General features: G+C 59.7%; 396 protein-coding genes and 7 tRNA genes (1 of these 403 running past the window's edge). 216 read left to right on the top strand and 187 right to left on the bottom strand.

Annotated elements, in window-relative coordinates; all coding sequences use genetic code 11:
• Window positions 1-38: 38 nt before the first annotated feature.
• From DMP17_RS14315 to DMP17_RS14240, 16 genes are all read right to left on the bottom strand, one after another.
• Window positions 39-485 carry a phosphate ABC transporter ATP-binding protein gene (locus DMP17_RS14315; RefSeq protein ID WP_337829742.1) on the bottom strand — a complete coding sequence of 149 codons (447 nt, stop codon included), beginning with the start codon at window positions 483-485 and terminating at the stop codon, window positions 39-41.
• A gap of 12 nt (window positions 486-497) precedes the next feature.
• The gene (gene pstA, locus DMP17_RS14310; RefSeq protein ID WP_337829741.1) at window positions 498-1,775 is read right to left on the bottom strand and encodes a phosphate ABC transporter permease PstA; all 1,278 of its coding nucleotides are present in this window, start codon (window positions 1,773-1,775) and stop codon (window positions 498-500) included.
• 54 nt (window positions 1,776-1,829) lie between these two features.
• On the bottom strand, window positions 1,830-2,354 hold the full coding sequence (locus tag DMP17_RS14305) for a PstC family ABC transporter permease (RefSeq protein WP_337829740.1): 525 nt from the start codon (window positions 2,352-2,354) through the stop codon (window positions 1,830-1,832).
• Window positions 2,347-3,150 carry a phosphate ABC transporter permease family protein gene (locus DMP17_RS14300; protein ID WP_337829739.1) on the bottom strand — a complete coding sequence of 268 codons (804 nt, stop codon included), beginning with the start codon at window positions 3,148-3,150 and terminating at the stop codon, window positions 2,347-2,349. The genes DMP17_RS14305 and DMP17_RS14300 overlap by 8 nt, the downstream gene beginning before the upstream one ends.
• Before the next feature lie 46 nt (window positions 3,151-3,196).
• On the bottom strand, window positions 3,197-3,985 hold the full coding sequence (locus tag DMP17_RS14295) for a substrate-binding domain-containing protein (RefSeq protein ID WP_337829738.1): 789 nt from the start codon (window positions 3,983-3,985) through the stop codon (window positions 3,197-3,199).
• On the bottom strand, window positions 3,945-4,250 hold the full coding sequence (locus DMP17_RS14290) for a substrate-binding domain-containing protein (RefSeq protein ID WP_337829737.1): 306 nt from the start codon (window positions 4,248-4,250) through the stop codon (window positions 3,945-3,947). The genes DMP17_RS14295 and DMP17_RS14290 overlap by 41 nt, the downstream gene beginning before the upstream one ends.
• A 77-nt stretch (window positions 4,251-4,327) precedes the next feature.
• The gene (locus DMP17_RS14285; RefSeq protein WP_337827048.1) at window positions 4,328-5,512 is read right to left on the bottom strand and encodes a sensor histidine kinase; all 1,185 of its coding nucleotides are present in this window, start codon (window positions 5,510-5,512) and stop codon (window positions 4,328-4,330) included.
• Window positions 5,513-5,659: 147 nt separating this feature from the next.
• Window positions 5,660-6,049, bottom strand: coding sequence for a hypothetical protein (locus DMP17_RS14280; protein ID WP_337827047.1), 390 nt, complete (start codon window positions 6,047-6,049; stop codon window positions 5,660-5,662).
• Between the two features lie 25 nt (window positions 6,050-6,074).
• Entirely contained in the window at window positions 6,075-6,626 is a 552-nt protein-coding gene (locus DMP17_RS14275; RefSeq protein WP_337827046.1) for a hypothetical protein, read from the bottom strand.
• Window positions 6,627-6,631: 5 nt separating this feature from the next.
• The gene (locus tag DMP17_RS14270) at window positions 6,632-7,237 is read right to left on the bottom strand and encodes a hypothetical protein (RefSeq protein WP_337827045.1); all 606 of its coding nucleotides are present in this window, start codon (window positions 7,235-7,237) and stop codon (window positions 6,632-6,634) included.
• Between the two features lie 129 nt (window positions 7,238-7,366).
• Window positions 7,367-8,278 (bottom strand): hypothetical protein, encoded by a 912-nt coding sequence (locus tag DMP17_RS14265; protein ID WP_337827044.1) that lies wholly within the window; start codon window positions 8,276-8,278, stop codon window positions 7,367-7,369.
• Window positions 8,279-8,441: 163 nt separating this feature from the next.
• Window positions 8,442-9,359: a hypothetical protein gene (locus tag DMP17_RS14260; RefSeq protein WP_337827043.1), complete on the bottom strand. Its 918-nt coding sequence runs from the start codon at window positions 9,357-9,359 to the stop codon at window positions 8,442-8,444.
• Between the two features lie 524 nt (window positions 9,360-9,883).
• A complete protein-coding gene (locus tag DMP17_RS14255) occupies window positions 9,884-11,245 on the bottom strand; it encodes a CsgG/HfaB family protein (RefSeq protein WP_337829736.1) in 1,362 nt (453 codons plus the stop codon).
• Window positions 11,246-11,275: 30 nt separating this feature from the next.
• A complete protein-coding gene (locus DMP17_RS14250; RefSeq protein ID WP_337829735.1) occupies window positions 11,276-11,704 on the bottom strand; it encodes a curli assembly protein CsgF in 429 nt (142 codons plus the stop codon).
• Window positions 11,705-12,189: 485 nt separating this feature from the next.
• Window positions 12,190-12,265, bottom strand: a tRNA-Val gene (locus DMP17_RS14245).
• Between the two features lie 152 nt (window positions 12,266-12,417).
• The gene (locus DMP17_RS14240; protein WP_337829734.1) at window positions 12,418-13,497 is read right to left on the bottom strand and encodes a hypothetical protein; all 1,080 of its coding nucleotides are present in this window, start codon (window positions 13,495-13,497) and stop codon (window positions 12,418-12,420) included.
• Between the two features lie 296 nt (window positions 13,498-13,793).
• Between DMP17_RS14240 and DMP17_RS14235 the strand changes: the two genes are divergently transcribed.
• Window positions 13,794-14,405, top strand: a complete 612-nt coding sequence (locus DMP17_RS14235) for a thermonuclease family protein (protein ID WP_337829733.1) — start codon at window positions 13,794-13,796, stop codon at window positions 14,403-14,405.
• 26 nt (window positions 14,406-14,431) lie between these two features.
• On the opposite strand, the gene DMP17_RS14230 is transcribed toward DMP17_RS14235, so the two are convergent.
• The 9 genes from DMP17_RS14230 to DMP17_RS14190 all read right to left on the bottom strand — a co-directional run bounded on the left by DMP17_RS14230 (window position 14,432) and on the right by DMP17_RS14190 (window position 21,724).
• On the bottom strand, window positions 14,432-15,526 hold the full coding sequence (locus DMP17_RS14230; RefSeq protein WP_337829732.1) for an MBL fold metallo-hydrolase: 1,095 nt from the start codon (window positions 15,524-15,526) through the stop codon (window positions 14,432-14,434).
• Between the two features lie 9 nt (window positions 15,527-15,535).
• Window positions 15,536-16,204 carry a DUF1013 domain-containing protein gene (locus tag DMP17_RS14225; RefSeq protein ID WP_337827037.1) on the bottom strand — a complete coding sequence of 223 codons (669 nt, stop codon included), beginning with the start codon at window positions 16,202-16,204 and terminating at the stop codon, window positions 15,536-15,538.
• Window positions 16,205-16,290: 86 nt separating this feature from the next.
• The gene (locus DMP17_RS14220; protein ID WP_337829731.1) at window positions 16,291-17,445 is read right to left on the bottom strand and encodes a glycosyltransferase family 4 protein; all 1,155 of its coding nucleotides are present in this window, start codon (window positions 17,443-17,445) and stop codon (window positions 16,291-16,293) included.
• 485 nt (window positions 17,446-17,930) lie between these two features.
• The gene (locus tag DMP17_RS14215; RefSeq protein WP_337827034.1) at window positions 17,931-18,866 is read right to left on the bottom strand and encodes a UDP-2,3-diacylglucosamine diphosphatase; all 936 of its coding nucleotides are present in this window, start codon (window positions 18,864-18,866) and stop codon (window positions 17,931-17,933) included.
• Between the two features lie 109 nt (window positions 18,867-18,975).
• On the bottom strand, window positions 18,976-19,338 hold the full coding sequence (locus DMP17_RS14210; RefSeq protein WP_337827033.1) for a hypothetical protein: 363 nt from the start codon (window positions 19,336-19,338) through the stop codon (window positions 18,976-18,978).
• Between the two features lie 62 nt (window positions 19,339-19,400).
• Window positions 19,401-19,796, bottom strand: a complete 396-nt coding sequence (locus DMP17_RS14205; protein ID WP_337827032.1) for a hypothetical protein — start codon at window positions 19,794-19,796, stop codon at window positions 19,401-19,403.
• Between the two features lie 421 nt (window positions 19,797-20,217).
• Window positions 20,218-20,697, bottom strand: coding sequence for a DUF421 domain-containing protein (locus DMP17_RS14200; protein ID WP_337829730.1), 480 nt, complete (start codon window positions 20,695-20,697; stop codon window positions 20,218-20,220).
• Window positions 20,697-21,215, bottom strand: coding sequence for a hypothetical protein (locus DMP17_RS14195; protein ID WP_337829729.1), 519 nt, complete (start codon window positions 21,213-21,215; stop codon window positions 20,697-20,699). Before DMP17_RS14195 ends, DMP17_RS14200 begins: the two co-directional genes overlap by 1 nt.
• Window positions 21,215-21,724, bottom strand: coding sequence for a CinA family protein (locus tag DMP17_RS14190; protein WP_337829728.1), 510 nt, complete (start codon window positions 21,722-21,724; stop codon window positions 21,215-21,217). Before DMP17_RS14190 ends, DMP17_RS14195 begins: the two co-directional genes overlap by 1 nt.
• A 183-nt stretch (window positions 21,725-21,907) precedes the next feature.
• Here DMP17_RS14190 and DMP17_RS14185 point away from each other — a divergent pair, with 183 nt between their 5' ends.
• Both DMP17_RS14185 and DMP17_RS14180 read left to right on the top strand, forming a co-directional pair.
• A complete protein-coding gene (locus DMP17_RS14185; protein WP_337829727.1) occupies window positions 21,908-23,812 on the top strand; it encodes an ABC-F family ATP-binding cassette domain-containing protein in 1,905 nt (634 codons plus the stop codon).
• Window positions 23,813-24,055: 243 nt separating this feature from the next.
• Window positions 24,056-24,949: a TorF family putative porin gene (locus DMP17_RS14180; protein WP_337829726.1), complete on the top strand. Its 894-nt coding sequence runs from the start codon at window positions 24,056-24,058 to the stop codon at window positions 24,947-24,949.
• Window positions 24,950-25,172: 223 nt separating this feature from the next.
• Here the strand turns inward: DMP17_RS14180 and DMP17_RS14175 are convergent, their stop codons facing one another.
• Window positions 25,173-25,445, bottom strand: a complete 273-nt coding sequence (locus DMP17_RS14175; protein ID WP_337829725.1) for a hypothetical protein — start codon at window positions 25,443-25,445, stop codon at window positions 25,173-25,175.
• The gene (locus DMP17_RS14170; protein WP_337829724.1) at window positions 25,435-26,463 is read right to left on the bottom strand and encodes an NAD(P)H-quinone oxidoreductase; all 1,029 of its coding nucleotides are present in this window, start codon (window positions 26,461-26,463) and stop codon (window positions 25,435-25,437) included. The genes DMP17_RS14175 and DMP17_RS14170 overlap by 11 nt, the downstream gene beginning before the upstream one ends.
• A 123-nt stretch (window positions 26,464-26,586) precedes the next feature.
• On the opposite strand from DMP17_RS14170, the gene DMP17_RS14165 reads away from it, so the two are divergent.
• Together DMP17_RS14165 and clpA are read left to right on the top strand one after the other, a co-directional pair.
• Window positions 26,587-26,790, top strand: a complete 204-nt coding sequence (locus tag DMP17_RS14165; RefSeq protein WP_337829723.1) for a DUF1192 domain-containing protein — start codon at window positions 26,587-26,589, stop codon at window positions 26,788-26,790.
• A gap of 131 nt (window positions 26,791-26,921) precedes the next feature.
• Window positions 26,922-29,285 carry an ATP-dependent Clp protease ATP-binding subunit ClpA gene (gene clpA / locus DMP17_RS14160; protein WP_337829722.1) on the top strand — a complete coding sequence of 788 codons (2,364 nt, stop codon included), beginning with the start codon at window positions 26,922-26,924 and terminating at the stop codon, window positions 29,283-29,285.
• A gap of 252 nt (window positions 29,286-29,537) precedes the next feature.
• Here the strand turns inward: clpA and DMP17_RS14155 are convergent, their stop codons facing one another.
• Window positions 29,538-29,990 (bottom strand): copper resistance protein NlpE N-terminal domain-containing protein, encoded by a 453-nt coding sequence (locus DMP17_RS14155; RefSeq protein ID WP_337829721.1) that lies wholly within the window; start codon window positions 29,988-29,990, stop codon window positions 29,538-29,540.
• 295 nt (window positions 29,991-30,285) lie between these two features.
• On the opposite strand from DMP17_RS14155, the gene DMP17_RS14150 reads away from it, so the two are divergent.
• The gene (locus tag DMP17_RS14150; protein ID WP_337829720.1) at window positions 30,286-31,029 is read left to right on the top strand and encodes a GGDEF domain-containing protein; all 744 of its coding nucleotides are present in this window, start codon (window positions 30,286-30,288) and stop codon (window positions 31,027-31,029) included.
• Window positions 31,030-31,051: 22 nt separating this feature from the next.
• Here the strand turns inward: DMP17_RS14150 and DMP17_RS14145 are convergent, their stop codons facing one another.
• The 5 genes from DMP17_RS14145 to DMP17_RS14125 form a co-directional block, all read right to left on the bottom strand.
• On the bottom strand, window positions 31,052-31,501 hold the full coding sequence (locus tag DMP17_RS14145; protein WP_337829719.1) for a glycine zipper 2TM domain-containing protein: 450 nt from the start codon (window positions 31,499-31,501) through the stop codon (window positions 31,052-31,054).
• Between the two features lie 170 nt (window positions 31,502-31,671).
• Window positions 31,672-32,772, bottom strand: a complete 1,101-nt coding sequence (locus tag DMP17_RS14140; protein WP_337829718.1) for a hypothetical protein — start codon at window positions 32,770-32,772, stop codon at window positions 31,672-31,674.
• Window positions 32,773-32,837: 65 nt separating this feature from the next.
• Window positions 32,838-34,037, bottom strand: a complete 1,200-nt coding sequence (gene metK, locus DMP17_RS14135) for a methionine adenosyltransferase (RefSeq protein WP_337829717.1) — start codon at window positions 34,035-34,037, stop codon at window positions 32,838-32,840.
• A gap of 76 nt (window positions 34,038-34,113) precedes the next feature.
• Window positions 34,114-35,691 (bottom strand): apolipoprotein N-acyltransferase, encoded by a 1,578-nt coding sequence (lnt, locus tag DMP17_RS14130; RefSeq protein WP_337829716.1) that lies wholly within the window; start codon window positions 35,689-35,691, stop codon window positions 34,114-34,116.
• 28 nt (window positions 35,692-35,719) lie between these two features.
• Complete coding sequence (locus DMP17_RS14125) at window positions 35,720-36,196, bottom strand: MarR family winged helix-turn-helix transcriptional regulator (RefSeq protein ID WP_337829715.1); 477 nt, start codon at window positions 36,194-36,196, stop codon at window positions 35,720-35,722.
• A 108-nt stretch (window positions 36,197-36,304) separates the two neighbouring features.
• Here DMP17_RS14125 and DMP17_RS14120 point away from each other — a divergent pair, with 108 nt between their 5' ends.
• The 5 genes from DMP17_RS14120 to DMP17_RS14100 all read left to right on the top strand — a co-directional run bounded on the left by DMP17_RS14120 (window position 36,305) and on the right by DMP17_RS14100 (window position 38,929).
• Complete coding sequence (locus DMP17_RS14120) at window positions 36,305-37,414, top strand: branched-chain amino acid aminotransferase (RefSeq protein WP_443217883.1); 1,110 nt, start codon at window positions 36,305-36,307, stop codon at window positions 37,412-37,414.
• Window positions 37,415-37,541: 127 nt separating this feature from the next.
• Window positions 37,542-37,616: transfer RNA gene (locus DMP17_RS14115), tRNA-Gln, on the top strand.
• A 276-nt stretch (window positions 37,617-37,892) separates the two neighbouring features.
• Window positions 37,893-38,252, top strand: coding sequence for a DUF962 domain-containing protein (locus DMP17_RS14110; protein ID WP_337829713.1), 360 nt, complete (start codon window positions 37,893-37,895; stop codon window positions 38,250-38,252).
• 53 nt (window positions 38,253-38,305) lie between these two features.
• On the top strand, window positions 38,306-38,647 hold the full coding sequence (locus tag DMP17_RS14105; RefSeq protein WP_337829712.1) for a polyhydroxyalkanoic acid system family protein: 342 nt from the start codon (window positions 38,306-38,308) through the stop codon (window positions 38,645-38,647).
• Window positions 38,648-38,710: 63 nt separating this feature from the next.
• Window positions 38,711-38,929: a hypothetical protein gene (locus DMP17_RS14100; RefSeq protein WP_337829711.1), complete on the top strand. Its 219-nt coding sequence runs from the start codon at window positions 38,711-38,713 to the stop codon at window positions 38,927-38,929.
• A 157-nt stretch (window positions 38,930-39,086) separates the two neighbouring features.
• Here DMP17_RS14100 and DMP17_RS14095 read toward each other — a convergent pair whose 3' ends face one another.
• Entirely contained in the window at window positions 39,087-40,238 is a 1,152-nt protein-coding gene (locus tag DMP17_RS14095; RefSeq protein WP_337829710.1) for a beta-ketoacyl-ACP synthase III, read from the bottom strand.
• Window positions 40,239-40,477: 239 nt separating this feature from the next.
• Here DMP17_RS14095 and DMP17_RS14090 point away from each other — a divergent pair, with 239 nt between their 5' ends.
• On the top strand, window positions 40,478-41,029 hold the full coding sequence (locus DMP17_RS14090) for a hypothetical protein (protein ID WP_337829709.1): 552 nt from the start codon (window positions 40,478-40,480) through the stop codon (window positions 41,027-41,029).
• Window positions 41,030-41,048: 19 nt separating this feature from the next.
• Here DMP17_RS14090 and DMP17_RS14085 read toward each other — a convergent pair whose 3' ends face one another.
• Window positions 41,049-41,318, bottom strand: a complete 270-nt coding sequence (locus tag DMP17_RS14085) for a GNAT family N-acetyltransferase (protein ID WP_337829708.1) — start codon at window positions 41,316-41,318, stop codon at window positions 41,049-41,051.
• 106 nt (window positions 41,319-41,424) lie between these two features.
• Window positions 41,425-42,648 (bottom strand): alpha/beta fold hydrolase, encoded by a 1,224-nt coding sequence (locus DMP17_RS14080; protein ID WP_337829707.1) that lies wholly within the window; start codon window positions 42,646-42,648, stop codon window positions 41,425-41,427.
• 511 nt (window positions 42,649-43,159) lie between these two features.
• Here DMP17_RS14080 and DMP17_RS14075 point away from each other — a divergent pair.
• From DMP17_RS14075 to DMP17_RS14050, 6 genes are all read left to right on the top strand, one after another.
• The gene (locus DMP17_RS14075; protein ID WP_337829706.1) at window positions 43,160-44,341 is read left to right on the top strand and encodes an efflux RND transporter periplasmic adaptor subunit; all 1,182 of its coding nucleotides are present in this window, start codon (window positions 43,160-43,162) and stop codon (window positions 44,339-44,341) included.
• A gap of 4 nt (window positions 44,342-44,345) precedes the next feature.
• The gene (locus DMP17_RS14070) at window positions 44,346-47,552 is read left to right on the top strand and encodes an efflux RND transporter permease subunit (RefSeq protein WP_337829705.1); all 3,207 of its coding nucleotides are present in this window, start codon (window positions 44,346-44,348) and stop codon (window positions 47,550-47,552) included.
• Window positions 47,549-48,958, top strand: coding sequence for an efflux transporter outer membrane subunit (locus DMP17_RS14065; RefSeq protein ID WP_337829704.1), 1,410 nt, complete (start codon window positions 47,549-47,551; stop codon window positions 48,956-48,958). The genes DMP17_RS14070 and DMP17_RS14065 overlap by 4 nt, the downstream gene beginning before the upstream one ends.
• Before the next feature lie 500 nt (window positions 48,959-49,458).
• Window positions 49,459-54,534, top strand: coding sequence for a beta strand repeat-containing protein (locus DMP17_RS14060; RefSeq protein ID WP_337829703.1), 5,076 nt, complete (start codon window positions 49,459-49,461; stop codon window positions 54,532-54,534).
• A gap of 26 nt (window positions 54,535-54,560) precedes the next feature.
• A complete protein-coding gene (bamE, locus tag DMP17_RS14055) occupies window positions 54,561-55,004 on the top strand; it encodes an outer membrane protein assembly factor BamE domain-containing protein (RefSeq protein WP_337829702.1) in 444 nt (147 codons plus the stop codon).
• Between the two features lie 24 nt (window positions 55,005-55,028).
• Complete coding sequence (locus tag DMP17_RS14050; protein WP_337829701.1) at window positions 55,029-55,577, top strand: OmpH family outer membrane protein; 549 nt, start codon at window positions 55,029-55,031, stop codon at window positions 55,575-55,577.
• A 44-nt stretch (window positions 55,578-55,621) separates the two neighbouring features.
• On the opposite strand, the gene DMP17_RS14045 is transcribed toward DMP17_RS14050, so the two are convergent.
• Window positions 55,622-55,697 (bottom strand) — tRNA-Ala (locus DMP17_RS14045).
• 283 nt (window positions 55,698-55,980) lie between these two features.
• Here DMP17_RS14045 and DMP17_RS14040 point away from each other — a divergent pair.
• The 4 genes from DMP17_RS14040 (at window position 55,981) to DMP17_RS14025 (ending at window position 63,367) form a co-directional block, all read left to right on the top strand.
• On the top strand, window positions 55,981-59,187 hold the full coding sequence (locus DMP17_RS14040; protein ID WP_337829700.1) for an autotransporter outer membrane beta-barrel domain-containing protein: 3,207 nt from the start codon (window positions 55,981-55,983) through the stop codon (window positions 59,185-59,187).
• Between the two features lie 272 nt (window positions 59,188-59,459).
• Entirely contained in the window at window positions 59,460-59,984 is a 525-nt protein-coding gene (locus tag DMP17_RS14035; protein WP_337829699.1) for an RNA polymerase sigma factor, read from the top strand.
• Window positions 59,977-60,918, top strand: a complete 942-nt coding sequence (locus DMP17_RS14030; RefSeq protein WP_337829698.1) for a FecR family protein — start codon at window positions 59,977-59,979, stop codon at window positions 60,916-60,918. The genes DMP17_RS14035 and DMP17_RS14030 overlap by 8 nt, the downstream gene beginning before the upstream one ends.
• Before the next feature lie 28 nt (window positions 60,919-60,946).
• On the top strand, window positions 60,947-63,367 hold the full coding sequence (locus DMP17_RS14025; protein WP_337829697.1) for a TonB-dependent receptor: 2,421 nt from the start codon (window positions 60,947-60,949) through the stop codon (window positions 63,365-63,367).
• 19 nt (window positions 63,368-63,386) lie between these two features.
• On the opposite strand, the gene DMP17_RS14020 is transcribed toward DMP17_RS14025, so the two are convergent.
• Window positions 63,387-64,430, bottom strand: coding sequence for a helix-turn-helix transcriptional regulator (locus DMP17_RS14020; protein ID WP_443217867.1), 1,044 nt, complete (start codon window positions 64,428-64,430; stop codon window positions 63,387-63,389).
• A gap of 86 nt (window positions 64,431-64,516) precedes the next feature.
• On the opposite strand from DMP17_RS14020, the gene cysD reads away from it, so the two are divergent.
• Genes cysD through DMP17_RS14005 form a run of 3 tightly spaced genes read left to right on the top strand, consistent with a single transcriptional unit; the run spans window position 64,517 to window position 68,266 of the window.
• A complete protein-coding gene (cysD, locus tag DMP17_RS14015) occupies window positions 64,517-65,458 on the top strand; it encodes a sulfate adenylyltransferase subunit CysD (protein ID WP_337829696.1) in 942 nt (313 codons plus the stop codon).
• Window positions 65,458-67,524: a sulfate adenylyltransferase subunit CysN gene (gene cysN / locus DMP17_RS14010; RefSeq protein WP_337829695.1), complete on the top strand. Its 2,067-nt coding sequence runs from the start codon at window positions 65,458-65,460 to the stop codon at window positions 67,522-67,524. Before cysD ends, cysN begins: the two co-directional genes overlap by 1 nt.
• Window positions 67,525-67,528: 4 nt before the next feature.
• A complete protein-coding gene (locus DMP17_RS14005; protein WP_337829694.1) occupies window positions 67,529-68,266 on the top strand; it encodes a 3'(2'),5'-bisphosphate nucleotidase CysQ in 738 nt (245 codons plus the stop codon).
• A gap of 219 nt (window positions 68,267-68,485) precedes the next feature.
• Here DMP17_RS14005 and DMP17_RS14000 read toward each other — a convergent pair whose 3' ends face one another.
• Window positions 68,486-68,812, bottom strand: coding sequence for a TIGR02300 family protein (locus tag DMP17_RS14000; RefSeq protein ID WP_337829693.1), 327 nt, complete (start codon window positions 68,810-68,812; stop codon window positions 68,486-68,488).
• Window position 68,813: 1 nt separating this feature from the next.
• On the opposite strand from DMP17_RS14000, the gene aroA reads away from it, so the two are divergent.
• The 12 genes from aroA to DMP17_RS13940 all read left to right on the top strand — a co-directional run bounded on the left by aroA (window position 68,814) and on the right by DMP17_RS13940 (window position 80,176).
• Window positions 68,814-70,313: a 3-phosphoshikimate 1-carboxyvinyltransferase gene (aroA, locus tag DMP17_RS13995; protein WP_337829692.1), complete on the top strand. Its 1,500-nt coding sequence runs from the start codon at window positions 68,814-68,816 to the stop codon at window positions 70,311-70,313.
• A complete protein-coding gene (gene cmk, locus DMP17_RS13990; protein WP_337829691.1) occupies window positions 70,310-70,939 on the top strand; it encodes a (d)CMP kinase in 630 nt (209 codons plus the stop codon). The genes aroA and cmk overlap by 4 nt, the downstream gene beginning before the upstream one ends.
• Before the next feature lie 179 nt (window positions 70,940-71,118).
• Window positions 71,119-72,825: a 30S ribosomal protein S1 gene (gene rpsA / locus DMP17_RS13985; protein WP_337829690.1), complete on the top strand. Its 1,707-nt coding sequence runs from the start codon at window positions 71,119-71,121 to the stop codon at window positions 72,823-72,825.
• Between the two features lie 298 nt (window positions 72,826-73,123).
• Window positions 73,124-73,405, top strand: coding sequence for an integration host factor subunit beta (locus DMP17_RS13980; protein WP_337829689.1), 282 nt, complete (start codon window positions 73,124-73,126; stop codon window positions 73,403-73,405).
• A gap of 332 nt (window positions 73,406-73,737) precedes the next feature.
• Window positions 73,738-75,081: a hypothetical protein gene (locus tag DMP17_RS13975; protein ID WP_337829688.1), complete on the top strand. Its 1,344-nt coding sequence runs from the start codon at window positions 73,738-73,740 to the stop codon at window positions 75,079-75,081.
• Window positions 75,082-75,380: 299 nt separating this feature from the next.
• Window positions 75,381-75,462: transfer RNA gene (locus tag DMP17_RS13970), tRNA-Ser, on the top strand.
• A gap of 267 nt (window positions 75,463-75,729) precedes the next feature.
• Entirely contained in the window at window positions 75,730-76,833 is a 1,104-nt protein-coding gene (locus DMP17_RS13965; protein ID WP_337829687.1) for a Fic family protein, read from the top strand.
• Between the two features lie 207 nt (window positions 76,834-77,040).
• Complete coding sequence (locus DMP17_RS13960; RefSeq protein WP_337829686.1) at window positions 77,041-77,334, top strand: hypothetical protein; 294 nt, start codon at window positions 77,041-77,043, stop codon at window positions 77,332-77,334.
• A complete protein-coding gene (locus DMP17_RS13955; protein ID WP_337829685.1) occupies window positions 77,331-77,705 on the top strand; it encodes a helix-turn-helix domain-containing protein in 375 nt (124 codons plus the stop codon). The genes DMP17_RS13960 and DMP17_RS13955 overlap by 4 nt, the downstream gene beginning before the upstream one ends.
• A 108-nt stretch (window positions 77,706-77,813) precedes the next feature.
• Entirely contained in the window at window positions 77,814-78,719 is a 906-nt protein-coding gene (locus DMP17_RS13950) for an ImmA/IrrE family metallo-endopeptidase (RefSeq protein WP_337829684.1), read from the top strand.
• 7 nt (window positions 78,720-78,726) lie between these two features.
• Window positions 78,727-79,407 carry a C1 family peptidase gene (locus DMP17_RS13945; protein WP_337829683.1) on the top strand — a complete coding sequence of 227 codons (681 nt, stop codon included), beginning with the start codon at window positions 78,727-78,729 and terminating at the stop codon, window positions 79,405-79,407.
• Window positions 79,379-80,176, top strand: coding sequence for a hypothetical protein (locus tag DMP17_RS13940; RefSeq protein WP_337829682.1), 798 nt, complete (start codon window positions 79,379-79,381; stop codon window positions 80,174-80,176). Before DMP17_RS13945 ends, DMP17_RS13940 begins: the two co-directional genes overlap by 29 nt.
• Here DMP17_RS13940 and DMP17_RS13935 read toward each other — a convergent pair.
• From DMP17_RS13935 to DMP17_RS13925, 3 genes are read right to left on the bottom strand one after another with little or no spacing between them, the layout of a single operon-like run.
• A complete protein-coding gene (locus tag DMP17_RS13935; RefSeq protein ID WP_337829681.1) occupies window positions 80,143-80,850 on the bottom strand; it encodes a uracil-DNA glycosylase in 708 nt (235 codons plus the stop codon). The two genes, DMP17_RS13940 and DMP17_RS13935, sit on opposite strands and share 34 nt — an antisense overlap.
• On the bottom strand, window positions 80,847-82,019 hold the full coding sequence (locus tag DMP17_RS13930) for a nucleoside triphosphate pyrophosphohydrolase family protein (RefSeq protein ID WP_337829680.1): 1,173 nt from the start codon (window positions 82,017-82,019) through the stop codon (window positions 80,847-80,849). Before DMP17_RS13930 ends, DMP17_RS13935 begins: the two co-directional genes overlap by 4 nt.
• On the bottom strand, window positions 82,019-82,213 hold the full coding sequence (locus tag DMP17_RS13925; protein ID WP_337829679.1) for a hypothetical protein: 195 nt from the start codon (window positions 82,211-82,213) through the stop codon (window positions 82,019-82,021). The genes DMP17_RS13930 and DMP17_RS13925 overlap by 1 nt, the downstream gene beginning before the upstream one ends.
• Window positions 82,214-82,852: 639 nt before the next feature.
• Between DMP17_RS13925 and DMP17_RS13920 the strand changes: the two genes are divergently transcribed.
• The 4 genes from DMP17_RS13920 (at window position 82,853) to DMP17_RS13905 (ending at window position 86,369) form a co-directional block, all read left to right on the top strand.
• Window positions 82,853-83,827, top strand: a complete 975-nt coding sequence (locus tag DMP17_RS13920) for an ArdC family protein (RefSeq protein WP_337829678.1) — start codon at window positions 82,853-82,855, stop codon at window positions 83,825-83,827.
• The gene (locus tag DMP17_RS13915; RefSeq protein ID WP_337829677.1) at window positions 83,824-84,021 is read left to right on the top strand and encodes a hypothetical protein; all 198 of its coding nucleotides are present in this window, start codon (window positions 83,824-83,826) and stop codon (window positions 84,019-84,021) included. Before DMP17_RS13920 ends, DMP17_RS13915 begins: the two co-directional genes overlap by 4 nt.
• 13 nt (window positions 84,022-84,034) lie before the next feature.
• Window positions 84,035-84,427, top strand: coding sequence for a DUF2958 domain-containing protein (locus tag DMP17_RS13910; RefSeq protein WP_337829676.1), 393 nt, complete (start codon window positions 84,035-84,037; stop codon window positions 84,425-84,427).
• Between the two features lie 115 nt (window positions 84,428-84,542).
• Window positions 84,543-86,369: a ParB/RepB/Spo0J family partition protein gene (locus tag DMP17_RS13905; RefSeq protein WP_337829675.1), complete on the top strand. Its 1,827-nt coding sequence runs from the start codon at window positions 84,543-84,545 to the stop codon at window positions 86,367-86,369.
• A 110-nt stretch (window positions 86,370-86,479) separates the two neighbouring features.
• On the opposite strand, the gene DMP17_RS13900 is transcribed toward DMP17_RS13905, so the two are convergent.
• On the bottom strand, window positions 86,480-86,662 hold the full coding sequence (locus DMP17_RS13900; protein WP_337829674.1) for a hypothetical protein: 183 nt from the start codon (window positions 86,660-86,662) through the stop codon (window positions 86,480-86,482).
• A gap of 410 nt (window positions 86,663-87,072) precedes the next feature.
• Between DMP17_RS13900 and DMP17_RS13895 the strand changes: the two genes are divergently transcribed.
• From DMP17_RS13895 to DMP17_RS13865, 8 genes are all read left to right on the top strand, one after another.
• Window positions 87,073-87,399: a DUF736 domain-containing protein gene (locus DMP17_RS13895; protein WP_337829673.1), complete on the top strand. Its 327-nt coding sequence runs from the start codon at window positions 87,073-87,075 to the stop codon at window positions 87,397-87,399.
• Between the two features lie 135 nt (window positions 87,400-87,534).
• Window positions 87,535-87,900 (top strand): ArsR/SmtB family transcription factor, encoded by a 366-nt coding sequence (locus DMP17_RS13890; protein WP_337829672.1) that lies wholly within the window; start codon window positions 87,535-87,537, stop codon window positions 87,898-87,900.
• Complete coding sequence (gene arsC, locus DMP17_RS13885) at window positions 87,897-88,304, top strand: arsenate reductase (glutaredoxin) (RefSeq protein ID WP_337829671.1); 408 nt, start codon at window positions 87,897-87,899, stop codon at window positions 88,302-88,304. The genes DMP17_RS13890 and arsC overlap by 4 nt, the downstream gene beginning before the upstream one ends.
• Window positions 88,301-89,026 carry an arsenical resistance protein ArsH gene (gene arsH, locus DMP17_RS13880; RefSeq protein ID WP_337829670.1) on the top strand — a complete coding sequence of 242 codons (726 nt, stop codon included), beginning with the start codon at window positions 88,301-88,303 and terminating at the stop codon, window positions 89,024-89,026. The genes arsC and arsH overlap by 4 nt, the downstream gene beginning before the upstream one ends.
• Window positions 89,023-89,718, top strand: a complete 696-nt coding sequence (locus DMP17_RS13875) for an MIP/aquaporin family protein (protein ID WP_337829669.1) — start codon at window positions 89,023-89,025, stop codon at window positions 89,716-89,718. The genes arsH and DMP17_RS13875 overlap by 4 nt, the downstream gene beginning before the upstream one ends.
• Window positions 89,715-89,903 (top strand): DUF1289 domain-containing protein, encoded by a 189-nt coding sequence (locus DMP17_RS46405; RefSeq protein ID WP_443217866.1) that lies wholly within the window; start codon window positions 89,715-89,717, stop codon window positions 89,901-89,903. Before DMP17_RS13875 ends, DMP17_RS46405 begins: the two co-directional genes overlap by 4 nt.
• A gap of 173 nt (window positions 89,904-90,076) precedes the next feature.
• On the top strand, window positions 90,077-90,631 hold the full coding sequence (locus DMP17_RS13870) for a hypothetical protein (protein WP_337829668.1): 555 nt from the start codon (window positions 90,077-90,079) through the stop codon (window positions 90,629-90,631).
• 5 nt (window positions 90,632-90,636) lie between these two features.
• Entirely contained in the window at window positions 90,637-91,674 is a 1,038-nt protein-coding gene (locus DMP17_RS13865; protein WP_337829667.1) for a relaxase/mobilization nuclease domain-containing protein, read from the top strand.
• A gap of 11 nt (window positions 91,675-91,685) precedes the next feature.
• Here DMP17_RS13865 and DMP17_RS13860 read toward each other — a convergent pair whose 3' ends face one another.
• Genes DMP17_RS13860 through DMP17_RS13805 form a run of 12 tightly spaced genes read right to left on the bottom strand, consistent with a single transcriptional unit; the run spans window position 91,686 to window position 103,264 of the window.
• Window positions 91,686-92,036: a DUF3147 family protein gene (locus DMP17_RS13860; protein WP_337829666.1), complete on the bottom strand. Its 351-nt coding sequence runs from the start codon at window positions 92,034-92,036 to the stop codon at window positions 91,686-91,688.
• 28 nt (window positions 92,037-92,064) lie between these two features.
• Window positions 92,065-92,520, bottom strand: coding sequence for a CopM family metallochaperone (gene copM, locus DMP17_RS13855; RefSeq protein WP_337829665.1), 456 nt, complete (start codon window positions 92,518-92,520; stop codon window positions 92,065-92,067).
• Window positions 92,517-93,443, bottom strand: a complete 927-nt coding sequence (locus DMP17_RS13850; protein WP_337829664.1) for a cation diffusion facilitator family transporter — start codon at window positions 93,441-93,443, stop codon at window positions 92,517-92,519. The genes copM and DMP17_RS13850 overlap by 4 nt, the downstream gene beginning before the upstream one ends.
• 1 nt (window position 93,444) lies before the next feature.
• On the bottom strand, window positions 93,445-95,376 hold the full coding sequence (locus DMP17_RS13845) for a heavy metal translocating P-type ATPase (protein WP_337829663.1): 1,932 nt from the start codon (window positions 95,374-95,376) through the stop codon (window positions 93,445-93,447).
• Between the two features lie 31 nt (window positions 95,377-95,407).
• Window positions 95,408-95,677 carry a TFIIB-type zinc ribbon-containing protein gene (locus DMP17_RS13840; RefSeq protein WP_337829792.1) on the bottom strand — a complete coding sequence of 90 codons (270 nt, stop codon included), beginning with the start codon at window positions 95,675-95,677 and terminating at the stop codon, window positions 95,408-95,410.
• Window positions 95,678-95,715: 38 nt separating this feature from the next.
• Window positions 95,716-98,961: an efflux RND transporter permease subunit gene (locus DMP17_RS13835; protein ID WP_337829662.1), complete on the bottom strand. Its 3,246-nt coding sequence runs from the start codon at window positions 98,959-98,961 to the stop codon at window positions 95,716-95,718.
• A gap of 1 nt (window position 98,962) precedes the next feature.
• On the bottom strand, window positions 98,963-100,141 hold the full coding sequence (locus DMP17_RS13830) for an efflux RND transporter periplasmic adaptor subunit (RefSeq protein ID WP_337829661.1): 1,179 nt from the start codon (window positions 100,139-100,141) through the stop codon (window positions 98,963-98,965).
• 11 nt (window positions 100,142-100,152) lie between these two features.
• Window positions 100,153-101,361, bottom strand: a complete 1,209-nt coding sequence (locus DMP17_RS13825) for a TolC family protein (protein ID WP_337829660.1) — start codon at window positions 101,359-101,361, stop codon at window positions 100,153-100,155.
• 60 nt (window positions 101,362-101,421) lie between these two features.
• Window positions 101,422-101,796 carry a hypothetical protein gene (locus tag DMP17_RS13820; protein ID WP_337829659.1) on the bottom strand — a complete coding sequence of 125 codons (375 nt, stop codon included), beginning with the start codon at window positions 101,794-101,796 and terminating at the stop codon, window positions 101,422-101,424.
• A complete protein-coding gene (locus DMP17_RS13815) occupies window positions 101,797-102,153 on the bottom strand; it encodes a DUF3703 domain-containing protein (RefSeq protein WP_337829658.1) in 357 nt (118 codons plus the stop codon). It lies immediately after the preceding gene.
• Window positions 102,150-102,623 (bottom strand): hypothetical protein, encoded by a 474-nt coding sequence (locus DMP17_RS13810; protein ID WP_337829657.1) that lies wholly within the window; start codon window positions 102,621-102,623, stop codon window positions 102,150-102,152. The genes DMP17_RS13815 and DMP17_RS13810 overlap by 4 nt, the downstream gene beginning before the upstream one ends.
• On the bottom strand, window positions 102,620-103,264 hold the full coding sequence (locus tag DMP17_RS13805) for a cation transporter (protein ID WP_337829656.1): 645 nt from the start codon (window positions 103,262-103,264) through the stop codon (window positions 102,620-102,622). Before DMP17_RS13805 ends, DMP17_RS13810 begins: the two co-directional genes overlap by 4 nt.
• Window positions 103,265-103,333: 69 nt before the next feature.
• On the opposite strand from DMP17_RS13805, the gene DMP17_RS13800 reads away from it, so the two are divergent.
• Window positions 103,334-103,744: a MerR family transcriptional regulator gene (locus DMP17_RS13800; RefSeq protein ID WP_337829655.1), complete on the top strand. Its 411-nt coding sequence runs from the start codon at window positions 103,334-103,336 to the stop codon at window positions 103,742-103,744.
• 41 nt (window positions 103,745-103,785) lie between these two features.
• On the opposite strand, the gene DMP17_RS13795 is transcribed toward DMP17_RS13800, so the two are convergent.
• The 13 genes from DMP17_RS13795 to DMP17_RS13735 all read right to left on the bottom strand — a co-directional run bounded on the left by DMP17_RS13795 (window position 103,786) and on the right by DMP17_RS13735 (window position 116,253).
• Window positions 103,786-104,571 (bottom strand): LPD7 domain-containing protein, encoded by a 786-nt coding sequence (locus tag DMP17_RS13795; RefSeq protein ID WP_337829654.1) that lies wholly within the window; start codon window positions 104,569-104,571, stop codon window positions 103,786-103,788.
• On the bottom strand, window positions 104,564-106,399 hold the full coding sequence (locus DMP17_RS13790) for a type IV secretory system conjugative DNA transfer family protein (RefSeq protein WP_337829653.1): 1,836 nt from the start codon (window positions 106,397-106,399) through the stop codon (window positions 104,564-104,566). The genes DMP17_RS13795 and DMP17_RS13790 overlap by 8 nt, the downstream gene beginning before the upstream one ends.
• Window positions 106,371-107,381 (bottom strand): P-type DNA transfer ATPase VirB11, encoded by a 1,011-nt coding sequence (gene virB11 / locus DMP17_RS13785; protein ID WP_337829652.1) that lies wholly within the window; start codon window positions 107,379-107,381, stop codon window positions 106,371-106,373. The genes DMP17_RS13790 and virB11 overlap by 29 nt, the downstream gene beginning before the upstream one ends.
• Window positions 107,381-108,571, bottom strand: a complete 1,191-nt coding sequence (gene virB10 / locus DMP17_RS13780) for a type IV secretion system protein VirB10 (protein WP_337829791.1) — start codon at window positions 108,569-108,571, stop codon at window positions 107,381-107,383. Before virB10 ends, virB11 begins: the two co-directional genes overlap by 1 nt.
• Entirely contained in the window at window positions 108,571-109,440 is an 870-nt protein-coding gene (gene virB9 / locus DMP17_RS13775; RefSeq protein ID WP_337829651.1) for a P-type conjugative transfer protein VirB9, read from the bottom strand. Before virB9 ends, virB10 begins: the two co-directional genes overlap by 1 nt.
• Window positions 109,437-110,123 (bottom strand): virB8 family protein, encoded by a 687-nt coding sequence (locus DMP17_RS13770; RefSeq protein WP_337829650.1) that lies wholly within the window; start codon window positions 110,121-110,123, stop codon window positions 109,437-109,439. Before DMP17_RS13770 ends, virB9 begins: the two co-directional genes overlap by 4 nt.
• A gap of 5 nt (window positions 110,124-110,128) precedes the next feature.
• Window positions 110,129-110,470 (bottom strand): hypothetical protein, encoded by a 342-nt coding sequence (locus DMP17_RS13765; protein ID WP_337829649.1) that lies wholly within the window; start codon window positions 110,468-110,470, stop codon window positions 110,129-110,131.
• 12 nt (window positions 110,471-110,482) lie between these two features.
• On the bottom strand, window positions 110,483-111,490 hold the full coding sequence (locus DMP17_RS13760) for a type IV secretion system protein (RefSeq protein ID WP_337829648.1): 1,008 nt from the start codon (window positions 111,488-111,490) through the stop codon (window positions 110,483-110,485).
• 264 nt (window positions 111,491-111,754) lie between these two features.
• Complete coding sequence (locus DMP17_RS13755) at window positions 111,755-112,459, bottom strand: type IV secretion system protein (RefSeq protein ID WP_337829647.1); 705 nt, start codon at window positions 112,457-112,459, stop codon at window positions 111,755-111,757.
• 22 nt (window positions 112,460-112,481) lie between these two features.
• Entirely contained in the window at window positions 112,482-114,875 is a 2,394-nt protein-coding gene (locus DMP17_RS13750; protein WP_337829646.1) for a VirB4 family type IV secretion/conjugal transfer ATPase, read from the bottom strand.
• Window positions 114,868-115,212 (bottom strand): type IV secretion system protein VirB3, encoded by a 345-nt coding sequence (locus DMP17_RS13745; protein ID WP_337829645.1) that lies wholly within the window; start codon window positions 115,210-115,212, stop codon window positions 114,868-114,870. The genes DMP17_RS13750 and DMP17_RS13745 overlap by 8 nt, the downstream gene beginning before the upstream one ends.
• Before the next feature lie 4 nt (window positions 115,213-115,216).
• Window positions 115,217-115,582 (bottom strand): TrbC/VirB2 family protein, encoded by a 366-nt coding sequence (locus DMP17_RS13740; RefSeq protein ID WP_337829644.1) that lies wholly within the window; start codon window positions 115,580-115,582, stop codon window positions 115,217-115,219.
• Window positions 115,579-116,253, bottom strand: a complete 675-nt coding sequence (locus tag DMP17_RS13735) for a lytic transglycosylase domain-containing protein (protein ID WP_337829643.1) — start codon at window positions 116,251-116,253, stop codon at window positions 115,579-115,581. The genes DMP17_RS13740 and DMP17_RS13735 overlap by 4 nt, the downstream gene beginning before the upstream one ends.
• Window positions 116,254-116,617: 364 nt before the next feature.
• Between DMP17_RS13735 and DMP17_RS13730 the strand changes: the two genes are divergently transcribed.
• Entirely contained in the window at window positions 116,618-117,079 is a 462-nt protein-coding gene (locus tag DMP17_RS13730; RefSeq protein WP_337829642.1) for an Lrp/AsnC family transcriptional regulator, read from the top strand.
• Window positions 117,080-117,112: 33 nt separating this feature from the next.
• On the opposite strand, the gene DMP17_RS13725 is transcribed toward DMP17_RS13730, so the two are convergent.
• From DMP17_RS13725 to copC, 3 genes are read right to left on the bottom strand one after another with little or no spacing between them, the layout of a single operon-like run.
• Window positions 117,113-119,443 carry a heavy metal translocating P-type ATPase gene (locus tag DMP17_RS13725; RefSeq protein WP_337829641.1) on the bottom strand — a complete coding sequence of 777 codons (2,331 nt, stop codon included), beginning with the start codon at window positions 119,441-119,443 and terminating at the stop codon, window positions 117,113-117,115.
• Window positions 119,440-120,369 (bottom strand): copper homeostasis membrane protein CopD, encoded by a 930-nt coding sequence (copD, locus tag DMP17_RS13720; protein WP_337829640.1) that lies wholly within the window; start codon window positions 120,367-120,369, stop codon window positions 119,440-119,442. Before copD ends, DMP17_RS13725 begins: the two co-directional genes overlap by 4 nt.
• 4 nt (window positions 120,370-120,373) lie before the next feature.
• Window positions 120,374-120,751 (bottom strand): copper homeostasis periplasmic binding protein CopC, encoded by a 378-nt coding sequence (gene copC, locus DMP17_RS13715; protein WP_337829639.1) that lies wholly within the window; start codon window positions 120,749-120,751, stop codon window positions 120,374-120,376.
• 129 nt (window positions 120,752-120,880) lie between these two features.
• On the opposite strand from copC, the gene DMP17_RS13710 reads away from it, so the two are divergent.
• The 9 genes from DMP17_RS13710 to DMP17_RS13670 all read left to right on the top strand — a co-directional run bounded on the left by DMP17_RS13710 (window position 120,881) and on the right by DMP17_RS13670 (window position 127,094).
• A complete protein-coding gene (locus DMP17_RS13710) occupies window positions 120,881-121,144 on the top strand; it encodes a hypothetical protein (RefSeq protein WP_337829638.1) in 264 nt (87 codons plus the stop codon).
• Entirely contained in the window at window positions 121,144-121,599 is a 456-nt protein-coding gene (locus DMP17_RS13705; protein ID WP_337829637.1) for a periplasmic heavy metal sensor, read from the top strand. The genes DMP17_RS13710 and DMP17_RS13705 overlap by 1 nt, the downstream gene beginning before the upstream one ends.
• The gene (locus tag DMP17_RS13700; RefSeq protein ID WP_337829636.1) at window positions 121,596-122,165 is read left to right on the top strand and encodes an RNA polymerase sigma factor; all 570 of its coding nucleotides are present in this window, start codon (window positions 121,596-121,598) and stop codon (window positions 122,163-122,165) included. Before DMP17_RS13705 ends, DMP17_RS13700 begins: the two co-directional genes overlap by 4 nt.
• Before the next feature lie 65 nt (window positions 122,166-122,230).
• A complete protein-coding gene (locus DMP17_RS13695) occupies window positions 122,231-123,988 on the top strand; it encodes a copper resistance system multicopper oxidase (RefSeq protein ID WP_337829635.1) in 1,758 nt (585 codons plus the stop codon).
• Window positions 123,985-124,989, top strand: a complete 1,005-nt coding sequence (locus DMP17_RS13690; RefSeq protein WP_337829634.1) for a copper resistance protein B — start codon at window positions 123,985-123,987, stop codon at window positions 124,987-124,989. Before DMP17_RS13695 ends, DMP17_RS13690 begins: the two co-directional genes overlap by 4 nt.
• A gap of 28 nt (window positions 124,990-125,017) precedes the next feature.
• Window positions 125,018-125,497, top strand: coding sequence for a DUF305 domain-containing protein (locus DMP17_RS13685; RefSeq protein ID WP_337829633.1), 480 nt, complete (start codon window positions 125,018-125,020; stop codon window positions 125,495-125,497).
• A 54-nt stretch (window positions 125,498-125,551) separates the two neighbouring features.
• Window positions 125,552-126,271, top strand: a complete 720-nt coding sequence (locus tag DMP17_RS13680; protein ID WP_337829632.1) for a PepSY domain-containing protein — start codon at window positions 125,552-125,554, stop codon at window positions 126,269-126,271.
• Window positions 126,272-126,621: 350 nt separating this feature from the next.
• Window positions 126,622-126,831: a hypothetical protein gene (locus DMP17_RS13675; protein ID WP_337829631.1), complete on the top strand. Its 210-nt coding sequence runs from the start codon at window positions 126,622-126,624 to the stop codon at window positions 126,829-126,831.
• Window positions 126,832-126,851: 20 nt separating this feature from the next.
• Window positions 126,852-127,094 (top strand): hypothetical protein, encoded by a 243-nt coding sequence (locus DMP17_RS13670; protein ID WP_337829630.1) that lies wholly within the window; start codon window positions 126,852-126,854, stop codon window positions 127,092-127,094.
• Between the two features lie 139 nt (window positions 127,095-127,233).
• Here DMP17_RS13670 and DMP17_RS13665 read toward each other — a convergent pair whose 3' ends face one another.
• A complete protein-coding gene (locus DMP17_RS13665; protein ID WP_337829629.1) occupies window positions 127,234-128,256 on the bottom strand; it encodes a L,D-transpeptidase in 1,023 nt (340 codons plus the stop codon).
• A gap of 135 nt (window positions 128,257-128,391) precedes the next feature.
• On the opposite strand from DMP17_RS13665, the gene DMP17_RS13660 reads away from it, so the two are divergent.
• From DMP17_RS13660 to DMP17_RS13635, 6 genes are all read left to right on the top strand, one after another.
• Window positions 128,392-129,876, top strand: a complete 1,485-nt coding sequence (locus DMP17_RS13660; RefSeq protein WP_337829628.1) for an ABC transporter substrate-binding protein — start codon at window positions 128,392-128,394, stop codon at window positions 129,874-129,876.
• A gap of 42 nt (window positions 129,877-129,918) precedes the next feature.
• Window positions 129,919-130,410, top strand: coding sequence for a DUF4112 domain-containing protein (locus DMP17_RS13655; RefSeq protein WP_337829627.1), 492 nt, complete (start codon window positions 129,919-129,921; stop codon window positions 130,408-130,410).
• Window positions 130,411-130,519: 109 nt separating this feature from the next.
• A complete protein-coding gene (gene serS / locus DMP17_RS13650; protein WP_337829626.1) occupies window positions 130,520-131,797 on the top strand; it encodes a serine--tRNA ligase in 1,278 nt (425 codons plus the stop codon).
• Between the two features lie 35 nt (window positions 131,798-131,832).
• Entirely contained in the window at window positions 131,833-132,606 is a 774-nt protein-coding gene (gene surE / locus DMP17_RS13645; RefSeq protein WP_337829625.1) for a 5'/3'-nucleotidase SurE, read from the top strand.
• 131 nt (window positions 132,607-132,737) lie between these two features.
• Window positions 132,738-133,808, top strand: a complete 1,071-nt coding sequence (locus tag DMP17_RS13640) for an AI-2E family transporter (RefSeq protein WP_337829624.1) — start codon at window positions 132,738-132,740, stop codon at window positions 133,806-133,808.
• 19 nt (window positions 133,809-133,827) lie between these two features.
• Window positions 133,828-134,901, top strand: coding sequence for a potassium channel family protein (locus tag DMP17_RS13635; protein ID WP_337829623.1), 1,074 nt, complete (start codon window positions 133,828-133,830; stop codon window positions 134,899-134,901).
• A gap of 439 nt (window positions 134,902-135,340) precedes the next feature.
• On the opposite strand, the gene DMP17_RS13630 is transcribed toward DMP17_RS13635, so the two are convergent.
• Window positions 135,341-136,159 (bottom strand): MipA/OmpV family protein, encoded by an 819-nt coding sequence (locus tag DMP17_RS13630; protein WP_337829622.1) that lies wholly within the window; start codon window positions 136,157-136,159, stop codon window positions 135,341-135,343.
• Between the two features lie 73 nt (window positions 136,160-136,232).
• Entirely contained in the window at window positions 136,233-137,285 is a 1,053-nt protein-coding gene (locus DMP17_RS13625) for a hypothetical protein (RefSeq protein WP_337829621.1), read from the bottom strand.
• Window positions 137,286-137,359: 74 nt separating this feature from the next.
• Here DMP17_RS13625 and DMP17_RS13620 point away from each other — a divergent pair, with 74 nt between their 5' ends.
• Both DMP17_RS13620 and rimO read left to right on the top strand, forming a co-directional pair.
• Entirely contained in the window at window positions 137,360-138,676 is a 1,317-nt protein-coding gene (locus DMP17_RS13620) for an SLC13 family permease (protein ID WP_337829620.1), read from the top strand.
• A gap of 276 nt (window positions 138,677-138,952) precedes the next feature.
• A complete protein-coding gene (gene rimO / locus DMP17_RS13615; RefSeq protein WP_337829619.1) occupies window positions 138,953-140,353 on the top strand; it encodes a 30S ribosomal protein S12 methylthiotransferase RimO in 1,401 nt (466 codons plus the stop codon).
• Window positions 140,354-140,521: 168 nt separating this feature from the next.
• Here rimO and DMP17_RS13610 read toward each other — a convergent pair whose 3' ends face one another.
• Complete coding sequence (locus DMP17_RS13610; protein WP_337829618.1) at window positions 140,522-141,109, bottom strand: hypothetical protein; 588 nt, start codon at window positions 141,107-141,109, stop codon at window positions 140,522-140,524.
• Window positions 141,110-141,266: 157 nt separating this feature from the next.
• Between DMP17_RS13610 and DMP17_RS13605 the strand changes: the two genes are divergently transcribed.
• The 4 genes from DMP17_RS13605 (at window position 141,267) to argC (ending at window position 146,200) form a co-directional block, all read left to right on the top strand.
• Window positions 141,267-142,769 (top strand): flavin-containing monooxygenase, encoded by a 1,503-nt coding sequence (locus DMP17_RS13605; RefSeq protein WP_337829617.1) that lies wholly within the window; start codon window positions 141,267-141,269, stop codon window positions 142,767-142,769.
• A gap of 40 nt (window positions 142,770-142,809) precedes the next feature.
• Window positions 142,810-144,204, top strand: coding sequence for a leucyl aminopeptidase family protein (locus DMP17_RS13600; RefSeq protein ID WP_337829616.1), 1,395 nt, complete (start codon window positions 142,810-142,812; stop codon window positions 144,202-144,204).
• Window positions 144,205-144,378: 174 nt separating this feature from the next.
• On the top strand, window positions 144,379-145,242 hold the full coding sequence (locus DMP17_RS13595; RefSeq protein WP_337829615.1) for a C40 family peptidase: 864 nt from the start codon (window positions 144,379-144,381) through the stop codon (window positions 145,240-145,242).
• The gene (gene argC / locus DMP17_RS13590) at window positions 145,232-146,200 is read left to right on the top strand and encodes an N-acetyl-gamma-glutamyl-phosphate reductase (RefSeq protein ID WP_337829614.1); all 969 of its coding nucleotides are present in this window, start codon (window positions 145,232-145,234) and stop codon (window positions 146,198-146,200) included. Before DMP17_RS13595 ends, argC begins: the two co-directional genes overlap by 11 nt.
• Before the next feature lie 19 nt (window positions 146,201-146,219).
• Here the strand turns inward: argC and DMP17_RS13585 are convergent, their stop codons facing one another.
• Window positions 146,220-146,429 (bottom strand): hypothetical protein, encoded by a 210-nt coding sequence (locus DMP17_RS13585; protein ID WP_337829613.1) that lies wholly within the window; start codon window positions 146,427-146,429, stop codon window positions 146,220-146,222.
• 229 nt (window positions 146,430-146,658) lie between these two features.
• On the opposite strand from DMP17_RS13585, the gene DMP17_RS13580 reads away from it, so the two are divergent.
• From DMP17_RS13580 to DMP17_RS13570, 3 genes are read left to right on the top strand one after another with little or no spacing between them, the layout of a single operon-like run.
• The gene (locus DMP17_RS13580) at window positions 146,659-146,856 is read left to right on the top strand and encodes a hypothetical protein (RefSeq protein WP_337829612.1); all 198 of its coding nucleotides are present in this window, start codon (window positions 146,659-146,661) and stop codon (window positions 146,854-146,856) included.
• A gap of 1 nt (window position 146,857) precedes the next feature.
• Window positions 146,858-148,273, top strand: coding sequence for a PQQ-dependent sugar dehydrogenase (locus tag DMP17_RS13575; RefSeq protein ID WP_337829611.1), 1,416 nt, complete (start codon window positions 146,858-146,860; stop codon window positions 148,271-148,273).
• Entirely contained in the window at window positions 148,270-148,965 is a 696-nt protein-coding gene (locus DMP17_RS13570; protein WP_337829610.1) for an alpha/beta fold hydrolase, read from the top strand. The genes DMP17_RS13575 and DMP17_RS13570 overlap by 4 nt, the downstream gene beginning before the upstream one ends.
• Before the next feature lie 162 nt (window positions 148,966-149,127).
• On the opposite strand, the gene dnaN is transcribed toward DMP17_RS13570, so the two are convergent.
• Entirely contained in the window at window positions 149,128-150,243 is a 1,116-nt protein-coding gene (gene dnaN, locus DMP17_RS13565; RefSeq protein ID WP_337829609.1) for a DNA polymerase III subunit beta, read from the bottom strand.
• Window positions 150,244-150,498: 255 nt separating this feature from the next.
• Here dnaN and DMP17_RS13560 point away from each other — a divergent pair, with 255 nt between their 5' ends.
• On the top strand, window positions 150,499-151,839 hold the full coding sequence (locus tag DMP17_RS13560; RefSeq protein WP_337829608.1) for a hypothetical protein: 1,341 nt from the start codon (window positions 150,499-150,501) through the stop codon (window positions 151,837-151,839).
• Between the two features lie 37 nt (window positions 151,840-151,876).
• Here the strand turns inward: DMP17_RS13560 and DMP17_RS13555 are convergent, their stop codons facing one another.
• The 3 genes from DMP17_RS13555 to DMP17_RS13545 are packed head-to-tail and all read right to left on the bottom strand — an operon-like array spanning window position 151,877 to window position 153,827.
• Window positions 151,877-152,509, bottom strand: a complete 633-nt coding sequence (locus DMP17_RS13555) for a hypothetical protein (RefSeq protein WP_337829607.1) — start codon at window positions 152,507-152,509, stop codon at window positions 151,877-151,879.
• Entirely contained in the window at window positions 152,506-153,069 is a 564-nt protein-coding gene (locus DMP17_RS13550; RefSeq protein ID WP_337829606.1) for a hypothetical protein, read from the bottom strand. Before DMP17_RS13550 ends, DMP17_RS13555 begins: the two co-directional genes overlap by 4 nt.
• 38 nt (window positions 153,070-153,107) lie before the next feature.
• The gene (locus DMP17_RS13545; protein WP_337829605.1) at window positions 153,108-153,827 is read right to left on the bottom strand and encodes a hypothetical protein; all 720 of its coding nucleotides are present in this window, start codon (window positions 153,825-153,827) and stop codon (window positions 153,108-153,110) included.
• Window positions 153,828-153,978: 151 nt separating this feature from the next.
• Between DMP17_RS13545 and DMP17_RS13540 the strand changes: the two genes are divergently transcribed.
• Window positions 153,979-154,506, top strand: a complete 528-nt coding sequence (locus DMP17_RS13540) for an invasion associated locus B family protein (protein ID WP_337829604.1) — start codon at window positions 153,979-153,981, stop codon at window positions 154,504-154,506.
• Window positions 154,507-154,594: 88 nt separating this feature from the next.
• Here the strand turns inward: DMP17_RS13540 and DMP17_RS13535 are convergent, their stop codons facing one another.
• Window positions 154,595-155,209 carry an outer membrane protein gene (locus DMP17_RS13535; protein WP_337829603.1) on the bottom strand — a complete coding sequence of 205 codons (615 nt, stop codon included), beginning with the start codon at window positions 155,207-155,209 and terminating at the stop codon, window positions 154,595-154,597.
• Window positions 155,210-155,468: 259 nt separating this feature from the next.
• Between DMP17_RS13535 and rlmN the strand changes: the two genes are divergently transcribed.
• Complete coding sequence (rlmN, locus tag DMP17_RS13530) at window positions 155,469-156,734, top strand: 23S rRNA (adenine(2503)-C(2))-methyltransferase RlmN (protein ID WP_337829602.1); 1,266 nt, start codon at window positions 155,469-155,471, stop codon at window positions 156,732-156,734.
• 3 nt (window positions 156,735-156,737) lie between these two features.
• Here the strand turns inward: rlmN and DMP17_RS13525 are convergent, their stop codons facing one another.
• The gene (locus DMP17_RS13525; protein ID WP_337829601.1) at window positions 156,738-158,390 is read right to left on the bottom strand and encodes a hypothetical protein; all 1,653 of its coding nucleotides are present in this window, start codon (window positions 158,388-158,390) and stop codon (window positions 156,738-156,740) included.
• Between the two features lie 176 nt (window positions 158,391-158,566).
• Window positions 158,567-160,777: a TonB-dependent receptor plug domain-containing protein gene (locus tag DMP17_RS13520; protein WP_337829600.1), complete on the bottom strand. Its 2,211-nt coding sequence runs from the start codon at window positions 160,775-160,777 to the stop codon at window positions 158,567-158,569.
• 395 nt (window positions 160,778-161,172) lie between these two features.
• Here DMP17_RS13520 and DMP17_RS13515 point away from each other — a divergent pair, with 395 nt between their 5' ends.
• A complete protein-coding gene (locus DMP17_RS13515) occupies window positions 161,173-162,237 on the top strand; it encodes a phytase (protein WP_337829599.1) in 1,065 nt (354 codons plus the stop codon).
• Between the two features lie 47 nt (window positions 162,238-162,284).
• Here DMP17_RS13515 and DMP17_RS13510 read toward each other — a convergent pair whose 3' ends face one another.
• Window positions 162,285-163,202: a LysR family transcriptional regulator gene (locus tag DMP17_RS13510; RefSeq protein WP_337829598.1), complete on the bottom strand. Its 918-nt coding sequence runs from the start codon at window positions 163,200-163,202 to the stop codon at window positions 162,285-162,287.
• A 103-nt stretch (window positions 163,203-163,305) separates the two neighbouring features.
• On the opposite strand from DMP17_RS13510, the gene DMP17_RS13505 reads away from it, so the two are divergent.
• The 10 genes from DMP17_RS13505 (at window position 163,306) to DMP17_RS13460 (ending at window position 172,754) form a co-directional block, all read left to right on the top strand.
• Window positions 163,306-163,830, top strand: a complete 525-nt coding sequence (locus DMP17_RS13505) for a hypothetical protein (protein WP_337829597.1) — start codon at window positions 163,306-163,308, stop codon at window positions 163,828-163,830.
• Entirely contained in the window at window positions 163,827-164,990 is a 1,164-nt protein-coding gene (locus DMP17_RS13500; RefSeq protein WP_337829596.1) for a nitrilase-related carbon-nitrogen hydrolase, read from the top strand. Before DMP17_RS13505 ends, DMP17_RS13500 begins: the two co-directional genes overlap by 4 nt.
• Window positions 164,987-165,715, top strand: coding sequence for a hypothetical protein (locus tag DMP17_RS13495; RefSeq protein ID WP_337829595.1), 729 nt, complete (start codon window positions 164,987-164,989; stop codon window positions 165,713-165,715). Before DMP17_RS13500 ends, DMP17_RS13495 begins: the two co-directional genes overlap by 4 nt.
• Entirely contained in the window at window positions 165,715-166,377 is a 663-nt protein-coding gene (locus DMP17_RS13490; protein ID WP_337829594.1) for a hypothetical protein, read from the top strand. The genes DMP17_RS13495 and DMP17_RS13490 overlap by 1 nt, the downstream gene beginning before the upstream one ends.
• Window positions 166,374-167,972, top strand: a complete 1,599-nt coding sequence (locus tag DMP17_RS13485; RefSeq protein ID WP_337829593.1) for an FAD-binding oxidoreductase — start codon at window positions 166,374-166,376, stop codon at window positions 167,970-167,972. Before DMP17_RS13490 ends, DMP17_RS13485 begins: the two co-directional genes overlap by 4 nt.
• Complete coding sequence (locus DMP17_RS13480; RefSeq protein WP_337829592.1) at window positions 167,969-168,346, top strand: c-type cytochrome; 378 nt, start codon at window positions 167,969-167,971, stop codon at window positions 168,344-168,346. Before DMP17_RS13485 ends, DMP17_RS13480 begins: the two co-directional genes overlap by 4 nt.
• 237 nt (window positions 168,347-168,583) lie before the next feature.
• Window positions 168,584-171,028, top strand: coding sequence for a TonB-dependent receptor (locus tag DMP17_RS13475; protein ID WP_337829591.1), 2,445 nt, complete (start codon window positions 168,584-168,586; stop codon window positions 171,026-171,028).
• A gap of 40 nt (window positions 171,029-171,068) precedes the next feature.
• Complete coding sequence (locus DMP17_RS13470) at window positions 171,069-171,428, top strand: DUF1330 domain-containing protein (RefSeq protein WP_337829590.1); 360 nt, start codon at window positions 171,069-171,071, stop codon at window positions 171,426-171,428.
• Between the two features lie 34 nt (window positions 171,429-171,462).
• A complete protein-coding gene (locus tag DMP17_RS13465) occupies window positions 171,463-171,768 on the top strand; it encodes a YciI family protein (protein WP_337829589.1) in 306 nt (101 codons plus the stop codon).
• 11 nt (window positions 171,769-171,779) lie between these two features.
• Window positions 171,780-172,754, top strand: a complete 975-nt coding sequence (locus tag DMP17_RS13460) for a quinone oxidoreductase family protein (RefSeq protein WP_337829588.1) — start codon at window positions 171,780-171,782, stop codon at window positions 172,752-172,754.
• Between the two features lie 356 nt (window positions 172,755-173,110).
• Here the strand turns inward: DMP17_RS13460 and DMP17_RS13455 are convergent, their stop codons facing one another.
• From DMP17_RS13455 to DMP17_RS13415, 9 genes are all read right to left on the bottom strand, one after another.
• Window positions 173,111-174,031, bottom strand: coding sequence for a VOC family protein (locus DMP17_RS13455; protein ID WP_337829587.1), 921 nt, complete (start codon window positions 174,029-174,031; stop codon window positions 173,111-173,113).
• Window positions 174,028-174,792 (bottom strand): enoyl-CoA hydratase/isomerase family protein, encoded by a 765-nt coding sequence (locus DMP17_RS13450; protein WP_337829586.1) that lies wholly within the window; start codon window positions 174,790-174,792, stop codon window positions 174,028-174,030. The genes DMP17_RS13455 and DMP17_RS13450 overlap by 4 nt, the downstream gene beginning before the upstream one ends.
• Window positions 174,789-175,655, bottom strand: a complete 867-nt coding sequence (locus tag DMP17_RS13445) for a polysaccharide deacetylase family protein (RefSeq protein ID WP_337829585.1) — start codon at window positions 175,653-175,655, stop codon at window positions 174,789-174,791. The genes DMP17_RS13450 and DMP17_RS13445 overlap by 4 nt, the downstream gene beginning before the upstream one ends.
• A 150-nt stretch (window positions 175,656-175,805) precedes the next feature.
• Window positions 175,806-176,642 (bottom strand): SDR family NAD(P)-dependent oxidoreductase, encoded by an 837-nt coding sequence (locus DMP17_RS13440; RefSeq protein ID WP_337829584.1) that lies wholly within the window; start codon window positions 176,640-176,642, stop codon window positions 175,806-175,808.
• Window positions 176,642-176,947, bottom strand: a complete 306-nt coding sequence (locus tag DMP17_RS13435; protein ID WP_337829583.1) for a hypothetical protein — start codon at window positions 176,945-176,947, stop codon at window positions 176,642-176,644. Before DMP17_RS13435 ends, DMP17_RS13440 begins: the two co-directional genes overlap by 1 nt.
• Window positions 176,948-176,972: 25 nt before the next feature.
• Window positions 176,973-178,289, bottom strand: coding sequence for an amidase (locus tag DMP17_RS13430; protein ID WP_337829582.1), 1,317 nt, complete (start codon window positions 178,287-178,289; stop codon window positions 176,973-176,975).
• Between the two features lie 167 nt (window positions 178,290-178,456).
• Window positions 178,457-179,827 (bottom strand): phenylacetate--CoA ligase family protein, encoded by a 1,371-nt coding sequence (locus DMP17_RS13425; RefSeq protein WP_337829581.1) that lies wholly within the window; start codon window positions 179,825-179,827, stop codon window positions 178,457-178,459.
• Window positions 179,824-181,143 (bottom strand): MmgE/PrpD family protein, encoded by a 1,320-nt coding sequence (locus tag DMP17_RS13420; RefSeq protein ID WP_337829580.1) that lies wholly within the window; start codon window positions 181,141-181,143, stop codon window positions 179,824-179,826. The genes DMP17_RS13425 and DMP17_RS13420 overlap by 4 nt, the downstream gene beginning before the upstream one ends.
• Window positions 181,140-182,381, bottom strand: a complete 1,242-nt coding sequence (locus DMP17_RS13415) for an MmgE/PrpD family protein (protein WP_337829579.1) — start codon at window positions 182,379-182,381, stop codon at window positions 181,140-181,142. Before DMP17_RS13415 ends, DMP17_RS13420 begins: the two co-directional genes overlap by 4 nt.
• A 44-nt stretch (window positions 182,382-182,425) precedes the next feature.
• Here DMP17_RS13415 and DMP17_RS13410 point away from each other — a divergent pair, with 44 nt between their 5' ends.
• A complete protein-coding gene (locus DMP17_RS13410) occupies window positions 182,426-183,178 on the top strand; it encodes a GntR family transcriptional regulator (RefSeq protein WP_337829578.1) in 753 nt (250 codons plus the stop codon).
• A gap of 40 nt (window positions 183,179-183,218) precedes the next feature.
• Here the strand turns inward: DMP17_RS13410 and DMP17_RS13405 are convergent, their stop codons facing one another.
• From DMP17_RS13405 to DMP17_RS13380, 6 genes are all read right to left on the bottom strand, one after another.
• On the bottom strand, window positions 183,219-184,307 hold the full coding sequence (locus DMP17_RS13405) for a CaiB/BaiF CoA transferase family protein (RefSeq protein ID WP_337829577.1): 1,089 nt from the start codon (window positions 184,305-184,307) through the stop codon (window positions 183,219-183,221).
• 3 nt (window positions 184,308-184,310) lie between these two features.
• The gene (locus tag DMP17_RS13400; RefSeq protein WP_337829576.1) at window positions 184,311-185,507 is read right to left on the bottom strand and encodes a CaiB/BaiF CoA transferase family protein; all 1,197 of its coding nucleotides are present in this window, start codon (window positions 185,505-185,507) and stop codon (window positions 184,311-184,313) included.
• On the bottom strand, window positions 185,504-186,667 hold the full coding sequence (locus tag DMP17_RS13395; protein WP_337829575.1) for an acyl-CoA dehydrogenase family protein: 1,164 nt from the start codon (window positions 186,665-186,667) through the stop codon (window positions 185,504-185,506). The genes DMP17_RS13400 and DMP17_RS13395 overlap by 4 nt, the downstream gene beginning before the upstream one ends.
• A gap of 16 nt (window positions 186,668-186,683) precedes the next feature.
• The gene (locus DMP17_RS13390) at window positions 186,684-187,193 is read right to left on the bottom strand and encodes a MaoC family dehydratase (protein ID WP_337829574.1); all 510 of its coding nucleotides are present in this window, start codon (window positions 187,191-187,193) and stop codon (window positions 186,684-186,686) included.
• Window positions 187,186-188,031, bottom strand: coding sequence for an HpcH/HpaI aldolase/citrate lyase family protein (locus tag DMP17_RS13385; RefSeq protein WP_337829573.1), 846 nt, complete (start codon window positions 188,029-188,031; stop codon window positions 187,186-187,188). The genes DMP17_RS13390 and DMP17_RS13385 overlap by 8 nt, the downstream gene beginning before the upstream one ends.
• 90 nt (window positions 188,032-188,121) lie before the next feature.
• Entirely contained in the window at window positions 188,122-188,883 is a 762-nt protein-coding gene (locus DMP17_RS13380) for a hypothetical protein (RefSeq protein WP_337829572.1), read from the bottom strand.
• Between the two features lie 42 nt (window positions 188,884-188,925).
• On the opposite strand from DMP17_RS13380, the gene DMP17_RS13375 reads away from it, so the two are divergent.
• The 7 genes from DMP17_RS13375 (at window position 188,926) to DMP17_RS13345 (ending at window position 198,008) form a co-directional block, all read left to right on the top strand.
• Complete coding sequence (locus DMP17_RS13375; RefSeq protein ID WP_337829571.1) at window positions 188,926-191,451, top strand: TonB-dependent receptor; 2,526 nt, start codon at window positions 188,926-188,928, stop codon at window positions 191,449-191,451.
• Between the two features lie 110 nt (window positions 191,452-191,561).
• On the top strand, window positions 191,562-192,818 hold the full coding sequence (locus DMP17_RS13370; protein ID WP_337829570.1) for an MFS transporter: 1,257 nt from the start codon (window positions 191,562-191,564) through the stop codon (window positions 192,816-192,818).
• A gap of 1 nt (window position 192,819) precedes the next feature.
• Window positions 192,820-194,379 carry an FAD-binding oxidoreductase gene (locus DMP17_RS13365; RefSeq protein ID WP_337829569.1) on the top strand — a complete coding sequence of 520 codons (1,560 nt, stop codon included), beginning with the start codon at window positions 192,820-192,822 and terminating at the stop codon, window positions 194,377-194,379.
• Window positions 194,380-194,383: 4 nt separating this feature from the next.
• Window positions 194,384-195,439, top strand: coding sequence for a nitrilase-related carbon-nitrogen hydrolase (locus DMP17_RS13360; protein WP_337829568.1), 1,056 nt, complete (start codon window positions 194,384-194,386; stop codon window positions 195,437-195,439).
• Window positions 195,436-196,635 carry a class I SAM-dependent methyltransferase gene (locus tag DMP17_RS13355; protein ID WP_337829567.1) on the top strand — a complete coding sequence of 400 codons (1,200 nt, stop codon included), beginning with the start codon at window positions 195,436-195,438 and terminating at the stop codon, window positions 196,633-196,635. The genes DMP17_RS13360 and DMP17_RS13355 overlap by 4 nt, the downstream gene beginning before the upstream one ends.
• Before the next feature lie 123 nt (window positions 196,636-196,758).
• Entirely contained in the window at window positions 196,759-197,124 is a 366-nt protein-coding gene (locus DMP17_RS13350; RefSeq protein WP_337829566.1) for a hypothetical protein, read from the top strand.
• Between the two features lie 140 nt (window positions 197,125-197,264).
• Window positions 197,265-198,008, top strand: a complete 744-nt coding sequence (locus DMP17_RS13345; protein ID WP_337829565.1) for a hypothetical protein — start codon at window positions 197,265-197,267, stop codon at window positions 198,006-198,008.
• Here DMP17_RS13345 and DMP17_RS13340 read toward each other — a convergent pair.
• Genes DMP17_RS13340 through DMP17_RS13330 form a run of 3 tightly spaced genes read right to left on the bottom strand, consistent with a single transcriptional unit; the run spans window position 198,005 to window position 199,643 of the window.
• The gene (locus DMP17_RS13340; protein ID WP_337829564.1) at window positions 198,005-198,784 is read right to left on the bottom strand and encodes a sulfite exporter TauE/SafE family protein; all 780 of its coding nucleotides are present in this window, start codon (window positions 198,782-198,784) and stop codon (window positions 198,005-198,007) included. The two genes, DMP17_RS13345 and DMP17_RS13340, sit on opposite strands and share 4 nt — an antisense overlap.
• A gap of 25 nt (window positions 198,785-198,809) precedes the next feature.
• Window positions 198,810-199,325: a rhodanese family protein gene (locus tag DMP17_RS13335; protein ID WP_337829563.1), complete on the bottom strand. Its 516-nt coding sequence runs from the start codon at window positions 199,323-199,325 to the stop codon at window positions 198,810-198,812.
• Between the two features lie 3 nt (window positions 199,326-199,328).
• Entirely contained in the window at window positions 199,329-199,643 is a 315-nt protein-coding gene (locus DMP17_RS13330; protein WP_337829562.1) for an ArsR/SmtB family transcription factor, read from the bottom strand.
• A 79-nt stretch (window positions 199,644-199,722) separates the two neighbouring features.
• Between DMP17_RS13330 and DMP17_RS13325 the strand changes: the two genes are divergently transcribed.
• Window positions 199,723-200,616: an MBL fold metallo-hydrolase gene (locus DMP17_RS13325; protein WP_337829561.1), complete on the top strand. Its 894-nt coding sequence runs from the start codon at window positions 199,723-199,725 to the stop codon at window positions 200,614-200,616.
• On the opposite strand, the gene DMP17_RS13320 is transcribed toward DMP17_RS13325, so the two are convergent.
• Genes DMP17_RS13320 through DMP17_RS13305 form a run of 4 tightly spaced genes read right to left on the bottom strand, consistent with a single transcriptional unit; the run spans window position 200,589 to window position 204,517 of the window.
• The gene (locus DMP17_RS13320; protein ID WP_337829560.1) at window positions 200,589-202,034 is read right to left on the bottom strand and encodes an aldehyde dehydrogenase family protein; all 1,446 of its coding nucleotides are present in this window, start codon (window positions 202,032-202,034) and stop codon (window positions 200,589-200,591) included. The two genes, DMP17_RS13325 and DMP17_RS13320, sit on opposite strands and share 28 nt — an antisense overlap.
• On the bottom strand, window positions 202,031-202,945 hold the full coding sequence (locus tag DMP17_RS13315) for a polysaccharide deacetylase family protein (protein WP_337829559.1): 915 nt from the start codon (window positions 202,943-202,945) through the stop codon (window positions 202,031-202,033). The genes DMP17_RS13320 and DMP17_RS13315 overlap by 4 nt, the downstream gene beginning before the upstream one ends.
• Window positions 202,935-203,837 (bottom strand): polysaccharide deacetylase family protein, encoded by a 903-nt coding sequence (locus DMP17_RS13310; RefSeq protein WP_337829558.1) that lies wholly within the window; start codon window positions 203,835-203,837, stop codon window positions 202,935-202,937. Before DMP17_RS13310 ends, DMP17_RS13315 begins: the two co-directional genes overlap by 11 nt.
• The gene (locus DMP17_RS13305) at window positions 203,837-204,517 is read right to left on the bottom strand and encodes an isochorismatase family protein (RefSeq protein ID WP_337829557.1); all 681 of its coding nucleotides are present in this window, start codon (window positions 204,515-204,517) and stop codon (window positions 203,837-203,839) included. The genes DMP17_RS13310 and DMP17_RS13305 overlap by 1 nt, the downstream gene beginning before the upstream one ends.
• 85 nt (window positions 204,518-204,602) lie before the next feature.
• Between DMP17_RS13305 and DMP17_RS13300 the strand changes: the two genes are divergently transcribed.
• The 6 genes from DMP17_RS13300 (at window position 204,603) to DMP17_RS13275 (ending at window position 210,864) form a co-directional block, all read left to right on the top strand.
• Entirely contained in the window at window positions 204,603-206,156 is a 1,554-nt protein-coding gene (locus DMP17_RS13300; protein ID WP_337829556.1) for an alpha/beta fold hydrolase, read from the top strand.
• Window positions 206,157-206,185: 29 nt separating this feature from the next.
• On the top strand, window positions 206,186-206,686 hold the full coding sequence (locus tag DMP17_RS13295; protein WP_337829555.1) for a hypothetical protein: 501 nt from the start codon (window positions 206,186-206,188) through the stop codon (window positions 206,684-206,686).
• Window positions 206,640-208,070: a 3-isopropylmalate dehydratase large subunit gene (locus DMP17_RS13290; RefSeq protein WP_337829554.1), complete on the top strand. Its 1,431-nt coding sequence runs from the start codon at window positions 206,640-206,642 to the stop codon at window positions 208,068-208,070. The genes DMP17_RS13295 and DMP17_RS13290 overlap by 47 nt, the downstream gene beginning before the upstream one ends.
• 141 nt (window positions 208,071-208,211) lie before the next feature.
• Window positions 208,212-208,832: a 3-isopropylmalate dehydratase small subunit gene (leuD, locus tag DMP17_RS13285; RefSeq protein WP_337829553.1), complete on the top strand. Its 621-nt coding sequence runs from the start codon at window positions 208,212-208,214 to the stop codon at window positions 208,830-208,832.
• Window positions 208,829-209,761 (top strand): hydroxymethylglutaryl-CoA lyase, encoded by a 933-nt coding sequence (locus tag DMP17_RS13280; RefSeq protein ID WP_337829552.1) that lies wholly within the window; start codon window positions 208,829-208,831, stop codon window positions 209,759-209,761. Before leuD ends, DMP17_RS13280 begins: the two co-directional genes overlap by 4 nt.
• A complete protein-coding gene (locus tag DMP17_RS13275) occupies window positions 209,758-210,864 on the top strand; it encodes a CaiB/BaiF CoA transferase family protein (RefSeq protein WP_337829551.1) in 1,107 nt (368 codons plus the stop codon). Before DMP17_RS13280 ends, DMP17_RS13275 begins: the two co-directional genes overlap by 4 nt.
• 185 nt (window positions 210,865-211,049) lie before the next feature.
• On the opposite strand, the gene DMP17_RS13270 is transcribed toward DMP17_RS13275, so the two are convergent.
• Window positions 211,050-211,679 (bottom strand): LolA family protein, encoded by a 630-nt coding sequence (locus DMP17_RS13270; RefSeq protein WP_337829550.1) that lies wholly within the window; start codon window positions 211,677-211,679, stop codon window positions 211,050-211,052.
• A 145-nt stretch (window positions 211,680-211,824) separates the two neighbouring features.
• The gene (locus DMP17_RS13265; protein WP_337829549.1) at window positions 211,825-214,155 is read right to left on the bottom strand and encodes an FtsK/SpoIIIE family DNA translocase; all 2,331 of its coding nucleotides are present in this window, start codon (window positions 214,153-214,155) and stop codon (window positions 211,825-211,827) included.
• A 200-nt stretch (window positions 214,156-214,355) separates the two neighbouring features.
• Between DMP17_RS13265 and DMP17_RS13260 the strand changes: the two genes are divergently transcribed.
• Together DMP17_RS13260 and DMP17_RS13255 are read left to right on the top strand one after the other, a co-directional pair.
• Window positions 214,356-215,582 (top strand): FAD-dependent monooxygenase, encoded by a 1,227-nt coding sequence (locus tag DMP17_RS13260; protein WP_337829548.1) that lies wholly within the window; start codon window positions 214,356-214,358, stop codon window positions 215,580-215,582.
• A 239-nt stretch (window positions 215,583-215,821) separates the two neighbouring features.
• Window positions 215,822-219,148 carry an amidohydrolase family protein gene (locus DMP17_RS13255; RefSeq protein WP_337829547.1) on the top strand — a complete coding sequence of 1,109 codons (3,327 nt, stop codon included), beginning with the start codon at window positions 215,822-215,824 and terminating at the stop codon, window positions 219,146-219,148.
• A gap of 208 nt (window positions 219,149-219,356) precedes the next feature.
• Here the strand turns inward: DMP17_RS13255 and DMP17_RS13250 are convergent, their stop codons facing one another.
• Both DMP17_RS13250 and DMP17_RS13245 read right to left on the bottom strand, forming a co-directional pair.
• Window positions 219,357-220,010, bottom strand: a complete 654-nt coding sequence (locus DMP17_RS13250) for an LON peptidase substrate-binding domain-containing protein (RefSeq protein ID WP_337829546.1) — start codon at window positions 220,008-220,010, stop codon at window positions 219,357-219,359.
• The gene (locus tag DMP17_RS13245; protein ID WP_337829545.1) at window positions 220,010-220,933 is read right to left on the bottom strand and encodes a tetratricopeptide repeat protein; all 924 of its coding nucleotides are present in this window, start codon (window positions 220,931-220,933) and stop codon (window positions 220,010-220,012) included. Before DMP17_RS13245 ends, DMP17_RS13250 begins: the two co-directional genes overlap by 1 nt.
• Before the next feature lie 305 nt (window positions 220,934-221,238).
• Here DMP17_RS13245 and DMP17_RS13240 point away from each other — a divergent pair.
• The 4 genes from DMP17_RS13240 (at window position 221,239) to DMP17_RS13225 (ending at window position 225,170) form a co-directional block, all read left to right on the top strand.
• Window positions 221,239-221,313 (top strand) — tRNA-Gly (locus DMP17_RS13240).
• A 439-nt stretch (window positions 221,314-221,752) separates the two neighbouring features.
• Window positions 221,753-222,352: a hypothetical protein gene (locus tag DMP17_RS13235; protein ID WP_337829544.1), complete on the top strand. Its 600-nt coding sequence runs from the start codon at window positions 221,753-221,755 to the stop codon at window positions 222,350-222,352.
• Window positions 222,353-222,378: 26 nt separating this feature from the next.
• Entirely contained in the window at window positions 222,379-223,479 is a 1,101-nt protein-coding gene (locus tag DMP17_RS13230) for a helix-turn-helix domain-containing protein (protein WP_337829543.1), read from the top strand.
• Between the two features lie 95 nt (window positions 223,480-223,574).
• On the top strand, window positions 223,575-225,170 hold the full coding sequence (locus tag DMP17_RS13225; RefSeq protein WP_337829542.1) for a hypothetical protein: 1,596 nt from the start codon (window positions 223,575-223,577) through the stop codon (window positions 225,168-225,170).
• Window positions 225,171-225,195: 25 nt separating this feature from the next.
• Here DMP17_RS13225 and DMP17_RS13220 read toward each other — a convergent pair whose 3' ends face one another.
• The 6 genes from DMP17_RS13220 to DMP17_RS13195 form a co-directional block, all read right to left on the bottom strand.
• Complete coding sequence (locus DMP17_RS13220) at window positions 225,196-226,998, bottom strand: ATP-dependent helicase (RefSeq protein WP_337829541.1); 1,803 nt, start codon at window positions 226,996-226,998, stop codon at window positions 225,196-225,198.
• On the bottom strand, window positions 226,991-228,814 hold the full coding sequence (locus DMP17_RS13215; RefSeq protein ID WP_337829540.1) for an ATP-dependent nuclease: 1,824 nt from the start codon (window positions 228,812-228,814) through the stop codon (window positions 226,991-226,993). The genes DMP17_RS13220 and DMP17_RS13215 overlap by 8 nt, the downstream gene beginning before the upstream one ends.
• Window positions 228,815-228,919: 105 nt before the next feature.
• Window positions 228,920-230,116: a GIY-YIG nuclease family protein gene (locus DMP17_RS13210; protein WP_337829539.1), complete on the bottom strand. Its 1,197-nt coding sequence runs from the start codon at window positions 230,114-230,116 to the stop codon at window positions 228,920-228,922.
• Window positions 230,109-232,190 carry a DEAD/DEAH box helicase gene (locus DMP17_RS13205; protein ID WP_337829538.1) on the bottom strand — a complete coding sequence of 694 codons (2,082 nt, stop codon included), beginning with the start codon at window positions 232,188-232,190 and terminating at the stop codon, window positions 230,109-230,111. Before DMP17_RS13205 ends, DMP17_RS13210 begins: the two co-directional genes overlap by 8 nt.
• 3 nt (window positions 232,191-232,193) lie before the next feature.
• Window positions 232,194-232,448, bottom strand: coding sequence for a type II toxin-antitoxin system RelB/DinJ family antitoxin (locus DMP17_RS13200; RefSeq protein ID WP_337829537.1), 255 nt, complete (start codon window positions 232,446-232,448; stop codon window positions 232,194-232,196).
• A gap of 139 nt (window positions 232,449-232,587) precedes the next feature.
• A complete protein-coding gene (locus DMP17_RS13195; protein ID WP_337829536.1) occupies window positions 232,588-235,341 on the bottom strand; it encodes a class I SAM-dependent DNA methyltransferase in 2,754 nt (917 codons plus the stop codon).
• Between the two features lie 205 nt (window positions 235,342-235,546).
• Here DMP17_RS13195 and DMP17_RS13190 point away from each other — a divergent pair, with 205 nt between their 5' ends.
• The 8 genes from DMP17_RS13190 (at window position 235,547) to DMP17_RS13155 (ending at window position 247,171) form a co-directional block, all read left to right on the top strand.
• Entirely contained in the window at window positions 235,547-236,740 is a 1,194-nt protein-coding gene (locus DMP17_RS13190; protein ID WP_337829535.1) for a hypothetical protein, read from the top strand.
• 129 nt (window positions 236,741-236,869) lie between these two features.
• Entirely contained in the window at window positions 236,870-239,011 is a 2,142-nt protein-coding gene (locus DMP17_RS13185) for a ParB/RepB/Spo0J family partition protein (protein ID WP_337829534.1), read from the top strand.
• Window positions 239,012-239,070: 59 nt separating this feature from the next.
• Window positions 239,071-239,289 (top strand): hypothetical protein, encoded by a 219-nt coding sequence (locus DMP17_RS13180; RefSeq protein WP_337829533.1) that lies wholly within the window; start codon window positions 239,071-239,073, stop codon window positions 239,287-239,289.
• Window positions 239,290-239,382: 93 nt separating this feature from the next.
• Window positions 239,383-239,799 (top strand): hypothetical protein, encoded by a 417-nt coding sequence (locus DMP17_RS13175; protein WP_337829532.1) that lies wholly within the window; start codon window positions 239,383-239,385, stop codon window positions 239,797-239,799.
• On the top strand, window positions 239,792-240,436 hold the full coding sequence (locus DMP17_RS13170) for a hypothetical protein (RefSeq protein WP_337829531.1): 645 nt from the start codon (window positions 239,792-239,794) through the stop codon (window positions 240,434-240,436). The genes DMP17_RS13175 and DMP17_RS13170 overlap by 8 nt, the downstream gene beginning before the upstream one ends.
• Before the next feature lie 158 nt (window positions 240,437-240,594).
• Complete coding sequence (locus DMP17_RS13165; protein WP_337829530.1) at window positions 240,595-244,905, top strand: bifunctional class I SAM-dependent methyltransferase/DEAD/DEAH box helicase; 4,311 nt, start codon at window positions 240,595-240,597, stop codon at window positions 244,903-244,905.
• Entirely contained in the window at window positions 244,905-245,939 is a 1,035-nt protein-coding gene (locus DMP17_RS13160) for a DUF7146 domain-containing protein (RefSeq protein WP_337829529.1), read from the top strand. Before DMP17_RS13165 ends, DMP17_RS13160 begins: the two co-directional genes overlap by 1 nt.
• Before the next feature lie 305 nt (window positions 245,940-246,244).
• A complete protein-coding gene (locus DMP17_RS13155) occupies window positions 246,245-247,171 on the top strand; it encodes a DUF2493 domain-containing protein (RefSeq protein WP_337829528.1) in 927 nt (308 codons plus the stop codon).
• 15 nt (window positions 247,172-247,186) lie between these two features.
• On the opposite strand, the gene DMP17_RS13150 is transcribed toward DMP17_RS13155, so the two are convergent.
• Window positions 247,187-247,804, bottom strand: a complete 618-nt coding sequence (locus tag DMP17_RS13150) for a plasmid pRiA4b ORF-3 family protein (RefSeq protein ID WP_337829527.1) — start codon at window positions 247,802-247,804, stop codon at window positions 247,187-247,189.
• 305 nt (window positions 247,805-248,109) lie between these two features.
• Here DMP17_RS13150 and DMP17_RS13145 point away from each other — a divergent pair, with 305 nt between their 5' ends.
• The 17 genes from DMP17_RS13145 (at window position 248,110) to DMP17_RS13070 (ending at window position 261,768) form a co-directional block, all read left to right on the top strand.
• Window positions 248,110-248,274 (top strand): hypothetical protein, encoded by a 165-nt coding sequence (locus DMP17_RS13145; protein WP_164975567.1) that lies wholly within the window; start codon window positions 248,110-248,112, stop codon window positions 248,272-248,274.
• Window positions 248,275-248,415: 141 nt separating this feature from the next.
• Window positions 248,416-248,856, top strand: coding sequence for a hypothetical protein (locus tag DMP17_RS13140; RefSeq protein ID WP_337829526.1), 441 nt, complete (start codon window positions 248,416-248,418; stop codon window positions 248,854-248,856).
• Window positions 248,857-249,429: 573 nt separating this feature from the next.
• On the top strand, window positions 249,430-249,756 hold the full coding sequence (locus DMP17_RS13135) for a DUF736 domain-containing protein (RefSeq protein ID WP_067733898.1): 327 nt from the start codon (window positions 249,430-249,432) through the stop codon (window positions 249,754-249,756).
• Window positions 249,757-249,952: 196 nt separating this feature from the next.
• Window positions 249,953-250,207, top strand: coding sequence for a helix-turn-helix domain-containing protein (locus tag DMP17_RS13130; protein WP_337829525.1), 255 nt, complete (start codon window positions 249,953-249,955; stop codon window positions 250,205-250,207).
• 114 nt (window positions 250,208-250,321) lie between these two features.
• Window positions 250,322-250,594: a DNA -binding domain-containing protein gene (locus tag DMP17_RS13125; RefSeq protein ID WP_337829790.1), complete on the top strand. Its 273-nt coding sequence runs from the start codon at window positions 250,322-250,324 to the stop codon at window positions 250,592-250,594.
• 111 nt (window positions 250,595-250,705) lie between these two features.
• Window positions 250,706-250,996: a transcriptional regulator domain-containing protein gene (locus DMP17_RS46400; RefSeq protein ID WP_443217882.1), complete on the top strand. Its 291-nt coding sequence runs from the start codon at window positions 250,706-250,708 to the stop codon at window positions 250,994-250,996.
• Window positions 250,947-251,462 carry a DUF2285 domain-containing protein gene (locus tag DMP17_RS13120; protein WP_337829524.1) on the top strand — a complete coding sequence of 172 codons (516 nt, stop codon included), beginning with the start codon at window positions 250,947-250,949 and terminating at the stop codon, window positions 251,460-251,462. Before DMP17_RS46400 ends, DMP17_RS13120 begins: the two co-directional genes overlap by 50 nt.
• A 138-nt stretch (window positions 251,463-251,600) precedes the next feature.
• Window positions 251,601-251,882: a helix-turn-helix transcriptional regulator gene (locus tag DMP17_RS13115; RefSeq protein ID WP_337829523.1), complete on the top strand. Its 282-nt coding sequence runs from the start codon at window positions 251,601-251,603 to the stop codon at window positions 251,880-251,882.
• Window positions 251,883-251,900: 18 nt separating this feature from the next.
• The gene (locus DMP17_RS13110) at window positions 251,901-252,968 is read left to right on the top strand and encodes a replication initiator protein A (protein WP_337829522.1); all 1,068 of its coding nucleotides are present in this window, start codon (window positions 251,901-251,903) and stop codon (window positions 252,966-252,968) included.
• A complete protein-coding gene (locus tag DMP17_RS13105; RefSeq protein ID WP_337829521.1) occupies window positions 252,949-253,542 on the top strand; it encodes a DUF2840 domain-containing protein in 594 nt (197 codons plus the stop codon). Before DMP17_RS13110 ends, DMP17_RS13105 begins: the two co-directional genes overlap by 20 nt.
• Window positions 253,539-254,096 carry a S26 family signal peptidase gene (locus DMP17_RS13100; protein ID WP_337829520.1) on the top strand — a complete coding sequence of 186 codons (558 nt, stop codon included), beginning with the start codon at window positions 253,539-253,541 and terminating at the stop codon, window positions 254,094-254,096. The genes DMP17_RS13105 and DMP17_RS13100 overlap by 4 nt, the downstream gene beginning before the upstream one ends.
• 68 nt (window positions 254,097-254,164) lie before the next feature.
• Window positions 254,165-254,512 carry a DUF736 domain-containing protein gene (locus DMP17_RS13095; protein WP_337829519.1) on the top strand — a complete coding sequence of 116 codons (348 nt, stop codon included), beginning with the start codon at window positions 254,165-254,167 and terminating at the stop codon, window positions 254,510-254,512.
• 4 nt (window positions 254,513-254,516) lie between these two features.
• On the top strand, window positions 254,517-255,221 hold the full coding sequence (locus tag DMP17_RS13090; protein WP_337829518.1) for a lytic transglycosylase domain-containing protein: 705 nt from the start codon (window positions 254,517-254,519) through the stop codon (window positions 255,219-255,221).
• A 231-nt stretch (window positions 255,222-255,452) separates the two neighbouring features.
• Window positions 255,453-257,192 (top strand): relaxase/mobilization nuclease domain-containing protein, encoded by a 1,740-nt coding sequence (locus DMP17_RS13085; RefSeq protein ID WP_337829517.1) that lies wholly within the window; start codon window positions 255,453-255,455, stop codon window positions 257,190-257,192.
• 24 nt (window positions 257,193-257,216) lie between these two features.
• A complete protein-coding gene (locus tag DMP17_RS13080) occupies window positions 257,217-259,208 on the top strand; it encodes a conjugal transfer protein TraG (protein WP_337829516.1) in 1,992 nt (663 codons plus the stop codon).
• Window positions 259,209-259,213: 5 nt separating this feature from the next.
• On the top strand, window positions 259,214-259,657 hold the full coding sequence (locus DMP17_RS13075) for a hypothetical protein (protein WP_337829515.1): 444 nt from the start codon (window positions 259,214-259,216) through the stop codon (window positions 259,655-259,657).
• A gap of 164 nt (window positions 259,658-259,821) precedes the next feature.
• Window positions 259,822-261,768, top strand: a complete 1,947-nt coding sequence (locus tag DMP17_RS13070; RefSeq protein WP_337829514.1) for an ATP-binding protein — start codon at window positions 259,822-259,824, stop codon at window positions 261,766-261,768.
• A 63-nt stretch (window positions 261,769-261,831) separates the two neighbouring features.
• On the opposite strand, the gene DMP17_RS13065 is transcribed toward DMP17_RS13070, so the two are convergent.
• A complete protein-coding gene (locus tag DMP17_RS13065; protein ID WP_337829513.1) occupies window positions 261,832-263,232 on the bottom strand; it encodes a type II toxin-antitoxin system HipA family toxin in 1,401 nt (466 codons plus the stop codon).
• Window positions 263,222-263,557 carry a helix-turn-helix transcriptional regulator gene (locus tag DMP17_RS13060; protein WP_337829512.1) on the bottom strand — a complete coding sequence of 112 codons (336 nt, stop codon included), beginning with the start codon at window positions 263,555-263,557 and terminating at the stop codon, window positions 263,222-263,224. Before DMP17_RS13060 ends, DMP17_RS13065 begins: the two co-directional genes overlap by 11 nt.
• Before the next feature lie 437 nt (window positions 263,558-263,994).
• On the opposite strand from DMP17_RS13060, the gene trbB reads away from it, so the two are divergent.
• The 11 genes from trbB to DMP17_RS13005 are packed head-to-tail and all read left to right on the top strand — an operon-like array spanning window position 263,995 to window position 273,659.
• Window positions 263,995-264,933 (top strand): P-type conjugative transfer ATPase TrbB, encoded by a 939-nt coding sequence (gene trbB / locus DMP17_RS13055; protein WP_337829511.1) that lies wholly within the window; start codon window positions 263,995-263,997, stop codon window positions 264,931-264,933.
• Window positions 264,930-265,262: a TrbC/VirB2 family protein gene (locus tag DMP17_RS13050; protein WP_337829510.1), complete on the top strand. Its 333-nt coding sequence runs from the start codon at window positions 264,930-264,932 to the stop codon at window positions 265,260-265,262. The genes trbB and DMP17_RS13050 overlap by 4 nt, the downstream gene beginning before the upstream one ends.
• A complete protein-coding gene (locus tag DMP17_RS13045; protein WP_337829509.1) occupies window positions 265,262-265,543 on the top strand; it encodes a VirB3 family type IV secretion system protein in 282 nt (93 codons plus the stop codon). The genes DMP17_RS13050 and DMP17_RS13045 overlap by 1 nt, the downstream gene beginning before the upstream one ends.
• 10 nt (window positions 265,544-265,553) lie before the next feature.
• Window positions 265,554-267,992, top strand: a complete 2,439-nt coding sequence (gene trbE / locus DMP17_RS13040) for a conjugal transfer protein TrbE (protein WP_337829508.1) — start codon at window positions 265,554-265,556, stop codon at window positions 267,990-267,992.
• The gene (gene trbJ / locus DMP17_RS13035) at window positions 267,989-268,762 is read left to right on the top strand and encodes a P-type conjugative transfer protein TrbJ (RefSeq protein ID WP_337829507.1); all 774 of its coding nucleotides are present in this window, start codon (window positions 267,989-267,991) and stop codon (window positions 268,760-268,762) included. The genes trbE and trbJ overlap by 4 nt, the downstream gene beginning before the upstream one ends.
• A 9-nt stretch (window positions 268,763-268,771) precedes the next feature.
• Complete coding sequence (gene trbK-alt / locus DMP17_RS13030; RefSeq protein WP_337829506.1) at window positions 268,772-269,068, top strand: putative entry exclusion protein TrbK-alt; 297 nt, start codon at window positions 268,772-268,774, stop codon at window positions 269,066-269,068.
• A gap of 2 nt (window positions 269,069-269,070) precedes the next feature.
• Entirely contained in the window at window positions 269,071-270,411 is a 1,341-nt protein-coding gene (gene trbL / locus DMP17_RS13025) for a P-type conjugative transfer protein TrbL (protein WP_337829505.1), read from the top strand.
• Window positions 270,412-270,414: 3 nt separating this feature from the next.
• The gene (gene trbF / locus DMP17_RS13020) at window positions 270,415-271,104 is read left to right on the top strand and encodes a conjugal transfer protein TrbF (protein ID WP_337829504.1); all 690 of its coding nucleotides are present in this window, start codon (window positions 270,415-270,417) and stop codon (window positions 271,102-271,104) included.
• The gene (gene trbG / locus DMP17_RS13015; protein WP_337829503.1) at window positions 271,101-272,165 is read left to right on the top strand and encodes a P-type conjugative transfer protein TrbG; all 1,065 of its coding nucleotides are present in this window, start codon (window positions 271,101-271,103) and stop codon (window positions 272,163-272,165) included. The genes trbF and trbG overlap by 4 nt, the downstream gene beginning before the upstream one ends.
• Window positions 272,162-273,421 (top strand): TrbI/VirB10 family protein, encoded by a 1,260-nt coding sequence (locus DMP17_RS13010; protein ID WP_337829502.1) that lies wholly within the window; start codon window positions 272,162-272,164, stop codon window positions 273,419-273,421. The genes trbG and DMP17_RS13010 overlap by 4 nt, the downstream gene beginning before the upstream one ends.
• 1 nt (window position 273,422) lies before the next feature.
• Window positions 273,423-273,659, top strand: coding sequence for a DUF2274 domain-containing protein (locus DMP17_RS13005; RefSeq protein WP_337829501.1), 237 nt, complete (start codon window positions 273,423-273,425; stop codon window positions 273,657-273,659).
• A gap of 93 nt (window positions 273,660-273,752) precedes the next feature.
• Here DMP17_RS13005 and DMP17_RS13000 read toward each other — a convergent pair whose 3' ends face one another.
• The 5 genes from DMP17_RS13000 to DMP17_RS12980 are packed head-to-tail and all read right to left on the bottom strand — an operon-like array spanning window position 273,753 to window position 280,489.
• Window positions 273,753-274,793 (bottom strand): LysR family transcriptional regulator, encoded by a 1,041-nt coding sequence (locus tag DMP17_RS13000; RefSeq protein ID WP_337829500.1) that lies wholly within the window; start codon window positions 274,791-274,793, stop codon window positions 273,753-273,755.
• Window positions 274,747-276,480, bottom strand: a complete 1,734-nt coding sequence (locus DMP17_RS12995) for a CocE/NonD family hydrolase (RefSeq protein WP_337829499.1) — start codon at window positions 276,478-276,480, stop codon at window positions 274,747-274,749. The genes DMP17_RS13000 and DMP17_RS12995 overlap by 47 nt, the downstream gene beginning before the upstream one ends.
• A gap of 24 nt (window positions 276,481-276,504) precedes the next feature.
• Window positions 276,505-278,733 (bottom strand): TonB-dependent receptor, encoded by a 2,229-nt coding sequence (locus DMP17_RS12990; RefSeq protein WP_337829498.1) that lies wholly within the window; start codon window positions 278,731-278,733, stop codon window positions 276,505-276,507.
• 41 nt (window positions 278,734-278,774) lie between these two features.
• The gene (locus tag DMP17_RS12985) at window positions 278,775-279,707 is read right to left on the bottom strand and encodes a 3-keto-5-aminohexanoate cleavage protein (RefSeq protein WP_337829497.1); all 933 of its coding nucleotides are present in this window, start codon (window positions 279,705-279,707) and stop codon (window positions 278,775-278,777) included.
• Window positions 279,704-280,489: a cyclase family protein gene (locus DMP17_RS12980; protein ID WP_337829496.1), complete on the bottom strand. Its 786-nt coding sequence runs from the start codon at window positions 280,487-280,489 to the stop codon at window positions 279,704-279,706. The genes DMP17_RS12985 and DMP17_RS12980 overlap by 4 nt, the downstream gene beginning before the upstream one ends.
• A 138-nt stretch (window positions 280,490-280,627) precedes the next feature.
• Here DMP17_RS12980 and DMP17_RS12975 point away from each other — a divergent pair, with 138 nt between their 5' ends.
• Window positions 280,628-281,254 carry a TetR/AcrR family transcriptional regulator gene (locus DMP17_RS12975; RefSeq protein ID WP_337829495.1) on the top strand — a complete coding sequence of 209 codons (627 nt, stop codon included), beginning with the start codon at window positions 280,628-280,630 and terminating at the stop codon, window positions 281,252-281,254.
• Between the two features lie 251 nt (window positions 281,255-281,505).
• On the opposite strand, the gene DMP17_RS12970 is transcribed toward DMP17_RS12975, so the two are convergent.
• Window positions 281,506-282,753 carry a site-specific integrase gene (locus DMP17_RS12970; protein ID WP_337829494.1) on the bottom strand — a complete coding sequence of 416 codons (1,248 nt, stop codon included), beginning with the start codon at window positions 282,751-282,753 and terminating at the stop codon, window positions 281,506-281,508.
• A 356-nt stretch (window positions 282,754-283,109) separates the two neighbouring features.
• Here DMP17_RS12970 and DMP17_RS12965 point away from each other — a divergent pair, with 356 nt between their 5' ends.
• Window positions 283,110-284,636, top strand: a complete 1,527-nt coding sequence (locus DMP17_RS12965) for a tetratricopeptide repeat protein (RefSeq protein WP_337829493.1) — start codon at window positions 283,110-283,112, stop codon at window positions 284,634-284,636.
• 105 nt (window positions 284,637-284,741) lie between these two features.
• On the opposite strand, the gene DMP17_RS12960 is transcribed toward DMP17_RS12965, so the two are convergent.
• Window positions 284,742-285,458: a cistern family PEP-CTERM protein gene (locus DMP17_RS12960; RefSeq protein WP_337829492.1), complete on the bottom strand. Its 717-nt coding sequence runs from the start codon at window positions 285,456-285,458 to the stop codon at window positions 284,742-284,744.
• A gap of 170 nt (window positions 285,459-285,628) precedes the next feature.
• Window positions 285,629-287,227: a phytoene desaturase family protein gene (locus tag DMP17_RS12955; RefSeq protein WP_337829491.1), complete on the bottom strand. Its 1,599-nt coding sequence runs from the start codon at window positions 287,225-287,227 to the stop codon at window positions 285,629-285,631.
• 164 nt (window positions 287,228-287,391) lie between these two features.
• Between DMP17_RS12955 and DMP17_RS12950 the strand changes: the two genes are divergently transcribed.
• From DMP17_RS12950 to DMP17_RS46395, 3 genes are read left to right on the top strand one after another with little or no spacing between them, the layout of a single operon-like run.
• Complete coding sequence (locus DMP17_RS12950; protein ID WP_337829490.1) at window positions 287,392-288,807, top strand: cytochrome ubiquinol oxidase subunit I; 1,416 nt, start codon at window positions 287,392-287,394, stop codon at window positions 288,805-288,807.
• Entirely contained in the window at window positions 288,797-289,798 is a 1,002-nt protein-coding gene (gene cydB, locus DMP17_RS12945) for a cytochrome d ubiquinol oxidase subunit II (protein WP_337829489.1), read from the top strand. Before DMP17_RS12950 ends, cydB begins: the two co-directional genes overlap by 11 nt.
• Window positions 289,798-289,944: a DUF2474 domain-containing protein gene (locus DMP17_RS46395; RefSeq protein WP_443217864.1), complete on the top strand. Its 147-nt coding sequence runs from the start codon at window positions 289,798-289,800 to the stop codon at window positions 289,942-289,944. Before cydB ends, DMP17_RS46395 begins: the two co-directional genes overlap by 1 nt.
• 134 nt (window positions 289,945-290,078) lie before the next feature.
• Here DMP17_RS46395 and DMP17_RS12940 read toward each other — a convergent pair whose 3' ends face one another.
• Window positions 290,079-291,827 carry an acyl-CoA dehydrogenase gene (locus tag DMP17_RS12940; RefSeq protein WP_337829488.1) on the bottom strand — a complete coding sequence of 583 codons (1,749 nt, stop codon included), beginning with the start codon at window positions 291,825-291,827 and terminating at the stop codon, window positions 290,079-290,081.
• Window positions 291,828-291,932: 105 nt separating this feature from the next.
• Between DMP17_RS12940 and DMP17_RS12935 the strand changes: the two genes are divergently transcribed.
• Window positions 291,933-292,838, top strand: coding sequence for an L-threonylcarbamoyladenylate synthase (locus DMP17_RS12935; RefSeq protein WP_337829487.1), 906 nt, complete (start codon window positions 291,933-291,935; stop codon window positions 292,836-292,838).
• Between the two features lie 40 nt (window positions 292,839-292,878).
• On the opposite strand, the gene DMP17_RS12930 is transcribed toward DMP17_RS12935, so the two are convergent.
• Window positions 292,879-293,178, bottom strand: a complete 300-nt coding sequence (locus tag DMP17_RS12930) for a hypothetical protein (RefSeq protein WP_337829486.1) — start codon at window positions 293,176-293,178, stop codon at window positions 292,879-292,881.
• Window positions 293,179-293,427: 249 nt separating this feature from the next.
• On the opposite strand from DMP17_RS12930, the gene aqpZ reads away from it, so the two are divergent.
• Complete coding sequence (gene aqpZ / locus DMP17_RS12925; RefSeq protein ID WP_337829485.1) at window positions 293,428-294,141, top strand: aquaporin Z; 714 nt, start codon at window positions 293,428-293,430, stop codon at window positions 294,139-294,141.
• Between the two features lie 99 nt (window positions 294,142-294,240).
• Here aqpZ and galU read toward each other — a convergent pair whose 3' ends face one another.
• Window positions 294,241-295,116, bottom strand: a complete 876-nt coding sequence (galU, locus tag DMP17_RS12920) for a UTP--glucose-1-phosphate uridylyltransferase GalU (protein ID WP_337829484.1) — start codon at window positions 295,114-295,116, stop codon at window positions 294,241-294,243.
• 454 nt (window positions 295,117-295,570) lie between these two features.
• Between galU and DMP17_RS12915 the strand changes: the two genes are divergently transcribed.
• Window positions 295,571-296,380, top strand: coding sequence for a DUF2059 domain-containing protein (locus tag DMP17_RS12915; protein WP_337829483.1), 810 nt, complete (start codon window positions 295,571-295,573; stop codon window positions 296,378-296,380).
• 9 nt (window positions 296,381-296,389) lie between these two features.
• On the opposite strand, the gene msrA is transcribed toward DMP17_RS12915, so the two are convergent.
• The 3 genes from msrA to DMP17_RS12900 form a co-directional block, all read right to left on the bottom strand.
• A complete protein-coding gene (msrA, locus tag DMP17_RS12910; RefSeq protein WP_337829482.1) occupies window positions 296,390-296,923 on the bottom strand; it encodes a peptide-methionine (S)-S-oxide reductase MsrA in 534 nt (177 codons plus the stop codon).
• Complete coding sequence (locus DMP17_RS12905) at window positions 296,920-298,116, bottom strand: M48 family metallopeptidase (protein WP_337829481.1); 1,197 nt, start codon at window positions 298,114-298,116, stop codon at window positions 296,920-296,922. The genes msrA and DMP17_RS12905 overlap by 4 nt, the downstream gene beginning before the upstream one ends.
• Before the next feature lie 113 nt (window positions 298,117-298,229).
• Window positions 298,230-300,074 carry a long-chain-fatty-acid--CoA ligase gene (locus tag DMP17_RS12900; RefSeq protein ID WP_337829480.1) on the bottom strand — a complete coding sequence of 615 codons (1,845 nt, stop codon included), beginning with the start codon at window positions 300,072-300,074 and terminating at the stop codon, window positions 298,230-298,232.
• 77 nt (window positions 300,075-300,151) lie between these two features.
• Between DMP17_RS12900 and pabB the strand changes: the two genes are divergently transcribed.
• From pabB to DMP17_RS12880, 4 genes are all read left to right on the top strand, one after another.
• On the top strand, window positions 300,152-301,930 hold the full coding sequence (pabB, locus tag DMP17_RS12895; RefSeq protein ID WP_337829479.1) for an aminodeoxychorismate synthase component I: 1,779 nt from the start codon (window positions 300,152-300,154) through the stop codon (window positions 301,928-301,930).
• Window positions 301,931-302,080: 150 nt separating this feature from the next.
• Entirely contained in the window at window positions 302,081-303,295 is a 1,215-nt protein-coding gene (locus DMP17_RS12890; RefSeq protein ID WP_337829478.1) for a pyridoxal phosphate-dependent aminotransferase, read from the top strand.
• A 350-nt stretch (window positions 303,296-303,645) separates the two neighbouring features.
• Entirely contained in the window at window positions 303,646-305,766 is a 2,121-nt protein-coding gene (locus tag DMP17_RS12885) for an amidohydrolase family protein (protein ID WP_337829477.1), read from the top strand.
• A gap of 106 nt (window positions 305,767-305,872) precedes the next feature.
• Complete coding sequence (locus DMP17_RS12880) at window positions 305,873-306,946, top strand: J domain-containing protein (protein WP_337829476.1); 1,074 nt, start codon at window positions 305,873-305,875, stop codon at window positions 306,944-306,946.
• A gap of 46 nt (window positions 306,947-306,992) precedes the next feature.
• On the opposite strand, the gene DMP17_RS12875 is transcribed toward DMP17_RS12880, so the two are convergent.
• From DMP17_RS12875 to DMP17_RS12865, 3 genes are all read right to left on the bottom strand, one after another.
• On the bottom strand, window positions 306,993-308,402 hold the full coding sequence (locus tag DMP17_RS12875) for an alkaline phosphatase PhoX (protein WP_337829475.1): 1,410 nt from the start codon (window positions 308,400-308,402) through the stop codon (window positions 306,993-306,995).
• Between the two features lie 382 nt (window positions 308,403-308,784).
• Window positions 308,785-309,750, bottom strand: a complete 966-nt coding sequence (locus DMP17_RS12870) for an IS5 family transposase (RefSeq protein WP_337827811.1) — start codon at window positions 309,748-309,750, stop codon at window positions 308,785-308,787.
• 96 nt (window positions 309,751-309,846) lie between these two features.
• Complete coding sequence (locus DMP17_RS12865) at window positions 309,847-311,643, bottom strand: M14 family metallopeptidase (protein WP_337829474.1); 1,797 nt, start codon at window positions 311,641-311,643, stop codon at window positions 309,847-309,849.
• A gap of 331 nt (window positions 311,644-311,974) precedes the next feature.
• On the opposite strand from DMP17_RS12865, the gene DMP17_RS12860 reads away from it, so the two are divergent.
• From DMP17_RS12860 to ribA, 3 genes are all read left to right on the top strand, one after another.
• The gene (locus DMP17_RS12860) at window positions 311,975-312,118 is read left to right on the top strand and encodes a hypothetical protein (protein WP_337829473.1); all 144 of its coding nucleotides are present in this window, start codon (window positions 311,975-311,977) and stop codon (window positions 312,116-312,118) included.
• 425 nt (window positions 312,119-312,543) lie between these two features.
• Window positions 312,544-313,383 (top strand): exodeoxyribonuclease III, encoded by an 840-nt coding sequence (locus DMP17_RS12855; RefSeq protein WP_337829472.1) that lies wholly within the window; start codon window positions 312,544-312,546, stop codon window positions 313,381-313,383.
• Entirely contained in the window at window positions 313,380-314,456 is a 1,077-nt protein-coding gene (gene ribA, locus DMP17_RS12850; RefSeq protein WP_337829471.1) for a GTP cyclohydrolase II, read from the top strand. Before DMP17_RS12855 ends, ribA begins: the two co-directional genes overlap by 4 nt.
• A gap of 94 nt (window positions 314,457-314,550) precedes the next feature.
• On the opposite strand, the gene DMP17_RS12845 is transcribed toward ribA, so the two are convergent.
• Genes DMP17_RS12845 through DMP17_RS12835 form a run of 3 tightly spaced genes read right to left on the bottom strand, consistent with a single transcriptional unit; the run spans window position 314,551 to window position 316,995 of the window.
• Window positions 314,551-315,456, bottom strand: a complete 906-nt coding sequence (locus tag DMP17_RS12845; RefSeq protein WP_337829470.1) for a hypothetical protein — start codon at window positions 315,454-315,456, stop codon at window positions 314,551-314,553.
• 23 nt (window positions 315,457-315,479) lie between these two features.
• Window positions 315,480-316,463 carry a diacylglycerol/lipid kinase family protein gene (locus DMP17_RS12840; protein ID WP_337829469.1) on the bottom strand — a complete coding sequence of 328 codons (984 nt, stop codon included), beginning with the start codon at window positions 316,461-316,463 and terminating at the stop codon, window positions 315,480-315,482.
• 40 nt (window positions 316,464-316,503) lie between these two features.
• Window positions 316,504-316,995 carry a DUF2141 domain-containing protein gene (locus DMP17_RS12835; protein WP_337829468.1) on the bottom strand — a complete coding sequence of 164 codons (492 nt, stop codon included), beginning with the start codon at window positions 316,993-316,995 and terminating at the stop codon, window positions 316,504-316,506.
• Between the two features lie 164 nt (window positions 316,996-317,159).
• Here DMP17_RS12835 and lptF point away from each other — a divergent pair, with 164 nt between their 5' ends.
• A complete protein-coding gene (gene lptF / locus DMP17_RS12830) occupies window positions 317,160-318,404 on the top strand; it encodes an LPS export ABC transporter permease LptF (protein WP_337829467.1) in 1,245 nt (414 codons plus the stop codon).
• On the top strand, window positions 318,404-319,498 hold the full coding sequence (gene lptG / locus DMP17_RS12825) for an LPS export ABC transporter permease LptG (RefSeq protein WP_337829466.1): 1,095 nt from the start codon (window positions 318,404-318,406) through the stop codon (window positions 319,496-319,498). The genes lptF and lptG overlap by 1 nt, the downstream gene beginning before the upstream one ends.
• A 93-nt stretch (window positions 319,499-319,591) precedes the next feature.
• Here the strand turns inward: lptG and ppa are convergent, their stop codons facing one another.
• From ppa to DMP17_RS12810, 3 genes are all read right to left on the bottom strand, one after another.
• On the bottom strand, window positions 319,592-320,149 hold the full coding sequence (gene ppa, locus DMP17_RS12820; RefSeq protein ID WP_337829465.1) for an inorganic diphosphatase: 558 nt from the start codon (window positions 320,147-320,149) through the stop codon (window positions 319,592-319,594).
• Between the two features lie 62 nt (window positions 320,150-320,211).
• Window positions 320,212-322,128: a M61 family metallopeptidase gene (locus tag DMP17_RS12815; protein WP_337829464.1), complete on the bottom strand. Its 1,917-nt coding sequence runs from the start codon at window positions 322,126-322,128 to the stop codon at window positions 320,212-320,214.
• Between the two features lie 22 nt (window positions 322,129-322,150).
• Window positions 322,151-322,813: a DUF1345 domain-containing protein gene (locus DMP17_RS12810; RefSeq protein ID WP_337829463.1), complete on the bottom strand. Its 663-nt coding sequence runs from the start codon at window positions 322,811-322,813 to the stop codon at window positions 322,151-322,153.
• Between the two features lie 53 nt (window positions 322,814-322,866).
• Between DMP17_RS12810 and hisS the strand changes: the two genes are divergently transcribed.
• The 5 genes from hisS to tgt all read left to right on the top strand — a co-directional run bounded on the left by hisS (window position 322,867) and on the right by tgt (window position 328,767).
• Entirely contained in the window at window positions 322,867-324,201 is a 1,335-nt protein-coding gene (gene hisS, locus DMP17_RS12805) for a histidine--tRNA ligase (RefSeq protein WP_337829462.1), read from the top strand.
• A gap of 289 nt (window positions 324,202-324,490) precedes the next feature.
• Window positions 324,491-325,567, top strand: coding sequence for a peptide chain release factor 1 (gene prfA, locus DMP17_RS12800; RefSeq protein ID WP_337829461.1), 1,077 nt, complete (start codon window positions 324,491-324,493; stop codon window positions 325,565-325,567).
• Window positions 325,564-326,406, top strand: a complete 843-nt coding sequence (gene prmC / locus DMP17_RS12795) for a peptide chain release factor N(5)-glutamine methyltransferase (protein WP_337829460.1) — start codon at window positions 325,564-325,566, stop codon at window positions 326,404-326,406. Before prfA ends, prmC begins: the two co-directional genes overlap by 4 nt.
• A 332-nt stretch (window positions 326,407-326,738) precedes the next feature.
• A complete protein-coding gene (locus DMP17_RS46390; protein ID WP_443217862.1) occupies window positions 326,739-327,569 on the top strand; it encodes a DUF4167 domain-containing protein in 831 nt (276 codons plus the stop codon).
• Window positions 327,570-327,588: 19 nt separating this feature from the next.
• Complete coding sequence (gene tgt, locus DMP17_RS12785) at window positions 327,589-328,767, top strand: tRNA guanosine(34) transglycosylase Tgt (protein WP_337829458.1); 1,179 nt, start codon at window positions 327,589-327,591, stop codon at window positions 328,765-328,767.
• A 9-nt stretch (window positions 328,768-328,776) separates the two neighbouring features.
• On the opposite strand, the gene DMP17_RS12780 is transcribed toward tgt, so the two are convergent.
• On the bottom strand, window positions 328,777-330,594 hold the full coding sequence (locus tag DMP17_RS12780; protein WP_337829457.1) for a sensor histidine kinase: 1,818 nt from the start codon (window positions 330,592-330,594) through the stop codon (window positions 328,777-328,779).
• A gap of 151 nt (window positions 330,595-330,745) precedes the next feature.
• A complete protein-coding gene (locus DMP17_RS12775; RefSeq protein WP_337829456.1) occupies window positions 330,746-331,048 on the bottom strand; it encodes a NepR family anti-sigma factor in 303 nt (100 codons plus the stop codon).
• A gap of 315 nt (window positions 331,049-331,363) precedes the next feature.
• Here DMP17_RS12775 and DMP17_RS12770 point away from each other — a divergent pair, with 315 nt between their 5' ends.
• Both DMP17_RS12770 and DMP17_RS12765 read left to right on the top strand, forming a co-directional pair.
• The gene (locus tag DMP17_RS12770) at window positions 331,364-332,158 is read left to right on the top strand and encodes a response regulator (protein WP_337829455.1); all 795 of its coding nucleotides are present in this window, start codon (window positions 331,364-331,366) and stop codon (window positions 332,156-332,158) included.
• Window positions 332,159-332,319: 161 nt separating this feature from the next.
• Window positions 332,320-333,045 (top strand): sigma-70 family RNA polymerase sigma factor, encoded by a 726-nt coding sequence (locus tag DMP17_RS12765; RefSeq protein WP_337829454.1) that lies wholly within the window; start codon window positions 332,320-332,322, stop codon window positions 333,043-333,045.
• Window positions 333,046-333,104: 59 nt separating this feature from the next.
• On the opposite strand, the gene DMP17_RS12760 is transcribed toward DMP17_RS12765, so the two are convergent.
• Window positions 333,105-333,341: a hypothetical protein gene (locus tag DMP17_RS12760; RefSeq protein WP_337829453.1), complete on the bottom strand. Its 237-nt coding sequence runs from the start codon at window positions 333,339-333,341 to the stop codon at window positions 333,105-333,107.
• A gap of 157 nt (window positions 333,342-333,498) precedes the next feature.
• Between DMP17_RS12760 and DMP17_RS12755 the strand changes: the two genes are divergently transcribed.
• The 7 genes from DMP17_RS12755 (at window position 333,499) to DMP17_RS12725 (ending at window position 340,674) form a co-directional block, all read left to right on the top strand.
• A complete protein-coding gene (locus tag DMP17_RS12755) occupies window positions 333,499-336,207 on the top strand; it encodes a bifunctional [glutamine synthetase] adenylyltransferase/[glutamine synthetase]-adenylyl-L-tyrosine phosphorylase (RefSeq protein WP_337829452.1) in 2,709 nt (902 codons plus the stop codon).
• Between the two features lie 143 nt (window positions 336,208-336,350).
• The gene (gene bcp / locus DMP17_RS12750) at window positions 336,351-336,806 is read left to right on the top strand and encodes a thioredoxin-dependent thiol peroxidase (RefSeq protein ID WP_337829451.1); all 456 of its coding nucleotides are present in this window, start codon (window positions 336,351-336,353) and stop codon (window positions 336,804-336,806) included.
• Between the two features lie 5 nt (window positions 336,807-336,811).
• Window positions 336,812-337,612, top strand: a complete 801-nt coding sequence (locus DMP17_RS12745) for a ferritin-like domain-containing protein (protein WP_337829450.1) — start codon at window positions 336,812-336,814, stop codon at window positions 337,610-337,612.
• Window positions 337,613-337,751: 139 nt separating this feature from the next.
• Window positions 337,752-338,486, top strand: coding sequence for a M23 family metallopeptidase (locus DMP17_RS12740; RefSeq protein ID WP_337829449.1), 735 nt, complete (start codon window positions 337,752-337,754; stop codon window positions 338,484-338,486).
• 157 nt (window positions 338,487-338,643) lie between these two features.
• Complete coding sequence (erpA, locus tag DMP17_RS12735; protein WP_337829448.1) at window positions 338,644-338,979, top strand: iron-sulfur cluster insertion protein ErpA; 336 nt, start codon at window positions 338,644-338,646, stop codon at window positions 338,977-338,979.
• 287 nt (window positions 338,980-339,266) lie between these two features.
• Complete coding sequence (gene xth, locus DMP17_RS12730; protein WP_337829447.1) at window positions 339,267-340,040, top strand: exodeoxyribonuclease III; 774 nt, start codon at window positions 339,267-339,269, stop codon at window positions 340,038-340,040.
• Window positions 340,041-340,113: 73 nt separating this feature from the next.
• Complete coding sequence (locus DMP17_RS12725; protein ID WP_337829446.1) at window positions 340,114-340,674, top strand: DUF2239 family protein; 561 nt, start codon at window positions 340,114-340,116, stop codon at window positions 340,672-340,674.
• 49 nt (window positions 340,675-340,723) lie between these two features.
• Here DMP17_RS12725 and DMP17_RS12720 read toward each other — a convergent pair whose 3' ends face one another.
• A complete protein-coding gene (locus tag DMP17_RS12720) occupies window positions 340,724-341,887 on the bottom strand; it encodes a hypothetical protein (RefSeq protein ID WP_337829445.1) in 1,164 nt (387 codons plus the stop codon).
• 114 nt (window positions 341,888-342,001) lie between these two features.
• On the opposite strand from DMP17_RS12720, the gene DMP17_RS12715 reads away from it, so the two are divergent.
• Window positions 342,002-343,111: a fatty acid desaturase family protein gene (locus DMP17_RS12715; protein WP_337829444.1), complete on the top strand. Its 1,110-nt coding sequence runs from the start codon at window positions 342,002-342,004 to the stop codon at window positions 343,109-343,111.
• Window positions 343,112-343,135: 24 nt separating this feature from the next.
• Here the strand turns inward: DMP17_RS12715 and metC are convergent, their stop codons facing one another.
• Window positions 343,136-344,338, bottom strand: coding sequence for a cystathionine beta-lyase (gene metC, locus DMP17_RS12710; RefSeq protein WP_337829443.1), 1,203 nt, complete (start codon window positions 344,336-344,338; stop codon window positions 343,136-343,138).
• Complete coding sequence (sseA, locus tag DMP17_RS12705; protein WP_337829442.1) at window positions 344,338-345,252, bottom strand: 3-mercaptopyruvate sulfurtransferase; 915 nt, start codon at window positions 345,250-345,252, stop codon at window positions 344,338-344,340. Before sseA ends, metC begins: the two co-directional genes overlap by 1 nt.
• Window positions 345,253-345,386: 134 nt before the next feature.
• On the opposite strand from sseA, the gene queF reads away from it, so the two are divergent.
• The 4 genes from queF (at window position 345,387) to DMP17_RS12685 (ending at window position 349,531) form a co-directional block, all read left to right on the top strand.
• Window positions 345,387-345,845 (top strand): preQ(1) synthase, encoded by a 459-nt coding sequence (gene queF / locus DMP17_RS12700; RefSeq protein WP_337829441.1) that lies wholly within the window; start codon window positions 345,387-345,389, stop codon window positions 345,843-345,845.
• Between the two features lie 19 nt (window positions 345,846-345,864).
• Window positions 345,865-345,990, top strand: a complete 126-nt coding sequence (locus DMP17_RS12695) for a hypothetical protein (RefSeq protein WP_337829440.1) — start codon at window positions 345,865-345,867, stop codon at window positions 345,988-345,990.
• Window positions 345,987-346,406 carry an acyl-CoA thioesterase gene (locus tag DMP17_RS12690; protein WP_337829439.1) on the top strand — a complete coding sequence of 140 codons (420 nt, stop codon included), beginning with the start codon at window positions 345,987-345,989 and terminating at the stop codon, window positions 346,404-346,406. Before DMP17_RS12695 ends, DMP17_RS12690 begins: the two co-directional genes overlap by 4 nt.
• A 569-nt stretch (window positions 346,407-346,975) precedes the next feature.
• Entirely contained in the window at window positions 346,976-349,531 is a 2,556-nt protein-coding gene (locus tag DMP17_RS12685) for a M1 family metallopeptidase (RefSeq protein ID WP_337829438.1), read from the top strand.
• A 158-nt stretch (window positions 349,532-349,689) separates the two neighbouring features.
• Here DMP17_RS12685 and DMP17_RS12680 read toward each other — a convergent pair whose 3' ends face one another.
• The 5 genes from DMP17_RS12680 to hflK all read right to left on the bottom strand — a co-directional run bounded on the left by DMP17_RS12680 (window position 349,690) and on the right by hflK (window position 357,247).
• On the bottom strand, window positions 349,690-351,702 hold the full coding sequence (locus tag DMP17_RS12680; RefSeq protein WP_337829437.1) for an OPT family oligopeptide transporter: 2,013 nt from the start codon (window positions 351,700-351,702) through the stop codon (window positions 349,690-349,692).
• A gap of 36 nt (window positions 351,703-351,738) precedes the next feature.
• Window positions 351,739-353,310 (bottom strand): helicase HerA-like domain-containing protein, encoded by a 1,572-nt coding sequence (locus DMP17_RS12675; protein ID WP_337829436.1) that lies wholly within the window; start codon window positions 353,308-353,310, stop codon window positions 351,739-351,741.
• Window positions 353,311-353,486: 176 nt separating this feature from the next.
• Window positions 353,487-354,992 carry a trypsin-like peptidase domain-containing protein gene (locus DMP17_RS12670; protein ID WP_337829435.1) on the bottom strand — a complete coding sequence of 502 codons (1,506 nt, stop codon included), beginning with the start codon at window positions 354,990-354,992 and terminating at the stop codon, window positions 353,487-353,489.
• Window positions 354,993-355,130: 138 nt separating this feature from the next.
• A complete protein-coding gene (hflC, locus tag DMP17_RS12665; protein ID WP_337829434.1) occupies window positions 355,131-355,967 on the bottom strand; it encodes a protease modulator HflC in 837 nt (278 codons plus the stop codon).
• Complete coding sequence (hflK, locus tag DMP17_RS12660; RefSeq protein ID WP_337829433.1) at window positions 355,967-357,247, bottom strand: FtsH protease activity modulator HflK; 1,281 nt, start codon at window positions 357,245-357,247, stop codon at window positions 355,967-355,969. Before hflK ends, hflC begins: the two co-directional genes overlap by 1 nt.
• 270 nt (window positions 357,248-357,517) lie before the next feature.
• On the opposite strand from hflK, the gene DMP17_RS12655 reads away from it, so the two are divergent.
• The 5 genes from DMP17_RS12655 to phbB all read left to right on the top strand — a co-directional run bounded on the left by DMP17_RS12655 (window position 357,518) and on the right by phbB (window position 363,325).
• Window positions 357,518-358,291 (top strand): Mrp/NBP35 family ATP-binding protein, encoded by a 774-nt coding sequence (locus DMP17_RS12655; protein ID WP_337829789.1) that lies wholly within the window; start codon window positions 357,518-357,520, stop codon window positions 358,289-358,291.
• 59 nt (window positions 358,292-358,350) lie between these two features.
• Window positions 358,351-358,776 carry a CoA-binding protein gene (locus tag DMP17_RS12650; protein WP_337829432.1) on the top strand — a complete coding sequence of 142 codons (426 nt, stop codon included), beginning with the start codon at window positions 358,351-358,353 and terminating at the stop codon, window positions 358,774-358,776.
• 413 nt (window positions 358,777-359,189) lie between these two features.
• Window positions 359,190-361,517 carry a xanthine dehydrogenase family protein molybdopterin-binding subunit gene (locus DMP17_RS12645; protein ID WP_337829431.1) on the top strand — a complete coding sequence of 776 codons (2,328 nt, stop codon included), beginning with the start codon at window positions 359,190-359,192 and terminating at the stop codon, window positions 361,515-361,517.
• Window positions 361,514-362,509 (top strand): ferrochelatase, encoded by a 996-nt coding sequence (gene hemH / locus DMP17_RS12640; protein ID WP_337829430.1) that lies wholly within the window; start codon window positions 361,514-361,516, stop codon window positions 362,507-362,509. Before DMP17_RS12645 ends, hemH begins: the two co-directional genes overlap by 4 nt.
• A gap of 93 nt (window positions 362,510-362,602) precedes the next feature.
• Window positions 362,603-363,325 carry an acetoacetyl-CoA reductase gene (gene phbB / locus DMP17_RS12635; protein WP_337829429.1) on the top strand — a complete coding sequence of 241 codons (723 nt, stop codon included), beginning with the start codon at window positions 362,603-362,605 and terminating at the stop codon, window positions 363,323-363,325.
• Window positions 363,326-363,352: 27 nt separating this feature from the next.
• Here the strand turns inward: phbB and DMP17_RS12630 are convergent, their stop codons facing one another.
• A complete protein-coding gene (locus tag DMP17_RS12630) occupies window positions 363,353-364,420 on the bottom strand; it encodes a YeiH family protein (protein ID WP_337829428.1) in 1,068 nt (355 codons plus the stop codon).
• 138 nt (window positions 364,421-364,558) lie between these two features.
• Here DMP17_RS12630 and DMP17_RS12625 point away from each other — a divergent pair, with 138 nt between their 5' ends.
• The 3 genes from DMP17_RS12625 to DMP17_RS12615 all read left to right on the top strand — a co-directional run bounded on the left by DMP17_RS12625 (window position 364,559) and on the right by DMP17_RS12615 (window position 366,757).
• Window positions 364,559-365,437, top strand: a complete 879-nt coding sequence (locus DMP17_RS12625) for a LysR family transcriptional regulator (protein ID WP_337829427.1) — start codon at window positions 364,559-364,561, stop codon at window positions 365,435-365,437.
• A gap of 67 nt (window positions 365,438-365,504) precedes the next feature.
• Entirely contained in the window at window positions 365,505-365,744 is a 240-nt protein-coding gene (locus DMP17_RS12620; RefSeq protein ID WP_337829426.1) for a ribbon-helix-helix domain-containing protein, read from the top strand.
• A 281-nt stretch (window positions 365,745-366,025) separates the two neighbouring features.
• Window positions 366,026-366,757: a hypothetical protein gene (locus DMP17_RS12615; protein ID WP_337829425.1), complete on the top strand. Its 732-nt coding sequence runs from the start codon at window positions 366,026-366,028 to the stop codon at window positions 366,755-366,757.
• A gap of 44 nt (window positions 366,758-366,801) precedes the next feature.
• On the opposite strand, the gene DMP17_RS12610 is transcribed toward DMP17_RS12615, so the two are convergent.
• Both DMP17_RS12610 and DMP17_RS12605 read right to left on the bottom strand, forming a co-directional pair.
• Window positions 366,802-366,878 (bottom strand) — tRNA-Arg (locus tag DMP17_RS12610).
• Window positions 366,879-366,998: 120 nt separating this feature from the next.
• Window positions 366,999-367,352: a hypothetical protein gene (locus DMP17_RS12605; RefSeq protein WP_337829424.1), complete on the bottom strand. Its 354-nt coding sequence runs from the start codon at window positions 367,350-367,352 to the stop codon at window positions 366,999-367,001.
• Window positions 367,353-367,473: 121 nt separating this feature from the next.
• Between DMP17_RS12605 and DMP17_RS12600 the strand changes: the two genes are divergently transcribed.
• Window positions 367,474-368,298: a queuosine precursor transporter gene (locus tag DMP17_RS12600; protein WP_337829423.1), complete on the top strand. Its 825-nt coding sequence runs from the start codon at window positions 367,474-367,476 to the stop codon at window positions 368,296-368,298.
• A gap of 209 nt (window positions 368,299-368,507) precedes the next feature.
• On the opposite strand, the gene purQ is transcribed toward DMP17_RS12600, so the two are convergent.
• From purQ to purC, 3 genes are all read right to left on the bottom strand, one after another.
• On the bottom strand, window positions 368,508-369,173 hold the full coding sequence (gene purQ, locus DMP17_RS12595) for a phosphoribosylformylglycinamidine synthase subunit PurQ (protein WP_337829422.1): 666 nt from the start codon (window positions 369,171-369,173) through the stop codon (window positions 368,508-368,510).
• 31 nt (window positions 369,174-369,204) lie between these two features.
• Window positions 369,205-369,441, bottom strand: coding sequence for a phosphoribosylformylglycinamidine synthase subunit PurS (gene purS, locus DMP17_RS12590; protein ID WP_337829421.1), 237 nt, complete (start codon window positions 369,439-369,441; stop codon window positions 369,205-369,207).
• Between the two features lie 93 nt (window positions 369,442-369,534).
• Complete coding sequence (gene purC, locus DMP17_RS12585; RefSeq protein ID WP_337829420.1) at window positions 369,535-370,317, bottom strand: phosphoribosylaminoimidazolesuccinocarboxamide synthase; 783 nt, start codon at window positions 370,315-370,317, stop codon at window positions 369,535-369,537.
• 291 nt (window positions 370,318-370,608) lie between these two features.
• Between purC and ybaL the strand changes: the two genes are divergently transcribed.
• A complete protein-coding gene (gene ybaL, locus DMP17_RS12580) occupies window positions 370,609-372,309 on the top strand; it encodes a YbaL family putative K(+) efflux transporter (RefSeq protein ID WP_337829419.1) in 1,701 nt (566 codons plus the stop codon).
• Between the two features lie 145 nt (window positions 372,310-372,454).
• Here the strand turns inward: ybaL and DMP17_RS12575 are convergent, their stop codons facing one another.
• Together DMP17_RS12575 and DMP17_RS12570 are read right to left on the bottom strand one after the other, a co-directional pair.
• Entirely contained in the window at window positions 372,455-372,772 is a 318-nt protein-coding gene (locus tag DMP17_RS12575) for a TraR/DksA family transcriptional regulator (protein WP_337829418.1), read from the bottom strand.
• Between the two features lie 103 nt (window positions 372,773-372,875).
• On the bottom strand, window positions 372,876-373,793 hold the full coding sequence (locus DMP17_RS12570) for a LysR substrate-binding domain-containing protein (RefSeq protein WP_337829417.1): 918 nt from the start codon (window positions 373,791-373,793) through the stop codon (window positions 372,876-372,878).
• Between the two features lie 146 nt (window positions 373,794-373,939).
• Between DMP17_RS12570 and DMP17_RS12565 the strand changes: the two genes are divergently transcribed.
• Complete coding sequence (locus DMP17_RS12565) at window positions 373,940-374,119, top strand: hypothetical protein (protein WP_337829416.1); 180 nt, start codon at window positions 373,940-373,942, stop codon at window positions 374,117-374,119.
• A gap of 130 nt (window positions 374,120-374,249) precedes the next feature.
• Here DMP17_RS12565 and DMP17_RS12560 read toward each other — a convergent pair whose 3' ends face one another.
• The 6 genes from DMP17_RS12560 to DMP17_RS12535 all read right to left on the bottom strand — a co-directional run bounded on the left by DMP17_RS12560 (window position 374,250) and on the right by DMP17_RS12535 (window position 382,098).
• Window positions 374,250-374,987, bottom strand: a complete 738-nt coding sequence (locus tag DMP17_RS12560; RefSeq protein ID WP_337829415.1) for a class I SAM-dependent methyltransferase — start codon at window positions 374,985-374,987, stop codon at window positions 374,250-374,252.
• A 65-nt stretch (window positions 374,988-375,052) separates the two neighbouring features.
• Complete coding sequence (gene prfB, locus DMP17_RS12555) at window positions 375,053-376,180, bottom strand: peptide chain release factor 2 (RefSeq protein ID WP_337829414.1); 1,128 nt, start codon at window positions 376,178-376,180, stop codon at window positions 375,053-375,055.
• A gap of 94 nt (window positions 376,181-376,274) precedes the next feature.
• The gene (locus tag DMP17_RS12550; protein ID WP_337829413.1) at window positions 376,275-378,848 is read right to left on the bottom strand and encodes a penicillin-binding protein 1A; all 2,574 of its coding nucleotides are present in this window, start codon (window positions 378,846-378,848) and stop codon (window positions 376,275-376,277) included.
• 141 nt (window positions 378,849-378,989) lie between these two features.
• On the bottom strand, window positions 378,990-379,901 hold the full coding sequence (locus tag DMP17_RS12545; protein ID WP_337829412.1) for an N-acetylmuramoyl-L-alanine amidase family protein: 912 nt from the start codon (window positions 379,899-379,901) through the stop codon (window positions 378,990-378,992).
• 123 nt (window positions 379,902-380,024) lie between these two features.
• Window positions 380,025-380,702: a hypothetical protein gene (locus DMP17_RS12540; protein ID WP_337829411.1), complete on the bottom strand. Its 678-nt coding sequence runs from the start codon at window positions 380,700-380,702 to the stop codon at window positions 380,025-380,027.
• Between the two features lie 61 nt (window positions 380,703-380,763).
• Complete coding sequence (locus DMP17_RS12535) at window positions 380,764-382,098, bottom strand: hypothetical protein (protein WP_337829410.1); 1,335 nt, start codon at window positions 382,096-382,098, stop codon at window positions 380,764-380,766.
• Between the two features lie 585 nt (window positions 382,099-382,683).
• Between DMP17_RS12535 and DMP17_RS12530 the strand changes: the two genes are divergently transcribed.
• From DMP17_RS12530 to DMP17_RS12515, 4 genes are all read left to right on the top strand, one after another.
• Entirely contained in the window at window positions 382,684-385,620 is a 2,937-nt protein-coding gene (locus DMP17_RS12530) for an Rne/Rng family ribonuclease (RefSeq protein WP_337829409.1), read from the top strand.
• Window positions 385,621-385,763: 143 nt separating this feature from the next.
• Window positions 385,764-387,170, top strand: coding sequence for a M48 family metalloprotease (locus DMP17_RS12525; protein WP_337829408.1), 1,407 nt, complete (start codon window positions 385,764-385,766; stop codon window positions 387,168-387,170).
• 66 nt (window positions 387,171-387,236) lie between these two features.
• Complete coding sequence (locus tag DMP17_RS12520; RefSeq protein WP_337829407.1) at window positions 387,237-389,297, top strand: DsbA family protein; 2,061 nt, start codon at window positions 387,237-387,239, stop codon at window positions 389,295-389,297.
• Window positions 389,298-389,334: 37 nt separating this feature from the next.
• Window positions 389,335-390,156 (top strand): VanW family protein, encoded by an 822-nt coding sequence (locus tag DMP17_RS12515; protein WP_337829406.1) that lies wholly within the window; start codon window positions 389,335-389,337, stop codon window positions 390,154-390,156.
• 9 nt (window positions 390,157-390,165) lie between these two features.
• On the opposite strand, the gene DMP17_RS12510 is transcribed toward DMP17_RS12515, so the two are convergent.
• The 3 genes from DMP17_RS12510 to DMP17_RS12500 all read right to left on the bottom strand — a co-directional run bounded on the left by DMP17_RS12510 (window position 390,166) and on the right by DMP17_RS12500 (window position 392,587).
• A complete protein-coding gene (locus tag DMP17_RS12510; RefSeq protein ID WP_337829405.1) occupies window positions 390,166-390,888 on the bottom strand; it encodes an RlmE family RNA methyltransferase in 723 nt (240 codons plus the stop codon).
• On the bottom strand, window positions 390,885-392,027 hold the full coding sequence (locus tag DMP17_RS12505; RefSeq protein ID WP_337829404.1) for a Ppx/GppA phosphatase family protein: 1,143 nt from the start codon (window positions 392,025-392,027) through the stop codon (window positions 390,885-390,887). The genes DMP17_RS12510 and DMP17_RS12505 overlap by 4 nt, the downstream gene beginning before the upstream one ends.
• A 200-nt stretch (window positions 392,028-392,227) precedes the next feature.
• Window positions 392,228-392,587 (bottom strand): glycine zipper 2TM domain-containing protein, encoded by a 360-nt coding sequence (locus tag DMP17_RS12500; protein WP_337829403.1) that lies wholly within the window; start codon window positions 392,585-392,587, stop codon window positions 392,228-392,230.
• A 148-nt stretch (window positions 392,588-392,735) separates the two neighbouring features.
• Here DMP17_RS12500 and DMP17_RS12495 point away from each other — a divergent pair, with 148 nt between their 5' ends.
• Window positions 392,736-393,728, top strand: coding sequence for an esterase-like activity of phytase family protein (locus DMP17_RS12495; protein ID WP_337829402.1), 993 nt, complete (start codon window positions 392,736-392,738; stop codon window positions 393,726-393,728).
• Between the two features lie 76 nt (window positions 393,729-393,804).
• Here DMP17_RS12495 and rpmB read toward each other — a convergent pair whose 3' ends face one another.
• A complete protein-coding gene (gene rpmB, locus DMP17_RS12490; RefSeq protein WP_443217860.1) occupies window positions 393,805-394,098 on the bottom strand; it encodes a 50S ribosomal protein L28 in 294 nt (97 codons plus the stop codon).
• A 198-nt stretch (window positions 394,099-394,296) separates the two neighbouring features.
• On the opposite strand from rpmB, the gene DMP17_RS12485 reads away from it, so the two are divergent.
• From DMP17_RS12485 to tadA, 3 genes are all read left to right on the top strand, one after another.
• Window positions 394,297-395,649 carry a Gfo/Idh/MocA family protein gene (locus DMP17_RS12485; protein WP_337829401.1) on the top strand — a complete coding sequence of 451 codons (1,353 nt, stop codon included), beginning with the start codon at window positions 394,297-394,299 and terminating at the stop codon, window positions 395,647-395,649.
• A gap of 44 nt (window positions 395,650-395,693) precedes the next feature.
• A complete protein-coding gene (locus DMP17_RS12480; protein ID WP_337829400.1) occupies window positions 395,694-396,332 on the top strand; it encodes a DedA family protein in 639 nt (212 codons plus the stop codon).
• Window positions 396,333-396,397: 65 nt separating this feature from the next.
• Entirely contained in the window at window positions 396,398-396,826 is a 429-nt protein-coding gene (gene tadA, locus DMP17_RS12475) for a tRNA adenosine(34) deaminase TadA (protein WP_337829399.1), read from the top strand.
• Window positions 396,827-396,850: 24 nt separating this feature from the next.
• On the opposite strand, the gene DMP17_RS12470 is transcribed toward tadA, so the two are convergent.
• The 4 genes from DMP17_RS12470 to hemB form a co-directional block, all read right to left on the bottom strand.
• On the bottom strand, window positions 396,851-397,417 hold the full coding sequence (locus DMP17_RS12470) for a gamma carbonic anhydrase family protein (RefSeq protein ID WP_337829398.1): 567 nt from the start codon (window positions 397,415-397,417) through the stop codon (window positions 396,851-396,853).
• Window positions 397,414-399,654 carry a spermidine synthase gene (locus tag DMP17_RS12465; RefSeq protein WP_337829397.1) on the bottom strand — a complete coding sequence of 747 codons (2,241 nt, stop codon included), beginning with the start codon at window positions 399,652-399,654 and terminating at the stop codon, window positions 397,414-397,416. The genes DMP17_RS12470 and DMP17_RS12465 overlap by 4 nt, the downstream gene beginning before the upstream one ends.
• Before the next feature lie 68 nt (window positions 399,655-399,722).
• Window positions 399,723-400,289: a GNAT family N-acetyltransferase gene (locus DMP17_RS12460; protein WP_337829396.1), complete on the bottom strand. Its 567-nt coding sequence runs from the start codon at window positions 400,287-400,289 to the stop codon at window positions 399,723-399,725.
• Window positions 400,282-401,298, bottom strand: a complete 1,017-nt coding sequence (hemB, locus tag DMP17_RS12455) for a porphobilinogen synthase (RefSeq protein WP_337829395.1) — start codon at window positions 401,296-401,298, stop codon at window positions 400,282-400,284. The genes DMP17_RS12460 and hemB overlap by 8 nt, the downstream gene beginning before the upstream one ends.
• Before the next feature lie 247 nt (window positions 401,299-401,545).
• Between hemB and DMP17_RS12450 the strand changes: the two genes are divergently transcribed.
• Window positions 401,546-402,748: a PepSY-associated TM helix domain-containing protein gene (locus DMP17_RS12450; protein ID WP_337829394.1), complete on the top strand. Its 1,203-nt coding sequence runs from the start codon at window positions 401,546-401,548 to the stop codon at window positions 402,746-402,748.
• Between the two features lie 98 nt (window positions 402,749-402,846).
• Here the strand turns inward: DMP17_RS12450 and DMP17_RS12445 are convergent, their stop codons facing one another.
• The 3 genes from DMP17_RS12445 to DMP17_RS12435 all read right to left on the bottom strand — a co-directional run bounded on the left by DMP17_RS12445 (window position 402,847) and on the right by DMP17_RS12435 (window position 410,298).
• Window positions 402,847-403,719 (bottom strand): ATP-grasp domain-containing protein, encoded by an 873-nt coding sequence (locus tag DMP17_RS12445; protein ID WP_337829393.1) that lies wholly within the window; start codon window positions 403,717-403,719, stop codon window positions 402,847-402,849.
• Between the two features lie 35 nt (window positions 403,720-403,754).
• The gene (locus DMP17_RS12440; protein WP_337829392.1) at window positions 403,755-408,554 is read right to left on the bottom strand and encodes an NAD-glutamate dehydrogenase; all 4,800 of its coding nucleotides are present in this window, start codon (window positions 408,552-408,554) and stop codon (window positions 403,755-403,757) included.
• Between the two features lie 262 nt (window positions 408,555-408,816).
• Window positions 408,817-410,298 (bottom strand): PAS domain-containing protein, encoded by a 1,482-nt coding sequence (locus tag DMP17_RS12435; RefSeq protein WP_337829391.1) that lies wholly within the window; start codon window positions 410,296-410,298, stop codon window positions 408,817-408,819.
• Window positions 410,299-410,462: 164 nt separating this feature from the next.
• On the opposite strand from DMP17_RS12435, the gene DMP17_RS12430 reads away from it, so the two are divergent.
• Window positions 410,463-410,538, top strand: a tRNA-Thr gene (locus DMP17_RS12430).
• Window positions 410,539-410,687: 149 nt separating this feature from the next.
• Here DMP17_RS12430 and DMP17_RS46385 read toward each other — a convergent pair.
• Window positions 410,688-410,897 (bottom strand): helix-turn-helix domain-containing protein, encoded by a 210-nt coding sequence (locus DMP17_RS46385; RefSeq protein WP_443217859.1) that lies wholly within the window; start codon window positions 410,895-410,897, stop codon window positions 410,688-410,690.
• Between the two features lie 118 nt (window positions 410,898-411,015).
• On the opposite strand from DMP17_RS46385, the gene DMP17_RS12425 reads away from it, so the two are divergent.
• From DMP17_RS12425 to pal, 10 genes are all read left to right on the top strand, one after another.
• On the top strand, window positions 411,016-411,252 hold the full coding sequence (locus tag DMP17_RS12425) for a hypothetical protein (RefSeq protein WP_337829390.1): 237 nt from the start codon (window positions 411,016-411,018) through the stop codon (window positions 411,250-411,252).
• 128 nt (window positions 411,253-411,380) lie between these two features.
• Window positions 411,381-415,466 carry an RHS repeat domain-containing protein gene (locus DMP17_RS12420; RefSeq protein WP_337829389.1) on the top strand — a complete coding sequence of 1,362 codons (4,086 nt, stop codon included), beginning with the start codon at window positions 411,381-411,383 and terminating at the stop codon, window positions 415,464-415,466.
• Window positions 415,456-415,923, top strand: coding sequence for a hypothetical protein (locus tag DMP17_RS12415; RefSeq protein WP_337829388.1), 468 nt, complete (start codon window positions 415,456-415,458; stop codon window positions 415,921-415,923). Before DMP17_RS12420 ends, DMP17_RS12415 begins: the two co-directional genes overlap by 11 nt.
• Window positions 415,924-416,038: 115 nt before the next feature.
• On the top strand, window positions 416,039-416,812 hold the full coding sequence (locus DMP17_RS12410) for an RHS repeat-associated core domain-containing protein (RefSeq protein ID WP_337829387.1): 774 nt from the start codon (window positions 416,039-416,041) through the stop codon (window positions 416,810-416,812).
• 1,214 nt (window positions 416,813-418,026) lie between these two features.
• Complete coding sequence (locus DMP17_RS12405) at window positions 418,027-418,530, top strand: YbgC/FadM family acyl-CoA thioesterase (RefSeq protein WP_337829386.1); 504 nt, start codon at window positions 418,027-418,029, stop codon at window positions 418,528-418,530.
• Entirely contained in the window at window positions 418,527-419,255 is a 729-nt protein-coding gene (gene tolQ, locus DMP17_RS12400) for a protein TolQ (RefSeq protein WP_337829385.1), read from the top strand. The genes DMP17_RS12405 and tolQ overlap by 4 nt, the downstream gene beginning before the upstream one ends.
• Window positions 419,255-419,707: a protein TolR gene (gene tolR / locus DMP17_RS12395; protein WP_337829384.1), complete on the top strand. Its 453-nt coding sequence runs from the start codon at window positions 419,255-419,257 to the stop codon at window positions 419,705-419,707. The genes tolQ and tolR overlap by 1 nt, the downstream gene beginning before the upstream one ends.
• A 10-nt stretch (window positions 419,708-419,717) precedes the next feature.
• Window positions 419,718-420,713, top strand: coding sequence for a hypothetical protein (locus DMP17_RS12390; RefSeq protein ID WP_337829383.1), 996 nt, complete (start codon window positions 419,718-419,720; stop codon window positions 420,711-420,713).
• A 7-nt stretch (window positions 420,714-420,720) separates the two neighbouring features.
• Window positions 420,721-422,094, top strand: a complete 1,374-nt coding sequence (tolB, locus tag DMP17_RS12385) for a Tol-Pal system beta propeller repeat protein TolB (protein WP_337829382.1) — start codon at window positions 420,721-420,723, stop codon at window positions 422,092-422,094.
• A complete protein-coding gene (gene pal, locus DMP17_RS12380; protein WP_337829381.1) occupies window positions 422,091-422,645 on the top strand; it encodes a peptidoglycan-associated lipoprotein Pal in 555 nt (184 codons plus the stop codon). Before tolB ends, pal begins: the two co-directional genes overlap by 4 nt.
• Before the next feature lie 204 nt (window positions 422,646-422,849).
• On the opposite strand, the gene DMP17_RS12375 is transcribed toward pal, so the two are convergent.
• Both DMP17_RS12375 and DMP17_RS12370 read right to left on the bottom strand, forming a co-directional pair.
• Window positions 422,850-423,152, bottom strand: a complete 303-nt coding sequence (locus DMP17_RS12375; protein ID WP_337829380.1) for a hypothetical protein — start codon at window positions 423,150-423,152, stop codon at window positions 422,850-422,852.
• A 54-nt stretch (window positions 423,153-423,206) separates the two neighbouring features.
• Window positions 423,207-426,089, bottom strand: coding sequence for a M16 family metallopeptidase (locus DMP17_RS12370; RefSeq protein WP_337829379.1), 2,883 nt, complete (start codon window positions 426,087-426,089; stop codon window positions 423,207-423,209).
• Window positions 426,090-426,349: 260 nt separating this feature from the next.
• Here DMP17_RS12370 and DMP17_RS12365 point away from each other — a divergent pair, with 260 nt between their 5' ends.
• Window positions 426,350-426,562, top strand: a complete 213-nt coding sequence (locus tag DMP17_RS12365; RefSeq protein ID WP_337829378.1) for a hypothetical protein — start codon at window positions 426,350-426,352, stop codon at window positions 426,560-426,562.
• Between the two features lie 50 nt (window positions 426,563-426,612).
• On the opposite strand, the gene DMP17_RS12360 is transcribed toward DMP17_RS12365, so the two are convergent.
• The 3 genes from DMP17_RS12360 to DMP17_RS12350 are packed head-to-tail and all read right to left on the bottom strand — an operon-like array spanning window position 426,613 to window position 432,303.
• Window positions 426,613-428,010, bottom strand: coding sequence for an efflux transporter outer membrane subunit (locus tag DMP17_RS12360; protein WP_337829377.1), 1,398 nt, complete (start codon window positions 428,008-428,010; stop codon window positions 426,613-426,615).
• A complete protein-coding gene (locus DMP17_RS12355; protein ID WP_337829376.1) occupies window positions 428,003-431,191 on the bottom strand; it encodes an efflux RND transporter permease subunit in 3,189 nt (1,062 codons plus the stop codon). The genes DMP17_RS12360 and DMP17_RS12355 overlap by 8 nt, the downstream gene beginning before the upstream one ends.
• A 14-nt stretch (window positions 431,192-431,205) precedes the next feature.
• Window positions 431,206-432,303, bottom strand: a complete 1,098-nt coding sequence (locus DMP17_RS12350; RefSeq protein ID WP_337829375.1) for an efflux RND transporter periplasmic adaptor subunit — start codon at window positions 432,301-432,303, stop codon at window positions 431,206-431,208.
• Between the two features lie 201 nt (window positions 432,304-432,504).
• Here DMP17_RS12350 and DMP17_RS12345 point away from each other — a divergent pair, with 201 nt between their 5' ends.
• Complete coding sequence (locus DMP17_RS12345; RefSeq protein WP_337829374.1) at window positions 432,505-433,149, top strand: TetR/AcrR family transcriptional regulator; 645 nt, start codon at window positions 432,505-432,507, stop codon at window positions 433,147-433,149.
• A gap of 206 nt (window positions 433,150-433,355) precedes the next feature.
• Window positions 433,356-435,947: an ATP-dependent chaperone ClpB gene (clpB, locus tag DMP17_RS12340; protein ID WP_337829373.1), complete on the top strand. Its 2,592-nt coding sequence runs from the start codon at window positions 433,356-433,358 to the stop codon at window positions 435,945-435,947.
• A 107-nt stretch (window positions 435,948-436,054) separates the two neighbouring features.
• On the opposite strand, the gene DMP17_RS12335 is transcribed toward clpB, so the two are convergent.
• The 3 genes from DMP17_RS12335 to DMP17_RS12325 all read right to left on the bottom strand — a co-directional run.
• Window positions 436,055-436,318 carry a hypothetical protein gene (locus tag DMP17_RS12335; protein ID WP_337829372.1) on the bottom strand — a complete coding sequence of 88 codons (264 nt, stop codon included), beginning with the start codon at window positions 436,316-436,318 and terminating at the stop codon, window positions 436,055-436,057.
• 93 nt (window positions 436,319-436,411) lie between these two features.
• Complete coding sequence (locus tag DMP17_RS12330; protein WP_337829371.1) at window positions 436,412-439,513, bottom strand: TonB-dependent receptor plug domain-containing protein; 3,102 nt, start codon at window positions 439,511-439,513, stop codon at window positions 436,412-436,414.
• A gap of 121 nt (window positions 439,514-439,634) precedes the next feature.
• Window positions 439,635-440,262: the 3' portion of a M23 family metallopeptidase gene (locus DMP17_RS12325; protein WP_337829370.1), read on the bottom strand. 290 nt of this gene lie beyond the right edge of the window; only the last 628 of its 918 coding nucleotides appear in the window; the start codon falls outside the window, past its right edge; its stop codon occupies window positions 439,635-439,637.

Here is a 440,262-nt window from a genome sequence, read left to right as displayed (position 1 = left end):
CGCCTGACAAAGCGGTGCCGCTGTCATTCAGACGGTCTTTAACCTCGTCCCACAGGCCGGCCTTGACCAGCGCCGCTTCGACCATGCCCCTCCAGCTCGCTCTTGCTATCGGTAAGGCCGTGGATGCGCGGGCCATAAGCGATATTTTCAAAGATGGTTTTGGGGAACGGGTTGGGCTTTTGGAACACCATGCCGACCCGCGCGCGCAATTGCACAACGTCCATGCCGCTTTTGTAAATATCTTCGCCATCCAGTTCGATCTGCCCTTCGACGCGACAGGACGGGATGGTGTCATTCATGCGGTTCAACGACCGCAGGAAGGTCGATTTACCACAGCCCGACGGACCAATGAAAGCGGTCACAAATTCGTTCGGGATGTCAATCGACACCTTATCGATGGCCTGTTTGGGGCCATAGAAGATCGACACGTCACGCGCCGTCATCTTGGGGGCATTGTTGGTCGGGAGAGGGGAAACAGAAGCCATAATGGACGCGCCTTACCAGCGTTGCTCAAATTTGTTGCGGAGATAGATTGCGAGGCCGTTCATGACGAGCAGGAACAGCAGCAACACGATGATGGCCGCCGAGGTGCGCTCGACAAAACCGCGGCTCACTTCATCGGACCAAAGGAAAATCTGCACCGGCAATACGCTCGACGGCGCGGTCAGACTATCGGGCGGCGTCGCGACAAAGGCGCGCATCCCGATCATCAGGAGCGGAGCGGTTTCACCCAGCGCGCGTGCCATGCCGATAATCGTGCCGGTCAAAATACCGGGCAGCGCAAGCGGCAGAACGTGCTGGAACACCACCTGCACCGGACTTGCGCCCATAGCCAGCGCCGCATCGCGGATCGACGGCGGCACCGCCTTGATGGCATTGCGGCCACTGATAACGATGACCGGCATGGTCATCAGCGCAAGCGTCATACCGCCAACGAGCGGCGCTGAACGCGGCAGTCCCATGAAGGTCAGGAATACTGCCAAACCCAACAGACCGAAGATAATCGACGGCACCGCCGCCAGATTGTTGATCGACACTTCAATCAAGTCGGTCCAGCGGTTCTTGGCCGCATATTCTTCCAGATAAACGGCCGCCAGCACCCCCACCGGAAAGGCGAGCAGCAAGGTGACGAGCATCGTCAGGATCGAGCCTTTAAGCGCGCCCCAAATGCCCACTTGCCCCGGATCTGTCGCGTCGGAGCGCGTCAGAAAACCGAGGTCGAAATTGGAGCTGAGCGCGCCTTTCTGTTCAAGCTGCCCGGCCAGAGCGCGCATTTCCTGCGTGCCTTCACCGCGCGTTGCAGCGGCCAGATCGTCGGACACCGACAGGTCAAAGCTGGTTTTTTCGTGAAGCAGCGACGGCTTGGCAATCACCCGCATCGCGCACTTCGGTCCAGGCCGATTGCGACAAATGCGCCCGCCTTCGGGGCCAACCGCCTGCATCGCGGAAATATTGACCGCTTCCTCAAGTCCGGCCGCTGCCAAGGCCTGTGCGGCATCGGGCGAGCGGATCTGGTCTTCCGAAATCGTGAGGCCCAAGGCTTTGAAGTCCATCGGCACAACCATTTCGCTGCGCTGGAAACCGCCAATGCCGTTCGAGGTCATGGTGACAAGCAGGAAGGCAAGGAACAAGGCCGACACAAGGATCGCGCCCAAGCCGAACAGCCGGAACCGGCGCTCTGCCGCATGGCGTTTGCGCCGCCGCGCCGTCATAGCAGGACCGGCCCAATCGGTGGGGATACGCGTATCGTTCACAGGAAGAGCAACCTCATTCATAAGCTTCGCGGAACCTTTTTACGACACGCAGCGCGATGATGTTCAGGATCAGCGTCACGATGAACAGCACCATGCCGAGCGCGAAGGCGGAGAGCGTTGCGGGATGGTCGAAACTCCCTCGCCCGTCAGCATCGCGACGATCTGGAATGTCACCGTGGTCATGCTGTCAAACGGATTGGCCGATAGATTGGCCGCAGCCCCTGCCGCCATCACGACAATCATGGTTTCGCCGATTGCGCGGCTTATGGCGAGCATCACGCCCGCAACAATGCCGGGGAGCGCGGCGGGAACCAACACTTTGCGGATGGTTTCCGATGTGGTCGCGCCCATTGCGAGCGAGCCGTCGCGCATGGCTTGCGGGACCGCCGCAATACTGTCATCGGCCATCGACGACACGAACGGGATAATCATGATGCCCATCACCAGACCCGCCGCCAAGGCGCTTTCGGTCGAAGGGTTGGACATCCCCATCATCACCGCAAAGTCGCGGATTTTGGGCGCGGACGGTAAGCGCGGCGAAATAGCCGTAAACCACGGTCGGAAATACCAGCGAGAATTTCGAGCAGCGGCTTCACCCATTTACCGCACTTGGGGGCGATGCATATTGGGTGAGATAAATGGCGCTCATCAGCCCCAGCGGGATAGCGACAATCATCGCGATAATCGCGCCGATGAAGATGGTGCCCCAAAAGAGCGGGAGCGCACCGAAATCCTTGCCTGCATCCGCCGTCGGCGCGGCCATCGGGTTGGGCGCCCAGTGGGTGCCGAACAGGAAATCTATCGGCGAAACCATCGTAAAGAAGCGACCGGTTTCAAACAGAAGCGAGGCGATGATGCCCACCGTCGTCAGGATCGCGACAAGCGATGCCAACAACAGTGTCATCATCACGACTTTTTCAACCTGCGTGCGCGCCTTGAAATCCGGACGCAGGCGCAAATAGCCGAACGCACCGCCCGCAAAGCCGATAATCAAGGTCACAACCGCGCCGATAATGCCGTAAAAGCGCATCGCTTCGCGGAAAGGCGCGGCAAGCTGGTTGGCGAGCGGATTAAACGCGCCCGCCCCGGTCATCGCGACGCTGCGCGCTTCGGCGAGGATGGCGTTGCGCTCCATATCCATTGCGGGCAGTTGCGCCGCTGCCGGATCGGCTAGCACCGCCTGGAACACCAAGGATTGCGACAGGTTCATCCACACAATCGCAAACACCGCCGCAGGGATGACCGCCCACAATGCCGCATACCAGCCATGATAGGCCGGAAGCGAGTGGACGGCCCCGCGTGCGCCTTTCCGGAACAACCGGGCACGCGAGCGCCCGGCGATCCAGGCCACCAGCCCCAGACCGGCAACCAGCAGGAAAAATATGGCAGGCGACACGCGTTTACCCCTCTAACCGGAATGACATCATCATCGGTTTTGCAGCTTATTTCAGAGCCGAGCCATCCATCGGTTTCATCGACGCAACAATCTCCGCATTGGCTTTGCGCACATCTTCCGGCGAAATCACCATGCCCTGTTTCTTGAGATAGCCGTCCGGTCCCCAAGCCTTGGCATATTCCGCAGCAAATTCCTTAAGGCCCTTGATCGCATTAAGGTGCGCCGCCTTCACATAAATGTAGAGCGGACGCGCGCCGGGATAGGTGAAGTCCGAAATCGTTTCATAGGTCGGCTGCACGCCGTCCATCGGAATCCCTTTGAGCTTGTCCGGATTTTCTTCGAGGAAGGAATAGCCGAAAATGCCGATGGCTTTGGGGTTGGCGACGATCTTCTGGACGATCAAATTGTCATTTTCACCCGATTCTACATAAGCGCCATCGGTGCGCACATCGGTGCAGATTGCTGCGTGCTTATCCTTGTCGCTTTCCTTTAGCGCCTTGGTTGCGGCGTCGGTGTCGCAGCCTTTGGTGAGGATGAGTTCCGCCAGAGCATCGCGCGTGCCGCTGGTTGCGGGCGGGCCATAAACGAGGATCGGAAGGTTCGGCAGCGCCGGGTTCACATCATTCCAATTTTTGGCGGTGTTGGGCTTGCCGAACGGATTGGCCGCAAGCGCCTTATACACATCAACCAGCGTCAGCTTCATCGACGGGCCGCTGCTTGCTTCGGCGAGTGCGATACCGTCCAGACCGACCTGAATTTCCACCACATCCTTGACGCCATTTTTGACGCAATCTTCAAATTCCGATTTTTTGATCTGGCGTGATGCGTTGACCACATCGGGATGGGCGACACCAACGCCTGCGCAGAAAAAGCTTCATACCCGCGCCCGTACCGGTCGATTCAATAATCGCCGATTTGATGGTCGGGTCGGTCTTGGTCAGCGCCTCAGCAACGGCTTTGGAAAAAGGAAATACGGTCGACGATCCCACAGCGCGGATCTGGTCACGCGATGCGCCAGCCCCGCCGCTACCGCCGCTGCCACAAGCAGCAAGCGAAACAGAGGCAACCAGTGCGGCAACGATAGTTTTGGAACGAATCATGAGAAGCTCCTGTTGGGCTTGTTTCCAGTAGTGACGCGCCATTGCCGCACTTGTGTGACACTTCCGTGACAAAGCTGTCATAAAGCTTCGTGAAGCGCAGGAAACCGCACAGAAACGCAAGTCCCCTCGTTCACCACACTGGTGATATCCAATGTGCCGCGATGGCGTTCGACAATATGTTTGACGATGGCGAGGCCGAGTCCCGTACCGCCTGCGGCCTGACTGCGGCCCGGATCGGTGCGATAGAAACGACGGGTGAGGTGCGGCAGATGGTCGGGCTCGATGCCCGCGCCCTTGTCCTGCACAATCAGCATGACCGAATCCCCCACCGGCTGCACCGAAACCGTGACCGCCTCGTCCGGCGCTCCATATTTGAGGCCATTATCGACAAGGTTTCGGATAAGCTGGTCAATCTGCGCATGGTCGCCAAGCACAAAGCTGTGCGGAGTTTCAATGTTGAAGCGGATGCGATGGTCGCCATGCACCGCCGCCACATCCTTGGCGATGGCTTGCGCGGTCGAGGACAGGTCGATTTTGTCGGCGGGCACCTGATGCTTTTCCGCTTCGATGCGCGACAGTGACATTAAATCTTCGACCAGCGAGCGCATCCGCTGGGCTTCGCGCAGCACCGTGTCAAGGAAGCGGTTGCGCTTCGCCACGTCCACCCGCCCGTCATCATCGCGCAGGGTTTCGACATAGCCGATAATCGAGGCAAGCGGCGTGCGCAGCTCATGGCTCGCATTGGCGACAAAATCGGTGTGCGCGCGCGAAATATCGGCCTCGCGCGAGCGGTCGGTAAGCTGGATCAGGCGGTAGCGCGCATCAATCGAGCGCACCCGCATTTCAAACAGGCTGCGCGAACTGGTCAGCCCTTGGATGAGCGTTGCCTGCACGCCATTGTCGCGCCCCTGAGGCTCGGCATTGAGCAAGGCGACCGCTGCCGGATGGCGCAGCGCCACGCGCACATCCTGCCCCACTACATGCGCGCCCAGTTCCAGACGCGCGGTTTCATTGGCGGAGACGATGCGGTTCGCGTCCACCAGCAATAAAGGCGCGTCCACTGGCTCCAGAAACGCGGCAGCAATGTCGGTCACATCATGCGTCGGGACATAGGCATCCTGTTCGGTTTCGCCCGACGTGCCGATAAGCCACAGGCTGCCGAACCACAGCAAAAGAATCGCGGCGACCAACCAAAGTTCTGCGCCCGCGACCGCCATGCCGACCGCCGATATTATCGCTATGAAAAAGGGGCCTTTTGGCATCCGTACATCCCTATTCGCCGCTAATACCAATATGTAACGGACATCCGGTTAGCTGTCACCGTAATGTGACAATCCCGTGACACAGGGAAAATAGTGGTGAAAGAGTGCGAAAACAGGGCGTTGACCTACGCCGTCCGGTGCCATTATTCAAAGGCGCAAAGTTTCGGTGCGCCCCGCATCGTCGGTAATTGTGACAGTTCCATGCCATGCGCGCCCGGCGGAAAAGGCATAGCGGCACAAGGTCGCCCCGATTCGGGCGGAAGGTCCGACACGGCCTGCATTGCGGACATTGGATGTGCCGGAAATGACCAGGTCGTAGCGGTAATTCCGCGAGAGCGGACGCGCGACGGTCAGGGTTAATTCGACCATAGAGCCGTGCTGTGTTTTATGCACCGCAAAGGGGCCGATTTCCTTGGCCTCCATGCTTTTTCCGGTCGTATCAGCAGCGGACATTTCGGGAGGGCTGCCTGTGGAATAATCCGCATTTCCGGTTGCCAAGGCGAGTATTAACCCCAAGGGAAATGAAGAGAGGGGCATCATCCTTTCCTTTCCGTCCGCGCACTTAATTGTCCCGCCCCGGCACAATGTCCGGCGGCAGATCGGGCGGCGTTGGCGCAGCGGGTGGTTCCTGCGCGGTAATCATCGCAACGCCATTGGGATATTGGTTCAAAAAGGCGGTGAGCGCGTCCGGCCCGATTTCGCGCGCGATAAGTTCGGGCGTCGGCTGTTGCCCGCGATTGCGGATGACGTGCCAAGCCCGCACCACATCGCCGAACAGGTTGGGCGCGACGGTATCGGGCGAGGTCAGCCCGGTTTCCTGATCCGGATCATCCGACACCGATGCAAGGTCGGGCGGGAGCTGCAAGGTGGTGGCCGCTTCCTTGGACGCGACGGGCCGATGCGGCACCGCTTCCACCTTGGTCGGGGGATGCCGCCCCGGCGGCTGGATTTGTTCGATCATAACGGCTTGGCGGTTGGAGGCGGGCGGCGCTATTTGCGCAACTTGCCCGCCCGGCGCTTGCGCCAGCGCAGCGGGCGATGCCGCCGCTATGACAAACAGCAATGCGCCGATGCGCGCGCACGCGCCACATTCAAATCCATTCCAAGCCGTCATAGCCTTCATCCGCCTCCGCCGCCCGGACCGGTTTGCGTAACGGTCGTGGACGCGCCGCCATTCTGGATGATGCCAAGGATCAAGCCAACCCCGTCTTGCGTCAGGTTGGCCGTGTTGGCATCGCCATTTTGGGTCAAATCCATCTGGTTATCGCCGCCATTTTGCGACAACGCCGCAACATTATCATTGCCATTTTGCGCAAGCGACAGGTAATTTTGCCCGACCGCTGCCTGCTGGGAAATCAGCGCGCGATTGCCTATGCCATTTTGCGATAGCAACGCGACGTTCGAGCCGCCCGCTTCGGCAAATTGGTCGGCGCTCACCATGTTAAAACCGCCCGCTACATCAACCTCGATCCGGTTGAGACCGGAACCGGCCTGCACGGCTTCAACGCTTTGTTCTTCGCCTTGCATCCGCACTGTTGCCTTATGCGCGCCGTCGCGCTGGACGATATTTGCGCGCATCGCATCGCCAATCTGTTCGACCAAAATGGTCGCGCCAGCCGCTTGCGACTGGTCGGTTGCGAGGGTTGATCCGTTGCCGATCTGGCTGATAGTCGCATTGGACGATTGCGCCGCCACCGGGGCCGCAAGCAAAAGCGGTGCGCTCACCAGCAAAGCCTGTATCAGGGATGGAATTCCGGGAGGCCGTTTCATGACAAAGCCCTTTTCGTAAAACGAGAAAATAAAAGAGGAAGGAGCGGATCTGCGGGGAGACAGGCCCGCTCCTTTCCAGCGATATTATTGTGCTACAGTTGCACCGTTAAAGTTGCCCGACTGCGCCACAACCGACAGGTTGTTGTTCGACAATTGGGTAACGAAGGCGGTGTTCACGAGACCGGTCTGATAGACGCCCGACGCATTGCCATTGCCCGATTGGGTAATATCGGCAAAATTGTCGAAGTTGGACTGGAGCAGTTCGGAATAGTTATTGTCGCCCGACTGGTTGACAAAAGCATCCTGGAACACACCGCTTTGCTCGGCATAGCTGTAGTTATTGTCACCCGACTGGCTGACATCCAGCTCCTGCTGATAGCCGCTCTGATAGGCTTCCGAGCCATTGCCATCGCCGCCCTGAAGGATCCAGGCGCGGTGGTCATAATCGGCCTGCATGATGATGCTGTCGTTCAACGCACCGGTTTGTTCGACATAGGCATCGTGCGAGCCGCTATCCATCTGTTCGATATAGCTGCTGTTCCAGAAGGTCGTGTCACCGCTTCCGGCAAGACCTTGCGAAACAACCGCACGGTTATCGTCCGACGACTGGATTATGGTCGACCATTGGCCGTCATCGCGCTGCGTCACGTCCGCATAGTTATCATCCCCCGTCTGTTCGACATAGGACAGGTTGGAAAAGATCGGGAAGGTTTCGCTGTCCTGATCGACATAGGCTTCGTTGCTGTTGCCCGACTGCAAAATGGTCGATTCATTGATCGGTGCGCTGCCCGCACCGTCATCGGCCTGTTTCACATTGGCGATATTGTCATCGCCAGACTGGTCAATGAGCGAATCCCCGCCCGTATTAGCCCCGGTCTGGTCGACTTGCGCCGCGTTGACATTACCCGACTGGTTGACCGTGCTCGTGCTGTTATTGGCAGCAGCAGGGGCTGCAATCGCTATGGCGGCGATGGACGCCAACAGACATTTTTTCATGACATTTCTCCTGTTATGTGCGGCAAAATCCGGCCGCATTTTTGCCCCGCATCCTGTGGTAGAAAGCATCCGGACGATGCGGAAAAATTTCCGGCGCTTTCAGGTTCAGTTCGTGACGAAAGGAGGAGCGGATGGACGGCAAAGCCACCCGCTCCGCCCGTTCTTATTGCGCTACGCTTGCGGTATTGCTGTTCCCGCTCTGCGTAATCGAGGACATATTGTTGTTGGACATCTGGGTGACGGTTGCGGAGTTATCCGCACCCGACTGGTAAACGCCCGAAAAGTTGTTGTTGCCCGACTGGGTGATGTCCGCCCAGTTGTTCCAGTTCGACTGGAACAGCTCGGAATAGTTATTGTCACCCGACTGGTTGATGATCGCATCCTGGAAATCGCCGCTCTGGTCGACATAGGATTCATTGTCATCGCCCGACTGGTTGACATCAACTTCCTGCTGGTAGCCGCTCTGGTACACGGTCGAGATGTTGCGGTTGCCCGATTGCAGCACCCATGCGCGATGGTCTTCGCCCGACTGGCTGATATAGCTGTCATTCAAGCGGCCCGACTGGTCCACATAAGCATCATGCGAACCCATATCGAGCTGTTCGATATAGCTGCTATTTTCGTAGGTCGTGTCACCGCTGCCGGCCACGCCCTGCGACACAACCGCACGGTTATTGTCCGACGGTTGCCAGATGGTGGACGTCTGCCCATCATCGCGCTGCGTCACATCCGCATAGTTGTTGTTACCCGACTGGTCGATCATCGAGCTGTTCATGGTGAAGAAGGGCGATTCACTGCCCTGATCCACATAGGCTTCATTATTGTCACCCGATTGCAGGATGGTGGAATCATTGACAGGCGCGCTGCCCCACACGCCCGCATCATCGACCTGTTTGACATTGGCGATATTATTGTCGCCCGACTGGTCGATGAGCGAATCCCCGCCCATTGTAGCACCGGTCTGGTCGACCTGCGCCGCATTGACATTGCCCGATTGGGTAACAGTGCTGTTGCTGTTATTGGCAGCAGCAGGGGCGGCGATGGCGATAGCTGCGATCGACGCTAACAGATATTTCTTCATGATATTCTCCTGTTTCATAACTTGAGGTGGAAAAGCCCACCGCTCTTCATCATCCGCATCTCGGTTATGAAAGGCCGGCCGATGCGTATTAATCCGGCGCCTTCTGCGACATATTGGACTCCCCGCGATCCCCTTCCGGCCGACGGTACGGAAGTGACCGGAAGGGGCGGCGGCTGATGGTCTAAAAAGACCCGTCAGCCAGCGGGGGTCTGTTGGCCGGTTGGCGCGGGAGGATTTTGAAACCGTCACAGGACGGCAAAAATTCCCCCGATACTGCCCGGCATATTGATGGTCAGGAGAGCGCAGTCATGGTGCGGAACGGTGCAGTGCGGCTTGGCCTTGTCCCTGCGTATCTGGCTTGATTGCCAAGGGCGGAACGCCATGCTATTTTGCCGCTTGCGGATATTTTATCCGTGCCGGTTATGATGTCACAATCCTGATCGGTCCGGCTCACCAACATTTTCTGATGCCAATCACGCGAATGTTGGTGAGCCCTCTTAATCCTTTCCCTTTTTCTATTGCCCTCACTGATTGGCGAGCGGCGTTGCGCCCGTGTTTTCAGGTTCGATCGGTTTGTCCTTACCCGCAGATTGCGCCGCAGGGCGCGCGCCATCGGACGAAGGCGGAACAGCCACCGGCGTTACCGGTGCCGAAGCTTTCCCCGGCGCGAGCGGCGGGACGAGCGGCGCGACCGGCTTCGGCTGGGAGGCTGCTGGCTGAACCAGTATCGGCTGGGGCTTGGCCACGACCGTCACTTGGGCAGGGCTGGATGCCACAGGTTTTTTCTCGACCGGTATATCAGCTTGCGGTGCGGGTTTCGTAACCGGACCGTTCAATACCACCGCCCGGGGTGTGGCAGCGGGGGCGGAGTGCGCAGGCGCTGCAATCGGTTGCAGCGCCGCAGCAATGGCCACAGGCGCCTGTGTCGGCGGCACCGGCAAGGGTGCAGCTTGCGCCCGCGCGACATTTTTCTGGCACGACGGGCTCCACGGAGCTGTTGGCATAACCACCTTCTCGCCTTTCACGCTGTCGCGTTCGGCAAGATAGGTGCGGATCATGCCTTGGGCATATTCATCGGTGGTATTGAAGCACCACAGATTTTGCACCGCGCCTTCCATGATGAGCGAATGGACCGCTTTTTCAATCGCGTGCTGGAGCGCCAATTCGTCCGGCTCATTATAGGCAAAGCCTGCTTCGGCTTCGAGCAGGTCCTTGAAGGCGACATAGCGGAACGCATCTGCGCCCGCCGAAACCGACGCAATCGTCTTGCGCACGCTCACATTGGCCAGCACCTCGCCGGTCTTGACGCTGACCGCGCGCAGGAACAGGGTGATAGTATCTTCGCGATATTGGGTATGCGCCCCAATCCCCAGAAAACGCGCGCCCACGCCGCCCGATTTGGTATTGCTGTCATAACCGATAATCCCGCCTTCCAGCAGGATGCCTGCAAACAGCAAGGGCGGGAGCGCGTTAGGGTTGACCTTTTTTTCGCCCAGATAATTGGCGCGCATTTCGCGGATCACCGCCCGTTCGCGCAGCACATTGTCGAGCCGTTCGCGCTCGATCACCTGAAACCAGCTCCGTTGCCCCGAATCCTGCAAAGCCTTGATGAGGATCGAGGTCGCCCCTTGCGTCACCGCGCGGGAAAGGGATTGCGTATTTTCGGAACTTTTGAACTGACCGGTCTGGTCGGTAAAGCCATAGACCGCTACCGGAACCCGCTGTCCCGGCGAAGGGAGCGAGGTTAATTGCTCCAGCGCGGGGGAAGGTTTCAACATCTTGGGCGGTTCCCATACCGCCTGATTATGGGCGGCGCATCCCGCCAAGCTCATCGACGCTGCTCCAAGCAATGCCGTCGCGCATTTCAACATCTGTGGACTATTCATGCCCCCAACTCCCTTTCAGCGCGACCGTGATTATCCGCCGGTGCTGGCTTGCAGCAGCGGAACGACGATTTCTGTAGTGGTGCCATCCGCCAGATTGGTGATGATGAGCGTCACGGAATCGAGGCTCCGGACAAATTCGATCATCTGATCGCCAAAACGGATGGTGCCGGATTCCTGAGCATTGGGGCCGAAGATCAGGTCCGTAATCTGGGTCGCAAGCGATGACAGCAGCCGACTTTGCAACGTGCGCAAAAATTGTTGCGCCGGGTCCTGGCTGTTGACCGCATTGGGATCTTTATATTTGTTGATGCTGTTCGCAATGCCCAAAAGATGGGCCGAATTAAACGGGTTACCACCAAAGGACGGATTGTTGGGCGTATAAACCATATCGGACGCCGCAACGGGCGCAGAGGTCATGACGCATAGCAGGGATAGCAAAATCGCAGGTCGCTTAAACATGTTGATGCCCTCATCAGCAAAGTAACGGGGCGACCCAAAGTTAATTTCTTATTTGCTAGGCTTGTAAAATACGCTTGGGCCTATCGCCTTGTCAACATTGTCGTGTTTACAACTATATAGGATATTGAATTTAATAGTTTATTTCGATAATTTGGGCTGCGTCACAAACATGTTTCGGTTGTAAAAACCGGACAGAAATTTACATTTGAGCACTGTTGAAAATGGCGAGTCGCCCGACGGGATAAGCGCATGATTTTGCACCAAGTAGATATCCTTACCCTTGAGCGGACTACCGTAGCCTATTCTCATACTCACCCAAAAAAATGCGTTCAGCGGCTATAGGCTCTGACCAGATTTTGCGTGCTTGGGGAGAGGCAGGCAGATCAATTGGAGTCTGATCATTTTCTGACCATCACACCACATCAGCACAAGGTCCGCGAGTGTCGGAAAAAGTAAAAGATCAAGGATTTTCGTAAAGGGGGAAATGGTGGGCGATGACAGGCTCGAACTGCCGACCCTCTCGGTGTAAACGAGATGCTCTACCAACTGAGCTAATCGCCCATTTCCGTGGAAGCCGCGCAATAGCTAGCATTTTGAAGGGTTGTCAATAGGCTTTTCACCTAAACGAAAAGAACCAATGAGAAACGTTCGTAACTGAGAGTCCCGCAGAATTCCCGAACTTTGTTCACGGAAGGTTCTTACCCCGGCAGCCCTTAATCCGAAAAACTGGTCCGCCCTTTGATGGCAATAAAATAGCGCATCATGCCCGCTGCGGCCTCGTCGGAAAGGCCGATATATACGCGCCGCCCGTCATCGGGATCGGCATGGCGGACGAACAGCCCTGCATCGGTCATCGTGCGAATCCAGCGCAGCGCGGTGGTTGCAGGGACTGCCGATGCGATACACAGGCTCGACACCGAAACATTGGCGCCCGAAAGCCGCGCGGCCATGAGGTCGAGCAGCATATCCCAAGCCGGACCGGCAAAGATTTCGGGCGGGAAAAACTGGTCGCGCATCCGGCGGATCCGGATAACCTGCCGCACATCGTCAGCCGTGACACCGGGTGCAGGCGCCGCACTTGCGCCAAAGCCATTGCCCGACAAAGGCGGTTCGGCAACATAGCTGGTTGCCGGGGAGCGCAATTTATTGTCGGGATTGTCCTGCGCGTCGGGAAGCCCGTTCGCATCCGCTCCCCCACGCCGTTCCGCCATTTGCGCGAGTGTTTTCGCAATGCGATTCACTTCTTCGGTGAGCTTATGGATTTGCGCGGCTTCCGACTCATTCTTGCTGTCATGCAGCGCAAATTTATGGCGCGACCCCATAATGGCAGCGGTTACGGTACGTTCCCTATCGTCTGGTCTGGAAAGTAATGTGACATGGTCGTCATCAAAAGCGGCATAACCTTGATCAAGCGCCGCGCCATGCGCGACCCACACCAGCCGGATGCTCCCGCGCGCAGTCATCAGTTGCAACCGCGCCACCAAGGCATCGGGTGCCGGATTATCTTCAAGCTCGACCCATACCAGATCGAGCCCGCTGATCCGGTCGAGAACCGCAGCGGCTTTATCGGGATCAACAATGTTGAGTAGATAGAAGGTTTGCGGCGGCCACAAACGTTCCCAACGACTGGCCTCTGTATCGCCCCTTGTAATGATCACAGTGCGCTCGGCACCGCTATACGCATAATCCAGCGCCGCGCGGTCATCCTCGACCGGAATTTGTCCCTCTTCCCGCATGATCCGTACCTTGGTCCAATAGGTTGCGCGCGAGCGCCCGGCATCTTCATGCGTCATTTTGCTCTCACCCTCAATCTATCTACTATGGTTCGCGCGATTTATTGACCAAAGCGGAGGAAACCGGAAAGAGGGCTTGGTCCGATATGGAGGGAATGACTAGGCGACGACATAGGGCAAACATAGGAAGTCTCTTAATTCCATCCACAAATAACTGACATTCATGTCAAATATTGAGCGCAAAAATCCTGTCCGATTTCCATCCATAATGGATAAGAATAAAGCTTTTTACATTTAGCCTAGCGTTTCCCGTCCAGCTCTTGGCAGCCCGCGCGCGCCGCCTTAAACGGTCGCTGATGGAAGCCTATGTCCTCAAATATAAAGTCCGGCGTTTCGTGGCGCGCTTATGGTATTGGACGCGGCAAATCCTGCTGGTGGGCCTGTTGCTCGCCCTGCTCCTTCTGGTCTGGCGCTGGCAGGACCGCACGGCAGAGCATATCCGCTCCCGTCAAGGCGACAGCATCACCGTGGTCGACGGCGACAGCATAGTTTTGCGCCAAGGGTCGGTGCGGCAAACCATCCGCATTTCCGGCATTGATGCCCCAGAATATCGCCAATCCTGCACCGATGAAAAAGGCGCAGCATGGGCGTGCGGCAAGGAAGCGCGCACGGCGTTGGAGACAATCATCGCCAATCATGCTTTGCAATGTGTGGTCGCCGCGCGCGATGCCTATCAGCGCGCGGTTGCATCCTGTTCGGTCGAGGGGGTTGCCGACATAGGCCGCGAAATGGTCCGGCGCGGTATGGCGGTATCGGGCGCGGAAACCACTGACAGCCGCTATAATGACGGCGGCCCCTATCTACGCGAAGAGGCCGAAGCGGCGCGGGCCGAGCGCGGAATATGGCGCGGGCCATTCGAACGGCCTGCGGATTGGCGTGTGCGGCATCCGCGCACCGCTGAAAATTAAGCGGTCGAAAATTAAGCAGCCGAAAATTAAGCGACTTGCCACCATGTTACGCCGTCCCGCATGGCGCTGGTGACACGGCCCGCCACTTCCAGATAGCGCAAATGCGCCAGAGCTTCACCGGTTGCAAGCCCGCGATGGCTGTCGCCAATCACGCGGTTGAACAGGATGGGGAAGCAATCCACCGCCGTGCGCGGCGCTTCGGCGCAATGGACAACAAGCGCATCCAGCCGCTCAAGATGCTCGGTTTTAAGCGCCTTCAACCGCTCATGCGCGCCGCGAAACGGTTCGCCATGCGCAGGCAGCACCAGCACATCTTCGGGCAAAACGCCCAGCAGCTTGTCTATTGACGCCAGCCAATCGCCAAGCGGATTGGCCATCGGCTCACTCGCTCCCAAGGACACGTTCGAGCTGATCTTGGGCAAAATCTGGTCGCCGGAAATGAGGATATTGGCAGCTTCATTATAAAGGCAGGCATGTTCGGGGCTATGGCCCGACCCGACCACCACGCGCCAAGACTGCCCGTCACCCAGCGGCAAAATCTCGCCCTCTTCCATCCGTACATAGCCATGCGGCATATGGTGGATGACGTGGCGCAGTCGGCCCCAGCCTTCTTTAGCGCTTTCGGCAACCTGTTCTTCGGTCCAGCCCGCCGCGCGGCGGAAATCTAGGACCGCCGCAGGCACCGCTTCCTGCACGTCGGCAATCACGAATTTGGCGGTGAGCCATTCCTGCCGCGTCATATGCAGCGGCGCACCGTCGCGTTCGGCAAGCCACCCCATTAATCCGATATGGTCGGGATGCATATGGGTGGCGATCAACCGCGTAACCTTGCGGCCTTCCAGCGGCCCTGCAAACAAAGCCTCCCACGCTGCGCGGCAATCGGGCAGACGGATGCCGCTATCGACGATGGTGAGCGCACCGCTTGGCGCGTCGTCAATCACCCAGCAGTTGATATGACCGAGCGATCCCGGCATCGGGATGCGGACCCAGCCGATCCCGTCTGCAATCGCAATAAGCTCGCCCACCTCTGGCGTGCGGGCACCCCAAGGATAGGTTAGCCCCCGATCTTCGGTTTCCAGAAAACCGTCATCGCCGGTGAGCGAAGCGTCGGGGGAGCGCATGGCAGGCGATTAAACGTCGTGGCCGGGTGCCCGGAACGGGTCGGCTTCGGCAGCAAGTGCCTCGTCTGCCGCCTTGGCCGCCGCTTCACGCTCGGCGCGCAATTCTTCGATGAGCGCTTCGCGGTCCCCGGCAAGACGCGCATCGGTCGGCGCTTCAAGCCCCGCCTTTTTCGCGGCCTTCGCAACCACAGCGTCCAGTTCGCGCTGCGAGGTCAGGCCCAGCGTTACCGGATCTTTCGGCACGATGTTGGCGATGTTCCAGTGGCTGCGCTCGCGGATCGCGGTGATCGTGTTGCGGGTCGTGCCGATAAGCTTGCCGATCGCGCCATCCGAAATTTCGGGATGGTTGCGGATCAGCCAGGCAATGCCGTCGGGCTTATCCTGACGCTTGGAAACCGGCGTATAGCGCGGGCCTTTGGTGCGACGGACCTGCTCCGGTCCCTTCGACATTTTGAGACGATAATCGGAGTCCGCCTGACCCTTTTCGATTTCTTCCATCGTCAGTTCTTGCGCGCGCACAGGGTCGCGGCCGGTATGTTTGGTGCCCGCGGTTTCGTCCGCAATCGCCTGCACTTCAAGGATATGAAGGCCGCAGAATTCGGCGATTTGTTCAAAAGAAAGCGCAGTATTGTCAACCAGCCAGGTGGCGGTCGCATGGGGCATGAGCGGTTGAGACATGGTCTCTTCTCCGTAAGAATAAAATAAAAGGGCCGCCCCACGCGGGAGCGGCCTGTAGAGCGCAGTTCGTAGCGCCTTTAAAGGGGTTACGCAAGCGAAAGGCTGGGGATGGGGGCTAGCGCTTCCAGAAATTGTTCGGCGCTGGCCCTCCAGCTAAAGTTGCGGGCATGGGCGATGCACGCCGCGGGATCGATCAAAAGCGCGAATTCCAGCGATTTTTCGAGGTCGTTGTGCAACGCTTTTGTGAGGGGGCCGAGGACGTCGGTGGGGCCGGTGACGGGGTAGGCCGCAACGGGGACACCGCTCGCCAAAGCTTCGACCATGACAAGCCCGAATGTGTCTGTTAAACTTGGAAATACAAAGACTTGTGCGCTGCGGTAGGCGGCGGCAAGTTCTTCTCCGGACAATGCGCCAAGGAACAACACATCGGGGTAGCGGGCTTCGAGAGCGGCGCGCGCGGGGCCGTCGCCTACTACCAATTTAATACCAATTTTCGGGAGCTTCAAAAAAGCCTCGATATTTTTCTCCACCGCGACGCGCCCGACATAGAGCTGCACGGGGTAAGCGGCGGTTTCGGGGGGCGACGCGGGGGTCAATTGCGGGGCCAATTCTTCGCCTACCTGCTCGCCCTCCCCGGCCCGTGCCGCAATCGCCGCCAGTACCGCCGGATGCTTGGGACCATCGGGGCGGAACAGCGTCATATCGACGCCGCGACCCCAATGGGCGAGATGGGTAATGCCTTGCGCGCGCAATTCTTCGCGGATCTGCGGGGTCGAAGCGAGGACCGCCTGCGCAGGCCCATGAAACCAGCGGATATAGGGCCAGATTGCGCGCGCGGGCAAACCGGTGCGCTTGGCGACATAGTCGGGAAATTGGGTGTGATAGGCGGTGGTGAACGGCACGCGGTTCACCAGACACCAGCGCCGCGCGGCAAGGCATAACGGCCCTTCGGTCGACAAATGGATGGCGTCAGGCTGGAACGCCTTGATCCGCTCCCCGACCGTCTTGGGCCGCGTCATGGCGAGCCGGATTTCCGGATAAGTCGGGCACGGCATCGAGCGATACTGGTCGGGCGTAATCATGCCGACCGTGTGCCCCATCGCCACCAGCTCCGCGCGCACCGCCTGAAGCGTGCGCACCACGCCATTCACCTGCGGCTCCCATGCGTCGGAGACGATGAGGATGCGCATTGGCCGGTCGTGGGGGGAAATTGTGGATGAAGCTTTATTGAGCAAAGTCATGAGGACGTCCTTCGACTTTCAGTGCGATAAACCCACCCTCCGTCATTGCGAGGAGGCAAAGCCGACGAAGCAATCCAGTGTTGCGCGCCTTGGCTCTGGATTGCCGCGCCGCTCCGCGGCTCGCAATGACGAGGGGGGATGTGTGGAGGTGAGACGCATGGAGACGTGGGATATAAATGCCCCTTCCCCTCTCCCCTTGTGGGCGTGTTTGGGGATGAGGGCCGAAATTGCCCCCGGCAATTTCTAAACCATGCGGGGCGTGGTTTACCCTTAGCGCCAAACACGGGATGCGCAGACTTAACGAACGAAGTGAGTTTAGTTGGAGCTGGGTGAGGGGTAAGCGAGCCGCAGGCTCGCGCGATTGCAATGGCAATCGCCCACCCCTCTTCCAAGTCCGGCTAGGCGCATTCGCGCCAAGCCTCCCTATCCTTCTCCCACAAGGGGAGACGGGGGTGCCTGCGATGCGCTGGCTTATAATCGCCGCCTCACGCCGCCGTTGCGACCGAAACATCTTGTCCGGCCTGCTCGGCGGCGCGCGTTTCTTCGGCTTTGCGTTTCGCCATTTCTTCGGGCCAGTGGAGGATTTCCATGCGGCCATCTTCATGTTCGACCAAGGCGGTGCAGCCTTCGACCCAATCGCCGTCATTATAATAAGCAACGCCCGATATATCGCGCATTTCGGCGGTGTGGATATGCCCGCACACCACGCCATCGACGCCGCGTTGGCCCGCCGCTTTGGCGACCAATTCTTCGAACTGGCCGATAAATTCGACCGCGTTTTTGACCTTATGCTTGGCGATTTTGGAGAGCGACCAATAAGGCAAATTCATCCAGCGCCGCACACGGTTGATGACGACATTAAGCCGCATCAGCGCGGTGTAGGCCGCGTCGCCGACAAAGGCGAGCCAGCGGTGCGCGAGCATCACCGCGTCAAATTCATCGCCATGCAGCACCAGCAAGCGCCGCCCGTCGGCGGTATCATGCACCGCATGATGGCGGATTTCGACGCCGCCAAAATCCATCCCGCAAAAGGGCCGCAACATCTCGTCATGATTGCCGGGAATATAGACGACCCGCTCGCCGCGCTTGGCCCGTTTCAGCACGCGCCACACCACATCATTATGGCTAGCGGGCCAATAATGTCTCTTTTTGAGCCGCCAGCCGTCAATAATGTCGCCGACCAGATAGAGCGTTTCGCAATCGACATGGTCGAGGAAGTCGATCAGCAGTTCGGCATTGCAACCGCGCGTGCCGAGATGGATATCCGAAATGAAGATGGTGCGGTATCGGAGCCGCTTTTCCGGAATAACCTCCGGAATCCGGAAAGGCGGAAAGCCCGCGCCATCCGCGTCCCAACCCTTCACCGCCGCGCCCTTATCGAACGCCAACCGCATCAAACCGTCCATACTCACCCCGCTCATGCCCATGCTTCAGCGTATGCGGCGGCCTATGGCAGGCTATTGTTACAGTTTGGGGTGGGGGCGCGCCAACGCAGACTTTCGCTGCCACCGGTCTGCAACAAGGATTTTTTCAATCCTCCACTCTGGAAACAGCAAAATATTTGCCCGCACATTGGGCATCCCGTCCGTTTTGACGCTCAACATCTTGAGAGGATATTACGCCGCCACTTAACCGGACTGTTTGACCAACCACAGCAACCCCGCGATTGTTCGGCATAATGATACGAACAGCAACAGGGTCTTGAGCAATAGTCGAGCCAACCGGCCACACAGGCGCAATCATTCCGCCATTATGACTGAGGAATATACATCCGTCTTGTACGATCAATGTCCCTTGCACCCCAGCAGTCAGCAACACATCAGGCCTGTTTTTAGGTGTGTCAAAAGGGTTGGTAAGTAGATTAATCGACGCCTTTGAGCCCTGCACGGGCATTGTGGTGCAACCCGACACCAAGACGCACAAACTGAAAAAGGCTGTCGTCAGTATATGTCTCATTATGCAGTGCCTTCCCCGCTGATGATTGCTGCTTTTGACGGGCAAGAGGAAGAAATTATGCTTGCGGTGTCATAATCCCCCTCCCCGCCTTTAACCGTTACTTCTGTACCCAATACCCACCTTGTTCCGTCAGGAAGGGCAAGTGTATCAGGCCCCACAAAGCGCGTAGCGCGCGGCATCACTGCACGGAAAACACCCTCATATGTTTCAAACACCAAGCAATCACCCTGCACCTGAAACCGCCCTTTTATAATGGTATCAGGAGCCGGATAATTTGGTTCGGTAACACGCTGGATAAATATTTGGGATTTTCGTGTATCTGAGCGTTCCGGCATGAACTGACAGGATGCCAGCATAAGCGGTATCATTAATATCAGGCCGGCATTGAACTGCATTATATTCCGGCCTCCCTAGCCATTAGATTACGATTGTGAGCCGGTCGGGTTCCTGTGCCGTGTAACTGTGTCGCGCGCAGGGCGCGCAGATCAACGTTGTCCGCATCCTGAACGGCGCATAATTTCTGACAATATATGGGAATAAGCGACGTTTGAACCGCTACATTATGTGGCGTTTTGCGCCAACCATCCTAAGGGCGCGCGCAACCCTTGCCTTATATGACGAAACGCATCCGAAATACGCTTATGCTCAATATCAGCCATCACTGTGCGCCTTGGTGGGAGGGCCATTTTGGATAAGGCGTCGGCTGTCTAACGGTGGTAATAATAGAGTTTGGCGGCGGAGTCATTTTTGGGTGAGCGCGTCGGTGTGCCTCATTCTCGTCAATTTTCTATTTTTCTAGGCGGCATCTACACCTTCTCACGTCACGGTGGGATCATGACCGGCATTTAGTTCATCCCCATCCTTGCGGATGAAGCTGATCGGGCCTTGGGGTTCGATGATGGCATAGGCGATCTGGTCGATGCGGCTGATGCCTGCGAGGCGCATCTGGGATTCGACCTCAGCCACGGTGACGCGGTCGCGTTTCAGATTTTCTTTCAATAATTGCCCGTTACGGACGATGACTTGCGGGGTGCCGTCGAGCAATTTTTCGGCGCGGCGGGATTTGAATGTGATCCAGCTCAGCGCACTCGCCAGAAATGCGAAGGTCGCAATTGCGAGCAGGCCGCCGGTGAGGCTGGTGTCGCTATGGGTGACCGCCTGTTGTGCGAGATCGCCCAACACCATCAGCGTAACCAGTTCAAAGGGCGTCAATTGCGCCAGCTCTCTTTTGCCCATCAAGCGGATGACGCAATAAAGGATGGCAAACATCACGCCCGCGCGCAGGACAATATCCATCAGGGCAATATCCGGACTGAAAGAGGCAGGGCGACAAGGTGCGCGTCGCCATCATAAAGGCTGATGCGTCCTTCATTCGTGCCGACAAGCGGCGGGTTATTCTGTCCGTCAATATGAAGCGTTACGCTTTGCCCCGCTTCAAGGGGCGCGAGCGTAAATGCCCATCCTTCCGGCTCTACCGTCTCTTCGGACGGGGCGGGAATGAAGGAATTGATTGTCGTGTCTTGCCACAAAGTTTCGGAAATTTTGACCACTGGCCGCGCGATACCGTGATGGGCGGTGATGCGGATTCGGGTTTCAAACAAAGTGCCGTTGCGCAAGATATGCGGCGTTTTCACGGCAAGCTTGGCGGCGGCGCTGTCGATTGTAATTTCGGGTGACGGAGCGCCGCCCAAAAGTCCGCTCGCGCCGGTCGCTACAATCGCGCCCAAAATGAGGATGCCGCTCCATGTCGGCAAGCGACGCTCATTATGCGTCTCCAGCCCGTCAGGGACGTCAGCAGCGAGCGTTTCTGCCACTATGCGTCCTCCATTTCCTTGAGCATCATTCGGAACGCATCTTCAAGACAGCGCGCGCGGGTCGCCTCGCGGCCAATATCGCCATAGTGGCGCGCGACATGGGTGACGGGGCCGTCGGCCGTCATGACGGCAAAATGCACGAGCCCCGCTTCGTCATCCGGGCCTGCATCACCCGCATAACCGGTGATGGAGAGCAGCAGATCGCTGCCGGATTTTTCGCGGATATGGGCGACCATCGCTTTGGCGACAGCTGCGCTTACCGCGCCTTCGCTCGCGATGAGGTCGGGCGAGAGGCCGAGCAACTTCACTTTGGCCGCGTCGGAATAACAAATCACCGCGCCATCCACCATGTGCGAGCAGCCTTCGATTTCGGTGAGATAGGCAGCGATCAGGCCGCCGGTGCAGCTTTCGGCGGTCGATATGCGCAATTTGGCCGCACTCGCCCGTTGTAACACATCGCGCGCCAACTGTTTCAATGCGTCATTGGTGACAGGTGCCGCCGCGGCCATACTTGCCTCCTTCCACCCAGAAGATTACGGTTTCGCGTGGGAGAAGTTCCTGCGGGCGGTATGTGCAGCGCGCCGCGTGCATTGGACCCGGATATCGGAACCAGTGGCATTTTTCGGGGAGCGTGCTAAGGGCGCACCCCGACCCACCCCTTCCTTCAACCGGTTTCACAAAGTCCGCGTCCCATGCTCAATATCAATGCCATCACTGTGCGCCTTGGCGGGCGGACCATATTGGATAAGGCGACGGCCGCCTTGCCGCCTAAATCGCGCGTCGGACTGATCGGGCGCAATGGCGCGGGCAAGTCCACTTTGATGAAGGTGATGATCGGGCTTTTGGAAGCCGATGATGGCGCGCTCGAAATGCCGCGCAAGACGCGCATCGGCTATATTGCGCAGGAAGCCCCCGCGGGCACCGCGACGCCGTTTGAAACCGTGCTCGCCGCCGATACCGAGCGCGCTTCGCTCATGGCCGACGCCGACATTTGCACCGACCCTGACCAGCTTGGCGATATTCACGAGCGGTTGATTGCGATTGACGCTTATACTGCCCCGGCCCGTGCGGCGCGGATTTTGGTGGGGTTGGGCTTTGACGAAGAAATGCAGCAGCGCCCGCTCGACAGTTTTTCGGGCGGGTGGAAAATGCGCGTGGCACTAGCCGCATTGCTTTTTTCCGAACCCGATTTGCTACTGCTCGACGAGCCTTCCAACCATCTGGATCTGGAAGCGACCTTGTGGCTGGAAAATTTCCTCAAAAATTACCCAGCGATGATGGTGGTCATCAGCCATGAGCGCGACTTGCTCAACAATGTGGTTGACCATATCCTCCATCTGGAGGGCGGCAAGGTCACGCTTTATGCGGGCGGCTATGATGCGTTTGAACGGCAACGCGCCGAACGCGCCGCGCAGCTTGCGGCGGCCAAGGCTGCCCAAGACGCCCAGCGCGCCAAGTTGCAGGACTATATTGCGCGCAATAGCGCCCGCGCTTCAACCGCCAAGCAAGCCCAATCGCGCGCCAAGGCGCTCGCCAAGATGCAGCCGATTGTGGCGATGGTCGAAGACCCCAGCCTGTCATTCGACTTTCCCGATCCCAGCGAATTGCGCCCGCCGCTGATCACGCTCGATCTGGCGAGTGTCGGTTATTCGGAGACGCCGATCCTCAAGCGATTGAACCTGCGCGTTGACCCCGATGACCGCATCGCACTGTTGGGGCGCAACGGTAACGGCAAGACCACGCTCGCGCGGTTGCTCGCCGCGCAATTGACGCCGATGGAAGGCGCGATGGCCTCTTCAGGCAAGATGAAGGTCGGCTATTTCACCCAATATCAGGTCGAAGAACTGGACGGGAGCGATACCCCGCTCGAACATATGACCCGCCAGATGAAGGGCGCGACGCCGGGCGCAGTGCGCGCGCAGCTTGGCCGCTTCGGCTTTTCGGGCGACAAGGCGACGACGTTGGTGGGCAAGCTGTCGGGCGGCGAACGCGCGCGGCTGGCGCTGGCGCTCATCACCCGCGATGCGCCGCATTTGCTCATTCTCGACGAGCCGACCAACCACCTTGATGTCGATGCGCGCGAGGCGTTGGTCCAAGCGCTCAATGCCTATGACGGCGCGGTGGTGATTGTCAGCCATGACCGCCATATGATCGAACTGGTCGCCGACCGGCTTGTGCTGGTCGATGGCGGCACCGCGCAGGAATTTGGCGGCAGTCTCGATGACTATACCGACCTTATCCTGGGTAAAAATCCCCCCAAAGCTGTAATCACGGATGAGCCGCGCGAAGAGGCTCCAGCTGCACATAAGGCGACCAACAAGAAAGAGGACCGCAAGGCCGCTGCCGAAGCCCGCGCCAAGCAGGCTGATTTGCGCAAGGCGGTGAAGCAGGCCGAGGATGAACTCGCCAAACTCACCAAGGAGCGCAGCGCGGTGGATTTGGCGATGTTCGACCCCAAAGCGGCAACGCCCGCGCTAGCAAAGCTGACCATGTCGGACCTCGCGCGCAAACATGGCGAACTCACCAAAGCGATGGAAGAGACCGAAGCGCGCTGGATGGAAGCTGCGGAGAAGTTGGAAATGGCGGGGGCTGCATAAAAAGCCCTCCCGCTTGCGAGAGGGGTTGCACTATTAGCCCCTCCCCTTCAGGGGAGGGGTTGGGGTGGGGGCTGTCCGTATAGCACAGAGCTAACCGCTAGCCCCCACCCCACTGCGACTAAGAATTTTCGCTGTCGCTTCAAATTCCTAAGTCTCCGTTGCCCCTCCCCTAAAGAGGAGGGGCATATACATCGAGACCGCTCCCCCAGAACTAACGCCCCCTCACCCCAAATTTTCCCTATTGTGCAGCGCAACAAAATCGGGCAGCTTGGGTCATGTCAGGTACAGGGCTGTGCGGTATTGCGATATTCCGACGATGAAAGGCCCGGCCGTGACGCGCAGGCGGAACCGGATACCAACCCGAACCTAAAGGGGATATTTATGCGTTCCATCTTGCCCGGCCTGTTGGCCGCCTCCGCTTTATTTACCGCCGCGCCTGCCTTTGCGCAGGATACCGACCCGCCCGCCGCCGTCAGCGTGTCGGGCAGCGCGACTGTTACGTCCGACTATCGTTTCCGCGGCGTGTCGCAAACCGACAAGGATTTCGCGGTGCAGGGCGGGATCACCGTCACCCACCAGTCCGGCCTTTATGGCGGTATATGGGGTTCGACCATCGACGATTATGTCGCGGGCGGCGCGGATCAGGAGATTGACCTCACGCTCGGCTATAAAAAGGATTTGGGCGGCACCACGCTCGATGTCGGCGCGATCTATTATGTCTATCCCGGCGCGGAGAAAATCACCCCCGGCCTCAATACCGATTTCATCGAAACCTATGCCGCGCTGTCGCATACGCTAGGGCCGGTCAATGCCAAAGCGAGCATCGCTTATGCCCCCAAACAAAACGCGCTGTCGGTCGGGCATGGCAAGGAAGATAATCTCTACCTCGCCGCCGACCTGTCTGCGGGTATTCCCACTACACCGGTCACGGTCAACGCGCATGTCGGGCATAGCATCGGCCCGTCCTATTTGACGATCGGCAACAGCTATACCGACTGGAGCATCGGCGCGACCTATGTGTGGAAAAGCCTGAGTTTTGGCGTGACTTATGTCGATACCGATAAGGCGCTCTATAGCCCGTCAGGCAAGAATGTCGCCAAGGCCGGTGTGTTCGGCACGGTGGGGATTTCGTTTTAAGGCATGAGGGGAAAAGGAGGCAGGCGGCAATAATCCTGTCCTTTTCCTTCTCCCGTCATTCCCGCGAAAGCGGGAATCCATCTGATTCCTTATCCGCACAACGCAACGGACCTTGCAATTTCAAAGTCCGGAGATGGATTCCCGCTTTCGCGGGAATGACGAGGGGTGGGATTGCCGGGATTACGGGCGGGACCGAGGGTGGGTTTCCAAGATCGTTATCCCCCTATCCCAACCCGCTGCCATTCAATGTCGCGCTAAACCGGCTGAACGCGAAGAGTTGCAGCATCGCGAAGCCCACCAGCAGCAAATAGCGGTTCTGCCGCACCGCGAGCCACAGGACGATGAGGCCCAGCACCAGACTGGCGCCCTTATATAAATTGGCGTTCATCGCCGTCTGGCCGTCAGGCGGGGCGATGACGGGGGTGAAGGTTACGAGCAGATTGACGACCGCAAAAATCACAATCGCCCCATATTTGACGAGCGTGTCACGCGGCACTGTCAGGCTCCCCTTGGCCCGGCTCCACCTGAAGGACAATCTTGCCGACATGGGCGCTTGATTCCATGCGCGCATGGGCTTCATTGGCGCGATCGAGCGGGTAGATGCTGTCGATAACGGGGCGCAAATGGCCTGCTTCGACATGGGGCCACACGGTCGAGTGGATTTCATCCGCGACCATGCCCTTGAACGCGACCGAACGGGCGCGTAGCGTCGATCCGGTCAGGGTCAAACGCCGCCGCATAATATCGACCAGGCTGACCTCTGCCTTCAGCCCCTTTTGCACCGCAATCGTCACATGGCGGCCATCTTCGGCAAGGCATTGCATATTGCGCGGCACATAATCGCCGCCGATCATGTCCAGCACCGCCTGACAGCCCTTGCCGTCGGTGAGGCGCAGCACTTCTTCGACAAAATCTTGTGTGTTGTAATTGATCGCATGGGCCGCCCCCAATTCGAGCGCGCGCGCACATTTTTCGTCCGACCCGCAGGTAACGATCACAGTGAGGTCAAACAGCTTGCCAAGCGCAATCGCCATTGTGCCGATCCCGCTGGTGCCGCCATGAACGAGCAGCACATCGCCTTCAACCGCATAAGCGCGCTCGAACACATTGGTCCACACGGTGAACAGGGTTTCGGGGAGCGCGGCGGCTTCGACCATCGAAAGCGCGGCTGGCACGGGGAGGCATTGCACCACCGGCGCAACGCAATATTCGGCATAGCCCCCGCCCGTCACCAGCGCGCATACCGGCTGACCGAGCAGATGGTCGGGCACCGCGCGACCGAGCGCCACCACGGTTCCGGAAATCTCCAGCCCCGGTATAGGCGACGCGCCTTCGGGGGCCGGATAAAGCCCGCGCCGCTGCATCACATCGGGGCGATTGACGCCCGCTGCACCCACTTTGATGAGGACTTCGCCCTCGCCGGGCTCAGGAATGGCGCATGTTGCCAGCGCCAACACATCCGGGCCGCCCGGTTCACAGATAGTTATCGCACGCATTGCGTCAGGCAAATTCATTCAACCCCCCATATAGTTCCGATATTTTTCAGGCACTTCCATATTCCCGTCGCCTGAAAATCTTTCGCGTTAACCTTAATTGCCCTTATTGACAGTGTGGCTCAACGGGTCAACAACCCTGATATGGATTTTGACGAGAATTTGCCACGGCGCAAAAGCGACACGCTGGGGGAACTGGAGCGGGAAAATCTGGACCCGCTATCGGTCGATGAGCTGCACGCGCGCATCCTGGTGCTGAAAGCCGAAATCGCGCGCACCGAAGCGCGCATCGCTTTTGCCGCCAACCATAAGGCAAGCGCTGACGCTTTGTTCAAAAAGGGAGGCTGACCGGCATGGCGCTTTCGCAAGCGCCGCCATTTGCCCCCTTGATGAACCGCAATGGCGACACGACATAGTATCAACGCCGGGGTGGCTTCCTTATCCATGAGCGCCGCCCGGTAGATGGAGAAAATATCTATATGCCGTCCTTTTCGGAAAGCCTCGACAAAACCTTGCACAATGCGCTCCAGTTCGCGTCCGACCGTCGCCATGAATATGCGACGCTCGAACATTTGCTGCTCGCGCTGATAGACGATGAAGACGCCGCCGAAGTCATGCAGGCTTGCGGTGTGGAACTGGGCGAGCTGCGCGATACTGTCACCCATTATGTCGATACCGAGCTGGATTCGATGCGCGTATCGGGCGGCGAGGATCCGATGCCGGGCATGGGATTGCAGCGCGTGGTGCAACGCGCGATCCTCCATGTCCAATCGTCGGGCAAGGATGAGGTGACGGGCGCGAATGTGCTGGTCGCCTTGTTCAGCGAGAAAGAAAGCCACGCCGTCTATTTCCTGCAACAACAGGATATGAGCCGCCTCGATGCGGTCAGCTATTTGTCGCATGGCGTCGGTAAGGGCAGCATGGGCCAGCCGCAACCGGAAGAAGAACAATCGGGCGACGCTGCCGACGCAAAGGGCGAAGGCAAGGCCAAGAAGGAAAGCGCGCTCGACCTTTATACGGTGAACCTCAACGAAAAGGCCGAAAACGGCAAGGTCGACCCGCTGATCGGGCGCTCGGCGGAAGTGGACCGCACGGTGCAGATCCTGTGCCGCCGTTCCAAGAATAACCCGCTTTATGTGGGTGAACCGGGCGTCGGTAAAACCGCAATTGCCGAAGGCTTGGCGCGCAAGATTATCGAAGGCGATGTGCCGGATGTGCTGAAACCCGCCGTCATCTACTCGCTCGATATGGGCGCATTGCTTGCGGGCACGCGCTATCGCGGCGATTTTGAAGAACGGTTGAAGGCGGTCGTCAACGAGCTTGAAAAAATGCCCGATGCGATCCTGTTCATCGACGAAATCCATACGGTTATCGGCGCGGGCGCGACCAGCGGCGGGGCGATGGATGCGTCCAATTTGCTGAAACCCGCTTTGTCGGGCGGCACGATCCGTTGCATCGGTTCGACCACCTATAAAGAGTTTCGCAATCATTTTGAAAAGGACCGCGCATTGCTGCGCCGCTTCCAGAAAATTGACGTGATCGAGCCGAATATCGAGGATAGCATCCGCATCATCCAAGGGCTTCGTTCGGCGTTCGAAAACCATCATAAGGTCAAATATACCGCCGATGCGATCAAGGCGGCGGTCGAGCTTTCCTCGCGCTACATCAATGACCGCAAATTGCCTGACAAGGCGATTGATGTGATTGACGAAGTCGGCGCGATGCAGATGCTCGTGCCGCCCTCGCGCCGCAAGAAAACCATCACGCCCAAGGAAATCGAACAGGTGATCGCGACGATGGCGCGCATCCCGCCCAAAACCGTGTCGAGCGACGACAAGGCGGTGCTGGAGCATCTGGAGCGCGATTTGAAGCGCGTGGTGTTCGGGCAGAATGTGGCGATTGAAAAGCTTGCGAGCGCGATCAAATTGTCGCGTGCGGGGCTTCGCGATCCCGACAAACCGATCGGCAATTATCTCTTCTCCGGTCCCACCGGCGTCGGCAAGACGGAGGTTGCCAAGCAGCTTGCGTCAATCCTCGGCATCCCGATGCAGCGGTTCGATATGTCCGAATATATGGAGCGCCATTCGGTGAGCCGCCTCATCGGCGCGCCCCCGGGCTATGTCGGCTATGATCAGGGCGGTTTGCTCACCGACGCGGTTGACCAGAACCCGCATTGCGTGTTGCTGCTTGATGAAGTGGAAAAGGCGCATCCTGACCTGTTCAACATTTTGTTGCAGGTGATGGATAATGGCAAGCTGACCGACCATCACGGCAAGACTGTTGATTTCCGCAACGTCATCCTCATCATGACCACCAATGCGGGCGCGTCCGACATGGCGCGCGAAAGCATCGGCTTTGGCACCATGACGCGCGAAGATGTTCAGGAAGATGCTGTCAAAAAGCTGTTCACGCCGGAATTCCGCAACCGCTTGGATGCGATTGTGCCGTTCGCTTATCTCCCGACCGAAGTGGTTGCACGGGTGGTCGATAAGTTCATCCTGCAACTGGAATTGCAGCTTGCCGACCGCAATGTGCATATCCGTCTGGACGATGCCGCACGCGGCTGGCTCACCGAGAAAGGCTATGACAAACTCTATGGCGCGCGTCCGATGGGCCGCCTCATCCAAGAGAAGATCAAACAGCCGCTCGCGGAGGAATTGCTGTTCGGCAAGCTGGTGAATGGCGGCGAAGTGCTGGTCCATCTGAAAGATGGCGAGCATGGCAAGGAACTGGCCTTCGAACTCACCCCCGCCCCGCCCAAAGCCGTCGGCAAAAAAGCCGCGGCGAAAAAAGGTAAGGCGGGTGGTGATGCCAAGCCGAAGAGCGAACCTGCGGCAGAGTGAGGAGGAATATCCCCTCCGTTTACGGGAGGGGCAACGGAGACTTAGGAATTGGAGCGAAGCGACAATTCTTAGTCGGAGTCGGGGAGGGCTTTGGTTTAAGCCAACCTTCGCTGGCTAATGCTGACAGCCCCTCCCCCAACCCCTCCCTAAAGGGAGGGGAGATTGGTGGCGCAGCATCTCCCCCCCCAAAAAAAGCGGCGCTTCCTCATTCGGAAACGCCGCTCTTTTTTTTCCGCCTTTCAGCGGCTAATCTTAACGCTTGCGCAGAACGAAATTCTTTGCATCTTCACCCGCATAGGGCTTACCGGTAGCGTCGAGGACGTTCATGCCGCCGTCCACGATGGTCGCCTGCAAGTTGCCGCCAGCGGCATCCAGCACCACGGTCTTGCCGTCAGCGGCCCAACCGATCTTGCCCGAAACCTTGTTGGCGGGCTGGCCTGCAGCGGCGGTGCTGAGGTCATAGCTGCCGTCATCCTTCAACACGAGCGTTGCGTCGCCCGCCGGGGTCTTGCCGACATAACGGCCCGCCCAGTTGGTGACGGTCGGCGTGCCGGTTGCAGCAGGCGCTGCCGGTGCCACTGTGCCGGTTGCATTTTCATTGGCCGCAGGAACGGTAGCAGCGGTCGGGTCTGCCGGGGTTTCGGCCTTTTTGCCGCAAGCGGTGAGCGCCAATGCGGCAACAACCGGAAGAATGAGCATACGCATAGAAGAAAACTCCTCAAAATTCGATGATCCCCGCCCCCTTCGCCGGTCCGGACGATAAAGGCGGTTGCCCGTCTATACCGTGCAAGCCCGACGCGGCATAGCGGAAACAAATGCTTGCACTGCATTTTACATGGGTAAGCCTTAGGGCTGTCCATATGCGAGTCCCGCCGGGGATAGCCGACATAGGCTCCGCGCTTGCTTGTTGACTTTCCTCACCTTTTGAGATGCCCCCCGCATCTCTCGTCACCGCATGGTTAACATTTTGGTAAGTATCTTGCGCTTAACTGGCTAGGTCATGGAAGAGAGCAAGCGCAAACTCAAAATCCGGTTGATTCTTATCGGCTTACTAGTGGTCTTTGCCTCGGTCGCCGCCTCGCTTGCGGCCACGCATATGAGCTTTGTCGTGCAATCCGAAGCCGATTATAGCGACGCAATGATCGCCGCGACGGTCATCCCCTTATGCGTTGCGCCTGCGGCTTATGGCTATTGCGCTTGGCTCAATATGAAGCTGGTCCGCGCCAATGAAAGCCTGCGCCATATTGCGCGGCAGGACGGCCTTACCGGCCTGCTCAACCGCCGCGCTTTCATGGAATTTGCCGATACCGAGCCAATCCATGCCTTTTCGCATATGCTGGTGATGGTCGACATAGACTATTTTAAGGCGATCAACGACACGATGGGCCATGCGGCGGGCGATGTCGCACTCCAGCATATTGCGCGGATTTTAGTGCAGGAAGCCCCGTCCGGCACCTTAGTCGCGCGGTTGGGCGGCGAAGAATTTGCGCTGCTCATCCCTGCAACCGGCGCATGGGATGCGCAGCATTGGCGCAAAATCGAAGCGGAAATCGAAGCAATGCGTGCGCGCCTTGCCGCGCTTCCGGTCATCACCCCCGCAGGCGTTGCGCGCATTACCGCAAGCTTCGGCCTTGCCATCGCGCGCGAACGCGACAGTCTTTACAGCCTGCTCACCCGCGCGGATATGGCACTTTATGCCGCCAAAAATGCGGGCCGCAACCGCCTCATCCGCGCGGCAAGCTAGGGTCGGACGCTAGGCCCGGCGCTTACCGGCAGCGCACATCATCGCTGCTGCCGCGATCAATTTCGCGGCCTGCGACCGCACCGCCAATCGCGCCGATAATCGTGCCGAGCGTCTTGGAATCGCCCGGCGCGATCACATTGCCCAGCGCACCACCCGCTATGCCGCCCACAATAAGCCCGGTCGATCCGTCCGACCGGCGGCAATAATATTGGCCGTTACGTCCGCGATAGATGCGGTCGTCGCTCCGCAAACGCCGCTCGCGATAACGGCGGTCGTTGCGATAATATTTATCGGCATAATAGCGCCCGTCGCGCGGGTCGGGATTATTATAATCATAACGGCCATAACGGTCATAATAGCCCCGGTCATAATAGCCGTATCCGCCATCATCATAGCCGTCGTTATAGCCATAAAGGCCGGTCGAGGCACAGCCTGTAACCAGCGCGGTGGCGGCCACCAGCGGCAGGATCATCAATCGACGCGAGGGCCTAAACGGGAATAAGGGCATGGCGAAACTCCTCTACGCTCTGTTTTTTGCCCCTGACCAGTGTTGCCGCAAACATGTGCGGAGATCTACCGGCCTGCTCCTGTTCAATAAGACAGCCGAAGAGACGTAAAGTTCCGTTTTTTCAGTGTAAAACCTTAAAGTGCGTTCGAATTGACCTGGATAGTTTTGGATTTACCCCATGTCGGCATCGTCACGGTAGAACGATCGCCGTTGATAAGTTTGACCACATGCTCATAGGAGGGCATGCGGTCCTGTGAAACATAATAGATGGTCTTGTCTGCCAAAATCATGGAGACAGAATAAGGCGGCGGAGGTGCCGGAGATTTTTCCTTTTGCACGAAAATTCCGTTCGCATCGTCCGGGGCAACCCATACCGCATTGCCATTATCTCCCAGCGCCACCAGATAACGGTCGGTCGCATCACTGGGCCGATACATGGTCTGATTCTGCTCGAATTCGCGCTCGCGGCACCAGCTTTGCACCGGAGGCAGATTGTCAGATTTGTCCGTTTTTTCCGCTTTGAGGCCGCGCAGGATCATACCGCTCATCGGCGCCAGAAAAATATTCGCATGTTCCTTCGGGACATCCTTGACCGTCGCATCAAATGTCAGCGGTGTCGCGCATGGAATAACCGGCGTTGCAACAGGTGCATTGGCGATTTTCGACGGCCACGAAATTTCTGCCAGCGCACGGTCGAGCATGGCCGACACCTCTTGCGCATTTTTGCCTTTCGAGGAGAGCCGCAGTTTCACATACCAGTCGCCGACCGGAAGCAAGGCGATGCCGGTGCTTTTAATCCCACGCGATTCGTCGAGCGCATAAACGGCCTTGAGCCCGCTGGCATTGGTCTGTCGCGGAGGCACAAAGGCTTGGGGCGTGGTGGGCGAAACTCTACCGTATACATCACGATGCTCAATCGCCCATTGCGCCTGCGCGAACCAGACCGGTACGCCGCCATTGGTATTGCGGTAAATATAGACGCTGAGAAAATCGCTAGTGCCTTCCGGCTCATAGCTCATGCTGACATCAAGCTGGTCATTGGCATAGCTTTTTGCGCTGCTACTGGCGATGCCTGCCAATGTGGCCGGAAGCGTGATGCCGCTATGGCCATGCCGCCAGCTTTTGCCGGGTTTGACGTTGAGGGCCTGTTGTGCGGCTGCGGGTGCGGTGACACCACCAGATGCCATCAGCAGCGCCGTAAGCGCCGCGCCCGCTTTCACTCCGAATCCAGCCATAAACCCCTCCCCTGAATTTCAGGGGAGAGGCTATGAAGCTAGGCGTCTGATTGCAAGCTGTGCTTTTACGCGAACGCTGCTTTCAGCTTATCGGTAAGGTCAGTCTTTTCCCACGGGAACAGATCGCCTTCGGGCTGGCGTCCGAAATGGCCGTAAGCCGCGGTCTTTTTATAGATGGGCTTGTTGAGGCCCAGATGCGTGCGGATGCCCTTGGGCGTGAGTTTCACCAAGGTCGGCAACACATCTTCCAGCTTACGTTCCGAAACCGTGCCAGTGTCGTGCGTATCGACATAGAGCGAAAGCGGTTCGGCAACGCCGATGGCATAGCTCAACTGGATGGTGCAGCGGCGCGCAAGGCCGGCAGCAACGATATTCTTGGCAAGATAGCGGCTCACATACGCCGCCGAACGGTCCACCTTGGTCGGGTCTTTCCCCGAAAAGGCACCGCCGCCATGCGGGGCTGCGCCGCCATAAGTGTCGACGATAATCTTGCGGCCGGTCAGGCCCGCATCGCCATCGGGGCCACCGATTTCAAAGCAGCCCGTGGGGTTCACATAAAGTTCGGTCTTGTCGTCGAACCAGCCGTCGGGAAGCACATCCTCGACAACGCCTTTCACATAATCGGTGATCTTGGCTTGGCCGTCCGCGTCCGAAAAATCCGCGCCATGCTGGGTGGAGACCACTACGGCTTTCGCGCGCACCGGCTTTTCGTCCACATATTCAAGCGTCACCTGGCTCTTGGCGTCCGGTTCCAGAAACGGCGCTGCGCCCGAATGGCGGTCGGCGGCAAGACGTTCGAGGATTTTGTGGCTGTAATGCAAGGTTGCAGGCATGAGGTCGGGGGTTTCGTCCGACGCATAGCCGAACATGATGCCCTGATCGCCCGCGCCTTCATCCTTGTTGCCGCTTTCGTCAACGCCTTGCGCGATATGTTCCGACTGGGCGTGGAGATGGTTGGAAAACTCCAGATTTTCCCAGTGGAAACCGCTTTGTTCATAGCCGATTTCCTTGACCGTATCGCGTACGGCCTTTTCGATTTCGGCAAGTGCACCATCGACCCACGCGCCATTTTCAAACACGCCCTTACAGCGGATTTCCCCGGCCAGAACGACGCGGTTGGTGGTGGTCAAGGTTTCGCACGCCACGCGCGCTTCGGGGTCTTTCGACAGGAAAAGATCGACAATCGCGTCGCTGATCTGGTCGGCGACCTTGTCGGGATGGCCTTCGGAAACGGATTCGGAGGTAAACAGAAAATGTTCGCGCATGGTTGGTCCAGTCTTTGCTGTATCTGCGGGTTTAAGGAAAAGCGTATAAAGAAATCTTTATATCTTGGGAGGCCCTTTAGCCGGAACGGGGCCTGCGGGCAAGGGCCAAGCCCACAAGAATAAGTATCAGGCCCAATGCCACGGATATGGCATTGCCGTAACGGGCGAAGAAGGTCGGGGCTTTGGCGGCCGGTATAGCCGCGTCAATGCGTCCGGCCTCGCCTTGCGGGATGGAGGCCACCACCTTTCCGTCAGCGTCGATGATGCTGCTGATGCCCGTGGGCGTCACGCGGACGAAAGGCAGCCCCTCCTCGATCGCGCGCAGGCGGGCTTGGGCATGATGTTGCGGCGGCCCCCACGCGCCGAACCATGCGTCATTGGAGGGCGAAAAGATAAAGGCGGGGCGATTGGCTTTATCGACCACTTGGCCGGAAAAAATCAGCTCATAGCAGATGACGAGGCCGACCTTGCCAAAGCGTCCGGTGTCGATGGTGGCAGGCCCGGCGCCCGGCTGGAAATCCAGATCGCCCGGCGCAAGCCGCGACAGGCCGAGCGGCGTCAGGAGCGAACGCAGCGGCAGATATTCACCAAAGGGCAGCAAATGGCTTTTGTCATACCGGTTATGAAGCTCTGCATTTGCGTCCATCATGAAGATGCTGTTGCGCGCGCCCACCGGCGCTCCGGCGGTGTTGAAATCAATTTTGAGCGCACCGAGCAAGATGATGTCTTGCGGGTTCATCAACGCAGTAATCTTCCTCCGCGTCTCGTCAGGAGACTGGCGGTAATAATCCGCCGGATAGCCGGTTTCGAGATAGTCGGGGATAGACGCTTCGGTCCACAAAATGAGGCGCGGCGTGCTATCCTTGGGCAAGGTCTGGTTAGCGAGTTTGGCGAAATTGGCATCGGTCTCATTGCCCTCCCACTTATCCTCCTGCCCCACATTGGGCTGGACCAGCGTGACCTTGGGACCGCTGGGCGGCGCATCGGGCGACGGGAGCGCTGCCCAGCCCCCCACCAGCACCAAGGCCGGATAAGCAAGCAACACCAACCCCGCGATCCAGCGCCGCGACAGGAGCAGCCAAAGCGCGCCCGCGACCAGCACCACAATCGCGCTCAGTCCATAGGTGCCGAACGATGCCGCCGCGCCCGCAATGCCCATCGGCAGCGCCACTTCGGACAGCGGATTCCACGCAAAACCGGTGAACAATGTCGCGCGCAACCATTCGAACAAGGTCCAGCTTCCCGCGAGCGCAACCACCAGCGCGACCGGCTTTTTATGCCCGATGCGCCATGCGAGCAGGCTCGCAAAACCGATATAACAGGCCATGAAGAGCGACAGCAAAACCACCGCTATCCAGCCGAGCCAGGCGGGCATCGCAGCCTGATAGGTAAAGCTTTTGGCAATCCAGTTAAGGCCCACAGCAAAATGCCCGACACCGAACAGCCAGCCATAGAGAAAAGCACTACGTCCCGTGCGGATACTTTCCAGATATAGGAGCAACAGGACAAGGCCGATAAGCGTCAGCGGCCACCAGAATAGAGGGGCCATGCCAAGCGCCGACAATCCGCCCGCGACCAGCAGGATGAGCTTGACCGCCCAGGATGGCGGCATTGCCGTCAGATATTGGTCCAGGGTGCCCGCCTTAGTCTCCACCGGCCTGCCTCGCGCTTTCATAAGCCCCTCACCCGCTTTGCAAATCGGCGATGCGGCGGCGCTCTGCGGGCGGCACCAGCCCTTCGCATACGCGCCAGAAGCCCGTCACCGCATCCTGCCCTGCATCGCCATAAGCCGCCGCCATACGCGCGCGCATTTCGGCAAAGAGCCGCGCTTCAAGCGCCGTGCCTTCCTCGGTCAGCCGCACTTCCTTTTGCCGCCGGTCATTGCGTCCGGTGCGCATGGTGATGAGGCCTTTGGCTTCCAACTCCTTGATGACCCGCGACAGCGATTGCTTGGTAATGCCAAGCAATGCCAGCAAATCGGAAATCACAAGGCCGGGCTTGCGCGCGACAAAATAGAGCGCGCGCTGGTGGGCGCGGCCCAACCCTTCTTTGGCAAGCATATCATCGAGCGCGCGGACAAGGTGGCTATGGCCGAAATAGAGCAGCTCGATCCCGCGCCGGACTTCGGCTTCGCGCAGGAAAAGCGCCGAGGCGGTCATGCTATGCGCGGGATTATTCGGGTCAGCCATGCTGTAGCGTCTCTTGCGCGGACGCGGTTGCTTTGGCAAGGGGTTCTTCTACCCCTCCCCTGCCGCAAAGGTATAGTCATGACATCCGCGCCCGAATTTATCGTTGAACCCCATCCCCATCCGGTCGATGCGGTCACGCGCGCGGCGATGATCGAAAATCCGGGCTTTGGTTCGGTCTTTACCGACCATATGGTGACGATCCGCTATACCGAAGGCCATGACGGCCCGTGGGGCGGCTGGCACAGCCCGACTATCGGCCCGCGCAAGGCGATCCCGCTCGATCCGGCCACCGCGGTCCTCCATTATGCACAGGAAATTTTTGAAGGGATGAAGGCCTATCGCCACGCCGATGGCCAAATCGCCCTGTTCCGCCCCGAACAAAATGCGCTGCGGTTCAACCGTTCGGCAGCGCGGCTGGCCATGCCCGCGCTACCGGAAGAATTATTCCTCGCTTCGATTGACGAAATCGTCCGCACCGACAAGGATTGGATGCCGTCGGTCGAAGGCGGCTCGCTTTATCTGCGCCCCTTCATGTTCGCGAGCGAAGCGTTTCTAGGTGTGCGCCCTGCCAAGGAATATCTCTACATCGTCATCGTCTCGCCCGCCGGTGCCTATTTCAAAAGCGGTGCGCCTGCGGTCAAAATCTGGGTAAGCGAAGATTATTCGCGCGCGGGGCCGGGCGGCACGGGTGCTGCCAAATGCGGCGGCAATTATGCGGCAAGCCTGTTGCCGCAATCCGAAGCCATCGCCCAAGGATGCGATCAGGTCGTGTTCCTTGATGCCAAGGAGCATCGCTGGATTGACGAACTGGGCGGCATGAACCTGTTCTTCCTGTTCGATGATGGCCGGATGATTACCCCGCCTTTGGGCACCATCCTCCCCGGCATTACGCGCGATTCGATCATGCAGCTTGCGCGCGATGAAGGCATTTCCGTGTCGGAAGAAGCCTATGCCATCGACCAATGGGAGGCTGATGCCAAGAGCGGCAAGCTGGTCGAAGCCTTTGCCTGCGGGACGGCGGCGGTGGTAACGCCGGTTGGCGAAGTGCGTGGGAAACACCATAATTTCACCATCGGGGCCGGTGGTCCGGGGCAGCTCACCGTCAAGCTGCGCGAAAAGCTCACCGGCATCCAGCGCGGCACTTTGCCCGACCCTTATGGCTGGGTCCGCACTGTCGCAGGGGTTTAAGGCCAAGCGGGTGAGGCATAAGGGGGATAAGCCAAAATTTCTGGTTTTCCCCCTTCCCATATTCAAAGCACGGCCTTATAGGGCGCGCTTCACCGGCTTTGGGTCATAAATTCCAAAGCCTGCGCGTTGGGGCGTAGCCAAGCGGTAAGGCACCGGTTTTTGGTACCGGCATGCGGAGGTTCGAATCCTCCCGCCCCAGCCATTTCTCGAAAATTTAAGCAAGGATTGTCTGGCAACACTGCCGAACCTCCGCGCCCTCTGCGCCTCCGCGTGAACCCTTCATCCTTCCCGCCCTTCCCCGACACCGACGGTAAAGCGGAAAAATTTGTAGCAAATCAGGCGCAACCGCCGTTACGGCAATAGGGGCAGGCGCTCCCCCATCGCAACGCGCCCGCTTTTTCCGCCGATTCTCCGCTTGCCCCGCCCCCTTGTCGCTTATATCCTGCGGGAAAGCCGCCATAGCGGAGAGGATCAAATCATGGCCGAGCGCCCGATCAAGAGTTTTGCCGAATTCTGGCCCTATTATCTGACCGAGCATCGCAAGCCCGCGACGCGCATGCTCCATTATATCGGCACGTCGCTGGTGGTCGCACTCGCACTTTATTCTATTGTGACGCGCCAGTTTAGCTGGCTGTGGGCGGTTCCCGTGGCGGGCTATTTCTTTGCATGGGTCGGCCATTTCGGGGTGGAAAAGAACCGCCCCGCAACCTTCACCTATCCGCTCTGGTCCTTGGCGGCGGATTTCAAAATGTGGTTTTACTGGCTGACCGGACGGTTGGGGGGCGAACTGGTCAAAGCAGGCGTCGAACCTGCCCCGGCCCTTCCGCCCCAAGCCTGAACCATATCCACCACCACAGGCATCACTACAAGCATCACAGGATAAACGATATTATGCGGACCGTTACTGTTCCCGTTGCCCATAATCTGCCCAAAGAAGAAGTGCGGCAGCGGATGCAAGAGCGCATTGGCGGTCTTGGCAAGCATCTGCCCGCGGGCGCGACCGTCGAGCCTAGCTGGCCGAGCGAGGACCGCATGGCGCTCGCAATCAATGCGATGGGCCAGAATGTCAACGCGACGCTGGATGTCGAGGACCGTGCGGTGCTGATTACCGTGCAGCTCCCCGGTATGCTCGGCATGATGGGCGGGATGATCGAAGGCATGATCCAGAAGCAAGGCCCGAAACTGATCGGCATGAACAAGGATCGCGACGCGGACGGTAATCCGCAAGGCTAATGCCCTTTCCCGCCACGGAACCCGCTTGATGCCTGCCCGTTGGAGACGGGAAGGAGACATAATATGCCAAGCGATGGCATCATCAAGGAAACGCCCGAAACCACCAAGGAACAAGCGCGGCCCGATACGGCTGCTGCCAAGGCGCAGGAACGGGCGGAGAAGGTTGGCGGGGGCGCGAAGAGTGGTCGGATAAGCGAGGATGACAAGGCCACTCTCCCCTCCCGCTTGCGGGAGGGGTCGGGGGTGGGACTGTTAAACCGGGATGCCTCGCCGAAAGTGTAGCGTAAACCAAGCCCTCCCCGACTTCGCCTAAGAATTTTCGCTCCGCTTCAAATTCCTAAGGCTCCGTTGCCCAGCGAACGCGAAACTGCCCCCAGCAGTTTCGGTTGATGCCGGGGGGCATTAACCAGTTCGCTCGTTTACGGGATGGGTTAAGGCATCACCCCACCTTGCGCACGAAAACCGTGCCAGCCGAATAGCCTGCACCGAACGAGCAAATCACGCCGGTGTCGCCGCTTGCCAAGTCCGCATTATGGAGGTGGAAAGCGATGATTGAACCGGCCGACGAGGTATTCGCATAAGTGTCCAGCACCGTCGGGCTTTCGTCGGCGCTTGCTTCATGACCCAACACGCGCTGGGCGATTAGGCGGTTCATGCCGGTATTGGCCTGATGCAGCCATAAGCGGCGCATATCGTCGGGCTGCAATTCCAGCCGCTCCATCTGGTCCACGATCATTTGCGCGACCATCGGCACCACTTCCTTGAACACTTTACGGCCCTCCTGCACGAACAGGCGGTCATCCTTGGTGCCATTATCCGATGCGTCTGGCGCGCCTTCATAAGCGCGGTTCAGAAAGCCGAAATTGTTGCGGATATTATTGGAAAATTGCGTTTTGAGCTTTGTGCCCAAAATGTCCCAATGTTGAGGCGGCGCGATCGCTTTATCTTCAACCAAAATGGCGGTTGCCACATCGCCGAAGATGAAATGGCTGTCGCGGTCGCGCCAATTGAGGTGCCCCGAACAAATTTCCGGATTGATGACCAGCACCGATTTGGCATTGCCCGCACGGACATAATCGGCGGCGGTCTGGATGCCGAAGGTCGCGGACGAGCAAGCGACATTCATGTCGAAGCCGAAGCCCTCCTCGATACCGAGTGCAGCCTGTATTTCGACCGCAATCGCCGGATAGGGCCGCTCCATATTCGAGCAAGCGACGATCACCGCATCAACGTCCGCCGCGTCGCGTCCCGCCTTGGCAAGCGCATCGCGTGCCGCCGCCACGCCGATTTCCGCGAGGATGCTCAGTTCGTCATTGCTGCGCGCGCGGATGCGCGGACACATGATGGCGGGGTCCAAAATCGGCGCCTTGCTCATCACATAGCGCGATTGGATGCCGCTCGCCTTTTCAATAAATTCGACCGAGCTGGGCTGGAGCGCCTCTATTGTACCCGCAGCAATCGCGTCGGCATTGGCGCTATTATGGGCGTCCACAAAGCGGTTGAAGCTTTCGACCAATTCTTCGTTCGAAATGCTCTCGGGCGGTGTAAACAGGCCGGTTGCGGAAATAACGGGGGTGGCGGGGGAGGTCATTATTTGCTTTCCATTTGCCAAATTGCGCCAAAATCGCAGAAAACTGTTGCTCCCTAGACACAGGGTAAAGCCCTTGCAAGCCGCAACTGGTGAACAGGAGTTGCATCACCCGATAACGACTTGTTAACCATGGGCCACGCATAACAGGACTGTGGGCGGGGGCTTATGGACCTAAAGCGGCGATATTGTTCGCACCATAGATAGCCCCGAGCGTCGCCCGCAGGATTGGAGGCCACGCGATGACTATCGGTTCCAAACCCGCCAACGGAGATTTCGCCCTCGCCGAAATGCGCGAATTTGCGAGTTTTCCGCCCGCCACCCAACGCTATATCCGCCGCTCGCTTGATGTCGGGCTGGAGCGCGATGATGCGCTGGCCCTGTGGTCGCGCGACGAGGTGGAGGCGACCAATATCCGCGTGCAGGCGAAAATCTACCGCCGCCTCAACGATTTGCGCGACATCATTCCCGAAGATAGCGGACTGGCCGCGATCGAACCCTTTATGGCTCCGCTCATTACCTTGTCGGCTTTTGATCTGGGGCAGAACCGGTTGGGCAGTTTCGGGGCGTATCGCTTCCTTTACGAACGGCTGCTCGGAGCCGCAGCACGGCCTTGGCTCCCCGCCGCTTTTTGTGCCGCAGCGGCGCTGCCACACCTCCACCCCGAAAAACGGCGCGAACTGCTCCAGTCGATCAGCGAGGCGGCGGCGACCGCGCCCGGCTGGTCCTATCGCGAACCGGCTTTCTACCCGCATTGGGTCGAAAAAGTGGATGAGGCCAAGCCCGCGCATTGAGGCCGCCTCCCGCTAACCGTCAGGCTATCTCTGCCGCGTCGGGATGTTTTTCGACATAGCCGGCGACAAAGGAACAGGTCGGGATAATTTTGCCGCCTTGCGCCTTCACATCGGCGAGCGCGCCCGCGACCAGTTTCGAGCCGATGCCGCGCCCGCCCAATTCGGGCGGCACCACCGTATGGTTGAAATCCCACACGTCGCCTTGACGCACATAAGCGGCAAAAGCGGTGTGGCCATCAACTTCCATTTCATAGCGGCTTTTGGCTTCATTATTGGTCACATCCATCATCAAAACTCCTGAATAATTTCCTTTTCAACCGCTTGGGCGGGCAAGGGTTCCGACAGGCTGGTTCCGACAGGCTGGTTCCGACAGGCTGGCTCAGATGCAATGCCCGTCAGGTGAAATGGAGACGGCGATATTTGCCCCGGAAATAGAGCAAAGGGTCGCGGCGCGGTTCAAACTGCGCTTTCAGAACCTGCCCCACCAAAATCACATGGTCGCCGCCATCGTGCATTTCGTGGCGCTTACATTCAAAGCTGGTGAGCGAGCCGGTGAGGACGGGCGAACCGAACTCGCCATGCGTCCAAGGGGTTTCACCAAACCGGTCCTCGCCGCGCCGCGCAAAGCGGTCGGAGGCGGGCTGCTGGCCGATTTGCAGCACATTGACCGCGAAATATTCATTGTCGCGCAGCGCAGGCAGGCTCGATGCTCCATTGGCGATGCATACCAACAGCAATGGCGGGTCGAGCGATACCGAGGTGAAGCTGTTCGCGGTCAGCCCCACCGGATTGCCGTCGCCATCATAGGTCGTGACAATCGTCACGCCGGTCGCAAAACAGCCGAGCGCATCACGCAAGGTGCGCGCGTCCGACCCTGTGCGGAATTCGGGGGTGACGCGCGGCACGCGGCGCTCCAGAAAATCGAGCAGCGCGCCGTTAAATTCTTCGGGCCGGTCGGCGGCGACCATATGCCCCGCCCCTTCTATTTCGACAAATTCATTGTCGGGGAGAAGATCGACAAATTTTTCCGCCGCCCCGTGGGTGGTGAATTTGGACTCGGCCCCCCTGATGAACAGCAAAGGCAATTTGAGCGTCGGCGCGGCGCGCATCACATGGGCGCGGACAAGGTCCAGATCCATATCCTTGAGGAACGCCGGATCCCAGTCGAGCCGGTCCGCCGCCTGCCCCGATTGCGCTTCAATCCGCGCGGTAAGTGTTGCAATGCTCGCATCATCGAGCGGCAGCGCGTCGACCACGACAAGACCGGTCGCAAGATTGGCTCCATCCTCTTCGAGCGCGGCCAAGGCGACCCAGCCTGACACCGACGCGGCCACAATTACGGGGCGCGAGGCCATCGCCCCTAGCACCATGCGCAGATCGGCGACATAGGCGTCAAAATCATAGCGGCCATCGGCAGGCCGTTCGCTTTCGCCATGCCCGCGCTGGTCGAGATTGATGACGCGGCGGCCTGCGCGGGCCAATTCTTCGGCCACATCGGTCCACATAGCGCGCGTATGGGTGCCGGCATGGAGCAGCAACACCGCAGGCGCATCTTCATCGCCAAAACTGTCGGCGGCAAGGGTGATGCCGCCAAATCCGGTGAATTTCAAATCACTCATGCCCGAAAATTCCGCTCGTCATTTCCCTGATGTGGCCTGTCGGGACGATAAAGTCACCCCCGCTTGATAGATGATTTCGCGGCGGGCCGACCGAGAATGGCCCCTTGCGACACAAGATATTGTGATGCGAAGGGCGCCATCATTAAAATCCCGCATTTCAGCCAAAAATACCCTCTTAGCTTCGCAAAGTTCGGGCAAATCGGCAATTTTTTTCCGCCCTTCCAGCTACCATATATAGATATGCGCCTCCTTTTTTGCGCGCCCGTTTTACCATATGACACACTCCTTTCGCCGCAGATTATCCCGCGACATATTGTTGTTCCGCCTCCGAAGAGTGGGACGGCGGTGCGGCGTAGGACAGAATTTTATGGAACATGCAGGAGCGGTAGAAGCGTCGCCCACAGGTTGCATTTGTAAACAAGTGATTTATAGCGTCGGACGGGGAGAATTCACGTTGGCCGGACGCGAGCTATTGCCCGCGGACGTTTGAACAGTTGCGAGTTTTTCCTTTATGCTGCATAAACGTATGCAACCATTTTTCCTTATTATTCCAATGGTTGCCGTTTCACTCAGCGCCTGTTCGGCTCAAGGCGACGCGAACCAGAAACAAGGTGGCCCCGCGCAGGTCGGCTATATCATCGTCGCCGAACAAGCGGTGCCGATCACCACCACTTTGGGCGGCCGCACGGTCGCGTTCGAAACCAGCGAAGTGCGTCCGCAGGTCAATGGCCTCATCCGCAAGCGGCTGTTCACCCAAGGCAGCTATGTGCGCGCGGGCCAGCCTTTATATGAAATCGACGCCAGCCTCTATCGCGCAGCCGCCGAGCAAGCCAACGCCAATCTGGCGAGCGCCAATGCGAGCGCGCAGGCCGCAGACGAAAAGGCGCAACGGCTGAAACCGCTCGCCGAAATGCAGGCAGTCGCCGAACAGGATTATACCGATGCGCGCGCACAGGCCCGCGTGGCCCGCGCGGCGGTCGCGCAAAATGCCGCCGCGCTCAAAACCGCGCAGATCAACTTGCGCTACACTACCATATCCGCGCCGATCAGCGGGCGCATCGGCCGCTCGCTCGCCACCCCCGGCGCGCTGGTCAGCGCCAATCAGGCCAATGCGCTCGCGGTCATCGAGCGCACCGACCCCATCTATGTCGATATGCAGCAATCAAGCGCGGAACTGACGCGGCTGCGCCAATCGCTCGCGAGCGGCGGGGTCGGCCAAGGCAGCACTGCCGTGCGGCTCAAACTGGATGATGGCAGCGATTACGGCTTTACCGGCACGGTCGAATTTTCGGAAATGACGGTCAATGAACAGACCGGCACAGTGACCCTGCGCGCGCGTTTCCCCAATCCCAAGGGGATGTTGCTGCCCGGCATGTTCGTGACCGCCTTGTTCGATCAGGCGATTAATCCCGCCGCTATCCTTGTGCCGCAATCGGCGGTGCTGCGCGATTTTGACGGGTCGGCCTTTGTCTATCTGGCGGGCAGCGACAATAAGGCGGTGCGGCGCAAAATTAATGCCGAGCGCACGGTCGGGACCAATTGGGTGGTAACCGACGGGCTTAAACCGGGCGAGCGCGTGATTACGCAGGGGCTCGGCACTTTGAAACAGGGGGCGAATATCAAGGCGGTTCCGGCAAGCAGCCCGCAACGGGTCGGCGCACCGGCAAACACTGCCAAAGCATCGGATAAATAAGCCCATGTCCCGCATCTTCATCGAGCGTCCGATTTTTGCATGGGTGCTGGCGATTATCGTCATGCTGGGCGGGCTGGGCGCGTTGCGCGCGCTCCCCATCGAACAATATCCCGACATTGCGCCGACGCAGATTAATATCCGCGCTTCCTATCCCGGCGCGTCTGCCGAAACGATCGAAAATAGCGTGACGCAGATTTTGGAGCAGCAGCTTTCGGGCATTGACGGCCTGCTCTATTTCAGCTCGCAATCCTCCTCGCGCGGGTCGGCGGGGATTACCGCGATTTTCGCCAAAGGCACCGACCCCGACATTGCGCAGGTGCAGGTGCAAAACGCGATCCAGTCGGCGGTGTCGCGGATGCCGCAACAGGTGCAAAGCCAAGGCGTGCGCGTGACCAAGTCGAATTCGGACTCACTCTTGCTGGTCGCGGTTTATGACACGACCGACACGCGCTCCAATCAGGATGTGTCTGATTTTCTGACCTCCAATGTGCAAGACCCGCTCTCGCGCGTTGATGGCGTGGGCGATGTCAATGTGTTCGGCGCACCGCACGCGATGCGCATCTGGCTCAATCCGCAAAAGCTCGCCGCTGTCTCGCTCATGCCGGGCGATGTGGTGTCTGCCATCAGCGCGCAGAATAGCGAAGTCGCGGCGGGCGAAGTCGGCGGCACCCCTGCCCCCGAAGGCCAGCTTTTGAACGCCACCGTCACCGCGCAATCGCGGATGCAGACGGTCGAACAGTTTGAAAATATCATTTTAAAAACCCTGTCCGATGGCTCGTCGGTGCGGATTAAAGATATTGCGCGCGTCGAAATTGGCGCGGAAAATTACAGCAATATCAGCCGCGTCAACGGGCATCCCGGCGCGGGGATGCTGATTTCGCTGTCGCCGGGCGCCGATGCGCTCAAGACCGCCGATCTGGTCAAGGCGCGGCTGGAGGGGCTGGCCGCCGATTTCCCCGATGGGCTCAGCTACACCTATGCCAATGATTCGACCGCCTTCATCAAATTGTCGGTGAGCGAGGTGCAAAAGGCGCTGTTTGAAGCGATTTTGCTCGTGATTGTGGTGATGTTCGTGTTCCTGCAAAGCTGGCGCGCGACGCTCATCCCGACCATTGCGGTGCCGGTCGTGCTGCTCGGCACCTTTGCGATATTTTATATAGCCGGGTTCAGCATCAATACGCTGACCCTGTTCGGGCTGGTGCTGGCCATCGGCCTCCTCGTCGATGACGCGATTGTTGTCGTCGAAAATGTCGAGCGGTTGATGGAGGAAAATCCCGGCATGTCGCCGCGCGAGGCAACCATCCAGTCGATGAAGGAATTGCAGGTCGCGCTGATCGCGATTGCGCTGGTCTTGTCGGCGGTATTCCTGCCCATGGCCTTTTTCGGCGGATCGACCGGCGTGATTTACCGGCAATTTTCGATCACCATCGTGTCGGCGATGGCGCTGTCGGTGCTGGTCGCGCTGATTTTAAGCCCCGCGCTCACTTCGACCTTGCTCAAATCCAATCATGGGACGCAAGGCAAAAGCCGCTTCCCGCGCGTCAAGCAATGGGGGGAGCGCGCGAAAATCTGGTTCAACACCCGCTTTGACCGCACGGTCAACCGCTATGCCGACAATGTCGCGTATGTGGTCGACCGCAAATGGATCTTCCTTGCCATTTATGCGGTGCTGCTTGGCCTGCTCGCCTTCCTCTTTCTGCGGCTCCCCACCGGCTTTTTGCCCAATGAGGATCAGGGCCGCGTATCGGTCCAGTTCCGCCTCCCCACCGGCGCAACACAGGCGCGCACTTTGGAAGTGCGCAACGAAATCGAAAAATTTCTGCTAACCCATGAAAAGGCCAATATCGGTGCGCTGTTCCTTATGGCCGGTGGCGGCGGCGGCAATGCGTCGGGGCAGAATACCGGCCAAGGCTTCCTCAATCTGGTCGATTGGGACGAGCGGCCCGGCAAGGAAAATACCGCCGACGCGATTGCCGAACGTATCCGCGAGGCCACGCGCGGGCTGCGCGATGCCCAAGTGTTCGCGCTGGTGCCGGGCGCAGTGCGCGGCCTTGGCGATTCTTCGGGCTTCACGATGGAATTGCAGAACCGCAGCGGGATGAGCCGCGAAGATTTTGTCGCCGCGCGCGACAAGTTGGTCGACATGGCCAATGCCAATCCGCGGCTTTCCAACGTGCGGTTAAGCGATTTGCCGGACTTGGCCTCGCTCAAAATCGACATCGATACACAGCGGCTTTCGGCTTATGGCCTCAGTGATAGTGATGTGAATTCCACGCTCTCGACCGCATGGGGCGGGCGGTATGTGAATGATTTCCTCGACAAGGGCCGCGTCAAGCGCGTCTATGTCCAAGGCGATGCGCCGTTCCGCTCAAAGCCCGAAGATCTGGGCCAATGGTATGTGCGCTCGTCCGATGGCGGCATGTCGCCCTTTTCCGCCTTTTCCAGCATTAGTTGGGCCACGACGCCCAGCACCACCTCGCGCTTCCAGGGCGTCCCCGCCTTTGAAATTTCCGGCCAACCCGCGCCGGGCGTGAGTTCGGGTGATGCGATGGACGAAATGGAAGCGATGGCAGCCCAAATCCCCGGCACCAGCGTCGCTTGGGCGGGCTCCTCCTACCAGCAACGCCTGTCATCGGGCCAAGCGCCCTTGCTCTATGGCCTGTCGCTGCTCGTCGTATTTCTCTGTCTAGCAGCGCTTTATGAAAGCTGGTCGATCCCCTTTGCGGTGATGCTGGTCATTCCGTTGGGGCTGGTCGGCGCGGTGTTTGCGGTCAATCTGCGCGGGCTGGAAAATGACGTCTATCTCCAGATCGGCCTGCTCACCACGATGGGACTGGCGGCGAAAAACGCGATCCTGATGATCGAATTTGCAGAACAAGAGGAAAAGAAAGGCAAGCGGGTTATCGAAGCCGCGATTTCTGCCGCGCGTATCCGCTTGCGCCCGATTTTGATGACCAGCTTTGCGTTCATCTTTGGCGTGCTGCCCTTGGCGCTGGCGAGCGGGGCGGGCGCGAACAGCCGCGTTGCCATCGGCACATCGGTGATTGGCGGGATGCTGACCGCGACCCTGCTCGCGATTTTCTTCATCCCGCTTTTCTTCGTGCTGGTGCGGCGCGGAGTGCGCGACGGAGTGGCGGCGCTGCGTCAACGGTTCGGCAAGAAGCGGGGCGATAGCGCCGACACTGGCGAGACTGGAGAGGCCATAGCATGACCGTGAAGCCGCTTTTGCTGCTTGCCCCTGCCCTAATGCTCGCAGGCTGTTCGATGGCGCCCAAAACGGTGCTGCCTGCCCCGCCGGTGCCGGAAAGCTGGCCGGTCGGCGATGCCTATCTGAAACAGAGCGAGGCCGCGCTCCCGATATTATCCTATAAGAGCGTGTTCACCGACCCGCGCTTGCAAAATCTGGTCGAACAGGCGCTCGCCAATAATCGCGACCTCAAAGTCGCTTATGCCAATGTCGCTGCCGCAAAGGCACAAGCGCGCATCAGCCGCGCGGCGCAATTTCCCGACCTTGGCGTGACAGGCGGCGCAGGGATTTCCGGCACCGGATCGGATAGCAGCGGCGATTTTTCCGTACGCGGCGGTGTTTCCGCTTTTGAGCTGGACCTCTTCGGCAAGCTTGCCAACGCCAATGCCGCCGACCGCGACCGCGCGCTTTCGACCGAAGCCGCCGCGCGCACCGTGCGCCTCGCGATGATTGCCGATCTTGCCGCCGCTTGGGCGACCTATGGCGCGGACCGCGACCTTTTGGCCATTGCCGAAGATACCGCGAAAAATGCGCGCGAAAGCGTCACTCTCACCCGCGCGCGATTGCAAGGCGGCATTGCCCCGCGCTCGGACCTGCGCCAAGCAGAACAGATATTGGCGACCGCAGAGGATGCGATTGCCCAGCAACGCACTGCGTTGGCGCAGGATGAAAATCTCGTCCGGCTGCTGGTCGGGTCCGATTTTGACCGCGCCTTGCTCCCCGCCAGCCTTGCTGAAGTGACGCCCGCCATTGTCGCGCTTCCCGCAGGCACCAGTTCGGACATATTGCTGCGCCGCCCCGATATTATCGAGGCCGAATATCAATTGCGCGCCGCCAATGCCGATATTGGCGTTGCGCGCGCGCGGATGTTCCCCTCCATATCGCTCACCGGCCTGTTGGGACTGGCAAGCGATGCGCTGGGCGGCTTGTTCAAAAGCGGCGCGTTCAACTATTCGGCGGGCGCAAATGTGAGCGCGTCCATCTTCGATTTTGGCGGCAGGCGTGCAGGCGTTGCGGTGAGCGAAGCGCAGCGCGATGCCGCGCTTGCCGGTTATGAACGCGCAATCCAGACTGCGTTTCGCGACATTGCCGATACGCTGGCTGTCCAAGGCACCATCGCCGAGCGTGTACGCGCCGCCGCCGCCAATACCGATGCGGCGCAAGATTCAGCCAATCTCGCCGCCGCGCGCTACCGGGGCGGCATTGAAAGCTTTCTCGACAATCTCGACGCCCAGCGCAGCCTCTATAGCGCACGCCGCAGCGAAATCGGCACCCGCCTCCTGCTCGCCCAATCGCGCATCGCTCTGTTCCGCGCGTTGGGCGGCGATAGTGCCACAGCGGCCCCTGCTACCCCCACGCCGGAGCAGTAAGCCCCGCCGCCTATTTGTCGCGATACGCGGCCTGCATCTTGCCGCGCCTCCCCGCACATCTCCCCTTATAAAATGCAAGCTGGTGACGGGCCATAAGCGCAGCCGTGTTACACGCTTGATAGGTGCTGTTCTTGGAAGCCATGCGCTTATCCAAGCCCGCTTTACATCTATTCTTATTATGGGTGCATGGTTAAATCATTGAATTAAATTATAATAATCATAAAATAACATTTTATATAATTTCAAAATTTTATATAATAAATCTCTATTTTTCCAACAGTTACACATTTTACTACAAATATAGTGTAAGCTTTAGTAAAGTTTACACCAATTTTCTCAAAGTTACCTTTGCCCTAATTTCAAGATATTCTCCAGTAATGTAACGGCAACTTATATATTTACAAAATGAATATTTAAGTGATTCTCGCTTTTCTGGAGAGGTTATTATGGTTACTCGACATAGTTCGCCTACGCATCGTGCAACGCGCCGCGATTTGAAAATGGTTTCCAAGCTGGGCGGGGCCAGCCTCATTGTCATTGCGGCCCTTGCCATGAGCGCCAACCCTGCACAGGCGCAGACCGAAGATGTTGTATGCGCCGACGCTGCAACCGGTGCGCCTATCGCGTCACAACAGGCTGCCGCCGCGCTTGCATCGGGTGTGCAGGTCATCTGCGGTGCCGGGGCGCAGGCGACCGGGGACGGCGCGATTGCGGTCGGTAAAAATGCGAAAGCAACCGGACAAAGCGACAGCATCGCCATCGGCACCGACAGCGAGGCCACGGGCGTCAGCGCGGTTGCGGTGGGCGATACGGCAAAAGCCCTTGGCGCGCGCACCGTCGCCATCGGTAATAATGCCCGCGCAGGCAGAGGCCCCAATGACGGGGCGGGCGCGGTCGCCGTCGGCAATGGCGCACAGGCTCTCACCAACGGGACTGTTTCTGTCGGCCAGAATGCAGGCGGCGGGGCGACCAATGCGGGCACTTCGCGCGTCGCTATCGGCGATAATGCAGGCACCAATGTCGACGGCAACACCAACACGGCCGTTGGTGCCCAATCCGGCCAAACCATCAAAGGGGTCAATAATACCGCTTTGGGATATCAGGCGGGGCGCAATGTTCACGGCATTATAAGCCTTGTAAACGGGATGAATAATACCGCCATCGGCACACGATCGGGCAATGTCGTTTCCGGCAGCCGCAATACCACCGTCGGGTGGGAAGCGGGCAGCAATGTCACGGGCTTTGACAATATCTCCTTTGGCGGCCAATCGGGCATCAACGTCCAGGGTCGGCAGAATACCGCCAACGGCTATTATGCCGGGAGCGGCATCCAAGGCAGCTATAATGTCGCAAGCGGCACGGCTGCGGGCGCCAATGTGACCGGCTCATATAATATCGCGCTTGGCGACCATGCAGGCACATTAACGCGCGTAACCGTCGCGTCCGATGGTCAACCGGACTTCTCCTCCAGCGCAAGGCTCACTGTATCGGACAGCATCGCACTCGGTCGCGAAACGCAGGTGGGCGGCGACAATGCGATGGCAATTGGCAGCCTTGCCAATGCAACGCTTGCCAACAGCGTCGCTTTAGGCGCGAACGCTCTCGCTGATACGGTGATCGGCACCGCCAGCGGCACGATTGCAGGCACCACCTATAATTATGCGGGCAGCGTCCCGCTTTCGACCGTCAGCATCGGCAAAGCCGGGGAAGAGCGCACGATCACCAACCTTGCTGCGGGCCGGGTCGATGCGACCTCGACCGATGCGGTGAACGGGTCACAGCTTGCCGCCACCAATGCGGCGCTCGATGAAGCGGCGGCCGCCGCCGACAATTCGGTGCAATATGACGATCCGGACAAGACCAGCGTAACACTGGGCGGTGTGGCATCGACCGATGGCGGCGTCACCAACGGCACCAAAATCACCAATGTCGCACAAGGCAATGTCGCGGACGGTTCGACCGATGCGGTCAACGGCACCCAGCTTTATCAGGTGCAGCAACAAATGCTCGCCGGACAAACCCATTATGTCAGCATCAATGACGGCGGTGTGCAGGGCGCAAACTATAATAATGATGGCGCTTTGGGCCGCGACAGCATCGCTATCGGCGTCAACACATCGACGGCAGCGGGCGCACAGGAGGCGATTGCGATAGGCGCCAGAGCTACCGCGAATAGCTCGGTCGGTGTCGCCATCAGCAGCGATGCCGTAAGTAATCAAGGCGGGATCGCTATCGGCGCTCTTTCTCTTGCCAATGGTGACGGCGTATCGGTGGGCCTTGGTGCGGGGATGCAATCTTCGGGTTTATTCAATACCTATGTCGGATCCAATTCAGGAATATCCAGCGTCGGCGACCTTAATTCCGCCTTTGGTATTGGTTCAGGCCGTGGCGTTACCGGTAACGCAAATTTGGCATTAGGCGGGTCTGCTGGCCAAGCGGTGATCGGCGACTATAATTTGTCTGTGGGGCAAGCAGCTGGCGCGAACACAAACGGATCAAACAATGCGTCGGTCGGCGTATTGGCGGGTTCCAGCTTATCGGGTAATATGAACGCCGGTTTGGGTTATGCTGCAAACATCGACGTAACCGGTGATCGCAACGCAGCACTCGGTTATTCTGCCGGGGCCGTTACAAACGGAAACGATAATAGTGCTATCGGGTTTCAGGCCGGTATCGGCACCAATGGCAATCAGAATGTTGCGATGGGTTATATGGCTGGCGCGGCCAACGCTGGCAATAACAACATCCTTGTCGGCACCCAAGCCGGGGTCCAAATAGACCCCAATGACCCGAACTCAGCCGAAACAACGACGGCAAATGATGTCATTGCGCTGGGACAAAACAGCCTCGCCAATCAGGATACAGCGGTGGCTATCGGCAAAGATGCTACCGCCAAGGCAAGCGTTGGCGATGTGGCGCTTGGTGCCGGGTCGGTGACGGATTTGGCGGTTGGTACGGCCTCTGGCACGATTGCGGGCATCACTTATAATTATGCAGGCACCAACCCGCTTTCGACCGTGAGCGTCGGCGCGGTGGGCGCCGAGCGCACCGTCACCAATGTGGCGGCAGGGCGCGTGTCGGCAAGCTCGACCGATGCGATTAACGGGTCACAGCTTGCCGCGACCAATGATGCGGTGGAAGATGCCATCCTTCAGGCGCAAGGCAATACAGCCGCGCTTGGCGGCGGGGCAGCTTATGATCCGGCAACCAATCTCTATACCGCGCCTTCTTATGTCACCTCGACCGGCACCTATAATAATGTCGGTGACGCGCTGATTGCGAGCAATAACCAGATTAACCTGCTGGGTAATAGCGTGGCGTCCGGCCTTGGCGGCACGTCGAGCTATGATCAGACGACGGGCCAGCTCACCACCGCGCTTACCGTGGGCGGGGTCAATTATAGCGATGTGAACTCGGCGCTGAATGCCGTCGGCGCACAGGCTGGCGCGGGATGGACGGTGACCACCGATGCGAGCGGCACGGGTGAGTCGGTAGCGACGCTTGGCGACTACACCGTGGAGCCGGGCGAAAATCTGGGCATCACAGCGGGTAATAATATGATTATTACCCAAGACGGCACGGATCTGGAATTTGCGGTCAATCCGAACCTTAAAATCACCAGCGTGACCACGGGTAACACGGTGATGAATAATGATGGTGTTACTGTAAATGGCGGAGCCAATGGCCCGGTGTCGCTGACCAATAATGGCCTGAACAATGGCGGCAATGTTATCACCAATGTCGCAGCCGGTGTGAACGATACAGACGCGGTCAATGTCAGCCAGCTTGCCGCGGCTACAACCGCGGGCACCAATGCCGATGAACGCGCGGTCAAATATGACTGGACCGATCTGGACGGCGACGGCGTGGTTGATCCGGGCGAGGTCGATTATAGCAAGGCAACGCTTGCGGGCGTTGACGGCACCACCATCGACAATCTCGCCCCCGGCACCATCGATGCAACGTCGATGCAGGCGGTCAATGGCTCGCAAATCCATGCCAACCAGCAAAGCCTTGCCAATGCGCTGGGCGGCGGTTCGGTGGTCAATGCGGACGGCACGCTCGGCGCGCCTTCCTATGTGACCTCGACCGGCACCTATAATAATGTCGGCGATGCGCTGATTGCTGGCAACAACCAGACCAATGCGCTGGGCAATAGCGTCGCGTCGGGCCTTGGCGGCACGTCGAGCTATGATCCGGTAACGGGTCAGGTGACGACTGGCCTCAGCGTGGGCGGCACTAATTATAGCGATGTGAACTCGGCCCTCAACGCTGTCAGCACACAGGCTTCGGCAGGCTGGAATGTCACCACCGGCGCGGTCGGTAGCGGCATAGTCCACGGCAGCAGCCTTGCCAATGTTGCCCCCGGCGCCACCCACACCATCACGGCAGGCGACAATATTGTCGCGACGCAAAATGGCACCGAAGTGCAGCTTGCGGTCAATCCCGACCTCAACGTCACCAGCGTCACCACCGGCAATACGGTGATGGACAATGATGGCGTCACGGTAAGCGGCGGCGCCAATGGTCCAGTATCGCTGACCGGTAACGGGCTCGACAATGGCGGCAATACAATCACCAATGTCGCGGCTGGAGTGAATGACACCGATGCGGTCAATGTGGCGCAGCTTAACCAGACCAACCAGCAGGTCACCGACCTGTCGAACCGCACCGATACGCTGGGCGAAAGCGTGGCGTCGGGGCTGGGCGGCAATAGCAGCTATGACCCTGTAACGGGTCAGGTGACGACCGACCTCAATGTCGGTGGCACCAGCTATACGGACGTCAACAGCGCGATCAACGCGATCAACGCGACCGCCAATGCGGGCTGGAATATCCAGGCCAATGGCGGTGCAGCGAGCAATATCGCCACCAACGGCACGCTCAATGTGACGCAAGGGTCGAACACGCAAGTGACCTTGCAGGGCAATGAGTTGCAGGTTGCGGTGGTCGATAATCCGACCTTCTCCGGCATGGTCACGGCCAATGGCGGCTTGACGGTGGGCGCGGGCCAGACGGTCGATATGGGCGGCAATGTCGTCACCAATGTCGGCGCAGGGGCGGTCAACGCCACCTCGACCGATGCGGTCAACGGATCGCAGCTTTATGCCGCCAGCATGGCAGCGCAAAATTCGGTGCAATATGACGAAGGCCACACATCCGTGACCTTCAACCCCGGCGGCGATGCCATCCAGTTGCATAATGTCGCAGCCGGAACCGCGCCGACCGATGCGGTCAATGTTGCCCAGCTTAATGCCGGGATGAACGATGCTGTGGCCCGCGCCAACAGCTATACCGACAGCCGGATCATGATGCTGGAATATGACCTTGGCAGCGCCCGCCGCGATGCCAATGCGGGGACGGCCGGGGCGCTCGCCGCTGCCGGACTGCCGCAAGCCTATGAGCCGGGCAAGGGCATGATTGCGGGCGGGGTCGGCTATTATGACGGCCAGACCGCCTTTGCCATCGGCGGGTCGCGCGTGTCGGATGATGGCCGCATCATCGTCAAGGCAGGCGCAACCTACAACACCCGCGGACGGGCCGGGGCCAATGTCGGCGTCGGTTACCAGTTCTGACGGGCGGCGAAGGAAAGGATGATTTTATGAAAATGACTATGATTGTATCGGCCCTTCTGGCCAGCGCCCTTTCGACAGGGGTGCTGGCAAGCGGGGCGCTGGCGGAAAGTGCCGACAGCATGACTGTGCTTCCGACCTATCAAGCCCAGGTCAATCCTGCGCTGTTCGAAGAAACGGAGCGCACGATGAAGAAACGCGGCGTGACCGTTAACCCCGCCGATGTGCGAATGATTGTGCCGGGCGTCGATAAGGATAGCATCTATACGCTCATCGGTCCGCCGCATTTTGACGCAGGCATTTCGCGCAAGTGGAATTATGTGCTGTTCTTTCCGACCGGTAACGGGACCGAGCGGCAACGCTGCCGCGTCGAAATCCGTTTTCACCGCCCCGATAAGGCGCGCACTGTCGAAGTGCAGCAGTTGGTTTGGCAGGATCAGGCCTGCGCAGACCGCGTAGCCGGAGCGCAATAATCCATGACATTCTCCCGTGCGGCGATGAAGTCCGGCAGCATGGCCTGTATCGGTCTTGCAGCACTTTTCATCGCCGCTAGCGCCGCGTCCCATGTCGCGGCACAAACTTCGGGGAGCAGCGGGCCTGCTTTCGGGCCTGCGCTCCCCGGTATTTGTTTGCTCGCCAAAAAAGAGGCGCTGACCGCGTCCGCCGCCAGCCGTGCCATCGAAGCGCGCATTGCCGCTGCCGAACGGGCGCTGGCAACGGCCGCAGCGCAGCAGGAGGCAGGCTTTACGACCCGGCGCGGGCAACTCGCCATGCTTCAGGGCAAATTGGCCCCGGCCGATTATGCGCAGCGCATGGCCGATATAGATACAGACCAGCGCACAGCGGTAGCGACCCGCACCCGCCAGACCGCGCTCATCGCAAGCGAAGCCGCCAAAGCGCGCGCAAGCCGCGAACAAAGGCTCGCGCAGGCGCTAACATCGGTGGTGACGGCGAAGAAATGCAGCCTCATCGTCGAACGCGACGCCACTTATGGCTGGAACAATGCGATGGACATCACCCCCGACGTCATGCGCGCCATGCAGTAAGGCACCACAAAGCGCGTCGTAATTATCTATAACAGAAGGAAAAATGGTGGAGCCTAGGGGAGTCGAACCCCTGACCTCTACACTGCCAGTGTAGCGCTCTACCAGCTGAGCTAAGGCCCCTTATAGGGAGCGCCGCTGGTCTCGACGCTCCGCAGGAAGCGCAGCCTTTAGGTCAGGGACGCGCCGGTATCAAGAGAAAATATTACGCATCGTCATAAAGTCGCGTGCGCCTTTGCGCTCCCGCAATATCACCGCTTTTGCCCGCGCCGTGTCCGCCCGCCCCGCCTTCTCTAAACACTTTGTCAAAAAAATGACTTTCGCGCCAAGGCCATCGCCGCACGGCTCCGTCTTGTGATTATCCAGGGACCATTTTGTCCGCCCAAAAAATCATATGAGGAATTTGATGCGTACGACTTTGCTTGCTTCGACCTGCTTGATTGCGGTCATAGCCACCCCCGCTTTTGCCGAAACCACGATCAGCACCGCCGTCACCGCGCCGGTCAAAACATCGACCGCCAATAATGGTGCAGCCGATGATGTGAAGATCAGTTCGACCGGCTCGGTCAAACCGGCATCGGGGACGGCGGTGACAGTCGACAGCAATCACAAGATTGTCAACGAAGGCACAATCGAATTCGGCAATGTCGATGGCGCGACCGGCATCCATGCCAATGCGGGCGTGACCGGCGGCATCACCAATGCCGCGAGCGGCAAGATTATCGTCAATGAAAGCTATGAGCCGACCGACGCCGACAAGGATGGCGACCTTGATGGTCCCTTTGCGGTCGGGTCAAACCGCGTCGGCATTTCAACCGGCGGCGCGTTTACCGGCAATATCACCAATAGCGGCTCGATTGTGGTCGAAGGCAATAATTCGGCGGGCATCCTGTTGGGCGGCCCGCTCACCGGCAAATTCGTCAATGACGGCACGGTGAGCGTGCTTGGCGACCGCGCGCTAGGCGTGGGCCTTAAGGATGTGACCGGCAATGTCCGGCTGGCCGGCACGATTACCGCGCAAGGCCTTGATGCAACGGCAGCGCGGCTGGAAGGCAATATTAACGGTGCGCTGGAAATCCAGGGCAATCTGACCTCGACCGGCTATCGTTACACGACCGTCCCGACCGATCCGTCCAAGCTTGACGCCGATGACCTTCTTCAAGGCGGCCCCGCTTTGTCGGTCGAAGGCAATGTGACCGGCGGCATCATCTTTGCGGTCCCGCCCAAAAATACCAGCGAGACCGATAAGGATGCCGATAAGGACGGTATCGAGGACGCCAAGGAAGGGTCGGCACTGGTCCGCTCCTTTGGCGAAGCGCCTGCGGTGCGCATCGGGTCGGCCGACCAAGACATCACCATCGGCGCGGTGGCAGGCACTGGCACCGGCTTTGGCGTCGTGATTGACGGCGGCATCCAAGGTGCAGGTCTTTATACGGGGGTCAATGGCAACGGGCTTCAGGTTGGCGGGCTTGGCGGCGCGGTCACGATTGATGGCGGTATCGGCATCGGTGCCGCCGGTTCGGTGCGCGCATCGTCCAAGGATGCGTCGGCCACCGCCATCCGCATCGGCGCGAACGCCACCACACCGGAAATCCGCAACGCTGGTACGGTAGAAGCGACCGGCGGCGGCACGGCGGGCGCCATCAGCACCGCTATCCTTGTCGAAGCGGGCGGATCGGTCGATACGTTGCGCAACAGCGGCACGATCAACGCCAAGGCGGCGGACAAGGATGGCACAGCTATCGCCATTCTCGACAAGTCGGGAACGGTTGACCTTGTCGAAAATAGCGGCGCGATTACCGCAAGCGGCGCGCTTGCAACGTCCGACCGCAATGTCGCGATTGATTTGAGCGCCAATGCCAATGGCGCAACCGTCAAGCAAACCGCGGTCGCATCGGGCGTCACCGCTCCCAAAATTGTCGGCGATGTGCGCTTTGGCGCGGGCAATGACGTGTTCGACATTGCCGATGGCACGATGGACGGCACCAGCAGCTTTGGCGCAGGCGACAACCGGCTCAACCTGTCGGGTGATGCGATCTACACCGGCAAGGCCAATTTCGGGTCGGGCAATGACACGATGGCATTGAGCGGCACCTCCGCCTTCAAAGGCTCCGTCGATTTTGGCGGCGGCACAGATGTGATGACGATTGGTGGCAGTTCGGTCTTTTCGGGCAGCCTCGCCAATGCACAAGGTCTGGCGGTTACCGCATCGGGCGGCGTTTTCGATGTGGTCGGCCCGGCCAAAATCGCCTCGCTCACGGTCAATAATAAAGGCATTATCGGCGTCACCGTCGGCGGCACCAATATGACCGGCATTGAAGTCAGCGGCGCAGCGAGCTTTGACACTGATTCCAAGCTTGCGATCCAACTGTCCAATATTGCCAACGCCGAAGGCAAGCATGTGGTTATCACCGCAGGATCGCTGACGGGCGCGAACAACCTCACCGCCTCGACCACGCTTCTCCCCTTCCTTTATAAAGGCACCCTGAGTTCCAACGCCAACCAGATCATCGTCGACGTTGCGCGTAAAGACACGACCGAACTGGGTCTCAACCGTTCGGAATCTTCGGCGTTTAACGCGGCTTACGCGGCCTTTTCGAAAGACAAGATGGTCGAGGATGTGTTCCTTGCCATCAATGATGGCGACCAATTCCGCAACCAACTCCAGCAAATGCTGCCCGAACATGAAGGCGGCGTGTTTGAAACCGTCACCTCCGGGTCGCGCACGCTCGCCCGCTTCCTTGGCGACCCCAAGGGGCCGTTCAAGGATGAAGGCAATTGGGGCTATTGGGTGGCCCAAGCCGCTTGGGGCACGTCCAAGAGCCTTGGCGATACCGCAAGCTATGATGTGAGCGGCTGGGGCGTGACGATGGGCGGCGAACGCAAGACCGGCATCGGTAATTTCGGTGTGTCTATCGGCTATATGAACGGCAAGGACGGCAATGGCAGCAATGCCAATGAAGTGCGCTCCAACCATTGGGAACTGGCCGGTTACTGGCGTTTGCGCAGCGACAATTGGCTCGCTTATGCGCGCGTTTCGGGCGCAAAGATCGGCTTTGACGGCACGCGCTATTTCTCCGGCGAAATCAACAAGACCAAGGTTGAAAAGACCATGACCGCCGATTGGGACGGCACCTTATGGTCAGCGTCAGGCGCGGTCAGCCACGATTTTATGTCGGGTAATTTGTCGGTCCGTCCGGTGCTTGCGGTCGATTATTACAAGCTCAAGGAAGACGGCTATACCGAAACCGGTGGCGGCGATGCGCTCGATCTCACCGTATCGGGCCGCGACAGCGACGAGCTGGCCGTATCCGGCACCGTCGCAGTCGGTCTCGATTTTGGCGGCATCGACCAATATGACGGCTGGTATCGTTTTGAACTGGAAGGCGGTCGCCGCCAGATAGTCGGCGGAGCGCTTGGCGCGACCACGGCTGTATTCAAGGACGGCACCCCCTTCACCCTGACACCGGCAGAACGCACGAGCGGCTGGGTCGGCAAATTGCGCGCGGTTGCGGGCAATTCCGGCTTCCAGATCGGCGGCGAATTGTCGGCAGAAGAACAGCAAAGCCATATCGCACTGGCTTTACGTGCAAGCTTGCGGATCGGGCTATAACGCATCAGCCCGATTTTGCTGGCAAGGAGGAAGGTATCTCCCCCCTCATCCCCCACCTTCCTCCTTGCCCTTTTTGTTAATAAGAACTGGAACAGATTATTCGTGTCGCCCGCGCCTTTACCCGGCCTCCAAGCCCGACCTTGCCAATCACGCCAATGTTGCGTGTTGGCTATGGTCCGCTATATATCGTCGCCGCCGGGGGGCCACAGGATGCGCGAGTCACGACGCGCTGCATCCGGACTGGATTAGATACAGGCCGAAGCGAACGATATATGAGCATCGAGGATAGACGGCCTGCCGTTGCGCAAGGCGGCATGGCAGCATTGCTGCTTGCCCACCGCGACCAGCTCATCCGCTTTCTGGAAGCGCGCGGCGCGGGTGACATGGCCGAAGATTTGTTCCAGGAATTATGGTTGCGGCTCTCTTCCACCGCTACAGGGCCGGTGAGCCAGCCGCTCCCCTATCTCTATCGCGCGGCCAATAATCTGATGCTCGACCGTTACCGTTCGGTGCAAGCAGCGGCCAAGCGCGAACAGGCTTGGGGTGAAGCGGTCGCGCCCTATAGCCAACCGTCCAGCGAACAGCGCCTGATTTCACGCGAGGAATTGGCCGCAACCGATGCAGCGATTGACGCGACCGGCCCGCGCGCTGCCAGCATTTTTCGCCAGTTTCGCCTTGAAGGACGCACGCAACGCGATATTGCGGCTCTTATGGGTGTCAGTTTGAGCACAGTCGAAGCCGATTTGCGCAAAGTTTATGCGGCCTTGGCTACCTTGCGGGAGCAGGGCGATGCGTGAGCCGATGCCCCTTCCCGCCGCTGAAACCCAGGCGATTGACTGGGTCATCCGCCAGCGCGACCCCGCCTTTGATGCGTGGGAGGCGTTTACCGACTGGCTGGAAGCAGATGCCGCCCATGCCGACGCTTATGACCGCATGGCGATGATGGATGCAGAGTTTGAAACACTTCCCGTCCCTATGCCGCACGTAGCTGCTGATGAAGCGCCCTACGAGACACCACCCGCAACCCGCTTCGTCAGCCGCCGTGCATGGATTGGCGGCGCGATGGCGGCGGCGCTGGTGGGCGTAATCGGCCTGTCGATGTTCGGCAATGATGTGACGCGCATCGAAACGCGCGCGGGCGAACATCAAAGCATCACGCTCGCCGACGGGTCGCGCATCGACATTAATGGCGGGTCGGTAGTTGAACTCGACAAGGACCGCCCGCGCTATGCGAAACTCGAAAGCGGCGAGGCGATGTTCCATGTCATCCACCGCGACGGCGATCCGTTCACGGTCGATACGGCGGGCGCAAAACTGGTCGATATGGGCACCGCCTTTAACGTCATCCAGCGCAAGGACGGCCTTAATGTCGCGGTGTCGGAAGGGATTGTCCTTTATAATCCCGCCAGCGAAAATGTCCGGCTTGATGCCGGGCGCGCTTTGAGGGTCAAGGTCAATGGCAAGCCTATTGTCTCCGATATTGACATAAGCGGCGTCGGCGGATGGCGCACGGGCCAGCTTTTCTACAGCGGCGCGCCTTTATCCGAAGTCGCGGCCGATTTGACGCGCACGGCGGGCATCAAGGTCAGCATCGCGCCTGCGGTTGCCGCCCGCCCGTTCCACGGCGCGCTACTGGTGGGCGCCAATAAAGCGCAAGCGGTGGATGATTTGGCCGCGCTTGCCGGCCTGCGCGCCGACAAGCAAGCCGATGGATGGGTGCTGGCACAATAAGATGACGCGGCGCTTACCCATTTTGCTGATGCTGTTCTTATGGGCGTTTCCCGGCATGGCCCATGCCGAGCCGCGCAGCATCAATGTGCCGCGCGGCACATTGATCCAGAGCTTGCCGCTCCTCGGACGACAGGCAGGCGTCAGCATCAGCGTTGCGGATGCACGGCTATGGCAAATCCGCGTCAAACCGGTGCGCGGCACGATGGAGGCAGAACAAGCCTTGGCGCGGATGCTCGCAGGCACCGATGCGCGCGCGGTGCGGGTCAGCGCCACAAGCTGGCGCATCGAACGGCGGCCGCCCAAAGCGCCTGCTGTCCGCCCGCAAGCAAGGCCTCCGCAAAGCTCTGCGCCGCCGCCAGCGCAAGCGCCGCCTGCACCAATCCCCGAATTGCCGCCCGCACCCGACATTGTCGTGACGGCGAGCAAGATCCAGACGCCCTATGCAAAATATGCCGGAGTCGCCACCCTGTTGGATGGCGGCGATTTGGCGTTTGGTGGCGAGCGCGGTACCGAAAGCATCCTGTCGCGGATGGCGACCGTATCGTCAACGCATCTGGGATCGGGGCGCAACAAGCTGTTCATCCGCGGCATTGCCGATTCCAGCTTCACCGGTCCCACCCAGGCGACCGTTGGCCAATATCTGGGCGATATCCGCATGAGCTATAATGCGCCCGACCCCGATTTGCGCCTCTATGATATGGAGCGGGTCGAAGTTCTCGAAGGGCCGCAAGGCACGCTTTATGGCGCAGGCTCGATGGGCGGCATCATCCGTATGATGCCCAATGCACCCAACCCGCGCGCCGTCAGCCTGACCGCCTCTGCGGGCGTATCGCTCACCCAGCATGGCGACCCCGGCGGCGATATAGCGATGACCGCCAATATCCCCTTGGGCGATGACGGCCATGCGCTCCGCCTTGTCGGCTATTCGATTAGCGAGGGCGGCTATATCGACAATCCGCTCTTGGGCCAGAGCGACGTCAACCGCACCACTATCCGGGGCGGGCGCGGCACATTGCGGCTTGATGCGGGGGAAAATTGGACGGTTGACCTTGGCGGCATCTACCAGCGTATCAAGGCCGACGATGCGCAATATACCGACCGCAACGCGCCGCCCCTCACCCGCCGCAGTCTGGTCGAACAGGGCGCAAGCGCACGCTATGGCGCGGCCACTTTGGTCGTGTCGAAAGACTGGGACGAGCTGCATTTTCAATCGTCCAACGCCTTTGTCGACCACCATTTGTCCGAACGGTTCGATGCGAGCATGAGCGAGGATATGCCGCGCGCGTTCGACCAGCATAATGATACGCGCATGATTGCAAGCGAAAACCGGCTGTCGCGCCCCTATCGCGACGGACTGGGCTGGGTCATCGGGGCGAGCTTTATCGACAATGATACACGCCAGACCCGCGCTTATGGTTATGAAGTTGAACGCTATGCGATCACCGGCGTCACCAACCGGATTACCGAAATCACCGGCTATGGCGAAGTGACGGTCGAGCTGTTGCGCAACCTCGTCGCGACCGCCGGGCTGCGCTATACCCATGCGCGGCTGGGCGGCAAGGGCGAGGATGTGACGCCGCTGGCTGCAACCACAGGCCGCGCGATTACCGCCAAGCGCACCGAGGAGGATTTCCTTCCTTCCGTTTCCTTACTTGCCAATCTGACCGAAAATGTGACGCTTTATACGCGCTATCAGGAGGGCTTCCGCCCCGGCGGGCTGTCGATCAACGGCAATTTTGTCCAGCATTTCCGCAACGATCATGTGAAGACGCTGGAAGCCGGCGTGCGTTTCGGGCGCAAGGGCGAAACGCCCTTTGATGCGGTGCTGTCGGTATCGCACAGCCGCTGGCGCGATATTCAGGCGGATTTTGTCGATGCCAACGGCTTTCCGACCACCGCCAATATCGGCGATGGCAAGATTACGAGCATTTCCGGCGCGCTGGCGCTACGCCCGCTCAAGGGCCTCTCGCTCGAACTGGGCGCGGTGTATAATAAAAGCCGCGTGACCCATATTTCACCGACGCTCGATATGTCGGCGGTGCGCTTTGGCGGCTATATTATGAATGACAGCCCGTCCGTCACCATCTCGCCCATCGCGCGTTTGGGGCGGATCCCCAATGTTGCAAGCCATGCGGTGCGCGGGTCGGTGAGCTATGCAACCTTCCTTGGCGATGAAGATTTCCGCGTCCGCGGCTGGGCCAATTATATCGGGCCGTCGCGGCTCGGCATCGGGCCGGTGCTGGGCGAAGGCCAAGGCGATTATATCGACACCGGTCTTGCCGCGCGGCTGGGCAATGAACGGCGCGGCCTGTCGCTCACTGTCACCAATTTGTTCGATTCGCGCGGCAACCGCTTTGCGCTTGGCACGCCCTTTGTGCCGGGGAGCGCGGGCTATCTGACGCCGCTACGCCCGCGTTCGGTGCGGCTTGGCGTTGATGTGAGTTTTTAAAAAGCGCACTTCGCGTAAATCAGGCTAACGGCGCGAGGCTGTTCAGCACCATCCGCACCAGATCGGCCTGACCGCGCGCGCCGGTTTTGGCGTAAATCCGCTTGCTATAATTGCGCGCGGTTTCGGGCGTGAGGCGCAGCGATGCCCCCGCTTCGATGATCGACAAGCCGCGACATATCGCCTCTGTCAGCGCAGCTTCGCGCGGCGACAGGCCGAACAAGGCGGCAATCGCTTTGGCGCTGTTTTGCGGGTTTTTCGGGGCGTCGGTGCGCAGGCTCAGCGTTGCGGCAGCGGGCGAGGACAGCAGCGGAGCGAGTGGCGGCGCGGGACGAAGCATGGCGGGCTGTTGCTGCGCATCGGCGCTTAGAAGGATGCGGCGTTCTTCAGCGGACGCACCGGACAGCGCGGCGGCGGCTTTGGCCCATTCTTCGCCCGGACGCGCGGGGACGGCGGCGGCAAAAAGCAGATCGCCGTCGCGGGTTAGCGCGATCTGGCGGATACCGAGCAAGCCGAGCGCCTCTTCAGCAATGGCGGCCCGCAAATCGAGCATTTCGCGCGCATGGATTGCATCGAGCGCGACCGCGATGTGCGGCGCGAGGGCGGAAAGCAGCGCGCTGTCCGCGCCGGAAAAATCGCGATCATCATGCACAGCGATCACCCACAAAGTCTGCGACTTTCCCGCAATCCGGACGAAGCGGGCGAAGGTAAAGCCTTGTTCTTTCAACAGTTTTTTCTGTTGTTTATCAATATCTTGATTATTGCGCACCAGCATTTCTTCGAGCGCATAGACGCGTGCTGGGCGCAAGGAGGCGTAAGGGATGAGGCCCGCCGCGCTCAGCGCTTCTATATCGAGCGGGCCGCTATTCGCCGCGCCCCATGCGGCGCTGATATGCTGGCGCGGCGGCCCCGCCACATCGCTCGCCTGACTGAGCAACGCCAGTCGCTCGCCCCCCAACCGCGCGCGCAATTTACCCGCAAATTCAGGCCAAAGCGCAGCGTCGGTAATGCTCCCGTAGAGCGGCACGAGCAGATCGCGTTCGTCGGTGGAGGTCAGCGCCATCACGCTTTGCTCCCATATGGGAGTAGTTTGGTCAAGGCCTGCTGGGCATCACACGGGTCACCGCACGCGCGGAAATAGAAAGTCCACTCATGTCCTCAACCGCCGCCGCTTCGGCTACGTCCCTCCCCGCTGACCGCCTCACCCATCTCGAACGGCTCGAAGCCGAAGCCATCCACATCATGCGCGAAGTGGTGGCCGAAGCGGAACGCCCCGTGATGCTCTATTCGGTCGGCAAGGACAGCGCGGTGATGCTGCATCTGGCGCGCAAGGCTTTCTACCCCTCGCCCCCGCCCTTCCCTTTGCTCCATGTCGATACGACGTGGAAATTTCAGGAAATGTATCGCTTGCGCGATCGTATGGCGCAGGAAAGCGGGATGGAATTGCTCGTCTATCAAAATCCCGACGCGCTCGCCCAAGGCATTAACCCGTTCGATCATGGCGCGCTCCACACCGATATGTGGAAAACCGAAGGGCTGAAACAGGCGCTCGACCATTATGGTTTTGACGCAGCCTTTGGCGGCGCGCGGCGCGATGAGGAAAAGAGCCGCGCCAAGGAGCGCATCTTTTCCTTCCGCACCGCCAGTCATGGCTGGGATCCCAAACATCAGCGCCCCGAATTGTGGAATCTTTACAATGCCCGCAAAAATAAGGGCGAAAGCATCCGCGTCTTTCCGATCAGCAATTGGACCGAATTGGATGTGTGGCAATATATCCACCTCAACACTATCCCGATTGTCCCGCTCTATTTCGCCGAAGAACGCCCCACGGTCGAGCGTGACGGAATGCTGCTGATGGTCGATGACGAACGCTTCCCGTTGAAGGATGGCGAAATGCCGGTGATACGCTCGATCCGGTTCCGCACATTGGGCTGTTATCCGCTGACGGGCGCGGTCGAAAGCCGGGCTAAGACTTTGCCCGATGTAATCCAGGAAACCTTGCTCACCACCACATCCGAACGGCAGGGCCGTGCGATTGATAAGGATGCAGGCGGTTCCGGCATGGAGAAGAAGAAGCAGGAAGGGTATTTCTGATGGGTCGTGAAGCAAAAATGCCCGATGCGGTGACCTCTCCCCTCCCGCTTGCAGGAGGGGTCGGGGGAGGGCCTGTTATAAAAAACGGGGCGCTCCAATCTGACAGGCCCTCCCCTAGCCCCTCCCGCAAGCGGGAGGGGGACGCGTTGCGCCAATCCGCAAGCGAGGGGAATTACATCACCGACGCCCTCATCGCCGAGGATATCGACGCCTATCTCGACCAGCATCAAAACAAAACCATGCTGCGCTTCATCACCTGTGGCTCCGTTGATGATGGCAAATCCACGCTGATCGGACGATTACTTTATGATTCAAAGATGATCTTTGAAGACCAGCTTGCTGCGCTCGAATCCGATAGTAAACGGGTCGGCACACAGGGGCAGGATATCGACTTTGCGCTGCTGGTTGACGGCCTCGCCGCCGAGCGCGAGCAGGGCATTACGATTGACGTCGCGTACCGTTTCTTCGCGACCGAAAAGCGTAAATTCATCGTCGCCGATACGCCGGGGCATGAGCAATATACACGCAATATGATAACGGGCGCGTCGACCGCCGATTTGGCCGTCATCCTTGTCGATGCACGCAAGGGAATTCTCACCCAAACGCGGCGGCATAGCTATCTCGCGCACCTCATCGGCATCCGCAATCTGGTGCTGGCGGTCAACAAGATGGACTTGGTTGGCTATAGTCAGGAGATATTCGATACGATTGTGTCCGAATATGCCGATTTCGCCAAATCCATCGGTATCACCAGCTTCACCGCACTTCCGATTTCCGGCTTCAAGGGCGATAATATTACCGCGCTGTCGGCCAATACCCCTTGGTATGACGGGCCGAGCCTGATCGGCCATCTGGAGACAGTCGAGGTCAATAGCGCGGTCGATGCCGCCAAACCGTTCCGGATGCCGGTGCAATGGGTCAACCGGCCCAATCTTGATTTCCGGGGTTTTTCGGGCCTCATCGCAAGCGGCTCGATCCGCAAGGGCGATGCGGTGCGCGCCCTCCCTTCGGGCAAAACCAGCCATATCAGCCGCATCGTTACCTTGGACGGCGATTTGGAGGTCGCGCGCGCGGGACAATCGGTGACGCTCTGCCTAACCGATGAAATTGACTGTTCGCGCGGCGATGTGCTGGCCGCTGCCGATACACCGCCACAGGTTGCCGACCAGTTTGAAGCGACGATTGTGTGGATGAACGACGCCCCGCTCCATGTCGGGCGCGGCTATTGGCTCAAGATCGGCACGCAAATGGTGTCGGCCACAGTGCAGACGCCCAAATATAGCATCAACGTTAATTCGATGGAGCATCTGGCAGCAAAAACGCTCGATTTGAACGCGATTGGCGTTGCCGAAATCACCACCGACAAGAAAATTGTGTTTGAAGCCTATGCGGATAACCGCACGCTCGGCGGCTTCATCCTCATCGACAAGATGACCAATGCGACCGTGGCGGCGGGGATGCTGCATTTCTCGCTCCGGCGCGCACAAAATGTCCATTGGCAAGCGGTCGATATTGGCCGCGAAGCCCATGCGGCGCTTAAAAACCAAAAGCCTGCGGTGCTGTGGTTCACGGGTCTATCGGGGTCGGGCAAATCGACCATCGCCAATCTCGTTGAAAAGAAATTGCACCGGATGAACCGCCATACATTTCTGCTCGACGGCGATAATGTGCGGCATGGCCTCACCAAGGATTTGGGCTTTACCGAAGCGGACCGGATTGAAAATATCCGCCGCGTGGGCGAAGTTGCGAAGCTGATGGCCGATGCGGGGCTGATCGTGATTACCGCCTTTATCTCGCCCTTCCGCGCAGAACGCGAAATGGTGCGTGCGCTTCTTCCCGAAGGCGAATTTCTGGAGGTGTTTATCGACACACCGCTTGCGGTTGCCGAGGCACGCGATGTGAAAGGGCTTTATAAAAAGGCGCGTGCTGGCGAGCTTAAGAACTTTACCGGCATCGACAGCCCGTATGAAGCACCGACCCAAGCGGAAATCCATGTAGACACATCGCGCATCACGCCCGATGAAGCCGCGGACATGATCGTCAACCGCTTGCTGGGGGATAATTAAAGCCATGACCGACGCTGAACTGGCCGCGCATCTGGCGGAAACGGCGGGCAAGATCTTGCTCGATCTGCGCGCGTCGGGCAGTTTGGCGGGCAAGGCTTTGGGTGATGCCGGGGATGCGACCGCGAACCAATTTCTCGTCCATGCGCTTCAAGAACACCGCCCCGATGACGGGCTGCTTTCGGAGGAATGTAAGGACACCGACGCGCGGCTTACCAAAAACCGTGTGTGGATTCTCGACCCCGTTGACGGCACGCGCGAATATGGCGAAGGGCGCAGCGACTGGGCGGTGCATATCGGGCTAGCAATAGACGGCGTTGCGCGTGTTGGCGCAGTCGGATTGCCGGGATTGGGCCTCGTGCTGCGTTCGGACCAACCGCACCCGCTCCCCCCTGCGCCCAAACCGCTGCGGATGGTCGTGAGCCGCTCGCGCCCTGCCAAAGAGGCGACCGCGATTGCTGCGCAAATTGGCGCAGAGCTGGTGCCTATGGGGTCGGCTGGTGCCAAGGCGATGGCGATTATCCGCGGCGAAGCTGATATTTATCTCCACTCCGGCGGGCAATATGAATGGGATAATTGTGCGCCGGTTGCGGTGGCGCAGGCGTTCGGGTTGCATACCTCACGGCTGGACGGTGGGCCGTTGGTGTATAACGAGAAGGATGTGTATCTCCCCGATCTGCTGATTTGCCGGAAGGAACAAGCGGCGGATTTGCTCGCGCGGATAGCGGGGTTGGGTGGGGGATAATGGATAAGCCCCTCCCCTTTAGGGGAGGGGTTGGGGTGGGGTCTGTCCGTCTGGCGCAGGGCTAACCGATAGACCCCACCCCAACCCCTCCCCTGAAGGAGGAGGGGCTTGATGTTGCGTTTTCCACAACAACACAAAAAAGCCCGCCACCGACCACCGGCAACGGGCTTTTCTTTATCCGGCAATGTGAAGCGGCAAGTTTACCGCCCTGCCCTTACCTTAATTTTCGTCGTCTTCGTCGCCGCCAGCGTCGACGCCCAAATCATCGTCGCCGCCAAGATCCACGTCATTGTCGGGCGAGATTTCACCGTCATCGACGTCGGCGTCAATGTCCAGATCCGTATCCAGATCGGCATCATCCTGCTTTTCGGGGGCCTGTTTCTGCACTTCTTCGAACGGCAAAGGCTGTTTCGATTTCAGCACGGCTTCGGGCACCCATTGATTGTTGCAGTTGATGCAGACAACCGGGTCATCCTTGCCAAGGTCGTAAAAGCGCGTTGCGCATTTCGGGCAGGTCCGCTTTGTGCCCCATTCTGGCTTCACCATAGTGCGCCTCTATTCCTTCATAAATTCTGCAAAAATATGTGGCGCGGAGACTCCGTACCGACATAATCGGCGTGCGCCTTGCCAGAACATCGTGCCGCTGTCAAAAGCCGCGGCACAGATTCTGTCATATTTAACTGAAAAGTCTATTGCACCCATGTCCGATGCCCCTGCCCGCCCCGCCCGCTTCCACAAAGCCAGCCCGTTAAAAGGCCAGGTGCGGGTGCCGGGCGACAAGTCGATTTCGCACCGCGCGCTGATGTTGGCGGCGCTCGCGGTGGGGACGAGCCGGGTCGAAGGCTTGCTGGAAGGCGAAGATGTGTTGGCGACGGCCGATGCGATGCGCGCGATGGGCGCGACTATCAAGCGGCATGGAGAAGGAAGCTGGACCATCGACGGCGTGGGCGTTGGCGGGCTGCTCCAACCCGAAACCGCGCTGGATATGGGCAATAGCGGCACCTCGACGCGGCTCCTTATGGGGCTGGTCGCAAGCCACCCGATTACGGTCACCTTCACCGGAGACGCCAGCCTGTCCAAACGTCCGATGGGCCGTGTGATGACGCCGCTGGCCGATATGGGCGCGGATATAAGCGCGTCGCCCGGTGGGACGTTGCCGTTGATGGTGCGCGGGCTGTGTCCTGCCGTCCCTTTAAGCTACCGCCTGCCGGTCGCATCGGCGCAGGTGAAATCGGCGGTTTTGCTCGCCGGATTGAACACGCCCGGCATCACCACCGTCATCGAACCCGTCCCGACGCGCGACCATAGCGAGCGGATGCTGCGCGGGTTCGGTGCGGAATTATGGGTCGAAGAGGTCGATGGCGCGCGCCATATCCATGTGCGCGGCGAAGCGGAGTTAAAGCCGCAACAGATTATCGTGCCGGGCGATCCTTCGTCCGCCGCTTTTCCGGTGGTCGCGGCGTTGCTGGTGCCGGGGTCGGACGTCATAATCGAAAATGTCGGCATCAACCCGACCCGCGACGGCCTGTTCGGCGTTTTACAGGCGATGGGCGGCGACATTGTCTATAGCAATGAACGCGAGGTGGGCGGGGAGCCGGTCGCCGACCTCCATGTGCGCGCGAGCCAGCTTAAAGGCATAGAGGTTCTCGCCGATATCGCCCCGTCGATGATTGACGAATTCCCCGCTTTGTTCATCGCCGCAGCCCTTGCAGAAGGGCGCACCGTGACGCGAGGGTTGGAGGAGTTGCGCGTCAAAGAATCGGACCGCCTCACCACCATGGCCGAAGGCTTGCGCGCCATCGGGGCGACGGTCGAGGAAACAGAAGACGGCCTCATCATCGACGGCACCGGCGGCAAGCCTCTCATCGGCGGCGGGCCGATTGCGGCCAGATTGGACCACCGCATTGCGATGAGCTTTGCCATTGCCGGACTGGTCAGCGAAAATGGCGTTGCGATTGATGATATGGCCCCGGTGCAGACCAGCTTCCCGACATTCACCGATCTACTCGCCAGCCTTGGCGCGCCCGAACCGGAGATGCCCGTATGATTATCGCCGTTGATGGCCCCGCCGCATCAGGCAAAGGCACAATCGCCAAGGCATTGGCAGACCATTATGGCCTGCCCTTGCTCGACACCGGCCTCCTTTATCGCGCTGTCGGCGTTCAAGTGCTGCGCCATCATGGCGATCCGGCCAATGCGGCGGATGCGCTTGCGGCCTGTGTGTTTGAGGATGACCTATTGGCCGATTCTATGCTGCGCACCGCCGAAGCGGGTGATGCGGCGTCGAAGGCGTCGGTCCATCCGGCGGTGCGTGCGGCCCTGCTTGAGCGCCAACGCAGCTTTGCCAACCAGCCGGGCGGTGCGATCCTTGACGGGCGCGACATCGGCACGGTCATTGCGCCCCAAGCCGATGCCAAGCTTTATGTAACTGCGTCCGCCCGCGTGCGCGCGGAACGGCGTATCAAGGAATTTCTTGCCAATCCGGACGAGGCCGCCATCCTCGCTTACCAGAAAGAATTGGAAGCGCGCGACGAACGCGATATGAACCGCGCCGACGCACCCTTGCGCCCCGCCGACGATGCGCTCTTGCTAGATACGAGCGATTTAACTATAGACGCGGCCGTCCAGCAGGCCATCCGGCTTGTCGAGACTAGGATAAGCCGTCAGCAATAAAGCTGTCAGGCGCGAAGGACTTTGCTCCGTCGCGCCCTTTTGCTTTTTCCTAAGGTCTTGGCGAATCGAGCGGTCGCGCGGGATGCTGTACGGGCATGAGGCCTGTATGGCAGTCTGGCCAAATAAGACCAGCGGACCCAACCGCTTGGCCGGAAAAACAGTGTAAGGAAACTCTAACCATGGCCACTACGGCAACTCCGAGCCGCGACGATTTCGCGGCAATGCTCAATGAATCTCTCGGTGGCGAAGATGGCGGCTTTGAAGGCCGCGTCGTAAAAGGCACCGTTACCGCAATCGAAAATGACCATGCGGTCATCGACGTAGGCCTGAAGTCGGAAGGCCGCGTGGCGCTTCGCGAATTCGCAGCGCCCGGCCAGAAAGCCGATCTCAATGTCGGTGACGAAGTCGAAGTCTATGTCGACCGCGTTGAAAATGCCAATGGCGAAGCGATGCTGTCGCGCGACCGCGCGCGCCGCGAAGCCGCTTGGGACAAGCTCGAATCAGAATTCACCGAAAATGCGCGCGTTGACGGCGTTATCTTCGGTCGCGTCAAGGGCGGCTTCACCGTTGACCTTGGCGGCGCTGTGGCGTTCCTTCCCGGCAGCCAGGTCGACATCCGCCCCGTGCGCGACGTGACCCCGCTCATGGACATTGCCCAGCCGTTCCAGATTTTGAAGATGGACCGTCGCCGCGGCAACATCGTAGTATCGCGTCGTGCGATCCTCGAAGAAACCCGCGCAGAACAGCGTTCGGGCCTCATCCAGAACCTCGCTGAAGGCCAGATCATCGAAGGCGTTGTCAAGAATATCACCGATTATGGTGCGTTCGTTGACCTTGGCGGCATTGACGGCCTCCTCCACGTCACCGATCTGAGCTACAAGCGCATCAACCACCCGTCGGAAATGATCAACATTGGCGACACGGTGAAGGTGCAGATCATCCGCATCAACAAGGACACCCAGCGCATCAGCCTTGGCATGAAGCAGTTGGAATCGGATCCGTGGGAAGGTCTGGAAGCCAAATATCCGGTGGGCGCGAAGCTTTCGGGCCGCATCACCAACATCACCGAATATGGCGCATTCGTCGAACTGGAACCGGGCATCGAAGGCCTTGTCCACGTTTCGGAAATGTCCTGGACCAAAAAGAATGTCCACCCCGGCAAGATCGTGTCGACCAGCCAGGAAGTCGATGTTGTGGTCCTCGAAGTCGATGCCGAAAAGCGTCGTATCTCGCTTGGCCTCAAGCAAGCGCAGAACAATCCGTGGGAAGCGTTCGCCGCTGCTCACCCGATCGGTTCGGAAGTCGAAGGCGAAGTCAAGAATGCGACCGAATTCGGTCTGTTCATCGGCCTTGACAACGATGTCGACGGCATGGTCCATATGTCGGACATCGCTTGGGGTATTTCGGGCGAAGACGCACTCAACCTGCACCGCAAGGGCGAGGTTGTGAAGGCAATCGTTCTCGACATCGACCCCGACAAGGAGCGCATCTCGCTCGGCATGAAGCAGCTTGAAAAGGGTGCGCCGGCTGCTGGTGGTGTTTCGGCTTCGTCGAACCTCAGCAAGAACCAAGTCGTCACCGTGACCGTGCTTGAAGTCCGCGATGGCGGCCTTGAAGTTCAGGCGGGCGACGATGGCGCGACCGGCTTCATCAAGCGCGCCGACCTTGGCCGCGACCGTGACGAGCAGCGTCCCGACCGCTTCCAGGTTGGTCAGAAGCTCGACGCAATGGTCATCGGTTTCGACCGTTCGAAGAAGCCCAACTTCTCCGTCAAGGCCATGCAGATCGCCGAAGAAAAGCAGGCGGTCGCCCAATATGGTTCGTCGGATTCGGGCGCTTCGCTCGGCGACATTCTTGGCGAAGCGTTGAAGGCCAAGAAGGACTAATTGTAAAAAAACGTCAAATCACTAGACTTGACCTCCCTCAATTCAGGGTAGAAAAGGCCCGTCCGGGATCATCCGGGCGGGCCTTTTTTTATTGCCCTCAAACACTTCGCTAAAGCGCCCCGGGAAAATCGCACGGACGCTTGTAAAATTTGATTTCTGTCAAGAAATGCGGCACAAAACCTTGCGATAACAGACGCTCGCCAGAAATATAAATACTGGCGTGGGGCTTAAAACATAACAATCGTTTGAACTTGCTGACTTTTGTCCGGCAGGGGACGACGGCAAGAGGGCGATTCTAATGATTCGATCTGAATTGGTTCAAAAACTGGCTGACGCAAACCCGGGCCTCAAGCTCGCGGAAGTAGAACATATTGTCGATATTTTCTTTGAAGAAATGGTGGAGCAACTCGCCGCAGGTGGCCGGGTTGAACTTCGGGGTTTCGGGGCCTTTTCCACCCGTGCGCGCGGCGCACGTGTCGGGCGCAACCCGCGCACCGGCGAAGCGGTTAACGTCGCGGCCAAGCGCGTGCCTTATTTCAAACCGGGTAAGGAAATGCGCGAACGCCTTAATGTTCATTAATCACATGTACCCATAAACTTTCGTAAGACTCTTTTTTAAAAACAAGTTCAGAAAAATCCGGCGGTAGGGCCTTCGCAACATTGCGTAGCGCCCTACCGCCGGATTTTTATATGGCGCCGCACATAAAGACCGGCAGCGCCTTTCACGCCCCTTCCCCCTCCCTTGGACAGCCGAAAATCCTTGCTTGCCCATAACAAGCCTTGACCTTGCCCGATGATTGGGCTTTGGCGGGCATTCTTACACGTGCGGACGTGGCGAAATGGTAGACGCAGCAGACTTAAAATCGCCTTTTACCTATTTTTCTAAGCCAAAAACTCAATAAAACCAATGGTTTGAGCAAGGACGAGACTCCAAAAAAGACTTACACATGTCTTACACAGTTTGGAGTTTTCAAAGTGCCAACCGAGAGTCATGTTTTGATGGATGGCGCTCTTCACGTTTACAAGCGTGAGAACAGTCGATTCTGGCAGTGCGCGACCTACCTCGGCAGCCGCAATCACCGGCAGACCACGAAGGAAGAGAGCCTCGCCGCCGCGAAAGACTTCGCTCGCGACTGGTATATGGAACGGTGCGTCGAGGATCGCCAGCGCCGTCGCGGTGGCGCTTCATTAGTGAACGACCCCGCTCAGCCTCCCCTTGCCGAACCCGGCCTAGCCTTCGATGGACGCCGTCGGCGCGCAGCGAGCGGTCCAAGTTTTGCTGACGCTGCCAAAGCGTTCACCGATGAGTTCGAGGTCATCACGCTTGGCGAGCGCAATGCAGACTACGTCGAGTCGAAGTCAGAAATAATCCGCCTTCACCTGGCACCGTTCTTTAGCGACACCCCGATTCAAGAAATTACGGCCGGTAAGGTGCAAGAATATCGAGTCCACCGCCAAACGTCGCGGCTTGATCCCAAAACCGGCAAGCCCAAGAAGCCCGCTCGCTCCACGTTGCACCACGAGATCGTCACGCTGCGGCAGATTTTGAAAACTGCCAACCGCAAAGGCTGGATTACAGCGATCCCCGATATGTCAGCGCCTTACAAGACGTCGGGAAAGCTCGAACATCGCGCATGGTTTTCGCCCGAAGAATATAAGATGCTTTATGAGGCAACGCGCGAGCGGACGAAAAACCCGCCCAAGCCGCGCTGGCGTGAGGTGTGCGAGAATTTTCACGACTATGTTCTGTTCATGGGCAACACCGGGCTTCGCCCCGATGAGTCCGCACGACTTGAATTGCGTGACGTCAAGATCGTGAACGACGAGTCGACTGGCGAACGCATCCTTGAGATCGAGGTGCGCGGCAAGCGCGGGGTCGGCTTTTGCAAGTCGATGCCCGGCGCGATCCTACCTTTCGAGCGCATTTCCAAGCGCAAAGGACTCAAGCCAACCGATAAGATTTTCGGAAAGACGCCTCGCGACTTAATGAATACGCTGCTCGACGAACTCAACCTGAAGTTCGACCGCGATGGTCATGTCCGCACCTGCTACAGTCTGCGGCATACTTACATCTGCCTTCGTTTGCTCGAAGGAGCCGACATCTATCAGGTTGCCAAGAATTGCCGCACCAGTGTCGAGATGATCGAGAAACATTACGCCCGCCATTTGACGAACACTATTGACGCTTCAGCCGTAAATGTTCGCAAGGCACGGCCAAAGTCATTGAAAAAATCAACATCGCGCGACGATGCCTGACCATTATCTAGCTTGGCTAAGATTCATTGCCCCTCTATAGGCAGCCTTGGAAATGCGGACGTGGCGAAATCGGTAGACGCAACGGACTTAGACAAATCTTGAGTGCTCGCGGGGAAACCCGCGATGCAGAACTGCTCAAATTCGGGGAAACCTTTGAACTGGCAATCCCGAGCCAAGCCGCAGAGCGAAAGCCTTGCGGAAGGTGTAGAGACTAGACGGGCAGCACCTAACCCACGGCTTGCCGTGGCACGGTGAAGGGATAGTCCAGACTCCAAACGCGCGCTCCTGATTCGAGGGTGGCGGGCGGCGGTGAAAACCGTAGCGGGTAAGAAAATCCGTCGGGCATTGCCCTTGGGGGTTCAAGTCCCCCCGTCCGCACCAGCCCCCTTCGGCATGACCAGTTTGCGCCGCCGAACGGTGGCAGGGTCATGCACCAGCGGGGTGTCGTGGCCCGGACGGGCCGCACCCCGCTTCCGCGAAATGACAATCGAACGGCATTGTCATGGTGGCCGCAGGAATTCCGGACGGGATTCGGCCATCGCCGCAAACAGCACCGTGAAGCGTCATCCCCCTGATGATTGATTGGCTATCGCTTAATCAATCATAATCATGCTATATCGTGATTGATAGAAAGGCATCTTATCCATCATGCGCTGGAATTGGCAGCTTCCCGATTGGCCTGACTTTCGCTTCGACGCGGAACGCATTCGCGCGTCCGAAGAGCAATTCCTGAGAGGTTCGGGCGTCGTTATCGGTTCGCTGCACCACCTCGACGTCGATGCCCGCGATGGCTTGACCATCGAACTGATTTCACAAGAAGTTGTCGATAGCTCCGCCATCGAGGGAGAAATCCTCGACCGCGCCAGCGTCCAGTCGTCGCTCGCGCGACATCTGGGCTTTGCCACCGACCAGCGCCGCGCCAGTGCGGCAGAAGCTGGGGCCGCTGAATTGATGGCCGATGTATATCGCAACCATGCTGCGCCGCTTGACGACCAGACCCTGTTCGCGTGGCACGCGATGTTGATGAACGGGCGGCGCGATATTGTCGATGTCGGGCGCTACCGTAGCCATGAAGATGCGATGCAGATCGTATCCGGCGCGCTTCACGCACCGCGTGTGCATTTCGAGGCACCGCCGTCGGAGTCCGTTCCTGCGGAAATGGCCCGCTTCATCGCGTGGTGCAACGATAGCGCGCCGTCATCACCGAATCCGCTTCCGGCGATCACCCGTGCGGCCATCTCGCACCTGTGGTTCGAGAGCATCCATCCCTTCGAGGATGGCAATGGCCGTATCGGGCGCGCGATTGCTGAAAAAGCTTTGGCGCAAAACCTCGCGGCCCCGACGCTGACGGCGCTCGCGGAAACGATCCATCATCACCGCAAAGCCTATTATGCCGCGCTCCAGCTTGGTAGCCAGAGCAACGACATCGACGCCTGGCTGACATGGTTTGCCGATATTGTCATCGAGGCGCAGGCGCGGACGATCACCCGCATCCGCTTCCTGATCGACAAGACGCGGTTGCTTGATCGCTTGCGGGGGCAAATCAATGAGCGGCAGGAAAAGGCGCTGCTTCGCTTGTTCCGCGAAGGGCCGGATGGCTTTACAGGCGGATTGAGCGCCGGGAATTACCGGACGATCACAGATGCCAGCCTAGCCACCGCGACCCGTGATTTGGCCGATCTTGTCGAGAAGGGTGTCCTGATCCGCACTGGTGAACGGCGCTACGCCCGTTACCATTTGGCGCTTCTATGAAGTTGGTCAGGCAAGGCTGAATCGGCGGTGGACGTCGCTAGGCAAATGGAAACATTAGTTGCAAACTTTGGAGATACTACTTTCTGGATCTGCGAAAGTTGTTGCATGTCGGATATTCCGACATTAAACATGAATCATGTAGTCGAATCATGCGGAGATCATATGGCCACTCTTGCACCTCCAGCGCCCATCGTAAAATCCTTTCCCATGAAGGAAGTGTTAGACGCATTGACGCATGAGCTAATGGACGTTGCGCAGTCTGAAGCGCAGGTTCGCGGTATAACTTTGCCATCGGCTCCGGCAGATGCCGTTAAAGCCGCTGTTCCGATGGATTCGCTAACGATTGTTGACGCACTTTGTGTTCTGGATGCGATCGTTGGTTTTCAGCTTAAGGAAAGCATTGTCCAGATGGGGGGCTACAATTCTGTTGAAGCGGCCCTGAAGAATATGATCCCCAAGATCGAAAAGGCATGGCTTCGCAAACAAGGAGCAAAGAAATGAGCAATTTGGCAACCCGTCCTGATAGTGATGATATGGAACGCAAGCTGCTTGGCGACCGGCTGCGAGAAGCGCGGAAATATCTTGGTCTCAAACAGGACGAAGTGGCGTCTTATCTTAAAATCCCGCGCACAGCGCTTACGGATATAGAGAATGGGCAGCGCCGTGTCGAAGCAATCGAGTTGACCCACCTTGCAAGATTATACCGCCAGTCAGTGGGCTATTTCACTGGTGAGGATGAGGCATCTGCATCGCTACCGGCTGACGTCGCGCATCTCGCGCGCCGTGTAGCGGACTTGTCCGCTCCCGATCGTAAAGAATTGAGCCGGTTTGCCGAATATCTTCGAACCCGAACAACAACGGGGCAAAGCTGACCAATGGCAACCGACTATGCAGGCGCCGTTAGGACCGGGGCGATGGCGGCGGGGCGACTCCACCGAACATTAGGAACCCGTGCACTCATCGAAAGTCGCGCTGGGGCGGTGGATGTCTTCGGCGCAATCGCTTCTCTCGATCTACCTTTGTTGCTTCGTCCGCTCCACGGATTGCTGGGTGCGTTTCTCAACGAACCCATTCCGGGAATATTGGTAACTACAGAGCGCTCAATGAGCATACAACGCTTTACAGCGGCGCACGAACTTGGTCACTTTTCACTCGATCACCAACCAAGCTTGGACGATGATTCCATACTACGCCGAATGCCGACCTCTCCCGAACCTACCGGCCATTTTGAGGAAGCAGAAGCAGATGCTTTTGCGGTTGCTTTCATGATGCCAAAATGGCTCATTCTTGCACATTGCTCTAGGCAAGGGTGGCAAATTGCAGACCTACGTCGTCCTGAAATTGTCTATCAGCTTTCCCTCCGGATGGGGGCGAGCTATGAAGCGACGTGTCGGACGCTCGTTCGATATGAGCTTATTGCATTCGCAGATATGCAGAGCTTGCGCCAAACAGCGCCCCGCCTGCTCAAAAGCACTCTTCTTATGGATTTTAGCCCGTCGGACTATCACCGGGATGTATGGCTTTTAACCGAGCGGGACGAAGGAACGCGGATCGACGGCAGCCGCAATGATTTGTTCGTCCTTCGACTGACTGAACACAGCAACGGAGGATATATTTGGAATTTCGACCAACTTGTGGCCAGCGGCTTTGCGATCGTTAGAGACGTAAGGCAAGAAATCGACGCGAAAGAGATCGGCAGCCCTGTCGTGCGACAAGTTACGGCTGCCCCCGAGATTGCCGCGCGTGGGCATTTATTGATCGAAGAATTTCGTCCTTGGCAACCCTCGCCAGCCCTATCCCAGCTCGCGCTTGATTTTGACCTGACCGGTCCCGAAGAAGAGGGCTTTTCGCGCGCCGAACGCCGTCGATTGCTAGAAGCCGCATAAGACAGTCATGTTTTCAATCGAGACCGACCTTCGGCCATTGTTCGGGCCTGCGCGTGACCAAGGCGAGCGTCCTACTTGTCTGGCGTTCGCGGCCAGCGATGCGCACGCCGGGCTTCGTGCCGATTGGGTGCCGCTATCATGCGAATTTGCCTTCTATCACGCGCAACGGCGATCAAATAGCTCGCCTCTGCAAGGCGCGACATTAGGATCAATCCTTGAAGCACTCAGGCACGACGGCCAACCAGCTGAGGAAGGCTGGCCGTATTTGACCGATCTGCCATCTAACCATGACGACTGGGTTCCACCGACGGGCATAGCGCCAATTTTTAGGCGCGGCGGATCAGCTGGTGCTGACGCACTGACGGATATAATCGCCAAGCTCGATCAGAATGAACCGGTTATCTTGCTGACGACTCTCTCTCCGTCGTTTTATGCCCCCACGATCAACGGCATTGTCGATCCTGCACATGGGGAGATCCCCGATCCAGCGCTCCGTCATGCTATAATTGCCGTAGGGCATGGCAAATTCAACGGATCAACAATAGTTTTGGTTCGCAACAGCTGGGGTCAGGCTTGGGGTATCAATGGTTATGCTTGGCTGACCGAGAGGTTCCTGACACCTCGCTTGTTCGCCACTGCCAGTCTTCTGGAGGATGTCGATGTATTTACCGATCCCGTCACAACCTGATTGTGTTTCCGCCTGGCGTGAAGCCGTGCGTCATGTCGATATGCAATCTGGACATCACGCTTATAATGTCATCATTGACGTTACCGATCCCACTGCGCGGGCAAGTCTGGCCGACCCTGTTGTCGCGGCTCATGACAAGTTTCTATTAGCTTGGGATCAGAAGCCGATAGAGACCGTCTCCAACACGATTTTTCCAGCCAGCCTCTATACTCGCTTTGGAGTACCTGATTTTTTTAATCGGTTCCGCGATAACATTATGCCGCGGCTGCCCCGACGATCCGACAACTGGTCTGGTTACTATTTTGAACGCATGATGCAGATGCCTCAAAAAGATGGTACTGATTTCAACCAGCTTTGGAACATTGTCGAACGCATTCGCGACCCGAATGTGCGCGCGCTGAACAAATTCGAGATCAGTATCTTTGATCCCACCCGCGATGTGGATAAATCGCCTTATGGTGGTCAATGTCTTAGTTTTGCGAGTCTTAAAGTCATTGGAAAGGGCACCCAGCGCCAGATCGGGATGACAGCCTTCTATCGCAACCACTTCTACATCGAAAAATTGCTTGGTAATCTTATCGGTCTCGGTAGGCTGATGAGTTTTATCGGTAAGGAAAGCGGTATCGCTGTCGGGCCGCTAACCGTTGTTTCAACACACGCACAGATCGATCAACCGCGAAACGGAGGCGCAAATGCTACTCGCGCTGACATTGCCGGTCTGTTGCAACAATGCGATCAAGCAAACGCGAAAGTGCTGGCCGTATCGTGAAATGTTTCCAATGGGAGGGCGAGTTCGTCCTTCCGTGGTTTGTCTTCGATGCCGTACAGCGCATACATCGTGGCCATAAATTCAGTTTGGCCGCCGTAGCTTGGGTGTCTTGCAGCGCTCGTCGGAATACCAAGCTCGCCGAGCGCCATTTGCGCATCCCTGCCGATCGCCACAATCTGGCGCGGACGAAGCATCTGTATGAGCGATTGGAGTAGCGACCAGGTTGCAATACGTTCAGACCGAGTATGACAGCGATTGGAAAGCGGGTCGTGCGCCTCGTGTGGATGGAACGGAAATACATTCCAAAGCATCACCGGTTGATCAATCTGAGTCAGTACGCGCCATATCACCGCCGCCGTCCTCTCTGCTACGACCGGGCCTTGCGTAGCGCGTTCAAATGAAAGGCCGCCCATCAGCGCGCCTGCATGATCCAAATGGATTTCATCTGTTAAGGGGACGCCCGTCCGCCGTCCGCCGCGATAACCAAGGTCCCGCGCGATCCAAATGGTTTCTGCCTTAGATTCGAGAACAGCTTCGAGCATGTGTGTCAGATTGTTCCGGCGCTTTGCCGCTGCATCCGGGCGGTCATGAACGCTGCATCGTTCTCCCCAAGGGTTGAACACCGATGGCGCGCTAAACTCCGCAAGCTGAGCAACAAAATGCTTGGGCGTCATAATGGCAATTCCTTAATGCGGAGCCGTCGATTAGGAAAATCGATAAAGACCCGACCACGACGATGCTTCTGGAGAAATCGGAACGCCGCATAGCCTTGAAGGATGGCATCCTCCCAGAGCCACAGTGGGCAGCGTTCTGATTCGTAACCGGTGACGAACTGGCGAATATGCTTCAGCATGTCCAGCGGAACTCCGCCTCGTTTTACTCCCTCAAAGAAATTGAGCTGCTGTGCTTGGCCGAATATCCATGACGTGACGCCTTCCTCAATGAGGATGGCACGCGCGCCGTCCTCAGCGTCGTCCAGCTTCGGAACGCTCTTTCGTTTCAACCGTAGCAGCGCGCGTACCACCGGTGACCAACCCAAAACTGCGACATGCGCATAATGAAAGACATCATGAAACCGGTAATCGTCGGGTTCAACGGCGTTATCGGTCAATCTGTCGCCAACAAAGACGCCGCTCGATTTCTGGAACACGTAAACCTGTTTGCGAACTGAGCGCTCAAACACGTCAATGGTCATGCGTCGAGGCAGTTGCTCCTCGGTATCCATTGAAGCATCGAACGGCTCTGGAAATGTTCGGTCGCGGGGCCAGCGATCAAAAATTTTGTGCTGGTTCTTGATGGCTGCTGCTTCAAGTGTCGCACCCGAGTCATTTGCTGCCTGAATTAATTGACGCATCACGAGCGTCAGGCACGCCAGCATTTTGGCCTGCCCTTTGAGAGCGCCAGATTGATATTCGTTGACTAACAATCCGATCTGGCCGGCGAGCGCCAAAAGTCTATGCTCGAACTGCGCCGACGGCTCGGTCGTCATGGGTATGTGAGCGGGCTGCATCGCATGAAACGTCAAGCTATCATCTGCTGCATTGCTTAGACGTGTTGCATCCATAGCATTAGCAGCGATCGTACTGAGGGGAATGCCGCTGCGGCGTGCGATAGATGCCAGATACCACAGTACGTCGCCTAGCTCTTCCGATACAGCTTCAGCGTAGCCCAAATAAGAAGCCTTATCACGCTGCTTCTTTTTGACCTCGCTAAGCAGGCTTCCTGCTTCGCCAAAAACACCCAGCATCGAAAAGCTTAGCGCGTGTTTCCCCTTTCGCTGATCTGTCAGCGCAGCCTGACGCGCATATTCATCAATAGTGAGCGGTATAAAGCTGTCGGCCATCAATGCCTCTTTCTGCGGTCGCAAATAGCGTCGATTGGGACGTCCACCCCATAAGCTTGAAGCGCCTTAAGCACCACCATCCTGATTGATTCCCGGCCATTGAGCGCCTTCAGACGCAGGTCGTATTTTGTCTCGCTCGGCACCTGAATTTGGAGGTGTTCTTCGCTATCAGGACTTTTGGAATCAATTTTCATGAAATCATTTAATCATAGTTTCATGAAATAAGCCAGCGGATTTGCACCGCGACGGATATTGGGCAAGATTTCAGAGTTCGAAGTAGAATGATGATTGGTCCGATGGGGAAAGCCTTCCCCTGCCGCCAAACCCGCTGCGCGGTTTCGCCGGACCCCTTCTGCGGGGACACCCCGCAACGCCCCGCGGAAAATGAGCGGGATTTTCTAAGGTCGCACTCTTTCCCGCGCTGCGCGCTCCTTGAGGGTGCGGAGTCTTTGTGCTGACCCACAGGCGCTCTTGCCTCTCTCCTGGCCGGACGCCCGCTGGCCCACAGGCCCGCGCGCAGGACGTCCGGCTGGCGTCGTTTTGTGCAAGGGTGCCGTTTCTGTTCGGCCGCTGCGCGGCGATATTCTTTCAATGATATTCGACTGATTTTTTGGACGGCGCGGGTGCGCCGGCGTTTTTGTGGCCGTCCCCGAAGAGGGGGATGGGCGGCGCTTCCGGCTAGGCCCGCCGCGCTCAGGCGCAACCCGCAAGCCGGGTCTTTCACTCTGTTACAGCCTTACAGGTGCGCCTGATCGCGCCGGGCCTCTTGGTCGCTCTTTGCCGCCCACCCCCCTCTCCGGGGTCGGTGTGGTTTTTGAGGCGAGGAGGCTGTGATGGCGGTTGGCAATCGGAAACGTGGTTTTGGCGGCAAGGGTAAGGCGGCGCTGCGCGCCGAGCGCGGGAGCGATAGCCCGCGCGTTTCGCTTTATGACGAGGTGACGGCGAAGATCATCGCCCAGCTTGAGGCGGGTTGTTTTCCTTGGGCGCAGCCTTGGAGTTCGGCGGCGGCAGTGCCGGGACTCCCGCGCAACGCGGTTTCGGGGCGTCCCTATTCGGGCGTTAATGTTCTCATTCTGTGGGGCGCGGTCATTGAGGGCTGCTACCATTCGCAGGATTGGTTGACCTTTCGTCAGGCGCTGGCCGCTGGCGGATGCGTTCGCAAGGGAGAGCGCGGGCATACGATATTCTACGCCGACCGCTTCACCCCCGAGGATGGCCGCGAGGGCGGCGATACGCCAGAAGGCGAACCCCGCTCGATTCCGTTCCTCAAACGCTTTGTTGTGTTCAATGCCGCGCAGTGTGACGGCTTGCCGGAACGACTGACTGCCGACCCGACGCCATTGCCCGAGCGTGAGCAGAACGAGAGCGCCGAGGTGCTTATCGCGGCGACGGGTGCGGATTTTCGCATTGGTGGCGCAAGGGCGTTCTATAGTGTCGGCGACGATTATGTGCAGATGCCGCCGCAACCGGCCTTTGCCCACCAGATCGACTTTTACCGGACGGCCTTGCACGAACTTGGCCACTGGACGGGAAGCAAGGAGCGGCTGGCGCGTGACCAGTCGGGCCGGTTCGGTTCCGCGCTCTATGCCCGCGAGGAATTGTGCGCCGAACTGGCATCGGCCTATCTCTGCGCGGCGCTTGGTATAGTCCCCACCGTCCGCCATGCCGATTATCTCGGCTCTTGGCTTACTGTCCTGCGCGCCGACAATCGCGCCATTTTCAAGGCGGCATCGCAAGCCAGCAAGGCAGCGGATTTTCTGATGGCCTTCGTTCGGGAAAGCGAATCCACCTTGGCGCGCGCGGCATGAGCGCCGCGCCGCATCTTGCGTCCGAGCAGACCCCAATCGGTGAGCAGACGCTTGTTTACGGCGTTGCGCCGATCACGCCCCGCGACCGTCTCGCCATGCGCGCCAATGCGCCGCTGGAGCCGCGCAAAGCGCAGCGTCCCGCCGATCATGGCCTGTTCGACACCAACGCCCGCAACCAGATCGAGATGTTTTGACGGAGGAATCCCCATGCTTTTGCTTACCCAAGGCCAGCGCGCCCGCCTGATTGCCAACGGCCAGAGCCGTGGCGATCATGTGCCAGTCGTCAAATTTTTCTCGCCAGTTGGCGCGGGCACTTGGCTGTTTTCCGAACTGGACGAGGACGGCGACATATTATTTGGGCTTTGCGACCTTGGTTTCGGTTGCCCCGAAATGGGTTCGGCCAGCCTGTCGGAAATTGCGGCGGTGTCGCTGCCATTGGGCCTCACCATCGAGCGCGACCTTTGTTTTGAAGGGCGCTTCCCGCTGACCGTTTACGCAGACGCCGCCCGTTTGTGCGGCAGCATCACCGAGGACGAGGCGCGGCTGGAAGCCGCAGCCGTCGCCCGCGCCAGCGAACTTTCAGAGCTTCCGCCACCTTGACCCCAAGGTTGCGGCAGAACCCGCACGTTCACCCCCGAACGTGCGGACAACCGGCCCCATCCTCACCGCCCCCCAAGATGCCCCGAGGATGGGGCCACCCATCGGAGTAAGTGACATGAAACTTGACCATATCGCCCTTGACCGGCTTTCAATCTCTCCCGCGAATATGCGGAGCGGCAAGAAGCCGCCCGACATTAGCGGTATTCTGCCATCCATTCGCGCACGGGGCATTATCATGCCGCTGTTGGTGCGGCCCAATGGCAGCGACACCACATTCGAGATTGTGGCAGGAAGCCGCCGCTTCCTCGCCGCGCAGACCGTGGCGACCGAAATCGGCGTTGCCGAGCCACTGCCCTGCGCCATCATGGAGGCGGGCGACGATGCCGCCGCCCTTGAAGCCTCGTTGATCGAAAACCTTGCGCGGCTTGCGCCCGACGAGGTGACGCAGTGGGAGTCGTTCACGCGGTTGGTCAAGGAAGGCCGGACGCCCGACGAAATCTCCATGACGTTCGGGATGCCCGAACTGACCGTCAAGCGCATCTTGGCGCTTGGCAATTTGCTTCCGCGCATCCGCCAGCTTTACCGCGCCGAGGAGATCGACGCGACAAGCGTTCGCCATCTGACGCTGGCGACCAAGGCGCAGCAGAAAACATGGCTGGCGCTCTATGACGACCCACAATCGTCCATCCCCAAAGGCCACCAGTTGAAAGCGTGGCTGTTCGGCGGGGCGTCCATATCAACCAGTGTCGCGCTGTTCGACCTTGAAACCTATCAGGGCCGTATCGTCAAAGACCTGTTCGAGAAGGAAGGTTATTTTGGAGATTTGCGCGAGTTCGAGGACGCGCAGCGCGCGGCCATTGAGGAACGCAAGGCTGCCTATATCGCCGATGGCTGGAGCGATGTTATCGTTTTGCCCGATGGGCAATACTTCCATCGCTACGAGTTCGCGGCCACGCCGAAGCGCAAAGGCGGGCGGGTCTATGTGACCATTGCCCACAATGGTGAGGTGGCGTTTCACGAAGGCTATCTGACCGAGCGCGAAGCAAAGCGCATCGCCAAAGGCGAAGCGCCCGATGCGACAACCAAGGCCAGCCGCCCCGAAATCACCGCAGCCATGAACAGCTATGTTGACTTGCACCGCCATGCGGCGGTGCGGTCGGCGCTTGCCGCCAATACCGGCACGGCGCTGCGCGTCATGGTTGCCCACGCCATTTGCGGTTCGCCGCTGTGGCGGGTGGACGTCCAAAGCCAGCGGTCGCGCAACGAAGCGATTACCGAAAGCATCGAAACCAGCGTTGCCGAAGCCCGCTTCGACGAGCGCCGCCGCGCAGTGCTTGGCGTGTTGGGTTTTGACCCCGATGAGCCAAGCGTCACTTTGGACCATGAACCGAGGAACGGCGTGAGCGGACTGTTCCTGCGCTTGCTGGAATTGCCCGACGCGGTTGTCATGGAGGTTCTGGGCGTCGTTATGGCCGAGACGCTGGCCAGCGGAACCGGCCTTATCGAAACCATCGGCCTTCACCTTGGCGTCAAGATGGCCGACTATTGGGTGGCGGATGATGCCTTTTATGGCCTTGTCCGCGACCGCGAGGTTTTGACCGAAGTGTTGCGCGATGTTGGCGGCGATACGGTGGCCGACGCCCATGCCACGGAAAAGGGCAAGACGATCAAGTCTGTCATCAATGACTATCTGACCGGCAGCAACGACCGCATTAAGGTCGAGCAATGGGTGCCGCGCTGGATGGCGTTCCCGCCATCGGCTTATACGCAGCGCGGCGGCGTAGCGACGGTTGCCGCCGCCAGCCGTGCGGCATGGCTGGCGGAACCGGAAGTCCCGCTTGACCCTGACCCCGCCGCCGTTGCGGCGGAGGCGGTCGAGGGCGGCGATGCCGACGAAGCCGAAGCGATTGAGGACATGGATGAGCAGCGGCTTGCCGCGTGACGGGTGAGCGGGCGGCTTTACGCCGCCCGCTCCTGTTTTCGTTCCGAGCGCCACAAAGCCCCGACCGGCAATGCCGGACGGGGTTGGCTGCGTTGTCAGCCGCAGTCCGGTTAGGCGACAACCAGAGCAGATGAGGTGATACCAGTCGCCGCCAGCGAACAATCTGGCAGATCGGCGCATGGCCGGTCGTCATTATGGCCGGATGGTTCGCGGCCTGTGCTGCGGTGGTAGGCCAGCTTTCCGATTGGCATCAGCCACGAGCTTCGCTGCGATGGTGCATCCTCGTCGATCACCGGCAGACTGTGCGTTCAGGTTCGGCAAGCCCATGCTGGCAGTTTGGCGGATTGCGTCAATCGCCCCGACATTGAACGAGCGCATCCACATTTGCCAAATATCCTTGCGACCGATTGCCAGAACCGCGCTCACCCACGGCCTCGTCAATGGCTTTGGTTGGCAGCGGACGGCTGCGCCTCTTGCCCTTTGCTGCAACGGCTGGCCCGAAGTTTCTTCCCCTGGGCTACGCCCATTCCTCGCGGAAGCAAGAAACCCCGGTCTGCACCGTCCTCCACTGCGTTACGGCCCACCACCCATTCGGCTTGCCGAATGGGACCCTGAGTGCGTGCAGCAGGGCAAGCCCCTGCCTTTAACCAGCCATCGAGGCCGCGAATGAGCGCGGGGTTCGACCAACACAAGGAACTGAATCATGGCAAATATCGGCACATTCAAAAAGTCCGGCGACACCAACTACACCGGCGAAATCGTCACGATGAGCTTGCAGAAGAAGAACGTCACCATCGTCGCCGAGGAAGCAAGCGAAAATGAAAATGCTCCGTCGCATCGGGTGTTCGTGGCGAAGGCCGAAATCGGTGCAGCTTGGACCAAGACCAGCAAGGAAGGCCGCGACTATCTCTCGATCAAGCTCGACGATCCCAGCTTTAACGCACCGATCTTCGCCAGCCTTTTCACCGACGAAGATGGCAAAACCTTCAACCTGATCTGGTCACGCGCCCGCACCTCAAACGGCAACTGACCAACGCGCCTACGCCCCGCCCGGCATCTGCCGGGCGGGGCTTTGTTGTGCATCAATTCGACAATACTGGAAATATCGTTGACCGAAATTTCTCCCGACTCTAATTCGATAAATCTCGAAATATGAGTCGGGCTTATGACAGATGAAATTGAAGCAGACAGAGCGGTATTAGCCCTTGGCGCTTTGGCGCACGAAAACCGGTTGGCGGTATTTCGTTTGCTTGTGCAGGCCGGATCAGATGGCATCGCGGCAGGAGCGATTGCTGAAACCGTGAACTTGCCCAACAGCTCGCTTTCATTTCACTTGGCCCATCTGACTCGTGCGGGGCTGATCCAGCAGGAGCGACGAAGCCGCTCGCTGATCTACACCGCCGACTATGCCGCGATGACCGCTCTTGTTGGCTACCTCACGGAAAATTGCTGCGGCGGCGCGCCCTGTATGGCCGACACCATTTGCGGTCTCGAAATTTCAACCCAGCGAACTAATAGGAATGCCCCATGAGCAGCGATATTGTAATCTATCACAATCCAGCGTGCGGGACGTCGCGCAATACTCTAGCCATGATCCGGGCGACGGGTGCCGAACCGATTGTTGTGGAATATCTGAATACGCCGCCCGACCGGGCAAAACTGACACAGTTGATCGCGGCTGCCGGGATTTCGCCGCGCGCGCTGTTGCGCGAGAAAGGGACGCCGTTTCAGGAACTCGGCCTTGGCGATACCACTCTCAGCGATGACGCACTGATCGACGCGATGATGACCCATCCGATATTGATCAATCGCCCACTCGTCGAAACGCCGTTTGGTGTTCGTTTATGCCGCCCGTCAGAATTGGTGCTTGAGATTTTGCCTGTGGGATTGGGCAGCGATTTCACCAAAGAAGACGGTGAGGTCATTCACGCATGAACGACCTGCCCAATGTTGTAGGCGCGTTTTTCGACACCCCGACAGCATCTGCCCTCGGCATAACGCAGGTCGCATCGCACCCGCCACGTATCTTGCTGCTCTACGGGTCGCTCCGCGAGCGATCCTTCAGTAAGCTCCTTACGCTCGAAGCCGAACGGCTTTTACGCGCGATGGGCTGCGAAACGCAGGTTTATGATCCTGCCGGTTTGCCGCTGCCTGACAGCGTAGCGAGCGATCATCCCAAGGTCGCCGAATTGCGCGCCTTGTCTCTCTGGTCAGAGGGCCAGGTCTGGTGTTCGCCCGAACGCCACGGCGCGATCACCGGGATCATAAAATCCCAGATCGACTGGCTGCCTCTGGAAGAAGGCGGCGTGCGCCCGACCCAAGGTCGCACCCTAGCCGTGATGCAGGTATCGGGCGGGAGCCAATCGTTCAACGCGGTCAATACGCTGCGCTTGCTCGGGCGGTGGATGCGGATGATTACCATCCCCAACCAATCGAGCGTCCCCAAAGCCTATACCGAGTTTGACGAAGACGGACGGATGAAACCGGGACCGCTCTATGAACGCGTGGTCGATGTGATGGAGGAACTGGTCAAGTTCACCCTGCTGACACGCGACCGGAGTGACTATCTCACCGACCGATACTCCGAACGGAAGTCGGAAGGCCGCCCGCCTGCTGGGGCCGCGCATCTTGCAGCGATAGCGGCCAGCGGCCAGTGACAGCACCGCTATCGAGTCGCCTGCTTGCCGAAGCTCTTGGTTCAGCGATGCTGTTCGCAGCCGTTATCGGTTCGGGCATCATGGCGGAGAAACTGGCGGGCGGGAATGTCGCAGTCGCCTTGCTGGGCAACACGATGGCGACTGCCGCCATGCTGCTCGTCCTGATTACGATGCTGGGGCCAATTTCGGGCGCGCACTTCAATCCGGCGGTTAGCCTTGTCATGGCGGTGCGGCGCGAACTGGGTTGGCGCGACGTACTGCCCTACGTCCTTGTCCAGATCGGCTTCGGCATTCTCGGTGCATGGGCCACACACGTCATGTTCGATCTGCCCGTCCTGCAAACATCGATGAAGGCGCGGACCGGTATTGGCCAATGGACGGGAGAGGCCATCGCCACGTTTGGCCTAATCCTCACCATCATCGGAACGGCGCGTCATCGTCCGCAATGGACACCGGCCAGCGTCGCGCTCTACATCGCCGCTGCCTACTGGTTCACCTCATCGACCAGCTTTGCCAACCCGGCGATCACGATTGCGCGGAGCATGACAAACAGTTTTTCCGGGATCGCGCCAGCCGACGCGCCGATGTTCATCGTCTCGCAATTGCTTGGCGCGTTGCTTGCGGCGAGCATCGGTGGTCAGCTCTTTGCCCAGCCAGTTTCAGAACCGTCGCCACAGTCGCCGGGCAATTGACAAGACATCCGCCTTCTCCATGCAAAGAAATTTGCGCGCTGGATCGTAGCGCCAGCGTCTGCACCGGCTGCGGTCGCACACTTGGCGAGATCGCCGAATGGGGGAGCGCGACCGCCAGCCGTCAACAAGAAATCGTCCGGCGATCTTCGGTCCGCATGGGAAGCGGGGCTTCACATCCAGCCTGAAACCTCAAACCCCCAAGCGCACCCAAAGCTCCTTATTGTCAGAAGTAGAAAGCCGCTTTGGGTGCGCTTGTCTTAGGGGGTTTGTCTGATTTGTCTTTAATGCAGGATATGCCTAGCGGCGCGTGTTGTCTTACATTGCCCCTGTTTCACTGACGTTTCACCGGGCATGATTGATGGCGACAAATCCACTATCGAACAGCGCGACGCTCACCATTCGGCTTGACGCCGATGCGCTCGCGGCGTTCGACAGCTTCGCAGTCGGTCGTGGCGGACGAAGTGCAATGTTGCGGCAGATGATCGAACAGACGGTGCGGGAGATCGCAGATCGTCCCTTCATTGACCGCCCCGATGGAGTCGCGCGCAATCGTGTTTCGCTGCGATTTACCGATGTCGAGATCGCCGTGATCGAGGTTCGGGCGGCGCAGCGTTCGACTGATCGCGCGGGTTGGATCAAGGCCTTGGTGCGCCGCCACCTCGCGCTGAAATCGCGGGTTGATGACGGGCTGTTGGCTGAACTTGCGCCGATCAGAATGCAGTTGCTGCGCATCGGCCGCAATCTCAATCAGGCGATGAAAGCCGCCAATGCGTCGATGCTGGAAACCGGCGACAAACAGATCGAACCCGAGCTGCGGCGCATCGCCGACATGCGGATGGAAATCTCCGAGCAGGTGACAGCCGTTGGCGAAGCCATGCGCGGCGATGCGAGCTATTGGACCGTAGCGGATTGATGGGCTTGGAATCAGCCTTGTGGGAAGCAACCCGCCCGGCGTTTCGGGTGCGCTATATCCATGACCCTGCCAGCACGCCGCGCGTCCCGCTCTATGCCAGTTACGGTGTTGCCAATGGCCCGACGGCACGGGCCAAGCTGGCGCGGATCGTTCGCAAAGCGCCCGAGGTGGTGGTGAAGGTCACGGGTCGCCAGCGGGGCGGGGTCCACGTCAAAGCCCATCTTGAGTATATCGGGCGCAAGGGCGAAGTGGACATAGAAACCCGCGACGGCGAAATCCTGACAACCAAGGAAGACGTTGCCGAGCGCGCGGCGGAGTGGAGCGACACGCTCCAATGGCGGTCGCGGCCTACGGTGTCGTCGGTGTCACTGATCTTCTCGATGCCCGAAGGCACCGACCCTGACAAAGTGTTGGGAGCCGTCCGCGCGCTGGCTCATGCCGAGCTGAGCGATAATCACGATTATGTTCTGGCGCTCCATACCGATACGCCGCGCCCCCATGTCCATCTAACAGTGCAGGCCGAGGGGCTGGATCGCACAAGGTTCAATCCGCGCCCGGTTCAGCTCAATCGCTTCCGCGAGCGCTTTGCCCGTGAGCTGCGCTCGCGGGGGGTGGCTGCCGAAGCAACGCCGAGACGTGCGCGCGGACAAGGGATTGCTGGGTCGAGCATGGCGTTGGTCAAACTTCGCGCCCGCTTGGCAGGCGGGGCAAGCCACGTAATGACCGACTCAGACCGCCGCACCAGCGAACAGGCACTTACCTTCGCACGTGGCGGGGCCGAGTTTCCGGCCTTTATCGGCAAAGGCAAGACTCGCTGGCAGGAGATACGTGAGGCTTACGGCAAGGCGGCGACGGCGTTGGATGCGACGGGGCAAGCCGAAGACAAGGCGCTTGCCAGCGACGTTCGGGCATTTCTCGCCAAGCATCCTGACATGATCTCCACTCCAGAGATATTCGCTGCGCGCTACTCCGAGACTATCGCGGCGGCGAAGCAGCAATCAGAACAGCGCGCGCCGCCGATAGAACACACGCGCAAGAGGTAGCTTCGTTACATTCACAGACGCACACCGAACCGAGAGAGCATTGCGACCATCATCAGATAGAGAAGGATCGTCACGATACAGCCGATACCCAACGCGGGCCAGAATCCCAAGCCGCGCTTCAAGAGCAACGGGATCACCAGAAACATGGGCAGGCTGGGCAAGACAAACCAAAAGGTCGCCAGTGCATGATCAGCCATACGCACGGGATCACCTGTGTCACGCCACAGCCAGATCATGCCCAGCACCGAGATGAGCGGTAGCGACGCAATCAGCGCGCCAAACCCTGCACTGCGGCGTGCAATTTCCGACACCGCTACAATTATGATGGCAGACAACACCGCTTTGATGAGCAGATAAGTCACTGCCCCGATTTCAAGGAAGGATCATGGCTCATTTTGCATTCTCCGTCCGATCAAGCCAAGCCTGCATCTGTTTAATTTCGGCTTCCTGAGTGGCAATCACATCTTCGGCCAACTTGCGGACTTCGGGGTCTTTGCCATGCTTCAGTGCAATCCGGGCCATCTCGATGGCACCATCATGATGCGGAATCATTCCCGCCATGAAATCGCGATCAGCATCGTTTGTATAGGCGATCGCCATCCGCTTGTGCATCTTGTCCATTGCCGCCGAATAGGCCTTCGTTGCGTCGGAAGCCTCGGCGGGCAGTTCAGCACCGGCCTTCATCGTGTGGCCGTCATGCGGATTCGCTGCATTGACGCCTTTTTGCCCGCCACCGGCTTCGTTCGGGCTTTTCTCACCTGATTGACAGGCTGACAGAGCCAGTGTCGCGGCGAGTGCGATGAACGCAGGTTTGAACTTTCGGTCCATTTCAAATTCTCCTTTCATGCGTGCAGCGCCTCTTCATCGCCGCACGGCTCGGTTTCGGTTTGAAGCGTTGAGTGATGTATTTTGAATTGTGCTTCGAGCAGTTCGGCCACTGCCGTGCGAACCGCTGTTTGATCATGCCCGGATGCAATGGCGATATGCGCGGTCAGGCTGGCATCATCCCCTGCAATCGACCAGACGTGGAGATCGTGGACGCCCGCCACGCCTGGCACGGCACCAATGGCAGCGCGGATCGCATCCAGATCCATTCCGCGCGGGACGCCTTGCAGCAGGATGTGGGTCGTGTCGCGCAACAGAGTCCAGGTCCGGGGAAGCACCCAAAGGCCGATAGCGATGGCGACGATAGGGTCGATCCAGGTTTTACCAGTCAGCCAGATGGCGATCGCCGCTCCAATGACGCCCAAAGAACCGAGCATGTCAGCCCAGACTTCGAGATAGGCTCCTTTCATATTTAGGCTGGTTTCTTTGCCGCCCGCCAAGACCCGCATGGCGATGAGGTTTACAACAAGTCCGAGGCTGGCAACCGCCAGCATACCGATGGATTCCACCGGTTGCGGGTCGAAGAAACGAGAGATACCCTCATACAGCACATAGCCCGCGACTACGAACAGCAGCACCGCGTTGAATGCTGCGGCTAATATTTCGAAGCGGCGATAGCCATAGGTACGCTGTGCATCTGCGGACCGCTGTCCAATCCGCACAGCGACGAGCGCAATGGCGAGTGCGGCGGCATCAGTGAACATGTGAGCGGCATCGGACAGCAACGCGAGGCTGTTGAACCAATATGCGCCAACAAGTTCTGCGACAAGAAAGCTGCCGGTAAGGCTAAGCGCAATCGCCAAGCTGCGCGTGTTGGCTCCGTCGGTATGACTGTGGCCAACAGATCCATGCCCTTGATCGGCGTGATTATGTCCTGCACCCATTTCAGACCTCCGTGGCCGATGCAGAAGTGCTTTCGTCTTCTGCAGGTTTGAACGTCCAGAACAATAGGAGCGCATTGATAGTTACAAGAATTGTGGCACCGGTATCGGCAATGATTGCTGTCCACAAATTGGTGATGCCGAATACTGCCAAGACTAAAAAGACCAATTTCAGTCCAACCGCGATGACGATATTGGTCAGAATCGTGCTGCGGGTCTTGCGAGCCAGCCGGATCGCATCGGGCACGCCCCAGAGGCGATCCTTCAATAGCCCGATATCAGCCGTTTCAATGGCGACATCGGTGCCGCCGCCCATGGCAAGGCCCAGCGAAGCGGTGGCGAGCGCGGGGGCATCATTCACGCCGTCACCTACCATCAAAACGGGTGCTTCGGCCTTGAGCGCTTCGATGCGCTTGAGCTTGTCAGCGGGCATCAACTCGCCCTCGGCGTCCATCCCCAGCCCCTGCGCCACCGCGCTTGCCGTGCGTTGGTTATCGCCGCTGAGCATCAGCGAACGAATGCCCAGCGCATTCAGCGCGGCGACCGCAGGCCGCGCGTCATCGCGCGCTTCGTCACGCACCGCGATGTGCCCCTGATATTTTCCGTCCACGAGGAGCACTGCAATCGTCTTACCGGCTCGTTCCAGAGCGTCGATACTGGCGGCAACGTCCTTGTCGAGTTCGCCCGCCGCGCGCGGACTGAACAGCGCCACTTGTTTGCCGTCCACCCAACCAATCGCGCCCTCGCCCTGGCGGATCGTAACATCGCTGGCCTTCGGCAGGGCTATTTTTAGTCGTTCCGCTTCCGTCACGATCGCTTTGGCGACGGGATGGGTCAATCCCGTTTCGATGGCGGCTGCCAGTTCAAGCGTGCGTTCGCCCGCAACATCGGTGACAACCGGATGCCCGCGCGTCAAGGTTCCGGTCTTGTCAAAGGCGGCGATGCCGATTTTCGCCACCATTTCCAGGGCCTCGCCGCTCTTGATCAAGATCCCGCTGCGGGCCGCCGTCGCGATGCCCGTCGCGATGGCGGCGGGCGTGGACAAAACCAGCGCGCAAGGACATGCGATCAGCAAGACGGTCAGCGCACGATAGGTCCAGGTCGCCCATTCCCCACCAAACGCCAGCGGTGGAACCAACGCAATCAACGTCGCCAGAATGATCGCAGCGGGCGTGTACCAGCTGCTGAAATTGTCGATGAAGCGCGCAGTTGGCGCGGTGCTGGCCTGCGCCTGTGCGACGAGTTCACCGATCCGCGCGACGACACTGTTGGACGCGTCTTTGGTGACTTCGACCTTCAATGTGCCATCGCCGTTGATCGATCCGGCGAAGACATCGGCGGCAACGGTCTTTTCAACCGGGCGCGATTCGCCGGTGATCGCGGCTTCGTTGATTTCGGAGCGACCGTCTATGATCCGACCGTCTGCGGCAATGCGGTCTCCTGCGGACACCAGCATGATCGAGCCAATTGCAAGCGTGGTGACATCGACGGTGCGCCGTTCGCCATCAACCTCAATCACGGCCTTAGACGGAAGCAACTTTGCGAGCGCGCTCAGGCCCGAACGCGCGCGAGCGGCAGCAAAGCCTTCCAGCAGTTCGCCCAGCGAAAAGAGCGCGACAACAACAACGGCCTCCGCCCCGGCATCGATTGGGATTGCTCCCAGAACCGCAATGGTCACCAGCGTTTCAATGCTGAACGGACGGCCTTTCAGCGCCTTTGTAAAGGCCGTCTTGGCAAAGGGCGCGACCGAAATCGCTGCGCCCACTCCGTAGGCCCAGCGGGACCATTCTGGCCAGAACCAAGACACAGTATAGGCGATCGCCGCGACGGCGCAGGCAAACAGGAAGATGCGCAGGCCGGTGCTCTCTCCCACTCCGTGTGCATGGCCGTCGTTTTCCTCATGCCCTTGTTCGGCCTCACCGTGTCCTGACACCATGCACACTCTCCTTCAGTTAATCGTGAGCCGATCAGTCGAACAATTCGGCTAAGAAGCTCTTGCGACGCTTTCCACCGTGATGCCCCGACCGGCGAACCTCGTCATAACCGCGCTCGCCGCTATCGGACCGAAGCGCCACAGCGGGCTTTGGAACCGATGCGTCGGCGCGTTCGGATCGCTCGATGATCTTGTCGAGTTCTCCTCGATCGAGCCAGACACCGCGACACTGCGGGCAAAAATCGATCTCCACGCCCTGTCGCTCCGCCATCGAAAGCGGGACACGGCAGGTTGGGCAAAGCATCGCTTGTTGGGCTGTTGACTGCGTCATTGTCCGTCTCCCTATTTATCCAAGATCGGCTCGCCAAGCGTCGATACGTCGCTGTAATCGCCCGGGACGTGCTTCTTGTGCCGTCCGCGCAGCAGCAGGTGACTGATCGCAGGCAACACGAACAACGTCAGAATCGTCGAGGTAATCAGCCCGCCGATAACCACGATGGCCAACGGCTTCTGCACCTCGGCACCTTGCCCGGACGCAAGTGCCATCGGCACAAACCCGAGCGATGCAACTGTGGCGGTCATCAAAACCGGTCGGAAACGCAACAACGCGCCCTGCTTGATCGCGTCGGGTAACGCTAAGCCCTTCTCGATGAGTTCGTTGATCGTGGTCATCATGACAAGCCCGTTGAGCACCGCCACGCCCGAAACCGCCATCATGCCAACAGCGGCGGACACCGAGAAATTCTGCCCTGTCAGGAACAAGGCAATAATGCCGCCTGCTAGCGCAAGCGGAACGGCTGCGTAGATCGCCGCCGCAGGGCGCCAGCCCTTCAATCCGACGAACAGGATGCCGAAAATTAGCGCAAGGATCAAAGGCACGATGATCGAAAGACGCTGCGATGCGGCTTGCAGATTTTCGAACTGCCCGCCCCATTCGATCGAACTGCCCGGTGGCAGTTGAACTTGTGTGCCGACCTTGCTTTGCGCCTCGGCAATGAAGCTGCCGAGATCGTTGCCGCGCACATTGGCCTGAACGACGACGCGGCGTTGTCCGTTTTCGCGGCTGATCTGATTGAGGCCTTCGGAAAAGCTGAGGCTCGCGACGGCATTTAGAGGAACCGATGTGCCTTCCTGTGGCAACATTACAGGCAATGCCCCCACTGCGGCCAGATCGTTCCGGCCTGTGTTGGGCAAGCGAACAACAATATCAAAGCGCCGGTCACCCTCAAACACGATCCCCGCAGCGCGCCCACCAAGGGCGGCGGCTACGGTGTCGGTCACGTCCTGCAAGGTCAGGCCATAGCGTGCGATGGCGTCACGGTCGAATTTGATGTCGAGCTGCGGGAAACCCTCGGTTTGTTCGACCTTGACGTCTGCCGCCCCTTTTACTGTATTCAGAACAGCAGCAACTTTGCCGCCCACTGCGTTCATCACATCAAGGTCATCACCGTAGAGTTTGATTGCTACATCACCGCGCACCCCGGCGATCAGCTCGTTAAACCTGAGCTCGATGGGCTGACTGATCTCGAATGCGCTGCCAACCATAGGTTTGAGCTTGGCTTCGAGCCTTTCAACCACCTGCTGTTTAGTAGTAACCCCTGCGGGCCATTCGTCCTTGGGCTTCAGGATGATGAATGAGTCCGAAATATTGGGCGGCATCGGGTCGGTACCGACTTCCGCCGTCCCGGTTTTCGAAAACATATAAGCGACTTCAGGCAGCGAAACGGCGACCTTCTCAATTTGCCGCTGCAAGGTGAGCGATTGTTGGAGCGAGGTCGAAGGAATGCGGATGCCTTGCAGCGCTATGTCGCCTTCGTCGAGTTGCGGGATGAACTCGCGCCCCAGCATCGTGAATGCCAATGCCGCCAGCACCAATGTCCCGACACCAGCGCCGATCCAGGGCCAAGGCCGTGAGATTGCCTTACCTAGAATAGGCGCGTAGCGATCCTTGACAAAGGCAACCGCCTTTACTTCCTTTTCAGACACTTCGCCGCGAATGAGCAGTGCGACCATGGCCGGGACGAAGGTCAGCGAGAGGATGAATGCACCAGCCAGCGCCAGCATGACGGTGATTGCCATCGGCGAGAACATCTTGCCTTCGACGCCGGTGAACGTGAGCAGCGGCGCGAAGACGAGGAAGATGATCGCCTGCCCGTAGATGGTGGGCTTGACCATCTCGCGCGAGGCTACGAATACCTCGTGCAACCGCTCGTTCAAATCCAGAACGCGCCCTTCGAGATGCTGTCGCTCGGCTAGGCGCCGCAAACAGTTCTCGATGATGATAATAGAGCCATCGACGATCAGGCCGAAATCCAGCGCACCCAGGCTCATCAGATTGCCCGATGTGCCGGTGGCATTCATTCCCATTGCCATCATTAGAAAGGAAAATGGAATTACCAGCGTAGCAATGATCGCAGCGCGGATGTTACCCAGCAACCAAAACAGAACCGCTATAACCAACAATGCACCTTCGAGCAGGTTCTTTTCGACCGTCCAGATCGTCGCATTGACCAGTTTTGAGCGGTCGAGCACCGTTTTTATTTTGATCCCTTGCGGCATCGATTTGGCGACCTCACTCAGCCGTTCGCCTACCGCTTCGGCAACAATCCGGCTGTTCCCGCCGGCAATCATTAGCGCAGTGCCGACGACGACCTCTTTGCCATTCTCGGACGCAGCTCCAGTGCGCAAATCGCCACCGACGCGAACCTTGGCAACGTCGCGCACTGCCACGGCGACGCCTCCGCGTGTGGCAACAGTCGCCCGGCCAATCTCGTCTAATGTGCGGATACGTCCATCGGCCTTGACCAGAAAGGCCTCGCCACCACGCTCAACAAAATTCGCGCCGACCGAGATATTGGCTTTCTCCAGCGCATTGGCGAGTTCGGAGAATGAAATGCTATAAGTTGCAAGCTTTGCTGGATCGGGTTCGACCACGAACTGTTTTTCATACCCGCCGATACCGTCGATGCCCGCGACGCCTTGTACCGTCCTGAGTTGGGGCCGGATTACCCAGTCCTGTACCGTGCGCAAATAGGCGAGCTTTGACACCTCATCGGTCAATAACTCGCCGTCAGGCGTCAGGTACGAGCCATCAGGCTGAAAGCCCTCTTTGCCCGCAATCTTTGGGTTGGCCTTGGTTCCGGCTGGTTCATACTCAACAACATACATCAACACTTCACCAAGACCGGTGGTCACCGGCCCCATCTGCGGCTCCACACCTTCGGGAAGATTTTCCGAAGCCTGCGTCAGTCGCTCGGCTACCTGCTGGCGCGCGAAATACAGATCGGCACCTTCGTCAAATACAACAGTGACCTGACTGAATCCGTTGCGCGAAATCGAGCGCGAGCTTTCCAGTCCCGGAATCCCCGCCATTGCGGTTTCGACCGGGAAGGTCACGAGCCGCTCCATATCGAGCGGCCCCAGCGCGGGCGCTACGGTATTGATTTGAACTTGTTTGTTGGTGATATCAGGAACAGCATCGATCGGCAGCTTCAATAGTTGCATAATACCAAAGGCCGCAACGATCAGTGTAGCGACGACAACGCCCCAGCGAAAGCGGATCGACGCATCAAGGAGTTTCTCGATCATATCAATGCTCCGCCTCGCCCTTGCCAAGTTCGGCTTTGAGCAGGAAAGCGCCCTTGGTGACGACGACGGCACCGGCTGCCAAGCCTTCGACTATCTCGATGCGACCACCGCCGCGCGTGCCAGTGACAACGGTAGTCGCTTGAAAACCCTTGGCGGTTTTGACGAACACGACTTCCTTGCCTTCAACGGTCTGTACCGCCTCATCGGGCAGCGCGATCCGCGCTGTATCGCCACCCCCGCGCGGCGTGATGCGCACGCGCAGGCCTTGGCCCGGTGTTAGCCCGCCGATGCCTTGCGGCGTCAGCACGATGGTTGCGGTCTTGCTATCGGGATCGAGACTTGGCGTTGCCGACCGAACTGTTGCGGTGACGGTTTCGCCGCCGAGCAATTCGATAATCGCCGTGTCACCGGGTTTTACGCGGCGGGCATCGGCGGCCAGCACCGATGCGTTAATCTGAATGCGATTGGGATCAGACACGCGGAAAAGTTCGGTCCCTGCCAGCACATAGGAACCGAGTTTCGCGTCGGCCTTTGTCACGCGGCCCGAAATCAGACTGACCACGCCCAATGTGCGGCCATCACCGGAGACTTTTGCCGCCGACGCCGCCGACTGCGAGCGCCGGGCTTCGGCTTCGGCTTGCGCTAATGCGGCTGCGGCACCTTCCAAATCCTGACGTGCTGTGACCTTGGCATCGAAAAGTTTCTTCTCGCGCGCATAGGTCGAACGCGCCAGCGCCAGATTGGCCGATGCCGAACTGCGTTCTGACGCAATCGAGGCGGCATCTCGGCTTTCCATAACGGCGATTGCTTCACCGGCGCGGACGAAATCGCCCAATTGGCGGTTAATGCGAACAACGGCCCCATCGGCACGGGCTGTCAAAACCGCCTCGCCATCGGGTGTGGAAGCAACGACGCCCTGTGCCAATATTTCGGCACCCAAGCCCCCCGCTTGCAAAGCTTCGGTGACAATGCCAGCAGCCTTGGCGCGGGATTCATCCATCAGGATTTGGCCCTCGACATGACCTTCTTCCTCTTTTTCTTCGGCATGTTCGGCTTCGGCAACGGCAGTGGTTGAGGGCGCGAATAATGTGCGTCCAAGCATCACGCCGCCGCCGCCAAGGACGAGGGCTGCGATGGCCGCGCCTGCGATAAGTTTGTTGCGATTGGTTTCGGTTTCCATGAAGTTGTTCCTTATTGCGCGTTGGCGCGGATCAGCGCTGCAAGCGCCCGCGCACGATCAAGCCGCGCTTCGATGAGGTTGAGTTTGGCCTGGGTCAGAGTGGTTTGCGCATCGAGCAGTTCGAGTAGCGAAAACTTGCCCGCGTTGTAGCCAAGCCGTGCGAGCCGCAGCGCTTCTTCGGCCTGGGCGATGCCCGGACCGGCGAGCGCCTCATACCGCATTTCGGCCGCCCCGAGCAGCATCCGCGCTTCATAGCGCGCCCGGTTTGCATCGAGACGAGCGAGCGCCAATCCCGATTCTGCCGCAAGACTGTCCGACTGTGCCGCGTCGATATTGCCGCGATTGCGATCACGCACGGGGAGCGGGATCGAGATGCCAGCGACGAACGCGGTTTCGCGGCCTTCGCCAAAGCGCCGAACTCCGGCGCTTCCGGTAATGTCAGGCACCGCATCGGCGCGGGCGAGCCGCACACGGGCCAGTGCTGCGCCGCGTTCTGCAAAGGCCAGTTGGACATCGAGCGTTTCCGTATCGGGCGGCAAAGTCGGCGGCGCATCTTCGCTCATAATGGTTGCCGTCGGTTCGCTATCCGCGCTTCCGATCAGCGTTGCCAGATGCTGCCGTGCCACGAGAAGCTCGCCAAAGGTGCGCGCCTGTTCGGCTTTCGCCTCCGCCAATTGTGCCTGTGCGCGCAATTCGCGGAGCGGCGGATCTCGGCCCACTTCGACCAGCACTTTCGCTGTGCGCAGCAGCTCGTCCGATGCAGTGACATTGTTTCGCGCCAGCACTGCGCGATCTTCGGCGGACCGCAAATTGGCATGGGCATAACGAATATCGCGTTCGAGATCGGCCAGCGCCGACTTGTAAGACAAGAACGCAAAATCACGCTCGGCCCGCGCGACTTCAACACGGGCGCTGCGTTTGCCGCCAAGCTCTATCCGCTGGCTGAGAGCAAGCGTCGTCTCGGTGCTACGTAGCCCCTGAAACGCACCGCTACCGGCGAAATTCTCTACCTCAAGACTGAGTTCGGGATTCGGCGAGACCCCAGCCTGCCGTGCGCGCGCCTCGGCGGCATCGGCTTTTGCCTTTGCCTGACTGACGCGCGGCGAGGCTTCCAGCCCTTGCCGCAAGGCATCGGGGAGCGTGATCGGTTCGGCCCAGAGCGGACCGGATGAAAATAGCAGCGTCCCTGCCAGCAGCAGGCGACGGATTCGTAATGACATGAATAAACTCCTGACCGACATTGCGGACACGCAGGGGCAAAGCCCCGCGCGCGGCGGATGTCAGGCAGAAGGAGGCTGGATCGGGGGAGCAGCCTTATGCGAAATCATTCCGCGAATGGCCGGCAGGGCAAACTGGTTGCCTGTGTAAATAATGGTTGCAGCAACGTCGTTCACAGATTGAGGAACCGCGACCGAACAGTGGTGATGGTCAACATGGCCCGCAGGGGCCTTTGAAGAGTTCTCGTCTTGACTAGCATCGCTTTTTTCTTCGGCGTGACAGTCGAGATCGACAATCTCGACAGCATGACCGGCGCTTCCGGCATCGGCGAGCGCAGGAACGCCGACGCTGCCGAACAGCAGCATCGAAATCATCAAAAAGGCGATTACGGCTTTAACCATTACCGCGCGGTTAACACGACACACATAAACGAACAATCAATTTTCGGCTCCTGCATCTTTTATTTGCCGTTGCAATTCTTCGGGAATTTCCATTGGCATGAACGCGCTGACATGCGCGCGACCCGTGTTGCCAATGGGAAGCCGTCCAGTGAGATTGCCCAGCGGCGCAAGTGCGAGCCGTCCGAGTTGGCCGAATATTTCCCGCCCGTCCCTGAGCGCAACCGCAAAACCGAGCATTTGGAGATGGGAATGGATATGCAGGCCAAACCGCGACTGCCCGAGGATATGCGCTCGTTCGAGATGGTGCCAAGCGCGTTGCTTCTCGTTCGCGGTGCGCGCGTCACGATAGGCCGCGATCTCGTTGGCGTAGGCAATTTCCAAGGTTACGGTCATGGCTGTGAACATCCCGAAGTGCGCTCGGCCAAGGCACGCCAGTGGCGCTGGCGATGGCGATAGAAAACTTGCGCAAAGAGCCAGACGAAGGGTGTCAGCAGTCCGGCTTTAACCTCCACTTCGTCGCGGTATCGCGTTCCGCGTTCGCCTTCGGGCTCAACGGTGATCCAATGATCCCACGTCGTTATCAAGGCGCTGTAGCCGTTATCGCGTAACTTCTTTGGCCATATTGCGGCATCATCCATATGCACTGTCGGCACGATCCACTGCTTTCCGAAAGGCAGAACGCCAAAAAGCGTCAGGTCAACCAAGAACCGCTCTTGCTCGCCAAAATTCGAGGCATGGGCCGGATTGACCATGTGAAAGCGCACGAGCGGTGCGGCGATGTGCATGAGCAGTTCAGGGGTCTGCACGCGCCGCCATACTTCATCGGGTGGCAGGTCGATATTGGTGGATAAAGCGACCTTCATCCCGCTGCCTCCAAAACTACATTATCATTCGCCAGTTCCAACCGCGCCTGCCGGATGATTTGCCAACCGCCGCTGATCCCGAGGATCGCCATCACCAACGCCACGATCAAGTCAGGCAAGCCGCTGCCCGTCCACAGCACCGCGGCTCCCGCGCCGATAACCAGACAATTGTTGATCGCGTCGTTGCGCGAGCAAATCCAAACCGAGCGCATGTTCGCGTCCCCGGTGCGGTATCGGTAGAGCATCAACGCGACGCCGAAATTGACAACCAGTGCCAGCGTGCCGACCGCGCTCATTGCGTAGGGCGCAGGGTTGCTGCCGTGAAACAAGCCCCAGATCGCCCACACCAGCACCCCGAGGCCGAATGACAGTATGGTGATGCCTTTGACCATCGCGGTCTTTGCCCGCCATGCCAGTGCCATTCCGGCAACGCTTAGACTGATTGCATAGTTCGCGGCATCACCCAAAAAGTCGAGCGCGTCGGCTTGCAGGGCGCGTGAGCCTGCGAAATAGCCCGCGACGCCTTCGACGATGAACATCGCGGCGTTAAGGCCAAGCGCGATCCACAACACGCGCCGCCAACGGGCGTCGTTGAGGGTAGTTTCGCTACCGCAAGCACTTGCACAGCATTGATCGGCCATATGCCGAACTCCTTGGTTTCTTCGAGTCGTTCTCCTATATGCACCCTGTAGCAACTACAGGGTCAAGACATGAAAATCGGCGAGCTATCGAAAGCGACCGGCACCAACATCGAAACCGTCCGCTATTATGAGCGAATCGGGCTGTTGCCCGCGCCGGATCGAACCGCCGCAAACTATCGGAGTTACGGCGAGCCACACCGCGCGCGCCTCGCCTTTGTCCGGCATTCCCGCGAGCTGGGTTTCACCATCCAAGAGATCCGCTCCCTGCTCGACCTATCGGATCATCCTGACCGCGACTGCATGGAGGCCGACCGCATTGCAACGAGCCATCTTGTGCAGGTGGAAGCGAAGATAGCGCAGCTTGAAGCCTTGCGCGACGAACTTGCACGCATTGTCGGACGCTGCCGGGGCGGGGTTGCGGCGGATTGTCGCGTGATCGAGGCTTTGGGCAACCATGCGATGTGCGATACCAGGCACTGACCACAGCACCCGCAGCCGGTTTTCAGATTACTACAGCAGCTTTAACGGTTCCGCCCCTCACGGCTCAACGCCTGATCCTGGGTGATTTCCCGGACGCGCTGCGCCTGCTGATTACGCAATTGGATGGCTGCAATCTTGTCCCCGCTTGCAATACGGAGCGCGACCTCTTGGCGTTTGCCCTCGACTTCCTTTGACGCCTTGAGCGGATCATCAGGATATTTCGCGCGTGTGATTGAGATGGTTTGAGCGACAAGACTCTGGGCGCGACGCAAATCGGGATCGCGGGCGTTTTGCTCATGGGTCTGATTGAGGAACCGTTCCGATAGAGCTTTGAGCGTTACTGCTGCGTCAGGCGGTTGGCGTGATTTGCTCGTAGCGTTTTTGGCTTCGCGGCGTTTCTCGCGTTCTGCAACCCGCGCTTGCAAGCGGTCAGCCTCGGCTTGAGCGACTTTTGACGGCGTGTAATTCTCGACCGTCAGCCCTTGTGCGGCAGCAGCGAGAAAGGCTGCTTTTTTGAATGTATCGCCGCCATTGACCCTCACGGACGTCCAACCATTGGCCTTGGCTATCCGCAATATATCGGGAAGCGCGTCGATGTTGCTGGTCTTGAGCCGGTCTGGTTCGAGCCGGACAATCGGCTTTGTATCGTCCGAGGTCCGGTAGAGCTTGTTGCCGACGCGGAGGAATTTGCCGGTGAGATCATCGGTGAGCGTTGGTGTCTCGGCTTTGCGCTTTGGCTTGGCTGGTGTCGGCTTTGGCGTGACCGGCTTAGGTTTTGCATCACGGCTTCTCCCCCAAGGGCCACTGCCTTCTTGTTCTTCAGGCATATTCGTCTCCTTCGTCGAGTATTCCGGTCACTTCGCCGTTGTGGTTTATGGTCACCAGATCGGCCATCTGACTTGGGCAATCTTTGGTGAAAACATCCTCTTGATTCATAGGTCGAGTGAATTTTCCGGCGGCCTCGTCGTCTGTCATGTCGCGGAACGCTGGCGCTGAACCGGCATAGATGGACGGTTTTGGGATTGCCGGTACGGGAGGTGGCGGAAACGCGCGGGCCTTGAAGAAACGATTCCTGAAATAGGCGATCTTGCGTCCTACGATCGGCGGGATGCCACCGCGCAACAGGATCAATTTGTTGGGTGGAAACTGCATAAGTTCCTGCGGCAGCATCAACGCGCGGCGTTGCTCTGATATGGATTTTGAGCGGTTGGCGAGCAGCCCGTTGATCGTCAGCGATTTCGTGACACTTTCCTGTCCGACATAGCCGATACGCTCCGACAGGTCGTTGGCCACGCGCAGCTCCTTGGGCGTGAACGCAACTTCGACCCCGCAATTGGCAACAATTTCATCGGCGACATGCTCGCCATAAACACCGCGCAACTGTGAGCGTGACTGGATGACCGGCAGGAGCCTGATCCCGTAGCCCGCAACATAGGAAAAGGCGCTGGCGATAACCGATGCCCGCCCGAGCCGGGCAAATTCATCAAGAATGACCAGAACAGGCACGGCCGAGTTTTCATCTGGCAACGCGCGCACATTGAGGTCGATGAGTTGCTGGAACAGCAGATTGTAGAGCGGCGCAATCCGGTCGAGTTCATCGGGTGACACGCCGAGATAGACCGACATCGGGCGGGAACGAAGTTGGCGAAGGTCGAAGTCGCTTGTTGCCGTCGCCGCATCGACCAACGGATTGAGCCAAAGACCCAGCACGTTGGTGATCGTCTTCTTGATGTCGGCAAAGCTGTTGTCCGAGCCGCCTGCAAAGTCGGAAAGCGCAGTCCGGCAACTGGTCGACAGGTTTAATCGCGGATTGGCCAGTTCTGTCTTGAAGAAGGCCCGGGCGTCGCCTTCGGTCAAATGGCGGTAGATCGCGCCCATTGTGAGCGGCTCGTCACTCGTTTCTGCAAGCCAGGCCCCGACACCTGCAAATCCTGTGCGCGCACCATTAGCCCAAAAGGCTTCGCCGTGTTCGGGTGCGACGAACAGCATCGTGGCGATTTTTTGCAGTTCGATAATGATATCGTCGGGGTCGGTGCGGTCGATATAGGCAAGGGGGTTGTAGCGGGCGGTGCGGCCCTCGCGGTCGGTCGGGTTGAACAGGAAAACTTGCTGCCCGTAATGCGCGCGAAATCCCGCGCTCGCGTCATAATTCTCGCGCTTCACATCGAGAACGACGACCGAGCCTTGCCAGGTCAACAAGTTCGGAATGACGATGCCGGTGCCTTTACCCGAGCGCGTGGGGGCTTCGACAATGACATGCTCGCTACCGCCGAAGGTCAGGAACCGCCCGCGCTTGCGGCCAAGAACGATTCCAACGGCGGCGCGAAAGCCGTGGCGCTTGATCTCGCGCTCGTTGGCAAAGCGGGCGGCCCCGTGGAGCGGCGCTCCTCGCGCCCACAAGGCATAGATGAGGCCGGCAAGCAACGTGACGCCACCTGCCAATCCGCCCGCCATTGCGCGTACCACTTGGGGATCGCCGCGATAATACCAAACGAACGCGGGCATCTTGATCGGGTCATAGGCAGCAACCGGCAGACCAAGGATCAGCCATCCGATCATGCTTGCGATGGCAAGAGCAAGCAATGTCCCCAGCGGGATTCCGATCAACAATCGTACCGCCCCGCCGTCAGACGGCGTGCCTGCCCTCTGGGTCATAATAGATCTCCGTCACCCGAAATTCGCCGCCCTCTTTTTTTGTTTGCACCACGACATCGACCAGCATTTTGAGCAGCGCGCGGATGTCGTCGCGTGCCAGATCGGAGCCGCCTTCGCTTTCCTTGACCAGCAAAGTCAGTTGCTCGAACGCCAGTTCGGCGGAATCGGCATGAATTGTGGTGATCGAACCGGGATGACCCGAGTTCACATTGCGCAGATAGAAGAACGCCGTTCCGTCGCGCAGTTCTTGGAGCAAGATACGGTCGGGACGCATCCTGAGCGCGCTTTCGAGCAAATGCTTGGCTGTAACATTGGCGGTGCCTTGGCCGTCTTTGGCATAGAGCATGTGGACGACATTCTTTTGACTGACGACCAGTTCGCGCGTGTCCTCGATTGTCAGCAGCCGTTCTTGGGACGGTATAAGCTGGATCAAGCCCTTCGACAGCGTGGTCTTGCCCGATCCCGTTGCCCCTGAAATCAGGATATTCAGCCGTGCCTTGACCGCGCGGTCGAAGAATTCGACATGACGACCGGCGCGCAGCAACGCGAGCAATTCCAGCTCTTGCGGGCTGACCTTTTTTTCGGCGATCCGTGTGTCCCTAAACAAGCCCGCAGCCTCGAAATCGGCTAGTGTCATTGTCACGCTTGATGGTTTTCGCACAGTTATCGACACGGTTTCGTCGGGAACGACAGGCGGCACGACGATCTGCACCCGTTCGCCGGTCGGAAAGACGGTCGAGACGATTGGGTTTTCGCGAGTGACGTCCTGCGAAGTGAACGCGGCAGCGGCAGTAGCCAGCGCCATCAGATTCTTGAAATCGAGCGATGGCTCGTTCTCCCAAGTCCAGCAGCCGTGCCGTTCGATGCCAACTTCTTGCGGTAAGTTGATGACCAGTTCGGTGACGCTCGCGTCATCGAGATATTTGCGCAAAGGTGCCGTCACGCTATCGAGAACCGCCGTGTTTTTCCCCGGCGCGGCCATTATTTGAGCGCAAGGCCGTAAACGGTCGAAAAGTCGAAGTCCTGCGCCACGGTGATTCCGACATCCTCGCCCTGATTTTTGCGCAGCACCGGTTTGATCTGTGAGTTCTGTTGCAGAATCGTTGAGGCAGCATCGGACGGAACGCGGGTGGTATTGGATGCGCTGTTTCCTATCGCTTCCGAGCCGACCGTCGCCGCATCGTCGACCAGGCTGAACAGCAGCGCGGTGCCGAACCGCTGCCAGAAGAAATTGTCCACGCGCCCATCCATGCCGCCGCGTCCCAGCGCATCGGTTGCAGGCGATCCGACATCAATCGCAATACCGCGCGGCGTGACCGCGCGGGTCCACAGCACGAACAGCCGGTATTGTCCGCGATTGAGGCCGCCCTGATACTCACCGACGATCTTTGTGCCTTTTTCCATCAGCACGACGCGGCCATTGTCCGAATAGACATTGCGCGGGATGATACAGCTCACATAGCCGGGCTGGCTGGAATCCATCGCAGATTGCAGCACGCACGGGATAAAGCTCCCCGCTGTAATCAAAAAATTGCGGTCAGGAAGCGGGCGGGCCTGCGTCTGTCCAATTACCGAAGCGCGCCGGAGAGTGTCGAGACTGGTCGGCTCCCGCGCGGCAGCGCCTCCCGCATTGAATGGACCTCGCGCATCGCCATAAATCGGGCTTGGCATTCCGTTCCCCCTCTCGCCGCCATAAGCAATCAACGATGACCGGCGTGCTGCTTCGCGCAGCACCTCAGCTTGTGATGGTTGACGGGACTGGGGTGCGCCGGATGACGGCATCGGTGACGCCGTGGCTTGCGCACCAATGGCGGGGACGATTGGCCCGCCCAAAGGTATCGGCGCATTGGGATCGGTCGCTGCCCCGGCCAGCGTCGGGGCGATGACGGTATTTGGATCATATTGTGCCGGTTCGAGTGCGGGCTTGGGTTTTACGGGCGGTAACTCCGCATTGCCGGTCAGGCCCGTTCCAAGCGCCAGCACCGTGAACATGATGGCGCCTGCGGCGGCGGCAAAGCCGATCATCTTTTTCGGGTCCATCGTCGTGCCGGGCATTGAGAGCATCTTGCTCGCGCGTTCGGTCGCGGGAGCGCGGTCGATTTCGTCGGGATCGGGCGTCTGATCGACAGCGGTCCTTCCTTGGACTGGGTTGGCTGTTGTGGTATCCGCCATCACTTTGTCTCCCCGTCATCTGTGCCTGACGTGCGTTCGACGATGCTGGACGCCGTGCCGGTCTTGGGATCGCGTCCATAGAAATCCTTCGCTTCGTTGAAGACGCACAGCACTTCCTTGCCGCGCCGCAAGCGGAGCTGGGCGAACACCCCGTGAATCACGACAAATTCGTCGCGGACATCGAACGGGACGATGCTCTCGCTGCCATCGGGATTGACCGCGAAGAAAGCGGGAAGTTCGCGCTGGTTCGGGAAGCGCAGCGCCGTGAACTGCCCGTTGTCGGTGATTTCAGAAGGCTGGATCGCCGATGATCCCTGCACGCTATATTGGAGGTTTCGCTTGCCTTCGAGAACGGCCAGATCAAGCGCGGAGCGGATTGCCCCCGATTGCAGCGCGATGGCCTGAGTGTAAGCCGCCTGCGTTGCCGCCGCTTGTGCAGCGGCAGCTTCTTCACGCGGATAGCGGAACACGACTTTGAAGAAGGTATCGACCGCGCGGGGACCAATGCCTCCTCGCCGCGCCGACAGCTCGAACGTGTAAGTCCGGCTTCCTGTATTCGAGCGGGTGATGACAATCAGATTGGTCGCACCCGCCAATTCACGCGGTTTGATGAACAGCGAATTTTCAGCAGGGGCCACTTCCCACGATACGGTGTCGCCAAGCGCGACATGCTCGACGCGCTCACCCAGCGAAAACACAATCTGGGTTGCAGAGCGGAAAACACCGACTACGCGGTAAACTTGGGCATCGCTGTAAACCACTTCACGGATACGGCTGTCTTGCGCGGTCGGACGCGGTGTTTCGCTGGCGAGTGCCGGGTTGGCCGCGAACAACGTCGCGATCGCTGCTATATGGTATCTTGCATTCATTGCGTCACCTCCAGATCGGCGCGGTAGCTTTGCACTTCCAGCCCAAGCGGGTTTTTGAACCGCTGCTGTTCGGTCGTCGGGGTGTCGGTGGTGTCATAGGTTATGGTGGCAATGGCCGGTGTGTCGGTCGCAGAGGCGCCCCGCTGGAGCGTCTTGGTGAAGCGCACCTGCGCGACGTTCTTTGAAACAAAGGTCACCGACTTGATCGCAACGAACACCGTGTCGAGATCGGTGAATACCGATTGCGGCGATTTGGGATTGTCCTTGCTGTAGAACGCCGTCCACCGCGCCTGTTCGTCGCGCGATGACATCGCCAGCACACCGTCGAAAAATTCCTGGCGTGCCTGCGGAATCCAACCCTCTCGGTTGCGGACATAATCGGCGAGAAAATATTTGGCGACGGCCTCGTTGTAGGTGATTTGCTTATCGCCCGTCATTGACGAGGTAATCTCACTCGCGCCGGTCGCCTTATCGACCATGATGACATAAGGCGCGACGGTCTTGAGCGGGGTCAGCATTGCGACAGCAGCAACGCCGGTTATCGCAAGGCCGCTGGCTATGGCTGCAATTGTCCACGCCAACCTTTTCGAGCGATTGGCCGCGATCAGCCGGTCATGATCCCAGCTTGCGGCTTCGGCAAAATAAGCTTTGAGGTCTTGCCCGTTGGTTACGCCACTCGCCATGATGCTCAGCAGCTCCGATAGGAGGTTGGAGGACTTGCACTGCTGATTGGCGGGACTTGCGTGGCAGGCTTGGCCTCTGGTTTCACGGGATTGGAGGTTGTGGGCGCTTTCTCCGGGAATACATCGACGCCATTGCGTTCGCGTCCCTGGCTCTGTTGCTGATTGGATGGCGTCGATGTTCCCGTCGCAGGATCGACCGTCGGCAGGATGGAGCCATAGGGGTTAGCCGGGCGGCGCTGCTTGCCGTTGCACTTGGCTAGCTTCGGCGATTTTGGTTCCGCTAAGAGAATGTCGGTTGGCGTAACGAGCGCCATTCCGACCAATATGCTCACAAATGTCTTACGCATGACTCTATCCCCTTATGTTATCCCACGGCTAACCGAACCGGACGTGCGCATCCGGGCAATTCCGCGCGCGAATCCGCGTTCAATGGCGCGGCTGGTCGCCTGTGCGCCCGTGGCACCGCGTCCGGCGACGAAACCGCCTGCCGCTGCGATGGCCGACGCAAATTGGTTGGCGAGCGCAGGCCCGCCACCACCCAGCGAGGCGGCCAGCATCGGAATTTGCAGGAAAAAGAAGAAGCCGAGTGCATAAAAGGCCAGTGCCTTGATCGCTGCCATGCCGATCTCGTCATTTTCCGAGATAGTGGCAATAATCGCGTCGCCGGTCTGGGTGAGGAACAACGTCAGCACGAGCGCGAACACGATCAGCATCAGATAATTGATGCACGCCCCCAGCCAAGCGAAGAAATAGCCTCGCGTCGACTCGAAGAGCAGAGCCGCCACGAAAAGCGGACCGACCACGGATAACAACGCCAGCGCGAACAGACCGAACGCGCTGATAACGAAGCCGATGGCAGCGCAGAGCAACGTGGCTATAATGACGAGCACCACGAGGAAGCCTGCGAAGACCGCATAGCCAATGTCGGGCAGCGTGCCTTGGGTTTCCTGATAATCAGCAGCTATCTTGCGCATGGTGTTGGCGGTTTCAAAGCCGGTGCCAGCGAGCTTGTCGTAAAACCCGCCGAGACCGCCAGCGTCGGCCCCGCCGAGCGCACTGGCAAACTGGCTAGGGAGACCACCCAGCGCAAACATGCCAATCTGGGTTCCGTAGAGCGAGGTGACGGCAAAATAGAGGAAAGCGAGCTGGCAGCCGCGATAGGCATATTCGCGGAACGGATATTGCACCGCGCCGCGCATGATGGCGTAGCCCAGCAGCGAAATATAGATCACGATGCCGATACGCAGCGCAGGCGACACAATACCGATCACCGCTGCATATTTGCCAACGATCGCCGCAAGCGCGTTGCTGAGCGCCTCAAACATCGTGGTAAAAACATGATCGCTGAAATCCATATCGGCCTTCAATTCCCTTTTGTTGCGTTCACTTTGTCAGTTGGAGCTGCGATTTAGCGAAAGCAGCCGCGCGGCAATTGGTTGTCACCACAGCAGGTTGCGATGCGGCCGGCGCGTTTGATCCCGACCATGAGCGGCAAATTTTCTGCATCGGCTCTATCTCGGCCGGGTGCGCAACATAATATTCCCAACTTCGCGCTGGCATTGCCGATTGGGGGGCGGACTGGTCGCACCCCGCAACCAGCATTGCGGTCAGAAGGGCGGCGACGCGCATGACTATTGGCCCTTGTAATAAAGGCTTGCGGCGTCGAGCTTTTGGGCAAGAGCTGCCTTTCCCTCTGCGGCGCGCGCACGTTCCTGAGCCTGCTGCTGCAAGGCTATCGCCTGCAACCGGAGCTGATCGTTCTGCATGGCGGCAGATTCGAGTTGCAGCCGCGCAGTCAGGTCGCCGACTTCCTTCGCGGTCGTAGCAGTGGTTAGCCGGGTGCGGAGTTGGTCGAGGCCTTCCGTTCGCGATGTGACAGCGGCGCCAATGTTCTCGGCAAGCCCTGCCTGAATGCCGATATTGCGGGCGTTGAGATCGAAGGCGGCGCGCGATGTTTCCGAACCGGATAGGCCCAATTGTTTGAGCAAATCACGATACACCGTGTCAGCCTTGGCACGCCCCGCGCCAACGACATCGAGATTGCCGTTACCAAAGCCTTCAAGTGAGCCGCCCGATATGTCGAGTTCGCGCAAGGCATCGGATTTGAGTTGCTGCGCTAACTGAGGAATATCCGTCAGCTTATTCAAATCCTGATAAAGTTTTTGCGCTTCCGCAATTTGCTCTTTGCCCTGTGCGACAATCTGGAGTGCCTGCCGCACGGCGTTGATTTGCTGAACGAGATTGGCACTGTCATGGACAGGCATCCCCTGAGCATATACGGGCAACGGGGTCGCCAATACCAATGTCGCACAAAACATTTTGATACTTAATTTCATAGTCGTACCTTTCTCTCTTAAGTCAACTTGGACACCTCCGTTTATGGAAGATCGAAAGCCAGATAGCGGGATCATTTCCCACTTCGGCAATGACTTCGTCGGCTACGGCGGTGGTTTCCGCTCGGCCCGATAGGACCGCCAGTTCGTCATCGAGCCCCGCAAGATCGAGTTCGACCACCACGCTGTCATGGCCTTGCTTGACCAGAAATTTGTGGCTTTCGGGCGCAAGCTCTTCGCGCACCAATTTGTATTCGGCTTCGGACAGCGCGAACCCTTCGACATAATCGCGCCGCGCTCCGAACGGATTGGGCAGCATGATCTTGGTGGCGACTTGTTCAAGGATCGAATGGCTTATGTCGCTCTTGAGCGCATCGGCAGGCGACTGCGTGGCGAACACCAGCACGGCGTTGCGCTTGCGGTAGGTTTTGAGACCGTCCTGGGCGAAGCGGCGGAATGCCTCGTCGCCGAGTGCTTTCCAGAATTCGTCGATGCAGATCACCATCCGCTCGCCAGTGAGGAGTTGGTCGATCCGGTGAAACAGATACAGCATGACCGGCGTGCGAATGTCGGCATTGTCGAGAAAGTCGGTCATGTCGAAGCCGATAAACCGGGCATTGAGCGTCATAGAGTCTGCCGGATTGTCGAACACCCAGCCAAGCGATCCCTCGGACGTCCATTTTTCGAGCCGCGCACCGACGCCGCTGGAATCCTTCATGCCAAGCATCGAGCGGAGTGCACTCAGCGAACGATCGGCCACGTCAAGCTTCATCACGGCGTTGATGCCGTCCTCAATCAGTCGTTCTTCCTGGACCGATATTGGCTTGCCGTCTGCGCGGACAAGCTGGCGGATGAATAGCGACAGGAAACTCTTGTCCTCTACGCGATTGGCGAGCGCCTTGAGCGGAGAGAAACCGGTCGGGACGCCGTTATGGAGCGCGAGATAAGTGCCGCCGCTTGCCTGCACAAAGATTTGCGCGCCGCGATCCTTGTCGATGAATATCTGCCGCGCGCCGGTCTTCTCGGTCTGCGCCATCAGGAAGTTGAGCAGCACGGTCTTACCGCCACCAGAAGGCCCGATGATGAGCGTATGGCCAAGATCGCCCTTGTGGAAATTGAAGAAATAGGGGCTGCGAGCGTTGGTCTTCAGCAAGGCGATTGCATCTCCCCAATGATTGCCGCTGGCACTGCCTGCCGGGAACGTATGGAAAGGTGAGAAAGCTGCGAAGTTGAGCGAGGTGATCGGTGCGGGCCGGGCGCGCCATGCGAAATTGCCGACGAGCTGTGACCAATAGGCCGCTTCAAGCGCCGCACCTTCGCGCGCTGCCACCATGCCGGTATCGGCAAGCGCCGCGCGTGCGACCGACATATGATCGCGCAAGCGCTTCATGCTGTCGGCATAGACCGCGAGCGTGAAATGATGATCGCCCAGTACGAAGCGGTTCGACATCAGATCATCGCCCGCATCAATAAGCGCATCGGCCTGGCTCACGGCCCTGTCGCCCGCATTTTCCATCTGCGTCATGCGCAGCCGGAACTTTTCGGTCGCAGCGGCCCGCCCGAGGAATGTGAAACTCTGCGTCAGCACGAACCCGAAATCGACCGACAACAGCGCCTCGAACTGGCGCGGTGTGGTTTGAGCGGGATATTCTCGGATGCCGAAGATCCCGCCAAATGCGGAAGCATCGGCGTCGCGGACTTCGATAGTTTCCGCGCCAAAGATGGTTCGCGAGCGGTAGAGCGCACCGCCGAGATGGCCACGCACGATCGGAACGCGGTGGTGGCGACCTGTCATCACCATGTCGGCCACTTCCATCGTCTCTGAAAACATCAGGCCGCGATACTCGTATATCGCGCAGCGCCGAGGTTCACAGCGCGCCATCAACTTCTCGAAATCGCGGGCCTTGTCGTCGAGCAGCTCGACAAGGGACTCGTCGAGCATTGGGCCTTGTTTGGGCTGGCCTGAGACCTTTTGCTTGAAAAGCTGGATGATCTTGTCGCCGCCAGTGGCAGCAGGCCGGATCACCAGCGTCGCAAAGAAGCGGTTGATGAACATTCGTTCCCGATTGATCCGGGCAAAATAGGCGCGGTCGAGATCGGCAGCAAAGCCCGATTTGAATGCTCCGCCAGGATATTGATCCACCCGAATCCTGATTAGATGCGTCCAGATCGACAACCGTTCGTCGTGTAGATTGCGTAGCATCCCGTTTAGCTTGGTATGCCAATCGTTGAGGTCGCGGACATCGGCGGTCTCAAAGGCGCGGCCTTGCAGCTCGAAGGTCAGCATGATGTCGCCGGAATCGAGCACCACCATCTCGTCGTTGACGTGGCGGGCATAGGGCAGGAATTTTTCGGGCGTCGCCTCTCGCTGCGCAACCCTTAGTGGCACTGCGTTGCTGGAGGAAAGCAGCCTAGACATGACGCCCGAAGCCTTTGCGGCGCAAGCCCCCAAGCGGCAGCGGCGAATAGCTGCTTCCCCCCCAGAATGCCCGGTTGCGGTTGCCAGCTTTGGTGCGGCCCCACAGGAACAGCAGTCGGAAAGCATTGACGTCGTGGCGGACAATCAGCCGCGAGATTGAGTAGCCAAACGCCACGACCAACGCGGCATAGACGGGGCTATTGCTCCAAATTAGCACCGACGCGCTTGAGATGAGGAGCAACACCGCCGCCTCAATCGGAATGCCCGCCCATAGTGCCGGGCGCGTTACTGCGAGGAACAGCGTGTTTTTGGTCAGTATTTCGGTGTCGTCGGTCATTGTGCTATCCCGCAATCGCGCCGACGATGGCATCCGCCGAAAACACGATGGCAATGCCGATAATGACGGTGACCAGCACTGCCGTTGAGGCACGTCCGGTAAACCACAGCAGGCCGGTGACGATGACGGCAATGACCGCCAACGTGCGCAGCAGGGTCGATGAAAGCAGACCGCGCACTTTGCTTGCGAAGCTCTCCAGATTTTGCGCGTAGGCAGGATCAGGATTTGCGAGCGTGACCGCCATCGCCGCCAATAGCGCCACGCTCCAGATGATTGCACTTTGCCTTGTCTTGGGAAGGCTGTTGAACCGCGCGGCACAGGATTCGCGCCACACCACAATGCTGCGCCCGGCTTTCAGGATGATATTCATATGCTGGGCCTTTCGTTCTCGGCAAGGAATCGGGTTTCGCGGTCGTAGGCGGCTCGTTCAAAGACGTTCCAACTTGGTGGCGGTGCGGTGCGCACTTGAACTGGCAACGGTTCCGTCACCGCGTTTGCTGCCGCCAGAAACGTGCGTTGATCAAAGGGGGCGGATGCAGCGACTGTGGCGGTCAGCGGCACGCTGGGAGCGGCCATTTGATAAACGCCCGCGTTGCGCTCGACCTTGGCAACATAGCCATTCCGAAATCCGCGCGTCTGGCTTCCCGTGTTATACATCGAGAGTGCGACCCGAAGGGCGGATTGCGGATCGCGTCCTGTCTTCACTGCATTGTAGTTGGTGGTGAGGACACGGGCCAAGGCGGCAACATTGGTGCAGGGGTCGAAAACCGTTTCCCATGTCAGACCGAGCCAGCGCATGTTGCGCGAGTTGATTTGACCGAGTCCGAGATCGACCGAATATCCGGCTGCGACATATCGCCGGGCGGTTGCGGCGGCATCGACGGCGTTGCTTTGCCTTGCCGGTTGCCGCCCACCGTTGACGTTGAGTGCGAAAGGTTCGCCGCTGCTTTCGGTCTGTATTATGGCCAGCACCGTTTCGGGTGCGACGCTTGGCGCACACTGCGACGCCAGAGCAAGCAAGGCTGTCGCAGAATAGGCCATCAGAGACTATTCCTGACACGTCTGGCGACTGTTCTTGGCTGTGACTTGCCTTTCATCCTTCAACTCTCCTGAATTGTCGTTTTCAGGAGTGAATCCCCTGTTCGACTATCAACCTATTTATAGCTAATGGACAAATGGATCAGCTATGGATTCAGAAAGGCGTTGTGGACGTTTCGACCTGTCGATCTAAGCCGCTAACGACCTTTGACCTTCAATCTTGATCCTGCGGACTGGGTTCATCGCGTCGCTGGGTGGGTTCGCTGACAGTCGATTCTTGAGGCAAGTTCACAGAAATAAGGCGAAATCGGACATTCGCCTTCGCAATCACAAGGCCCCGCTGGTGTCATCCAGCTAGGGGCTAACCATGAACCGAAGCCGATATGTAACCCGGCGCCTCGATACCATTGATCGAGAGATTATTACGGCGTTGACCAAAGACGGCCGAATGACCATCCGCGACCTTGCCGACAAGATCGGAATGTCCAGCCCCAGCGTGACCGAGCGGATACACAAGCTCGAAGACGCGGGCGCAATCCGGGGATTTACTGTGCAGGTCGATCCCAAAGTCTTTGGTCTTGGCATCGCCGCCTATGTGCGAATGCACGCCAGACCCGGTGAAGTAAAACGAGTGGCGCAGATGCTTATCGACACACCTGAGGTTGTCGAAGCGGATCACATTACAGGCGAAGACTGTTTTCTGGCGAAACTGGTGGTTTGCGATGTGCAAACCCTTGAAGCTGTCGTTGATCGCTTCCTACCGTTCGCGGCAACCGATACGGCCATCATCCAATCGGCAACGGTCGTCAGGCGGCTTCCCAAATTATAGCTTTAGCTGCCCGGACGGTCGCAAAGTTGATTGTCAAAGCACTACTGTCCTCAGTCGCAGCGAATTGCCGATCACGCTGACCGACGACAGCGCCATCGCCGCTGCCGCGATAATCGGCGAGAGCATCAGCCCGAACAGCGGATAGAGCGCACCCGCCGCCACCGGAATCCCGGCGACATTATAGGCGAAAGCGAAGAACAGGTTTTGCCGGATGTTTGCCATTGTCGCATGGCTGAGGTACCGGGCGCGGGCGATTCCGGTCAAATCACCCTTGAGCAGCGTGATACCTGCGCTTTCTATCGCCACGTCTGTCCCAGTGCCCATCGCGATGCCGACATCTGCGGCCGCAAGCGCGGGCGCGTCGTTCACTCCGTCGCCCGCCATCGCCACGATCCGCCCTTCGTCGCGCAGGCGCTTGACGATCGCGCTCTTCTGATCGGGCAGCACATCGGCTTCGACATCGGCAATTCCGAGCCGCCGGGCGATGGCTTCCGCCGTAACCCTGTTGTCGCCCGTCAGCATGATAACATGGATGCCCGCCTCGCCGAGCGCCAGAAGCGCATCGGGCGTTGTCGCCTTGACCGGATCGGCGATGCCGATTGCACCGGCAACCTTCCCGTCGATACCAAGGAAAATTGCGGTTGCGCCTTCGCTACGCAGTCGGTCGGCACGTTCTGCAAGTTCGTCGGTCGCGATGCCTTGCTCGCTCAAGAACCTCGCGTTGCCAGCCACGAGCAGGCGACCATCGACAATGCCCGTGATACCCTTGCCTACGGGTTGATCCACATCGCTCGGTTCGCTGATAGACAAGCCCCTTGCTTCGGCTTCCCGGACCACTGCCTGAGCCAGCGGGTGTTCGCTGCTGCGTTCGAGGCTCGCGGCCAAGCGAAGAACCTCCTGGCCGTCGAACCCTTCGGCAGTTTCGATAGCCACCACCGCAGGCTTGCCTTCGGTGAGTGTGCCGGTCTTATCAACCACCAGCGTATCGACCTTCTCCATGCGTTCGAGGCTTTCCGCATTCTTGATCAAAATTCCGGCCTGTGCGCCACGTCCGACCCCAACCATGATCGACATCGGGGTCGCCAGACCCAGGGCGCAGGGGCAGGCAATTATCAGCACGGCAACCGCAGCGATCAGACCATAGCCCATCGCCGGAGACGGCCCGACAAGCGACCAGACGACGAAAGCAATCACTGCAACAGCAATCACCGCAGGCACGAACCAGCCCGACACTGTATCGGCGAGCCGCTGGATCGGCGCGCGGCTGCGCTGGGCATCGGCGACCATCTGGACGATGCGCGCCAGCATCGTATCGCGCCCGATCTTTTCCGCACGCATCACCAGCCCGCCGGTCTGGTTGATCGTCCCGCCGATCAGCTTCGACGCTGCCTCCTTGGTCACGGGCATGGACTCGCCTGTCACCATCGACTCATCGACCGTGCCGCGACCTTCCAGCACCACGCCATCGACCGGCACCTTTTCGCCGGGACGGACCCGCAGCGTATCGCCGACCAGCACAGAATCGAGCGTGATTTCCTCGTCACTGCCATCGGCACGGACGCGGCGCGCAAGTTTGGGCGATAGATCGAGCAAAGCGCGGATCGCCCCACTCGTCGTCTCGCGGGCACGCAGTTCGAGCAGTTGCCCCAACAGGACGAGGACGGTGATAACCGCGGCCGCCTCGAAATAGACCGCGACCGAACCGTCGTTCGCACGGAAGGCAGCGGGAAAGATGCCGGGTGCGAGCGTCGCCGCCACGCTATAGGCCCAGGCGACCCCGGTTCCCATTGCGATCAACGTGAACATATTGAGGTGGCGGCTCTTCACCGACGCCCAGCCGCGCTCGAAGAACGGCCAGCCCGCCCACAGGACAACGGGTGTCGCCAGTGCCATCTGGACGAGATTGGCTATTCCGCCGTCAAGCATGTGGCGCAGCCCGGTCAGATGTCCGCCCATTTCGAGCGCCACGACCGGCAAGGCGAGAATGAGGCCGATGACGAAGCGCCGCTTCATGTCGGCATATTCGGGCGACGGCCCATCGCTGAGCGTCGGCGTCATCGGCTCCAGCGCCATGCCGCAGATCGGGCAACTTCCCGGCCCCGATTGTTGCACTTCGGGGTGCATTGGGCAGGTCCAGATCGCGCCTTCCGGCACCGGCTCGGTGCGTTTCGGTGCATCGCCCATATAGCGGTCGGGGTCGGCGCTGAACTTGGCGAGGCAACCCGCGCTGCAAAAGTAGTGATGGACCCCGGCGTGGGTTGCCACATGGGGCGTGGTCGCCGGATCGACCTTCATGCCGCAAACCGGGTCGGTTGCCGTTCCCGTAGCCGCCCGTCCGGCATGGTCGTGATGCGACCCGTTCATACCGTCACGCCCAAAGGTTCCAATGTTCCGAGCCAGGCAACGAGGGCGAGGATCGTAAGCGCCGCGCTGCCTTCCGCGATCAGGCTTCGCCGGAGGCCAGCCACTGCCAAGCTGGGGTCGTCGTTATCGACCCCTATGCCCAACGCCGGTGTCAGCCGCCAGCGGTTAAGCGCGGCGAGCGCCAGCATTGCGGCGAACAGCAGCAGCTTGAAGATCAGCAGTTTGCCGTAATCGGTGAGCGGCAGCCGCGTGAAATGCGGGAAACCGACAATGGCGAGGCAATTGATGATGCCAGTAAAGATGATCGCCGCAACCGCTATGGTGCCGACCTGCGAAAACCGATCAAGCGCGCGATGGGCAACGGCCAAGTTTGCGCCGGACTGTGCCGTTACAGGCCGTAACAGCAGCCACCCAAAGGCAGCGATACCGCCGATCCAGACTGCCGATGCCAGCATATGAACCATATCGCTCAGCCGGTGTGCGGTTCCGGCCCATCCTTCGGTTGCGCCCGCATGACCAGTCCATACCAGCGTCGCGATTGCCAAAGAAGTCGATGCGAGGAGAATATAGCGTGCCGCTGAACTGCGGTTGATCGCCAATGCGGCGGCCGCTGCAATCGCCGTCGCTGCCATTCGCACCAGCCACGCTGTTCCAATCGCACTTTCGCCCGCGATCTCGCGCAGGACTTCAAGATCGACCGTCCGAACGCTCGAACCCGTCATTTCGGCGACAAGCACCAGCATACCGAAGCCGGACAACACGAAGCCCAGCGCCGCGAGGATGGAGGCAGGCCATTTCAGAGGGAGGATGTCCGATGTTCGCTCTTTGCCCGAAAGCGCGTAGAGCGAAAATGCGGTCATGCCCGCCAGCACCATCAGATCGGCATAGAGCGCGAAGCGGATGAGGATGACGGGCAGATTGTCCATTGTCTCACCGCACGGTGAAGCTGAAATTGCTACCCATCCGGTGCGTATCCGCACCCGCCGCCGACCAGGTGACGCGGTAGGTGCCGCGCGCCAGTGCGCGCTTGGGCGTCAAGGTCATCGACTTGCCATCGCGCGCCATCTGCGAAGTGTGCGTGATCGGCATCGGGGCATGGTCGGCCATGCCGGGCATTCCGGTCATCACGACTTCGGTTTTCACCGTGGACCCGATCAGGCGCTCGTTGAAGCGCAGCACGATCCGAGCGGGAGCGGCCACCGTCGAATTGGCGGTGGGTGTCGAGTTGGTCATCAAGGCATGAGCAAAGGCCACGCCTGGAACAGCGACCAGAGCGGCGAGAATGAGAGGCATGAAAGTGCGGCGCATCGGAAATCTCCATGAAGTTGCGTTCGATGGTGATACGCACGGCCGCCTCACACCCCTCAAAAATTGTGAGGGGGATTGTGCCGCCTTGCGTATAGAATCCCGACAACATCGAATGAATCGGAAATGACTATGGACGACATGCTCAAACGGCTGGGCGAAGCAGCGCCCCCGGCGGCATTGAGCCAGATCGATGACGCGATCTTGGCAGCCTGGTCTGCCGAGCAGCGTGAGCGCGCGGCCAATTCGCGTATCCTGTCAGCAGCGGCGCTTGTCGCGCTGGGTCTTGGCTTTGCTGGGGGCAGTCTTTCGAGTGCGCCGGCGCAAGCCTCGCCTTCGCTGTCGCCCTTCGCCACAACGGCGCTGGCACCGTCCGACTTGCTGGACCCGCGCTAATGGGATCGACCAAACGCCTTCTTCTAATCGCGCTCATTGCTTTTGCCGCAGCCGCCATCGGAGTCTTTGCGGCCCGCACATTCATGGATGCGCCGCGCAAGAGCGAAAGCGAAGTCCATGCCTTGCTCCATGACCGGCTCAAACTCGATGCCGCACAGGCAGCGAAGATCGAAGCATTGGAAGCCCGCCACGCAACCCGCAAGCAGGCACTCGAACTCGAAATGCGGGCAGCCAATGCGCGGCTTGCCGAGGCGATCGAGGCCGAGCGTGGCTATGGCCCCAAAGTCACCGAGGCGGTCGATCACGTCCATCATGTCATGGGCGAAATGCAGAAGGAGGTGCTTGAACACCTCTTCGCGATGCGGGCCGTTCTCAACCCTCAGCAGGCGAGCATCTTCGACAGAACCGTGGTCAAGGCGCTGACCGACGCAGCCCATCCTTCTCCGGGAAAGTGAGCCTCGACCTTACTCTTTGCAGCGATGGCGAGCTGGCGGCGCTTGCGCTTGGTGGGCGGCAGGCGGCGTTCCGCGAATTCCTGCGTCGCTATAAGGAGCCGGTCTATCGGCTGATCCGCAGCAGCATCGGTGAAGCCGATGAGGCGCTAGATCTGACGCAAGAAACCTTCGTTTCCGCCTTCGCCGCGCTCAAACGCTACGATCCTGAACGTCCGTTCCGGCTTTGGGTATCGCGCATCGCGCTTAACAAATGCCGCGACTGGGCGCGGCGGCAGGCGGTTCGCGCCTTTTTTCGCAAGGCACGGCCCATCGAGGACGCTTTCGACGTCGCAAGCGAGACCCCGACCCCGGAAGCCGAGGCAGGCGACCGGGAGGAACTGGCAAGAGTCGCGAAAGCCATGTCGAGCCTGCCCCAGAATTTGCGGCAAGTCCTGGTGCTGCGCGCGGTCGAGGGGCTTTCGCAAACCGAGGCCGCCGATGCCTTGGGCGTGACCGAAAAGACCGTCGAAACCCGTCTCTATCGTGCGCGAAAACAGCTTGCCGAACGGCTTGACGCAAAAGTTTGAGGGGCGCGCGACTGCGCTGCGTATCACTGGATAGAAACAATCCAAACGAGTGATCCGTCCAAGCCATGACTATCCTAGATCGCCGCGCATTTCTTGGCACTTCCGCTTCCCTTGGTGCCGGTGCCGCACTGGCACCGCTATTCCCGGCTTGGGCGCGTTCCGGCACACCGGGACTTCGCGCGCCGACGGCGGTGCTTTCGGGCGAGTATATCGCTCTCAGCATCGGCCACGCCATGTTCAATACAGGCGGCAGAAGCGGTCATGCGGTGACGGTCAACGGCACGCTTCCTGGCCCGGTGATCAGGTTGAAAGAAGGCCAGACGGTAAAACTGGCCGTCACCAATACTCTCAACGAAGATAGCTCGATCCACTGGCACGGCATCCTCCTGCCCTTCCAGATGGACGGTGTGCCGGGTATCAGCTTTCCCGGCATCAAGCCGGGGCAGACCTTCACCTATGAGTTCCCGGTCAGGCAGGCCGGAACCTATTGGTATCATAGCCATTCCGGGATGCAGGAGCCGATGGGCATGTTTGGTGCGATCGTGATTGATCCCGCTGGGGTCGATCCGGTCACATATGACCGCGAGCATGTGATTGTGCTTTCCGATTGGAGCTTCACGCACCCGCATACGATCTACCGCAAGCTCAAGTCACAGGGCGGGTATTACAACCGCCAGAAACAGACGCTCGGCGGCTTGCTTCAAGGTAAGGATCAGCCGCTTAAGGAGCGGGTGATGTGGGGCGGGATGCTCATGGACCCCTCCGACATCTCCGATGTTACCGGCTCGACCTATCAATATCTGATCAACGGGCATGGCACGGGCGAGAACTGGACCGGCCTGTTCACCCCCGGCGAGCGGGTGCGGCTGCGGATCATCAATGCCTCGGCGATGACCAATTTCAACGTCCGGCTGCCGGGCCTGCCAATGACAGTCGTGGCGGCGGATGGGCTGGACGTGCAGCCCGTAGAAACCGACGAGTTCCAGATCGGCATCGCCGAAACCTACGATGTCATCGTGCAACCACGCGAAGCCCAAGCCTACGGACTGATTGCCGAGGCCATCGACCGCTCGGGGCTTTGCCGCGCAACGCTTGCTCCGCAACTCGGCATGGCTGCCGCTATTCCGCCCTTACGCGAACGCCCGCTCCTGACCATGAAGGACATGGGCATGGGCGATATGGGCGCAATGGACATGTCCGGGGGCGACATGGCTGGCATGGATCACTCCGCGACGGGCGGAGACATGGCGGGGATGGATCACAGCTCTATGAAGATGCGCGACCCGTCGGTTGCGCCGCAGGTCAAAATGGGGCCGGGTGTGGCGACGCTATCGCCAATGCCCGTCGACCGCACCGGCGAACGTCCGACCGGCCTCGAAAACGTCGATCATCGCGTGCTGACCTACCGCGATCTCAAATCGCTCGCGCCCAACCCGGATAAGCGAACACCCTCGCGCGAAATCGACGTGCATCTCACCGCCAACATGGAACGCTATATGTGGTCGTTCGACGGAGTGAAGTTCAGCGATAAGGCTGAGCCGCTGGCCTTCCGCCACAACGAGCGGGTGCGGGTCAACCTGATCAACGACACGATGATGCCACATCCAATCCACCTGCATGGGCATTTCTTCGAGGTCGTGACCGGCAATCCCGGCCACCACCCGATGAAGCATACGGTCAATGTCCTGCCCGGCGGCAAGGTGTCGTTCGATCTGACCGCCGATGGCCTCGGCGACTGGGCGTTCCACTGCCATATGTTGCTGCACATGCACGCGGGCATGTTCCGCGTCGTAACTGTCCGGCACGAGGAGGAAGGGGCATGAAGCGTTTTCTTCTCGCGACCACCGCGCTGCTGATTTCATCGCCCGCCCTGGCTCAGCACGAAGGGCATAGGGCGCCGCCCGTCGCTGCACCGGCACCAGCTCCCACGCCGGAGCCAAAGCCCGACGATCCCCATGCCGGACACGATATGTCGGCAATGGAAGAACCGGCGACAACAGACACACCCCAACAAGCCCCGGCACCCAGCGACCCGCACGCCGGTCACGACATGAGCGCCATGCCGGAAGTTGCTGGCACCGAAATCGGCAACGCCCCAGCTCCCGCTCCGCCCGAGGACCACGCCGCCGATGCCTTATTCGATCCTGCCGAAATGGCGCGGTCGCGTGACACCTTGCGGCGCGAGCATGGCGCATTCAGCGGCTCGATGATCCTGTTCGACCTTGCCGAGTATCAGGCGCGCAAAGGTGGCGACGGCTACCGCTGGGAAGGCGAAGCCTGGTTTGGCGGCGACATCGACAAGTTTCTGGTCAAGAGCGAGGGCGAAGGCACATTCGGCCAACCGCTCGAAGATGCCGAAGTGCAGGCGCTATACTCCCGCGCCATCGCACCCTACTGGAATGCCCATGTTGGCGTCCGGCACGATTTCCGGCCCGATCCCTCACGGACATATGCAGTCGTCGGCATTGAGGGCGTTGCGCCCTACTGGTTTCACCTCACAGGCCAGCTTTTCCTCTCCGACAAGGGCGATGTTCGCGCACGCGCCGAGGGCAGCTACGACCAGCGCATCACGCAAAGCCTGATCCTGACGCCGCGCGCCGAGTTCAACCTGTCGGCGCAGGACATGCCCGCGATCGGCGTCTGTTCGGGACTGACCGACATGGAATTGGGGCTGCGGCTGCGTTACGAGGTGCGAAAGGAGTTTGCGCCTTACATCGGGGTCGAATGGTCGAGAAAGGTCGGGGACACCGCGCGCTACGCCCGTGCCGCAGGGGAGGATGCGAGCGTGACCAATTTTGTCGCCGGTATCCGGTTATGGTTTTAGGACGAGGGCAAACCGAAGGGAACAAATCATGGATCAGCAGAACCACGCCAAGGCCACCCAGGCGATGAACAGTGGCTACCGGAGCCTCGCGCTGCAGACAGCGATCGGTGGCCTGATCATGTATCTCGTGATGTTCGTGATGATCGATCGGACTTCCAGTTTCTACAATAATCTGAATATGTTCTACATGACGCTCATGATGGTCGCGCCGATGGTGTTTCTGATGATCGTTTCGATGCGTCACATGTTTCCGTCGAGAGCAGTTAACGGTGCGCTGATTGCAGTCTCTTTAATCGTCTTTTTTGGTAGTTTTATACTCATCCGCACGCAGACCACTATCGGCGACACGCAGTTTTTGCGGTCGATGATCCCGCATCATTCAGGCGCGGTGCTGATGTGTGAGCAAGCGAAGCTGACCGATCCTGAGATCACGTCGCTGTGCACGAACATCATTCGTTCACAGCGCGAAGAGATTGCGCAGATGGAAGCGATCCTCGGACGTAGGTAGTAGACTGGAGGGGGCGGTGAACAGAAACGACAGCAACGACAAAAGCATCTGCGCATGAAGCGACGCATGCGCGTTCACCTCGCCGCGAGCCGCGTTCACAAATGGCTGGCGCTGGTGATCGGCGCGCAGCTCCTTATCTGGTTCGCCAGCGGCGTCATCATGAGCTTCCTGCCGATCGACAAGGTGCGCGGCGAACATCTGGTGGATCGTGAGGCGATTGCAACCGTTCCGCCGAACACACCGATGGTTGCCCCAGCGATGCTGGTCACTCAGGCCGGTGCGCCGGTCGAAGCCGTAACCTTGCGTATGCTTGACGGGCGAGCGATTGCCGAAATCACGACCGCGAAGGGCGTCCGCCTGTTCGACGCCCGCACGGGCGCTGCTTTGCCGTCCGTCGATGCCGTCCAGGCGAGCCGCATTGCGCGCGCTGCGTGGAAGGGCGCAGACAAGCCCAAATCACAGCCGAGCCGTGTTACCACCGAAAGCCCCGAATATCGCGGTGCGCTTCCAGCCTGGCGCATCGCCTTCGCCGACACCGACCGCACCAGTGTCTTCGTTGCGGCGGAGAGCGGCAGAATCAACGCCGTTCGCACCGGCACCTGGCGGCTCTACGACTTCTTCTGGAGCCTGCACATCATGGACTGGAAGAACCACGAGGACTTCAACACCTGGTGGCTGCTGGCCGTCGCCATCGGCGGGCTGATCTTGGGCCTCGCTGGCACGATCCTGCTGATCATGCGCTGGCCCGTTCGACGTAAGCGATCTGTGCGATGAGAGTGTTTGCTCTGTCCTTACTGGTGTTTGCGCTTGTTTTCCGTGCAGCCCCTTTGTGCGCGGAACCCGTTGCGGCATCATCGGTCGCCGCCATTTCCGATTGTATTGGTATGAGCGGTGAGGACGAAGGTAAACACCAGCGGCGATCACAAGATGCGTTGCTTGCCTGCCACAACTGTATTGCGTCACCTGCTCAGTCGGTTGCGTTCGATGTTTCGGCATATTGGCTCGTCCAAGTGCCAGATATTCCGCCTGCCGCTCGCTTGGCAGGCTCAATGATCGAACCTCCTACCCCTCCGCCGCGCATCGAGCGCGTCGCTCTCATTTCAACATTTCAAAGGATTTAAATTATGAAAACCAAGTATCTCCTGGGCTTGCTTGCCCTCACCATGTCCAGTGCCGCTTTCGCGGCCGATCCGGCTCCGGCACCGGCCCCTGAAAAGGAATGCTGCTGCTGCAAGAAGGACGAGCATGGCAAAATGGCCTGCTGCAAGGATCAGGCCGGGCAAACCGGCGCTGACCATGCCGGTCACGGCGAGGGTGGATCGGGCCGCCATTAAGCAACGTGCGCGGGGGGCAGATGCTGTCCCTCGCGCATTGCCCCAGCGAGAATCTCTCCCATGTGGACGCGATTGCGCGACATGGCACCGTTGATGATGGTCACGCCCATCCCGGATCAAGCCTGCTTGATGATCTCGCGTATTCGAAGGCAAACATCCCTGCTCAACGGGGAGCCGGACGAAGGGGAATTATTGCTTCGCCGCAGCCAAAAATTCCATTGATTGAGGTTGAAAACTTACACAAAACCTTACACAGTTCTTGACCATTGGAAATTAATGCTACATTATTCAAATACTTACGGTAGTCTCGTCCCACTTAAAATCTGTCGAAGGAATTCTTCATGCGGGTTCAAGTCCCGCCGTCCGCACCACTATCATCATGAGACAGGGGATAGCGGCCCCCTAATTGCTAGGCGGCGCTGCTTCTTCGTCTTCCATCAGCACGCGATTGTCATCAAGCGTACCGGCATCGAGCGAATCCGCTGCGATAATGACACTCGTCCCCGGTTTCAGCACGCTTTCGACCTTGGCACGCAACGCATCGTCAAGGCGGATGCCGCCACGGAAAAGATCGAGTGGCGCATCGCTCGCAATTGCACCGGGTAAGGCGACCTGCACCCATTTATGTGTCCCTGCATTTGCCCCTGCTTTTGTCCCGTCCCGCAACACAAATAGCGTCGTGCCGCGTAAGGCTGCGTCCATCTTATCTTCCAGCACCACCGGCCCTGCGCCGATCACCACACCATTGCGCAGCACCATCATCTGCCGGTCGCGCGTGCTGATGACGATGGAGACAGGGCCGTCGGGTGCTTTTTCGGGCGACCAGTGCGGCGTGAACGCCATTGTATTGGTCGCTTCGGGCAGCGCGCCGCCTTTAAGCTTCATCTTTGCGTCGGGCGCAATATGGGGAACGGCGGCGTCGCGGGTCACAATCACCGTCATGCCGAGCGCGGTCACGCCATAGAGGAGCTGCGCAAACTTCCGGGGCAAACGGATACAGCCATGCGAGGCGGGATAGCCCGGCAAGGCCCCGCCATGCAGTGCAACCCCGCTCCATGTGAGCCGCTGCATATAAGGCATGGGCGCATTATTATAGAGGTTGGACCGATGGTCGATGCGGCGCTGCAGGATGGTGAACACGCCAGTCGGGGTTTCATGCCCGTCCTTGCCGCTCGATATGGTCGAAATCGCAATCGGGATGCCATTGCGGTAAAGGGTCGCGCGCTGGCTGGCGAGGCTGACAATGAGAAGGACCGGCCCGTCCGGGGCAATATCGGGCGCCCAGATATATTGACCGGGCTGCAACGCCTTGGCCGCCTCCAGCACCGTCGCCGCGCGCGGAGAGGCGGGCGCTGCCCATGCCGAAAGCGGCGCGGCCAAAGCCAGACAGGCTATCCCCGCAAAAACCCGCCTAATCGTCCGCATAATGCCCCCTTCAACGCCGCGCGCATGGTTTGCCCGCGCAAATCCCTTCGCATAAGGCGCCGGACAAGGATTTGACGCATATCAAAACACATTAACGGGTTGGCGCGTCCGGCAAGCCCCGCTACATCAAGCCTTATGTCCCGTCGCCCGCGTCTCCTGCCGCTCGCTTTCGCCCTTGCCGCGACGGGCATGGTCGGCGGATGCGGCCTGTTTAGCGATGACGGCCCTTTGCGTGTCGTGGTCATCGGCACCAATCTCAAGATGAGCAACCCCGATCAAGGCCGCCCTTCGCCGGTTGCGCAAGCTTTGCTGTCGGCAACCGCGCAAGGGCTGGTATCGTTTGACGGCGACGGGCAGATCGAGCCGGGCCTTGCCGAACGCTGGGTCGTTACCGATGATGGCCTTAGCTATATTTTCCGGCTGCGCGATGCGGATTGGTCCGATGGCACGCAAGTGACGACCAGACAGGTCGCCGCCATGCTGCGCACCCAATTCGGCCCGCGCAGCAAGAACCGCTATGCGCGCGAGATTAGCGGGGTGGAATCCATCCGCGCAATGACCGCGCAGGTGATCGAGATACGCTTGCGCCAGCCCTTGCCGCACCTCCTCGAAATTCTCGCCCAGCCGGATATGGCCTTGCTGCGCAACGGGCGCGGATGGGGACCGATGCGCGCAACGCCTGAAAAAGGCGCGCTGCTGCTCGCCGTCCCCAAAGCGGAGGATGCGGAAGAAGCGCCGCAAGCCGCAGGCGATGCGATCCGCCCCGTGGATCTTCACGCCCGCAGCGCCGCACAGGCGCTCGCCCGCTACAGGAATAAGGAAGCCGATGTCATCCTCGGCGGCCGCTTTGCCGATTATCCGTTGCTGAGCGCGAGCGGCATCGACAATAACCGCATCATCGTTGACCCCGCCGAAGGGATGTTCGGCCTGTTCATCACCCATGATGACGGCATTTTGGGAAGCGCCGAGGTGCGCCGCGCTTTGTCGATGGCGATCCGCCGCACCGCTTTAACGCAAGCGATGGGCGAGCCAAGCTGGACGCCGCTGGTGACATTGCGCCCGCCTCTCGACAAGCAGGAGCCGGCCTATGCGCCGCTCGTTCCCGCCTTTGCCGCGCTCGACGAAGCGGCCCGCATCGCCAATGCCCGCGCAATTATTGCCGCAGCAACGGATGATCTGGAACGCAAGCCGGTGCTGCGCATCGCGCTCCCCGATGGCCCCGGCGCGGACCTTTTGTTCGCCAGCCTGCGCGCGGATTTGCGGGTGGTGGGACTGGATGCGATAAAGGTCAAGTTCGCCTCCGCCGCCGACTTGCGGCTCATCGACGAGGTTGCCCCGTCGCGCGATCCTTTCTGGTATGTGCGCAAACTTGCCTGCGCGCGCGGCAATCTGTGCAACAGCATCGCCGACGCCAAGATCGAAGAAGCGATGCGCGCGCCAGATGCCGCGACCAAAGCCGCTTTGCTGCGCGAGGCGGAGACTATATTGATGGAAACCGGCGGCTATATTCCGCTTGCCGAACCGCTGCGCTGGTCGGTCACATCGCCGCGCAGTAATGCGTTGAAACCCAATCCGCGCGCGCGCCATCCATTGAATCGCCTGACCACCATACCTAGCTAAACAAAAGCGTCATAAACGCGCTGTGCTGGGAGTGAGAATTTCATGGCGGTTACCCCTGATAAAAATGCCGAGAAATATGATCGCATGGCAGAAGCTTTTCAGCTTCAGGCCAAGGATCCGGCGTCGATCCGCCGCCGCGTCGAGGCGTTAGAAATGCTGTTGGAACGCAGCATCACCATTCCCGGCACCAAACAGAGCATCGGGCTGGACGCGATTGTCGGCCTCATTCCGGTCATTGGCGATTTCATTACCGCCGCGATGGGCGCTTATATTGTGTGGGAAGCCAAAAATCTGGGGATGCCCAAATGGCAACGCTGGCGCATGATGGGGCATATCGCGATTGATACCGCCTTGGGCGCGGTTCCGGCGGTGGGTGATGCGTTCGACTTTTTCTACAAGTCGAACAGCAAGAATGTGAAGATTATCAAAAAATATCTCGACAAGCATCACCCGCACACACGCATCATCGACCAAGCGCCCAACGCGCCGGCCACGGTCGAGCCGATCAATCGCAGGATCGACCACCGGCTCTGATCCTGGCAAACGCCTCTCTCAATTATGTAAGGGGGCCGCCTCTATTGGCCATGCATTTTGCTGGTTGCGCTTGCGTCCACCGCGCCCCAGCGGCATAGCGCATTCCATTATGCATGATATAAAATCCATTCGCGAAAATCCCGACGCTTTTGACGCAGGCCTTGCGCGGCGCGGAGTGGAGCCGCAGGCGGCCAAACTGGTCGCGCTCGATGCCGACTATCGCGCGGTCCTCACCGAAAACCAGCAGGCGCAGGCGCGGCGCAACGAAGCATCCAAAGCCATCGGCGCGGCTATGGCAGCGAAAGATGCGGAAAAAGCGGACGCGCTCAAAGCCGAAGTCGCAACCTTGAAAACCCGCCTTGCCGAACTGGACGACAAGGAGCGCGTGCTGGGCGAGGCGTTGAACGACCTTCTTGCGGCCCTCCCCAACATCCCCGCCGCCGATGTGCCGCAAGGCGCGGACGAGGCGGACAATGTCGAACTCGCGCGATGGGGGACGCCACGTAGTTTTGATTTCACGCCCAAAGAACATGCCGATCTCGGCCCCGCACTCGGCCTTGATTTTGAAGCGGGAGCCAAGCTGTCGGGCGCACGTTTCACCGTGCTGCGGGGGCAAATGGCGCGACTCCAGCGCGCGCTCGCCCAATTCATGCTCGATACGCAAACCCAAGAGGCGGGCTATAGCGAAACCGCCGTCCCCTTGCTGGTGCGCGATGAAGCGGTGTTCGGCACGGGCCAGCTTCCCAAATTTGCCGAAGATTTGTTTCAGACCACCGATGGCCGCTGGCTCATCCCGACAGCAGAAGTCTCGCTCACCAATATTGTGCGCGACAGCATCATGGATGCGACCACCCTCCCCGACCGCATGACCGCGCTCACGCCCTGTTTCCGCTCGGAAGCGGGGGCGGCGGGGCGCGACACGCGCGGCTATATCCGCCAGCACCAGTTTGAAAAGGTCGAGCTGGTGTCGATCACCACCCCCGACCAGTCGGACGCCGAACATGAACGCATGACCGCCGCAGCCGAAGCGATCCTCCAGAAGCTGGACCTGCCCTACCGCAAAATGCTGCTCTGTTCGGGCGATATGGGTTTTACTGCGCGCAAAACCTATGATATTGAAGTGTGGTTGCCGGGGCAGGACGCCTATCGCGAAATTTCTTCCTGCTCCAATTGCGGAGATTTCCAAGCGCGCCGGATGAACGCGCGCTTCCGCCCCGAAGGCGAAAAAGCGACGCAATTTGTCCACACGCTCAACGGATCCGGCCTTGCGGTCGGGCGCACCTTGGTGGCGATCCTTGAAAATTACCAGCAAGCCGATGGCAGCGTCACCGTGCCGTCCGCACTTTTGTCTTATATGGGCGGTATCGACACACTGACCCCCGCCTGACGCCATATTTTTCCCGAATAGAAAGCCCAAGCCCCATGCGTATTTTGCTCACCAATGATGATGGCATCCATGCACCGGGCTTGCGCGTGCTGGAAGAGATTGCGCGCAGCCTGTCCGACGACATTTGGGTGGTCGCGCCTGCCGAAGAACAATCGGGCGCGGGCCATTCGCTGACCCTGTCGCGCCCCGTGCGCGTGCGCAAGCATGGCGAGATGGGCGAGCGGCATTATTCGGTGTCCGGCACGCCGACCGATGCGGTCATGCTCGGCATCGGCAAGGTGATGGAGGCAAAGCCCGACCTCATCCTGTCCGGCGTCAATCGCGGCGCTAATCTGGGCGATGATGTGACCTATTCGGGCACCGTGTCGGCGGCGCTGGAAGGCTCGCTTGCGGGCATCCGTTCGATTGCGCTGAGCCAGGTCTATTCGCGCGAAGGCCAGGGCGACAATGTTCCCTTTGCCGCCGCACGGAGCTGGGGCGAAAAAGTGCTGCGCCCGCTGCTCGATATGCCCTTTGCCCCTCGCACGCTGGTCAATATCAATTTCCCCGCCATCGATCCCGATGCGGTCAAAGGCATCAAGGTCGCGCGGCAGGGCTTCCATGATTATGGCCGCGGTTCGATTGTCGAAGGGACCGACCCGCGCGGTTACCGCTATTATTGGTTCGGCCTTCACGGGGTCGAACATACGCCCGCGCATGACAGCGATCTGGAAGCGATTGCCGATGGGTATATTTCCGTAACCCCACTCCATCTCGACCTCACCCATGAAGGCTCGCTCGCGGCCTTGCGCGATGTGTTCGGGCGATAAGCCAAATTTCGTCCGCGCACCCCCCTTATAAAGGCCGTGCGTAAAAATAGCGGTCGATAAGCCTGCAGGAAACCGCTAAGCCATTCGCGCGTAGAGTTGCGAAACTCCACAAGAAAATAAAGAGGCAGGCGATGGAATTGAAAGAACGCGACCGCTGGGCGATGATCCTGCTTCTGGCGGTGGTCAGCATCGCGTTCATCTGGATTAGCTGGCCCTTCTATCCTGCTATTTTATGGGCGGTGATTGTCGCCATTGTCGCGATGCCGTCCTATCGCAAGCTCGTCTATGACAAGCCGCGGCGGCGCACACTTTATGCGCTGCTTTTCACCATCGGTATCCTTGCCATCATCATTTTGCCCGCCATCGGCATTATGGGGATATTGGTCGATCACGCGGTCGATATTGTCACCTCGGTGCAGCGCGGCGAAATCGACATTCAGGCCATTGGCAACAGCATCAATGATGCAATGCCCGGCTGGTTCAAGGGCATTTTGCAACGCAATGGCATGGGCACCATCGAAGAAAGCCTGCAATCGGCGTCCACGATGATTGCAGGGAGTTTCCAGACACTCGCCGGACGGCTGGTGTCCTTTGGATCGAACGCGCTCGGCATGTTCCTGCAAATCAGTGTGATGCTCTATCTGGTATTTTTCTTCCTGCGCGACGGCGACAGGTTGATGGCGCAATTGCGCCGCGCGGTGCCGCTCGCCGACAAGCATAAATCGCAGATTAGCGACAAATTTATGGGCATGGCGCGCGCCACCATCAAAGGCAGCCTGATCGTCGCAATCGTGCAAGGCGTGTTGGGCGGTGTTATCTTCTGGGCGCTGGGGATACAGGCAGCCTTGTTATGGGGCGTGTTGATGGGCGTGTTCTCGCTCATCCCGGCGGTCGGCACCGGCATTATCTGGCTACCCGTCTCCATCTATCTGCTCGCGACCGGCTCTTATACCGAAGGGATTATCCTGTTGGTCGCGGGCTTCGGGGTTATCAGCATGGTCGACAATGTGCTGCGCCCGATGCTGGTCGGCAAGGATACCGGGCTTCCCGACTGGTTGCTTTTGGTCACGACCTTGGGCGGTATCAGCCTGTTCGGCTTTAACGGCGTGCTCATCGGTCCGCTGGTAGCCGCCGTCTTTGTTGCGGCATGGAATATCACCACGCGCGATGACGTGCTTGACGAACAGCATGGGCCACAATGACGGGCGTTACGGGGGGACTATGATGCCGGGACGCGCACCCGATAATGACGGCATAAGCGAAGACAGCCCCGCGCGCGCGTTCCACGCCTTGTCGCAAAAGTCGATGACGCCGGTATGGGTCCAGCTTGCCTGGCGCGTGCTGGCGGTGCTGGTGCTGGTCAGCATTGCGGTGCTGGTCCATTGGCTCGACCGCGACGGCTTGCGCGACAGCTATGACGGCGAAACCAGCTTCATAGATGTCATCTATTTCACCATGATCTCGATTACCACGACGGGATATGGCGATATTGCCCCGGTGACGCCGCGCGCGCGCTTGTTCGACGCGCTCATCGTGACGCCGATCCGGGTGTTTGTCGTGCTGATCTTTTTGGGGTCGGCTTATAATTTCGTTATCAAGCGGACATGGGAAAAATGGCGCATGGGTAAGATCCAGAAAACATTACAGGACCATATTGTCGTATGCGGGTTCGGCGAAACCGGCAGCGAAGCGGTCCATGAACTGATCGAACGCGGCGTCAATCCGCGCAGCATCGTCATCATCGACCGCGATGAAGACGCGCTCCAGCGTGCGCACCATCTGGGCTGCACGGTGATGAGCGGCGATGTCACGCGCGATGAATATCTGGAAGATGTCCGCATCGCCAATGCACGCAGCGTGATTGCCGCAAGCGGGCGCGATGATACGTCGATCCTTGTGGTGCTGACCGTGCGCCATTTGGCGCCGACCGTGCCGATCAGCGTCGTCATCCGCGCGCGCGACAATGAATTGCTCGCACGACAGGCGGGTGCAACCAATGTCATCAATCCGGTCAATTTTGCCGGATTGCTCCTCGCCGGATCGGTCGAAGGCGAACATATTACCGACTATATGGCCGATCTGGGTTCGGTCACAGGACGCGTCAAACTGCATGAACGCGTGGTCGATGCATCAGAAGTCGGCAAGCCGATGAGCGCAATAAAAAGCGGATTGGGCGTGCGCGTCTATCGCGGCGGCAACCCTTACGGTTTCTGGGAAGCCGAGGCACAGGCGCTCCAAGCCGGGGACAAGATTGTCGAAATCGTGCCGGGACAGGATCCGGAATTGCGGGTGTGATGGTGTGGGGGGTGAGGCGTGAGGTTGGGTTTGAAATATAGGAACCTACCACCTCTTTACCCGCTAGTCCTGAGCCTGTTTCGATAAATAATCACCCCACAAAAAACCGTTAGCCCTGAGCTTGTCGAAGGGCGGGGGTAAGACTCACACCAACCAACCCTGATAATCGTCCTTCGACAAGCTCAGGACTAACGGATTTGGGGAAGGGGCAGTTGGTGTAACCGGGATAATGGCCATAGCGAGGGGAGCAAAACGATCAACCCATCAAAAACCGTTAGCCCTGAGCTTGTCGAAGGGCGCTTTTCAGTATCACACCACCCTATCCTGATAGCCGTCCTTCGACAGGCTCAGGACTAACGGATTTGGGGACGGGGCAGATGGTGATAACCGCGATAACAGCAACAACTCGGGAACGGAGCGACCAGCCCCCTCTCTCCCCCTACCGCTTCACTTTGAACCGGTAGGTCACTGCAATCCCTGCCGAATATTGGTCGCGGCTGCCGATATGGGTGACGATCGGGCTTTTGGCGGCATCGCCGGTCAGCCGGTCATAGCCTGCAAAGCCGAACATTCCCCAGCTCGGGTTGAAATTATAATATGCACCTGCCATCGCGCCATAGGCATAAACCCCGCCGCGCGGGCGGTAATAGGGGAGGCCGGTGGCAGCCGCATCGGCGGTATCGACGCCGAAGAAAGCACGGTTATATTTGCCGCTCGCCCAACGCATCCGCGGGCCGATGGTGGCGGTGACCTTGTCGTCGCTTGTGCGGACCACAAAGTCGGCGGCGACATCGCCGGTGAGCGCCTTATGCGCGCCGATGCCTTGGCGTAATTCGCCGCGCAGGCGGAACATCGGGGCCAGATAGGTTTCGGCAAAAGCGCCCGCCTCCATACCGAATTTCACATCGGACAAGCCTTGGATAGCATCCTTGCCTTTGCGCTGGGTGGCAAAGCCCAAGGTGGGGCCGAACGAGGTCTGGCCGCGCTTGCCGATCACCGCAAGGCCGAAATTTTCATCTGGGGTCGAAACGGGAAACCGCTCGCTATCGCGCCACACATTGACCACCGGCAGCGGGATAATCTTGTTTTCATCCGCGCCCGGGTAGGAAGGCTTGGTCTTGGGACCAATGCCGATCATCACATTATAGTCCGATTTTTTGCGCGGCGCGGTGTCGCTTTGACTGCTATCCTGCGCCCAAGCAGGCGTGGCGACAAGGCCGATAGCGGTGCAGGCGAGCAGGCGGCTGGTGATGGTCATAAATTGGTCCCCGATCTGTCATATTATCCCGTTTGCAACGGTTCGGGGAACAATTGGTTGCGTGATAGTTACATCAGCCGCCGCCCCATTGGGCGTAAATAACGGAACCGTCTGCATTTTCAAAGCTCACCCTGTCAAAAGTGGCTGAAATAATACAGCGCGGATGCCGGTCCGGATCGGGGATGGCGCATTGGATGACCTTGCCCGAAGGTCCGGTCCCCAAGCGCCCGCGCATGACGAGCCGCAGCGAGGCCGGATCAAATTGTTCGCCTTCGGTCATGCGCCGCGTGATCGTATAAGCCTGCCCCCCACGCCGACCGGTGCGCGGCTCGCGCGCGGTGTAGAAATGCGCAATGCCAAAGGCGGGGACGGGTGCAGTCGCCACCGCGACGGGCTCGGTTTCGGGGACTGCGCTCTTGTCCTTACCCTTGTTTTTGTCCGCGCTCTTATCATCGGCGGCCATTTCTTCCGGCACAGCGGCAGGCCTTTCCGTCACCACCGGACAGCTATCGACCAGCATCCAGGGGCGCGGCACCCAGAAGCCATCGACCGCCTCGACCTCCAAAGCGGAGGCGGAAAGTCGCCGTTCCGCCGCCGTCTTATCCTTGTCCGCAACTTTATCGGAGGCTTTCGGCGTATCAGCCGCTTTGGTGGTCTCCCCAGCCGAAGCGGGCGCTCCCGCCTTGTCCGCCGCATCCGGCTTGGGCAACAGCCCGATGGCCTGCATCCCGGCCAAGTCGATATCGGGCTTGGCGGTAAGGAACAGCCGCTGGCTCGCGGCATCATAAGTCCAGCCAGTCGCTTCTTTGCTTTGCGGGCCACACCCGATCGGCATTTTAAGGATGAACTGCCGTCCTTCCAGCGCCGCCTGCGCGCTGCTGTCATCGGTGCCACTCGCTGCCGCGCTGGCCGCATCGGCCATAGCGCGCAGCAAACGGGCACGGTCGACCGCCAGATCCTGCACCGTCGGCGTCATGGCGGGGCGGTAATCCTTGTCCGGCGTTTTGGCAGGCTCGTTTAACGGCACGGGTTTACACCCTGCTAACAAGAGCATCGCTGCCCCGCCGCACAAACCGAACCGGTATGCGTTACCGACCTTTACGCGAATCGCTATGAAATTGGCCATGACACAGGCATAGCATGATTTTGCATCATCGCACGCCACGCGCTAAACAAGAAAGCTATGGGTCCAGAATCGTCATGACTTTCGAGCAGATAACCACGTTGGTCGTCCTCGTTGCGGTGATTGCCGCATTGATTCATGACAAGATTCGCGCCGATGTGGTGGCGCTGTGCGGTGCTGCGGTCCTGCTGATGACCGGCGTTGTGCGCCCCGTCGAATTACAGGCCGCCTTTGCCAGCCCCGCCATTGTCGCGCTCGCCGCGCTGTTCGTTATCGCCTATGCGATGGAATTGTCGGGCCTTTTGGACGCCGCCATCCGCAAGGGTGTGGAGCTATGCAAAAAAGTCGGTGCGCTCGGCATCTGGATCATGATGGGCGCGTGCGCGAGTGCGGGCAGTTTCCTCAATAATACGCCGATTGTCGTGCTGGCCGCGCCCGTGGTGCGTGACGTTGCGCTGGCGCTCAACCTGTCGCCCAAGCGGTTCCTCATGCCCTTATCCTATATGGTCGTGCTGTTCGGCTGCACCACCTTGCTCGGCACCTCGACCAACCTGCTCGTCAACGACATGGCGGTGGTCGCAGGGCAGCCGCGCTTCGGCATTTTCGAAATTACGCCGGTGGGCCTCATCGTCGCGCTGGCCGGCTCGCTCTATGTGTTCCTCTTTTCGGGCAAGCTCATCCGCATCCGCGAAGATGAGCCAGAACCGCAAAGCTATAGCGAAGCCATCAGCCACCTCCATGACCATGAGCGCACCGCGCAGCTTGGTTCGCCCGAACTATTCGCAACGCCGCGACCTTTGGTATTGTGGAAGGCACTCACCTCGATTGGCATTTTTGCCGCCGTTGTGTTGCTGGCGACCTTTAACGTCGCGCCGATTGCGGCCTGTGCGTTTGCAGGCGCGGTGCTGCTTATCATCCTCAAGGTCATCAGCGCCGATGAGGCCTATGGCGGCCTGCGCCCCGACATATTAATCCTGATTGCGGGCATGGTCGTGCTGGGCATTGCGCTCGAAGAATCGGGACTCGCCAAAAGCGCGACCATGACGCTAATCGGCGCGCTCGATGGCCTCCACCCGTTAATGGCGCTCATCATCCTTTATGGCGCGGTCTTGTTCCTCACAGAATTGCTGTCCAACGCCACGGTCGCGGTGCTGGTCACGCCGGTTGCGGTCGCGCTCGCCGAAGCGTTAGGCGTCAGCCCCCGCCCCTTCCTCATCGCCGTCATGATGGCCGCCAGCGCCGCCTTTGCGACACCCTTCGGATACCAGACCAATGTGCTGGTGTTCCAGATGGGCGGCTATAATTATATGGATTTCGTGCGCGTGGGCTTGCCGCTGAACTTCATTACCTGGGCGGTGGCGGTCGCGGTTATCCCGATTTTCTTCCCGTTTTAAAAGCTCCTCCCCTTCAGGGGAGGGGTTGGGGTGGGGGTTGTCCGCTTGCCACTGCGTAAACCTCAAGCCCCCACCCCACTACGACTAAGAATTTTCGCTCCGCTTCAAATTCGTAAGCCTCCGTTGCCCAGTGAGCTTGAAACTGCCCCCGGCAGTTTCAGATTATGCCGGGGGCATAATCTCGCTCACTCCTGAAGGAGGAGGGGCTATTCCATCCACCCCCCAAATCTCCCCGCGTGACTCTTACCTAAAATGCGCGTATAGGCCCGCGCCATCATGGCTTCCGAAACATTGAAGAAACTCCCGCTCCCGCCCAAGGTGGGCATGGTCTCGCTGGGCTGTCCCAAGGCATTGGTCGACAGCGAGCGCATCCTTACCAAGCTGCGCGCCGACGGCTATCAAATGTCCCCCGATTATGCGGGCGCGGACGTGGTGCTGGTCAATACCTGCGGGTTTCTGGACAGCGCCAAGGAAGAAAGCCTTGAAGCGATTGGCGAGGCGATTGCCGAAAATGGCCGCGTGATCGTCACCGGTTGCATGGGCAAGGAAGCCGATGTCATCAAGGCACGCTTCCCCGATGTCCTCGCGATTACGGGCGCGCAAAGCTATGAAGCGACCGTTGCTGCCGTTCACGAAGCCTCGCCGCCCGTGCCCGACGCTTTTGTCGATCTGGTGCCCGAAGGCGGTTTGAAGCTGACCCCGCGCCATTATAGCTATTTGAAGATTTCGGAAGGTTGCAACCATCGTTGCTCTTTCTGCATCATCCCGTCGATCCGCGGCGATCTGGTGAGCCGCCGCATCGACGCGGTGTTGCGCGAAGGCGAAAAACTCGTCGCGGCAGGCACCAAGGAATTGCTTGTCATTTCGCAGGATACATCGGCCTATGGCGTCGATGTGCGCCACGAAACGCGCAACTGGAAGGGTGAGGAGATCCGCACCCATATGACCGACCTTGCCCGCGCGCTTGGCCAATTGCGCACCCCCGAAGGCGATCAACCTTGGGTGCGGCTCCATTATGTTTACCCCTACCCCCATGTCGATCAGGTCATCCCGCTGATGGCCGAAGGGCATTTGACGCCTTATCTCGACATTCCCTTCCAGCACGCAGCGCCCTCGGTGTTAAAGCGCATGAAACGCCCGGCCAATGAAGCCAAGGTGTTGGAGCGTGTCAAAAACTGGCGGCAGATTTGCCCTGATTTGACCATCCGCTCGACCTTTGTGGTCGGCTTTCCGGGCGAAACCGAAGAGGATTTCCAATATCTGCTCGACTGGCTCGACGAAGCGCAATTGGATCGTGTTGGCGCATTCCGCTTTGAACCCGTCGAAGGGGCCGCCGCCAATATGCTCGACGGCGCGGTGCCGGAAGCGGTCAAGGAAGAACGCTATGCGCGCATCATGGAAAAAACCGCCGCGATCAGCGCGGCAAAGCTGGAAGCCAAAATCGGCCGGCGCTTGAAAGTCCTTATCGACGAAGTGGGCGAACCCGACGCAGATGGCGAATATGGCGCGACCGGTCGCTCCGAAGCCGATGCGCCGGAAATTGACGGCCATGTGTTCCTGCGCGATGTGCAGCAAGCGGGCGCCGCCAAGGGCCGCCCCGTGCAACAAGGCGATTTCGTCACCGTCACCATCGAAGATGCCGACGAGCATGACCTATACGGGGTGATTGCGGGGTAAACGAGGAGCAGCACCTACCCTTCATCCTCCCCTGACAAGGGGAGGTGGCATTTGCGCCAGCAAATGACGGAGGGGTGTCGCACTATCGAGAGGGGTTCACCCCTCCGTCACGCGCTATCGCGCGCGCCACCTCCCCTTGCAGGGGAGGAGTTTGTTGGGGCATCGCCCCTAACCGCCCGCGTTCCGCTTGCCGTCATGCCGCCGGATCAGCCACCATACACCCGCAACCAACAACAGCAACGACATCACCAGAGCGATGCGTAAATAAGGAACCATCGCGTCCCATTGATCGGCCTGCACTAGATCTGCGGGCTTTTCTGGCGTGGAATTCATTGTCAAATTATGGAGCAGAAGCGGTCCGCCATTGGCCGACATGCGCTGCATCACCGTGCGGCTCCAGCGTCCCGGACTTTGGGTCATGACCACCAATTGCTGCGTCTTGGCCGTCGCCCCGTTGACCATTTGCGTGTTGAACTGGAACCCGACCAACTTCGCCTCGCCGGGGCCGGTCGGACAGAATGGTTTCAATTTCTCGCTATTTTTGCGATATTCTTCCATCAATTGAGGGGCGATCTGGCGCTGATAGCGTTCCAGCGTGCCGTCACAGGTGGCTTTGGCAACGCCGAGCGCAAAAGCCTTGTCCTCGGCGCTGACCAGCTTGTCTACCGCTCCGGAAATAGAACATCCGCCCGCCGTCATCCCGACCAAGGCCGTTGCCAGCAAAATCGCCGCCCGCTGTTTCTTGTCCTTGTGCATTTTTCCCTCTTCCCTCTGCGCGCCAATCTGCCGCAATGTCCCATGCTGCGCAAGACGGAGGACGCAAGCCAAAGTCCGGACTTGCCGCCCGGACTCGTAAAATCATTTGCAATTGACAAATGTGTAAGTAGTATCGGGAAAACAGGAGATGATGTTCATGGCCGATGCGATGCCCGCGACCCCGGAATTGCGTCATTCCGCACAGGCCGCTGTGCGCGATGATAGTGATGTTTTTGATGTGCTGATTATCGGCGCCGGTCTGTCCGGCATCGGCGCTGCGGTGCATCTCACCAAAGAAAGCCCGCAGAAAAGCTATGCGATCCTTGAAGGGCGCGATGCGATCGGGGGGACATGGGATCTGTTCCGCTATCCCGGCATCCGGTCAGACAGCGACATGTTCACACTGGGCTATAATTTCAAACCCTGGACCGACCGCAAGGCGATTGCCGATGGCCCTGCAATCCTTGCCTATGTCAACGAAACCGCCGACGAATATGGCGTGCGCGACCATATCCGGTTCGGCCACAAAATGGTCCGCGCCGACTGGTCGAGCGCCGACAAGATGTGGACCGTGACCGTCGCCACCGCCGGGGGCGAGCGCCAGTTGCGCTGCAACTTCCTTTTCATGTGTTCGGGCTATTATAGCTATAATGAAGGGCTTGAGGCCGAATTTGCGGGCCGCGAGGATTTTGCAGGCACCATCATCCACCCGCAATTCTGGCCCGATAATTTCGATTATACGGGCAAGAAAGTAGTGGTGATCGGCTCCGGCGCAACCGCCGTCACGGTCGTCCCGGAAATGGCCAAGAGCGCGGGCCATGTCACCATGCTCCAGCGTTCGCCCACCTATATGGTGTCGCGCCCGTCAGAGGACGGCATGGCGATTAGCTTGCGCAAATGGCTCCCCGCCCAGACCGCCTATAATCTCACCCGCTGGAAAAATGTGCTGATGGGCATGACCTTTTTCCGCCTCGCGCGCCGCTATCCCGAAGGCATGAAGAAACGCTTCATCGGCATGGTCGAAAAAGAATTGCCGGGCCATGATTTGAGCCATTTCACGCCCAGCTATAATCCGTGGGACCAGCGCGTCTGTGCGGTGCCCGATTCGGATATGTTCGCCGCGATCCGCGACGGCAAAGTCGATATTGTCACCGACCATATCGAGCGGTTTGACGCGAGCGGCATCCAGCTCAAATCGGGCAAGCATATCGACGCCGATGTGATTGTCACCGCAACCGGCCTCAAGCTGGAAGTCGCAGGGGGCGCGGCCATCTACACCGATGGCGAGCGCGTCGATTTCGCGCATCGTTATAATTATAAGGGCGTGATGTTTTCGGGCGTGCCCAACTTTGCGATCACTTTCGGCTATACCAATGCAAGCTGGACGCTGAAGGCGGATTTGACCTCCGAATATATTTGCCGCGTGCTGAACGCGATGGATGCCAAGGGTGTCAAAAGCGCGACCCCCACCATCAAAGCGGGCGAAGATATTGGCGAGGAGCCGATGCTCGATTTTTCGTCCGGCTATGTCACCAAGGCGCTCGCTTATTTGCCCAAACAGGGCGCGAAAAAGCCGTGGAAGCTCAACCAGAATTATATCAAGGACCGCTATATTTTGCGCCACCAGCCGGTCGATGACGGGGTGATGGTCTTTTCGTGAGGGGCTTTTTCGCCCCCCGCGACAATGCTAGCATGGTAAGATGACCGATTTTTCCAAACTTGTCGTCGCCGATACCGGCCAGCCCGCCCGCACCATCCATCTGGTGGATAAAGCGGGTTATGAGGACTGGTTCAAGGCCCAGTCCACCCGCACCCGCGCCCAGTTGGAGGCACAGAAATTCCAAGCGGGCGGATTTGAAAAAGCGATTATTCCGGGCGATGGCGATGAAGATTGGGCGGTGGTGTCTGCGGTCGCCGATGTCGGGCAGCTTTCCAGCTGGTGTCTTGCGCGGCTTGGCGAGACCCTGCCCGCCGGAACCTATCGCCTCGAAGGGCGTGAGCCGGGCGCGGCGATCCTTGGCTGGATGCTCGGCCAATATCGCTACACCCGCTATAAAAAGGATGAAAAGCCCACCGGCGCGCGGATTTTGCTGACGGGCGAGGTCGCGCGGATTGCCGAAGCGGTGGCCGCCGCCGAAGCGACTGCGCTGGTGCGTGACCTTGTCAACACACCCGCGTCCGACATGGGGCCTGCGGAACTCGCCCATGCCGCCGAAAAGCTCGCCAAAAGCCATGACGCCAAGGTCAACATCACCAAGGGCGAGGCGCTCGCCCAAGGCTTCCCGATGGTCCATGCGGTCGGCAAGGCCGCAGATAAAGCCCGCGCGCCCCGCCTTGTCGAGCTGGAATGGGGTAATCTCAAACATCCGCGCATTGCGCTGGTCGGCAAGGGCGTCTGTTTCGACAGCGGCGGGCTGGACATTAAACCGGCGGCGGGGATGCTGCTGATGAAAAAGGATATGGGCGGCGCGGCCCATGTCATCGGTCTTGCACATATCATCATGGCGATGAAGCTGCCGGTGCGGCTCCATGTTGTCATCGGCGCGGTCGAAAATGCGATTTCGGGCGACGCGATGCGCCCCGGCGATGTGCTGGCCAGCCGCAAGGGGCTGACCGTCGAGGTCAATAATACCGATGCCGAAGGCCGCCTTGTGCTGGGCGATGCGCTGACCCGCGCGTGCGAGGAAAAACCCGAACTGGTGGTCGATTTTGCAACGCTGACCGGCGCGGCCCGTGTCGCGCTCGGCCCCGATTTACCGCCGGTCTTTGCCAATACAGAAGGTATGGGCGAAGCCTTGGTCAGCGTAGGGCATAAGGTCGATGATCCGGTGTGGCATATGCCGCTCTGGGCCGGATATGAAGATATGCTCAAAACCGACATGGCGGACATCGACAATTCGCCCGCTGGCGGATTTGCCGGCGCGATTACCGCCGCATTGTTCCTCAAACGCTTTGTCGAAGACGGCACCCGATGGCTGCACTTTGACACTTTCGCCTGGCGTCCCGCTGCCAAACCCGGACGGCCCAAAGGCGGCGATGCGTTGGGGATGCGGGCGATGTGGACGTATCTGAAAGGAGAATATGCCAAAGGCTGATAGCCCTCCCCGCTAATACCGGACGCACTGCCTCCGATACGCCCCTATGCTCTATACTCTTGCTCAAAAGGGACAGTTCAGGCTAAGGCGCATCGCTTATATCGGGGTCATGGCAGCGAACGGACATAAAATTTGAGCGAAGCATCTCAACCAGCCAAGGGCGGCAGCGTGCGCATGGGGAAACCCTCGCGCCACGGTGAAGGCGCTGCCACGGAAAGATTCCGGCTGGAAGGCCGCTCGCAAAGCTTTGATCCGCGCGTCGATGCGATCCGCCCCGACCTTGCCGACGTCGCACTGGCAAGCCGCCATTTTGCACCGCATTATGCCAAAGCTGTAGCACGCAGTTGTGTGGTCGCGCGCACGCCCGTCCGCGCCAAAGCCGATGCCGACTCCGAAATGGTCAGCGAATTGCTGTTCGGTGAAGGCTTTGCCCTGCTTGACATTACCGGTGGCTGGGCGTGGGGCTATTGTCTCCATGATCATTATGTCGGCTATGTCCCGCAAGACACGCTCGGCGCTTATGTCGAACCGGCCTTCCGCCTGATTGCGCCAGCGAGCGTGACAGGGGCGAATGGCCAACCGCTCGCGCTGCCCGTGGGTGCATTACTGGGCGACGCGGGCAGCGTTCCCGCCGATGCGATCGCCGCGCTCGACACCAAAGCCGATGATGCGGTCGCCACCGCCGAAGCGATGTTCGACACGCCCTATCTATGGGGCGGGCGCAGCAATGAAGGCATTGATTGTTCGGGCCTTATCCAGACCATGCTCGCGCGCGCAGGGATTGCGGCCCCGCGCGACAGCGACCAGCAGCTTGGCGGCCTTAACGGCGACATCGACCTTGCAGCGCCCTATCAACGCGGTGACATCCTCTATTTTCCCGACCATGTCGGCGTGATGATCGACGATAAAATCCTGCTCCACGCGACCCAACATTATGGCAAGGTCGTGAAAGAAGCGCTTGCCGATGTGGTTGCGCGCATCGAAAGCGAGGGCCATAGCCCCGCCATCATCGGACGCAAGCGGCTGCTTGCCGGTTAAAAAGCCCCATGAGGGACTCGGGAATAATATCATGACTGCGCAGATTTTCATTGATGGGGCCGCTGGCACGACCGGCATTGAAATTGCCGAGCGGCTGGGCGGGCGCACCGATGTTGCGCTCATCACGCTGGCCGATGCGGACCGCAAGGATGATGCCAAGCGCCGCGAAGCCTTGAACGCCGCCGATCTCGTCATATTGTGCCTCCCCGATGAAGCCGCCATCGAAGCGGTTGCGATGATCGACAATCCCCAGACGCGCGTGATTGATGCGTCGTCTGCGCACCGTGTTGCGCCGGGCTGGACCTATGGCTTTGCGGAGTTCCGTAAAGGCCAGCGCGAGGCCATCGGCAATGCGCGTTTTGTCAGCAATCCGGGCTGTTACCCTAGCGGCTTTCTCGCACTGGTCGCGCCTTTGGTCGCGGCAGGCTTATTGCCCGCCAACGGGCGCTACAGCGTCAATGCGGTGTCCGGCTATTCGGGCGGCGGCAAAGGGCTTATCCAGCGTTTCCATAATGAAAGCGACATTGCATTCCGCACCTATGGCTTGGGCCTTGCGCACAAGCATTTGCCCGAAATGCAGGTTCATGCAGGCCTCGCCCACGCGCCCTTATTCGCGCCGTCCGTCATCCCCGCCTTTCGCGGTATGTTAATCGAAGTGCCGGTGATGGGCGCTAAGGTCGACGCCGCCGCTATGCGCGCTGCTCTCGCCGCCCATTATGCGGACGAAAGCCTTGTGGTGGTCGATAGCGCAGCTGCGCCCGATGAATTGCTGATCCGCGATGGCGCAACCCCCGATGATGGCCTCTCCCTCCATATTTTCGGCGACCCGCACGGCGAGCAGGCGCGGCTGATTGCGATTCTCGATAATCTCGGCAAAGGCGCATCGGGCGCGTGTGTCCAGAATATGAACCTGATGCTCGGCCTGCCCGAATATGAAGGCCTGCGTTTGCAGGGTTAAGCTTAGCCTTTAAACCCTGCTAGTGAACCGTGCCGATCCATTCGTCGATCGACATCAGCACGATCAGCCGTTCTATCTGCCGCCAGCGGCAAAAATTAAGATGGTTGCCCAGATCCCGGTAGCGGTCGGCGCGCGCGGCGGCTTCAAAGCTCGCATGTTCGCCAAATTCGGCGATGAGCGCGGTTGCATCGTGGAAACTGTCGCGGTCGGACAGATAGGGCATCGTCATGGATGGTCCTTCATTCGCTCAAATCACCCACCCTTGCTCCCGCCGCACCCACCGGCTTTGGTACGGCGCACAGGAAAGGCCCGCTCCTGCTAGCGGCGATTCGCCTAATAATTCGCGCTAGAAAGAAGGTGAACACGAAATTAGGGATAGCAAACGCGCGCAGCCCGCTTGCACATATTTGCCGATTTAATCCTTTCCGCGGCCTATAAAAACTGGCATCGCTTGGCCCATGCACAATGACCATCGCCCGACCTCCACCACGCCGTCTATGGCTGGCGGATTTTTCATCGCCATGCTGACCATAGCAGGGACCGTGATTGGCGGCCTTCAGGGGCAACCGACCATTGGCCTCCTTGCAGGTTTGGCCATCGGCATTGTCGTTGCGCTTGCATTATGGCTCTTTGACCGCGCCAAGGGACGTTCCTGATATGTGGAAACATATTCGTAATTTTACGCTGATCCTGTTGTTGCTGGCGATCGGAGCCGGTTGGTATCTGACGCGGCCCGACAAGGCGCAGCTTCCCGAAGCCAAGGTCACGGGCACACGCCCCGAACTTGGCAGCCCGCGCCCCGAAGGCATACCGACGGTCGGCATCGCCAAGCCGACCGGCTGGCCCGCAGGCGCAAAGCCGACGGTTGCCGCCGGTCTTAATGTCGACCGCTTTGCCGAAGGGCTGGACCATCCGCGCGGGATTCTCGTGCTGCCCAATGGCGATGTTCTTGTCGCCGAAGCGCGTGGCCCCGCCAATAAGGGCGGCGGCATCAAGGGCTGGATTGCGGCCAAGCTGATGGGGCAAGCGGGCGCGACCGGCCCATCCGCCAACCGCATCATGCTGCTGCGCGATACCGATGGCGATGGCAAAGCCGACATCAAAAAGCCGTTCATCACCAATGGCCTGAACTCGCCTTATGGCATGGCGCTCATCGGCGACCGGCTCTATGTCGCCAATACCGATGCGCTGATTTTCTATCCCTATAAGGAAGGCGACGAGGCGATCACCGCCGCGCCCAAGAAAATCATCAACCTTCCCGCGACCGCGCCCAATATGCACTGGACGCGCAACCTCATGCCCTCACCCGATGGCAAATTGCTTTATGTGTCGGTCGGCTCGAACAGCAATATCGGCGAAAATGGCATGGACACGGAAAATTACCGCGCCGCCGTGCTGGAGGTGAACCTTGCCGACAATAGCTATCGTATCCAGACCATCGGGATGCGTAATCCGGTGGGCATGGCGTTCCATCCGGTGAGCGGCGAATTATGGGCGGTGGTCAATGAACGCGATATGCTGGGCTCCGATCTCGTCCCCGATTATCTCGCGCGCGCCGAATTCGGCACTGCTTATGGCTGGCCCTATTATTATTGGGGCGGTTATGAAGACCCGCGCGTCGTTGATGAAGCGCCCGAAGATTTGCGCCAATATATGCGCCGCCCCGACTATGCGCTTGGTCCCCATGTCGCGCCCTTGGGCCTTGTCTTTGCCAACCAGTCGAGCCTTGGCAGCACGTGGAATAATGGCGCGATTGTCGCGCTCCACGGATCGTGGAACCGCTCGCCGTTGTCGGGCTATAAGGTGGTTTATGTGAAGTTTGACGAACAGGGCCGCCCGCTCAATGCGCCGCCGGTGGACCTGCTCACCGGTTTCCTCGGCGCGGACAGCAAGACCACGCGCGGGCGCCCGACCGATGTGAAGCTTGCCAAGGATGGCGCGCTGCTCGTCACGGACGACACGGCGGGCATTGTGTGGCGGGTGAGCGGCAGCGGCGCGGCGTCAGGCACCGCCTCCCCCGCTACGCCCACAGCCACGCCTGCTGCCACGCCCGCACCGGCGGCAAAAAAATGAGCCTCGCGCCCACCGTATTTCTGCCCGGCCTCATCTGTGATGCCGAATTATGGCGCGGGGTGACGGAAGGGTTGCGCGCGATTGCTGCGCCGATGGTCGCCGATCTCACGCTTGACGACAACGTCAAGTCAATGGCCGCGCGCACGCTTGCCGCCGCCCCCGAACGCTTCAACCTTGTCGGGCTGTCGATGGGCGGATATGTCGCGTTCGAAATTATGCGCCAAGCCCCGGAGCGCGTTGAAAGGCTCGCGCTGATGGCCACCAGCGCGCTGGCCGACAGCCCCGAAGCCGTCGCAAACCGCCGCGCAGGCATGGCGCAAATCGGCGAAGGCAAATTTCTGGGTGTTGCAGGGAGCCTGCTCCCCAAACTCGTCCATCCCGACCGTGTTGACGGGCCGGTCGGCAATGTTGTGAAGGCGATGGCCGAGCGGGTCGGTGGCGAAGCCTATCTGCGCCAGCAAGAAGCCATTATCAGCCGCCCCGACAGTCGCGCCACGCTCGCCACCATCGGCGTCCCCACGGTAATGCTGGTCGGCGAGGATGATATTCTGACCCCCATCGAACAGGCGCAGATCATCCATCAAGGCATCAAGGGATCGACCCTTCACCAGATCGACCATTGCGGCCACCTCCCCCCATTGGAACAGCCAGAAGTAGTGATCGGGTATCTGAGAGAATGGCTGAATCAGTAAAGAGACGGGCGCAAAATAACGCGCAGCCATAAGCCTTTCGGGCAAAAAGCCGCCATAGGTTACGGTTTCTACCCGTGTCAGCGCAAACTTATAGCCGTCCTTCGACAAGCTCAGGACTAACGGTTTCTTTGTCAGCACTGCCCTCGCAGGGAGGGCAAGCGGTTACACCCGCATCGGCATCAGCACATAGAGCGCCGAGCTTTTGTCGCTTTCCTTGATGAGCGTCGGGGCGGCGGCGTCGGCGAGGTGCAGTTCCACGGTATCGCCTTCAATTTGGCCCAATATGTCGAGCAGATAGCGCGCATTGAAACCGATTTCGATGCCGTCCGATCCATAATCGGCGGCCAATTCTTCGGCGGCAGTGCCATTTTCGGGGCTGGTGACAGAGAGCGTCACGCGGTCCTTGTCGAGGCCCATTTTGACCGCGCGGGTCTTTTCGCTGGCGATCGTCGCGACGCGATCCACGCCTTCCATAAAGCTTTTGGGATCAACCTTGAGCAGCTTGTCATTGCCGGTCGGAATGACGCGGTTATAGTCGGGGAAGGTCCCGTCGATGAGCTTCGAGGTGAGGATCGCGCTCCCCAATGTGAAGCGGATTTTCGACGGCGACAGCGCAATTTCGACATTGCCTTCGGTTTCGTCGAGCAGCTTGCGCAATTCACCGACACATTTGCGCGGAATAATCACGTCCGGCATCCCTTCGGCACCATCGGGGCGCGGGAAGGTCACGCGCGCAAGGCGGTGGCCGTCGGTCGCAGCGGCCTTCAGCACCGGTCCGGCAGCATCATCGGCGACATGCAGGAAAATGCCGTTCAGATAATAGCGGGTTTCTTCGGTCGAAATCGCAAAGCGGGTGCGGTCGATAATTTCAACCAGCGTTTGCACGGGCAGTTCGAAATTGGTCGGCAATTCGCCTTCGGCAATCACCGGAAAATCGTCGCGCGGGAGCGTCGGCAGGTTGAAGTTGGAGCGGCCCGACTGGACCAGCATCTTGCCGTCCGCCGCCGATAACAGCACTTCGGAGCCATCCTTCAACTTGCGCGCAATTTCGAACAATAAATGCGCCGATACCGTGGTCGTCCCTGCCGTTTCCACTTTCGCGGCCACCGTTTCGACAATCTGGATGTCAAGGTCGGTCGCCATCAATTTGATGGTGCCTTCGCTATTGGTTTCGATCAGGACGTTGGACAGGATGGGAATGGTGTTGCGCCGCTCCACCACCGATTGAACGTGGCTGAGGCTCTTCAACAAAGTTGCGCGTTCTATAGTCGCTTTCATTTACACTTTCCCGCTCTGGATATGCTGGCCCCTGTCCGGGCGATTCTTACATTTATGGGTTTGGCCCGATTTCTCCATAACCGGATTCCACAAGGTCGCAAGCCATTTGGCGGACGCAGCCACTATCGGGCAAGGATTTACAGCCGGTTTGGGCCAGCATCGCGCAACGCTTCACCCCGAAAGCCTATGCAAAGCATTGACAGGCGCGCGCCGTCATGCACTTTCTTTGCCTAACTATCAGAAGGATTTGCCGATTTGACGCCCGCACAATCCGAAACACAGGCCGAAACACGGGCTGAAACACTGGCCGAAACACAGGCCAAAACGCAGGACGCCCCCTCCTCGATACCCGCCTTGCTTGGCGAAGGACTGCGCGATTGCGGGGCGATTATCGTGCAAGCCGGGCGCTTATTATTGCGCCATTGGCCGCAACTGGTGGCGCTTTACCTCGCGGGTGCGGCGGCGCGGATGGGGTTTTTATGGCTCGCGTTGCTGGCCTCCAAAGCCAGCCCGCTTGCTGGGATGCTGATCCTGCCGCTCGCGCCGATTTCGACCCTGCTCGCGCTTGTATTCATGATTCGGGTGATCGGCCAATCGCTGCCCGCGTTCGGCAACAGCTTTGCCGACCAGAGCTGGACGCAGCGAATCAAGAGCAATGTGACGCTGGCGGCGCGTTGTCTCATTCCGTTCATCATCGTTTATGCCGCGCTCGGTTTCCTCAAGGAGGATATTCGCCTTTATATTTACGGCAGCACGTTGGACGAGGCGATTAACGACCCGCTGACCGCCAATTATGGCCGCGCGCTGGTTGCAACGCCGGTGCTGGTCGGCATAGTTCTGGTCGCTTTGGTCGCGCGCAAATTGATAGCGGCGGGCGGTTTTGCCGAACGCTCGCTGCGCTGGAGCCTGATCGGCGGCTATATCGAAACCTTGTGGATTGCTTCGCTCGGCACCGCTTTTGTGGCCCAGCTTGGCACGATCCGCGACTGGGCGATGTCGAGGGTGATTTTTGCACAGGTGACGGGAGCGAATGGCCTTGCAGGCGATGCGACAGGCGGCGCGTCTGGCGGCGCTGGCGGCCTCCCGCCTTTTCTCGGCGACACCTTGGCTTGGGCGGGGAGCGCAATCGGGCATCTTGCAGACCTATTGGTCGTTCCGGTCGCCTGGCTTGCGATTGCAGCGATGATTTACGGCAGCAAACTCGTCACGCGCAATCCTTTGTCGCATGAGGCGATGACGCGGCGTTTCGCCCATATTCCCGATCCGCTGCGCCGTGCGGTGGCGCAGCTTTTCGAACCCGTCACCACACCCGTCAAGGACAGCCTCAACGCCATCGGCGAAATCGCCGAAGCGGGGCTGGTGTCGATGATCTTCTTTTGCATCCTCTTTTCGCTCGCCGACGATCTGGTCAAAGCGGGGATGGCATGGACCGCGCGCACGTTGCTTGGCCCCCAACCGGGTCTATGGCAATTGGCGACCGACCCTTATGTCGCGTTAGTCGAGCGCGGGCTGTTATTCCTGATTTTCTCGGCGCTGACCGCCGCTGCGGTCAATCAAGTGCTGGCCGCCGAAACGGTTGCGAAGGAGCGGGCGTAACGCTCCCCCCCTCTACCCTAGCGCCTAAACATCACGGTCAGGGAAGCGGCAACAAGGCCGCATTGGGCTTAGCCCAGGATATGCGCACATAGGCAGGTTTGCGCCCCTCGGGCATCGCAAAATGCGCGGTGACGGGCCAGCTTGCGGGTCGAGCCGCTCCCTGTGCGGGTTTCAAATCGCCTACAAAATCAAACTGCGGCCCCGGCGCGCCTGCGGGCACACAGCTTATCGGCCGGTCGGTAATATCAGGGGTAAAATCAGCCTGTAACAGCCCATATTCACGCCCTTGAGCGTCCAGCAAAGCCAGCGAACAACCTTCCAACGGCACATCCGATTTGGCAGAAAACAGGATTTCGACCTCCCACAAGGTCGCGCCCTTCGCGCCCGCTTGTTTCGGCGGCATAGCGCGTGATGTTGACGATGTTACGCGCAGCGTCACCGCGCGCTGGTAAGCCTTGCGATTGCTCCTGAAATCCTCGCGATACGCAAGTGTCGGCCCGCTTGTTTTCTCGACCCGCGTAAATTCATTGGGCTTGTAAAGCGTCACATATTGGTAAGAGGATGCGGCCACTGCGAGCGCGCCCAACGGCACCAGCGCGGCAAGTGCCCAGCGGTTGCGCGCCCACCATCCGGACGCCGGGCGGCGCTCTTGCATCATCGGCGCGGTCATAGCGGCCCTCCCCAACTTGGTGCGCTCGTCACGATGCGGATGGATTGTGTGTTGCGCGCGAGCGTCGCTGCTTTTGCCGCATCAATCCCCAAGTCGACCTGCGCCATATCATCGCCGCGCGCCGTAGAAGCGGGAATATTGAGCCGCGCGCCTTCGAGCGCCTCCTTGTCCATCTCGAATATCAATTGGCAGCGCACCGGCAAGCCCGGTGGTGCATTGCCGCACGCATTGGTGCCGATCGCTTGCGCGCCGCCAAAGGTCCGGCCTTTGCGGTCCTCGATGCTCAAATCCGCAAAGGCGGCAGGCGCATCCCGTCCTTCAATATCAAGCGTCACGACCAGAAAAATCCCGTGCTGGCTGATGCCTACATTCGCGCCCGTGAAAGCCGTTTCCTTGGGCACAAAAATGCGGTTGCTCGCGTCAATCTGCACAAGTTTGACAAGACCGGTGCGCAACGCGACCGGCTCGCCGATCTTCGCCGGATGCACAAACATCGCGTCGCGAATATCGGCGGGATCGGGGATATGCGCCGCAACATAAGCGCCCGCCGCCAGCGCCACCGCACCGATAAGCCCCGATTTGACAAGTTTTGCATCGATCAGCCCGGCACCTTCATTTCCGAAAGCGGCAAACGCAGATGATAGATTGGTTGCCTGTCAAAATAGCCCATCGACCCGTCAAGCGAGGATTTGCGATAGCTTTGCTTGAACAGGTTCAAATCCAGATTTTGCGGAAGCGGCACTGTGGCATCCTGCACCCAGATAACCCCCAGCCGCACGGTCAGGCCGGGCTGTAACGTCTGTTCGGCAAAACCATCGCTGCCGCGCACGATATATGGCGCAGCCTTGCCGGACGGCACCGCTTTAAGCTCTGCGCGGTCGATCAACTGCAACCCTTCCAGCCGGAGCGCATCCTGCAGCTTTTGCACCGACACATAATGGTCGCTGATATTGGTCACATCCATCGGCACAACGAGCGCGCGCTGCCCCGGTTTCAGCGCATACATCTGCGGGAAATGGGTAAACCACATCGCCTTGCGCACTTGGATACGGAACGGATTGGCCTCCAAATCCGTGCCCGCTTCGGCCATCGGCAAAGCGCGCTTGCTTTCTGACAGGTTGTTCCAGCCGCCAAAAAGCCCGGTCAGGAGAATGAGGATAACCAGCGCGAGTAGGAAGATATTGGCGGGCGTGACCAGATCCTTGAACGCTCCAGCAACTTTGGCACGATCCAGCCGCGCATCATCCCGAGCTGGCGGGCTGTCATCGTCGGGGCCGCTATCAGGTTTCGGATCAGGCAATAACAAAGCTCCCGTCATCCGGACCCGTTCTGCGGGACCAAGGGGCAACACACTAAAATGACAGGCAATTGTCAACCTCGGCACCGCTCGGTTCGTCGCAGATAAATGCGGTGCACGGGGCAATATTTGCGCTTTGCGTGCATCGCGCCGAGCGATTAGGGTAGCCGTGATGACCGCCTTCAATCCAACCTTGTTCCCCCGCATGAAAGCTACTGCCGCTTTGCCGTTGCTCTGCCTGTTGGCGGGCCTGCCGGTAGCCGCCGACGCAAAAGTCTCGCTGGGCATTTATGACGGCTGGGGCGCATTTCGCACCGAAGAGGGTACAGCCCGCTGCTATGCGATTGCAGAACCTTCCGCGCGCACGGGCGGCAGCGATTGGCAAGCTTATGCAAGTGTCGGCTATTGGCCAACGCGCGCCGTCAGGGGCCAGCTTTATTTTCGCCTGTCCAAAGAGAAACGCGAAGGCGCATCCGTCACCTTGTCGGTTGGCGAGCGGAAATTCGCGCTTGTGTCGGGCGGACCCAATGCGTGGGCTGCCGATGCCAAAATGGATGCCGCGATCATTTCGGCCCTACGTTCCGCGACCAGCATGACGGTGAGCGTGCCTGCCAAAAAGGGCGGCCTGGTCGCCGATACCTATCGCTTGCGCGGTGCTGCAAGCGCGATTGATGCCGCCGCCTTGGGTTGCGCGCGCTAGGGTCAAGTTTCACGCACCGCGCAAAAAGAAAGACCGGATGTTTGCATCCGGCCTTCCCTTTGCTTATTCGCTAAGCGGTGAGCATCGCTTAGAAGCGGATGCCGACGCCGCCCAGAACCTGGTGACGGCTCACGCCATCGCCATAATCCGAATAGCGATATTCGCCCTTGAGCAGCAGATTGTTGCTGGTCTTGGTTTCAACACCGGCACCCACGCGCCAGCCGCCGTCATTGTCGCTAAAGCGGTCAATCGTGGTCGTGTCACCGTCGGTTTCGGTGATCGTCACCTTCGAACGGGCGTCGGTGTAACCACCCTTAGCGTAAAGCAGGGTGTTCTTCGACGCACCTACCGTAGTGCCAAGACGGCCACCAACATAAAGGTCACGGCCAGCCTTGGCGCATACTTCGGTGAGCGAGGCTGAACCCACGCACTTCTTGGCGGTCGAATCCATGATTTCGCCTTCAATACCGACGACAAGGCCGCCCGTATCAAAGTCGTAACCTGCGCCCAAACCATAAGCGAATCCATTAGCTTTCGGGTCGCGATAGTCGTTGCCGAACGGGTCTTCGCCCGCGTCAACGCGGCTTTGATCCCAGCCGCCAAGCGCTTCAATATGTGCGCCGGTGAAACCGGTGTTCTGAGCCATAGCCGGCGTCGCAACGGTTGCGGTTGCGAGAAGGGCGCCAATAAGAATCTTTTTCACTGTAATTCCCCATTTCTGGTTTAACTACACCGCCTTGGAACCGAGGGGCGCAGCAGAGTTTGCACCCGTTCGACCCTTGCGGTGTCCCCCGCCCAATCGTGCTGACCCGTTTAACCGATTGTGAATTTTCGGTTTATCTGGCGTTCATCTTGTAAAATGGCCTGTAACGCGACCCCACGGATTTCTGCGGCCCTCCGCCAAGAAGTGGCAACAATGTCACAGCTAGCGGATTCCTCCATTTTGCGGTAAACCGCTCGTCATGCAGACAAATGAATCATTTTCGATGCCGATTCCCGGCCCTGTTGATCCTGTGCCCGTGCCGCGTGCGATTACGCCGCGCGCCGATGGCCGCACGGACTTGCTCGGCCTTTCTCGCGCCCAGATCGGTGAACTGCTTGCCGGAGCGGGGCTCGATGCAAAGCAGGCGAAATTGCGCTCGAAACAATTATTCCACTGGATCTACCATCGCGGTGTGACCGATTTCGATGCGATGACCGATATTGCCAAGGCGCAGCGGCCGTTCCTTGCCGAACGCTTCATCGTCGGGCGGCCCGATGTGGTCGAAGCGCAAATCTCTTCGGACGGCACACGCAAATGGTTGCTGCGGTCGGATGATGGGCAGGATTACGAGATGGTGTTCATCCCGGACGCCGACCGTGGGACGCTGTGCGTATCAAGTCAGGTCGGCTGCACCCTGAATTGCCGTTTCTGCCATACCGGCACGATGCGGCTGGTGCGCAATCTGACCCCGGGCGAAATTGTCGGACAGGTCATGCTTGCGCGCGATGCGCTGGGTGAATGGCCCAAGGGCAGCATGGCCTCTAGCGCGGACGAGGATGATGCCGACGATAATGCCGGCCATTATACCGCCGATGGCCGCCTCCTCACCAATATCGTGATGATGGGCATGGGCGAGCCGCTCTATAATTTCGACAATGTGCGCGATGCGTTAAAGGTCGTGATGGATGGCGAAGGCCTGTCATTGTCGAAACGCCGCATCACCTTGTCGACCAGCGGGGTCGTGCCGATGATGGCGCGGGCAGCGGAAGAAATCGGTGTGAACCTTGCGGTATCGCTCCATGCGGTGACCAAGGAAATCCGCGACGAGATTGTCCCGCTCAACCGCAAATATGGCATCGAGGAATTGCTGCAAGCCTGCGCCGATTATCCGCGCGCCAATAATGCGCGGCGCATCACCTTTGAATATGTGATGCTCAAGGACAAGAATGACAGCGATGAACATGCGCATGAACTGGTGCGGCTTATCAAACAATATAAGATACCGGCCAAGGTCAACCTCATCCCGTTCAACCCTTGGCCCGGCGCGCCTTATGATACATCCACGCCGGAACGGGTGCGGAGCTTTTCGAATATCATTTTCGAAGCGGGTATTTCGGCCCCTGTGCGCACACCGCGCGGACGGGATATTGATGCCGCTTGCGGGCAACTCAAAACCACGGCGGAGAAAAAGAGCCGGGCGGAACTGGACCGTTTGGCCGAAGAAAAGCTCGCGGCGCTCGGATAGCCTTCACATTCCGAACAGTTTCATACCGGCATCGAGCATCCCCTCGATGCCGCGCTTGATCTCGCCCTTGCGCGAAGTGAGCGGCGCTTCTTCGACAATCAGCACGCCATGATCGCCTTCGACCCTGTCCTTGAGTAAAGGCTCGCGGCCCAGAAAATAAGGCCAGAAAGTGCCGGTGCGCACAACTGCGTAAGGAATGTCGGCGGAAAAGCCGATAAGCTGGCTTTGTGCAAAAATCCGTCCCCGTTCGACCGGCTCGACGCGCACACCGCGCCCGCCTTTAAGCACCAGACGCGCAGGCCCATGAAACACATAATAGCGCCACTGGCCGGTGAGCCATGCGTGGAGCGAGAAAAGCCGCCAATGCGCGGCGATATGCAGCGGACGGCCGACCGGCTCGACCACCGCTGCAATCGCGCGCGGATGGAGGACGCAGGCCGCGCCTTCGGGTAGGTTCAGCACCGCAACTTCGGCAAAGGGATCATGGATCGCCGACACGGTAATCGCCTGCCCGCTTCCGCCGATGCGGGTGAGGAAGGACAGGCCGGTCGCAAGGCTCATGATCGGGTGGCTGCTATCGAGAAACCATTGGGTGCGCTCGGCGCTCGCGCGACTGGCCGACTGGAAATAGCCTTGGCGGACCAACATTTCTTCACCCTCCTCCAGCCGGATACTGACTGATGTGCGCGAAGCGGTGGCATCGGGCACCGGTGGCACTTGCGTTGCGGGCGCGATAATCCGGATGGCCGGACGGCGCTCGGCCAAGGGCGCGAGAATATGATAGCAAAAGAGCCGGATAAGGAACGGGCTGATGATGATGAAAAGCAGCGCAATCGCTGCCGCCTTGAGCGCGCCATTGACATTATTGCTCTTGGCCCAGGCCGACACTTTCTTGAGCGCATTATCGCTCAGCGTTTTTTCCTGCCCTTCGACCAGTCCGCGATATTCCGCATTATAACGGTCCACCGCATTTGCGGCGGCTTGGCGCGCGCGATCAAGCGCACCGTTCGTCGCGACAAGAATGGCGACATTGCGCTTGGCCCCGTCCACCACCGCTTTTTGTTCGCGCACGATCGTCGTTTGGCGCTGTATTTCGGGGGCCTGCAAAAGGTCGGGCACATAATCGCCCGCCAGCGCATCCAGCCTTGTTCCCGCCTGTGCGAGCTTGTCCGACGCGGCATTAAGCTCTGCGGCATGGCGGGTGAGCGCATCGGCGACCGTCTCACCCGCGCGGCGCGCATCAAGGCTATCGTGCAACGCGGTTAAACTCGCAATTTCGCGGGTGAGGAGCGCGCTTCTGAAACAGGCTTTGCGGTTTTCGATGACCCCGCCGACGCCTTGGACGAGCAGCGGCCCCAAATCACTACCGCATTTTTTGGCAAGCGCCGCCTGTTCGCCCTTGGCCGATATGATGCGGGCGGACAATTCTTCTTTCCCGTAATTCTGGAAGCCAGCGACACTGGCATCGCTGCTCGCCTGCGCGCCTGTGGCATAGCGGTTCAATTCTTCGCCCGCGCTGCGTAATGCGGTCGCTTTGCGTTCCAAATCACCGAAGCTTTGATAAGAGGAATGGAGCCACCAACCGCCCAATATTGCGACGAAAAGCAGCACAAACAAAAGCGCGTGGCGCGCAATCCATGCGAGCGTCTGCTTCACGGTTTGGGTTCAGCCTCGATGGTCGCCAGATGCATGGGACTATGCACATCGGCGAAATCGGGTGCCAACGCAATGCCGATTTGGCCCGCGCGCATTTCCGCCTTGCATCAGCCAGCACAAAAAATGGGCGGTGAAGCCATGCCTCGCCGCCCATTTCTTTTCAGCGAAACGCCCGATTAAAAGGCGAAACGTGCCATCACCTGAAATACCGGCCCCGCCTTTTCCGCTTCAAGTTCATATTCGTCAAAGTCGCGCTCATTCTGTTCTTCGAACGTGTTGAACTTGTTGAATGTCTCGCGCTTTTTGCCGTTCAACAGGTTGGAACCGACCGCACGGATGGTGAAATTCTTGCCGAACCGCTTTTCAACAAAAACTTCAAGGTCCGCGCCATAAGTGGTCGTAACTTCCTCGCCGACAGTGCGGTCAATGGCCGCGCCCTGCTTGCGATAAGTCGCACCGAATGCCGCGCCAAAGCTCGGAATGTCCTGAATGAAGCCGAAATTATAGACATATTTCGACTGGCCATTGAAACGGCGCTTGCCAAAAACATCGGAAATATCGCTGTCGAGCCAAGAGACATTGCCGAAGATCCCGGTATCAGGCAGACCTATAAATCCGAGGTCAGTCGAAAGATCGAATTCCACGCCATAAACTTTGCCATCGCCCGTATTGCGCGGTTGGAGAACAAAGGTTCCCGGCCCTTCGCTGCCTTCTTCTCCTGTGTTGTGGAGTTCGATCAAATTTTTCACATCGCGATAGAAGAAGTTGATACCGGCGACCCCGGTGCGGCCAAGGCGATGTTCATAGCCGATATCAACCCCCCATGCCGATTCCGGATCAAGTTGCGGATTACCGATCAAATCATTGTCGCCCATTTCTGCTTCAAGCAGTGAAGGCGTTAGATAGTTGAAATCCGGACGACGATTGGTGCGCGCAACTGACGCGGTGATGCGGTCTTTACCTGTCAGGTCGAATTTGATCGACGCCGAAGGCAGCAACATACCATATTTATTTTGCTGATAACCGGGGCGCAGGTCCGCAGTATTATCGTGAATGTCATAGCTGGTATGTTCATAGCGCAGGCCCGCTTCCCACGAGAACGCCCCGCCCTTGCCTTCGAACATCGCAAACACATCGCGGCGTTTTTCCTTAAGACGGTTGTCGTTGCCGCTATCGGTTTCCGCTCCGGGCTCGCCAAATTCGGTATTGAGATCGGTCGGATTCTGCGAAAATTGGTCCCATATGCGGGCACTGGCAACATTGAAGCGGTTGCGCGTCGTGCGGATCAACGTATCGCGGGTCTTGTTCTGGAAGAAGCCGCCCACCACGAAATCAACCGAATCCGTTACCGGAAATTCATGGTCAAGCTTGATCGAAAACTCTTTGTCCTTGATGCGTGTCGGCGTCAAATCGGCCGTCAGACGCGGGGTCTTACGGTCAAATTCCAGCTCATATTCGGTTTCGACGCTATCCTGGTCAAAATCGGCATAGCCGACCTTGAGCGTGGTTTTGCCGAGCGACCATTTATGCGCGAGTTTGCCGGAAATACTATATGTCTGCTGGTCAATCTCGTTCACATTGGCGTTATCAATAAGCAAACCGGGATTTTCGTCATCTTCACCAGCGACGGGGCCATAATTGCCGGTCGCAACATTATATTCATGGCTGCGCTCATCTTCGGTGCGGTCGGTGCGGACATAGAAACCGTTCAATTCGAAATCGGTATTGTCCCCTTCAATTTTGTAGGTCGCATTAGCCGAATAGTCGGTGCCGTTGCGCGTGTCGCGTTGGTCTTCGCGATTATCTACCTTATCGAGATCCATTTGGGGATCATTTTCAGGCGAATCGCCGTAACGATAGCTCACCTTCTTCTTCGGATTATAGCGCCCCTGCACATTCGCGCCGAGCAGCAAACGACCGGGACCGACTTCGCCGCCCCATACCGCACCAAAGCTCGGTTTCCATTTGCCATCGTCAAAATGGAGCGCGCCCGCGCGGACATAGCCGCCATCAAGCTGATAACCGTCGCGCAACACGATGTTGAGCGTCCCCGCCATCGCATCCCCGCTGCGACGCGCCGAGGAGGAGCGGACGATTTCCACGCGGCTGATAAGTTCCGCCGGAATACGGTCCATAAAGAAGCTGCGATCGGCATTGGACCCCGGCACCTTTTCGCCATTGATAAGGATTTGCGTATAGCCCGGCGCAAGACCGCGCAGGCGCGCGCCATCGCTTTCGATTACGTCCGACAGGAATGTGACCGACGGCACGCGCTTTAACGCATCGCCTGCGGTCAGCGGTTCGAAACGCTGGAAATATTCCTGATCATAAACGAGGACCGGTTCGGTGCTTTCGCTGCGGTTGCGATAATTAATCTTGCCAAGCACCACAATGTCCGACGCCGAAGTCGGATCTTCCTCAGCCGCCGCCGCAACTTCATCCGCCGGAGCCGCAGCAACGGCCGCGCTGTGGCAACGGTGTCATCAGCAAATGCCGGTGTAGCGAGAAAAATGGTGAGCGCCATCGCGCTGGCTGCATTACGAACGATAGTCATTGAGTCGACCCCCGAGCTTGGTTGATTTTGCTTTGAAGTTGGCGGGCCACTAGCAACGCTTTTTGACAATCGCGGGACAGATAGGTTTCACTTTGGTGACAGAGCGGTTCCATTTTCGCGTCAGATTTGTCACGCGCCTGTCATGAAAACGCGGCAATGCCCGTCGCCAATGGTGCCGCATGCACCGGATTTGACGGACAAACTTAAAAAAACAGAGGGTCACATTTCATGACAAATGCTTTTGGATACGGGCTCGCAGGGGCCGCCGCTTTATTATTGGCCGGATGCGCCACCACATCGGAACCGCAATTCAAAGGCTTGCCGCCGGTAAGCGTCCATGCGACCGGCGAAACAGTTCCGGTTGGCACCAATAATGCCGATGCGGCGGACGATCCGGCGATTTGGCGCAATGCCGCCAATCCTGCCGCAAGCCTGATTGTTGCGACCGACAAGAAAGCGGGGCTTTATGTTTATGGCCTTGATGGCAAGATCAAAAGTTTTTTGAATGCGGGCCGCGTCAATAATGTCGATCTGGTCGAAAAGGGCGGCACCGTTTATGCGGTGGCCAGCGACCGCAATGATCCGCGCAATGCGAAACTCGCGCTGTTCACGCTCGACACCACAAGCGGCAAGCTGACCCCAATCGGCAAGGTCGCAGGTGGCACGGGCGAAGGCTATGGGGTGTGCATCTTGCCGGGCAATGATGCGCAGGCGTTCAATGTGTTTTCGGTGCTTAAGGAAGGCGTGATTGCCGATGTGCGCGTGACACCGGGCGCGGGAGCGGGCGCGGCCCCGACCGGCACTATCGTGCGGACGTTGAAGCTCCAGACCCAGACCGAAGGCTGCGCGCTCGATGCCCAATCGAACAGCCTTTATGTCGGCGAGGAAGATGTCGGCATCTGGCGCTTTGACGCAACCGGCGCTGCGACCGAGGGCGTTAAGGTGGCGTCGGTCGATAACCAGCAACTTGTCGCCGATGTCGAAGGGCTTGCTGTCGCGACCGCAGCCGATGGCACGCGCTATCTGGTCGCGTCGAGCCAGGGCGACAATGCCTATGCCGTCTATCGCATCAGCGATGCCAAGGGCGCGCTCGGCTATGTCGGGCGCTTTGCGGTTACCGATGGCACACTTGGCGGCGCAGAGGAAACCGACGGGCTGGAACTGATTATCGGCGATTTCGGTCCGGCCTATCCGGGCGGGCTTTTTGTGGCGCAGGACGGGCATAACGGCACCAAAGCGCAAAATTTCAAGCTGGTAAGCTGGGATGCAATCAAGGCCGCATTAGGCCTTTGATTTCATAATGAAATGAGGAGCCCACCGCATCTGTCAGCCCTTCGGGGTCAGACGGATGCCGGGGCTCCTATTTCCCTACAGGCCAGCAGCAATTCTTCGGTAAATATCTGGACCAAGGGGATATTTGCGCCCCTCACCCGTGTGGCCAGAATGAGCGGGCGTGTCCATGCGCTGGTACCGACATCAAGCAACACCAGCCGCCCTTCGGCGCAATCACGCTGCACCAGCAATTCGGGTAAAATCGCGAGATGCGCGCCGCTGTCGAGCAGCGACAAGGTGAACAGGATCGACGTGGTTTCAATGTCGATGCGGCGGCGCGCCATGCCGGCCGCGCGGAAGCTTGCCTCGATCTGCTGTTCGACCTCGCCGATATTTGCGCCGCTAATCCAGATTTCGTCTTTGAGGTCGGTGAGCGAAAGCTCCTTGCGCCCCGCAAAAGGATGGCCTGCCCCCGCGACCACCGCATAACGCACATCGCCCAGATGTTCTTCGCGCACCATTTTATTGTCGCGCGTCACCTGCCGCAGCGCCACCACCATATCGAGCGCGCCGAGCATCAAATCCTGGATAAGGCTTTCATATAGCCCGGCAAGCGCGCTCATTTTGACGCCGCGTTGCTTGGCCCCCAGACTTTTGGAGGCGCTCGCGACCACAGAGGCCGCCGCGCTCGGCCCGATGCCGACGCGCAACCGCCCGCGCCTGCCGCCCAGCATATCGTCCAAATCCGCCCGGAAACGCGCAGCCTCTGCGGCGATGGTGCGGGCGTGCGGCACGAACATATCGGCATAGCGGGTCGGGCGCACCCGCCGCGCGTCGCGTTCGAATAATTGCACCCCCAATTGCAGCTCCAACCGCTGGATGGATTTGCTGATCGCTTGCTGGGACAACCCAAGCTGATCTGCGGCCGCAACAAAGGTGCCGAGATCGTAAGCCGCAAGAAAATGACGGATTTGGCGCGATTCCATTGTCCGGACAATATACAACTATCGGTTGTGGATAAAGATAATTTATTGTTGGTTATTGCGGGCGATTGGCGCGACACTTGGCCCAACGCACAGAGAGGATTTTATGAAAATCATCACCGAAAAGCAGCCGATCGTTGCCGATCAAGCCGGTGTCTGGGAGGGGGAATATGTTCACCTCGACGCCGATCATAATATCATCGACCGCCACAAATCGCGCCTTGTCTGCCGCTTGACGGACGGCCCCGACGGCGAAGCGAAACTGAGCCAGACCAACATCTACACATGGGATGACGGCACGCAGGAAATCCGCTATTTTGACGGCACGTTCGAAGGCGACCGCATCTGGATCAAGAATGATCTGATCGACGGTTTTGTCGGCGCGCTCGATTATGACGAAACCAACCGCACCATCATGGTCGGCTGGACCCGCACCCACGAGCCAGATTTCCGCTACTATGAAATGATTACGGTCGCCGAAGATGGTGAAGCCAAGAACCGCACCTGGCACTGGTATCGCAAGGGCCGCCTGTTCCAGCGCACCGTCATCAACGAAAAACGGGTGTCGCGCGATTGGGAAGCGTATGACGACCCAAGCTACTACAGCTTCCGCGAAAGGGCGCCACTATGAGCGAAAAATCCCTTTCCAGAAGGACATTATTGGGAGCGGCGGGGGGCGTAGGCCTCACCGCCGCGCTCGGCGTTTCAACCCCCGCCCTTGCGCAGGCCTCTGCCAGTGGCAAAGTCCCCGCACACCCCAAGGCGAACGTCACCATCAACCCGGACGGCACCTATCCGGTCGTCCCGCTTGCCAAGCAAAGCTGGACCTTGGGCGTCGCGCAATCGCGCTCTTTGCCGGTTGACCTCAAACGGGTCACCGCCAGCCGCCGCGACAATCTCAATCATATGATTGACCTTATCGACGCAGCCTTTGCCTTTGGCGGCGGCCCTGATCTGCTCTTCTTCCACGAATTTCCGATTACCGGATTTGGCGCTGGCTGGAGCCGCGCCGATGTCCTTAAAATCGCGATCGAGATTCCGGGCGAAGAAACCGAAGCCCTCGCCAAAAAAGCGCGCCAATATGGCATTTATCTGGTGTTCGGCTCCTATGCCAAGGATCCCGCCTGGCCCGGCCATGTCCTGTCGATCACGACTATCATGGGCCCCGATGGCAAGATCCTCGCGCGCGATTGGAAGGCGCGCAACATCAAGGGCGTATTCGGCGGCGAAATCGAACTATTCACCACCACCATCTATGATGTGCTGGACCGGTTCGTCGAAATGTATGGCCGCGATGCGATTTTGCCCGTGGTCAAAACCCCTATCGGCAATCTTGCGACCAGCTCGGTCCAGCGCGAACCCGAACTGTTCCGCGCGCTCGCGATGAAAGGCGCAGAGGTCATCCTGCGCACCGCGACCGGCGGTTTTGTGCCGTCCGATATTGCGGTCACCTCGCTCTATAACAGCGTCTATACCGCCGTGTGCAACAATGCGGTGTCGCCGGGGTCGCCTTTCTTTGAAGATAGCAATGCCGGAGGCTCTGCCATTTACGGCCCCGATGGCGAAGCGATGGCGATGGCCAAATCGCCCAATGAAACTTTGGTATCGGCGCGCATCCCCATCGGCACGTTCCGCGCGCGCCATCGCCAGCCGACCATCCATCCGCAGCTTTATGATGATGTGATGAACCAATATAATCCGCGCTTTGCCCCCAATTTGTTCAGCGATTATCTGCCCACCGATTTGAAGGATGCGGGGCGTTATCTGCGTGACAAAGGCCGGTGGAAATGAGCGCCATCGTCCGGAGCATTAGCGGCACGCTCCATTATACCAGCACCAAGCCGGAGCGCATGGGGCAGGAACGTGGCCGCGAGCAGTTCCGCATCGACATCCATGCCGATGGCGCGCGCGTGATTTCCGCGCATGGCGAAATTGACGATGCTCCCGCGGTAGTGCGCGACGTCAATCTGCGCTTTGATGCGAACGGCCGCCCGCAGGAAAGCTTTGTCCGCATCGCGGTGGGCGGCGCATTTCGCGGCTCCGGCTGGTTCCGCTTTTCGGACACAGAAGCCGAGTGCGAAGCGTATACCAGCGTCGAAGGCCGCATATCGCAACGCATCGCCTTGGCCGAACCGCTCATAGCGTTCGGCAGTCATGCGATGGTCAATGACGGCTTCCACCTCAATCTTTACGATTTGAGCCAAGGGCCGGGCGTACAGATTTTCGAAAATCTGATGCTTTCCTCCCCCGACCATCGCGGGGCAACCGGGCCGATGCTATTCGCGATTGATCTGGCCATCGAATATGTCGGCAGGGAAGAAATAACGGTCGGCGCGGGCCGCTTTGATGCGCTCCATTTCCGCTTTACCGATATTCCGGGCCTGCTGCTCGAACATCCGCCCTATGATTTATGGTGCACAAGTGACGGCGATTATGTCCTCCTGAAGGCCGAAGTCGGTGGCTATATGCAAACCGCTTATGAATTGACCGCCTATGCGCAAACAGGGGCTGCCTGATGCTGACCGCATGGATTTTGGCGGCGCATATTGCGGTGCTGGGCTATTGGCTCGGCTCCGAATTCGTCATCAATTCAACCTATCGCTATGTGTCCTACAGCGACCAAATGCCGTTTGAAGAACGGTCACGGTTGATGGAACATGTCATGCATGTCGACCAGCACGTCCGCTATGCGCTAGTGCTGCAAGCGACGTTGGGCCCAATATTGGCCGTCCTATATGGCTATATTCCGGGCGGCAATGCGGCGGCAATCGGCATCGCGATATTCGGCGCGCTGTGGTTCGTCTTTGTCGAACTGGTCCATCGCCTGCGCCATAGCAGCATCGGCAAAACGCTGGGCGCGATAGATCGCGGGTCGCGCTATGTGCTGATGGCGGTGTTGGTTGCGACCGCGCTTGGACTCATTGGCGGGGCATGGCCGATGCCTTTATGGCTACGCTGGAAGCTCGCCCTATTTGCGGGCGTGATGATGTGCGGCGTCGGTATCCGCATCGCGCTCATCGCGCATTTCCGCACTTGGGCGGTCATGGCGCGCGAGGGGCCGAATGACACGACCAATACAATCATCAAGCGCACCTATGTGCGCGCAACATCGGTATTGCTATTGCTGTGGGTGTTCATCGCCGCCATTACCGTCATCAGCGTGATGAAACCGGCATGAGCGCGCATGACGCCTTGATTGCCGCGCTGGTGGCGGAGGTCGGCGACCGTGCGGTGCATCGGGACGAGGCCTCGCTTCTGGAAGCCACGCATGATGTCCATGTGTCGGGCGCATGTCCGGCGGTGTTGATGACACCGGCCTCCGCGGAACAGGTTGCGGCCATCGTCAAAGTGGCAGCGGCGCATGATTATGCCCTTATCCCGCGCGGCGGCGGACTAAGCTATACTGGCGGCTATGCTGCGCCGACGACCAAGTCCATCGCGCTCGATATGCGGCAGATGAGCCGTATCCTCGACATAGCGCCCGACGATATGACGATCACCGTCGAAGCGGGCGTGACCTGGCGGCAGATTGATGTGGCATTGAAGCCTTTGGGGCTGCGCCTTCCATTCATCGGCACCTTTTCCGGCGCGGGCGCGACCGTCGGCGGCGGGCTCAGTCAGGGCGCGCTTTTCTTCGGCTCGGCGCGGTACGGGTCGGCGGCAGAGATTGTGCTGGGCATGGATGTGGTGCTGGCCGATGGGAGCTTGCTGCGCACCGGCCAAGGCGCGCTTGCGGTGTCGTCCAAGCCGATCATGCGCAACTATGGTCCCGATGTGACCGGGCTTTTCACCCATGATGGTGGCATGTTCGGCATCAAGACGGCGGCAAGCTTCCGCCTCATCCGCCGCCCGTCCGATTATGGCTATGCAAGCTTTGCCTTTGCCCGCATCGAAGAGGCCGCCGATGCGTTGAGCGAAATTGCGCGCGCCGATCTCGCCGAAGAAGTCTATATTCTCGATCCTAGCGCGGTCGCCTCTGTCAATGCCGACACCAAGGCCAAGGCGAAAACCGCCGCCGCTGTCGCCCGCAATGCAGGCGGCGCGTTGAAAGCGGTGAAGGCGCTTGCGGGGCTTGCCAAAGGCGGCACCGATTTCATTCCCGAAGGGCATTTTTCGCTCCATCTGACGGCTGCCGGACGGTCTGCCGCCGCGGTTGAAGCGGACATATCCGAAGCTACCCGCATCGCCTTGGGCGCTGGCGGGATGCTTGTTTCTCCCACTGTTCCGCGTGTCGCCCGCGCGGAACTTTTTTCTAACCTGAACGGCGTGCTGGGGCCGGGCGGAGGCCGTTGGGCCGCCCTCAACGCCAAAGTCGCGCATAGCGAGGCGCGCCGACTCCTTACCGCGTTCAACACGATGATAGCCCCCTATGCCGACGCGATGGCGCAGCATGGCGTGACCTATACAAGGCTTGTGTCCGCGCTCGGCAATCATAGTTTCAGCTTTGAACCGGTATTCCACTGGTCCGATAGCTGGCACCCGCTGCACAAATCCGCGCCCGATGCAGGCTATCTCGCGAAATTTGCCGAGCCTGCGCCGAACCCGGAAGGCCGCGCGCTCGTCAATATGTTGCGCTCCGAAACGTGCGAGCTTTTCCGGGCGCTTGGCGCAGCGTCAAACCAGATCGGGCGCACCTATCCGTTTCGCGCGGCCTTGTCGCCTGCGCCCGATAAGCTATTAGCATCGCTGAAACATTTGCTCGACCCTGCCGGACGGATGAACCCCGGCGTTTTGGGTTATGCGCCCCCACTTCACGAGGAACCGCACGCATGAAAACCGCTCCCCTCTCCGCCCTTGTCGTAGCAAGCTTAACGCTCACCGCTTGCGGGAGTGGTGGCGGTGGTGGAGCGCCGGGTAATGCGCTCGCGCGCTGTTCGACCTGCCATGCGGTGAAGGCAGGCGAGCCCAAACGCTCCGGCCCCAGCCTTATCGGCATAATCGGCAAAAAAGCGGGGAGCGAACAAGGCTATGCCTATTCCGCCGCGATGAAAAATAGCGGCATAATCTGGACTGCAGAAACGCTTGATGCGTTCATGGCCGAACCCAACAAGGTCGTTCCCGGCAACCGTATGGGCTTTGCCGGAGAGCCGGATGCCGCCAGCCGCAAAGCGATTATCGACGCGATCGGGAAAAGCGCCCAGCCTTAAGCTCACGCCTTTTCTGTGAGCGCATTAGCCGCGTAGCCAGCATTTCGCGGCTGTGATTTTTTGGCAACAATCCCCTCGTGATTCGTGTGCCAACTGTAAAATTGGTTGCAGTCGAAACACCCTATAATTTCCGTTTTTTGCTATGCCAATGGCTTCATTCAAGCCCTTCAGAACCTTGCCATAATATGAACGGACAAATTTCAAATATTTGTCTGGACAACTTTTGTAACAATTGTCATGCTGACTCCCGAAGCAGCCAATGTGCGCCCATATTTCGGAGAGGATTTTTCGCTCATGACTGATGCTATTTTACGGGGGCGCAAGGTTGCGCTCCTGCTTTCGGGCGCAGCTATCGCCCTGACCGCCGCGCCCGCTTGGGCGCAGGATACAGCCCCTATTGCGGCGGCAGAAGAAGCGGATAGCGGCGATTCCATCGTCGTTACCGCGCGCAAACGCGAAGAAACTTTGCTTGACGTGCCGATTGCGGTCAATGCGTTCAACGCCGCGTCAATCCAGGACAAAATGGCGCAGGACGTTGCCGATCTCGCCGATTTCACGCCGGGTCTCCAGATGCAGGAAGCGTTCGGGCGCGGCAATGACCGTCCGATCATCCGTGGCGGATCGAACATCCTGTTTGGCGACGGCAAGGTCGGCGTATTTATCGACGGCATCCCCTATTTTGGCGACTTTTCCTCGCTCGACCTCACCAATGTCGAGCGTGTCGAAGTGATTAAAGGCCCGCAATCGGCGGTATTCGGACGCGGCACATTGACGGGCGCAATCAACGTGGTGATGCAGCGCCCCGGCGCCCGCCTCAAAGGCAATGTATCGGCGACCTATGGCAATTTCGGCCGCCGCGAAGCCAGCGCCTCCATCTCCGGCCCGATCACCGAAGGCATCGGCTTCCAAGCGGGCATCAAATATTTCGATATTGACGGCCAATATATCAACCATGCGGTTCCCGGCGAACGGCTGGGCGACCAGAATACCAAACAATATACCGCTGGCCTATTCTTCGACCCCACCCCCGACCTCAAAGCATCGGTGCGCTGGTTCCATCAGGAAGATGATGACGGCCATTTCGCCATCGGAATGCAAACATCGGCTGCGAATAATTGCTACATGACGACGCGCCCTTATTATTGCGGCGTAGTCAAGCCGATGGACCGGTTCGGCATCAACACCAACAAGATGTTGCGCCCCGGCACTTATCGCAATGCAGACCGTTTCCTCGGCGATATTTCCTATGATATTGGCGGGTCGGGTTATGAATTTTCGCTGCAGGCGGGCTATAGCGACCTGTTTGAAGTGGTCGGTGTCGACCAGACCTATGACGCACGCTCCTTCTTCTTCCTGCCGCCGTCGGTGTGCCGTTTTGCCGGTATCCCCAATCAGGATTGCTCCAAATCAAGCTTTGAAGCGACGACCGGCACCCGCCGCAAAACGCAAACCTATGAAGCGCGTATCACCTCGCCGGGCGGCGATGCGTTCCGCTGGCGCGTCGGGGCTTTCTACAGCATCGACAAACAGCATAGCCTCGAAAAATATCTGGAGCTGAACGAAGTCGGCCCCGAATTGCTCGCCGATGGCCGTCGCGTCAAAAACCTCGCTTTCTTTGGCGGAGTCGATTTCGACATTGCCGACACGCTGACAGTCGGCGCGGAATTGCGCCACCAGATCGACAAGGTGCGCGGCATCACTCCGTCCTACCGTGTCGGCGATGTGTTTGATGCGGCCTATCTTGGCACCATCAACAACGCCAATCCGAACCAGATTGTCGGTGTCGCCAATGAGCGCAACGCGACGTTCAAGGCTACCCTGCCGCGCGTCACGATCAATTATAAGCCCTCGCGCGACCTGTCTTTCTATGCGCAATATTCGCAAGGCAACTCGCCGGGCGGGTTCAACAAGCCGACCGCGCCGGAATCGCTCTATAAGGAAGAAAAGCTCATCAACTATGAAGTTGGGGTAAAAACCACCAAATTCGGCTTTGATTATCTGAACCTGTCGGCCTTCTGGCAGGATTATAAGAACCAGGTGCTGACCAACACGTTCGTTGCGAATAATGTGGTCGATTCCTATGCGGTCAATATCGGCCGCACCCGCATCCGCGGGATCGAACTGGATGGCCAGCTTCCGCTTATCGACGATATTTTGAAGCTGCAGTTCAACTACACCTTCCTTGATGCCAAGATCCGTAAAGGGGTGGAACCGGAGCGCGCGCTGCAATTGCTCGGCTCCGCGTGCAAGACCGGCACCGGCGTCAATCTGGCCCTCCCCGGCTGTTACGACGCCGCCTCGATTGCAGGCAACCGCCCGCCGCTCGTATCCAAGCATAGCGGCTCTGTCGGCTTGCGCTTCGAACATGACACGGCGGGCGACCTCACCGTGTTTGCAGGGGCGGACGTGATTTACCGCAGCAGCTATTTTGCCCAAGTGCTGAACCTTGCCGAAAGCGGCGATTCCACCAAGGTCAATATGCAGGTTGGCGTCCATGACAATAATGGCCTGCGCCTCACCGTGTGGGGCAAGAATATGCTCGGCGACAAAACCCCGGCCGGTATTTTGCGTTACCTCGATTTCCCCGCACCCCGCACGCCCACCGGCGATTATGCGCGCGGCTTTGGCATTACGTCGGCCCGCAAGGCGGAATATGGCGTGACGCTCACGAAATCCTTCTGAAGGATGATCCAGTAGAACCTTTTGGGGCAGGCCCGGTCTTATGGCTGGACCTGCCCTTTTTTCTGTCCTTCCCGTTGCTCAAGAAAGCCTGTTCATGCCCGCTTATCTGATTGTTACCGCGACCATTTCCGATCGCGAAGCCTTCCTCTCCGGCTATGGAGCCAAAGCCGCTGCTCTGGTCGAAAAATTCGGCGGCACCTATAAAATGCGCGCGCCCGGTGCGACCTTGCTGGAAGGCGGGTTCGGCGATGGCGGATCGGTGGTCATTTCCGAATGGCCCGACAAGGAAACCGCGCTCGCCTTCTGGAACTCGCCCGAATATAGCGAAGCGAAAAGCTTGCGGCAGGGCGTCGCCGATTGTCAGGTGCTACTCATCGAAGCGCCCGCCATTTCCGGCTGATTTTTTACATTCGCTCAACAGGAGACTTACCTTCATGTCCAAATTTTTCGCCATCATCACCCGCGACAAACCCGGTGCTAAAGCTACCCGCATGGAGAAACTCAAAGAGCATCTCGCCCATGTCGAAGCAGGGCTGGACCGTCTGGCGGTCGCGGGGCCATTGCGCGATGCGGAAGGGAATTTCGTCGGCTCGCTGCTCGTGGTAAAGGCGGACAGTGAAGCGGATGCGCGGGCCTTGCTCGAAGCCGATCCCTATTACAAAGCCGATATCTGGTCCGACATCCAGATCAGCGAATTTAATGCCGCCGCCGGAGATTGGGTCGGCGGAAAGACGTGGTAAAGGATAAGCATATGGCCCGTATTGCGCGGATTGAAGCGACCGGTGGCCCCGAAGCCATCGCCTTCCACGATGTGGACTTGCCACCGCCCGCTGAGGGCGAGGTGCAGGTGCGCAACAGCGTGGTCGGCCTCAACTATATCGACACTTATCACCGGCGCGGCATCTATCCGGTCACCCTCCCCTCCCCGCTTGGCGTCGAAGGTGTGGGCGTGGTTGAAGCGGTCGGTGATGGCGTCAGCGGTTTGGCGCTCGGCCAGCGCGTCGGCTATTTCGGGCCGGAACTGGGCGCTTATGCAACCCACCGCAATATGGCCGCAACCTCCTTGTTCGCGCTCCCCGATGATGTGGCGGATGATGTGGCGGCCGCCGCGCTTCTCAAAGGCTGCACGGTCGAATTTCTGGTCGAACGCTGTGCCAAGGTCGAAGCGGGCTGGCCGGTGCTGGTCCATGCGGCAGCAGGCGGCGTAGGCCTCATCCTCGTCCAATGGCTGAAAGCGATTGGCGCCATCGTCATCGGCACGGTCAGCACCGAAGCCAAGGCCGAACAGGCCCGCGCTGCGGGCGCGGACCATATCATCTTCTACCGCGAAGAAGATACGGCCGCACGGGTGCGCGAAATTACCGGCGGCAAGGGCGTGCGCGTCGTCTTTGACGGCATCGGGCAGGCGACATGGGAAGCTTCGCTCGACAGCACGGGGCCGCGCGGGCTGATTGTCAGCTATGGCAATGCGGACGCGCCGGTGAATAATGTGAATTTGGGCGTGCTCGCCTATAAAGGCTCACTCTTCACCACGCGCCCGACCTTATTCGCTTATTATGCCGACCCCGCCGAGCGCGCGGCAGGCGTCGCGCGACTGTGGGAAATGATGCGGTCGGGCAAAGTCAGCATCAGCATCGGCCAACGCTATGCGCTGGAAGATGTAGCCGAAGCCCACCGCGACCTTGAAGCGGGCAAGACGGTCGGATCGACGGTGTTGCTGGTGTAAAAATACGGACGGGCGGGAGGCCGTAAAAGCTCCCGCCCGTTTTTGGCTATGAGTTGAAGGCCTTTATGGCAGGGCTGGTTCAAACCGGTCATTTCGCGCGGAGGCGCGGAGGCGCGAAGGGTTCACGCAGAGACGCAGAGAGCGCAGAGGACGGTAGGGATAACTCGAAGATCATGGCTTCCATTTCTCCGCGCCTCCGCGTGAACCTGAAATAAGATGCCCTATCGGGCAGATCCCCCTATCAAACATCGATCTTAAAATTTAACCGTTAGTCCTGAGTTTATCGAAGGACGGGCCTGCAATAATGACCGATAGTGTTTATCAACGCAGCCGCCTCAAGACTAACAGATTTCAGCTCACCTTCCGATTTCGATCAATTCGATCCGTTCTCCGGCCACGCCTTTGACCGTGGCGCTGCGGCGGCCGCCATAGAGCGGGCCGTTTTGCACTTCCGGGGCCGTGAAAAATGCAACGTCCAGTGCGTCCAGATCATCGACTGCAAGCGCGATCATGGCGTTGCCGGGAGGAAGGCTTTGCGGGTCGCCCTGACGTTCCGTCGCCTCTGCCGGATAATCATCCACCTCGACAATCGGCAGGCGGCCTTTTTGCACCATCGTGATGGTCGTGCGATAATCATCGGCCAGACCGAACGCCTTGTTGATCATCGAATATGCGAGCGTATAGCTTGAGGAAATATCGAGATTCAGCGCCTTTTCATACCATTTGAGGCTCGCCTCGCGGTCGGGGGTGGCAAGGATCACGATGAAAATATGGTCGGTCAGTGATTGCGCCTTGGGAAGATCGGACGTCGGCATATTGTCCGCGACTTCATTGAGGTAAATCATCTCGCGCCCGCGCCCCGTCACCTGCATCGGGATGAAGGAGGGCATCCCTTCCAGCGCCTTGGGCGGGCCGACAATGGTAAAACCGCTGCCTTGCAAACGGTCGGGCCAGCCAAACACATCCTTGACGGTGAGCTCATAGGCGGCCCAGCCATAAGTGCGCGTCGGCTTGAAATCGTCCGGCACCGGCGCTTCGACCAGCCGGATGAAGCAATGCGCACCGCTTTGCGGGCGGAGCAGCGCATAAGGCGCGCCAGCACTGTGCGGACAGCCCCAACTTGCCGCGAGCCGCGCGTCCAGCTTGCCCTCTTCGACAATATCAAGGCCCAGACAGCCATGATAATCGGCGAGCGCCGCGTCGAGATCGGGCGTGGTGATAACGCCGCCAAGAATGCGGCCATGTGTCAGAAAATCGGGTGTAAGAACATCATTCATTTGAACATCGCCTTACGCTTTTCGAGGAAGGCCGCGACGCCCTCTTTGAAATCCTCGCCGGTAAAAGCGCCAGCGAACAGCGCCTGTGTTTCGGCATCATCATCGGCTTGGCCATCCAGGATGCGGCGGACAATTTTCTTGGTGTTGCGCACGCTATGCGACGAGGCGGTCGCGATAGTCTCCGCCAAGGCCAATCCGGCGGCCAGCGGGTCTTCATCCAATATTTCGATGAGACCGATACGCTGTGCCTCGTCGGCGCCAATCAGTTGGGCTGTAAACAGGATGCGCTTGGCCTGCGCGGGGCCGACAAGGTCGACGAGCAGCTTGGTATCGTGGAGCGAATAGACAAGGCCGAGCTTCGCGGGCGTAATGCCGAAACGCGAACGCGGCGAGGCGACGCGCAGGTCACATGCGATCGAAAGCCCGCAGCCGCCGCCGACGCAATCGCCGTCAATCACCGCAATGACCGGCTTGTCCGCGCGGGCGAGTTCGATCTGCACACGGCTGATCGCGGCCTGATTCTTCGCCCGCCATGCGGGGTCGAGCGCGCCCTCCCCAAATTCGGCAATATCCGCGCCCGCGCAGAAAATGCCGGGTTCGGCAGAGCGCAACAGGATGACCTTGACCGCATCATCGGCCAGCGCCGCATCGAGCAGCACGGGAAATTCTTCCCACATCGCTTGCGTAAACGCATTGCGCTTCGCCGCGCGGTCGATCAGCAGATGGGCGACCGCGCCGTCTTTTTCCAAGCGCACGCTCATGCCGGGTCCACCTTGGCGAAATGTTCGGCAATGTCGCGCCGCGTGGTGATCCACACATCTTTTTTCGCAGTCACATGGCGGAAAAATTCTTCGAGCGCCCAGATGCGGCCCGGACGGCCAATGATGCGCAAATGGAGGCCCAAGGACATCATCTTGGGATTGCCCGCTTCACCCTCGCGATAAAGCTGGTCAAAGCAATTTTTGGCATATTCCAACCACTGCGTCGGCGTCATCGCGGGGTCGGTCCACATTTTCATGTCGTTGGAATCAAGCTGGTAAGGCACAATCGTGATCGGCTTTCCCGCGACCGTATCCTTATCCCAATAAGGAACGTCGCCCGAATAATCGTCCATATGGTATGTAAAGCCTTCTTCGATGAGCAGGCGGCGCGTATTATCCGTATGGAAATAGCGGCTGAGCCAACCATAGGGGCGCACGCCCACCGTCTTTTCAATCGACTGGACCGCCTTGCGGATAAATTCGCGCTCTTGCTCTTCGTTCATCTTGAACTGGTGGACCCAGCGATAGCCGTGGCTCACCGGTTCATGACCAAGATCGGCAATGGCTTGCGCGATTTCGGGATGGTTTTCCAACGACAGCGCGGCGACCGTCCAGCTTGCCTTGATGCCATAATCTTTGAGCAATTTGACAATGCGCGGCGCACCGGCTTTGATGCCATACATATAGTTGGATTCATTGCCATAATTGCGGATCGGCGATTTGATATGGATGCCCAGCTCATCAACCGGCTCCATGCCCCGGTCACCCCGCGCCACGGTCATTTCCGACCCTTCCTCGACATTGACCACCACAGACAAGGCCAGCTTCGCGCCATTGGGCCAGTCGATCCGTTCTTCGTTCATTTTTCTACACTCTCCATTTGCCCGTGACCGGACACCTTCCTATCAACGCACCCGATAGCCCTGAGCCTGTCGAAGGGCGTGTAGCAGCATGGTGGCCCGTGCTTCGACAAGCTCAGCACTATCGGTAAATTTTTAAACGTCTTTACAGACTCAATGCATTTCCTCGCCGCCCGACACGTTCAAGGCCTCGCCCGTCACATAGACCGCATCATCGGACGCGAGCCATGCGCAGGCAGCCGCAGTATCGCTCCCCATGCCGGGGCGGCCCATCGGGTTTTTGCGCTTCATGTCGGCGATATAGGCCTCGACCGTATCAAAGCCCAAAAGCTTGGAGAAATATTCATTCTGCTTCGCGCCCAGCCCCGTGGTCACATGGTTGGGACAGACTGCATTGACGGTGATGCCATAAGCGCCAAGCTCGATAGCATTGGAGCGGGTCAGGCCGACCATGCCATGTTTGGAACTGGTATAGGGGGCCATATGCGGGAAGCCGGACTTGGCCGCTTGGCTCGCAATATTGATGATGCGCCCACCCTTACCGGCTGCAATCATCGCCTTGGCTGCGGCCTTGGTGCCGTAAAAAGCGCCCGACAGATTGACGCCGATCACCGCTTCCCACTCGTTTGATGTGGTTTCGAGCAAGGGCTTCATAATATAGCCAATGCCCGCATTATTCACCCAAATGTCGAGCGACCCGAAGGTTTCGACCGCTTTGGCCGCAAGCGCCTCGCAGCTTGCTTCGGAGCGCACATCGCACGGGATGACCGCGACTTGAGCGCCGCGCGCGCGCAACTCTTCGGCTACGGCTTCCATCTCGTCGGTGGTGCCGATGTCGCCCGCGTCCATATGTTCGGCAGGCTTGCCAAGGTCGGACACGATGCAATTCGCACCTTCATCGGCAAAGCGTTGCAAGATGGCCTGCCCCAGACCCTTTTCACGACCGGACCCGGTGACGACGATCGTTTTGCCTGCAAAGCGTCCGGCCATTATAAAGTCTCCGTCAGGATGAATTGGGGATTGTCGGCAAAGGCCTGGAATTCCGCCGCCGCTTTCTGGATGACTTCGCCCGCGACATCCTTGCCGAACGCATCCATGTCGGCGACGTCGATCACTTCAAAATATTGGTAAGGCGATTGCGCATCGCTGCCCAACACACCGGTCGCGCGGTGGACCTGGAAATCCGTGACCGACCCCAGCGCATTGACGCCTGGAATATCGGTGGTCTTGGCCCAATTTTCATAAGCGGCAGGATCTGCATCGGGCTTGAGGTTGAACAGGACAATAATACGCATGAGGCTCTCCTTGGGGATTTTGATGTTATAGATAGGGCGACGGGGTGAAGCCGTTCAATCCCGCATCAAGTGTGCGGGCGAGCGCGATGAGCGCGGCTTCGCTATGGGCGGGACCGACCAGTTGCACCGCGACCGGCAGGTCCTTTTCATCCACTCCCGCAGGCACAGAAATAGCGGGCAGCCCCGCTATATTGGCAAAGGCGGTAAAGGCCGATTGGGTGACGGGCGGGCGATTGCTGTGCGGGAACGCGGCTTGCGGCGTGGTCGGCATGAGGAGGACGCCGTCCGTGCCGATGGCATCAAGCACCGCATCGCGGGTGCGCGCCAAAATGCCTTCGGCGCGTTCCACATCTTCGGCGGAGCGGCCTTCGGCATAATCGAGCATGAAGCGCAATTCTTGCGACAATTTTTCCGCCGCAAATAACCGCGCATTACCAAGGTGGCCGATAAGTTCGCGCGCGGCGACCACAAAGCCTGCAAAACGCACAGCGGCGGCATTGTCGGGGAGCGCCAGCGTGCCGGTCGGCATCGCCGCCAGCAAGGCTTTAGACTTGGCATAGACTTGTTCGACGGCGGGTTCACATTCAACATCGCCAAAACTGTCGAGCAACACCAGCCGGTCGAGCGTCACGCCTTGATCGACGCCATCGCACAGCACGGCATTGAGCGCATCCAAATCATCGAGCGAGCGCGCAATCGGGCCGATACTGTCGAGCCAGTTGCTCAACGGCACCAGCCCTTCATCATCAATCGCGCCATGCGTCGGCTTGATGCCGTAAACGCCATTATAGGCCGATGGCAGGCGCACCGACCCCAGCGTATCGGTGCCAAGCGCTGCAACGCACAACCCCGCCGCAACCGCAGCCCCGCTCCCGCCTGACGAGCCGCCCGGCGTATGGCCTTCGCGGTGCGGGTTGATGGTCGCGCCGAACCAGGGATTATCGGTGGTCGCGCCCAAGGCCGCTTCGTGCATATTGAGTGTGCCAAGGATGATCGCGCCCGCATCGCGCAGCCGTTTGACCGCCGCGGCGTCCTTGTCAGCCACCACCCCGCGCCGCATTTCCATGCCCGCATTCCATTCAAGACCCTTAACCGCGATATTGGTTTTAACCGCAACCGGCACGCCTTCCAGTGCCCGCGCCGTGCCGTTGGCAATGCGCGCGGCGGACTCTTCGGCGGCAGACAAAGCACCATCGCGGTCGATGTCGACATAGGCGTTGAGCGCCGGATTATGCGCGTCGATGCGCGCGAGATAATAAGCGGTGACGGCGACAGGGTTGGTTTGGCCGGACGTGTAGGCGTCGCGGAGGGCGGCTATGTCGAGATGGTGGAGGTCGATCATCTACACCAAACCTATAAAGGTGTAACAGCCTAAGCCCCTCCCCTTCATGGGAGGGGTCGGGGTGGGGGCTGTCCATCTAGCGCCGTGTTTGCGGACAGGCCCCACCCCCGGCCCCTCCCCTGAAGGGGAGGGGAGTTTTAGGTCTGCCAATCCGGGCTGCAAACCTCTCACAATCCACGCTCGTCGATCAAACGGATCGGCTTTTGGCGCACATCAATCTGTGTCGCAGCAGCGGTATCGCCGACGCCGACGAGCTTGACGGTTACTTCAACGCCCAAGCCTTGCCGCAGCATATGCGACAATTGCGCAGCGTCGGTGCCGCCGCGGCTTTCCAAGGTCACGCACATATCGTCGCGCCCGGCACCATCGCGGGTGAGGTTGCACACATATTCGCCGGTCAAATCGGCGCGGTTTTCGATGAGCGCGCCAATGGCGTGGGGGAACACATTAATCCCGCGCAGCTTCACCATATTATCGCTGCGGCCCTTGAAGCCCGCGATGCGCTTGAACACCATGCCGGTCTGGTTCGCACCGGTCAGTTCATGGGTAATGTCGTGCGTGTTGAAGCGGATGCAGGGCGCAATATCGTCCTTGAACAGGCAGGTGACTACCATGTCGCCGGTTTCGCCCGCACCGACCGCCGCGCCGCTATCAACGTCGAGCAATTCCAGATATTGCGCATCTTCCCACACATAAAGCCCGTCGCGTTCCGGTCCTTCGCCCGCGATAGAGCCGGTATCGCCAACGCCATACCAGTCATAGGCCTTCGCCCCGCCCCATGCTTTTTCAACGCTGGCCCGGTCTTCGGTGCCAAGATGGCCGCAGATCATTTTGATGTTGATCTTGTCGAGCAGGCCTTCGGCTTCGGCGACTTCGGCAAGTTTACGGATATAGTCGATGAAGCCGACCAGCACCGACACGTTGAAATCCGCCATCAAACCGACCTGATTGATCGAGCGGGTTTCGATGCCCGTGCCTGCTGACAGGAAGATCGAGTTGGTGAAATGGGTGACGGCCTCGCGGATATAATGGCCGCCATTAATCATGCCGTGGCCATAAACCGACTGTACCACATCGGACGGGCTGACCCCTTGCCAGCGATACATGCGACCTACCAAAAGATTAGTAATTTCGCGGCCCTTGGGACCGAACAGCAAGGCTTGCGGGCGCCCCGTTGTGCCGGAGGTCGTATGGAAAATCGTCGGCGCGCGGTCTGGTCCGCCCAGCCCGCCAAAATCGCCATAAGGTGGATGGTCGGCAATCGAGGCCATCAGGTCCGTTTTGTCGTAAACGGGCAGTTTGGTAATATCTTCAAGGCTTTTAATGTCGGCGGCTTCTATACCCTTCGCGCCCCACAGGCGTTGATAGAAAGGGATTTCCCAACCGCGCTTCATCAATTTCAGGAACCGCTCATTCTGGAGCGCGTGGAGTTCATCGCGGCTCATCGCGGTATAGCGCGCGGTGAACGCATCGCCGACCGGATATTCCTCCAGCATCTGCTTGGCATCAAAGGCTTCGAAATAGGTAGGGAAGGTCATACGGACTCCGGAGATGAAAAATAAGAGAGGGGATCGGTGAACAGCCGCGCATCAGGCTCGCTTGCGGCAAGGTCGCGGGCGAGGCTGCGTTTGGCTTGGGTTTCGGTGTCGCTCATCTTGGCGAGCGGATGGCCGAGCGTATGCGGGATGACCCGCTCGATGCTGGTGCCATCGGTCAAGGTCACAACCAGCCGTTGCGGCGACAAGGCGTTGGGATCACTATTGCTGTCAAGCGTGATGCTAAGCTTGGCCGCGAGTGTCTGTATGACGGGGTCGGTAAAGGTCGCGGGCGTAAAGCGGCGCGGGTCGATGCGGCCATCGGTCAGCATGAGCGCCGACAGCAATGGCAGGCACAACCGCGCATAAGCGGGTGTCATATCGGGCAGGAATGTCCGCCCGACGAGCCGCTGAATAAGCGGCGGCACAAAGGCTTCGATGCTTGCGATATTATCGACAGAAATCGCCCCTTCGCGCATCAACCGGTCGATGGTGGACAGCACGGCATGGCTCGCGCGGCCTGACGGGAAAGGCTTGATGCTGACCTCGCCGATCAGCCAATCCTGCCCGATAATCGCGGCATAAGTGGACGGGTCGCCCTCGTCGATCAGCTTGAAATAGCCGAATGGTCCTTCCAGCACATCATGCGGTGCGGTGAGGCCTGCCTTGACCAGATCGACCGCCGCAACCGCCGCGCGGGCGGCATGGGCAATCTGTAGAGGAAGCGTAATTGAGCCTTCGACATGGGCCTGCATTGTGCCCGCGACCTGCGAATAGGCAAGGCCCAGCACATCGGCGACTTTTTCCACGCCCTCGATACGCGCAACCGCCAGCGCCGCGCCGATTACACCCGCTGTTGCCGGCCGGAAAAAGCGGAGCGGCGAGGTCGCGGAAATCCCCAACCCGCTGGCAATATCGACACCGACCGCGAGCGCGACCAGCGCCTCTTCGGGATCGCATCCCCCGCGCCGGTCAATCGCTGCCATCAGCGCCGCCGTCACGGTTGACAGCGCATGGACCACGGCGGGTTCATGCACCGCATCCCATTCGAGGCAATGGATCTGGAAGCCGTTAACAAAGGCCGCGCTTGCGGCGGGGAGGCGCAGATCGCGCGCGATAATGCGGGAATCGCCCCCCTGCCCCCAGCCTTGCGCGGCGCGCAAAACGCCATCGGCGCCCGGTGCGGTCGAGCCTGCGGCTCCCGTCGCCAGCGTATCGCCGAGCAAATGCAAGGCCCAATCGCGCACTTGTGGCGGCAGGCGATGCTGCGCGCGGGCAAAGTCCAAAATTTTGCTAGTTGCGCTGCCGGTCACGCTCATAACCATTCCTCCAGCAAGGCGGTTATGTCGGATACACGGCTGCCTTCCAGCACGGTTGTGATGGCCTTGTCCGCTGCGCCCGCTTCAATCCCGCCCCACGCCATCAGCGCGCGCGCTTTATCGACCACACCGTCGCTATCAAGCGGGCGTTCGGGGTCACCGCGCGTATCGGTCAAGGATATGGTGCCGCTTGCGCTCGAAACCGAAGCGCCGAAATGGGCAGGGTAAGCAGCGGTAAAGTCCGCATCTTCTTCAACCGTCACCTGACGGCGCGCATCGGCAAGTGCCGCAATCGCATCGGGTTCAAAATCGGCCAATTGTGGCACCCCGCGTTCCATCACGATCGCAACCGCATGTTGTAGCGAAAATTTCGCCTGCAATATGCTTTTCGGATCAGGCCGGTCGCAAAAGGTCAGCGCGTCGCGATAGGTGGAGACCGTCACCGGCCCGTGCAACGCGCCTTGCGCTTTTAGTTCCAGCGCCGCGTCAATTGCGGGATGGGCATGGCGGCACGCGCCCCACGGCTTGAAGCTCACCTCGTTGATGCGCCAGCCGTCGCGATATTCGACCACGCCTTGTCCGGCGCAGGTCGCGGCATAAAGGCCTTGCGGGCCTTCCAATATAAAGCGCGGGCCGGTGATGCCCGCCACCGCTTGCCGCGCTGCCGCCGTGCCGGTCGTCACCACATGGGCAAGATGCCACTGTTTGGCCATGACCGGCTCGTGGCGCATTTGCCAGAAACCGCCCGTAACCGATCCCGCCAAGCCCATCGCCGAGACAAGTTGCGCTTCATCCGCGCCCAAGCGCAATGCTGCTGCCGCCGCCGCGCCAAAGCCGCCCGCGCTCGCCGTATTGTGCCAATAGGCATAATGGCGCGCGTCGAAACTTGCGCCAATGGCGATCATCGCTTCATAGCCGCGAATGGCGGCATCAAGCGCGTTATCCAGATTATCATCGCCCACGCCCAAAGCGGCGGGCCATACTACGGGACCGGGATGCAAGATGGCGGTGCGATGCACATCGTCCATTTCCATAACATTGCCAAGCCAGGCCGCCCGCGCGACCGCCGGTTGCGGGATGCTGCGCTCGATTACCGCAACCGCCGATGTGCGCGCCGCCGCGACGCACGCGATCCAGTCCAACAGATGCTGCCGCGCTCTTGTCCTGACAATATTTTCTATCGGGCGCTGCAAATGCTTTGCAATATGTTCGATTACGCTATGGTTATCGGTGTTCATGTATTAAACTCCGACGCATTAAAGTTGGACAGGAGACTAACATTTTGTCGACCCCGGTTGAGAAGACAAATGGCAAAAAGCCCCGCTACCAGATTTTGGCCGAAGATTTGCGCACGGAAATATTGCGCGGCGATTATCTTGATACCAATGATTTTCCAACCGAAAGCGCGTTGTGCACCCGTTACGGGGTGAGCCGCTTCACGGTCCGCGAGGCGCTGCGCGCGCTCCAGAATGAAGGGTTGATCCAGCGCAGGCGCGGTTCCGGCACGGTCATCCAGCCCGCGTCCGCGCGCGGCGGTGCGCTCCACCAGCCGCTCTCCAACGTCGGCGAAATATTGCAATATGCGCGCGACACCAATTATCTGTTCACCGAAATGGGCACCGCGACGCTGCCTAAAAAGATGGCGGTCCATATCGGCAATCCTGCCGAGGGACGCTGGCACCATTTCCGCGGTTTGCGTATCCGCCCCGGTCAGGCCGACCCGATTGCGCTCACCGACGCTTATATCCATCCCGATTTTGCGGACGCCGCGCAGCAGATCAAGCCCAATGAAGACACGATTTTCCGCCAGTTGGAGCGGCTTTCGGGCGAAACCATCACGCGCGTGACGCAGGACATCCAGGCGGTGGCCGCGAGCGGTGCGGTGGCGGCGGAATTGCGGGTGCCGCGCCGCAGCCCGTGCCTGCGCATCCTGCGCTGCTACCTTGACGCCAAGGACCGGATTATCGAAATTTCGGCAAGCTACCATCCCGGCGACCGTTTTGCCTATTCGATGCATATCGAAGTGGACAAATAAAGGAAAAGCCGCGTCCGCCGGAAGAGCCCTACCCGTCCGCTCAACCATCGCCGCCAAGCTCCGGCGCCGCTGCGGGCGTCCAAGGCTGTTCTTGCTTAAAGCGGATCGGCGGCGCGATATGATGCGCGCCATCCTGTTCGACCATCAGCCCGCGCTCGGCAATATGCGGCGCGGCAAAGGCTTCGCGGAAATCGAGGACGGGCGAAAAAGCCACATCCTTATCGGCAAACCAAGCCACCCATTCATCGCGCGTGCGGCTTTTGAACGTATCGCGCAAAAACGCGATAAGCGGCGCTTGCGCTTCGCCCGGTTCCGCGCTCCCCAAAGGAATAAGATCGGGTCGTTCAAGTGCGTTCAACAGATTGGCGACGAATTTCAATTCGCGCCCGCCCAGCACGACATGGCGGCCATCGGCGGTTTCATAAACATTATAGAAAGCCGCGCCACCCAATGACCGTTGGCTCGACGAACGCGGCGGTTCTCCGCCGCCCAGCGCATCGCCGACAATATGCGCGCACCAAGGCAGCATCGCGTCGAACATGGCAATGTCGACATAATCGCCCTTGCCGCTCGCCTGACGCCCGATGAGCGCCATCAATATCGCGGACAGGCCGGTAAGTCCCGCTGCCATATCGGCGGCGGGCACACCCGGCACCACCGGCATCCCGTCCGGCCCGTCATTGACCGACAGGAAGCCCGCCATTGCCTGTGTCGCCATATCATGCGCAGGATGGTGCGCGAGCGCGCCTTCCTGACCAAAGGCCGAAATCGAGCAATAGACAATGGACGGGCGGCGCGCGGCGACCACGTCATAATCAAAGCCGAGCCGCTTGATGACACCGGGACGAAAGCCTTCGATAAACACATCGGCATCGTCGATGAGCGCCCATAAAGCCGCGCGCCCTTCATCGCTTTTAAGGTCGAGCGCAACGCTCTGCTTGCCGCGATTAAGGTTGCGGAACCAGATGGACTGGCCCTGCTCAAACGGCGCCTGATCGCGCGCGGGGTCGCCGTGGAGCGGTTCCACCTTGATGACCTCAGCCCCCTGATCCGCCATCATGACGGACAGCATCGGGCCGGGCAGAAACTGCGACAGATCTACAACCTTGATGCCCGACAGCTTGCCCATGGGTCAGACGACGCCCTTTTCCTTGAACGATGCGATTTCAGCCGCATCGAAACCGGCTTCGGCCAGCACCGTTTCGGTATCCGCGCCGAGCAGCGGGGCCGCGCGGTTGGGAAGGCGTTCGCCATTCATGCGGATGGGATTGGCCAGCACGCGCATTTCCGGACGGTCCGGATGCGATACTGTATCAATCATCCCGGTCGTTTCCAGATAGGGATTATCGAGCGCCTGATCCAAACCGAATACCGGCGACACGGGCATATGGCCTGCAAGCAAGTCCACCCAATGCACAACCGGCTGTGTCGAGAAAATACCGTCCAACAGGTCTGTCAATATGTCGCGGTTGGCGAGTCGGTCAGCGGGCGTCACAAAACGCGCATCGCTCGCCAGTTCCGGATGGCCGATACGCTCCACCAGAATATCCCAGAATTTGGGAAGCTGAGCCATGACGAATACCCAGCCATCGGCAGCGCGGAACATCTGGCTTGGCGTGACTGAAGGATGCGCCGAACGCGCAACACGGGCGGTCACATCGCCTTCATTCATATACCAGACGGCAGGATAGCTCATCTGATGCACAGCAGCCGACAGCAGATCGACATCGACATCGCGACCGATGCCGGTGCGCTGTGCATCGACCAAGGCCCCGAGGAGACCAATGGTCATCATCGTGCCGGTCATGAAATCGACCAGCGACAAGCCCGCACGGGTCGGCGGCGCGTCCGGCTCTCCGGTGAGCGCGAGCCAGCCCGCTTCAGCCTGCATCAGATAATCATAGCCCGGCCAGCGCGCCCGTTCATTGTCGCGGCCATAAGCCGACAGATGCGCGCAGACGACCGCGGGATTGAACTGCGACAATTTTTCATAGGTAAGGCCGATCCGGTCGGGCAAATCGCCGCGCAGATTATTGACCACCGCATCGCTTGTCTTGACGAGACGGTGCAGGATTTCCTGCCCGTCCGCGCTATTCAAATCGAGCGTCAAGGATCGTTTATTGAGGTTGAAGCTCTGGAAATAGAGGCTTTCGCCTTGACGCAAATAATGGGGACCGACGGCCCGGGCGGTATCACCGGCCTTGGGCGGTTCGATCTTGATAACATCGGCCCCCATTTGCGCGAGGAACATGGTGCCGTACGGGCCGGCCCCATATTGCTCGGCAGAAAGAACCCGGAATCCTGCCAGAGGAAGGGTATTGGCGGTCACGCCGGGTTCCTTTTCAGCCACTGCTTTGCAATAATCATGCGCTGCATTTCGTTGGTGCCTTCGCCAATGCACATGAGCAGCGCATCGCGATAATAGCGTTCAATTTCATATTCCTTGGAATAGCTGTAACCGCCGAAAATACGCATCGCTTCTTCGGAGTTACGGACGGCGGCTTCGGATGCGAAAAACTTCGCCATACCCGCTTCCATGTCACAGCGTTCGCCGCGATCATAGGCTTCTGCCGCCTGATTGACGAGCAAGCGGGCCGCTTCCGCGCGCGTTACCATTTCGCCCAGTTTCAACTGGATCGCCTGATGCTGCGCGATGGGCTTGCCCATCGTTTTGCGGATTTGCGCATATTCGGTCGCAAGACGCAGCGATCCTTCGGCAAGGCCGACGCCGCGTGCCGCGACATTGATGCGACCAAGCTCCAGCCCGCCAGTGGCTTGGAAAAAGCCTTCGCCTTCCACACCGCCGATAAGATGGTCCGCCGGGATACGATAATTGTCGAAATTCAATTCGGCACTGTCGATGCCCTTATAGCCCATCTTGTCGAATTTTTTGCCGACCGTAAAACCGTCGCCCTTGGGCGCGATGAAAAAGCTCATGCCCTTGTAACGCGGTTCTGCCTTGGGGTCGGTTTTAACGAGCAGCGCAAAGCAGCTTCCCTGGATGCCGTTGGAAATCCAGGTCTTGGTGCCGTTGATGATATAATCATCGCCGTCGCGCACAGCCGTCGTGCGGATGCCCTGAAGGTCGGTGCCTGCATCGGGTTCGGTCAGCGCCAGCCCGCCGCGAATTTCGCCGCTGGCAAATAAGGGCAGCCATTTTTCCTTCTGCGCTTCGGTGCCGAACCGCTCCACCGCCGCCGCCATGATAAGGTGCGAATTGACGATGCCGGTGAGCGCCATCCAGTAAGAGGAAATGCGTGTGATGATCTTGGAATAGGTGGTCGCGGGCAGGCCCAGACCGCCATATTCCTGACCAATGGTGGCCCCGAACAGCCCCATTTCCTTCATCTGTTCGACCAGTTCGGCGGGCCAGATGTCCTTATGGTCATGGTGCATCACCACCGGACGCACATCGCGTTCAATCCAGCGGTCAATCGTGTCGAGGAACGCGGCTTCGTCCGCCGGATCTATGGTTCGTTGTTCAGCCATGATTTCTGCCTGTTCCTCAATCGTCCACCGGGCCGAAGCCGCGCTTCCAGATCAGCATGGTGCGGTTGAAGGTGCAGACCACTTCGCCATGCTGGTTCTTGCCGATGGTCTTGACCGTCACAATACCCTGTTCCGGACGCGAGCTGGACTCGCGCTTTTCAATGACTTCGCTTTCGGCATAAAGCGTGTCGCCGGGGAACATCGGCTTGGTCATCTTGATATTGTCCCAGCCAAGATTGGCGACGGCCTTTTGGCTGAGGTCCGATACCGACATACCGACCATGAGTGCGACCGTCAGCGGCGAGCAAATGAGCGGTTTTCCGAATTCGGTTTTTTTCGCAAATTCATAATCGAAATGCGCCGGGTGGGTGTTCATCGTGAGCAGCGTGAACCACACATTGTCCGTGTCGGTAATCGTGCGTCCGGGGCGATGTTCGTAAATATGCCCGACGACAAAATCCTCATAGGATCGTCCGAAGGTTTCCCGGAAACGACCGGGGCTGACTTCCATTACACCATCACGCATTTTTGTTGCTCCGCATTGCCAAATTCCTTTGTTCCAAAATTCTTTGATACCGGCGCATGATCGGGGCTTCGAGCATACGGCCTTTGAAACGGACGGCGGCGCCATTGGCCGCCTCGAAAACCTGCTGCGCCTCTTCGGCCTCGGCGATTTCGTCGGGCGTGGGGCGGAAGGCCTGATTGATGGGGTCGATCTGCGCCGGATGGATGGCGGCCTTGCCGGTAAAGCCGATAGCTTTGGCAGCCGCCGCTTCCGCGACGAGCCCTTCGGCATCGTCGAGCGCGATAAACGGCACGTCGATTGCCGGGACACCGGCGCGCGCGCAGGCCATGATGAAAAGACCCCGGGCGGTGCGCAGCGGTTCCCACGCCAGCGCAACGCCCAGTTCTGCAGAAAAGTCACCGCCGCCGAACATCATCGCGGCAACGCCCGGAGCGGACGCAATCGCGCCTGCGGCCTCCAGACCTTTGACGGTTTCGATAAGCGGTACGAGCGGCGGGCATTTATCGCCAAGCACGGCTGTGACAATCCCGATTTCCGCAACGCTTTCGACCATAGGGAGAAAGAGGAGCGGGGGCAGGACCGGCGCATCGGCAAGCGCCAATATATCTTCCAGCCCCGCACGGGTCGCCACGCCATTGATTCGCAGCACCAGCCGCGAATCACCTTCCGCAATGGCATTGAGCGCAGCCTTGCGCGCCATCGCCTTATCGGCGGCGGGCACCGAATCTTCCAGATCAATACAGACGGCATCGGCTGCGCTGTTCAAGGCTTTGGCATAGCGTTCCGGTTTTCCACCCGGAACAAACAGCATCGAAGAAAGGCCTGCGGCCGCGTGCATTTTATTGATCTCCCCTATCGAAGTCCGCCTAAAGTTGTCCGGACAAATTTTTAAGTCAAGCGCAAAATTGCTATCGCGCTCATTCTACGCTCAAAAAGGTTTGACCGAACCGAGGAACGAGGTCGCAATCAGCAGCGCATAAACGAGCATCACCCAGATGCGGGTGCGGTCCATTGTGCGGCGCAGCGGGATTTCGGTTTCATCGCTCGACCCTTCGGCAAGCAATTTGCCAAGCTGGGGACCGACCGGCTTGAACGCCACGTCGATCATGATGGCAGCGACGAAAATCAGCCCGAACAACAGCGCCTTGCTCGCAAGCCAAGTGGGTGCCAGCGGCGCACCTGTCGCGAGCGATTGAATGCCGAGCCACAAATAGCCGACAGTGATGACGCCCTTGAGCCAGAATTCGATTTTGCGGTTGCGTGCAGCGCGCGGCGTCATGTCGTGATTATGCGCGTCCCAGACGAGCCACAGCCATGCAAGACCGGCAATCCATGCGCCCACCATGAGCGCCGCCGGCACGTCCCAATAGCCACCCAATTTAACCACGGAAAGCGACACAGGAACCATCAGCGCCCATGCCGTGCGCGGGGTCATATCGATGAGAACGAGCAGCTTTAATAATGCGATTCGCTGGTCCAGACTATAGACGGTTCGCTTGCGGAAACTCTGTCCGGCAAGGAACACACCAACATCGCCTCCCAGCCATAAGACAAAGAGAAACAAGTGAAAATATACCATCGTCGGATAAGCCAGATCGGCGAGTTGCATTAAATTTCCCTTTCCGCTGTTGAGGCGCTTGACAGACACTTGATTACATGAAAATTTGTCCGGACAAATAAAAAACTGCATCCGCGTGAAAATGCGTGCGGATTTGGAGAAGGACCAAAATTGATGAAGCATCTCCTGCTAAGTGCGAGCAGTGTTCTGGCTTTAGGCGTGATCGCAACGCCGCTCCATGCACAGACAACAGACGCAGATACCCAACCGGTTGCCGAAGAAAGCCAGGGCGGCATTGACGACATTGTTGTGACCGCACAGCGCCGTTCGGAAAGCGTGCAGGATGTTCCGATTGCCATCTCCGCCTTTTCGGGCGACCAGCTTCAAAAACAGGGGGTTGCCAGCACGCTGGAGCTGGGCCGCTTCGTTCCCAACCTTGTGTCGATGAACAATACCGGCATCGGAACCGCCAACGCTTTTTACCTGCGTGGCCTCGGCAATACCGAAACCATCGCGACCTTTGACCCGCCGGTCGGCACCTATGTCGATGATATTTATCTGAGCCGCCAAAATTCCAACAATATCAACCTGTTCGATGTAGAGCGCGTCGAAGTGATGCGCGGACCGCAGGGGACTTTGTTTGGCCGCAACACCACGGGCGGCGCGGTCAACGTCATCCTCAAACAACCCAAGAGCCAGTTCGGCGGCTATGCCGAAATCGGTTATGGCCGGTTCAACAAAAAAGTGGCGCGCGCATCGGTCGATGTGCCTCTGTCCGACAGCTTCGCGATCAAATTGAGCGGCTATTGGCAGGATGATGACGGCTATGCCAAAAACATCACCACCGGCCAGCGCGTCAATGATGATGATGGCTGGGGCGTGCGCTTGGGACTGGGCGGGGAAATGAGCCCGTCGGTGCGCTGGCACGGCTCTTACGCCCATATCGTCGCCAATGGCGAAAATCTGTTGAACAGCCAGTGTAGCCGCGCCGATCCCGATGATTGCAAGGGCCGTTTTGTCAGCACCGGCATCCCGTCGGGCAAGACATCGGCAACCTCGCCCTTCGCGACACTGCCGATCAGCGGACGCAAAAAGACGTTCCTGCTTGGCAACTATACCACGACCGATCTTGTCACCTCCAATTTCGAGGTGGAGGTCGCCGACAAGATGACGCTCAACCTCATCACCGGCTATATCAGTCAGGACCAGCAATATGCGCTGGACTTTTATGACGGCACCAGCGGTCCCGGCCTCGCCAACCCCTCGCCGCCTTATAAGGGCTATGCGCGCGGCGGCTTTTCGATTTTGACCGACGGCCAACACGAACAATTTAGTCAGGAAATCAAGCTTAATGGCAGCTTTGCCGACGGGCTGATCGACTTTGTTGCGGGCGCTTTCTATCTGGTCGAAGAAAATCGCACCGACTTTGCCGATACTTTCACGCTGTCGCCGACCACCACTTTGGTGCTGGCCGACCGCATCTTGCGCAACAAGACCGAAGCCTTGGCCGGTTATGCGCAGATCGACGTCAATGTGACCGATTCGCTCAAGCTGACCGGCGGTATCCGTTACACCTATGAAACCAAGACGCTGGCGGTGCATGACAATCGCGCAAGCTGTAATGACGGCTTTACCGAAGCGACCTGTCTTGAAACCGGCAATCTGGTCGGCAATATCGTGCCCACCAACCCGACCGCACCGGTCGCACGCGTCCCCAACAAGATCAGCGCGAAACTATGGACCCCGCGTTTTGCCATCAATTATGATGTGAACAGGGACATCCTACTGTTTGCCTCCGCAACCCGCGGGTTCAAATCGGGCGGCTGGAATGCGCGCGCTACATCGGTGAACGCCTTCCTTCCCTTTGGCCCGGAAAAAGTGTGGAGCTATGAAGCGGGGATCAAGTCGGACTGGTTCGACCGCCGTTTCCGCGCCAACCTCACCTTCTTCTACACCGAAGTGAGCGATCTCCAGACACCGTCGGCGCTGGTCAGCCCGACCGGTTCCGTGACCTTCATCACCCGTAACTTTGCCGATATGCGCAACAAGGGTGCGGAAGCAGAATTCACGCTGGTGCCGGTCGAAGGGCTCAACCTTTATGCCAATATCGGCTATCAGGACGCAAAATATAAGATCGACCGCGATGCGCCCGAATATGACGAATATGGTATCCAGGCGGTATGGGCGCAGCAGATTGCGTGTCAGAATGCGATTGCCGCAGGCTATGTCCCTGCTGGCCCCAAGGCACCGGCTTGCGGCGCGGGCATTGTCCGCCCCGATGGCAGCATCGCCCACCCGACACGCACGCCCACCTGGACGATTGCCACGGGTGCCAGCTATGAATTGCCGCTGGGAACCAATGGCATGTCGCTGGTCCCGTCGGTCAATGTGAGCTATCGCACCCATCAGGAAACGGCAGCGGCCAACTTCACCATCTATAGCGGGCAGAGCAGCAGCAGTGAGGTAGACGGTCCCTATCCGGGCAACGCATTTGGTGGCGAGATACTCAACGGCTCCTATTCGCCCTCCGCTGTCTTTGTGAACGCCAATCTGGCACTCAACGGCGCGGACAAGAAATGGCAGTTGTCGGTGGCTTGCACGAACTGTTTCAACGAAACAGCCGCCAATACCTCGCTCGTCAATACGCGCTATATCGATGCGCCGATGACGTGGATGGCCCGCGCGCGCTATAATTTTTGATCCGCATCATAAAAGGGCGGCGGCGGGCTTGTTAAAGCTTGCCTCCGCCCGATGCGCGGCCTGATTTAGGCCCGCGCCTTATATGTTTAATGAAGGGAAGATTTTCGCCAATGGCCAGTGCCGCAATAACGGGCGACCGTTCCGAATTTAAAATGGGCGGCAAGCCGCTTGCCGCTGCGCTGATCGGCGTGGCGTGCGGGGCGTCCCCGCTTCCGTTCAATGTCCTGCCGCTGGTCATGGGTCCGATCCATAAGGAGTTCGGATGGGATTTCGCCGCGATCAGTTCGGGCGTTACCGTATTCGGCATTATCGCGGCCCTGTTCGCACCGCTCTTTGGTGGCCTGTCCGACCGTTATGGCGTGCGGCCAGTCGTCTTATGGTCGCTCTTCCTGTTCGGCCTTGTGTTCGGGGCCTTTTTCTTCGTGCCGTCCACCTATGGCGGCTATCTTGTTTTCTGGGCGATATTGGGCGCTATCGGTATCGGATCGACGCCGGTGACATGGAGCCGCGCGATCAGCTTATGGTTTAACCGCCATCGCGGGCTGGCGCTCGGCATCATGTTGTTGGGGACCAGCCTTGCGGCTATGGTCGTGCCGCAAATCGCGCAAAAGGCGATTGCGAGCGGTGGATGGCGCATGGCGTTTCCGGTCGTGGCGCTTTTGCCCCTGTGCGTTGCGCTCCCGCTCGCCTGGCTATGGTTCCGCGAGCCGCGCCCCGAAGAACGGCCCGCCGGGGTTTCCGATGAAAGCGGCATGATTGTCGGCTTCACATTGAGCGAAGCGTTGAAAAGCTATCGCTTCTGGATCCTGCTTGTGTCGATTTTGCTCACCGCTTTTGCCTATGGCGGCGCGCATATCCATATTGCGCAAATTGTCGGCCTTCACGGCTTTTCCGCAGAAGTCGGCGCAAGTGTGCTGGGCGTGGTTGCCATCGGCATCCTTGTCGGCCGCTTGCTCGTCGGTTTCCTGTTCGACCGTTTCTGGGCGCCGGGGATAGCCTTCCCTGCCCTCCTCCTTCCGGCCATTGCCTGCTGGTTGCTGATGGGCACCGAAGCGACGATGAGCCATGTCATTATCGGCGGCTTCCTGCTCGGCTTTGCGGCTGGCACCGAATCCGATGTCATCGCATTCCTTGCCGCTAAATATTTCGGCATGGCCTTTTATGGCCGCATCTACGGCGTCCTTTATATGCCCTTTGCCATCGGCTCTGCGGTATCGCCGATTATCTATGGCCTCGTGCGCGACCGCACGGGTAGCTATGACCTTATCCTGATGGTCGCCATCGGCATGTTTGCAGTGGGCGGCGCATTGCTGCTGCTGCTCGGCCGTTACCCCGACCTCGACGCCAAGCCCGCAGGAGCTGCATGACATGACTGTAGAAACAAGCACAAAACCGGGCGCGCTCGACGCCCTCACCGCCGCAGTCGGCCCCGATGCGCTCATCACCGACGCGAACGAGCTGCGCTATTATTCGCAAGATGTGTTCAGCAATGGCCCGCTCGCGCTCGCCATTTTCCGCCCGACCGATACGCAAATGCTTGCGCGCGGTGTGGCGGCAGCGACCGCACAGGGCATTGCCATCGTCCCGCGTGGCGGGGGCATGAGCTATACCGGCGGCTATCTTGCACCCGAAGCCGGGGCTTTGCTGATTGATACCGGCGCGATGAACCGCATCATCCATCTTGATGAAGAGGATATGACGGTCACGGTCGAGGCCGGATGCAGTTGGGACAAGTTGCAACGCTTCCTCCATCCCAAGGGCCTGCGCGCGTTGGCGTGGGGCACATTGTCCGGCATCAACGCGACCGTCGGCGGTGGTATGAGCCAGAATGGTGTATTCTGGGGCGCATCGGGCGGCACAGTGGTGGATGCGGCCTTAAGCTTTGAAGTCGTGCTGGCCGATGGCAGCATCGCTTCCACCGGCAGCCAATTCTTCCGCCCGTTCGGCCCCGACATTACCGGCATATTCGCCGCCGATTGCGGCGCGCTCGGCGTCAAGGCGACGATTACGTTGAAGCTGGTGCGCGAAGGCACTGCCTTTGCTTATGGCAGCTTCTCCTTCCCCGATGCCGCCGCTTTCTTTGCCGCGATGAGCGAAGTTGCGCGCGAGGGACTGGCGTCGGAAAGCTTCGGCTTTGACCCTTATTTGCAAGCGCAGCGCATGAAGCGCGACAGCCTCACCAAAGATGCCAAGTCGCTCGTCAATATGATGAAGGCGCAAGGATCGGTGTTCAAAGCGTTGAAGGAAGGCGCAAAGGTCGTCGCCGCCGGACGCAGTTTTCTTGATGACGTCCCCTTCTCGCTCCACCTCGTTGCCGAAGGGCGGCACCAGAGCGCGGTCGATGCCGATATGAAGCTGGTCGAGGCGATTGCAACCAAACATGGCGGCAAGGCCATTGAAAATACGATTCCCAAAATCCTGCGCGCCAACCCCTTCCCGCCGGTCAATTCTATGGTCGGGCCGGATGGCGAACGCTGGGTGCCGGTCCACGGCTTCCTGCCGCACAGTCGGCTTGTTGAAGGATGGAACCGCATCCAGCAATTATTCGCGGACAACCGGACCGAAATGGATGAACTGGGCGTAGCCGCAGGCGCGATGCTCGCGGCAGTCAGCCGCTCCACCTGCCTTATCGAGCCGGTCTTTTTCTGGCCCGACGCACTGGAGGAAATCCATTGCCGGTCGCTCGAAGCCGACCATCTCGCCAAGCTCAACCGCTTCCCGCCCAATGCCGCATCGCGCGCCTTGGTCGATAAGCTACGCGCTGGCATTATCCGGATCTTCCGCGAACTGGACGCCACCCATTTGCAGGTCGCGCGCGCCTATCCGCTCGAAGAAGCGAGCGATCCCCATGCCTGGGCCATCCTTAAAGCCGTCAAGCAGACGGTCGATCCCAAGGGATTGATGAACCCCGGCAGCTTGGGATTATAAGACGATGGACGCGCCCAAGCCTTATTCCGCCCTTGCGCTGCAAATCGCCGCCCGTTCGGTCGAGCGTCAGCCCGACCGTGCTGCGGCGAGCGCGCAAATGCTCGCGCAGATCGAAGAGATTGGCACCAAGATGCGCGCCTCTTCGGTGTTCATCCAGCAATATTCGGGGACGGCGACACGGCTTGTCGTCTTGCCCGAATATTTCCTGACCAGCTATCCGGGGCGCATTTCCATCCCCGATTTTGCCGAAAAGGCCGCGCTCGATATGGACGGTCCGGAATATGAGGCATTGGGCAAAATCGCGCAGGCGCAAAATCTTTACCTGTCGGGCAATGCCTATGAGCGTGACCCGCATTTCCCCGGCATCTATTTCCAGACCAGCTTTGTGATTGCGCCATCGGGCGATGTGGTGTTGCGCTATCGCCGGCTCAATTCGATGTTCGCGCCGACCCCGCATGATGTGTGGTCCAAATATCTCGATATTTACGGCCTCGACGGGGTGTTCCCAGTTGCGAAAACCGAGATCGGCAATCTGGCGGCCATCGCATCGGAGGAAATTCTCTATCCCGAAATCGCGCGCGCCCATGCGTTGCGCGGGGCGGAAATTTTCTGCCACTCCTCCTCGGAAATCGGCTCCCCGCTCGCGACCCCCAAGCAAATCGCCAAAGTCGCGCGCGCTTTTGAAAATATCGCTTATGTCGTTTCGGCCAATACCGCAGGGATTGAAGGCACCGCGATGCCGGTCGCATCGGCGGACGGCAATTCGATTGTCATCGACTATAAGGGCAAGGCGCTTGCCGAATCGAGCCCCGGCGAAACCTTTACCGCTTTTGCCGATATCGACATTGCCGCCTTGCGCGCCGCGCGCCGCAAAAACGGCATGACCAATTTCCTGAGCCGCCAGCGCCTTGCTCTGTTCGCGCCGGTCTATGGTGCCGACACGCACCAGCCCGCCGATAGCCTGATGCGCGATGGCGAGGTCACAACCCCCGACCGCGACCATTTCGTGCGCGTGCAGGAACAGATTATCGACCGTTTATCGAAGGAAGGACTGATATGAAACAGGACGTACCCCCGCCTTATACAGCGGTTGCGCGTCATGCGGTATTTCCCGAACCCACGCATGATGAAGCCGCGCGCTATAATTTCCTCACCGCGCTCAACAAATATCTGTCGGGCAGCATCGGGCCGGGCAATAAAATTGCCTATGACACACGCGTACTGCCTAAGTTCAAGGAAACGCATGGCCGCGAGCCCAAGGACCGGTTTGAAATCCGCGATGCGATGAACGAGGATGACTGGCACCGTTACTGGTCGGCACTGAAGCGCAATTCGATGGAAATGCGCCAGCAGAACGGCCGTTCCATTGCCCTGCGCCAGATTGACGAGCTATCCGCTAAGGTGCGCCAGTTCAACGAAGGCCGCGACACGTTGCAGCTCGATCCCGATCTGGTCATCCCCCATTATATGCAGACCACCGACATCCATTGTATGCCGGGCAATTATCAGGGCGAAGAACGGCCCGGCGATATGTCGGCAGGCGCGAATTATGACAGCGGCCTGTTTGCGACCACCGGCGGCGGGCTTGGCGCGCTGTCCGATGGCGGCGGTCAGGCATTGGTCGAATGGATCAGGAAAGAACGCCCCGACTGGCAGCCAAAACGTATCCTCGATTTGGGCTGCACGGTCGGACATAATATCGTGCCCTTGGCGCTCGCTTTTCCGGACGCGGAGGTTATCGCGATTGATACCGGCGCGGCGATCCTGCGCTATGCCCATGCCCGCGCGCAGGCCTTGGGCGCCAAAAACCTCACCTTCATGCAAATGAATGCGGAGGATTTGAGCCGCTTTCCCGATGGCTATTTCGATTGGGTGCAGACCACCATGTTCCTGCATGAATTGTCGGGCAAGGCACTGCCGAAAATCATCGACGAAGCGACCCGCGTATTAGCGCCCGGCGGGCTGATGTTCCATCTGGAACAGCCGCAATATACCGACGATATGCCGCTTTATGAACAGTTCATCCGCGATTGGGATGCGTTCAACAATAATGAGCCATATTGGTCGGCGATGCACGCGCTGGATTTGAAGCAGGTGATGGAGGAAGCAGGTTTCCCGCGCGATAGCCAGTTTACCGCGCGCGTCCTCGCCGTGGTTGACCGCACCATCTTCCCCGCCTCCCCCGACGGCGCTGCCGAAGATCATGGCCGGGCAGCGGCGTGGAATGCTTATGGGGCGTGGAAGCCTGCTGCGTGAATATGCCCCCCATCCTCCATTCGCCTCGAGCATAGTCGAGAGGCGGATACCCCAGCACTAATGTGTCTCGGCTTCGCTCGACACGAACGGAATGGGGACGAATTGAGAAGAATGAGTATCGCAATGACTGACGATAATATTGACTGGATTGCCCGCGCCGGAACCCGCGCCAAGGGCAAGCGCCCCGATACGCTCAAGGATTATAATGCCGAACGCACACTATCCGTTTTGATGGCGGTCGCGGCGGAAGTGGCTGTGGTCAAGGAGCGGCTCGACACGGTTGAACGCCTGCTTGACGCCAAGGGCAGCATCAGCCGTGCCGACATTGACGCCTATGAAGCGACCGGCGAGGCCGCTTATGAACGCGCGGTCGCGACCAAGGAATATGTCGCGCGCATCATGCGGGGGATGCAGCAGGAAATGGAAGCCATGCAAGCCGCCCCCGAACCCAGCATGGCCGAACTCAGCGCGAAATTGCGCGAAAGCTAAAGGCCGCGTTAAAATAACCCGCTAGTCCTGAGCCTGTCGAAGGACGGGGTGCAATAGTGCCAAGCGCCCTTCGACAGGCTCAGGGCTAGCGGTGAATTCATCGGGCAAACCATAGAGAAAACGGATCGAGAGGAACCATCATGCAGCACCGGACTATCACAGGGCGTATCCGCTACACCTCCAAAAAGCCGGAAATGCTGGACCAGGAACGCGGGCATGAATGGTTTACCTTCACCCATCATAGCGACGGTTCCACCATCTTTCGCGCGCGCTGCGAAATTGCAGAACCGGAACCCAAGGTGCTGCGCGACATCATCTATACGCTCGACAGCGAAGGCCGTCCGCAAGATTTGCATGTCCATCTGACGGTCGATGACAAGATGATGGGATCAGGCTGGATGCACCATGTTCCCGGCCCGGATGGCGGGAAAAGTGGCGGCGTTATCGAGTGCGAAAGCTTTGGGCCGTCCATCGGGCGTATCTCGCAGAAAATGCCGTATAGCGGAGCGATTGACGGTTTTGGCACCCATCCGATTGCAGGCGATGGCTATACCACGCGCGTGATGGATGTAGGGAAAGGCCCGCACCGCCGCAATGTGCGTATGTATCTCCCCTCCCCCGACCATCGCGGGGCCACCCCACCGCTGGTTTCGGAGGTGAATATAGGCCTTGAATATGTCGGCGAAGAAACGGTCACGGTCGAAGCCGGAACCTTCGATTGCCGCCATTACCGCTTTGTCGATGATGAAGGCTCCGGCATGGGCGGCGTGCCTCATCCCCATTATGATATGTGGGTGACGGCGGACGCGGACTCCATTTTCGTGCAAGGCGGGGTCGGCGGCTATATGCAAACCTGGTACGAGTTGGTCGAGCTGGAGCGTTAAACGCCCCGCACCACCACATAAATTCCGGCCCCGATCACTACCAATGCGAATAAGCGGTCGAGCAGGTTTTTGTGGGCGGACAGCTTGCGGCCTGCGAGGATGCCGAGCATTGACCCCGCTGCCCCGCCCGCAATCAAAAGGCCGGTGAGCGGCCAATCGACATAGCCGGACAGCGCATAGGAGGCAGCGGTGGTGAACCCCAGTGCGGCCACTACGACAAGCGAGGTTCCGACCGCATAACGCAGCGGCATATGGGTCGCGGCCATAAGCGCCGGCACGATGAGGAAGCCGCCGCCGATACCGAAAAAGCCTGCCGCCATCCCCACGCCCAATCCTGCCGGAAGGAGGCGCGGGAGCAGGATGGCGGCACTATCGCGGGTGAGCCGCACATCGGGATCGGGCGCGCTTTTGCGTGGGCGGAACATCATCACGCCTACGCCGATCATCAAAAGGCCGAACAGCAAAAGCAGCCGCGCGCCGTCAAATGCCTTGCCGATTTCCGCGCCCATTGCCGCGCCAACCATGCCTGCGCCTGCAAAGGCCAAGGCGCAGCGCCATTTGACCGTGCCGCCGCGCGCATGGCCGCCGACCCCGATCAGCGCATTGGCCGCAACCGCAACCGCTGCGGTGCCGATCGCGGCCTGTGTTGACTCTACCCCGACGACATAGACGAGCAGCGGCACGGCGAGGATGGAACCGCCCCCGCCGACCAGCCCTAAAATAATGCCGATCACGCCGCCCGCAGCAAGCGCGAGCAGGATGGTTTCGGGTGCCATATTTCTATGCCTTCAGTTTATACTTTTATCCGAGCGCCGGACGGTTCCACGGCATGACGCGCAGCAGGCGGGCCAGACCGCACCAGCCGGTCGCGCCCGCCATCATCAAACCTGCGCCGACAAAGGCGGACAGGCCGAAAAAGGCCGGGGCGACAAGGAAACCGAGTATAACACCGGTTACAATCAACGCACCCGCTAACAACTGCACCTGCCGCATGATTTCCAGCGGCTGGCTCTTGTCATGTGCGACCGGCAAGCCTTCTTTGGCCCAGGCATCAAGCCCGCCTTCGATAATATAACAAGGCGCATCGCCACTTGCTTGGGCAAGCCGCGTGGCATTGCCTTGGGTGCGCGCGCCCGAACGGCAATGGAATAAAATCTGGCGGTCACCGGTCTCCAGCCCGTCCAGCTTGGCGAGCGGAATGTTTAGCGCGCCCGGAATATGCGTGCGCGCAAATTCGTCGCTGTCGCGAATATCGACCAGTAACGCGCCATCGCGGATCATGCGTTCGGCGTCGCGTGCGGTAATGGATGTCGTCATGGCTTAAACGTCCTTGCAGTAAAGTTGGTAAAGGGTGGCGAGCAAGGCTTCGGTGCGCGGATCGGCGATGCGATACCAGAGGGTCTGGCTCTCCCGACGATAGGCAACAAGCCCCTCGTCGCGCATTTTAGCCAGATGTTGTGACAGCGCCGATTGCGACAATCCCACGCCGTCCGCCAAATCGCCCACGGTCATTTCACCCTGTTCGACAAGCTTGCACAGCATCATCAACCGGCGGCCATTGCCGATTGCCTTCAAAAGCTGTGCAACTTCCGCAGCTTTTTCGGTGAACAGGGCCAAATCCATCGGCGGCTTCATGCTTGCTTCCTTTACATTAGATATTGCTAATTTAGATAATACTAATATATTGTCAAGCAATATTGCTATGGAGGCTTTGATGACCGCGCCCATTATCCGCGCTTTTTTCGATGAACCGACCAATACGGTCAGCTATCTGGTTGCCGATCCGGTGACCGGCGATGCGGCGGTGATTGACCCGGTGCTGGACTTTGATCTGGCGAGCGGCGAAGTCGATACGCGCTCGGCCGCTGCAATATTGGCGGCGGCCCAGCAGGAAGGCTGGACCATCCGGCTCATCCTCGAGACCCATGCCCATGCCGACCATCTTTCCGCCGCGCCCTGGCTCAAGGAGCGGACCGGAGCGGACATCGGCATCGGCGAACATATCCGCGATGTGCAAAAGATTTTCCGACCGGTGTTCGGCTTTGAGACAAATGCGGTGCGCACGACAGATTTCGACCGTCTATTCGCCGATGGCGAGCGTTTCTCCGTGGGCAATCTCGATTTTGAAGTGATGCACACCCCGGGCCATACTCCCGCTGATCTCACCTATCGCGTCGGTGATGCAGCCTTTATCGGCGACACATTATTCATGCCCGATTATGGCACCGCACGCGCGGATTTTCCGGGCGGGGACGCGCGCACGCTCTACCGCTCGATCCGCCGCGTGCTAAGCCTGCCGGACAACACGCGCCTTTTCCTGTGCCATGATTATAAAGCGCCGGGACGCGACCATTATGTTTGGGAAACCACGGTCGCCGACCAGCGCCGCACGAGCATCCATGTTCATGACGGCATTGACGAGGATGATTTTGTCGCGATGCGTGAAGCGCGCGATGCGACCCTCCCCGTCCCGCGCCTCTTATTGCCGTCGATACAGGTCAATATCCACGCCGGCCACTTCCCCGAAGGCGAAGCGAACGGCGTGCGCTATTTGAAGATACCGGTAAAGGCGAAGGCGGATTATCCGCCCAGCGCCTCTTCCGAATAAGCTGCGAGTGGGAGTGCGGTGCCGGATTGGCGGATCAGTGCCTGCTTGCGGAAGAAACGCAGCAGGCCGCTATCCCCCATGCGTGAAGGGCCGAGGCCGCTTTGACCGAAGCTTGATTTTTCGGCCTCCCACACAAGGCCGGTAAGCGAACCGTCATTGATCGACACACCGCCCGCGTTCAGGCGCATACCGACCGCTTCGGCTTCCGCAGTCGTGCCTGCAAAGACCGACGCCGACAGGCCGAACACTCCGCTATTGGCAAGCGCAACCGCTTCATCGACACTATCGAAAACCGTCACCGGAATGACCGGCCCGAAAGTTTCTTCGGCCATCACGGCCATATCGTCGGTAACATTGGTGAGGACGGTCGGGCGCAGATATTTGCCGCCGCCCAAGGTTTCGACCGTGCCGCCTGCGAGGATGGTTGCGCCCTTGGTGACAGCATCGTCCAACTGGCGCTGCACAATCTCCGCTTGGCGGGCAAAGATGAACGGGCCGATTTCGCCCTGATGCACGTCGGGATAGTTGAGCCGCGCGGCCTTGGCTTTGGCGACCAGCGCCTCCAGAAACGGACCGGCAATGTCACGCGCGACATAGATGCGTTCCAAAGACTGGCACGCCTGCCCCGTATTCAGCACCGATGCGCGCAAGGCGGTGTCGGCGGCCTTGTCCGGATCGGCGCTTGCCAGCACGATCATCGGATCTTTGCCGCCAAGTTCAAGGCTCGCCGGAATGAAGGCGCGCGCGGCGGCTTCGCCGACTTTACGCCCCGTCGCAACTGACCCTGTAAAAGCGATAAAATCGACATGGCCGATAAGCGCCGCACCGGTCGCCCCATCGCCTTCGATGAGCGCCAGCACAGCGGCGGCTTCCGGCACTTCGGCAATCGCGGCCATCAGCGGCTTGATAAAGCGCGGCGTGACTTCGGACGGCTTCACAATCACCGCACAGCCTGCCGCAAGCGCCGGGATGGCGTCGATCAGCGCGAGTGTCAGCGGGAAATTCCACGGGCTGATTACCCCAAGTAATTGATAGGGCACCAGCCGCGTCGAGGTCGTAATCGTCGGGATGGCCGTCTGGCGGTCCGTAACCTGCGCCGCTGCAATCAACCCCGGCGCGCTGTCGGCCCAGCGATGGAAGGTTTTGGCCATCGCATCGACTTCGATTTTCGAGATTGCCGCGCGGCCCGTGTCATCGGTCAGTGCAGCAATCAGCGCCGCGCGGTGGCGTTCCAGAGCATCGCCCAGCGCGCGCAGCACCACGCTGCGTTCTTCAGGCGTTTTCGCCGCCCATGCCGGTTGTGCCGCGCGGAGCTTGGCGGCAAGCGCCTCAATCTGGTCCCCGTTCAACGGCGCGATGCTATAATCCGCCGTACCGGTGCGCGGGTTGATGACGGGCATAGTGGGTGCGGCGCTCATTGTTGCGCCTCCCAGCTTGCGACAATTTCTTCGCCGGTCGCGACCCAGGCGTCGGGGCGCGCGGCAAGTTGCTGCAAGAGTCCTTCAAACGCCGATATGCGATAGGGCAGCGCCATAATGTAAGGCGTTACATGGAGCGGCAACATCCGCCCGCCATAGTCGCCCGCTTCGCCTGCCAGCCAGTCAAAGGCGTCGAGCATTTGGGTCGCATAGTTATCCGCCGATTGCTGTTGCACCGTGATAATCTGACGGTCCGACAGTTCATGGTTCAAGGGCAGATTGATAAGGCCATTATTGAACCGATAGGGTAGTTCGTCATTGACCCAATCGCACGCATAAGTGAGGCCTGCATCTTTCAATAAATCCGGTGTATTCCAGCTTTGCGAGCGCGCGATGGACAGCCAGCCCTTGGGGCGTTTGCCCGACGCCGCTTCAAGCGAAGCCAGCGATTGCGCAATCAGCGCGCGTTCATCCTCAACCGGCAAACCGCTCGCAATCGTGCCGTTCATATCGGTCGAGTGCGCGATAATCTCATGGCCGTCCGCGATGATGTCGCGGATGATTTCGGTATAGCGGTCGGCAATCGCGCCATTGGTCGCGACCGACACTTTGACCCCCGCTTTTTTGAACGCATCCAACAAGCGGTAAAAGCCGACCCGCGTGCCATATTCGCGCGCGGTATAGTGGCGATAATCGGGGTAGCTGGTCTGCATATGCCCCGGAGCGCGGAACGGCGTATCGCTGGGCGTAATCGGGAACCATTCAAGGCTCACGCACACCCACACCGCCACTTTCTTGCCTTCGGGCCACGCCACCGGCTTACGGTCACGCAGCGCCGACCACGGGTAAATTTCATGGTCATAGCCTTCATGGCGGTGCGGATAGTCGAGATAGGAGGGATCAAGCGCCACGAGCGGCCTCCTCATAATGATGGGCATAATAATGGTCGGCAATTTCACCGGCACGGGCAATCCATGCGCGGCCATCTTCGGCGATATGGCGCAGCACATCGGCGAACGGCCCGATGCGGTGGGGCTGGCCGATGAGGTAAGCGTGCAAGGGGATGCACATCACCGTCCCCGATGTTTCGCCTTCCTCCGCGAGCCGCTCATATTGGCGGATCAGCGTATCGGCATACTCGCGCGGGCTCATATTATAGATGAAAAAGCCATAATGGTCGTTGACCTCAAGGCTATAGGGGATCGAGATGAGCTTGCCCTGCTTGACCTTCACCGGTTGGGGTTGATCGTCATGATAAAGGTCGCAGGTATAATCGAGCCCATATTCGGCAATCAGGTCCAAGGTGCGCGGCGTGTGGGTGAGCGCAGGCGCGAGCCAGCCGCGAATGGTCTGGCCGGTCGCCTCTTTCACCGTGCGGATCGAATCTTCGATGATCGCCCGTTCTTGGGCTTCATCCATGCCATAGGAATAGCGGGTATTATAAATGCCGTGGCTGAAAAACTCCCAGCCGCGTTCATTGGCATCGGCCACAACTTCGGGGTGATGCTGGCACAAAGCGACCGACAGCGACACTGATCCCGGAAAGCCATATTTCGACATCGCCTCCGCCATGCGCCAGTGCGACACGCGGTTACTATGGTCGCGATGGGCATAGCCGACCACATCGGGATGCGGCTTGGCCCAGCTTTTGCGCATCGGGTTGGCGGGCGGGTCTATCTCATAATATTCGAGATTGGGGGCGACCCACACCGCGACCTTCTTGCCGCCGGGCCATTCGATTTTCGGGCGGCCGCGATAGGGCGAAAAATCATAAAGGCCCGGATCGGCTTCACCTTCACGCATCAGCGGGCCTCCAGCCAGTCAATCACCGCCTGCACCGGCTCGACATCGGCATATTTGAGCTGGAGATCGGTCAAATTCGCGAAATGATAGCTTTCATGCTTGTCCGCGCAGGTTTCGATGGGGACGATGGTGCGGAAGCCATAGGACAGCGCATCGACCGCGGTTGCGCGGACACAGCCCGATGTGCTGCCCCCCGTCACCACCACCGTATCGACCTTGTGCCAGCGCAAATAGCTGGCGAGCGGGGTTTCGAAAAAGGCCGACGGCATCCGCTTGGTATATTGGAGGTCATCCGCGTCAATCTCGCAGCGCGGATCATAAGCATGGCGTTCGCTGCCATATTTGATGTTCTGGAGCGAATCGGGCGTGTCGGTGCGCGTGCCCCACACGCCGGCATCGCCTGCATCCTCCTTATATCCGACGCGACTCCACACCACCGGCATCCCTTTTTCGCGCGCCAAACGCGAAATAATATTCGCATATTCAATCTGTCGGGGGTCGGTTTCATACGCCGTTTTGAATAAATCGGTGCGCGTATAGGCTTGCTGGAAATCGACATTGACGATGGCCAGCTTGTCACCGAAACCGAATTTGTTACGCGCCGGATTGGCCATAACCTCTTCAAATAATTGGCGTGCGGTCTTGCCGTCACTCACCATTCGGGTACCGATCAACGTCATCCCATGCTCCTTATAAAACGCGACTCACACAGTAATTTAAAAAAAAGACTTGTCGAGAGCAATTTGTCCGGACAAATTACAAGGCATGACGATCACACGCCACTTCATCCGCATCGGCAATCGCCGCGTTCATTACCGCAAGGCCGGAACCGGCCCGAACTTGCTCATGGTCCACCAGAGCCCCAGAAGCTCGGCGGAATATGAGCCGTTGATGGAGGAATGGGCGCAATATTTCACCTGCATAGCGCCCGATACGCCGGGCTTCGGCCAGTCCGACCCGCTCCCCGGCACGCCCGAAATTGCCGATTTTTCCAATGCGCTGATCGCGCTGCTTGATGCGCTCGGAATCGAGCAGACCGCCGCTTATGGCTTCCATTCGGGCGGTATCATTCTGGTCAATGCGGCCAAGCTTCACCCTGAGCGCTTCGCCGCCTTGTCGGTTGGCGGCTATGCCATCTGGACGCCCGAAGAGCGCGCGATTTTCGACAAGGATTATCTCCCCGCCTTCCAGCCGAGCAATTATGGCGAGCATCTCACCTGGTTGTGGAACCGAATGCTGGAACAGACCTGGTTCTTCCCCTGGTTCGACGTGCGCCCCGAAGCGCGCATGAGCGTCGCACATGACGATGTGGCACGTGTCGATTCGGCGGTGCGCGATATGCTCGACAGCGGCGATGCTTACCGCGCAGGCTATGGTGCCGTCTTGCGTGCCAATCGCGATATTCCGGGCGTTGACGACAAGACCGTCCCTGTGCTGATCGCCGCCTACAATGGCGACCCGTTGCAAGCCCATATTGCGCGCCTTGGCACCATGCCGCCAAGCTGGCGCGCCGAAGCGGTGGCAACACCCGCCGACCTTCATACCGTTTGCCTCGCCCATTTGCGCGAGGCCCCCGCGCTCCTCAGCCCCGCCATCGCCGAATCGGGCGATGGCGGGTTCGTGCCGGCGAAGGGCACAGGCTTTGACGGGCTGGTGCATTGGGAAGGCAACCGCCAAGCCGAAACCATCCTGTTGCACGCGCCGGGCCGCTCGGTGGATTTGCTTGAGACGAGCAATGCACTCGCGATTGACCTGCCGGGGCATGGGCTCAGCGATGGTTGGGCGGAGGGCGCATCTCCCTCGCTCGACGATTGGGCGAGCGTTGTTGCCGATGCGATTGCGGCGGTCAGCACTGCGCCCACCCGCTCGATCATCGGCGAAGGCGTGTCCGCTTTGCTCGCTGCGGCTGTTGCGGCCAAGCTTGGCGCGCGCGATTGGGGCGCGACCGACGCGCATATCCCGATGCCCGACGCAAGCGCAGCTTGGGCGGACCAAGCCATTCCCGACCAGACCCCAGACCGCCACGGCGCTTATCTGAACGCGGCGTGGAATGCGGTGCGGGGGGCGCATTTCTTCTGGCCGTGGTTCGATGCCAAGGCCGCCAATGCGATAGGCTTCAGCGCGGATGCGATTACGCCGGAAGCCCTTGCGCGCGAGCATAAGAGCCTCATCCGCGCGCGGTCAGGGCGGCCCTTGCTCGCAACCCTTCTCGCCGCCGACCGCGATGCACTGCTTGCCGCAGCGCCGCCGGTAGGCCCATGGGACAAGGCCGATTGGGCCATGTCCCGCACCGACATTTGGAGCCCGTCCGGGCGCTGAATAATCCCGTGTAACCAAGGAGAGTAGTTATGGGAATTCGTGAAGACATGCCGTTACTGGCCCGTCATGAGGGCGTATGGGACGGCGTTTATACTTATTATAATGCGGCCGGTGAAAAGATTGACGAACATAAATCGCGCCTGTTCTGCCGCTTCCCCGACGGCGGTGAATTCCCCTATCACCAGACCAACCATTATACATGGGATGATGGCCGCAAGGATGTACGCGACTTCCCCGCAACCTATCATGACAAGCGCGTGTGGTGGGACAATGACCTCATCAAAGGCTGGGCAGCGGAAGTGTCGCTCGACGAATATAACCGCACCGTGATGCTCTATTGGCAGCGTCAAGGTGACCCCAGCCTCTATCTTTACGAAATGATCCAGATGTCGGACGATGGCCAATCGCGTTGCCGCACATGGCACTGGATCCGCAATGGCGAACTCGAAACCCGCACCGCCATCCAGGAAAAGCTGGTGAGCCGTGACTGGGCGGCGCTCGAAAAGGAAATGGAGGCTGAATCTGCTTGATCCGCAGACCCTTTTCGCGAAAATCTGGGACCGCCATATTGTGGTGGCTTTGGGTGGCGGCGCGGACCTCGTCGCCATCGACCGGATTTTCCTACATGAACGGACCGGCGCTGCTGCCCTCAACAGTTTGAAGGCGGCAGGCCGTCCGGTTGCCGATCCGTCGCGCGTTTTTTGCGTGATGGACCATATTGTCGACACGCGCCCCGGACGCGGCGACCAGACCTTGATGCCGGGCGGACAGGCCTTCATCACCGAAACCCGCGCTGCCGCTATCGAGGCCGGGATTACCCTGTTCGATGTGACCGACGCCGATCAAGGCATTGTCCATGTCGTCTCGCCCGAACTCGGCATTGTGCTCCCCGGCTGCACGCTGATTGCGCCCGACAGCCATACCTGCACCCAAGGCGCGTTCGGCGCGCTCGCGTGGGGGATCGGCTCGTCCGAGGCCGAACATGCGATGGCAACCGGCACCTTGCGCCTCACACGCCCCAAAACCATGCGCGTGACCTTTACCGGCACTTTGGCCGCTGGCGTTACGCCCAAGGATATGATCCTGACGCTGATCGCCCGATATGGCGCGGGCGGCGGCAAGGGCTACGCGGTCGAATTTACCGGCGATGCGGTGACGGCGCTCGACATGGAAGGGCGCATGACCTTGTGCAACATGGCGACCGAATTTTCCGCCATGACCGGCATGATCGCGCCTGACCAAAAAAGCTATGACTGGATTATCGGGCGGCGTTACGCGCCCAAGGCCGCGCTTTATGACCAAGCGGTGGCCGAATGGAAAAAGCTGCCGACCGATGAAGGCGCGGTTTTTGACAGCGATATCGTGATTGATGCGTCCACCATCGAACCGATGGTCAGTTGGGGCACTTCGCCTGAACATAGCACGGACATTTCCGGGGTAGTGCCGCAAGGCGCGCCCACGCGTCCGCTCGATTATATGGATGTGCGCGAAGGGCAAGACTTGCAGGATTTGACCATTGATGCCGCCTTTATCGGCAGTTGCACCAATGGCCGCCTGTCCGACCTACGCCGCGCCGCCGCCATTCTGGAAGGACGGCAGGTGGCCGAGGGCGTCAAGGCACTTGTCGTCCCCGGATCGATGGCCGTGCGCCGCGCCGCCGAAGCCGAAGGCCTCGACAAAATCTTCACCGATGCAGGCTTTGAATGGCGCATGAGCGGCTGTTCAATGTGCTTTTATGCAGGCGGCGAAAGCTTCCCGGCGGGATCGCGCGTGATTTCATCGACCAACCGCAATTTTGAAGGCCGCCAAGGCCCGAATATCCGAACGCATATTGCCAGCCCCGAAACGGTCGCGGCGAGTGCGATTGCGGGGCGGATTGCGGACCCGCGCGACTATCAAGGGGATGGGAAATGACGGCCCGCCTTCCCTCCTCTCCTTCGTCATTCCCGCGAAAGCGGGAATCCATCTCCCGACCGTTCGGCAAACCGCCAGCCCATCAGATGGATCCCCGCCTGCGCGGGGATGACGAAGGGATATTTTTGGAGGCTGCATATCATGCCTGAACCCTTCATCACCCTCACCGCCATTGCCGCGCCGCTCCTTCGCGACAATATCGACACGGACGCGATCATCCCCTCGCGCGAGATGAAAAGCACGGGCAAGACCGGCCTCGCCGACGGGCTATTTTCCGCATGGCGCTATCTGACGCCCGGTGGCCGTGATCCCAACCCCGACTTCATCCTCAACCAGCCCGCTTATGCCGATGCGCAAATGCTGCTCGGGGGGAGCAATTTCGGCTGCGGGTCAAGCCGCGAACACGCCGTCTGGGCGCTCGCCGAATATGGTATCCGCGCGGTTTTGGCGCCCAGCTTTGCGCCGATTTTTGCAGGGAATTGCACCCGCAACGGCATTGTGCCCGTAGTCCTCCCGCCCGAAACCATCGCTGAAATTGCCGCGGATGGCGGCCCCGTGACCGTCGATCTGGAGCAACAACAAGTGCGGCTCGAAGATGGCCGCGCTTGGGCTTTCGAGATCGGCGCAGAAGCGCGCGCGATGCTATTGGAAGGCCTCGACGCCATCGACCTCACTTTCAAACATAAAGCGGAGATTGCCGCTTTTCAGGCCGCCGACCGCATGGCGCGACCTTGGATTTATCTTGGAGACATACGCGCATGACCCGCATCCATATCAGCGAAGTCGGCCCCCGCGACGGGCTTCAGAGCATCGACCGCGTCATGCCGCTGGAAGCCAAAAAGGCATGGATTGCCGCCGAAGCTGCCGCCGGTGTCCCCGAAATCGAAGTGGGCAGCTTTGTCCCGCCTTCCTTGCTCCCGCAAATGGCCGACACCGCCGAACTCATCGCGTTTGCGCGGCAGATTGAAGGCCTGTCGGTCGCTGTCCTCATCCCCAACCTCAAAGGGGCTGAGCGCGCGGTTGCGGCGGGCGCTGAAAAAATGTCGATCCCCTTTTCCATGTCCGAAACCCACAGCCTTAAAAATGTGCGCAAGGATCATGCCGCGATGGTCGCGGAAATCGCAGCGATTGCGGCCCTCGTTGCCGAACAGCCCGAAGCCACGCGCCCGCATTTTGAAGTGGGCCTTGCGACTGCTTTCGGTTGCACCATCGAAGGGCCGGTCAGCGAAGATCAGGTGGTGCGCCTTGCCACCGCGGCTATCGAAGCGGGCGCGGTAGAAGTCGGATTATCCGACACCACCGGCTATGCCAACCCCGCGCAGGTAAAACGCCTCGTGCGCCGCGTCAAAGCGGAGATCGGGTCGGACAAGCTCAACACGCTCCACCTCCACAATACACGCGGCCTTGGCCTTGCCAATGCGCTGGCCGGATTGGAGGAAGGGATTACCACGCTCGATTCCTCGCTCGGTGGCCTCGGCGGCTGTCCGTTTGCGCCGGGCGCGTCGGGCAATATCGTCACCGAAGATCTGGTCTTCATGCTCGAAGCGATGGGCTATGACACCGGCATCGACCTCGACAAATTGCTGCAGGTGCGCGGCATCATCGCCGACGCGCTCCCCGGCGAGCCGCTCTATGGTTTCACGCCCGATGCAGGGCTTCCACTCGGATTTCATCAGGAGAAAGCCGCATGAGCGCGCCGCAACCTTTGGCAGGCCTCAAGGTCGTAGAATTTACCCATATGGTCATGGGTCCGGCGGCGGGCGCAATCCTTGCGGCCTTGGGCGCGGACGTCACCCGCGTCGAGCCGGTCGAGGGCGACAAGACGCGCACCTTGTTAGGGTCGGGCGCGGGCTATTTCCCGATGTATAACCGCCACAAAAAAAGCATCAGCCTTGATTTGAAATCCGAAGATGGCTTGGCAACCGCAAAGGCCTTGGCGGGTGAGGCCGACATCCTCATCGAAAATTTCCGTCCCGGCGCGCTCGACAAACTTGGCCTTGGCTATGAGGCGCTTGCCACCGCCAATCCGCGGCTCATTTATTGTTCGGCTAAAGGCTTCCTCCCCGGCCCCTATGAACAGCGCACCGCATTGGATGAAGTCGCGCAGATGATGGGCGGCCTTGCCTATATGACCGGCCCGCCGGGACACCCGCTTCGCGCTGGCACCAGCGTCATTGATGTGACCGGCGGTATGTTCGGCGTGATCGGCGTCCTCGCGGCGGTCGAAGAACGCCACCGCACCGGCAAGGGCCAGCTTGTCCAAGCTTCATTGTTTGAAACCACCATATTTCTCGTCGGCCAGCATATGGCGCAATATGCGGTCACCGGAAAACCGGCCAGCCCGATGCCCGCGCGCATTTCCGCCTGGGCGATTTATGATGTGTTCGAAACCAAGGACGAGCCGGTCTTTATCGGCGTTGTGACCGATGGCTTGTGGGAAAAATTCTGTGCGCTTTTTGGCTTGGACGCGCTGTGGGCGGACGAAACCTTGCGCAAGAATAATGAGCGGGTGATGCAGCGCGAGCGCATCCTGCCGCAAATTCGCGAGCTGATTTCCGGCTTTACCCGCGACGAGGTGATTGCGCGCCTCGAAGGCACCGGCCTCCCCTTCGCCCCCATCGGCAAGCCCGAAGATATGTTCGACGACCCGCATCTGGTCGCGTCCGGCCTGTTTGAAAATGTGACCCTGCCCGATGGCCGCGAAACGCAGCTTCCGGGGCTACCGATTGCGTTTAACGGACAACTCACCGCCCGCGATGCGGTGTTGCCGTTACCGGGTGAGGACGGGAAGTAGGTTTATTCCCTGCCGGTATAGAAAACCGTTAGTCCTGAGCCCGTCGAAGGACGGGGGAAAGGTCTGCGCTAATCCTGATGGCCGTCCCTCGACAAGCTCAGGGCTAACGGTTTTTGGTGGCGGAGAGGCGTAGCAAAAAACGGGGACCGTAGCCCCCGTTTCCTATCCATCATTCCAGCGTAGGATCAGCGCCGCTTATTCGCCGGGCGCGGGTCGGTCCAGGCGAAGGCGTTGGCGGCGACCGGCACGTTGAAACGCTGGTCGCGCAGCTTGATGGCGGTGCGCTTGTTTTGCGCGTCGGTGGCCACCCAGCCTGACAATTTAAGGCCCGCAGGCGCGCCTGCTTCACGGACAAACACCATCGTGATGATGCCATATTCGGGGCGTTTAGGGTCGCGCACTTCGACCGACAGCACACGCGGGTCGCCGGTCTGGATGACGCGGCCATATTTGCTCAAATCCATATTGGGATTGAGCAGCGCGCCGAGCGGCGAATTGCTGATCGGCCAGCGTTGGACCTGCTTTACCTCATAGTCGATCATGGTCAGCGCCTTGCCGTCCGACACGATCAGCATGGGTACGCCCTTTTGATATTGGAAACGGATCTTGCCCGGACGCTTCAAGGTGAGCGTGCCGGTCAGCGACTGGTTGTTGCGGTCTGTCTGCACAAAGCCTGCGGTCATCGAATCGACCGCGCGCAGATGCGCCTGCACCGCCGACAAATCGCTCGCTGCGCTTTGCGCAATCGCTGACGGAACGGCGACCGTCCCCAAAGCCAGCGGCGCTGCAAGCAAAGCAAGAGCATATTTGTTCATATTCTTATCCTTCATTTTCTTCATTCCGCTTTGGAGCGGGATAATTGCCCCTATAGCGTCAGGCCCATGAACCCGCGCTGACGCCATTCGTTCCCCCCTGTTCAGCTCTATGGCAACTTTGTCGCAAGCCTTGACCAAGGGCGGATCAGCGCGGTTGGCCTTGCTGGTCGATCATCACATCGCGCCGACCGACATGGTTGGGGGCGGAAACGACGCCATCTTCTTCCATCCGCTCGATAAGCCGCGCGGCGCTGTTATAGCCGATGCGCAATTGGCGTTGCAGCCAGCTCGTCGAAGCCTTCTGGCTGTCGATGACGATCTGGCAGGCTTTGCGGTACATTTTATCTTCCGCGCTATCTTCGCCGGTCGGCGCGCCTTCCAGCGCAAAGCCGCCATCTTCGGGTTCCTCTGTAACCGACTGGATATATTCCGGCGATCCTTGCGCGCGCCAATGGTCGGCAACGCCGCGCACTTCATCATCGGACACGAACGGCCCGTGGACGCGCTGCAAACCCTTGCCGCCCGGCATATAGAGCATATCGCCCTTGCCCAGCAGTTGCTCCGCGCCCTGTTCGCCGAGGATGGTGCGGCTGTCGATTTTGGAGGTTACGGCAAAGCTGATGCGGGTCGGCAGGTTTGCCTTGATGACGCCGGTGATGACGTCGACCGAGGGGCGCTGCGTCGCCATGATGAGGTGGATGCCCGCCGCGCGCGCCTTTTGCGCGAGCCGCTGGATCAGGAATTCCACCTCCTTGCCCGCGGTCATCATGAGGTCCGCAAGCTCGTCGACCACCACCACAATTTGCGGCAGCGGCGCATAATCGAGCTGCTCTTCTTCATAAATGGGCTGGCCGGTTTCGGGGTCATAGCCGGTTTGCACACGGCGGCCCAAAGGCTTCCCCTTGGCAATCGCGGCCTTCACCTTTTCATTATAATTGGCAAGGTTGCGCACCGAAAGGCTCGACATCATGCGATAGCGATCCTCCATCTGCTCGACCGCCCATTTGAGCGCGCGCACCGCTTTTTGCGGCTCGGTCACGACCGGCGACAAGAGGTGCGGAATATCGTCATAGATGCTGAGTTCGAGCATCTTGGGGTCGATCATGATCATGCGGCACTGGTCGGGCGTCAGGCGATAGAGCAAGGACAGGATCATGCAATTAAGGCCGACAGACTTACCCGAACCGGTCGTGCCCGCAACCAGCAAGTGCGGCATCGGGGCAAGGTCTGTCACCACCGGATCGCCGAAAATATTCTTGCCCAATACGATAGGAAGCTGCGCGGTCTGGTCAGCAAATTCTTCGCTGCCGATCATTTCATGCAGCACCACGGATTCGCGCTTGGCATTGGGGAGTTCGATGCCAATCACCGTGCGTCCCGGAATGGGGGCAATGCGCGCAGACATGGCGCTCATATTACGCGCAATATCTTCGGCGAGGTTGGAGACGCGGCTTGCCTTGGTGCCGGGCGCGGGTTCCAGTTCGTACATGGTGACGACGGGACCGGGGCGCACCGCCGTAATCTGGCCCTTAACCGCGAAATCTTCGAGCACACTTTCGAGGAGGCGCGCATTTTTCTCAAGGCCTGCCTTGTCGATCACCGGGCCTTGATTGGGCGGTGCGGGGGTCAGCAGGTCGAGCGAGGGTAGCGAGAAATTGCCGAACATTTCGGTTTGGCGCGGGGCCATCGGCTTGGGCTGGGCGACTGTAATCGGACGCGCAGGTTCGGCAATAGTCGGCGGTGCGCGGTCCACCGGCGTTACATCAGGACGCGGCTGGACCGCACGGCGCGGCGCTTCATTGGGGTCAGGAATATGCGGGAGCGCAACCTCGCCCTCCTTGCGCCGCCATTGCAGGTTCGGCAGCAACGGACGGTCAAGCCGCAAACTTTTCCACACACACCACAGCCCGATTGCCCCGCTAATCAATGCGGTGCCCCAAGCAATCGGCAGCGCGGCTTGCGCGCCCGCCAGATTGCCGAGGAGGTGGACCAGCTTGGCCCCGCCAAAACCGATCAGTCCGCCCCATCCCGCCGGAAGCGCAAGCCACGGGTCGGGCTGGACGAGATGGAGGGCAATGCCGACAAGGCTCACCCCGATCAGGCATTTGACCAGTTGCGCTTTCCAGTCAGGCTGGGCGTCATGCCGCCACAGTCGCGCGGTGAAGGCAAGCAGCAGCAAGATTAAAAAGCCGATGGGCGGCCCCCAAAGCTGGAGCAGCAAATCGGATACCCAGGCACCAAGCCCGCCCAGCATATTTTGCGCAGGACCACCGGCCGATGTGCTGGCCGAAGGATCACTCGGGTGATGGGTGACAAGCGCGAGCGCCAGCGCCAAGGTCGCAAGGCCGAGCAGAACCGCGCCGATCAGCGTGCCCGAACGCGCGAGTGTCTGGCGCATCACATCGCGCCAGTCATTGCCCTTTGCTCCGCGGCCATTGGCCGATGCGCCTTTCGCTGCCGGTTTCCGGCTCGCCATAATCCAAATGCTCCCACGCTCGCTGTTATAGCCATATAGCACAGCCATAAAGCCTGCCGCAATCCATGCGGGAGCGCAGAGTCTGCGTCAAGAGTCCGGCGCTGCCGTGCAACGCAGTTTACCGATATTCACCCGTGACCTTGCGCGCCTAACGGCTTAAAGAGAGCTTAAGCCCATCGGATTTCAGCAAGGTTACACCCATGTCCAAACCCCTCCATAGCGACATCATCATTTCCGGCGGCGGCCTGATCGGTCAGGCGTTCGCGGTGGCGCTCGCGCATCATGGGCTGTCGAGCCGGGTGATCGACCCGATGGATCCGGCAGCACAGGTCGCGCCCGCCGCCGATGGCCGCGTCGCCTCGATTGCGAGCGGAAGCTGGAAAATGTTGGAGACCATCGGCATTACGCCGGGCATTGCCGAAGCCTGCCCCATCGAACAAATCTGGGTGTCGGACGGCCTCAAACCCGGCGAGCTGGATTTCCAGCCGCAAGACGGCACCGGCCCGTTGGGCTATATGGTGCAGAACCGCCATATGCGGCTGGCGGTGCAAGATGTGGTCGCGGCGCATAGCGACCTTATCCTTCTCCACATGCCCGCCAAAGCGGTCGACATTGTCCGCGACGCACACCGCGCGACCGTGACGCTTGATACGGGCGAAATACTGACCGCGCCGCTCATGGTGGTGGCGGAAGGCCGCTTTTCGCCGACACGCGAGGCGGAGCAATTCGGGTTGGCAAGCTGGGACTATCATCATGTCGCGCTGGTCGGGCAGATCACCCATGAAACCCCGCACGACAATATTGCCTATGAAATTTTCTATCCCGACGGCCCGTTCGCGATCCTGCCGATGGAGGATTTGAACGGTAAGCATCGTTCGGCCTATGTGTTCACCGTGCCCAAGGCCAAGGCCGAAGCCTATAAAAAGCTAGGCGACCGCGGTTTCCTTGCCGAACTTGACCGTCATATGGGCGGGATGCTTGGTGCCATAGAATTGGCCGCCCCGCGCATGAGTTATCCGCTGGGCTTCATCCACACCGCCAAAGTGATCCGCGACCGGCTCGTCCTCATCGGCGATACCGCGCACGGGATGCACCCGATTGCGGGGCAAGGACTGAACCTTGGCTATCGCGATGTAGCGGCGCTCACACAGGTGCTGGTCGAAGGCGCGCGGCTCGGCCTCGACCTAGGCGATAATCAATTGCTCGAAAAATATGAACGCTGGCGCAGCATGGATAGCGTGGTGACGATGGGCACCACCGACGCGCTGGTGCGGCTGTTTTCGGTCCCCGGCAAGACCATGTCGGCGGTGCGCCGTTTCGGCTTGGGCGCGGTGCAACGCTCCGGCCCGCTCAAGACATTCTTCATGGGCGAAGCGCGCGGCGAAGGCGGCGAATTACCGAAATTGCTGGCGGGCATGGAGGTTTAAGCCTCCCCGCTCTTTCCTCCTTCAAGTCATTGCGAGGAGCGCAGCGACGAAGCAATCCAGTGTTGCGTAAACCGCTCTGGATTGCCGTGCGCCTTCGGCGCTCGCAATGACGAAGTTTGTGGACTGGCACTTTTGTCCAGACTCCCCCCTTGTAAGATTGTTGCGCGCGCGGCACAGTCCGGGTTCCTCCCCTTAGGGATTCCGTTCGGGATCGCCCAAAATGATAAACAGGAACCTGGATGTCTTTCACCCGTACCGCCTTCGCCTTGCTGCTCCTGACCAGCAGCAGCTTTGCCTTTGCCCAATCCGAAACCCAGCCGCCCGAAGGCCAAGCCGCAAGCCAGCATACGCCGCCCGCCGCGCCAGCTACTGCTACACCCGCAAAACCTGCGGAAGAGGCCAAGTGGGACGTCAATAATCCGCGCGGGCTGACCACGCGCAAAGTTCCGCTCAACACCGATGAAGGCACATGGATGAATGTCGATGTGTCCCCCGACGGGAGCCGCCTCGCGTTCGATATGCTGGGCGATATTTATACCATGCCTATCGCGGGCGGCACGCCGACGCGCATCGCCGAAGGCTTGGCCTATGAACAGCAACCGCGCTGGTCGCCCGATGGTCGGCAGATTGCATTCGTCACCGACCGTGGTGGTGGTGATAATATCTGGCTGATGAATGCGGACGGCTCCAACAAACGCGCGCTCACCAAGGAGGATTTCCGCCTGATGAACCAGCCAAGCTGGTCACCGGACGGCAAGTATATTGTTGCCAAAAAACATTTCACCACCGGCCGCTCGCTCGGCACGGGCGAGGTATGGTTGTTCCATGTGGCGGGCGGCACCGGCGTTCCGCTGGTCAAGCGTCCCAATGAAACCCACCAGAAGGAATTGGGCGAGCCCACGTTCACCCCTGACGGCAAGGGCGTTTATTTCACCCGCAACATCACGCCGGGTCCGATTTTCGAATATGCGCAAAACTCCAACGGCGCTTTGTTTGCGATTGAACGCTATGATCTCGACAGCGGGGAGACAGCGCGCGTGACGGCGGGGAATGGCGGCGCGGTGCGTCCCACCCCGTCGCCCGATGGCAAATATCTGGCGTTCGTCCGCCGCGAGCGCGCCAAGTCGAAACTTTATGTGCGCGATATAGCGTCCGGCACCGAGCGCAAAATCTATGACGCGCTCGATCAGGATATGCAGGAAACCTGGGCGGTCACCGGCGTCTATCCCAATATGGATTGGACCCCCGACAGCCGCGAAGTGGTGGTCTGGGCAGGCGGAAAAATCCGCCGTGTTCCGGTGAATGGCGGTGCGGTGCGCGACATTCCGTTCCGCATCAATGATGACCGCGTGGTTGCCAACTCGGTCCATCCGGTGATTGATGTTGCGCCCGCCAGCTTCCAGACCAAAATGGTCCGCTGGGCGCAAGTTTCGTCCGATGGCCGCGCGATTGTGTTTGAATCACTCGGCAAGCTTTACACCAAGCCCGCCAGTGGCGGCGCGGCCAAGCGCCTCACCAATAATGGCGAAGATATTTTCGAGCTTTTCCCAAGCTGGTCGCGCGACGGCAAGCAGATTGCGTTTGTCGCATGGAATGATGCGCGCCTTGGCCGTTTGCAGACCGTAGCCGCAAGTGGGGGTAGCGCGAAAAACGCCACCAGCGAACCCGGCCATTATGCCAATCCGCGCTTCACCCCCGATGGCCGCAGCATACTATTCGAAGCCGGATCGGGCGGCTATCTCACCGCCGACCGGTGGGGTCGCGATGGCGGCATTTATAGCGTCGCGACGAGCGGCGGTGCGCCCAAGCTTGTCGTCAAAGGCGGCTCGGCCCCGCAATTTGGCGCTAATAGCGACCGTATTTTCTTCACCCAATCAGGCGGTGGCAAGCTGCAACTCGCCTCAAGCGATTTGAGCGGGCAAGCCAAGCGCGTCCACGCATCGGGCGATATGGCGACGCAATTCATTGTTGCGCCGGACGGGCAATCAGTTGCCTTCCGCCAAAATTATGACGCCTATCTGATGCCCCTTCTCCCCGGCACACAGGATGTGACCGCCGACCCCAAAGGCGGCGCAATCTCGACCGTCAAATTGAGCCAAGGCGGCGGCGAGTTTATCCATTTTTCGAACAATGGCACCCGCATCCATTGGAGCATGGGACCGACGCTCTTCACCGCGGACACGCGCAACCTTTATGGCAGCGGCTATAAAGCGCCCACAACGGGCATTGACCTCAGCCGCACGGTCGCCGCATCCAAACCGTCGGGCAGCGTCGCGCTCACCGGCGCGCGCATCGTGACGATGGCGGGTGCGGATGGCGGCATCATCGACGATGGCGTGATTGTCATTCGCGGTGACCGCATCGTTGCGGTCGGCCCGCGCGGGTCGGTCAACATCCCCGCTGGCACGCCGAGCGTGGACCTAACCGGCAAGACCATCACCCCCGGTTTCATCGACGCCCACGCCCACGGCCCTTATGGCGAAGATGGCCTGGTGCCGCAGCAAAACTGGTCGAACATGGTCAATTTGGCCCTCGGCACGACAACCATTCATGATCCGTCTTCGAGCGCGATCAACGTCTATGCCGCGTCCGAAATGCAGCGTGCGGGCCTCATCCTCGCGCCGCGCATCTATTCGACCGGCGAGGTGATTTATGGCGCGAAAGCCGCTGGCGTGTTCGCCGACATAGGCAAATATGACGACGCGCTCGCCCATGTCCGCCGCTTGAAAGCCCAAGGCGCGTGGAGCGTTAAAAATTACAACCAGCCGCGCCGCGAACAGCGCCAGATGGTCGTCGCCGCCGCCCAAGCCGAAAATATGCTCGTCGTCCCCGAAGGCGGATCGCTGTTCAACATGGACATGAGCCTCATCCAGGACGGCAATGCGACGGTCGAACATAATGTGCCGGGCAGCACTTTTTACGGCGACGTCATCCAGATGTGGTCGCAGACGAAGACCAATTACACCCCGACCTTGGTGGTGGCTTATGGCGGCCCCGGTGCCGACCCTTATTGGCGTTCGCATACTAATGTGTGGGAACAGCCTCTGCTCAAGGCGCATATCCCGCCCGGCACTTTGGCGGCTGGTAATACCCGCCGCGAAATTGCACCGGAGGAAGATTATGCCGACACATGGGCGGCCCGCGAAGCACGCAAGCTTGCCGACAAGGGCATTGCCGTCAATATCGGTGCGCATGGCCAGCAAGACGGCATCGGCGCGCATTGGGAGATTTGGAGCTTTGTGAAGGGCGGCTGGACGCCTTTGCAAGCGCTGGAAGCCGCGACCATCAACCCCGCGCGCACCTTGGGCCTATCCAAAGACCTTGGCTCGCTCGAAGCCGGAAAGCTCGCCGATCTCGTCGTGATGGACGCCAACCCGCTCGACAATATCCGCAACACCGAGAAGGTGTCAAAGGTCATGCTCGGCGGGCGTTTATATGACGCGACCACGCTCAACGAAGAAGCCACCGGCACGCGCAAACGCCAAGCCTATTGGTGGGAAGGCAATGGCAACCCCAATGCCGGCACCACCGACCGGGCCGAGTCGCATAGCCATAGTCATGAGTGAGTGGGAGTGGGTGACGCCACTTCATCCTCCCCAAGCTTGTCTTGGGGAGGTGGCGCGCGCATAGCGCGTGACGGAGGGGTTATGCGCGCCAGCGGTGCGCGCGATTGCGAACGCAATCGCATTACCCCTCCACCATTCGCCTAACGGCGAACGGTCCCCCTCCCCGAGCAAGCTCGGGGAGGATTTTCATGCCCTTCTCCACGGCACCCTACTGCAACGTCACCGTGTCATCATCGGCATCACGGCGGCCGAAAAACTGCATGAGTTGCATGATGAGTTCTGCCCGCGCATTGATGCCGGTGGCTTCCAGCATCGCCTGTTTGGCGGCGGCGTCGAACGGGGCGACCTGCGCTATGCCGTTGACCAATGCGGTGTCGTCGAGGTGCGAGACGGCGTTCCAATCGACCATATAGCCTTGGCGGTCGGCGAAGCGGCGCGCTTCCTGTTCCAAGGCTGCGCGTTCGACGCTCGCGAGATATTCATCGTCGCGGGGGCCTTCGATTTCGGCTTCGATCTGGCGGAACGGGGTCGATACGTCGAGTTCGCGCAGCACGCGGAACCGCGCCAAGCCTTCGAGCAAAATATTATAGCGCCCATCGTCCAGCGCCTCGACATCGGTGATGCGCCCGACGCAGCCCATGTCGAACAGAGCGGGCGCATCGCTTTCGTCCAGGCTGCTGACAAGGCTGCGCGGCTGGATCATGCCGATGCGGCGGTCGCCCGCAAGGCTGGCACTCACCATCGCACGGTAGCGCGGCTCGAATATGTGGAGCGGCAACTGCATCCCCGGAAACAGCACCGCGCCCGCGAGTGGAAACACCGCAAGGCGCTGGCGCGTTGCCGGGCGGTCCAGCTCGGCCATCAGCCGAAAAGAAGCGCCGACAGGCGGCGGCGCTGCGTCGCAACCCACGGGTCTTCGAGGCCCACCACTTCGAACAGCGACAGGAGTTTCGCGTGCGCCGCGCCCTCATTCCATTCGCGGTCCGCCGCAATGCTGGCCAGCAGCGCATCCGCCGCCTTGTCGCGCTCGCCGGCCGCAAAAGCGGTCGTTGCATAATCCAGCTTGGCTTGGTGATCGTCCGGATTGGCCGCAAGTTTCGCTTCGGCCTCGGCCAACGCACCGCTCAATTCCTCGTTCTTGGGTGCATCCTTGGCGAGTGCAATCGCCGAACGCGCGCGGTCGAACGCGGCGTCCTTGGTCAAGTCTCCGGGGAGCGCGGCAAGGATTTGCCCGGCGGCTTCCGCATCGCCCGAGGCCGCAAGCGCGCGCACCAGTCCGGCTTGCGCGTCGGCACTGTCGGGGGCCATCTCTATAATTTGCGAAAAAATCGAAATGGCGCGCTCATGATCGCCCGCCGCCAGCACTTCTTCGCCCATCGCAAGCAAGGGCGCGATGTCGGCGGCCTGCGTCTGCGCTTCGCCTTCAACCGGCAATTGCCGCAAAATCTGGTCGAGCAATTGTGAAAGCTGGCTTTCGGTGCGCGCATTGGTGAGGTCGGCGACCGGCTGGCCTTTAAAAATCGCATAGACGGTCGGGATCGAACGCACCTGGAACTGGCTTGCGATAAAGCCGTTTTCATCGACGTTGATCTTGACCAGCTTGACGCCCTTATGCGCATAATCTGCCGTGACCTTTTCGATGACCGGCATCAAGGCCTTGCACGGGCCGCACCATTCGGCCCAGAAATCCAGCACGACCAAATTGGTCATCGACGGTTCGACAACATCCTTGCGAAATTGTTCGACCGCTTTCTGTTCGTCGGGGGTAAGGCCCAAAGTCGCCACGGGGACGTTCCTTTCTTCTTCATGCTCGCTCTATATAAGGCCCGCAGCATCGGAACATTGCAAGGCGCCCGCGTATCCGCCGCACCCGTCACTGTCCCCGCACGCGCGGGTGATGGCCTCTTATGTGGGGCAAAAGCGGGCAATGCCAACCCCCTCAATCGGCGCGCGCGCGATTATCCACGACATTTCGCAAAAATTAAGCGCGATAAATGCAAATGGGGCTTGCCCAACCCGAGAATCATTGCTAGTCGCGCGCCCTCACCCACCGAGAAGCGCACCGCGCTCCTACCGGTTCAGGCGCCAGAGCGGGCGTAGCTCAGGGGTAGAGCACAACCTTGCCAAGGTTGGGGTCGAGGGTTCGAATCCCTTCGCCCGCTCCAGTTTTTACAGGAAAAATCAAACAGCTAAGCGATCCTGACGGGTCGCTTTTTCTGTTTACGCGCTCTGTAAAATCACAAAAGTAAGCACCGCGTAAGCGGCGAAACCCGCAAAAACGGCGGTGTTTGGGTATCTGCCGGCGGAGTGTATCATCTGAATGGCGATTTTGAGGGGGCTTTTGCAGCCTTGCGCTGGACCATTATGGGTCGCGCGCGCCCAGATGCGAAGCACCGCCACTGCTTACGCACCACCTGGAATCTGCTTACGTGAGGCGGTTTTTCGCTTACGCAATGAGGCCGCCCTCGTCAGCGCGGCCTAGATGGCAGGACATCTCACAAGATCACGGCGTTCGACGTTGAAATTAGTTTACATGCCCACACTTGGTTGACAAAAATGAAAAAATGCCCATGATGCGGCTCGAAGTGTCTGCAGGGGGCAATGGTGTCGAAAACTTATCCGTGGGAATATCATGGCGATCTGACTGAAGACCGCATCGTTGCCGTAGCGCGAATGATTGTCGATGGTCGCCAAGCGGCAGTCGAGCTCTTCGATGAAGAAAATGGTGACAACGGGTGGACCCTGGGTTGCCGTGCGTTTCAGTTCGGGAGGGCACGCATCTTGCGTGCCGTGGACGAAGGCGCATACGATTGGCTCGGTGTCGTTGACCGGTCACTCCAGCTTATCTTCACGATCGGCGAAGTTCCCCTCCGCATCTACCGTGGTGAGGCGGAAGAGCCCACTGATCGTACAATGCGACAGAGCTTGCCCGAACTTCGCCAATTGGGCTTCTCGTTTGATGATTGCGACGAGGGACGCGAACTTGCCTATCGATTGGCCATTGAAACGGACGTTGATGGTAGTGTGATTTCGGTCAAGTTCGTCGGACTTCGCGGCGAGACGGCCATCCTTAATTGGGATGTTCCGCTCGACAGCCGTCGTTTCAGTGGTGCAATTGGCCGTCCTGCCAGCGAGAGTGTCGAACTAGAGGCACCGGCCGTCGGTGTGCGCGACCGCGAAGACGAGACCAAGACGAGCGGCTAAGGCTGTCAGCGGGGCGAGAGGCACTTATGGTTTCATTCGCTTTTTATGGCGATCGACTCAGGCTTGCCCGGGTCGCGCTTGGGCTCACGCTTGAGCAACTCGGCATGCGTGTAAGCGCGACACGCCAGTATCTGAATCAGCTCGAGCAGGGCATCAAGGCGCCAACTGAGGAAATGCGCGACGCGTTGGCTGACGCCCTGGGCGTCGGAAGGCATTTCTTCGGGCTTCCCGTGGACCTCGGAATCCGGCCCGAGCAATGCCACTTCAGGAAGCAGCGCACGACGCCTCTTACCATTGTAAGCCAGGTTTTAGCTCGAGGCACCCTGCTCGACGGCTTTGTGAGCAGACTCGATCGCGAGCTCAATCTGCCCGATGTCTCCTTCCCGGACATCCCGGTATCAACGCTTAGTGAAGTCGAGGGTGTCGCGGATGCTGCCCGGGCACATTGGCAGCTTGGCACCGGACCGGTTTCCAGCATGATGCGAGTGGTTGAGAATGCAGGGGCGGTAGTTAGCTTCTTCGGCGGTGTTTCCGAACGGGTCGACGCGCTGTCAATAGATGCCGCCCGCCCCATGATCATTCGTAGTGACGCGAAGCCAGCCGCTTGTCGGCTTCGCTTCGACCTTGCGCATGAGGCTGGACACCTGATCATGCACCGGGGCGTCCAGACCGGGGACAAGGAAACGGAAGACCAAGCCAACCGGTTTGCAAGCGCCTTCCTGCTTCCCCGGTCTTCATTTGTACACGAGTTCCCCCGTTCACGTTTTCTGGATTGGGCCGAGATCTTTAAACTCAAATTAAGGTGGAAGGTGTCAGCCGCAGCGATACTGCGCCGCGCCTATGATCTCCGCATGATCTCTGCCGATCAGTATCGCACGGGGCACATCCATCTCAGCAAGACAGGCCAGAAGCGGCAGGAGCGCTACGATGACATTATCGCTGGTGAAGTTCCTGAACTTTTGCCGAGCGCTCTTTCCGCCCTCGAGGCCGCCTATCCTGGTTCTGTCGGACGAATGATCGGTGAAAGCGGGCTCGAGCGTGAAATGTTTGGCCGTGTGTCCGGCCTAGAGCTTCCCGAAGCCGCGGTGAGCGACGCGAACGTAACACCATTCCGATCCCACGTCTGACTCTGGGCGCAGACCTGCGACGTTTGACAGAGTGGTTCTGCAGATGAACAGGCGGAGCGCAGGGGGCGATCGAAAGGCAAGCTTGAGCGGTGGCAATGGATAACGACGACAGTGCTAGCGGCGAGCGCCCCAGCGACAAGGCTTCGGAAAGAGTGCGCGGGGAACCGCTGACGGCTGTCGAAAAGATCGCAAACGGCGAGCATGAGTTCACGACCAAGCGCCTTGCTCGTGATTATTTCGAATCGCCATCAATCAGAATGGCACGGGAGCTTTCCGATTCCCCGGTGGCAAAGCTCGCCCGCGATTACGCCAACTCTCCTGCGCAGCAGATCGTCAAACAGGCGGCGCTCGGACTTGGCACGGCCTTTGGCGCCGCCGAGACCGCGCGCATGGAAGCGATGCGGAAGATGCTCGAACCAACCACCGCGCTGACGGCGCAACTCAATGCGATACGGCCACTGGCTATTGACCATGCTAAGCTAGCCTCGATCGGCGCGATCATCCCCTCGATCGACCCGAAGGTGATTGCTGCCATCCAAGGCGTGCAGCCACTCAAGATTGATCCGTCCCTGGCGAACGCTATCAGCCAGGCGCAGCGAGCACTCGAAGAAGCGATGCGCCCGCTCGGCGGCATTGGGTCGGCGATCAAGCAGTTCGAAGAACAGCAGCGCACCGTCCAGAAATCGCTGCTGGCGTCGCTTGCCGGGCCGTTCGGTGACATCGCCAAGACCTCACAATGGGCGAGCGCGCTCAGCCGAATCGACACCCCCAATGTAGCTAAGCTGCTGGGTGGCGGGCTTGGTACGGTTGTCGATGACATGCGGGGTGCGATCGCTAAGAACTTCATCGGCTCGGCTGCGCTGGATCAAGCCAAGATGAGCGCGATGCTCGGGTTGACCGGCCGGTTCGAAGCAGATTTTGCGGCGACTCAGCTCAAAATGTCGGCGCTCGCCGGGGTCAGCGAAGCGTTCGACCGGCGCAGCCATTTCCAATTTGACGCCTATCATTCGCTGTTCGGCGAATGGCGAACTCGCGTCGATCTGCCGGAGAATTTCTGGCGCGACGGGCGCGTGCGCAAGCGCATGTATCGCGAGGCCGAGGTCGATGAAGGGTTGATCGTCGCCGAGCCCGGCATGGCGCTTGAGATCATGATCGAGAGCGGGCTGACTGCCGGACTTCGCTCAGAGGCCAACGCCGTGGCGGTGGTGACGCTTGGCGAAGTGTCGATGACGGTGCGGTCGCGCGGCACCAGCAAGGATGCCTATGCGCTGGTCGGACGGTTCGAGCAGGAACTGCGCGCCTATGTCGAGCGCAAGCTCGAAGAGCGCTTCGGTCCTGACTGGTTCAAGCTGCGCGCGTCGAATCTGATCGGCAAGGCCAAGGAAATCCGCAAAGCGGCTATGGCGCGCGGCGAAGCGTTTGCGCCGTTAATCAACTTTACCGAACTGGGTGAACTGTCGGGCATCATTCAGAGCACGAAAAACTGGGATGACGTATTCGGCGATGTGTTCGTCGAAAAGACCGAATTCGATCATGACATGCAAAAGCTGATCGCAATTCGACGTCCAACAATGCATATTCGCCGGATCGACGGCGTGCGCCTGGTAGAAGCGATCTGCGTGATTCAGCGACTCTCCGAGCAGATTACTGACGATGGCGCGTGGAAGTTGGCGGCGGATGCCGATCGCTAGACAGGCTTTGCGGAACAACCCATCGTTACCGCGGCGACGAGACGCACGCCTCCTCCAGCCGACTGCTAACCTCGGTCACGAAGCGTGATGGGTTTGCTTGAGAATACATCAGGTGAATTTCGTGCCGTGCGCGGGTGAAGCCAACATAGAAGAGCCGGCGCGCTTCGCGGACATCCGCCTCGTTGGCGTTGTTTCTCGGCAGCCGCCCTTCTTCCATCCCGAACAGGATGACGACATCGAACTCGCGCCCTTTGGCGCTGTGCAGCGTCGATAGATTGATGCGGTCGAGCCCGGTTCCTATGCCCGCGAACTCGCCAAGCGGAAAATCTTCAACGTCGCCTGTAGGGCTGAGCCTACCTATGAAGGTGTTCAAGGTTTCTAGCTCATCGGCCAAGGATCGCGCCTGCCCAATGTAAGGCTGAATGATCACGTCGCGCATGGCGATGAGCCAGTCGTGTAAACCGATCGTGTCGTCGCGGCGATCCCAAAGCGCGGCGATCAGCGAACGCTGGAATTCGAGCCTGTCTTCCTCGCCGCCGAGAACCTCATGGAAGAACCGCGCCCCCTCGGCAATGACCCGACTGATCCGCGGCTGACCCGATCGCCAACCCCCACAGCACCACATCGCGCATTGTTCCAGCCAACGCATGAGGCGGCTCCCGCGAGGATAGAGCGCATTTCCGTCGGTACGTATGACAGCATAGCCATTGTCCGCCGCCGCCGAGGCGACTTCGTCTCCGATGAAGGCGGCCGGGTAGAGCACCGCTATCTCGCCGAGATTGAGATCCGGGCGGCGCGCGCGGATTTCCGGGATAAGCTGCTCGATGAGATAGCGTGCCTGCCCAGCATAACCGCCGGGGCAAGGGTGGAAATAGATCGTGCCTTCATGGGCGCCGTCGGGTGCGCGATACCCACGCTTTTCGCCCAGCGCATATTCCGAGGCGGCGACGATCTGCGAACCGCAACGATAATTTAAACCGAGCCGGACGGTTTCAACATCGTCTCGCTCAGATAGCTTGCGCAGCAGCTCGGGATTGGCACCAGTGAAGCCATAGATTGATTGATCGACATCCCCAACTGCGAACAGGCGAATGCCTGCATTGAAGCAAAGCCCCATCACCATGGCGTGCAAAGCGCGCCCGAGATCCTGATACTCATCGACGGCAAGGATCGGATATTTAGCGGCCAGCGCTCTCCGGAGCCAGGTTTGCTTGGCAAGCGCGCGAAGGGCGAGCAGCGGCATGTCATCGAAGTCGATCACGCCCATCTTACGCAGCTCAGCTTCATAAGCCTCGACGAGATTGGTCAATTGTGGGTCGAGCGTTCTCCACGCCTCGACGTTGCGATTGAGGAAGCGGCGTCGGTGCCCGCCAAGTCGGAGCTCCCAGGTCTGTGGATTCTCCGCTCCCTTAACGACCTTGGCATGCGCGGTCTCAAGCGCGGCACGCGTCTGCCGGCGGGTCGCCACCGCAAAATCATCGGGAAGGCCGAGCCCCGCCACCTTCGCATAGGGCAGCAGAATCTGGGTCAGCGAGAAGCTATGTACGGTGCCGATGAAGATACGGCGGCCCGGCGCGATCCCGAGCGCATCGAGCCGCGTTTCCAGCTCGCGCGCGCATTCGTTATTATAGGTAATACAGGCGATGCCACGCGGATCCTCTACATCCTCGCCCAGCATCCGCGCGAGTTTGACGGTTAGGGTCTTGGTTTTGCCGCTGCCGGGTCCGGCAAGCAGCACGCAGTGACCGGCGGACTCGTAAGCCTGCCACTGTTTGTCGTTTTGCCGCAGATCTTCTGCCGCTCGCAGATAGAGCGCGCGGTTAGACAAGGCCGATCACATGGTTGATGGCGTCGGCGATATAGTCTGGGACGAGTTTGCCGGGTACGCGGGTGGCGAGGCGCTGGGCATAGCGTCCCTTGCCCATTTGCTCGATCATCTTGAGCATCTTGACAGAATCATAGCTTTTGGGATCGGCTTCCCAAGCGTCGAGCAAGTCCTTGCGCTCCTGGCTGAGATTATTCTCGCGCAACGTCTCGATCATTTCCTCGGCATAGTCACCTTCGAAGAGCTCGGTCTCAAGTGTGCCCGAGTTCACGAAAATGCCGAACGTCTTGCATTCCGCGAAAGACTCCTCCCACGTCTCCAAGTCTTTGATGCCCTTGATCAGCGCGTTCGTGTCGGCACCGCCTCGCATGCGATCGATGACGTCGACGAGTTTGAGCGCCCGGTTGTATGCACGCGGTTTCTTGTCGACCCAATCGCAGTCGGTGATCACGGCGAACGGAATGCCCAGGGCACAGAGCAACTTCACATAGGGCTTAAAGTTGGTTCCCCCTACCGAGCAGACCGACACACCATGCTCGTCGAGCGAGATGTCCATGTCGTCGGCGAAGGCCGGAATGAGGAAGCGTTCGGCATCGCCCTCCACCAGTAGGACGCCGCGGGCGAACACCATCTCGGCGCGGGTGACATCGAGATAACGGGATAGATCCTCGGTCTCGGCTTCGCTGAAATCGGTCGATGCCGTGGAATAGCCTTTAGTACCTTGCCCGTCCTGACTGCGCAGAAGGAGCAGCGATTCCAGCGGCGCGACGCTAGCGATATGCGGTGAGTGCGTGGTGAGGATCACTGTTAAGGGTTCGGCATCGTCGCCGTCTTCATCCGCGTCGTCGTCGGCATCGCTATCAACGATCGTCTCGAACAGATGCTTATAGACCAAGCGCTGGAGGTGCGGATGGAGGTGCGATTCCGGTTCCTCGATGGCAAGCAGCGAATGGTCGCGCTTGTTGTTCTCAATCAGTCGCTGGAGGTCGAGCAGCTTCAGGGTAAGAAAAATGAGATTGGCGGACCCGAGACTTGCATCGGCAACACCGCGCCGACCTTCATCGATTAACAGACGAATCTGACGGTTGATACGGGTTGCATCAGTTGCTGAAAAACCAAGTGAAGGCTGAACATCCTGCTTAGGTCCGGCCATCGCGACAAATAGCTCGGCGATCTTGGTCTCGAGGGTCTTCACTTCGTCGAATTCGATTGCAGCCTGGCTGGCCTCTGCGATCTTGTCGCCGATCTCCTTGAGCGCCGCCGCGTCGATCGCGACAAATGCTTCCTCGACTAGTGGCCTGAGCGGTGAGCGGCGCCATGCAGCAAGATCACCCTCGGCATCACGCAGCGCGGGCAAAAGGTCCATGGTGATACGGCGGCGCAAGTCGTGGCCGAAGCGCTTGGCCTCACTTTCACCACCGAAGCAGGCGAAAGAGAAATCGTCGTCGCTCGCTGGGGCGTGCTCCAGACCGGGTTGGGCGCGTAGCTGATAGGTCAGGCGGACTGTGTTGGGATCGTCGTCGAGACGAAAATCGGTGAGCACGGCAAGGACGTCTGGGTCATCCTCGAAATCCTTGATCTCGACGGAGATGGTAATTGTCGTTTCGGCATCAACCGTGGCCAGACCGTCCCAGAAATCGGCAAGGCCGAGCTGCCGGCTGCTATCAGGTAGCGAAGGATCGAAGATCAGGCGCAGACCAAAAAGCAGATTGCTCTTCCCGACCCGGTTCTCCCCCACAATGACGATATTGCCACCCAAAGCGACATCGAGATCCTGAAAATTGCGGAAATTCTGAATCCTGATTCGTGAAAGATACATGCTTCTTATTCCATCCTCATCGACCAGACACTGTGCCTCACCCGAGAAGCAAGACCCACGAATCAACTACTTGAAGTTTCGCTTTCGCCAATGAATGGCCAGCTATCATTCACCATCTCGCACAAAGCGAGCTTGGGTGTGGTCGTATCGGTATCTCGTAACGCTGCCATCGCTAATCCTGGCAACCAGCTCATCGATCGCGCTGAGCGGCGCTAGAAACCATTCGCGAGGCTGAACGGTCTTGCCGAAGCGATCGCCGGCTGACAGGTCGAGCCGGGCTGGCGCAAGCGCGCGATGGATCAGGTTTTCTAGCTTGGTCCGATTGATGTTGTAGAGCCGGTACTCGGCGACAACCTCGACGTCGGCGAGGAGGAAGGTCGGGTCGTTCCTGGCATTGGCAATCCGGCTCGCGACAGGCTGCCCGGTCACACCGATCTTGTGGATCAGCTCACGATGCTCATCGACATAGGGGTGGGCTGACTTGCTGCGCAGCACGTAGATGGTTCCACTGGCGAGATCATCCGGCTCGGCGGTATTGCCGAACAACGGTCCTGCGCTCTGCTCGGTGATTCGGCGCGCGGTTTCGTCGCGGTAGAGTGCCTTCTGGAAAGAACGGGAGAGGACGCTGGCCTCGGTCGCGTTGTCATAGATCACCCGGACGCGGCGATCTTTGCGCTCGTATTGCGTCACGAACTCGTCGGTCGAAGCAGCGACATAGGCCAACTGACCGCCGACGATGAAGAAATTGCCGGGCTGGATCTCCGCCAGAGTCACCTCGGTCTGGTCGAGCACCTTGGCATGGCGGTTGCCCGACGCAAGATCGGCCTGGACCCGCTCGAACAGCGGCTTGAATGTGTCGAAGTCCTCGCACCGTTCGCGGTTGGCGATTTCCTCGGCCGCCCGCTTCTCAGCCCGTGGGGTGACGTGGCGAAGCTGGGAGATGTCGTCGCCCGCACTGGGTTCGATGCCCAGTTCGGCGAGAAGAGCTGTATCATCAAGGCTGACCGGTGCCGTGGCGACGAGAGCGGTGCCGTCGAGAATACCGCCCGTATCCAACGCCGCCAGCAGTTCGCGAGCCTCGGGTTGAGCGCGCAGGCGATCCAGACGCACGGCATAGAGCCGCTCGAAAATATCACGATCTTCGCCGTGCTGCGGCAGGCGGCCGCGCTCGGTCACGAACCGCTGAATTTCCTCAAATCCGGCAATGACCCGCTCCTGCAGCGGGGTCATCGACCGCGCAGGCTGCACAGCCGTCTCGACGCCTAGCTCTGCCAGCAGTTCAAGGTCGCTGAGATCAGCCATCGGCGGCTGCCTTCGTCGCATGGCGCTGGAGGAAGGCGACGCCTTCAGCCATTTTGCGCTCCCAGGCATCCTGCGAGGTCAGCGAGGGGAGCCGTCCCCGCTCACGCTTGAATTCCAGCGCACGCTCGGCCAGCGCACGCGCGTCCTCATAAGTCAGCTTGTCCTTCTTGGCGTTGATCACCGCCTGGACCTGAAGGAGCGTCTTCTCATCCATCGCCTTGGCCAGCACGGCATAGGTCGCGCTGAAGGGATTGACCCGGTCGATAAGGTCGATGTCGAGGTCGGTCACGCTGAGCGCGAACTTGCGCACGCCGTCGATGAACGCGGTGTTGGCCTTGAGGTCGCCGTCGACACCCGCGCCGCTGATCGCGGCCTTCGCCTGCTGGGTCAGCGTCATCGCCGCGACTGCATGCTGGCGCACTGCTTCCTGATCCTCTTCGCTGAGTTCAGGGTACTTTTCGCGGATGATCTTGCCCATCTTGAGCTGAGTCAGTTCCTCCGGCACGACCTCCGGATCGAACATGCCGCGCTCCAGCACCGCCTTGTCCTGCACAAAGCTGGCAATCACCTCGTTCAGGTCTTCGCGGCAGATACGCGTGGCCTCGATGCTGGTCGGCAGCTTCAGGCCCTTGATCTCAAAATGCATCTGCCCTTGGGCGTTGACCCCGACGTTGAGCTCGCCTTCCCTGTAGCCGTCCTCGCCATAATCGAACCCTAGCTTGGGGCCGGCATCCTTGGGCGTGAAATCGAACCGCGGTGCCAGTACCTGTTCCATCAGCAGGCTCGCGGCGATCGCCTTCAGGTAGTCGTTAATTGCATCGACCACGAGCGGGTCGTCCGCCGCCGGCTCCGCGATCAGGTTGGTGAAGCGGGCGCGGGCCTTGCCCGGCGCATCGCGGGTGGCGCGGCCGATGATCTGGATGATCTCGGTTAGGCTCGAGCGATAGCCCACCGTCAGCGCATGTTCGCACCAGATCCAGTCGAAGCCTTCTTTCGCCATGCCTAGCGCGATGATCACGTCGACGAAATCGCGGTCGTCGCGCCCCTTGGGCGATTTGAGCGCCGAAACCACCCGGTCCCGCTTGGCGGTATCGTCATCGACGAGATCGGCCACCTTGATGACATTGCCCGCCGCCGTGCGGATCAGGTGGAAACCTGTCTCGGGATCGACGCCCTGCCAATCGCCGAGATGGTTCATGATGTCCTCGGCCTCGCGGTGCTTGTCCTTGAGGCTTTCCTTCGAATTGACCGAGGGAATGTGGACGATGGTCTTCACCGTCGGGTCAAGCAGCGCCGAAATCTTCTCGGTGTAGGGGCCGGTGTAGAAGCTGTAGCCGATGTCGAGCACCTTCAGGTGTTCGTACCCGTTGAGTTGCTCGTAATAGGTGTAGGTGACGGTCTCGAACTTGGTCTCGTCCTCCGGCGCCAGCACGGGAATCGCATCGCCCCGGAAATAGCTGCCGGTCATCGCCACGATGTGGGCCTTGTCACGTCCGATCAGCTGGGCGAGCTGGGCGCCGAGCCGGTTGCCGGCATCGGCGGAAACGTGATGGAACTCGTCGATGGCGACCAGGCGATTGTCGAACGCCTCGACGCCCAGTTCATCGAAGGCAAAGCGGAAGGTTGCGTGGGTGCAGACCAGCACCTTGGCATCGCTGGCGAGGAATTCGCCGACCGCCTTCACCTTGGACTTGGCGACCTTTGGGTCATCGGCGCCGGGCGTGTTGCACAGGTTCCATTGCGGGGCGACCACCCAGTCGGCGTAGAAGCCGTACTTGCTCAGTGGCTCGCTGCCGAAGCTCGCGCCGATCGAGCGTTCGGGCACGCAGATAATCGCCTGCCGCACGCCCTGGTTCATCAGCTTATCGAGCGCCACGAACATCAGTGCGCGGCTCTTGCCCGAGGCTGGCGGCGATTTAATCAGAAGGTATTGTTCACCGCGCTTCTCATAGGCCCGCGCCTGCATGGGGCGCATGCCCAACTCGTCCGATTTCGCCGAAGCGCCGGTGTGGGCGGTCCTGAACGAAACCGCGGGAATGATCTTGTCGCCGGTCGAGGGTTGCGGGGTGGTCATGGGCTATTCGGCTTTCGCATCTGTCGCAGCGGCGGCCGCCTGTTTCCGGCGGATGATTTCTTCCGCTTCGGCAAGGGCGGCCCGGGTTTCGGCATTGGGCACTTTGAGTTCCAGAGGGAATGCCTGGTCGGTCGCGATGCGATGCAGCAACAGTCGCACAGCATCGGAAACGGACAGTCCCATGGCATTCAGAGCCTCGGTGGCCCGCGCCTTCAGGTCATCGTCGACCCGGACGTGAATCATGCTGCTGCCGGCCATTCCAAGCACCCCTGTATCTCAAATGAGATTGTGCGGCGGTGAGCTGCCGAAGTCAAGAAATCGAAAAGCAGACCAATGTCAGAAAGCCGGGCAGTTTCTGACATACTGATCTGGCAATATCAGAAACTTCTATTGCCCATCACGCCGCCTTCGCGCTGGTCATCCGGGTGTAGAGTTCGAACAACTTTTCCAGGCGCTCGGTGTCGTTCTTGAAGCGGCGGCCGATGTAGATGCGCTCCAGCACCTCGTCGTTGCGCTCGTGGGCATGGCGGAGATTTTCCGGCATCTTTTCGGGATCATAGAGGTCTGCGATGGTCGCCGGGAAATGCGCCTCGCGCGCCAGCAGGATATCCTCGGCGCAGCGGGTGAGATCGGCCTTGTTTTGCTCTGTCAGCTTGGGAACGGGAAAGGTGTTCCAACCAAGCGTGTTCGAATAGGAGAAATCGGTACGCATGCGCACGCAAACGGTGCCGATCCAGACCCAGTGAAGGCGCGATGCGATAAGCGCCATATTCCAGAGTGGCGCGTCGAAGAGTGCGAAGCACTTGTTGGTGATGATGGAGCCTCGGGGCAGCAAGCCACATGGTAAGTATTCGCGGTTTTCTGAGCTGATTGCCGCCACTGCGATTACAGTTTCATTCCCAGTTTGGCGGCGTTCATCGAACCGGTGTGGCCACTGTGCTCCGATACGCGTGGCCTGCTTTGTACTTTGCAGCCGCATCTCCTTCACGGCCGCCAGCCTTGGTCCGATCGTCTGATGACGTTCTGCCTCTCGTGCGTCAGCGTCATCAATCCAAAGGCAAAACTTCAGTCTGCCGCTGATAAACTCGTCTGAGCCGAAAATTGGACGGACAAACTTGGCTGCTTCCTGGGAAGTGAGATTCAGAGATCTGACCTCGTCCTTGGAGAGTAACAAGTTTCCGCCATCAACTGGCTTGCTACCGAAAGTCATGTCCTTGACGCCATTGAGCGGTTTGCTCGCCTTCTGGGCAATCACATTCGGGCCAAAAATCAAGTAAGGGTTGATGTTCTCGCCCTCACGGGCGGTTGCCTGATCGCCGTCGGCAATCGAGTAAATGCGGCGCACTTTGCCAGCATGTTTCGAGATGCCGACGATTACGACCGTCACCCCGGCGTTGTAGCTTGCCAGGTTAGCCCATTTGAAATTCGTGTGGGCGAAGGTAATTTCGTGACCTGTGGCGAAGATAAGAGGCCAAAGGATCGGGACTTGTTGCCCTTGGCAGACGCTGTTGGTGGAAACGAACGCGGCCGCAGCATTGGTACTGGTCCCGTAATCAGCCGCTTTCATGAACCATCCTGAGACATAGTCCAGAGATTTCCAGCTATTCGTCCGGTGGCCAAAAATTGTCTCAAGTTCGGATTTTTGAGCTGCCGATTGCCACGTTGATCCGAGATAGGGAGGGTTCCCGCAGATGTAGGTCTCGCCACCTTCGTTTTCGAAGTCGATTTCAGCCTGCTGAAGATCAGTCTTGAATAGATCGTCAGCCTGGAGCTTCACGCTAGTTCCGGTTGGGGGACACAGCTTCAGCCAGTCATATTCCAGCGCATTGCCGCATGTGATCCAGTTCTGGCTGTCCAAGGGGAGGAACTCAGCCAATGCCTCCTTCTGGCCGCGATAATTCACATCGCACTGAAATTCGGCAATGATCAGCGCGAGGCGGGCGATCTCGGCCGGGAAATCACGCAGTTCGATGCCCCGGAAGTTGGTCAGCGGGATGTCGCTGCGCCGGTCGGGCTCGCCCCGCAGTTTGTTGATCTCGGCTTCGATCTCCCGCATCTGCTTGTAGGCGATGACGAGGAAATTGCCCGATCCGCAGGCCGGGTCGAACACCCTGATCTTGGCCATGCGCTGACGCAGGTTGAGCAGCTTGCGGGAATTGTCGCCAGCCTCCGCCAGCTTCTCGCGCAGATCGCCGAGGAACAGCGGGTTCAGCACCTTCAGGATGTTCGGCACGCTGGTGTAATGCATGCCGAGCGCGCCGCGCTCCTCGTCGTCGGCCACCGCCTGGATCATGCTGCCGAAGATGTCGGGGTTGATCTTCTTCCAGTTGAGGTTGCCGATGTGCACCAGATACGACCGCGCAATCCGGCTGAACTGGGGCGTCTCGGTGCTGCCGGAAAACAGCTGGCCGTTCACATAGGGAAAGCCATTGGCATAGCGCGGGATGTTGGCGTTCGCGCGATCGGCCAGCTTGGTATCCATCGCGCGGAAGATTTCGCTGATCACATGATGCGTGTCGGACGAATCCCGCGCGCTGATCTGCTCGACCGTCCTGGTGAACAGGCCCTCGCCGTGAAAGATGTCGGTATCCTCGGCAAAAAAGCAGAAAATCAGCCGGGCCATGAAGTGGTTCATGTCGGGCCGCCGCTCGGCGCTCGCCCACTGCGGATTGTCTTTCAAGAGCTCGACATAGAGCTTGTTGAGCCGGCTCGTCGCCCGGATGTCGAACGTGCTCTCACGGATTTGCTTGACGGTGGTAATGCCGGCAAGGGGAAGGAACACGCCGAAGTGGTCGGGAAAATCCACGTAGGCGCAAGAGACGATCTCGCCGCTGGCGAGATCCTCGGCCTGGAACTGCTCGCCATCGGTCGCAAGAATGAACTTGGCCTTGGCCGCCGCGGTCTTCGGGCTCTCGCGCAGCGCCTTGAGGGTGTTGTCGACCGCCCCGGCATCGCAGGTGGCGATATGGATATTGCTGCGCTGAAGCACGCCGCCTGAAACGTCGGACGCATTGGAGGCACCCTGACGCAGCTTCTTGATCGTGGTCGCCTTGTTTCCGAAGGCTTCAAGGAAGGCGAACGGAAATTCCGCGCGTTCAAAAGGCTGCGCGGCCAAATCGGAAATGGCTTGTTCAATCTCTACTGCGTTCATCTTGTGACACTACGCCGGGGGCTGGTGATGTCGCAAGTTTCGAAATGGGGAATGTCTTCCCCTGCGTCCGAGCCAAGGTCTCGGCCGACCCCTTCTGCGGGGGCACCCCGCAACGCCCCGTCTAAGAGTGAGAGAGGGGCAAGGATTTCCGTGACGGAGAAATGCGGGGAGAGAGGCTTCCGGCGCCCGTCATGGAGGTTTTCCCATGAACATGCAGGTTCTCGATGCCCGCCGCGACGCAAGCGGCGGCTACAAGGTCGATGTCTCGCGCGGAGAGCGCGTGGGTCGCGTATCGTCGGAGTGGTTTTCGCGGCCCGACGATGAACGGCATCTCTCGCTGGGCGATCTGGCCCGCTCGGTCCGCGGCCGTTCCGAGCGCAGCCGGACCCGTGTTGTGGAAACGGCCCTCATTCATGTCGAGGCGAACCGCAACGATCCCGAACGCCTGTCGCTGATCCTCCCCGGCGCCGACGCGCCCGTCGCCCCGACCCACTGGAGCTTCGGCCAACTGGCGAGCCAGGTAGGGGCACCCGCTGCCTACCTGCGCCAACTTCCGGCACCACTCGCGGCAATCAACCTGCAATACGGGCTGACGTCGCATCGGGCCGAGCAGATCAAGACGCTGGAGACCGACAACGGCCGAGTGGAACTGCGCGCGGTGACGGGGCCTGATTATGGCCGGATCTACGACCATGAACTCGTCGAGGCCGTGCAGAAGATCGCCGGCAACGGTACGGGCGATACCCGATGGAAAGTCCCTGGTGTGCTCGACTGGTCCACCGGCATCTACAATCCGCGTGTCGACATCACCCGCGATACAACCACCCTCTATGCCTCGGACCGTGACGTGTTCCTGTTCCTGGTCGATGACCTCAACCCGATCGAGGCCGGGCGACTGTCCGATGGATCGCCGGACCTCTACTTCCGGGGTTTCTACTGCTGGAACTCCGAGGTCGGCGCCAAGACGCTGGGCATGGCGAGTTTTTACCTGCGCGCGGTCTGCCAGAACCGGAACCTCTGGGGCGTCGAGGATTTCGAGGAAATCACCATCCGGCACAGCAAGTATGCCGCAAACCGGTTCGCCCATGAGGCAGCCCCGGCCCTCGAAGGCTTTGCCAACTCCTCACCCTTGCCCTTCGTCAACGGCATCAAGGCCGCCCGCGAGCGCATCGTTGCCCGCACCGATGAAGATCGCAGCGACTTCCTGCGCAAGCGCGGATTTTCGAAGGCCGAGACGGGCAAGATCATCGAAACCGTGCTTGCCGAAGAAGGTCGCCCACCCGAATCGATCTTTGATTTCGTACAGGGCATCACCGCGCTGGCTCGCGACAAGTCCCACCAGGATGCCCGCCTCGACATGGAGGGCAAGGCCAAGAAACTGCTCGATCGGGTCCACTGATTCCGGCGGACAGGTGCCGGTTTACCTGCGTTGCGCTGCCCCTTCAGAGGAAGAGGGCGGCGCTTCGCTTCGTGACGGGTTGAGGCGTCGAGAGAGAGGCTCTCGGCAGCCCGTCGCGGAGTAAACACCATGGCAACTGCTGCCCAGAAGATCACCCTGTCGTCGTCGCGCGACATCCCCTTCAACAAGCTGGTGCTCAGCCAGTCCAACGTCCGACGCGTAAAGGCCGGAGTGTCGGTCGAGGAACTGGCCGAATCCATCGCCCGGCGCGGTCTCATCCAGTCACTGCACGTCTGGCCGGTGATGGACGCCGACGGCGTCGAAACCGGTATGTTCGAAGTGCCCGCCGGCGGGCGCCGCTACCGTGCGCTCGAACTCCTCGCCAAGCAGAAGCGCCTCGCCCGCACCACGCCGGTGCCCTGCGTCGTTGGGAATGCTGCCAGCGATATTCTCATCGATGAAGTCTCGCTGGTCGAAAACATCGAGCGCGCACCGCTCCACCCCCTCGACCAGTTCCGCGCCTTCCAGGCCTTGCGGGACAAGGGCATGACCGAAGAAGCCATCGCTGCGGCCTTCTTCGTCGGCGTCAATGTCGTGAAGCAGCGCCTGCGCCTTGCGGCCGCCGCGCCCAGTTTGCTCGAGGTCTACGCCGAGGACGGCATGACCCTAGAGCAGCTGATGGCCTTCACCGTCTCGGAAGACCACGCGCGCCAGGAGCAGGTCTGGGACGCGGTCCGCGACAGCTGGCAGAAGGAACCCTGGCAGATCCGGCGGATGCTCACCGAAACCACCGTCCGGGCCTCGGACAAGCGTGCGCTTTTTGTTGGGCTCGAAACCTATGAAGCGGCCGGCGGCATCGTGCTGCGCGATCTGTTCCAGTCCGATGATGGCGGCTGGTTCCAGGATGTAGGCCTGCTCGACCGGCTTGTTGCCGAAAAGCTTCGCGTCGAGGCCGACCGGATCGCCACGGAGGGATGGAAGTGGGTCGAGTCAAGCCTCAGCATCCCCTACGGCGTCACGCACGCAATGCGTGAGCTCATCGGCACGCCGCTCGACATGACCGAGGAGGAGCAAGCCACGCGCGCCGGATTGCAGGCCGAACTCGATCGCCTGACCGACCAGTATGAAGACGCTGATGAGCTGCCCGATGAAGTCGATCAGCGGCTCGGTGAAATCGAGGCGGCCCTGGAGGCACTCGACAACCGGCCCATGCGCTATGACCCCGCCGAGATCGCCAACGCTGGCGTGTTCGTCACCATCGACTCTGACGGATCGCTGATCGCTGATCGCGGTTATGTCCGCCCTGAAGATGAGGCACCGATCGCATCCGACCAAGATGACGACGGGACCGGTGAGACCAGGCACAGCGAACCGACACTGGCCCAGGCTATCCGGCCTGTCGTCGTCACCGTGGGCGGCCAGCCTGTCCCCGCTGAGGAAGAAGAGGAAGACGGCATCAAGCCGCTGCCCGAACGCCTGGTGACCGAGCTGACCGCCCACCGCACACTCGCGTTGCGCGATGCGGTCGCCCAGAATCCGCGGATCGCGATGACGGCATTGCTTCACAAGCTCGTCTCGGATGCCTTCCACCACCGCTCGATGAGCGGCGTTCTCGATGCACAGGTCCGACACATCTTCTTCCCGGCCCAGGCCGAGGAACTGGGCAACAGCCTGTCGGTCAAGTCGGTCGACGAACGCAACGAGCAATGGAAAAGCCGCATCCCCGCCGATGACACCGCGCTGTGGGACTGGCTGACCGGGCTCGACGAGGAGAACCGTCTGGCGCTCCTCGCTCACTGCGTGAGCTATGGCGTCAACGCGCTTTACGAGCGGCCCAATCCCTACAGCGGTTCGGGCGTCAGCGAGTACGGTCTGCAATTACGCTTTGACCAGGCCGACCGCCTCGCGCGGGAAACCGGCCTGGATATGGTGCAGGTCGGATGGCGACCGACCGTCGGCAACTACCTCGGCCGTGTGACCAAGTCCCGCATCATCGAGGCCGTGCGCGAGGGCGCTGGTGAACGCGCAGCCCAGCTCATCGACCATATGAAGAAGGGCGACATGGCGAAGGAGGCCGAACGCCTGCTCGCGGATTCTGGCTGGTTGCCGGAGCCACTGCGGCTTGCCGACCCGGATGGCATCTCCGGCGCCGATCTTGTCGATCAGGATGAGGGGGAAGCGGCGCTGCCGGCATTCCTCACCGATGACGGCGACGATGAGGAGCCCGAGGAAAGCGCGGACGAAGAACTCCCCGCCATCGCTGCCGAATGATCGCCATGCGCGGAGGGTGGAAAGTCTGCCCTCCGCGCCCCTCTCGAAGGGAATGCGCCATGACCGATTTGCCCATGCCCACAGGCCACGTGGTCTTCCAGTTCCTCGTGCCCGTCCACGTCGAAGTCGAAGACGGCATCGTCACCTGCGTCACAGTCATCGACGAAACGCCGGTTCGTGATCCGATCCTCGTCGAGGGGGACGCAGACCTGCTGCCGTCGGCCCTCGCTGCCGACGACGACGGCCAAGACTGGCCGTCATGGCAATTTGGGTACTGACCCCACTTCCACAATTCTTTCCCACCTCAGCCCGGTCATCACTGTGCGGCAGCGTCCGCGCGAGCGCCGGGTATTTTTATCCGGAGGCTTCAAATGGCCGACTATTTCACCCATTTCTCGTGCCTGCTCGACGTCGGCACGCCTGTAAATGCCGCCCGCGCACTCGCTCTGTACAACGCCCTTTCCGAGGAGGGCGCCTCGGAGGAACCACCATCGGAGGGCTTTCTCCTCTCGATCCAGCCCGAGCATGGCGGCACCGCACTATGGATTCGCGATGATGTGACCGGAGACCCGGAGCGCGTCATTCAATTCGTGCTGCGCTGTGCCGGACAGTTCCAGCTCACTGGCAGGTGGGGCTTCCAATACGCCAACACATGCTCGAAGCCGCGTCTGGATGGTTTCGGCGGAGGCGCTCACGTCCTTGATCTGGCGGCCCTTGAAACCATCGCCTGGACCTACACCGACGGATGGCTCGCGTCGGTCCTTGATGGGGGCGACGGCGATGCCTGAGATTATCGAAACCACCGTCTACCAGCTGGCAGAATTGGACGAGACGGCGAAGGACAAGGCCCGGGCCTGGTTTCGCGAGGGCGGGTTCGACCATGACTGGTACGACGCCGTCTACACTGACTTCGAGCAGGTCTGCGCCATTTTGGGGGTCACGTTCAAAACCCGCGCCATTCGTCTCCTGGGCGGCGGATCGCGGCAGGAGCCGTGCATCTATTTCCGAGGCTTTTGGAGTCAGGGCGACGGTGCCTGCTTCGAGGGGCGCTACGCCTATGCGCGCGGCGCACCGGCAAAGATCCGCGCATATGCCCCTCAGGATACGGCGCTCCACCACCTCGCCGACGGCTTGCAGGCTGTGCAGGGACGCAACTTCTACCAGCTTCATGCGCAAGCCCGTCACCGCGGTCATTATTATCACGAGTATTGCATGGAAATCGCGGTCGAACGCGAGAGTCCGTTCGGTCAGGACATGACGTCCGACGCCGAAGAAATCATCGTCGAAGCTCTACGAGATCTGGCTCGCTGGCTCTACCGGCAGTTGGAGCGCGATTACGAATATCAGTCGTCCGATGAACGCATCGACGAGGCGATCGCCGCCAACGCCTACACATTTGCGGAAACCGGCCGCCGGTTCGGCTGACGCGATGCAGCCCCCCGCATAGGCAGGCGCCCAACGATACTTCACGCGCCGATGCTGGGGAGAGGGAGAGGTTCGCCGGGACGGGACGAGGTCAGCGCGGCTGAGAGAGAGCGTCGCGCGGGGCTCGTTCCTTCCCGCTCTCGTTGAGGTCTCACCCCATGAACATCCTGTCAGCCGTTGCCGATCCGGCGACGACACTTTCGCACGACCCTGCCGCCAACATTCTCGCGGCAGGCGAACTACTGCTTCCTTGGCTGGAACAGGGCCATCCGATTAGCGCCGCCCAGTTGCGGCAAGCCATGGAAACCGCTTTCGGTGCCTCAGATGCAACGGGTGCGTGGAACTGGAAGCAAGCCTACGAAGCCTGCGAGACCGCCAAGGTGCTGTTCCTGCGAAAATACGGTACGGCGCTGTTTCGCAAAGCCGCGACGCCCGCAACTCGTCTGGCTGCCCTGACCAAGATCCTGGGCCTGTTTCCCACCCACACCCGCCGCTCCGAGGAAAGCCAGGCGCTTCAGCAGTTCTCGACGCCAGTCCCGCTTGGCCTCGCCGCGCTGACCGCAGCGGAAATCCGCCCCGGCGACCGCGTGCTTGAGCCGTCGGCGGGCACGGGCCTATTGGCCATTCTCGCGCAGTTGGCCGGCGGCTCACTCACCCTCAACGAGTTAGCGGAAACCCGGGCCGGCCTCCTCGCCATGCTGTTCCCGGACACGGCTGTCACAAGCTTCGATGCCGCGCAGATCGATGATCATCTCGATCCGGCATTCGCCCCCTCCGTCGTGCTGATGAACCCGCCGTTTTCGGCCATGGCCCATGTTTCCGGACGCGTGCAGGACGCGGGCTTTCGTCACATTTCGTCCGCGCTGCGCCGATTGGCGCCGGGCGGCAGGCTCGTCACCATCACTGGTGCCAATGTCGGGCCGGACACTTCCGACTGTCGAGAAGCTTTTGTCAGCTTGCAGGCGCGCGCGCGCGTCGTGTTCAGCTGCCCGATTGCAGGCGCGCTCTATGCCCGCCACGGCACGACTTTTCCGACGCGCCTGACCGTCATCGACAAGTTGCCGGCAAACGATCCAAGCATGTTTCCGCCATCGCCGGGAAGCGCTCCGGATGTGGCAAAGCTGCTGGAGTGGATCGAAGCGCAGGTTCCGCCGCGACTTCCTGTCACGCTGCCGGAAACGAGAGCGCAGATTACTGTGATTCCCAAGTCGGTGCGCGGCTATCTCGCTCGAACGACGTCCAAAAGTCCCAGTGGCAGCATCGTGGCCGACCCCGAAAGCCGCGACCTTGCCTATGAAACCGTCGACTGGAGCCCGCCCGAAGATACGCGAATGAGCGACGGCCTCTATGAAGGCTACGCGCTTCAATCGATCTGCATCCCCGGCTCGCAGCCCCATCCGACCAAGCTGGTGCAGTCCGCCGCGATGGCATCAGTCGCGCCTCCCAAGCCGAGCTATCGTCCGCGTTTGCCGGTCAACATCCATACTCTGCTGTCTGATGCGCAGCTGGAAACCGTGATCTACGCTGGCGAGGCACACAGCGATTACCTCGCCGGATCGTGGACCGTCGATGAGACCTTTGACCTCGTGCAGGCCGCGCCTGAAGGTGCGCCGGCCACGGTCCGTTTCCGTCGGGCCTTCATGCTTGGCGACGGGACCGGCGCGGGCAAAGGGCGTCAATCAGCCGGGATCATTCTCGACAACTGGCTACAGGGCCGACGAAAGGCGGTATGGATCAGCAAGTCCGACAAGCTGATCGAGGATGCGCAGCGCGACTGGTCGGCGCTCGGCATGGAACGCCTCCTCGTCACTCCTCTGTCCCGCTTCGCGCAGGGCAAGCCGATCAGTTTGTCGGAAGGCATCCTGTTTGCAACCTATGCCACGCTGCGCTCCGACGAACGCGGAGACAAGGTTTCGCGGGTCCGGCAAATCGTGGATTGGCTAGGTGCCGATTTCGACGGCGTGATCATATTCGACGAGAGCCATGCCATGCAGAATGCCGGTGGCGGTAAAGGAGAACGCGGTGACGTCGCTCCTTCCCAACAGGGGCGTGCAGGCCTGCGCCTCCAGCATGCGCTGCCCAATGCCCGTGTCGTCTATGTCTCCGCAACCGGCGCCACCAGTGTTCACAACCTCGCATATGCTCAGCGCCTCGGTCTGTGGGGCGGCGAGGATTTCCCGTTCGCGACCCGCGCCGAATTCGTCGAGGCAATCGAGGACGGCGGAGTTGCAGCCATGGAAGTGCTGGCGCGCGATTTGCGCTCGCTCGGACTTTATACCGCCCGCTCACTTTCCTACGACGGCGTCGAATATGAAATGGTCGAACATCAACTGACCGACGATCAGCGCCGGATTTATGACGCCTATGCTGGCGCCTTCGCGATCATCCACAACCATTTGGATGCAGCGATGGAAGCCGCGAATATCACCGGTAGCGATGGCACTCTCAATCGCCAGGCCAAATCGGCGGCACGCAGCGCATTCGAGTCAGTGAAACAGCGCTTCTTCGGCCACCTGCTGACTTCCATGAAGACGCCCACCCTGATCCGATCCATCGAACGTGATCTTGAAGCCGGTCACTCCGCCGTGATCCAGATCGTCTCGACCGGCGAAGCCCTCATGGAACGGCGTCTAGCCGACATACCGACTGAGGAATGGTGCGACGTCCGCGTGGACATCACGCCGCGCGAATATGTTCTGTCCTATTTGCAGCACTCCTTCCCGGTGCAGCTCTACGAGCCCTACACCGACAGCGAGGGAAACCTTGCGTCCCGTCCCGTCGTTCGGGATGGCCAACCGGTCGAATGCCGTGAGGCGGTAGCGAGCCGCGACGATCTCATCGAGCGGCTTGCGTCCCTGTCGCCCGTTCCCGGAGCGCTCGACCAGATTGTCCAGCGGTTCGGCACGGAGATGGTCGCAGAAGTCACCGGCCGGTCGCGGCGAATCGTGCGCAAGGGTGAGCGCTTCGCGGTCGAAAACCGGGCAGCCAGCGCCAATCTGGTGGAGACGGCGGCTTTCATGGATGACCTCAAGCGCATCCTCGTGTTCTCGGACGCCGGTGGCACAGGGCGAAGCTATCATGCCGACCTGTCCGCTCGAAACCAGCGCCTGCGCGTTCACTATCTCCTCGAACCGGGCTGGAAAGCTGACGCCGCGATCCAGGGCCTCGGCCGCACCAATCGTACCAATCAGGCCCAGCCACCGCTTTTCCGCCCGATCGCAACAGACGTAAAAGCCGAGAAGCGGTTCCTCAGCACGATCGCGCGCAGGCTCGACACGCTCGGTGCCATCACGCGAGGCCAACGGCAGACGGGTGGTCAGGGCCTGTTCCGACCCGAGGACAATCTCGAAAGCCCCTATGCCCGTGCAGCACTGCGCCAGCTCTATCTGCTCTTGGTCCGTGGGAAGATCGAGGGGTGTTCGCTTGAACGCTTTGAGCACGCCACGGGTCTGAAGCTGACGGACACCAACGGGATCAAGGACGAATTGCCGCCGATCACGACCTTCCTCAACCGGCTTCTGGCCCTGACCATCGAGTTGCAGGGCATCCTTTTCACCGCATTCGAGCAATTGCTCGACACCAAGGTCGCCGGTGCCATCGCCAGCGGCACCTATGATCTGGGACTCGAGACGCTGACCGCTGAGAGCTTCATGGTCACAGATCGGGTGAGCATCTACACCCATCCCGCAACCGGTGCGCAAACGCGCCTGCTGACCATTACCCAACGCGAACGCAATCGACCCATGTCGCTTGGTGATGCGCTGGCGTGGGTGGAAAATGATCATGGGCGATTGCTGGTGAACACCAAGTCCGGCCGCGCCGCCGTTCAGGTCCCGGCGCCATCGTTGATGCTCGACGATGGTGAAATCGAGCGCCGCGTCCGCCTGATCCGTCCCATGGAACGCCATCACGCCTCGCTCGCCGCGATGGCCGACAGCCACTGGGAGGAGGTCGACCGCGATGCCTTCGCTCATGCCTGGCAGCATGAACTGGCCGATGTGCCGACCTTCACGGACAGCACGATCCACATCGTTGCCGGCCTGCTCCTGCCGGTGTGGAAACGGCTGCCCGACGAATCGACGCGGGTCTATCGGCTTCAGACCGATGACGGCGAGCGTATCATTGGCCGTCGTGTTTCCTCGGCATGGGCGGCGAATGCAAACAACGTCGGCGCACTCGACCTGACTGCCGATGCTGCCTACGCAGCCCTTCTTGATGGGCAGACGATCATCGATCTCGCCGAAGGTCTGCAATTGCGGCGCACCAGGGTCATGGGCGCGAACCGCATCGAGTTGACCGGCTTTACCGATGCGATGCGTGAACGCCTGCGCGCTTACGGACTGTTCACGGAGATCATCTCCTGGAAGCTCCGCTTCTTCGTCCCTATCGGCGGCGCCGGCGTCGCCATTCTCGCCCGCTTGCTCGAAACCTATCCGGTCTCGCGCATGTCCGAGCGGGAGGCAGCCTGATGGCGCGGATGGATGCAGGCGACCTTGCTCATCGTCTTGGCCGCCAAGCCGAGGCGGTGTGCCGCCGTTACCTCAATGCTGGCCGGAAAAACGGCAACTATTGGCTGGTTGGCGATGCGAATAACACGCCGGGACGCTCCCTCTTCGTCCGGCTCAATGACTCCCCCAAAGGACCCGCGGGGAAATGGCAGGATGCTGCGACCGGCGACCACGGCGATTTGCTCGACCTGATTCGAATGGCGCGGGGGCTGGCCGATTTTGCTGATGTTGCCGAGGAAGCACGCGCATTTCTGAGCCTGCCACATTCTGAACCCGCGCCGTTGCGGCACCAGTTGCCGCGCGCTGCGTCTGGCTCGGCTGAAGCCGCAAAACGGCTCTTTGCCATGTCGCAGCCAATCGGCAGCTCAGTGGCCGGCACCTACTTGCGTCGGCGCGGCATTGCAGATCTTCCGGGACCTGCAAGCCTGCGCTTCCATCCCCGATGCTACTATCGGCCAGAGACCGATGAGATCACCCAGACCTGGCCAGCGATGATCGCCGCCGTCACCGATCTCAATGGCCAGATCACCGGGGTTCATCGCACATGGCTTGCACCCGATGGCAAGGACAAGGCGCCCATCGATACACCGCGCAAGGCGATGGGAGAGCTGCTCGGCCATGCGGTTCGCTTTGGCGTACCCGGCGAAGTCATGGCCGCCGGTGAAGGCATCGAAAGTGTGTTGTCCGTTCGCGAAGCCGCACCTGACATGGCCATGGCGGCAGCCCTTTCGGCAGCGCACCTCGCTGCGATCGCGTTCCCGGAAGCGTTGCGCTGCCTCTACATCATCCGCGACAATGACCCGGCAGGTGACTGGGCGCGTGATAGCCTGGTCGAACGAGCCAACGCGATCGGGATCGAGGCGATCGAGCTGTCGCCAGCACTCGGGGATTTCAACGAGGATCTGCGCGCGCACGGTCTCGACGCGCTGCGGGCAAGAATCCGGGGCCAATTTGCCCCGCAGGATATTGCTCGTTTCCTGAGTTCTGCGGCTTGACCGACGGCATGGGGAAATCACGCGGTCCGGTGCATGCGTAGCCTTCACGACAGGTCTCACCATCGACAGAGGCCGCGCCCGGCCTTCGAGAGGGCGATAGGCCCACAAGCGTTCTGGTCCAGCAATGGCGGCGGCCAGCTATTTTCCGGCGGCGCGCGGGCCGCGCCTTTCCATCGCGAAACAAAATAGCCGGCCTTTGCCATCCTCCGCGTTCGCTCCGGCCCTTACGGGTGCAGGACCAGCCCGTTCGTGGGCTTCATCGCCATGAAGGCCGCGAGGGCGCGGTCCAATCGATGGAGCATCCGATGGACGAGCACGACGATTTTGAACCGTATCACAATTCCTCCCCAACCGACCATGTTTTGCAGGAACTCCAGCTCTATGGCTATCGCCCCTTCGAGGACGAACCCGATCCCCGCCCGCTGCCCGAAGGCAATCGTGTGGCCGGTGCCGTCGCGGACATCTTCGACGCCCTGATTTCCAGTCTGGAGGACACGCGCCTCGAACCCGACCTCGACGACCTCCTGTGGTCGACCGTGAATCTCTTCCATCGCGCCTGCCAACGGATCGAACGCGAACTCGATGACAATGAGGTGGGCCAACGCCGTCTCCAGAACGAGCAGGACGGCAGCGAGGTGAAGTCGGTCGAACTGGAACGCCTGACCGCTCAGGGACAGAGCCTCCTCGAACGGCGCGATGCCTTCGAATTGATGCGTGACCAGGCCGCTGAACATTTTGAACGGCAAACCCGATCAAGCTGGAAGCCGCTCTCCGGCTCCATGGTCAACCATCGCAACCTGACCTCCGCCATGATCGACAGCCGGGATTTCCTCAATGCCAAACGGCGCGCCGAGACCGAAGTGCTTCTCCCCGCCGGGCCGAAGATCGCATTTTCCGGCGGTGAGAGTACGGACCATCAGCTGATATGGGCAAAGCTCGACCAGATTCGGGCCAAGCATCCCGACATGGTGCTGATGCACGGCGGCACTCCCAAAGGCGCCGAGAAGATTGCTTCGCGCTGGGCTGATACCCGCAAGGTGCCGCAGGTTGCGTTCAAGCCGGACTGGACCAGGCATGCGAAGGCCGCACCGTTCAAGCGCAACGATCAAATGCTCGCCGTCATGCCGATCGGTGTCATCATCTTTCCTGGCACGGGCATTCAGGACAATCTTGCCGACAAGGCCCGTAAGCTCGGAATTCCGGTCTATCGGTTCGGCTCAGGCGGCGCGTAAGCGCCGCCGACGATACTAATCCTTTCGGGGTTTTGGCTGGTGCAAGCGTCGCTTCACATTGGGTTTCAGCGCGTTGCCTACATCCTTGTCGACGATCGCAAGGTCGAACCAATCAGGATCGAAATGCCCGCCGCACCACTGCTTGGTTTCGCGATGCTCTGGGTCGCCGGGGTCCGCCATGATTTCGAGAAACCGTTCATAGCCGGGTATGCCGCCGACATCTTCCGGAGGGCGAGCACGCGCGCCATCCACGCATCGGGCCTTCTTCGGCGCAACATCGAGGGAAAGCCACTGTTCCAATTCGACGGTGTGCGACCAACTGTCGCCAAAATCATAGAGATAGTTGAAGCTGGCTCCTGCTCTCGTGAAGTCCCGCAAGCGCACGTCGGCCTGCTCAAAGACCTGCGGGTCGTCTCCGCAGGACCCCTCGTAGGCAGCGGCGGCATCGCCAAAACGCAGGCCACCGATCTGGAACTCGTGCAGATGGTAATTCCACCAGTTGAACGCCGCCTGGATTGTCAGGTGGAGTTGCTCAAGGTTCCAGTGAATTGGGACGATCAGACGCCTCCAGACCGGAGGGTCAATGTCGTCGATCGAAACGCGAAGCTGAATGGCATTGAAGGGTTCGAACATACTGGCAACAAGCCTTCGAAGGTGGGCGACGTCAAGGCTTGTCACAGATGCGAGGTGCGCAATTTTCACTTGGACGCTGAGCTTTAGCCCAGTCGCCCCAGTTCGGCAGCTACACAGCCCCCACTTCAAATGCGCTGATCCTTGGCCCTGCCAAGGGCCTGACGCCATCAACCCGTAAAGGGTCGGACTACGCAAAGCGTGCCGCCGCGCTGTCTGCGTCAGTGCGGTGATTGCAGCCCTTGCCCGGTCACTTCGGGCGCCTGTCAGCGGGGGATGAGCCTCCGCTTCGAACAGGAGCAGGTCCGATGTCCCTCAACGACGCGCAAGCTTTCGCCTTCAGCCTCGCCGCCACCCTGATGGTTGCCATCGTCATTTTTCGCGCCGGTGACGGCAGCCTGTCGGTCGTACCGGCCACCGAATTCGATCACGATGCCGAAGTCATCGCAGAAATCGATCCCTTCGCGGTCTGACCGCGTCCAACCGCTCAAGCGGAGCGGGAACTGTAACGGTTTCCGCTCCCGCTCGGGACTGACTTTCGCTATAGTGCAAAACGCGCCGCGGTGGTGGTGGAGGCGCGACCGTCAGACCAATTCTCACGGGAGACCACCACCATGATTATTCTTGGCATTTTGCTGTCCATAGCGGCGATCGGCTTCTTCTGCTGGTTGCTATTCACGTTTGCGGTGTTCGCGCTGCCCCTTTTTGTCGGCATGAGCGTCGGCGCATGGGCCTATCAATCCGGCGCCGGCTTGCTCGGCGCGATATTCGCCGGACTGCTCGCGGCAGGCCTGACGCTCGGCGTTGGGCAGCTCGGCCTGATGCTGGCGCGAACGACCTGGGCAAGGCTCCTGATCGCACTCGTCTTCGTCGCACCGGCGGTCATCGCCGGCTATCACGCCACCCACGGCATCGTAAAACACGCCATGCCATCCGAAGCCTGGCAGCAGCTGTTCTCGGTGATCGGCGCGATCGCGGTCGGCTGCACGGCATTCGTTCGGGTGGCAAGCATGGCAGGCACCAAGCCGTCGTCGGGGCATTTGACGAGCGCCTGAAGCGCCCCAGCAGCTCACTGGACGACCTGCGAGGCGAAGTCATTGCCGTCCTGCTGGACGAGAGCGGAATATTAGGCTGCACAGTCGCATCAAGCTGGACCCTGCATGGTCTGCGGCACTGTCCGAACGATCTGGGGTTGCCCGATTGAGGCGGCATGCGACCAATCGTGGCCCGGGCCGCTGCCTGAAGCGTGCTTCGTTCGATTGCCCACGTACATGCCTGGCGCGGGAGAAATCACAGCGTTGTTCCGCCGTGCCGGTCTGAAGCTGAAGGGGTGTCACCACGCACGTCCCGTATCTGATCGCTCGCGCCCGCTCCAAACGGCCTCTGTAATGGGCTGATCTGGCCGAAGATCGGCTGTGCCTCGACCGCCTATGCCGCAACAGTGTTCCGCCAACTTTCTTCCCCTGCCGGCCAGGGCCGTCATTCCTCGCGAGACAAGAAAGCCGGCTTTACGCTGTCCTACGCTTCGCTGCGGCAGCAAGCTGTGCGCCGTCGGTCGTCTCCGGCCTCTCGATCGCCATCGAGGCCGCAATGGTGCGGGTTCGAAGACGAACGAATGGAGATTTCTCATGGCTACCATCGGCACCTTCAAGAAGACCGGCTCGAACGAGTTCACCGGCGACATCATCACCCTCAGCGTCCAGGCCAAGGGCGTGCGCATCATCCCCGACCTGCGCGCCACCGGCGAAAACGCCCCCAGCCACCGCGTCGTGGTCGGCCGCGCGGAAATCGGCGCAGCCTGGTCCAAGCGTTCGGGCGAGGGCCGCGACTATCTGGGCCTCAAGCTCGATGATCCCAGCTTCAACGCCCCGATCTACGCCAACCTCTTCGACGACGAAGACGGCGAAGGTTACTCGCTGATCTGGTCCCGCCCCAACGGACGCCGGGGCGACTGAGGTCCCCGCCAGGCCCCGACCAGAACGGTCGGGGCCATTTGGCATTCGGGCGACCGAATCAGTTCCGCCAACTGCACAAATAGTCCGCGGCTTAAGAGGTCGATCGGCGCAGGATAGAGGTGGTATTTGCGGCAAGGACGACTAATATAGTCGTAGTTCTGGCGCGTTCATCCGCGGCGGTGGGAGGCGATCATGCATGATCACCGCTCGCCAATCGCGGGCCGCACGCGCGTTGCTGGGATGGACACAGGAGACGCTCGCTGACAAGGCCCAGGTCTCACTGACCGCGCTCAAACGCCTCGAATCCGAAAGCGGGCTCGAAGTGTATGAAACCACACGCGATCAGGTGCGCAGGGCGCTTGAATCCGCCGGTGTCGTTCTCCTGTCCACGGAGAAGGGCGAAGGTGTTCTGCGGCTCCATCATCCAGGGGATCGACCGACCCGGCCGTGAGGCTGGCTGTCCTACCTGTCAGCGACCGGAAAAATTTCGCGAGCCGCTGTCCTGGATCAATGCTAGGGCCAATGGAAAGTCGCAAAAACACCTAGAACAACTTGGTGGCCGGTGATGGATGAGTCTACACCGCAGTTCCTTGATGAACCGCCGCAAGGCCAGCAACTCACCTCCTACGATCGTGAGCACATGGTGCTGTACCTGCGGCTTCTGGATGCCCACAGGGACGGCGCCGACTGGCGTGAGGCCACGCGCATTCTCTTCGACCTCGATGCCGCGATTGATCCGGTGAGGTCCCGAAAGGTCCACGATGCCCATCTGGCGCGTGCGCAATGGATGTCCGAGCACGGCTATCGCGAGCTCCTGCGCAAGGGGCCGCCAGACTAGCAGGTGATGCCGCACCGGCATCACCTGTTGCCGACATGGGGACTTCCGACGTCTGTCTCTGCGAGGAATCATCGCCCTCCCGTAATCGGTTGAGGCCGGGGGAGAATCGTGATGATGCCGGATGCATCGCAATGGCGTTCTTCAGAACGCTACGAGCCCGTCGAACGCATGAGTGCCTCGGGTCTTGCGTGGGAATGGCTTCGACGAAACGAAGCCTACAACCGCGATTTTGATGCCTTATCGGCGCACAACGCCGACATAGTCATGCTGACGGACGCGATCCGCCAGCGCTGGAGGTTGCGATTTCGCGGTGGACCCCGCACTCGATCACGCTGCCGCCACCGTTTTCTGGATGCCCCAGGACGACACCAGCATTGTCGTTCTGGCGGAAGCTCCACCTGAGCTGGACGTAGAGTCTGGCGGCGACCATCTGCCCGCCGTGATCCCCGGAAGTGATGGCGAGGGCATGGTCTGGCTTGCCAACGGCGAGCACATTCAGATTCAACTTCTGGCATCAGCGTCCAATCCAGCGGTAGCCGTCATTCCCTTGAACCTCGACGGGTTCGGCAGGCTTGAAGCCGTGCATCGTCTGCTGGCGGCGCTTCACGGTCGCGCTGTCCCGCCCGACACCAGACTGACGCGCCAGCAGCGAACGCGGGCGCGCAGGATGCTTCAGGCGTTCGATGGTTCGCGTGATGGCGCCACCCAACAAGACATTGCTCGAGCCTTGTTTCGACTTGGCCCGGTCAGCCGCGATGAGTGGCAAGCCTCCTCCACGCGCCATGCTGTCATGGGACTGCTGCGCGATGCCCGCGCGATGATTGCGGGCGGATACCGGAACCTCCTGAGGCACCGGCGTCGGGCCTGAAGCAACTCTCGATTACCGGTGTGGGGACTTAGCAGGGGCCAAAATCCCGCTGCATCTCGCCGATTTCGCTTCGCCATTGTGGCCTTCGCCCGCCGTCGATCTCCCACGGCACCAACGAAGCTCACGAAAGGCCGACCTATGCGACCCGATCTCGCCGTTCTGCCGCCACGCTACCTGCGCACCAAGGAAGCGGCCGCATTTCTCAGCCTTTCGCCGCGAACACTCGAAAAGCACCGGACATACGGAACCGGCCCCGCCTACAAGAAACTCGGCGGCCGGGTGGTCTACTCGGTCGATGATTTGCAGCATTGGGCCGAGCGCGGCGCCGTCACCTCGACATCCGACCCACGTGGCACCGTGCTGCCGGCGAAGTGGCATCCGGACGATGTCGTTCCGATGGCCGGCCGCCTGGCGCGCTGACGAAGCATCGCTCCGCATATGGCGCCCCGCCTTCAATCCCCTCCGGAACGCGGCCAGCTTGATCTGTTCCGCACGATCCCAGGCAATGTTGCACCACGAGACGCGCAGGACCTCATGGCCTATCCATTCTTCTCCCTGTCCAAGACCCACCGCGTCACCCCGATCGACTTCGCCGCCGGTAATGTTTCGATCAGGGTCGAGGCCGTGCCGGATCATGGCATGGCGACCATCTGGGACGCCGACATCCTGATCTGGGCTGCGAGCCAGATCGTCGAGGCCCGCGACGCCGGATTCCGAACGTCCCGGCTGATCGTCGCAACACCCTATGAGGTCCTGAAGTTCATCGGGCGCGGCGCGTCCATGCGCGACTATCAGCGCCTGAAGGCGGCGCTGGACCGGCTGCAATCAACCACCGTGGCGACGTCCATCCGCCAGCATGCAGAGGGACGGCGGCACAGGTTTTCATGGATCAACGAATGGAAGGAGCGGCGTGACTGCAATGGCCGGCCTGACGGCATCGAACTGATTCTGCCCGACTGGTTCTATCAGGCCGTGCTCGACGACGCCCTCGTCCTGACCATTGACCGAGCCTATTTCGATCTCACCGGCGGACTTGATCGCTGGCTCTATCGCCTGGTCCGCAAGCACGGCGGCAAACAGCGCCACGGTTGGCGCTTCGACTTTCGCCATCTGCACCTGAAGTCCGGCAGCCTGTCGCCCTTCAAACGGTTTGCGTTCGAGCTTCGCGATATCGTTCGGCGCCAGCCACTCCCGGGCTACGTCCTGTTCCTCGAAGTCGAGGCCCGAGGTCGGACCCTGCTCGCATTCAAGCCATCGGTGCCCGGTGGAAAGCCTGTGGAGGGCGTCGTGCCATCGGGAACCGCAAGGCGCGTGCCATCAGGAACCTCAGGCTCGTGCCAACGGGAACCCGATCAGGAGTTAAGTCGCGACAGTGCAAGCCGAATTCGCGTCCGTAACTTAGACTCTAACCAAGAATCTAACTTTGAAGAGCGCGCGCGCGATGTGCGCAGCCTCATCGATACGGTCCGCAACAGCCTCACCGTCAATGCCCGGCAGCGGCGATGACCCGCCGGCGCGCCGTGAACCGATCACTTCTCAACTTACCTGGAGACCCATCATGACCTGCGCCGCAAGCTCCGGTCAGCAGCAAGGCCGTGCATCGCTCGCCCGCTCTGCAGACACACTGACCCATGTCGAGTTGACGCATATCGAAAAGCGGATCGAGAACTGGATCAGGTTTGGCCGTCATGTCAGCGAGCAGATCCTCGACCGACGACGGCGTGTGCTTTCCTTTCGACCGGGCAGTGTTTTCGGTTTCATTCGCTGGGCCGCCAACGACTTCGGAACCGTCGCATCGCGGATCGACATCGTTCGCTCCATTGCGCCGGGTGAGGCCTATCAGACGCTGCCCTTCATTCGCCCCGGCGGCGAAATCCTGCTGACCGTCGATGGCTGGGCCAAGGTTCGTCAGGTGCTTCAACTGGTCGACGACGTGGAAGCCGTCGGCCTCGATGCCTGCGACGTAGCCCCTGATCACTGGCGCCATGTCGCGAACCGGATGAGCGTTGGCCAGGTGCCGCGTGCCTACACGCCGGAGCGCCATCAGGCATGGCTCAAGCGCCGGGAGATCGAGGGATGACCCGCTTCGGCTATGTCATGACGACGTATTTCTGCGCGCTGGGCATCGGTATCGCTTCGTTCTTGCCCGTGCCGCTCCGGTTGGTCTGGAATGCGTCTGCCAGCGTTCCCATCGGTCTTTATGGGCTCGAACCGCCGCGAGGTCTTCGCGTCGGCGATCTGGTCGCCGTGGCACCGTCCCGGCATCTGGCCGACTTCATGGCTGAGCGCGGCTACCTCGGTAAGGGCGTGCCGCTGATGAAGCATGTTTCGGCCCTGCCAGGACAGACCGTCTGTCGATTGAGGACCACGATCACCGTTGATAGCGTGGCGCGTGGCGAGGCGCTCGATCGCGACCGCAAAGGGCGCAGATTGCCGGTCTGGCAGGGTTGCCGCCGCATCGCGGCAGGCACCGTGTTTCTGATGAATTCAGCTGTGCGGGACAGTCTCGACGGCCGCTATTTCGGCCCAACCCCTGCGCGCACGATCATTGGACGCGCAACGCCGATCTACACCGATGAAGCGGCGAACGGCCAATTCGTCTGGCGAGCCAACGCCCATCGGGCGGCGCGCTGACTGTGATGGTTCGGCAGCGCCATTGCTCACCTGTCAGCATCGCAAACGGCAACCCAAGGAGACTTCCCATGCCGCAGATCGGCACTTTCACTGAAGCGGCGGACGGTTTCGTCGGACGCATCCATACCTTCGCGCATCACCGCGAAATCGATATCGTGCCTGCGGAGCCATCCGATACTGAAAATGCGCCGGACTATCGCATTCACCTCCGTCACGACGAGGGCGTCGAAGTCGGACCGGAGATCGGTGCGGGCTGGAAACGCACCGGCGAGCGCGCTGGCACCTTCGTCGCGCTGATCATTGACGATCCTGCTCTGCCGCAGCCCGTTCGCGCCAATCTGTTCCGTGACGGCGCTGATGGTGCATCCTGGTCGCTGCACTGGAATCGTCCTTCCAAGCGCGACGCGCGGGATTGATGCCATGCGCCGTTCTGCACTTCTCTTCCTTTCCGGCCTGACTTGCGCCTGCCTGTTGCCGACCTCCACGTTAGCACAATCAACTGCGACCGAGCGCGGAATGCCCGGCGTTCCGTTCGGCGAATTCATTGTCGAGGCCGCGTCCCGCTTTGCGATTCCTCCCGCCTGGCTGCACGCGATCATGCACGCGGAAAGTCGTGGAAAGCCTCGCGCCATTTCGCCCAAGGGAGCGATGGGCCTCATGCAGATCATGCCTGCAACGTGGGACTATTTGCGCGCCCGGCACCGATTGGGGGCGGATGCGTTCGACCCGCATGACAACATCATCGCGGGCGCTGGCTATATCCGCGAACTGTTCGATCGCTACGGCTCGCCGGGCTGGATTGCTGCCTACAATGCTGGTCCCGGGCGCTATGAAGCTGCACTCAGGGGCCGACCCTTGCCTGCTGAAACGCGCGCCTATGTCGCGGTGGTTTCACCTGCAATTGGCCAGACTGATGCGGCAAATACGACCGCGATTGCCATGGTTGATCGCTTTGCGTGGACACGTTCACCGATCTTCGTTGCACGCTCCGCAGCATCCAGCGTGCCATCCACCGGGGCCGCCGATCAGCAATTCGCCAAGCCAGCACAGGCCAGCGAACCTGCGGCTCAACCGCAGCCGCATGGGCTGTTTGTTGCGCGCGCGGCGGGGGATGGCCTTCGATGATCGCTACATCTGCCCATCGCATCGCCTTGAAGGATAGCGGGGGATCGGGGGAGACTGTCTCCACGACCGAAGGAGGGCAGGATAAAAGGGCGCACGTTGCGCTTCGGTCGGTTGGTTGTTTTTCTGAGGTTTTTGCGGCCTTCGCACACGTTGGGCCGGGTATCGGCAAGGTGCCGATCCCACCTAACAGTCTGATTTTTAATCGTCATTGGCACATTGCCCGGTGCGCCGATGGCCGATGACCGCGAGTTTCGCATCCGTCCTGGCCGCGTTCGTTCATCGGGCTCACAGCGCGTGCGGCCATTCATCGCTCAAGCACTGGCGGCAGCCCAGCGGGCTGGCGGTGGCATATCGCGGGCTGGCCGCATCAAGTCAGGTCACACTTCGCGCTTCGGTCGCGGACAACGCGCCAGCATCCAGGCCAACAGGCTCATCACCGCACGCACGCGCGGCGCCGTCGTCAAGGCACGCGTCGTTCGGCTCAATGCGCGTAGTGCGCCCCTGGCGACCCATCTCAACTACCTGTGCCGCGAAGGCGTCACCCGCGATGGTGAGAAGGCCCGCCTGTTCGGCGCGGAGCCAGGGCACGTCGATGCTGCCGAGTTTGCAGAGCGCTGCAAGGACGATCGCCATCACTTCCGCTTCATCGTCTCACCTGACGACGCGCTGGAGATGGCGGATCTCAAGAGCTTTGCCCGGGACTTGGTTACCCAGATGGAGAAGGATCTCGGTTCCCGGCTCGATTGGGCCGCCGTCGACCATTGGAACACCGAGCATCCTCATGTTCACCTGATCGTTCGCGGCGTGCGCGACGATGGGCAGGATCTCGTGATCGCCCGAGACTACATCAAGGAAGGCATGCGGGATCGGGCACGCGACCTCATCACGCAGGAACTGGGGCCGCGAACTGATCTCGATCTACGCCAGTCCCTCGAACGGCAAATCGGTGCAGAACGCTGGACCCCACTCGACCGACAATTGGTGCGCGATGGCGGCCGGGGTAATGTCATCGACGTGGCGCCGCTGCCCGGTGGCGAACCTGACCCGTTCCAGACGCTCAAGGTCGGGCGGCTCCGCAAGCTGGAAACCCTCGGCCTCGCGACGCAGATCGGTCCTGGTCAATGGATCATGGACGACAAGGCCGAAGCGACCTTGCGCGAGATCGGCGAACGTGGAGACATCATCAAGCGCATGCACCGGGCGCTGACTGAACGGGGCATTGAACGCGCGTCAGCCAGTTATGTGCTGGCAGCTGAGCAATTCGATCAGCCAGTCGTGGGCCGACTGGTGGCGCGCGGTCTCGACGATGAATTGAGAGGCAGTGCCTTTGCTGTGGTCGACGGACTTGATGGTCGCACACATCACATCAGGCTTTCCGACCTCGATGCGGCGGGCGACAGTGCGCCGGGCTCGATTGTCGAACTGCGCAGCTTTGACGATGCCCGCAGGGTTCGGCGCGTAGCGCTGGCCGTCCGATCGGACATCGACATCGACCGTCAGATCACGGCCTCCGGCGCGACCTGGCTGGACCGGCAAGCCATCGCTCGCGCACCAACCACGATGTCCGAGAGCGGCTTTGGCGGCGAAGTGCGGGAGGCCCTTGATCGCCGGGCCCAACATCTGATGAAACAAGGGTTAGCCGAACAGCGCGGCACTCAGGTTAGTTTCGCCCGCAACCTCATCGAGACGCTGCGGCGCCAGGAGGTCGCGGCAGTTGGCGACAAGCTGGCCGCCGAGACCGGCAAGCTCTTCAATCAGGCAGGAGGCGGCGAATATGTCGCCGGGACTTACCGGCAGCGCCTGACGCTGGCTTCTGGCCGCTTCGCCATGTTGGACGATGGCCTCGGCTTCCAACTCGTGCCCTGGACGCCTGCCCTCGAAAAGCACCTCGGTCGCCATGTCTCAGGAGTGGCCCGCACCGACGGCGGCATCGACTGGAGCTTTGCCCGCAAACGCGGCCTCGGCCTCTGACCCACCCTCTCGAAAGGACTTTCCATGGCCGCCACCAAAATTCTCTGGGGTCAGATCATCACCGTCTTCTTGATCGTGCTCCTGACCATATGGAGCGCGACCGAATGGGTCGCCTGGCGGCTCGCGTTTCAGCCGGAACTGGGCGGCCCATGGTTTCACCTCTTCGGCTTTCCCTTCTATCCGCCGCCATCGTTCTTCTGGTGGTGGTATGGGTTCGATGCCTATGCCCCGGCCATCTTCATCGAAGGTGCTTACATCGCGGCATCTGGTGGCATCATCTCGGTCATGGTTGCAATCGCCATGTCGGTCTGGCGCGCACGCGAGGCGAAGAAGGTCGAGACATACGGTTCGGCGCGTTGGGCAGAGCCAAATGAGGTTCGTGCGGCCGGCCTGCTCGGTCCGGACGGCGTGGTGCTCGGGCGTTTCCACCACGACTATCTCCGGCACGATGGCCCGGAGCATGTGCTGTGCTTTGCTCCGACCCGGTCAGGCAAGGGCGTCGGCCTGGTCGTACCGTCGCTGCTCGCATGGCCGGGCTCCGCCATTGTCCACGACATCAAGGGCGAGAACTGGCAACTCACCGCGGGTTTTCGGGCGCGTTTCGGGCGGGTGCTGCTGTTCGATCCGACCAACGCGAACTCGGCCGCATACAACCCACTGCTCGAAGTCCGGCGCGGCGAGTGGGAAGTGCGCGACGTCCAGAACATTGCCGACATTCTGGTCGATCCCGAGGGCAGCCTCGAAAAGCGCAATCACTGGGAGAAGACCAGCCACGCGCTCCTGGTAGGCGCGATCCTCCACGTGCTTTACGCCGAAGCCGATAAGACGCTCGCCGGCGTCGCCGCTTTCCTTTCCGATCCCAAACGTCCGATCGAATCGACCCTCGCCGCGATGATGACGACGGCGCACCTCGGGAAGGACGGCCCGCATCCGGTCATCGCCAGCGCGGCCCGCGAACTGCTCAACAAGTCGGACAATGAACGGTCGGGCGTGCTGTCCACGGCCATGTCCTTCCTTGGCCTCTATCGTGATCCGGTGGTTGCGGCAGTGACCCGGCGCTGCGACTGGCGCATCACCGACATCGTCGGCGGGAAGCATCCGACGACGCTCTACCTCGTCATTCCGCCATCCGACATCAACCGGACCAAACCGCTCATCCGACTCCTGCTCAACCAGATCGGACGTCGCCTCACCGAGGATTTGCAGGCGAAGCGCGACCGGCATCGCCTGCTCTTGATGCTGGACGAGTTTCCCGCCCTGGGCCGTCTCGACTTCTTCGAAAGCGCGCTTGCCTTCATGGCTGGCTACGGGCTGAAGAGTTTCCTGATCGCGCAGTCCTTGAACCAGATCGAAAAGGCCTACGGCCCCAACAATTCGATCCTCGACAACTGCCATGTCCGGGTGAGTTTCGCGACAAACGACGAGCGCACCGCGAAGCGTGTCTCGGATGCGCTTGGCACCGCCACCGAAATGAAGGCTATGCGCAACTATGCCGGGCACCGGCTCTCGCCCTGGCTTGGGCACTTGATGGTGTCTCGCTCGGAAACGGCGCGACCGTTACTGACGCCGGGCGAGATCATGCAACTGCCTCCCGCCGATGAAATCGTGATGGTCGCCGGAATCCCGCCGATCAGAGCCCGCAAGACCCGCTATTACGAGGACGCCCGCTTCAAGGAGCGAATCTTGCCGCCGCCTGCATTGGTCGTCCCGAAGAAGGTGCGGGCAGACGACTGGACCGGCTTGGCCCTGCCGCCACAGATTGCTTCCGCTCCGGCAACGCCGGTCGCGAGTGGTGACGACGACGATACGACCGATTCCGAACGGCGGCAGCAGCCCGAGCTAAGTCTCACCCAACCTATCGAGAACCGGCAACCCGTCCAGAACGAGTTTGATCTCGATGGCGATCACAACGACGAGGATGACGATCTGGCCGCGCGCAATCAACGGCTGACCGGGATCATGCAGGGCGTGGCCCGGCAGGCATCACTCGACTTCGACGACGGGATGGAGATCTGATCGCCATGGCCCTCCGCAAAAAGAAGACCCAGATTTCCGTCTATCTCGATCCTGACGTCATGACGATGCTGGCCGACTATGCCGCCCGCCGCAATCAGTCGCAGTCGTTGGTAGCCGAAGCGGCCATCGCATCGTTCCTGTCGCCAGACGCTGCCGACCGCCGCGAAGCCGCTTTCGCCAAACGCCTCGATCAGCTCGACCGCCGCTTGGCGAGAACAGAACGCGATGTGGGCATCGGGATTGAGACCTTGGCGGTTTTCATCCGATTTTGGCTGGCGACCACTCCTGCCTTGCCGGAACCGGCGGCCCAAGCCGCACGGGCCAAAGCGAGCGAACGCTACGACGCCTTTGTCACGGCGCTCGGTCGGCGGTTGGCAAAGGGACCGAGGCTGCGTCAGGAAATTCCGAACGATGTCCCAATGGACGGCAATGGCGCCGCAACTTCCTAAGCGCTCAGCCGAGAAGCCCAACTTTCCGTCTGGTCACGCCCCAGTGCGATAGCATTTCTGAGATTGATAACAGCTAAGGCCGCACGATTGGTCAATTTTGTTCCGGAACGCTGCTCGCAATCCGATCCCTCTCGCGTTAGTCATAGGCCCACGAAAGGGCGTCGATGACAATACTCAGCCTTCAGGCCAAACAGGACTTTCTGGAAAAGGACGCGAGTACACGCGATCCCATCAAGGCGATCGCGGAATTCGTCTGGAATGCGCTTGATGCCGATGCCACCGAAGTGCGGGTTACCCTGGACAAGAACGGCCTTGGAGGCATCACTGCTATCAAGATCGAAGACAACGGACACGGCATATCTCCCGAGCGGGCCGACCACGATTTCGGAAATCTGGGGGCCTCTCACAAGCGCACCGAGTCGAGGACGCAGTCGCTCGAACGCGCCGTTCATGGGAAGGAGGGACGCGGGCGGCTGAAGTTTTTTTCGCTGGCCCGCCGCGCAAAGTGGACGAGCGTCGCCGCAGTCGACGGACGGCGCGTGGCGCTGTCCCTTACCATCCAGGCAAATAATCTGGAAAAATGCGATCGAAGCGACACTTCCGAAACGGATGCGCCGACCGGCACCGCGGTTGAGCTGGCACCACTCAAAGATACGCTTGATGTACTTGATGGTACCGACGCCTTCAGGCAGTTCAGCACGATCTTCGCCCCCTACATCCTCCAATACCCAGGCGTGCGCATCATTTATAACACGTTCGAGGTCGATCCTCGAATTACGATTCACCGCACGCATGACATTCCCCAATCGCCGATTGTCTGCCCGAGCCGGACGATCAACGATCTCCGATTGAAGGTGATTGAGTGGAACGCGCCAACGGAAGGGCGGCAGATATTTTTCGGCGGCGATAACGGCATCGTGCTGGGATCACAGGCCGCTTATGTGACGGCACCGAACTTCACATATTCGGCTTATGCCTACAGCGCGTTCTTTCGAGAGTTGGCGGATGCGAACCTGCTTGATCTTGAAGGCATCAATGATCCCGACTTCCTGCACGTGCTTGAACACATTCGTGGTAGCCTCAAGGACTACTTTCGCAAACGTCAGGCGGACGTCGCGAAGGGGCTGATTCAGGAGCTCAAGGACGAAGGGGCGTACCCTTACGAAGGCGAGCCTGGCGACGAGATAGAGGCACGCGAAAGGCAGGTTTTCGACATCGCGACCTATGCAGTTTCCTCGCACTCACGTGAGTTTGCGCGCGCCGACAGTTCACTAAAACTGATGACGCTCACCTTCCTCAAGGAAGCGGTCAAGCACAACCCCGATGCGATTTCGCGAATCCTGCGGGCGGTTGTGAACCTGCCCAAAACGCAGCAGAACGAGTTTTCTGAGCTGCTCGAACGCACCGAGCTGGGCAACATCATCTCGTCGTCCAGTCTGATCGCCGACCGTGTTGCGGTGCTCCAAGTTCTGCGGACGATGGTTTTCGAACCAAAGTACCGGCAGACAGTCAAGGAGCGTGGTCAGCTCGATGCATTGGTGCGAGACAACACCTGGCTGTTTGGCGAACAGTTCCATTTCACGATGCCGGAGGTCGGACTGACCAAGGTGATGGAGCGTGTAGCCGAAGATCTCGGAACGAAAGGCAAACGGCACAAGGTAACCAAACCTGACGGCAAGCGCGGCCGCGCCGATCAGTTTCTCGGTCGTGTCGTACCGGGTCCCATCCAGAGCAAGCGCGAATACCTCATTATTGAGCTCAAGAGGCCGTCGTTGAAGATTGGCCGCAAGGAACTGGATCAAGTCGAAGACTACATGAACGCGATCCGGCAGCAGCCAGATTTCAGCCATACTGATACGACGTGGCATTTCTTCCTGATTACGAGCGAATATGACGATTCAGTCGAGGCCAGGATTTCGCAGTCAGGGCGCGCGAGGGGGATTGCGCAGGAAGGTGACGGTTACACGCTCTGGGTCAAGACCTGGGCTGAGGTGCTGCGCGAAAGCGATGCCCGGCACCAGTTCATTCAGGACAAGCTCAAGATCGAAGTGTCTGACGCGGATATCGAGGCGCGCATCAACGAACTAACCAAAGCCGTTATCAAAGCTTGATTGCTGGCCCAATGCACTTTTCCAAGTGCTCGAGCATTTTTCTCTCTAGCCGGATATCCAGCTTCACTCTCGTTCCGATGCTTGCCTGCGATCAGCGATAAGTTCGTCCGACAGGCTGACCTCAGCAGGGACATGGGCGCGAAGTCGTGATTGAACCTGGCCAAGAGCTCCATCAGCGTAGCCATCGAATGCGTAGTCGTTGAGGAACTGGCGGCGCCACAGGTAGCCACGGTCGACCTCGCTCAGCCCGGCTGCGTCGCAGATATTGCCCCACAGCCGGGTGATCGTCTCGATCTGGCCATTGATCAGATCGCGCGCATCGCGATCATTCAGCAGAAAATTTGGCGCCGAAAGGCGGCAGCTTTCCAGCAGGCTGCGTTTGTCCTCGCCATTCACCAGCATTGCCTGATTGGCTTCCCGGCCGTTACGCGGCTGCGGACAAATGTCGTAGCCCGGTGTGAGCGTGAGATTGGCGCCATCCCAGAATGCAGCATGGTTGCGAGCATGGTCGTCGGTATTGCCCGTCAGCACATTGAAGACCATCCGTCCGAACAGTTCGCGCAGGGTCGCTTGCGGATCGGTGAAGCGCGCGCGCACCATTTCGGCGAGTTCGACATAGCTTGCATAGCGGGCCTGCATTTCTGAGAGGCCAAACATCGTCAGGGCCGAGACCATCGCCCGGCGAGTCCAGCCGGTGCCATTCCATTCGCGGTCGAAGCGGCGCACCAGGAGCACATCCTTGCCGCTCGCCTTGGTCAGTTGAACCGGCGCGACGTCGAGGCCCACTTCTGCCGCCAGGCGCATGGCAACAAACTCGGCCTTCACCACCGCCATGGTGTCGTTGGTCGCTGAGAATTTGGCGATGAACTTGTCCTCGCCATACTGGATCAAGGCCTTGGGACGTGCGCCGCCGATCGAACTGCCGTGGAACAGCGCCTTGTCGAGAGCCGGGGGGATGGGTTCGCCTCGCTCGACCCGCTCCGCTGCTTCCAGCAGCTCCTCGAGCGTCGCATTGTCTTGCTCCCGAGGCTGATACCGGTCGGCTGACGTCTGGAAGTCGAGCGCACCGATACGGTCGGAGCCCGAATTGAGCATGAAGGTCAGTTCGTCGAAATCGATACTGTTTGCCGCTTCGCCGCGAAGGCCGGTCAGACGATTGATGATGACCCGCCGACCCCATGCGTCCGGCGCGCCATCCCGCAGACAACCCGCCATGTCGAGCGGTGCGTTGGGCGCGATCCTGCCACGCTGCAGCGGCAGCTCCGGTGCATAGATCGGGATGGCGTCGGCGCGTTCGAGATAGGAACGACCATAGTTGAAGACATAAATGCCACCGTCCAACTCGATCCGCCCGGCAATGACGGGCTCAAGCGCACCTGGCAGCCATATCCAGACGAAAGCTTCGGTGGCTGGCGGGATGGGACCTTGAGAAGCCGCCGTGGGCTGAGGGCGATCAGAAGTCATCCTTTACCTCCGAGCGCGGACGCCGCACCGACTGCGGCAGCAGCGCCAGCTTGTCGTTGACCCTGGAAATCTCGGGAGTGAGCCGCGAAGGTTCGTCAACGAAGAGCGGTACACCAACCAGCGTTGCGGCTTCGAAGACCAGCCCAATTTCCACCTTGGGGTGCCCCTTTTCGATCAGTTGCAGCGTGCTGCGCGCGATACCGACCCGGGCCGACAGGTCAGCCTCCGACATTTTGCGCTGTTTGCGCGCGAGACGAATGAGCCCTCCCATCATGGTCAGGGCTTCGCGCGTCATGCGGGAATAGGTGCGGGGGTGCTCGGTCATTCAAGCCTCAATGCCGGTTATGGCGGTCATAAAGCTATTTCTCGACCGCGATAACGGTCAATACCATCAACGATGTTAAAAAACAATGCAATGACCGCGATGGCAGTCAGAAAGCCCATTCGTGGCGGTTATGGCGGTCAATTTCGTCCATGTAGGCAAAAGCTCAAGGAACGGGACATGCCAAGCGCCTGCAATGCTCTGTTGTAGGCGACTTAGGGCGCCGGCTTGGTTCCCGCGCCTTTCCAGAACCCCGGAACTCCGCCGTTTCCCTGTATTTGCACGCCACGCTGCTACTACGACCAAAACCTGTTGAACCGGGCAAATTTCTGGCTCTCTTAATCATCCCCAAGCCGGGGAGCGCCTGTTCTCCCCGATGAAACGGGGACCCGATGGCGGCTTCACACCACAATTCGCAAAGATTGGCACGCGGCGCGCGCATGCTGCGCACAGCGCTCGGTCCCGCCATCGCCCGCCTGCTCGAAGACCCCGCAGTCGTCGAAGTCATGCTCAATCCCGACGGACGGCTCTGGATAGACCGCCTGTCCGAAGGCCTCTCCGATTCCGGCGAGCATCTCTCTGCCGCCGACGGAGAACGCATCGTTCGCCTGGTCGCACACCATGTCGGCGTCGAAGTGCACGCCAACGCGCCGCACGTATCCGCCGAGCTTCCCGAAACGGGGGAGCGGTTCGAGGGGCTGCTCCCGCCTGTCGTCGCAGCACCTACCTTCGCCATCCGGAAACCCGCCGTCGCGGTCTTTACGCTGGCTGACTATGTGGCAGCCGGGATCATGGCGAGCGATCAGGCTGAGGCCTTGCGCTCAGCCGTTGCCGCCCGCGCGAACATTCTGGTCGCTGGCGGCACCTCGACCGGCAAGACCACGCTCACCAACGCGCTCTTGGCCGAAGTCGCGAAAACCGACGATCGCGTCGTCATCATCGAAGATACGCGCGAGCTGCAATGCACCGCGCCGAACCTCGTCGCCATGCGCACCAAGGACGGTGTCGCATCGCTGTCCGAGCTGGTGCGTTCGTCGCTCCGCCTTCGTCCCGACCGCATTCCAGTCGGCGAGGTGCGCGGGAGCGAAGCCCTCGATCTCCTGAAAGCCTGGGGAACCGGGCATCCCGGCGGGATCGGAACGATCCACGCCGGTAGCGCCATCGGTGCTCTCCGTCGGATGGAGCAACTCATCCAGGAAGCCGTCGTGACCGTGCCCCGCGCGCTGATCGCGGAAACCATCGATCTCATCGCCGTCCTCGCCGGTCGCGGCGCCTCTCGCCGCCTGGTCGAACTCGCCCGCGTCGAGGGCCTGGGGCCGGACGGCGACTACCACGTCACTCCCATCATCCCTCAGCCCGAAGAAGGAGCCTGCCAATGAATGCGCCTGTCCGTCGTCCCCATCGCCGCCTGACAACCGCCCTGTCCGCGATCGTCCTCACCACGGTCATGGCGCCTGCCGCCCACGCTTCGGGCTCGTCCATGCCCTGGGAAGCCCCCCTACAATCCATCCTCCAGTCGATCGAAGGTCCGGTCGCCAAGATCATCGCGGTGATCATCATCATCACCACCGGTCTGACGCTCGCGTTCGGCGACACATCAGGCGGTTTCCGCCGGCTGATCCAGATCGTCTTCGGCCTCTCGATCGCATTCGCCGCGTCGAGCTTCTTCCTCTCGTTCTTCTCGTTCGGCGGCGGGGCGCTCGTCTGATGATGGGATGTGCCGATCAGGGCGGCGAGATCGCGGGCTATACGGTCCCGGTTCACAGGGCGCTCACAGAGCCAATCCTGCTCGGCGGCGCACCGCGCGGTCTCACCATCCTGAACGGCACGCTCGCAGGCGCCGTCGGCCTCGGCCTACGCCTCTGGCTCATCGGCATCGGGATCTGGGCCATCGGCCATGTCGTCGCCGTCTGGGCAGCCAAACGCGATCCGCTCTTCGTCGATGTGGTGCGCCGCCATCTGCGCATCCCCGGCCATCTTTCCGTCTGAGGGAGCACAGATGTTCAACCTGGCCGAATACCGCAACTGCAACAGCCGGCTCGCCGACTTCCTGCCCTGGGTGGCTCTGGTCGGCCAAGGCATCGTGCTCAACAAGGACGGCAGCTTCCAAAGGACTGCGCAGTTCCGCGGGCCGGATCTCGACTCCGCAGTGCCTGCCGAACTGGTCGCTGTGGCAGGACGGCTGAATAACGCCTTCCGCCGCCTCGGATCGGGCTGGGCGATCTTCGTAGAAGCCGATCGCCACGCCGCCGCTCACTATCCTGACTGCCGGTTTCCCGACGCTGCCTCGGCACTGGTCGATGCCGAGCGCAAGGCCGATTTCGAGGAAGCCGGCGCACACTTCGAGTCCGCCTACTTTCTCACCATCTGCTATCTGCCTCCGGCCGAGGACGCCTCCCGCGCAGAAACCTGGCTCTACGAAGGCCGGGAGCATTCCGGCATCGAGCCATTCGAAGTCCTGAGCGGCTTTGCGGACCGCACCGATCGCATCCTGCGGCTGATCGAAACCTTCATGCCCGAATGCCGCTGGCTGGGTGACGCTGAAACGCTGACCTACCTCCACGGCTGCGTATCGACCAAACGGCACCGGGTCCGCGTGCCTGAAACGCCGATGTACCTCGATGCGCTGCTCGCCGATCAGCCGCTGACCGGCGGCCTCGAGCCGCGCCTGGGCGCGTCGCATTTGCGAGTTCTCACCATCACCGGCTTTCCGACGGCCACCACGCCGGGCTTGCTCGACGAGCTCAATCGCCTGGCCTTTCCCTACCGATGGGCGACACGCGCGATCCTGCTCGACAAGACCGATGCGACCAAGCTGCTGACCAAGATCAGACGGCAATGGTTCGCCAAGCGCAAAAGCGTCGCCGCGATCCTGAAAGAGGTGATGACCAACGAGGCGTCCGTCCTCGTCGATACCGATGCGGCGAACAAGGCCGCGGACGCCGACTTCGCGCTTCAGGAACTCGGCGCAGACTATGCCGGGATGACCTATGTCACCGCGACCGTGACGGTCTGGGATGCAGATCCGCGCGCCGCCGATGAAAAGCTGCGCCTCGTCGAGAAGATCATCCAGGGCCGCGATTTCACCGCCAGCCCGGAGACCATCAACGCGGTCGATGCCTGGCTCGGCTCCCTGCCGGGGCACGTCTACGCCAACGTCCGACAGCCGCCCATCAGCACTTTGAACCTCGCCCACATGATACCCTTGTCAGCGGTGTGGGCGGGGCCGGAACGGGACGAGCATTTTGCAGCGCCCCCACTGCTCTTCGGCAAGACCGAAGGCTCGACCCCGTTCCGGTTTTCCCTTCACGTCGGCGATGTCGGGCACACGCTCGTCGTCGGCCCGACCGGCGCGGGCAAGTCCGTTCTCCTGGCCCTGATGGCGCTCCAATTCCGGCGCTACCCCGGTGCCCAGGTCTTTGCCTTCGATTTCGGTGGTTCGATCCGGGCGGCGGCGCTCGCCATGGGCGGCGATTGGCACGATCTCGGCGGAGGGCTCACCGATGCAGCGCAGACATCCGTCAACCTGCAACCGCTCGCGCGCGTACACGATCTGGCCGAAAGGGGGTGGGCTGCTGACTGGATCAGCGCGATCCTGACACGCGAAGGCGTGGCAATGACGCCTGACGTGAAAGAGCACGTCTGGACCGCGCTGACCTCACTGGCCTCGGCGCCTGTCGATGAGCGGACGATCACCGGACTTGCGGTCCTCCTCCAGTCCAATGACCTGAAGCAAGCTCTTCGGCCCTATTGCGTCGGCGGCGCCTTTGGCCGCCTGCTCGATGCCGAGGCCGAATATCTCGGCAGCGCCACCGTGCAGGCTTTCGAGACCGAGGGTCTCATCGGCACCGGCGCGGCATCCGCAGTCCTGGCCTATCTCTTCCACCGGATCGAAGATCGGCTCGACGGATCGCCAACACTTGTCATCATCGACGAAGGCTGGCTCGCGCTCGACGACGAGGGGTTCGCCAGCCAGCTGCGCGAGTGGCTGAAAACACTGCGCAAGAAAAACGCCAGCGTCGTCTTCGCCACACAGTCGCTGTCCGACATCGAAGGGTCGGCAATCGCACCCGCCATCATCGAGAGCTGCCAGACCCGGCTCCTTCTGCCCAATGAGCGTGCGATCGAGCCCCAGATCACGGCCATTTATCGCCGCTTTGGGCTCAACGATCGTCAGATCGAGATCATCGCGAGGGCTGCTCCCAAGCGCGACTATTACTGCCAGTCCCGGCGCGGCAACCGGCTCTTTGAGCTGGGTCTTTCCGACGTCGCGCTGGCGCTCTGCGCTGCCTCATCGAAGACCGATCAAGCCGCCATCGCCCAGATCCTCAGCGAGCACGGACGCGAAGCCTTCCTCATTCAATGGCTTCGACACCGAGGGCTCGGTTGGGCCGCTGACCTCGTCCCCAACCTTACCAATCAGGACATAGCACCATGAAACTGCGTACCGCCCGCAGCGTTCGGCTCATTGCCGCGCTGCTTGTCGCCCCCGTCGCCCTCACGTCCATGCTGCCAACACCAGCATACGCCCAGTTCGGGTTTGGCGGGATTGTCTATGACCCCTCGAATTACGCCCAGAATGTGCTGACGGCGGCGCGATCGCTCCAGCAGATCACCAACCAGATCACGTCGCTCCAGAATCAGGCGCAGTCGCTGATCAACCAGGCGCGCAATCTGGCAAGCCTGCCGTATTCCGCGCTCCAGCAGCTCCAACAGTCGGTGCAGCGCACCCAGTCGCTCCTGAGCCAGGCGCAGAACATCGCCTACGACGTGCAGTCGATCGACCGTGCGTTCCAGCTCAAATACGGCAGCACGGCGATGTCGGCGAGCGATACCCAGCTCATCGCCGATGCTCGCGCGCGCTGGCAGAATACGGTCGGCAGCTTGCAGGACGCGATGCGGGTGCAGGCAGGCGTCGTCGGCAATATCGACACCAACCGCACCCAGATGTCTGCCCTGATCGGCCAGAGCCAGGGCGCTACCGGAGCCTTGCAGGCGGCGCAGGCCGGCAATCAGCTTCTCGCCCTCCAGGCACAGCAATTGGCCGACCTTACTGCGCTCATCGCGGCCAATGGCCGGGCGCAGGCGCTTCAGTCAGCCGAACAGGCGGCCGCGGCCGCGCAGGGCCAGGAGCAGCGCCGCCGGTTCCTGACGCCGGGCAGCGGATACCAGCCCGGCACCGCCAAAATGTTCCAGTCAGGCAACTGAGGTCAGACGATGGACGGCAAGACCCTCGCACGCATCGGCGCAGTCGTCTTCGTGGCCCTCGCTGTCACGGCGACTGCGATCGATATGAACCGCAGCGATGCAGGTCCGGAAACGGCCACCGAGAAGCCGCCGTCCATCGTCCGGCACGACCCGCTGGATGACCAGCTTGCCCGCTGTTCGCAGGCAGGCGCAGCAGGAGCCAGCGACCCCCAATGCCTCAAGGCATGGGCTGACAATCGGCGCCGCTTCCTCGGGACTGCGCCTGTGCCCGATCAGATCTCCTCAGACCGGCCGGAGGTCCGCTGATCATGGGCGACACCGGCGTCATCGACCATTTTCTCGAGGTCTTCACCCGCTACATCGATGGAGGTTTCGGGCTTCTGCATGGCGAAGTCGCGTTCATCGCGACGACGCTGGTGGTCATCGACGTAACCCTTGCTGCCTTGTTCTGGTCGTGGGGCGCCGACGACGACATCATGGCGCGTCTCATCAAGAAGACACTGTTCGTGGGGATGTTCGCCTACATCATCGGCAACTGGAACAACCTTGCCCGCATCGTCTTCGAAAGCTTTGCCGGCCTCGGCCTGAAAGCAAGCGGAACAGGGTTCAGCACCGCAGATCTCCTGCGCCCCGGCAAGGTCGCGCAGACCGGGCTGGACGCCGGGAGACCGTTGCTCGACTCGATTTCCGACCTGATGGGCTACTGGTCGTTCTTCGAGAACTTCATCCAGATCGCCTGCATGCTGTTCGCCTGGGCGCTCGTGCTGCTCGCCTTCTTCGTCCTCGCCATCCAGCTTTTCGTCACCCTGATCGAGTTCAAGCTGACGACGCTGGCGGGCTTCGTGCTCATCCCGTTCGGCCTTTTCGGCAAAAGTGCGTTCATGGCCGAACGTGTGCTCGGCAATGTCATCTCGTCGGGGATCAAGGTCCTCGTCCTCGCCGTGATCATCGGCATCGGCTCGACGCTCTTTTCCGAATTCACCGCCGGCTTTGGCGGAGCAACGCCTACAATCGATGATGCCATGGCGATCGTCCTTGCGGCGCTGTCGCTGCTTGGCCTTGGCATCTTCGGGCCGGGCATCGCCAATGGCATCGTATCGGGCGGCCCGCAGCTTGGCGCAGGCGCCGCCGTCGGAACAGGCCTTGCCGCTGGCGGCATGGCCGTCGCCGGGGCCGCCGCCGCCGGTGCTGTCGCATCGGGCGGAGCCGCCCTTGCCGGCGGTGCGGCCGCCGCCGCTCGTGGCGGCGCTACGCTCGCAGGCGGTGCATCGACCGCGTACAGCCTCGGTGCCGCCGGACAATCTGGCGTTGGAGGTGTGGCGTCTGGCCTGGGCAATGTCGCCAGTACCGGCGCGCAGGCTGCCGCTTCGCCCTTCAAACGCGCAGCATCGAAGGCCACCGAAAGCCTGAAATCGAGTTACCAGTCCGGCGCCAATGCTGCGGCCGGGATCGCGGGCGCCACAGCCGATGCAGAATCGGCGGCTGCCGCTGCTGCAACCACCGTGGCTGCCGAGGGCCAGCCCGATTGGGCCAAGCGCATGAAGCGCAATCAGCAGCTTTCCCAAGGCGTTCAGGTCGCCGCGCACGCCGTCAAATCAGGCGACAGCCACGGCGGCGGTGCTTCCATCAACCTTTCAGAAAGCGACTGAGCCATGAGCATCTTCAAAAGGCCATCAACCCACTACGGCAAATCGCCCGAACCCGAGACGCCCTACCAGCGCGCAGCGCAGATCTGGGACGACCGCATTGGTTCAGCCCGCGTCCAGGCCCGCAATTGGCGGCTCATGGCTTTCGGGTCCCTGACTTTGTCGGCAGGTCTGTCCGCAGTGCTCGTCTGGCAGACCGCCAGTGGCTCGATCGTTCCCTGGGTGGTGCAGGTCGATCATCTGGGGCAGGCCCAGGCCGTCGCCCCCGCGACTGCCGACTATCAGCCGAGCGATCCGCAGATTGCGTTCTATCTCGCGCGCTTCATCGAGCAGGTCCGCAGCATCCCGGCAGACCCCATCATCGTGCGCCAGAACTGGCTGCGCGCCTATGATTTCACGACGCAGGCCGGGGCTCTCGCGCTGGGGGACTATGCCCGTGCTAACGATCCCTTCGCCAAAGTCGGCAAGACGCAGGTCGCGATCGACGTATCCAGCGTCATCCGGGCCTCGCCCAGCTCGTTCCGCGTCGCCTGGGTCCAGCGAACCTATCAGGACGGTGCGCTTGCGGCGACCGAGCGCTGGACTGCCATTCTCACCATCGCCGTGCAGGCGCCCCGCGATCCCGAGAAACTCCGGGCCAATCCGCTCGGCATCTACATCAACGCCATCAACTGGTCGAAGGAGCTTGGACAATGACACACCCCTCGCGCGAAGCCATGAGCCCGAGTGTGGGGTTCCCGGCGTTCCTGTTCGCAGCCATCCCCGCCGTGTGCAGAACTGCGCTGCCGTTCCTGTTGGCCACGTCCACGCTGGGCGGCTGCGCCACGGTGCAAAAGCCGCCAGCCATCAATTTCGACGAGGCGCCCGCAGCCGTGCAAACGGTTGAACCATCGGCGCCCGTCAGCGTCGTTGAAATACCGCAGGTGCTGCCGCTGCCGGGTCAGCTGAAGCCGGTCGGTAGGGACGGGGCGGCCACGCCCGACTTGGCCGATCCAGCCTCGCGCGTGAACGCCGCCAACGCCGCCGCGCGCATGCAGCCGGTGAGGAACGGTTTCATCAACGCCATCCAGGCCTACCCGTTCGTCGAGGGGGCGCTTTACCAGGTTTATACCGCGCCGGGACAGATCACCGACATCAGCCTGCAACCGGGCGAACAACTCGTGGGTCCCGGCCCCGTTGCTGCCGGCGATACGGTCCGCTGGATCATCGGCGACACCGAAAGCGGTGTCGGCGCGTCGCGGCAGGTCCACATCCTCGTCAAGCCGACGCGCGCATTGTTGATGACGAACCTCGTCATCAACACCAACTTGCGCACCTACCACATTGAGCTGCGCTCCACCGAGAAGACCTACATGGCGTCGGTCTCGTGGCAGTATCCGCAGGACCAGCTCATCGCGCTGCATCGCCAGAATGCTGAAGCCAGGGCCGCCGAACCCATGGCGTCGGGCATCGATCTCACCCGCGTCAATTTCCGCTACGAGATTGCGGGCGATCGTGCGCCGTGGAAGCCGTTGCGGGCATTTGACGATAGCCGCCAGGTCTTCATCGAATTCCCGCGCGGTGTTGCTCAAGGCGAGATGCCGCCAATCTTCGTGGTCGGCCCCGAAGGCAGCACGTCCGAGCTGGTGAACTATCGGGTCCGGGCCAACTACATGATCGTCGATCGGCTGTTCGCGGCTGCGGAACTGCGCTTCGGCTCCGGCAAGCGCCAGCAGCGGGTCCGGATCTCCCGGACCGACGGGAGGCCGGCATCGTGAGCGAACAACATGAACCCGGAAGGGAGAATGGTACCGTGGCGCAGGACACTGCCCCGCCGGAAACGGAAGACGAGGACGGCGCGCTGCCGCTCGTTAGCGAGCCGGTCGCCCGTATGCGGCTGCGGCCCGAGCCGCCCCGTGTGACCCGCCTGTCGCGCAAGGTGCTGGCTGGGGTTGGTATCGTGACGGGCCTCGGTATTGGCGGCGCGCTGATCTACGCACTCCAGGTCCAGCATGGCGGCAAGGCGGCCGAAGAACTGTACACGACGGATGGGCGCAGTGCGCCTGATGGCCTCGCGGGACTGCCAAAGGATTACGGCGCTGTCCCGCGACTTGGGCCACCGTTGCCTGGGGATCTTGGGCGCCCGATACTTAATGCGCAAAACGGCAGTCAGCCCGTACCTGTACCGGGTATGGCGCAGCCGGTTGCCGCGCCTGCTGGTCCCGACCCTGAAGTCCAGCGCCGCTATCAGGAATTGGAGGCGGCCCGAACGGCTCGCCTGTTCTCTGCTTCCCAGGCGGTTTCCGGCAACGTGTCGCCTTCGGTTCCAGCGGCGGCCACGACAGACTTGGCAGGGCTTGGCCTCGCGCCGCAGCCGGCCACACCAACGGCGCAAGACCGGCAACTGGCTTTCCTTGGACAAAGCCCCGAAAAGCGCACAGTCGCGCCAGATCGGGTCATGGCACCAGCCTCCGCCAACGTCCTTCAGGCGGGCGCAGTCATTCCCGCCGCCCTGATCACTGGCATCCGCTCCGACGTGCCGGGGCAGATCACGGCGCAGGTCACGCAAAACGTCTACGATAGCCCCACAGGCCGCATCCTCCTGGTGCCTCAAGGGACCCGGATCATCGGCCAGTATGACAGTGGCGTCGGTTTCGGTCAGCGCCGGGTCTTGCTGGTCTGGAACCGCCTCATCATGCCCGACGGGCGCTCCATCGTTCTTGAGCGGCAACCCGGCGCCAATGCCGAGGGCTACGCGGGCCTGGAAGATGGCGTCGATTTCCACTGGGGCGAGATGTTCAAGGCCGCGGCGCTTTCGACGCTGCTTTCGGTGGGCGCCGAGGCAGGAACCAGCCAGAACGAGAGCAGCCTGGTGCAGGCACTGCGATCTGGGGCCTCGAACAGCATCAGCCAGACCGGCCAGCAGATCGTCAGCCGCCAACTCGGCATCGCGCCTACTCTGACTATCAGACCGGGATTTCCGGTGCGGGTGATGGTCACGCGCGACCTCGTGCTCGAACCCTATGGAGGCTGAGATGACAAAGCTGAAACTTGGCCTGATCGCGGACGACAAGCCGGTCAAGGTCACACTGGAGCTGCCGGCAAACCTCCACCGCGATCTCGTCGCCTATGCAGCGATACTCGGCCGCGAGGCGGGGCATGTGACCGCGGATCCGATCCGTTTGATCGTGCCGATGCTTGAGCGCTTCATCGCTTCGGACCGGGGCTTTGCCAAAGCCCGGCGCGATGTCGAACGCCGAAACGGCGAATGATAGCCTGACTGGCTTGTCCGAAAATCCGCATGCATATTTTGGACACCGAACACTCGACATGATCAGCGTTGGTCCTCTCGATAGCAAAAGGCCCTAAGGGTCGCTTTCTCCCTTTTCGGGGAACAGGAAACTGAAGGCGGATTGTTCGACGGTGCTGGTCATGGATCGGGCCAAGTCGAGAAGGCCCGCCAGCGCGGGGTTGTCATTGCCAACTGACCAAACTCCGCAGAAGGGGAGAACTTCATCCTCAATGGGTCTGAACACAACGCCGGGGAACTGTGCCCCAGTGGTGGCCTCGCTCGTGACCGTTAGTCCGCGCCCGAGTGCCACCAATTGCATCAGATTGTCCCGCCCAACCAGATGCTGATGGATGTCTGGGTGCCTTCCAAGACCGGCAAGTCGCTGAACCAGATAGTCGTGGATTTCTTCTCCCGGTGCAGCCTCGCTCACCATGAACGGCTCATGGGCCAGATCCTCGAAATTGACCTTGAGATCGCTGGCGCGGGGATGATGCGTGGGCAGAACCGCGAAAATTCGTTCCGACCAGAGATGCTGACTGGCACAGTTCGGCCAGGGACCGGCGCCTGTAATGAAGGCGACGTCCAACTGGTGCTGTCGGATCGCCGCCAAATGCTCGGCCGGATTGCCGTCGATGAAGGTGAGTTGGACCGCCGCATGTCGCTCGCCGAATGCCTGCACCAGCTCGGAAAGAAACCCCGAAGCCAATGACGAGAATATCCCGATTGTCAGATGGCCGTCATCTCCGCGACCGATGGCTGAGACTTCAGCCTTCGCTAGGCCAATCTCTGACAACGCTTTGCGCCCACGCTGGACGAATTGCTTGCCCGCATGTGTCAGCTTTACGCCGCCTGGAGAGCGGATGAAGAATGCCGTGCCCAGTCGATCTTCAAGATCACGAATCCGGCGGCTGACAGCCGACTCCTGAATGCCAAGAGCTGCCGCAGCGCGGCGGAAGCTGCCATGGTCTGCGGCAGCGACCACATAGCGGATGTGCCGCAATTCAATGCGCGATCCGGGCAGTATAGACTCCTTGTCTCTACATTTATCCCCGTATCGAAGTCTGCAGTTAACCGGGTATTTGAGGAAGTAAAAGCCGAGATCGACAATCACCACCGGTATAAATTTTTACTTCTCCAGTAAGGTTCTCCGAGATTCGATCTTCGGGATGATCATGTAAGTACACTGAGGAACCCCGCTGCTCCACGCCGTAAATTTTTGGCATCTCGCCTTTTCGGCCGTGATCGAAGTCTTGGCCGCCGATGGTCAGCGCAAGGATGTAGCCAGTTGGGACAATGATGGACGTGGGCCAGAGTTCTACCGCCAGCTCGTAAATCTCTCCCTGAATCACGGGAGTTGCAGCTTCGTGTTTATACCAAGGCCGCCAAGGCAAACTCCGTGAAGGGTCAAGGTCTCGGTGCGAAGCCCGCAACCAGCCCTGAGTTACCGGAGCGTTTGGTTCTACTGCTCCGGTGAAGAGCACCTCATTTCCCGTCGGGTCAAATAGGCGTAACGTAACGAAAAGATCGATCTCCTTTGCCGTTGTAGAAGCAAATATAGTGGCGCACAGCGGACCTGTTATCTCCATCTCCCGTTCAAACGGCATAGTTCTGAAAATTACTTCTTCTGCCATCTGATCGTATTCTACGCTTCCCGACACAACCGCCATTTTCTCGCTCAACGCTAGAGCGAGGCTGTCCAGGTAAAATTCTGTCCAACAAGTCTCCGGAAGGGGCCATCCGCGGGTATGGCGCGTAAGGAACCCGTTAGGCGTGCGCAGCTGCAATTGTACGGCAGGTTGATCTTCCCAGCCGTTTTTACGACCTTTCAGAACATGGTCGAAAAACTGAAGCTGGAGCCTGAAACCATAGTCTGTGTAGAATTCGGTCCAGTGTTCCAGTCCATGCATTTCCAGCCACTTTTGCGTCGATCCTGCTTGAAGATAGCCTTCCACATTCCCGCGCAGGTGAAGGCCTTGCCCACCCCAGTTACCACAAGACAGCAATGGCACTTCAATTCGAGACAGGTCCGGCATTCTCTCGCGAAACCAGTCATCAATAAATTCGTGGGACAGCTGATCGCGCTCAATATCCGTGCGATTGGCAACAAGGTTCGCTGCATCCAAGGTGATATCGCCGGCAATGGGCTTTCCGGTGGCGCGGGATACGGGGCCATTCGCTCCTAAGCCATATTGGACGGTTTCCACCTGCTTTGGGTACCACCTCGCCCAGAAGGTGCACATCATACCCCCGTGGCGCACAGCATCCCGATAGTAATCAGACGCGCCTTCGAAAGGGCAAATTGCAGCAAGATGAGGGGGCCGGGTAGCAGCGACCTGCCACTGGTTCATGGCGTAATAGGAAACGCCCAAGAGGCCGATCTTTCCTGTCGACCATGGCTGTACACCTGCCCATTCGATACAGTCGTGATAGTCTCTAGTTTCGCGCGGAGAAAACGGATCAACATAACCTGGTGACTGTCCGGTCCCCCGCGAGTCAACTCTGATAACTACATATCCCTCTGGGACCCAGCGCTCTGGATCAGCTGTTTCCCAATTGGCATGTCGTCCGCTAGTGTTGCGCAGAACTTCGGGATGACCACGCGTGAGCATCTCCCACTGGGCTGGATATCCGTCTGCGAAGTGTAGTCCTTTTGCATAAGGTCCGTAGGTCATCAGAACTGGATAGCGGCCGACGTGCAAAGGCCTAAAGACATCGGCGCGAAGGAGCACGCCGTCGTCCATCTTGATGGCGACATCGCGTTCGATGATCATGCCTTCGGCATGTTCGACGACGTGTTCCATGATTCTATTAACCTCTTGTAACTATCAAAATTTCTTGCCGACCTTAAGTCCGTAGGTCCGAGGCGGAAGATACTGCGCAATAATGAACGCGCCGGTCGTTCCGCTCGTTACGATAGACCCGGCCTTTACATCCGTGTCCGCGATGTTGTTAATAAAGGCGCTAACATACCAATCACTGTCGGCATCGTAGCGAACGCTGGCGTTCAATAAAGAATACGGCTTCTGACTATTAGTATTGTTATTGAACGGCGAGAAATAAACGCGAGACGACGTAAAAATCTCGCCGCGCATTGTTAAGTCGCCATTGGACACGGGCAGCCGATATTCACCGCCAATCTTACCTGTCCATTTCGGCGCGTTTGATAGAAGGTTGCCTCTCAGATCAAGCGGGAGCGCAGGATTGATGGCCGGGTTTGCCGACGTATACTGAGTAAACCGCGCATGATTGTAGGCCGTGAATCCGTCAAACGAGACCCGAGGCGAAACGGTAAGACGAACCTCGGCTTCAACACCGTCAACCTTGGCCGATCCAGCATTACGTACAATTGTCGCGACACCCTGAACCTGCCCGACCTGAAGGTTCGAGTAGTCGTAATGATAGGCCGATATATTGGTAGTGAGCGCGCGTCCGAACCAGTTAGCCTTGAGGCCAAATTCATAGCTCCAAATCGTTTCTGGATCAAAGGCGGGCGTCACAGCACCGACTGCAAAACCTCCGCTCTTGAATCCCTTTTGGGCAGTAACATAGATTAGCTTGTTTGGCGCGAGCTGATATCGCAATCCGAACTTAGGTGTAAACGAGCTAAATTTCGCCCTGTCCGGGAGGCCAAGGCAGGTCACACACGGCACATCCGAGCTGGGCGAACCTTGCCTACCAACCATGTTCAGCGGGCCATTGGTAAATGTGTATTCATCGTCAATGTGTTTCCGTTCCTTTGAATATCGGGCACCCAAAGTCGCGGTGAGATCTGATGTCAGGTGATAACTCGCCTCACCAAATACGGCGTAGGCGTCGGTTGTAAGTACGCCTCCCTGAAAATATCGCGAGAGTGTCGTGATAAATGGCGGAAAATGTCCATTAGCCCGCGCGAAGTTGCGTTCATGAAAGTAATAAACGCCACCGACCCAGTCCATATTTCCTGTCGTCCCGCTAACTTGAAGCTCTTGTGAGAACGTTTTGTAGTTCTCTTCCCGAGTCAGGAATGCACCAGGCTGCGCCGTTCCATCAAAGTCGAACTGATAGTAGGAATTGCCCTCACGGTAGGCGGTGATGGCGCTGAGATCTGCAAAGGGAAGCTCGATCTTCGTTGTCAACGAGACGCCGTAGGATTCGGGGCGGTTAATCGGCTGTGTGTCGTTGCTTACATCGCGCGGATCGGTAGGTACGGTATAACCACGGCTGGTACCCGCATTGGGACCACAAACACCGATGACGCAACCGGCAAAGTGCACAGCATAGGCATTATCGTCCCGTTTGAAATAGTCGCCCTCCAGCAGGAAGTTGACTGTGTCCGAAGGACGAAATTCGAGCATTCCGCGCAACGCCCGGCTTTTCAGGTCGTCAATCCGGCTATCGTTGGCAATGTTAGTACCCCACCCGTCTCTCTGCTCTATCTTGGCTGATACGCGAGCGAGCAACTTGTCGCCAGCCAGGGGGCCGCTAACGGCGCCCTCAATGGCGAGTGAGTTATAATTGCCGTAGGAAAGGTCGATATAACCAGTCACGTCTTGTGTGGGCTTGCGCGAGATGATGTTAATCGCGCCGCCCGTGGCGTTACGTCCATAAAGTGTGCCCTGCGGTCCGCGTGCGACCTCGATTCGTTCGATGTCGAAAAGACCTGACAGCGCTCCCAAAGGACGTGACTGATACACACCGTCACTATGGATTGCGACGCTTCCTTCCGCACCTGCAGTAACAATGTCGAAGCCGATCCCCCGGATTGAGACGACCCCCGAGCTGTTGCGCGGAGAAATGTTCACATTGGGGATTGAAGTCTGGATATCTGCCAGATTAGTGACAGGCGAACGCTGCAAGGCGGCGCCGTCAAAAGCCGAAATTGACATCGGAATGTCCTGCAGACGCTCCGACCGTCGTTGAGCGGTGACGACGATGTCACCTGTTGCTTGCTCATCCGTATTTTCATTGCTGCTCGGCTGCAGTGGTTCCATCATTGCTTGCGCGCCCGCTGATGCGGGAACTAGGAATGCCAGTGTGGCGACACCAATAATAAGGTTGTCACGTAAGATATTCATTTTCCTCTCCCTGCTTTTCATTGAAAGTCACTGCGTGATGTTCAGAAGTTGACCTGATCGCTGCCTTTGAGGCTTAATATCTGACGCGTGTCCGCCGGCGTCGCGACCTCAAGCGAAAGTTCTTCAATGACCCGTCGAATTTTGCGCACTTGGTCGGCATTGCTCGCGGCAAGTTCCCTCCGACCGAGATAGAGGCTATCCTCGAGACCAACGCGCACGTTGCCACCGAGCGTCGCGGCCATCGTTGTAAAGGGGATTTGACGGCGTCCAGCGGCGAGTACTGACCAGACGTAAGCATCGCCAAAAAGTCGATCGGCAGTTTCCCGCATGAACATGAGATTGGAGGCATCGCTGCCAATGCCGCCCAGCACTCCAAAAATCGACTGGACAAAAAAGGGCGGCTTAATCAGTCCGCGATCAAGAAAGTGAGCCAACGTATAAAGGTGGCCTATGTCATAGCACTCGCACTCGAAACGCGTGCCATGACCTTCCCCTAGCGCCTGCAGAATATAGGCGATGTCACGAAACGTGTTACGAAAGATAAAATCATCAGTCCCGCGCAAGTAAGGCTCTTCCCATTCAAACTTCCACTGATGATAGCGGTCGGCCAAGGGGAATATTCCAAAATTCATCGAACCCATGTTGAGCGAACACATTTCCGGAGCAAATTTAAGAGGTCCTGCGAGCCTCTCCTCGACTGTCATATTAAGTGCGCCGCCGGTGGTGATATTAAGAACAGCATCAGTTGCCTGCCGCAGTTGAGGTAGGTAGGCCATGAAGTGCTCAACCTTGGGTGAGGGACGGCCATCCTTCGGGTCACGAGCATGTAAGTGCAGCACCGCTGCGCCAGCCTCTGCAGCCGCGATACCCTCGTCCAAAATTTGCTGCGGCGTCCAGGGCAGCGCGTCGGACATAGTCGGCGTGTGGATGCCGCCGGTGAGCGCGCAGGTGATGATGACTTTGGAGGTATTCATGCGGGATCCTCGTCAATAATAGCGACAGCGCGCGTCCACCCGGCAGAAGCGCCTTTGATCTTCACGGGGAAACAGGAGACGAAAAAGGGCGTGCTATCTGGCAAGCTTTCCAGATTGTGCAGTTTTTCGAGATGACAGTAACCGTGATCGATCCCGACTCGATGCCCTTCCCAGATCAGTGAGGCATCTCCAGATTCTGCGACCCGTTCCTTCGTGTGGACAAACGGCGCGTCCCAACTCCAAGCATCTGTGCCGGTCAAGCGTACGCCGCGTTCGATCAAATAGAGCGTCGCTTCCCGGCCCATACCGCAACCGGCGCTAACATAGTCATCCATGCCGTACCGTTTTCCCGCGCGGGTGTTCACAAGCACGATGTCATAGGGTCGGAGCGTGTGTCCGATACGAAGCAACTCGGCTTCGACGTCAGCAGCGCGAACAACGTAGCCGTCGGCGAAATGACGAAAGTCGAGTCTTATTCCTGGCCTAAAACACCAGTCGAGTGGCACCTCGTCGATCGTGATCGCCCGCGCCCCGCCGTCCATGGTTGAGGCAAAGTGATAAGGTGCATCGAGATGCGTACCGTTATGAGTATTCAGGCGTAGCCACTCAATCGCCCAACCTTCTCCTTCCGGCAAATCTGACGACGTCACGCCAGGAAAGAAGCTGATCATCTCGGACGCTGTCTGCAGGTGATTGCGGTATTCAATCTCCGGCCGGAACCCTGGGGGATCTGAGGCGATGCCACTTTCTATCGTGCATGAAAGGTCGATAAAACGACGCATTTCTATAATCCTCATCCCACGTTCGAACACGCCCATCGCACGCGCGTGCGCTTGCTATGGCGGCTAACCCTTGCTACCCGTTACACGGCTGTATAACTGACTTATACGTTCGTGTAATTTCTCTGTCAAGGAGTGCAGATGGCGTCGGCAATTGATACAAAAACCCGCATAATCGACGCTGCGGAGCGACTTTTCGCCGACTCCAGCTTCGATGCGGTGGCAGTGCGGGACATCATGAAGGAAGCGCAAGCGAACCTAGGACTCATGAAATACTATTTCGAGTCGAAGGAGGCTCTGGTTGAGGAAGTCATCGCGCGACGCGCAGGGATATTAAACGCTGAACGACTCCAGCGGCTAAATCGTTTCGCGGGAACGCCCGAAAGCTCGATCAAGCGCGTAATCGATGCGATCGTAGACCCTTATTTCGAAATGATGATGCAGCCTGAACCCGGGTGGCACTCCTATGGCCGCTTGATAGCACAAATGGCGCAGTCGAAGCGTTGGAACGATCTCATACACAAATATTTCGATGAGATTTCCGGAAAATTGATTGATGAGTTGGAGCGCCTTACGCCTCATACATCAAGAGACGATGTGACGCGTTTTTTTCTTTTTGCTATCGGCGCTCAACTTAACTTCTTCTCAATTAACGGCCGCTTGCGATCGCTAACAAATGGAGCGATATCTGACGAAGACCTGGAGGGAGGCGTTGAACATCTAAAAAGGTTTCTCGTGAGCGGATTGACCGGTTCTCTCTCTTCCTAATCTGAGGTTATGACATCGACTGACACCAGAAGATAGCGGTGGCCGCTAGTGTTGCAGGGAAAAAGGACCATAATACACTGGTCGGAGCGGGTGGTGAGACGCCAGAAGCCTTGATGGCATTCTACAATCAGCCTATCTATGGCGAAATGGCCTGCAGTCCGAATTTGATTATGCCCGAGTGTATAATCCGGATCGGAGGTCGAACAATAGGTTTAGCCCGATCATACGGGCGCGTGAGTTAGTGTAGATATTTAGGTCTTTTCGCGAGAAGCGCCTCGCTGCAGTATAGTGGCAATTTCTTCCGATGTCCGCGCCACTGCCAATCGCAGGGCCTCATCCACATGGATATAGCCCTGCGTCACCGTCTGTGCGGCATGCCCAAGCATGGCGGCTATCGTCAGTTCGGAAAAGCCAAGATCGCCCGCGACGCTGCCGAAGGTATGCCGCAGTGTATGCGGAGTTGCGTAGGCAATTTTGGCGATAGTGCATAGACGACCGAGGCAATCCCGGGCCGTAGTGATCGGGCCATCCGTTCCCGCAGACGGAAATACGTAGGGATTGGTGGCGACCGAGGGCTGCTCCTGTATCAATGAAATCGCGGGAGCACCGATCGCACGAAGTTGAGCGTCGCCTTTGGTGTCTGGGAACGCCACGTAGCCCCCTCCGGCGTTCAGCCAGTCGCGTCGCATGGCTTGCCCCTCCTGACGCCGGAAGCCGGTCAGCAACAGCAGCTTGATGATGGCAATCCCCACCGGGTTTTCGCCATGACGCTCTGCCACGACCATGGCCGCCCCCAGATCTTCGATCTCGGCAACACTCAAACGACGCTTTTTCTTGTTAGTCGCGAGTTTACGGGCGCCCTTGGTAGGGTGTTCCTTCAGCAATCCCTTGTGCTTCGCATGGCCAAGCACACTTTGAAGCGTACTTACCACGCGGGGAGCGACTCCTGCGCCGCCAGTGCTGACGCCGCCGCGACCGCCCGTGCGCGGTTTCGCCGTTTTTCCATTTACGACGTCTGCCTGCATAGTCTCGACGTCAGCGACCGTCAGATGGCGCGCTTTGCGCTGACCGACCAGGGGCTTGATGTGTGACTTGATCCGGCTCTCGTCCATATTGAGCGTCGAGGCCTTGATGGGCCTGTTGCGTCGCCCCAGAATGCGGCCGGCACGGGCCTCTTCCAGATACCAATCACACAACTCGGCAACGGTGACATCCTTGCGAGCTTGGACCACTGCCTCAGCAGGGTCGCCGCCAGCTGCAACTTCACCAAGCTTAATCTTGGCCAAATCGCGCGCTTGCTCGACAGTGAAAATGCCATACCGGCCGAGCTTGACCCGGCGAGAACGCTCATCGACGTTGCGATACTGGATGACAAAGGTTTTCGCCCCGGATGCCCCAACGCGGATCCCAAACCCCCGAGTTTCAGTATCCCAGTGGAAGGTTTGTCCCTTCGGGGGAATCGGCAGGGCGTCGATCGCCTTCTTGGTGAGTTTTGCCATGTCCGCTTCGATCCTGCGTCTACCGCTTGCTTACGCGGATCGCTTCTAGACCAAAAGTAAGCAATACGTAAGCAGAAAAGGGCGTTCACTCGGCGGAAATCGGATAGTACGGCGAAAATGGTATTTCATAACATATTGAATATGCAGCTATATCGTGTCATCTCGAGCCATGGCGTAAGGCAATTTCATGATTGCCAAGGTTGGGGTCGAGGGTTCGAATCCCTTCGCCCGCTCCAGATATCTTGCATAATTTCTATTACTAGATAGCAGCGCCTGATGGCGTACGTTACCGCTAGGTTAACGGGAGCGTCGCTCTGTGCTGGCAAGTTTGGCGGGAAATTGCTAACCCGCACAGGATGAAGAAGATTGCTGCTGTTTTGATGCTTGCGGCCGCGCTTGGCGGGTGCCGCAATGCCGCTCCGACTTATGACCATGCCGCGACATTGGTGGAAAAAGGTGATCTGGGTGCGGCGCGGGTCGAGCTTATGAATCTGCTCCAGAAAAGCCCCGGTAACGTCCGCGCGCTCGCGCTGATGGCGCGGGTGCAACTGGCGGGCGGCGACGGCGTGGGCGCGGAAAATACGTTGAAGCAGTTGGCCGCCAAACAAGCCCTCACCTCCGCCCAGCGCGGGCAAATGGCCGAAGCCTTGATGCTGCAAGACCGGTGCGACCGCGTCGACCAGATGAAGGATCCGGCGAGCGGCCCCGAAGCGGACGTGCTGCGTATCCGCATTAGCTGCGCGATTGCGGCAGGCGATAGCGCCAAGGCGGGCACGCTTGTCGCGCTGGCCGAAAGCCGGTTTGACGATAATGGCCCGCTCACCGTGATCCGCGGGCGCTATGCGGTTGCGCGCGGCGATTTTGACGCAGCGCGCAGCCTGTCGGCGCTGGCGATCGAGCGGCTGCCCAAGGATTTTGACGCGGCCTTGCTTGGCGGGCAGGTTGCGCTCATTGACGGCGACTATACCCGCGCGCTTGCCGAATTCGACCGCGCGGCCAAGCTTAATCCGGTGAGCCTTGCGCCGCTATTTGCCAAAGGTCTGTTGCTCGCCGAACTGAACCGCAAGCCCGAACTCGACGCGCTCATCGCGCACGCGGAAAAAATCGGTGCCAATCGCGGCGAGGTGCATTTGCTCAAGGGCGAATCCGCCTTTCTCGCTGGTGATATGCACGAGGCGCAAAATGAAGCGACCGCCGCGCGCAAGATTTTAGCAGGCAATCCGTCGCTGCGGATGCTCGAAGCGCGCATCGCGATGAAGCAGGGCAATGACGGAATTGCGGTGCAGCAACTCGCGCAACTGGTGCGCAGCCAGCCCGGCTATGCGCGCGCGCGGCTGTTGCTGGCCGAAGCGCAATATAAGACCGGCGATGCCAAGGCGGCCGCCGAAACCTTGCGGCCCGCGGCCATGCTAGCCAACGCACCGCGCGCCTATGTCGCGGCGATGGCGACCTATGCCAAGGCCGCCAAACTTCCCGACGCCGATGCCTTTGCCGCGCGCGCCAAATATCCTTCGCCCGCGCGTCTTGCCGATGCGCTGGTCGAAGCGGATGCCGCGATGCAGCGGCGCGATTGGCAAGGGGCCGCGCTGCGCTATGAGGCTTTGCTTACCGAAACGGGACAGCCCAATGCGGTGATGCTCAACAATCTCGGCTGGGCGCAGTTTGAACTGGGGCAGCATGACAAGGCGGTCGCCACGCTCAAAAAAGCGGTCGATACCGCGCCCGATAATGCGTCGGCGCGCGACAGCTATGGCTGGGTGCTGTGGAAATCGGGCAAGGATAAAGCAGGCGGCATCGCGCAATTGCGCAAAGCCGCAACGCTAGCGCCCGACAATAAGGCGATTGCCGCGCATCTGAGCGAGGCGAGCGCGCGGCCGAACTGACGGCGCAGGCATTGCATTACAAGGATTAAGCAGACCATAAAAAACGCCGGAAAGCGTGATGCTCTCCGGCGTTTCTGTCCGTTTCGTTTAAAGCTTGCGGCCTTATCAGGCTTGCTGCGCGCCTTGCATCTTGCGGCGACGGCCAAGCGCCCAACCCATGCCGAGAACGCCGACCGCGAACAAGCCGACCACGCCGGGTTCCGGCACTTGCGTGCCGCCCGAGGTCGATCCGCCGCTGCTGGAAACCACCGTACCGGTGCCGACAGCCGAGCTAACCGAACCTGCGCCCGTAATGGACTGGTAGCGCACAAAGAAATCGTCGAGCGTCAGCGAGGTCAAAGGCGATGCGAAATTGAGCTTCAACGTGCCCGAGCCGCTTTGCCCCATAGTGACGCCGCCACCGCCGCCGCCAGCACAGCTATTGCCGCCGCCGCCTGCTTTGAAGCACACGTCCACGGTTCCGACATTGGGAACATTCCCGCCAAGCGCGGTTTTCGTGAAGGTGCCGGTCGATGTGGCACCGGCAATTTCCGGATTGGTGTTGAAACCGAAGCCGGAAATGCGCGCGGTGTCGATCGGGTCGACCGAGTCATTATTGATGACATAGGAAAAGCCGTAGCTGTTCGAGGTCACGTTGGTCAGCGTAAAAATTGCCGAACCGAGCAGGCCTGCGACCGTACCGTCACCGGTAAAGCCGTTAAAATTGACGGTGAAGCTGTTGCCCACATTGGCCGAGGAGAGCAAAATCGGTTCCGCTGCTGCGGGGGCCGACAAAGCTGCAAGGGTCAGAACGATAGCCGCACGAAAGCCCAATTTGTTCATCTTGAAATTTCGGGCCTTGGCGGCCCGCCCCGTTGTTAAAAGCCGGAATCTTTTGCTATTCCGGCCATGATTCTCGAAATGATTAAGATGCCTTTACCGTATTATCGTGGGAATTGCGACTCTTGACAGGATATAAAAAGAGTAAATTTCTGTCTCTATCGGGGACAGGTTCAAGTCCTTAACCGGCCGAGAAATCCGCGTGTGCGCAAAATGGCGTGCGCGCAATTATGCCCCGGCGCACCGGTGACACCGCCGCCCGGATGGGTGCCCGACCCGCACATATAAAGCCCCGAAAGCGGCCCTTTATAGCTGCCATGTCCCAGCACCGGCCGCGCCGCCCACATCTGGTCGAGCGACAAATGGCCGTGCATGATGTCGCCATTGACGAGGCCGAATTTACGCTCCAGCCCTTTGGGCGAAAGGATCATCCGGCCAAGAACCGATGCGCGGAAGCCCGGCGCATAATGTTCCACCGTGTCGAGGATGGTGTCCGCAGCCGCATCTTCATAATCGTCCCAATCTTTGCCGTCCGGCAATTGCGGCGCGAATTGCTGGCAGAACAGGCTGGCGACATGCTGGCCCTCAGGGGCTAAGCTGTCATCGACAGTCGAGGGGATAAGCATTTCGACAATCGGCGCCCGTGACCAGCCTTGCGCTTTGGCCGACACAAAGGCGCGGTCCATATAATCGAGCGTCGGTGCGATGATGATGCCCGACCGGTGATGCTCGCCGGGTTCGGGAAGGCAGGTGAAGGTTGGCAGTTCGCGCAGCGCGACATTCATACGGAAAGTGCCGCTTCCGACTTTGAAGCCTTTGATGCGGCGTAAGAAATCCTCCGGCAAATCACCTGGCGCGATCATGCGTTCATAGAGGAGTTTCGGCCCGACATTGGCGATAATGCGCGGGGCAATGATTTCCGCGCCGCTGCCGAGCTTCACCCCCACCGCCTTGCCGCCATCGACCAGCACCCGCGCGACCGGCGTTTCGAGGCTGATTTCGACCCCCGCCGCGCGGCAGACATCGGCCATGATTGCGGTAATCCGCCCCATGCCGCCGACACTATGGCCCCATGCGCCCTTATTCCCGTTCACCTCGCCAAACACATGGTGGAGCAGCACATAGGCGCTGCCCGGCGTATCGGGCGAGGCATAATTGCCGACCACCGCATCAAAGCCGAACGCCGCCTTGACCGCATCGCTTTCAAACCAGCCATCGAGAAAATCGCGCGCCGATTTGGTGAACAGGTCCAGCACATCGCGCTGCGCCTCCAGCGAAAGCCGCGCGAGCATCCGGCCCTGTTGCGCACCCGTCAGCAAGGTGCGCATCCCTTCCCCGGCATTGGGCGGGATTTGCAAAGCCAACCCGCGCAGCACATCGGCAACCCGCTCCAGCATCGCATAATAGGCCGGAAGCGCGGCCGCATCCTTGGCCGAAAAACGGCGGAACTCGGCTTGTGTGCGTTCCAGCCCGCCACCTAGCTTCAGATAATCGCCATTTTCTTGCGGCAGAAAATTGGAGATGGGCCGCTCGATCACCCGATAGCCATGATCGGCTAGCCGCATATCGGCAATTACCTTGGGCTGGAGCAGGCTCACTGTATAGCTTGCAACCGAATTGCGGAAACCGGGATGGAATTCTTCCGTCACCGCCGCGCCGCCAATCACGTCGCGCGCCTCCAATATCCGCACTTTAAGGCCCGCCCGCGCCAGATAAAAGGCGCACACCAGCCCGTTATGCCCGCCCCCGATAATCAGCGCATCATAGCCCATCGGCCCCGTCCCTTGTCCGGCTGCTTCACCATCTCCCCTTTAGAACGGTGCGTTGCTTTGCGCAAAGCGGGGGATTTTGTGCAGGTGCAGCATTGCAATTCACCAAATCTATATTGCAGCAATTGCACGTGTCATTCCGTGTAACCTGTCCTATGGAGAGGGGCATGGTTGAGTCGGATACAGCCCTGCTGCTCGCGCGAATACAATTCGCTTTCACCGTCAGTTTCCACTTTCTTTTCCCCGCTTTCTCCATCGGCCTTGCGAGCTTCCTCGCGGTGCTGGAAGGCTTGTGGTTGAAAACCGGTAACGCCGTTTATGACAGCCTCTACCGCTATTGGCTCAAAATCTTTGCGGTCGTGTTCGGCATGGGCGTGGTGTCCGGCATTGTCATGTCTTATCAGTTCGGCACCAACTGGTCGGTCTTTTCGGACAAGGCGGGGCCGGTCATCGGGCCGCTCATGGCCTATGAGGTGCTGACCGCTTTCTTCCTTGAAGCAGGCTTTCTGGGCGTCATGCTGTTCGGCAAGGAAAAGGTCGGTAAAACCCTCCATTTTGGCGCCACTTTGGCGGTCGCCATCGGCACCTTCATTTCCGCTTTCTGGATCCTGTCGGTCAATAGCTGGATGCAGACGCCGACCGGCTTTGCGATCAATGATGTCGGCCAATTTGTCCCCGCGCATGGTTGGTGGGACATTGTGTGGAACCCCAGCTTTCCCTATCGCCTCATCCATACGGTCATCGCCGCCTATCTGACCACCGCCTTTGCGGTGGGCGCGGTGGGCGCGTGGCATCTCCTCAAGGACCGCGCCAATGAAGGCGCGCGCAAAATGTTTTCGATGGCGATGTGGATGGCCGCCCTCGTCGCGCCGGTGCAGATTTTCATGGGCGATATGCACGGGCTTAATACGCTTGAGCATCAACCCGCCAAGGTGATGGCGATGGAAGGCCATTATCAAAGCCATCCGGACGGTGCGCCGCTCATCCTGTTCGGCATCCCCAACAGCAAGGAACAACGCGTCGATTATGCCATCGAAGTGCCGAAAATCTCCTCGCTCATTTTAAAGCATGACATGAATGCGCCGCTTGCCGGGCTGGATACGATCCCGCGCGAAGATCATCCGCCGGTTGGCATTGTGTTCTGGTCATTCCGCATCATGGTGGGCTTGGGCTTTGCGATGCTCGGCCTTGGCCTGTGGAGCCTTGTCGCGCGCTGGCGTAAATCCCTCTATGACTGGTCATGGCTGCACCGTGCGGCGCTGGTGATGGGGCCATCGGGCTTTATTGCGGTGCTGGCGGGATGGATCACCACCGAAGTCGGCCGCCAGCCTTGGACCATTTACGGCCATTTGCGCACCGCCCATTCGGCCTCCCCGCTCGATGCGCCCGCGGTTGCTATTTCGCTACTCGCCTTTGTGATCGTCTATTTCGCCGTATTCGGTGCAGGCGTGTGGTATCTGTTCAAGCTGGCGGCCAAAGCGCCGCAAATCGATGAACCATTGCCACAGGACGATCCGGCGCGCGCGGCAGGCATTACGCCCGCGCCCGCGTTGCTTGAGGGGGAACATCATCATGAGCGTTGATCTCACCATTGTCTGGGCGGTCATTATCGCCTTTGCGGTCGCCATGTATGTGGTGATGGACGGGTTCGACCTTGGCATCGGCATCCTGTTCCCCAGCATCAAGGTCGGCACCGAACGCGACACCGCGATGAACAGCATCGCGCCGGTGTGGGACGGCAATGAAACCTGGCTGGTGCTCGGCGGCGGCGGTTTGATGGCCGCTTTTCCGCTCGCTTATGCGATCATCCTGCCTGCGCTTTATGCGCCGCTTATCGCGATGCTGCTGGGGCTTATCCTGCGCGGCGTGGCGTTCGAGTTCCGCTGGCGCGACCCCGCCCATCGTCCAATCTGGGACATAAGCTTCTTCGCCGGTTCGCTCATCGCGACGCTCGCGCAAGGCATTACGCTGGGCGCATTGTTGCAAGGGATTGAAGTGACGGGCCGCGCTTATTCGGGTGGCTGGTGGGACTGGATGACCCCGTTCAGCCTGCTCACCGGCGTCAGTCTGGTCATCGGCTATGCGCTGCTCGGCTCGTGCTGGCTTATCTGGAAAACCGAAGGCGCATTACAGGATCATGCGTTCCGCTTTGCCCGTCCGCTGGGGATTGCATTGGTCGTCGCGATTGGCGCGGTGAGCCTTGCGACGCCCTTCCTCGAAGGCCAATATTATCACCGCTGGTTCGAATATCCGGGCATTATCGCAACCGCGCCGGTGCCGTTCCTGACCGCCATCGCAATTGCGGTGTTCCTGCGCAGTATTGTCAAAAAGCAAGAACGCGTGCCTTTCTTTTCCGCGCTCATCCTGTTCGGCCTGTGTTTGGTCGGCTTGGGTGTGTCGATGTGGCCCGATGTCATTCCGGGGCGTGTCACCATCTGGCAAGCCGCCGCCCCTTATGAAAGCCAGCTCTTCATGCTGGTCGGTGCCGCGGTGCTGGTGCCCATCATCCTTGCCTATACCGCTTGGGCCTATTGGGTATTCCGCGGCAAGGTCGATACTGCAGGCTATCATTGATGGCCGCGCCGGACGGGCCAGCCAGCGACGCCCCGCGCGGACGCACCAAATTGCGCCAGTTAGGCTGGTTCATCCTCATCTGGGCGTTGAGTGTTACAGCATTGGGCGTGGTCGGGTGGCTGATACGATTGGCGTTGAAGCCGTAAATTTATTCTACCGCCCCCCTAACCCTTTCGTCATTGCGAGCGCCGTAGGCGCGCGGCAATCCAGTGTTGCGCACTTCGACTCTGGATTGCCGCGCCGCTCCGCGGCTCGCAATGACGATGGTGTAGGGGTTATGTCAGCCGAACAGCTTGTCCGCATCGAGCGCGTAGAGCAATTGCGCACCACCGACCGCCTGCGCGGCGAGGCCCAAGGCTTCGGGGACAATACGGTCGAGATAGAAGCGGGTCGTCACCAGCTTGGCTTGGAGGAACGCATTGTCGGGATCATCGCCAAGCGCCGCCTTGGCGATCCCCGCCTCTTGCAGCATCAGCCAGCCGCAGGTCGCGACCGACAACATGGTGAGTAGCGGGTAGCTGCCCGCCAACTTGTCATCGACATTGGCCGAACGCATCCATTGCACGGTATGCGCGACCGCATCGGCCAGCGCGGCGAGGCCCTGTTCGGCGCCCGCATCTTTCTTGATGTCGGCAATCAAATTATCGAGCGCCGCGCCATTATCCATACTCATCTTGCGGCCGACAAGGTCCGCAGCCTGGATGCCGTTAGTGCCTTCATAGATGGGCGCAATGCGCGCATCGCGGTAGAATTGCGCCGCGCCGGTTTCTTCGATGAAGCCCATGCCGCCATGCACCTGAACGCCGATGCTCGACACTTCGCAACCGATGTCGGTCGCGTGCGCCTTGGCGAGCGGGATCAGCACATCGAGGCGGCTTTGCGCGCCATCAAGGCCGAGCGCCGCGCGGTCCACCTGACCAGCCGCATAATAAATCAGTGCACGCGCCGCTTCGGTCTGCGCTTTCATGCGGAGCAGCATCCGGCGCACATCGGGATGTTCGATAATCGCTACGGGGTTTTTGTCACCACTTCCGGCGCGCGGTGACTGGATGCGTTCTTTCGCATATTCCACCGCTTTTTGCGTCGCCGCTTCGGCAATCTGGATGCCTTGGTTGCCGACATTCAATCGCGCATTGTTCATCATCGTGAACATCGCCTTGATGCCACCAAATTCGCCGCCGATCAGCTCGCCGATACAATCGTCATTGTCGCCATAGGACATGACGCAGGTGGGCGATCCGTGGATGCCGAGCTTATGTTCGATCGAGACACAGCGCACATCATTGGGCGCGCCGATGCTGCCATCATCATTGACATGATGTTTGGGCACGATGAACAGCGAAATACCGCGCGTGCCTTCGGGCGCTCCGGGCGTGCGCGCCAGCACCAGATGGACGATATTGTCGGTCAGATCATGCTCGCCAAAGGTGATGAAAATCTTGGTGCCTTTAATCTTGTATTTGCCCGCATGTTCGCCTTCGGTGATCGGCGTTGCGGTGGTTTTGAGCGCGCCCACATCCGACCCGGCCTGCGGTTCGGTCAGGTTCATCGTGCCGTTCCATTCGCCCGACACAAGCTTGGGCAGCCACTTATTCTGCTGCTCCGGCGTGCCGTGATGGATGAGGCTTTCAATCGCGCCGGGGGTCAGGATATTGATGAGCGTGAAGCCCATATTGGCCGTCCCCAGATCCTCGATCAGCGCGGTATAAAGCGCATAGGGCAAGCCCTGCCCGCCAAAATCAACCGGACCGTTCAAGCCGCCCCAGCCATTGGCGACGAAATTCTGATAGGCCTGTTTGAAGCCCGGCGGCATGGTGACGGTGCCGTCCTGCCATTTGGGATTATGCGTGTCCCCCACGCGGTTGGTCGGCGCATATTCTTCCGCTGCAAATTCGCCAATACCGGTAAGGATCGCATCAACCATATCCGGCGTCGCATCGGCAAAGCGCGCATGGCTCGCCAGTTCGTCAATCTTGACGATATGGTCGAGAAGAAAGCGTTGTTCGCTGACGGGGGGCGTATAGGTCATGATTGATACTACTTTTCGTTGGAAAGGGAGGTGATTCGTTGGCTATAGCGTGGCATGGCCAGCGGCTCAAACCCCTACTTTGGTACCAAAATCATGCCCTATGATGTGGCAGCGATTGAGGAAGCTGCGCGTCTGCTGCTGGCCGGAGAGCCGGTCGCGGTGCCGACCGAGACAGTCTATGGCCTTGCCGCCGACGCGACCAACCCCCACGCCGTCGCGCGGATTTATGAAGCCAAAGGGCGCCCCAGTTTCAATCCGCTCATCGTCCATGTGCGCGACCGCGCGATGGCGGGGGAAATTGCGCATTTCGATGAACTGGCGGACAGGCTTGCCGCGCATTTCTGGCCGGGGCCGTTGACCTTGGTGCTGCCGCAGCGCGCAGGCCATAAGATTGCGCGCATCGCCACCGCAGGGCTGGGCACCATCGCGCTGCGCTGTCCTGCGCATCCTGCGATGCAGGCGGCCATCGCGGCAACGGGCCGCCCGCTTGCCGCCCCCTCCGCCAATGCCAGCGGGCGCATCAGCCCGACCAGCGCGGCACATGTCGTTGCAAGCCTTGACGGGCGCATCCCGCTGGTGGTCGATGCAGGGCCTTGTCCGGCGGGGCTGGAATCGACCATCGTTGCCCCGCGCCGCGACCATCTCCTGCTGCTGCGTCCCGGCCCTGTCACGGTTGAGGATTTGGAAGCCGCCACCGGCTTGCCCGTCCGCACCGACAATAGCGGGGCCATCACCGCCCCGGGCCAGCTTGCCAGCCATTATGCACCGGGCAAGCCGGTCCAGCTTGACTGCACCGGCCCTGCTCCCGACCTTTTCCTGATCGGCTTTGGTGCGATGGGCGGCGATTATAATTTAAGCGCGGCGGGTGATTTGACCGAAGCGGCCAGCCGCTTGTTCGACGCGCTCCATGCAGGCGATGCGAGCGATGCGGAGCAGATCGGCGTGGTGCCAATCCCGGCGTCAGGGCTGGGCCAAGCGATTAACGACCGTCTCCGCCGCGCGGCGGTGTGAGTCCCTACGCCTTCTCCCATCAAGGGAGAAGGTTTGAATCTCAATAGGGCTGTGCCGGTTGCCCGTCCGTCGGTAACAGCCCCTTCTGGCGCAATTCCGCACATTCTTCGCGGTAGGGATTTTTCTGGCAGCGGCGGATGGCTTTGCCTTCTTCCTCCTGCTGCTTGCGCACTTTACGGCCCAGATTGCGGTCGGCTTCGTCCTGGCTGGTGGTCGCCCAGTCGGCGGCTTGACCGACGGCTTTGAATGGGGCTTTGACAACGCTGGCCGCGGTGCTGACACAGCCGCCCAGCACCAAGCTGGACGAGGCGAGCGCGATAAGGGCGGAATATTTCGTCATAAACTTGGTCCTCTGGCTTGGCCTATTGCCCGTTTCTACGGGCCGCGTGATATGGTCCTTCGCGGATCGCCGCTGAGTGCGCGGTGAATAGCGCCCTCTTTTGCGGCAAGACGCACTTTTGGCAAGATTTTACGCAATGCCGACGTAAAATAATGATAGTCCCTGTAAAGCTTGTCGCGGTCATGGGGGTAACGCGACCCTTGCGTTGCCGGTCTGTGTCGAGCTTCTTAATCAAGGAGGGAGGGTCGCATGACCATCATTCAAAGAGCATTGGCGGAATTTTTCGGTACTTTCTGGCTGGTTTTCGGCGGTTGCGGAAGCGCCGTGCTGGCAGCGGCCTTTCCGGAACTCGGCATCGGTTTTGCGGGCGTCGCGCTGGCGTTCGGCTTGACCGTTTTGACCATGGCCTATGCCGTCGGCCATATTAGCGGCGGCCATTTCAACCCTGCCGTCACCGTCGGCCTGTGGGCCGGTGGCCGGTTCGATGCCAAGGATATTCCGGCCTATGTTATCGCGCAGGTGATCGGTGCGATTGTCGCGGCCTTCACCCTTTATGTGATTGCGAGCGGCAGCCCGGCCTATGATCTTGCGGTCAACGGCTTGGCCGCCAACGGTTTTGATGCAGGGTCGCCCGGCAAATATACGATGGCCGCTGGTTTGCTGATCGAAGTCATCCTCACCGGCTTTTTCCTGTTCATCATCATGGGCGCCACCGATGGCCGTGCGCCCGCAGGTTTTGCGCCGATTGCCATCGGTCTTGCGCTGACCCTCATCCACCTGATCTCGATCCCGGTCACCAACACCTCGGTCAATCCGGCACGGAGCACCGGTCCTGCGCTGGTGGTCGGCGGCCTTGCGTTGCAACAGCTTTGGCTGTTCTGGGTCGCGCCGCTGGTGGGCGGAGCGATTGGCGGTATCCTTTATAAAGTCGTCGCCCGAACATCTCCGCCGAGCATCTACTAAATTGAACCTAGCTTGTGTCCCCGCGCAGGCGGGGACCTAGGGCGATGTTGCTCTACCTAATACTGGGCCCCCGCCTGCGCGGGGGCACATTTTTTTAGTTTAGCCCAGTAAATCCACCGCAAAGGCGCGTAATTCGGGGCCGATGTCGGGGCGTTCCAGCGCCAGCGCGAAATTGGCGGCGGCGAACCCTGCTTTGGAGCCGCAGTCGAAACGGCGGCCATCGAATGTCACCGCATGGAAAGGCTGATTGCCGATCATCTGCGCCATCGCGTCGGTGAGCTGGATTTCCCCGCCTGCACCTTTTTCCTGATGTTCAAGCGTGCGCATCACCTCCGGCTGGAGGATATAACGGCCCGAAATGATGAGGTTGGAAGGCGCGGTGCCGGGGGCAGGCTTTTCGACAAGACCCGTGACTTCGGTAATCGCCCCGTCCCGCTTGCCCGGTGCGATCACGCCATAGCTTGAGGTTTCCTCCGGCGCGACTTCCAGCACCGAGATGAGATTACCCCCGCCAATGCGGGTATAGGCATCGACCATCTGCTTCATACAGCCGGGCTTGCCGACCATGAATTCGTCGGGGAGAAAAATCGCGAAGGGTTCGTCCCCTACAATATCGCGCGCGCACCAGATCGCATGGCCAAGGCCGAGCGGTTCTTGCTGGCGCACATAAGCGCAATTGCCGGGACCGAGCCGGGTCGGTTCCAGCACCGAAATATCCTTACCGCGTTCGGACATGGTTTTTTCCAGTTCGAACGCAATGTCGAAATGGTCTTCGATCGCGCTTTTGCCGCGTCCGGTCACAAAGATCATCTGCTCGATGCCCGCCTCGCGCGCTTCATCGACCGCATATTGGATGAGCGGACGGTCCACCACCGGCAACATCTCCTTGGGGATGGCTTTGGTCGCGGGCAGAAAGCGGGTGCCAAGACCTGCGACAGGGAACACGGCTTTGCGGATCGGAGCGATATCAGTCATGCACTTTTTCCATAAAGCCGGTGTTTTGAAATAACCATAATCAAATTCGCCCCTCATTATACCGGATGGTCCCATGCCCTTTGCCACAAGAGGAGAGCGGCAACCCTATATCTTGTGGTCCGCCGCCAAAGCAGAGAAAAACCCTTGTTTCTGCCAAAAACACCCCCTTAGCTTCGCAAAGTTCGGGCAAATCGGCAAATTTTCCGACCACTATATATGCCCTCCCATAGGGATACGCCCGCCTTGAAATATCAGCTTGTTCCCGTTCACATTATAGCCCCTGTCGCACCATGAATTTCCATTCTGTGCGCCCGCAAGGCAGTAGGACAGCGTAAAGAGGATTGATTGCGTTTGGGTAATATCCCTGGACGTCCTTGTACGGATGCAAATTGCTTTACTTTGCAAGGGCACACCATCAGAATTAGCAGGTTCACCGGGGGGAGAATCACGTCAAATGCGTAGCTTCATTTTTATGTCACTGTGCTGGGGGCTTGCATCAACGCTTTGCGCGCCCGCAGCTATCGCTCATGCAGCGCCTGCCTCCGCCGCCCCTGCGGCCATCAACGCCAAGGCCCAACATTTTGCCGATCTGCAAATTGCGGTCGGCAATTCGGATGAAGCGATGGACCGGACGATGCAGGCCATCGTCGCGCAAATGATCAAATCCAGTCCCGATCTCGCCGCAATCGCGGATATTTTGCCGGACTTTGAAAAGAAATTCATCATAACGTTGCGCCCTTTGATGATGGAGCATCGCGACGCGATGCTGCCCGGTTATCGCGCCGACCTCACGCAGTTTTTCTCCGCCAATTTTACGGATACCGAACTGGATTCGCTCATCACTTTCTATCAGTCTCCGTTAGCGAAAAAGATGTTTTCCTCTTTGTCCGAGCGCATGGATTACAAGAATATCAGCACCGAAATGGCGCGCGAGCTGGATGATGAAAATGCAGAAATCTCCGCAGTTGCGATGCGCAAGGATATGATGCGCGCGGCCATCGGTGCAGCGTTACAGCTCACGCCAGACGAACGGAAAATGCTTACGCGCTTTTCGCAAACGCCGCCCGCCCGCAAGCTGACCAGCCTAACAGCGCAGCGGCAGGCGATAGAGTTTAAATGGTTTAATACTCCCCCCAGCCCCGCGTTGCAAAAGCGCATAGATGCCGCGATTACAGGCTTGTTCGAAGAATTGCTTGAGGATGATAGCGCGGGCAGCAAAGGCAAGAAACGCAAAACCGCCACGGATTCGGGCGTGGCGGAATAACCCCGCGCCCTACTCCGCCAATTTCCCCGCAAAGCCTTTGCGCAATTTCGCCAGCTTTGGCGGGATGACCGCGAGGCAATAGGGGTTACGCTGGCCTTCGCCTTCCCAATAATCCTGATGATAATCTTCCGCCGGGAACCAGGTAGTGAGCGGTTCGATGCTGGTGACAATCGGCGCGCTATGGTCGGCGGCGGCGCGGGTCATGGCATGGTGCGCCGCGTCTTCCTGCCCCGCATCATGCGGAAAAATCGCGCTGCGATATTGGGTGCCAATGTCATTGCCCTGCCGGTTAAGCTGGGTCGGGTCATGGGTTGCAAAAAACACGTCGAGCAGATCATCATAGCGGATGACGTCCGCGTCATAGGTGATGCGGATCGCTTCGGCATGGCCGGTGTCGCCGGTGCAAACCTGCTTGTAGCTGGGGTTTTCGACGGTGCCGCCAATATAGCCGCTTTCGACCGTCTCGACCCCTTCAAGCCCCTTAAACACGGCTTCGGTACACCAGAAGCAGCCTCCGGCAAGCGTTGCGGTTTCGGTGGTCATTTTCGGGCTCCTTTGGCTTTGGCGGGGATGCGGGTCACAAGGGCGGGACGCGCGGACGGATCGGCGGCCAAGGCGCGCGTTACAAGATCGGCCTCACGCCGCATCGCATCGCGCCGGTCCTTCCAGCTTCCATGCGTTTTGGAACGCAGGATGCCACCATCATGTTCCGGCCCGAACCTTTCCCACATCCGCGCCGCCGCATAAGGGTCATAGCCAGCTTTGGCGAGCAGCCACACGGAAAGCTGGTCGGCTTCATCTTCGGACTGGCGGGTGAGCCGCGCATTGCGACCGAATTGCTGGAACAGGCCGCGGCTGATGCCCGCCGCATTGAGCGCGAGCCGGTGCTTCAAGATATTATGCGCAAATTCATGCGCGATGACAGCGGCCAGTTCATCATCGCGGGTCGCATATTCGACGAGCGCCGCCGTCACCTGCACGCGCGCGCCATCCGCTGCGGCGTTCATTTCATCGTCCGCCGTTACCGAAAAGCGGGTCGCGCAGACGGTTTGCGCTTTGACGGGGAGCGTCGCCTGAAGCGACAGGCCTTGGCCTTCACGCAGCGCATTTTGCACGCGCACTTCGGCCATACCATCGCCAAGCCAGCGGGCCATGCCCTGTTCGATCAGCCCCATGCGGCTGAAGGTGCCGCTCTTTTTCTTGTTATCGCCAGCGGTCGCGGCAAGTTCGCCCAGATTTTGCCCGTCAATCGCAACCACCGCTTCGCCGACATGAAAGCCGCCGCGCGCCGCCGGACTGCCCGGCGCAATCGCGGCGATGATGATGTCGGGGCTTTCGGGCCATAATGTATTATAGGCCATAGCGGCGGCGCGCTGGTCCTTGGCCGGATATTGCGCGCGGTCGGTGAGGAGCCAGCCAAGGCTCGGCACCGTATCACGGCACCAATCGCGCGCGGACAGCGCCAGCCGGTAGCCGATGGCATTGACCCTTTTGTCCGCTGCGGCCAGTCCGCGATAGGTTTCCAGCACGTCGCTATCGAGCGAGGCCGCATTGGCCGCCCGCGCGGGTGGGGCTTTTGCAAGTTGCTGCGTTTGTGGCTTGGCCTGCCCCTGCGCCTGTCCTTGAACCAAGGTCGACGCCGCTACGCCGCCCGAAGGCAGCAGGGCGAAGGGCAGCACGCAAACCGCCAGCGCGGCGCGCCGGGCCAATATATTCAACCGGTGGATGGTTACCATGTCGGCTCTTCTACCGGCTCGCAGGCGTTTCGGCCAGAGACCTTATCCTGTTTCCGGTGAAGACCAGCTTTATGGCGGCCCCGCTTTATCCGATGTCCAGCATTACCGCCTAATCAGGCCGCTTTCGCCTCGCGTTTGGCTTTTTCTTCCGCAACCAGCTCCTTGCGCGACAATTTGCCGATCATGGTTTTGGGTAGCTCGGCGCGGATTTCGAGTTCCGATACGCGCTCATGCTTGCCCAGTTGCGGGTTCAGCCATTTCATCAGTTCGGGCGCGGTGATTTCCGTGCCTTCCTGCAAGGTCACAAACGCCTTGGGGGTTTCGCCGCGATAAGTGTCCGGAATCCCGATGACGAGCGCCTCTTTGACCGCATCATGTTTGTAAAGAACATCTTCGATCTGGCTGGGAAAGACTTTGAAGCCGCCGACCGCAATCATATCCTTTAGGCGATCGACAATTTCGATATAGCCGTCGGGGTGGAGGATCGCGACGTCGCCGGTGCGCATATAGCCGTCGATAAAGACTTCGGCGTCCGCGTCGGGGCGGTTCCAATAGCCTTTCATCATCTGCGGCCCTTTGAGCAGCAATTCGCCCGGTTCTCCGGGGGCGGCAAGCTTGGTCGGGTCTTCCTTGTCGACCAGGCGGATATGGGTGCCGGGGACAGGCTGGCCGATGGTGCCGGACCGGTTCACGCCTTCATAGGGGTTGCACGACACCACGCCCGAACTTTCGGTCAGGCCATAGCCTTCGACCACCGACGAACCGGTGAGCGTTTCAAACCGTTCGCGCACTTCATGCGGCATCGGCGCGCCGCCCGAAATACACACACGCAGCGACGAAAAGTCGATCTTCGCGGTTTCCGGATTGTCGAGCAGGGCCTGATACATGGTTGGCACGCCCGGCATGGCGACCGGCTTGGTGCGCGCAATCGCAGCCAGCACTTGCGCTGCATCAAAGCGCGGCAGCATGACGATAAGCCCGCCATGATTGACCGTGCGGTTCAACACGCAGGTATTGGCGAACACATGGAAGAAGGGGAGGATGCCCATGATCCGGTCTTCTTCGGCTTCATCGTCGCGGCGCGGGTCAATCGCGTTCACCTGCCGCGCATTGGCGGTGAGGTTTTGATGGGTCAGCATCGCGCCCTTGGGGCTGCCGGTGGTCCCGCCGGTATATTGGAGCAGCGCCACATCTTCGGCGTCCAGCGTTACCGGCTGGGGCTGGCCGTCATTGGCGATAAGGTCGGAAAAATGGGTGATGCGGCCATCATTTTCCGGAAAAGGCGTGACTTCCTTTTTCTTGAGCATCCGGAAGAGGAAGGATTTGACCGGCGGCAGCACCCCCGCAACCGATCCGACCACCAGCCGCTGGAGGCTCGATTTGTCCAGCACCTTGAGCGCGGTCGGCAACAAGGCCGACGCCGACAAAGTGAACAGGATTTCGGTGCCGCTATCTTCGACCTGCGCGGCCAGTTCCTCGACCGTATAAAGCGGCGAGAAATTCACAACAATCGCGCCCGCCAGCATCGCACCATAATAAGCCGCGACATAATGGGGGGTGTTGGGCAGGAACAGGCCGACGCGCGTGCCTTTGGTCACGCCAAGCTGTTGCAGCCCCTTGGCGACCTTGCGGATCGCGGCTTCATTGTCGGCATAGCTGTATGTGCGCCCCATAAAATCGAGCAGCGCGGCATCGCCTTTGGCTTTGGAGGAGGCGAAAAACATATCCGGCACGGTGAGCGGCGGAAATTGCGTATTCCACGGCACCGGATGCCCATATTCGGTGAGCCAGATTGTCTCTGGCGAGACAGCATCGCGCGCCAGTTGGTTCACAGCCGCATTAGCCGCTGCATCCCGTGCTGCACCAGTAGCTTCACCACTTACTTCAGGGCCTCCGTCGGCGGGCGTCAAAGATGCCGTAACGGAATTTGTCGGGGTTGATTCGTTATCCTCTTCCATGGCTATGAAGGCTAGTATATCTGCGGCTTTCCTGCAAATTTCTTTGCGAGAAAGCGCGCATGATACCCAAGCCGGACATGGCCCGAACACTCCTGGCCGCCAACCATCCTTACGTCCTGCTTGATGATGCGCGGGAGGGCGACGCTGTCCCTGCCCGCTTATTTTATGCGCCCGAACAGATAGAGATTGCGCGCACCACCCAAGAGGTCCGTGCGCTGGTCGATTGGATGGACAAGGAAGCGCGGCAAGGGGCGTTGCTCGCAGGCTATCTTGCTTATGATGCGGCGGGGGCGTTCGAACCGCGGGTCGACAGTGTTGATACTGAAGCCCCGCCGTCCGCGCTCCCGCTTGGCTGGTTTGCGCGTTTTGCCGACATGGAACGGATCGCCGCTGACGATGTGCCCGCGCTCCTCCCCGACCCCGCAGGCGCTTGGGCGAGCGCCGCCGAGCCGCGCATCTCCCGCGCCGCTTATGACCGCGCACTAGAGCGCATCCTCGCCTATATCCATGCGGGCGATATTTATCAGGCGAACTTCACTTTCATGAGCGTTGTGCGTTTCGGCGGCCATCCGCTCGCCCTTTATGCGCGGCTGCGCGAACGGCAGTGCGCGGGCTATGGCGGGATTATTTTTACCGGCGCGCATTGGATATTATCCTTTTCGCCCGAACTTTTCTTCAGCCAGCGCGGGCGAAGCCTGATGGCGCGGCCGATGAAAGGCACCGCGCTGCGCGACCCCGACCCGGTTCGCGATGCCGCCCAAGCCGCACAGCTTGCGAGCGATCCCAAACAGCGCGCCGAAAATCTGATGATCGTGGATCTTATCCGCAACGACCTGTCGCGTGTTGCAAAGCCCGGCAGCGTGCGCGTCCCCGACCTGTTCCATGTCGAGCAATATCCGACCGTCCACCAGATGATTTCATCGGTGGAAGCGCAGCTTTCGGACGGGCATAATGCGGTCGATGTGTTGCGTCAGGCTTTCCCGTGCGGATCGATCACCGGTGCGCCCAAAATCCGCGCGATGGAAATTATCGCGGCGACCGAAAGCGCGCCCCGCGCGCTCTATACCGGCTCGATCGGCTATATAGCGGGCATGGCGGAGGCTGCATTTAATGTGGCAATCCGCACATTGCTTATTGAAAAAGACAGCCACTATGCCGCATTGGGGCTTGGGTCTGGAATCGTTGCCGATTCCCGTAAAAGCGCCGAATGGGCGGAATGTCTGGCAAAGGGACGGTTTGTGGAAAGCGCGCCACGCTTTGATCTCATAGAAACCATGGCCTTTGATCCCAATGAAGGGATAGCAAGGCTGGAGCGTCATCTCGCGCGGCTCAAGGCCAGTTCGGAAGAGCTGGGCTTTGCGTTTGACCGCCATGCCGCGCGCAATGAATTGCAGGCCGCAACCTTCCGTTTGCGCGCGCCCGCCAAAATCCGGATGCTCTTGTCGCGGCGCGGAAGCATCTCTATCGAAACCGGCCCGATGCCGGACGCCTCTAAGGCCCCCGTCAAGGTCGCGCTCGCGCCGCTTCCGGTTGATCCGTCCGACTGGCGCCTCCGTCACAAAAGCACCGAGCGCGGTTTTTACGATCAGGCACGGCTGGACAGTGGCGCGTTTGAAGTGGTGTTTGTCGCCCCCGATGGCAGCCTCACCGAAGGCAGCTTCACCAGCCTGTTCGTCGAACGCGACGGCATACTCCTCACCCCGCCCGTAACCCAAGGCTTGCTCCCCGGCGTCTTGCGCAGCGACCTCTTGGAAGAAGGCCGCGCGGTCGAAGCCACACTTACCGCCGATGACCTGAAGGATGGTTTTTATATCGGTAATAGTGTGCGCGGGTTGATGCAGGCGGGGTTAGGCTGACCAGCGCGCCGCATTGGCCGTCAGGCGCAATGCGCAAAACCGTTACCCCCGAAACCTTCTCCTGCCTTGCCCTTGGGGGCGGTGCTGGTTAAGGAGCCTTCGCATCCTGCACATGTCCATTACCCCAGCCGATAAGGAGCGACCCCGCGCATGTCCGCCGATATTGAACAGCTTTCCAAGGCTCTTGAGCGTATCAAACCGTCGCCGACCTTGGCGATGACCCAGCGGGTAGCGGAATTGAAAGCGAAGGGCGTCGATGTGATCGGCTTGTCGGCGGGTGAGCCCGATTTCGACACGCCCGATTTCGTCAAGGAAGCCGCGATTGCCGCGATCCGCGCCGGAAAAACCAAATATACCAATGTCGATGGCACACCCGAATTGAAGGATGCGATCATCGCCAAGTTCAAGCGCGACAATGACCTTGCTTATACGCGCAGCCAAATCACGGTGAATGTCGGCGGCAAACATACTTTGTTCAACGCGCTGGTCGCGACCTGCAACAAGGGCGACGAGGTTATCATCCCTGCGCCTTACTGGGTGAGCTATCCCGATATTGTCGCGTTCACCGGCGCAACGCCCGTGATCGTCAAGGCCAATGCCAACCAGCTTTACCGGATGCTGCCCGAACAGCTTGAAAAGGCGATTACGCCCAAAACGCGCTGGCTGCTTCTGAATTCGCCGTCCAACCCTTCGGGCGCGGCTTATGAGGAAGAAGAGCTGGCGGCGTTGGGCGAAGTGCTGCGCCGCCATCCGCACGTGATGATCCTCACCGATGATATGTATGAACATGTCTGGTATGCGCCGACGCCGTTCAAGACGATCGCGCAAGTGTGCCCCGATTTGTACGACCGCACCTTGACCATGAATGGCTGTTCCAAAGCTTATGCGATGACCGGCTGGCGTATCGGTTATGCGGGCGGGCCGGAATGGCTCATCAAGGCGATGGCGATGTTGCAATCGCAATCGACATCAAACCCCTGTTCGATATCGCAAGCCGCCGCCACAGCCGCGCTCACCGGTCCGCAGGATTTCCTCGAAGAACGCAACGAAGCATTTGAAAAGCGCCGCGACATGGTGGTCGCGATGCTCAACGACGCGCCGGGCCTCCATTGCCCGACCCCGGAAGGCGCCTTCTATGTCTATCCGGACGCAAGCGAATTGATGGGCAAAACCACGCCCGACGGCAAGGTCATCAAGAGTGACGACGACTTGATCGACTATTTCCTCGACAGCGTTCAGGTCGCGGCGGTTGCGGGATCGGCGTTCGGCTTATCGCCTGCGTTCCGGATCAGCTATGCGACTTCGGAAAGCGTGTTGAAGGAAGCCTGCACGCGGATTCAACGCGCCTGCGCGGCGTTGAAATAAGAATAACAAACCTTCTCCCTTGAGGGGAGAAGGATATGGAGCCTTAGCGAACTTTAGTGAGCTTAGGCGCAGTTGGATGAGGGTGATGCGAGCCGAAGGCTCGCGCGGTCGCAAGCGACCGCTTACCCCTCACCCAGCGCGGACATAGGCAGCAAGCTGCCAAGTCCTTGCAACCCTCTCCCACAAGGGGAGAGGGGAAATCTCTTTCAAAATTCCTCCCCGGCAACGGGGAGGGGGGCCGTCCGAAGGATGGTGGAGGGGGTTCGCGGTTTACGCCAGCGCACGTTAGGCGGATAGCCCCCTCCGTCACGTGCTATGCACGCGCCACCTCCCCGCAAGCGGGGAGGATTATGGATAGCCCACCCCCATTTCCCCCCTTCCCACCGCGCTTTTACCGTGCCAGCATGGCGTCCATGCAACAGACTCACCGCCGGGCCGCAGCCCTCTTCGCCGCGCTGGTATCGACCAGCCTATTTGCCACCCCCGCGCTTGCTGCCAAGGCCGAGCGATTTGTGGTTATCATCCAGGACAAAAAGGTCGGGCATCTCAATGCCGACACCGATGATGCGGGCAAGACCAAGATTGATTTCGATATCAAAAATAACGGGCGCGGGCCGACCATCAAGGAAGAGGTGAGCGTCAACGCCAATGGGCTCCCCACCGCATGGAGCGTATCGGGAGCGACCACCTTCGGCAGCAAGGTCGCGGAAAATTTCGCGCTCGCAGGGCAAGCCGCCAGTTGGACGGACGCCGCCGGGCCGCAAACCGCGACGGTCAAGGAGCCTTCGCTTTATGTCGCGCAATCGGCAAGTCCCTGGTCGCTCGGCCTTTATGCCCGCGCGCTTATGAAGGATAGTGACCAGTCGATCCCCGCGCTCCCTGGCGGCACGTTGAAACTCACCAAGGGCGAGACACTCAATGTTGCTGGCACTGGCGGGCCGCTTGCGGTTACCGCTTATGACCTCACCGGCATCGACATGGACCCGCAGACCGTGCTGCTGGACGCCAAGGGCGATATGTTCGGCATTGCCTCGCCCGGTTTCCTGCTCGTGCGGGAAGGCTATGAGGGCGAAGATAAGCGCCTGCGCGGCCTTGCCGAAAAATGGGAGGCGGAACGCTTTGGCCGCCTGCAGCAACAGTTCGCGCACCGTTATGCCAAGCCCGTGGTGATTGACAATGTGCGGTTGTTCGATCCTGCCAAACAGGCGCTTTCGGGCCCGGTGTCGGTGCTGGTTCAAGACAATAAGATTGCCGCCATCCGCGCGGTGGGCGCCAAGACCGCCGGGGCCGTCACGATTGACGGCGAAGGCGGCACGCTCGTCCCCGGCCTTTATGAAATGCACGGCCATATCGGGCAGAATGACGCGATGCTCAATGTGCTCGCAGGGATCACCAGCGTGCGCGACAAGGGCAACCGCAATGATGTGCTGGACACGCTCATCACCCGCATCGACAAGGGCGAGATTGCCGGCCCGCGCATCACCCGCGAAGGCTTTATCGAAGGCAAAAGCCCTTATAGTTCAAACAATGGCATCCTCGCCGACAGCGAGGACGCGGCGGTGAAAGCGGTCGATTGGTATGCCGACCAGAAGAACGCACCGGGCGGCGGCTATTGGGGCATCAAAATCTATAATAGTATCAACCCCGAATGGGTGCCCGCGATGATTAAGCGCGCACATGAACGCGGGCTCAAAGTAACCGGCCATGTCCCCGCCTTCGCGACCACCGACCAGATGCTCGAAGCGGGCTATGACGAAATGACGCATATCAACCAGTTCATGCTAAGCTGGGTGCTGAAACCGGGTGAGGATACGCGGCAATTGCTGCGCCTCACGGCGCTTAAACGCTTTGAAGATTTCGACCTGAACGACCCCAAGGTCGCCAAGACCATCGACATCATGGTCAAGGGCAAGAAGGCGATCGATCCGACGCTGGAAATCCATGAAATGCTGACCAGCAACCGCGATGGCCATGTGCCGCCGGGTGCGACCGATTATATCGAGCATCTCCCCGTCGGCACGCGCCGCGGTATGTTGAAAGCGATGGTCGATGTGGCAGGCCCTGCCGACGACAAGGCCTATCGCGCGGCCTTCACCAAGATTTTGGGGACAGTGAAGCTGCTCCACGACAAGGGCGTGACCATTTTGCCGGGCACCGATTTGGGCGGCTCCTTCATGTATCACCGCGAGTTGGAACTTTACACGCAGGCCGGATTCACCCCCGCCGAGGTGCTCAAAATGGCGACCCAAGGATCGGCCGATTATCTTGGCCAAGGCACGCAATTAGGGAGTATCGCGCAGGGCAAACTCGCCGATTTCTTCCTTGTCGCGGGCGATCCGACCAAGGATTTGAAAGCGATCAAATCCATCCGCATGGTCGCGAAAAACGGCACTTTTTATTATCCGCCCGACGCCTATCCGGCGTTTGGCGTGCAACCGTTTGCAACCAAGCCGAAGGTGAGCGGGGAGTAAGGGTACTTAATTTTAAGGGAATTCATATATTTGATTTTACTATCATTATATACAGTGCCCCCATATAAATAATATAGTATTGTGGCGCATCTCGGGGGCGGGGTAGATGTTTTCATCACTGAATTATTATGAAATTTTGGGTGTAAATCGCGATTCGGAACATGAGGTAATCGTCGCCGCATATCGCGCAATGATGCTTAAATACCATCCTGACACCAACATAGGCAACAACGACGCGCACGCTAAGGCCACCTTATTGAATGAAGCCTTTGAAACTCTAAAAAATAAAAGAACACGATCAGAGTACGATAAATTTATCGATCAGTCTAAAAGCGACAACCAATCTAAAAGTGAAATGAATACACATGAACACTACAACAGTGAGCAACCTATAAATTACAATGAAAGTATTTACAAGAGCAATCAATCTTGGAAATCAATATTAATTATATTGTTTATTTTATTTATCTTATTCGCCATAGGATGGGGATCCGTGTCTACTCCTGATAAAACACCTGACATTTCGAGTGATTATAGTGCCTCACCCATAAAAAGTAGCATTCCACAAAATAAATCTCCATCTTTTCCTGACGAAGAGCCTGTAATATTTACCAATATCGAAAGAGCCGCAAAAGATTTTGCAGCTATTTTCGATAAAAAAGGCATTCTAGGAGCTCGAACAAAAAGTGAAGAATGCCTTCGTAATCTTCAATCAAATCCGTCGTGGAAACAAGCGGACTACTGTGTAGCGTTTGCGTACGCTGCACAGCATATCGATTCAAAAATAACAAACAGCCTTGGATTTCCAGAAAACAGTTATTTTAAATTTCAAGTATCTAATACGGATGAAATTTATAAAAATGTCAACCCAAATACAGTCTTCATTTTATCTCGAACAGATAAAATAAGTGATATAGCTAAATCCGTTGCCGAGGAAAACACAAAATCTCTTTATGCAGATTTCAACGAAGAAGATTTTGATGAAAATTTACATGAAAAAATAGATATTGAAAAATTAAACAAATCTTTATCATCAAAAAATGAAATAAATACTAAGATAGATGACAGCTCATTCTTCAATGAACCGTCGACCGATCCAAAAGTAATTATGGATAGCAAAAATATTTCTAACGAGAATTTCAAAAATACAGAAGACCAATCCTCCAAAATCTCAAAATAAATCTTGTATCGATGGCGTATCGATGTCGGAGATTTTCAGTTTTTCCCTACCCCCGAAACTGCCCCCAAGGCCCCGTGATCGCCAAAGTCTTGCCGGGGCTGTAGATGTTGACGAACATCGTGCCACCATCGGGGGAGAAGCAGGCACCAGCCAGTTCGGATTGGGCTTTGAGGCGCGCAAAGCCGTAAACCTCCCCGCGCGGGGTGACGCCGCGCAGGCGGTTATCGACGACATCGGTATATTGGTCTTCGCACACTATCAAATGGCCGCCGGGGCCTACCGTCAGATTATCGGCATAATCGAGCATCGCCTTGCCGGTCGATTCGACAAAAATGTCGAGCGTGCCGGGTTCGGATGTTTCGCCCGTCTGCCCTTCAAAGCGGGACAGGCGATAGCGCATAATCTGCCCCAACTTGGCCGCGCCGCCGGAGGTGCAGCAGAAATACACCTCGCCGCGCCCGTCCGCGCCGACGCCATAATGGATGCCCTCGCCGCGCGCGAAGAGGGCCGCACCCTTGGCCGCGCCGCGCTGGCGCAAGTCATCATCGGGGGCGATGGGAGTGTCGAGATCAATCCAGCGTGTCGGCAGCTTGTGCTGCACGGGGATGGTATCTCCTGAAAAATTACGGCTGTCGCGGATGGCGCTATCTTCAAATGCGAGCGCCTGCAATTTACCGCCTTTGGCCAGTTCGCCCTTGGCATTGGGGAGGAAGCGGTAGAGCAATCCGTCGTCGCGATCTTCGGTGAGATAAACAATGCCGGTCGCCGGATCGACCGCGACCGCTTCATGGTTGAAGCGGCCCATATCTTTCAAAGGCACCGCCTCAACCAGCCCTTTCGTGCGCGCAGGCACTTCGAATACCCAGCCATGATCCTGTTTGACGCCTTCACCCGCGCGGGTCAGATCTTCCTCGCAGGTGAGCCAGCTCCCCCACGGCGTAATCCCGCCCGAACAGTTGCGGATCGTGCCGGTGAGGCTCAGCCATTGCTGCTCCATCCGTCCGGTCTTGAGATTATAGAGCATGGTCGTGGTACCGCCCGGAATGGCGCTGCCATCGTCCAGCACATCATAGGCTCCGGCCAATGTGCGCCCGGCGGTGCGCAGCGCGCCATCCTTGACATGGCCGACCTTCAACTCATGGTTGCGCACCAGCAGCACGCGGTCCTGGTCATAGCCGAAACAGCCCATGCCATCGGCGCGGTCCGGCACATGATGCCCGTCGCTCATCGCGTCGCCGAAGGAAGAAATCACCTGATAGCGAAAGCCTTGCGGCAAATCGAACAACCCCGCCGGATCGGGAATGAGCGGGCCATAGCCGTGGATAGTCTGCCCCGCGATGCCGGAGGTGCTGTTACCCGCCACCGTCGCCGCACAACCCGATAGCGCCAGCCCCGCAAAAGCGGTGGAGGTCAGGCCAAGAAATTGGCGGCGGGTCGGCACGGGTTGGGCGAGCATGGGGTGGATCTTTCTTCAAATTCTGTAGGAATTAAGCGGTCCCTTGCACAAGGATAAGGCATTTTTGTTACACTGCATCATCCTTCTCCCTTGATGGGAGAAGGATATGGAGCGTTAGCGAGGAACGAGCTTACGCGCAGTTGGATGAGGGTGCGCTATCAGCCAAACGCAGCGTCAGACGCAGAGGACACCCTCATCCAGCTTCGACTAGGCAGCAAGCTGCCAAGTCTTCGCATCCTTCTCCCATCAAGGGATCGTTGCATAATTCGTCCATCCACTCCGTTGGCGGGTGAGCGCGCGTTATTTGCGCTTATATCGCGAAGCAAATGGGAGGATGATGGAGGGCGGGGATGCCCGTGGGCGCCCTGTTTCAAAGCCGGGCTTACGCCAGTTTCATCGCCCGTTTCATATTATAGGCGAGTGCGACGAGGAAGGCGTGGTTGCTGTTTTTGGTAAGGCCACGGTAGCGCATCCGGGTGAGGTTCATCCATCGTTTGAGCGTTGCGAACACGCCCTCCACTTCAGCGCGGATGGGCGCGATGAGGCGGTTGTGGCGTTGTTGCCAGGCGGTAAGCGCCGGGCCGCCGCCCCAGCTTTTGTGCATGATGCGCGGCTTGATGCCCGCTGCTCTCAAAGCCTGTCGGCGCGCGCGCTTGGCATAAGCCTTGTCACCATAAAGCGCCGCTTCATCACCGCACACAAGCCGGTCGGCCGGGACGGTATCATTGACGTTTGCCGGGGTCAGCACAAGGCGGCGGATCAGCCGGCTGCCTTGGTCTGTGCCGATGTGAAGCTTATAGCCATAATGGAGGCGGCGCTTGTTGATGCCGCTGCCCGTGCCTTTGCGGGTCGTTACCGCAGCGTCGGGATCGACCGGCTGGCGCGTGCCTCCGGGCGAGCCGGGGCGGAAGGGCGCGGCGATCAGCGTCGCATCGACCATCGTGCCCTGCTTCACAATCAGCCCGCGCGCCTCCAACTGGCGCTCGAACGCGGCAAATAAGACGGCACCAAGGCCCGTTTCGGCCAAACGCCCGCGAAAACGGCACAAGGTCGTATGATCGGGCGAAGCGGCCTCTAGCGACAGGCCCAGAAAACGGCGGAACGACACACGGTCATTAATCGCCTCCTCGGCCTCGGCATCCGACAGGCCATACCATTGTTGCAACAGCACAGCCTTCAACATCATCAGCGCAGGAAAGGCCGGACGCCCCGGACCATCATGGCGCAGCTTCGCCAAAAGCCGCTCCAACGCCTGCCAATCCACCGCCTCCGACAGCCGCTCCAACCCCGCATTGCGCCCCAGCTTGGGCGACGCCCAACCATCCGCAAACCCCAACTGATCACCCATCAATCCACTCCCTTGCCAACAGGACGAGTGAATCAAACTTCGGGGAATTATGCAACGATCCCATCAAGGGAGAAGGATCGCGTCGCGCCCCTGTCCTCACCGCTTCACCTCACGCCCCACCGGATAGAGTAAATAGCGGTCGTCATAATATGGCGAGCGTTCGTAGAACCATTGGAGGCGCGCATTGGCGTCCTTGGCGAAGGCGGCATCTTCGGCCAGCCTCTTCTCATAAGCGGCTTTAAGCGCGGGATCGGCCGCAAGCATTTTCTGTGCCATCGGTTCAATCGCATAGCTTTCCATATATTCGGTGCGGCTCTGGATTTCGGGGAAAAAGCCCCACGCCAGGAAACTGTCCGGGCTTTCCGCTTCGAGCAAGGCCGCAGCAATCCGCCACAGGGGCTGGTCGGCGGGTATCCGCACCGACCCTTCGGGCATCGTCACGCGGCGCTGTGCGTGCGTATAGTCGGCGGTGAGCGGGATATGGCCTTCGCTGGGGCGGCCATTTTTGACATTGGCCAAGCGCACCATGTCGAGGTCCAGCGTCTGCGGGGTCGCGATCACGCCCATTTCAATGCCATGCAGCTGGAGCCGCTTGATGAGGTCAGGCTTGGTTGCAGGCACCCACCATGCCAGCGGCAGCGCGGTTTTGACCGCAGGCACTTCGCCCCAGACCGGCATTTGCACCGTCACCGGCTTGCCGAGCCAGCGTATCTCGTCGCGCCCCGTCACCGGCGAGCGGAATTTTTCATGCGCAACGCTCAGGAAAGGCACGGTCTTGACCGGCTTGCTCTCGTCCGCCTTCCACGACAGGATAATTTCGGCAGGGCGTGCAGCGCGGTCGGCTCGCTTGGCCGTTTCGATGCGCGCGGCGTCCGTTGCCACCGATTTCAGCGCCTGTTCGATGAAAATATAGGTGCCCAGCACGCGCTGGCGATAGGGTTTCAAACTGTGAGTTTCGAGCAGAACCGTTGGCACCACGCGGCGGTCGCCATAGCCGGTTGAAAAGCGCGCGGTATCCGCACCGTGCAAAATGCCTTTATCGGGGTCGCGATTGTCGATCGAATTCACATAGGTGAACGGCTTATGCCCCGCTTTTTTAAGCGCCGCATCCATCGCGGGACGGAAACCGCTGTTGAGCCAAGCGCCCACCGCCTCGCTTTGCGCATATTTGCCGTCCCAGCCCGAAAAGGCATAGGTGATGTCATATTGATAGTCGGTGCCATCGGTCACATGAAGGTCGAGATAGAGCGCCGGATCGAGCTTATTGATAAGCGCGATCATCGCCGTCATTTCGGGCGTGTCCATCTTGCCATAATCGCGGTTTAAATTGAGATTTTGCGCGGTGGCGCGCCAGCCCATATTTTCGGGGCCGCGCTGGTTGGGGCGGTTGAAGCGCGAGCGGCGCTCATGGCCATCGACGTTGAAAATCGGCACAAAGACGAGGTCGACCTTGTCGAGCAATGTGTCTTTACCGCGAAACGCAATGTCGCGCAGCAACATCATCCCCGCATCCTTGCCGTCAATTTCGCCCGCATGGATGCCCGCTTGCACCAGCAGCACCGGCTTGCGCGCGCCGCCTTTCGACGCTTTGACATAATAAAGCGCGCGGCCTTCGGCGGAGGTGCCGAACGGGGTGATCGAGACGAGATCGGACGCGGCATCAAGCTTATCGAGCCATGCGCGGGTTGCGGCATAATCGGGCGTATCGACAAAGCCGGTCTGTTCGATGGGGGTAATCCACGGGTCGGACGGCTTGGCGATCAGCGTCTCGCTCGCACCTGTCCACGGGAGAATAGGCGGGAGCGGGGCGGCAATCGGCGCGGTTTGCGCGGTAAGGGGCGAGGCCATCAAGGCGGCGAGGCTGAGCGCAAGAGCTGTGCGGGGCTGGTTCATGCGACAGGATTAGGCTGGCCTTATCGGGATGGCAATCATGCTTGGTTATTTCCTTGCCCTCTCTCCTCCTTCCTACAAAAGCGTTCCCCCGCGCAGGCGGGGGCCCAGTGTTGTTACTCCAACCGTTGCTTGTGCCGCACTGGGTCCCCGCCTTCGCGGGGACACGGTAAGGGGGACACGGTAAGGGGGGCACGGTAAAGGCGCTCCGGAAGCAAAACCGGTCGGCCAAACCCGTCTGTTTGATGAACAAATCCCTCAGCTTCCGGTCAGAACGACTCGGTTATCCCCTCACGCATGACATAGACAAAATGACCCAGAGAGGATTTTTCCGATGTTGCACATGATCCGTTCCGAACTCACCCGCCAGATCAGTCTGGGCTTTTTGATCGGGGCCTTGGCGCTCTATGCAGCGACGCCGGGGCAAGGGCGCGCGCAATTCCATGACCGCGTCGCGCATCTATGGATTGAAGACTGACCGGCCCGTGCCGGTTTCATACACCCTAATAATTGCCCGAACGCATCGAATCGAGTCGCCTGTGCGCCGTCCACGCGCCGTTCATCTTTGCGGCAATTTTTGACCAAATAAGCGCAACAATTTTACAATTTCTGCGTCTCTTTTCGACTATTTACGGGCTTCACCCACGCTTTTGCACGGTTTACCGCCAAGCTGTCCAGGTCGTTCATGTTGGGGACAGGATTGGAAATGTAAACCCAAACTCGAAGACGCACATGGGCCAATCTTCGGGATTTCCCCCCTGTTGCCCCAAGGCTTGGTTCGCGGCTTCAATCCTAGCGTGACGAACGCTCAAAAAAGGCCCTCGCTCCACTTGCCCCCGGAGCGGGGGTTTTTTGGTTTCGGGGGGAGCGCGCGAAAAGTTCCGCCCCGCTTCGCTTCACCCCATGCTTGCCAGCACCCCGCCCCGCCGATACAGGCTTGGCGCTATGTCCGCCAACACCATCAAAATTGCCTCCTGGAACATTAACAGCGTGCGCGCGCGCATCGACATTGTCGAACGCTTCCTGCGCGAAGAAGCGCCGGATGTGCTGTGCCTTCAGGAAACCAAGGTGATGAACGACCTGTTTCCGGCAGGGCCGTTCCGCCAGCTTGGCTATAACCACCACATCCTGCACGGGCAAAAGATGCACCACGGCGTTGCGATTATCAGCCGCATCCCCATCCGCGAAGATGACCGGCTCGACTGGCAGGCGAATAATGAAGCGCGCCATGTCGGGGTTGCGCTCGACAATGGCATCCGCATCGAAAATGTCTATGTGCCTGCGGGCGGCGATATTCCCGACCGCACTCTTAATCCCAAATTCGGGCAGAAACTCGACTTTCTGGGACGCATGATCGACTGGTCGGGCGGCATCAAGGAGCGCACCATCCTCACCGGCGATTTCAACATCGCGCCGCTCGAAAGCGATGTGTGGAGCCATAAGCAATTGCTCGGCGTGGTGAGCCACACGCCCATCGAGGTCGAAACCTTGGGCCGCTTGCAGGCGGCGGGCAATTGGGTCGATCTTGGCCGCCATTTCGTGCCCGCGCCCGAACGGCTTTATACATGGTGGAGTTATCGCGCGAAGGATTGGGCCGCGTCCGACCGCGGCCGCCGCCTTGACCATATGTGGGTGACGCCCGACCTTAAGGACAAGGCGGTCAGCCATAAAGTGTGCGAACCGTGCCGCAGTTGGCTCAAACCCTCCGACCATGTGCCGTTGATAACGGAATTCAAATTTTGAGCGGATTTGCGCCCGATGATGCGCGCAGCGCCGCACAAGCAATCGACGCGCTGCGGCGAGGCTGGCCGGTGACACTGACCGATGGTGATAGGGCATTGTCCTTGCTCGCGGTCGAAACCACCAACGCCCCGGCACTAGCCGAATTTGACAGCGAAGCCTTGTCCAAATTGCTGATTTCGGGCGAGCGGGCGGCGACCTTGAAACTCACCAACCAGTTGGCCGCCGCCCATCCGGGACCGGTCGCGATTGACCGCTATGCGGGCGACGATCTGGCCGCCGCCCAAGCGATAGCCGACCCCGCGCTCGATTTGGCGCAGCCGTTCAAAGGGCCGTTTACCGCCGCCAAGGTAGCGGAAGAACGGCTCGCGCGGGCGGGGCTTGCGCTATTGCTGCATGGCGGCATGTTGCCCGCCGCTTTTGCGCGCGATACGGGTAGCCCCTCCCCCGTCACAGCCTCGGTCGCGGCGGTCGATGCCTATGGCGATGCGAACGCGCTCCATATTGCCGCGCGCGCTTCGCTGCCCGTCGAAGCGTCGGAACAGGGCGAGCTCACCGCCTTCCGCTCGACCGCCGATCCGCGCGAACATGTCGCGCTGACGCTCGGCCAACGTGATGGCAGCGTGCCGGTCATCCGGCTCCATTCGGAATGCCTGACCGGCGATGTGCTGGGTAGCCTTAAATGCGATTGCGGCCCGCAACTCCACCACGCGCTCCACAAAATTGCCGATGCACCTTGGGGTATCCTCCTTTATTTGCGGCAGGAAGGGCGCGGCATCGGCCTCGTCAACAAGCTGCGCGCCTATCAGTTGCAGGACCAGGGGTTCGACACGGTGGACGCCAATTTGCGGCTGGGCTTTCCGGTCGAAGCGCGCGATTTTGCGATAGCGGCGCAGATGTTGAAGCTCATGAACGTGCCCGCAGTGCGGCTCATGACCAATAATCCGGAAAAAGTCGCGCGGCTGGAAGCCGAAGGCATCAAAGTCGTCGAACGCATCCCCCACGCGCTCCCGACCAACGTGCATAATCAACGCTATCTCGCGACTAAGCGCGATAAGACCGGCCATAAATTGTGAAGGTTCAAGAGTTTCCGGACCACGCAAAGCCGCCCGCGAAGAGGGAGAGAGGGCTATATGTATAGGCCGGACGCACTTCCGCAACATCCGCCCTTCATTTAATCGCCCCGCTCCTGAACAATTTCGGCAACATCGTCAGCGCGCCCATAATCGGCCATTTGCGTTGCCAAGGCTTGATGGCAATCTCGGTCCCGGCATGGCGGTTGATCTTCCACGCCAGATAATCAATTCCGCCCGCGTAGGTGCCGGTCGCTTTGGCAAGGCGGGCGAGGGTTAGCCATTTGCCGCGACGGCGGAATGACGCCCAGCGTGCTTCGGCGTCTGTGCGGGATAGGGCGGACAAGGTGCTGCCATCCGCCGTCAGCGCCGCGCTTAACCGGCGGTAATAAGCCGGGTCGAAATCGACAATCGAGGCCGAGCGGCCTTTGCGTTCGGCGCGTAATTCCGCGCTATAGGTCAAATCAAATCCGCGCCGCCACAGCGCGAGCGGGTCATCGCCCTCGCCTTCCGCCATCATCGGTCGGGTGACGGTCGCGAGCGTTAGCGGCGCATGGGTGACGGCATCGACGATGCGCGCGCGCGCCGCTTCATCGGCGACCCACACCAACCGCGTCGGCTGCGCAAAGCGCGCCCATACCGATACGTCACTTGCCTGCATCGAACAGAGCCGCGCAAAATCCGCTTCGTCCAGCACCGCATATTTGGCGACCAGTTCGCCATATTGGTCCTGATGGGTGAAGGGAAACACATTGGGCGGGATCAGCCGGTTCGCGCGCGCCATCCAGCTTTTGCCATAGGCCGCTTCATAGCTCGACACGATGAGGTAAAAATCGAGCATCAGCCCGTCAAGCTGGCTTTCGCGCAGGCATGAGCCGTAAAATAACACTCCGCGCGCCGCATCCGGATATTTGCCCGCAAGCGCCTCCGCCATGCCGGTCACGCGCGGGTCCACGGGCAAGGCAAGTTCGGCTGCCATCACGGCGGCGAGATGGTCGGTCACGGGCCTGCCTGTCCTTGAAAGGCTCAGGCCGCGAGGCTGAGGAACGGCACCGGCGGCGTCGATTTGAGGATGATCGGGCGATCATGGCTCGCTTCGAACACTTCGCCGTCCAGCACGACATTGCTGCGCGCGCCTTCGATGCGGATAATATCGCCGCTCTGGAAATGGACGCCGTTCATTTGCCGCCGCCCGAATTTGCCGAGCGCGCCTGCAATCCCGACCTTGACGAGCGCGCCCAGATCCTGATCGACAGCGACCAGCTTCATCCGGCCCAGCGCATCCTGCGCCCCCCCGCTATCGCTGGGTTTGAAGTTGAACAGCATTTTTTCGAGCGTCGTCACGATGAGGAGCGAAAAACGCCCCTGAATCTGCCCGTCGCGGGTGAGCGAGACGCTGACCGGTTCGGGCTTGGCCGGAAGCAGCCGCCCGCCAATGCGGAACAGGATGGAGACGATCGCCGCCATCGCCGCAATCATGTGGCTGACGCTATTGGGCAGGCCCAACGGATAGATTTTCTCGCGGCAATAGAGGATGGCTTCGGCCAGCCCCGCGCCGCCCAGAAACATGCCCAGCACCGGACGGTTATCGCCCTCGCCGCTCGACAAAGCGATAAGTTCGCGCTGGATGACATGCGCGTCCAAATCGGTTTTGGCGATCTGGATGATGCGTTCAAGCGCCTCCAAAGGATCGCCTTCGGAGCCTAAATCGAGCGCGATCAAATTGGTCTTGCCGTTGGGCAATACCGCAACCGGCGGCGGGTTTCCGCCAAAATGGCCGCCCGAATAAAGCTCGGTCAGCGCCGATTGCACCGTGCCGTCGCCGCCATTGATGACGATGACGCGCGGTTTAACGAGCGCGATGGTCCGGAACGCCTGACCAATCTGGTTGGCTTCTTCCACTTCATAATGGAAAATGTCCGGATTGGACGCGCAAAACTCCCTGACGCGCGGAAGGATCGCGCGATTCCCCGTCGAGCGGGGGTTAGAGAGAAGCGCGACCATGACCATCGCCCGTTATGTATCCTTCCTGTTGGCCCGTAAGCGCGGCTTAGCGGGCATATTTCAGTGCGACGTTGATCGAAGCGGTGCTGCGCCCGACATTGAAGGCGGTGCGCGACAAAGGCGGTTTGCGCTTCAACGCCATATCAAGGACGCTGACATTCGGATTGCCCGAAAAGCCGCCGCCGTCCGACATGTCGGTCTTGCCATTGCCGTTGCGGTCATGGCGGATCGAGATGGCATAGCTGCCGGGGCGCGACACGGGGACGCACACCGCAACCGCACCGCTTGACGGCACAGCGACATCGACGCGATGCAGATATTTGCCTTTTTCAAGATAGGTGGCGGCGTTGTTGGCATAAAGATTGACGCGCAAACGTCCGGTGCGGCTTTTGAGGCCGGTGACATTCACCAGCACCGCGGAACCATCCGCTTCGCACACCGATGCCGAAGGGCCGAGCGCCGCTTCTGCCGATGCCGTATAGGTCGGCAATGTGAGCGCCACGGCGGCGGCTGCAACAAAACCGGTAAATTTCAACATGACCAATATACTCCTGCAGGTTATAGCCATCCGCCCTTTGTATCGTTAAAGCATCCGGTCAAAGATGCTGCGCATAACCAAAGCGGGCATGGCTTTGCCCTGTTTGCCTTGTCCTTGTATCGGAATCATTTGCGGCCAAATCATGGTCATGGAACGACAGAAACTTGAAACTGCTAACCGCCACTGACCGTTATATCGCAAAGCTGATCCTGATGCCGTTGGTGGGGACGCTGGTGGTGGCGATCATGTTGTTCGTTCTCGACAAGATGCTGCGCCTGTTCGATTTCGTCGTGAATGAAGGCGGTCCGGTGAGCGTCGTCTGGCGGATGCTCGCTAATATGCTGCCCGAATATATGACATTGGGCATCCCGATTGCGCTGATGATGGGTATCCTGCTCGCCTTCAGAAAGCTCGCCACATCGTCGGAACTGGACGTTTTCCAGGCTGTCGGCCAAGGCTATCCGCGCCTTCTCAAAGTCCCTTATATGTATGCGATTGCGCTCGCGCTCGTGAACCTCGCGCTGGTCGGCTATATCCAGCCTTATGCGCGCTATGCCTATGAAGGCATCCGCTTCGAGCTGCGTCAGGGCGCGCTCGGCGCGTCGATCAAAGTGGGTGAATTCACCAATTTTGGCAAGAATATGACGATGCGCATCGAAGAGAGCCGCGATGGCGGGCGCGAATTGCGCGGCATCTTCATCCGCGCGCAAAATAGCAAGGAAGAATCGGTCGCAGCGACCGCGAGCGCCGGTAAATTCATGGCGACCGATGATCCCGATACGATCATCCTGCGGCTTACCGATGGCGTCCTCATCCATGATTCGCCCAAATTCGAAAAACCGCGCGTTTTGTCGTTCAAAGGCTATGACGTGCCGATCCCGCTCCCGAAAATCGAAGCCTTCCGGCAACGGGGCGCTGCGGACGCGGACAAGGAGCGCACGCTCCCCGAACTTATCAAGGTCGGCCGCGATGACACGGTTTCGACCGCAACCCGATTGGAAAGCCGCGCGCAATTCCATTATCGCGTGGTCGAAATTGTGAGTATGTTCCTCATTCCGCTGCTCGCGGTATCGCTCGCGGTCCCGCCCAAGCGCTCGACATCGGCGCTCGGCGTTTTCCTGTCGATTGTGCTGCTGGTGACGCAGCATAAGATTAACGAATATGGCCTGAGTTTGGGCGCGCAGGGCAAGGTGCCTGCCATCCTTGCGCTATGGGTGCCGTTCACCCTGTTTGCCGCTTTATGCTGGTGGATGTTCCGCACGCTTGCCTTTGTGCCGGGCGGCCAGCCGATCGGCGCGCTCGAAGTCGTCTTTGCCAAAATGGGCAAGGCGATCAAAGGCTGGATGCGCGGCCATCGCAAATGGGTGCCCGCCGCGGTGCAACCGCTTGACGAGGAAGAAACCGCCTGATGCGCGTGCCCTTATTCCCTTCGCCCACTATGGCCTGGTATGTCGGCAAGGCGTTCATGATCCGCACCTTCGCGATTATGGCGCTGTTGGTCGTCGTGCTGCTCGCGCTCGACCTGCTCGGCGAATCGGGCAAGATTTTCGCTGTGCCGGGTAATGGCACGCCCGAACTGATGAAATATATGGGGCTGCGTGTGCCGCAGCTTGTGTCGCGTTTCCTGCCCTTTTCGGTGCTGCTCGGCACGTTGGTGACGTTCATCACCTTGAATCAGAATAGCGAAGTGGTGTCGATGAAAGCGGCGGGGATGTCCGCGCACCAGATTCTGGCCCCGCTCATCCTGTGCGGCGCGATTGTCGCGCTCATTTCCTTCGCCTTTAACGAGCGGGTGGTGGCGCGCGCCAATGCCGCGCTCGATGTGTGGCAAAAGGTCGATTATGGCACAATCCCGCCCGACCCCGGCTATAAAACCAATGTGTGGATCCGCCATGACAGCAATCTGGTTCATGCGGGCGTGGTGCGCGGGGTTGCACCCAATATCACCTTGAGCGACATCACCATCTACAACCGCACCGAAGGCGCATTGAACAGCCTGATTACCGCGCAAACCGCGCGCTCGTTGCCCGATGGCTGGCGCATTGTCGATGCGACCCGCTTTGACACCAGAACCGGCGTCAGCACCAAGCTTGGCACGATTGAGGCGGCCAAAGGGGTCAGCCCCGAACAATTTACGCTCGCCAATATTGACGGCGATAATCTGTCCTTCTTCCCGCTCAAACATGCGATCAACCAGTTGAAGGTCGCAGGCCGCCCGACCGCCGCGCTGGAAGGCACATTATGGCATAAATTGTCCGGGCCGTTATCCGCAGTGCTGATGCCCTTGCTCGGCGCGGTCGCAGCCTTCGGCCTTGCGCGGTCAGGCAAGCTGTTCGTGCGCGCGATTATCGGCATGGCGCTAGGCTTTGCCTATTTTGTCGCGGATAATTTCGCGATTGCGATGGGCAATCTGGGCGCCTACCCGCCTTGGCTCGCCGCGTGGGGGCCGTTCTTGCTTTTCGCGATTATCGGCGAATTGGTATTGTTAAGGACCGAAGAATAAGGGCCAGCCCCCTTCCCTATCCTATAAAAAACCGCCCCCGGATCGCCGTGATCCGGGGGCGGTTTTTATATCTGTCTAACGGGATAACCCGGCTTATTGTGCAGCGGCTTCCTTATCAGCCTTGGCCTTGGCGCCGTCTTCAATCGCTTTGAAGAGGATGCGCTTGGCGTCTTCGGCATCGCCCCATTTGCCGACGCGGACCCATTTTTCTTTTTCAAGGTCTTTATAATGGGTGAAAAAATGTTCGATCTGCGCAAGCACGATCGAGGGCAGATCCTGCCGCTCACCCACATCGGTATAATAAGGGAAGGTCGAATCGACCGGCACGCAGATGAGCTTTTCATCGCCGCCATGTTCGTCTTCAAGGTTGAGAACGCCGATGGGGCGCGCACGCACGACCGATCCCGGCACGAAGGGCGAGCGGGCGATGACCAGCGCGTCCAGCGGGTCGCCATCGGGCGACAGCGTGTGCGGGATGAAGCCGTAATTGGCGGGGTAGCGCATCGGCGTGTGGAGGATACGGTCGACGAACAACGCGCCCGATTCCTTGTCGAATTCATATTTGACCGGCTCGCCGCCGACCGGCACTTCGATGATCACATTGATGCTGTCGGGAACATTGTCCCCGATCGGAATCTTGTCGATATTCATGGGATAAGTCTCTTTATCCTAATAGTTTACGGGCGTCGCTACATCCTCTTTGCGCGGGATGTTTACGGCGTTTGCGGCTTCAAGAGACGGTCAAGCCCGCTCTCGCCCCCTCCAATTTTTTCGAGCACCGGATAGCGCAGTCCGCCCTGATAAGCGAGGTCCAAATTTTCATAATAATCGCCCTTTTGCAGGATGAATTTTATGGGGTTTTTGCTGCCTTTGACCGCGGTAATCGCGTCCTTGAGCGCCTCCTTGGAATAGGCGCGGCCATTCACAGACAGGATTTTGGTGCCGACCGTGATGCCATTCTGGAACGCGGGGCTGTCCCACATCACCGCGGTCACCTTGGCGTCCTTGTTGACCGTCATGCCGAGCGAATAGCTGAGGTCCAGATTGCTGTCCTCGACCGACTTCAGATAGTCATTCTGCTTGTCGGTATAAGTCAGGCGATAGCCATTATTGGTGAAGCCGTTGAGGTTGAGCGTCGGCGCGGGCTTGTTGATGCGCGTGTCAAGAAAGCTTGCCCAATCATAAGGCACGATCTGGTTAAGCGCGGTCACAATATCGCCGAACACAAACGGTTTGACCTTGTAATCGCCGGGGGTGCCGCCGTAGAAAATCTTGGCGAAATCGTCGATCGACTTTTTGCCCTTGGACTGCGCGCGGATGATGCTGTCGGCTTCGAGCCAGACGACCAGTCCTTCATTATAATAATCTTCCGACCGCTGCATCGACACCCAGCCTTTGGGGCGGCGCGCGGTGATGATGGGGTCGTGGGTGGTGTCCTCCAGCGCGCGCCAGTTGCGGCCCTTGCGCTCGGCAAGGTTGGCGGCAATCGCGGCGAGCGCGTCCAGCGTCTGTTGCTTGCTAAACAGGCCGGAGCGTGCGCCCAGCACATAGCCGTAAAACTGGTCAATGCCTTCATAAGCCCAAAGGAGGTTATTCTGCATCGGTGTGCGGAAATCGGGCGTCGCAAGCCCTGCCGGACGGCGATATTTGCCCGCCCAGCTATGGGTATATTCATGCGGCAACAGGTTGCGGCGGCCCGGCCCCTTATCCCATTCAAGGAAATAGCCGGGGTTCACCCCATTTTCCGAGCTGCGATGATGTTCAAGCCCAATGCCGCCCATCTCGTCGGTGAGCGCGGTCAGGAAATCATAATGGTCGAAATGTTCCATCCCGAACGCGGCCTTGGCTTCGGCGACCAGCTTTTTGTGCATCGCAATCTGTTCGGGCTTGGCGGCAAGGTCTTTGGCCTCGTCAGCAAACCAGTTAGCGGTGACGGTCGGCGAAAGCTTGTCCTGCCGGTAATATTTGCCCGCAAAGATCGGCGAATCCACGAGAGTTTCATAATTGGTGCGCTCGTAATTGATGGTATTGCCCTTGCGCGAAGACACACGCAGCGCACCGGCCTGCGTCCATCCGGCAGGATAGGTGACCGACATATCGACAGGGATCTGGCGCACATAATAGCCCGCCGGATAGAGCGACACGCTATTGGGTTGCAGGTTGAGCATCGCGGGCGTCATCACGATACGTCCTTGGTCGGACACGGTGGCCGACGCGAATTTGAACTGCGCGCGGATATTCTTTGCGCCCTCCGGCACGGGAATATGGAAAGCGAACACATCAAGGCTGTCGCGCGTCCATTGGACCGGCTTGCCATCGACCGAAAAGCGGATGTCGACAATCTTTTCAATCTGCCCGCGCGGGGCATGGTTGCCGGGGAGCCATGCGGGGAAGAGCAGGGTTACATTGCCGGTGGCTGCCACCGGAATCGACTGGTCGACCACAAAAATACCGCGCGTCGTATCGCTCGCATCGACACTGAGTTTCATCACGCCGGGATAGGCGACATCCTTGGGCGCGGGAATATTATGCCCGGTGGCTTGCGGGTAGACAAAATCAGCCGCGCTTTCCTGCGCCATGATGGGCGTGGCGGTGGTGGCGAGCAAAAGCGATAAGATGAAAATGCGCATGGTTTCTCCTGTTGGCCCCGGTCTAATTGCCGAGCATATTGATGGTAAAAGCGATGATGCCGATGTTGAACACAAAGGCTTCAAGACAGTGCCAAGTCGAGACCCGGCGGATTTTGCTGTCGGTAATATTGATGTCCGCGGTCTGGAAAGTCATCCCCAAAATCAACGAAAAATGGAGGAAATCATGATAATCGGGCGTTTTGGTGCTGGGGATGGCCAGCCCCCCTGCAAACTTGCCCGCCGAGCCGTCCCTATCATCGAGCGAATAATAAAGATGCGCATAATGGAGCGCATAAACGCTATTGGCGAACAGCCAGCATAGAGCGAGCGTCACCACCACCAGCATTTTGGAATAATCGCTCCCGCCTGTCACCACCACGGTGAGCGCGCCCAATATCACCGCGCAAATGCCGATGGTGATGACCAGCAACGCAATCCGGTTGGCGTCATTGTCGCGCGCATGGCGGCTTATATCCTGCGGGTTATCGGTTTGGAAAAGCGGGATGAGCGAGGCCAAAAACAGGAAGGTGACAATATCGAAGCCGACAAGGAAATCCTCGATTCCCTTATGCGGACCAAAAGTGGCATATCCGCCTGCGGCTGCCAGCCCGATGGCATAAGCGATAAAGCGCGGCGGCGCGATGCGATTGCCGATTTTTTTATCGCTGGTTGTGGATATTGTCATGACTGTGCGGCACCCTAGCCATGTCGGGCGAATTACACTAGAGGGCAGCGCCTATGGCCAAGATTCAAACACCCCAGCCCATCCGCGGCACCCAGGATATTTTCGGCGACGCGCAAGAGCGTTTTGCCCATGTGGTCGAAACCTTCAACCGCGTGCGCAAGCTTTATGGTTTCAAGGGCGTCGAAATGCCGGTGATCGAGCCGACCGGCGTGTTCGCGCGCTCGCTTGGCGAAACCACCGATATTGTGTCCAAAGAAATGTACACATTCGAAGATCGCGGCGGGGAATCGGTGACCTTGCGCCCCGAATTTACCGCCGGATTATGCCGCGCTTACATCACCAATGGCTGGCAGCAATATGCGCCGCTGAAACTCTCCACTTGGGGGCCGCTATTCCGTTACGAGCGCCCGCAAAAGGGCCGCTATCGCCAGTTCCACCAGATTGATGCCGAAATTATCGGCGCGGCGGAACCGGCGGCGGACGTGGATTTGCTCGTCATGGCCGACCAGTTGCTCAAGGAATTGGGCATAGATGATGGCGTGACGTTGCAGCTTAATACGCTTGGTGATGCCGAAAGCCGCGAAGCGTGGCGCGGGGGGCTGGTCGCGCATTTTGAAGCGCATAAGGATCAGCTTTCGGACGAAAGCCTTGATCGCCTGACACGCAACCCGCTGCGCATTTTGGACAGCAAAGACCCGCGCGACATTCCAGTGGCGCAATCCGCGCCCGACATTGATGCGTATCTGACCGACGATGCGCGCGCCTATTTTGCCGCGGTGACGGCGGGGCTGGATGCGGCGGGGGTCGCTTGGACGCGCAACCCGCGACTGGTGCGCGGCATGGACTATTACCGCCACACCGCGTTTGAGTTCGTCACCGACCGGCTTGGTGCGCAAGGCACTGTGCTGGGCGGCGGCCGCTATGACGGGTTGATTGAAGCGCTGGGCGGCCCGGCAACGCCTGCAGTTGGTTGGGCGGCGGGCATCGAGCGGTTGGCGATGTTGATTGATGCGCCGCGCTTAAAAGGACTCGATGTAGCGGTTGTTGTAGAATCCGATACCGTCATAGAAATTGGTATTTGGTTAGCGTCAGCGCTACGTTCTAACGGAGTATCAACTGAAATAGTTGCTGCGGGTTCTAGCAAGAAGCGCTTTGACAAGGGAGTGAAGCTCAATCCAAAGTTTGTGTTTTCGATCAACGATTTTATGGCCGAAGATGATGAGGTCGCAAAAATACGCGTGAAATGCTTAGGCTCGGACTGGAATTTCACTGAACAGTTGGAGTCGATCTTGCGAGTTGCCTTGATAACCAGTTTTGATGTTGTTCCCGTAAGCGAAAACCTTCTTTCCGCTAACGAATTAACGCTATTTCCTTATTCAGATAGATGACCGTCATATCTTACCCTCGTCATTCCCGCGAAAGCGGGAATCCATCTGATGCCCCTTCGGTAAACCTTCCGGTCCGGAGATGGACCCCCGCCTGTGCGGGGGTGACGACATACGGGGTAGAGGACGCATCTCTAAGCCCCTCCTCCTTCAGGGGAGGGGCAACGGAGACTTATGAATTTGAAGCGCAGCGAAAATTCTTAGTCGTAGTGGGGTGGGGGCTATCAGCCGACCACGGTGGAAGACGGACAGCCCCTCCCCCAACCCCTCCCGTAAACGGGAGGGGCTTCGTATGACCCCCATCTCTGAAGACCGTATCTTCGGCATCATTGCGCGCTTTGAGGAACTGGAAGCCAAAATGGCGTCCGGTACGCTCGATGGCGACGCCTTTGTCAAAGCCTCGCGCGATTATGCCGAACTGGAACCGGTCGCCAAAGCCGCAGCAGGCGTGCGCGATTTGCGCGCGGAATTGGCCTCCTTGCAAGAGATGGTGGCGGACGGCGGCGACCCCGATCTTGTCGCGATGGGCAAGGAAGAAATCGCCGCTATCGAAGAGCGTTTGCCCCAAGCCGAACGCGACCTCGCTATCTCGCTCCTCCCCCGCGATGCCGCCGATGACCGCCCCGCCATGCTCGAAATCCGGGCTGGCACGGGCGGCGATGAAGCGGCGCTGTTCGGCGGCGATCTCCTGCGTATGTATGAAAAATATGCGGCCTCGCGCGGGTGGAAGCTTGAAATCATGTCGGCCAATGAAGCCGATGTCGGCGGCTACAAAGAAGTCGTCGCCTCGATCAAAGGCACCGGCGTATTCGCGCGGCTGAAATTTGAAAGCGGCGTCCACCGCGTCCAGCGCGTGCCCGTGACCGAAAGCGGCGGGCGCATCCATACGTCCGCTGCGACCGTCGCGGTGTTGCCCGAAGCCGAAGAGGTTGACGTCGCCATTAACGAAAGCGACCTGCGCGTCGATATTTACCGCTCGTCGGGCGCGGGCGGGCAGCATGTCAACACAACCGACAGCGCGATCCGCATCACCCATATTCCGACCGGCCTTGTCGTCACCTGTCAGGATGAACGCTCGCAGCATAAGAACCGCGCCAAGGCGATGAAGGTGCTGGCGACGCGGCTTTATGATATGGAACGCGAGCGGCTCCACGCCGAACAAGCGGGCGCGCGCAAGTCGATGGTGGGTTCGGGCGACCGCTCCGAGCGCATCCGCACCTATAATTTCCCGCAAGGCCGCGTCACCGACCATCGCATCAACCTGACCCTCCACCGCTTGCCGGAAATATTGGAGGGGGATTTGGATGAAATGGTCGATGCGTTGATCTTCCAGGATCAGGCCGAACGTCTGGCCGGGCTGGAAGGGTGAGGACCGCCCGCGAGGCTGTCCGTGCTGCCGCTGAACGGCTGGGGCCGATCAGCTACACGCCCGAACTGGATGCCGAATTATTGATGGCCCATGCGCTTGGCCTCACCCGCAGCGACTATCTGCTCAAAAGCCGCGATCTTACCGAACCGCAAGATTTTTGGCCGATGGTCGAACGGCGCGCGCTGTATGAGCCGGTGGCCTATATTCTGGGCCATCAGCCTTTCTGGACGATTGACCTCAAGGTCAAACCCGGCGTCCTCATCCCGCGCGCCGATTCCGAAACATTGATCGAAGCGGCGGTGGGCCACTTTGGCCCGCAAGGCCCGTCCATCATGCTCGACATCGGAAGCGGCCCCGGCACCTTGCTGCTCGCCGCGCTCGATGAATGGCCGCGCGCGGTTGGCGTCGGGGTAGAACGCTCGGCACTCGCGCGCGAACTGGCCGAACAAAATGCCGAAAACCTCGGCATGGAGCCGCGCACCATGTGGTTCCGGCGTGACTGGACCGAGGAAAATTGGTGGCTCGGCATTGGCGGGCCATTTGACCTTATCCTGTGCAATCCACCTTATATCGAGGTTGCGGCAGAATTGATGCCGCAAGTCGCGGACTATGAACCGCATGAGGCGCTGTTTGCCGGAATCGACGGACTCGACGATTATCGCCTATTGCTGCCGGTGCTGGACCATCTGCTCGCGCCGCAGGGCGTTGCGATCTTCGAAATCGGCTGGACGCAGGCGGCGAGCGTCACAAAACTTGCCGAATCGCAAGGATTTGACGTGACTTTATTCCATGATCTGGGCGGGCGTGATCGTGCGCTTTTGCTAAAAAGAAAGGCGTAAATCGCGCTTTTAGTCGCTTTTTACTTGTTTTCGGGCGCAAACTGGATAAGGCGTTGGTTCAAGGGACGCGCCGGTAGTCTTGATTTGACCCCTTCGCCCTCCCTTAGCTCCCACAGCGCATCGATGGATTGCCCCGTGGCTCCCCCAAGAGTCCGGTGCCATAAAATCAAGGCTGATGGCCGGAATATCCGTCGGACACAAGATTTCCGATACGGGTGTTTCACACACCGAAACGTCCGGGGATTGGCATGAAGTCATGCGATCCGGGGGGACGGATAAGGAAAGTATGATTTCGGTTTGAACGCTTTTTTGACAATAGGGATAGAAGCTCGGTGATCAATAACCGTCAAGGCAACCGTCGTCGCGGTCGCAACAATTCGCCACGCCAGAATAATAACCGGAGTGGCGGCGACAGCGCCAATCGTATCGACAGCCGCGCACGCGGCAATGCAGCGCAACTCCTTGAAAAATATAAAAATATGGCGCGCGATGCACAAATGCAGGGCGACCGCGTCCTGACCGAATATTATCTGCAATTCGCCGACCATTATTTCCGCGTGCTCGCCGATGTGCGCGCGCGTCAGGAAGAACAGCAGGCCGAACGCCGCGCCCGCCATGAAGAACGCAGCCAGAATTGGCGCGACGACAATGGCCGCGACTTTAACGGCCGCGAAGAAAATGAAGGCAGCGAGATTGAAGGCGTCGAACATGGCGTCGAAGGCGAGCCGATGCTCGAAGGCCCCGCTACGCGCGATGATCGCGACTTTTCCGACAATGATGGCGCCGAAGACCGCCCGCGCCGTGGCCGTCAGCCGCGCGCGGACCGTGGTGGTGATCGTGGCGGTGATCGGGGTAGCGAACGTACTGAGCGCAATGATCGCGCCGAACGTCCTGCACGCACCGAACGCGCGCCCCGTGGCCGCAAGCCCGCTGTCGCTGCCAATGGCCATGATGACGCGAATGACGCGCCGCTGGGCCTTGACGCATCACTGCTGCCGCCCTCGATTGCGCCCGTTTCGGATGCAGGCGAAGGCGATGAAGCTGCCGCTGCCCCGCGCCCGCGCCGGGGCCGACGTCCCAAGGCGGAAAGTGTTGCGGCTGGCCCTGATACGAATAGCCCTGACGCAATTGGGCGTGATGCGGCCGACGCTGCCGACGGATAATCGCCGGGAGTAGCGCACCATGCCGACCGCTTCGCCTTGCGCAAGCGTCGCGCCTGAAGCAGGCGTCGACCGCCCGCGCTTCGACTTTGCGATCCACGCAACCGAAGGCAAGGCGCGCACTGGCGTCATCCGGATGCAGCGCGGCGACATCCGCACGCCTGCTTTCATGCCGGTCGGCACGGCTGGCACGGTCAAGGGCCTGCGCCCCGCCGAAGTGCGTGCGACCGGCGCGGACATTATCCTTGGCAATACCTATCATCTGATGCTGCGCCCCGGTGCGGAGCGGGTGGCGAAACTTGGCGGTTTGCACGCCTTTTCCGGATGGGGTCGTCCGATTCTGACCGACAGCGGCGGTTATCAGGTGATGAGCCTGTCCGCGCTCACCAAAAGGTCGGAAGAAGGCGTTGTATTTGCAAGCCACCTCGACGGCTCGCGCCATATGCTGTCGCCCGAACGCTCGATGGAAATCCAGCGTTTGCTCGGCTCCGACATTGTGATGGCGTTTGACGAGCTGGTGCCGACGACTTCGACGCCGAAAGAGCAGACCCAAGCGATGGAACGCTCGATGCGCTGGGCCAAACGCTCGCGCGCAGGTTTTGACAGCGATGAAGGCCATGCCAGCCGCGCGGCCTTGTTCGGCATCCAGCAGGGCGCGCTCGATGAAGCGTTGCGCAAATCCTCGGCGGACGCGCTCATCGACATCGGTTTTGACGGCTATGCAGTTGGCGGCCTTGCGGTGGGCGAAGGGCAGGAGGCGATGTTCGCCTGTCTCGATTTCGCACCGTCACAATTGCCGCACGACAAGCCGCGCTATCTGATGGGAGTCGGCAAGCCCGACGACCTCGTCGGCGCGGTCGCGCGCGGGATTGATATGTTCGATTGCGTGTTGCCGACGCGCTCGGGCCGCAACGGGCAGGCCTTCACTTGGAATGGTCCGCTCAATATCCGTAATGCCAAACATGCCGAAGATAGCGGGCCGCTTGATGCGCGTTGCGGCTGTCCGGTATGCACGACATGGAGCCGCGCCTATCTCCATCATCTGGTGAAAGCGGGCGAAATGCTGGGCGCGATGCTGATGACCCAACATAATATCCATTTTTATGAAGATTTGATGGCCGCGATGCGCGCAGCGATTGCCGACCAACGCTTTGCCGCCTTTGAAGCTGATTTCCGCCGCGATTATTTCGCCGGACGGTAAGTTTCTGCGTCAATCAAGCGTCGGGAAGTGGATATGGAAGGTGCCGCTTTCGCCGTCATAATCGAGTGCTTGGCGCAGTTGCCGTGACAATCCGGTCAACACGCGATCAAACCGGTGGTGGAGCAAGCCGGTCACTTTCTCGCCCGCTTTCAACGCATCGGACTGGATCGACAATGCGGCCATATGGCTTTCATCCGTGCAGCGATGCACATGGATGGTGAGCGGCTGCGTCGGGTCGGAGAGCAGCGCAAGTTCGCCGATTTCGGTGAAGAGGAACGACACCGGCACCGCAATATCCTGCTGGATCTGCATCGCGGCGGCATCGACCGTGACCGCAGCATGGGCATCCATCGGCGTATTGCCTTTAAGCCCCGCCGCCAGCTCGCTGAGGAGCGGGCGCAGCGCAATGCCTTCATTATCCTCCAGCTCGGCAAAATGGTTGCGATGGACCGCCGACAGCGCGCCGACGCGCCGCTGGATCGACCGGTAGGTTTCCATCGCCTCGACCGTATCTGCTGCGCGGCTGTGGATATTGAGCAGGCTTGCGATAATCTGGAGGTTGTTTTTGACGCGGTGATGCACCTCGCGGGTCAACAAGGTCTGGCGCTCCAGCCCGCTCGCAAGGTCACGCTTGTCGCGTGCGACCATTTCGGACAGGTCGGTCATGTCCTGCTCAAGACTGCTGATTTCCGCCGCTACGCCGGGGCCGCGCGGCTGGGCGCGATAGCGTTGACCGGGGCGGTAATGTGCAACAGTGCGCTGGATGTCGCGCAAGGGCCGCAGCAGCAATTTATTGACGAGCAACCATGCAAGGCCCCCTGCCAAAAGCCACATGCCAAGCGGCGCGAGCAGCGAGATAATGTCGGTCCCCGACACCGATTTGCGCCGCGAGGCAATCTCCAGCGTCGTCCCCGTGCGCCCCACCGGACTGGTCGCGGACAGGCTGTTGCCCGGCACCCACACGCCGACCTGTGTGGTAATATCAATCTGGCGGTCGCCTTGTGTCAGATAGAGATTATAGTCGGGCAGCTCGGTATTGGGCTGCGACAATTCTTCTAACATTGTCCATGGATAAACCATCATCGCGACTAAAGGCGTGCCATTGCCGTCCGTCACCGGCAAAATGTCGATAACCGATTTCAGATCTTCGCTGATTTCCAGATGGTTTTTGCTGCGCGGCAGGGTGGATAGCACCGCATCGCTGTCGGACCGCGACTCATGGCATAGATGGGCACCGCTGCGCGCATCGAGCAAATGGAGTTCGGGGGCGGCGCTTTTATTGGTGGATAGCGCGCGGCTAATATCCTGGCACAAACTATGGAAATCGGTGCGGGTCGGCACCAGCGCCGGGATGGTGGACGGCGTTGCGGGTGCCGCCGTCGCCGCTGTGCCCGATGGCGCGCTTTCCGCGTCTCCCTCGCCTGCCGGTGTCAGCCGGAAGGATTCAAGCGGACGGCGGACAATATCTTCATCCGTCACCAAAGTAGATGCGATTCGCCGCGCAATATCGCGATTGGCCCCCGAAATCAGCGCAAGCCGTTCCTCGTCCGCCGATTGGGCCGAGCGCACATTGGCGATGAAGGTGATGAGCGCCAGCGGGGCAAGCGCGATGAGAATGGCAATGAATAATTTGCGGCCCGTCGGCATATGGTAATACCAAGCCATCAACCGCTCATAGGGCGGACGGAGATTATCCTTGCCCTTGTTATTGCCGGATTTGGCCTGCGCACCAAAAGGCTGCGCTACAGCCTCTTCCGACGGGACGGGATCGGGCGGGAGTGGCGCATCGCGGAGCTCAACAGCGGATTCGGTTGGCTGAGCGTCCATTTACCCCTTCAAACCTTTGATCCGGAAACATAAATCACCGCTTACCGGCGCGCATCGCCGCAAGCATATGGAGGATGAACCCCCCATAGTCCGGCAGGTTCCCTTGAAAATCGAGATTTTGTGCGCCGGATAAAGGGGTGGTCCGGACAGATCAGCCAAGCTTCTTCAACAAATCCATCATCGAATCCGGAACCGCTTCATCGAGCGTGGTCTGATAAGCCTGTTTCAGCGACGAGGAGAGTTGGCCCAGCCGCTCTTTGTCCTTGGCCTTATCCTTGCCCGGTTTGGCGGGGGTTTTAGTGGCGGTAATCCCGGCAACAGAAAGGCCCGGCAGGTCACATGTCCCGTCGGCCATTGCGCTTTTCGCCAGGTCTTTCCCCCGGTCTTTCCCCAAGTCTTTATCTGCGCCTGTACCAGTTGCGCCGACATGCTCATTCTTTTGTACGGGTTCCATATCAGCCCCAGATTTGTTCCTTATGCCTATGCCCGTCCGACCCGCATAACCCTTGTCCGGGTCTTATTCTCATCCGGTCGCGAAACGCAAATTGTAAATTAGGCGATAGTGCGATCAGGCCGATTGGTGATTATTTAGCGTTGTATGAAACCTATTTCCCGCTCATTGGTTCCATGTAAATCAGCGGGGTAGAATTTCGGGGGCGTTGACGCGCGTCCGGATGAAAGCTTTTCTGCTGGTTGCGTGTCCCAAAAGACGTAAATTTGAATAGACGAAATTTTTATAGTCGGAAAATAATCGGGAGGTTTTTCCTTAATGTCGCTTGGTCAGAAAATTGCACCCCATCTCCCTTTTTTGCGGCGTTATGCCCGCGCGCTTACCGGTTCACAGGATAATGGGGATGCGTATGTGCGCGCGACGCTTGAGGCGCTGATTGCCGCGCCTGACGAATTTCCCGACACGGTCGAACCGCGCTTGGGTCTTTACCGCACCTTCCATGTGATCTGGAACAGCGCGCGCGTCGATGCGGGCGATAGCGATGTTGCGGGCGATGCTGCCGAACAGATTGCAGCGCAGCGTCTTGCGCGCATTTCGCCGCAATCGCGTCAGGCTTTGCTGTTGACCGCGATGGAAGGCTTCACCACCGAAGATGCCGCTTATATTCTCGATACCGACAGCAGCAGCACCGGGCTTCTCGTCGCTGAAGCCCTCGCCGAAATCGACAAGCAGACCAAGGCGCGCGTGCTGATTATCGAAGACGAGCCGATTATCGCGATGGACATTGAAGCGATTGTCCGGGATCTTGGCCATGATGTGACCGGCGTTGCGGTAACGCGCGACGAAGCGGTTGCCGAAGCGCAGGCCAATCCGCCAACTTTAGTGCTGAGTGACATCCAGCTTGCCGATAATAGTTCGGGCATTGATGCGGTGCAGGATATTTTGAACGACCATGACGTGCCGGTCATCTTCATCACCGCTTTCCCCGAACGCCTGCTGACCGGCGACCGTCCGGAGCCGACCTTCCTCATCACCAAGCCGTTCCAGCCGGCAACGGTGAAAGCGGCAATTTCGCAAGCCCTGTTCTTCAACGAGGCGACCGTTCCGGCCTGAGCGCGGGCAGCATTTTATCCTGCGAAGGACATCTGAATAATTTTGTATAATCTTAACATCGTAAAATTGGCTTCATCTGTCCGTCCCGCTATAGGCGGAGCAGATGGACTGTCGGCGCTGCCTTCTTCATGCGCCGGGATGGGGACAGAATGAGCCGGACTATGGCAGCACGAGATTCCAAAGCAGCGGCGCAAGCCTCCGTGCGTGCTTCTGCACAGGCTGGCGCGCAGACAAGTGCGCGCGCCCAGTCTAGTAGTGAGTCCGGCGATGCTGCGGCGGACAATGTGGACAATCGCGCACCGGTCGAACGGCTGAGCGACGATGCGTTCCGCGACCAGCTTGGCGAGGTCATTCCGCACTTGCGCGCTTTTGGCCGCTCGCTGTCGGGTAATCGCGACACCGCCGATGATCTGGTGCAGGAAACCTTGCTCAAAGCATGGGCGGCGCGCGCGCGTTTCCATGCGGGCACCAGTATGCGCGCCTGGACCTTCACCATTTTGCGTAACCTGTTCCTGTCGCAAATGCGCCGCGCGCGGTTCAAGGGCGAATGGGATGATCTGACCGCCGAGCGCAGCTTGGCCGCGCCTGCCAGTCAGGACGGCAGCGTCGATCTTTCCGATCTTCAGCGCGCGCTGATGCTGCTCCCGCAAAACCAGCGCGAGGCGTTGATTCTGGTCGGGGCAGGCGGTTTTGCCTATGAAGAAGCCGCCGATATTTGCGGCGTTGCGGTCGGCACGATCAAAAGCCGCGTGGCGCGCGGGCGTGTGGCTCTGGAAGATATTATGGCGGGCGATGCGCTCCCCAAACGTTCCGATTCGGGCGTGTCGGGCGAAACCGCGCTCACCGAAATCCTTGCCGATGTGGACCGGCTCAGCCGTCAGGATTGATTGGGTGTAAAAGGGTCGGGGGAAGCTTTAAGAGCAGTCTCCGCCGCACTAGAGCGCGTTTAGCTTAATTTTGCGAGCAAATCCTGGAACGGATCATCGCCCGTGGCCGTGGCCGCGTTACCTGCGCCCTCGCGCGCGTCGAAACAATAGCGCAAGCTCATGCCGATCTGCCCCAGCTCGTCACAATGAACGCCGTTCAGCGTCATATCCGACGCGAGGCGCGCCGCCGCAGCGCGGCACGGACGGGCCGTGGAGGCCTCGGCGGCGTTGGGGATAAGGGCATCAAAATCATTCATCCCGTCTCAACGGGGCAAAGGGCGTCGCGGTTCCCTTAAACTGCAATATTTACCAAGCCCGTGCAGGGGCGGATGAGGGTGCGCAGCGCGCTTTTCCCTTGCGAAAGGACGGGATTCCGCCAATGACAGCCGCAAAGCCGCCTGAACCGGAGCCGTCATGACCGTCGCAAAAATGTCACAAAATGAACGCCTTAAGGTGATTGAACGCGCGCGCAGCCATGCGCCCTTCCTCGCGCGCCTCGGTGAAAGGTTCGCCTCCGCGCTCGACCATTTTGTCCAAGGGACGGCGCAAACACGCATTACTGCGTTGCTGGCCGAGCGATGGGATGGAGAGGCGGACATCATGCCGTTCCTGCGCGACCAACGCAGCGAACTTGCGCTGCTCACCGCGCTCCTTGATCTGTCGGGGGAGGCGGACCTTACTTATACCATCGAAACCCTGTCCGCTTTTGCCGACCAGGCGCTTGACGATGCAGTCCGCGCGGCGTTTGACGAGCGCGTGCCGGGCGAACCGGTGCAAGGCTTTGCCGTCATCGGCCTTGGCAAGCATGGCAGCCATGAACTCAACTATTCGTCCGACATTGACCCGATATTATTGTTCGACCCTGTGACCATGCCCCGGCGCGAGCGTGATGATCCGGTTGAAGCGGCGGTCCGCATGGGGCGGCGCGTCACCGAAATATTGAGCGCGCGCACGGGCGAAGGCTATGTGTTCCGCGTCGATCTGCGCCTCCGCCCGACCCCCGAAGTCACGCCCATCGTGCTGCCGGTCAATGCGGCGATCGGCTATTATGAATCGCAGGCGCTGGCGTGGGAGCAGGCGGCATTTATCCGCGCACGGGCCTGTGCGGGGGATAAAGCGCTGGGCCGCTATTTTCTCGACGCCATCCGGCCTTTTGTGTGGCGCAAAAGCTTGGATTATCGCCAGATCAAAGAGATCGGATCGGTCAGCCAGCGCATCCGCGACCATTATGCGGGCGGGCAGAAATTCGGCCCCGGCTATGATCTGAAGCGCGGGCGCGGCGGCATCCGCGAGGTCGAATTTTTCGCGCAAGTGCATCAGCTTATCCATGGCGGGCGCGATGCGAGTTTGCGTGTGCCCGCGACCCGCGACGCGCTGGCCGCACTCGCCAAGGCTGGGCGGATTGACGCTGACGAAGCTGAACAGTTGGCCGAAAGCTATGCGCTCTACCGCACCATTGAACATCGCCTGCAAATGGTCGATGACCAGCAAACGCATAGCCTGCCTAAAGATAGCGAGGCGCTCGACCGTGTGGCGCGGCTGCACGGACTGAAGGATGGCGCGGCGCTGATTGCGCTGCTCGCCCCTCATGTCGAGCGCGTCGGCAAAATATATGACCGGCTGATTGCGGGCGAAGAGGGCGAGGAAAGCCAGCCGCTAACCCCGCGTGACGATGATGCGCTCACCGCTTATCTCTCCAATTTGGGCTTTGCCGCGCCGGAGAGCGTCGCACAGCGCATTGCCGCCTGGCGGTCGGGCAAGGTGCGCGCGCTGCGTTCCGGTCCTGCCTTGGAGGCGCTCGAAACCGCGCTCCCCAAATTGCTCACCGCCTTGTCCAAGGCCCCCGACCCGATGGCGGCGGTGATGGGGCTTGACCGCATGATTGACGGCCTTCCCAGCACGATCAATTTTTTCCATCTGCTCGATGCGCGGCCCGCACTGGCGACCACGCTCGGCAATATCCTCACCTATGCGCCCGCTTTGGCGGAGCAGTTGGGGCGGCGCAGCGCGCTCCTCGACGGCCTCATCGACCAGAGCGTGTTCAACCCCAATCCCAGCGTCGAGGCGCTGCTCACCGCTTTTTCCGATACGCGCCACGCGGTCGATTATGAGCGCCATCTAGACCATGTGCGCCGCCTTGTGGGGGAGCGCCGCTTTGCGCTCGGCGTCCAGATTATCGACGGCATGGCCGACCCGATGGAGGTCGCGCGCGGCTATGCCCATGTCGCCGAGGCTGCATTGGTGGCGCTCGCCGATGCCACCCGCGCCGAATTTGAAGCCGCGCATGGCCGGGTGCCGGACAGCGAATTTGTGATTCTCGCGCTTGGCCGTCTGGGTGGCGAGGCGCTCACCCATGCGTCGGACTTGGACCTCATCTATCTGTTCACCGGCGATTATATGGCGGAATCGGACGGGGCAAAGCCATTGGGCGCGACGCTTTACTATAATCGTCTGGCGCAGCGGGTGAGCGCGGCCTTGTCGGTGCCGACCGCGACCGGGCGGCTTTACGAGGTTGATACGCGCCTGCGCCCATCCGGCGCGCAAGGGCCTCTGGCGGTCACCTTGGATGCGTTTGAACGCTATCAAAAGGAAGAAGCATGGGTGTGGGAGCATATGGCGCTCACCCGCGCGCGGCCCGTTTATGGATCGAACAACGCGCGCGAGGCGGTGCAGGCGATTATCGACGCCGTGCTGAAAGCTCCGCGCGATGCGGCCAAATTGCGGGCCGATGCAGCGCAAATGCGCGCCGATATGGCGGGGCATAAGCCGCCCAGCGGTCCGCTCGATGCCAAGCTTATCGCGGGCGGGCTGGTGGACCTTGAATTTGCCACCCATGTCACGCAATTGACCAGCGGCGCAGGGCTTTTCCCGCAACTCGACCGCGCGCTGCCCGCTTTGGTTGAAGCAGGGTTAGCCCCCGATGCGATTGTGTCCGCGCAACAGCTTTTGACGCGGCTGCTCGTCACCTTGCGGCTGGTCTGCCCCGATTGTATTGATCCGCCCGATGTCACCAAACCGGTCATCGCGCGCGCCTGTCAGGCCGAAAGCTGGGAGGCATTGCTGGCCGATTATGATAAAGCGCGCGCGGTGGTGGCGGCATGGTGGGACGCGGTGCGGGGGTGAGTGTTCACATTTAACATTCGTCATCCCCGCGAAGGCGGGGATCCATCTCCGGACGTCGCCATAAACCAAAGGGTTGGGAGATGGATTCCCGGTCAAGCCGGGAATGACGACGGTAGAAAAAGCAGGAAAAGTAAGGAAAACCCATGAATATCGGAGACAAAATCCCCGCCCTCACGCTCCCCGATGCGAGCGATGCACCAGTCGCGCTGGCTGACCTTGGCACGCCCTTGGTGGTCTATTTCTACCCCAAGGCCGACACGCCGGGCTGCACCACCGAAGCGCAGGACTTTACTGCGCTCGGCAAGGATTTTGCCGCAGCAGGCGTCAAAATTGTCGGCATATCCAAGGATGAGGTCACAAAACTCGCCAAATTCCGTGACAAATATGATCTGGACGTCACACTCCTGTCGGACGAAGAGGGCGTTGCCTGTCAAGCGTTCGGCACATGGGTGCAGAAAAAGCTTTATGGCCGCGAATATATGGGGATTGACCGCGCGACCTTCCTGTTCGGCAAGGACGGCACATTGGTGCGCGAATGGCGCAAGGTGAAGGTCAAAAACCACGCCGCCGAGGTGCTGGAGGCCGCCAAGGCGCTCTGATTATAATGAAGGACTGCCCAACCCCGACCATCTCCGCCGCCTGCCGTGCGGTGCTGGAAACCGCCGACCCTTATGCCAAGCTGATGCGCGCGCGGATGGTGGCGCGCGATTGGCGGCTGGGGCGGCTCACGCCTGTCTTTGACGTCAAGATGCCGGACAGGCCGGGGCGACCCGCCAAGCCCGAACTGCTGCCGCCCAACCGGATGCCGCGCCGCAGGGGCGGGGCGGAACGCGCGCGCATCGCCTTGCTCCACGCGCTTGCGCATATCGAATTTGTCGCGATTGATCTCGCCTTCGATATGGCGGGCCGGTTCGGTAGCGAATTTCCGCGCGGCTTTGTCGATGACTGGCTCGCCGTCGGTGCGGACGAAGCGATGCACTTTGCCATCCTCGACCGCAGGCTCAAACAATTAGGGAGCCATTATGGCGCGCTCCCCGCGCATGACGGTTTGTGGGAGGCGGCAGCAGGGACTGCGCATGATGCGCTCGCCCGATTGGCGATCCTGCCGATGGTGCTGGAAGCGCGCGGGCTCGACATAACGCCTGCCACCATTGACCGTTTTGTATCGCAGGGAGATTCGGCCAGTGCGGCGATTCTTTCGCGCATCTATAAGGACGAAATCCGCCATGTTTCAGCGGGAACCCGATGGTTTAAAGCGCGTTGTATGGACAGCGGCCTTGACCCCGCGCGCCACTGGCAGGCCCTTGTGAAGTTACATTTCAGGGGGGTGTTGAAGCCTCCATTTAACGACTCGGCGCGTGCTGCGAGCGGTTTAACGCAGGATTTCTATAAAATTATTGCCTAATTAACCTCGTCCCCGCACACAGGTTTCAACGAGCGGGGACGAAAAAGATTTCGCCCACATTTTGATAATAAGCTGCACGGTGCAGATCGGGGCCAAACCGGATCGCCAAAGTGCATGACGAAACTAGAGTGGGGTCGCAGTGATCAACGTCGTTTCCAAAATGAAGTTCCGCAATGTTGCACTTTTTATGGGCATTGCTTGTTTTTCGGTCGCAGCGCAGGCGAATAATGCCGGGACGCCGACCACCCTTGACGATCCGGACGAAGAAATGACCGATGCGCAAAATAGTGCGCAAATGGCCAATGTCGCCGGTATGGCAACGCCCGGTCTCCTCGCCGCCAAGATTGGCGCGCCGCAAGGGGACAGCAATTTCCGCAACCTGTTCGGCACGATGAAGCAGATGGACGGCGCGGCCTCGCGCAAGATCGCCATCCCCAGCCGCAAGCCGGTCGACCAGATGCGCCTCACTTCCTCCTTCGGGATGCGCAACCATCCGGTTCTGCGCAAGCGTATGCGCCACAATGGCATTGATATTCCCGCCGCTACCGGCACGCCGATCTACGCACCGGCGGACGGTGTTGTTGGCCGCGCCCAGCGCCTTGGCGGTTATGGCAATTATGCCGAAATCGAACATGGCAACGGCATCCAGACCCGCTTCGGTCATATGTCGCGCATCGCGGTGGCGCCGGGCCAGCGTATCAAGCAGGGTGAAATTGTCGGTTATGTCGGCTCGACCGGCCGTTCGACCGGCCCGCACCTCCATTATGAAGTCCGTATCGCCGGAACGCCGGTCAATCCGATTCCGTTTGTGCAGGCAGACACGAATTTCGCGTATGTCGGCAATGGCCACACCCAGATGGGCGGCCCCGAATAAGCAGCTAAGACAAGAAGGAAAGCTCGCGATTTTCGCGGGCTTTTTCTTTTTGCACGGGTTTTGGGAGAGGACGCAGATCGGATGAATCTGCGCCAATATCTAAGGGAGCGCGGGCGATAAGCTTGCCGCTCCCTTTTTTCCTCCCTATCTTGGACCTATGAGTGACCTCACCCCCATGACCCTTTCACCCAGCGCCGCCAAGCGCGTTGCCTTCATCGCGGACAAGCAGGGCAAGCCTGCCATGCTGCGCCTGTCGGTCGAAGGCGGCGGCTGTTCGGGCTTCCAATATCGCTATGGCCTCGCCGATGCGATCAATGATGATGATATTGTGACCGAAACCGACGGCGTCAAACTGGTGGTCGATGATATATCGCTGGAACTGGTGCAGGGCGGCATGGTCGATTTCGTCGAATCCCTGGGCGGTTCGGCCTTTCAAGTGACCAACCCCAACGCGGCAGCAGGCTGCGGATGCGGCGCCAGTTTTTCGGTTTGATTTAACCGTTTAAACTTTTCCCTATCGTCATTGCGAGCGCCGTAGGTGCGCCCACCCAAACCTTCTCCCTTGATGGGAGAAGGATGTGAAGACTTGGCAGCTTGCTGCCTAGTCGTAGCTGGATGAGGGTGATCTCTCCGTCTGGCGCTGTGCGTGGTTGAGGGCTCACCCTCATCCAACTGCGCCTAATTCGCTCCGCTCATAAGGCTCCATATCCTTCCCCCATCAAGGGGGAAGGAGCGCGCAACCGGCTATGCCCCCGCGCCATCCTGCGCTAAGCCTCCTCCATGAGAATCGCGACCTTCAATATTAACGGCATCAAAGCCCGCCTGCCCCGCCTCATCGAATGGCTGGAGGAAACACAGCCGGATGTGGCCTGCCTTCAGGAAATCAAAACAGCCGACGAAGGCTTCCCCATCAAGGAATTCGAGGCCATCGGCTATGGCGCGCTGTGGCACGGGCAAAAGGGGTTTAACGGCGTTGCCATTCTCGCCAAAGGGGAAACCCCCGTCGAAGTGCGCCGCGGGCTGGAAGGCGAGCCGGAGGATGAGCATAGCCGCTATCTTGAAGCCGATGTGAAGGGCGTGCGCGTGGCGTCCATTTATCTGCCCAATGGCAATCCGCAACCCGGCCCCAAATTCGACTATAAATTGCGCTGGATGAAGCGGTTGCGCACCCGCGCAGGCGAAATCTGGCGCGAGGAAGTCCCGGCGGTGTTGGCGGGCGATTATAATGTCATCCCGCATGACGATGATGTCTATTCCGTCCCGGCAATGGCCGATGATGCGTTGATGCAGCCCGAATCCCGCGAAGCCTATCGCGTCTTGCTCGCGGACGGCTGGACCGATGCGTTGCGCGCGCGCCATCCGGCGGGCGGCGTGTGGACCTATTGGGACTATCAAGCCGGGGCTTGGCAACGCGATGCAGGCTTTCGCATCGACCATCTGCTGCTCAGCCCGCAAGCCGCCGACCGCCTCATCGACGCCCAAGTCGACAAAGCCTATCGCGGGCGCGAAAAGGCAAGCGACCATGCGCCGGTGTGGGTGGAGCTGCGCGGATAGAAATATATTACCCGTATAATATTGACATTATTATATCCGGATATAAATAGGCTCCCACACACAGGAGCTTATGATGAAAACCCGAATCCTTACCGCCTTTGTCGGTGATAATTTTTTAGCCAACGGCCCCGATGCCGTAATCCGCGATGCCATCCGCGCGCTGGAGGCGGGCGGCGTCACCACGCCGGTCCTCGCCTTTGACGATAGCAATGGGCGACAGAGCGATGTCGATATGCGCGCAAGCCTGTCTACCGATGGGGCACCCGATTCGCCTGCCGAAGCACCGCGCCGGGGCCGCCCCAAACTTGGCGTCATTCCGAAAGAAATCACGCTCCTCCCGCGCCATTGGGACTGGCTTGGCCAGCAAAAGGGCGGCGCGTCGGTGGCTTTACGCAAATTGGTCGAAGCGGCGATGCGCGACGATAGCGGCCCGGCGGAACGCGCCCGCGCGCGCGATGCGGCCTATCATTTCCTGTCGGCCAAAGCGGGCGATTATCCGCGTTTCGAAGACGCCATCCGCGCGCTCTATGCGGGCGACCAAGCGGGCTTTGAAAGCGCCATCACCGGCTGGCCGGACGCGGTGCAAAGCTATGCGCTGCGACTGTCCTCTGGCGCATGGGAAGGGGCGGCATAAGTCCGCCCCTTACCCTTACCCTTACCCTTACCCTTATCCTGACGCGCGCCTACAGCGTCTTTTCGTAAATCCGGTAGATGCGGTCGATTTTGCCGCCGACCGCTTCGCCGACGCTGACCATCGGGCCGTTGGAGGCCAGCACCCAGCCGAAATCGCCTTGGGTCGCGCCATATTTGGTGACCGCATCGCGGCGGATAAATTCGATCAGCATCATCGCAAGCTGGCTCGCCATACGCGTGCCTTGCAGCTTTTTGACGACGCCCATGAGCGGCACGCGCATTTTGGTGACTTGGGGCTTTCTCAGCCACCACAGCAATTTCGCCCAGTTGAACGGGAAGAGCGAACCGCCGAAATCCTTGATTTTTTCATTGAGGTCGGGGAGCGTCATCATGAAGGCAACCGGCTCGCCATCGACTTCGGCAATGCGGATCAGATCTTCATAGACGAGCGGTTTGAGCTTCTTGCCCGCATAGGCAATTTCGCGGTCGGTCATCGGCACAAAGCCCCAATTATCCGACCAGGCATTGTTGAGGATCGCCATGATAAGCGCGGCCTCTTCATTGAAGCGCGATTTATCGACATGGCGGATGCGGATTTTCCCCGACTTTTCGCCCATCGCGACAATGCGGTTGACCAGTTCGGGAAAGCCGTTTTCGATCGGCAGCGCATAGGTGTAGAGATCCTGCACCCCGGAATAGCCCGCCCGCTCGATCCAGCCGCCATAAGCCGGATCATTATGCCCCATCATCACGGTCGGGGGAGTGTTAAAGCCTTCGACCAACAGTCCCGGCTCGTCCCAGATCGAAATCGAAATCGGCCCCAGCGCGCGCGTCATGCCTTCCCCGCGCAGCCAATCTTCGGCTTTGGCGATGAGCGCGGCGGCGGTTTCTTCCTCTTCTGCTTCCAGCATCCCCCAATTACCGACACCCGGCCCCATGCCCTGTTCGGGCGGCTGTTGCAGCGCGAGCGTGTCGATATGTGCCGAGATGCGCCCGACCACGCGGCCCCCGCGTTCGGCCAGAAAAAGCTGTTGCTTGCCATGATCGAACCACGGGTTTTTCTTGCGGTTCAACAGGCCATAGACTTCGTCTTTCAACGGCGGCACCCAATTGGGATCATGTGCATTCAAACGATAGGCCAGTTCGACAAAGGCGCGTATATCGCCTTTATTATCATTGTTGATAGCGCGGATGGAAAGCGGTTCGGTCTGCATATACTGGCCCTTATGCAAGTGCGGCGCGCGTGTCGAGCGCGACCCTTATATTGTTTTTGTCGTCACCGGTTACTGGTCAACTGTGGCGAAAAGCGGTATCAGGGCGCACGGCAAATGGCCCAGTTTCGCCATGAATTTGCCATTTTACATGACCACATGGCAAGCATGACCAAGCATATATCCATTGATCCGGCCGAAAAGGTGGCGTTTGAAGATCGCGAAATGCTGCGCGCGGCGGCCAAGCTGACGCGCGATCTCGTGCATCCCAATCCGGCGATTTACTGGGGCGATTTTCTCGCCTCGGCGCTGATCGGCTATGCCGGTGTTGCCGTCGCGATTCTCGCGCAGCCCTTGTGGGTGGCGCTCGCTGCTGCCGTGATTGCGGTGCTCGCGCTTTATCGCGCGGGCAGCTTCATCCATGAAATCACCCATATGAAAGATGGCGCGGTGCCGGGTTTCCGCTTGGGCTGGAACCTTGTCGTCGGCATCCCGCTGATGGTGCCAAGCTTCATGTATGAAGGCGTCCATAATCTCCACCATGCGCGCACGCGTTATGGCACGGTCGAAGACCCCGAATATCTGCCGCTCGCGCTGATGAAGCCGTGGACGGTGCCAGTGTTTGTTGCGGTGTCGGCGCTTGCGCCGCTTGCGCTCATCCTGCGCTATGGCATTTTGACGCCGCTTTCTTTTGTGTTTCCGCCGCTGCGCAAGCTGGTGGTCGAACGTTATTCGGGGTTGGTCATCAACCCGGCGTTCCGTCGCAAATTCCCCGAAGGCGACCAACGCCGCAACTGGTTGTGGCAGGAAACCGGCGCAAGCCTGTGGGCCTTGTTCCTCATTATCGGCACCGCGACCGGCCTGTTGCCGCTCAAAGCGGTTGCGATTTTTCTGGGGATTGCGGGCGCGGCGGTCGTGCTGAACCAGATCCGCACCCTGGTTGCGCATCTATGGGCCAATGATGGCGATGTGCTGACCGTGACCGAACAATATCTCGACAGCGTCAACGTCCCGCCGCCGGGCCTGCTGCCCGCGCTGTGGGCGCCGGTGGGTCTGCGCTACCATGCGCTCCACCATTTGCTGCCGACTTTACCCTATCATGCGCTCGGCGAAGCGCATCGCCGCCTCAGCGCAGAACTGGGCGAAACATCGGCCTATCACCGCGCCAACTATAAAGGCTTGCCGGGGCTGGTAACGCAGCTTGTGCGCGGGACGATGCATGGGTGAGCCGCTAAGCGGTCCCCCCGCCCTTTACAACGCCGCCTTGGCCGCTGCTTCCAAATCCGCGATCAAATCGGCGGGGTCTTCCAGTCCGATATGGAGCCGCACGAACGGGTCGTTTTCGCCCCATTTGGTCGCGGTGCGGATGCCTGCCACATCGCTGGGCACAACGACGCTTTCAAAGCCGCCCCAACTATAGCCCAAGCCGAATAAGGTGAGCGCGTCGATAAAGGCTTCGCGCCGGGCTTCGCTCGCGCCCTTCAGGCCGAAGGAGAAGAGCCCGCTGGCGCCCTTGAAGTCGCGTTTCCAATATTCATGCCCCGGACAATCGGGGAAAGCGGGGTGGAGTATTTTGCTCACCCACGGCTGATCCGCAAGCCAGTGCGCGACCGCCAGTCCGCTCTCCTGATGCTGGCGCAACCGCGCACCCATCGTGCGCAAACCGCGCAGCGCGAGGTAGCAATCATCGGGGCTGACACTATGGCCGAATTCGTAAGTCGAGCGGCGCAATGTCTGCCACAGACCCTCATGCGTGGTGAGCGAGCCCATCATTACATCGCTATGCCCGACCACATATTTGGTGCAGGCCATCATCGTCACATCAACGCCCGCCGCCAATGCGGGAAAGAAAAGCGGGGTCGCCCAAGTATTATCAAGGAAGGTGACAATGCCCTTCTCCTTGGCAACCTTCACAATCGCGGGAATATCCTGCACCTCGAAGCTATGGCTGCCGGGGCTTTCCAGGAAGATGAGCTTGGTGTTGGGCCGGATAAGGCCGGCAATGTCCGCGCCGATCAGCGGATCATAATAGGTCGTTTCAACCCCGGTGCGCTTCAGATAGCCGTCACAAAATGCGCGGCTCGGCTGGTAGGTGCTGTCAACCATCAGCAAATGGTCGCCGGGTCCAAGCAAGGCGGTCAGCCCGGCGGTAATCGCCTGCACCCCCGACGCATAAAGCAACGTCCCTTGCGCCCCCGGCTCCAATGCGGTGAGCGCATCGGCGAGCGCCCACACGGTCGGCGTGCCGCGACGGCCATAATAAAGCTTGTCATGCGTATCATGCGGGCGGGCTTTAAGGTCCGCCATGCTGTCATAAAGCGTGGTGGAGGCGCGCCACACCGGCGGGTTGACGATGCTTCCGCCAAGTTCGGGATGCCCCGTCCATTCCGGCCGCCGCCCGCCTTGGGCAAGCAGCGTGCCGGTGCGTAACGGACGGTCCCCCTTCTTCGCCATCAAGCAGCTCCCGTTGCCTTGGGCGTATCGGCGTCCGCACCCCATTCGGCCCAACTGCCGTCATAGACCGCCCAGTCGCGCTTGCCGGTGAGGCTCGCGCCGAACGCCAGCACACAGGCGGTAATGCCCGACCCGCAGGTCGTGACCATCGGCTTGGCAAGGTCAACCCCCGCCGCTTCGAACGTCGCCTTGATATCGGCTTCGCTTTTATAAAGGCCTTCGGGCGTGAACATCGTTCCAGCCGGGACATTGTGCGATCCGGGGATATGGCCCGCCGCGATGCCGGGGCGAGGGTCTGCCTCTTCGCCGGTGAAGCGGGCGGCGGGACGCGCATCAACCACCTCTTCCGCCTTGCTGGAAAGATTGGCGAGCATCTGCTCCTTGGTGCGGACGAGCTTATTATCCTTCCACACGGTAAAATGACGGTGGCGCAGCTTGTGCGCGCCTTCGTCCAGCGCGCGGCCTTCGGCTTTCCATTTGGCGATGCCGCCATCCAGTATCGCGACATCATGCGCGCCGAACAGGGTAAGGAGCCACCAAGCGCGCGCCGATGTGTGCCAGGGGCTATCGTCATAAAGGACGATGCGGCTGCCGTCGCCCAAGCCCAATGTCTGCATCCGGCTCGCAAATTTTTCCGGCGGCGGGGCCATATTTTCAACCGGATTATTGCTGTCGACAAGGTCGTCCAGATCCATGAACACGGCGCCCGGAATATGGCCCGCTTCATATTCGGCGCGCGCATTGCGGCCAAGGTCGGGGGCCAATTTGGTGGCGTCGACAATGCGGAGGTCCGATGCCCCCATTTCCTTTTCCAGCCAGTCGGTCGTTACCAGCGCGTCCATAGTTGATACTCCCTGATCCCGCCACGCACGCGCGGCTGGTGTTGCGAACATAATGATATTGGCCTGATCCAAACAAGCGGGCCGCACGGTAATGACAAGCTTGCCCCCATGCAACCCGAATGCTGCACCTGCTCACAGGCGCGGACGCTATAGAGGGCATGATTGGCGGGTTGTGAGACAAGTCCCGTGTGACTACATGAAGCGCCATGACCGAAACCATGATTCCGAAACATCTGGGCCAGACCAGCGCGCTTCCTTCCTCTCCGGAAGAGGCCGAGCTGGATTATGTGCCGAACCCGCGCAAAGGCCAGCTTTATTGCGTGCGCTTCTCCGCGCCCGAATTTACCTCGCTCTGCCCCGTCACCGGCCAGCCTGATTTTGCGCATCTCGTGATCGACTATGCGCCCGACGAAAGCATCGTTGAATCCAAATCCTTGAAGCTGTTTCTGGGTGCGTTCCGCAACCATGCGGGCTTTCATGAAGATTGCACCGTCGGCATCGGCCAGCGCCTGTTCGACGAAATGAAGCCCTTATGGCTGCGCATCGGCGGCTATTGGTATCCGCGCGGCGGCATCCCCATCGACGTGTTCTGGCAATCGGGCGAGCCGCCCAAAGGCTTGTGGCTGCCCGACCAGGGCGTTGCCAATTATCGCGGGCGCGGGTGAAGGGCGCACCAAAAAGCGGGTGCGTGACGCTTCGTCCGGACAGGCGGGCCGCGCTTCAAACAAGGGAGAAAGTTGCGGCGGCAACCACAAAAATCCCGCTTTTTCATTGAATTTTTACGCGCTGACATTATTGTTAATTTTATGAGCGAATCACGGCCCAGCCCCTTTGCGACCCCGCATGACTTCCCCGTCGCTGTCGTTCCCGACGACATCGACTTTATGGGCCATGTCAATAATGCGAACTATCTCAAATGGGTGCAGGAAGCGGTGCTGTCCCACTGGCGCTCGATCGCCCCGCCGCAAGCGGTGGCCGAACATTTGTGGGTCGCGCTAAAGCATGAAATCACCTACCGCAAACCCGCGTTTCTCGACGATCAGGTGGTCGCGTCGGTGATTTTGGAAAAAGTCCACGGCGCGCGCGCTTTCTATCAAACCGTCATCAAGCGCGGCGAAGAAGTTCTGGCCGAAGTCCAGTCAAGCTGGTGCTGCATCAGCGCCACCACCATGCGCCCCACCAAAATCGCACAGGATATTGTCGGACATTTTACGCCGAAGGATTGAGGGTCGGGCGTTTAAATCGATATTTTCATCGGCGTGTTCGGCATCAGCGTGTCTGACGGCGGCGTGATCCATCCCTTATTTGGCGATCCTCGTCCGTCGCTTTGCATTCTTCATCCTTCGTCTTACCCGCGAAGACGGGTATCCCTCTTCGAGCGTTTCGGCAAAGCGCAAACTATGAAGATGGATCCCCGGTCAAGCCGAGGATGACGGGGCTGGGTGTTGTGTGGATCGATTCAAGAGTTCATCATCGCACGACTTCGCTCGGCACGAACAGAGGGAGGGATTGTTTGAATCTCTCCAGCCTCCTTCTCTCCACTTCATCTTGACTTGCTCCTCATCGGGTTCCAATCGTTTCATCCGAAACCAGAGTCCCGGTCGAGGACTCGCTTATCGGGAGCAACTTGATGACATTTTCCGCCCGTCCGGCAACTTTGCTGTGCGCCGTTTCGCTCTCCATCCTGTCGGCTTGTGCGACGATCCCGCAAGCGACAAGCGCGCCGGAAAGTGCGGCCACAATACCGGCCAATACTACGCCCGTAATCACCCTCGCCCCCGCGCTTCCCGACAGCGTGACGACGCAGCTCCCCCGCAATGCGGTGCCGACCCATTATAGCATCGAGATAACGCCCGACGCGGCGGCGGCGACCTTTACCGGTTCAGTCAAGACGCGGCTCGATATTCTGAACCCGTCCGACAGCGTGACGATGAACGCGGCCGACCTTGCCATTGAAGGCGCGACCCTCACCGACGCAAGCGGCGCGCACATCCCCCTCACCGTCACCACCGATGCGGACAAACAGACCGCAACCTTTGCGTTCGGCAAGACGGTTGCCCCCGGACATTATGAATTAAGCGCGCGCTATGCGGGCAAGATTTACGATCAGGCAAACGGCCTGTTCCACCTTGATTATAAAGACCCCAAAGGCGCGGACAAACGCGCGCTGTTCACCCAGTTCGAAGCGCCCGACGCGCGCCGTTTTGCGCCGATGTGGGATGAACCAAGCTATAAGGCGACATTCGACCTCACCGCCAATGTTCCTGCCGACCAGATGGCGGTCGGCAATATGCCGATTGCCTCCAGCACCGCCACCGGCAATGGCAAAAAGCGTGTGACCTTCCAGACCACGCCCAAAATGTCCTCTTATCTGCTCTTCTTCGGGCTCGGCGAATTCGGCCGCATCAACCAGCAGGTCGGCAATACCGATGTCGGCATCATCATGGGCAAGGGCAATGAGGAAAAAGCGCGCTTTGCGTTAAAGTCCGCGACCGAATTATTGCCTTATTATAATGAGTATTTCGGCGTCGATTATCCGCTCCCCAAACTCGATAATATTGCCGGGCCGGGGCAGAGCCAGTTTTTCTCCGCGATGGAAAATTGGGGCGCGATTTTCTCGTTCGAACGCATCCTGCTCGATGACCCCAAGGTCACGACCGAGGCCGGCCGGCAGGCCATTTATGCGGTCAACGGCCATGAAATGGCGCACCAATGGTTTGGCGATCTGGTGACGATGAGCTGGTGGGATGATCTGTGGCTCAATGAAGGTTTTGCAAGCTGGATGGAGACCAAGGCCACCGCGCATTTCAACCCTGACTGGCAGGTTGAACTGGGCCGCGTTGGCGGACGCGAGGCCGCGATGGGGCTGGACGCGTTCAAAACCACCCACCCTGTTGTCCAGAAAATCCAGACGGTCGAACAAACCAGTCAGGCGTTCGATTCCATCACCTATTCCAAAGGTGAGGCGGTCATCACCATGCTCGAAAATTATGCGGGCGAGGATGTGTGGCGCACCGGCATCCGCGCCTATATGAAGCAGCACGCTTATGGCAACACGGTCACTAACGATCTGTGGAGCGCGGTCGAAAAGGCGGGCGCCAAGGGGTTGGTGGCGATAGCCAATGACTTTACGCAAAAGCCCGGCATCCCGCTTATCAAGCTAACTGGCGCACGCTGTGCGGGCGGGCAGACCATACTGCAATTCCAGCAGGGCGAATATAGCCGCGACCGCAAGGATGCCGCGCCTTTAAGCTGGAATGTGCCGGTGGTCGCGCGCACTGTGGGGGCTGCCCCTGCTCGCACGATTGTCACCAATGGCACCGGGTCGGTGACGCTCGCCGGGTGCGGCACCGCGCTCGTCAATGCAGGCCAAGCGGGCTATTATCGCACGCTCTATACCGCGCCGATGCTCGCCGCGCTCACCCGCGATTTTGCGAAACTGGACCCGATCGACCAGCTTGGCCTGCTCGCCGACCAATATGCACTCGCGAGCGGGGATTATCAGGGCTATGCGGCGGCGCTTGACCTGCGCAATGCGGTCCCTGCCAATGCCAATAGCAAGGTGATTGCTGCGGCCGCGAGTTCCTATGGCGGCAATTATGACCTGTTCAAAGGCAATGCCAAGGTGCAGGCGAAGATCGCCCGGATGGCCGATGCGCGCTTTGCCCCGGTGCTGGCGCGGCTCGGCATGAAACCCAAGGCGGGCGAACCGGCCAATGATGCAATCCTGCGCAACCAGTTGGTCAGCCTGTTGGGATCGATGGGTAATGCGGGCGTTTTGGCCGAAGCCAAGCGGTTATTCGCAAGTCTCGACACCAATCCGGCGGCGCTGGACGGGCCGATGCGGACCACTTGGCTCGGCCTCATTGCGGACAAGGCCGACAAGGCGACATGGGATAAGCTCCATGCGCTCGCCAAGGCCGAAACCAACAAGCAAGCGCGCTCGTCGCTCTATAGCTTGCTGGCTTCGCCCGCCGATGCAGCATTGGCCAAGGCCGCGCTCGACCTTGCCATGACCAGCGAACCGGGGCCGACCGATAGCCCCGCAATGATCTCGCGTGTGTCCTACAACCATCCCGAACTGGCGCTCGACTTCGCGCTCGCCAACACGGCCAAGGTTGAGCAGATGGTCGATGTGTCCTCGCGCTCGCGCTATGTTGCACGGCTGGCGAGCGGGTCGAGCAAGCCGGAAACGATGGCGAAACTGGAAAGCTATGCAGGCCAATATCTGACCGCCGCGTCACGCAAACCGGTCGATCAGGCCTTGTCGTCGATCAAAAGCCGCATCGAAACCGAAGCACGCAGCAAGCCGCAGATCGAGGCTTGGTATATGGCGAAGGGGCGGAAGTAATCGGGAGGCGGTTTCCTTCCGCAGCAAATTCCCCTCCCTTCAGGGAGGGGTTAGGGGAGGGCATGTCAAACTCAGGACCAGCTCGCCATAAAGGGAGAGGGTATATCTTTCTGACAGCCCCTCCCCCGACCCCTCCCGCAAGCGGGAGGGGAGATAGGTTACCCCCGCGCGGCCTTCCTTGTCATCGTATAGAGCGCGGCGATTAGTGCCACGAACACGGCCAGTCCGGCCACAAGCGCAACCGGCGCAAAGCCTTCGCCGACGACCGCGAGCGGGTTGTCATTTTGCGTTGCGCCGACAATCGCGGCGAACAATACGCCGAACAGGCTTTCGCCGACAATCAGCCCCGTTGCCATCAGCACGCCCATCCGTTCCGCGCGCACGGGGTCGGCTTGGCGTTCGGCCCATTTATTGTAGAAATGGCCGAGAACAGCGCCGATGACGATGGGCAAGGTCAGTGCCATCGGCAGATACATGCCCATGCCCGCGCCCAAGGGCGGCAGGCGCAGCTTGCTGTTCATCCGCGCCAGAATTTCGTCGATGATAACAATGCCTGCGCCAATCGCAGCCCCGATACCGAGCAGGTTCCACGGCAGATTGCCGCCCAGCACGCCTTTGGCGAGGCTGGAAATGAGCGCGGCTTGAGGCGCTGCGAGCGCGGCATTGCCCGCGCCCGGCACGCCTTGGAAACCGAACGCATTATTCATCAAATCCAGCACCGGCGGGATGGTGAGCGAGCCGAATATTACGCCGATGACCAGCGCGACCTGCTGCCGCCAAGGGGTTGCGCCGACCAACTGGCCGGTCTTCAGATCCTGCAAATTATCGTTGGAGATGGTCGCAATGCCGAACACCAAAGCGGTCGCGAACAAGGCGAAGGCGATCAGGGCTTCGGTCTGGTCGGGCGGCGTGCCGCGTCCGAACACCATGACCAGCAGCAAGGATGCGCCCAGCACCGCCAAAATGCCGACGCCCGAAATCGGGCTGTTCGACGCGCCGATAAGCCCCGCCATATAGCCGCACACCGATGCGATAATCACGCCGGTGATGAGGACATAGAGCGCGGTCAGGATGATCAGCGTCCATAAATGGTCGTGGAGCGCGGTGCCTTGCACGAACAGCCACAACAGATAAGCAATCGGCACGAGCGCGGCGATAATCACGACGCCGACAATCTTGATCGGAATGTCGCGTTCGGTGAGCGACAGGCTCGCCCCCTCTCCGGCTTCGCGGGTGCGCGAGGCGGCGAGCGCGGCGGTCACGCCCTTGGTGATCGGGCCGATGATTTTAAGGAGCGTCCACACCGCCGCAACGCCAATCACGCCCGCGCCGATGAAGCGCACCTGATCGCGAAAAACGGTGCCGGCAATCTCTTCAATGGGCGCGGTGCCGACCATGCCTTGCGTCAAGCTCGGCATGAGGATGCCCCAGGAAATGAGCAGGCCGAGCAACATCGCCAGGCCGACCGACAGGCCGACCAGATGGCCGACCGCGACCAGCGCGAAGCTCAAGCCCGACGACACGCCCGACACACCGCCACCTACGACAAAATTGCGGCCTGCTTCTTCGCCGACCAGCTTCATCTTGGCGAGCAGGCCAAAGCCCGCCGCGACCAGCGCGTTGAGCGCGATAAGGTTCAAGCCCTTCTTGTTTTCCGCCGCGCCCTCTTCGCTCGCAGAGCCCACCTTGAGGACTTCGGCAGCGGCGCGGCCTTCGGGATAAGGCAGGTCCGATCCGGTGACGAGCGCACGGCGCAGCGGCACCGAGAACATCACGCCCAATATGCCGCCCACCGCGCACACGGCGGCGGTCAGCCAGAAGGGGAAATCCTGCCACCAGCCGATCATGATAAGACCCGGCAACACGAAAATAATCGCGGACAAAGTGCCAGCGGAGGACGCAATCGTCTGCACAATATTATTTTCAAGGATATTGGCGTTGCGGAAGAAACGCAGCACCGCCATCGAAATTACCGCAGCAGGGATAGAGGTCGCAAAGGTGAGGCCCGCTTTCAGCCCCAGATAGACATTCGCCGCAGTAAACAGGAGTGTAATCAATCCGCCAAGGATGATGCCCCGGATGGTAAGTTCGGGCCAACTGCCCCCGCCCGGCTGTTCTACCGGCGCGTCGAGACCGGCCGAACCTGCGCTTGTTCCTGTGGTGTCGACCATGTCCTTGATCCCCTTATTTGCTTTTATGCTATGCGTTTAGCGGAATAAACCACCCAATATGCCGCGGACAAGCGATTTTCCAAAGCTGCCCGCAACTTGGCGGCCAAGGCTGGTCGCCGCCGAGCGCGCCGCCGATTGCACCATCTTTTCGGCCATGCTCGGCTTGGCATCCTCGCGCGCCTGACGGGCGGCTTCGCGCGCGGCTTCCTTGGCGGCGGCGGCTTGCGCTTTGGCATCCTCCTTGGCCTTGGCAGCGGCAAGCTTGTCGGCTTCCTTTTGGGCAGCGGCTTCGGCAGCGGCGGCCTGAGCCTGCCCGGCCTTGGCGGCCAATATTTCTTCGGCCGATTCGCGGTCGACCAGCGTGTCATATTTGTCGCCGATAGCATCGGTCGTAATCATCACGCCGCGTTCTTGCGGGGTGAGCGGGCCGACGCGCGAGGACGGGGCCTTGATCAGCGTGCGCTCGACCATCGCGGGCGAGCCGTCATCCTGAAGCAGCGACACCAAGGCTTCACCGATTTTAAGTTCGGTAATCGCCTGCGCCACTTTGATTTCGGGGTTCGGGCGGAACGTATCCGCCGCCGCTTTCACCGCTTGCTGGTCGCGCGGGGTGAAGGCGTTCAATTTATGCTGGATGCGGTTGTTCAACTGCGCCGCCACCGTATCGGGAATGTCGATGGGGTTTTGCGTGATGAAATAAACGCCGATGCCCTTGGAGCGGATCAGCCGCACTACCTGTTCGATTTTTTCGAGCAAGGCTTTGGGTGCGTCGTTGAACAGCAGATGCGCTTCGTCGAAGAAGAAAACCAGCTTGGGCTTGTCCGGATCACCGACTTCGGGAAGGGTTTCGAACAATTCGCTGAGCAACCATAGCAGGAAGGTCGAATAAAGTTTCGGGCTGGACATCAGCTTGTCGGCGGCAAGGATGTTGACGATGCCCCGGCCATTATCGTCGGTCTTGATGAAATCCATCATGTCGAGCGCAGGTTCGCCGAAAAATTTGTCGCCGCCCTGACTGCGCAATTGCAGCAAGGACCGCTGGATCGCGCCGACCGATTGTTTGGAGACATTGCCATATTGGAGCGTCAGCTCATCGGCGCGCTCGCCGCAATTGACCAGCATCGCCTGCAAATCGTCAAGGTCGAGGAGCAGCAGGCCTTCCTTGTCGGCGACATGGAAAGCGATGGTGAGGACACCTTCCTGCACTTCGTTCAAATCCATCAGGCGCGCGAGCAATAGCGGCCCCATTTCCGAAACGGTGGTGCGCACCGGATGACCTTGGTCCCCGAACAAGTCCCAAAATTGCACCGGATTTGCGGTGAGCGTCCAGTCCGACTGGCCGATTTCAGCCGCGCGCGCGGCGAAAATATCATGCGTCTTGCCCGACGCATCGCCTGCCATCGCCAGCCCCGACAAATCGCCCTTCACATCGGCGACAAAGCTCGGCACGCCCGCCGCCGAAAAGCTTTCGACCAGCCCTTGCAGGGTAACGGTCTTGCCGGTGCCGGTCGCGCCTGCAACCAGCCCGTGCCGGTTGGCGCGGCGCAAAGGCAGCACCTGACGTTTCTCGCCGCTTACACCGATGAAAATGCCTGCTGTATCGCTCACGCTTTTGTCTCCGCTTGTCCAGGATCGGCGGTAAGGCCATTGCCGCGCGCCGGTTCGTGCCAAACGTCCTAAACCCCAGCGCCACAAAATCAAGCGAAGCCAGCGCCGAAACAAAAGACCCTCCCGTCACATGTCGTAACGGGAGGGCCGGATGTCGGCTTATCGAAAAACGCGGATTAATCGTTGAAACGGACCGCCATCGGGAAAGTTTCTACGCCCCGTGCGCGCAGGTCCAGCATGATCGCGGCGCGATTCTGTTTCTTGGCCGCGCTGATTTGTGCGGCAAGATCTGCGGCGCTTGTTACCGGTTGGCCATTGGCGCGTGTAATCACGACGCCGCGACGGATACCCTTGCGCGCTGCATCGGAGCTACCCGAAACCGCCGCAACGACCACGCCGCGTGTATTGCTGTCCACACCGATTGCGCGCGCAATATCGGGCGTTACCGTCTGGACCGCAATGCCGAGCGCGTCGCGGACTTGTTTGTCCTGATCGGTGCCCTGCGCTTCGTCGATGGTTTTTTCTTCTTCAGGGTTGAAGGTTTCCTTGGGCGTATCCGCGTCCGCCGGACGGGTGCCGACCACCGCATTCAGCGTCATAGGCTTACCCTCACGAATGATTTCGATCGGGATACGGGTGCCCGGTTTCACGTTCGATACAATATAGGAGAGCGTGTTGTTGGGCGTGACTTCCTGTCCGTTCACCTTGGTGACAACGTCCCTTACTTTAAGGCCGGCCTTGGCGGCGGGCTGCCCATCCTGCACCAGCGCGATAAATTCGCCGCGATCCTTGGCAAGGCCAAGCGCGGCTGCGGTATCTTCATCAACCGGACGCAGTGATACGCCCAGATAACCGCGCGTCGGGGCAGCGCCACGGCGCAGGGCATCGACAACCGGCACCGCCTGATCGGACGGAATAGCAAAGTTCAAGCCGATATTCGCGCCATTGGGACCGATGAGGCGATTGTTGATGCCGATCACATTACCGTTCATGTCGAACAGCGGACCACCGGAGTTCCCCTGGTTGATCGCCGTATCGGTCTGGATGAAGCGGTCATAGGCGCCCGCGCCGAAATTGCGCTGCACTGCAGACACAATGCCTGCCGTCACAGAGCTACCGATGCCGAGCGGATTACCGATGGCCACCACCCAATCGCCAGCGCGCAGGCTGCTCGATTGGCCAAAGCGCACGAACGGCGTGTTGGTCGCATCAATTTTGAGGACAGCCAAATCGGACGCGGCATCGCGGCCAACCAATGTTGCCTTATATTCCTTGCCATTGGTCAAAGTGACGGTGATCGAATTGACCACCTGATTGGTCGGGCCGGTCGCAATCACATGGTTATTGGTAACGATGAGACCGTCGGCGGAAATGAAGAAGCCTGACCCGCCGCCTTCCATATCCTGCACCACCGGACGACGCGAGCCGGAGAAGGGGTCGATTGCAATCGCGACCGGCACTTTGGCCTTGGTCGAGATATTGACGACCGCCGGTTGCAGCCGCTCGACCATATCGGCGAAGCTGTTCGGCGCACCGGCCCGCGGCACCACGCTGGTCGCCTGCATGGTGGCCGGAGCGACGAGCGATGGCAGATCCTGCGCATTGCTCGATTGCGACACTAGCGCGAGGCCGGTTCCGCCCAGCAACAACGCCGCCGTTACTCCATAAACATAGCGCACCATAAAAATCCTTCCTTAGAGGTTGACCGCCGTTACACGCTTTACCGCTGTTTTGCGTAGGTCCGGCTTAACCGTAATTGAACATGAACGGGCGATAAAGGGGGAAAGTCCGGTACCTTTGCTGCCTGCTCTTGGCCCCTTTTACCGTCCGCGAAACTCCTTCAGATATGCATTGTCCGGTGACAATATGACGGTCGTATCGCCTTTATTTTGTTCGTTGAAGGTTTGACGATAAGACTGCATCGCGCGGTAAAAATCGTAAAATTCAGGGTCTTTACCGAAACTGTCGGCATAGATTTTGGCGGCCTGGCCATCGGCTTCGGCGCGGATGATCTGCGCTTTTTTGCGCCCTTCCGCGTCAATCGTGATCGCCGCCTGCTTACGCGCAGTGCGCATCCGGGCAAAGGCCGAATCGAGCGGCGTGCCTTCGGGCAGGTCCGCGCGCTTGATACGCACGTCGATGATTTCCGCGCCATATTTGCGCGCATCATCGTTAAGGCCGCGCTGGATATTCTCCATCACCTCGCCGCGCTCTGCCGACAGCAGCGCCGCAAAGGGCCGCTTGCCAAGCTCCGAACGCAGACGCGAACCGAGAATCGTCTTGAGCTGACCCTTCAATGCTTCTTCGGTGCGGATCGAGGTGTACATTTTGAGCGGATCGGTAATGCGATAGCGCGCAAAGGCATCGACGAGCAGGTTAAGCTGGTCGGTCGACAGCACCTGTTGCCGGTCCATCTGCACCGACAGGATACGCTTGTCTATCCACTGGATCTGCTCGACCAGCGGGATGCGCGCGACCACGCCCGCACCGGTTTTGCCGAAATCCTCATTGCTCTTATAAGCGTTCACCACGCGGATTGGCTGGCCGAAGGACAGGATCAGCGCCTGTTTGGTTTCGGGGACCACCGAGAAAGTCATCGCGCCGACCACCGCAATAATAACGGCACCAACGGCGAGGGGGACTGTGCGTTTTACCATTATTCCTGCCCCTCCCGCACGGCGGGCTGCGCATCGGGCGGAGCCGCCTTGGCGCGCTTCTGGATTTCGGGCAGCGGCAGATACGCCTGCACACCGTTCGTTTCTACCACGGCCTTATCGACCTGTCCCAACACATTCTCCATCGTTTCATAATACATACGGCGTCTGGTGACTTCGGGCGCCAGTCGATATTGTTCATAAACCTTGTCGAACGCCGCCGCTTCACCGGTCGCGCCTTGCGTCACCTGTTGTGCATAAGCACGCGCATCATTGAGATAGCCTTCGCTCTTTTGCTGGGCAGCGGACACTTCGTTGAACGCATCCTTGACCTCGTCGGGCGGCGCGGTCTGGTTCAAGGCCACGCCTTCGACCGAGATGCCCGCCTTATAGCTGTCGAGCAAATCCTGCATACGTTCGCGCACTTCGGCTTCAATCTCGCCGCGCGCGGGGCCGATCGCATCGGTCAGCTTGAAGTTCGCAATCGTCGCGCGCATCGCGCTTTCGGCGACTTCCTTGATCGTGTCTTCAGGGTCGGCCAACTGGAATTCATATTGCTGGGGATTTTTAATTTTCCAGCGCACCGCATAGGCCAGGTCGATGATATTCTGGTCGCCGGTCAGGACCAGATTTTTATCGTCCGGCGAGGCGGACCCGATTTCGATGGTGCGGACCAGCTCGACATTGACCTTCTTCACCTGATCGATAGGCGCGGGGAAGGTCACATTCATGCCGGGGCCGATATTATGGCTGAATTTGCCAAAGCGGGTGACAACCCCTTCTTCCGACGAATCAATCCGGTGGAAGCTCGTCATAATCAGCCACAGGCCGACAATCACGATGAGGATCAGCGGCAGCACCGACTTGCCATTGCCGAATTGCGGGCCCCCGGAGCCGCCGCGACGACCACCGCCGCCGCCGCGCTTGCCAAGGCCGTCGCGGCCCATGCGCCACAATTCGTCAATCGCGGTCGGACGCGAAAAGCTTTCACGCGCCGGACGTTCGCCCGCAGGCGGCTTGGTCCAAGGATTGCGCGGGCCGGGCTTGGGCGTATCGCCGCCGCCATTATCGCCGCCGCTGCCGCCCCAAGGGCCGCGCAACGGTTCATTGCCCGTGTCTTTTCCCGCGCCTTTATCGCCGCTGTCCTTGCCGGACGATTTGCCCGGGCCTTCATCGCTCATCAAACTGGCCCCGCCATCTAGGTTGATCGGTGCAGTAAAGCCTTCAAAAGCCGCACGCTTGCGACCGAAACGCTTTGCCACGCTCTTATATATTTTTTTCATACCCCTCATTTATAGGTGCGCGCGCCACGAAAAACAGTGCCTTTGCGCAAAATTCCCTATATCGGCCCTGTCATGACCGATTTGTCCCCGCTTCAGCCCATTGTCGCAACACTATCAGGGCCGCGTGCGAGCGCGCTCAAATGGCAGGAGGGCGTTGTCTCGCTTGTGCTGGATGTGAGCGGGCTTAGCGTTGCGGAGCGCGGCGCGCTGGAGGCGGACCTTAAGGCACAGCTTGGCGCGATAGAGGGTGTCAATGACGTGCGCGTCGTGATGACCGCCGAGCGCAAGGATATGCGTATCATCGCGGTCGCGAGCGGCAAGGGCGGTGTCGGCAAATCGACTATATCCGCCAATCTTGCCATTGCGCTCGCGCGGCGCGGGGTGAAGGTCGGCCTTGTCGATGCCGATATTTACGGCCCCTCCCAGCCGCGCCTGCTTGCGAGCGAGGGGGTGAAACCCGACGCGCGCGACAATAAGATGGTTCCGGTGCGCAACGGCTATGGCGTTCCCATGCTGTCGATGGGGCAATTGGTTGCGCCGGGGCAGGCAATCGCGTGGCGCGGGCCGATGGCGGGCAATGCGCTTGCCCAGCTTATCGACGCCCATTGGAGCGATTTCGGCATTGATACCCTCATCGTCGATATGCCGCCGGGGACGGGCGACATCCAATTGTCGATGGTGCAAAAACATAAGCCCAAGGGCGCGGTGATCGTCTCCACCCCGCAGGATCTGGCGCTGATCGACGCGACCCGCGCTATCCATCTGTTTGAACAGGCCGATGTGCCGGTCATCGGCATTATCGAAAATATGGCCGGCTATATCTGCCCGCATTGCGGCGAAACCAGCGATCCGTTCGGCAAGGGCGGCGCGGAGGCGACGGCGGCAACATTGGGTGTGCCTTTCCTTGGCCGCATCCCGCTCGCGCTCGATATTCGCGAACGCTCGGACGCGGGCGACCCGCCTGCTGCGGGAACCGATCCGGTGGCCGAACCGTTTCATGCGCTAGCCGGACGGCTTGCCGACTGGCTCGCTACGCCGCATTAGGCCTGCGCACGCGCGGGCCTGATTTACCACCGGATTTCCGGACAGAAAGGACCGCCGCCATGCCGCTCGAAAGCGATGCTGATATTGCCACCTTGCTCAAGGAGACAAAGCGCATCGCGCTGGTCGGTGCGTCGCAAAATCCGGGGCGGCCAAGCTATGGCGTGATGCAATATCTGCTCGGCCAAGGCTATGAGGTGATCCCTGTCAATCCGGGCCTTGCGGGGCAGGAATTGCTGGGCCAGACGGTGGTGGAATCGCTCGCCGCCATCAGCCCGCCGGTCGATATGGTCGATATTTTCCGCAACAGCGAAGCCGCCGCCGCCGTGGTCGATGATGCCATCGGTCATGGCGCAAAGTCCGTCTGGCTCCAGATCGGCGTCATCAACAAAGACGCCGCCGCGCGGGCCGAGGAAGCGGGGTTGAAGGTGGTCATGGACCGCTGCCCGAAGATTGAAATAGCGCGATTGGGTTTGTCAGCGAGGTGAAAGGCTGGCGACATAAGCTGACTTTAAAAGCGCCGCCCCAAGCTTGCTTTTAGCCTAAACCTCAAGTTCCTCCCCGAGCTTGCTCGGGGAGGGGGACCGTTCGCCGTAGGCGAATGGTGGAGGGGTAAAAGCGATTGCCTTCAGCAATCGCGCGAGGCTTTGCCTCGCATAACCCCTCCGTCACGCGCTACGCGCGCGCCACCTCCCCGAGCAAGCTCGGGGAGGAGCTTAAAGTCTCGGTGCCAGGCAAGCCGGGGAGAATATAGGTAAGCCCGCAAAATATCTGCCCGCCCACAGCAATCTGTCCGAACCATCCGCCTGGGCGACCCGCTCCGCCCCGACGCCATCCCCCTCCCCGCCTCGCCCCGAACAATAGTGATTGACCACCTGTTTGGCATGACTATCAGGGCTCTATGGGGAACCCCGATGATATGCGCAGCCGTTTGACCCGCAAAATGGGCGACATAGGCGCGCGTGCGCAGATGAACCGGCGCACTTTGCTGATTGGCGGAGGGGTCGGTGCGGGACTGTTGATCGGCTTTGCGCTGTGGCCGCGCGCATGGACGCCCAACCTCAACGCCGCCAAGGGCGAGACGATTTTCAACCCTTTTGTCAAAATCGGCAGCGATGGGCGCATCACCGTGATCGTGCCGCAAACCGAATATGGCCAAGGCGTCACCACCGCGCTGCCGCAAATATTGGCCGATGAGCTGGGCGCGGACTGGCGCACCATTGCGGTCTCCCCTGCCCCGATCCACCCCGTCTATACCAATAGCCTGTTGGTCGATGAAGAAGCGGAGCTGGTAACGCCGCGCAGCTACGCGCCTGCCTTTATCGGCAAAGCGCGGCGCTGGCTGATCGACGAGCAAGCGCGCCGTGATGCGGTGATGCTGACCGGCGGCTCCACCTCGGTGCGCGCGTTCGAGGCCGCTTATCGCGAGGCAGGGGCCGCAGCCCGCACCCTCCTCCAGATGGCGGCGGAAGAGATTTTCGCCGAGCGCGTCCACAGCGTTACCTGGGACGTGCTGGACACCAAAAACGGGTTTGTGATCGGCCCTGACAGAATGAAGGCGCGGTTCGGCGACCTTGCCGCGCGCGCCGCGACGTTCGACCTGCCCGGCGAAATCCCGTTCCGCGACCCCGGCGACGATAGCCTTTATAGCCGCGAACTGCCGCGCCTTGATGTTCCCGCCAAGGTTGATGGCAGTCCGGTGTTCGCAGGCGACATCCGCTTCCCCGGCATTGTCTATGCATCGGTGCGGCAGGGACCGTTGGGGGCAACCAAGCTTATCGCGACCGACCATAAGGCCGCCAAAGCAGTCAAAGGCGTGCTCGATATTGTCGAGCAGCCGGATTGGGTCGCGGTTATAGCGCGCGACTGGTGGACGGCGAACAAGGCGCTCGATGCGCTCGCCCCGGTGTTTGAAACCACAGGACCGGTCGCCGATGATATAGCGATTGCGGCGGGCCTCAAAAATGCGCTCGACACCGATGGTGTGCGCACCATCGAGGCGGGCGATATAGACGAGGCTTTTGAGGGCCGCCCGCTCATTTCCGCCATTTATGAAGTCGCGCCCGCGCTCCATGCGCCGATGGAAACGCGCACCGCGACCGCGCGCATCGAAGGCGGAAGGCTACAACTCTGGGTCGCAACCCAAGCGCCTTCGCTATGCCGTAAAGCGGTCGCCACGGCGACGGGCCTTTACGAAAGCCATATCACCTTATTCCCGATGATGGCGGGCGGCTTGCACGGCATCGGTTTTGAACATGATGTTGCGGTGCAGGCCGCGCTGATTGCGCAAAAGACCGGTAGGCCGGTGCAGCTTATATGGTCGCGCGCTGAAGAGATTTTGCAGGACCGCCCGCGCTGCCCCGCCCGCGCCAAAATGACTGCGACGCTCGACACCGCTTATAATATCCACGGCCTCAAAGCCGATATTGCTGCGCCTGCGGGCCATAAACAATGGAGCGCGCGGCTATTCGACGGCGCATCGCCGCAAGAGGCGTTGCGAACATCGCGCGGTGAGGCCGATGCCCATGCGGTGCGCGGGAGCCTGCCGCTTTATGCCATCCCGCACCGCGCGGTCGATTTCCATAGCGCCGACGTGCCGCTCCCCGTCGGCCATTGGCGCGGGCAGGCGGATAGCTATAGCTGTTTTTTCACCGAAGCCTTTGTCGATGAAATGGCCGCAAAGTCGGCGCTCGACCCGATGAGTTACCGCCTGCAAATGTTGATGCAGGAGCCGGAACTCGCACGCTGTCTGACCCAAGCGACGATGCTCGGCGAATGGGAGGGCGGGGCCAAAGGGACGGGGCAAGGCCTTGCCTGCCATGCGATGCGCGGCAGCTATATCGCAGCCGTCGTGACCGCGCGTCCGACCGAGCGGGGCCTGCGCGTCGAGCGTATCGCCGCTGCCGTCGATGTCGGCCGCGTGGTCAACCCTGCGCTGGTGCGGCAACAAATAGAAGGCGGGCTGATCTTCGGCCTTGCCGCAGCGCTTGGCGCGTCCACCGGTTACAGCAAGGGCCTTGCCAATATCCGTTCCTTAAGCGGACTGCGCTTGCCCAGCCTTGCGCAAAGTCCCGAAATCCGCATCGAAATTATCCAGAGCGACCGCGCGCCGGGCGGGGTGAGCGAGCTTGCAGTGCCGCCGGTTGCACCCGCGCTTGCAAACGCCTATTTCAGCGCCACCGGCCAGCGGATGCGCCGCCTGCCTTTCAGTTTGAAACCCGTCACATGACCCTCTCTCCTCCCGCCGATACGGCCCGCAAAATCGGGGTGCTGCTTGTCAATCTGGGCACGCCCGACGCGCCCGATCCAGCATCTGTGCGCCGCTATCTCAAGCAATTCCTGTCCGACCCGCGCGTCGTCGAAATCCCGCAACTTTTGTGGCAGCCCATCTTGCGCGGCGCGGTGCTGACGACGCGGCCCAAAAAATCGGCCCATGCTTATGCGCAGGTGTGGACGGAGGCGGGTTCGCCGCTGCTCGCGATTACCAAAGCACAAGCGCAAGATTTGCAGGCGCGGCTGGGCGACGCCGCCATCCATGTCGATTATGCGATGCGCTATGGCAATCCGGCGATCCCCGAGCGGCTCGCCGCGATGAAGCAGGCGGGGTGCGCGCGCATCCTCATCGCCCCGCTCTACCCGCAATATTGCGCGGCAACGACCGCAACCGCGCTGGATGAATGTTACCGCGCGCTGGCTGCGATGCGCTGGCAACCGGCGGTGCGGACCTTGCCGCCCTATTATGCCGACCCTGCGCATATCGCCGCGCTCAAAACATCGGTCGAAGCCGCGCTTGCTGCGCTCGATTTCACCCCCGATGCGATTGTCGCAAGTTTTCACGGGATGCCCGCGCGCACTTATGCGCTGGGCGATCCTTATTACGACCATTGCCTTGAAACCGCGCGCCTACTGTCGGACGCGCTGGGGCGTCCGCTTATCCCCACTTTCCAGTCGCGTTTCGGCAAAGCCAAATGGCTGGAACCTTATACCGACGCCAGCCTTGTCCGGCTCGCCACCGAAGGCAGCCGCAAGGTCGCCATTCTCGCGCCCGGCTTTTCGGTCGATTGCCTTGAAACGCTCGAAGAACTTGCCATTCGCGGCAAAGCACAATTCATCGAAGCAGGCGGCACCGACTTTGCCTATCTCCCCTGCCTCAATGCCGATACCCCCGGCATGGCGATGCTCGAAACCCTGATGCGCCGCGAACTGGCTGGCTGGGTATAAGAATCTCGCCTTTACGTTTCCGGAACGCTTGCACTTTGGCCCGCGCGCAGTAGGTTCGGTATATAACTGACAGGATGAGGAAAGGCACTGATTATGGCACGAGTAGCAGTCGTAACCGGAGGCACGCGCGGTATTGGCGAAGCCATCAGCATTGCGCTCAAGGAACTCGGCTTCACGGTGGCGGCCAACTATGCGGGCAACGACGCCAAAGCCAAGGAATTTTCCGACCGCACCGGCATCAAAGCCTTTAAATGGGATGTGGGCGATTATGAAGCCTGTCAGGCTGGATGCGCACAAGTCGCCGCCGAGCTTGGCCCGATTGACGCGGTGGTCAATAATGCGGGCATCACCCGCGACGGCACGCTCGCCAAGATGAATTTCGACGACTGGAACGAGGTGATGCGTATCAACCTCGGCGGCTGTTTCAACATGGCCAAGGCGACCTTCCCCGGCATGGTCGAGCGCGGCTGGGGCCGCATCGTCAATATCGGGTCGATCAACGGACAAGCGGGCCAATATGGTCAGGTCAACTATGCCGCCGCCAAATCGGGCATCCACGGTTTTACCAAGGCGCTCGCACAGGAAGGCGCGCGCAAGGGCGTGACGGTCAATGCGATTGCGCCGGGCTATATCGACACCGATATGGTGGCGGCGGTTCCAGCCCCCGTTCTGGAAAAGATCGTCGCCAAAATCCCGGTCGGCCGTTTGGGCAAGGCTCAGGAAATCGCGCGCGGCGTTGCGTTTCTTTGTTCGGACGATGCGGGCTTTGTGACCGGTTCGACGCTCAGCATCAATGGCGGCCAGCATATGTATTGAGGCGGGTTAATTAGGCCTGTTTTCCGGTCAGGCGACAAGCTTGACCAGAAACAGGCTGAACCCGGCAATGAACAGGAAGGCGGCAAGGCCGAGCAGGAAGGGGCGCACCCCTTCGGCCTTCAATTTACGGATGTCGGTTTCAAGCCCCATCGCGGCGAGCGCGGTGGCGAGGAGGAAGCCTGTCACCGTCACCAAGGCCTGATGCGCGGACTGCGGGAGCGGCATCAGCGAATTGACCCCAACCATCGCGATAAAGCCGAGCGCGAACCAAGGGACCGGCGCTTTGCTGCGCGGGGCTTCGCTATCGACATTGGCGCCCCCGCGCTTTGCCTGCCGCGCGCTCCACAGGCCGATGGCCATAACCATCGGCGCGAGCAGCAACACGCGCGATAATTTGGCGATGGTGGCAAATTCGCCCGCTGCTTGGCCGTCCTGAAAACCGGCGGCAATCACTTGCGCAATTTCATGGATCGACGCGCCCGCCCATAGGCCATAGCCATGCGGGTCCAACCCTAACATTCCCGGCAGGAGCGGATAGACAAGCATCGCAACGGACCCGAAAATCGTCACGCAGGCGACCGCATAAGCCACATCTTCATCGCGTGCGCGCGTCACCATATTGGTCGCAATCACCGCTGATGCACCGCAGATGGAGGTGCCTGCCGCGATAAGCTGCGTCAACGCAGGCGCGACGCCGAGCCGCTTGCCGAGCCAGCTTGTGAACAGGAAGGTCGCCCCCAGACTGAGCGCGATAACCAGCAAGGCCGATGCCCCGACATCGGCAATTTGCTGCGCGCTGATTTGGAAGCCGAGCAGGATGATCGCAAAGCGGAGCAAAGGCCGCATTGCAAAAGTCACACCTGCGCGCGCCTTGGCGGAAGTTCCGACACTATTGTGGAACGCGATGCCGATAAGGATCGCAAGGATCATCGGGCTGAACAGTCCAAACCCCGGCAGGTGATGCGCCAATGTTGCCACCGCCGCAATGCCGGCCGCGAGCAACAGACCGGGAAGCTTTCCACCGAAATGCGGGGAAAGAGATTCGCCCTGTTTGGCTTCGATCGGGGCGGAGGGGGAAGAAATATCGGGATGCATGGCACAGCCTTTTGCCGGTTTCTCAACAAGATGGCTTGAAGATAGGCGCGCTTATTTCATATATCAAATATATGATTTTTATGTAATTAATCTGTTTTTATGATTGATTGACGATATTGATGATAAGGCCCTGCCGCCATGACCCTTGAGCAACTCCGCATCTTTGTCGCCGTCGCCGAACGCGAGCATATGACCGCCGCGGCGCGCGCGCTCAACATCGCCCAATCGGCGGTGAGCCATGCCATTGCGGCGCTGGAGGCGCGCCATGATGTAACCTTGTTCAACCGTGTCGGACGGCAAATTGAACTGACCGAAGCGGGGCGCGCCTTGCTTGGCGAAGCGCGCGCGATTTTGGCGCAGGTTCGTCAGACAGGCGAGTTGCTCGGCGATTTCAGCACATTCGCGCGCGGCACACTAACCATCCATGCCAGCCAGACCATCGGCAGCTATTGGCTCCCGCGCCGCCTTGTCGCCTTCCATGAAGCCTATCCGCGCATCACCCTGTCGCTGTCGATCGGCAATAGCGTGCAAGTCGCCGAGGCCGTCGCGGACGGGCGCGCCGACATCGGCTTTGTCGAAGCGATGGTCGCGCATAAGGGCCTCGCGCTGGAGGCCGTCGCGCGCGACCAGCTTATCATCGTCGTCGCAGGCACCCATGAGTGGGTGACGCGCCCGCCGCAAAATATATCGGATCTGTGCGGCTCGCTTTGGGTGCTGCGCGAGGCCGGATCGGGCACGCGCACCGGATTGGAGCAAGGGCTGGCAGCGCAAGGCTTGCCCGCAGGCCGCCTACCGGTCGCGCTCGAACTGCCCTCCAATGAAGCGGTGCGCGGTGCGGTCGAGGCGGGGCTTGGGGCGACCGCATTGTCGGTGTCGGTCGCGGCTTCCAGTCTGGAGGCGGGGCTGCTCCACCATGTGCGCTGGCCGCTGCCGACGCGCGAATTTTACCGGCTCACCCATCCCGACCGCAGCACCAACCGGCGGCTACGCGCCTTTCTCGACGGACCATTCTGGTAAGGCGAGCGCGCCTTGTTTAAGGCAAGCGCGCCTTGTTTAAGGCAAGGCCCCTGTTTATGGCAGGCCTATGTCCGATTCCGCCCTCCCGCTCTACCATCCGCCGGTCAAGCGCAGTGTGACGATTGCAGGGCATCAGACCTCGATCAGCCTCGAGCCTTTATTCTGGCAAGCGTTGCAGGCCGCCGCCGAAGCGCGCAACCTTCCCTTGAATGCCCTCGTCGCGCGGATTGATGTCGAGCGGCTGGACGCCGACACCCCGCCGGGCCTTGCGAGCGCGATCAGGCTGTGGCTGTTTGCCAACGGATAGAAGGGTGCGCCTTGGAAGCGCAAATGTTTGTAGAAGTCGTAGATGGACAGATTGCATCTTATCGCGGAGAGCGTGGCCATAACGAGGACACAGCCCTCGAAAATTCTGGCCGCCCCGCCCTTCCCCCGGTGACGGGGGCCTATCGGATGGCCGCGTGAAGCATATTATGTGGATATTATGCTTTCCTTGAAAAAATCGGGAGATATTGTCCTTAAACAGTCACTTAAACGCCTTCATCTGTTAGGATGGTCCGTCTGCCCCCTCTTTCTATGTCAGGAAGCATGATGAAAAAATCCGTTGTCACCCTCATGCTCGCCGCCATCCTCCCCGCTTTTGTGCCCATAGCGCCCGCAAGCGCGACCCCGCCGGACATTATTGATGTGACCGATGAAATATTCGGCATCACCGACAATGCTACGCTGATCCTGCGCCGGACACAGGATAATCTGGGGGTTTATAGCGCGTCGGTTCAGGATGTGTATCTGGTCGCTATCGACCACCGCACCGGACAGGAGGCTTTATGGCCCGTCCATCGCGTGCGCTTGTCCGAAAATGAACCTCAGCAATATTCCAGCAAGAGCGAACAGATGCGCGGGAGCGTCAATCCTTTTGCTGTTCTCGCACGCGGCAATGGCATCATGCTCCCCGCAAAAATATGGGAGCAGGACGGCACGGCGGAACTTGGCGGCACACAGGTGACGATCCGTTACAGGGACGGAGCAGTCTACCGGATCGAAGCGACGACGCTCATCGACCAGCTCATCGCCTCGCTGGACCGGCTAGGCACAAAAATTGTCAATTACCCCCGCATGTCGCCAGTCACGGTCAAGGATTTGATGGTGGGGCAGACTTTTGAAACGCGAAGCTGCCGTTTCGACACGCCGATCGCGCAGCATAATATCGCGCATAGCGCGGTCATCCGCTTGCTCCGCGTCGCGTGCAACACCGAAGGCGAGGAACATTCGCTCTTCGTCCCCATCACCGCCCAGCCGATAACGCCGCCAAGCCGCTAACACCGCGCGCGGAGTAAGCGGGCATAGCGGTTCGGGAGGAGGAATGGCGCGCCCTGCAGGATTCGAACCTGCGACCACCCGCTTAGAAGGCGGGTGCTCTATCCAGCTGAGCTAAGGGCGCGCGGATGCCTGCTTGAAGCGGTAGAGCGCATAGCGGATTCGGGCCGCAGGGGGAACCCGCTATGCGCGGCCTTTATCGCGTAAAGAGGCGCGTAAAGAGCCGCAATGTTTGGGGCAGGCCTTAATCCTTTTTGCGCAGCATCGGTGCAAGGAAACCGAACAGGGTCAGCACCAGCCCCATGCCGAGCAGGAATTTGCCAATCGCACTGCCGCCGATTTCGGCATTATTATTGGCCGCGATGACCGCTGCGGCATCGCTCGCATTGGTGGCGGTGATGGCGGTGGCGAAATTGGCGTCGGTGCAGCGCTCGGCCAAAGAAGCATCACCGCCGCGCTTGGCCATTTCGGTGCGGCAGGCCGCTTCTGTCGCGCTTGATGCCGATGCAGGGCCGCTCCCCGGACCGAAGGAAAGAAATGCGCCGATTGCGAGCAGCACAAGGCCGATCCACAACAAGGTTTTAGGGTTTCTTTTCATAAATTTCTCCCGCTTGCGATAGTCCGCCCTACCGCTATCGCGATATGGTCGGCCTTGCAAAGCCTAATCGGTGCGAGATTGGCGTTGCTGCCGCCACGCTTTGGGATAAAGTGCGCGGGCCGTGACCGACCCTAGCCGCCCTGTGATTCCCGATGCGCCCGATAGGCCGGAGAGCCTTGCGTCCGGTGCGCCGCACGGCCATTCCGCCCATGCCGACCATGACGCCCATCCCGGCCATGACGCGCCCGCCACCCGCGCCGCCGCGCTCGCACGCCACCAATTCCTTTATTATGATTATGTCATGGCGGCCTTTGTCGTGGTGCTGCTCCTGTCGAACATTATCGGCGCGGCAAAGCTGAGCCAAGTCGCGGGTTATGAATTCGGCGCAGGCATTTTATTTTTCCCGCTGGGCTATGTGCTGGGCGACATTCTCACCGAAGTTTATGGCTATGCCCGCGCGCGCCGCGTGATCTGGGCAGGGTTTGCTGCCTTGCTGTTCATGGCGTTAATGAGCTGGGCGGTCGTCTCCATGCCGCCCGCGCCCGGCTGGGACGGGCAGGAAGCGTATGAGAAATTGTTCGGCCAAGTGCCGCGCATCGTGCTCGCGTCGATCACCGCTTTCTGGGCGGGCGAATTTGTGAACAGCTTTGTCATGGCGCGCATGAAAATCTGGACCAAGGGCCGGATGCTGTGGACCCGCACCATCGGCTCCACCATCGTTGGCCAAGGCGTCGACAGCCTGCTCTTCTACCCCATCGCCTTTTGGGGCGTGTGGACGAGCGATCAGGTGATGACGGTCATGGTCACCAACTGGGCGATGAAAGTGGGCTGGGAGATTGTGTTGACGCCGGTCACTTATGCGGTGGTGGGTTGGCTCAAACGCCGCGAGGGCGTGGATGTGTTTGACGAAGGGACGAACTTCACGCCGTTCAAGACGGGGGTTTGAGGGTCTTTAAGTAACAGGCCCTCCCCTAGCCCCTCCCGCTTGCGGGAGGGGAATTAGGTAGCATAATCAAAAATCCTCCCCGGAACGGGGAGGGGGACCGTTTGGCGCAGCCAAATGGTGGAGGGGATTAAGAGCACAGGTCGTGCAGTCCATCCCCTCCGTCAGCGCTTCGCGCTGCCACCTCCCCGTACCGGGGAGGATCTTATTTTTTAAGCCAAAACCGTCATCAGCCCTTCAAACATACGCCGCCCTGCGTCCCCGCCATGCGCGGCTTCGACCATGCGTTCGGGGTGGGGCATCATGCCGAGGACATTGCCTTTATCGTTCAAAATCCCGGCAATATTGCGCGCCGATCCGTTGACGGTTCCGGCATAGCGGAACGCGACGCGGCCTTCGCCTTCCAGTCGGTCGAGCGTTGCGTCATCGGCGAAATAATTGCCGTCATGATGCGCGACCGGAATGTGAATGACCTCGCCCTTTTCGTAAAGGCGGGTGAAGACGCTCTCGTTATTTTCGACCGTCAGCGGCACATCGCGGCACACAAAATGGATGCCCGCATTGCGCATCAACGCGCCGGGCAGCAGCCCCGCTTCGGTCAATATCTGAAAGCCGTTGCAGACACCCAGCACAGGCACGCCCTTGTTCGCAGCATCGACCACCGCTTGCATCACCGGCGAGCGCGCGGCCATCGCGCCGGAGCGCAGATAGTCGCCATAAGAAAAGCCGCCGGGGACCGCGATGAGGCCGATATCGGCGGGCAGCTCGGTTTCGCGGTGCCACACCATCACCGGGTCCACACCCGTCACCAGCTTGAGCGCGCTCGCCATATCGCGGTCGCAATTCGATCCCGGAAAGGTGATGACGGCGGTTTTCATGGGGGCCTATTCCTTAAATTCGTGCCGGGCTTTACGCGGCAACCCGCTCGAAGCGGTAATTTTCGATGACCGTATTGGCGAGCAATTTCTGGCACATCGCGTCCAGATCGGCGTCGGTCACGCTGTCAGCGACATCAAGCGCGATCATGCGGCCCGCGCGCACATCTTCGACACCGGCAAAGCCAAGCCCTTCGAGCGCATGGTGGATCGCGCGCCCTTGCGGATCCAATACGCCGTTCTTGAGCGTCACATAAACATGGACTTTCATTGCAATCGCCTTCTTACCTTCAAATGCTACGGGATACGCCCTGCCCCCTATCGCTGCGCGGCGGGGGAGACAAGCGCGTCACGCATGCTCTTGTTATTTCTCTTTCTTGCGGCGGTGGGTTTCAAGGTCCAGCACCGCAGTGTCCCCGCTTTCGGGCATGAGCAGCCCCAAGCGGCGCGCGACTTCCTGATAGGCTTCAACCTCGCCGCCAAGGTCGCGGCGGAACCGGTCCTTGTCGAGCTTTTCATTGGTCTGCATATCCCACAGGCGGCAGCCGTCGGGGCTGATTTCGTCGGCCAAGATGATGCGCGAATATTCGCCATCCCACAGGCGGCCAAATTCAAGCTTGAAGTCGATCAAGCGGATGCCGATGCCCGCAAAAAGCCCAGAGAGGAAATCATTCACGCGGATCGCCATATCGGCAATTTCGTGCATCTCTTCCTGGCTCGCCCAGCCGAAGCAGGCAATATGTTCTTCGGCAATCAACGGATCGCCCAGCGCATCATCTTTATAACAATATTCGATGAGCGTGCGTGGCAATTGCGTGCCTTCTTCGATGCCGAGGCGCTTCGACAGCGACCCCGCCGCGACGTTGCGCACCACCACCTCGATCGGCACAATTTCGACCTGCCGGATGAGCTGCTCGCGCATATTCAACCGTTTGATGAAATGGTTGGGCACCCCGATATGGTTGAGCATCGTAAAGACATGCTCGGAAATGCGGTTGTTGAGAACGCCCTTGCCGTTGATCGTGCCGCGCTTTTGCGCATTGAAGGCGGTGGCGTCATCCTTGAAATATTGGATGAGGGTGCCGGGCTCAGGACCTTCATACAAAATCTTGGCTTTGCCTTCGTAAATCTGGCGGCGACGGGCCATCTACATACTTCCCTTCAACGGCATGGCCCCGATAGCATTGCCCCGTCCGGCGGACCGGAGACTCGGGGAGAGGCTGTCTGGGGAGATTTCTCGCCCGCGCCTTTAGCCGAGTGCGGCGGCCCGCGCAACAATGCTGCAACGCACCAGAAATTCAGCAGCGCAATTGACTCGCAAGCCCCGATTTTTATGATGGCAGGACCGACCCCTTAAAGCCAGCCCTTCCGGCCGGCACGCGGCCCGTCCGGGCTCAGGACAACAGGGCCGCTGGGGCAACCATAGCTGGGATTGCGTTTGACCCATTATACGCCGCTCATTTCCACCATCGCGGTAGGCCTTGCACTGGCCTTCCTGTTTGCCTTGGCGGCGCAGCGCGTCAAATTACCCCCTATTGTAGGATATTTACTCGCCGGGATTTTTGTGGGGCCGTTCACCCCCGGCTTTGTCGCGAACCAGCAGCTTGCGACCGAACTCGCCGAAATCGGCGTCATCCTGTTGATGTTCGGGGTCGGCCTCCATTTTTCGGTCAAGGATTTGCGCGCGGTGCGCTCGCTCGCGCTGCCGGGCGCGGTCGGGCAGATAGCGGTTGCCACCTTGATGGGGGTCGCGCTCGCGCTGTTCATGGGCTGGTCGGTGGGCGCAGGGATTATCTTCGGGCTGGCGCTCTCGGTGGCCAGCACCGTGGTCCTGCTGCGCGCGCTTCAGGAGCGCGGCATCGTCGATACCGAACGCGGCAAGATAGCGGTCGGCTGGCTCATCGTCGAAGATCTGGCGATGGTGCTGGCGCTTGTCCTCATCCCTGCCACCGCAGAACTGTTAGGCGGGGACGCGCAAGGCGTTGCAAGCAATCCGCGCCTTAGCGCCATGCTCGGCATAGATGCGATGTGGGGGACGGTGTTGTTCACCATCGTCAAGGTCGCGATCTTCTTTGCGGTGATGCTAGTCATCGGGCGCAGGGTCATCCCGCTCGCGCTCCATTATGTCGCGCATACCGGATCGCGCGAGCTGTTCCGGCTGGCGGTTCCGGCGATTGCCTTGGGGGTCGCTTATGCCGCCGCCAACCTGTTCGGCGTATCGTTCGCGCTCGGCGCTTTTTTCGCAGGCATGGTGCTGGCGGGGTCGGACCTCAGTGCCCAAGCCGCGCGCGACACATTGCCGCTGCGTGATGCCTTTGCGGTATTATTCTTCGTGTCCGTCGGGATGCTGCTCGACCCTGCGGTGCTGGTCGAACATCCGTTGGAGACATTCGCGACCTTCCTCATCATCGTCATCGGCAAGTCGCTGGCCGCCTATGGAATCGTGCGCGCGTTCGGCCATCCCAACCGCACCGCGCTCACCGTATCGGCCAGCCTCGCACAAATCGGCGAATTTTCGTTCATCCTTATCGTGCTGGGGGTCAAGCTGGCCGTCGTCCCCTCGCTCGCGCGCGATCTGGTGGTGGCGGGCGCAATTTTGTCGATCATCGTCAACCCGTTCCTGTTCCAGTTTCTGGGTCGCTGGATCGATATGCCCGCGCCGCATGATCCCGACGCCCCCGAAAGTGCCTACGATGCCGATGGCGGCGAGCCGACCGCCCTTTCGGGGCATCTCGTGCTGGTCGGGCATGGCCGCGTCGGGCAGCGCGTGGCAAAAGCGTTGCGGCTCCAGAATATCCCCTTCCTCGTGGTCGAACAGGAAGCCCCGCTGATCCGCGCACTGGCGGAGGAAAATACCCCCGATGCGGTGGAAACCATCATCGGCACGGCGGGGCAGGCCAATATATTGGAGCGGCTCAATCTGGCGGGCGCAAAGGCGCTCATCACCGCGATTCCCGATATATTCGAATCGGGCCACCTCATCACCGAAGCGCGCAAAGCCAACCCCGCCATCACCATCATCGCCCGCGCGCATAGCGATGCGGACACCGACTATCTCAAAGGATTGGGCGCCGACCATATCGTCATGGGCGAAGAAGAAATCGCCCGCGGCATGATCCGCGCGGTGATGGCCGGATAATTCCTCTCCGCTTGCGGGGAGGTGGCGCGCGCGAAAGCACGTGACGGAGGGGGCTGTCCGTCAAACCCCGCTTAAACCGCGAACCCCCTCCACCCTTTGGCTGCGCCAAACGGTCCCCCTCCCCGCAAGCGGGGAGGAATTAGCTTTACGCCGCGCAGTCAATGCAGCGGGTGGCCATGGGCTGGGCTTCGAGCCGCGCGGGGTCAATATCTTTGCCGCAGTTGGAGCAGGTGCCATATGTCCCGTCCTCGATGCGCGAGAGGGCGGCGCGGACCTGTATAATTTCCTGATTGACCATATCGTCCAGCCCCTGATTGACTTCCTGATCGTCAATTTCGGTAAGCTGTTCTTCCATGTCATTATCGAGCGGTTCGGCCAGTTCATCGGCCACCTCGTCGGCCCGTTCGGTCAACTCCGCCAAGCGCGCGCGAAGCTGTTGTTCAATTTTCGCCAAGTCCGCCATCAACTATCCCTTTCTGTCTATTTTGTAACAAGATGCTAGGCCGCGCCTAAAGCATCAGCAAGGCTGTTTTGCATGCATCGGGCGCGCGATTGCATGACCTAAATCAAGCCGGGCGATAAAAAGCTTCGGGGTCCTGTTTGGCTTCATTGGCGAATTCGGCCAAAATCCATTTGCGGAACGCGACGATTTTGGGGACGCGGCGTTTATGGTCGGGATAGACCAGCCAATAATCGCGCGGTTCGAACGCGATACCGGGATGGATGCGGACCAGCGCCCCGCGCGCCATTTCGCCTTGCCATAAGGCCGGATTGAGCGCGGCAACGCCATGCCCTGCTATGGCAGCATTGGCATCCATAATCTGCGAATCGAGCCTTATCCCGCCATGTTTTTCAGCCGGCGGGCTGACCCCTTGCGCGACCGCCCAATGGTTCCACCAAATATCGTTGGGCGACAGGCGGGGGAGCGCGAGCACGTCGGACGCGCTCTTCACCTCCGGATGGCGCGTGACAAAGTCGGGGCTGGCCATCGGCGCAATCGGGGTGCGCATGAGGAAGTGCGAGGCATGGTCGGGCCAGGGACCAGTGCTGGTGCGGATCGCAACATCAATGTCGCTCGACGCAAAATCGGCAATCTGGTCGGTGCTATCGAGCCGAACCGCAATATCGGGATGTTCCAACTGGAATTTGCCGATACGCGGGGCGAGCCATTCGAAGGAAAAGCTGTGCGAACAGCTAATCGTCAGCACCCCGTCATTATCCGCGCGTGCCATCGCGAAAATATCGTCGAGGCTGTCAAACGCCCGCGTTACGCGCGGCGCGATGCGCTGGCCGATGTCGGTCAGTTCGACGCGGCGCTTGACGCGGTGGAACAAGGCCACGCCAATCCGCTCTTCAAGGATGCGGATCTGGTAGCTCACCGCGGCCTGCGTCATGTTCAATTCTTCGGCGGCGCGCGTGAAATTGCCGTGGCGGGCGGCGCTTTCAAACGCGCGGATGGCGGTCAGCGGCGGCAGGTTCCTCATGCACTTCCTCCTCGGCGCAGTCATAAGGCAATTTTATCATTGCTGTCGAACGCTTTGTTGGCGCGCGTAGGCCAAAAGCCGCATATCGGTAACGACAGTACGGCCCCCTTCGCCCACCTGTCCCCGATTACGGAAAGGAATTATGTATGCGTGAGCAGTTAGACCACCGCATTCCGGCCGAACATCATGATATTTTTTGGGCCTCTATCGACACTTTTTTCGGCAAAATCATGGAAGCTTTCAAAGCTTTGACCCGGATCAATTACAATGCGCCCTGGACAGCGCAAAAGCCCCTTGGTCCTTCGTCCCGCGTCCAGTGTGGATGATCGATTCGACCCCACCCCACCTATCGGCGGCAGGCTGTTTAACAGTCTGGCCGCCGTTTTTTTGGGCGCTCGCGACGCGCTGAACAAACGCCCCGCCAATGCGCGATTGGCCAAGGTCATTTGGCAAAGGTCAGTTTATACTCGCTCCACCGGCGGGGGTGGATGAGCCGCCCTGCGTCCCGCTTTGCGCCCCGACTTGGCCCCCCACTTGAGCCATCGTGCAAGGCTTGATCGCGCCGGGTTCGGGCCGCGCGCCTTCGGGCGTGAAGCGCGCAAAATAGCCGCCAAAGCGTTCATCTTCGACAAAGCCGACCAGCTTATATCCGACCGCCTCCATTTCGCAGAAAAGAAGACGCGGCGGGGTGCCATGCTGGTTGGTTGGTCGGTCGGCATCTACCACCACCACCTCCCCGCCCTTGTGCAAGGCGGGGCGCAAACGCCATAAAAAGGCGTAAGGCTCGGCAATTTCATGATACATATGAATTAGGAAAACGCGGTCGAAACTGTTCGCGGGCAAGCGCGGATCATCGACCGCCCCGAGCTTGATCGACACATTATCGAGCCGTTCGCGCGATACACGGTCGGCCAGACGTTCGATCACCTTGGGCTGGATGTCCTGCGCCAACACACGGCCTTTTGCGCCGACACGCGCGGCCAAACGCACGGTATAATAGCCGTCACCCGCGCCAATATCCGCCACCGTCATGCCGGGCTCGACGCCCGAACGGTCCATCACATCGCCCGCCTCGTTCAGCTTGTCGCGGCTCGCTTCATCGGAAAAGCGGGTGGAATCAGCAGGCGCAACGGGGCGTTCGGCATGGGGGAAATCGAGCGCGGTTTCCGGCCGGTTCTTGTCGGCTCCCATCATATTGCATCCGGCAAGCGCCAGCGCAGATGTGAGGCATAGCAAGAAAGGAACGGCCCGCGCGCGCATCAATCGACGTCCTCGACCTCGACCTTTTCGCCGGTCACGCGCTGCGACAAAGCGGCGGCCATATAAGGGTCGAGCGCCCCGTCCAGCACATCGTCGGGCGCGGTCGAGGTCACGCCCGTGCGCAAATCCTTCACCATCTGATAGGGTTGCAACACATAAGAGCGGATCTGGTGGCCCCAGCCGATTTCGGTCTTGGCCTGATATTCCCCGCTTGCGGCGGCTTCGCGCTTGGCCAGTTCCGCCTCGTAAAGCCGCGCACGCAACATCCCCATCGCGGTTGCGCGGTTCTTATGCTGCGAACGGTCATTTTGCGAAGCGACGACAATGCCGGTCGGCATATGGGTGATACGCACCGCACTATCTGTCGTGTTGACGTGCTGCCCGCCCGCACCCGATGCGCGGTAGGTGTCAATTTTGAGGTCGCCTTCGTTAATATCGATATCGATATTATCGTCGATCACCGGATAGACCCACACGCTTGAAAAGCTGGTGTGGCGGCGCGCCGAGCTGTCATAAGGCGAGATGCGGACCAAGCGATGCACCCCGCTTTCGGTCTTGGCATAGCCATAGGCATTTTCGCCTTTGACCAGCAAGGTTGCGGATTTGATGCCCGCTTGCTCACCTGCCTGATATTCGAGGACTTCGACCTTATAGCCCTTCTTTTCCGCCCAGCGCGCATACATGCGCTGGAGCATTTCGGCCCAATCCTGGCTTTCGGTGCCGCCCGCGCCCGCATGGATTTCGATGAAGGTGTCATTGGCATCGGCTTCGCCCGCCAACAGCGCTTTGATCTTGTCCTGCTCGGCGCGCGCGGCGAGTTCCGCAAGGCTCGCAACGCCATCATCGCCAAGCGCTTCATCGCCTTCCATATCAGCCAGTTCGATAAGTTCGACCGTATCCGCCATTTCGCTTTCGATAGCGCGGGTAGCCCCAATCGCTTCGTCCAAGCGGCGACGTTCGCGCATCACTTCCTGTGCGGCTCTCGGATCATCCCACAAGGTCGGGTCTTCGACGCGCGCGTTCAGTTCATCAAGACGGCGCAGCGCCTTGTCCCAATCAAGAAATCGTCTGAGCAACGCCAGTGCGGCATTGATTTTGTCAACATGGCCTTGCGCTTCGGCGCGCATGATACACTCCATCCAATAACAGGTTCAAACCCTGCGCCCGCCAATCCTCAAGGACTTTTCCCGTAAGGACCGCAAAGCGGCGCGGGGTTCGGGTTTAATAAATTCCCTCGTCGGCAAAATTGCTCTTGGGGGTTGCCGTCTGGCTTTTCGGGTTCGTCGTGGTCGGGCGCTTGGTCGCAGGTCGCACCGCCGCCTTGCGCTCGACAATTTCGTCGCTGCGGATCGACCGCTTCGGTTCGGTCGCCGGTTTGAACGCTTCCCAGATGACCGACGCCTTGGGGTCGGTGCCGGGCCAAGCGCCATAGACAATCTTGCCCGAATTGCGTTCGACCCGCACCATCCGCACACCACCCGCTGCCGTAAACGGCACGACGGGCGCGTCTTTCAGCGCAACCTGGAAAAACTCCTTGGCAATCGGCACCGCGACCGAGCCACCCTGCACATAGCCGCCCATCGAGCGTTGCTGTTGGTCAAAGCCCATATAGACGCCCGCAATCAGATCGCGCGAGCCGCCGACGAACCACACATTGGTCGGGCCGTTGGTCGTGCCGGTCTTGCCCATCATCGGACGGCCCAGCGTATTGAGGCGCGTCGCCGTGCCGCGCTGGACCACGCCTTCCAGCATATGCACAACCTGATAGGCGGTGATCGGGTCCATCAACTGTTTGCCATTGGGCAGGAAGCGCGGCATCGGCTTGCCGTCCCAATCGGGCGCATTGCAGCCTTCGCACGCGCGCCACTTGGCCGGATAAATCACCTTGCCGTTGCGGTCCTGCGCATAGTCGATGAGACGCGGGTTCAATTCCTTGCCGTGATTGACCATCATCGAATAGGCATTGGTCATCTTTTCAACCGTGGTTTCGCCCGCCCCCAGCGCGAACGACAGATAAGGGTCATACGACCCGATCTTCATCCGTTCGAAGGTTTTGACCACCTTGGGCATCCCGACCTGATTGGCGGTGCGCACGGTCATAAGGTTGCGCGATTGTTCAAGGCCCCAGCGCATCGTGCGCGGCCCTGCCCCGCCTGCGCCGCCAAAGTTGCGGAAACATTTCTGGCCCAGTGCAGCCGACTGCCACACGCAGAAAGGACCATCGACGATGATCGACGCGGGCGTCATGCCATTGTCGAGCGCGGTTGAATAAACGAACGGCTTGATCGTAGACCCCGGCTGACGCATCGCCTGCGTCGCGCGGTTAAAGCTCGACAGGCGCGAATCAAAGCCGCCCTGCATCGCATAGATGCGGCCCGAATAGGGGTTCTGCACCACCATACCGCCCGACACGTCGGGAATGTTGCGCAGCACGAACTGGTCCTTGCCGATAGGTTTCACTACAATGATGTCGCCGGGCTTCATCGCCTGGAACGCCGATTGGCCGGTGCCTTTGCCTGCCTTGCGGTAGGGGATGGACGCATTGCCCGATGCGAGCGTGCCGGTTTTGCCCGACACAAAGCCGATCTTGGCCGACCCGCCCGATTTGGACAGCACCATCGCGGTGCGCCAATCTTCATAATCAATGCCGGTATAGCTCGACGCAAAGCGGCTCTGCCACTTGTCGTCCATTTCGATATGCTTGACCGGGCCCGACCAGCCATGCCCCGCATCATAGCGTAACAGGCCGTTGCGCAGCGCCTTTTCCGCCGCGCGCTGCATCACATCATCATAGGAGGTGCGCACCCACAGCCCGCCTGCATAGACGCTCAACGGACCATCCTCGGCGGTTTCACCGAACCGGTCTTTAAGGATGCGGCGCACTTCCTCCATATAATAGCCGCCGACCGCCTTAAACTGTTCGCCCGGCGTGTCGATAATGCCGAGCGGCATGGATTGTGCCGCGCGCATCTGGCCGTCATTAATATAGCCATTGGCCTGCATCTGGCTCAGCACCCAGTTGCGCCGCTCCATCGCGCGGTCGGCATTTTTGGGGTTGCCAAGCGATTCCGGGGCTTTGGGCAGGATGGCAAGGAATGCCATTTCATGCAGTTCCAGATCGCCCACATCCTTGTCGAAATAAGCACGCGCGGCGGCCTGAACCCCGAAGGAACGGCGGCCCAAGGCAATCTCGTTCAGATAGAGGGAAAGGATTTCCGGCTTGGTGAGGTAGGATTCGATGCGATAGGCAAGGATCGCTTCCTTGATCTTGCGGGTATAGCTGCGCTCATTGGTGAGCAGCAAATTCTTCGCCACCTGCTGGGTAATCGTCGAGGCCCCGCGCGAACGGCCGTCTGACGTAAGGTTGCTGATAACCGCGCCGACTATGCCGGTATAATCAAGCCCGCCATGGCTGAAAAAGCCTTTATCCTCCGCCGACAGGAACGCGCCCTTCAGCAGTTCGGGAAATTCATTATAGTCCAGTTGCACGCGCCGTTCGCGCGCATAGCTGTGGATCGGATCACCATTCACATCGCGCACGATGGTCGGCAGTGGCGATTCATAATTGAGCAGCATCTTGGCGTCAGGCAAGTTGCGCGCAAAGACGAGCCAGATAACCGCAATCCCGATCAGTCCCAGCCCGACTAGATAGGCCGACCAGCGCAGCCATCTCTTGTGCCAATTATTGCGCAGCCAGGCGAGCGGTCCTGTTTCGCGGCGCAGGCGCAAATGACCGCTTCCCGCGGGGGCCGGTTCCGGAGAAACAGGGTTCAGGCTGTCGGGCGCATCTGTCATAGCCTCCGCCTCTAGCAATTTTTAACCAGATTGCCAGCACGCTAATAGAGCATCGCGCGGTTTTTCGGTGGAGCGTGGCGCGAACGCCCTTTTTTAACGGCGCGCCTGCTCAAAGCCCCGCTTGTTAAAAGTCCTCTTTGCTCAAAGCCCCTGCTTGGCGAAATGGATGGCGACTGCGCGGGCAACCCCTTCGCCCATCCTCTTGCGGCCCTCTTCGGACACCAGCACCGCTTCATCCTCGACATTGCTGATATAGCCGGTTTCGAGGAGGACCGAGGGGACATCGGGCGCTTTCAGCACGACAAAGCCTGCAAAATGATGCGCGCCGGTGCGGAATTTGACGCCCGCGCCCGCCGCTTCGCGCTGCAATAATTTAGCAAAGTCGGTCGATATATCCATCGTCTCGCGCTGGGTGAGGTCAATGAGGATATTGCCCACCGCCTTGCTTTCATCGCCAAGGTCGATGCCGTTGATAAGGTTCGCCCGATTTTCGCGCGCGGCGAATTTGGCGGCCTCGCGATCGGAGGCGACTTCGGACAAAGTATAAATGCTCGCGCCCGTCGCATCGCGATTCTCGGCGCTATCGGCATGGACCGAAATGAACAGGTTCGCGCCTAGCTTGCGCGCGATGCCATAGCGTTCCTCCAGCACCAGGTAGCGGTCATCATTGCGGGTGAGCGCCACCCGCACCTTGCCCGATGCGAGCAAGGCGCGCGCAATTTCCTGTGCCATCGCCAGCGTGATGCGCTTTTCCTGCATCCCCGACACCGGCGAAATCGACCCCGGATCATGCCCGCCATGTCCGGCATCGACCACCACCAGCGGTAGATTGCGCGGGTCGCTCATACCTTGCGGCGACAGGATGGTCGGGAGCGCATAAGCAGGGCGCGCTTTGCCCGTCACCAGCGAGACATGATAGCGCGACAGTTGCGGGCCGGTCGGACGCTGCATAAATAGCGCCGCGATGACCAACAGCGCCAGTAGGGCGACACCCGCCGCACTCCATCCGGCGATGGTCCACCCCGCTCCTGCCCATAAGGTCGCCCGCTTCATCCCCGCCTCTATGCCCGCGCGCCAAGGCGATTGCAATTTATTGAAAGCACAGGGCGCTTGTCGTGCGGGGGTGCCTTCAAAGAAGGCGCGCGGAAAAAGCTGCGTTGCGGTTACAGCGGTGGCTTAAAGCCCCGCCTGCTCCAGCCGTTGCAACTCGGCGCGATACAAGCGGAGGGTGTGCGGGTCCGCATTATTCGCATAATCATCCAGAAATGCCTGCAACGCCGCGCGATATTCAGCCTTGAATTCCGGATTGTCGGGGCTTGCCTCAAGCTGCCTTTGCTTGGCCGACACCTCGCTTTTGGCAACCGCTACGATATAGGCTTTGCCATAATCGGATTCGAGCCGCATCACCGCGATATTCTTTTCAAAGCCCGGTACATATTTGACCACAAACCGCTCGCCCATCGGCGGGATATAAATAGTGTTGGTCCACGGATAAATGGTCGCCGACATCGTATCAAAGCCGGTCTTTACATCGCGCCCATCGGCGGTTTTCATCACTACATCATAAGCCCAGACGGCCTGTTCGTTGAGCCGCGAATTGGTTTCGCGCTGCTGGGTAATCACCGCGCTCCCGTAAGTGCCCACCGCATTAAGGAACAGGCCATTGAGGATCGAGCTGGTAAACACATTCACCATCGAAAAGATGAACACCGGCACCATCCACACATAAAGCCCCGGATTTTTGCGCCATCTGACAACCAGACTCATCAATCCGAACCCCACCGCCAAAATCAACGGCATCGACAAGAGCGAATGTTGGTTCAGAAAATAGAAGATTGCAGAGAGGAAAGCCATGCAAGACCCAACAATAACGCCCGCCCAACGGAATGGAACCTGCTTTTTCGCAGGGCGGGCTTCACCAGCGGAACGGCGCGCGGTCCTGCCAGATCACCCAACGATAGCGTTCATGGAGCGGGCGATAGCCGATGGTCCGCCCTTGTTCCGCCCCGCGCGCAGGGTCATAAATATGCAGAAAACCCGAATAAGAACCAACCGCCAACTGCCCCGTTTTCGGGCAATAATCGATTGATGAGGCGCTCGACCCGAAATGGAATGATGTCAATAATGTCCCGTCGGGCGTAGTGACAACCAGATCGCCCGCGCCGGCAAGCGCAAAGCCGCCCGCGCCCAGCCCCGCCGCTTGCGGCAACCAGGTCGAAGCATAAACCCGCAACTCCGCGTCAATTTCGCTAACCAGCGGCGACTCTTCATATTCAGGCGTCACCGCCCCTTCGACCGCTTCCAGCCGCACGGCCAAGGTTGCGCCATGATAGAAATGACAACTGTTGAGCGCGGCAAAATCACTGTCGTCGGAAAAACAGGCATTATGCGGATATTCGCTGCGGAACCCGATTTGCGCCCAGCGGCGCACTTGCCCCGGCCCGTCGATGCGGTCGATAAAATGCCCGTAGCATTGCGAGCCGTAAGCGATGAACCGGCCATCGGGCGAAAGGGCGGCGTGCATCATGGAATCGGTCCATTCCATTTCTTCCTCCTCGCCCCACTCCTCCTCGCTCATTTCTTCGGCGATAAGCTCGACCATGGCGTCGTCGGGATAGGCGCGCGTCCACAAGGCTCCCTCGTCAGTCCATTGCCCCAACCACACCCATTCGTCTTCGACTGTAAACAGCAAGGTTCGCCCATCTTCTGCCACGTCCAGTTGCGCGAGCGCGCCGGGCGGCACATCGTCGGGCCAGCCATAACGGTATAAGGGCGGCGCATCGAGCGCCGTCGACACGGTAAAGGCGTCTGCGGTTGCAACGACGAAAAGATCATGGCTGTATGTGCTGCCTGCCGCCAATATGTCTGGCCGTTCGGTCACAATGCCGTCTTTAAGATGGAGCGTCGCTCTAGGCTCCATTGCGCTGCCGGGGCAGAGCAGAAACGCATCCGGTCCCAATATCGTCACACAGCGCAAATTTTGCGCGCGGCCGTCAAAATAGGGGATGAGCGGTTCATGCGCGCGGTCAGCAAGCGGGGCCTCTTCGCGCCAATCTTCCGCCCGACCCGCAGCTTCCACCGCCGCGAGGATGCGCGCGGCTAAACCCGCATCGCGATCATCATCGGGCCATTCTTCTGGTGTGTCGCGCCCTTCGCGCATTTCTTCGATAAGATGGTTGATGTGCGTGATATGGTCCCGTCCGCTACGGTTCCATAATGCAATCTCGTCCTGATTCGCCTGCTTCGCCAACCCTATCCCTCCGACTACCGGTTCCGGTCTATCTTGTTGCAGAATAGCGGAAATCTACCTGTTTGCGTCCCGATAGCAATCGCGCCCTGTCCATCGCGTCCTTATCCTGCCGCAATTTTGTTTCGGATCGGCTTTGACGCGAATATTTTCCTGCTATCCGCTTTGCAGGGGCCGATTGTTTTTGTTGCTCCCTTCCCTTTGCGATGCTAGCACAGGCGATTAGCGGGGAGGGCCTTTTAATAAGTGTGCCAAGTCGCTATATCCGCGAACGTTGCCGGGCGGACCTTTTTTGCACCGGCGGCTTTTCTAATTTTTCAGGTTGACGCTGCATGAGGCAAGACATTCTCCACCCCCCTGCCCTTAGATCGGGTGGCGTGGCGTGGTCGAATGTTGTCGACGCAACCGTTGACGGACGGCTCCAGAGTGCCGTCCTGACCGCATCCAGCAGACGCAATTCATCTTTTTTAACCCGGATACCCGACGCCGGCGCGTCATCGCCCGCCGTCGCATCCCCACCTGATCGCGCGGCCACCCGGCCTTTACGGGCCCGCTGCCGCGCGTGGAGATTTAACAATGACAACGCGTATGCTCATCGACGCGCGCCACCGGGAGGAAACCCGGGTCGCCGTCGTCAAAGGAAACCGGATCGAGGAGTTTGATTTCGAATCTGCCGAGCACAAACAGCTCAAAGGCAATATTTATCTGGCAAAAGTAACCCGCGTCGAACCGTCGCTGCAAGCGGCGTTCGTCGATTATGGCGGCAATCGTCACGGCTTTCTGGCGTTCAGCGAAATCCACCCCGATTATTACCAGATCCCCAAGGAAGACCGCGACGCGCTGCTCGCCGAAGAGGCTGAACATGCCGCCGAGGAAGAACGGTTGCGCGAAGCCGAGGGCGATTATGAGCCGATCAACGGCCATCATGACGATGACGGGCAAGATCATGACCGCCCGGATGCGGACATGGAACGGGCCGATCTGGAACGCAGCGATCTGGAACGGGCCGATTTCGAAGCCGTCACCATCGACGGCGAATTTGAAGACATAACCGATGGCGATGATGATGCCGCCCCGCAACCGGAATCGGTCAGCGGCGACAATGGCCATGACGATGCCGTCTCGCACGTCCAAGCCGCCTCTGCCCTGCGCGCCAAGCGTATGGCCTTGCGCCGCCGCTATAAAATCCAGGACGTCATCCGCCGCCGTCAGGTGCTGTTGGTACAGGTCGTCAAGGAAGAGCGCGGCAATAAGGGTGCGGCGCTCACCACTTATCTGAGCCTTGCCGGTCGCTATTGCGTCCTCATGCCCAACACATCGCATGGCGGGGGCATCAGCCGCAAAATTTCCAACGGCGCGGACCGCAAGCGGTTAAAGTCGATTGTCGCCGAAATGAACCTGCCGCCGTCGATGGGCTGCATTGTCCGCACCGCAGGGCTTCAGCGCACCAAGACCGAAATCAAGCGCGACTTTGATTATCTCGCGCGGCTGTGGGACGAAATCCGCGACAAGACGCTGCGCGCATCGGCCCCTGCGCCGATCCACACCGACAGCGATCTTATCAAGCGCGCGATCCGCGACATTTATAATCGCGATATCGAAGAAGTGCTGGTCGAGGGCGAGGACGGCTATCGCGCGGCCAAGGACTTCATGAAATTGCTCATGCCGAGCCATGCGCGGCGCGTGCAAAATTATGCCGATCCGGTGTCGCTGTTCCAACGCTATGGCGTCGAGGATCAATTGGCGGCCATGTATAACCCGGTCGTGCAGCTGAAATCGGGCGGCTATCTGGTCATCAACCCGACCGAAGCCTTGGTGTCTATCGACATTAACTCGGGCCGTTCGACGCGCGAACATGGTATCGAGCAAACGGCAGTGGCGACCAATCTTGAAGCTGCGCGCGAAATTGCGCGCCAGCTTCGTTTGCGCGACATGGCGGGCCTTGTCGTCATCGACTTTATCGACATGGAATCCAATTCCAACATCCGCAAAGTCGAAAAGGCGATGAAAGAGGCGCTCAAAAACGACCGTGCGCGTATTCAGGTCGGGCGTATTTCGGGCTTTGGCCTGATGGAAATGAGCCGCCAGCGCCTCCGCACCGGCGTTCTCGAAGCGTCGACCCGCGCCTGTCCGCATTGCGAAGGCACCGGCCTTGTCCGCACCGCCTCGTCGGCGGCCTTGTCGGCGTTGCGGATGCTCGAAGAAGAAGCCGCGCGCGGCCGCGCAACCAAGCTTGTGCTGCGCGCCAGCACCGAAGCGAGCTTCTACGTCCTCAACAATAAGCGCGCAGAATTGGCGGAAATCGAGGATCGCTATGGCGTGACCGTCGAAATCCTGCCCGACGGCGAAACCGAAGGCGCACGCATGGCGCTCGACGCTTCCGGCCCGCCGCCTGCCAATGCGCCGAAATTCATTCCCGTCATAGATGAAGATGATGATTTCGACTTTATCGACGAGGAAGACGATGATGATGTGCGCGATGGGCGCGATGATGAGCGCGGCGACAGTGAGGGCGGGCGCAAGCGCAAACGCCGCCGCCGCCGTCGCGGAGGCCGCGAGCGTGACCGCGATGACAGCGTCCAGCATGACGCCGAAACCGGTGATGAGGCCGATAGCGATGCTAGCGATGGCGATGCTGTCGATGGCGACGGGAGTGAAGCGCAGGACGCGCGCGCCGATCAGGGCGATGAAGAAGGCCGCAAGCGTCGTCGCGGACGGCGCGGTGGCCGCCGCCGCCGTGGCCGTGAAGGCGAAGCGCGCGAAGGCGGCGAAGCCGGTGCGGACGAGGCTGGCGAAGCTGCCGTTGCTGACGCCGATGGCGATGCAGACGCTGTAACCGCTGACGCACCTGCTGTAGAAGCGCCTGTTGCCGAAGCCCCTTCGGACGAGGAAGCTGCGCCCAAAAAGACCACGCGCCGCCGTCCACGTGCACGCAAGGATGCGGACGAAAGCGTGGCCGAAACGGCTCCGGCAGAGGCTGCGCCCGAAGAAGCGCCCGCCAAGCCGAAGCGTGCCAGCCGTGCCAAAAAGGCATCGGAACCGGTCGCTGCGGAAGCCGCTGAAACACCTGCCGAAGCTCCCGCCGAAAAGCCCAAACGCGCCAGTCGCGCGCGCAAGCCCAAGGCGGAAACGGCGGTGAAAGATGCAGTGGAAACAGCGGAAACCGCTGAGGCTGCGCCCAAGGCCCCCAACGCCAAGGCCCCTGCGCGCCGCACCCGCAAGGCTGCTGCGCCCAAGGAAACGGCAACTGACACAGCGACCGACACAGCGACCGACGCGGCTACAGAGGCCCCCGAAGCGCCTGCCAAGCCTGCCCGCGCCAAAGCGGCTCCCAAACGCGCGCCGCGTGCCAAGAAGGAAGCTGTGACCGAAGCGGCCCCCGTGGAAGCGGCGCCAGCTGAAACCGCCCCCGCTGCGGCAACACCGGCAGCAGCACCGGAAACCGCTCCGACCGCCGAACGGGCAGACCCTGCTGGCGACGCTGCCCCGCGCAAGACCGGCTGGTGGCAACGCACTTTTGGCTAGGCTCCGGCGGCTAAACCTCCGGCCAGCATCATGAACCACAAAAACCCCCGCTTTTTTTCATAAAGGCGGGGGTTTTTGCGTTGAAGCGCGCGGCATTGGATTGCCCCTTCATCATCGGTTCAGCCCCTGCTAGCATAAAGGCCATGATGGATTTGCCCCGCGCCCTCCCCCGCTCCTTTCCCCACTTCTTTCCGGGTACTTTCGCGCGTCTTGCCGCTTTCCTGCTCGCGCTCACCGGCCTGATGATGGCCAGCACCGCGCAGGCGCAAAGCATTTTGCGCGACGCGGAAACCGAAAAATTGCTCGACGATATGTCCGCGCCGATCATTCAGGCCGCAGGGCTGCAACCGCGCAACGTCAAGATCGTCCTCGTCAATGACAAGGACATCAACGCCTTCGTCGCGGGCGGGCAGATTGTCTATATCCATAGCGGCCTCATCACCGCCGCCGACAATGCCAATGAAGTGCAGGGCGTCATCGCCCACGAACTTGGCCACATCACCGGCGGCCACATCATCCGCTATTATGACGGCGCGAAACAGGCGACTGCCATTACCCTTCTGTCGATGCTCGCAGGCATTGCCGCCGCAGCCGCAGGTGCGGGCGAAGCAGGCATGGCCGCAATGGCGCTCGGCCAGCAAGCCGCCTACACCAACATGATGAGCTTTTCGCAGACGCAGGAAGCGTCGGCGGATGCGGCTGGTGCCACCTATCTGGCGGGCGCGGGCGTCAGCGGCAAAGGCAGCATCGCTTTTTTCAAGAAGCTGCAAAATCTGGAATATCGTTATAATGCCGGGATGCGCGGTGATGGCTATGGCCGCACCCACCCGATGACCGGCGAGCGTATCCAGCGCCTTAGTGACGGGTATCAGAAAGATCCGGCATGGGAAAAGGCGACCGACCCCGCGCTGGAAGCCCGCTTCCAACGCGCCAAGGCCAAGCTTATAGGTTATGTCGAAGAGCCTGCGCGCACCTTGCAACTTTATCCCGAACGCGACCAGAGCGTGCCCGGCCATTATGCGCGCGCTTATGCGTGGCACAAATCGGCCTATCCCGACAAGGCGATGGCCGAAGTCAATGCGCTTGCCAAACGCCTGCCCGACGACCCTTATGTGCTGGAATTACAAGGTCAGGTGCTGCTCGAATCCGGTCGCCCCAAGGAATCGCTCGCCCCGCTGCGCCGCGCGGTTGCGCTCAGCAATAACCAGCCGCTCATCGCTGCGACCTTCGGCCATGCGCTGATCGCCACCGAAGACAGCACCAATTTCGCGGAAGCTACGCGCATCCTCAAAAATGCTGTCGCGCGCGATAATGATAATCCGTTTGCCTGGTACCAGCTTGGCGTCGTCTATCAGCAGCAAGGCGATGAACCGCGCGCCGCGCTTGCGACCGCCGAACGCTATAATCTGGAAGGCCAGCACCGGCTTGCGCTCCCCAATGCCGAAACCGCGATGGCCGGATTGCCGGCCCATTCCGCAGACTGGCTCCGCGCACAGGATATTGCTATGGTCGCCCGAGCCGAAATCGCGCGTGACAAAAAGCGCAAATAGGTCCAGAATCCGCAACTACAAAGAGACAAAGGAGCGGTCCCGCCAAGGGAACGCGGGGCATAATATATGAACGAGGGTCGAGACACCCATTATCAGCCTTGGTTGCGCGATGAAGACAGCGCAAAGGCCCGCGCGGCGGACCCTTATGCGCAAGCCCCGCGCGCGGACGCTCCGGCGGAACCGGCAGAAGACGCCGCAATAGCGCCGCTCCAGTCGCAACAAGTGCCGCCAGTCCGCAAGCCGCCGGTTGGTCTTGACCTCAACCGCTATAGCCACGCGCCGAACGCGTCCGATACAGGCGCCCACGCCGCTGCCGATCCTTACAGGCCGCACGAGGTTGCGCCTTTGCCGACCACCAGCGGCGGCGAGGAAAGTTGGGGCAGCTTGGCCGCCAAATCGTCGAAAAAGCTGGCCGCATCGGTAAAGCGCGGCTGGACCGGCTTTGCCAACTGGACCATTTATCTCGGCGAAAAAGCCGATATTCCCGCGCGTATTGCCGCGATGCATTTGGACGAAAAAGCCAAAGCCGCCGCCGAAGCGGTCGCAGAGGCCTCGAAGGTCGCGGCCAATAAAACGGCGGAAGCTTCCAAAGTTGCCGCCAACAAGACGGCGGAATTTTCCAAAATCGCCGCGAATAAAACCGCCGAGGGAGCCAAGCAGCTTTCACAGAAAACCGTGGAAGGCGTGGCCAAACTCGAACTTGGCGACAAGATTGGCGATGTTGCGGAAAAAGCGGGCGAAACCATCAAGAAAGGTGCGTCGAGCGTCGTCGATGCGACCAAGGCGGCATCCGAAAGCGTGGTCGATGCGACCAAATCGGGCGTCGAAACCGTCGCCAAGGGCGCGTCCGACCTCACCCGTAAGCCAAGCGTTGACGCAGCGGCCATCCCGTCCGCGCTCGAACGCTTATTGGCTGAGGAAGCGGCGGCCCAAGCCCCGGCTCAGGCGCAACCGTCGGCTTCCACGACCGACGCGCAGGCCACGCCTGCCACTCCGGTTCCCGCTTCCCCTGTCAAAGCGCCGCCGCCTTTGCCCTTATTTGCGGAAGTCCCCGAAACCGTTCCCGCACAGCCCAGCCCCAAAAAGCCGGGCGGCAAGCCGTCTTATCGCTCGATGGCGCTGGAACGCGCGCAGGGGGACGAGGCTTTCCGGTCCGCAGAGATTATTCCCGATCCTGTCGATATATCCGACGCGCCCCGCGATGCAGCGGACCAGGCCGCGCCGTCGCCCTCTTCACCCTCCCCTCTTGCCGCGCGCTTCGACGCGATGCGCAACCGATTGAAAGCCAAAATGACCGAACGCTCTTCTGCTGCTTCCGGCACTGCCTCCCCCGCGACCGCCACCCCTTCTAAGGCTTGGATTTATGCGCTGGTCGGCACGCTCGCCATTGGGGCGACCTTATGGGGCGTTTCCGGAAAAATCCCGCCGCAATCCCTGCGCAGCGATGCCGCGAGTGCAGGCGCGCCGGTGCTGGCCGCAGCGGGCATTGAACGCAGCGACCGCGCGGAAATCGAAGCGATTGTGCATGATTATATCCTCAACCATCCCGAAATCATTCCCGAAGCGATGGAACGCTATCAGGCCAAGCAAATGGCCAAGCAAATCGACGCGGTGCGCTCCGACCTGGAAACGCCTTTTGCGGGCGCATGGACCGGCGCGGCTAAGGGCGATGTCGTCTTGGTCGAATTTGCCGATTTTGCCTGCGGTTTCTGCCGCCGTAGCGTCGCCGATGTCGAGCGACTGCTGCGCGAGGACAAAAATCTCAAAGTCGTCCACCGCGATCTCCCGATCCTTTCGGAAGAAAGCGTGGTCGCCGCCAAGACCGCGCTCGCCGCCGCCAAGCAAGGCAAGTATCGCGACTATTATCTTGCCCAATTTGCAGGCGGCCCGCCGTCCGAAGCGAGCATCAAAGCTGCTGCCGCCAAGGCAGGGTTGGATAGCGCCGCGCTCCAGAAAGCCTTTCTGAACGGCGATCTTCAGGCGGAAATCGAGAAAAATCTGGGCTTCGCGCGCGACCTTGGTTTCAACGGCACGCCGACCTTCATCATCGGCGACCGCGTGCTGCAAGGCGCGGTCGGCTATGACGAACTTAAAAAGGCGATAGAAGAAGCGCGCGCCAAAAAGTGAAGGGGCAGGCTCTCCTGACCCACGCCCGTTAAACTGCATGGCCCGCCCGCCGCTTACCACCCGCTTCCCGTTCCTCTATCCATTGCGGGTCAGGCAAAGGCAGGCGGCGCGCTGGCTGCGCTGGCATTGCGGGCCGGAAAGATTTGCGTTGCGGCGTCAGGCCGAATTTCTGCCCGCCAAACTCTATCGCCACCAATCCAAGCTGCGCCGCCATTTGTCCGACGATGCGCAAGACCGTTTGTGGCAGGACAATAAAGTGCATAACCATGCGCGCGCCATCCCGCATCTCGACGGCATTATCATCGCGCCGGGCGAAACCTTCTCTTTCTGGAGGCTGGTCGGCAAGCCGGAGGCCGCGCGCGGATTTGTCGAGGGCATGGAATTATCGCAAGGCCGTGCGCAGGGCGGCATCGGCGGAGGGCTGTGCCAGATCGGCAATCTTCTCCACTGGCTCGCGCTCCATTCCCCGCTCATTGTCACCAGCCGCGCCAATCACAGCTTTGATCCCTTCCCCGACCAAGGGCGCGTCATCCCTTATGGAACGGGCGCGGCGCTCTTTTATAATTATATTGATTTGTGGCTTTATAATCCGACCGACCAGCATTTCCAGATCCGGCTATGGCTCACCGATACGCTGCTCAATGGCGAGATACGCGGCGAGCGGCACTTGCCGCATCGCTATCGCATCGTCGAACGCAACGCAGGATTTGAACGCACGGCAGATCATTGGGTCCGCCATAATGAAATCTGGCGTGAAACGCTGTCGAAAGGCGAGGATAGCAGGGTTATGGCCAGCGAATTCCTTTACGCCAACCGTGTGCGGGTAATGTATGAGCCGCAGCCTGATACAGGCCGCTAAGCCCGCCTTTTAAGCCCGCCCCTTAAAGCCTTGCGCGATCACATACCATTCGGGGGAGCCTTTGCGGCTCGCCGGAGGTTTGGCGTGCTTCACCGACTTGAAATTCTGCTTGAGCAGTGTGAGCAACTCGCGGTCGGTCCCGCCTGCAAATACTTTGGCAATGAAATGACCGCCGGGTTCCAACACATCGACCGCAAAATGCGCGGCAGCTTCAACCAGACCCATCGTGCGCAAATGGTCGGTCTGCGGATGGCCGACCGTATTTGCGGCCATGTCGGAAATGATAAGATCGGGCATCTGGCCCAGTTCGGCAATTAACCGGTCCGGCGCATCATCATCCATGAAGTCCATTTCGAGCAAGGTCGCGCCGTCAATCGGATCGGTCGGGAGCAGATCAATGCCGACAATCGCCGCGCGCGGATTGACGCGGCGCACCACCTGCGTCCAGCCACCCGGCGCAACACCGAGATCGACCACCGCCTTGGCCTTGCGCAAAAGCGGAAATTTTTCGTCAATCTCGATCAGCTTGAATGCCGCGCGGCTGCGATAGCCTGCGGCCTTGGCTTGCTTGACATAAGGATCGTTCAACTGGCGTTCCAGCCAGCGTGTCGAAGAAGGCTTGCGCCCCTTGGCGGTCTTGACCCGCTGGCGCAAACCGCCACGCCGCGCCGCACCCGCGCCGCTATTCTTCTGGCCGCCCCCGCCGCCTTTCTTGCCTGCCCCTGCGCTCATTGCCGGTGCGCCCTTCTTGCGCGCAATTCCTTGGCCATGAGCGAGCGCAATATGCCTTCGCGGATGCCGCGGTCAGCCACGCCCAACCGTTCGGCAGGCCAGATGTCGAGGATGGATTCAAGGATAGCGCAGCCCGCTACGACCAAATCGGCGCGCTCGCGCCCGATGCAGGGCAGCGCAATCCGCTCCGGCATCGACAAGGCTGCAAGCCGCGCGCTAATCGCCCGCATCGAGGTCGCTGGCACAATCAGCCCGTCAATCGCGCTGCGATCATAAGCGGGCAGTTCAAGATGGAGGCTGGCGAGCGTCGTCACCGTGCCGCTGGTGCCGAGCAAGCGCGCTGCGCCTTCGGGCGGACGTCCCACGCGCTCGGCAAAGGGACGGAAGGCTTCACTGACCCGCGCGCGCATCCGCTGGTAACTCGACATACGTTCCTGCTCGCTCGACCGGTCGAAGCTTTCGACTTCGGTGAGCGACACAACCCCCCACGGCACCGATTGCCAATCGAGAATTTTAGGCGCATCGCCGCTCGCATCGACCAGCACCAATTCGGTCGAACCGCCGCCAATATCGAAAATAAGCGCAGGCCCTTCGCCCGGTTCGAGCAGAATGTGGCAGCCAAGCACAGCAAGCCGCGCTTCTTCTTCGGCGCTGATAACATCCAGTGCAATGCCGGTTTCGCGATAGACGCGGTCGATAAATTCCTTGCCATTGCTCGCCTGCCGACAGGCTTCGGTCGCGACCGAACGGGCGAGTGCAACATGGCGGCGGCGCAATTTATCGGCACAGATGGTGAGCGCGGCAAGCGCGCGGTCAATCGCGGCATCACTGATGCGCCCGCTGCTCGCCAAGCCTTCGCCCAACCGCACGATACGGGAAAAGGCATCGACGACGATGAAACTGTCACCCGACGGTTTTGCCACCAGCAAGCGGCAATTATTGGTGCCCAAATCAAGCGCGGCATAGCTTGCCCGGCGGGAATAGCGGGGATTGCCGTCATAACCGACGGCCGGGGCCGCACCGACGCGGGCCGCAAAGGAAGCGCCGGGCATCGTCCCCGGCGCTGTCGCCAAACTCCCGGGTATTTTTCCCGGACGATGTGGCGATGGTGGAAATCCGCTCACCATAGCCTTGAACACTTCTTATATTTTCCGGATACGGACGATACCGCCGGTACTTGGGGCCAAGAGTAAAGCGAAGCGCCAGCGGACGCAAGAGCCAGAAAAACCGGCGAGAAAAAGGGGCAAGAGCAGGAGGGCAGATACGTTACGGAATCGCGGGCACAAAAAAGGCCGATCCGTTTGGGACCGGCCTTTCATATTGTGAATCTGCTAACCGCTTAGCGATAACGACGACGGCAAGGGTCATCCGCACGGTCAATCACATTACCGGCAACCCCGCCGACCACGGCACCCAATACCGCGCCCAAGGTGCGGTCGCCGCCGCGGCCTGCAATTTCATGGCCTGCAAGACCGCCTGCAACGGCACCGATGGCGGTGCCACCACGGCCCTTGTCACATTCGCGATAATAGTTGCGATAACGCTGGCCGCGATAAGGGTTGTTATACCCATTGTCGTAATAGCGGCTCGAATTATAGTGACGGTGTTTGCCGCGTTTGGCATCCGCCGGCGTAGCGAGCGCAAAGCTCGATGCGATAACTGCAAATGCACCGACCGAAAGCATGGCATTTTTAAACATGGTTTTTCTCCTTTTCCAGCTTCGCCGTTTGCGTCCCTCCGAACCGAACCGGCTAAATCCTGAAACCGGTTCTGCACTGATTCGCGTGAGCCAAAACTGAACATGCTTGTTGGCGAATATTCAGCTTATGCTTAGAGGCTTAGCGTCCATGCCGCCGCATGCCGCGCGCATCCTTGCCGCTGCCTGCCTGTTTGCCCTGATCGGGCCGACGCCGTTTGTCGAGATGGTCAAGCCCGCCTTCAATCAAAGTCAGGAGATTGGCGTAACGCCGCTCGTCTATCCGGCGGGCGCGAGCCGCACCATCGGGGCGTTGGCGTATCGTGAAGGCTGGGTGTTAGACGGCCGTTACACCGGTTTTGGCGGCTTTTCCGGCATGGCATTGCTCGGCGAGCGGGAATTTTTTCTTGTGTCCGATACCGGAATTGTCGCGCGCTTTACATTGACACGCGACGGGCAGGTTCTTGACTCTTCGATCAAGCCTGTTCCGGAAGGCCCGGGAAGCGCTGACAATAAATATGCGCGGGACATGGAAGCCTTGGTCGCGTCCCCCGACAGGGAGACATTCTGGATCGGCTTTGAACATGCGAACGCGATCTGGAAATATAGTGCCGACAGCGAAAAGGCCCTCGCCCATGCGCGCCCGCAGGCGATGCAGAGCTGGGCCGGGAATAGAGGACCGGAATCCATGGCGCGGCTGAATGACGGGCGCTTTCTGGTACTGTCCGAAAATGTCGATGATGATCCGCGCGGCAAGCGGGCCTTATTGTTCGCGGGCGATCCCACCGCAGCCCCCGATGATGTCATCCGCTTTTTCTATGACCCGCAAGGCAAAGGGCTTGCTACCGATGTCCAGCAATTACCCGACGGGCGTGTGCTCATCCTCCACCGCGAAGTTTCGCTGCGGCACGGCTTTATCACGCGGCTCGCCATCGCGGATGTCGGCGCTATCAGGCAGGATTATGTGCTGCACTCCAAAACCGTCGCGGAGATTGCACCGCCGTTTGTCACCGAAAATTTTGAAGGCATGACGATACTGCGCGAAGGCGATGATCTTATGCTGTGGATGGTGTCGGACGATAATCTGATGGGGTTCCAGCGCAGCCTGCTCGTCAAATACCGCATCAACCCCGCGCTTTTATAACCAGCCCTGCGGGCATAAAAAAAGCGGCCCGACGGACCGCTCTTTTATCTGTTACCCGAATCGGGAAAGTCGGGACTTATGCAGCCGCCGCAGCCTTTTTCTTGGCCACTTCCTTTTTGACCTTGAGCGCACGCGCCGACAGCTTGCTGTCATTGGTCTTGAGGAGCCAGTTATCAAGGCCGCCATTATGTTCGACCGAACGCAGGCCATGCGTCGAAACGCGCAGCTTTACGCCCTTTTCAAGCGATTCCGAAAGCAGCGTTACATTCTGCAGGTTGGGCAGAAAGGTGCGCTTCGTCTTGTTGTTGGCGTGGCTAACATTGTTACCCACCATGCGACCCTTGCCGGTCAGTTCGCAAATACGCGACATGATAAAAACCTCTGTAAATCTGTTCGGATTGTCCCGGAAAGCCCGTGCCCCTATAGTGTGAGCCGGGATTCGTCAAGGCCTGCGGGGCCTTTACACGCCAATATTTTCGGCCTGTTGCGCCCTTCTAGCGTATAAATTTTCTGCGGGCCAGTGCTTTCCTGTGTCATGACCCTTGCATCAGACAAGAGGAGAGTGCCGATGATTCGCAGGGATATTCTGAAAGCCGGTCTGGCAGGCGCCGCCATCATCGCGATGCCCGCGCCGCTTATAGCCGCCCGCCGCCCGCTCAGCCGCTTGCGCATCGGCATTATCGGGACCGGCGAGCGCGGCAAGGTTTTGCTGCGCGAAGTGCTGCGCCGCCCCGATGTCGACCTCACTGCCATTTGCGATATTGACCAGTTCGTCATCGACCGCACCTTGCGGCAAGCACAGGAAGCGGGTCGCAAAGCCCCCAAAGTCTATACCGGCAGTACCGAAGCCTGGCGCGATATGCTAGCCAAGGGCGGGCTGGATGGCGTCATCATCGCAACGCCGTGGGAGTGGCACGCGCCAATGGCAATCGGCGCGATGCAGGCCAAAATCCCGGTCGGCTGCGAAGTGGTCGCGGGCGTCACGCTGGACGATCATTGGGATGTTTTACGCGCGCATCAGGCAAGCGGCACGCCTTATATGCTACTCGAAAATGTTTGTTACCGCCGCGATGTGATGGCCGCGCTCAATATGACGCGGCAAGGCCTGTTCGGCGAGATTGTCCACCTTGAAGGCGGCTACCAGCATGATTTGCGCGAGGTGAAATTCAACGCCGGAATTCCGGGCAAGCCTTATGGCGGCGGGGTCGAGTTCGGGCCGAAAGGCTGGTCGGAAGCGCGCTGGCGCACCGACCATAGCGTCAAACGCAATGGCGAGCTTTATCCAAGCCACGGCATCGGCCCGTGTGCGATGCAGGCGAATATCCATCGTGGCAACCGTTTCACGCGGCTCACCAGCTATGCGAGCAAAGCACGCGGCCTCCATGATTATGTCGTCGCCAAGGGCGGGGCAAACCATCCCAATGCGGCGGTCAAATTCTCGCTTGGCGATGTCGTGCAAACGCATATCGCGTGCGAAAATGGCGAGACTATTTTGCTGACCCACGACACATCATTGCCGCGTCCTTATTCGCTGGGCTTCCGGGTGCAGGGCACCAAAGGACTGTGGATGGACCTTAACAAGTCCGTCTATATTGAAGGGCAAAGCTCCGAACCGCATAAATGGGACGATGCGCAAACCTGGTTCGACAAATATGACCATCCGTTGTGGCAGAAATATGCGGCGGAAGCGGCGGGCGCAGGACATGGCGGCATGGACTTTTTTGTCATCCGCGCCTTTTTGGAGGCCTTAAAATCGGGATCGGATATGCCGATCGACATTTATGATGCGGTGGCGTGGAGCGCGATCACGCCGCTTAGCGAGCAATCTATTGCCGCGAATAACCGGACCATCGACTTCCCCGATTTCACCCAAGGGAAATGGAAGGACCGCAAGCCGATATTCGCGCTGGACGACCGTTAATGGCGTAAAAAGGCGGGAACATTGCCGGTGAACGGCGCGTTCTTTTGCGCGAGGAGCGCATAAAGCGCGCGCGTGAAGGAAGCGGAATGTTCGACTGGATTACGGCACAGATCAGCAATTTCGGCTATGCGGGCATTGCGTTTCTGATGTTCCTTGAAAATCTGTTCCCGCCCATCCCGTCCGAACTCATCATGCCGCTGGCAGGGTTTGTCGCGGACCGGGGCTTTTTGAGCCTGCCGGTCGTCATCCTGTCCGGCACATTAGGGTCGGTCGCGGGCGCATTGCTATGGTATGAAGTGGCGCGGCGGGTCGGCAAAGAGCGGCTCAAAAGATGGGCGGGCAAGCATGGCCGCTGGCTCGCGCTCCATCCGCATGACTTCGACAAAAGCGAAGACTGGTTCCGCCGCCACGGCAAAAGCGCCGTTTTTATCGGCCGTATGGTTCCGGGCATCCGCACCTTGATTTCGGTGCCCGCAGGCTTTGGCAAAATGCCGTTCCTGCCCTTTTTGGGCTGGACGACATTGGGGTCGCTGCTGTGGTGCAGCGCCTTGACGGTCGCGGGCTATCTTCTAGGGCCGCATTATGACCGCGTCGAAGCATGGCTCAATCCGGTATCGACCGGCATTTTGCTGCTGATTGCGGGGCTTTATCTCTACCGCGTCATCACTTGGAAAGCGGCGTGATTGCTTGGGGGCCGCCGCTCGGCTAGGCAGAGCGGATGCACGATGCTTTCCCCCCGTCTTCGCCCATGCAGCGCGCGCTTGAGCTGGCGCGGGCGGCGGAAGAGGCGGGCGAGGTGCCGATTGGCGCGGTGGTGGTGCGCAACGGGCGCATCATCGGCGAGGGCAATAACCGCACACGCCGCGACAATGACCCGACCGCCCATGCCGAAATTGTCGCGATACGCGAGGCCGCGCGCGCGCTCGGCAATGACCGGCTGACGGATTGTGACCTGTGGGTCACGCTGGAGCCGTGTCCGATGTGCGCGGGCGCGATTGCCCATGCCCGGATAGCGCGGCTCTATTATGGCGCGGACGATCCCAAAGGCGGCGGCGTAGCGCATGGCGCGCGGGTCTTTTCGCACCCGACCTGCCATCATCGCCCCGAAATCTTTGAAGGGCTGGCCGCCGATGAAGCGGGCGCGATGCTCCGCGCCTTTTTCGCCGCGCGGCGTTAGGCCTAATCGCTTTATCAGTCTGCCTTATGCGCCCGCGAGCGCGCGTTTGTGGGCGCGGCCATTTTCGACATAATGGGCAACGCCCAACCGCATTTCAGCGAGCGCCTCGTCCGTAAGGTCACGCACATAGCGCGCAGGTACGCCCGACCAAAGTTGGCGGCCGGCAAGCTGCTTGCCCGGCGTCAACATGGCGCCAGCGGCCAACATGCCGTCGGTTTCGATGCGCGCGCCGTTCATCACGGTCGAACTCATGCCGACAAAGGCGCGATCTTCAAGGACGCAGCCGTGGATCACGGCCATATGTCCTACAAGCACATCTTCGCCGATGATGGTGGGATAGCCGTCCGGCGCGCCGGGCATTGCGCTGTCGCAATGGACCACGCTGCCATCCTGTATATTGGACCGCGCGCCCACGACAATGCGGTTGACGTCCGCGCGCAGCACACAATTATACCAGATGCTCACATCGGGACCGATGGTGACATCACCGATAATCCGGCACCCCGGCGCGATAAAGGCGCTGTCATGGATTTGCGGCGTTTTGCCGTGCAGCGAAACTATAGTGACGTTCGGAAAGGAAGAATGGCTCATTCTTCCTCCTTGTCCCAAAATTTTACGAGCGGCAAGACCGAACCATAATTGTCCGTCCAACCCGAAAAACCGGTGCGCGGGGTAAGCTCTTCCCATTCGGCGGCGCTGTCTTGGCTCGGATTGGTCGCATCGGCGAGCTTTTGCGCCTCGCGCGTCATGGCAACCCATGTGGAGGCGGTGAGTGCGTCATCTTCCGTATCGGGATAATCCCACCGCCCCAAAGCGAACCAGCCACGCTTCTGCGCTTCGGCGGCCAGCACCGGTTCCAGATCAAAATAGCGGTTCGAAATATGGACAACCAACACGCCATCCGGGGCCAGCACGCGCTGATACACCGCAAAGGCTTCGCGCGTCAGCAAGTGCATCGGAATCGCATCGGACGAAAAAGCGTCAATCACCAATATATCGAGCGATTGCGCCGGTTGGTCGGCCAAGGTCAGCCGCGCATCGCCGACATGGATTGCGGCATCGGGCGTGCATTGCGACAGGAAGGAGAACTTTTCCGGCTTTTTGGCGATGTCCACCATGACCGGATCAATTTCGTAAAAATGCCATTGCTGGCCGGGCTTGGCATAGCAAGCTAGCGTCCCTGCGCCCAAGCCGACAATCCCGACACGCGCACCCTTGGGATAGAGCGCGCCTGCACGGTCCAGCACAATGCCGACGCCCGACCCGTGGCCATAATAGCTGGTCGGCTCTTTGGACTTGGCCGGATCCAGATGCTGGAGCCCGTGCAAGGTCGTGCCGTTCACCAGCTTTTGCAGATTTTCATAATGGTCGGGATAGACATTATAGACGCCGAAATAGCTGCGCGTGCGGTCTGCCTCCAAGCGCGGCTGGGCTTTGTCCCATCCGTCGGCCACCCCCATGATCGCAAGCAGCATCACCATGAAGGCCGGGCGATTGCCGACCATCCATATCCCTACCAGCAACATCGGCACGATGAAATAAGGCAGCTTTTCATCAACGGGCGAATTATTATGATAGAGATAATAAAGCGCGCCCAGAAAAATCAGCACCGCGATAAGCATTTGCGGCAAACGGCCAATGCCGCCCGCGCGCTTGAACGGAAACAGGCTGGTCTGCGGAATCAGAAGGGCGGCGGCCAAAATCAGGATCGGATGTTCATAAACCCAATCAAATACAATCGGTGCGACCAGCGCACAGAAAATGCCGCCAATCACCCCGCCTACCGACATGAGCAGATAAAATTGGGTGAGATAGCGCGGGCTGGGCCGGTCGCGATACATGAGACTATGCAAGGCGACCGCGACGACGAACAGCAGCACAAGGCTCCCCGCCATCATTAATACAGGGCTACGGCTGGCAGAAAGCAGCGCGGTTCCGCCAAGCGTTAAAATCACAAAGGGGCTGAGGAACAGGATAAGGTCCGCCAGCCCGCGCCGCGCGGCAAAGGCGACCGAAAAACTCAGCAGATAAAGGCCGAGCGGTATCACCCACAATAAGGGGATCGACATCATATCGGTGGTGAGGTGCGTGGTCGTCGATAGCATCAACCCCGAAGGCACCGCTGCCAGCGCAATCCAGCGCAGCTTGCGGGAAAGGCTGGGCGGCGCTTCGTCCACCGCTTCGGCTTTCGCCGCATCTTCAGCGTCCGCAGTAGCCGCGCTATCGCGGTAAATGGTGAAAGCGCATGTCCCCATCAACAGCAGCAACAGCGCATAAATGCCGGTCCACAACCAGCTTTGCGCGCTATTGCCGAGCATCGGTTCAACCAGCAGCGGATAAGCGAGCAGCCCTGCAAAACTGCCGACATTGGACGCAGCATAAAGCGGATAAGGGTCGGCGTGCGGCGCATGGATATGAAACCAGCGTTGCATCAACGGCGCTTGGGCAGCAACCGCGAGAAACAGCGGGCCGATAGAAGCGGCAAGCAGCCAGGGCACAAACAGCACGACGCTGGCATTGGCAGGCGGATTGGCCGCGATGAGCCCCACCGGCAACCATAAGGCCGCAACCACAAACAGCCCGATATGGATCATCGTTTGTCGCTTGGGCGATTGGCGCGAGATGAAATGCGCATAGGCATAGCCGCCGAGCAGCAATGCTTGATAGACAAGTTGCGCGCTGTTCCACACCGCAGGCGCACCGCCAAGCCGCGGCATCGCCATGCGCGCGACCATCGGTTGGATAAGGAAAAGAAGGAAACTGCCGGTGAGGATAGTCAGCACAAACAGCCAGCGCCGCGATTTTGTAGCGATCAAAGTCTCGGTCAAAATAGTCCCTATTCTCTCAGGCTATATGGCAGGTTAGCGACGATAGCGCCCTATGCGTTTGCACATGGTTAACGCGCCCTTCCCCTTTTTGTCCATGCTTCGCGGGTGATGGCATATACAATAGTGTTGCAAATATCCGGTCCCCAGCGCGCATCGACAAAATCAAGGTCGGGCCGCCGCTCCATGTCCAGCTTTTCCATCAGCCGCCAAGACGGTTCATTCTGGATGACGGTGAGCGCGACCACATGGGGCGCATCATAAGTTTCAAACGCGGCTTGCAACACGCGTTCGGCGGCTTCGCGCGCATAGCCTTGGCCTTGCGCGGATTCGGCAAAGCGCCAGCCTATCTCGAAATCCCCGACAAAGCTGCTTTCTGGTGCATTGGTGCGTTTCAGCCCGCAAAAGCCGAGCATCTCGCTATCCTCGCGCCGCTCGACAATCCAGAAAGTGTGCCCATAATCGCGCTGGACGCCTTGGAGGCGTTCATAGGCGTCGCGGAACGCCGCTTCGTCCTGAACTCCGCCGAGCCAGCGCATCACGCCGGGCGTATTGACCCGCTCCATGAAGGGGCGAAAGTCGGCCTCGTCCCAGTTGCGCAGCCGCAACCGTGCGGTTTCAAACAGCGTGTCAGCCATTCAGCAAACGCGCGGCGTGGAGCGCATGATAGGTAAGCACACCCGAACAGCCCGCGCGCTTGAAGCTGGTCAGCGTTTCCAGCACCATCGCGTCACGGTCCGCCGCACCCGCAGCCACCGCCGCTTCGATCATCGCATATTCTCCCGACACCTGATAGGCGAACACCGGCACCGCGAAATTGTCTTTCACGCGGCGGATAATGTCGAGATAGGGGAGGCCGGGCTTCACCATCACGCTGTCCGCGCCTTCGGCTATGTCCATCGCCACTTCGCGCAACGCTTCGTCGCTATTGGCCGGGTCCATCTGGTAGCTTTTCTTGTCGCCTTTGAGGAGACCGCGCGAGCCGACCGCATCGCGGAAGGGCCCGTAAAAGGCGCTCGCATATTTGGCGGCATAGGCCATGATCTGGACATTATGATGTTCGCCCATTTCGAGCGCGCGGCGGATCGTGCCGATGCGGCCATCCATCATGTCGGACGGCGCGATAATGTCCGCGCCCGCTTCGGCTTGTGTCACCGCCTGGTCAACCAAGGCCGCGACGGTTTCGTCGTTCAGCACATAGCCGTCGGCGTCAATCAGGCCATCCTGTCCGTGGCTGGTATAAGGGTCGAGCGCGACATCGGTCAAAATACCGATGTCATTACCGCACGCATCCTTGATCGCGCGGATCGCGCGGCACATCAGATTGTCGGGGTTGGAGGCTTCCGCACCATTTTCGCTGCGCTTATCCGTAGGCGTATTGGGGAATAAAGCCACGCACGGTATCCCCGCATCGCGTGCCTCCTGCGCGCGCTTGACAATATTGTCGACCGACCAGCGCGACACGCCCGGTAGCGAGGCAACCGGCTCTTCGACGCCCTTCCCTTCGGTGATGAACAAGGGCCAGATGAGGTCGGCAGGAGTCAGAATATTTTCCCGCACCATCGCGCGACTCCAGCCGGTCGTGCGGGTTCGACGCAGGCGGGAAGCGGGATAGGAGGGGGAAGCGGTCAGCGTCGGCTTGGTCATGATGGCCGGGGGTTTAGCCGCCCGTGCGACAAAGGAAAAGGGTGGGCCGCATTTTTCGTAGCACATTCGGGATATGACCCCCGGTTATCGGCTTGGTTGTGATGGTCATATCCGGTCATCATCTCCCTATGCTTTATTGCTTCTTCATATCCTCTATATCCCCGAAAATTATGCGATTGACTTGCAATAGCAGGCATGGCAACGGCAAAGCCCGCCTGACAACCGGCCTAAAAGGGGCATTTCCACGATGAGCAAGATCGCTCTGCGCAATATCTGGTTCCAGTTTCATAAATGGATCGGCCTGATCCTTGCCATTGCGATCATTCCGATTTGCGTGACCGGTGCAGCCTTGGTGTGGCATGATGCGCTGGACGAGGCGCTCAATCCGGTGCGCTATGCGTCCACCGAGGCCCCCGCGCTAAGCCCGACAGCCTATGTCGCGGCGGCGCAGGGCGCGATTGGCGCGGACCAGCGGGTTGCGCAGCTTATCTATCCCGAAGAAGGTAAGGGCAGCGTCCGGCTGGTGCTGGCAAACCCGCCCGTACCCGGCGAGCGCCGTCCGGTGCGTACAACGCTCTGGCTCGATCCGGTCGATGGCCATGTCCTCGACAAAGCGCGCAGCAATGAAGGCGCGGTGCGTGTCATGCACGTGTTGCATGGCTCGCTCTACATCCCCGAATGGGGCCGCCCGATTGTCGGCTGGGTTGGCGTTGCGATGGTGATTTCGTGCATTAGCGGCATCTGGCTATGGTGGCCGACCGTGGGCAGTTGGGTGCGAGGGCTTCGCTGGCGGCGGCACAATAATTTCGACACCAACCTCCACCATTTATTCGGTTTCTGGATTGCCATCCCGCTGTTCATATTGTCGCTCACCGGCGTGTGGATCAGCTTCCCCAAAGTCTTTTCCGAGCTGGACAGCAAGCCTGCCGCCGCAAAGAGCGAGGGCAAGGAAAAAGGCGAAGCTAAGGCTAAGGATAAAGCGAAGGGCAAGGGCGAAGGTAAGGGCGAAGGCAAGGGCGGCGGACGCCCGCCCGCGCCGCAACCGCTCGCACAACCCGCGCTGGACGCAGACAAGGCGCTCGCGGCGGCCAAGGCGATGGAGACCAAACCCTTTGTCTCGATGAGTTGGCCCACCGAAAAAGCGGCGGACTGGGAATTCAAGACCGAAGGCAAGCCCAATAGCGATAATCCCCCGCGCACCATCAAGGTTGCGGACGTCGGGGGCGCGGCATCGCTCAAGGCAGAAGAACCGCCCGCGCGCGGTCCCGTCATGCGGCTGATGCGCCAGATCCATGACGGCACCGACACCGGCTTTGTGTGGCAGTTCATCATCTTTCTGGGCGGCCTGCTCCCCGCAATCCTTTCGATCACAGGCCTCATCATGTGGTGGCGCGCGCGCAAATGGCGCGGGCAGTTGAAGCAACGCCAACGCGCTCGCGCGGCGGGGTAAAGGGCGAAGTCCCACACCGTGTCGGCGCGCAGGCGGGGACCAGAGCGAGATCAAGCTACGCTACCCTAGACCCCCGCCTGCGCGGGGGAACAGTAGGGTTAAAGCCGTGCGGCCACCGCTTTGGCGAAGGCCGCGCCGCCATCCGCCGCGCAGTTCAAGAACAAGGACGGCTCAATCACTTCCAGTTCGAGCAGCAGCAACGCCCCGTCGGCCCCGCGTAGCATGTCGATGCGCGCATAGAGCGGCGTTGCTGCAAGGCCATTGATGGAAACAAGCGCGGCCAAAGTCTGTTCGGCCAAAGCCTGCGCGCCTGCTTCCGGTGCCACTGGCGTTTCGCGCGCGCCAAATTGTTCCTGCACACGGAAATCCCCGGCCTTGGGCGTTTTGAGAAGCGCATGACTGAACCGGCCGTCAAAATAGAAAAGCGAAAATTCGCCTTCGCTCTGCACCGCGCCAAGCATCGGCTGGACCATCATCCGCCGCCCCGCGACATCGGCAGGGATTACCTCACTTTCGCCCAGCACATAGGTGCCGAGTGACCCCGCCGACACGGGCGGTTTGACGAGCAGGCGCGTCGCCGAGAAATGCGCGCGGGCCGCGGCCAAATCAGCGTCCGCCAATGCTTCGACCCATAAGGTCGGGATGGTCGGCACGCCTGCGGCTTCCAACGCACGCAAATAGATTTTATCGCTGTTCCACCGCATCAGGCGCGGCGGGTTATGGACCGGCAGCTTTTCCGCGTCGAACCAATCGAGCAGCGCAAACCAGCGCGCCGGGTCATATTGATAGCCCCACGCGAAAAGCGGCAGGACCAGATCATATCCGGCCAAAGCTGCGGGGTCATCGCGCCAATTATGGAGCGTGACTGCTGCGCCGGTTTCGCGTTCGATCAGCGCCGTCAGTTGCGCCGCATGGGGTAGCCAGCGTTCGGCATAATCGGGCGCGGGGACAAGGAGCGCAATGCGCGGCATAAACGCTCCCCTTGTCCCCGCTTAACCCGTCATAATCAGCGTGCGAGCAATCCCCGCGCCTGCCCTGCAATTTGCGCGAGCATCACACCATTGGCCGCCGTCGATAGGCGCGCGCGGTTCACAATGCGTGTGAATTGCTGGACGCGGTCGGCATTGGCGGCAAGCCAGCCATCGACATAGTCCATCATATCGCCCTTGCTGCGCGACAGGAATTCAAGCCGCATATGCTGGAAATCGCGCGCGAGGCCGTTGACGAGCAAACGCTCCCACGGATCGGACGGCGACATACGCGTTGCAACCGTTTGCGCCCAATCGAGGCCCAATTCTTCGCCCAAATGGGTGAAGGCCTTGGTCGCCTTGGTTTCGTCAATCCCCGCCCGTTCGGCAAGGTCGGCAAGACCAACCACGCCGTCAATCTTGAACAGACGCACGACCGGCTCGATCAATTTGGCATCGCCGCCCGCTTCGAGCAATTTGGCCGCAATCTGGTCGGCATTGCGCTTGCCCACATCGGACAGGAGCTTGTCGACATTGCCCGCAAGCCGGTCAACGCCGGGCTTCAGCCGTTCGACAATCTCGCCCGGCAGCGCGCCCGCAGGCACGATGCGCAACAGGTCCGCCATTTGCGATCCCATCGCCGCCGCGGCCTGCCCGAACAGCGCAAGGCGGGTGCCTTCGTCAATCTTCGCGGTGTCGAGCGCGGCCCAGATTTTGTCCATTTCGAACAGGCGTTCGGCGGCGAGGAACATCACCGCAATATCGGACAGGCTACACCCTTCCTCTTCCGCCAGTTCAAACGGGTGGATGAGGCCAAGGCGGTTGATCATGCGGTTCGCAACCTTGGTCGCGATGATTTCCTTGCGCAATTGATGGTCGGCAATCGCTTCGGGGAATTTTTCCTGCATCGCGACGGGGAAGGCGCGCAGCAATTCACCTTCCATCGACGGATCGGTCGCAAGGTCGCCATCCTCGATCGAGTCCTGCAACGACAATTTGGCTGTCGAAAGCAGCACCGCCAGTTCCGGACGGGTAAGCCCGCGCTCATCCTGCCCGCGCCGCAGCAATTCCTCGCTCGACGCCAAGCCTTCAACCTTGCGGTCCAGCTTGCCATTGCCTTCGAAAATTTCGATGAGGCGCACATAGGATGGCAAAGCCGCCGCCCCGCCACGCTGTGCAATCGAAAGCCCCAATGCCTGCAAGCGGTTGTCGTTCAAGACAAGCTCCGACACATTATCGGTCATTTTTTCGAGCAGCACATTGCGCGCGTCGAGTTTCAGCCGGTTTTCAATCACCTCGCGATTGAGGGCAATCTTGATATTGACCTCATTATCCGAACAATCGACGCCCGCGCTATTGTCGATAAAGTCGGTGTTGATGCGGCCGCCATTTTGCGCATATTCGATGCGCGCGGCTTGCGTCACGCCAAGGTTCGCGCCTTCGCCGATGACCTTGGAACGCACGTCGATACCATCGACGCGCACGCGGTCATTGCCCGGATCGCCGACATCGACATTGGCCTGACCCGGCCCCTTGATATAGGTGCCGATACCGCCGAACCAGATGAGGTCGACTTCCGCTTTGAGGATTGCGGAAATGATCGCCGCCGGTTCCATTTCGCTTTCCTCAACGCCCAGCAACGCCTTGATTTCGGGCGTGAGCTTGACCGTCTTGTCGGCCCGCGAGAAAACACCGCCGCCCTTGGAGATCAGCTTTTTGTCATAATCTTCCCAGCTTGAGCGCGGCAGGTCGAACAGGCGCTTGCGCTCGGTCCAGCTCTTGCCGGTGTCGGCAGGATCGGGGTCGAAAAAGATATGGCGATGGTCGAACGCGGCGACCAACTTGATCGCCTTTGACAGCAGCATCCCGTTGCCGAACACGTCGCCCGACATATCGCCGCAGCCGACAACCCGGGTCGGCTCGCTCTGCACGTCGATGCCCATTTCGGCAAAGTGGCGCTGGACCGAAATCCACGCGCCGCGCGCGGTGATGCCCATCGCCTTATGGTCATAACCGTTGGAGCCGCCCGAAGCGAACGCATCGCCGAGCCAGAAATTATGCTCGAGCGCAATCGCGTTGGCGACGTCGGAGAAGGTCGCGGTGCCCTTGTCGGCAGCAACCACGAAATAGGGGTCCTCCTCATCGCGGATCACGACATTGGCCGGATGCACGACCTTGCCGCTCACAATATTGTCGGTCACCGACAAAAGCGTGCGGATGAATACGCGGTAGCTTTCCTTGCCCTCGTTGAACCACGCGTCGCGGTCCACCGCCGGATTGGGAAGCTGTTTGGGATAGAAACCGCCCTTCGCACCCGCAGGCACGATGACCGCATTTTTGACGCGCTGGGCTTTCATCAGGCCCAATATTTCGGTGCGGAAGTCGTCGCGGCGGTCCGACCAGCGCAGGCCCCCACGCGCGACCGGACCGGAGCGCAAATGGATGCCTTCAAGGCGCGGGCTATAGACCCAAATTTCGCGCCAGGGGAGCGGCTTGGGCAGGCCCGGAACGAGCGAGGAATCAATCTTGAACGCCAAGGCTTCGTTCGCACTGTCGGCAAAAGCGTTGGTGCGCAGCGTAGCTTCGATGACCGCGCGGGTGGTGCGCAGGATGCGGTCGTCATCGACGCCCTTCACATGGGCAAGCCCCGTATCAATCACATCGCGCGCCTTGGCGGCGGCCTTGCCGCTATGCTGTTTGGGGTCGTGGAGAGCCACGAACAGACCTATCAGCCCTTCGGTAATCGTGCGCGCATTGCGCATCGCGGCGACCACCGTGTCCATGCCATAGGTAAGCCCCGCCTGACGCAAATAGCGGAACCAGGCGCGCAGCCAGACGATGGATTTGGGATCAAGCCCTGCCGAAACGATCAACTGGTTGAAGCTGTCATTTTCGGATTCGCCCATGAGGACACAGGCGAGCGCCTGTTCAATCGTGTCCGCACGGTTGATAAGCTCTTCGGCTTCCTCTCCGTCCATGCGCGCAAGCTGGAAGTCATGGATATAGCCCGATGCGCCGCCATCCAACGCGGTCGGCACTTCTTCAATCACGCGGAAGCCGAAATTTTCGAGCGCGGGCACAACATCCGACAGCGCAAGCGGCTGACGGATGGCATAGGCTTTCATGCGGAAAAATTCGCCCTTATCATCGCCATCGCGATAGAAGCGCACCTTATGCACCGGCTTGTCGCCACTGATTTCGGCCGCCGTATCACGCAAGCGCACAATATCTTGCGCCGCTTCCGCCGCGCCATAAGTCGCGCGGTAAGCAGGCGGGAAGCTGTTCGCATATTTGATGGCGAGCGCCGCCGCACGGCCTTCATCGCCCAGTTCGGCAAGGCGGGCTTCGACTTCCGGAACCCAGCCACGCACCATCACCTGGAGCATCTTGTCGAGCGCATCATCGCCCGGCACCTTGCCGCCATCGCGCATATCGAGCGTGTAGCGCAGCAGCGCAGGCGCGCCGTCTTCCAGCACAATCGTCCAGCCGATCACATTGGCATGGGCGGCTTCTTCGATCATTTGCGCAATCGCCAAGCGGCGACCGGTCGACACATCATCGCGCGGGAGCCACACGAATGCGAACAAATGGCGGCCCAAAGATTCCAGCACCGTCACAATCTTGGCGCGGGGGCGGTCGGACAGCGACATTGCGGTGAGCGCCAGCCGCTCCAAGGATGCCGCATCAAAGCTGATGAGCAGATCATGCGGCAATGCGGTCATCGCATGGACGAGCGCCTTGCCCGCATGGCCCGACGGGTCGAAACCGAATTTATCGTTAAGTCCCGCAAGCTGTGCGCGCAGCACCGGCACCTTTTCAGGGGGGGCCGACAGCGCCGAGCTGGTCCACATGCCCGCATGGATGGAGAGCGCCTCCAGCCCCTTATCGCCATGCACCGGCACGATCACAAGGTCGATAAGGACGCGGCGGTGGACCGTCGCAATCTGGTTCGATTTGACCAGCAAAGGCGTGCGCCCGCCGCGTTCGAACCATTGGAACGCGCGGTCAATCGTCGCGTCCGCCAAGAGTTGCGGCCCGCGATTGGCGCAAATACCCAACGCATCGGTGACTTTTCCGCCACGGTCGCGGCTTTCATGGCCAAGCTGGGTGAAATTGCGGTCGAGGAACCAGCGCAGCAGCGCCGCGCCTTCGACATCGGCAATGCGGTCCGCATCCGCCGCCATCGTTTCCTGCATCTTGCCCCAATCGCGCACCGCTGCGCGCACATCGGCAAGCGTTGCCTTGATCGCGGCGACCAGTTCGGTGCGTTGCTTCGCATCCGCGCGGTCAATTTCCATATAGATGACCGATTCGCGTTTTTCGCCGCTCGGATGGCCGTCCAATATCTGCGTCAATTCGCCCGCATTATCGCGGCGCACCGACAGCACGGGGTGGAGGATGCGGTCCACGCCAAGGCCGGTCGCCGCCACGGTCGTCGCAATCGAATCGACAAGGAAGGGCATATCGTCATTGATGACTGCCAATTGCATCGTGCGGTGGCCGCTGGTGGGGGTCAGCGTTTCCAGCGCAATCGCCGGCTCGCCCGCTTTGCGCTTCATCATCGTGCCGGCCACAAAGGCGGTCGCTTCGGTGCGATAGGCTCCTTCAAAGCCATGTTCTTCGCCATGCAGCGCAGCATCGGTCAGCGCGGTCGAGAGCGCCTCCAATAGGGCAGCAGGGGCGGCAACAGCAGATTTTTTGGTGGCCTTTGCGGTTTCAGACGCTTTGCTAGGCATGGGACAGGCAATCCTCCGACGAATAATAACGACGCTTGCCGCAACCCCGAAGATTACGGCGATACATTCTGTTCTGGCGAAGCTCGCGTTCCGGTACGACAAGGACGCTATCCTGCCCGACCGGAAAGCAAAATTCCGCTTAGCTATGCGCCTGCCTGACAAAAGGCTCAAGCCTTTTGGGAAAAATAATTGTTCAACGTTGTGAAATATTATTTCGCGCTGAAATCGCGCAACAAAATGACAGAAAAAAGCAAATCCGTCGCGAAGCCCGCGCCCGCCCCTTGCACTCCACCCGCGACAGGCGCGCGGAGGTGCAAGGAACAAGCGCGGGCCTCGCCGCTATATATCTGTGGCTTAACGCCGGTCAGGAACAGATTTTGCGCAGCACCTTGTCGAGTAACGCCGCATCATTGAGCGCGCCCACGACGCCGACCTGATCGTCGCTCACCTTGCGCGCGACCAGCAGGACAAAATCATTGTCGCCTGCATGTAATTCGGCAAAGCCCATCGGGCGCGCATCCTTGAGCCGGTCAAGCGTTGCGCTGAACTGTGCGTCGGATGCTTGGGGTTTGGCCCCGCGCCGCGCCGCGCGCGCCTGTTTGACCACGCCCTTGAGCCCGCCATCAAAGCCTTCAAGATAGCGCGCCAAAGCGCCGCGTCCGATGCCCTCTGTCCGTGCATGGCCGATAACGGTCGCATATTCGGTGAGCCGCGTCTTGTCATAATCCGCGCCGAACACCAGCTTGACGACCGGCGTCATCGGCGCACGGCTTTGCGCCTTCAATCCGGCATCGGCCAACAGCGCCGCATAGTCCGCCGGGCAATCTTCCGCCGCCAGCGCAAAATCATAAGCGCGGCCAATCGCATGATAGAGTGCCCCGCGCCCGCGCGCATCGGCATCGCGCGCTTCAAGCGCATAGTGTCGCGCCTTGGCCAGATGGTCGGCAAGCGTGTCTGACTCACTGGCCGTATCGTTGGCCCCGTCATTGGCCGCGCCCGCATCGTCCCCTGCCCCACGCGCTATGTCCGCAAGCACGGGCGTATAATCATAGCCCGCTAGCTCCTGACTGTCCGGCCCGTCTGCCCAGGCCGGTGCGGTGACACTGGCTACGGGCGCGTGCAACACCGCCTCCTGCACCTCGCGGCGCAAGCTGGACGCCAGCGGTTCGCCCGCCACTTCCTTCCAGTTGATAACCCCCAACATGAAGTCGATGGAATCATCGTCCGACGAAAAGGGCAGCAAAATCCCGCGATAGAGAATGGCGAGGCCCTGGTCGTTCAAAAATTCCGCCTCGAACCCCACGGGGGCCTGATTGGCGATAATCTGCAAATAATGATCGGTAAGCCGCGACAATAAGGACCGCCCCGGCACTTGCGACAGATAGGAGATAGGCTCGTCCAACCCGCACGCGCGCTGGATAGCAGTGCCCAGATAGGTAATGCCCGGATTTTCCAGCCCTGCGGTAAAATCAAGCATCACCGCATGGTCGCCAAAATCGCCCAGCCGGTCGAAATCCAGATCCTCGACCGACGGCAAGGAGCGGTCGCCCAGCATCTGCGCCCAGAAATTATAGGCGCGCACCTGCATCCGCCGCTCGTCGGTGCCGACAAAGGGCGGCGCTTCGATAGCCGCATCATCGGGAGCGGCGGCATCGTGCGCGTGAGGCTCGACCGCGTCGCGCCCCATCGCGTCACGTCCTAGCTCGTCCACCAATGTCGCCGCGCCATATCCGGCCAAGCCGCGCCGCACCAAAGCGGACACGGAATGTGCCCCGTCTTGGCCAACGTCGCGGCCGACATCTTGCCCGACGTCTTGGCCGCCGCTGATACCCCTGAAATCGTCCATTCGCTCATCCTTGCCGGACCCATATAGCCGACCTTAATAGTCAAAACTGGTTAAGCCGGAGTTAAGCGATGAACGGCGTCGCTTGCCGCTTGCAAATCGGCACAGGGATTGCTAACGGCGCCCATTCCGTGAGGATAAGGAGCCCTGCTCCCACCCCGCACCGGGCCGCTTTAGCTCAGTTGGTAGAGCACATCATTCGTAATGATGGGGTCACGTGTTCGAGTCACGTAAGCGGCACCACCATTTTCAGCTTAGAAATATTGGGTTTGCTAAGGAAAGCACGCAAAGCTTGATGCCGCTTTGCTGTCCTGCTGAAAGCGTTTTCAATAGCAAAATCTGCTGAGGTGCCGTGAGGTCCGTGGGTCAAGCGTGGGTCCAACCCACATTGACTAGACTATAACCAGCAACAAATGCGCGTCGATCTTCAACGCTTCCGCCAACCGACCCAAGGCAGCAACTGACGGATTGCGTGTTCCCCGCTCTATGTCACTAACGTAGCTTCGCTCCATACTGGCAGCCACAGCAAGTTCCTCTTGGGTCATGCCCTTTTCTTTCCGGTAGCGCCGGACATTCTTCCCAAGCAACTGAACCAAGTCCATCCGCCGGTTGCATATATGACAGGAACTAAAGAGGATTTGAAAATAGGATATTTCCTCTATAGCCTTGTAGGATTCTACATGTTCTTCTTACGTTCCAGTCGAGCAAGGAGAACGGCCGATGATTCGTTTCGGTATAAATGACACCCCATCTATTGTGGCGCTTTTAGGGGCATTCACCTCAGCTTTTATGGCCTATTCGCCTGTCCAAGCGGCTGAGACCATCACCTATAAATATGATGCCAAAGGGCGGGTGGTGAAGGTCGAACGGTCCGGCACCGTCAATAATGGCCTCCAGACCCAATATAGTCACGACAAAGCCAATAACCGCAAAAATGTGACGGCCACGGGCGCATAAAACACACGCCCATATGATGATGGGCACGGCACCGCCTGCGTCCGCACCAAATTCAATTTATGGAGAAAATTATGACGTATCCACGGATACGGCGCACCCTTTTGTGCGCCCTGATTTCCTGTTCTGCCATGACAGCACCGACTATAGCGCAAATGACGCCCGGCGCGCCAGTACGCACTTTCGTCGATGTAAATGGCGTAGATCTTATTGACGGAAGCCTCACTGTGCAAGGGCCTGCCATGACCCTTGGACAAGATGGAGCATATGTCATCTATCAGCGTTGGACCAAAGGCAAGTCCCGATGGAGTGATAATGTCACTGCATTCATTCAGGAAACGGGAACAACCATTATCATCAGCATTGGTGGGTCAAGCGACAGTTTCGTCATTTCAGGTACCGGTTATGATTCCACCGAAGGTAATGGATCCACGCTTACATTTGATAGTGTCGCCAAAATATACACTTATCGCCGCAAGGATGGCACAACTGCCAGTTTTGACAAGAAAAAACTCAATGACTGGGTTCCCTATAGCAATGGCGGTTTAATCACCAATGTGACGCGCCCAAATGGAGAGCAGCTTAATTACACATATGAAAATATTGAATATTGCTCTGCATTCAAACCCAAGTCAGGTGGAGGATTTTCCTGCACACGGAAAGGCAAAGCATATCGGATAACCAATATTAATAGTAGCTTGGGCTATATTCTTACGCCAACTTATGACGGATATACTTGGGTTTATGTTGACGACGACCCTTTTACACGGCCTGATTTTTTTCTTTGGTCCGCGCCCATTGGAATGAAAGGGGCCAATGCGGCAAATCCTTCGGTAACGCTTGTAAGCCAGAGCTTCACCAACGATCAGATCACGGAACCTTTATCACGCACAACAAACTATCGTTGGATAGATAGCAATATTGCAGGCGTCACTCTGCCGGGTAGCACTGCAGAATCCATCACGGCTGATTATGTAGGGGGGCGTGTATCCAATTTGGTCACGCTCAACGGCACCACAACTTATAGCAGCAGCGACGCCGGAAATATTCGCACTGTCACAGTAACAGATGCACTTTCACACGCGACTACTTACACTTTCGACATTGCCCTCCGCCGGCTCACCAGCGTCACCAACCCCTTGTCGCAGATGACAGCCTTTGCATATGATAGTTATGCGCGGCAGACTAAAATGATAGCGCCTGAAGGAAATTATATACAATCAAGTTATGATGCACGGGGCAATGTGACGGAAAGCCGGGCGGTTGCTAAAACGGGATCTGGTCTAGCGGACATTGTAACCAGCGCATCCTATCCGGCAACATGCGTCAATGCCTTGACTTGTAACAAGCCTATCTGGACCAAGGACGCCAAAGGCAACCAGACCGATTACACCTATGATCCCACGCATGGTGGTGTCACGACGGTCACCGCGCCTGCCGATGCGAACGGTGTGCGCCCGCAAACCCGTAACAGCTATGCGCTGACCAATGGCGTCTATAAGCTTTCTGGCCAATCAACCTGCCGCACTACGGCAAGTTGCGCCGGCACGGCAGACGAGACCAAAACCACCATTGCCTATAATAGCAATGCGTTGCCGACCACAGTCACGACGGCGGCCGGGGATGGATCGTTGAGCGCAACCACCACCGCAACTTATGATGCAGTGGGAAATGTCAAAACGGTCGATGGCCCGCTTGCCGGAACAGGCGACACCATCACCTACCGATATGATGCGGCGCGTCAGCTTACGGGCGTGGTCAGTCCAGATCCAGATGGTAGCGGCACACGTCTCCCTACCGCACAGCGCATCACCTATAATCCGGACGGATTAGTCAGCAAAACCGAAAGCGGCACCGTTGCAAGCGCAGCGGATGCAGACTGGACCGGCTTTACCCCGGCCCAGGCGCTTGAAACCAGCTATGATGCCAAGCACCGCCCGATCAAACAGGAACTGAAAGCGGCGGGTACCACACATAGCGTCACGCAAACCAGCTATGATGCCTTAGGCCGCGTCGAATGTAGCGCACAGCGTATGGACCCGGCGCAATGGGGATCGCAGACCAACGCTTGCATAGCCCAAACCAGCGGTCCCAACGGCCCCGACCGTATAAGCAAGCAAGTCTATGATGCGGCAGGCCGAGTGACCAAAGTGCAAACCGCTGTCGGCACCCCTGATCAGGCGGACGAGGTCACGGCAACCTATACGTCCAACGGCAAGGTCGAAACCGTGACCGATGGTGAGAATAACCGCACCACTTATGTGTATGACGGCCATGATCGCTTGTCACAAACCCGCTACCCGCTTCCGACCCAAGGCGCGAATGCCAGTTCGACCATTGATTATGAACAGTTAAGCTATGACGCCAACAGCAATGTCACCCAGCGCCGTCTGCGTGATGAGCAATTGGTCAATTTCGGTTATGACAATCTGGGCCGTCTCACCTCCAAAAACCGCCCCGGCAGCGAAGCCGATGCAAGCTATGGCTATGCTCTCACCGGCGCGCTCAAAAACGCAACCGAAAGCGGCAAGACGATCACGCTCGGCTATGATCCGTTAGGCCGCGTGACCAGCCAATCGGACGGCACATCGACCTTCACCGCGACCTATGACCTTACGGGCAATCGCACGCGGTTGACCTATCCCGACAGTTTTTATGTCGATTATAATCGCGATGTGACCGGCAATGTCACCGCCATTCGTGAAAATGGCGCCACATCCGGTGTCGGCGTGTTGGCGACCTATACCTATGATAATTTAGGCCGCCCCACCTCGGTCACTTATGGCAATGGCACGAGCCGGAGCTTTAGCTATGATCCGGCCTCGCGTCTGGCGACTTTGGGCGTCACTATGCCAGCAGCGCCTGCGTCGAACCTAAGCCAGAGCTTCACCTATAACCCGGCCTCGCAGATAGCGAGTGTGACGCGGTCGAACGATGCTTATGCGTGGAACGGGCACACCAATCGCAATGACAGCGCGACCGTCAACGGTTTGAACCAGATGACCGCGCAAGGATCGGTGCCCCTCACCCATGATACACGCGGCAACATCACCGGCGTTGGGGCATCGGCTTACAGCTACACCAGCGACAATATGCTGAAGACCGGTCCCGCTGGCACGAGCTTAGCCTATGACCCGCTGGGCCGCCTGCAATCGGTCACACAAGGCAGCAATGTCACCCGGTTCGGCTATGATGGCAGCGATCTGGTGACCGAGCGTGATGGCAGCAACACACTCACCCGTCGCTATGTCCACGGCCCCGGCACCGACACCCCTATCGTCTGGTATGAAGGTGCAACCACCAGCGACCGCCGCTTCCTGCACGCCGACGAACGCGGCAGCATCGTTGCGGTAACCAACAGCGCAGGCGGCGTGGTCGGGACCAACCGCTATGACGACTATGGCGTGCCAGCCGCGACCAATATCGGCCGGTTCCAATATACCGGGCAAACATGGATGCCGGAACTGGGCCTCTATAATTACAAGGCTCGCTTCTATGACCCCAAGCTTGGCCGGTTCATGCAGACGGACCCGATTAGCAAGGAGGACGGCATGAACCTTTACGCCTATGTTGGTGGTGACCCAATGAACAAGAGTGATCCCACAGGAAAATTCGGATTGTTCGGCGGTTGTCCCGCAGGAAGCCGTTGCTTAAGTACCAACCCAGACTCTTCAAATGCAAATGACGGCTACCGTAATGCGAAACTGGGACAGGAAATCAGAGAAGTCATTCCCGGTATTTCAAAAGCTGGCGTTAACCAGATTATCGGTTGTATGAATAACCCTACAATGGCCTGTATGGGAGCGCGAATGATTGGAGCGCCGTTATCGGCTGGATTAGTAACACCCTTAACTATGGCAGGAATATATGAAGGGTACCGCACTTTTGGAGATAATCCAAGGCCGATTAGAAATGGTGGGGTAGGAACATCACGAGCTAATGGATTATGGATGGCAGATTTAAATAAAATCGCCAATCTCAATAACATTCAAAATCCATTGCCGGCCATAGTAGAGCGCAGATACGGAGTACAAAATATTGGAAATTGGATATACATACGCGCTCCCACTCAGGCGGTATTGCGTCACATACCGACTGGGATTCAGCTAAGAGTTGGCCTAAACGGCCCTCGAATAGATTTACCTGCAGGAACAAAAATTGGAATTGGGGCATTTGATTACGCTGCTTTTAGTGAGGTAGTTCATTATGATTATTAAAAATCACCTAGAGAACGTAATATTTCATACTAGTGAAAATAGAAAAATAGATTTTTTGAATGAAAAATTTGAATGTAGTGCAATTTTATTCCGTGGGTCGGAAACGTCAATTTATTTATATGCAAACTTCATAGAAGTTGATGGAGATCTTCCTTTTGAAAAATTCATAATTTTCAATATTTTTCCTTCTCAAATAGAAAAAACAATTTTGAAAAAAATTAATTTTATCACAAATATAATTAATAAATCTGAAACTTTGTTATCATTATCAGACCATTTACCAGGGATAAAATATAAAAATAATTTATTTAAATTTTCATCTGAATTTGAAAATTCAAATAATTATTTTTCTGCAAATAATATAAATTATAATGTTGAAATTATTTCTGGATATTATAAATTTAATATTAGCATAGATAATATCGGGCTTCTATCGGTAAAAATATCATTGCTATAAGGGGCTTCGGCCCCTCTTTTTTCGCCTCCGCCCCACCTCGGTCACTTATGGCAATGGCACGAGCCGGAGCTTTAGTTATGATCCGGCTTCGCGTCTGGCGACTTTGGGCGTCACTATGCCCGCAGCGCCTGCGTCGAACCTTAGCCAGAGCTTCACCTATAACCCGGCCTCCCAGATAGCGAGTGTGACGCGGTCGAACGATGCTTATGCGTGGAACGGGCACACCAATCGCAATGACAGCGCGACCGTCAACGGTTTGAACCAGATGACCGCGCAAGGGGCATTGAGCCTCACCCATGATGCGCGCGGCAACATTACCGGCGTTGGCGCATCGGCCTATAGCTACAGCAGCGACAATATGCTGAAGACCGGTCCCGCTGGCACGAGCTTGGCCTATGACCCGCTGGGCCGCCTGCAATCGGTCACACAAGGCAGCGCTATCACCCGGTTCGGCTATGATGGCAGCGATCTGGTGACCGAGCGCAATGGCAGCAACACACTCACCCGCCGCTATGTCCACGGTCCCGGCACCGACGCGCCCATCGTCTGGTATGAAGGTGCAACCACCAGCGACCGCCGTTTCCTCCACGCCGATGAACGCGGCAGCATCGTTGCGGTAACGAATGGCACGGGCGGTATAGTCAGCACCAACTGCTACGACGAATATGGCGTGCCGAGTGCGACCAATATCGGGCGGTTCCAATATACGGGACAAACATGGATACCCGAACTGGGCCTCTATAATTACAAGGCTCGCTTCTACGATCCCAAGCTGGGCCGGTTCCGGCAGACCGACCCTAGCGGTTACGGTGATGGCATGAATGTATCCGCCCATGTCGGCGACGATGCGATCAATATCGGTCGATCCGACGGGGATGAAAGGCAATAAATGTGACCCTGAAGTATATATTTGTGTAAGTGACGGAACAAATCCGCCGCTCGAATGGCCCTCATTTGATTGGAGCAGGATAATTGATATCAGTTTCAATATAGCAGATTTGGGTGTGGACTCAGGCGACCCTATTGTTGTCACAGGGGAGAAGCCAGCAAAGCAAGGCCCCCCAGATTGCAGGGGCTATGGGCCAAGAGTCAGTCTGGGAGTAGCATTAGGAGGCACGCTGTTCGGAGCACCCGGTTTTTTGAAAGGTGTCGAAGCACCATCATAGGGTGGCAGCGCATCTGGTTCATTATCCTTTCCCATTCCGATCACATCACTTTTATCTAGAAATTACCGGGCGGACACAGTTAATTGTTAGTAGAAGTGCGACAGGGATGAGAGGAGCAGATGCCTTTGGGGGATTAGGTCCTAGTCTTCTTGTTGGAGGATCATGGGATCATACGTCGACCGGCCCAACTAGTGGTAGGCGTTTGCAGATAGGCGGTGCAGACGGCTTTGGTGGAGAACTAGGCCATACCTAGGGTTCTGGGAGCTTTGACATCACACTTGGGTCAAAATATGGGGCTGGATTATACGCGGGAGGCGGAAATTCGTCAGGATATAATTATGCATTTTGCTTAATAAAATAGGTGGAAAATGCCTAAATACATAAAATATTTTTATTTGATATTCGTGCCTATTATTTTGATACCTTTGGCATCCTTGATTTACAGATGGGTATACGGAAAAAATATAATAGACGGAACGAATTATCATGATGATATGAATTCATTTATTTCAGCAATTGGAATTTTGCTTTTTTTGCTTTTTGTACACATGGTAGTTAAAATTATTCTAGATAATTATTACAAATAGGGGCTTCGGCCCCTCTTTTTCGCCTCCGCCCCACCTCGGTCACTTATGGCAATGGCACGAGCCGGAGCTTTAGTTATGATCCGGCTTCGCGTCTGGCGACTTTGGGCGTCACCATGCCAGCGGCGCCTGCGTCGAACCTTAGCCAGAGCTTCACCTATAACCCGGCCTCGCAGATCGCCTCGGTGACGCGGTCGAACGATGCGTATGCGTGGACCGGCCTCACCAACCGCAATGATAGCGCGACTATTAAAAGCCTCACCCAGATGATCGCGCTATTTTCGCGCCTCCCCGATATAATCCAAGCTAACCGGTTGCTTCCTGCCCCCGTTCGGTCCTAGAAAACCCGCGCGATGACTTCTTCTTCCCCTTTTGCGGCTGAAAATGCGCCTTTACCGCCTGCGCCTGCTGGTCTGTTCATCGGGGATGCAGGAAAAATACGCCATTTGTTTCCGGTGCGTATCTATTATGAGGACACCGATCTTTCGGGCATCGTCTATCATGCCAATTATCTGCGCTATATGGAGCGGGCGCGGTCGGATATGTTGCGCCTTGTCGGCATCGACCAGCGCGCGGCGTCCGAAGGCGGCGAAGGCCATTATGCGGTCGCCGACCTCCAGATCAAATATCGCAGCCCCGCGCGGCTTGACGATGAGCTTATCGTCACCAGCACGGTCGAGGCGGTGCGCGGCGCGAGTTGCACCATCCGCCAGCTTATCACATGCGGTGACATCATCCTGACCGACGCGACTGTTACCGCCGCTTTCATCACACCCGAAGGCCGTCCGCGCCGCCAACCGGCGGACTGGGTGCGGCGCTTCCAAACTTTGCTCAACGGAGAGTTTTCCGCTTTATGACTTTGTCGACCCTGCTCCTGTCCGCAGCCGCCGCGCCCGCGACACTTGCCACCGAAGCTGCCAGCCTGTCGCCTTGGGCGCTGTTCCTTCAAGCCGATGTGGTGGTGAAGGCGATCATGATCGGGTTGCTCCTCGCCAGCCTTTGGACCTGGTGGGTGATTTTCAGCTTCTGGATCAAATTAAGCGCGGCCAATAAGGAATCCGCCAAATTCGAACAGGAATTCTGGCGCGCCAAGGATGTGGACGGCTTTTATCAGGCGCACGCAACCTCCGTCACGCCCTCGGCCAAAGTGTTTGCCGCTGGCCTCACCGAATGGCGGCAATCGACGCGCGGCCCCAATATTGACCGCGACGGCACGCGCGAACGGCTCGCAACGGTGATGAACGCGGCAACCGCAACCGAGGTCGATAACCTCGCCGACCGGCTCAACATTTTGGCAACAGTAGGATCGGTCGCGCCGTTTGTCGGCCTGTTCGGCACCGTCTGGGGCATTATGCGCAGCTTCACCGCGATAGCAGCGCAGCAGAACACCAATCTGGCCGTCGTCGCGCCCGGTATCGCCGAAGCCTTGTTCGCGACCGCCATCGGCCTGTTTGCGGCAATCCCGGCGGTCATAGCCTATAACCGCTACAGCCACGGCCTCAACCGCTTCGAAGCCAAGCTGAACCGCTTTGCCGATGGCTTCCATTCGACCCTGAGCCGCGAATTGGAGGCGGCGCAATAATGGCGATGGGCGTGCATAAACATGGCCGCAGCGGGCGCAACCGCCGCGCGCCGATGGCCGAAATCAACGTCACGCCGCTGGTCGATGTGATGCTGGTGCTGCTCATCATCTTCATGGTGACCGCGCCCTTGCTGACCGCAGGCGTACCCGTGGACCTCCCCGATAGCCGCGCCAATCCGCTCAATCAGGAACAACGCGATCCGGTGACCGTCAGCATGGACGGCGATGGCTCCATCTATATCGGTGAAAATCTGGTCGATGCAGCCAGCCTGCCCGACCGTTTCGCCGAAATTGCTGCCGACACGTCAGGCGAAGGCAGCCCGCCTGCGGTGCTGCTGCGCGCCGACCGGACCCTCGATTATGGCGCGGTCATGCAGGTGATGGGCGAATTGAACCGGGCCGGACTGAACCGCGTGCAACTGGTCACGAGCGGTTCAGTTGAAGGCCAGTAGAGACAGGATCATGGCCACAAGCTGGGATGCGACACCGCCGGACATGACGGGCCGGACGCCCAAAGGTTGGGATAAGGCCGACAGGACCGCGCTCGCCGCTTCGGTGGTCGCGCATCTGGTCCTGTTCGGTCTATTGTCGCTCACACTCAAATCGTCGGATGTGCCATCGCCGCCCAAGCCGATGACGGTCGAACTGATCGCCGAAACCGACTTGGAAGCGACATCGACCAATCCGAGCGATGAAATACCCGCCGCGATGCTGGCCGATGAAGAGGGGCCGGTCGATGATGCGGCAGCGCCCTTGGAAGCAACGCCGCTCCCCGAACCAGAACCGGTCGTGACACCGACGCCTGCACCGCCGACCCCGGTGCGCAAAGTGACTCCACCCGCGCCGCCCAAACAGGTGAGCAAGACCGCCGTGCTGCGCGATCCTCCCAAAAAGGTCACGCCCAAGGCTACGCCCAAACAGGTTGTGAAAACCCCGCCCAAGGCTGCCCCCAAAGCGGCCGCCAAAGCCCCTGCCCGCTCCGCTGCCAAAGCCCCGCCCGCCAAGTCCAAAACACAGGCGAAAGCCGGTAGCGGTTCGGGCAAGGGCAGCGCCGCGCGGCCGACCGGCGATCTTGCGGGCATGGTGGGTGCGGTCGGCAAAGCGCCTTCCCGCAGCAAATCCACCGGCGCACCGGGGCGCTCGGCGGCACAAATCCGCCAGTCGATTACCACCAATATCGGCAATCAGGTGCGCGGGCCTTGGTCGCGCTGCGCCGTGACCGGCATCGATGTGGACGAACTGCTCACCACGGTCAAATTCCGGCTAAACCGCGATGGCAGCCTTGGCGGCTTCACCTCGACGACCACCGCGGGCGTCAATGAAAGCAACCGCGCGCAACAAGCGCGTCATCAAGAATGTGCAAAAAAGGCTATCCAGCAAGCCTCGCCCTTTACGGGGCTACCGCCTGAACATTATGACTATTGGCAAAATTATGAATTCAAGTTCCAGAAGAGGTAAACGTCCGATGATGATCCGCACCGTCTCACTGTTTCTGGCCGCTACCTCGGTCTTTGCAGCGCCCGCCTTGGCTCAGGATGCGCCGCCGGTGACGCCCACCGCACAAACCCCGCCGAGCGAGCTTGTCATCGGCGAAGGCGACCGCAGCGAACGCACCATCATCGCCGTCCCCGCCTTTGCGACCCCCGCCAATGTGCCGACCAGCGCGGAAGGCGGCAATACGCAGACATTGGGCCGGAATATCGCACAGATCATTACCTCCAACCTTGAACGCTCCGGCCTCTATAAGCCGATGGGTCCGGGCCAGGTGCGCGCCATCGGCTATGGCGAGGTGGCCGCGCCCCAGTTCGGAAGCTGGAAGGGCATTGGCGCAGAAGCGTTGGTGCAAGGCTTTGTCCGCGCCAATCCGGACGGCAATCTGACCGTCGGCTGTTATCTTTACGATATCGACCTCGGCTCCGAACAGGCGCGTCAGGGCTTTGTCGTGACGCCCGCCGATTGGCGGCGCGCGGCGCATAAATGTTCGGACATGATCTATTCGCGGCTCAGCGGGGAAAATCCCTTCTTTGACAGCCGCATCGCCTATATCGCCGAAACCGGCCCAAAAGGCGCGCGCAAGAAGCAGCTTGCGATTATGGATTCGGATGGCGGCAATCATAAATTCATCACCGCCGGATCGTCGATTGCACTGACGCCGCGCTTTTCGCCGGATTATAAGTCGATCCTCTACCTATCCTATCTCGGCGACCGTCCGCGCATTTTCATTTATGACATTGCGACGGGCAAGCAGAAACTGGTGGTGGAAAATAACAACCCCACGCTCGCGCCGCGCTGGTCGCCCGATGGCCGCACTATCCTTTATTCGATGGCGGTTGCGGGCAATACCGACATTTACAGCATCAGCGTCAATGGCGGCACGCCCAAGCGGCTCACCACCTCGCCCGGCATTGATGTGGGCGGCAGCTTTTCGCCCGATGGCAGCAAGATCGTATTCGAAAGCGACCGGTCGGGCGGGCAGCAGCTTTATGTGATGAACGCCGACGGATCGAATCAGCAGCGCATCAGTCATGGCGGGGGCCGTTATGCGACGCCCGAATGGAGCCCGCGCGGCGATTTGATCGCTTTTACCAAAATGGCGGGCAATTTCCGCATCGGCGTGATGACCCCTTCGGGCGGCGGCGAGCGTTTGCTTACAAATAGTTGGCAGGATGAAGCCCCGACCTGGGCCCCTAATGGCCGTGTCATCCAGTTTTTCCGCACCTCGCAAGGGCGTGACGGCAAGTCATCGGTGTGGCAGGTTGATGTAACCGGCGTCAATGAACGCAAATTGCCGACACCGGTAGATGGGTCCGATCCGGCTTGGGGTCCGATCCTCCAATGATTTTTCCAGAGCGGGTAGAACTGAAAGAAGAGGAGAATAGAATGAAGAAACTCCACACCCTTGGCATGGTCGTCGCCGCTGCATTGGCCATTACCGGCTGCGCCAAGAAACCCCCGGCAGATATTCCGCCTCCGGCCGGAAGCGACGGGACGGGCACCGGAACCGGTACGGGCGACGGCACGATTGTGCCGGGATCGCAGCAGGATTTTGTGAGCAAGATCCAGTCGGACCGCATCTATTTCGGGCTCGACAAATTTGATGTCGATGCCGAAGATCGCGCCATCCTTGACAGTCAGGCTGCGTGGCTGCGCCAATATTCCAATGTCCGCGTGACGATTGAAGGCCATGCCGACGAACGCGGCACGCGCGAATATAATATCGCGCTGGGCGAACGCCGCGCCAATTCGGCGAAAAACTATCTCGCCTCGCTCGGCATTGACCCCGGCCGCATCATGGTCGTGTCCTATGGCAAGGAACGCCCCGAAGCGCTCGGCTCGAACGAAGAAGCCTGGGCCCGCAACCGCCGCGCGGTAACGGTGACGGTGCAGTAATCCCCTTCCCCTCCCGCCTGCGGGAGGGGAAACGAAGCCTTATGGCCGTGAGCGCCAGCGAAGGGCATTAGGCGAAGTCGGGGAGGGCAGGTTTGTAACAGGCCCTCCCCCGACCCCTCCCGCAAGCGGGAGGGGAGACCCACACAAAAAAAGGCTGCGCTCCCTTTGGAACGCAGCCTTTTTCTTATCTAGCGAAGCGTAAATTTACGCCTGACGGGTGCCCGTCATCGGCATGGCGCCGAAAGCGCCCGCATTGACCGAACCGGTGATGGTGTCGCCGTCGATGGTGGCTTTGCCTTCCAGCGTCATCGGCATCGGGACTTTCATGTCCATCTTCCAGGTGAGCGTGTCACCGTCGATCTTGCCGTCATAAATGTCCATCGAACCAAGCGCACCTTCATTCTTGCCGGTGAAGGTGTCGCCGTCGACCACAACGGAGAAAACCGACTTTTGATCGCCCATCGGCGTCTTGGTCATGCAATCATAGGTGCCTGCAACATTCGACATGATTAAATCCTATCCTGAATTAAACGAATCACTTTTATACATCGATGTCCAAATTCATTTGGTCGCCGTAGCGTCAAACGATACTTCTTCGATCGGCATACCTAATGCTTGTAGCTGAGGCTTGATTTTGGCGCTATCACCAACAACCACCCAGACAAATTTATTAGGATCAATGAGCCGCTTGGCTGCATTTTCCGCATCCGCTTGGGTCATTTTGCGATAGGTTCCGGGCAAGGTTTCGACATAATTGGCCGGACGTTCCCGCATCCGGTCGGCGAGCATTTGCCCAAGGACCGCACCCGACGTTTCATAGGAACCGGGGAGCGACAACACGCGGCTGTCAATCGCGCGCTTGAACTCGTCGGCGGTGATCGGCTTGCTGCTCAAAATCTCGCGCACATTCTGGCGCAAGGCTTCGACCGACGGGCCGGTCTTGTCCTGCTGGACAGGAGCCTGAAGGCGCAGGTTCACCGCATTTTCGTTAAAGCCCACCCCCGAATAAGCGCCATAGGACCAGCCCTTGGCTTCACGCAGATCCATGAACAGGCGCGCGGTGCCGCCGCCGCCCAGCACATCATTGGCAATAGCCAGCGGCTCGTTGGCCTCTTTTGACGTGGTGTTCAAAAGCTGCGCGCCGATGATGATCGATTGCGGCGATCCGGGACGATCGACCAGCACAATACGCTCGCGCGCAGCGGCAGGCGCGGTCAGATTTTTCTGCGCCTTGGCACTGGCAGGCGGCACCCATTGGCCGAACCGGCTGTTAAGTTCCTTGGTTATCGCCGCAAGCGTGGTGTCGCCCGTCACGAAAATTTCCAGATTATCGGGACGGATCCATTGCGCATAAGCGCGTTGCAAATCATCGCGCGTAATCGCGGTCACATCAGCGACGGTGCCGGTCGGCGGCAAGGCATAGCCATGATTTTTGCCATAAAGCGCCTGCCCCACCGCGCGCGCGGCAAGACCGCCGGGGTTGGTGAGTTCGGACTTGATACCCGCAATCTGCTGGGTGCGCAGACGTTCGATTTCCTGCGCGTCGAATGCGGGGTTTTTGACCACATCTTCCAACAGGTCGAGCGTCGGGCCAAGCTTGGCGGTCAGCGCATCGGCATTGAAGAAAGTGCGGTCGAGCGTCGAGCCCACATTAATCTGTGCGCCCAGCCTTTCTTCGGCTTCGGCAAGCTGGCTGCTATTCTTGGTCTTGGTGCCTTCCTGCACCACGCCGGTCATCAGCTTCATCAGGCCGGTCTTGTTGGCCTGATCCGCCGAATAGCCCGCATTGAATTGCAGCGCGACCGATACTGTCGGGATTGCGGTGCGGCGCGCGAAATTGACGCGCACGCCATTTGCGAGCGTTGCGGTTTCCACCTTGGGGAAGGTCACATCGGCTACCGGCGTGACCGGCGGGAAAGTGCGCTTCGGCCCCGGAGGTGCAGCGGTCGTATCGGGCGAAACCTTGGGCTTACCCGTATCGGTTGCGCCTACGCCTTGCGATTCTTCATAAGCCGGGCGCTCGCCGGGCTCGACCTTGATCATGAGCGGCGGACGCGTCAGCCATTTGGTGACCGCCGCATGGGCCTGAGCCGGTGTCAGCGCGGTCAGTTGCGCGAGCTTCTTTTTATAGAGTTCGGGGTCATTGCCATAGAGCAGCCCTTCGGCCAGCGTCACCGCTTTGCCGCCAAAGCCGCCCACTTCTTCCAGCCCGCGAATTTGTCCGGCCGCCGTCACCATTTTGACGCGATCCAGCTCATCCTGTGTCGGACCGGTTTTGATGAAATCGGCGATAACCGCATCCAGCCGCGCGGCGACCTTGTCCGGATCCTGCCCCGGCAAAACATTGGCCGAAATATCGAGGAAGCTGAGCTGTGAGTTATCCTGAAGGTTAAGGCTCACTGACGAGACGAGCTTTTCTTCGCGCACCAGCACATTGTCGAGGCGCGAACTCGCAAGACCGCCCAGCGCATAAGTCGCTGCCGACAGCGGAACGAAATCGGGGTCGAGCTTGCCCGGCATGGTCCAGCTACGATAGATGCGGGTTTGCGCAACTTTGTCCTTCATCACCTTGGCGACGGGCGCGGCCAAGGTCGGGATCGAGACTTGCGGCGTTTTGATTGCGGGTCCGCGCGGAATATCGCCGAAATTTTTGGCAACCAGCTTTTTGGCGGTCGCAAGGTCGATATCGCCTGCCAGCACCAGCACCGCATTGTTCGGGCCATAATTGCCCTTGAACCAGTCGCGCACATCGGCAAGGCTGGCCGCATCAAGGTCCGCCATCGACCCGATGGTCGAATGGCCATAAGGATGTTCGGGCGGAAGCAGGCCGGCAAGCTGTTCATATTCGACCATGCCATAAGGCTGGTTATCGCCCTGACGCTTTTCATTCTGCACAACCATGCGCTGGTTATCGAGTTTGCCCTGCGTCACGCCGCCGAGCAAATGGCCCATGCGGTCCGCTTCAAGGAACAGCATCCGGTCAAGCGCGCCGGTCGGCACATTCTGGAAATAGTTGGTGCGGTCGAACCAGGTCGTCCCATTCTGCGCGGTCGCGCCCAAAGCTTCGGTATAGCCGAAGAAATCATCGGGGGCATTTTCCGAACCGTTGAACATCAGATGCTCAAACAGGTGCGCAAAGCCGGTCTTGCCCTTGGGCTCATGTTTGGAGCCGACACCATACCAGATCGACACCGCCACAATCGGCGCCTTGCGGTCTTCATGGACGAGGACGCGCAGGCCATTGGGCAACGTAAAGCTTTGATAGGGAATGTTGACCTGCTTGACGATTGCCGCCGCGTCCGAGCTTGTCGTGGCCGCAGCCTTGGGGGCCGCCGTTGCTTTCGCCTGTGCGGTTACATTCGCCTGTGTTTGCGCCAAGGCCGGGGTTGCCACCACCAGCGCGAGGGTTGAAACCACCCCTGCTGTCAAAATCCTTACCCGCATCGTCCACCTCCTGAAGCGTTCAAAATTGTCGTTGAACCGAGGGATAGACGATAGAGGCGCGCGCGCAATAAGATTTCACGGGAGGGCCGGAAAATTTTACTCCGACTTTATGGGCGAATATCCGTTCATCGTGAATCCGCCCCGCTCTCGCACCAAATGCGCTCTCAAAACGAGCAGTGACGCAACCATTTCACAAAACGGACATTAAAAAGGGGCAATTTCAGCGGATTGCTTATGCGTCCGCAGTTCAGGAGTCCTCCATGTTAACCGACCTGTTCCGTTCGAAACCCAAAGCACAGGATATATGGGAAGCGCGCGGGATCATCGCCCGCTATGGCGACGGAGCCTATGACAGGATGCTTGCGCGCGCCGAAAGCTCGGCCCCCGGATCGCGGGATCGTGCACATTGGAAGCGACTCGCCAAGGTCGTCGAGCATATCCAGAGCGAGTCGCAAGAGAGCACTGCGGCCTGACATCCGGTTGGCGGGCGGCTTATCAAAGCCGTTCGATCAGAACCGGCCTGTCAGAATTGGCCGCCACCCAACGCCACATAGAGCGTCACCAGATTATCCGCTTGGGCGCGGCGTAGCTGGATGAGCGCCTGTTCGGAGGCGAACAGATTGCGTTCGGCGTCCAGCACTTCAAGATAGTTGGACACGCCTTCCCGATAACGTTTGCGGGCCAAATCCGCGATGCGGCGGGTGGCCGCGGTGCCGCGTTCCTGCACCGCAACCTGTTCGGCAAGATAGCGGCGGGCGGCAAGCGCGTCCGACACTTCGCGGAACGCATTTTGCACGGTCTTTTCATAGGTCGCGACCGCGATATTTTCGCGCGCTTCGGCCACCGTCAGATTGGCTTTGCGGCGGCCCATATCGAAAATCGGCAGGCTGATTTGCGGGCCGAAACTCCACCCCAGCGCGTCCCCGCTGAATAATCCGCCAAGCGAGGTTGACCCGAATCCGGCATTGCCGGTCAGCGAAATCGAAGGGAAGAAAGCCGCGCGCGCTGCCCCGATATTGGCGCGGGCCGCACGCAATTGCTCTTCGGCCCCCAATATGTCGGGCCGCGCGACCAGAAGGTCGGACGGCAGGCCCGCGGTCAGCGCAGGCGATTGGGTTTGTGCGGCCAAGGGGAGCGGTGCTGGCAGCGGCTCTGCCACCGGCCCGCCGACGAGGAGCGCGAGATAATTATCATATTGCGCTTGTGCGAGCCGTAGCCCGGCAAGTTCGGCCTGCGCTTGTGTCAGCAAGGTTTCCGACTGCTTATAATCAAGCGCGGACGTCACGCCCGCATCAAGCCGACGCTTGGCAATGCGCAGGCCATCTTCGCGGCTTTTGACCGTGGCCGCCGCCAGCGCAATCCGTTCTTCGGTTTCGCGCGAGGACAGATATGCCCCCGACACATCGCGGATGAGCGTCAGCCGGAACGCGCGTTCGGCCTGCACGGTCGACAAATATTGCCGCCGTGCCGCTTCGGACATATTTTTGACGCGGCCCCAAAAATCCAGTTCGAACGAGGTGATGCCGACACCGATCGAATAGGAGGTGCTGACGTCCGGCCCCGGCGGGCTCGATAGCGGCGAAAAGGCGCGGCTGTTGGTCACCGCCCCGCTCGCCCCGATGGTCGGCATCCGGTCGGCGTCCTGTATACGGTAAAGCCCGCGCGCTTCTTCGATCCGCGCCACCGAAATGACAAGGTCGCGGTTGCGTTCCAACGCCTGTGTAATCAGCCGCTCCAGCCGCTGGTCGGCGAGAAAATCGCGCCATGCGATCTCGGTCGCGCGCTTGCCCGGCACCACATCATTGGCAAAGCCTGCCGGATATTCGGGCGCGGTCGGGAGCGCGGGCTGCTGGTGCGGCGGCGCAAGATTGGTGCATCCCGCAAGCGAAGCCGTGGCGAGAAGGGCAATGGTTTTACGCATGGGCCGGACCTTCCTCCTGATGGCCTGTTACGGCCTCATGATGGCCTTTTTCGGTCGGCGCGGGCGGCCTTCTGCGGCTCAGCCATTTGCGCACCGACAGATAGAAAACGGGGATGAAGAAGATGCCGAAAAGCGTCGCGGCAATCATCCCGCCCATCACACCGGTGCCGACGGCGATGCGGCTTGCGGCCCCTGCCCCGCTCGCAATGACGAGCGGCACCATGCCGAGGATGAAGGCAAGGCTGGTCATGATGATCGGGCGCAAGCGCAGCTTGACCGCTTCCATCGTCGCATCGAGCGTGGACTTGCCTTCGGCTTCCTGTTCGATGGCGAATTCGACAATCAGAATCGCGTTTTTGGCGGCCAGCCCGATGATGGTGATAAGCCCGACATTGAAATAAATGTCCGCGCTCAAGCCCCGGAACATCGAGAAGATGACCGCGCCCAGCACGCCGAGCGGCACCACCAGCAGCACCGCAACCGGCACCGACCAGCTTTCATATAGCGCGGCGAGCAACAGGAACACGACCACCAGCGACAGGCCGAGCAACATGCCGATCTGCCCCGACGATTGTTTTTCCTCGAAGGAAATGCCGGTCCATTCATAAGCAAAGCCCGGCGGCAATTGCGTCGACAACCGCTCCATTTCCGCCATCGCCTCGCCGGTCGATTTGCCCGGTGCAGGCTCGCCCGAAATGGTCATCGACGGATAGCCGTTATAGCGTTGCAACTGCGGCGCTTCGGCGGACCAGCTTGCATTGGCGAACGAGCCGAACGGCACCATTTCGCCCTGCGTATTGCGCACCTTGAGGTTCAATATATCCTGCGGCGTCATGCGGCTCGCGGCATCGGCCTGCAGCAATACGCGCAGCACGCGCCCGTCGCGGGTGAAGTCATTGGCATAGGCGCTACCGAAATTAATCCCGAGCGTTGCCGACACATCGGCAATTGACAGGCCCAATGCGCGTGCCTTGGTGCGGTCTATATTGAGCTTGAGGACCGGCGCATCTTCCTGTCCTTCGGGGCGCACATTGGCGAGCAATTTGCTCTGTGCCGCGCCGCCGAGCATCTGGTTGCGCGCGGCGAGCAGGGCTTCGCGCCCGTTGCCGCCACGATCTTCCAGCTTGAAGGTAAAGCCGCTTGCGGTGCCAAGTTCGGGGATGGAAGGCGGGCTTAGCGTGAATACCATCGCTTCCTTGATGCCCATAAACGCGCCCATCGCCTTGCCCGCAATCGTATCGGCGCGGTTTTCCGTGCCCTTGCGATCGTCCCAATGTTTCAAAGGGGTGAACATGATCGCGTTCGATTGGCCCTGCCCGAAAAAGCTGAACCCGCGCACCAGCACCATATTCTGCACTTGCGGCTGGGCGGAGAAGAAAGCCTTGGCCTGACTGGTCGCAAGGTCGGTGCGCTGCGTCGTCGCGCCCGGCGGCGCCTGAATAACGGTAATCAGATAGCCTTGGTCCTCCTGAGGCAGGAAGGAGCCGGGGAGGCGCATGAATAGCAGGCCCGTGACCGCGACCAGCGCGACGAATACGGCCAGCCAGCGCAGCGGACGCGAAAGCATCTTGCCGACGCCGCCCTGATATTTGTCTGTCGTGCGGCCGAACCAATTGTTGAACCAGTCAAAGAAACGGTCGACCCGCTCGCCCACCGGCCCGCGCCGCTGGGTTTCTTCATGCGGCTTCAACAATGTCGCGCACAAAGCAGGCGTCAAGGTCAGCGCAAGGAAGGCCGAAAAGCCGATCGAGATCGCCAAGGTCATCGAAAATTGCCGGTAAATCCCGCCGGTGGACCCGGGGAAGAACGCCATCGGGATAAACACCGCGATGAGGACGAGCGTGATCCCGACAATCGCCGAGGTAATCTGGCCCATCGCCTTCACCGTCGCTTCATAAGGCGGCAAATGTTCTTCGGACATGATGCGCTCGACATTTTCAATGACGACAATCGCGTCATCGACCAGAATACCGATGGCCAGCACCATGCCGAACAAGGTCAGCACGTTGATCGAATAGCCGAGCATCCACAGGCCAAGACACGCGCCCGCCAGCGCAATCGGCACAACCACCGTCGGAATGACCGTCGCGCGCCAATTTTGCAGGAACAGGAACATGACGAGGAACACAAGGATCATCGCTTCGACAAGCGTTTTCACCACTTCGTCAATCGACAATTGGATGAACGGCGTAGTGTCATAAGGCACCGACCAGGCAAAATCGGGCGGGAAGGTTTTTTCCAGTTCCGCCATGCGCGCCTTGACGCCCTCTGCGGTCGAAAGCGCGTTCGCGCCCGGCGTCAACTGGACGGCCATACCGGCCATCGATTTGCCATTGAGTTCCGACGAGAAAAGATAGCTTGCCGCGCCCAGTTCGACGCGCCCCACATCGCCCAAGGTTACCGCCGAACCATCGGGATTGGCGCGCAGGATGATTCCGGAAAATTGCTCCGGCGTCGTAAAGCGGCCTTGCGTCGTAATCACCGCGTTGATTTCGGTCCCCGACGCAATCGGCTGGTCGCCAAGCTGGCCGCCCGGTGTCTGGCTATTCTGTTCCTTGACCGCGCCCAAAACTTCGCTTGCCGACAGGTTGAACGTGGCCAGCTTGTCGGGATCGAGCCAGATGCGCATCGCATATTCGGGCGCGAACGCCTGAACATTGCCGACGCCCGGCACACGCCGCAATTCGTCGAGCAGGCGCGTATTGGCGTAATTGTTGATGACCATCGGGTCGGTATTGCCCGACTTGGAGGTAAGCGCGACGATCATGAGGAAGCCGGAATTCGCCTCCGTCACCTGAATCCCTTGACGCCGCACTTCTTCTGGCAAGCGTTGCTCGACGCGGCGCAGGCGGTTTTGCACCTCCATTTGCGCCGCATCAATATCGGTGCCGGATTCAAAGGTCAGCGTAATCGAGGCCGCGCCGTTCGACTGGCTGCTCGACGCCATATACAGAAAGCCTTCGACCCCGTTCAGCTCCTGCTCGATCACCTGCGTGACATTTTGTTCGAGCGTGGAGGCATCCGCGCCGGGATAGGTCGCGCTGATCGTCAGCGATGGCGGCGCAACCGACGGATATTGCTCGATCGGCAAACCGCGTAGCGCGATGAAACCCGCCATCAAAATGCCGATAGCGATAACCCAGGCGAAGATGGGGCGGTCGATGAAGAAACGGGGGGACATAAAGACCTTTTCCGTTATTGTTTCGCAGGGGCCGCAGCGGCAGGCGCGGCCTTGGCAGGCGGTTTAGGCGCGCCGGGCTTATAGGGCACGGGCTTGACCGGCTTGCCCGGCTGGATTTTTTGCGCGCCATCAACCACCACCCGGTCGCCGGGCTTCAATCCTTCAAGGATAGACCATTGGCCGTCGGACAATTCGCCGACCTTTACCGGCCGCGCGGTCGCATTATTTTTGGCGTCCAGCACCATCACGCTCGCCCCTTCGGCGGCCATTTTGACCGCGCGCTGCGGGATGCGCACGCCATCGGGGCGGGTGCCGGCCAAAATCCGCGCACGGACAAATTGGCCGGGGAGGAGGATATTGCCGGGATTCGGGAATTCGGCGCGCAACGCCGCAGTGCCGGTCGCTTCATTGATCGACAGGTCAAGGAAATCGAGGTGGCCGACAACCGGATGGACGCGGCCATCTTCCAGCACCAACTGCACTTCGACCCGCTCCAGTTGCGGCAGGTTGAGCTTGCCCGACCCGATATCGTTGCGCAGCGCCATAAGGTCCGCGCTTGATTGGGAAAAGTTCACATAAACGCGGTCAATCTGTTCGATGGTGGTGAGCAAAGTCCCCTGCCCCGCACTCACCAGCGCGCCTTCGGTCACTTGGGCGCGGCCGACACGACCCGAAATCGGTGCCGTCACCGACGCATAGCCCAGATTGAGCCGTGCCGAATCCAACTGCGCGCGCGCCGATTGCACATCGGCTTCGGCGGTGCGCTGCGCGGCAATCGCCGCTTCATATTCCTGACGGCTGATCGCCTGATCGGCGAGCAAGGGCTGGTAGCGATTGACCACCTGCCGCGCATTGGTGGCCGAAGCCTGCGCGCGCGCAAGGCTCGCATTGGCGGCATTGGACGCCGCGCGCATCTGGCGCGGGTCAATCTGGAACAGCGACTTGCCCGCGCCGACAAAACTGCCTTCGTCAAACAAGCGGCGCTCGATAATGCCATCGACCCGCGCGCGCACTTCGGCGGTGCGGAACGCCTGCACACGGGCGGGCAGTTCGATGACATTGGGAACCGGCGCGCTGCTCACGGTCACCACCGTGACTTCGGCGGGCGGCATTTGCGGCGGCGCACTTTGGGAACAAGCAGCCAGCGCCAATGCGATGGCCGATCCGTAAACTACCCGGAGGCGGCGGACGCTTTTCATGAAATCACCCTGAAGATATTTTAATCCGATGTCCAAACGCAGAAACTGCGAAGGGGTTGCATTGCCCTGTAATCGAAATTACAGAATTGGCAAGAGAGTAGTGAGAGAAAAATCGTGACCAAAACAATCTATTGCCCTGAGGACCGTCCCAAGGCCGGTTCGCCCGCATCGCGGCGCGACGAACGGCGAAGCGCGATTATCGCAGCGGCCGAGGCTTTGTTTCTGGAGCAGGGCTATGACAATACCAGCCTTGCCGAAGTGGTGAAACGGTCGGGCGGATCGCTTGCAACGCTCTATGAAATGTTCGGCAATAAAAAAGGCCTGCTGCGCGCGATTGCCGAACAATGGCGCGACGAGGCACAGCATTGCCCGTTTGGTGACGAAGAAGTGGCGATGCCCCCGTCCGCCGCGCTCGCCCATTTTGCGCGGTCCAAATTCGAGATCATGAAGTCGCCCCGCACGGTCGCGCTTGCCCGCATGATTGTCACCGAAAGTTTCCGCGACCGCGACTTTGCGGTGGGCATGTATCATGGCGTGCATCTGCCGACGATCCAGAAGCTCGCTGACCTGTTTACCGCATGGAACCGCGAAGGGCTTGCCAATTTCCCCGACCCCGCCGCCGCCGCGCGGCTATTCAACGCGATGATTTTTGCCGACGCCCATTTCAAAACTTTGGTCGGCATTGATGAAGGCGGCATAGAACGCCAGCAGTTGGAGTGGAGCATCCAGCTTTTCTGCGAGACGTTCGAAGTGTGTTGAGGCATGTTGCTGATTGGCGCGCGCGTGGTGCAAATACCGCGCCCGACCGCCGCAATCACCCTTCCCCCTCCCCGCACTTAGCCTTGTAAAATCAGGCGAACTTGTGCGCCGGAAAATCCTTCGCTTTTCTTGATCTGACCCCCTTGTGTTGCATATTGGCAACACTATATTCCGATGCAGAGCATCACTATCCAGGGATCGGTTTCATGAACCTCGAACAATTTACGGACCGCGCCAAAGGCTTTCTCCAAGCCGCGCAAACCGTCGCAATCCGCGAAAATAACCAGCAGATTGCCCCCGAACATATTTTGAAAGCCTTGCTCGAAGACACGCAAGGCATGGCCGCCGGCCTTATCCGCAAGGCAGGCGGCGACCCCAAGCGCGCACTCGAAGGCGTTGATGCGGCGCTTGCCAAAATTCCGTCCGTATCCGGGTCCGGCGCGCAATCGACACCCGGCCTCAACAATGATGCGGTGCGCCTGCTCGATTCCGCCGAGCAACTCGCGACCAAGGCGGGGGACAGCTATGTCACCGTCGAGCGGCTGCTTCAGGCCTTCACCCTCGCCAAAAATTCGCCATGCGGCAAGGCGCTCGCGGATGCGGGCGTCAGTGCCGAGGCGCTGAACGGCGCGATTAACGAGCTACGCAAGGGCCGCAACGCCGACACCGCAGGCGCGGAGGACCGCTATGACGCGCTCAAAAAATATGCGCGCGATCTTACCGCCGATGCCCATGCGGGCAAGCTCGATCCGGTGATTGGCCGCGATGAAGAAATCCGCCGCACCATCCAGATTCTCGCACGCCGCACCAAGAATAATCCCGTGCTTATCGGTGAGCCCGGTGTCGGCAAGACCGCAATTGCGGAAGGGCTTGCGCTGCGCATTGCCAATGGCGATGTGCCCGATACATTGAAAGACCGCACCTTGATGGCGCTCGATATGGGCTCGCTCATCGCGGGCGCCAAATATCGCGGCGAGTTTGAAGAGCGGTTGAAGGGCGTATTGGACGAGGTCAAGCAGGCCGAGGGCGACATCATCCTGTTCATCGACGAAATGCACACGCTTATCGGCGCGGGCAAATCCGAAGGCGCGATGGATGCGGGCAATCTGTTGAAGCCCGCCCTTGCGCGCGGTGAACTCCATTGCATCGGCGCGACCACGCTCGACGAATATCAGAAATATGTCGAAAAGGATGCCGCGCTGCAACGCCGCTTCCAGCCCGTATTTGTCGGCGAACCGACGGTCGAGGATACGATTTCTATCCTGCGCGGTCTAAAGGAAAAATATGAACTCCACCACGGCGTGCGCATCACCGATGGCGCGCTGGTGGCGGCGGCCGTCTTGTCGAACCGCTATATTACCGACCGTTTCCTCCCCGATAAAGCCATCGACCTGATGGACGAGGCCGCATCGCGGCTGCGCATGGAGGTGGAATCCAAGCCCGAGGAAATTGAAAATCTCGACCGCCGTATCATCCAGATGAAGATTGAACGCGAGGCGCTCAAGAAGGAAAGCGATGCCGCATCCAAGGATCGGCTGGCGACCCTTGAAACCGAACTTGCCAATCTGGAGCAGCAATCCGCCGAACTCACCACGCGCTGGCAGGGCGAGAAGGACAAGATTGCGGGCGAGGCCAAGATTAAGGAAAAGCTCGACGCGGCGCGCGTGGAACTGGAGCAGGCGCAACGCTCCGGCGATCTCGGCAAGGCCGGGGAATTGCAATATGGCACCATCCCGACGCTCGAAAAGCAGCTTGAGGAAGCGCAGAAAGCGGCAGGCGACACGCAAAATGCCGCGATGCTGCGCGAGGAAGTGACCGACAGCGATATTGCTGGCGTGGTGTCGCGCTGGACCGGTATTCCGGTGGACCGGATGATGGAAGGCGAACGCGAAAAATTGCTCTCGATGGAGTTGCAATTGGCCGCGCGCGTCATCGGCCAGCAGGATGCGGTCAAGGCCGTCTCCACCGCCGTGCGCCGTTCGCGCGCGGGGTTGCAAGACCCCAACCGTCCGCTCGGCTCCTTCTTGTTCTTGGGTCCCACCGGGGTCGGCAAGACCGAACTCACCAAGGCGCTCGCCGGTTTCCTGTTTGACGATGACAATGCGATGGTGCGCATCGACATGTCGGAATTTATGGAAAAGCACAGCGTTGCGCGGCTGATCGGCGCGCCTCCGGGCTATGTCGGTTATGATGAAGGGGGCGTCCTCACCGAAGCGGTGCGCCGTCGCCCCTATCAGGTCGTGTTGTTCGACGAGGTTGAAAAAGCGCATCCCGATGTGTTCAACATCCTGCTGCAGGTGCTGGATGATGGCCGCCTCACCGACGGACAGGGCCGCGTGGTGGATTTCACCAACACGCTCATCATCCTGACCTCCAACCTTGGCAGCCAATATCTGGTGGACCTCAAAGAAGGCGAAACGGTCGAGAAGGTCGAACCGCAAGTGATGGACGTGGTGCGCAGCCATTTCCGCCCGGAGTTCCTGAACCGCCTCGACGAAATCATCCTGTTCCACCGCTTGGGCGCGGAGCATATGGGCGGCATCGTCGATATCCAAGTGGCGCGCGTACAGAAATTGCTCGCTGACCGCAAGGTGACGCTCGACCTGACCGACAGCGCGAAGGCGTGGCTCGGACGGGTCGGCTATGATCCGGTCTATGGCGCACGGCCCTTGAAACGCGCGGTGCAAAAATATCTGCAAGACCCGCTCGCCGACATGATCCTCAAAGGCGAAGTCCCCGATCGTTCAACGGTCAAGGTCGATGAAGGCGATGGGGGATTGGTGTTGAAGGTGGAGTGAAGATAGGGCGCCATCCCGCCTGCATGGCATGGAGGCATAATGAATAGAAAAAGCCGCTGGAATCCAGCGGCTTTTTTATATTCCGGTTCGGTAGAAACAATATCCGTTTAACGGTTATCATTCACCAGCGAACGTGAACGTTCCATAGCGCGTGTGCGCTCAAGGTCCGACTTGCCTCTTGCTTCCAATTGTGCCCATTCGGCCTGTGTGTGGCAAGTTTGGCGCGCCATAATCGAGCCTGTAGAAACTTCCCGCTTGCATATTTTACGCTCTGCTGCAGGTTTTTCGACTTTGGCGTCATTTTCCGGCGCCTTGGCAACCGCCGTCACCGGTACTGCGGTCAGCAATGCTGTCATCAGAATAATACGCATTTATATTTTTGCCTTTTAGCTAGTTGCGGCACGTGGTGCCGACGAAAAAAAAGGGCGGCCCTTGGAGCCGCCCTTTCTTATTATGTTTTTGACTTAGAACTCAGCCTTCGCGCCGATGCGGAAGTAACGGCCCATGATGTTCGGACCCTGCCAAGCCGGGTTGAAACCATAAGCACCATAAGCCGATGCCGGATCGAAATCGGGCTTGATGCCGAAGACGTTCAGGACGTTGGCGTAGATGGTGAACTTGTCGTTGATCTTCTGCGATGCAGTAAGGTCAAAGTTCCAAGTTGCCTTGGTCTTACAAGCGACCGGGGTGCCATCTTCGTAGGTCTGCGTCGACGCATGGTTTGCTGCGTTATATTCGCAATCGCCCTTGATGCCACCATAGTCGATCGAAGCCGTGTCATAACCGCTGGTATAGTAAGCCGTCAGGCTGAGCGACGTATCGCCAAATTCCAGCGTGTTCTGCCACGAAGCGCGCCATTTCGGCGAACCCGAGCAAGAGGTGATGTTACAGGGGCTCAGCGTACCGTCGTAACGCAGCTTGTCACCCGCATCCGTCGTCAGCTGATATTTCAGCATATAGGATGCGTCGAAGTTGCTGCGCCAGGTCAGATTGTCGCTCAGCGGCAGATTGATGTTGGCACCAAAGTCAAGACCGCTAACCGTCTGGCTGTCCTGGTTGGTGTAAGACGACTGGATGAAGCCGATGACCGGAAGCGCATTCGGGAATGCAGGGTCAGGCTGGCCGGGAACCACAACGATACCCGGAATGTTCACCACACCGTTATTACCATAATAAGCAGCTTCGGCAGCACTGGTATCGGTAACGCCAGTGATGAGGTCCTTAACCTTGATATGCCAGAAATCGACCGTCAGGCTGACATTGCGGATCGGTTCGATCACCACACCGGCGGTGAAGGCGGTCGAGCGTTCCGGATCCAGTTCAGTGTTACCCGTCTGGGTCAGACCAATCGAATATTGTCCGGTAGCATAGGCATTGTTGCCGTGCGCCGCACAGAAAGCTGCATAGGTGGTGCAGTTGATCTGGCGGGTCACATAACCGGTGGTCGGCAGACCGAACGATTCGTTAAAGCTCGGAATACGGAAGCCCTTCGAGAAGGTGCCGCGAATTGCAAGCTGCGGGATCGGCGTAAATTTCGCACCGATTTTCGGCGAGAAATTGGACTGACCCGTCGAATAATCGTCATAACGACCCGACAAGTTCAATTCGAACTGGTCAACAATCGGCGCACCGATTTCGAAGAAGGCCGACTTCACATTACGGCTACCGGCAGTACCCACCGAGTTAATGCCATAAAAGCGGTCATACTGGTTACCCAGAACGCCCGGGTTCGAGCTGGGGGCGTCAATCGATTCGTCGCGATACGACACACCGACAGCCGCCTGCAGCGGGCCACCCGGCAGTTCGAACAGATCCTTGGCGATGGTCGCCTGAATCTGCCACAACTGCGATACCGACGTCACCTTGTTAACAGGGCTGATATAATCCCAAACCGCTTGCGAGTTGGCGTTCAGGTCCATCAGGTTCAATTCCCCGCGCGCAACAAGATCCATAATCTTTTGCGGGATCAGGTAATTTTCCTGCGAACGCTTCAAGCGGACTTCCGAAGCGGTCAGGCTTGCCGAATAACGCCAATCGTCGCCGAAGGAGCCTTCGATACCGAGAACGCCACGCAGAGCACGCGAGTTGGTGTCAACCGTACGACCACGGGTCGAACGGACAAACGCCTGCGCAGTCTGGCCATTAGCAGCATAGGGGTTGTACGGGTTGAGGGTGCCGTTGGTTGCATTACAACCGGTGTTCAGACCATTAGCCGTACCAACACCGCCTGCGCAGACATAAACCGGGAGCATCACGTTATAAGCGAGTGCACCATTGTTCGGCGGAGTCGGCGTACCGTTGAAACCAAGCGGCGTGAACGACGCATGCGTTTTCGTCTGGTAATAGTTGGCAATTGCATAAACCTGTGCGCGGTCACCGACATTGGCGGTGAAGCGGGCGGTCAGGCCCTTACGCTCGATTTCCGGCTGATACATGGTGTAATCACTCTGGAAGTCGATTTCGCAAACACCGGCCAGCGGAGCGGTGCCCGAACCAGCGGTATTGTTATGCATGTTATAGCCACGGCAGCCTGCAGCCGGGTTCAAAAATTCGAAACGGCCAGCACCGGTAAGCGGGTTGGTTCCCGAAACCGGACGGACAAGGGTGACGCCGGGAATGCTGATCAAACCGTTAAAGGTTCCGCTTTCAGGCGTATAACCGTTCCAGTTGTTGTTGGCCATGCAGCTACCGCTCGGGCCGCACATTTCAGTCCAGTTTTGCGTGTTGAACGGATATTTGCGGTCACGTGCAAAAAGCGCGTCCTGACGCTGATATTCGCCGCTGACGTAAAAGTTGAAACCATTGGTGTTAAGATCACCATAGCCCCACGTCACGTCAATGCGCTGCTCACCCGCATCGCCACGTTCGGAAACACCGAGCGAACCGCCGAGGTGCAGACCCTGGATCTGCTTTTTGGTGATGACGTTGATAACGCCCGCAATGGCGTCAGCGCCATAGGTCGACGATGCACCGTCGCGCAGAACTTCGATGCGTTCCACAACGGCGCTCGGAATCGTGTTGAGGTCAACGAAGTTACGCTGACCATCATCCGCGAGCGGATAAGGAGCCATGCGCAGACCGTCCGAAATCGACAGGGTTGCCTGCACGGTAAGGCCGCGAAGTGCCGGAGCGTTCGCGCCGCTGGCGAAGTTATTGCCGTTGTTCCAACCCTGCGTAATCGTGCCGGCACCGTTCGCCGACAAACGCTGCACAGCTTCAGCAATCGTGTTAAGGCCACGCTCTTCCAGCGTTTCTGCACTCAGTACAGTCACCGGCGAGGGCGCTTCTGTGTTGGTACGACGCAGAATAGACCCGGTTACGACGATGGCATCGTCCGTTTCCTTGGCAGTCGTATCAGCCGCAGTCGTTTGAGCCGTTTCATCGGCGGTGTTAGTCTGGGCAGAAGCTGCAGACGAAATCAGCGCAAGGCCAATTACTGCAGGCGCAACACCAGCAAGCAAGATTGAGTTTTTCTTCACGATCCAGTCCCTTAATATTTTGGTTACTGCAAACCGGTCGCGCCCCCCCGTAACATCCCCTAGTGAGTCAACTTTGTTGGCGCTCATGCGCATTACACGCATCCCGTACCATATCGCATAACGTTACTTCGCACGGAGTAAAGTTAAGAAGGGTATTGATTGCAGTATTTCTTAAGGCCTGTGACCATTATGCCACAATGATTAGGCATCACTTCACGAGCAGAAGACTATCTACTTTCGCGCCGCGCCAGCGCATCGCCCAGTGCATATGCGGTCCCGTTGCGCGACCGGTTGCGCCGACAGCCCCAAGCTGCTGTCCCTGCCGCACGACATCGCCGGTTTTCACATCGAGCCGCGAATTATGGAGGAACACGCTGCTCAAGCCATTGCCATGGTCGATCATCAGGATAAGCCCTTCCAGCGTGAAGGGCTTATCGGCGGCAAGGATGACCACGCCATCAGCGGGCGCGACAAAAGGTGTGCCGGTGGGGACCGCAATATCATTGCCATTATGGTAATTGCCCGGCTCGCCGCGATAGACGCGCTGCGATCCGAAATAGCCCGACAGCCGTCCTTTGACCGGCCAGATGAAATTTTGCCGCCAGCCTTCGCTGCGCACGATAGTTGCGCGGGCGGCACCCATTTGCGCGAGTTCGCTCGCGCGGCGGCGCTCAAATTCGGCGCTGGTCTTGGCGCTGCCGGTGGCGCGCGCGTTGATATGTTCGATGCGCCAGTCGCCAGCAGCGACGCCGAGCGGGCGCACTATATCCGCGCCCCTGACCCGCTTGGCGACCAAATTAGCGGTCGGCGGCGCATCGCGGTCGAAGCCGATAAGG

It is taken from the genome of Pseudonocardia sp. TMWB2A (assembly GCF_017312135.1).
Note: the sequence above shows the minus strand (reverse complement) of the source record. Positions and strands in the feature narration are given on the sequence as shown.

Excerpts from the sequence above, each read along its gene's own strand:
- DMP17_RS14085 (WP_337829708.1), bottom strand. The coding sequence starts at position 41,318 with ATGATGGATGTGACCAATAATGAAGCCAAAAGCCGCTATGAAATGGAA.
- DMP17_RS13105 (WP_337829521.1), top strand. The coding sequence starts at position 252,949 with ATGCCCGGCAGCGGCGATGACCCGCCGGCGCGCCGTGAACCGATCACT.
- DMP17_RS13465 (WP_337829589.1), top strand. The coding sequence starts at position 171,463 with ATGTCCAAATTTTTCGCCATCATCACCCGCGACAAACCCGGTGCTAAA.
- DMP17_RS12690 (WP_337829439.1), top strand. The coding sequence starts at position 345,987 with ATGAGCGAATCACGGCCCAGCCCCTTTGCGACCCCGCATGACTTCCCC.
- DMP17_RS13960 (WP_337829686.1), top strand. The coding sequence starts at position 77,041 with ATGAAGGAAGTGTTAGACGCATTGACGCATGAGCTAATGGACGTTGCG.
- purC (WP_337829420.1), bottom strand. The coding sequence starts at position 370,317 with ATGGCCCGTCGCCGCCAGATTTACGAAGGCAAAGCCAAGATTTTGTAT.
- DMP17_RS13255 (WP_337829547.1), top strand. The coding sequence starts at position 215,822 with ATGTCTTTCACCCGTACCGCCTTCGCCTTGCTGCTCCTGACCAGCAGC.
- DMP17_RS12955 (WP_337829491.1), bottom strand. The coding sequence starts at position 287,227 with ATGGGCTATGATGCGCTGATTATCGGGGGCGGGCATAACGGGCTGGTG.
- DMP17_RS14170 (WP_337829724.1), bottom strand. The coding sequence starts at position 26,463 with ATGAATTTGCCTGACGCAATGCGTGCGATAACTATCTGTGAACCGGGC.
- msrA (WP_337829482.1), bottom strand. The coding sequence starts at position 296,923 with ATGACCACCGAAACCGCAACGCTTGCCGGAGGCTGCTTCTGGTGTACC.
- DMP17_RS13965 (WP_337829687.1), top strand. The coding sequence starts at position 75,730 with ATGCGCTGGAATTGGCAGCTTCCCGATTGGCCTGACTTTCGCTTCGAC.
- DMP17_RS13500 (WP_337829596.1), top strand. The coding sequence starts at position 163,827 with ATGAGCGAAAAATCCCTTTCCAGAAGGACATTATTGGGAGCGGCGGGG.
- DMP17_RS13585 (WP_337829613.1), bottom strand. The coding sequence starts at position 146,429 with ATGACGATGCCCTATCTGTCCGACCGCGACAGTTTCCACGATGCAACC.
- DMP17_RS13765 (WP_337829649.1), bottom strand. The coding sequence starts at position 110,470 with ATGCGTAAGACATTTGTGAGCATATTGGTCGGAATGGCGCTCGTTACG.
- DMP17_RS13690 (WP_337829634.1), top strand. The coding sequence starts at position 123,985 with ATGAAGCGTTTTCTTCTCGCGACCACCGCGCTGCTGATTTCATCGCCC.
- DMP17_RS14215 (WP_337827034.1), bottom strand. The coding sequence starts at position 18,866 with ATGAGCGGGGTGAGTATGGACGGTTTGATGCGGTTGGCGTTCGATAAG.
- DMP17_RS12625 (WP_337829427.1), top strand. The coding sequence starts at position 364,559 with ATGACCCTTGAGCAACTCCGCATCTTTGTCGCCGTCGCCGAACGCGAG.
- DMP17_RS13415 (WP_337829579.1), bottom strand. The coding sequence starts at position 182,381 with ATGAACACCGATAACCATAGCGTAATCGAACATATTGCAAAGCATTTG.
- DMP17_RS12985 (WP_337829497.1), bottom strand. The coding sequence starts at position 279,707 with ATGAATACCTCCAAAGTCATCATCACCTGCGCGCTCACCGGCGGCATC.
- DMP17_RS14255 (WP_337829736.1), bottom strand. The coding sequence starts at position 11,245 with ATGAATAGTCCACAGATGTTGAAATGCGCGACGGCATTGCTTGGAGCA.
- DMP17_RS13125 (WP_337829790.1), top strand. The coding sequence starts at position 250,322 with ATGGATGAGTCTACACCGCAGTTCCTTGATGAACCGCCGCAAGGCCAG.
- DMP17_RS12875 (WP_337829475.1), bottom strand. The coding sequence starts at position 308,402 with ATGCTCGCCCAACCCGTGCCGACCCGCCGCCAATTTCTTGGCCTGACC.
- DMP17_RS13755 (WP_337829647.1), bottom strand. The coding sequence starts at position 112,459 with ATGAAATTAAGTATCAAAATGTTTTGTGCGACATTGGTATTGGCGACC.
- DMP17_RS13450 (WP_337829586.1), bottom strand. The coding sequence starts at position 174,792 with ATGAGCGTGCGCTTGGAAAAAGACGGCGCGGTCGCCCATCTGCTGATC.
- DMP17_RS13360 (WP_337829568.1), top strand. The coding sequence starts at position 194,384 with ATGGACGCGCCCAAGCCTTATTCCGCCCTTGCGCTGCAAATCGCCGCC.
- DMP17_RS12435 (WP_337829391.1), bottom strand. The coding sequence starts at position 410,298 with ATGGACGATTTCAGGGGTATCAGCGGCGGCCAAGACGTCGGGCAAGAT.
- pstA (WP_337829741.1), bottom strand. The coding sequence starts at position 1,775 with ATGAATGAGGTTGCTCTTCCTGTGAACGATACGCGTATCCCCACCGAT.
- virB11 (WP_337829652.1), bottom strand. The coding sequence starts at position 107,381 with ATGGCCGCGCCGGGGAAAAACACGGCGGTTCTCGATAGCGTGACGGCA.
- virB9 (WP_337829651.1), bottom strand. The coding sequence starts at position 109,440 with ATGAATGCAAGATACCATATAGCAGCGATCGCGACGTTGTTCGCGGCC.
- DMP17_RS12995 (WP_337829499.1), bottom strand. The coding sequence starts at position 276,480 with ATGGAACACGTCGTCGAACATGCCGAAGGCATGATCATCGAACGCGAT.
- DMP17_RS12370 (WP_337829379.1), bottom strand. The coding sequence starts at position 426,089 with ATGCGGGTAAGGATTTTGACAGCAGGGGTGGTTTCAACCCTCGCGCTG.
- DMP17_RS14080 (WP_337829707.1), bottom strand. The coding sequence starts at position 42,648 with ATGAGTGATTTGAAATTCACCGGATTTGGCGGCATCACCCTTGCCGCC.
- DMP17_RS12645 (WP_337829431.1), top strand. The coding sequence starts at position 359,190 with ATGGGGAACCCCGATGATATGCGCAGCCGTTTGACCCGCAAAATGGGC.
- DMP17_RS14190 (WP_337829728.1), bottom strand. The coding sequence starts at position 21,724 with ATGGCCGCGGCGGCACCTGTCACCAATGACGCATTGAAACAGTTGGCG.
- purS (WP_337829421.1), bottom strand. The coding sequence starts at position 369,441 with ATGAAAGTCCATGTTTATGTGACGCTCAAGAACGGCGTATTGGATCCG.
- DMP17_RS13470 (WP_337829590.1), top strand. The coding sequence starts at position 171,069 with ATGGCTGGACCTGCCCTTTTTTCTGTCCTTCCCGTTGCTCAAGAAAGC.
- DMP17_RS13190 (WP_337829535.1), top strand. The coding sequence starts at position 235,547 with ATGAACATGCAGGTTCTCGATGCCCGCCGCGACGCAAGCGGCGGCTAC.
- arsH (WP_337829670.1), top strand. The coding sequence starts at position 88,301 with ATGAACGACCTGCCCAATGTTGTAGGCGCGTTTTTCGACACCCCGACA.
- DMP17_RS12605 (WP_337829424.1), bottom strand. The coding sequence starts at position 367,352 with ATGAAAAGAAACCCTAAAACCTTGTTGTGGATCGGCCTTGTGCTGCTC.
- aqpZ (WP_337829485.1), top strand. The coding sequence starts at position 293,428 with ATGACCATCATTCAAAGAGCATTGGCGGAATTTTTCGGTACTTTCTGG.
- DMP17_RS13395 (WP_337829575.1), bottom strand. The coding sequence starts at position 186,667 with ATGGCTGAACAACGAACCATAGATCCGGCGGACGAAGCCGCGTTCCTC.
- DMP17_RS13770 (WP_337829650.1), bottom strand. The coding sequence starts at position 110,123 with ATGGCGAGTGGCGTAACCAACGGGCAAGACCTCAAAGCTTATTTTGCC.
- DMP17_RS14005 (WP_337829694.1), top strand. The coding sequence starts at position 67,529 with ATGACCGACGCTGAACTGGCCGCGCATCTGGCGGAAACGGCGGGCAAG.
- DMP17_RS12930 (WP_337829486.1), bottom strand. The coding sequence starts at position 293,178 with ATGACGAAATATTCCGCCCTTATCGCGCTCGCCTCGTCCAGCTTGGTG.
- copM (WP_337829665.1), bottom strand. The coding sequence starts at position 92,520 with ATGAAAGGAGAATTTGAAATGGACCGAAAGTTCAAACCTGCGTTCATC.
- DMP17_RS12470 (WP_337829398.1), bottom strand. The coding sequence starts at position 397,417 with ATGAGCCATTCTTCCTTTCCGAACGTCACTATAGTTTCGCTGCACGGC.
- DMP17_RS13345 (WP_337829565.1), top strand. The coding sequence starts at position 197,265 with ATGCAGCACCGGACTATCACAGGGCGTATCCGCTACACCTCCAAAAAG.
- DMP17_RS12715 (WP_337829444.1), top strand. The coding sequence starts at position 342,002 with ATGGCCCAGTTTCGCCATGAATTTGCCATTTTACATGACCACATGGCA.
- DMP17_RS13910 (WP_337829676.1), top strand. The coding sequence starts at position 84,035 with ATGCTTTTGCTTACCCAAGGCCAGCGCGCCCGCCTGATTGCCAACGGC.
- DMP17_RS13905 (WP_337829675.1), top strand. The coding sequence starts at position 84,543 with ATGAAACTTGACCATATCGCCCTTGACCGGCTTTCAATCTCTCCCGCG.
- tolB (WP_337829382.1), top strand. The coding sequence starts at position 420,721 with ATGATGATCCGCACCGTCTCACTGTTTCTGGCCGCTACCTCGGTCTTT.
- DMP17_RS13740 (WP_337829644.1), bottom strand. The coding sequence starts at position 115,582 with ATGAATATCATCCTGAAAGCCGGGCGCAGCATTGTGGTGTGGCGCGAA.
- DMP17_RS14110 (WP_337829713.1), top strand. The coding sequence starts at position 37,893 with ATGGCCGAGCGCCCGATCAAGAGTTTTGCCGAATTCTGGCCCTATTAT.
- DMP17_RS14125 (WP_337829715.1), bottom strand. The coding sequence starts at position 36,196 with ATGACCGCCTCGGCGCTTTTCCTGCGCGAAGCCGAAGTCCGGCGCGGG.
- DMP17_RS13295 (WP_337829555.1), top strand. The coding sequence starts at position 206,186 with ATGGGAATTCGTGAAGACATGCCGTTACTGGCCCGTCATGAGGGCGTA.
- DMP17_RS13980 (WP_337829689.1), top strand. The coding sequence starts at position 73,124 with ATGATTCGATCTGAATTGGTTCAAAAACTGGCTGACGCAAACCCGGGC.
- clpA (WP_337829722.1), top strand. The coding sequence starts at position 26,922 with ATGCCGTCCTTTTCGGAAAGCCTCGACAAAACCTTGCACAATGCGCTC.
- metK (WP_337829717.1), bottom strand. The coding sequence starts at position 34,037 with ATGCGCGAACATTTTCTGTTTACCTCCGAATCCGTTTCCGAAGGCCAT.
- DMP17_RS13060 (WP_337829512.1), bottom strand. The coding sequence starts at position 263,557 with ATGACCGAGCACCCCCGCACCTATTCCCGCATGACGCGCGAAGCCCTG.
- DMP17_RS13265 (WP_337829549.1), bottom strand. The coding sequence starts at position 214,155 with ATGGCGAGCCGGAAACCGGCAGCGAAAGGCGCATCGGCCAATGGCCGC.
- DMP17_RS12670 (WP_337829435.1), bottom strand. The coding sequence starts at position 354,992 with ATGGTGCGCTATGTTTATGGAGTAACGGCGGCGTTGTTGCTGGGCGGA.
- DMP17_RS14065 (WP_337829704.1), top strand. The coding sequence starts at position 47,549 with ATGACCGTGAAGCCGCTTTTGCTGCTTGCCCCTGCCCTAATGCTCGCA.
- DMP17_RS12835 (WP_337829468.1), bottom strand. The coding sequence starts at position 316,995 with ATGTTGAAATTTACCGGTTTTGTTGCAGCCGCCGCCGTGGCGCTCACA.
- DMP17_RS13460 (WP_337829588.1), top strand. The coding sequence starts at position 171,780 with ATGGCCCGTATTGCGCGGATTGAAGCGACCGGTGGCCCCGAAGCCATC.
- DMP17_RS13870 (WP_337829668.1), top strand. The coding sequence starts at position 90,077 with ATGGCGACAAATCCACTATCGAACAGCGCGACGCTCACCATTCGGCTT.
- DMP17_RS13150 (WP_337829527.1), bottom strand. The coding sequence starts at position 247,804 with ATGTTCGAACCCTTCAATGCCATTCAGCTTCGCGTTTCGATCGACGAC.
- DMP17_RS12975 (WP_337829495.1), top strand. The coding sequence starts at position 280,628 with ATGGCGTCGGCAATTGATACAAAAACCCGCATAATCGACGCTGCGGAG.
- copD (WP_337829640.1), bottom strand. The coding sequence starts at position 120,369 with ATGGACAATCTGCCCGTCATCCTCATCCGCTTCGCGCTCTATGCCGAT.
- DMP17_RS13890 (WP_337829672.1), top strand. The coding sequence starts at position 87,535 with ATGACAGATGAAATTGAAGCAGACAGAGCGGTATTAGCCCTTGGCGCT.
- DMP17_RS12520 (WP_337829407.1), top strand. The coding sequence starts at position 387,237 with ATGAACGAGGGTCGAGACACCCATTATCAGCCTTGGTTGCGCGATGAA.
- DMP17_RS12900 (WP_337829480.1), bottom strand. The coding sequence starts at position 300,074 with ATGGAAGAGGATAACGAATCAACCCCGACAAATTCCGTTACGGCATCT.
- DMP17_RS13610 (WP_337829618.1), bottom strand. The coding sequence starts at position 141,109 with ATGCACAAGGACAAGAAACAGCGGGCGGCGATTTTGCTGGCAACGGCC.
- DMP17_RS14140 (WP_337829718.1), bottom strand. The coding sequence starts at position 32,772 with ATGGCTGGATTCGGAGTGAAAGCGGGCGCGGCGCTTACGGCGCTGCTG.
- DMP17_RS13445 (WP_337829585.1), bottom strand. The coding sequence starts at position 175,655 with ATGAACGAAGAACGGATCGACTGGCCCAATGGCGCGAAGCTGGCCTTG.
- DMP17_RS12630 (WP_337829428.1), bottom strand. The coding sequence starts at position 364,420 with ATGCATCCCGATATTTCTTCCCCCTCCGCCCCGATCGAAGCCAAACAG.
- DMP17_RS13640 (WP_337829624.1), top strand. The coding sequence starts at position 132,738 with ATGGAATTGAAAGAACGCGACCGCTGGGCGATGATCCTGCTTCTGGCG.
- ppa (WP_337829465.1), bottom strand. The coding sequence starts at position 320,149 with ATGAATATCGACAAGATTCCGATCGGGGACAATGTTCCCGACAGCATC.
- DMP17_RS13660 (WP_337829628.1), top strand. The coding sequence starts at position 128,392 with ATGTCCCGTCGCCCGCGTCTCCTGCCGCTCGCTTTCGCCCTTGCCGCG.
- DMP17_RS13735 (WP_337829643.1), bottom strand. The coding sequence starts at position 116,253 with ATGGCCTATTCTGCGACAGCCTTGCTTGCTCTGGCGTCGCAGTGTGCG.
- DMP17_RS13495 (WP_337829595.1), top strand. The coding sequence starts at position 164,987 with ATGAGCGCCATCGTCCGGAGCATTAGCGGCACGCTCCATTATACCAGC.
- DMP17_RS12650 (WP_337829432.1), top strand. The coding sequence starts at position 358,351 with ATGCCGCTCGAAAGCGATGCTGATATTGCCACCTTGCTCAAGGAGACA.
- DMP17_RS14260 (WP_337827043.1), bottom strand. The coding sequence starts at position 9,359 with ATGAAGAAATATCTGTTAGCGTCGATCGCAGCTATCGCCATCGCCGCC.
- DMP17_RS13725 (WP_337829641.1), bottom strand. The coding sequence starts at position 119,443 with ATGAACGGGTCGCATCACGACCATGCCGGACGGGCGGCTACGGGAACG.
- DMP17_RS13375 (WP_337829571.1), top strand. The coding sequence starts at position 188,926 with ATGAAGCATCTCCTGCTAAGTGCGAGCAGTGTTCTGGCTTTAGGCGTG.
- DMP17_RS14265 (WP_337827044.1), bottom strand. The coding sequence starts at position 8,278 with ATGAAAAAATGTCTGTTGGCGTCCATCGCCGCCATAGCGATTGCAGCC.
- cysN (WP_337829695.1), top strand. The coding sequence starts at position 65,458 with ATGGGTCGTGAAGCAAAAATGCCCGATGCGGTGACCTCTCCCCTCCCG.
- DMP17_RS13310 (WP_337829558.1), bottom strand. The coding sequence starts at position 203,837 with ATGCGTGAAGGTGAAGCCGATCCGGGCCTTTATGATTTTTCGCCCTAT.
- DMP17_RS13335 (WP_337829563.1), bottom strand. The coding sequence starts at position 199,325 with ATGACGACATCCATTACCGCACGCGACGCCGAACGCATGATCCGCGAT.
- DMP17_RS12775 (WP_337829456.1), bottom strand. The coding sequence starts at position 331,048 with ATGGAACCCGTACAAAAGAATGAGCATGTCGGCGCAACTGGTACAGGC.
- DMP17_RS14250 (WP_337829735.1), bottom strand. The coding sequence starts at position 11,704 with ATGTTTAAGCGACCTGCGATTTTGCTATCCCTGCTATGCGTCATGACC.
- DMP17_RS13485 (WP_337829593.1), top strand. The coding sequence starts at position 166,374 with ATGAGCGCGCATGACGCCTTGATTGCCGCGCTGGTGGCGGAGGTCGGC.
- DMP17_RS14050 (WP_337829701.1), top strand. The coding sequence starts at position 55,029 with ATGAAGTCCGGCAGCATGGCCTGTATCGGTCTTGCAGCACTTTTCATC.
- phbB (WP_337829429.1), top strand. The coding sequence starts at position 362,603 with ATGGCACGAGTAGCAGTCGTAACCGGAGGCACGCGCGGTATTGGCGAA.
- DMP17_RS14000 (WP_337829693.1), bottom strand. The coding sequence starts at position 68,812 with ATGGTGAAGCCAGAATGGGGCACAAAGCGGACCTGCCCGAAATGCGCA.
- DMP17_RS13830 (WP_337829661.1), bottom strand. The coding sequence starts at position 100,141 with ATGGAAACCGAAACCAATCGCAACAAACTTATCGCAGGCGCGGCCATC.
- DMP17_RS13710 (WP_337829638.1), top strand. The coding sequence starts at position 120,881 with ATGGACGACATGCTCAAACGGCTGGGCGAAGCAGCGCCCCCGGCGGCA.
- DMP17_RS12570 (WP_337829417.1), bottom strand. The coding sequence starts at position 373,793 with ATGAGGAACCTGCCGCCGCTGACCGCCATCCGCGCGTTTGAAAGCGCC.
- DMP17_RS13250 (WP_337829546.1), bottom strand. The coding sequence starts at position 220,010 with ATGGCCGAGCTGGACCGCCCGGCAACGCGCCAGCGCCTTGCGGTGTTT.
- DMP17_RS13600 (WP_337829616.1), top strand. The coding sequence starts at position 142,810 with ATGACCGATTTTTCCAAACTTGTCGTCGCCGATACCGGCCAGCCCGCC.
- leuD (WP_337829553.1), top strand. The coding sequence starts at position 208,212 with ATGCCTGAACCCTTCATCACCCTCACCGCCATTGCCGCGCCGCTCCTT.
- tgt (WP_337829458.1), top strand. The coding sequence starts at position 327,589 with ATGCCGACCGCTTCGCCTTGCGCAAGCGTCGCGCCTGAAGCAGGCGTC.
- DMP17_RS13455 (WP_337829587.1), bottom strand. The coding sequence starts at position 174,031 with ATGAATGATGTTCTTACACCCGATTTTCTGACACATGGCCGCATTCTT.
- DMP17_RS13380 (WP_337829572.1), bottom strand. The coding sequence starts at position 188,883 with ATGCAGTTTTTTATTTGTCCGGACAAATTTTCATGTAATCAAGTGTCT.
- DMP17_RS13575 (WP_337829611.1), top strand. The coding sequence starts at position 146,858 with ATGTGGAAACATATTCGTAATTTTACGCTGATCCTGTTGTTGCTGGCG.
- cysD (WP_337829696.1), top strand. The coding sequence starts at position 64,517 with ATGTCCTCAACCGCCGCCGCTTCGGCTACGTCCCTCCCCGCTGACCGC.
- trbG (WP_337829503.1), top strand. The coding sequence starts at position 271,101 with ATGACACACCCCTCGCGCGAAGCCATGAGCCCGAGTGTGGGGTTCCCG.
- DMP17_RS13420 (WP_337829580.1), bottom strand. The coding sequence starts at position 181,143 with ATGAGCGTGACCGGCAGCGCAACTAGCAAAATTTTGGACTTTGCCCGC.
- DMP17_RS14120 (WP_443217883.1), top strand. The coding sequence starts at position 36,305 with ATGACATCCGCGCCCGAATTTATCGTTGAACCCCATCCCCATCCGGTC.
- DMP17_RS12425 (WP_337829390.1), top strand. The coding sequence starts at position 411,016 with ATGATTCGTTTCGGTATAAATGACACCCCATCTATTGTGGCGCTTTTA.
- DMP17_RS14185 (WP_337829727.1), top strand. The coding sequence starts at position 21,908 with ATGCTCAATATCAATGCCATCACTGTGCGCCTTGGCGGGCGGACCATA.
- DMP17_RS13080 (WP_337829516.1), top strand. The coding sequence starts at position 257,217 with ATGGCCGCCACCAAAATTCTCTGGGGTCAGATCATCACCGTCTTCTTG.
- trbB (WP_337829511.1), top strand. The coding sequence starts at position 263,995 with ATGCTGCGCACAGCGCTCGGTCCCGCCATCGCCCGCCTGCTCGAAGAC.
- DMP17_RS12860 (WP_337829473.1), top strand. The coding sequence starts at position 311,975 with ATGTTGCACATGATCCGTTCCGAACTCACCCGCCAGATCAGTCTGGGC.
- DMP17_RS12350 (WP_337829375.1), bottom strand. The coding sequence starts at position 432,303 with ATGCCGCCCGCCGAAGTCACGGTGGTGACCGTGAGCAGCGCGCCGGTT.
- DMP17_RS13945 (WP_337829683.1), top strand. The coding sequence starts at position 78,727 with ATGTTTTCAATCGAGACCGACCTTCGGCCATTGTTCGGGCCTGCGCGT.
- DMP17_RS12760 (WP_337829453.1), bottom strand. The coding sequence starts at position 333,341 with ATGAATGATTTTGATGCCCTTATCCCCAACGCCGCCGAGGCCTCCACG.
- DMP17_RS14060 (WP_337829703.1), top strand. The coding sequence starts at position 49,459 with ATGGTTTCCAAGCTGGGCGGGGCCAGCCTCATTGTCATTGCGGCCCTT.
- DMP17_RS13835 (WP_337829662.1), bottom strand. The coding sequence starts at position 98,961 with ATGATCGAGAAACTCCTTGATGCGTCGATCCGCTTTCGCTGGGGCGTT.
- trbL (WP_337829505.1), top strand. The coding sequence starts at position 269,071 with ATGGGCGACACCGGCGTCATCGACCATTTTCTCGAGGTCTTCACCCGC.
- DMP17_RS14305 (WP_337829740.1), bottom strand. The coding sequence starts at position 2,354 with ATGGGTGAAGCCGCTGCTCGAAATTCTCGCTGGTATTTCCGACCGTGG.
- DMP17_RS13385 (WP_337829573.1), bottom strand. The coding sequence starts at position 188,031 with ATGCACGCGGCCGCAGGCCTTTCTTCGATGCTGTTTGTTCCGGGTGGA.
- DMP17_RS14100 (WP_337829711.1), top strand. The coding sequence starts at position 38,711 with ATGCCAAGCGATGGCATCATCAAGGAAACGCCCGAAACCACCAAGGAA.
- DMP17_RS13625 (WP_337829621.1), bottom strand. The coding sequence starts at position 137,285 with ATGGCCAATTTCATAGCGATTCGCGTAAAGGTCGGTAACGCATACCGG.
- virB10 (WP_337829791.1), bottom strand. The coding sequence starts at position 108,571 with ATGGCGGATACCACAACAGCCAACCCAGTCCAAGGAAGGACCGCTGTC.
- DMP17_RS13210 (WP_337829539.1), bottom strand. The coding sequence starts at position 230,116 with ATGGCTGATCTCAGCGACCTTGAACTGCTGGCAGAGCTAGGCGTCGAG.
- DMP17_RS13330 (WP_337829562.1), bottom strand. The coding sequence starts at position 199,643 with ATGAAGCCGCCGATGGATTTGGCCCTGTTCACCGAAAAAGCTGCGGAA.
- DMP17_RS13680 (WP_337829632.1), top strand. The coding sequence starts at position 125,552 with ATGAAGCGACGCATGCGCGTTCACCTCGCCGCGAGCCGCGTTCACAAA.
- DMP17_RS13140 (WP_337829526.1), top strand. The coding sequence starts at position 248,416 with ATGATTATTCTTGGCATTTTGCTGTCCATAGCGGCGATCGGCTTCTTC.
- DMP17_RS13655 (WP_337829627.1), top strand. The coding sequence starts at position 129,919 with ATGGCGGTTACCCCTGATAAAAATGCCGAGAAATATGATCGCATGGCA.
- DMP17_RS13100 (WP_337829520.1), top strand. The coding sequence starts at position 253,539 with ATGACCCGCTTCGGCTATGTCATGACGACGTATTTCTGCGCGCTGGGC.
- DMP17_RS13665 (WP_337829629.1), bottom strand. The coding sequence starts at position 128,256 with ATGCGGACGATTAGGCGGGTTTTTGCGGGGATAGCCTGTCTGGCTTTG.
- DMP17_RS14225 (WP_337827037.1), bottom strand. The coding sequence starts at position 16,204 with ATGTCTCAACCGCTCATGCCCCATGCGACCGCCACCTGGCTGGTTGAC.
- DMP17_RS13925 (WP_337829679.1), bottom strand. The coding sequence starts at position 82,213 with ATGAAAATTGATTCCAAAAGTCCTGATAGCGAAGAACACCTCCAAATT.
- DMP17_RS12780 (WP_337829457.1), bottom strand. The coding sequence starts at position 330,594 with ATGGACGCTCAGCCAACCGAATCCGCTGTTGAGCTCCGCGATGCGCCA.
- DMP17_RS13955 (WP_337829685.1), top strand. The coding sequence starts at position 77,331 with ATGAGCAATTTGGCAACCCGTCCTGATAGTGATGATATGGAACGCAAG.
- DMP17_RS13325 (WP_337829561.1), top strand. The coding sequence starts at position 199,723 with ATGACCGCGCCCATTATCCGCGCTTTTTTCGATGAACCGACCAATACG.
- DMP17_RS13095 (WP_337829519.1), top strand. The coding sequence starts at position 254,165 with ATGCCGCAGATCGGCACTTTCACTGAAGCGGCGGACGGTTTCGTCGGA.
- DMP17_RS12770 (WP_337829455.1), top strand. The coding sequence starts at position 331,364 with ATGTCGCTTGGTCAGAAAATTGCACCCCATCTCCCTTTTTTGCGGCGT.
- DMP17_RS13750 (WP_337829646.1), bottom strand. The coding sequence starts at position 114,875 with ATGTCTAGGCTGCTTTCCTCCAGCAACGCAGTGCCACTAAGGGTTGCG.
- DMP17_RS12840 (WP_337829469.1), bottom strand. The coding sequence starts at position 316,463 with ATGGTCATGGTCGCGCTTCTCTCTAACCCCCGCTCGACGGGGAATCGC.
- DMP17_RS13915 (WP_337829677.1), top strand. The coding sequence starts at position 83,824 with ATGAGCGCCGCGCCGCATCTTGCGTCCGAGCAGACCCCAATCGGTGAG.
- prfA (WP_337829461.1), top strand. The coding sequence starts at position 324,491 with ATGACCCCCATCTCTGAAGACCGTATCTTCGGCATCATTGCGCGCTTT.
- DMP17_RS13305 (WP_337829557.1), bottom strand. The coding sequence starts at position 204,517 with ATGACGTTGATCGGTACCCGAATGGTGAGTGACGGCAAGACCGCACGC.
- DMP17_RS12880 (WP_337829476.1), top strand. The coding sequence starts at position 305,873 with ATGTTTTCATCACTGAATTATTATGAAATTTTGGGTGTAAATCGCGAT.
- DMP17_RS13800 (WP_337829655.1), top strand. The coding sequence starts at position 103,334 with ATGAAAATCGGCGAGCTATCGAAAGCGACCGGCACCAACATCGAAACC.
- DMP17_RS13230 (WP_337829543.1), top strand. The coding sequence starts at position 222,379 with ATGGTTTCATTCGCTTTTTATGGCGATCGACTCAGGCTTGCCCGGGTC.
- DMP17_RS13160 (WP_337829529.1), top strand. The coding sequence starts at position 244,905 with ATGGCGCGGATGGATGCAGGCGACCTTGCTCATCGTCTTGGCCGCCAA.
- rpmB (WP_443217860.1), bottom strand. The coding sequence starts at position 394,098 with ATGTCGCGTATTTGCGAACTGACCGGCAAGGGTCGCATGGTGGGTAAC.
- DMP17_RS13425 (WP_337829581.1), bottom strand. The coding sequence starts at position 179,827 with ATGACCTTCCCTACCTATTTCGAAGCCTTTGATGCCAAGCAGATGCTG.
- DMP17_RS13790 (WP_337829653.1), bottom strand. The coding sequence starts at position 106,399 with ATGACCCAGAGGGCAGGCACGCCGTCTGACGGCGGGGCGGTACGATTG.
- DMP17_RS13705 (WP_337829637.1), top strand. The coding sequence starts at position 121,144 with ATGGGATCGACCAAACGCCTTCTTCTAATCGCGCTCATTGCTTTTGCC.
- DMP17_RS14150 (WP_337829720.1), top strand. The coding sequence starts at position 30,286 with ATGGAAGAGAGCAAGCGCAAACTCAAAATCCGGTTGATTCTTATCGGC.
- trbF (WP_337829504.1), top strand. The coding sequence starts at position 270,415 with ATGAGCATCTTCAAAAGGCCATCAACCCACTACGGCAAATCGCCCGAA.
- DMP17_RS14025 (WP_337829697.1), top strand. The coding sequence starts at position 60,947 with ATGCTGTTCTTATGGGCGTTTCCCGGCATGGCCCATGCCGAGCCGCGC.
- DMP17_RS13515 (WP_337829599.1), top strand. The coding sequence starts at position 161,173 with ATGACAAATGCTTTTGGATACGGGCTCGCAGGGGCCGCCGCTTTATTA.
- DMP17_RS12655 (WP_337829789.1), top strand. The coding sequence starts at position 357,518 with ATGACCGCCGAGCGCAAGGATATGCGTATCATCGCGGTCGCGAGCGGC.
- DMP17_RS12540 (WP_337829411.1), bottom strand. The coding sequence starts at position 380,702 with ATGGCTTTCCTCTCTGCAATCTTCTATTTTCTGAACCAACATTCGCTC.
- DMP17_RS13930 (WP_337829680.1), bottom strand. The coding sequence starts at position 82,019 with ATGGCCGACAGCTTTATACCGCTCACTATTGATGAATATGCGCGTCAG.
- DMP17_RS12525 (WP_337829408.1), top strand. The coding sequence starts at position 385,764 with ATGATGGATTTGCCCCGCGCCCTCCCCCGCTCCTTTCCCCACTTCTTT.
- DMP17_RS12415 (WP_337829388.1), top strand. The coding sequence starts at position 415,456 with ATGATTATTAAAAATCACCTAGAGAACGTAATATTTCATACTAGTGAA.
- DMP17_RS12390 (WP_337829383.1), top strand. The coding sequence starts at position 419,718 with ATGGCCACAAGCTGGGATGCGACACCGCCGGACATGACGGGCCGGACG.
- DMP17_RS14240 (WP_337829734.1), bottom strand. The coding sequence starts at position 13,497 with ATGACGCATGAAGATGCCGGGCGCTCGCGCGCAACCTATTGGACCAAG.
- DMP17_RS12375 (WP_337829380.1), bottom strand. The coding sequence starts at position 423,152 with ATGTCGAATGTTGCAGGCACCTATGATTGCATGACCAAGACGCCGATG.
- tadA (WP_337829399.1), top strand. The coding sequence starts at position 396,398 with ATGCAGCGCGCGCTTGAGCTGGCGCGGGCGGCGGAAGAGGCGGGCGAG.
- DMP17_RS13430 (WP_337829582.1), bottom strand. The coding sequence starts at position 178,289 with ATGATCGACCTCCACCATCTCGACATAGCCGCCCTCCGCGACGCCTAC.
- DMP17_RS13745 (WP_337829645.1), bottom strand. The coding sequence starts at position 115,212 with ATGACCGACGACACCGAAATACTGACCAAAAACACGCTGTTCCTCGCA.
- DMP17_RS12575 (WP_337829418.1), bottom strand. The coding sequence starts at position 372,772 with ATGGCGGACTTGGCGAAAATTGAACAACAGCTTCGCGCGCGCTTGGCG.
- DMP17_RS13570 (WP_337829610.1), top strand. The coding sequence starts at position 148,270 with ATGAGCCTCGCGCCCACCGTATTTCTGCCCGGCCTCATCTGTGATGCC.
- DMP17_RS12410 (WP_337829387.1), top strand. The coding sequence starts at position 416,039 with ATGCCCGCAGCGCCTGCGTCGAACCTTAGCCAGAGCTTCACCTATAAC.
- DMP17_RS13795 (WP_337829654.1), bottom strand. The coding sequence starts at position 104,571 with ATGCCTGAAGAACAAGAAGGCAGTGGCCCTTGGGGGAGAAGCCGTGAT.
- DMP17_RS12725 (WP_337829446.1), top strand. The coding sequence starts at position 340,114 with ATGAAAACCCGAATCCTTACCGCCTTTGTCGGTGATAATTTTTTAGCC.
- DMP17_RS12745 (WP_337829450.1), top strand. The coding sequence starts at position 336,812 with ATGAAGGACTGCCCAACCCCGACCATCTCCGCCGCCTGCCGTGCGGTG.
- DMP17_RS13435 (WP_337829583.1), bottom strand. The coding sequence starts at position 176,947 with ATGCGTATTATTGTCCTGTTCAACCTCAAGCCCGATGCAGATCCTGCC.
- hflC (WP_337829434.1), bottom strand. The coding sequence starts at position 355,967 with ATGGTAAAACGCACAGTCCCCCTCGCCGTTGGTGCCGTTATTATTGCG.
- DMP17_RS13545 (WP_337829605.1), bottom strand. The coding sequence starts at position 153,827 with ATGACGGGAGCTTTGTTATTGCCTGATCCGAAACCTGATAGCGGCCCC.
- xth (WP_337829447.1), top strand. The coding sequence starts at position 339,267 with ATGAGAATCGCGACCTTCAATATTAACGGCATCAAAGCCCGCCTGCCC.
- pal (WP_337829381.1), top strand. The coding sequence starts at position 422,091 with ATGATTTTTCCAGAGCGGGTAGAACTGAAAGAAGAGGAGAATAGAATG.
- DMP17_RS13685 (WP_337829633.1), top strand. The coding sequence starts at position 125,018 with ATGGATCAGCAGAACCACGCCAAGGCCACCCAGGCGATGAACAGTGGC.
- DMP17_RS13670 (WP_337829630.1), top strand. The coding sequence starts at position 126,852 with ATGCTGTCCCTCGCGCATTGCCCCAGCGAGAATCTCTCCCATGTGGAC.
- DMP17_RS14030 (WP_337829698.1), top strand. The coding sequence starts at position 59,977 with ATGCGTGAGCCGATGCCCCTTCCCGCCGCTGAAACCCAGGCGATTGAC.
- erpA (WP_337829448.1), top strand. The coding sequence starts at position 338,644 with ATGAGTGACCTCACCCCCATGACCCTTTCACCCAGCGCCGCCAAGCGC.
- trbJ (WP_337829507.1), top strand. The coding sequence starts at position 267,989 with ATGAAACTGCGTACCGCCCGCAGCGTTCGGCTCATTGCCGCGCTGCTT.
- DMP17_RS13355 (WP_337829567.1), top strand. The coding sequence starts at position 195,436 with ATGAAACAGGACGTACCCCCGCCTTATACAGCGGTTGCGCGTCATGCG.
- DMP17_RS13390 (WP_337829574.1), bottom strand. The coding sequence starts at position 187,193 with ATGCGTGATGGTGTAATGGAAGTCAGCCCCGGTCGTTTCCGGGAAACC.
- DMP17_RS12355 (WP_337829376.1), bottom strand. The coding sequence starts at position 431,191 with ATGTCCCCCCGTTTCTTCATCGACCGCCCCATCTTCGCCTGGGTTATC.
- DMP17_RS13815 (WP_337829658.1), bottom strand. The coding sequence starts at position 102,153 with ATGACCGTAACCTTGGAAATTGCCTACGCCAACGAGATCGCGGCCTAT.
- DMP17_RS14275 (WP_337827046.1), bottom strand. The coding sequence starts at position 6,626 with ATGACGGCTTGGAATGGATTTGAATGTGGCGCGTGCGCGCGCATCGGC.
- DMP17_RS13320 (WP_337829560.1), bottom strand. The coding sequence starts at position 202,034 with ATGAGCGCCGCACCCACTATGCCCGTCATCAACCCGCGCACCGGTACG.
- DMP17_RS13340 (WP_337829564.1), bottom strand. The coding sequence starts at position 198,784 with ATGGCACCCGAAACCATCCTGCTCGCGCTTGCTGCGGGCGGCGTGATC.
- purQ (WP_337829422.1), bottom strand. The coding sequence starts at position 369,173 with ATGAAAACCGCCGTCATCACCTTTCCGGGATCGAATTGCGACCGCGAT.
- DMP17_RS12620 (WP_337829426.1), top strand. The coding sequence starts at position 365,505 with ATGTCCGATTCCGCCCTCCCGCTCTACCATCCGCCGGTCAAGCGCAGT.
- DMP17_RS13840 (WP_337829792.1), bottom strand. The coding sequence starts at position 95,677 with ATGCTTTGCCCAACCTGCCGTGTCCCGCTTTCGATGGCGGAGCGACAG.
- DMP17_RS14165 (WP_337829723.1), top strand. The coding sequence starts at position 26,587 with ATGGATTTTGACGAGAATTTGCCACGGCGCAAAAGCGACACGCTGGGG.
- DMP17_RS14315 (WP_337829742.1), bottom strand. The coding sequence starts at position 485 with ATGGCTTCTGTTTCCCCTCTCCCGACCAACAATGCCCCCAAGATGACG.
- DMP17_RS13935 (WP_337829681.1), bottom strand. The coding sequence starts at position 80,850 with ATGACGCCCAAGCATTTTGTTGCTCAGCTTGCGGAGTTTAGCGCGCCA.
- DMP17_RS14145 (WP_337829719.1), bottom strand. The coding sequence starts at position 31,501 with ATGATCCTGCCGCTGGTGGCCGCCACCGCGCTGGTTACAGGCTGTGCC.
- DMP17_RS12890 (WP_337829478.1), top strand. The coding sequence starts at position 302,081 with ATGTCCGCCGATATTGAACAGCTTTCCAAGGCTCTTGAGCGTATCAAA.
- DMP17_RS13825 (WP_337829660.1), bottom strand. The coding sequence starts at position 101,361 with ATGTCATTACGAATCCGTCGCCTGCTGCTGGCAGGGACGCTGCTATTT.
- DMP17_RS12515 (WP_337829406.1), top strand. The coding sequence starts at position 389,335 with ATGGCCCGCCCGCCGCTTACCACCCGCTTCCCGTTCCTCTATCCATTG.
- DMP17_RS13940 (WP_337829682.1), top strand. The coding sequence starts at position 79,379 with ATGTATTTACCGATCCCGTCACAACCTGATTGTGTTTCCGCCTGGCGT.
- DMP17_RS13115 (WP_337829523.1), top strand. The coding sequence starts at position 251,601 with ATGCGACCCGATCTCGCCGTTCTGCCGCCACGCTACCTGCGCACCAAG.
- DMP17_RS13555 (WP_337829607.1), bottom strand. The coding sequence starts at position 152,509 with ATGACCGCGCCGATGATGCAAGAGCGCCGCCCGGCGTCCGGATGGTGG.
- DMP17_RS12485 (WP_337829401.1), top strand. The coding sequence starts at position 394,297 with ATGATTCGCAGGGATATTCTGAAAGCCGGTCTGGCAGGCGCCGCCATC.
- DMP17_RS12335 (WP_337829372.1), bottom strand. The coding sequence starts at position 436,318 with ATGCGTATTATTCTGATGACAGCATTGCTGACCGCAGTACCGGTGACG.
- DMP17_RS12885 (WP_337829477.1), top strand. The coding sequence starts at position 303,646 with ATGGATAGCCCACCCCCATTTCCCCCCTTCCCACCGCGCTTTTACCGT.
- galU (WP_337829484.1), bottom strand. The coding sequence starts at position 295,116 with ATGACTGATATCGCTCCGATCCGCAAAGCCGTGTTCCCTGTCGCAGGT.
- DMP17_RS13185 (WP_337829534.1), top strand. The coding sequence starts at position 236,870 with ATGGCAACTGCTGCCCAGAAGATCACCCTGTCGTCGTCGCGCGACATC.
- DMP17_RS14230 (WP_337829732.1), bottom strand. The coding sequence starts at position 15,526 with ATGCGCTCCCCCGACGCTTCGCTCACCGGCGATGACGGTTTTCTGGAA.
- DMP17_RS13505 (WP_337829597.1), top strand. The coding sequence starts at position 163,306 with ATGAAAATCATCACCGAAAAGCAGCCGATCGTTGCCGATCAAGCCGGT.
- pabB (WP_337829479.1), top strand. The coding sequence starts at position 300,152 with ATGGCCCGAACACTCCTGGCCGCCAACCATCCTTACGTCCTGCTTGAT.
- DMP17_RS14090 (WP_337829709.1), top strand. The coding sequence starts at position 40,478 with ATGACTATCGGTTCCAAACCCGCCAACGGAGATTTCGCCCTCGCCGAA.
- DMP17_RS12530 (WP_337829409.1), top strand. The coding sequence starts at position 382,684 with ATGCTCATCGACGCGCGCCACCGGGAGGAAACCCGGGTCGCCGTCGTC.
- DMP17_RS12950 (WP_337829490.1), top strand. The coding sequence starts at position 287,392 with ATGGTTGAGTCGGATACAGCCCTGCTGCTCGCGCGAATACAATTCGCT.
- DMP17_RS13730 (WP_337829642.1), top strand. The coding sequence starts at position 116,618 with ATGAACCGAAGCCGATATGTAACCCGGCGCCTCGATACCATTGATCGA.
- surE (WP_337829625.1), top strand. The coding sequence starts at position 131,833 with ATGCGTATTTTGCTCACCAATGATGATGGCATCCATGCACCGGGCTTG.
- DMP17_RS12510 (WP_337829405.1), bottom strand. The coding sequence starts at position 390,888 with ATGAGCGCAGGGGCAGGCAAGAAAGGCGGCGGGGGCGGCCAGAAGAAT.
- DMP17_RS13070 (WP_337829514.1), top strand. The coding sequence starts at position 259,822 with ATGACAATACTCAGCCTTCAGGCCAAACAGGACTTTCTGGAAAAGGAC.
- DMP17_RS14235 (WP_337829733.1), top strand. The coding sequence starts at position 13,794 with ATGGAAGCCTATGTCCTCAAATATAAAGTCCGGCGTTTCGTGGCGCGC.
- DMP17_RS46395 (WP_443217864.1), top strand. The coding sequence starts at position 289,798 with ATGGCCGCGCCGGACGGGCCAGCCAGCGACGCCCCGCGCGGACGCACC.
- DMP17_RS12980 (WP_337829496.1), bottom strand. The coding sequence starts at position 280,489 with ATGCGTCGTTTTATCGACCTTTCATGCACGATAGAAAGTGGCATCGCC.
- DMP17_RS12905 (WP_337829481.1), bottom strand. The coding sequence starts at position 298,116 with ATGGTAACCATCCACCGGTTGAATATATTGGCCCGGCGCGCCGCGCTG.
- DMP17_RS14040 (WP_337829700.1), top strand. The coding sequence starts at position 55,981 with ATGCGTACGACTTTGCTTGCTTCGACCTGCTTGATTGCGGTCATAGCC.
- DMP17_RS13810 (WP_337829657.1), bottom strand. The coding sequence starts at position 102,623 with ATGAAGGTCGCTTTATCCACCAATATCGACCTGCCACCCGATGAAGTA.
- bamE (WP_337829702.1), top strand. The coding sequence starts at position 54,561 with ATGAAAATGACTATGATTGTATCGGCCCTTCTGGCCAGCGCCCTTTCG.
- DMP17_RS12495 (WP_337829402.1), top strand. The coding sequence starts at position 392,736 with ATGCCGCCGCATGCCGCGCGCATCCTTGCCGCTGCCTGCCTGTTTGCC.
- DMP17_RS12720 (WP_337829445.1), bottom strand. The coding sequence starts at position 341,887 with ATGCAGACCGAACCGCTTTCCATCCGCGCTATCAACAATGATAATAAA.
- DMP17_RS13920 (WP_337829678.1), top strand. The coding sequence starts at position 82,853 with ATGGCGGTTGGCAATCGGAAACGTGGTTTTGGCGGCAAGGGTAAGGCG.
- DMP17_RS12615 (WP_337829425.1), top strand. The coding sequence starts at position 366,026 with ATGATGAAAAAATCCGTTGTCACCCTCATGCTCGCCGCCATCCTCCCC.
- DMP17_RS13300 (WP_337829556.1), top strand. The coding sequence starts at position 204,603 with ATGACGATCACACGCCACTTCATCCGCATCGGCAATCGCCGCGTTCAT.
- DMP17_RS14155 (WP_337829721.1), bottom strand. The coding sequence starts at position 29,990 with ATGCGTATGCTCATTCTTCCGGTTGTTGCCGCATTGGCGCTCACCGCT.
- DMP17_RS14095 (WP_337829710.1), bottom strand. The coding sequence starts at position 40,238 with ATGACCTCCCCCGCCACCCCCGTTATTTCCGCAACCGGCCTGTTTACA.
- DMP17_RS13540 (WP_337829604.1), top strand. The coding sequence starts at position 153,979 with ATGACCGCCTTCAATCCAACCTTGTTCCCCCGCATGAAAGCTACTGCC.
- DMP17_RS12330 (WP_337829371.1), bottom strand. The coding sequence starts at position 439,513 with ATGAGCGCCAACAAAGTTGACTCACTAGGGGATGTTACGGGGGGGCGC.
- DMP17_RS12815 (WP_337829464.1), bottom strand. The coding sequence starts at position 322,128 with ATGCGCATTTTCATCTTATCGCTTTTGCTCGCCACCACCGCCACGCCC.
- DMP17_RS13155 (WP_337829528.1), top strand. The coding sequence starts at position 246,245 with ATGGACGAGCACGACGATTTTGAACCGTATCACAATTCCTCCCCAACC.
- rimO (WP_337829619.1), top strand. The coding sequence starts at position 138,953 with ATGGCTTCCGAAACATTGAAGAAACTCCCGCTCCCGCCCAAGGTGGGC.
- DMP17_RS12855 (WP_337829472.1), top strand. The coding sequence starts at position 312,544 with ATGCTTGCCAGCACCCCGCCCCGCCGATACAGGCTTGGCGCTATGTCC.
- DMP17_RS14105 (WP_337829712.1), top strand. The coding sequence starts at position 38,306 with ATGCGGACCGTTACTGTTCCCGTTGCCCATAATCTGCCCAAAGAAGAA.
- rpsA (WP_337829690.1), top strand. The coding sequence starts at position 71,119 with ATGGCCACTACGGCAACTCCGAGCCGCGACGATTTCGCGGCAATGCTC.
- DMP17_RS13620 (WP_337829620.1), top strand. The coding sequence starts at position 137,360 with ATGACTTTCGAGCAGATAACCACGTTGGTCGTCCTCGTTGCGGTGATT.
- DMP17_RS13260 (WP_337829548.1), top strand. The coding sequence starts at position 214,356 with ATGTCCAAACCCCTCCATAGCGACATCATCATTTCCGGCGGCGGCCTG.
- DMP17_RS13145 (WP_164975567.1), top strand. The coding sequence starts at position 248,110 with ATGTCCCTCAACGACGCGCAAGCTTTCGCCTTCAGCCTCGCCGCCACC.
- clpB (WP_337829373.1), top strand. The coding sequence starts at position 433,356 with ATGAACCTCGAACAATTTACGGACCGCGCCAAAGGCTTTCTCCAAGCC.
- DMP17_RS13850 (WP_337829664.1), bottom strand. The coding sequence starts at position 93,443 with ATGGGTGCAGGACATAATCACGCCGATCAAGGGCATGGATCTGTTGGC.
- DMP17_RS13365 (WP_337829569.1), top strand. The coding sequence starts at position 192,820 with ATGACTGTAGAAACAAGCACAAAACCGGGCGCGCTCGACGCCCTCACC.
- DMP17_RS14220 (WP_337829731.1), bottom strand. The coding sequence starts at position 17,445 with ATGACTTTGCTCAATAAAGCTTCATCCACAATTTCCCCCCACGACCGG.
- DMP17_RS13635 (WP_337829623.1), top strand. The coding sequence starts at position 133,828 with ATGATGCCGGGACGCGCACCCGATAATGACGGCATAAGCGAAGACAGC.
- DMP17_RS12865 (WP_337829474.1), bottom strand. The coding sequence starts at position 311,643 with ATGAACCAGCCCCGCACAGCTCTTGCGCTCAGCCTCGCCGCCTTGATG.
- DMP17_RS13215 (WP_337829540.1), bottom strand. The coding sequence starts at position 228,814 with ATGTATCTTTCACGAATCAGGATTCAGAATTTCCGCAATTTTCAGGAT.
- DMP17_RS12545 (WP_337829412.1), bottom strand. The coding sequence starts at position 379,901 with ATGAAGCGGGCGACCTTATGGGCAGGAGCGGGGTGGACCATCGCCGGA.
- DMP17_RS12765 (WP_337829454.1), top strand. The coding sequence starts at position 332,320 with ATGGCAGCACGAGATTCCAAAGCAGCGGCGCAAGCCTCCGTGCGTGCT.
- DMP17_RS14075 (WP_337829706.1), top strand. The coding sequence starts at position 43,160 with ATGCTGCATAAACGTATGCAACCATTTTTCCTTATTATTCCAATGGTT.
- DMP17_RS13065 (WP_337829513.1), bottom strand. The coding sequence starts at position 263,232 with ATGACTTCTGATCGCCCTCAGCCCACGGCGGCTTCTCAAGGTCCCATC.
- DMP17_RS13130 (WP_337829525.1), top strand. The coding sequence starts at position 249,953 with ATGATCACCGCTCGCCAATCGCGGGCCGCACGCGCGTTGCTGGGATGG.
- DMP17_RS13595 (WP_337829615.1), top strand. The coding sequence starts at position 144,379 with ATGGGGAAACCCTCGCGCCACGGTGAAGGCGCTGCCACGGAAAGATTC.
- DMP17_RS12755 (WP_337829452.1), top strand. The coding sequence starts at position 333,499 with ATGACCGTCGCAAAAATGTCACAAAATGAACGCCTTAAGGTGATTGAA.
- DMP17_RS13205 (WP_337829538.1), bottom strand. The coding sequence starts at position 232,190 with ATGACCACCCCGCAACCCTCGACCGGCGACAAGATCATTCCCGCGGTT.
- DMP17_RS13135 (WP_067733898.1), top strand. The coding sequence starts at position 249,430 with ATGGCTACCATCGGCACCTTCAAGAAGACCGGCTCGAACGAGTTCACC.
- DMP17_RS14290 (WP_337829737.1), bottom strand. The coding sequence starts at position 4,250 with ATGATTCGTTCCAAAACTATCGTTGCCGCACTGGTTGCCTCTGTTTCG.
- hisS (WP_337829462.1), top strand. The coding sequence starts at position 322,867 with ATGGCCAAGATTCAAACACCCCAGCCCATCCGCGGCACCCAGGATATT.
- serS (WP_337829626.1), top strand. The coding sequence starts at position 130,520 with ATGCATGATATAAAATCCATTCGCGAAAATCCCGACGCTTTTGACGCA.
- DMP17_RS12445 (WP_337829393.1), bottom strand. The coding sequence starts at position 403,719 with ATGCCGCGCATTGCGCTCCTTGTCCCCGCGCCCGATTATGCCGAACGC.
- lptG (WP_337829466.1), top strand. The coding sequence starts at position 318,404 with ATGCGCGTGCCCTTATTCCCTTCGCCCACTATGGCCTGGTATGTCGGC.
- DMP17_RS13180 (WP_337829533.1), top strand. The coding sequence starts at position 239,071 with ATGACCGATTTGCCCATGCCCACAGGCCACGTGGTCTTCCAGTTCCTC.
- DMP17_RS46400 (WP_443217882.1), top strand. The coding sequence starts at position 250,706 with ATGATGCCGGATGCATCGCAATGGCGTTCTTCAGAACGCTACGAGCCC.
- DMP17_RS12460 (WP_337829396.1), bottom strand. The coding sequence starts at position 400,289 with ATGGCTGACACGCTGTTTGAAACCGCACGGTTGCGGCTGCGCAACTGG.
- DMP17_RS14210 (WP_337827033.1), bottom strand. The coding sequence starts at position 19,338 with ATGCCCGTGCAGGGCTCAAAGGCGTCGATTAATCTACTTACCAACCCT.
- DMP17_RS12565 (WP_337829416.1), top strand. The coding sequence starts at position 373,940 with ATGCGTGAGCAGTTAGACCACCGCATTCCGGCCGAACATCATGATATT.
- DMP17_RS12970 (WP_337829494.1), bottom strand. The coding sequence starts at position 282,753 with ATGGCAAAACTCACCAAGAAGGCGATCGACGCCCTGCCGATTCCCCCG.
- DMP17_RS13675 (WP_337829631.1), top strand. The coding sequence starts at position 126,622 with ATGAAAACCAAGTATCTCCTGGGCTTGCTTGCCCTCACCATGTCCAGT.
- DMP17_RS13175 (WP_337829532.1), top strand. The coding sequence starts at position 239,383 with ATGGCCGACTATTTCACCCATTTCTCGTGCCTGCTCGACGTCGGCACG.
- DMP17_RS12420 (WP_337829389.1), top strand. The coding sequence starts at position 411,381 with ATGACAGCACCGACTATAGCGCAAATGACGCCCGGCGCGCCAGTACGC.
- DMP17_RS13805 (WP_337829656.1), bottom strand. The coding sequence starts at position 103,264 with ATGGCCGATCAATGCTGTGCAAGTGCTTGCGGTAGCGAAACTACCCTC.
- DMP17_RS13510 (WP_337829598.1), bottom strand. The coding sequence starts at position 163,202 with ATGGAATCGCGCCAAATCCGTCATTTTCTTGCGGCTTACGATCTCGGC.
- bcp (WP_337829451.1), top strand. The coding sequence starts at position 336,351 with ATGAATATCGGAGACAAAATCCCCGCCCTCACGCTCCCCGATGCGAGC.
- rlmN (WP_337829602.1), top strand. The coding sequence starts at position 155,469 with ATGCAGACAAATGAATCATTTTCGATGCCGATTCCCGGCCCTGTTGAT.
- DMP17_RS46385 (WP_443217859.1), bottom strand. The coding sequence starts at position 410,897 with ATGGACTTGGTTCAGTTGCTTGGGAAGAATGTCCGGCGCTACCGGAAA.
- DMP17_RS12365 (WP_337829378.1), top strand. The coding sequence starts at position 426,350 with ATGTTAACCGACCTGTTCCGTTCGAAACCCAAAGCACAGGATATATGG.
- tolR (WP_337829384.1), top strand. The coding sequence starts at position 419,255 with ATGGCGATGGGCGTGCATAAACATGGCCGCAGCGGGCGCAACCGCCGC.
- DMP17_RS13350 (WP_337829566.1), top strand. The coding sequence starts at position 196,759 with ATGACTGACGATAATATTGACTGGATTGCCCGCGCCGGAACCCGCGCC.
- dnaN (WP_337829609.1), bottom strand. The coding sequence starts at position 150,243 with ATGAAAGCGACTATAGAACGCGCAACTTTGTTGAAGAGCCTCAGCCAC.
- DMP17_RS13405 (WP_337829577.1), bottom strand. The coding sequence starts at position 184,307 with ATGGGCAAGCTGTCGGGCATCAAGGTTGTAGATCTGTCGCAGTTTCTG.
- DMP17_RS13845 (WP_337829663.1), bottom strand. The coding sequence starts at position 95,376 with ATGGTGTCAGGACACGGTGAGGCCGAACAAGGGCATGAGGAAAACGAC.
- DMP17_RS13225 (WP_337829542.1), top strand. The coding sequence starts at position 223,575 with ATGGATAACGACGACAGTGCTAGCGGCGAGCGCCCCAGCGACAAGGCT.
- DMP17_RS12560 (WP_337829415.1), bottom strand. The coding sequence starts at position 374,987 with ATGATGGGAGCCGACAAGAACCGGCCGGAAACCGCGCTCGATTTCCCC.
- prfB (WP_337829414.1), bottom strand. The coding sequence starts at position 376,180 with ATGCGCGCCGAAGCGCAAGGCCATGTTGACAAAATCAATGCCGCACTG.
- DMP17_RS13580 (WP_337829612.1), top strand. The coding sequence starts at position 146,659 with ATGCACAATGACCATCGCCCGACCTCCACCACGCCGTCTATGGCTGGC.
- DMP17_RS13200 (WP_337829537.1), bottom strand. The coding sequence starts at position 232,448 with ATGGCCGGCAGCAGCATGATTCACGTCCGGGTCGACGATGACCTGAAG.
- DMP17_RS13075 (WP_337829515.1), top strand. The coding sequence starts at position 259,214 with ATGGCCCTCCGCAAAAAGAAGACCCAGATTTCCGTCTATCTCGATCCT.
- DMP17_RS14200 (WP_337829730.1), bottom strand. The coding sequence starts at position 20,697 with ATGGATATTGTCCTGCGCGCGGGCGTGATGTTTGCCATCCTTTATTGC.
- tolQ (WP_337829385.1), top strand. The coding sequence starts at position 418,527 with ATGACTTTGTCGACCCTGCTCCTGTCCGCAGCCGCCGCGCCCGCGACA.
- hflK (WP_337829433.1), bottom strand. The coding sequence starts at position 357,247 with ATGAAAAAAATATATAAGAGCGTGGCAAAGCGTTTCGGTCGCAAGCGT.
- DMP17_RS13280 (WP_337829552.1), top strand. The coding sequence starts at position 208,829 with ATGACCCGCATCCATATCAGCGAAGTCGGCCCCCGCGACGGGCTTCAG.
- cmk (WP_337829691.1), top strand. The coding sequence starts at position 70,310 with ATGATTATCGCCGTTGATGGCCCCGCCGCATCAGGCAAAGGCACAATC.
- DMP17_RS13440 (WP_337829584.1), bottom strand. The coding sequence starts at position 176,642 with ATGGCCGGACGCTTTGCAGGCAAAACGATCGTCGTCACCGGGTCCGGT.
- DMP17_RS13480 (WP_337829592.1), top strand. The coding sequence starts at position 167,969 with ATGAAAACCGCTCCCCTCTCCGCCCTTGTCGTAGCAAGCTTAACGCTC.
- DMP17_RS13270 (WP_337829550.1), bottom strand. The coding sequence starts at position 211,679 with ATGAACAAATATGCTCTTGCTTTGCTTGCAGCGCCGCTGGCTTTGGGG.
- DMP17_RS12500 (WP_337829403.1), bottom strand. The coding sequence starts at position 392,587 with ATGTTTAAAAATGCCATGCTTTCGGTCGGTGCATTTGCAGTTATCGCA.
- DMP17_RS12680 (WP_337829437.1), bottom strand. The coding sequence starts at position 351,702 with ATGGTCGACACCACAGGAACAAGCGCAGGTTCGGCCGGTCTCGACGCG.
- arsC (WP_337829671.1), top strand. The coding sequence starts at position 87,897 with ATGAGCAGCGATATTGTAATCTATCACAATCCAGCGTGCGGGACGTCG.
- DMP17_RS13165 (WP_337829530.1), top strand. The coding sequence starts at position 240,595 with ATGAACATCCTGTCAGCCGTTGCCGATCCGGCGACGACACTTTCGCAC.
- metC (WP_337829443.1), bottom strand. The coding sequence starts at position 344,338 with ATGGCGAAGAAGGGGGACCGTCCGTTACGCACCGGCACGCTGCTTGCC.
- DMP17_RS12915 (WP_337829483.1), top strand. The coding sequence starts at position 295,571 with ATGCGTAGCTTCATTTTTATGTCACTGTGCTGGGGGCTTGCATCAACG.
- DMP17_RS12965 (WP_337829493.1), top strand. The coding sequence starts at position 283,110 with ATGAAGAAGATTGCTGCTGTTTTGATGCTTGCGGCCGCGCTTGGCGGG.
- DMP17_RS14285 (WP_337827048.1), bottom strand. The coding sequence starts at position 5,512 with ATGCCAAAAGGCCCCTTTTTCATAGCGATAATATCGGCGGTCGGCATG.
- DMP17_RS12810 (WP_337829463.1), bottom strand. The coding sequence starts at position 322,813 with ATGACAATATCCACAACCAGCGATAAAAAAATCGGCAATCGCATCGCG.
- DMP17_RS13370 (WP_337829570.1), top strand. The coding sequence starts at position 191,562 with ATGGCCAGTGCCGCAATAACGGGCGACCGTTCCGAATTTAAAATGGGC.
- DMP17_RS13005 (WP_337829501.1), top strand. The coding sequence starts at position 273,423 with ATGACAAAGCTGAAACTTGGCCTGATCGCGGACGACAAGCCGGTCAAG.
- DMP17_RS12550 (WP_337829413.1), bottom strand. The coding sequence starts at position 378,848 with ATGACAGATGCGCCCGACAGCCTGAACCCTGTTTCTCCGGAACCGGCC.
- DMP17_RS13050 (WP_337829510.1), top strand. The coding sequence starts at position 264,930 with ATGAATGCGCCTGTCCGTCGTCCCCATCGCCGCCTGACAACCGCCCTG.
- DMP17_RS13275 (WP_337829551.1), top strand. The coding sequence starts at position 209,758 with ATGAGCGCGCCGCAACCTTTGGCAGGCCTCAAGGTCGTAGAATTTACC.
- DMP17_RS14205 (WP_337827032.1), bottom strand. The coding sequence starts at position 19,796 with ATGCAGTTCAATGCCGGCCTGATATTAATGATACCGCTTATGCTGGCA.
- hemH (WP_337829430.1), top strand. The coding sequence starts at position 361,514 with ATGACCCTCTCTCCTCCCGCCGATACGGCCCGCAAAATCGGGGTGCTG.
- cydB (WP_337829489.1), top strand. The coding sequence starts at position 288,797 with ATGAGCGTTGATCTCACCATTGTCTGGGCGGTCATTATCGCCTTTGCG.
- DMP17_RS13170 (WP_337829531.1), top strand. The coding sequence starts at position 239,792 with ATGCCTGAGATTATCGAAACCACCGTCTACCAGCTGGCAGAATTGGAC.
- DMP17_RS12990 (WP_337829498.1), bottom strand. The coding sequence starts at position 278,733 with ATGAATATCTTACGTGACAACCTTATTATTGGTGTCGCCACACTGGCA.
- DMP17_RS13895 (WP_337829673.1), top strand. The coding sequence starts at position 87,073 with ATGGCAAATATCGGCACATTCAAAAAGTCCGGCGACACCAACTACACC.
- DMP17_RS13110 (WP_337829522.1), top strand. The coding sequence starts at position 251,901 with ATGGCGCCCCGCCTTCAATCCCCTCCGGAACGCGGCCAGCTTGATCTG.
- DMP17_RS13195 (WP_337829536.1), bottom strand. The coding sequence starts at position 235,341 with ATGAACGCAGTAGAGATTGAACAAGCCATTTCCGATTTGGCCGCGCAG.
- DMP17_RS12405 (WP_337829386.1), top strand. The coding sequence starts at position 418,027 with ATGACTTCTTCTTCCCCTTTTGCGGCTGAAAATGCGCCTTTACCGCCT.
- copC (WP_337829639.1), bottom strand. The coding sequence starts at position 120,751 with ATGCGCCGCACTTTCATGCCTCTCATTCTCGCCGCTCTGGTCGCTGTT.
- DMP17_RS14035 (WP_337829699.1), top strand. The coding sequence starts at position 59,460 with ATGAGCATCGAGGATAGACGGCCTGCCGTTGCGCAAGGCGGCATGGCA.
- DMP17_RS12960 (WP_337829492.1), bottom strand. The coding sequence starts at position 285,458 with ATGAACAAATTGGGCTTTCGTGCGGCTATCGTTCTGACCCTTGCAGCT.
- DMP17_RS14070 (WP_337829705.1), top strand. The coding sequence starts at position 44,346 with ATGTCCCGCATCTTCATCGAGCGTCCGATTTTTGCATGGGTGCTGGCG.
- DMP17_RS14280 (WP_337827047.1), bottom strand. The coding sequence starts at position 6,049 with ATGCCCCTCTCTTCATTTCCCTTGGGGTTAATACTCGCCTTGGCAACC.
- DMP17_RS13475 (WP_337829591.1), top strand. The coding sequence starts at position 168,584 with ATGCTGACTCCCGAAGCAGCCAATGTGCGCCCATATTTCGGAGAGGAT.
- queF (WP_337829441.1), top strand. The coding sequence starts at position 345,387 with ATGACCGAAACCATGATTCCGAAACATCTGGGCCAGACCAGCGCGCTT.
- DMP17_RS12450 (WP_337829394.1), top strand. The coding sequence starts at position 401,546 with ATGAGCAAGATCGCTCTGCGCAATATCTGGTTCCAGTTTCATAAATGG.
- DMP17_RS12940 (WP_337829488.1), bottom strand. The coding sequence starts at position 291,827 with ATGACCTATACGCCCCCCGTCAGCGAACAACGCTTTCTTCTCGACCAT.
- trbK-alt (WP_337829506.1), top strand. The coding sequence starts at position 268,772 with ATGGACGGCAAGACCCTCGCACGCATCGGCGCAGTCGTCTTCGTGGCC.
- trbE (WP_337829508.1), top strand. The coding sequence starts at position 265,554 with ATGTTCAACCTGGCCGAATACCGCAACTGCAACAGCCGGCTCGCCGAC.
- DMP17_RS13120 (WP_337829524.1), top strand. The coding sequence starts at position 250,947 with ATGCCCCAGGACGACACCAGCATTGTCGTTCTGGCGGAAGCTCCACCT.
- DMP17_RS13605 (WP_337829617.1), top strand. The coding sequence starts at position 141,267 with ATGGCCGATGCGATGCCCGCGACCCCGGAATTGCGTCATTCCGCACAG.
- DMP17_RS13090 (WP_337829518.1), top strand. The coding sequence starts at position 254,517 with ATGCGCCGTTCTGCACTTCTCTTCCTTTCCGGCCTGACTTGCGCCTGC.
- DMP17_RS12870 (WP_337827811.1), bottom strand. The coding sequence starts at position 309,750 with ATGGGTGATCAGTTGGGGTTTGCGGATGGTTGGGCGTCGCCCAAGCTG.
- DMP17_RS13695 (WP_337829635.1), top strand. The coding sequence starts at position 122,231 with ATGACTATCCTAGATCGCCGCGCATTTCTTGGCACTTCCGCTTCCCTT.
- DMP17_RS13630 (WP_337829622.1), bottom strand. The coding sequence starts at position 136,159 with ATGACCATCACCAGCCGCCTGCTCGCCTGCACCGCTATCGGCCTTGTC.
- DMP17_RS13085 (WP_337829517.1), top strand. The coding sequence starts at position 255,453 with ATGGCCGATGACCGCGAGTTTCGCATCCGTCCTGGCCGCGTTCGTTCA.
- DMP17_RS13045 (WP_337829509.1), top strand. The coding sequence starts at position 265,262 with ATGATGGGATGTGCCGATCAGGGCGGCGAGATCGCGGGCTATACGGTC.
- DMP17_RS12360 (WP_337829377.1), bottom strand. The coding sequence starts at position 428,010 with ATGCGTAAAACCATTGCCCTTCTCGCCACGGCTTCGCTTGCGGGATGC.
- hemB (WP_337829395.1), bottom strand. The coding sequence starts at position 401,298 with ATGACCAAGCCGACGCTGACCGCTTCCCCCTCCTATCCCGCTTCCCGC.
- DMP17_RS13490 (WP_337829594.1), top strand. The coding sequence starts at position 165,715 with ATGCTGACCGCATGGATTTTGGCGGCGCATATTGCGGTGCTGGGCTAT.